399 protein-coding genes, 4 tRNA genes and 1 pseudogene (2 of these 404 cut by a window edge) are annotated in these 461,373 nt (G+C 31.0%); 190 read left to right on the top strand and 214 right to left on the bottom strand.

What is annotated here, in order from left to right; translation table 11 throughout:
* Both ACQ65T_RS04460 and ACQ65T_RS04455 read left to right on the top strand, forming a co-directional pair.
* On the top strand, window positions 1-597 hold the 3' portion of the coding sequence (locus ACQ65T_RS04460; protein ID WP_430399895.1) for a T9SS type A sorting domain-containing protein. Its footprint begins 1,050 nt before the window's first position; only the last 597 of its 1,647 coding nucleotides appear in the window; its start codon lies off the left edge, out of view; it ends in the stop codon at window positions 595-597.
* Between the two features lie 79 nt (window positions 598-676).
* A complete protein-coding gene (locus tag ACQ65T_RS04455) occupies window positions 677-1,657 on the top strand; it encodes an acyl transferase (RefSeq protein ID WP_430399894.1) in 981 nt (326 codons plus the stop codon).
* Here the strand turns inward: ACQ65T_RS04455 and tyrS are convergent, their stop codons facing one another.
* A complete protein-coding gene (gene tyrS / locus ACQ65T_RS04450; protein WP_430399893.1) occupies window positions 1,658-2,965 on the bottom strand; it encodes a tyrosine--tRNA ligase in 1,308 nt (435 codons plus the stop codon). It abuts the gene before it with no gap.
* A gap of 106 nt (window positions 2,966-3,071) precedes the next feature.
* Between tyrS and ACQ65T_RS04445 the strand changes: the two genes are divergently transcribed.
* Window positions 3,072-4,073 (top strand): NAD-dependent epimerase/dehydratase family protein, encoded by a 1,002-nt coding sequence (locus ACQ65T_RS04445; RefSeq protein WP_430399892.1) that lies wholly within the window; start codon window positions 3,072-3,074, stop codon window positions 4,071-4,073.
* Here the strand turns inward: ACQ65T_RS04445 and ACQ65T_RS04440 are convergent.
* The 3 genes from ACQ65T_RS04440 to ACQ65T_RS04430 are packed head-to-tail and all read right to left on the bottom strand — an operon-like array spanning window position 4,042 to window position 6,508.
* Window positions 4,042-4,440: a DUF4296 domain-containing protein gene (locus ACQ65T_RS04440; RefSeq protein WP_430399891.1), complete on the bottom strand. Its 399-nt coding sequence runs from the start codon at window positions 4,438-4,440 to the stop codon at window positions 4,042-4,044. The two genes, ACQ65T_RS04445 and ACQ65T_RS04440, sit on opposite strands and share 32 nt — an antisense overlap.
* A gap of 2 nt (window positions 4,441-4,442) precedes the next feature.
* Window positions 4,443-5,786, bottom strand: a complete 1,344-nt coding sequence (locus tag ACQ65T_RS04435; RefSeq protein ID WP_430399890.1) for a dihydroorotase — start codon at window positions 5,784-5,786, stop codon at window positions 4,443-4,445.
* Window positions 5,786-6,508, bottom strand: a complete 723-nt coding sequence (locus ACQ65T_RS04430; protein ID WP_430399889.1) for a polyprenol monophosphomannose synthase — start codon at window positions 6,506-6,508, stop codon at window positions 5,786-5,788. The genes ACQ65T_RS04435 and ACQ65T_RS04430 overlap by 1 nt, the downstream gene beginning before the upstream one ends.
* Window positions 6,509-6,616: 108 nt before the next feature.
* Between ACQ65T_RS04430 and ACQ65T_RS04425 the strand changes: the two genes are divergently transcribed.
* Complete coding sequence (locus ACQ65T_RS04425; RefSeq protein WP_430399888.1) at window positions 6,617-7,279, top strand: DUF4271 domain-containing protein; 663 nt, start codon at window positions 6,617-6,619, stop codon at window positions 7,277-7,279.
* Window positions 7,280-7,303: 24 nt separating this feature from the next.
* Window positions 7,304-8,053 carry a uroporphyrinogen-III synthase gene (locus ACQ65T_RS04420; protein ID WP_430401326.1) on the top strand — a complete coding sequence of 250 codons (750 nt, stop codon included), beginning with the start codon at window positions 7,304-7,306 and terminating at the stop codon, window positions 8,051-8,053.
* Window positions 8,054-8,122: 69 nt separating this feature from the next.
* Here the strand turns inward: ACQ65T_RS04420 and pckA are convergent, their stop codons facing one another.
* Window positions 8,123-9,748, bottom strand: coding sequence for a phosphoenolpyruvate carboxykinase (ATP) (gene pckA, locus ACQ65T_RS04415; protein ID WP_430399887.1), 1,626 nt, complete (start codon window positions 9,746-9,748; stop codon window positions 8,123-8,125).
* Between the two features lie 68 nt (window positions 9,749-9,816).
* Complete coding sequence (locus ACQ65T_RS04410) at window positions 9,817-10,206, bottom strand: DUF423 domain-containing protein (RefSeq protein ID WP_430399886.1); 390 nt, start codon at window positions 10,204-10,206, stop codon at window positions 9,817-9,819.
* A 123-nt stretch (window positions 10,207-10,329) separates the two neighbouring features.
* Between ACQ65T_RS04410 and ACQ65T_RS04405 the strand changes: the two genes are divergently transcribed.
* Window positions 10,330-11,700, top strand: a complete 1,371-nt coding sequence (locus tag ACQ65T_RS04405; protein WP_430399885.1) for a saccharopine dehydrogenase family protein — start codon at window positions 10,330-10,332, stop codon at window positions 11,698-11,700.
* A gap of 96 nt (window positions 11,701-11,796) precedes the next feature.
* On the top strand, window positions 11,797-12,267 hold the full coding sequence (locus ACQ65T_RS04400) for an Lrp/AsnC family transcriptional regulator (protein WP_430399884.1): 471 nt from the start codon (window positions 11,797-11,799) through the stop codon (window positions 12,265-12,267).
* A 51-nt stretch (window positions 12,268-12,318) separates the two neighbouring features.
* On the opposite strand, the gene ACQ65T_RS04395 is transcribed toward ACQ65T_RS04400, so the two are convergent.
* From ACQ65T_RS04395 to ACQ65T_RS04385, 3 genes are all read right to left on the bottom strand, one after another.
* Window positions 12,319-12,999 carry a zinc metallopeptidase gene (locus ACQ65T_RS04395; RefSeq protein ID WP_430399883.1) on the bottom strand — a complete coding sequence of 227 codons (681 nt, stop codon included), beginning with the start codon at window positions 12,997-12,999 and terminating at the stop codon, window positions 12,319-12,321.
* An 81-nt stretch (window positions 13,000-13,080) separates the two neighbouring features.
* Window positions 13,081-13,494 (bottom strand): hypothetical protein, encoded by a 414-nt coding sequence (locus ACQ65T_RS04390; RefSeq protein WP_264560203.1) that lies wholly within the window; start codon window positions 13,492-13,494, stop codon window positions 13,081-13,083.
* A gap of 113 nt (window positions 13,495-13,607) precedes the next feature.
* Window positions 13,608-16,535: a leucine--tRNA ligase gene (locus ACQ65T_RS04385; RefSeq protein ID WP_430399882.1), complete on the bottom strand. Its 2,928-nt coding sequence runs from the start codon at window positions 16,533-16,535 to the stop codon at window positions 13,608-13,610.
* A gap of 196 nt (window positions 16,536-16,731) precedes the next feature.
* On the opposite strand from ACQ65T_RS04385, the gene ACQ65T_RS04380 reads away from it, so the two are divergent.
* The 5 genes from ACQ65T_RS04380 to ACQ65T_RS04360 are packed head-to-tail and all read left to right on the top strand — an operon-like array spanning window position 16,732 to window position 19,993.
* Window positions 16,732-17,607 (top strand): cell division protein FtsX, encoded by an 876-nt coding sequence (locus tag ACQ65T_RS04380; protein ID WP_264560202.1) that lies wholly within the window; start codon window positions 16,732-16,734, stop codon window positions 17,605-17,607.
* A gap of 56 nt (window positions 17,608-17,663) precedes the next feature.
* The gene (locus ACQ65T_RS04375) at window positions 17,664-17,903 is read left to right on the top strand and encodes a DUF3098 domain-containing protein (protein WP_264560201.1); all 240 of its coding nucleotides are present in this window, start codon (window positions 17,664-17,666) and stop codon (window positions 17,901-17,903) included.
* Window positions 17,903-18,688: an undecaprenyl-diphosphate phosphatase gene (locus ACQ65T_RS04370; protein ID WP_430399881.1), complete on the top strand. Its 786-nt coding sequence runs from the start codon at window positions 17,903-17,905 to the stop codon at window positions 18,686-18,688. Before ACQ65T_RS04375 ends, ACQ65T_RS04370 begins: the two co-directional genes overlap by 1 nt.
* A complete protein-coding gene (gene truB, locus ACQ65T_RS04365; protein ID WP_430399880.1) occupies window positions 18,688-19,386 on the top strand; it encodes a tRNA pseudouridine(55) synthase TruB in 699 nt (232 codons plus the stop codon). The genes ACQ65T_RS04370 and truB overlap by 1 nt, the downstream gene beginning before the upstream one ends.
* Window positions 19,376-19,993: a YiiX/YebB-like N1pC/P60 family cysteine hydrolase gene (locus ACQ65T_RS04360; RefSeq protein ID WP_430399879.1), complete on the top strand. Its 618-nt coding sequence runs from the start codon at window positions 19,376-19,378 to the stop codon at window positions 19,991-19,993. Before truB ends, ACQ65T_RS04360 begins: the two co-directional genes overlap by 11 nt.
* A gap of 3 nt (window positions 19,994-19,996) precedes the next feature.
* On the opposite strand, the gene ACQ65T_RS04355 is transcribed toward ACQ65T_RS04360, so the two are convergent.
* Window positions 19,997-20,593, bottom strand: coding sequence for a thioredoxin family protein (locus ACQ65T_RS04355; protein WP_430399878.1), 597 nt, complete (start codon window positions 20,591-20,593; stop codon window positions 19,997-19,999).
* Window positions 20,594-20,673: 80 nt separating this feature from the next.
* On the opposite strand from ACQ65T_RS04355, the gene ACQ65T_RS04350 reads away from it, so the two are divergent.
* The 8 genes from ACQ65T_RS04350 to ACQ65T_RS04315 all read left to right on the top strand — a co-directional run bounded on the left by ACQ65T_RS04350 (window position 20,674) and on the right by ACQ65T_RS04315 (window position 31,630).
* Window positions 20,674-21,453, top strand: coding sequence for a patatin-like phospholipase family protein (locus ACQ65T_RS04350; RefSeq protein WP_430399877.1), 780 nt, complete (start codon window positions 20,674-20,676; stop codon window positions 21,451-21,453).
* A 108-nt stretch (window positions 21,454-21,561) separates the two neighbouring features.
* Window positions 21,562-22,269: a UMP kinase gene (gene pyrH / locus ACQ65T_RS04345; RefSeq protein ID WP_430399876.1), complete on the top strand. Its 708-nt coding sequence runs from the start codon at window positions 21,562-21,564 to the stop codon at window positions 22,267-22,269.
* Between the two features lie 81 nt (window positions 22,270-22,350).
* A complete protein-coding gene (gene frr / locus ACQ65T_RS04340) occupies window positions 22,351-22,914 on the top strand; it encodes a ribosome recycling factor (RefSeq protein WP_430399875.1) in 564 nt (187 codons plus the stop codon).
* Between the two features lie 72 nt (window positions 22,915-22,986).
* The gene (locus ACQ65T_RS04335) at window positions 22,987-25,470 is read left to right on the top strand and encodes a DUF5686 family protein (RefSeq protein ID WP_430399874.1); all 2,484 of its coding nucleotides are present in this window, start codon (window positions 22,987-22,989) and stop codon (window positions 25,468-25,470) included.
* A 73-nt stretch (window positions 25,471-25,543) separates the two neighbouring features.
* Complete coding sequence (locus ACQ65T_RS04330; protein ID WP_430399873.1) at window positions 25,544-27,952, top strand: efflux RND transporter permease subunit; 2,409 nt, start codon at window positions 25,544-25,546, stop codon at window positions 27,950-27,952.
* Between the two features lie 65 nt (window positions 27,953-28,017).
* Window positions 28,018-29,463 (top strand): asparagine--tRNA ligase, encoded by a 1,446-nt coding sequence (gene asnS, locus ACQ65T_RS04325; protein ID WP_430399872.1) that lies wholly within the window; start codon window positions 28,018-28,020, stop codon window positions 29,461-29,463.
* An 82-nt stretch (window positions 29,464-29,545) separates the two neighbouring features.
* Window positions 29,546-31,006, top strand: coding sequence for an RNA polymerase factor sigma-54 (gene rpoN / locus ACQ65T_RS04320; RefSeq protein ID WP_430399871.1), 1,461 nt, complete (start codon window positions 29,546-29,548; stop codon window positions 31,004-31,006).
* A gap of 3 nt (window positions 31,007-31,009) precedes the next feature.
* A complete protein-coding gene (locus tag ACQ65T_RS04315; protein WP_430399870.1) occupies window positions 31,010-31,630 on the top strand; it encodes a hypothetical protein in 621 nt (206 codons plus the stop codon).
* Here the strand turns inward: ACQ65T_RS04315 and ACQ65T_RS04310 are convergent.
* From ACQ65T_RS04310 to ACQ65T_RS04275, 8 genes are all read right to left on the bottom strand, one after another.
* A complete protein-coding gene (locus ACQ65T_RS04310) occupies window positions 31,625-32,305 on the bottom strand; it encodes a porin family protein (RefSeq protein WP_430399869.1) in 681 nt (226 codons plus the stop codon). The two genes, ACQ65T_RS04315 and ACQ65T_RS04310, sit on opposite strands and share 6 nt — an antisense overlap.
* A gap of 72 nt (window positions 32,306-32,377) precedes the next feature.
* Window positions 32,378-32,851 (bottom strand): ExbD/TolR family protein, encoded by a 474-nt coding sequence (locus tag ACQ65T_RS04305; protein ID WP_430399868.1) that lies wholly within the window; start codon window positions 32,849-32,851, stop codon window positions 32,378-32,380.
* A 19-nt stretch (window positions 32,852-32,870) separates the two neighbouring features.
* Window positions 32,871-33,485 (bottom strand): ExbD/TolR family protein, encoded by a 615-nt coding sequence (locus tag ACQ65T_RS04300; protein ID WP_430399867.1) that lies wholly within the window; start codon window positions 33,483-33,485, stop codon window positions 32,871-32,873.
* Between the two features lie 2 nt (window positions 33,486-33,487).
* On the bottom strand, window positions 33,488-33,907 hold the full coding sequence (locus ACQ65T_RS04295; protein ID WP_430399866.1) for a hypothetical protein: 420 nt from the start codon (window positions 33,905-33,907) through the stop codon (window positions 33,488-33,490).
* Window positions 33,908-33,932: 25 nt separating this feature from the next.
* Window positions 33,933-34,727: a MotA/TolQ/ExbB proton channel family protein gene (locus tag ACQ65T_RS04290; RefSeq protein ID WP_430399865.1), complete on the bottom strand. Its 795-nt coding sequence runs from the start codon at window positions 34,725-34,727 to the stop codon at window positions 33,933-33,935.
* 241 nt (window positions 34,728-34,968) lie between these two features.
* Window positions 34,969-36,000 carry an asparaginase gene (locus tag ACQ65T_RS04285; protein ID WP_430399864.1) on the bottom strand — a complete coding sequence of 344 codons (1,032 nt, stop codon included), beginning with the start codon at window positions 35,998-36,000 and terminating at the stop codon, window positions 34,969-34,971.
* On the bottom strand, window positions 35,987-37,126 hold the full coding sequence (locus tag ACQ65T_RS04280; protein WP_430399863.1) for a 1-acyl-sn-glycerol-3-phosphate acyltransferase: 1,140 nt from the start codon (window positions 37,124-37,126) through the stop codon (window positions 35,987-35,989). The genes ACQ65T_RS04285 and ACQ65T_RS04280 overlap by 14 nt, the downstream gene beginning before the upstream one ends.
* 63 nt (window positions 37,127-37,189) lie before the next feature.
* On the bottom strand, window positions 37,190-37,957 hold the full coding sequence (locus tag ACQ65T_RS04275) for a TatD family hydrolase (RefSeq protein WP_430401324.1): 768 nt from the start codon (window positions 37,955-37,957) through the stop codon (window positions 37,190-37,192).
* Window positions 37,958-38,008: 51 nt separating this feature from the next.
* Between ACQ65T_RS04275 and ACQ65T_RS04270 the strand changes: the two genes are divergently transcribed.
* Entirely contained in the window at window positions 38,009-38,446 is a 438-nt protein-coding gene (locus ACQ65T_RS04270; RefSeq protein WP_430399862.1) for a retropepsin-like aspartic protease, read from the top strand.
* 49 nt (window positions 38,447-38,495) lie between these two features.
* Here ACQ65T_RS04270 and odhB read toward each other — a convergent pair whose 3' ends face one another.
* A complete protein-coding gene (gene odhB, locus ACQ65T_RS04265; protein WP_430399861.1) occupies window positions 38,496-39,710 on the bottom strand; it encodes a 2-oxoglutarate dehydrogenase complex dihydrolipoyllysine-residue succinyltransferase in 1,215 nt (404 codons plus the stop codon).
* Between the two features lie 68 nt (window positions 39,711-39,778).
* A complete protein-coding gene (locus tag ACQ65T_RS04260) occupies window positions 39,779-42,559 on the bottom strand; it encodes a 2-oxoglutarate dehydrogenase E1 component (protein WP_430399860.1) in 2,781 nt (926 codons plus the stop codon).
* Between the two features lie 115 nt (window positions 42,560-42,674).
* Here ACQ65T_RS04260 and ACQ65T_RS04255 point away from each other — a divergent pair, with 115 nt between their 5' ends.
* Complete coding sequence (locus tag ACQ65T_RS04255) at window positions 42,675-43,220, top strand: hypothetical protein (RefSeq protein WP_430399859.1); 546 nt, start codon at window positions 42,675-42,677, stop codon at window positions 43,218-43,220.
* Here ACQ65T_RS04255 and ACQ65T_RS04250 read toward each other — a convergent pair.
* Both ACQ65T_RS04250 and ACQ65T_RS04245 read right to left on the bottom strand, forming a co-directional pair.
* Window positions 43,204-43,554 (bottom strand): hypothetical protein, encoded by a 351-nt coding sequence (locus tag ACQ65T_RS04250; protein ID WP_430399858.1) that lies wholly within the window; start codon window positions 43,552-43,554, stop codon window positions 43,204-43,206. The two genes, ACQ65T_RS04255 and ACQ65T_RS04250, sit on opposite strands and share 17 nt — an antisense overlap.
* Complete coding sequence (locus tag ACQ65T_RS04245; RefSeq protein ID WP_430399857.1) at window positions 43,547-44,521, bottom strand: polyprenyl synthetase family protein; 975 nt, start codon at window positions 44,519-44,521, stop codon at window positions 43,547-43,549. Before ACQ65T_RS04245 ends, ACQ65T_RS04250 begins: the two co-directional genes overlap by 8 nt.
* 163 nt (window positions 44,522-44,684) lie before the next feature.
* On the opposite strand from ACQ65T_RS04245, the gene ACQ65T_RS04240 reads away from it, so the two are divergent.
* Genes ACQ65T_RS04240 through ACQ65T_RS04225 form a run of 4 tightly spaced genes read left to right on the top strand, consistent with a single transcriptional unit; the run spans window position 44,685 to window position 51,320 of the window.
* Window positions 44,685-45,287, top strand: coding sequence for a TetR/AcrR family transcriptional regulator (locus tag ACQ65T_RS04240; RefSeq protein WP_430399856.1), 603 nt, complete (start codon window positions 44,685-44,687; stop codon window positions 45,285-45,287).
* A gap of 3 nt (window positions 45,288-45,290) precedes the next feature.
* A complete protein-coding gene (locus ACQ65T_RS04235; RefSeq protein ID WP_430399855.1) occupies window positions 45,291-46,634 on the top strand; it encodes a TolC family protein in 1,344 nt (447 codons plus the stop codon).
* A gap of 24 nt (window positions 46,635-46,658) precedes the next feature.
* Window positions 46,659-47,825, top strand: coding sequence for an efflux RND transporter periplasmic adaptor subunit (locus ACQ65T_RS04230; protein ID WP_430399854.1), 1,167 nt, complete (start codon window positions 46,659-46,661; stop codon window positions 47,823-47,825).
* A 12-nt stretch (window positions 47,826-47,837) separates the two neighbouring features.
* Window positions 47,838-51,320, top strand: a complete 3,483-nt coding sequence (locus ACQ65T_RS04225; RefSeq protein ID WP_430399853.1) for an efflux RND transporter permease subunit — start codon at window positions 47,838-47,840, stop codon at window positions 51,318-51,320.
* Between the two features lie 68 nt (window positions 51,321-51,388).
* On the opposite strand, the gene ACQ65T_RS04220 is transcribed toward ACQ65T_RS04225, so the two are convergent.
* Complete coding sequence (locus ACQ65T_RS04220) at window positions 51,389-51,733, bottom strand: toxin-antitoxin system YwqK family antitoxin (protein ID WP_430399852.1); 345 nt, start codon at window positions 51,731-51,733, stop codon at window positions 51,389-51,391.
* Window positions 51,734-51,887: 154 nt separating this feature from the next.
* The gene (locus ACQ65T_RS04215; RefSeq protein WP_430399851.1) at window positions 51,888-52,883 is read right to left on the bottom strand and encodes a TlpA family protein disulfide reductase; all 996 of its coding nucleotides are present in this window, start codon (window positions 52,881-52,883) and stop codon (window positions 51,888-51,890) included.
* A 138-nt stretch (window positions 52,884-53,021) separates the two neighbouring features.
* On the opposite strand from ACQ65T_RS04215, the gene aspS reads away from it, so the two are divergent.
* The 3 genes from aspS (at window position 53,022) to ACQ65T_RS04200 (ending at window position 55,299) form a co-directional block, all read left to right on the top strand.
* Window positions 53,022-54,776: an aspartate--tRNA ligase gene (gene aspS / locus ACQ65T_RS04210; RefSeq protein ID WP_430399850.1), complete on the top strand. Its 1,755-nt coding sequence runs from the start codon at window positions 53,022-53,024 to the stop codon at window positions 54,774-54,776.
* Window positions 54,777-54,778: 2 nt separating this feature from the next.
* The gene (locus ACQ65T_RS04205) at window positions 54,779-55,012 is read left to right on the top strand and encodes a hypothetical protein (protein ID WP_430399849.1); all 234 of its coding nucleotides are present in this window, start codon (window positions 54,779-54,781) and stop codon (window positions 55,010-55,012) included.
* Window positions 55,013-55,098: 86 nt separating this feature from the next.
* The gene (locus ACQ65T_RS04200) at window positions 55,099-55,299 is read left to right on the top strand and encodes a cold-shock protein (RefSeq protein ID WP_430399848.1); all 201 of its coding nucleotides are present in this window, start codon (window positions 55,099-55,101) and stop codon (window positions 55,297-55,299) included.
* 47 nt (window positions 55,300-55,346) lie between these two features.
* Here ACQ65T_RS04200 and dusB read toward each other — a convergent pair whose 3' ends face one another.
* Window positions 55,347-56,345 (bottom strand): tRNA dihydrouridine synthase DusB, encoded by a 999-nt coding sequence (dusB, locus tag ACQ65T_RS04195; protein WP_430399847.1) that lies wholly within the window; start codon window positions 56,343-56,345, stop codon window positions 55,347-55,349.
* A 263-nt stretch (window positions 56,346-56,608) separates the two neighbouring features.
* Between dusB and lepA the strand changes: the two genes are divergently transcribed.
* Window positions 56,609-58,405, top strand: coding sequence for a translation elongation factor 4 (gene lepA / locus ACQ65T_RS04190; RefSeq protein ID WP_430399846.1), 1,797 nt, complete (start codon window positions 56,609-56,611; stop codon window positions 58,403-58,405).
* A gap of 134 nt (window positions 58,406-58,539) precedes the next feature.
* Window positions 58,540-62,751 carry a choice-of-anchor L domain-containing protein gene (locus ACQ65T_RS04185; RefSeq protein ID WP_430399845.1) on the top strand — a complete coding sequence of 1,404 codons (4,212 nt, stop codon included), beginning with the start codon at window positions 58,540-58,542 and terminating at the stop codon, window positions 62,749-62,751.
* A gap of 32 nt (window positions 62,752-62,783) precedes the next feature.
* On the opposite strand, the gene ACQ65T_RS04180 is transcribed toward ACQ65T_RS04185, so the two are convergent.
* Genes ACQ65T_RS04180 through ACQ65T_RS04165 form a run of 4 tightly spaced genes read right to left on the bottom strand, consistent with a single transcriptional unit; the run spans window position 62,784 to window position 66,675 of the window.
* Window positions 62,784-63,668 carry a pseudouridine synthase gene (locus ACQ65T_RS04180; RefSeq protein ID WP_430399844.1) on the bottom strand — a complete coding sequence of 295 codons (885 nt, stop codon included), beginning with the start codon at window positions 63,666-63,668 and terminating at the stop codon, window positions 62,784-62,786.
* Window positions 63,669-63,697: 29 nt separating this feature from the next.
* Window positions 63,698-64,618 carry a geranylgeranylglycerol-phosphate geranylgeranyltransferase gene (locus ACQ65T_RS04175; protein WP_430399843.1) on the bottom strand — a complete coding sequence of 307 codons (921 nt, stop codon included), beginning with the start codon at window positions 64,616-64,618 and terminating at the stop codon, window positions 63,698-63,700.
* Between the two features lie 6 nt (window positions 64,619-64,624).
* The gene (locus tag ACQ65T_RS04170) at window positions 64,625-65,563 is read right to left on the bottom strand and encodes a mevalonate kinase family protein (protein ID WP_430399842.1); all 939 of its coding nucleotides are present in this window, start codon (window positions 65,561-65,563) and stop codon (window positions 64,625-64,627) included.
* Between the two features lie 35 nt (window positions 65,564-65,598).
* Window positions 65,599-66,675: a diphosphomevalonate/mevalonate 3,5-bisphosphate decarboxylase family protein gene (locus ACQ65T_RS04165; protein WP_430399841.1), complete on the bottom strand. Its 1,077-nt coding sequence runs from the start codon at window positions 66,673-66,675 to the stop codon at window positions 65,599-65,601.
* A gap of 83 nt (window positions 66,676-66,758) precedes the next feature.
* Here ACQ65T_RS04165 and ACQ65T_RS04160 point away from each other — a divergent pair, with 83 nt between their 5' ends.
* Window positions 66,759-67,235, top strand: a complete 477-nt coding sequence (locus tag ACQ65T_RS04160; protein WP_430399840.1) for a TspO/MBR family protein — start codon at window positions 66,759-66,761, stop codon at window positions 67,233-67,235.
* A gap of 157 nt (window positions 67,236-67,392) precedes the next feature.
* Here ACQ65T_RS04160 and ACQ65T_RS04155 read toward each other — a convergent pair whose 3' ends face one another.
* Both ACQ65T_RS04155 and ACQ65T_RS04150 read right to left on the bottom strand, forming a co-directional pair.
* On the bottom strand, window positions 67,393-68,601 hold the full coding sequence (locus ACQ65T_RS04155) for an NAD(P)/FAD-dependent oxidoreductase (protein ID WP_430399839.1): 1,209 nt from the start codon (window positions 68,599-68,601) through the stop codon (window positions 67,393-67,395).
* On the bottom strand, window positions 68,598-69,278 hold the full coding sequence (locus ACQ65T_RS04150) for a glycerophosphodiester phosphodiesterase (RefSeq protein WP_430399838.1): 681 nt from the start codon (window positions 69,276-69,278) through the stop codon (window positions 68,598-68,600). Before ACQ65T_RS04150 ends, ACQ65T_RS04155 begins: the two co-directional genes overlap by 4 nt.
* 81 nt (window positions 69,279-69,359) lie before the next feature.
* Here ACQ65T_RS04150 and ACQ65T_RS04145 point away from each other — a divergent pair, with 81 nt between their 5' ends.
* Together ACQ65T_RS04145 and ACQ65T_RS04140 are read left to right on the top strand one after the other, a co-directional pair.
* Window positions 69,360-69,797, top strand: a complete 438-nt coding sequence (locus tag ACQ65T_RS04145) for a hypothetical protein (protein WP_430399837.1) — start codon at window positions 69,360-69,362, stop codon at window positions 69,795-69,797.
* A gap of 284 nt (window positions 69,798-70,081) precedes the next feature.
* Window positions 70,082-71,374: a phage integrase SAM-like domain-containing protein gene (locus ACQ65T_RS04140; RefSeq protein WP_430399836.1), complete on the top strand. Its 1,293-nt coding sequence runs from the start codon at window positions 70,082-70,084 to the stop codon at window positions 71,372-71,374.
* 140 nt (window positions 71,375-71,514) lie between these two features.
* Here ACQ65T_RS04140 and ACQ65T_RS04135 read toward each other — a convergent pair whose 3' ends face one another.
* The 9 genes from ACQ65T_RS04135 to ACQ65T_RS04095 form a co-directional block, all read right to left on the bottom strand.
* Window positions 71,515-75,363, bottom strand: a complete 3,849-nt coding sequence (locus ACQ65T_RS04135; RefSeq protein ID WP_430399835.1) for a T9SS type B sorting domain-containing protein — start codon at window positions 75,361-75,363, stop codon at window positions 71,515-71,517.
* Window positions 75,364-75,382: 19 nt separating this feature from the next.
* Entirely contained in the window at window positions 75,383-76,180 is a 798-nt protein-coding gene (locus ACQ65T_RS04130) for a hypothetical protein (protein WP_430399834.1), read from the bottom strand.
* Window position 76,181: 1 nt separating this feature from the next.
* On the bottom strand, window positions 76,182-76,550 hold the full coding sequence (locus ACQ65T_RS04125) for a hypothetical protein (RefSeq protein WP_430399833.1): 369 nt from the start codon (window positions 76,548-76,550) through the stop codon (window positions 76,182-76,184).
* Window positions 76,551-76,564: 14 nt separating this feature from the next.
* On the bottom strand, window positions 76,565-82,918 hold the full coding sequence (locus tag ACQ65T_RS04120) for an RHS repeat-associated core domain-containing protein (RefSeq protein WP_430399832.1): 6,354 nt from the start codon (window positions 82,916-82,918) through the stop codon (window positions 76,565-76,567).
* A gap of 2 nt (window positions 82,919-82,920) precedes the next feature.
* On the bottom strand, window positions 82,921-83,340 hold the full coding sequence (locus ACQ65T_RS04115) for a T9SS type A sorting domain-containing protein (RefSeq protein WP_430399831.1): 420 nt from the start codon (window positions 83,338-83,340) through the stop codon (window positions 82,921-82,923).
* A gap of 705 nt (window positions 83,341-84,045) precedes the next feature.
* Window positions 84,046-85,245: a primase-helicase family protein gene (locus ACQ65T_RS04110; RefSeq protein WP_430399830.1), complete on the bottom strand. Its 1,200-nt coding sequence runs from the start codon at window positions 85,243-85,245 to the stop codon at window positions 84,046-84,048.
* Between the two features lie 3 nt (window positions 85,246-85,248).
* A complete protein-coding gene (locus ACQ65T_RS04105) occupies window positions 85,249-85,572 on the bottom strand; it encodes a hypothetical protein (protein ID WP_430399829.1) in 324 nt (107 codons plus the stop codon).
* A 2-nt stretch (window positions 85,573-85,574) separates the two neighbouring features.
* On the bottom strand, window positions 85,575-85,865 hold the full coding sequence (locus ACQ65T_RS04100) for a helix-turn-helix domain-containing protein (protein ID WP_430399828.1): 291 nt from the start codon (window positions 85,863-85,865) through the stop codon (window positions 85,575-85,577).
* Between the two features lie 246 nt (window positions 85,866-86,111).
* Window positions 86,112-86,193: transfer RNA gene (locus tag ACQ65T_RS04095), tRNA-Leu, on the bottom strand.
* A 107-nt stretch (window positions 86,194-86,300) separates the two neighbouring features.
* Between ACQ65T_RS04095 and ACQ65T_RS04090 the strand changes: the two genes are divergently transcribed.
* Window positions 86,301-90,950, top strand: a complete 4,650-nt coding sequence (locus ACQ65T_RS04090) for a S8 family serine peptidase (RefSeq protein WP_430399827.1) — start codon at window positions 86,301-86,303, stop codon at window positions 90,948-90,950.
* A 140-nt stretch (window positions 90,951-91,090) separates the two neighbouring features.
* Here ACQ65T_RS04090 and rpmA read toward each other — a convergent pair whose 3' ends face one another.
* Entirely contained in the window at window positions 91,091-91,351 is a 261-nt protein-coding gene (gene rpmA, locus ACQ65T_RS04085) for a 50S ribosomal protein L27 (RefSeq protein ID WP_264560139.1), read from the bottom strand.
* A gap of 29 nt (window positions 91,352-91,380) precedes the next feature.
* Window positions 91,381-92,028 (bottom strand): 50S ribosomal protein L21, encoded by a 648-nt coding sequence (gene rplU, locus ACQ65T_RS04080; protein ID WP_430399826.1) that lies wholly within the window; start codon window positions 92,026-92,028, stop codon window positions 91,381-91,383.
* A 175-nt stretch (window positions 92,029-92,203) separates the two neighbouring features.
* On the opposite strand from rplU, the gene ACQ65T_RS04075 reads away from it, so the two are divergent.
* On the top strand, window positions 92,204-93,529 hold the full coding sequence (locus ACQ65T_RS04075) for a M16 family metallopeptidase (protein WP_430399825.1): 1,326 nt from the start codon (window positions 92,204-92,206) through the stop codon (window positions 93,527-93,529).
* A 10-nt stretch (window positions 93,530-93,539) separates the two neighbouring features.
* The gene (locus ACQ65T_RS04070; protein WP_430399824.1) at window positions 93,540-95,591 is read left to right on the top strand and encodes an insulinase family protein; all 2,052 of its coding nucleotides are present in this window, start codon (window positions 93,540-93,542) and stop codon (window positions 95,589-95,591) included.
* 47 nt (window positions 95,592-95,638) lie between these two features.
* On the opposite strand, the gene ACQ65T_RS04065 is transcribed toward ACQ65T_RS04070, so the two are convergent.
* Complete coding sequence (locus ACQ65T_RS04065; RefSeq protein WP_430399823.1) at window positions 95,639-96,508, bottom strand: DMT family transporter; 870 nt, start codon at window positions 96,506-96,508, stop codon at window positions 95,639-95,641.
* 111 nt (window positions 96,509-96,619) lie between these two features.
* Here ACQ65T_RS04065 and ACQ65T_RS04060 point away from each other — a divergent pair, with 111 nt between their 5' ends.
* On the top strand, window positions 96,620-97,009 hold the full coding sequence (locus tag ACQ65T_RS04060; RefSeq protein ID WP_430399822.1) for a heavy-metal-associated domain-containing protein: 390 nt from the start codon (window positions 96,620-96,622) through the stop codon (window positions 97,007-97,009).
* Between the two features lie 38 nt (window positions 97,010-97,047).
* On the opposite strand, the gene gldD is transcribed toward ACQ65T_RS04060, so the two are convergent.
* Genes gldD through mutY form a run of 4 tightly spaced genes read right to left on the bottom strand, consistent with a single transcriptional unit; the run spans window position 97,048 to window position 100,464 of the window.
* Window positions 97,048-97,611, bottom strand: a complete 564-nt coding sequence (gene gldD / locus ACQ65T_RS04055) for a gliding motility lipoprotein GldD (RefSeq protein ID WP_430399821.1) — start codon at window positions 97,609-97,611, stop codon at window positions 97,048-97,050.
* Between the two features lies 1 nt (window position 97,612).
* Window positions 97,613-98,902 carry a gliding motility-associated protein GldE gene (gene gldE, locus ACQ65T_RS04050; protein WP_430399820.1) on the bottom strand — a complete coding sequence of 430 codons (1,290 nt, stop codon included), beginning with the start codon at window positions 98,900-98,902 and terminating at the stop codon, window positions 97,613-97,615.
* Window positions 98,903-98,924: 22 nt separating this feature from the next.
* Window positions 98,925-99,377 (bottom strand): single-stranded DNA-binding protein, encoded by a 453-nt coding sequence (locus ACQ65T_RS04045; protein ID WP_430399819.1) that lies wholly within the window; start codon window positions 99,375-99,377, stop codon window positions 98,925-98,927.
* Window positions 99,378-99,423: 46 nt separating this feature from the next.
* A complete protein-coding gene (mutY, locus tag ACQ65T_RS04040; protein WP_430399818.1) occupies window positions 99,424-100,464 on the bottom strand; it encodes an A/G-specific adenine glycosylase in 1,041 nt (346 codons plus the stop codon).
* 137 nt (window positions 100,465-100,601) lie between these two features.
* Here mutY and ACQ65T_RS04035 point away from each other — a divergent pair, with 137 nt between their 5' ends.
* Entirely contained in the window at window positions 100,602-100,895 is a 294-nt protein-coding gene (locus ACQ65T_RS04035) for an HU family DNA-binding protein (protein WP_430399817.1), read from the top strand.
* A 282-nt stretch (window positions 100,896-101,177) separates the two neighbouring features.
* On the top strand, window positions 101,178-102,719 hold the full coding sequence (locus ACQ65T_RS04030) for an Rne/Rng family ribonuclease (RefSeq protein WP_430399816.1): 1,542 nt from the start codon (window positions 101,178-101,180) through the stop codon (window positions 102,717-102,719).
* Between the two features lie 53 nt (window positions 102,720-102,772).
* Here the strand turns inward: ACQ65T_RS04030 and ACQ65T_RS04025 are convergent, their stop codons facing one another.
* Together ACQ65T_RS04025 and ACQ65T_RS04020 are read right to left on the bottom strand one after the other, a co-directional pair.
* The gene (locus ACQ65T_RS04025; protein ID WP_430399815.1) at window positions 102,773-103,558 is read right to left on the bottom strand and encodes an SIMPL domain-containing protein; all 786 of its coding nucleotides are present in this window, start codon (window positions 103,556-103,558) and stop codon (window positions 102,773-102,775) included.
* A gap of 79 nt (window positions 103,559-103,637) precedes the next feature.
* Window positions 103,638-104,081 (bottom strand): nucleoside deaminase, encoded by a 444-nt coding sequence (locus ACQ65T_RS04020; RefSeq protein WP_430399814.1) that lies wholly within the window; start codon window positions 104,079-104,081, stop codon window positions 103,638-103,640.
* Between the two features lie 39 nt (window positions 104,082-104,120).
* Here ACQ65T_RS04020 and ACQ65T_RS04015 point away from each other — a divergent pair, with 39 nt between their 5' ends.
* Together ACQ65T_RS04015 and ACQ65T_RS04010 are read left to right on the top strand one after the other, a co-directional pair.
* Window positions 104,121-105,890, top strand: a complete 1,770-nt coding sequence (locus ACQ65T_RS04015; protein ID WP_430399813.1) for a 1-deoxy-D-xylulose-5-phosphate synthase — start codon at window positions 104,121-104,123, stop codon at window positions 105,888-105,890.
* A gap of 5 nt (window positions 105,891-105,895) precedes the next feature.
* Window positions 105,896-106,837 (top strand): DUF3078 domain-containing protein, encoded by a 942-nt coding sequence (locus tag ACQ65T_RS04010; protein ID WP_430399812.1) that lies wholly within the window; start codon window positions 105,896-105,898, stop codon window positions 106,835-106,837.
* 51 nt (window positions 106,838-106,888) lie between these two features.
* Here the strand turns inward: ACQ65T_RS04010 and ACQ65T_RS04005 are convergent, their stop codons facing one another.
* The 7 genes from ACQ65T_RS04005 to ACQ65T_RS03975 all read right to left on the bottom strand — a co-directional run bounded on the left by ACQ65T_RS04005 (window position 106,889) and on the right by ACQ65T_RS03975 (window position 119,078).
* Window positions 106,889-109,513, bottom strand: a complete 2,625-nt coding sequence (locus tag ACQ65T_RS04005) for a T9SS-dependent M36 family metallopeptidase (RefSeq protein ID WP_430399811.1) — start codon at window positions 109,511-109,513, stop codon at window positions 106,889-106,891.
* 155 nt (window positions 109,514-109,668) lie between these two features.
* Entirely contained in the window at window positions 109,669-112,974 is a 3,306-nt protein-coding gene (locus tag ACQ65T_RS04000) for a PA domain-containing protein (protein WP_430399810.1), read from the bottom strand.
* An 82-nt stretch (window positions 112,975-113,056) separates the two neighbouring features.
* Window positions 113,057-114,400 carry a dGTP triphosphohydrolase gene (dgt, locus tag ACQ65T_RS03995; protein ID WP_430401322.1) on the bottom strand — a complete coding sequence of 448 codons (1,344 nt, stop codon included), beginning with the start codon at window positions 114,398-114,400 and terminating at the stop codon, window positions 113,057-113,059.
* Between the two features lie 32 nt (window positions 114,401-114,432).
* Entirely contained in the window at window positions 114,433-114,657 is a 225-nt protein-coding gene (locus tag ACQ65T_RS03990; RefSeq protein ID WP_264560138.1) for a hypothetical protein, read from the bottom strand.
* A gap of 107 nt (window positions 114,658-114,764) precedes the next feature.
* Window positions 114,765-117,161: a ribonucleoside-diphosphate reductase subunit alpha gene (locus tag ACQ65T_RS03985; RefSeq protein WP_430399809.1), complete on the bottom strand. Its 2,397-nt coding sequence runs from the start codon at window positions 117,159-117,161 to the stop codon at window positions 114,765-114,767.
* A 104-nt stretch (window positions 117,162-117,265) separates the two neighbouring features.
* Window positions 117,266-118,243, bottom strand: a complete 978-nt coding sequence (locus ACQ65T_RS03980) for a ribonucleotide-diphosphate reductase subunit beta (protein ID WP_430399808.1) — start codon at window positions 118,241-118,243, stop codon at window positions 117,266-117,268.
* A 268-nt stretch (window positions 118,244-118,511) separates the two neighbouring features.
* Window positions 118,512-119,078, bottom strand: a complete 567-nt coding sequence (locus ACQ65T_RS03975; RefSeq protein ID WP_430399807.1) for a DUF3109 family protein — start codon at window positions 119,076-119,078, stop codon at window positions 118,512-118,514.
* Between the two features lie 152 nt (window positions 119,079-119,230).
* Here ACQ65T_RS03975 and ACQ65T_RS03970 point away from each other — a divergent pair, with 152 nt between their 5' ends.
* Genes ACQ65T_RS03970 through ACQ65T_RS03960 form a run of 3 tightly spaced genes read left to right on the top strand, consistent with a single transcriptional unit; the run spans window position 119,231 to window position 120,635 of the window.
* Window positions 119,231-119,803 carry a MarC family protein gene (locus tag ACQ65T_RS03970; RefSeq protein WP_430399806.1) on the top strand — a complete coding sequence of 191 codons (573 nt, stop codon included), beginning with the start codon at window positions 119,231-119,233 and terminating at the stop codon, window positions 119,801-119,803.
* A 19-nt stretch (window positions 119,804-119,822) separates the two neighbouring features.
* Window positions 119,823-120,023, top strand: coding sequence for a hypothetical protein (locus ACQ65T_RS03965; protein WP_430399805.1), 201 nt, complete (start codon window positions 119,823-119,825; stop codon window positions 120,021-120,023).
* Window positions 120,024-120,026: 3 nt separating this feature from the next.
* On the top strand, window positions 120,027-120,635 hold the full coding sequence (locus ACQ65T_RS03960) for an FAD-dependent oxidoreductase (RefSeq protein ID WP_430399804.1): 609 nt from the start codon (window positions 120,027-120,029) through the stop codon (window positions 120,633-120,635).
* Between the two features lies 1 nt (window position 120,636).
* Here the strand turns inward: ACQ65T_RS03960 and ACQ65T_RS03955 are convergent, their stop codons facing one another.
* The 3 genes from ACQ65T_RS03955 to ACQ65T_RS03945 are packed head-to-tail and all read right to left on the bottom strand — an operon-like array spanning window position 120,637 to window position 123,229.
* Complete coding sequence (locus ACQ65T_RS03955) at window positions 120,637-122,205, bottom strand: S41 family peptidase (protein WP_430399803.1); 1,569 nt, start codon at window positions 122,203-122,205, stop codon at window positions 120,637-120,639.
* A gap of 2 nt (window positions 122,206-122,207) precedes the next feature.
* Entirely contained in the window at window positions 122,208-122,636 is a 429-nt protein-coding gene (locus tag ACQ65T_RS03950; RefSeq protein WP_430399802.1) for a deoxycytidylate deaminase, read from the bottom strand.
* Window positions 122,636-123,229 (bottom strand): HupE/UreJ family protein, encoded by a 594-nt coding sequence (locus ACQ65T_RS03945; RefSeq protein WP_430399801.1) that lies wholly within the window; start codon window positions 123,227-123,229, stop codon window positions 122,636-122,638. Before ACQ65T_RS03945 ends, ACQ65T_RS03950 begins: the two co-directional genes overlap by 1 nt.
* A gap of 133 nt (window positions 123,230-123,362) precedes the next feature.
* Here ACQ65T_RS03945 and ACQ65T_RS03940 point away from each other — a divergent pair, with 133 nt between their 5' ends.
* Window positions 123,363-123,794, top strand: a complete 432-nt coding sequence (locus ACQ65T_RS03940) for a TerB family tellurite resistance protein (protein WP_430399800.1) — start codon at window positions 123,363-123,365, stop codon at window positions 123,792-123,794.
* 44 nt (window positions 123,795-123,838) lie between these two features.
* On the opposite strand, the gene fbp is transcribed toward ACQ65T_RS03940, so the two are convergent.
* Complete coding sequence (fbp, locus tag ACQ65T_RS03935; protein ID WP_430399799.1) at window positions 123,839-124,843, bottom strand: class 1 fructose-bisphosphatase; 1,005 nt, start codon at window positions 124,841-124,843, stop codon at window positions 123,839-123,841.
* Window positions 124,844-124,965: 122 nt separating this feature from the next.
* On the opposite strand from fbp, the gene ACQ65T_RS03930 reads away from it, so the two are divergent.
* From ACQ65T_RS03930 to ACQ65T_RS03910, 5 genes are all read left to right on the top strand, one after another.
* Complete coding sequence (locus tag ACQ65T_RS03930; RefSeq protein WP_430399798.1) at window positions 124,966-125,445, top strand: N-acetyltransferase family protein; 480 nt, start codon at window positions 124,966-124,968, stop codon at window positions 125,443-125,445.
* A 7-nt stretch (window positions 125,446-125,452) separates the two neighbouring features.
* Window positions 125,453-126,706: an aspartate kinase gene (locus tag ACQ65T_RS03925; RefSeq protein WP_430399797.1), complete on the top strand. Its 1,254-nt coding sequence runs from the start codon at window positions 125,453-125,455 to the stop codon at window positions 126,704-126,706.
* Between the two features lie 72 nt (window positions 126,707-126,778).
* The gene (locus ACQ65T_RS03920; protein ID WP_430399796.1) at window positions 126,779-130,177 is read left to right on the top strand and encodes a hypothetical protein; all 3,399 of its coding nucleotides are present in this window, start codon (window positions 126,779-126,781) and stop codon (window positions 130,175-130,177) included.
* A gap of 64 nt (window positions 130,178-130,241) precedes the next feature.
* Entirely contained in the window at window positions 130,242-133,733 is a 3,492-nt protein-coding gene (locus tag ACQ65T_RS03915) for a T9SS type B sorting domain-containing protein (protein WP_430399795.1), read from the top strand.
* A gap of 1 nt (window position 133,734) precedes the next feature.
* Window positions 133,735-134,487, top strand: coding sequence for an enoyl-CoA hydratase/isomerase family protein (locus tag ACQ65T_RS03910; protein ID WP_430399794.1), 753 nt, complete (start codon window positions 133,735-133,737; stop codon window positions 134,485-134,487).
* A 20-nt stretch (window positions 134,488-134,507) separates the two neighbouring features.
* Here ACQ65T_RS03910 and ACQ65T_RS03905 read toward each other — a convergent pair whose 3' ends face one another.
* Window positions 134,508-135,119 carry a 2OG-Fe(II) oxygenase gene (locus ACQ65T_RS03905; protein WP_430399793.1) on the bottom strand — a complete coding sequence of 204 codons (612 nt, stop codon included), beginning with the start codon at window positions 135,117-135,119 and terminating at the stop codon, window positions 134,508-134,510.
* A gap of 98 nt (window positions 135,120-135,217) precedes the next feature.
* On the opposite strand from ACQ65T_RS03905, the gene ACQ65T_RS03900 reads away from it, so the two are divergent.
* Window positions 135,218-135,667 carry a 6-pyruvoyl trahydropterin synthase family protein gene (locus ACQ65T_RS03900; RefSeq protein ID WP_430399792.1) on the top strand — a complete coding sequence of 150 codons (450 nt, stop codon included), beginning with the start codon at window positions 135,218-135,220 and terminating at the stop codon, window positions 135,665-135,667.
* A 60-nt stretch (window positions 135,668-135,727) separates the two neighbouring features.
* Here ACQ65T_RS03900 and ACQ65T_RS03895 read toward each other — a convergent pair whose 3' ends face one another.
* The 3 genes from ACQ65T_RS03895 to ACQ65T_RS03885 are packed head-to-tail and all read right to left on the bottom strand — an operon-like array spanning window position 135,728 to window position 144,724.
* Window positions 135,728-137,596, bottom strand: coding sequence for an OmpA family protein (locus ACQ65T_RS03895; protein ID WP_430399791.1), 1,869 nt, complete (start codon window positions 137,594-137,596; stop codon window positions 135,728-135,730).
* Window positions 137,597-137,614: 18 nt separating this feature from the next.
* Window positions 137,615-138,535, bottom strand: a complete 921-nt coding sequence (locus tag ACQ65T_RS03890) for a PorP/SprF family type IX secretion system membrane protein (protein WP_430399790.1) — start codon at window positions 138,533-138,535, stop codon at window positions 137,615-137,617.
* 60 nt (window positions 138,536-138,595) lie between these two features.
* Window positions 138,596-144,724, bottom strand: coding sequence for a gliding motility-associated C-terminal domain-containing protein (locus ACQ65T_RS03885; RefSeq protein ID WP_430399789.1), 6,129 nt, complete (start codon window positions 144,722-144,724; stop codon window positions 138,596-138,598).
* A 161-nt stretch (window positions 144,725-144,885) separates the two neighbouring features.
* On the opposite strand from ACQ65T_RS03885, the gene ACQ65T_RS03880 reads away from it, so the two are divergent.
* Window positions 144,886-145,638, top strand: a complete 753-nt coding sequence (locus ACQ65T_RS03880) for a UDP-2,3-diacylglucosamine diphosphatase (protein WP_430399788.1) — start codon at window positions 144,886-144,888, stop codon at window positions 145,636-145,638.
* Here ACQ65T_RS03880 and ACQ65T_RS03875 read toward each other — a convergent pair.
* From ACQ65T_RS03875 to ACQ65T_RS03855, 5 genes are all read right to left on the bottom strand, one after another.
* The gene (locus ACQ65T_RS03875; protein ID WP_430399787.1) at window positions 145,635-146,903 is read right to left on the bottom strand and encodes an MFS transporter; all 1,269 of its coding nucleotides are present in this window, start codon (window positions 146,901-146,903) and stop codon (window positions 145,635-145,637) included. The genes ACQ65T_RS03880 and ACQ65T_RS03875 overlap by 4 nt on opposite strands.
* Window positions 146,896-148,596, bottom strand: a complete 1,701-nt coding sequence (gene recJ, locus ACQ65T_RS03870; protein ID WP_430399786.1) for a single-stranded-DNA-specific exonuclease RecJ — start codon at window positions 148,594-148,596, stop codon at window positions 146,896-146,898. The genes ACQ65T_RS03875 and recJ overlap by 8 nt, the downstream gene beginning before the upstream one ends.
* 103 nt (window positions 148,597-148,699) lie before the next feature.
* On the bottom strand, window positions 148,700-149,122 hold the full coding sequence (locus ACQ65T_RS03865; protein ID WP_430399785.1) for an OsmC family protein: 423 nt from the start codon (window positions 149,120-149,122) through the stop codon (window positions 148,700-148,702).
* Between the two features lie 197 nt (window positions 149,123-149,319).
* On the bottom strand, window positions 149,320-149,997 hold the full coding sequence (rsmI, locus tag ACQ65T_RS03860; RefSeq protein ID WP_430399784.1) for a 16S rRNA (cytidine(1402)-2'-O)-methyltransferase: 678 nt from the start codon (window positions 149,995-149,997) through the stop codon (window positions 149,320-149,322).
* A gap of 46 nt (window positions 149,998-150,043) precedes the next feature.
* Complete coding sequence (locus ACQ65T_RS03855; RefSeq protein WP_430399783.1) at window positions 150,044-150,934, bottom strand: hypothetical protein; 891 nt, start codon at window positions 150,932-150,934, stop codon at window positions 150,044-150,046.
* A 188-nt stretch (window positions 150,935-151,122) separates the two neighbouring features.
* On the opposite strand from ACQ65T_RS03855, the gene ACQ65T_RS03850 reads away from it, so the two are divergent.
* The 7 genes from ACQ65T_RS03850 to ACQ65T_RS03820 all read left to right on the top strand — a co-directional run bounded on the left by ACQ65T_RS03850 (window position 151,123) and on the right by ACQ65T_RS03820 (window position 160,558).
* On the top strand, window positions 151,123-151,713 hold the full coding sequence (locus ACQ65T_RS03850; RefSeq protein WP_430399782.1) for a thymidine kinase: 591 nt from the start codon (window positions 151,123-151,125) through the stop codon (window positions 151,711-151,713).
* A gap of 5 nt (window positions 151,714-151,718) precedes the next feature.
* The gene (locus ACQ65T_RS03845; protein ID WP_430399781.1) at window positions 151,719-154,160 is read left to right on the top strand and encodes a bifunctional UDP-N-acetylmuramoyl-tripeptide:D-alanyl-D-alanine ligase/alanine racemase; all 2,442 of its coding nucleotides are present in this window, start codon (window positions 151,719-151,721) and stop codon (window positions 154,158-154,160) included.
* A gap of 57 nt (window positions 154,161-154,217) precedes the next feature.
* Window positions 154,218-154,625: a large conductance mechanosensitive channel protein MscL gene (gene mscL / locus ACQ65T_RS03840; protein WP_430399780.1), complete on the top strand. Its 408-nt coding sequence runs from the start codon at window positions 154,218-154,220 to the stop codon at window positions 154,623-154,625.
* Window positions 154,626-154,768: 143 nt separating this feature from the next.
* Complete coding sequence (locus ACQ65T_RS03835) at window positions 154,769-155,758, top strand: aspartate-semialdehyde dehydrogenase (protein WP_430399779.1); 990 nt, start codon at window positions 154,769-154,771, stop codon at window positions 155,756-155,758.
* A 7-nt stretch (window positions 155,759-155,765) separates the two neighbouring features.
* On the top strand, window positions 155,766-156,095 hold the full coding sequence (locus tag ACQ65T_RS03830) for a hypothetical protein (RefSeq protein WP_430399778.1): 330 nt from the start codon (window positions 155,766-155,768) through the stop codon (window positions 156,093-156,095).
* 83 nt (window positions 156,096-156,178) lie between these two features.
* Window positions 156,179-158,380: a TonB-dependent receptor gene (locus ACQ65T_RS03825; RefSeq protein ID WP_430399777.1), complete on the top strand. Its 2,202-nt coding sequence runs from the start codon at window positions 156,179-156,181 to the stop codon at window positions 158,378-158,380.
* A 57-nt stretch (window positions 158,381-158,437) separates the two neighbouring features.
* On the top strand, window positions 158,438-160,558 hold the full coding sequence (locus tag ACQ65T_RS03820) for a prolyl oligopeptidase family serine peptidase (protein ID WP_430399776.1): 2,121 nt from the start codon (window positions 158,438-158,440) through the stop codon (window positions 160,556-160,558).
* Window positions 160,559-160,631: 73 nt separating this feature from the next.
* Here ACQ65T_RS03820 and ACQ65T_RS03815 read toward each other — a convergent pair whose 3' ends face one another.
* The 6 genes from ACQ65T_RS03815 to ACQ65T_RS03790 all read right to left on the bottom strand — a co-directional run bounded on the left by ACQ65T_RS03815 (window position 160,632) and on the right by ACQ65T_RS03790 (window position 165,681).
* Entirely contained in the window at window positions 160,632-161,432 is an 801-nt protein-coding gene (locus ACQ65T_RS03815; RefSeq protein ID WP_430399775.1) for a TIGR00266 family protein, read from the bottom strand.
* A gap of 110 nt (window positions 161,433-161,542) precedes the next feature.
* Window positions 161,543-161,857 carry a hypothetical protein gene (locus ACQ65T_RS03810; RefSeq protein WP_430399774.1) on the bottom strand — a complete coding sequence of 105 codons (315 nt, stop codon included), beginning with the start codon at window positions 161,855-161,857 and terminating at the stop codon, window positions 161,543-161,545.
* 19 nt (window positions 161,858-161,876) lie between these two features.
* The gene (gene mtgA, locus ACQ65T_RS03805) at window positions 161,877-162,614 is read right to left on the bottom strand and encodes a monofunctional biosynthetic peptidoglycan transglycosylase (RefSeq protein ID WP_430399773.1); all 738 of its coding nucleotides are present in this window, start codon (window positions 162,612-162,614) and stop codon (window positions 161,877-161,879) included.
* Between the two features lie 2 nt (window positions 162,615-162,616).
* On the bottom strand, window positions 162,617-163,729 hold the full coding sequence (locus tag ACQ65T_RS03800) for an NAD(P)/FAD-dependent oxidoreductase (protein ID WP_430399772.1): 1,113 nt from the start codon (window positions 163,727-163,729) through the stop codon (window positions 162,617-162,619).
* The gene (locus ACQ65T_RS03795) at window positions 163,729-164,418 is read right to left on the bottom strand and encodes a DedA family protein (RefSeq protein ID WP_430399771.1); all 690 of its coding nucleotides are present in this window, start codon (window positions 164,416-164,418) and stop codon (window positions 163,729-163,731) included. Before ACQ65T_RS03795 ends, ACQ65T_RS03800 begins: the two co-directional genes overlap by 1 nt.
* The gene (locus tag ACQ65T_RS03790; RefSeq protein ID WP_430399770.1) at window positions 164,419-165,681 is read right to left on the bottom strand and encodes a dicarboxylate/amino acid:cation symporter; all 1,263 of its coding nucleotides are present in this window, start codon (window positions 165,679-165,681) and stop codon (window positions 164,419-164,421) included. It abuts the gene before it with no gap.
* An 87-nt stretch (window positions 165,682-165,768) separates the two neighbouring features.
* Here ACQ65T_RS03790 and ACQ65T_RS03785 point away from each other — a divergent pair, with 87 nt between their 5' ends.
* Together ACQ65T_RS03785 and ACQ65T_RS03780 are read left to right on the top strand one after the other, a co-directional pair.
* Window positions 165,769-167,664, top strand: coding sequence for an alpha/beta fold hydrolase (locus ACQ65T_RS03785; protein WP_430399769.1), 1,896 nt, complete (start codon window positions 165,769-165,771; stop codon window positions 167,662-167,664).
* A gap of 67 nt (window positions 167,665-167,731) precedes the next feature.
* Complete coding sequence (locus tag ACQ65T_RS03780) at window positions 167,732-168,238, top strand: hypothetical protein (RefSeq protein ID WP_430401320.1); 507 nt, start codon at window positions 167,732-167,734, stop codon at window positions 168,236-168,238.
* Between the two features lie 48 nt (window positions 168,239-168,286).
* On the opposite strand, the gene trpS is transcribed toward ACQ65T_RS03780, so the two are convergent.
* Window positions 168,287-169,255, bottom strand: a complete 969-nt coding sequence (gene trpS, locus ACQ65T_RS03775) for a tryptophan--tRNA ligase (RefSeq protein WP_430399768.1) — start codon at window positions 169,253-169,255, stop codon at window positions 168,287-168,289.
* A gap of 110 nt (window positions 169,256-169,365) precedes the next feature.
* On the opposite strand from trpS, the gene ACQ65T_RS03770 reads away from it, so the two are divergent.
* A complete protein-coding gene (locus ACQ65T_RS03770) occupies window positions 169,366-170,109 on the top strand; it encodes a lysophospholipid acyltransferase family protein (RefSeq protein WP_430399767.1) in 744 nt (247 codons plus the stop codon).
* 86 nt (window positions 170,110-170,195) lie between these two features.
* On the opposite strand, the gene ACQ65T_RS03765 is transcribed toward ACQ65T_RS03770, so the two are convergent.
* The 4 genes from ACQ65T_RS03765 to recA all read right to left on the bottom strand — a co-directional run bounded on the left by ACQ65T_RS03765 (window position 170,196) and on the right by recA (window position 173,879).
* Window positions 170,196-171,821 (bottom strand): hypothetical protein, encoded by a 1,626-nt coding sequence (locus ACQ65T_RS03765; protein WP_430399766.1) that lies wholly within the window; start codon window positions 171,819-171,821, stop codon window positions 170,196-170,198.
* Window positions 171,818-172,360, bottom strand: a complete 543-nt coding sequence (locus tag ACQ65T_RS03760) for an RNA polymerase sigma factor (protein ID WP_430399765.1) — start codon at window positions 172,358-172,360, stop codon at window positions 171,818-171,820. Before ACQ65T_RS03760 ends, ACQ65T_RS03765 begins: the two co-directional genes overlap by 4 nt.
* Window positions 172,361-172,370: 10 nt before the next feature.
* Window positions 172,371-172,781 (bottom strand): hypothetical protein, encoded by a 411-nt coding sequence (locus tag ACQ65T_RS03755; protein ID WP_430399764.1) that lies wholly within the window; start codon window positions 172,779-172,781, stop codon window positions 172,371-172,373.
* Window positions 172,782-172,874: 93 nt separating this feature from the next.
* On the bottom strand, window positions 172,875-173,879 hold the full coding sequence (gene recA, locus ACQ65T_RS03750; protein WP_430399763.1) for a recombinase RecA: 1,005 nt from the start codon (window positions 173,877-173,879) through the stop codon (window positions 172,875-172,877).
* A gap of 145 nt (window positions 173,880-174,024) precedes the next feature.
* Here recA and ACQ65T_RS03745 point away from each other — a divergent pair, with 145 nt between their 5' ends.
* The 7 genes and pseudogenes from ACQ65T_RS03745 (at window position 174,025) to ACQ65T_RS03715 (ending at window position 184,201) form a co-directional block, all read left to right on the top strand.
* Complete coding sequence (locus tag ACQ65T_RS03745) at window positions 174,025-175,383, top strand: rhodanese-related sulfurtransferase (protein ID WP_430399762.1); 1,359 nt, start codon at window positions 174,025-174,027, stop codon at window positions 175,381-175,383.
* Between the two features lie 165 nt (window positions 175,384-175,548).
* Entirely contained in the window at window positions 175,549-176,718 is a 1,170-nt protein-coding gene (locus ACQ65T_RS03740) for a PSP1 domain-containing protein (protein ID WP_430399761.1), read from the top strand.
* Window positions 176,699-177,190, top strand: coding sequence for a gliding motility lipoprotein GldH (locus ACQ65T_RS03735; RefSeq protein ID WP_430399760.1), 492 nt, complete (start codon window positions 176,699-176,701; stop codon window positions 177,188-177,190). Before ACQ65T_RS03740 ends, ACQ65T_RS03735 begins: the two co-directional genes overlap by 20 nt.
* A 3-nt stretch (window positions 177,191-177,193) precedes the next feature.
* Window positions 177,194-179,479, top strand: coding sequence for a penicillin-binding protein 1A (locus tag ACQ65T_RS03730; RefSeq protein WP_430399759.1), 2,286 nt, complete (start codon window positions 177,194-177,196; stop codon window positions 179,477-179,479).
* A gap of 17 nt (window positions 179,480-179,496) precedes the next feature.
* A pseudogene (locus tag ACQ65T_RS03725) lies at window positions 179,497-180,197 on the top strand (CoA transferase subunit A).
* Window position 180,198: 1 nt separating this feature from the next.
* Window positions 180,199-180,855 carry a CoA transferase subunit B gene (locus ACQ65T_RS03720; RefSeq protein WP_430399758.1) on the top strand — a complete coding sequence of 219 codons (657 nt, stop codon included), beginning with the start codon at window positions 180,199-180,201 and terminating at the stop codon, window positions 180,853-180,855.
* Window positions 180,856-181,021: 166 nt separating this feature from the next.
* Complete coding sequence (locus ACQ65T_RS03715; RefSeq protein ID WP_430399757.1) at window positions 181,022-184,201, top strand: M4 family metallopeptidase; 3,180 nt, start codon at window positions 181,022-181,024, stop codon at window positions 184,199-184,201.
* A 77-nt stretch (window positions 184,202-184,278) separates the two neighbouring features.
* Here the strand turns inward: ACQ65T_RS03715 and ACQ65T_RS03710 are convergent, their stop codons facing one another.
* The 8 genes from ACQ65T_RS03710 to ACQ65T_RS03675 all read right to left on the bottom strand — a co-directional run bounded on the left by ACQ65T_RS03710 (window position 184,279) and on the right by ACQ65T_RS03675 (window position 191,462).
* Window positions 184,279-185,880, bottom strand: coding sequence for a fumarate hydratase (locus ACQ65T_RS03710; protein ID WP_430399756.1), 1,602 nt, complete (start codon window positions 185,878-185,880; stop codon window positions 184,279-184,281).
* A 66-nt stretch (window positions 185,881-185,946) separates the two neighbouring features.
* Window positions 185,947-186,597, bottom strand: a complete 651-nt coding sequence (locus ACQ65T_RS03705) for a hypothetical protein (protein WP_430399755.1) — start codon at window positions 186,595-186,597, stop codon at window positions 185,947-185,949.
* 61 nt (window positions 186,598-186,658) lie between these two features.
* Window positions 186,659-188,098 (bottom strand): nucleoside recognition domain-containing protein, encoded by a 1,440-nt coding sequence (locus ACQ65T_RS03700; RefSeq protein WP_430399754.1) that lies wholly within the window; start codon window positions 188,096-188,098, stop codon window positions 186,659-186,661.
* Window positions 188,099-188,244: 146 nt separating this feature from the next.
* Window positions 188,245-188,958, bottom strand: a complete 714-nt coding sequence (locus tag ACQ65T_RS03695; RefSeq protein WP_430399753.1) for a 3'-5' exonuclease — start codon at window positions 188,956-188,958, stop codon at window positions 188,245-188,247.
* A 10-nt stretch (window positions 188,959-188,968) separates the two neighbouring features.
* Window positions 188,969-189,265, bottom strand: coding sequence for a hypothetical protein (locus ACQ65T_RS03690; protein ID WP_430399752.1), 297 nt, complete (start codon window positions 189,263-189,265; stop codon window positions 188,969-188,971).
* A gap of 11 nt (window positions 189,266-189,276) precedes the next feature.
* Complete coding sequence (locus ACQ65T_RS03685; RefSeq protein WP_430399751.1) at window positions 189,277-190,437, bottom strand: serine hydrolase domain-containing protein; 1,161 nt, start codon at window positions 190,435-190,437, stop codon at window positions 189,277-189,279.
* 58 nt (window positions 190,438-190,495) lie between these two features.
* The gene (locus ACQ65T_RS03680; protein ID WP_430399750.1) at window positions 190,496-190,966 is read right to left on the bottom strand and encodes a methylated-DNA--[protein]-cysteine S-methyltransferase; all 471 of its coding nucleotides are present in this window, start codon (window positions 190,964-190,966) and stop codon (window positions 190,496-190,498) included.
* Window positions 190,967-191,042: 76 nt separating this feature from the next.
* Window positions 191,043-191,462 carry a DUF1573 domain-containing protein gene (locus ACQ65T_RS03675; RefSeq protein WP_430399749.1) on the bottom strand — a complete coding sequence of 140 codons (420 nt, stop codon included), beginning with the start codon at window positions 191,460-191,462 and terminating at the stop codon, window positions 191,043-191,045.
* A 114-nt stretch (window positions 191,463-191,576) separates the two neighbouring features.
* Between ACQ65T_RS03675 and ACQ65T_RS03670 the strand changes: the two genes are divergently transcribed.
* Both ACQ65T_RS03670 and ACQ65T_RS03665 read left to right on the top strand, forming a co-directional pair.
* A complete protein-coding gene (locus tag ACQ65T_RS03670; protein WP_430399748.1) occupies window positions 191,577-192,851 on the top strand; it encodes a sensor histidine kinase in 1,275 nt (424 codons plus the stop codon).
* Window positions 192,844-193,527 carry a response regulator transcription factor gene (locus ACQ65T_RS03665; protein ID WP_430399747.1) on the top strand — a complete coding sequence of 228 codons (684 nt, stop codon included), beginning with the start codon at window positions 192,844-192,846 and terminating at the stop codon, window positions 193,525-193,527. The genes ACQ65T_RS03670 and ACQ65T_RS03665 overlap by 8 nt, the downstream gene beginning before the upstream one ends.
* Here ACQ65T_RS03665 and ACQ65T_RS03660 read toward each other — a convergent pair.
* A complete protein-coding gene (locus tag ACQ65T_RS03660; RefSeq protein ID WP_430399746.1) occupies window positions 193,524-193,907 on the bottom strand; it encodes a c-type cytochrome in 384 nt (127 codons plus the stop codon). The two genes, ACQ65T_RS03665 and ACQ65T_RS03660, sit on opposite strands and share 4 nt — an antisense overlap.
* A gap of 144 nt (window positions 193,908-194,051) precedes the next feature.
* Between ACQ65T_RS03660 and ACQ65T_RS03655 the strand changes: the two genes are divergently transcribed.
* Together ACQ65T_RS03655 and ACQ65T_RS03650 are read left to right on the top strand one after the other, a co-directional pair.
* A complete protein-coding gene (locus tag ACQ65T_RS03655) occupies window positions 194,052-194,981 on the top strand; it encodes an SPOR domain-containing protein (RefSeq protein ID WP_430399745.1) in 930 nt (309 codons plus the stop codon).
* Between the two features lie 76 nt (window positions 194,982-195,057).
* Window positions 195,058-195,567, top strand: coding sequence for an acyl-CoA thioesterase (locus ACQ65T_RS03650; RefSeq protein ID WP_430399744.1), 510 nt, complete (start codon window positions 195,058-195,060; stop codon window positions 195,565-195,567).
* 45 nt (window positions 195,568-195,612) lie between these two features.
* Here the strand turns inward: ACQ65T_RS03650 and ACQ65T_RS03645 are convergent, their stop codons facing one another.
* Genes ACQ65T_RS03645 through ACQ65T_RS03635 form a run of 3 tightly spaced genes read right to left on the bottom strand, consistent with a single transcriptional unit; the run spans window position 195,613 to window position 197,259 of the window.
* A complete protein-coding gene (locus ACQ65T_RS03645; RefSeq protein WP_430399743.1) occupies window positions 195,613-196,305 on the bottom strand; it encodes a hypothetical protein in 693 nt (230 codons plus the stop codon).
* Window positions 196,302-196,922: a hypothetical protein gene (locus tag ACQ65T_RS03640; protein ID WP_430399742.1), complete on the bottom strand. Its 621-nt coding sequence runs from the start codon at window positions 196,920-196,922 to the stop codon at window positions 196,302-196,304. The genes ACQ65T_RS03645 and ACQ65T_RS03640 overlap by 4 nt, the downstream gene beginning before the upstream one ends.
* A gap of 1 nt (window position 196,923) precedes the next feature.
* Window positions 196,924-197,259, bottom strand: coding sequence for a PadR family transcriptional regulator (locus ACQ65T_RS03635; protein WP_430399741.1), 336 nt, complete (start codon window positions 197,257-197,259; stop codon window positions 196,924-196,926).
* A gap of 116 nt (window positions 197,260-197,375) precedes the next feature.
* Here ACQ65T_RS03635 and ACQ65T_RS03630 point away from each other — a divergent pair, with 116 nt between their 5' ends.
* A complete protein-coding gene (locus ACQ65T_RS03630) occupies window positions 197,376-198,428 on the top strand; it encodes a 2Fe-2S iron-sulfur cluster-binding protein (protein WP_430399740.1) in 1,053 nt (350 codons plus the stop codon).
* Between the two features lie 32 nt (window positions 198,429-198,460).
* Here the strand turns inward: ACQ65T_RS03630 and ACQ65T_RS03625 are convergent, their stop codons facing one another.
* On the bottom strand, window positions 198,461-199,540 hold the full coding sequence (locus ACQ65T_RS03625; protein ID WP_430399739.1) for a helix-turn-helix domain-containing protein: 1,080 nt from the start codon (window positions 199,538-199,540) through the stop codon (window positions 198,461-198,463).
* Window positions 199,541-199,661: 121 nt separating this feature from the next.
* On the opposite strand from ACQ65T_RS03625, the gene ACQ65T_RS03620 reads away from it, so the two are divergent.
* On the top strand, window positions 199,662-201,383 hold the full coding sequence (locus ACQ65T_RS03620) for a hypothetical protein (RefSeq protein WP_430399738.1): 1,722 nt from the start codon (window positions 199,662-199,664) through the stop codon (window positions 201,381-201,383).
* A gap of 37 nt (window positions 201,384-201,420) precedes the next feature.
* Here ACQ65T_RS03620 and ACQ65T_RS03615 read toward each other — a convergent pair whose 3' ends face one another.
* A complete protein-coding gene (locus ACQ65T_RS03615; RefSeq protein WP_430399737.1) occupies window positions 201,421-202,455 on the bottom strand; it encodes a glycosyltransferase family 9 protein in 1,035 nt (344 codons plus the stop codon).
* A gap of 10 nt (window positions 202,456-202,465) precedes the next feature.
* Window positions 202,466-203,071, bottom strand: coding sequence for a DUF4254 domain-containing protein (locus tag ACQ65T_RS03610; RefSeq protein ID WP_430399736.1), 606 nt, complete (start codon window positions 203,069-203,071; stop codon window positions 202,466-202,468).
* A 74-nt stretch (window positions 203,072-203,145) separates the two neighbouring features.
* On the opposite strand from ACQ65T_RS03610, the gene upp reads away from it, so the two are divergent.
* Window positions 203,146-203,799 carry a uracil phosphoribosyltransferase gene (upp, locus tag ACQ65T_RS03605; protein WP_430399735.1) on the top strand — a complete coding sequence of 218 codons (654 nt, stop codon included), beginning with the start codon at window positions 203,146-203,148 and terminating at the stop codon, window positions 203,797-203,799.
* Here the strand turns inward: upp and ACQ65T_RS03600 are convergent.
* Window positions 203,794-204,723 (bottom strand): DUF6427 family protein, encoded by a 930-nt coding sequence (locus ACQ65T_RS03600; RefSeq protein WP_430399734.1) that lies wholly within the window; start codon window positions 204,721-204,723, stop codon window positions 203,794-203,796. The genes upp and ACQ65T_RS03600 overlap by 6 nt on opposite strands.
* Window positions 204,724-204,768: 45 nt before the next feature.
* On the opposite strand from ACQ65T_RS03600, the gene ACQ65T_RS03595 reads away from it, so the two are divergent.
* On the top strand, window positions 204,769-204,999 hold the full coding sequence (locus ACQ65T_RS03595) for a DUF6341 family protein (protein ID WP_430399733.1): 231 nt from the start codon (window positions 204,769-204,771) through the stop codon (window positions 204,997-204,999).
* 35 nt (window positions 205,000-205,034) lie between these two features.
* Here ACQ65T_RS03595 and purD read toward each other — a convergent pair whose 3' ends face one another.
* Window positions 205,035-206,306, bottom strand: a complete 1,272-nt coding sequence (gene purD, locus ACQ65T_RS03590; RefSeq protein ID WP_430399732.1) for a phosphoribosylamine--glycine ligase — start codon at window positions 206,304-206,306, stop codon at window positions 205,035-205,037.
* 111 nt (window positions 206,307-206,417) lie between these two features.
* Here purD and ACQ65T_RS03585 point away from each other — a divergent pair, with 111 nt between their 5' ends.
* Window positions 206,418-207,728, top strand: a complete 1,311-nt coding sequence (locus tag ACQ65T_RS03585) for a phenylacetate--CoA ligase family protein (RefSeq protein WP_430399731.1) — start codon at window positions 206,418-206,420, stop codon at window positions 207,726-207,728.
* Here the strand turns inward: ACQ65T_RS03585 and ACQ65T_RS03580 are convergent.
* The 27 genes from ACQ65T_RS03580 to ACQ65T_RS03450 all read right to left on the bottom strand — a co-directional run bounded on the left by ACQ65T_RS03580 (window position 207,725) and on the right by ACQ65T_RS03450 (window position 235,617).
* On the bottom strand, window positions 207,725-208,477 hold the full coding sequence (locus ACQ65T_RS03580) for a glycosyltransferase family 2 protein (protein WP_430399730.1): 753 nt from the start codon (window positions 208,475-208,477) through the stop codon (window positions 207,725-207,727). The genes ACQ65T_RS03585 and ACQ65T_RS03580 overlap by 4 nt on opposite strands.
* On the bottom strand, window positions 208,477-209,832 hold the full coding sequence (locus ACQ65T_RS03575; protein WP_430399729.1) for an undecaprenyl-phosphate glucose phosphotransferase: 1,356 nt from the start codon (window positions 209,830-209,832) through the stop codon (window positions 208,477-208,479). Before ACQ65T_RS03575 ends, ACQ65T_RS03580 begins: the two co-directional genes overlap by 1 nt.
* 6 nt (window positions 209,833-209,838) lie before the next feature.
* Complete coding sequence (locus tag ACQ65T_RS03570) at window positions 209,839-210,822, bottom strand: UDP-glucuronic acid decarboxylase family protein (RefSeq protein WP_430399728.1); 984 nt, start codon at window positions 210,820-210,822, stop codon at window positions 209,839-209,841.
* Window positions 210,819-211,946 (bottom strand): O-antigen ligase family protein, encoded by a 1,128-nt coding sequence (locus ACQ65T_RS03565; protein WP_430399727.1) that lies wholly within the window; start codon window positions 211,944-211,946, stop codon window positions 210,819-210,821. The genes ACQ65T_RS03570 and ACQ65T_RS03565 overlap by 4 nt, the downstream gene beginning before the upstream one ends.
* Before the next feature lie 172 nt (window positions 211,947-212,118).
* Entirely contained in the window at window positions 212,119-213,228 is a 1,110-nt protein-coding gene (locus ACQ65T_RS03560) for a DUF1972 domain-containing protein (RefSeq protein ID WP_430399726.1), read from the bottom strand.
* Window positions 213,229-213,261: 33 nt separating this feature from the next.
* Window positions 213,262-214,413, bottom strand: coding sequence for a glycosyltransferase family 4 protein (locus ACQ65T_RS03555; RefSeq protein ID WP_430399725.1), 1,152 nt, complete (start codon window positions 214,411-214,413; stop codon window positions 213,262-213,264).
* The gene (locus tag ACQ65T_RS03550) at window positions 214,413-215,090 is read right to left on the bottom strand and encodes an acyltransferase (RefSeq protein ID WP_430399724.1); all 678 of its coding nucleotides are present in this window, start codon (window positions 215,088-215,090) and stop codon (window positions 214,413-214,415) included. The genes ACQ65T_RS03555 and ACQ65T_RS03550 overlap by 1 nt, the downstream gene beginning before the upstream one ends.
* Window positions 215,083-216,330, bottom strand: coding sequence for an O-antigen ligase family protein (locus tag ACQ65T_RS03545; protein WP_430399723.1), 1,248 nt, complete (start codon window positions 216,328-216,330; stop codon window positions 215,083-215,085). The genes ACQ65T_RS03550 and ACQ65T_RS03545 overlap by 8 nt, the downstream gene beginning before the upstream one ends.
* 38 nt (window positions 216,331-216,368) lie before the next feature.
* The gene (locus ACQ65T_RS03540; protein ID WP_430399722.1) at window positions 216,369-217,178 is read right to left on the bottom strand and encodes a glycosyltransferase family 2 protein; all 810 of its coding nucleotides are present in this window, start codon (window positions 217,176-217,178) and stop codon (window positions 216,369-216,371) included.
* Window position 217,179: 1 nt separating this feature from the next.
* A complete protein-coding gene (locus tag ACQ65T_RS03535; protein WP_430399721.1) occupies window positions 217,180-218,445 on the bottom strand; it encodes a flippase in 1,266 nt (421 codons plus the stop codon).
* Window positions 218,446-218,474: 29 nt separating this feature from the next.
* A complete protein-coding gene (locus ACQ65T_RS03530; RefSeq protein WP_430399720.1) occupies window positions 218,475-219,134 on the bottom strand; it encodes a class I SAM-dependent methyltransferase in 660 nt (219 codons plus the stop codon).
* An 88-nt stretch (window positions 219,135-219,222) separates the two neighbouring features.
* Entirely contained in the window at window positions 219,223-219,774 is a 552-nt protein-coding gene (locus tag ACQ65T_RS03525) for a hypothetical protein (protein WP_430399719.1), read from the bottom strand.
* Between the two features lie 46 nt (window positions 219,775-219,820).
* Entirely contained in the window at window positions 219,821-221,683 is a 1,863-nt protein-coding gene (locus tag ACQ65T_RS03520; protein WP_430399718.1) for a glycosyltransferase family 39 protein, read from the bottom strand.
* A gap of 1 nt (window position 221,684) precedes the next feature.
* Window positions 221,685-222,812 (bottom strand): dTDP-4-amino-4,6-dideoxygalactose transaminase, encoded by a 1,128-nt coding sequence (gene rffA, locus ACQ65T_RS03515; protein WP_430399717.1) that lies wholly within the window; start codon window positions 222,810-222,812, stop codon window positions 221,685-221,687.
* On the bottom strand, window positions 222,809-223,681 hold the full coding sequence (locus tag ACQ65T_RS03510) for a formyltransferase family protein (protein ID WP_430399716.1): 873 nt from the start codon (window positions 223,679-223,681) through the stop codon (window positions 222,809-222,811). Before ACQ65T_RS03510 ends, rffA begins: the two co-directional genes overlap by 4 nt.
* Window positions 223,674-224,594, bottom strand: a complete 921-nt coding sequence (locus tag ACQ65T_RS03505; protein WP_430399715.1) for a glycosyltransferase family 2 protein — start codon at window positions 224,592-224,594, stop codon at window positions 223,674-223,676. The genes ACQ65T_RS03510 and ACQ65T_RS03505 overlap by 8 nt, the downstream gene beginning before the upstream one ends.
* 8 nt (window positions 224,595-224,602) lie before the next feature.
* Window positions 224,603-225,367, bottom strand: a complete 765-nt coding sequence (locus ACQ65T_RS03500) for a GIN domain-containing protein (protein ID WP_430399714.1) — start codon at window positions 225,365-225,367, stop codon at window positions 224,603-224,605.
* Window positions 225,367-226,464 carry an acyloxyacyl hydrolase gene (locus ACQ65T_RS03495; RefSeq protein WP_430399713.1) on the bottom strand — a complete coding sequence of 366 codons (1,098 nt, stop codon included), beginning with the start codon at window positions 226,462-226,464 and terminating at the stop codon, window positions 225,367-225,369. The genes ACQ65T_RS03500 and ACQ65T_RS03495 overlap by 1 nt, the downstream gene beginning before the upstream one ends.
* A 7-nt stretch (window positions 226,465-226,471) precedes the next feature.
* Complete coding sequence (gene rfbD, locus ACQ65T_RS03490; protein ID WP_430399712.1) at window positions 226,472-227,332, bottom strand: dTDP-4-dehydrorhamnose reductase; 861 nt, start codon at window positions 227,330-227,332, stop codon at window positions 226,472-226,474.
* Complete coding sequence (rfbC, locus tag ACQ65T_RS03485; protein WP_430399711.1) at window positions 227,326-227,877, bottom strand: dTDP-4-dehydrorhamnose 3,5-epimerase; 552 nt, start codon at window positions 227,875-227,877, stop codon at window positions 227,326-227,328. The genes rfbD and rfbC overlap by 7 nt, the downstream gene beginning before the upstream one ends.
* Complete coding sequence (gene rfbA, locus ACQ65T_RS03480; protein ID WP_430399710.1) at window positions 227,877-228,740, bottom strand: glucose-1-phosphate thymidylyltransferase RfbA; 864 nt, start codon at window positions 228,738-228,740, stop codon at window positions 227,877-227,879. Before rfbA ends, rfbC begins: the two co-directional genes overlap by 1 nt.
* A gap of 4 nt (window positions 228,741-228,744) precedes the next feature.
* Window positions 228,745-229,764 (bottom strand): dTDP-glucose 4,6-dehydratase, encoded by a 1,020-nt coding sequence (gene rfbB / locus ACQ65T_RS03475; RefSeq protein WP_430399709.1) that lies wholly within the window; start codon window positions 229,762-229,764, stop codon window positions 228,745-228,747.
* 1 nt (window position 229,765) lies between these two features.
* The gene (locus ACQ65T_RS03470; RefSeq protein WP_430399708.1) at window positions 229,766-230,734 is read right to left on the bottom strand and encodes a hypothetical protein; all 969 of its coding nucleotides are present in this window, start codon (window positions 230,732-230,734) and stop codon (window positions 229,766-229,768) included.
* A 2-nt stretch (window positions 230,735-230,736) separates the two neighbouring features.
* Entirely contained in the window at window positions 230,737-232,428 is a 1,692-nt protein-coding gene (locus ACQ65T_RS03465; protein WP_430399707.1) for a DUF6909 family protein, read from the bottom strand.
* Window positions 232,429-232,472: 44 nt separating this feature from the next.
* Complete coding sequence (locus ACQ65T_RS03460; RefSeq protein WP_430399706.1) at window positions 232,473-233,309, bottom strand: carboxypeptidase-like regulatory domain-containing protein; 837 nt, start codon at window positions 233,307-233,309, stop codon at window positions 232,473-232,475.
* Window positions 233,310-233,316: 7 nt separating this feature from the next.
* The gene (locus tag ACQ65T_RS03455; RefSeq protein WP_430399705.1) at window positions 233,317-234,804 is read right to left on the bottom strand and encodes a GH3 auxin-responsive promoter family protein; all 1,488 of its coding nucleotides are present in this window, start codon (window positions 234,802-234,804) and stop codon (window positions 233,317-233,319) included.
* A gap of 3 nt (window positions 234,805-234,807) precedes the next feature.
* A complete protein-coding gene (locus tag ACQ65T_RS03450) occupies window positions 234,808-235,617 on the bottom strand; it encodes a murein hydrolase activator EnvC family protein (RefSeq protein WP_430399704.1) in 810 nt (269 codons plus the stop codon).
* Window positions 235,618-235,818: 201 nt separating this feature from the next.
* Between ACQ65T_RS03450 and tatA the strand changes: the two genes are divergently transcribed.
* Entirely contained in the window at window positions 235,819-236,022 is a 204-nt protein-coding gene (tatA, locus tag ACQ65T_RS03445; protein WP_430399703.1) for a twin-arginine translocase TatA/TatE family subunit, read from the top strand.
* 60 nt (window positions 236,023-236,082) lie between these two features.
* On the opposite strand, the gene ACQ65T_RS03440 is transcribed toward tatA, so the two are convergent.
* Window positions 236,083-238,209: a Tex family protein gene (locus ACQ65T_RS03440; protein WP_430399702.1), complete on the bottom strand. Its 2,127-nt coding sequence runs from the start codon at window positions 238,207-238,209 to the stop codon at window positions 236,083-236,085.
* Between the two features lie 65 nt (window positions 238,210-238,274).
* On the opposite strand from ACQ65T_RS03440, the gene ACQ65T_RS03435 reads away from it, so the two are divergent.
* Entirely contained in the window at window positions 238,275-238,553 is a 279-nt protein-coding gene (locus ACQ65T_RS03435; RefSeq protein ID WP_430399701.1) for a DUF1294 domain-containing protein, read from the top strand.
* Here the strand turns inward: ACQ65T_RS03435 and ACQ65T_RS03430 are convergent.
* Genes ACQ65T_RS03430 through rpiB form a run of 4 tightly spaced genes read right to left on the bottom strand, consistent with a single transcriptional unit; the run spans window position 238,512 to window position 241,823 of the window.
* Window positions 238,512-239,342, bottom strand: coding sequence for an NAD(P)H-hydrate dehydratase (locus ACQ65T_RS03430; RefSeq protein ID WP_430399700.1), 831 nt, complete (start codon window positions 239,340-239,342; stop codon window positions 238,512-238,514). The genes ACQ65T_RS03435 and ACQ65T_RS03430 overlap by 42 nt on opposite strands.
* Window positions 239,343-239,351: 9 nt before the next feature.
* On the bottom strand, window positions 239,352-240,407 hold the full coding sequence (locus tag ACQ65T_RS03425; protein ID WP_430399699.1) for a hypothetical protein: 1,056 nt from the start codon (window positions 240,405-240,407) through the stop codon (window positions 239,352-239,354).
* Between the two features lie 28 nt (window positions 240,408-240,435).
* Entirely contained in the window at window positions 240,436-241,338 is a 903-nt protein-coding gene (locus tag ACQ65T_RS03420; protein WP_430399698.1) for a cation diffusion facilitator family transporter, read from the bottom strand.
* Window positions 241,339-241,391: 53 nt separating this feature from the next.
* On the bottom strand, window positions 241,392-241,823 hold the full coding sequence (rpiB, locus tag ACQ65T_RS03415; RefSeq protein WP_430399697.1) for a ribose 5-phosphate isomerase B: 432 nt from the start codon (window positions 241,821-241,823) through the stop codon (window positions 241,392-241,394).
* 724 nt (window positions 241,824-242,547) lie between these two features.
* On the opposite strand from rpiB, the gene rnr reads away from it, so the two are divergent.
* From rnr to ACQ65T_RS03400, 3 genes are all read left to right on the top strand, one after another.
* Window positions 242,548-244,725: a ribonuclease R gene (rnr, locus tag ACQ65T_RS03410; protein WP_430399696.1), complete on the top strand. Its 2,178-nt coding sequence runs from the start codon at window positions 242,548-242,550 to the stop codon at window positions 244,723-244,725.
* A 388-nt stretch (window positions 244,726-245,113) separates the two neighbouring features.
* Complete coding sequence (locus tag ACQ65T_RS03405) at window positions 245,114-245,782, top strand: head GIN domain-containing protein (RefSeq protein WP_430399695.1); 669 nt, start codon at window positions 245,114-245,116, stop codon at window positions 245,780-245,782.
* A gap of 49 nt (window positions 245,783-245,831) precedes the next feature.
* Complete coding sequence (locus ACQ65T_RS03400; protein ID WP_430399694.1) at window positions 245,832-246,515, top strand: LysE family translocator; 684 nt, start codon at window positions 245,832-245,834, stop codon at window positions 246,513-246,515.
* 34 nt (window positions 246,516-246,549) lie between these two features.
* Here the strand turns inward: ACQ65T_RS03400 and ACQ65T_RS03395 are convergent.
* Window positions 246,550-246,620: transfer RNA gene (locus ACQ65T_RS03395), tRNA-Cys, on the bottom strand.
* Window positions 246,621-246,699: 79 nt separating this feature from the next.
* On the bottom strand, window positions 246,700-247,056 hold the full coding sequence (folB, locus tag ACQ65T_RS03390; protein WP_430399693.1) for a dihydroneopterin aldolase: 357 nt from the start codon (window positions 247,054-247,056) through the stop codon (window positions 246,700-246,702).
* A 76-nt stretch (window positions 247,057-247,132) separates the two neighbouring features.
* Here folB and ACQ65T_RS03385 point away from each other — a divergent pair, with 76 nt between their 5' ends.
* Both ACQ65T_RS03385 and ACQ65T_RS03380 read left to right on the top strand, forming a co-directional pair.
* On the top strand, window positions 247,133-248,815 hold the full coding sequence (locus tag ACQ65T_RS03385) for a glutamine--tRNA ligase/YqeY domain fusion protein (RefSeq protein WP_430399692.1): 1,683 nt from the start codon (window positions 247,133-247,135) through the stop codon (window positions 248,813-248,815).
* 12 nt (window positions 248,816-248,827) lie between these two features.
* Window positions 248,828-249,388: a hypothetical protein gene (locus tag ACQ65T_RS03380; RefSeq protein ID WP_430399691.1), complete on the top strand. Its 561-nt coding sequence runs from the start codon at window positions 248,828-248,830 to the stop codon at window positions 249,386-249,388.
* Between the two features lie 476 nt (window positions 249,389-249,864).
* Here ACQ65T_RS03380 and ACQ65T_RS03375 read toward each other — a convergent pair whose 3' ends face one another.
* The gene (locus ACQ65T_RS03375; RefSeq protein WP_430399690.1) at window positions 249,865-250,842 is read right to left on the bottom strand and encodes an SPFH domain-containing protein; all 978 of its coding nucleotides are present in this window, start codon (window positions 250,840-250,842) and stop codon (window positions 249,865-249,867) included.
* Between the two features lie 99 nt (window positions 250,843-250,941).
* Here ACQ65T_RS03375 and ACQ65T_RS03370 point away from each other — a divergent pair, with 99 nt between their 5' ends.
* The gene (locus ACQ65T_RS03370) at window positions 250,942-251,592 is read left to right on the top strand and encodes an outer membrane beta-barrel protein (RefSeq protein ID WP_430399689.1); all 651 of its coding nucleotides are present in this window, start codon (window positions 250,942-250,944) and stop codon (window positions 251,590-251,592) included.
* A gap of 56 nt (window positions 251,593-251,648) precedes the next feature.
* Here ACQ65T_RS03370 and gltX read toward each other — a convergent pair whose 3' ends face one another.
* On the bottom strand, window positions 251,649-253,151 hold the full coding sequence (gene gltX, locus ACQ65T_RS03365) for a glutamate--tRNA ligase (protein WP_430399688.1): 1,503 nt from the start codon (window positions 253,149-253,151) through the stop codon (window positions 251,649-251,651).
* Window positions 253,152-253,271: 120 nt separating this feature from the next.
* Between gltX and ACQ65T_RS03360 the strand changes: the two genes are divergently transcribed.
* From ACQ65T_RS03360 to ACQ65T_RS03335, 6 genes are all read left to right on the top strand, one after another.
* Window positions 253,272-256,565, top strand: a complete 3,294-nt coding sequence (locus ACQ65T_RS03360; RefSeq protein WP_430399687.1) for a hypothetical protein — start codon at window positions 253,272-253,274, stop codon at window positions 256,563-256,565.
* Window positions 256,558-256,977, top strand: coding sequence for an rRNA maturation RNase YbeY (gene ybeY, locus ACQ65T_RS03355; RefSeq protein ID WP_430399686.1), 420 nt, complete (start codon window positions 256,558-256,560; stop codon window positions 256,975-256,977). The genes ACQ65T_RS03360 and ybeY overlap by 8 nt, the downstream gene beginning before the upstream one ends.
* Window positions 256,978-257,012: 35 nt before the next feature.
* Window positions 257,013-258,890: a tRNA uridine-5-carboxymethylaminomethyl(34) synthesis enzyme MnmG gene (mnmG, locus tag ACQ65T_RS03350; RefSeq protein ID WP_430399685.1), complete on the top strand. Its 1,878-nt coding sequence runs from the start codon at window positions 257,013-257,015 to the stop codon at window positions 258,888-258,890.
* Window positions 258,891-259,016: 126 nt separating this feature from the next.
* Window positions 259,017-259,865, top strand: coding sequence for a class I SAM-dependent methyltransferase (locus ACQ65T_RS03345; RefSeq protein ID WP_430399684.1), 849 nt, complete (start codon window positions 259,017-259,019; stop codon window positions 259,863-259,865).
* A gap of 216 nt (window positions 259,866-260,081) precedes the next feature.
* Complete coding sequence (locus tag ACQ65T_RS03340; protein ID WP_430399683.1) at window positions 260,082-260,669, top strand: OmpH family outer membrane protein; 588 nt, start codon at window positions 260,082-260,084, stop codon at window positions 260,667-260,669.
* Between the two features lie 90 nt (window positions 260,670-260,759).
* Window positions 260,760-263,039: a helix-turn-helix domain-containing protein gene (locus ACQ65T_RS03335; RefSeq protein WP_430399682.1), complete on the top strand. Its 2,280-nt coding sequence runs from the start codon at window positions 260,760-260,762 to the stop codon at window positions 263,037-263,039.
* Here the strand turns inward: ACQ65T_RS03335 and ACQ65T_RS03330 are convergent.
* From ACQ65T_RS03330 to ACQ65T_RS03315, 4 genes are all read right to left on the bottom strand, one after another.
* The gene (locus ACQ65T_RS03330) at window positions 263,036-263,377 is read right to left on the bottom strand and encodes a hypothetical protein (RefSeq protein ID WP_430399681.1); all 342 of its coding nucleotides are present in this window, start codon (window positions 263,375-263,377) and stop codon (window positions 263,036-263,038) included. The two genes, ACQ65T_RS03335 and ACQ65T_RS03330, sit on opposite strands and share 4 nt — an antisense overlap.
* Before the next feature lie 76 nt (window positions 263,378-263,453).
* Window positions 263,454-264,161 carry a hypothetical protein gene (locus tag ACQ65T_RS03325; protein WP_430399680.1) on the bottom strand — a complete coding sequence of 236 codons (708 nt, stop codon included), beginning with the start codon at window positions 264,159-264,161 and terminating at the stop codon, window positions 263,454-263,456.
* Window positions 264,162-264,196: 35 nt separating this feature from the next.
* Window positions 264,197-264,580, bottom strand: a complete 384-nt coding sequence (locus ACQ65T_RS03320) for a DoxX family protein (protein ID WP_430399679.1) — start codon at window positions 264,578-264,580, stop codon at window positions 264,197-264,199.
* A gap of 2 nt (window positions 264,581-264,582) precedes the next feature.
* Window positions 264,583-265,734, bottom strand: coding sequence for an ATP-binding protein (locus tag ACQ65T_RS03315; RefSeq protein ID WP_430399678.1), 1,152 nt, complete (start codon window positions 265,732-265,734; stop codon window positions 264,583-264,585).
* A 367-nt stretch (window positions 265,735-266,101) separates the two neighbouring features.
* Here ACQ65T_RS03315 and ACQ65T_RS03310 point away from each other — a divergent pair, with 367 nt between their 5' ends.
* The 4 genes from ACQ65T_RS03310 (at window position 266,102) to ACQ65T_RS03295 (ending at window position 270,386) form a co-directional block, all read left to right on the top strand.
* On the top strand, window positions 266,102-267,292 hold the full coding sequence (locus ACQ65T_RS03310) for a phosphoglycerate kinase (protein WP_430399677.1): 1,191 nt from the start codon (window positions 266,102-266,104) through the stop codon (window positions 267,290-267,292).
* A 51-nt stretch (window positions 267,293-267,343) separates the two neighbouring features.
* On the top strand, window positions 267,344-268,852 hold the full coding sequence (locus ACQ65T_RS03305) for a LysM peptidoglycan-binding domain-containing protein (RefSeq protein WP_430399676.1): 1,509 nt from the start codon (window positions 267,344-267,346) through the stop codon (window positions 268,850-268,852).
* A gap of 20 nt (window positions 268,853-268,872) precedes the next feature.
* Window positions 268,873-269,859 carry a DUF4837 family protein gene (locus tag ACQ65T_RS03300; protein ID WP_430399675.1) on the top strand — a complete coding sequence of 329 codons (987 nt, stop codon included), beginning with the start codon at window positions 268,873-268,875 and terminating at the stop codon, window positions 269,857-269,859.
* 83 nt (window positions 269,860-269,942) lie between these two features.
* Window positions 269,943-270,386: a GNAT family N-acetyltransferase gene (locus ACQ65T_RS03295; protein WP_430399674.1), complete on the top strand. Its 444-nt coding sequence runs from the start codon at window positions 269,943-269,945 to the stop codon at window positions 270,384-270,386.
* A gap of 132 nt (window positions 270,387-270,518) precedes the next feature.
* Here the strand turns inward: ACQ65T_RS03295 and ACQ65T_RS03290 are convergent, their stop codons facing one another.
* From ACQ65T_RS03290 to ACQ65T_RS03255, 8 genes are all read right to left on the bottom strand, one after another.
* Entirely contained in the window at window positions 270,519-272,300 is a 1,782-nt protein-coding gene (locus ACQ65T_RS03290; protein ID WP_430399673.1) for a S41 family peptidase, read from the bottom strand.
* 56 nt (window positions 272,301-272,356) lie between these two features.
* Window positions 272,357-273,178: an OmpA family protein gene (locus tag ACQ65T_RS03285; RefSeq protein ID WP_430399672.1), complete on the bottom strand. Its 822-nt coding sequence runs from the start codon at window positions 273,176-273,178 to the stop codon at window positions 272,357-272,359.
* A gap of 1 nt (window position 273,179) precedes the next feature.
* Window positions 273,180-274,814, bottom strand: coding sequence for a S41 family peptidase (locus ACQ65T_RS03280; protein ID WP_430399671.1), 1,635 nt, complete (start codon window positions 274,812-274,814; stop codon window positions 273,180-273,182).
* Between the two features lie 64 nt (window positions 274,815-274,878).
* Window positions 274,879-275,253 carry a ribonuclease P protein component gene (gene rnpA / locus ACQ65T_RS03275; RefSeq protein ID WP_430399670.1) on the bottom strand — a complete coding sequence of 125 codons (375 nt, stop codon included), beginning with the start codon at window positions 275,251-275,253 and terminating at the stop codon, window positions 274,879-274,881.
* Between the two features lie 21 nt (window positions 275,254-275,274).
* Window positions 275,275-275,967, bottom strand: a complete 693-nt coding sequence (locus tag ACQ65T_RS03270) for a hypothetical protein (RefSeq protein ID WP_430399669.1) — start codon at window positions 275,965-275,967, stop codon at window positions 275,275-275,277.
* A gap of 89 nt (window positions 275,968-276,056) precedes the next feature.
* Window positions 276,057-277,934, bottom strand: coding sequence for a M1 family metallopeptidase (locus ACQ65T_RS03265; protein WP_430399668.1), 1,878 nt, complete (start codon window positions 277,932-277,934; stop codon window positions 276,057-276,059).
* A 78-nt stretch (window positions 277,935-278,012) separates the two neighbouring features.
* A complete protein-coding gene (locus tag ACQ65T_RS03260; protein WP_430399667.1) occupies window positions 278,013-279,605 on the bottom strand; it encodes a S8 family peptidase in 1,593 nt (530 codons plus the stop codon).
* A 78-nt stretch (window positions 279,606-279,683) separates the two neighbouring features.
* The gene (locus ACQ65T_RS03255; protein WP_430399666.1) at window positions 279,684-280,544 is read right to left on the bottom strand and encodes an MBL fold metallo-hydrolase; all 861 of its coding nucleotides are present in this window, start codon (window positions 280,542-280,544) and stop codon (window positions 279,684-279,686) included.
* A 165-nt stretch (window positions 280,545-280,709) separates the two neighbouring features.
* On the opposite strand from ACQ65T_RS03255, the gene ACQ65T_RS03250 reads away from it, so the two are divergent.
* The 12 genes from ACQ65T_RS03250 (at window position 280,710) to ACQ65T_RS03195 (ending at window position 291,024) form a co-directional block, all read left to right on the top strand.
* Window positions 280,710-281,039, top strand: a complete 330-nt coding sequence (locus ACQ65T_RS03250; protein ID WP_430399665.1) for a HesB/IscA family protein — start codon at window positions 280,710-280,712, stop codon at window positions 281,037-281,039.
* 9 nt (window positions 281,040-281,048) lie between these two features.
* Window positions 281,049-282,497 (top strand): Fe-S cluster assembly protein SufB, encoded by a 1,449-nt coding sequence (gene sufB, locus ACQ65T_RS03245; protein WP_430399664.1) that lies wholly within the window; start codon window positions 281,049-281,051, stop codon window positions 282,495-282,497.
* Window positions 282,498-282,531: 34 nt separating this feature from the next.
* Window positions 282,532-283,281: a Fe-S cluster assembly ATPase SufC gene (gene sufC, locus ACQ65T_RS03240; RefSeq protein ID WP_430399663.1), complete on the top strand. Its 750-nt coding sequence runs from the start codon at window positions 282,532-282,534 to the stop codon at window positions 283,279-283,281.
* Window positions 283,282-283,309: 28 nt separating this feature from the next.
* Window positions 283,310-284,626 (top strand): Fe-S cluster assembly protein SufD, encoded by a 1,317-nt coding sequence (gene sufD, locus ACQ65T_RS03235; RefSeq protein ID WP_430399662.1) that lies wholly within the window; start codon window positions 283,310-283,312, stop codon window positions 284,624-284,626.
* Between the two features lie 105 nt (window positions 284,627-284,731).
* On the top strand, window positions 284,732-285,718 hold the full coding sequence (locus tag ACQ65T_RS03230; protein ID WP_430399661.1) for a DUF2157 domain-containing protein: 987 nt from the start codon (window positions 284,732-284,734) through the stop codon (window positions 285,716-285,718).
* Window positions 285,702-286,859, top strand: a complete 1,158-nt coding sequence (locus ACQ65T_RS03225; protein WP_430399660.1) for a hypothetical protein — start codon at window positions 285,702-285,704, stop codon at window positions 286,857-286,859. The genes ACQ65T_RS03230 and ACQ65T_RS03225 overlap by 17 nt, the downstream gene beginning before the upstream one ends.
* A gap of 69 nt (window positions 286,860-286,928) precedes the next feature.
* The gene (locus ACQ65T_RS03220; RefSeq protein WP_430399659.1) at window positions 286,929-288,143 is read left to right on the top strand and encodes an aminotransferase class V-fold PLP-dependent enzyme; all 1,215 of its coding nucleotides are present in this window, start codon (window positions 286,929-286,931) and stop codon (window positions 288,141-288,143) included.
* A gap of 100 nt (window positions 288,144-288,243) precedes the next feature.
* On the top strand, window positions 288,244-288,729 hold the full coding sequence (locus tag ACQ65T_RS03215; protein WP_430399658.1) for a hypothetical protein: 486 nt from the start codon (window positions 288,244-288,246) through the stop codon (window positions 288,727-288,729).
* 3 nt (window positions 288,730-288,732) lie between these two features.
* On the top strand, window positions 288,733-289,152 hold the full coding sequence (locus ACQ65T_RS03210) for a SufE family protein (RefSeq protein ID WP_430399657.1): 420 nt from the start codon (window positions 288,733-288,735) through the stop codon (window positions 289,150-289,152).
* 10 nt (window positions 289,153-289,162) lie between these two features.
* Window positions 289,163-289,486 (top strand): SUF system Fe-S cluster assembly protein, encoded by a 324-nt coding sequence (locus ACQ65T_RS03205; protein ID WP_430399656.1) that lies wholly within the window; start codon window positions 289,163-289,165, stop codon window positions 289,484-289,486.
* Window positions 289,487-289,558: 72 nt separating this feature from the next.
* Window positions 289,559-290,062: a DUF2480 family protein gene (locus tag ACQ65T_RS03200; protein WP_430399655.1), complete on the top strand. Its 504-nt coding sequence runs from the start codon at window positions 289,559-289,561 to the stop codon at window positions 290,060-290,062.
* Window positions 290,063-290,136: 74 nt separating this feature from the next.
* A complete protein-coding gene (locus tag ACQ65T_RS03195) occupies window positions 290,137-291,024 on the top strand; it encodes a DUF3078 domain-containing protein (RefSeq protein WP_430399654.1) in 888 nt (295 codons plus the stop codon).
* A 42-nt stretch (window positions 291,025-291,066) separates the two neighbouring features.
* Here ACQ65T_RS03195 and hflX read toward each other — a convergent pair whose 3' ends face one another.
* From hflX to ACQ65T_RS03175, 4 genes are all read right to left on the bottom strand, one after another.
* Window positions 291,067-292,296, bottom strand: a complete 1,230-nt coding sequence (gene hflX, locus ACQ65T_RS03190; RefSeq protein WP_430399653.1) for a GTPase HflX — start codon at window positions 292,294-292,296, stop codon at window positions 291,067-291,069.
* Window positions 292,297-292,386: 90 nt separating this feature from the next.
* A complete protein-coding gene (locus tag ACQ65T_RS03185; protein ID WP_430399652.1) occupies window positions 292,387-293,772 on the bottom strand; it encodes a DUF5689 domain-containing protein in 1,386 nt (461 codons plus the stop codon).
* Between the two features lie 9 nt (window positions 293,773-293,781).
* Entirely contained in the window at window positions 293,782-294,393 is a 612-nt protein-coding gene (locus ACQ65T_RS03180; protein WP_430399651.1) for a hypothetical protein, read from the bottom strand.
* Between the two features lie 10 nt (window positions 294,394-294,403).
* Window positions 294,404-297,193 (bottom strand): carboxypeptidase-like regulatory domain-containing protein, encoded by a 2,790-nt coding sequence (locus tag ACQ65T_RS03175; protein WP_430399650.1) that lies wholly within the window; start codon window positions 297,191-297,193, stop codon window positions 294,404-294,406.
* A 235-nt stretch (window positions 297,194-297,428) separates the two neighbouring features.
* Here ACQ65T_RS03175 and ACQ65T_RS03170 point away from each other — a divergent pair, with 235 nt between their 5' ends.
* The 3 genes from ACQ65T_RS03170 (at window position 297,429) to amaB (ending at window position 300,799) form a co-directional block, all read left to right on the top strand.
* On the top strand, window positions 297,429-298,535 hold the full coding sequence (locus tag ACQ65T_RS03170) for an endonuclease/exonuclease/phosphatase family protein (RefSeq protein ID WP_430399649.1): 1,107 nt from the start codon (window positions 297,429-297,431) through the stop codon (window positions 298,533-298,535).
* 87 nt (window positions 298,536-298,622) lie between these two features.
* Window positions 298,623-299,165, top strand: a complete 543-nt coding sequence (locus tag ACQ65T_RS03165) for a 3-hydroxyanthranilate 3,4-dioxygenase (RefSeq protein ID WP_430399648.1) — start codon at window positions 298,623-298,625, stop codon at window positions 299,163-299,165.
* Between the two features lie 80 nt (window positions 299,166-299,245).
* The gene (amaB, locus tag ACQ65T_RS03160; protein WP_430399647.1) at window positions 299,246-300,799 is read left to right on the top strand and encodes an L-piperidine-6-carboxylate dehydrogenase; all 1,554 of its coding nucleotides are present in this window, start codon (window positions 299,246-299,248) and stop codon (window positions 300,797-300,799) included.
* Window positions 300,800-300,874: 75 nt separating this feature from the next.
* On the opposite strand, the gene ACQ65T_RS03155 is transcribed toward amaB, so the two are convergent.
* Genes ACQ65T_RS03155 through ACQ65T_RS03145 form a run of 3 tightly spaced genes read right to left on the bottom strand, consistent with a single transcriptional unit; the run spans window position 300,875 to window position 302,708 of the window.
* Window positions 300,875-301,450, bottom strand: coding sequence for a PhnA domain-containing protein (locus tag ACQ65T_RS03155; protein ID WP_430399646.1), 576 nt, complete (start codon window positions 301,448-301,450; stop codon window positions 300,875-300,877).
* A gap of 2 nt (window positions 301,451-301,452) precedes the next feature.
* Window positions 301,453-301,941: a DUF6646 family protein gene (locus ACQ65T_RS03150; RefSeq protein WP_430399645.1), complete on the bottom strand. Its 489-nt coding sequence runs from the start codon at window positions 301,939-301,941 to the stop codon at window positions 301,453-301,455.
* A 41-nt stretch (window positions 301,942-301,982) separates the two neighbouring features.
* Complete coding sequence (locus tag ACQ65T_RS03145) at window positions 301,983-302,708, bottom strand: metallophosphoesterase family protein (protein WP_430399644.1); 726 nt, start codon at window positions 302,706-302,708, stop codon at window positions 301,983-301,985.
* A gap of 206 nt (window positions 302,709-302,914) precedes the next feature.
* Between ACQ65T_RS03145 and ACQ65T_RS03140 the strand changes: the two genes are divergently transcribed.
* From ACQ65T_RS03140 to ACQ65T_RS03125, 4 genes are read left to right on the top strand one after another with little or no spacing between them, the layout of a single operon-like run.
* Window positions 302,915-303,172 carry a hypothetical protein gene (locus ACQ65T_RS03140; RefSeq protein ID WP_430399643.1) on the top strand — a complete coding sequence of 86 codons (258 nt, stop codon included), beginning with the start codon at window positions 302,915-302,917 and terminating at the stop codon, window positions 303,170-303,172.
* A 17-nt stretch (window positions 303,173-303,189) separates the two neighbouring features.
* Entirely contained in the window at window positions 303,190-303,369 is a 180-nt protein-coding gene (locus tag ACQ65T_RS03135) for a hypothetical protein (RefSeq protein ID WP_430399642.1), read from the top strand.
* Window positions 303,370-303,408: 39 nt separating this feature from the next.
* Window positions 303,409-305,424 (top strand): tetratricopeptide repeat-containing sensor histidine kinase, encoded by a 2,016-nt coding sequence (locus tag ACQ65T_RS03130; RefSeq protein ID WP_430399641.1) that lies wholly within the window; start codon window positions 303,409-303,411, stop codon window positions 305,422-305,424.
* Between the two features lie 10 nt (window positions 305,425-305,434).
* Window positions 305,435-306,106, top strand: coding sequence for a response regulator (locus ACQ65T_RS03125; protein WP_430399640.1), 672 nt, complete (start codon window positions 305,435-305,437; stop codon window positions 306,104-306,106).
* Window positions 306,107-306,421: 315 nt separating this feature from the next.
* On the opposite strand, the gene ACQ65T_RS03120 is transcribed toward ACQ65T_RS03125, so the two are convergent.
* On the bottom strand, window positions 306,422-307,561 hold the full coding sequence (locus ACQ65T_RS03120) for an ATP-binding protein (RefSeq protein ID WP_430399639.1): 1,140 nt from the start codon (window positions 307,559-307,561) through the stop codon (window positions 306,422-306,424).
* A gap of 168 nt (window positions 307,562-307,729) precedes the next feature.
* Between ACQ65T_RS03120 and ACQ65T_RS03115 the strand changes: the two genes are divergently transcribed.
* From ACQ65T_RS03115 to ACQ65T_RS03080, 8 genes are all read left to right on the top strand, one after another.
* Window positions 307,730-308,734: an AAA family ATPase gene (locus tag ACQ65T_RS03115; RefSeq protein WP_430399638.1), complete on the top strand. Its 1,005-nt coding sequence runs from the start codon at window positions 307,730-307,732 to the stop codon at window positions 308,732-308,734.
* Window positions 308,735-308,825: 91 nt separating this feature from the next.
* Window positions 308,826-309,692: a DUF58 domain-containing protein gene (locus ACQ65T_RS03110; RefSeq protein ID WP_430399637.1), complete on the top strand. Its 867-nt coding sequence runs from the start codon at window positions 308,826-308,828 to the stop codon at window positions 309,690-309,692.
* Window position 309,693: 1 nt separating this feature from the next.
* A complete protein-coding gene (locus ACQ65T_RS03105; protein WP_430399636.1) occupies window positions 309,694-311,310 on the top strand; it encodes a BatD family protein in 1,617 nt (538 codons plus the stop codon).
* Window positions 311,310-312,314 carry a VWA domain-containing protein gene (locus ACQ65T_RS03100; protein ID WP_430399635.1) on the top strand — a complete coding sequence of 335 codons (1,005 nt, stop codon included), beginning with the start codon at window positions 311,310-311,312 and terminating at the stop codon, window positions 312,312-312,314. Before ACQ65T_RS03105 ends, ACQ65T_RS03100 begins: the two co-directional genes overlap by 1 nt.
* Before the next feature lie 16 nt (window positions 312,315-312,330).
* A complete protein-coding gene (locus ACQ65T_RS03095; RefSeq protein WP_430399634.1) occupies window positions 312,331-313,368 on the top strand; it encodes a VWA domain-containing protein in 1,038 nt (345 codons plus the stop codon).
* 1 nt (window position 313,369) lies between these two features.
* A complete protein-coding gene (locus ACQ65T_RS03090; RefSeq protein ID WP_430399633.1) occupies window positions 313,370-314,134 on the top strand; it encodes a tetratricopeptide repeat protein in 765 nt (254 codons plus the stop codon).
* Between the two features lie 30 nt (window positions 314,135-314,164).
* On the top strand, window positions 314,165-315,913 hold the full coding sequence (locus ACQ65T_RS03085; protein WP_430399632.1) for a BatD family protein: 1,749 nt from the start codon (window positions 314,165-314,167) through the stop codon (window positions 315,911-315,913).
* A 1-nt stretch (window position 315,914) separates the two neighbouring features.
* Window positions 315,915-316,700, top strand: coding sequence for a tetratricopeptide repeat protein (locus ACQ65T_RS03080; RefSeq protein WP_430399631.1), 786 nt, complete (start codon window positions 315,915-315,917; stop codon window positions 316,698-316,700).
* On the opposite strand, the gene ACQ65T_RS03075 is transcribed toward ACQ65T_RS03080, so the two are convergent.
* Both ACQ65T_RS03075 and ACQ65T_RS03070 read right to left on the bottom strand, forming a co-directional pair.
* The gene (locus ACQ65T_RS03075) at window positions 316,697-317,197 is read right to left on the bottom strand and encodes a mechanosensitive ion channel domain-containing protein (RefSeq protein WP_430399630.1); all 501 of its coding nucleotides are present in this window, start codon (window positions 317,195-317,197) and stop codon (window positions 316,697-316,699) included. The two genes, ACQ65T_RS03080 and ACQ65T_RS03075, sit on opposite strands and share 4 nt — an antisense overlap.
* Before the next feature lie 15 nt (window positions 317,198-317,212).
* On the bottom strand, window positions 317,213-317,728 hold the full coding sequence (locus ACQ65T_RS03070; RefSeq protein ID WP_430399629.1) for a CvpA family protein: 516 nt from the start codon (window positions 317,726-317,728) through the stop codon (window positions 317,213-317,215).
* A gap of 143 nt (window positions 317,729-317,871) precedes the next feature.
* On the opposite strand from ACQ65T_RS03070, the gene ACQ65T_RS03065 reads away from it, so the two are divergent.
* The 3 genes from ACQ65T_RS03065 (at window position 317,872) to ACQ65T_RS03055 (ending at window position 319,735) form a co-directional block, all read left to right on the top strand.
* The gene (locus tag ACQ65T_RS03065) at window positions 317,872-318,228 is read left to right on the top strand and encodes a hypothetical protein (RefSeq protein WP_430399628.1); all 357 of its coding nucleotides are present in this window, start codon (window positions 317,872-317,874) and stop codon (window positions 318,226-318,228) included.
* Between the two features lie 78 nt (window positions 318,229-318,306).
* The gene (gene pheS / locus ACQ65T_RS03060; RefSeq protein WP_430399627.1) at window positions 318,307-319,326 is read left to right on the top strand and encodes a phenylalanine--tRNA ligase subunit alpha; all 1,020 of its coding nucleotides are present in this window, start codon (window positions 318,307-318,309) and stop codon (window positions 319,324-319,326) included.
* 1 nt (window position 319,327) lies between these two features.
* A complete protein-coding gene (locus tag ACQ65T_RS03055; RefSeq protein WP_430399626.1) occupies window positions 319,328-319,735 on the top strand; it encodes a hypothetical protein in 408 nt (135 codons plus the stop codon).
* 9 nt (window positions 319,736-319,744) lie between these two features.
* Here ACQ65T_RS03055 and ACQ65T_RS03050 read toward each other — a convergent pair whose 3' ends face one another.
* Window positions 319,745-320,812 carry a M48 family metallopeptidase gene (locus tag ACQ65T_RS03050; protein ID WP_430399625.1) on the bottom strand — a complete coding sequence of 356 codons (1,068 nt, stop codon included), beginning with the start codon at window positions 320,810-320,812 and terminating at the stop codon, window positions 319,745-319,747.
* Window positions 320,812-321,771, bottom strand: a complete 960-nt coding sequence (locus tag ACQ65T_RS03045) for a YjgN family protein (RefSeq protein ID WP_430399624.1) — start codon at window positions 321,769-321,771, stop codon at window positions 320,812-320,814. Before ACQ65T_RS03045 ends, ACQ65T_RS03050 begins: the two co-directional genes overlap by 1 nt.
* Before the next feature lie 210 nt (window positions 321,772-321,981).
* Here ACQ65T_RS03045 and ACQ65T_RS03040 point away from each other — a divergent pair, with 210 nt between their 5' ends.
* Window positions 321,982-324,792: a GH92 family glycosyl hydrolase gene (locus ACQ65T_RS03040; RefSeq protein ID WP_430399623.1), complete on the top strand. Its 2,811-nt coding sequence runs from the start codon at window positions 321,982-321,984 to the stop codon at window positions 324,790-324,792.
* Here the strand turns inward: ACQ65T_RS03040 and ACQ65T_RS03035 are convergent.
* The 9 genes from ACQ65T_RS03035 to ACQ65T_RS02995 all read right to left on the bottom strand — a co-directional run bounded on the left by ACQ65T_RS03035 (window position 324,789) and on the right by ACQ65T_RS02995 (window position 332,707).
* Complete coding sequence (locus tag ACQ65T_RS03035; protein WP_430399622.1) at window positions 324,789-325,766, bottom strand: TerC/Alx family metal homeostasis membrane protein; 978 nt, start codon at window positions 325,764-325,766, stop codon at window positions 324,789-324,791. The two genes, ACQ65T_RS03040 and ACQ65T_RS03035, sit on opposite strands and share 4 nt — an antisense overlap.
* 171 nt (window positions 325,767-325,937) lie before the next feature.
* Window positions 325,938-326,933, bottom strand: a complete 996-nt coding sequence (locus ACQ65T_RS03030; protein ID WP_430399621.1) for an NAD(P)H-dependent glycerol-3-phosphate dehydrogenase — start codon at window positions 326,931-326,933, stop codon at window positions 325,938-325,940.
* Window positions 326,934-327,173: 240 nt separating this feature from the next.
* The gene (locus tag ACQ65T_RS03025; RefSeq protein WP_430399620.1) at window positions 327,174-328,352 is read right to left on the bottom strand and encodes an iron-containing alcohol dehydrogenase; all 1,179 of its coding nucleotides are present in this window, start codon (window positions 328,350-328,352) and stop codon (window positions 327,174-327,176) included.
* 71 nt (window positions 328,353-328,423) lie between these two features.
* Window positions 328,424-329,005 carry a nicotinate (nicotinamide) nucleotide adenylyltransferase gene (gene nadD, locus ACQ65T_RS03020; protein WP_430399619.1) on the bottom strand — a complete coding sequence of 194 codons (582 nt, stop codon included), beginning with the start codon at window positions 329,003-329,005 and terminating at the stop codon, window positions 328,424-328,426.
* A gap of 68 nt (window positions 329,006-329,073) precedes the next feature.
* Window positions 329,074-329,646, bottom strand: a complete 573-nt coding sequence (gene gmk / locus ACQ65T_RS03015; protein ID WP_430399618.1) for a guanylate kinase — start codon at window positions 329,644-329,646, stop codon at window positions 329,074-329,076.
* A 24-nt stretch (window positions 329,647-329,670) separates the two neighbouring features.
* The gene (locus ACQ65T_RS03010; protein WP_430399617.1) at window positions 329,671-330,531 is read right to left on the bottom strand and encodes a YicC/YloC family endoribonuclease; all 861 of its coding nucleotides are present in this window, start codon (window positions 330,529-330,531) and stop codon (window positions 329,671-329,673) included.
* A 45-nt stretch (window positions 330,532-330,576) separates the two neighbouring features.
* Complete coding sequence (locus ACQ65T_RS03005) at window positions 330,577-331,473, bottom strand: DMT family transporter (RefSeq protein ID WP_430399616.1); 897 nt, start codon at window positions 331,471-331,473, stop codon at window positions 330,577-330,579.
* Complete coding sequence (locus ACQ65T_RS03000; protein WP_430399615.1) at window positions 331,466-331,822, bottom strand: arsenate reductase family protein; 357 nt, start codon at window positions 331,820-331,822, stop codon at window positions 331,466-331,468. The genes ACQ65T_RS03005 and ACQ65T_RS03000 overlap by 8 nt, the downstream gene beginning before the upstream one ends.
* Window positions 331,823-331,927: 105 nt before the next feature.
* Window positions 331,928-332,707, bottom strand: coding sequence for a THC0290_0291 family protein (locus tag ACQ65T_RS02995; RefSeq protein ID WP_430399614.1), 780 nt, complete (start codon window positions 332,705-332,707; stop codon window positions 331,928-331,930).
* Window positions 332,708-332,886: 179 nt separating this feature from the next.
* Here ACQ65T_RS02995 and gdhA point away from each other — a divergent pair, with 179 nt between their 5' ends.
* The 7 genes from gdhA to ACQ65T_RS02960 all read left to right on the top strand — a co-directional run bounded on the left by gdhA (window position 332,887) and on the right by ACQ65T_RS02960 (window position 342,536).
* Complete coding sequence (gene gdhA / locus ACQ65T_RS02990) at window positions 332,887-334,254, top strand: NADP-specific glutamate dehydrogenase (protein WP_430401318.1); 1,368 nt, start codon at window positions 332,887-332,889, stop codon at window positions 334,252-334,254.
* A 115-nt stretch (window positions 334,255-334,369) separates the two neighbouring features.
* Complete coding sequence (locus ACQ65T_RS02985; protein ID WP_430399613.1) at window positions 334,370-336,658, top strand: two-component regulator propeller domain-containing protein; 2,289 nt, start codon at window positions 334,370-334,372, stop codon at window positions 336,656-336,658.
* Window positions 336,658-337,371, top strand: coding sequence for a DNA repair protein RecO (gene recO / locus ACQ65T_RS02980; RefSeq protein WP_430399612.1), 714 nt, complete (start codon window positions 336,658-336,660; stop codon window positions 337,369-337,371). The genes ACQ65T_RS02985 and recO overlap by 1 nt, the downstream gene beginning before the upstream one ends.
* Window positions 337,372-337,451: 80 nt before the next feature.
* Entirely contained in the window at window positions 337,452-340,853 is a 3,402-nt protein-coding gene (gene ileS, locus ACQ65T_RS02975; RefSeq protein ID WP_430399611.1) for an isoleucine--tRNA ligase, read from the top strand.
* Between the two features lie 53 nt (window positions 340,854-340,906).
* The gene (locus ACQ65T_RS02970; protein WP_430399610.1) at window positions 340,907-341,287 is read left to right on the top strand and encodes a TraR/DksA family transcriptional regulator; all 381 of its coding nucleotides are present in this window, start codon (window positions 340,907-340,909) and stop codon (window positions 341,285-341,287) included.
* An 82-nt stretch (window positions 341,288-341,369) separates the two neighbouring features.
* Window positions 341,370-342,014 carry a lipoprotein signal peptidase gene (locus ACQ65T_RS02965; RefSeq protein ID WP_430399609.1) on the top strand — a complete coding sequence of 215 codons (645 nt, stop codon included), beginning with the start codon at window positions 341,370-341,372 and terminating at the stop codon, window positions 342,012-342,014.
* Window positions 342,015-342,032: 18 nt separating this feature from the next.
* A complete protein-coding gene (locus ACQ65T_RS02960) occupies window positions 342,033-342,536 on the top strand; it encodes a hypothetical protein (protein ID WP_430399608.1) in 504 nt (167 codons plus the stop codon).
* An 11-nt stretch (window positions 342,537-342,547) separates the two neighbouring features.
* On the opposite strand, the gene ACQ65T_RS02955 is transcribed toward ACQ65T_RS02960, so the two are convergent.
* Window positions 342,548-343,111, bottom strand: a complete 564-nt coding sequence (locus ACQ65T_RS02955; protein ID WP_430399607.1) for a 5-formyltetrahydrofolate cyclo-ligase — start codon at window positions 343,109-343,111, stop codon at window positions 342,548-342,550.
* A 191-nt stretch (window positions 343,112-343,302) separates the two neighbouring features.
* On the opposite strand from ACQ65T_RS02955, the gene ACQ65T_RS02950 reads away from it, so the two are divergent.
* Window positions 343,303-344,112 (top strand): GLPGLI family protein, encoded by an 810-nt coding sequence (locus ACQ65T_RS02950; protein ID WP_430399606.1) that lies wholly within the window; start codon window positions 343,303-343,305, stop codon window positions 344,110-344,112.
* Window positions 344,113-344,142: 30 nt separating this feature from the next.
* Entirely contained in the window at window positions 344,143-346,857 is a 2,715-nt protein-coding gene (locus tag ACQ65T_RS02945; RefSeq protein WP_430399605.1) for a carboxypeptidase regulatory-like domain-containing protein, read from the top strand.
* A 10-nt stretch (window positions 346,858-346,867) separates the two neighbouring features.
* Here the strand turns inward: ACQ65T_RS02945 and ACQ65T_RS02940 are convergent, their stop codons facing one another.
* Together ACQ65T_RS02940 and ACQ65T_RS02935 are read right to left on the bottom strand one after the other, a co-directional pair.
* Window positions 346,868-348,100, bottom strand: a complete 1,233-nt coding sequence (locus ACQ65T_RS02940; RefSeq protein ID WP_430399604.1) for a pyridoxal-dependent decarboxylase — start codon at window positions 348,098-348,100, stop codon at window positions 346,868-346,870.
* Between the two features lie 62 nt (window positions 348,101-348,162).
* On the bottom strand, window positions 348,163-349,131 hold the full coding sequence (locus tag ACQ65T_RS02935) for a succinylglutamate desuccinylase/aspartoacylase family protein (protein WP_430399603.1): 969 nt from the start codon (window positions 349,129-349,131) through the stop codon (window positions 348,163-348,165).
* A 100-nt stretch (window positions 349,132-349,231) separates the two neighbouring features.
* On the opposite strand from ACQ65T_RS02935, the gene uvrC reads away from it, so the two are divergent.
* The 10 genes from uvrC to ACQ65T_RS02885 all read left to right on the top strand — a co-directional run bounded on the left by uvrC (window position 349,232) and on the right by ACQ65T_RS02885 (window position 361,610).
* Complete coding sequence (gene uvrC / locus ACQ65T_RS02930; protein WP_430399602.1) at window positions 349,232-351,028, top strand: excinuclease ABC subunit UvrC; 1,797 nt, start codon at window positions 349,232-349,234, stop codon at window positions 351,026-351,028.
* A gap of 10 nt (window positions 351,029-351,038) precedes the next feature.
* The gene (locus ACQ65T_RS02925) at window positions 351,039-353,249 is read left to right on the top strand and encodes a patatin-like phospholipase family protein (protein ID WP_430399601.1); all 2,211 of its coding nucleotides are present in this window, start codon (window positions 351,039-351,041) and stop codon (window positions 353,247-353,249) included.
* A 175-nt stretch (window positions 353,250-353,424) separates the two neighbouring features.
* The gene (locus ACQ65T_RS02920) at window positions 353,425-354,582 is read left to right on the top strand and encodes a homogentisate 1,2-dioxygenase (RefSeq protein ID WP_430399600.1); all 1,158 of its coding nucleotides are present in this window, start codon (window positions 353,425-353,427) and stop codon (window positions 354,580-354,582) included.
* 57 nt (window positions 354,583-354,639) lie between these two features.
* Complete coding sequence (hppD, locus tag ACQ65T_RS02915) at window positions 354,640-355,803, top strand: 4-hydroxyphenylpyruvate dioxygenase (protein ID WP_430399599.1); 1,164 nt, start codon at window positions 354,640-354,642, stop codon at window positions 355,801-355,803.
* 290 nt (window positions 355,804-356,093) lie between these two features.
* Window positions 356,094-356,864, top strand: coding sequence for a DUF3108 domain-containing protein (locus tag ACQ65T_RS02910; protein ID WP_430399598.1), 771 nt, complete (start codon window positions 356,094-356,096; stop codon window positions 356,862-356,864).
* The gene (locus tag ACQ65T_RS02905; RefSeq protein WP_430399597.1) at window positions 356,864-357,793 is read left to right on the top strand and encodes a tryptophan 2,3-dioxygenase family protein; all 930 of its coding nucleotides are present in this window, start codon (window positions 356,864-356,866) and stop codon (window positions 357,791-357,793) included. Before ACQ65T_RS02910 ends, ACQ65T_RS02905 begins: the two co-directional genes overlap by 1 nt.
* Window positions 357,794-357,805: 12 nt before the next feature.
* Window positions 357,806-359,035 (top strand): peptidoglycan DD-metalloendopeptidase family protein, encoded by a 1,230-nt coding sequence (locus ACQ65T_RS02900; RefSeq protein ID WP_430401316.1) that lies wholly within the window; start codon window positions 357,806-357,808, stop codon window positions 359,033-359,035.
* A gap of 3 nt (window positions 359,036-359,038) precedes the next feature.
* The gene (gene pgi, locus ACQ65T_RS02895) at window positions 359,039-360,676 is read left to right on the top strand and encodes a glucose-6-phosphate isomerase (RefSeq protein ID WP_430399596.1); all 1,638 of its coding nucleotides are present in this window, start codon (window positions 359,039-359,041) and stop codon (window positions 360,674-360,676) included.
* A 37-nt stretch (window positions 360,677-360,713) separates the two neighbouring features.
* The gene (locus tag ACQ65T_RS02890; RefSeq protein WP_430399595.1) at window positions 360,714-361,139 is read left to right on the top strand and encodes a hypothetical protein; all 426 of its coding nucleotides are present in this window, start codon (window positions 360,714-360,716) and stop codon (window positions 361,137-361,139) included.
* A 42-nt stretch (window positions 361,140-361,181) separates the two neighbouring features.
* Entirely contained in the window at window positions 361,182-361,610 is a 429-nt protein-coding gene (locus ACQ65T_RS02885) for a septal ring lytic transglycosylase RlpA family protein (RefSeq protein WP_430401314.1), read from the top strand.
* A gap of 5 nt (window positions 361,611-361,615) precedes the next feature.
* Here the strand turns inward: ACQ65T_RS02885 and ACQ65T_RS02880 are convergent, their stop codons facing one another.
* A complete protein-coding gene (locus ACQ65T_RS02880) occupies window positions 361,616-362,083 on the bottom strand; it encodes a CYTH domain-containing protein (protein WP_430399594.1) in 468 nt (155 codons plus the stop codon).
* Between the two features lie 66 nt (window positions 362,084-362,149).
* On the opposite strand from ACQ65T_RS02880, the gene dinB reads away from it, so the two are divergent.
* On the top strand, window positions 362,150-363,253 hold the full coding sequence (dinB, locus tag ACQ65T_RS02875) for a DNA polymerase IV (RefSeq protein WP_430399593.1): 1,104 nt from the start codon (window positions 362,150-362,152) through the stop codon (window positions 363,251-363,253).
* Between the two features lie 46 nt (window positions 363,254-363,299).
* Here the strand turns inward: dinB and ACQ65T_RS02870 are convergent, their stop codons facing one another.
* The 6 genes from ACQ65T_RS02870 to ACQ65T_RS02845 form a co-directional block, all read right to left on the bottom strand.
* Window positions 363,300-364,058: a Bax inhibitor-1/YccA family protein gene (locus ACQ65T_RS02870; RefSeq protein ID WP_430399592.1), complete on the bottom strand. Its 759-nt coding sequence runs from the start codon at window positions 364,056-364,058 to the stop codon at window positions 363,300-363,302.
* Between the two features lie 41 nt (window positions 364,059-364,099).
* Entirely contained in the window at window positions 364,100-365,524 is a 1,425-nt protein-coding gene (pyk, locus tag ACQ65T_RS02865; RefSeq protein WP_430399591.1) for a pyruvate kinase, read from the bottom strand.
* A gap of 10 nt (window positions 365,525-365,534) precedes the next feature.
* A complete protein-coding gene (locus ACQ65T_RS02860) occupies window positions 365,535-366,008 on the bottom strand; it encodes an IPExxxVDY family protein (RefSeq protein WP_430399590.1) in 474 nt (157 codons plus the stop codon).
* Window positions 366,009-366,065: 57 nt separating this feature from the next.
* Window positions 366,066-366,806 carry a ribonuclease III gene (gene rnc / locus ACQ65T_RS02855; RefSeq protein ID WP_430399589.1) on the bottom strand — a complete coding sequence of 247 codons (741 nt, stop codon included), beginning with the start codon at window positions 366,804-366,806 and terminating at the stop codon, window positions 366,066-366,068.
* Between the two features lie 6 nt (window positions 366,807-366,812).
* Window positions 366,813-368,066, bottom strand: coding sequence for a beta-ketoacyl-ACP synthase II (gene fabF, locus ACQ65T_RS02850; RefSeq protein ID WP_430399588.1), 1,254 nt, complete (start codon window positions 368,064-368,066; stop codon window positions 366,813-366,815).
* 197 nt (window positions 368,067-368,263) lie between these two features.
* Window positions 368,264-368,500 (bottom strand): acyl carrier protein, encoded by a 237-nt coding sequence (locus ACQ65T_RS02845; RefSeq protein WP_007137004.1) that lies wholly within the window; start codon window positions 368,498-368,500, stop codon window positions 368,264-368,266.
* A 175-nt stretch (window positions 368,501-368,675) separates the two neighbouring features.
* Here ACQ65T_RS02845 and ACQ65T_RS02840 point away from each other — a divergent pair, with 175 nt between their 5' ends.
* Both ACQ65T_RS02840 and rnhA read left to right on the top strand, forming a co-directional pair.
* Window positions 368,676-369,242 (top strand): phosphoribosylglycinamide formyltransferase, encoded by a 567-nt coding sequence (locus ACQ65T_RS02840; RefSeq protein WP_430399587.1) that lies wholly within the window; start codon window positions 368,676-368,678, stop codon window positions 369,240-369,242.
* An 11-nt stretch (window positions 369,243-369,253) separates the two neighbouring features.
* Window positions 369,254-369,733 (top strand): ribonuclease HI, encoded by a 480-nt coding sequence (rnhA, locus tag ACQ65T_RS02835; RefSeq protein WP_430399586.1) that lies wholly within the window; start codon window positions 369,254-369,256, stop codon window positions 369,731-369,733.
* On the opposite strand, the gene ACQ65T_RS02830 is transcribed toward rnhA, so the two are convergent.
* Together ACQ65T_RS02830 and ACQ65T_RS02825 are read right to left on the bottom strand one after the other, a co-directional pair.
* Entirely contained in the window at window positions 369,734-370,267 is a 534-nt protein-coding gene (locus ACQ65T_RS02830; protein ID WP_430399585.1) for a hypothetical protein, read from the bottom strand.
* 17 nt (window positions 370,268-370,284) lie between these two features.
* Window positions 370,285-370,710 carry a hypothetical protein gene (locus ACQ65T_RS02825; protein ID WP_430399584.1) on the bottom strand — a complete coding sequence of 142 codons (426 nt, stop codon included), beginning with the start codon at window positions 370,708-370,710 and terminating at the stop codon, window positions 370,285-370,287.
* Window positions 370,711-370,833: 123 nt separating this feature from the next.
* Between ACQ65T_RS02825 and ACQ65T_RS02820 the strand changes: the two genes are divergently transcribed.
* Entirely contained in the window at window positions 370,834-371,763 is a 930-nt protein-coding gene (locus tag ACQ65T_RS02820; RefSeq protein WP_430399583.1) for a PfkB family carbohydrate kinase, read from the top strand.
* Window positions 371,764-371,842: 79 nt separating this feature from the next.
* A complete protein-coding gene (locus tag ACQ65T_RS02815; RefSeq protein WP_430399582.1) occupies window positions 371,843-373,741 on the top strand; it encodes an amidophosphoribosyltransferase in 1,899 nt (632 codons plus the stop codon).
* A 435-nt stretch (window positions 373,742-374,176) separates the two neighbouring features.
* On the opposite strand, the gene ACQ65T_RS02810 is transcribed toward ACQ65T_RS02815, so the two are convergent.
* Window positions 374,177-374,782, bottom strand: a complete 606-nt coding sequence (locus tag ACQ65T_RS02810) for a superoxide dismutase (protein WP_430399581.1) — start codon at window positions 374,780-374,782, stop codon at window positions 374,177-374,179.
* A gap of 108 nt (window positions 374,783-374,890) precedes the next feature.
* Between ACQ65T_RS02810 and ACQ65T_RS02805 the strand changes: the two genes are divergently transcribed.
* The 4 genes from ACQ65T_RS02805 to ACQ65T_RS02790 all read left to right on the top strand — a co-directional run bounded on the left by ACQ65T_RS02805 (window position 374,891) and on the right by ACQ65T_RS02790 (window position 383,687).
* Window positions 374,891-378,079 (top strand): UvrD-helicase domain-containing protein, encoded by a 3,189-nt coding sequence (locus ACQ65T_RS02805; RefSeq protein ID WP_430399580.1) that lies wholly within the window; start codon window positions 374,891-374,893, stop codon window positions 378,077-378,079.
* 48 nt (window positions 378,080-378,127) lie between these two features.
* Window positions 378,128-379,324, top strand: a complete 1,197-nt coding sequence (gene kbl / locus ACQ65T_RS02800; protein WP_430399579.1) for a glycine C-acetyltransferase — start codon at window positions 378,128-378,130, stop codon at window positions 379,322-379,324.
* A gap of 99 nt (window positions 379,325-379,423) precedes the next feature.
* On the top strand, window positions 379,424-380,842 hold the full coding sequence (locus ACQ65T_RS02795; RefSeq protein WP_430399578.1) for an OmpA family protein: 1,419 nt from the start codon (window positions 379,424-379,426) through the stop codon (window positions 380,840-380,842).
* 64 nt (window positions 380,843-380,906) lie between these two features.
* Window positions 380,907-383,687, top strand: a complete 2,781-nt coding sequence (locus ACQ65T_RS02790; RefSeq protein WP_430399577.1) for a PD-(D/E)XK nuclease family protein — start codon at window positions 380,907-380,909, stop codon at window positions 383,685-383,687.
* Here ACQ65T_RS02790 and ACQ65T_RS02785 read toward each other — a convergent pair.
* Both ACQ65T_RS02785 and ACQ65T_RS02780 read right to left on the bottom strand, forming a co-directional pair.
* Window positions 383,684-384,466 carry an alpha/beta fold hydrolase gene (locus tag ACQ65T_RS02785; RefSeq protein WP_430399576.1) on the bottom strand — a complete coding sequence of 261 codons (783 nt, stop codon included), beginning with the start codon at window positions 384,464-384,466 and terminating at the stop codon, window positions 383,684-383,686. The two genes, ACQ65T_RS02790 and ACQ65T_RS02785, sit on opposite strands and share 4 nt — an antisense overlap.
* A gap of 92 nt (window positions 384,467-384,558) precedes the next feature.
* Window positions 384,559-385,851 (bottom strand): aminopeptidase P family protein, encoded by a 1,293-nt coding sequence (locus tag ACQ65T_RS02780; protein WP_430399575.1) that lies wholly within the window; start codon window positions 385,849-385,851, stop codon window positions 384,559-384,561.
* A gap of 120 nt (window positions 385,852-385,971) precedes the next feature.
* On the opposite strand from ACQ65T_RS02780, the gene ACQ65T_RS02775 reads away from it, so the two are divergent.
* From ACQ65T_RS02775 to ACQ65T_RS02750, 6 genes are all read left to right on the top strand, one after another.
* Entirely contained in the window at window positions 385,972-388,560 is a 2,589-nt protein-coding gene (locus ACQ65T_RS02775) for a WD40/YVTN/BNR-like repeat-containing protein (RefSeq protein WP_430399574.1), read from the top strand.
* Between the two features lie 66 nt (window positions 388,561-388,626).
* Window positions 388,627-389,496 (top strand): hypothetical protein, encoded by an 870-nt coding sequence (locus tag ACQ65T_RS02770; protein ID WP_430399573.1) that lies wholly within the window; start codon window positions 388,627-388,629, stop codon window positions 389,494-389,496.
* Window positions 389,497-389,642: 146 nt separating this feature from the next.
* Window positions 389,643-390,497, top strand: a complete 855-nt coding sequence (locus tag ACQ65T_RS02765; protein ID WP_430399572.1) for a succinate dehydrogenase cytochrome b subunit — start codon at window positions 389,643-389,645, stop codon at window positions 390,495-390,497.
* An 18-nt stretch (window positions 390,498-390,515) separates the two neighbouring features.
* Window positions 390,516-392,516 (top strand): fumarate reductase/succinate dehydrogenase flavoprotein subunit, encoded by a 2,001-nt coding sequence (locus ACQ65T_RS02760; protein ID WP_430399571.1) that lies wholly within the window; start codon window positions 390,516-390,518, stop codon window positions 392,514-392,516.
* Window positions 392,517-392,584: 68 nt separating this feature from the next.
* Window positions 392,585-393,325: a succinate dehydrogenase/fumarate reductase iron-sulfur subunit gene (locus ACQ65T_RS02755; protein WP_430399570.1), complete on the top strand. Its 741-nt coding sequence runs from the start codon at window positions 392,585-392,587 to the stop codon at window positions 393,323-393,325.
* Between the two features lie 65 nt (window positions 393,326-393,390).
* Window positions 393,391-394,161 (top strand): amidohydrolase, encoded by a 771-nt coding sequence (locus ACQ65T_RS02750; RefSeq protein ID WP_430399569.1) that lies wholly within the window; start codon window positions 393,391-393,393, stop codon window positions 394,159-394,161.
* On the opposite strand, the gene ACQ65T_RS02745 is transcribed toward ACQ65T_RS02750, so the two are convergent.
* Window positions 394,148-395,758, bottom strand: a complete 1,611-nt coding sequence (locus tag ACQ65T_RS02745; protein WP_430399568.1) for an Ig-like domain-containing protein — start codon at window positions 395,756-395,758, stop codon at window positions 394,148-394,150. The two genes, ACQ65T_RS02750 and ACQ65T_RS02745, sit on opposite strands and share 14 nt — an antisense overlap.
* A gap of 66 nt (window positions 395,759-395,824) precedes the next feature.
* Window positions 395,825-396,493 (bottom strand): ComF family protein, encoded by a 669-nt coding sequence (locus ACQ65T_RS02740; RefSeq protein ID WP_430399567.1) that lies wholly within the window; start codon window positions 396,491-396,493, stop codon window positions 395,825-395,827.
* Between the two features lie 77 nt (window positions 396,494-396,570).
* Between ACQ65T_RS02740 and ACQ65T_RS02735 the strand changes: the two genes are divergently transcribed.
* Window positions 396,571-397,398, top strand: coding sequence for a hypothetical protein (locus ACQ65T_RS02735; protein ID WP_430399566.1), 828 nt, complete (start codon window positions 396,571-396,573; stop codon window positions 397,396-397,398).
* Between the two features lie 59 nt (window positions 397,399-397,457).
* A complete protein-coding gene (locus ACQ65T_RS02730) occupies window positions 397,458-398,999 on the top strand; it encodes a glycine--tRNA ligase (RefSeq protein WP_430399565.1) in 1,542 nt (513 codons plus the stop codon).
* 76 nt (window positions 399,000-399,075) lie between these two features.
* On the opposite strand, the gene thiL is transcribed toward ACQ65T_RS02730, so the two are convergent.
* Window positions 399,076-400,128, bottom strand: coding sequence for a thiamine-phosphate kinase (gene thiL / locus ACQ65T_RS02725; protein WP_430399564.1), 1,053 nt, complete (start codon window positions 400,126-400,128; stop codon window positions 399,076-399,078).
* A 45-nt stretch (window positions 400,129-400,173) separates the two neighbouring features.
* A complete protein-coding gene (locus ACQ65T_RS02720) occupies window positions 400,174-400,656 on the bottom strand; it encodes a regulatory protein RecX (RefSeq protein WP_430399563.1) in 483 nt (160 codons plus the stop codon).
* Window positions 400,657-400,774: 118 nt separating this feature from the next.
* Between ACQ65T_RS02720 and ACQ65T_RS02715 the strand changes: the two genes are divergently transcribed.
* The 5 genes from ACQ65T_RS02715 (at window position 400,775) to ACQ65T_RS02695 (ending at window position 412,120) form a co-directional block, all read left to right on the top strand.
* Window positions 400,775-405,376, top strand: coding sequence for a choice-of-anchor D domain-containing protein (locus ACQ65T_RS02715; RefSeq protein WP_430399562.1), 4,602 nt, complete (start codon window positions 400,775-400,777; stop codon window positions 405,374-405,376).
* A gap of 106 nt (window positions 405,377-405,482) precedes the next feature.
* Entirely contained in the window at window positions 405,483-405,818 is a 336-nt protein-coding gene (locus ACQ65T_RS02710) for a hypothetical protein (protein ID WP_430399561.1), read from the top strand.
* Window positions 405,781-406,221 (top strand): T9SS sorting signal type C domain-containing protein, encoded by a 441-nt coding sequence (locus ACQ65T_RS02705; RefSeq protein WP_430399560.1) that lies wholly within the window; start codon window positions 405,781-405,783, stop codon window positions 406,219-406,221. Before ACQ65T_RS02710 ends, ACQ65T_RS02705 begins: the two co-directional genes overlap by 38 nt.
* A gap of 152 nt (window positions 406,222-406,373) precedes the next feature.
* A complete protein-coding gene (locus ACQ65T_RS02700; protein WP_430399559.1) occupies window positions 406,374-410,627 on the top strand; it encodes a T9SS sorting signal type C domain-containing protein in 4,254 nt (1,417 codons plus the stop codon).
* A 104-nt stretch (window positions 410,628-410,731) separates the two neighbouring features.
* Window positions 410,732-412,120 carry a dipeptidase gene (locus tag ACQ65T_RS02695; protein WP_430399558.1) on the top strand — a complete coding sequence of 463 codons (1,389 nt, stop codon included), beginning with the start codon at window positions 410,732-410,734 and terminating at the stop codon, window positions 412,118-412,120.
* A gap of 40 nt (window positions 412,121-412,160) precedes the next feature.
* Here ACQ65T_RS02695 and bioB read toward each other — a convergent pair whose 3' ends face one another.
* The 4 genes from bioB to ACQ65T_RS02675 form a co-directional block, all read right to left on the bottom strand.
* On the bottom strand, window positions 412,161-413,243 hold the full coding sequence (gene bioB, locus ACQ65T_RS02690; RefSeq protein WP_430399557.1) for a biotin synthase BioB: 1,083 nt from the start codon (window positions 413,241-413,243) through the stop codon (window positions 412,161-412,163).
* Window positions 413,244-413,308: 65 nt separating this feature from the next.
* Complete coding sequence (locus tag ACQ65T_RS02685) at window positions 413,309-413,752, bottom strand: hypothetical protein (protein WP_430399556.1); 444 nt, start codon at window positions 413,750-413,752, stop codon at window positions 413,309-413,311.
* A 55-nt stretch (window positions 413,753-413,807) separates the two neighbouring features.
* Window positions 413,808-415,103 carry an HTTM domain-containing protein gene (locus ACQ65T_RS02680; RefSeq protein ID WP_430399555.1) on the bottom strand — a complete coding sequence of 432 codons (1,296 nt, stop codon included), beginning with the start codon at window positions 415,101-415,103 and terminating at the stop codon, window positions 413,808-413,810.
* Window positions 415,100-416,035: a bifunctional riboflavin kinase/FAD synthetase gene (locus tag ACQ65T_RS02675; RefSeq protein WP_430399554.1), complete on the bottom strand. Its 936-nt coding sequence runs from the start codon at window positions 416,033-416,035 to the stop codon at window positions 415,100-415,102. Before ACQ65T_RS02675 ends, ACQ65T_RS02680 begins: the two co-directional genes overlap by 4 nt.
* 126 nt (window positions 416,036-416,161) lie before the next feature.
* On the opposite strand from ACQ65T_RS02675, the gene ACQ65T_RS02670 reads away from it, so the two are divergent.
* Together ACQ65T_RS02670 and ACQ65T_RS02665 are read left to right on the top strand one after the other, a co-directional pair.
* A complete protein-coding gene (locus ACQ65T_RS02670) occupies window positions 416,162-418,900 on the top strand; it encodes a reprolysin-like metallopeptidase (RefSeq protein WP_430399553.1) in 2,739 nt (912 codons plus the stop codon).
* Between the two features lie 112 nt (window positions 418,901-419,012).
* A complete protein-coding gene (locus ACQ65T_RS02665; RefSeq protein WP_430399552.1) occupies window positions 419,013-422,357 on the top strand; it encodes a reprolysin-like metallopeptidase in 3,345 nt (1,114 codons plus the stop codon).
* Window positions 422,358-422,404: 47 nt separating this feature from the next.
* On the opposite strand, the gene pth is transcribed toward ACQ65T_RS02665, so the two are convergent.
* The 3 genes from pth to ACQ65T_RS02650 form a co-directional block, all read right to left on the bottom strand.
* Window positions 422,405-423,019: an aminoacyl-tRNA hydrolase gene (pth, locus tag ACQ65T_RS02660; protein ID WP_430399551.1), complete on the bottom strand. Its 615-nt coding sequence runs from the start codon at window positions 423,017-423,019 to the stop codon at window positions 422,405-422,407.
* A 196-nt stretch (window positions 423,020-423,215) separates the two neighbouring features.
* Complete coding sequence (locus ACQ65T_RS02655; protein ID WP_430399550.1) at window positions 423,216-423,824, bottom strand: 50S ribosomal protein L25/general stress protein Ctc; 609 nt, start codon at window positions 423,822-423,824, stop codon at window positions 423,216-423,218.
* Between the two features lie 26 nt (window positions 423,825-423,850).
* Window positions 423,851-424,792 carry a ribose-phosphate pyrophosphokinase gene (locus ACQ65T_RS02650; RefSeq protein WP_430399549.1) on the bottom strand — a complete coding sequence of 314 codons (942 nt, stop codon included), beginning with the start codon at window positions 424,790-424,792 and terminating at the stop codon, window positions 423,851-423,853.
* Between the two features lie 221 nt (window positions 424,793-425,013).
* Between ACQ65T_RS02650 and ACQ65T_RS02645 the strand changes: the two genes are divergently transcribed.
* A tRNA-Leu gene (locus tag ACQ65T_RS02645) sits at window positions 425,014-425,093 on the top strand.
* 36 nt (window positions 425,094-425,129) lie between these two features.
* Here ACQ65T_RS02645 and ACQ65T_RS02640 read toward each other — a convergent pair.
* Together ACQ65T_RS02640 and rbfA are read right to left on the bottom strand one after the other, a co-directional pair.
* Window positions 425,130-426,326, bottom strand: coding sequence for an ABC transporter permease (locus ACQ65T_RS02640; protein WP_430399548.1), 1,197 nt, complete (start codon window positions 426,324-426,326; stop codon window positions 425,130-425,132).
* A 1-nt stretch (window position 426,327) separates the two neighbouring features.
* Window positions 426,328-426,720, bottom strand: a complete 393-nt coding sequence (gene rbfA, locus ACQ65T_RS02635) for a 30S ribosome-binding factor RbfA (RefSeq protein ID WP_430399547.1) — start codon at window positions 426,718-426,720, stop codon at window positions 426,328-426,330.
* 113 nt (window positions 426,721-426,833) lie between these two features.
* Here rbfA and mce point away from each other — a divergent pair, with 113 nt between their 5' ends.
* From mce to ACQ65T_RS02620, 3 genes are all read left to right on the top strand, one after another.
* Window positions 426,834-427,235, top strand: coding sequence for a methylmalonyl-CoA epimerase (gene mce / locus ACQ65T_RS02630; protein ID WP_430399546.1), 402 nt, complete (start codon window positions 426,834-426,836; stop codon window positions 427,233-427,235).
* Window positions 427,236-427,332: 97 nt separating this feature from the next.
* A tRNA-Ile gene (locus ACQ65T_RS02625) sits at window positions 427,333-427,406 on the top strand.
* 208 nt (window positions 427,407-427,614) lie between these two features.
* Window positions 427,615-427,824: a PID-CTERM protein-sorting domain-containing protein gene (locus tag ACQ65T_RS02620; protein ID WP_430399545.1), complete on the top strand. Its 210-nt coding sequence runs from the start codon at window positions 427,615-427,617 to the stop codon at window positions 427,822-427,824.
* Between the two features lie 10 nt (window positions 427,825-427,834).
* On the opposite strand, the gene ACQ65T_RS02615 is transcribed toward ACQ65T_RS02620, so the two are convergent.
* Window positions 427,835-428,425 carry a riboflavin synthase gene (locus ACQ65T_RS02615; RefSeq protein ID WP_430399544.1) on the bottom strand — a complete coding sequence of 197 codons (591 nt, stop codon included), beginning with the start codon at window positions 428,423-428,425 and terminating at the stop codon, window positions 427,835-427,837.
* A gap of 58 nt (window positions 428,426-428,483) precedes the next feature.
* Between ACQ65T_RS02615 and pdxA the strand changes: the two genes are divergently transcribed.
* The 6 genes from pdxA to accC all read left to right on the top strand — a co-directional run bounded on the left by pdxA (window position 428,484) and on the right by accC (window position 433,469).
* Window positions 428,484-429,527: a 4-hydroxythreonine-4-phosphate dehydrogenase PdxA gene (gene pdxA, locus ACQ65T_RS02610; RefSeq protein ID WP_430399543.1), complete on the top strand. Its 1,044-nt coding sequence runs from the start codon at window positions 428,484-428,486 to the stop codon at window positions 429,525-429,527.
* 85 nt (window positions 429,528-429,612) lie between these two features.
* The gene (locus ACQ65T_RS02605) at window positions 429,613-430,146 is read left to right on the top strand and encodes a YceD family protein (RefSeq protein WP_430399542.1); all 534 of its coding nucleotides are present in this window, start codon (window positions 429,613-429,615) and stop codon (window positions 430,144-430,146) included.
* A gap of 9 nt (window positions 430,147-430,155) precedes the next feature.
* Window positions 430,156-430,350, top strand: coding sequence for a 50S ribosomal protein L32 (rpmF, locus tag ACQ65T_RS02600; RefSeq protein ID WP_264559858.1), 195 nt, complete (start codon window positions 430,156-430,158; stop codon window positions 430,348-430,350).
* Between the two features lie 162 nt (window positions 430,351-430,512).
* Window positions 430,513-431,511 (top strand): beta-ketoacyl-ACP synthase III, encoded by a 999-nt coding sequence (locus ACQ65T_RS02595; RefSeq protein ID WP_430399541.1) that lies wholly within the window; start codon window positions 430,513-430,515, stop codon window positions 431,509-431,511.
* Window positions 431,512-431,539: 28 nt separating this feature from the next.
* Window positions 431,540-432,022 (top strand): acetyl-CoA carboxylase biotin carboxyl carrier protein, encoded by a 483-nt coding sequence (gene accB / locus ACQ65T_RS02590; protein ID WP_430399540.1) that lies wholly within the window; start codon window positions 431,540-431,542, stop codon window positions 432,020-432,022.
* Between the two features lie 94 nt (window positions 432,023-432,116).
* Window positions 432,117-433,469 carry an acetyl-CoA carboxylase biotin carboxylase subunit gene (gene accC, locus ACQ65T_RS02585; protein ID WP_430399539.1) on the top strand — a complete coding sequence of 451 codons (1,353 nt, stop codon included), beginning with the start codon at window positions 432,117-432,119 and terminating at the stop codon, window positions 433,467-433,469.
* 42 nt (window positions 433,470-433,511) lie between these two features.
* On the opposite strand, the gene dprA is transcribed toward accC, so the two are convergent.
* The 13 genes from dprA to hemA all read right to left on the bottom strand — a co-directional run bounded on the left by dprA (window position 433,512) and on the right by hemA (window position 445,662).
* Window positions 433,512-434,615 carry a DNA-processing protein DprA gene (gene dprA / locus ACQ65T_RS02580; protein WP_430399538.1) on the bottom strand — a complete coding sequence of 368 codons (1,104 nt, stop codon included), beginning with the start codon at window positions 434,613-434,615 and terminating at the stop codon, window positions 433,512-433,514.
* Window positions 434,616-434,674: 59 nt separating this feature from the next.
* On the bottom strand, window positions 434,675-435,730 hold the full coding sequence (locus ACQ65T_RS02575) for a CNNM domain-containing protein (RefSeq protein WP_430399537.1): 1,056 nt from the start codon (window positions 435,728-435,730) through the stop codon (window positions 434,675-434,677).
* 95 nt (window positions 435,731-435,825) lie between these two features.
* Window positions 435,826-436,575: a phosphatase PAP2 family protein gene (locus ACQ65T_RS02570; RefSeq protein ID WP_430399536.1), complete on the bottom strand. Its 750-nt coding sequence runs from the start codon at window positions 436,573-436,575 to the stop codon at window positions 435,826-435,828.
* A 44-nt stretch (window positions 436,576-436,619) separates the two neighbouring features.
* Window positions 436,620-437,609, bottom strand: coding sequence for a porphobilinogen synthase (gene hemB / locus ACQ65T_RS02565; protein ID WP_430399535.1), 990 nt, complete (start codon window positions 437,607-437,609; stop codon window positions 436,620-436,622).
* A 23-nt stretch (window positions 437,610-437,632) separates the two neighbouring features.
* Window positions 437,633-438,535: an oxygen-dependent coproporphyrinogen oxidase gene (gene hemF, locus ACQ65T_RS02560; RefSeq protein ID WP_430399534.1), complete on the bottom strand. Its 903-nt coding sequence runs from the start codon at window positions 438,533-438,535 to the stop codon at window positions 437,633-437,635.
* Window positions 438,525-439,055 (bottom strand): GNAT family N-acetyltransferase, encoded by a 531-nt coding sequence (locus ACQ65T_RS02555; protein ID WP_430399533.1) that lies wholly within the window; start codon window positions 439,053-439,055, stop codon window positions 438,525-438,527. Before ACQ65T_RS02555 ends, hemF begins: the two co-directional genes overlap by 11 nt.
* 1 nt (window position 439,056) lies before the next feature.
* A complete protein-coding gene (locus ACQ65T_RS02550) occupies window positions 439,057-439,284 on the bottom strand; it encodes a hypothetical protein (RefSeq protein ID WP_430399532.1) in 228 nt (75 codons plus the stop codon).
* A 24-nt stretch (window positions 439,285-439,308) separates the two neighbouring features.
* On the bottom strand, window positions 439,309-440,337 hold the full coding sequence (hemE, locus tag ACQ65T_RS02545; RefSeq protein ID WP_430399531.1) for a uroporphyrinogen decarboxylase: 1,029 nt from the start codon (window positions 440,335-440,337) through the stop codon (window positions 439,309-439,311).
* Window positions 440,330-441,001 (bottom strand): uroporphyrinogen-III synthase, encoded by a 672-nt coding sequence (locus tag ACQ65T_RS02540; RefSeq protein ID WP_430399530.1) that lies wholly within the window; start codon window positions 440,999-441,001, stop codon window positions 440,330-440,332. Before ACQ65T_RS02540 ends, hemE begins: the two co-directional genes overlap by 8 nt.
* Window positions 441,001-441,720: a potassium channel family protein gene (locus ACQ65T_RS02535; RefSeq protein WP_430399529.1), complete on the bottom strand. Its 720-nt coding sequence runs from the start codon at window positions 441,718-441,720 to the stop codon at window positions 441,001-441,003. Before ACQ65T_RS02535 ends, ACQ65T_RS02540 begins: the two co-directional genes overlap by 1 nt.
* 10 nt (window positions 441,721-441,730) lie before the next feature.
* Entirely contained in the window at window positions 441,731-443,473 is a 1,743-nt protein-coding gene (locus ACQ65T_RS02530) for a TrkH family potassium uptake protein (RefSeq protein WP_430399528.1), read from the bottom strand.
* 10 nt (window positions 443,474-443,483) lie between these two features.
* Complete coding sequence (hemC, locus tag ACQ65T_RS02525; protein ID WP_430399527.1) at window positions 443,484-444,404, bottom strand: hydroxymethylbilane synthase; 921 nt, start codon at window positions 444,402-444,404, stop codon at window positions 443,484-443,486.
* Window positions 444,405-444,414: 10 nt separating this feature from the next.
* Window positions 444,415-445,662, bottom strand: coding sequence for a glutamyl-tRNA reductase (hemA, locus tag ACQ65T_RS02520; protein WP_430401312.1), 1,248 nt, complete (start codon window positions 445,660-445,662; stop codon window positions 444,415-444,417).
* A gap of 229 nt (window positions 445,663-445,891) precedes the next feature.
* On the opposite strand from hemA, the gene ACQ65T_RS02515 reads away from it, so the two are divergent.
* The 7 genes from ACQ65T_RS02515 (at window position 445,892) to ACQ65T_RS02485 (ending at window position 453,690) form a co-directional block, all read left to right on the top strand.
* On the top strand, window positions 445,892-446,764 hold the full coding sequence (locus ACQ65T_RS02515) for a helix-turn-helix transcriptional regulator (RefSeq protein WP_430399526.1): 873 nt from the start codon (window positions 445,892-445,894) through the stop codon (window positions 446,762-446,764).
* Between the two features lie 116 nt (window positions 446,765-446,880).
* Window positions 446,881-447,918, top strand: a complete 1,038-nt coding sequence (gene hemH / locus ACQ65T_RS02510) for a ferrochelatase (RefSeq protein WP_430399525.1) — start codon at window positions 446,881-446,883, stop codon at window positions 447,916-447,918.
* Complete coding sequence (locus ACQ65T_RS02505) at window positions 447,918-449,270, top strand: MATE family efflux transporter (RefSeq protein WP_430399524.1); 1,353 nt, start codon at window positions 447,918-447,920, stop codon at window positions 449,268-449,270. Before hemH ends, ACQ65T_RS02505 begins: the two co-directional genes overlap by 1 nt.
* On the top strand, window positions 449,260-449,802 hold the full coding sequence (locus ACQ65T_RS02500; protein ID WP_430399523.1) for a CopD family protein: 543 nt from the start codon (window positions 449,260-449,262) through the stop codon (window positions 449,800-449,802). Before ACQ65T_RS02505 ends, ACQ65T_RS02500 begins: the two co-directional genes overlap by 11 nt.
* 49 nt (window positions 449,803-449,851) lie before the next feature.
* Window positions 449,852-451,264, top strand: coding sequence for a sensor histidine kinase (locus tag ACQ65T_RS02495; RefSeq protein WP_430401310.1), 1,413 nt, complete (start codon window positions 449,852-449,854; stop codon window positions 451,262-451,264).
* 42 nt (window positions 451,265-451,306) lie between these two features.
* On the top strand, window positions 451,307-452,083 hold the full coding sequence (locus ACQ65T_RS02490; RefSeq protein WP_430399522.1) for an enoyl-CoA hydratase/isomerase family protein: 777 nt from the start codon (window positions 451,307-451,309) through the stop codon (window positions 452,081-452,083).
* Between the two features lie 11 nt (window positions 452,084-452,094).
* Window positions 452,095-453,690 carry a hypothetical protein gene (locus tag ACQ65T_RS02485; RefSeq protein ID WP_430399521.1) on the top strand — a complete coding sequence of 532 codons (1,596 nt, stop codon included), beginning with the start codon at window positions 452,095-452,097 and terminating at the stop codon, window positions 453,688-453,690.
* A gap of 49 nt (window positions 453,691-453,739) precedes the next feature.
* Here the strand turns inward: ACQ65T_RS02485 and ACQ65T_RS02480 are convergent, their stop codons facing one another.
* The 5 genes from ACQ65T_RS02480 to ACQ65T_RS02460 form a co-directional block, all read right to left on the bottom strand.
* Entirely contained in the window at window positions 453,740-454,387 is a 648-nt protein-coding gene (locus ACQ65T_RS02480; protein WP_430399520.1) for an HD domain-containing protein, read from the bottom strand.
* A 62-nt stretch (window positions 454,388-454,449) separates the two neighbouring features.
* Window positions 454,450-455,445, bottom strand: a complete 996-nt coding sequence (locus tag ACQ65T_RS02475; RefSeq protein WP_430399519.1) for an acyl-ACP desaturase — start codon at window positions 455,443-455,445, stop codon at window positions 454,450-454,452.
* The gene (locus tag ACQ65T_RS02470; RefSeq protein ID WP_430399518.1) at window positions 455,445-456,182 is read right to left on the bottom strand and encodes a lysophospholipid acyltransferase family protein; all 738 of its coding nucleotides are present in this window, start codon (window positions 456,180-456,182) and stop codon (window positions 455,445-455,447) included. Before ACQ65T_RS02470 ends, ACQ65T_RS02475 begins: the two co-directional genes overlap by 1 nt.
* 88 nt (window positions 456,183-456,270) lie before the next feature.
* Complete coding sequence (locus tag ACQ65T_RS02465; protein WP_430399517.1) at window positions 456,271-456,681, bottom strand: BrxA/BrxB family bacilliredoxin; 411 nt, start codon at window positions 456,679-456,681, stop codon at window positions 456,271-456,273.
* Window positions 456,682-456,769: 88 nt separating this feature from the next.
* Window positions 456,770-459,019 carry a TonB-dependent receptor gene (locus ACQ65T_RS02460; protein WP_430399516.1) on the bottom strand — a complete coding sequence of 750 codons (2,250 nt, stop codon included), beginning with the start codon at window positions 459,017-459,019 and terminating at the stop codon, window positions 456,770-456,772.
* An 89-nt stretch (window positions 459,020-459,108) separates the two neighbouring features.
* Here ACQ65T_RS02460 and ACQ65T_RS02455 point away from each other — a divergent pair, with 89 nt between their 5' ends.
* Both ACQ65T_RS02455 and ACQ65T_RS02450 read left to right on the top strand, forming a co-directional pair.
* Window positions 459,109-459,756, top strand: coding sequence for a metal-dependent transcriptional regulator (locus tag ACQ65T_RS02455; protein WP_430399515.1), 648 nt, complete (start codon window positions 459,109-459,111; stop codon window positions 459,754-459,756).
* Window positions 459,757-459,758: 2 nt separating this feature from the next.
* Window positions 459,759-460,577 carry a ZIP family metal transporter gene (locus tag ACQ65T_RS02450; protein ID WP_430399514.1) on the top strand — a complete coding sequence of 273 codons (819 nt, stop codon included), beginning with the start codon at window positions 459,759-459,761 and terminating at the stop codon, window positions 460,575-460,577.
* 40 nt (window positions 460,578-460,617) lie between these two features.
* Here ACQ65T_RS02450 and ACQ65T_RS02445 read toward each other — a convergent pair whose 3' ends face one another.
* Window positions 460,618-461,373, bottom strand: partial view of a TonB-dependent receptor family protein gene (locus ACQ65T_RS02445; RefSeq protein ID WP_430399513.1) — the end only. It continues 1,476 nt past the right edge of the window; the window shows 756 of its 2,232 coding nt (coding positions 1,477-2,232); its start codon lies off the right edge, out of view — the gene reads right to left on this strand; its stop codon occupies window positions 460,618-460,620.

Genomic DNA, 461,373 nt, shown 5'->3' with positions numbered 1-461,373 from the left:
CAATTATTACCAATTGAAGACATAACTTCTTCATCAACAAGTAATACAATTACTCCTCAAGTAGTTACAGCCGCTGATATTACAGCAAGTATTGAAACTTATGAAAGTGAATTAGTTCAAATAAATGCCGCATCATTTACAACTGCAGATGGCATGCTTACTTTTACAACAAATAGCAATTTTAATCTTAATGATGGTTCAGATATTGCTTTTAGAACTATGTTTGCAGAAGCAAATTATATTGGACTAACTGTTCCTGTTGGAGCACAAAATATAGTAGTATTAGTAGCTGAATTTAATGGAACAGCTCAAGTTGTAGCTCGTAATGTGGTTGATATGCCTTTAGAAACAAGAGCTTTCAACGCAATTGACGGATTAACAATGTATCCTAATCCATCTAATGGAAACACATTATATTTTACTACTTCTGCAAATGCCGAATTAGACATTCAAGTATTTGACGTTTTAGGAAAACAAATTATTAATTCTAAAGTATTAAATAACGCTTTAAATATTTCAAATTTAAATCAAGGAATTTATATCGTTAAAGTTACTGAAGAAGGAAAAACAGCTACTAGAAAATTAGTAGTTAAATAATTCTAAAAAAATAAAACACAAAGAAAGCACTAACATTTAGTTAGTGCTTTTTTATTTTATAGCTTTGTAAAAAAATAGTTTGATTAATTCTAACGATATATTTACCATTTCAACTAAAAAGGAATTTGAGAAAATCGCCCTAAAGGTTTTCCGATTTCAATTTGATCATAATTTAGTATATCAAAAATTTTGTACTCTTTTAAATAAGAATAAAGAAAACGTAAAATCATTAATAGAAATACCCTTTTTACCCATTCAATTTTTTAAAAGTCATGAAGTATTAAGTTCCTCAGAAACTATTCAAATAACATTTACAAGTAGCGGAACAACTGGAATGCAAACCAGTAAACATTTTGTAACTGATATTTCTTTATATGAGCAAAGCTACAGAAACGCATTTTCTGAATTCTATGGCAATATTGAAGATTATTGTGTTTTAGCCTTGCTTCCATCTTACTTAGATCGAGAAGGTTCATCTTTGATCTATATGGTAGAAGATTTGATTCAAAGCTGTAACCATAAAGACAGTGGTTTTTATTTGAATAATTATGATGAGCTTATCTCAAAGTTAATTGAACTTGATAATTCAGGACAAAATGTAATTTTGATTGGTGTGACTTATGCTTTATTAGATTTGATTGAAATACATAAGTTTCAATTGAAAAACACAATTATTATGGAAACCGGAGGCATGAAAGGAAAAAGAAAAGAAATGATTCGTGAAGAATTGCATGAAATTCTTTGCAACGATTTTGGCGTTCCTGTTATTCATTCTGAATACGGAATGACCGAATTATTATCGCAAGCTTATTCTCTAGGAAATGGAGTATTTGAATGTCCAAATTGGATGCAAATTCTTATTAGAGACACTGAAGATGCATTAACCTATGTAAAAGAAGGAAAAACAGGCGGAATTAACGTTATTGACCTAGCAAACATTAATTCTTGTTCGTTTATTGCTACACAAGATTTAGGTAAAAAAAATCCCAACCATTCTTTCGAAGTGCTGGGACGTTTTGATAATTCTGACATACGTGGTTGTAACTTAATGGTTTTATAATTACTTTACTCTAACTACAAAATAATTTTTCTTTCCTCTTTGTAAAAGAATAAACTCATCACTTACTAAATCTTTAGTTGAAACTGTATATTCTTCAGCAATTTTCTCTTTATTGATAGAAATAGAGTTTTCTTTCAAAGCCCTTCTAACCTCTCCATTAGAAGCTAAAAAACCTGTTTTTTCATTTAAGAAAGCGATTATGTCTATTCCCGCTTCAATATCTGATTTTGAAACTTCAGCAACAGGAATACCTTCAAAAACATCTTCCAATTCTTTAACAGACAATGTTCTCAAATCAGACATGTCTTTACTAAAAAATGCACCTGATGAAAATATAGCTCTATCTAAATCATCTTGAGAATGCACCAAAATCATAACCTCTTCTGCTAATCGCTTTTGCAAAACTCTTAAATGTGGCGCTTCAGTGTGTTCGGCAATTAAAGCATCAATTGTTGCTTTATCTAAAAACGTGAAAATTTTAATGTATTTCTCAGCATCAACATCTGAAGTATTCAACCAAAATTGGTAAAATTTATATGGTGATGTTTTATCGGCACTTAACCAAATATTTCCACCTTCAGATTTTCCAAACTTAGAACCGTCTGCTTTTGTAATTAATGGACAAGTCATTGCGTAAGCTTTCGAACGCTCTTCATTGTCTACATTCATTCTACGGACTAATTCCGTTCCTGTTGTGATGTTTCCCCATTGGTCGCTTCCTCCCATTTGAAGTAAACAATTATATTCTTTATTCAAATGATAAAAATCGTAACCTTGAATTAATTGGTACGTAAACTCAGTAAAACTCATTCCTTCTCCACCTTCTTCACCACTTAAACGCTTTTTTACAGAATCTTTTGCCATCATGTAATTAACTGTAATTCTTTTACCAACTTCACGCGCAAAATCAATGAATGAAAAGTTTTTCATCCAATCGTAATTATTAACTAACATAGGTGCCATAGCATCAGTAGCTTCAAAATCTAAAAATTTAGAAAGAACCTCTTTAATCCCATCTACATTATGATTAAGAGTAGTTTCATCTAGTAAGTTTCTTTCATTAGATTTTCCAGAAGGATCTCCTATCATACCTGTTGCACCACCAACTAAAGCGATTGGTCTATGTCCATAATTTCTAATGTGTTTTAATAATATAATTGGCACTAAACTACCAATATGTAATGAGTCTGAAGTTGGATCAAAACCTATATAAACAGCTGTTGGCTCTTTTAATAGTTGTTCTTCTGTACCTGGCATAATATCATGCACGAGTCCTCTCCATTGTAATTCTTCAATTAAATTTTTCATTTCTATTATTAAATTTCGACAAAGATAAGAAATACAATAGCAATGACAATAAGCAAATTCAATGTCAATTTTAAATTTTAATTAAAAATCTATTTATCTTTACGAAATGATATTAGTAACAGGAGCAACAGGTTTAGTAGGTTCACATTTACTTGTAAAATTACTTCAAGAAGAAAAGAAAGTAAAAGCATTATATAGAAATGAAAAAAATATTGAAGCGGTTAAAAACGTTTTTAAATATAAAAATAGCATCCAATTATTTGATAAAATTCATTGGATAAAAGGTGATATAAATGACATTCCTTCTTTAAACATTGCTTTTGAAAATGTTACAAATGTTTATCATTGTGCTGCTTTAATTTCGTTTGACCCAAATGATGAAGAACTGCTTAGAAAAACCAATATTGAAGGAACAGCCAATGTTGTGAACTGTTGCATTGATTTTGGCATAAAGAAAATTTGCCATGTGAGTTCAATTGCAGCTCTTGGAGATACCAAAGAGAACGAGTATTCAATTACTGAAGAAACAGAATGGAATCCTGAAAAACTTCATGGTGATTATGCTATTTCAAAATTTGGAGCTGAAACTGAAGTTTGGAGAGCTCATCAAGAAGGAGTTAAAGCAGTAATTGTTAATCCAGGTGTTATTTTCGGTTATGGTTTCCCTTATCAAGGAAGTGGATTAATTATCGGAAAAGTAAAAAAAGGACTTCCTTTTTACACTAAAGGGAAAACTGGAATTGTTGCTGTTGAAGATGTAGTTAACTGCATGACTTTATTAATGAATAGTGATACAAATGGCGAGCGATTTACAGTAGTTAGCGAAAACACAAGCTTTAATTCACTTTTAAAAATGATTGCAAAGGGGTTAGATGTAAAACCACCAAGCATATATGCAAATAAATGGCTTACAAGTTTAAGTTGGAGAGTTGATTGGCTAGTTTCAAAAATTACTTTTAGGAAAAGGAAATTTACAAGAGCAACAGCAATTTCTTCTCACAGTATTGATGTTTACGAAAACTCCAAAACCATTAATGACCTAAATTATTCATATACCAATATGGAAGATTATTTAATTAATCTTGTACTGGAATATAAACAGCCTTAGACTCATCGTCACCCACTTTTTCACTTTTGGTTGTAACGTTTTCTAAGTTTTTTGTTTTTTGTTCAATTCTATCAATTACTTTTTTGTACATCTTATTATATAACTTTATATCAGCTGCATAATATTTATGATTTTGATAATAAGTAAGGCTATCTATTTTGTACTTCTCATAAATAAAACTATTTGTTTTTATATTATTTGAAGCCAATTTCTCTGGCACATATCCATCAGCTGCTTGCAACAATGCAATATCATATAAGATATCAACCATTACATCTTCTCCAAGTAAATTGTCTGGAGTAGGAACAGGGTTTTTATTACATCCGAGCAATGATAACAGAATTAATGAACAAAGTATTTTTCTCATAATTATTCTCTTTCAAAAAGCAATCTTTTTCCAGCTTTTAAGTTTTTTACTTTTCCATTTGTATAAACTAAATTACCATTTACGAAAGTATGCATAACTCTTGACTTAAAATTAGTTCCTTCAAATGGCGACCACCCACACTTATATAAAATATTGTCTTTATTTACGACCCAAGGTTGATGAGTATTAACAATAACTAAATCTGCAAAATATCCTTCTTTTAAAAACCCTCTCTTTTCAATTTTAAAAATCTTAGCTGGATTATGACACATTTTTTCAACTAACTTTTCAACTGAAATTTTTCCGTTTAAATGGTTTTCAAACATAGCTACTAAAGCATGTTGAACTAGTGGACCGCCAGAAGGACAATCTAAATATTTGTTTTGTTTTTCCTCTATTGTATGAGGCGCATGATCTGTTGCAATTACATCAATTGTGTCATTAAGTAATGCTTTCCAAAGAGCATTTTTATCAGCTTCTGTTTTTACCGCAGGGTTCCATTTTATAAAAGCACCTTTAGTATCATAGTCTTTATCTGTAAACCAAAGGTGATGCAAACATACTTCAGCGGTAATTTGTTTTTCCTCTAATGGGATTTTATTTGTAAACAGTTCCATTTCTTTTGCTGTTGACAAATGAAAAACATGTAATCTTGCTCCGGTTTTTTTAGCCAACTCTATTGCTTTTGATGAAGAAATATAACAAGCCTCTTCACTTCTTATCAAATGATGTTTGTTCATAGGAATATCATCACCAAATTCTTCTTTATACTTTTCTAAATTTGCCTTAATAGTTCCTTCATCTTCACAATGAACAGCAATTAGCATTTTTGTAGAAGAAAAAATTTTTTCTAAAACTTCTTGATTATCAACCAACATATTACCAGTCGAAGAACCTAAAAACAACTTTACACCTGCAACATTTCGAGGATTCGTTTTTAAGATTTCTTCTAAATTATCATTTGTTCCTCCCATCATAAAAGAATAGTTGGCATACGAAGTTTCACTAGCAATTATGTATTTATCTTCTAGCAACTCTTGTGTAACCGCATTTGGAACTGTATTAGGTTGCTCTATAAAGCTTGTAATCCCACCTGCAACAGCCGCACGGCTTTCTGATTCGATATTCCCTTTATGCGTTAAGCCAGGTTCTCTAAAATGAACCTGATCATCAATTACACCAGGCACAAGATAATTCCCTTCAGCATCAATAACAGTAACATCTGATGATTTTAAACTAATTGATTCGGCAATTTCTTTAATGTATTCATTTTCAATTAACACATCACCTTCAAAAATCACTCCTTCATTTACAATTTTCGCATTCTTGATTAAAAACTTACTCATTATATTGTATTAAATATTTTTTTTATTCTTAATAGTATAACTCCAAAAACAGCTTCTCTTATAATTGAACCACTCATTTTAGACTGTCCTTTTGTTCTATCAGTAAAAATAATAGGCACTTCAACAATATTAAACTTTCGGATAAAAGCTCTATATTTCATTTCTATTTGAAACGCATATCCAATAAATTTTATTTTATCTAGTTTAATTGTTTCTAGAACAATTCTCCTATAACAAATAAAACCAGCGGTGGCATCATGAATTTTCATACCTGTAATTAATTTTACATAAACTGAAGCAAAATAAGACAATAAAACTCTGCTTAAGGGCCAGTTCACAACATTTACCCCTGTAGAATACCTTGATCCAATTGCAACATCGGCACCATCTACACATGCTTTATATAGTTTCACTAAATCTTTAGGATTATGAGAAAAATCGGCATCCATTTCAAAAATATATTCATAATCTCTTTCTAATGCCCATTTAAATCCGTGAACATAAGCGGTTCCTAAGCCAGATTTTTTGGAACGAATCTCAATAAAAAGCTTATTCTCAAATTGTTTTTGTAATTCAACTACTTTTAAAGATGTACCATCAGGAGAATTATCATCAACAATAAGAATATGAAAATCAGTCTTTAACAAAAAGACAGCGTTTATTATCGCTACGATATTTTCAATTTCATTATATGTTGGAATTACAACTATCCCTTTTGACATTTTTTAAAAATTTAAGTGACACAAAAATAAACTTTTTAGGCGGTTTATATCTTAATAAAATTATAATAATAGTAATGAATAGATTTTTTGTAATTTTACCTCATTATTATGGAAATAAATTACCAAGAAAGAATTTTAAACTATACCGATTGGGCGACTATATTATTCGCCTTAAGTATCTTTATTATTGCATTAAACAAGTCTGTTTTTCAGGTAAGATTTATAGAGTTCATGCGATTAGGAATTTCTGACAAATACACTAAGATTTATAAAGATAGCAACAACATGAATAGTGGTTTTACTATATCTATGTTTCTAGTTCAATTAATTTCTTTTTCTTTTTTTATTTTATTACTATTGAGTCATTACAAATATTCTACAAAAGAAAACATCATTATTTTTATTCAAATCATAACTTTTTTAGGCGTATTCATACTTTCAAAATACTTAATCGAAAAAATTATAGCCACAACTTTTAAAATTGAGAAGTTTGTAGACCAATTTAATTTGCTAAAAGTAAGCTATAGAACATATTTTGGCGTATTATTATTACCTATAAACTTAGTTTTATATTACAATTCTTTTAACGAAAACTGGATTTATCTGTCATTATTGCTGATTTTAATAGGTATTAATGTGATAACATATTTTATTACATTAAAAATTTATCAAAATGCAATTGTAGGCAAATTGTTTTATTTTATTTTATATCTTTGCACTCTTGAAATAGCACCATACTATTTCATGTACAAATGGATTATAAAAAACTAAAGGAAGAAGAAGAATATGTCAAATTTGAAAGTGAAAACAATTCTAGTTTCACAACCAGAGCCTAAAGTAGAAAATTCTCCTTATTTTGAGCTTCAAAACAAACTGAAGGTTAAAGTTGACTTTAGAACGTTTATTCATGTAGAAGGAATTTCTGCAAAAGAAGTAAGAGCACAAAAAATAGATTTAAGTAAGTTTTCTGCAATAATATTAACAAGTAGAAATTCAGTAGACCATTTTTTTAGAGTTGCTGAAGAAATGAGATATAAAATCCCTGAAGACCTAAAATATTTTTGCCAATCAGAAGCTGTTGCTTTTTATTTACAGCGTTATGTTGTTTACAGAAAAAGAAAAATATATGTAGGCCAAAAAGATTTTATTGATTTAGCTCCACTCATAAAAAAATACAAAGACGAGGCATTTTTATTAGTTGCCTCAGATCAGTTAAATGCAGATGTACCATCTACTTTAAATGAATTAAAAGTTAATTGGACAGAAGGAGTATTTTACAAAACTGTAGTTAGTGATTTATCTGACTTAAAAGATGTTTATTATGACATTTTAGCGTTTTTCAGCCCTTCGGGAATAAAGTCATTATGGAAGAACTTTCCTGATTTTGAGCAAAACAATACAAGAATTGCAGTTTTTGGATCAACAACTCAAAAAGAAGCACTAGATAGCGGATTAAGAGTTGATATCATGGCGCCATCTCCTGGCACACCTTCAATGACTGGTGCTTTAGAAAAATACATTTTAGAAGTAAATAAAGGAAAATAACCTTTTTAAAATATACAAAATAAAAAAAGCTCTGCAATACAGAGCTTTTTTTATTTGTTTTAATATTGATTAAGAACTTGGACCAGCTTTAACTAAGCTTTTACCTTCTTCATTATCTGTATATTGTTCAAAATTAGCAACAAAACGGTTTGCTAAGTCTTTCGCTTTAGTTTCCCATTCTTTAGCATCAGTATAAGTGTCTCTTGGATCTAATATTTGAGCATTTACTTCATTTAAAGAAGTTGGCACTTCAAAATTAAATACAGGAATAATTTTAGTTTCAGCTTTTTCGATTGAACCGTCTAAAATTCTGTCAATAATCGCTCTCGTATCTTTAATAGAAATACGTTTTCCTGTTCCGTTCCAACCTGTATTTACCATGTATGCTGTCGCATTGTTTTGCTCCATTTTCTTCACTAACTCTTCTCCGTATTTTGTTGGATGTAGAGACAAGAAAGCTTTTCCAAAACAAGCAGAAAAGGTTGGTTGAGGCTCAGTAACTCCTCTTTCAGTTCCTGCTAATTTAGCAGTAAATCCAGATAAGAAATAATACTTAGTTTGTTCTGGAGTTAACTTAGAAACTGGAGGCATAACACCAAAAGCGTCCGCAGTTAAGAAAATTACCTTTGTTGCATGACCTGCTTTAGAAACTGGCTTTACAATATTTGCAATATGATTAATTGGATAAGAAACTCTTGTGTTTTGAGTTGCAGAACCGTCTGTGAAATCAATTTTACCATTTGCATCTACAGAAACATTTTCCAACAAAGCATCTCTTTTGATAGCTCCATAAATATCAGGTTCGTTTTCTTTACTTAAATCGATTGTTTTTGCATAACAACCTCCCTCGAAATTAAACACTCCATCATTATCCCATCCATGCTCATCATCGCCAATCAACTCACGTTTTGGATCTGTAGATAATGTTGTTTTTCCAGTACCTGATAAACCAAAGAAGACAGCTACATCTCCATCCTTACCTTTATTAGCAGAACAGTGCATAGATGCAATACCTTGTAACGGTAAATAATAGTTCATCATTGAGAATAAACCTTTTTTCATTTCACCACCATACCAAGTCCCACCAATTAACTGTACTTTTTCAGTCAAGTTAAAAGCAACATATACTTCTGAGTTTAAGTTATGTTTTTCGAAATCTTTAAATGAAGTTTTTGAACCATTCATTACAACAAAATCAGGTTCTCCAAAATCTTCTAATTCAGCAGCAGTTGGCTGAATAAACATGTTTTTTACAAAGTGAGCTTGCCAAGCAACCTCCATAATGAAACGCACTTTTAATCGAGTGTTTTCATTTGCACCACAAAATGCATCTATAACAAATAATCTTTTTCCTGAAAGCTGACTAACCGTTGTCGCCTTTAATGCGTTCCAAGTATCAGTTGAAATCGGCTTATTATCGTTTACCGCTTTATCTGATGTCCACCATATTGTGTCTTTCGTAACATCATCTTTAACTATATATTTATCTTTAGGAGAACGTCCAGTGTAAATACCTGTCATTACATTTACTGCACCAAGTTCAGTTAAGTGACCTCTTTCAAAACCTTGTAAATTTGAACTCAACTCTTCATTATAAAGAAAGTCGTATGATGGATTATAAACTACCTCAGCGACATCTTTAATTCCATATTTCTCTAACGATATTGTTTTCGTTGTTTGAGTGTGATTATTCATACTATTTTAGTTATGTTGTTTGTGTATAATAAAACGCAAAATTATAAATTAAATTTTAGAAACCATTGTTAATTAGTGTTTTTTACGATTGTTATATAAAATAAATACACCCAAGATGCAATTAAAAACAATCCTCCAACAGGTGTTAATGGACCCAAAAATGACGTTTTAATTTTTGTTACCGTACTCGTTGATAGTAAAAAAATTGAGCCCGAAAACAGTATTACCCCAACAAGTACTAGACACATAATAATTGTTTTCTCTTTTTGTGTAATAAAATTTAAATTCGCAATAAATAACAAAAAAAGCGCATGATACATTTGGTACTTAACCCCTACCTCAAAAGTACTAAGTTGTGATTCTGTAAGAACTTTTTTTAAAGCATGTGCTCCAAAAGCACCTAAAACAATAGTTATAACACCAAGCAAAGCGCCAACTAAGATCAATTTCTTCTCCATTTTGTAATTTATTATAACAAATATAGCATTTTCTTTTTATGTTAAAAATCATAATAGTTTAAAATTACTTTTAATAAATATAACAATTTATTACCTTCGTATTATATTTACAACCAACCCAAAATGAGAAACATATTAGTCATAGGAGCAGGTAGATCTGCTTCTTCTTTAATAAAATACCTACTTGACAAATCAACTACCGAGAATTTAAAAATCGTTATTGCTGATTTATCTATTGAATTAGCAAGAAAGAAAACAAACAATCACCCAAATGCAATCGCAATTGCATTTGATATTTTTAATGCTGAGCAAAGAAAAACCGAAATTCAAAAAGCAGACATTGTTGTATCAATGCTGCCTGCTCACATGCATATTGAAGTAGCAAAAGATTGTGTAACTTATAAAAAACACATGGTTACCGCTTCATATATTAGCTCTGCAATGCAAGATCTTGATGAAGCTGCAAAAGAAAACGGTCTTGTTTTTATGAACGAAATTGGTCTTGATCCTGGAATCGACCATATGAGTGCCATGAAAGTAATTGACGAAATTCGTGCGAAAGGCGGTGAAATGATTTTATTTGAGTCATTTTGTGGTGGATTAGTAGCCCCAGAAAGCGACAACAACCTTTGGAATTATAAATTTACTTGGAATCCAAGAAATGTAGTGTTAGCTGGTCAAGGCGGTGTTGCTAAATTTATACAAGAAGGAACTTACAAATACATCCCTTACAACAAACTATTTAGACGTACAGAGTTTTTAGAAGTTGAAGGTTTTGGGAGATTTGAAGCTTATGCCAATAGAGATTCTTTAAAATACAGAAGCGTTTATGGCTTAGATAACGCACTTACTGTTTATAGAGGAACCGTTAGAAGAGTTGGGTTTTCTAGGGCTTGGGATATATTAGTTCAACTAGGAATGACTGATGATTCATATGTAATTGACAATTCTGAAGAAATGTCATATCGTGATTTCACAAATTCTTTCCTTCCTTATCACCCAACTGACATTGTTGAAATAAAATTACGTCATGCACAAAAAATTGATCAAGATGATGTCATTTGGGACAAATTAGTAGAGTTAGACTTATTCAACCCAAATAAAAAAGTAGAACTTGTAAAAGCTACTCCTGCTCAAATTTTAGAAAAAATACTAGCAGAAAAATGGGTTTTAAAAGAAGATGATAAAGACATGATTGTAATGTATCATAAATTTGGTTACACTTTAAATGGTGAAAACAAACAAATTGACGCTACAATGGTTTGCAAAGGAGATGACCAAACCTATACTTCTATGGCAAAAACAGTTGGCTTGCCTGTTGCAATTGCTACTTTAAAAATATTGAATGGAGAAATTAAAACTCCTGGTGTTCAATTACCAATTACTAAAGAAGTTTACAGCCCTATATTAAAAGAGTTAGAAGATTATGGTGTGATTTTTAATGAATATGAAACACCTTATCTAGGCTACAATCCTGATAATGTAAGCAGTTAAAAATAGAAAAACAGAATTAAAGCCTTGCAACGCGCAAGGCTTTTTTTGTTTATTTTTAAAACCAAAATAAGTATATTTACTTCAAACTAAAACTCCATGAAGACAAATCAATTACAAATTGAAATAGACGGAATAGATAAAGAAATTTTACGAGACTTAATGGAAGATGCTCGTAAGCCCATTTTACAGATCGCTAAAAAAATTGGAATCTCGGGAGCAGCAATTCATCAACGTTTAAAAAAATTAGAACAAGCTGGTGTAATTTCGGGATCTAAATTTGTTGTTGATGTAAAAGTATTAGGATATTCTACCATGGCATTTGTAGGTGTTTATTTAGACAAAGCTATGAGCAACCCAGAAGCTGTAAGAGAACTAAAAAAAATTCCAGAAGTTTTAGAATGTCATTACACCACAGGAAACTGGAGCATCTTTATAAAAATTATCTGTAAAGATAACGAGCACTTAATGCAGTTGCTTAACAAAAAAATTCAAGCCATAAAAGGTGTTTCTCGTACGGAAACTTTTATTTCACTAGACCAACAAATTGATAGACAAATTCAACTATAAAAAAAGCCGTTTGACAACATCAAACGGCTTTTTGCATCTATTTATAATAAATTATCTTCTATTCATGTAAATCATTACATAATACAACAACGTCCCAATAGAACCTAAAGCAGCAACAACATAAGTCCTTGCAGCCCATTTTAAAGCATCTTTTGCACCATCGTGTTCTTGTTGAGTTAACATTCTTTTGTTTTCTAACCAAGCTAACGCCCTATTACTTGCATCATATTCTACAGGTAAAGTAATTACCGAAAAAAGAGTTGTAGCAGCAAAAACAACAATTCCAACTAATAATAATTGAGGAAAAGTATTGATTAATAAAATTCCTGCTAATAAAATCCATTGCACAAAACTAGAAGCTACTTGTACAACAGGCACTAATTTTGAACGCATTGTTAACCAACTATATGCCTGAGCATGTTGCACTGCGTGTCCCACCTCATGAGCAGCAACTGCAGCTGCAGCAGCATTTCTTTGATTATAAACTGCTTCACTTAAATTTACCGTTTTATCTGCAGGATTATAATGATCTGTTAAACGTCCTGGTGTAGATATTACCCTAACATCTCTTATTCCATTATCGGCAAGCATTTTTTCGGCAATTTCCGCACCACTCATTCCGTTTTGCAAATGCAATTTTGAATAATGTTCAAACTTACTTTTTAGCCTACTGCTAACCAACCAACTGGCCAACATAATAGCACCAGCCAAAATCATATAACTCATTCCCATATTTTCTAAATTTTGAATTTAAATTTACTAAATAAACATCAAATTACATTCCATTTTTTTAAAATGACATTTTGACGCTTACTAATTTGAATTTGGTTTCATACCTTTATTTACATCCATAACTGGTAGCAAACCATTTGAAGGAACATAAATAATTTGTGGTAAATCTCCTTTATCTGCAATTTTTTCAAGGGTTCTGATAAACAAATACTGATTGTAAGTTTCACTTAATGTACCGTTTTCTAACTTCATAGCTTCAGCCATTCCTTTGGCTCTCTCAATTTCTGCTTGAGCGTTTAGTTTTTCTGCTTCTAACTTCGCTTTAGCTTCTTCTACTAAAATTCTTCTATTTTGTTCTGCTTTTGCCATTTCAGCTTTTCCTGCCATTTCTTGCTGCCAAACATTATATCTTGGTAAACCAAACATCATTGAAGCAATTAAAATAAAAACAAAAATTACAATTCCAAATATTAAACCTGTATAGTTTCTTCTCATTACAAATTATTTAAATTATACTTATTATACGTAAAATTTTAAAAAAGTTACAAAAAAACCCAAACTCTTATTTGAATTTGGGTTTTTAGTGATGTTATTTCGATAAAAAGGCTTTATCCTACCAAGTTAATAATCTTACCTGGCACAATAATTACTTTATTTGGTGTTCTGCCCTGTAATTGTGCCTGTGTTCTTTCGTCAGCCATTACAATTTCTTCGATTTGTTCTTTGGTTAAATCTAAAGGCAATTTCATTGTAAAACGCATTTTTCCGTTGAAGGAAACAGGGTATTCTTTTTCACTTTCAACTAAATATTTTTCTTCAAAAATTGGAAAATCTACGGTTGCAATTGAGCCTTCGTGACCTAATTGTTTCCATAATTCTTCAGCAATATGTGGTGCATAAGGCGACATTACAATTGCTAATGGTTCTAAAATGGCCCTATGATGGCATTTTAATTGTTGTAATTCATTTACACAAATCATAAATTGTGAAACCGAAGTGTTAAAAGAGAAATTCTCGATATCTTCCGTTACTTTTTTGATGGTTTTGTATAGCGACTTGTACATTTCTGCTGTTGGTTCGTCATTAGTAACATTCAAACCGTTATCATCAAAATACAAACGCCATAGTTTTTTTAAGAAACCGAAAACTCCTGTAATTCCTGCAGTGTTCCAAGGTTTTGCTTGTTCTAATGGACCTAAAAACATTTCATACAAACGTAAAGTATCCGCTCCATATTCATTACAAATTTCATCTGGATTGACTACGTTGTATTTTGATTTAGACATTTTTTCAACCTCACGACCAACGATGTATTTTCCATCTTCTAAAATGAATTCAGCATCTTTATAATCTACATATAATGGATGATTTTTGAATTTTTCAATATCTAACTCATTAGTCACGTCATTTATAACCGTTAAATCAACATGGAGTGCTTGAACTTTATATTCTAACCCGCTTTCTAATTTATCGTCATCAAATTTTATATTACCTAATTCCTTAAGCTTACTTCCTTTGATAATATTTTCTTGTAATGAAAACATATTCTTTGAAACAAAGATTGGCTTTTTATTCAAAGTATGAACTCTATAAACAAAAGCACTCATTCCCAAAATCATTCCTTGATTGATCAACTTTTTGAATGGTTCTTCTGTTGGAGCAAAACCTCTATCTTTTAAGAATTTGTTCCAAAAACGAGCATATAATAAATGTCCGGTTGCGTGTTCGCTTCCTCCAATGTATAAATCTACATTTTGCCAATAGTCTAAAGCTTCTTTGCTTGCAAATTCTTCTTCATTGTGTGCATCCATATAACGCATCCAATACCAAGAAGAACCCGCCCAACCCGGCATCGTGTTCAATTCTAAAGGAAACACACTTGTGTTATTTATTTTTTCATTACTTACTACTTGATTTGCTTCACTATCCCAAGCCCAAACCGTTGCATTCCCTAAAGGCGGTTGTCCGTCTTCTGTTGGTAAATACTTTTCTACTTCTGGTAGAGCTATTGGTAAATATTTTTTGTCAATCATTTGTGGTAAACCGTTCACATAATAAACAGGAAAAGGTTCACCCCAATATCTTTGTCTCGAAAAAACAGCATCGCGCAAACGGTAATTTGTTTTTCCGTTACCTTGTTTTATATTTTCTAAAGCTTCAATCGCTTTTTTTGTTCCTTCTTTGTACCCTAAACCGTTTAAGAAATCAGAATCTACTAATTTAAAACCTTCTTTTGCTCCAAAAGCTTCTTCCGAAATATCTTGGTCGAAAATGTTTTTGATTACAGGCATTCCGTTAGTTCCTTTGAAGAAATTCGCGAAAGCATAATCACGTTCATCACCACAAGGAACTGCCATAACTGCACCTGTTCCGTAACCAGCTAAAACGTAATCTCCAATCCAAACTGGAATTGGTTCTTTGGTAAAAGGATGTTCGGCATAAGCACCAGTGAAAACTCCAGAAATGGTTTTAACATCAGCCATTCTTTCTCTTTCCGAACGTTTTGCTGTTGCATGAACATAAGCTTCAACGGCTTCTTTTTGTTCTGGAGTTGTGATTTTAGCTACTAAATCGTGTTCAGGCGCTAAAGTCATAAAGGTTACTCCGAAAATGGTGTCAGGTCTAGTCGTGAAAACATCAATTACTTCATTGTGATTTTTCACGTTGAAAGAAACCATTGCTCCAACTGATTTTCCAATCCAATTACGTTGCGATTCTTTTAGCGATTCTGTCCAATCGATTTCATTTAAACCTTGTAATAAACGTTCGGCATACGCTGAAATTCGCATTGACCATTGGGTCATTTTTTTACGAATTACAGGATGTCCTCCTCTTTCTGAAACTCCGTTTACAATTTCATCATTAGCCAAAACTGTTCCCAGTCCTGGACACCAGTTTACTTCAGTTTCAGCTAAATAAGTTAATCTATATTGTAATAGTATTTTTTGTTGTTCTTCTGATGAAAATGCATTCCATTCATCAGCTGAAAATGGAGTTATGTTATCATCACAAACTGCATTTACATTAGCATTTCCGTTTTTTTCAAATTCTTGAATTAAGGTGCAAATACTTTCTGCTTTATTGGAAGCATTATTGTACCAAGATTCAAATAATTGAATAAAAATCCATTGTGTATGTTTGTAATAATCAGCGTTTGAAGTACGAACTTCACGACTCCAATCAAATGAAAATCCGATTTTATCTAATTGTTCTCTATAACGAGCTATATTTTCTTTAGTGGTTTTATCTGGATGTTGTCCGGTTTGAATGGCATATTGTTCAGCAGGCAAACCAAAAGAATCATAACCTTGTGGATGCAATACATTAAATCCTTTGTGACGTTTGTATCGAGCTACAATATCAGAAGCAATATAACCTAATGGATGACCAACATGTAAGCCAGCTCCAGAAGGATAAGGAAACATATCAAGTACATAGTATTTAGGTTTTTCTGATTTATTAGTAGCAGCAAATGTTTGGTTTTTTGACCAATATTGTTGCCAATTGGCTTCGATTTCGTTTGGATTGTATTTCATTTCTTAGTTTACAGTTTACAGTTTACAGTTTACATTTTTGCGTTGAAATTAAAAAATCTGTACAAAAATGAAACAACAAACCTGAAAAATTCAGTTGCAAATTTACATTTTATAATACTAAAGTTAAAACTTTGTTGTTATATTCTATGTAAACAAAATATCTTTAGTATTTTTACAGCTTAATTAATTGTACACTATGGCATCATCGTTTGAAAATTACAACAAGAGAAGACTTGTTTCTTCTTATTTTTCTGTAGTTTTAAGTATTTTCTTGGTCTTGTTTCTTTTAGGAACTTTAGGGTTATTTGTAATTAATTCTAAAAAAATAACGAATGATTTTAAGGAAAATATTCCTATGACTGTTTTCTTTAAAAACGAAGCAAAAGATAGTGCTTTAGCTGCTTTTGATACTGAATTAAAAAATTCTCGTTTCATTAAAGAATATACTTTTGTACATAAAGACAGCGCTGCAAAGAAAAACGTTGATATTGTAGGTAAAGATTTTATGGAATTTTTAGGATTTAATCCGCTACAAAATTCATTTGACATTAATTTAAAAGGTGACTATGTAGTTGCCGATAGTATAAAAATTATTGAAACTGATATTAAGAAAAATGAAATGGTTTCGGAAATCATTTACGACAAACAATTAGTAGATTTAGTAAACGACAACATTAAAAAAATAAGTTTTTGGATTTTAGTAATCAGTGGATTTTTTGCAGTAATTGCAATGTTATTAATTAATAGCTCGTTAAGACTTTCTATTTATTCACACCGTTTCACTATTAAAACGATGCAAATGGTTGGTGCGACTAAATCATTTATCAGAAAACCTTTTATTTGGAGAAGTATTAAACTTGGTCTTTTAGGCTCTGGATTGGCTATTGTTGCCATTTTAGGTGTGGTTTATTATGTTGATGGCCTTTTTCCAAACATTGGTATCGCTAAAGATTATGTTTCAATAGGAATTGTAATTACCGGTGTATTAGTTGTAGGAATTGTAATAACTTGGATAAGTACTTTCTTTGCCACACAACGCTTTTTAAATTTAAAAACTGACGACCTTTACTAATGTTTATTTGTTGGTTCATTTATTTGTTAAACTGAATCTAAAAAAATATAAAACACATGAAAAACGAAAACAAACCTCAATTTTTATTTGATAAGGTTAATTATAAATTTCTTTTAATTGGACTTGGCATAATTGCTCTAGGCTTTATATTAATGAGTGGCGGTGGAAGTGACGACCCGAATGTTTTTAATGAAGATATTTTTAATTTTAGACGTATTCGTTTGGCTCCAACTGTAGTTTTAGCAGGTTTTGGTGTGGTAATTTATTCGATTTTTAAGAAAGAGAAAAATAAATAATGAATATATTTCAAGCCATTATTCTTGCCATTATTGAAGGAATTACCGAGTTTTTACCCGTTTCTTCAACAGGACACATGATTATTGCCTCTTCTTTTTTTGGAATTGCAGGTGATGATTTTACTAAACTTTTTACCATTGTAATTCAACTTGGAACCATACTTTCTGTAGTGGTTTTGTATTTTAAGCGCTTTTTTCAAAGTATGGATTTTTACTTTAAATTATTTGTAGCGTTTATTCCTGCTGTAGTTTTTGGTCTTTTATTAAATGATTTTATTGACAGTTTACTAGAAAGTCCAATAGTTGTGGCTATTTCACTTATTATTGGTGGAGTTTTACTTTTAAAAGTAGATGAATGGTTTGGAAATTCTGAAAACACAGAAATATCATATTTAACTGCTTTAAAAATTGGGCTGTTCCAATGTTTAGCAATGATTCCTGGTGTTTCTAGAAGTGGGGCAAGTATTGTAGGAGGTATGAGCCAAAAATTATCTCGAACTTCAGCAGCAGAATTTTCTTTTTTCTTAGCTATTCCTACCATGTTAGGGGCAACTGTAAAAAAACTATATGATTATTATAAAGCAGGTTTTGAAATAACAGACCACCAATTCAATTTATTAATAATTGGAAATGTTGTGGGATTTGTAGTTGCTTTAATTGCCATAAAATCATTCATTGGCTACCTTACAAAACACGGATTTAAAATGTTTGGTTATTACAGAATTATAGCTGGTTTGGCTATTTTATTCATTCACTTCTTTGTGCAAAAACTAACCATCATTTAATGACTAAAGAAACTCTTTTAGAAGGTCAAGTATTATTAATTGATAAACCGCTGACATGGTCTTCATTTCAGGCAGTTAATAAATTAAAATATGCTTTAAAAAGGCATTATGATTTGCCAAAGAAATTTAAAATTGGTCATGCTGGAACTTTAGACCCTTTAGCAACTGGTTTACTAATTATATGTACTGGTAAATTTACTAAAAGAATTACCGAAATTCAGGCGCAAGCCAAAGAATATACTGGAACCATTACTGTTGGAGCTACAACTCCATCTTACGATTTAGAAACAGAAGTTGATGCAACTTTTCCAACAGAACATATTACCGAAGCTTTAATTCAAGAAACAATCAAGCAATTTTTAGGAGAAATTGATCAAAAACCACCTGTTTTTTCAGCCATTAAAAAAGACGGAAAACGCTTATATGAACATGCTCGTGCTGGAGAAGAAGTTGAAATTAAAGCTCGAAAAACAACTATTCACGAATTTGAAATTACTCGAATTGCATTGCCTGAAATTGATTTCAGAATAAAATGCAGTAAAGGAACCTACATTCGTTCTATTGCTTATGATTTTGGTTTAGCGCTTCAATCTGGCGGACATTTAACTGCTTTGCGCAGAACAAAAATTGGCAATTATTCTGTAGAGAATGCTACTTCACCTGAAGATTTTGTGAAAAATATTTCAAATGCGATTTAGGTTTTTTATTTTCATATTTATATCACAACTTTGTTTTTCACAAAATATAAAACTAAAAACAGGCGATATTATTTTTCAATCTATGAATTGCGGCCCGTTATGCGACGCAATTAATCAAGTTACGGAAGGTTATAAAGGAAACGATTTTAGTCATCTTGGATTAGTTTACATTAAAAACGATTCTATTTATATAATTGAAGCAGCTGGAAAGGCAGTTCAACTAACTCCAATTGAAAAATTCAAATCTTATACAAATGAAACCATGTTTGTAGGAAGATTAAAAAGAAAACACAGAAAGCTAATTCCTGAAGCAATTGCTTTTTCGTTAAAACAAATTGGAACACCTTATGACGATGCTTATTTATATAACAATGGTAGTTATTATTGTTCAGAATTAATTTATGATGCTTTCTTAGATGCGTATGGAAAGCCCTTTTTTGAATTACAACCCATGACATTTAAAGCACCAAATTCGAACGAATTTTTTAAAGTTTGGAAAGAATACTACGATAAATTAAAAATGGAAATTCCGGAAGGTCAATTAGGTTGCAATCCTGGAGGAATTTCCACTTCAAATAAACTAAAAATTATTGGAACTTTAGACTAAAACCTATATAGCCATTAAAGCCATTATTTCATTTTGAGTTGTAATGCCCTTATCGTGCAAATACCACTTTTGCAATTCAACTTTAGCTATTTCATCCACTACTCCATTTGCTGCTTTATAATCGGCAATAAGCTTTCGAGCAGGTTCTGGTCTTGGACCCCAATCGGTAATTATTTCATTCGTTTCAGAATCTAAAATAATTAATTTAGGAATTGCTTTACCTCCGTTAGTTAAAAACTGACTCATCAACTCATCATTATCATCTCTTAAAACAATTTTTAAATTAATGAAATCTGACACTTCTGCCATTTTATTAATTATAGGTAAAATTTGTGCCGCATCTCCACACCAGCCTTCTGAAATAACTAACCAAGTATATTTTTTTGATAAATTACTTAATTGTTGCTCAATTTCTGGAACAACTTTAATAGTCTTATCAAGTCGCTTCAATCTTGTTTCATTTAATTCTGAATAATGCAATAAATCTTCAGTTTGTGTATGACCAGTTGATTTTCCTTCTAAAATTAATTTAGAAACACAATCTCTATACTCTTTGTAAGAAAAACTGTGGTCTTGTGCTTTTACTAGTATATTTTTCATTCTAATTCATTTACTTGACAAAAATAATTCTAATTTTGAAAATAGAATGTAAGCTTTATTACATAACTTAAAAATCAATTATGGATTTAAATTCTAAAAATATTGGATTAGTTCTCTCTGGCGGAGGATCTAAAGGAATTGCTCATGCTGGAGCATTACAATATTTAGAAGAAAAAAAAATCAAACCATCAATAATTAGCGGAACAAGTGCAGGCGCAATTATAGCAGCACTTTATGCTTTTGGGAAAACTCCAAATGAAATCCTTACATTCTTTAAATCAATATTTTTTTTTCATTGGAGTCATTTTACACTTAAAAAGCCCGGAATAGTAGATTCTGAATCCTTTAAAGACTATTTTGACAAAGTTTTTGGGCAAGCAAAAATTGGAGATCTTGAAATACCAATTATCATAACAGCAACTGACATTGTAAAAGGTAAACTAAAAATATTTAGACCAGAAACAAAACTATCTGATGCAGTACTAGCCTCTTCTGCATTTCCTGGTATAATTTCTCCCTATAAGATTAATAAAAATTTATATAGTGACGGTGGAATATTAAACCATTTCCCAACAGATTTGGTACAAGGAAGATGTGAAACTATAATAGGCGTTTATGTAAGTCCAATTCAAGACATAGAAGAAAAAGATTTAAACTCAATTAAAGCGGTTACAACGAGAGCTTTCGATTTACTTTCCGCACAAGGCAATTATCAAAAATTTAGTATATGTGATTTAATCATTGAACCTAAAGAGCTATCGAAATACAGCACTTTTGAAACCAACAAAGCAAAAATGGATACTATTTTTAGGATTGGTTATGAAGAAGCAAAAAAGACATTAGAAAAATTAAACGTTTAATTTTAACTACATTTTTTTTGGAATGGATATATATTTATATTTGCATCGTAAAAAACACAACAAAACGAATTGAGCTGTTAAAGTTCAACTATCTAAAATACAACTGAAATGAAATACAAAAGAATTCTTCTTAAACTTAGTGGTGAAGCTTTAATGGGTGAAAGACAATATGGAATTGACCCCATGAGACTGGCTGAATATGCTCAAGAAATAAAGCAAATTCACGATAAAGGTATAGAAATTGCTATTGTTATAGGAGGAGGAAATATTTTTAGAGGGGTTGCTGGAGCAAGCAACGGAATGGACAGAGTTCAAGGAGATTATATGGGAATGCTAGCTACTGTAATTAACGGAATGGCTTTACAAGGAGCTCTTGAAGAAGCTGGAATGCAAACTAGATTACAAACTGCATTAAAAATAGAAGCTATTGCTGAGCCTTATATTAAAAGAAAAGCAACTCGTCATTTAGAAAAAGGTAGAATTGTAATTTTTGGTGCAGGAACTGGAAACCCTTATTTTACAACTGATACAGCAGCCGTTTTAAGAGGTGTAGAAGTAGGCGCTGATGTAATTTTAAAAGGAACTAGAGTTGACGGAGTTTATAATGCCGATCCTGAGAAAGATAAAACAGCAGTAAAGTTTGATTTTATTTCATTTGAAGACGTCTTAGCTAAAGGACTAAACGTAATGGACACTACGGCTTTTACCTTAAGTCAAGAAAACAAACTACCAATTATCGTTTTTGACATGAATAAAGATGGCAATTTATTGAGAGTTTGTCAAGGCGAAACAATAGGAACAACAGTAACAATATAATTAGAAAAATAGATATCAAGACTTCTAGAATGTTCATATAAAAACAATCTAAAAATCTAACAATCCAAAAATCTGAAAAAAATGACTGAAGAAATTAATTTTATAATAGAGGGTGCAAAAGAATCAATGAATGGATCTATTGCTCATTTAGAAAAAGAATTATTAAACATTAGAGCAGGAAAAGCTTCTCCTCAAATGTTAGGTGGTGTTTTTGTTGACTATTATGGCTCACAAACTCCGCTTTCTCAAGTTGCAAACATTAATGCAACTGATGCAAGAACTTTGACGGTTACTCCATGGGAAAAACCAATGTTACAACCTATTGAAAAAGCAATTATGATTGCTAACTTAGGCTTAAACCCAATGAACAATGGAGACAACATAATAATCAACATACCTCCATTAACTGAAGAAAGAAGAAAAGATTTAGCTAAACAAGCTAAAAGTGAAGCTGAAGATGCTAAAATTGGTGTGAGAAACGCACGTAAAGATGCCAATAGTGACATCAAAAAAGAGGAGAAAAATGGAACTTCAGAAGACATTTGTAAATCTGCTGAAGATGAAATTCAAAAATTAACAGATGCTTTCATTAAAAAAATAGACGAAATTCTAGCTGTTAAAGAAGCTGAAATAATGAAAGTATAACTCATTGAAATCCCGAATAATTCGGGATTTTTTATTTAAAAAAATAGTACTTTAGCAATTCAAAATCATTAGATGAAACATATTCTATTATTAGCAGCTATTTTTATAAGTAATTTTTTAGTTGCACAAACTAAAATTAATGGCCAAGTAATTGATTTTGATACAACTATCCCCGTTGCTTTTGCAAAAATAACTTATGAAAGTAAAACTTTTATGACCGATTGGGAAGGTAAATTCTCCATAAATGTTTCTGATTTCAAAAAACCAGTTTATGTCGCTTATAAAGGTTATTATGAAAAATCATCATATCCTGTAAATAATGGAAAATTATTCATAGTAAAAATGATAATGAATATTAATGTAAAGAATAATGAAGTCTATTCAGACCAAAAGGTTAATCTTATCATTAAAAAAGTATACGAAGCTCAAAGCAAAAATGATCCTGAAAAAGCACTAACAAATTTTCAATATAAAAACTACGAATACCTTCAAATTAGTGCTAATCCGGACAGTATTTCTGGCAAAATTGACACAATTCATAAAAGAACAATTTTTGGAAAACATAAAATAAAATTAGATTCATCAAATTATAGATTTAAAAAACTTGTTGAAAAAAATCATATTTACCAAACCGAAAAAGTAAATTTAATTCAACAAAATAAAAAAACGCAAAAAGAAACTATTCTTGCTACTAGAATGGCTGGATTTAAAGAACCCATCTACGAATATTTAGGATTAAAATTATTATCGTATTCTGTATATGAAAATCCCTTTGAAATTTTAGAAACTCCTTTACAAAATCCAATATCTAATATTGGAAGAAGACTATATGTTTATAGGTTAATTGACAGTCTTCAAAACCAAGGAAGAAAAACATACCGTATTTATTTTCAGCCAAAAAAAATTCGTTCTAATAGATTAAGAGGAATTTTATATGTTGATGCTGAAAGTTTTGCAATTTCAAAAGCTCAATTTAGAATTTATGGAATTGTAAATATTGAAGCAACTTATACTTTTGATTATTTAAAAGAACACAATCTATGGTTTCCTAAAAAAAGGAAGTTTATCGTAAAGAAGGGAACAAATAATCAAGATTTAAAAATTCTTGGCAATACTATAAAGTTCAATGCAAGTTCTGAAGAAAAAATAAACAAGAATGCTTCTGATAGAGCGTATCTCACTATTGAATCAACTCCTTTTGATTTGAAAATCGGAGATTACCAGCAAATAAATGACCCAAAAATAAAAATAGATTTACCAAGAAGTAGCTTTAATAAAGATGAAAAGTATTGGGCTGAATTTACAAAAGACTCTTTAGACAAAAGGAAATTAAAAACATACATATCATTAGATAGTCTATCTACTGCTAATAAAATTGAACACAAAATATTCTTAGGAAAGAAAATATTTAATGGATATATACCTATTAGCATTTTAGATATAGACTTAAGAACGCTAATTAAGTACAATAATTATGAAGGATTTAGAATTGGACTTGGAGGAGTTACCAATTCTAAACTATCTGAAAAATATAAATTAGCTTTTTACGGGGCATATGGCTTTAAAGATGCCGAATTTAAATATGGAATTACTCCTTCTTATTTGTTGAACAAAAAGAGTGAAACGTGGATTAGTGCATCGTATTCTGATGACATTAGCGAATTAGCGCAAACTACCTTTGTAACTGATTCTAGAAAATTTAGATTATACGACCCAAGGCCAATTAACATCTCTACATTTTATAATATAAAAACAGCTGCTGTAATTTTAGAAAGTAAAGTTTTTCCAAAATTAAACTCTTATTTTTCAATTTCACAAAACGAAATACAGCCATTATTTGATTATACTTTTGTTAACGATGGTAAAAGCTATACTGAATATTCCATTTCATCAGTACTACTGGGCTTACAATGGAATCCATTCAGTAACTACATGAACACGCCTATGGGGGTAATTGAAATTGAAAAACGTCATCCAAAATTTTCACTACAATATACCCAAACGATTCCTGACGTTGTTGGAAATGACTTTGTTTTTTCAAAAATTGATTTCAAAACATTCTATGAAGTACCCTATTTATCAGGACAAAAAAGCTCAATATTATTTCAAGGAGGAATTGCTTTTGGCGATGTACCCTTAACTCATTTGTATAGTGTTGCTCCTAATAATATTAATAAGGACGCTATTTTACAGCGTATTACTTTTGCTGGAAAAAACAGTTTTGAAACCATGTATTACAATGAGTTCTTTTCCAACAAGTACACCTCATTACAGCTTAAACATACTTTTAACAAGATAGATTTAGGCTATAAAATTGCACCCGAATTTTCGATAGTAACACGAATGGCCTGGGGAGAAATAAATAAAGAAAATCAACACATTGGACTAGCTTTTAAATCACTTGAAAGAGGCTTTTTTGAAAGCGGAATTGAAGCTAATAAAATATTCAAAGGACTTGGTTTAACTGCATTTTACAGGTATGGACCAAATCAATTAGCTCATTTTGACGACAATTTATCTATTAAAATCTCTTATTTTATAGATTTAGGGTTCTAAAACGCGCTTTCTTTGGTCTGAAATTTAGCAAATTAAGCAATAATCCTTACCTTTGCGCTCTAAAAATTTTAACATGCTAAAGTGGCTAAGCACAGGTTTCTGGGATTTTATAGCGCGGTTTATTTTAAGAAATAGAATTGCATTACTAATTACTTTAGTAATCTTTACTATTTTCATGGCTTTCCAATGGAAAAATATGCGATTTACATATACCGAAGCTAATCTATTACCTGATAATCATAAAATAAATAAAGAATACAATTCATTTCTAGAGAAATTTGGAGAAGAAGGCAATCTTGTAGTGATAGGCTTTAAAGACTCTACCTTTTTTACCGAAAAAAATATTTTACTTTGGGAAGACTTTATTGGGAAAATTAAAAAAGACAAAGCAGTTGATTTTACCCTATCAATTGAAGATTTAAAAGTATTAAAAAAAGACACCTTAAATAAAAAATTTAAACTTGTTCCTTTTATAAACAAAGCAGAATTTACTACTGAATATATAAAAGAAAAAGAAAGCGAATTTTTCAACAACCTTCCCTTTTATGAAGGAATGTTGTTTAACAAGGAAACTGGATCTGTTCGTTTTGCAATATACATGAACAAGGAAATTGTTAACACCTCTGCACGTAAAGATTTTATCTTAAAATATTTAAACAAGGAAAAGGTTGCTGAATTTGAAAAAGAAAGCGGTATTGATTTGAAAATTTCAGGAATGCCCTACATTAGAACTTTAAATTCTCAAAGTATAATTAGCGAAATTGGCTTGTTTGTTGGAGCAGCATTATTTATCACTTCATTATTATTCTTCTTCTTTTTCAGGAGTTTTAGAGCAACTTTAATTTCAATGTGCATTGTAATTATTGGGGTAATGTGGTCTTTTGGAACACTTGGTTTACTGAATTACGAAATAACAGTTTTAACTGCAATTATACCGCCGCTAATTATTGTTATTGGTATACCAAATTGTATTTTCTTAATCAACAAGTACCAACAAGAAATAAAAAAACACGGAAACAAAGCTAAATCATTACAAAGAGTAATTTCTAAAGTTGGAAATGCTACTTTAATGACTAATTTAACAACAGCTGCTGGTTTTGCAACGTTCATGGCGACAGATAGCGAACTTCTTACTGAGTTTGGAATTGTAGCTTCTTTGAATATTATTTTCCTATTTTTTCTATGCCTAATAATAATTCCTATTATTTACAGCTATATGCCACTCCCAAAAGAGAAGCATTTGGCACACTTAGGAAAAAACTACATTAAATCTTTTGTTGATTGGACAGATAATACTGTAAGAAATCATACTTTTAAAGTATTTACCACTGCAATTGTGCTGTTAGTTCTTGGGATAATTGGTATGTATCAAATAAAAGTTTCAGGAAGTATTATTGAAGACATGCCTAAAAAAACTGGCTTTTTTGATGATATTTTATTTTATGAAAATGAGTTTGACGGAGTAATGCCCCTTGAAATCATGATTGATACAAAAAGAAAAAAAGGCGCATTAAAATCAGTGACTCTAAAAAGGATCAACGAATTACAGGAAACTATTGAAGAAATTCCTGAATTATCTAAACCGGTTTCTATTGTTAATTTGGTAAAATATTCCAAACAAGCCTATTATAACGGCAACCCGGAATACTATGAATTACCTACAAAACAAGAAGAAGCATTTATTTTATCATACATAAAAAACTCTACTAAAGACGGAAATAGAGACATGATGAAAAGTTATGTGGATAGCACAGGTCAATACGCTAGAGTTACTACTTTTATGAGAGATATTGGTACAGATAAAATGAAAAAAATAGAGGAACGTTTACAAGAAAAAATTGACAAACTTTTTCCAAGTGAACGCTATACGGTAACAATGACAGGTAAAGCCTATGTTTTTGAAAAAGGGACACATTACCTTGTTAAAAACCTAGTCCTTTCATTATTGTTTGCTATTGTTTTGATTTCATTATTAATGGCCTATTTATTCAGGTCGTTCAAAATGATTATTGTTTCATTGGTTCCAAACTTATTGCCTCTTATTATTACAGCAGGTTTAATGGGCTTTTTAGGTGTGCCAATTAAGCCATCAACAATATTAGTGTTTAGCATTGCATTTGGTATTTCTGTTGATGATACAATTCACTTCTTAGCAAAATACCGTCAAGAATTAATTGCAAACGATTGGAAAATCAAGCGTTCAGTATTTAGTACTATGAAAGAAGCAGGAGTTAGTATGTTTTATACTTCAGTTGTATTGTTTTTCGGCTTTTCAGTATTTACACTTTCGAGTTTTGGAGGAACAGTAGCCCTAGGAGGATTAGTAGCTGCAACATTGCTTTTTGCAATGCTTTCTAATTTAATATTATTACCTGCCCTATTACTTTCGTTAGAAAAAACAATTGCCAACAAAGAAGAGTTTTTAGAGCCAACTATAGATATTCTTGCAGATGATTCAGACGATGAAATCTCAATTAATTAATAATTATATTTGCATTCATTATACAGTATGATTTGATCATATCATGTCAAAAAATAAAAAGAAAGATGGAACATATTAAAGTTAAAGACCTTTTAAATAACACAAAAACATTACAAGAAGTAACAGCAAAAGGTTGGGTTAGAACATTCAGAAACAATCAGTTTATTGCATTAAACGATGGTTCTACAATTCATAACATTCAGTGTGTTGTAGATTTTGAAAACACACCTGAAGAAACTTTAAAAAGAATTACAACAGGAGCTGCTGTTTGTGTAAAAGGAACATTACAAGAAAGTCAAGGAAAAGGACAATCGGTAGAAATTCAGGTTTCAAAAATTGAAATTTTAGGAGATAGTGATGCGGAAAAATTTCCAATGCAACCAAAAAAACACTCTTTAGAATTCTTAAGAGAAAATGCTCACTTAAGAGTGAGAACCAATACATTCAGTGCAATTATGAGAGTACGTTCTACACTTTCATTTGCAGTTCATCAATATTTTCAAGAAAATGGTTTTTTCTACGTAAACACTCCTATTATTACGGGTAGTGATGCAGAAGGAGCAGGTGAAATGTTTAAAGTGACTTCATTACCATTCGACAACACGCCAAGAACCGAAGAAGGAAAAGTTAATTATAAAGAAGATTTCTTTGGTAAAGAAACTAACTTAACGGTTTCCGGACAATTAGAAGCTGAAACTTATGCCATGGCTTTAGGTCAAGTGTATACTTTTGGGCCAACATTTAGAGCTGAAAATTCAAATACTTCTCGTCACTTAGCTGAGTTTTGGATGATTGAGCCAGAGGTTGCCTTTAATGATTTAGATGCTAACATGGACTTAGCTGAAGACTTCATTAAATACGTTATAAAATATACGCTTGATAAATGTGAAGATGATTTAAACTTCTTAAATGATCGTTTACTTCAAGAAGAAAAATCTAAACCACAAGCAGAAAGAAGTGAAATGAGTTTACTTGAAAAATTAAACTTCATTACAGAAAACAATTTCAAACGTGTTTCTTACACAGAAGCAATTGATATTTTAAGAAATTCAACTCCAAACAAAAAGAAAAAATTCAATTATATCATTGAAGAATGGGGAGCTGACTTACAAAGTGAGCACGAACGTTTCTTAGTTGAAAAACACTTTAAATGTCCTGTAATTTTATTTGATTATCCAGCAAAAATTAAAGCGTTTTACATGCGTTTGAACGACAATACAGAACCAGGTAAAGAAACTGTAAGAGCTATGGATATCCTTTTCCCGGGAATTGGTGAAATAGTTGGAGGTTCTCAACGTGAAGAGCGTTTAGATATCCTAATAGAAAAAATGAAAGCTTTAGGAATTGAAGAAGAAGAACTTTGGTGGTACTTAGATACTAGAAAATTTGGTTCTGCAGTTCACTCAGGATTCGGATTAGGATTTGAAAGATTGGTTTTATTCGTAACAGGAATGTCTAACATTCGCGATGTAATTCCTTTCCCAAGAACACCACAAAACGCAGAATTTTAAAATAAAGGGTTAATTCGTTAATTTAGTTATTTGTTCTTAACTTTACAAATAACTGAATTTACAAATACACAAACAAACATTAATGTTAAAGCATAGTTTACAATTTAAATTATCTCAAAAATTATCTCCTCAACAAATTCAGTTGATGAAGTTAATTCAATTGCCTACACAGGCTTTTGAACAACGTCTTCAGGAAGAATTAGTTGAAAATCCTGCTTTGGAAAACGGTAAAGAAGAAACTTCTGAACTAGATGATTATAATGATAATGATGATTACAGTGAAGATTATGATAACGAAAGGATTGAAGCTGAAGACATTAACATTGATGAATATTTAAGCAACGACGAAACACCAGATTATAAATACCAAGCTAACAATTACAGTGACGACGATGAAGAAAAATCTATGCCTCACGTTGCAATTGTAAGTTTCCATCAAGACTTACTTAATCAATTAAATACTTTCATTTTAAATGATGAAGAACGTATAATAGCTGAGTTTTTAGTAGGAAGTATTGACGATATGGGTTACATCAGAAGAACCATTCAAGATATTGTAGATGACTTAGCTTTTACACAAGGTGTTTATTCAGATAATGAAACTGTAGAAAGAATTTTACAAATTGTACAAGAACTTGAACCTGCAGGGGTAGGCGCTAGAGATTTACAAGAATGCCTATTACTTCAATTAAAACACAAAACTCCTTCAGAAGCAGTAGAACTGGCTATTGACATTATTGAAAATCAATTTGATGCATTTACCAAAAAGCACTATGAAAAATTGATTCAGAAATATGATATTTCTAAAGAACAGTTAAGAAAAGGAATTGAAGAAATTGAAAAACTAAACCCAAAACCAGGAGGTGCTTTTGACAGTAATTTAAAACCAATTGAACACGTTATTCCTGATTTTACAATAAGAATAGTTGAAGATGAACTTGAACTTCTTTTAAACGGAAGAAATGCACCAGAACTTCACATTTCAAAAGATTATCAAGAAATGCTTAGAAGCTATAAAGACACTAGCGAAAAAAGCAATTCTCAAAAAGATGCAGTTCAATTTATTAAACAAAAACTTGATGCTGCAAAATGGTTTATTGATGCTATCAAACAACGTCAGGAAACTTTATATGTTACCATGAATGCAATTATGCATTATCAAATGGAATATTTTTTAGAAGGTGACGAAGCCAAACTTAGACCAATGATTTTAAAAGACATTGCAGATTTAGTTGGTTTAGATATTTCTACTGTGTCTAGAGTTGCAAACAGTAAATATGTTGATACTCCTTATGGCACTAAACTAATAAAAGAGTTTTTTAGTGAGTCAATGAAAAACGACCAGGGTGAAGATGTTTCTACTATTGAAATAAAAAATATTCTACAAAAAATAATAGAATCGGAAGACAAAAGAAAACCTTTTCCAGACGACAAATTAGCTGAAGAATTAAAAGAAAAAGGCTATCCTATTGCTAGAAGAACTATTGCAAAATACCGCGAACAACTAGACATTCCAGTAGCTCGTTTAAGAAAAAAAATATAGTACATGCAGTTACTAAAGAAAACTCTTCCTGTATTTTCATATATATATCATCCAATATTTATATCAATTTATGGAACTTTATTTTATTTCTTAGTTTCTCCTAGTTATGAATTCATTCCATTAAACAGAGTATATTTAATTTTAATACAAGTAGCAATACTAACCCTATTACTTCCCCTTTCTCTTTATTTTTTATTTGTATCCTTAGGAATAATTTCTTCATTTACAGAAGCAAGTATAAAAGAAAGAAGGGTTCCTATAACAATTCAAGCATTTCTTTTATTTTTTCTATTAAAATTTAGCGTTTCTTTAGAAGAACTTCCTGAATTGTACTACTTTTTTTTAGGAGGATTTTTAAGTAGTGTAATGGCGCTAATTTGCGTTTTGATGAAATTTAAAGCAAGTCTTCACATGATTGGAATCAGCTCGTTAGCCACCTTTATATTTGGTTTAGCTACATTGTTTGAATTACCACTGGTAAACAGCGTAGCACTCTCAATAGTATGTGTAGGATTGGTTGCTTCATCTCGATTATATATGAAATCACACACTAATTTAGAATTATTAGTTGGCTTACTAATTGGAATATTTTCTCAAGTAGTTCTATGGTATTTTTGGCTATAGAATGTAAAAAATAAAACCAACATTAAAGTTATTTAACTTTAAATCTTCTCCATTAGATAATTTAGTATCTTTAAATAGAGGATTTAATCCATAATAAGCATAAAAATTAATAGTATTGTATCCCCAACTTAAGTATGGACCATATTGAATTTTATTTAAATCTGTATTATTTCTAATTAAATCTTCATTACCGTCAAACTTATAAACCGATTTATTCCCAAACAAATAACTAACTTTAAAACCAGTATAAATTCTCCAAAACTTATGGGATTCGGCAGTAGAATTTCTCCATCTAATCTCTAAAGGAAACTCTAGATAATGCAACACAAGTTTATTCTTGTCATAATTACCATTTACATTGTATGCAATATCAGATTCATCTTCTTGAATAATTAAGTTATGCTTGATGTTATTATAAGAATAACCTACACCGGTACCTATAGCCCAATGTCTGTTTTTAGAAATTGGGAAATCTCTAATAAAACCAAATGACAATCCGGCAGAAAAGGAATACTGATTATATCCAGCAGGTTTATTTTGCAACAGGTTATAGTTTAAAGAAGCATAAAACTGATCTTCTCTATACAGAGAATCAGAAACAGCATTTACAGTAACATCTTGTGCAAAAATGAAACTGCAAAAAAATAATGTTGCTAAAGTATAGAAAGACTTCATTATAATTTTTTTATAAAAATAATAAAAAAAGGTACGCAATTGCGTACCTTTTAAATATACTTTAAAAAGTGACTACTCTACAGGATTACCTTGAGAAGTAGTATAATTCACTTTTAATTGATCAACTTTTCTTAATTCTTGTTTGATGTCTTGAACTAATCCCATTTTAACATTTTTGTCAATTTTTAGAGATGCAGTTAAATATTTTTCATCTTCAGAATTACGAGAAGCTCTTTCATTAATAACAAAATTTCTAATTTCCGAAACTGGAGCTATTTTATCTGCCATTTGAACACGGTCAGATCCTCCTAAAGAGTTTCTGTAACGCTCGCTTGGCTTACCAGCATAAATATACATTACATATTGTTTTTTATGCAATTTTGCAGTTTGGTTAGCCTTTGGCAACTTGTTCTCAATTTTTAAATCGCTATCTTTCATTGTTGTAGCGGTCATAAAGAAGAACAATAGCATAAATACAATATCCGGTAAAGATGCTGTAGAAATTCCAGGTGTACCACCTGATTTTTTCTTTTTAAACTTAGACATAGTTTCTAAAATTTAAAGGTTAAAAGTTCTTTTTTGGTTCTGCTTCAGAAAGTCTCATTGGGAACATTTTCTGAATCAACTTCACTTTAGGTTCTAAATCTTCGATTAAACCCTCAGTAGCTTTTGAAGCAGGATCATTGTATATATACTCCATTTCAGAAAAAGACATATTGTATCTTCTTTTAGACTCTCGATCTCTTAAAAAAGTATAAGCTGCAACTAGTTCATTTTGAACAGCAATATACATTCCATAAGTAGTTAGTCCATCATTAGATAATGAAATAATAGCATCATCTGGATGATCAGAAGAACTTGGGTCTTTTTTGCCTGTAAAACAATAATTACAAGTACCTTTACCATTGTTTTCTAAGAAATCAATAGCTGTTTGTCTTAAGTCTTTAAGTTGAATAACTTGTTCATTCACCAACAATTGATTGTCTTTATTCACCAATACTGGCAAAATATTTCTTTTGTTTACAGGTGGCTCTGGCGGGTTCTCTTCATACCTAGGCAAAAGTCGATTGATTCCCTGATCTACTCCAATGGTAGTAGTAACCAAAAAGAAGATCAAAAGCAGGAAAGCAATATCTGCCATAGAACCGGCATTTACCTCTGGTGCTTCTCTTTTTGCCATAATTATTTTTTAAATTTATTAAAACCAGTCCAACCCATTGTTATAATTGATATTACAGTTAAAATATAAAACATATTTAAACCTGTACTAACCAATTTAGATTCCATACTAGTTACACTAATATCACCAGCTTTCATCTCTGAACCATCTGCTAATATAAAAGCGATTAAAAACACTCCTAAAAACAAACCAATAGAGATTAATGTTCTTTTAAGGTTATCTTTATTCGACAACAAATTTTTTAATACATATATCAATACTATAGCAATACATGCTGCAAGTACAAAATATGACATATAAATTAGTGGCGAAATCCAGCTATTATCTGCATCATCACTAGAAGCCATAAGCCCTGCTAAAAACAGAATACTTAAAACTGAAATGACAATAGCTGCTATTTTTGTTAACTTATGTAAGTTCATAATAGTTACTATTATTTATGAGTTATTATTTTTTGTAATCAGACAATACATCAATTAAGCTAATTGAAGCGTCTTCCATATCATTAACGATAGAATCGATTTTAGCGATAATATAATTATAGAAAATTTGTAAAATAATAGCAACAATAAGACCGAATACAGTAGTTAATAAAGCAACTTTAATACCTCCAGCAACTAATGACGGCTCCATAGAACCTGCAGATTGAATTTGGTCAAACGCCTCAATCATACCGATTACTGTTCCCATGAATCCTAACATCGGAGCTAACGCGATAAATAAAGAAATCCAAGAAACGTTTTTCTCTAATTGTCCCATTTGAACACCACCGTAAGCAACAACCGCTTTCTCAGCAGAGTCAATACCATGAGAATGTCTATCTAAACCTTGGTAAAAGATAGAAGCAACAGGTCCAGCTGTATTTCTACAAACTTCTTTAGCTGCATCAACACCTCCAGATTTTAACGCGTCTTCTACGTCAGAGATTAATTTTTTTGTATTTGTAGTTGAAAGATTTAAATAAATAATTCTTTCAATAGCAATTGCTAATCCTAAAATTAAACAGATTAATACAATTCCCATAAATGCTGGTCCACCTTCAATGAAACGAGTTTTCATTTTTTGTGTAAAAGTTGGTTCCGCAGCAGCTTCTTCTTCTGTAGCTACAGCAGCTGTTTCATCAGCAGCAGTTTCTTGTACTTGTTCTGTTGCTACTTCCTCAGTTTGAGTAGAATCTTGTGCTTGAACACTTCCGAAAGTCATAAGCCCAGTGATTGCTAAAATAGAAAATAATCTTTTCATTGCTTTTGTTCTTAAATTTTAATTAGTTAATTGGGTTAAAGGTATAAAAATATTTATGAAACTTAAAAATAATATTTACAACTAAAAAATAAAACAGAATTTTCGCTATACCTTAAGCAGAAACCTCTTTATCTTCTGTTAATCAACAATTATTAATTAATTTGTTATAAAAAAATCTATATAATTTCAGAATGCTAAATAACATAATTTTTTCGATGTACGAAAGTTTTATAGAGTCTTTTTAATGCATTTCACCTCTTAAAGATGTTTCAAAAATAGTTTTAAAGACAGACTTTGATACATTTTGACCTAATAAATACATCAATTTAGTAATCGCAGCCTCAGTAGTAATGTTAAATCCTGAAATTACACCAATATCTTTTAACTTGGTACTGGTTTCATACTGTCCCATTGAAACGGTACCTCCACTACATTGTGTTACATTGATAACGTGAATATTTTTATTTATTGCTTCTTGCAACATATCTACAAACCATTTATCACTTAAAGCATTACCTGCTCCATAAGTTTCTAATATGATCCCTTTTATATTTTTAATATTGATAATTGCTTCTAAAACATTTTTATTAATTCCTGGAAACAACTTAAGAATAAACACATTATCATCTAACTTTTTGTTTATTATTAGTCCTTTACCGTGTTGTTTTTTTAATAAAATAGCATCATTAACTCTTAAATGGACTCCTGACTCTGCAAGTTCAGGAAAATTAGGCGACATAAAGGCATTGAAATGCTCCGCTGAGATTTTAGTGGTTCTATTCCCTCTGTATAATTTATATTCAAAATACAAGCAGACCTCTTGAATTGTAGGCTTTCCTTTCTCTTGTAAAGAGGCAATTTGAACAGCTGTTATCAAATTTTCCTTAGCATCAGTTCTTAAATCACCTATAGGAAGTTGAGATCCCGTAAAAATAACTGGCTTTCCTAAATTTTCCAACATAAAACTTAACGCTGAAGCACTATATGACATAGTATCTGAACCATGAAGAACCACAAAACCATCGTATGCACTATAGTTTTCTTCAATTGAGCTGGCAATAGTTTGCCAATGCAAAATATTCATGTTTGACGAATCAATTGGTTCGTCAAATGAAACTGTAGCTACATTACAATCTAATAGATTTATTTCAGGTATGTTACTTAGTAATTCCTTGAAGTCAAATGCTTTTAAAGCTCCAGTCAACGAATCTTTAATCATACCGATAGTTCCGCCAGTATAAATTAACAATATTGTTGGCCTAACTGATTGCATTTGTATATTTTAATTTATTAACTACAGGATTTGCATACATAGCCAAAAAACCTTCTTTTAAAGTATCGTTTCCAGAATTTATCCTCAATTCCAAACGCCTTTCAAAAAGTTGTTTTTCCTTTTCAGTATAGAGGTTTGAAAACAAATTGGAATTATTTAGAATATCGTAGGCTATATAATTAGTTGGCCATAACTTATAAGATTGCAGAATAGAATCATCTATAATTTGGGCAACGGCCTGTATTTGTTTATTTGTATTATCATTATTCAGAACAATATCATCTAGTTCCATATCCAAAACATCTCCAACATGGATATGAATTCGTTTTTTTTGACCAATAATTCCGCTTAATAAAGTTATAAAATCTTCATTTTTCTCCTTTATATAAACCTCATCTTTAGCTTGAGCTAATAATTGAGGCATTTTTAGAGCATCTGTTGGGTCGTATTCATATGAGATAGAAACAGGAACAATTTTTATTTTTTTAAAATAGTCAATACAGTTTTTTTCATCAGAAGCCATTGCTACCATTTTTAAAACACCCTGATGTGTTGCATCATTACCGTCTTTAGTTCTTCCTTCTCTTTGAGCAATCCAAACAGAACGGTTTTCCTTAGAAAGTAAATGATACATATATTCTGACATTAATTTAGAACTTTGTAGCAACTCTCTAGGCGACAAACCTCTTTGCACTAAAAAATTTCGATTTAACTTAGACAACTTTAAAACAAACTCTTTTTGCACTAAATTATCTCCAATAGCTGATGCAGTCATTATAAGTCCATGGTCATACAATGAAACATTTAATAAAGATGTATCTAAAATAATATCTCTATGATTGGAAATGAAAAGATAAGAAGTATTTGGCTCTAGTTTTTCAAAACCAGAGGTTGTTAATCCTTCAGAAGTTGTTTCTAAAACTTTTTTTATGGACTTATAAACAAAGTTAATTTGAAAATCTCTTATGGAATGAGTTCTCTGCAACTGTCCTTTCCACACTTCATCATCTACATCGGGAAAAGTAAACTGCATCATTGCTTTCATCATAGGATGATTCAATGAAGCACAAAGCGCTTCATTAACTTCAGAATCATAATAGGGACGAATATTATCGAATTTTGGCATATTGGTTTGAAAAGTCAATCTACAAATGAACAAAATTTTTAGGAAACGAATGTGTTTTGAACGTTAAATTCCAAAAATTTTCTTAGAATTTTCAGTAGTTACATGAGCAATTTCTTCAATTGTAACATTATAAATGCTTGCTAATTTTTCTGCAACCAAAAAAGTGAATGAGCTTTCATTTCGCTTTCCCCTATATGGAACTGGTGCTAAGTATGGTGAATCTGTCTCTAAAACAATATGTTCTAAATCAATTTTACTTAAAAATTGGTCAATTTTTCCGTTTTTAAAAGTTGACACGCCGCCTATTCCTAGTTTCATTCCTAATGATATTGCTCTTTTCGCTTGCTCATAATCGCCGGTAAAGCAATGAAAAACACCGAACAAATCTTCTGATTTTTCATTTTCTAACACTTCAAAAACCTCATCAAAAGCATCACGACAATGGATGTTTATAGCTAATTTATAGCTCTTAGCCAATTGTATTTGATACTGAAAAGCATATTGCTGTTCTTTTAAAAAAGTTTTATCCCAAAACAAATCAACCCCTATTTCACCAATAGCTTGGAACTTTCTTTTACCTAATTCTTGCTCAACATGAGCTAACTCTTCTAAATAATTTTCTTTTACATAAGTAGGATGTAAACCCATCATTAGAAAAATATTACTCGGAAATTGTTTTTCCAAGTCATACATTTTTTGGGTATAGCTAGAGTCAATTGAAGGTACAAAAAAGCGAGAAACCCCTTTTTGAATTGCTCGATCTATCATTTCGTTTCTATCTGCATCAAATTCTTCCGAATATAAATGTGTATGCGTATCTGTTAGTATCATTAATTTGTTTTTCAAAGTGTAAATTTACAAAGATTAAATTACTTTTGATTTATGGAAGATTTACAAGACTTTTTAAAAGGAAAAAAATACAAGAAAATTAAATTTAAGGTTTTAAAAACCCAACATTTAATGATTAAAGCTAAAATTAATGCGTTTAGTGGTAATTTTATTCTTGATACTGGTGCAAGCAATAGTTGTGTGGGAATTGAAGGAATTGAAAAATTTCAATTGTTTGCTGAATATTCTGAGACAAAAGCTGCTGGAGCTGGAGCAACAGGAATGGAAACTCAAATATCAAAAAACAATAATTTACAATTGAGCAGATGGAAATCAAGCAAATTAAGTCTAATTGTTTTTGATATGAGTCATGTAAATGAGGCCTTAAAAAGTTACAAAACAAAACCTGTGGATGGAATTATTGGCGCGGATATATTACTAAAAGGAAAAGCAATTATTGATTATTATAATCATTATTTGTACTTAAAATAAAAACCCCAATCAAAGATTGGGGTTTTATATATACTTAAAGGTTTTGAAACTATAGTTCCAAAGCTTTCTTAGGATTATTATCCATTAATAATTCAACTGGATTTTCTAATGCTTCTTTAACAGCAACTAAGAAACCTACAGATTCACGACCGTCGATAATTCTGTGGTCATAAGATAACGCAACATACATCATTGGGTGAATTTCAACTTTACCATTAACTGCAATAGGGCGCTCAATAATATTGTGCATTCCTAAAATTCCAGATTGTGGAGGATTGATAATTGGTGTAGACAACATACTTCCAAAAACACCACCATTTGTAATAGTAAATGTTCCACCAGTCATATCGTCAACCGTAATTTGTCCATCACGAGCTCTTAATGCTAAACGCTTAATTTCTGCTTCTACTCCACGGAAAGTTAATAATTCTGCATTTCTTACAACAGGTACCATAAGTCCTTTTGGCCCAGAAACCGCAATTGAAATGTCTGCAAAATCATATGCTACTTTATAATCACCATCCATCATTGAGTTAACATCTGGATATAATTGTAAAGCTCTTGTAACTGCTTTTGTAAAAAATGACATATACCCTAAACCAACACCATTATGTTTGGCTTTGAATTCGTCTTTATATTGATTACGTATATTATTAATTGGAGTCATGTTAACTTCGTTAAAAGTAGTTAACATAGCTGTTTCGTTTTTAGCAGCAACCAAACGTTCAGCCACTTTTCTACGCAACATTGATAATTTAATTCTTTCAGAACTACGAGAACCACCAGTTGGAGTTCCCATTGAAGGCACTGCATTTACTGCATCTTCTTTAGTAATTCTTCCATCTTTTCCAGTTCCAACAATATCGCCTGGTTGAATGTTTTTCTCTTCTAAAATTTTACGTGCTGCAGGTGAAGGGGTTTGTGAAGCATATGTTTTCTCTACTACAGGAGCAGCTTTTGGAGCTTCAACTTTCTTTTCTTCAACTTTAGGTTCTGATTTAGTAGACCCATCTCCTTCTGGCTTTGCAGCACTTGTGTCAATTAAACAAACAACTGCTCCAACAGCTACAGCATCACCTTCTTCTGCCTTAAGTGTAATAATTCCACTTTCTTCAGCTGGTAATTCTAATGTAGCTTTGTCTGAATCTACTTCAGCAATAGCTTGATCTTTTTCTACATAATCTCCATCTTGAACTAACCAAGTTGCGATTTCTACTTCTGTAATTGATTCACCCGGCGAAGGGACTTTCATTTCTAAAATCATATCTTAATAATTTTAATCTTTTAAGGACTTTTCTATTTGTGTTGCTCTACTTTATAAAAGTAGATTTTTTATTGAAATAATGTTTTATCAAATACCATAGCAATTGCATTAGCTTGACGTCTCTTAGAACGCTCATAACTTCCAGATGCTGGGGCACTATATGCTTTTGGTGATGCTAAACGCAATTTGACTAAATCAAAATTCATTAGCATGAAACTGTATGCCCCCATGTTTTTAGGCTCTTCTTGTGCCCACACATAATCATCAACATTAGGATAACTCGCTATAATCTCTTTTATTTGATCTACTGCTAGTGGAAATAATTGCTCTAAACGTATTACCGCTACATCATTTCTATTCAGCTCTTCACGCTTTGCAATTATATCATAATATACTTTTCCTGTACAGAAAACAAGCGATTTAATTGCTTTTTTATCTGCAACATTAGGATCATCTAAAATTTCTTGGAACTGACCATTTGTTAAATCTTCAATTTTAGAAACTGCTAGTGGATGACGTAACAAACTCTTTGGCGTAAACACAATTAAAGGTTTACGAAAATTTGATTTCATCTGTCTTCTTAACAAGTGAAAAAAGTTCGCAGGAGTAGTACAATCAGCAATATACATATTGTGTTTAGCACACATTTGTAAATAACGTTCCATACGAGCTGATGAATGTTCTGCTCCTTGATTCTCATAACCATGAGGCAACAAGAACACTAATCCGTTTTGGTTATTCCATTTATCTTCTCCAGCAGAAATATATTGGTCAATCATAATTTGGGCACCATTAGAGAAATCTCCAAATTGTGCTTCCCAAATAGTTAATGTGTTTGGAGATGCTAACGCATAACCATATTCAAAACCTACAACTCCATATTCTGACAAATGTGAATTGTATATATAAAAGTTCCCTTTTTTATCTTTAATATCGTTTAGTAAAACAACTTCTTCTTCAGAATCTTCTACTTTAACAACAGCGTGACGGTGAGAGAACGTTCCTCTTTCTACATCTTGCCCAGAAATTCGAACATCAAAACCTTCTTTTAACAAAGAACCATATGCTAATAATTCACCCATTGCCCAGTCTAAATTATCATTTTCGAAATACATATTATTTCTATCCTTGATAATTTTAGTAATCTTACTGATGAATTTCTTATCCGAAGGCAATTCGCATATTGTTTTTGCAATTTCGGTTAACTCATTTTTATCAAATGTTGTATTTACTTTTTTAAGCATAACATCATCAGAAACTTGATCAAAACCTTTCCAAACATTTTTCATGAATGGAGTAATAACTGTTAAGTCTTTTTTACGAGATTCTTCAAGATTTTCATCTAATTTAGCTTTATATTTTGCCTCTAACTCTTTTACATAACTCGAATCAATTACTCCACTTTGTTTTAATTTTTCCGCATAAATATCACGTGGATTTTTATGCTTAGAAATTAATTTATACAATTTAGGTTGAGTAAAACGAGGCTCATCACCTTCATTATGTCCATATTTTCTATATCCTAATAAGTCGATAAATACATCTCCCCCAAATTCCATTCTATAATCCAATGCGAATAACATGGCATGAACTACAGCTTCAGGGTCGTCAGCATTTACGTGTAGTACAGGTGACAAAGTTACTTTTGCAATATCTGTACAATATGTAGAAGAACGAGCATCTAAGTAATTGGTTGTAAAACCAACTTGATTATTAATAACCAAGTGAATTGTTCCTCCAGTTTTATAACCATCCAGTTTTGCCATTTGAATAATTTCGTAAACTATACCTTGACCAGCAATAGCAGCATCACCATGAACAGCTATTGGTAAAACTTTCGAAATATCATTTGGATGATTTCTATCTTGTTTTGCTCTTGCAATACCTTCTATAACTGCACCTACTGTTTCGAGGTGAGAAGGATTTGGAGCTAAGTTTAGATTTATTTTTTTTCCAGAATCGGTTAATCTATCTGATGTAAGACCTAAATGATATTTAACATCACCATCAAAATGCATATCATCATCATAATCTTTTCCGTCAAATTCTGAAAAGATGTTTTGTGTGTTTTTACCAAAAATATTTGCCAAAACATTTAAACGACCACGATGAGCCATACCCATTACAAACTGCTCAACGCCTTTTTCAGCTGCTGATTCAATTAAAGCATCTAATGCAGGTATTGCTGATTCACACCCTTCTAAAGAAAAACGTTTTTGACCAACATATTTGGCATGTAAAAATGTTTCAAAAGAAACTGCCTCATTTAATTTTCTAAGTATATTCTTTTTTTGATCTGGATTAAAATTTGGTTGATTATCGTTAATATCTAATCTGTTCTTAATCCATTCTATAACCTCAGGTTCACGAATATACATGTACTCAACTCCTATAGACTGACAATAAACACTTTCAAGGTGTTTAACAATTTCAGCTAATGTACTTGGCTGCATATTAACCATCTTCGCTGCATCAAAAACAGTATTCAAATCGTCAGAAGACAATCCAAAATTTTCTAGAGCTAAAGTTGGAGAATATGTTCTTCTGTCTCTTACTGGATTTGTTTTAGTAAACAAATGTCCGCGTGTTCTATAACCATCTATTAGACGAAGAACATTAAATTCTTTTTGAGTTTTTTCAGAAACATGACCGTTTGATGCATTTCCTGTGGCAATAGTTGCAACTTGTTCTCCAATAAAATCTGAACCATAATTAGCTTGGCCAAAATCAAATCCTTGGAAAAAACTCCTCCAACTTGGCTCAACGCTATCAGGGTTTTGTATGTATTGTTCGTATAAATCTGCGAAAAAAGCAGTGTGTGCAGCATTTAAAAAGGAAAACCTATCCATAGTTGTTGTCTAAAATGACGTTTTGGTTAAAAAATCTACGCAAAAATAAAACATTTGTGATAATCTTTTAAAGATTTTTATACTTTTATCTCATTAATTTTTTAGAAATTGATTTATGAAAAAGAATTCTTCAATAAATTTAACAATTTTACTGGTTTTTGTGTTTTCAATTTGCAATGTGCTTAACATATCTGCACAAGATTTAAATAAAAACAAATCAAAAAGTGATTTTTGGAATCATGTGCAGTTTGGCGGCGGACTTGGATTAGGTTTTGGAAGCGGATATACAAATATTACACTGGCACCAAGTGCAATTTATAATTTCAACGAAACTATTTCATTTGGATTAGGAACACAGTACAGTTATGTGAGTCAAAAAGGCTTTTATAAATCAAATATATATGGCGGAAGCGTTATAGGACTAATTAATCCTATTGAACAAATTCAAATTTCTGCAGAACTAGAACAACTAAAAGTAAATAACTCTTATGAAACTACCTTAGGCAGTCTCAAAGATGACTTTTGGAATACTGCCTTATTTATTGGTGCTGGTTATAGAAGCCAAAATATGACAATAGGTTTACGCTATAATGTTTTACATAAAGACAAAAACAATGTTTATACAGATGCTTTAATGCCATTTATTAGAATTTATTTCTAAACCAAACTTTTTGCCATTCTCTTTTTAGTATTAAAAAAGTTACTTGCTCTGAAAGTTCAGATATATCTGACCCATCTAATTTTTTTATTTCGTTTTCTGAAACATCAATTATATAAAGTAAGTTTAAGTATTCTGCAAATTTGTTTTGAATAAGCTTATAAACTTTTTCTTGAATACATTCTTTAAAATGCAATGGAAAAACATCTAAAGGAATGTCAATTACTTCGTTTGCTAGTGCAAAATCTTTATTAGTCTGCTCAATAAGTTTAAAATAAAGATGATTCTCTTCTGACTGATGAATTAAATCATCAATATTTATAGGCGGACTATACATTTCTGCTCATAAGTTTTTCGCCAAATGCTTTCAATACAGCTTTTTTCTCTTCAGAAATTTCTATTTTAGAGAGCGTTTCAAAAGCCATATGAGTATATTTTAAAATTGCATCTTGAGTTGCCTTACTTGCTCCGGATTCATTAAAAATACTTTTAACAGAAGATATTTTATCGGTATTGTCTGATGGTTGTATAGAAAACAAATGCATTAACATCTCTTTATTTTCGTGTGTTGAGAATTCAATTGCCTTTAAATAAAGATAGGTTTTCTTATTTTCAATGATGTCTCCTCCAATTTGTTTTCCAAAAGTTTTTGGATCACCGAAAGCATCTAAATAATCATCTTGTAACTGAAAAGCAATTCCTAAATTGATACCAAAATCATATATTAAATTAGCATTTTCTTCTGAAGTTTCTGCCACTATTGCTCCCATTTTCATAGCTGCTCCAACCAAAACTGCTGTTTTGTATTCAATCATTTTTAAATATTCAGGAACCGTAACATCATCACGGGTTTCAAAATCAACATCATATTGTTGTCCTTCACATACCTCAAGGGCAGTTTTGCTAAATAATTTTGCTAATTTTTGAAAAATAGCTGGCTCATATTCTTCAAAGTATTGATACGCTAAAATTAGCATTGCATCACCTGAAAGAATTCCAGTATTTAAGTTCCATTTTTCATGCACCGTTTCCTTGCCCCTTCTTAATGGAGCGTCATCCATTATATCGTCATGAATTAAAGAAAAATTATGAAACACCTCTATTGCAGTTGCAGCACTTAAGCCTTTTTTGTAATCAACATCAAAAATTTCTGTAGCCATTAGTGTTAAAACAGGTCTTAATCTTTTCCCTCCTAATGATAAAATATATTTTATAGGGTCATACAACCCTTTTGGGTTATTTGGTGTATTAAGAGCGGTGAAGTGATTCGTAACAATGTCCTGATATTGAGCAATTGAATGCATAAAAAACAAAAAATTAAATATGAAATACAAATTACGTCAAAAAAAAATGAAATATGAAACATCAAATTACTAAATTAATATATGTTAAATAATTGTAAAACTTTGGAAACTTTATTTGTTTTAAAAGTTTTCTAGCTACTTTTGCACAATAAAATTTTCAAAAATGAAATGTCCGATATTAACTAAAGCCACAGAAATGTTTTTAGCCCTTGGGTTTAAAAGCGTAACTATGGATGATATTGCTTCAGAAATGGGTATTTCGAAAAAAACTATTTACCAACGTTTTTCTACAAAACCCGAACTTGTTAAACAAGCAACCTTAGAATTATTTGAATCAATATCTCAAGACATTGATTCAATAAGGGCATTAGAGAAAGACCCTATCGAGGAATTGTTTGAAATTAAAAAAATTATTTCAACTCATTTAAAAAACGAAAGCGCTTCCTCAATTTATCAATTACAGAAATATTATCCCAAAATTCACGCTACTCTAAAAAAAAAGCAGTTTGAAAAAATGGACGATTGTGTAATTAAAAATCTAAAAGAAGGTATAAACCTTGGGCTTTACAGAAATGAAATTAATGTTGAAGCAATTGGTAGATTTTATTTTGCGGGACTAACCTCGTTAAAAGATGTAGATTTATTTCCAACAAATACATTTGACTCAAAAGACTTACAAAACCATTATTTAGAATATCATTTAAGAGGAATTTGTACGTCAAAAGGATTAAACAAACTAGAACAATTATTAAAAACAAATAGTTAAAAAATGAAACATAGTATAATATTAACTTTATTACTTTTTATAAGTTTTTTGAACGCTCAGGAAAAAAAAGAAACATATACTTTTACTCTTGAACAAGCAATAGAGCACGCTTTAAAAAATAATTACGCAATAATAAATGCAGCAAAAGATATTGAAGCTGCAAAAGAAAAAAAATGGGAAACAACTGCAAGCGGATTGCCTCAAATAAACGGAAATGTTTCATACTTAAACAATCTTGACTTTACAGAACAAGGAGTTACAGGCGGTGGTGGTTTCGGAGGAGCTCCGGGCACAGTCTCAACAATTACTTTTGGAACAAAACACAGTATGGATGCAAGAGCAACTTTATCACAGTTAATATTTGACGGATCTTATATAGTAGGATTACAATCTGCAAAAGTGTATTTACAGATTTCTCAAAATGCTAAAGAGAAAACAGATGTAGAAGTTCGAGAAATGGTAATAAACGCTTATGGCAATGTATTGCTTTCAAGAGAAAACATTTTAATACTTGAAAAAAATAAAAAATCTTTAGAGAAAACACTTTTTGAAACATCAGAAACATTTAAAAACGGTTTAATCGAAGAAGAAAATGTTGAACAGTTACAAATTACATTAAATCAAATAAACAGCACACTTTCTAATGCAACAAAGAGAAGTGACATTGCTTTACAAATGCTAAAAATCGCATTAGGAATTGACATTTCAGAGGAAGTAATTTTAAAGGATAATTTAGAAACCATTGCTAAAAAGAGTATTGATTTATCTGCATTTACTGGAGAATTTAATGTAAACGAAAATCTTGACTACAAAATTGGCAGAAACAACGAGGAGTCTAAAAGGCTCTTATTAAAATTAGAAAAGTTTAGAAGCCTTCCTACACTTGCAGCAAACTTGAATTATGGAGCAAATTCATTTGCAAATCAATTTGACTTTCTAGACCAAAATCAAAGATGGTATAATTATTCGAATTTAGGAGTAAGTTTAAACATCCCAATTTTTAGCAGTTTTACATTTGGAGCTAGAAAACAACAAGCAAAAATCGCTTATGAACAAGCTACAACGCAATTGAAACAAACCGAACAAAACTTAATATTACAACATAAAAGTGCTTTAAACGACTATGAATTTAGTATTGAGCAATTATCAACTTCTAAAAGTAATTTAAATTTAGCCGAAAGAATAGAAAACAAGCAGCAAATTAAATTTAAGGAAGGTTTATCAAGTAGTTTTGAGTTTACTGAAGCGCAAAGACAATTATATACTTCTCAGCAAAACTATCTTCAATCAATGATTGATGTTATTACCAAAAAAACAGCATTAGATAAAATTACAAATACTAAATAATCTCAAAATAAAAAATCAGACATCATGAATAAAAAAATATACTTTTCAATTTTAACATCAATACTTTTCCTTTCATGCGGAGGAGATAATAAAAATTCAACTGCTTCAGTTATCGAAAATGGTTCTTTAGATCAATTAAGAGCAAAGAGAACAGAGTTAGTACAGCAAGCTGATGCTTTAAATAAAGAATTAGCACTTATAGATGATGCAATTGGTAAAAAAGATGCTAATCATAAACTAACATTAATAACAGTAATAACAGCCAAAGACACAACTTTTAATCACTTCTTAGAATTACAAGCGAGTGTTCAAACGAAAGAAAACATTGTGTTAAATGCAGAATTTGGCGGGGTTTTACAACAGGTATTTGTTACTGAAGGACAAAGTGTAACAAAAGGACAAACTTTAGGAAAAATTGAAGACGGAGGGCTTTCTTCTCAATTAGCTCAAATGGAAACACAAGCAGCATTGGCGAAAACCACCTTTGAAAGACAACAAAACTTATGGAATCAAAAAATAGGTTCTGAAATTCAATTTTTGCAGGCAAAAACAAATTATAATGCGCAACTAAAAGCAGTTGCTCAAATGAAATCTCAATTGGCAAAAACAATTATTAGAGCTCCATTTACAGGAACTATTGATGATATTATTACCGAAAAAGGAAGTGTTGTAGGTCCTGGAACTCCAATTATGAGAATTGTAAGTTTAAACAACATGTATTTAGAAGCTGAAGTACCTGAAAAAAATATCAGTACAATCAAAAAAGGGTCAGAAGTAATTGTAGAATTCCCAGTATTGGGTGAATCATTAAATACTAAAATTTCTCAAGTCAGTAATTATATTAATCCTGAAAATCGTTCTTTTAACATTCAAATTGCCGTTCCAAATAAAAATGGAAAAATCAAACCTAATTTGACTTCAAAAATTCAAATTAAAGACTACTCAAATCCTAAAGCAATAACAGTTCCTATTAGTATTATTTCCGAAAATGCTGAAGGTGAGCAATATCTTTACATTGCAGATGATCTTGACAAAGAAGGGAAAGCTGTTGCTAAAAAAATAATCATCAAAACAGGACAATCGCAAAATGGTTTTGTAGAAGTTATTGATGGAATTAAAGATGGTGACAAAATTATTAATGAAGGTGCTCGTAGTGTTAAAGACGGACAAAAAGTATCAATAATTAAATAATAGAACTAAATTATGAGTACTAATAAAACAGAAAAAGAATTTAAGCTATCGTCATGGGCCATTGAAAACAAGATGACTATCTATGTAACGATGATTATGTTCTTATTTTTAGGATTATCAGCATATTACAGTATGCCTCGAGAAGATTTTCCTGAAATTAAAGAAACTAAAATATACATAAGCACTGTTTATCCAGGAAATACGGCGGAAGACATTGAACGTCTTATTATAGACCCATTAGAAGAAGAACTTAGAAACGTAAGTAACGTAGTTAAAGTTTTATCTACTTCGCAAGAAGATTACGGAATTATTACTGTAGAATTTGATGAAAGAATTACAGTTGATGCTGCAAAACAAAAAGTCAAAGATAAAATAGACGTTAAAACGAGTGGTGAAGACTGGCCAACATTTAATGGCGCTAAAGTAGAGCCAAATGTTTTTGATTTAAACATGTCGGAGGAAGTTCCTATTGCTAACATCAACATTAAAGGAGATTATCCGGTTGATAAGTTGAAGTTGTTTGGAGAATATCTTGAAGATAAAATTGAAGCATTAGATGAAATTAAGCAAGTTGACATTCGTGGCGCACAAGAAAAAGAAGTAGAAATTGCTGTCGACATCTATAAAATGATGGCCTCAAGAGTAAGTTTTGACGATGTAATAAATGCAGTTAGAAACGGAAACGTAACTATGTCTGCAGGTAATTTAATATCAAACGGACAAAGAAGAACTATTCGAATTTTAGGTGAAGTTGAAAACCCTTCAGAATTAGAAAACTTTGTAGTAAAAACTCAAGGTGGAGCAATTTACCTAAAAGATATTGCTAAAGTAACTTTTAGAGAAGTAGATAAAACAACCTATGCAAGAGAGTTTGGGAAGAGAGTTGTTATGCTTGACGTAAAAAAACGTGCTGGTAAAAACATGATTGAAGCTGCGGAAAAAATTAAAACTATAATTAAAGATGCAGAAGAAAATGTTTTTCCAAAAGACCTAACGGTTACAATTGCAAATGACCAATCATCAAGAACTCTTAATCAGGTTGATGACCTAGTAAATAATATCATTTTTGGTATTATTCTAGTTGTGGGTGTCTTAATGTTTTTCTTAGGATTTAGAAATGCCCTTTTTGTTGGTTTTGCTATTCCTATGTCAATGTTTATGTCATTCATGATATTAAACGGACTTGGTTATACCATGAACACCATGATTCTCTTTGGGTTAATTATGGGTCTTGGAATGCTTGTGGATAACGGAATTGTAGTTGTAGAAAACGTATACCGTTTAATGGAAGACGAAGGCATGAGCCGAATTGAAGCTGCTAAAAAAGGTATTGGTGAAATTGCATTACCCATTATCATTTCAACAGCAACAACTGTAGCAGCTTTTGTTCCACTAGGAATGTGGCCAGGTACAATGGGTCAATTCATGATTTATTTTCCAATTACATTATCGGTTGTTTTAGGTTCATCTTTATTTGTAGCAATCTTTTTTAACTCGGTAATGGTATCACAATTTATGGATATCAATGAAAAAATACTTTCTAAAAAGGCTTTAATTAAATTGACACTTATTCTTGGTGGATTAGGTCTTTTTATTTTAGTTTTTGGTGGAACCTTGAGAGCATTAGGTTCGGTTATGATATTCACCGCAATAATGTTTTGGATTTATAAATATGCTGTAAAAGGTTGGACACTTTCGTTTCAAAACAATGTATTAACCAAATGGGAAAACTGGTATGAAAGCGGTTTAAAATTCTTTTTATCAGGCAGAAAACCATTTCTAGTTGTTGGTGGAATGGCGCTAATGTTCTTTGTGATATTAGGTTTATACTTCGGATGGAGCGTTGGAAGCGGAAGAACTAAAGTTGAGTTTTTTCCAGACAATACACCTAATCAAATTATTGTTTATGTAGAATATCCGCAAGGAACCGACATTGCAAAAACAAATGAAATTACCGAATCTATTGAAAAACGTGTTTATGCAGTTGTAAATTCTGCGGAATTTATAAATACAGAAGATAATACAAATTATTTAGTTGAAAGTGCAGTTGCCCAAGTAGGTGAAGGTGCAGGTAATCCTCAAACAGACGGTGGTTCATCTGCGGAAATGCCTCACAAAGGGAAGATTACAGTTTCAATGAGAGAATATAAGTTCAGAAACGGGTTAGATTCTGAAGATCTTCGTAAAAAAGTACAAGAATCTTTAAAAGACATCTATCCTGGAGTTTCTATTTCTGTAGAAAAAGACGCTGTCGGTCCGCCTGCAGGTTATCCAATCAATATAGAAATTAAAGGAGATGATTATGCAGAATTAATCAATACTGCAGAAAAAATGAAAGACTTCTTGGCTTCTAAAAACATTCCTGGTGTTGATGAGCTAAAAATTGATGTCAACAAAGGAAAACCGGCAATGAAAGTAGTTGTTGATAGAGAAAAAGCGGGTGAAATGGGGGTTTCTGCTGGTCAAGTTGGAAATCAATTGCGTCGTTCAATCTTTGGTGAAAAAGCAGGAGTGTATAAAAAAGATGGTGAAGATTATGATATCTATGTTCGTTTTAATGAAGAAAACAGATACAATAAAAGTGCTATTTTTAATCAAAATATTACATTTAGAGACATGGCATCTGGACAAATTAAAGAAATTCCAGTTGCTACAGTTGCCTCTCAAAAGAACACCTCATCATTTAGTGCAATTAAACACAAACAAACGAAAAGAGTTGTTGTTTTGTATTCAGCTTTAGCTCCAGGATTTACTGATGCTGGTGCAGCTGTTACCCAAATTAAGGCTGAAATGGATGCAAATTTTAAAACACCTAAAACCATAGAAATTGATTATACAGGACAGCTTGAAGAACAAGGAAAACAAATGGCATTCTTAATGGGTGCATTATTTACAGGTTTATTCTTAATTTTCTTAATCTTAATTTTCCAGTTTAACTCGGTTTCAAGACCTGCAATTATTATGGTGGCTGTATTTTTAAGTTTTATTGGAGTATTCCTAGGATTAATGGTAACAGGATGGCCTTTTGTTATTATGATGACCATGATGGGAATTATTTCCTTAGCAGGAATTGTAGTTAATAATGGTGTTGTGTTGTTGGATTATACCGATTTATTAATTGCAAGAAGAAAAGAAGAATTAAATCTTCAAAATGATGCACAATTAGAAAAAGAAGAAATATTCAATGCAATTGTTACTGGTGGAAAAGCACGTTTAAGACCTGTATTGTTAACCGCAATTACAACTGTATTAGGTTTAATTCCATTAGCAATTGGTTTCAATATTGATTTCTTCAGTTTGTTTGCAACGGGTAATCCACATATTTATATGGGAGGAGATAATGTAATTTTCTGGGGGCCTTTAGCTTGGACTGTAATCTTCGGATTAATTTTTGCTACGTTCTTAACCCTAGTAGTAGTTCCTGTATTATTTTACTTAGTGAACTTGTTTAAAATATGGTTAAAGACAAGAAAGTTAAAAGCGATTGAAGAATAATTTTTAAATAATTAAGCATAAAAAAAGCTCCTAATAACTTAGGAGCTTTTTTTATTTTATGTATTGTTTTAGTTGTTTACTAGTGCATCTTGAGACCATTTTTTTACAGCATCAATTTTACTTTTAGAAAAATCAACTTCACTTAAAGATTTATCATTCCAAAAGAACCACTTTCCTACTTTGGCTCCGCTTTCATACTCTCCCATCGTTTGCTTGGATCCGCTTTCAGTATAAGAAGTCCATTTTCCATGAAGCTTTCCATCTAAATAAAAACCTTCTTGTTTAACTTGACCATTATCATGAAAATATGTTGCCTTAACCATATTATCAACTATTTCGAATTTTGGTTTAACTTCTTGTGCAAAAAACATTCCTGAAACCAATAACGCAGCTATTAAAATTATCTTTTTCATATTTTCTTTTATGTTTTAATTAATATTATAATAACAAATATAAAAAATAATTTACACTAACCAAACTTTTTCTTAACAATTTGGTAACATTGTCTTTTTTAAACAAAAAAAGCCAATGTTTTTTTACATTGGCTTTCCTATAAATTTTATAGAATTACTTTAATATGTTGTCAAATAATTCAATTAAAGATGGAGATGAAGGTCTTGGTGCATCAGCATTAACAATTTCTCCGTTTGGTCCAACAAGAATAAATCTTGGAATTCCGTTAATTTGAAAGTCTTTTACAAATTGTGAGTTCCAATCATTATCAGCAAATAATTGAATTCCTCCAAGTTCTTTATCAGCAACAAATTTTTTCCACTTATCATGATCTTTAGCTCTATCTATTGAAATGCTAACAAATTCAATATTTTTATCATGATATGCTTCTTCTACTTTCTTTAAGTGAGGGATTTCCGCTCTACATGGTCCACACCAAGTTGCCCAAACATCAATATAAACAAATTTACCTTTTAAGCTTTCTAACGATGTTTTTCCTCCTTTATAATTTTCATAATCAAATCCTGGTGCTTTTGCGCCGTTCATTTTTCTTACTTCTAAACCTTTTTTGTAATATTCAGTTAAACCTTTCATCCCGTTTTCAAAATCTTCTTTATATTTTGAAACAAAAACAGCATCTAAATTAGCATTATCAATAGCGTTTATTACATTTTTCTTTCTTTCTGCCATTAACTTCTCAAAAACTTCTTCATCTGAAGCTAGTAAAGTATCATAGTCATAAGATTGTGAATCAACAGCAGACTTAACTAAGAAGTTATTCTCTTTTGCTCCTTTACCTTTAAAAACAATAGACTCGTCAAATTCAGCTGCATCCATAGTCAGAACTAATTCAAAACCGTTTTTTAAATACAACTGTGCGTATTCTTTACCATCAAACATTTGATAAAAACCTTCCTCAATTTTAAATGTGCTTTTAAACTCACCCTTTTTATTCAGAGAAATAGTTTTTGAGAAGTTATTTCCTCCTCTTATTACAAGACTATCGCTATTTCTATTTTCAATTTTTGCAGTAAAAACGACTTCATCTTTTCCTAAAAAAGTAAAAGATGAAAAAACAACTACTAATACTAATAAAATTATTTTCTTCATGATATAAATGTATTTTTCGTAAAGTTATTTATTTTTTTGAAAAAGAAATTAAAAAAAAGTTAATCTTTAAGGTATAATGTTTAGATTAAACTATTAAAATTAAATTTTGTTAGTACTTTTGCAGAAATATTTTTTCCAATGTACAGAAGTCATTCATGCGGAGCTTTAAACGCTTCAAACATAAATACAGAAGTAACCCTTGCAGGTTGGGTTCAAAAATCACGTGATAAAGGATTCATGATTTGGGTCGATTTAAGAGACCGTTATGGTATTACTCAATTAATTTTTGACGAACAAAGAACTGACAAAGCAGTTATTGAAAAAGCAAAATCATTAGGAAGAGAATTTGTAATTCAAGTTAAAGGAACTGTTATTGAAAGAGAATCTAAAAATCCTAACATGCCAACAGGCGAGATTGAAGTTTTAGTTTCTGAGTTAACTGTTTTAAACGAAGCGCTTCTTCCTCCTTTTACGATTGAAGATGAAACTGATGGCGGTGAAGACATTCGTATGAAATATCGATATTTAGATATTCGTAGAAATCCAGTAAAAAACAACTTATTATTCCGTCATAAAGTAAGTATGGAAGTTCGTAAATTTCTTTCTGATGAAGGCTTTTGCGAAATTGAAACGCCTTACTTAATTAAATCTACTCCAGAAGGTGCTCGTGATTTTGTAGTTCCAAGTAGAATGAATGAAGGTCAGTTTTATGCGCTTCCGCAATCGCCACAAACTTTTAAGCAATTGTTAATGGTAGGCGGAATGGATAAATATTTTCAAATTGTAAAATGTTTCCGTGATGAAGATTTACGCGCAGACAGACAACCTGAGTTTACACAAATTGACTGTGAAATGGCCTTCGTAGAGCAAGAAGATATTTTAAATATTTTTGAAAACTTAACACGTCATTTATTAAAAGAAATTAAAGGTGTAGAAGTAAAAAAATTCCCGAGAATTACTTACGACTACGCCATGAAAACATACGGAAACGACAAACCAGACATTCGTTTTGACATGAAATTTGGAGAGTTAAATGCAGTTGCACAATACAAAGATTTTCCAGTATTCAATGCTGCCGAATTAGTTGTGGGTATTGCAGCTCCTGGTTGTGCTTCTTACTCAAGAAAAGAAATTGACGCCTTAATTGACTGGGTAAAACGTCCACAAGTTGGTGCTTTAGGAATGGTTTATGTAAAATGTGAAGTAGACGGTACATTTAAATCATCTGTAGATAAATTTTACGATCAAGAAGATTTAAAAAAATGGGCTGAAGCTACAAATGCTAAAGCAGGTGATTTAATTTTAGTACTTTCTGGTCCTGCTGACAAAACACGAGCGCAACTTTCTGCGCTTCGTATGGAAGTAGCAACACGATTAGGATTACGTAAAGCCGACGAATTTGCTCCTCTTTGGGTTGTAGATTTTCCTTTATTAGAATGGGATGAAGAAAGTGATCGTTATCACGCAATGCATCACCCATTTACTTCTCCAAAACCAGAAGATATTAAATTGATTGAAACAGAGCCAGGAAAAGTGAGAGCAAATGCTTACGATATGGTTTTAAACGGAAACGAAATTGGTGGAGGTTCTATTCGTATACACGATAGAGAGTTACAATCAAGAATGTTTGACTTACTAGGTTTTAGTAAAGAAGAAGCACAAGCACAATTTGGGTTTTTATTAAATGCTTTCGAATATGGTGCACCACCACACGGAGGTTTGGCTTTTGGACTAGATAGATTAGTTTCTATTTTAGGCGGTCAAGAAACCATTCGTGATTTTATTGCTTTCCCAAAAAACAATTCAGGAAGAGATGTTATGATTGATGCTCCTTCTAAAATCGACAATAAGCAATTGGAAGAGCTGCACATTCAATTGAATTTAAAAAATTAACAATGAAATACCTAATCAGATCACTTGTACTTGCGGTAATTTGCTTTGTTTCTTATGGTTATTTTCATAAAAATCAAGGCAACGTTGAAGGAGACAAATGGGTTGGAATTGGGATTTTAATTATGGCCTTAGTTTTAATGCCAATATTTATTTATCATAGATATAAGACCAAAAACGTCAAGGACTATGTGTTTAAATCAGCTGAAAAAGATGAGGAAAACATTGAAAATCAATAATTTTATAAATAAAATGTTATTCCAATTATGACTTTTTAGAAAATAAGTCTATCTTTGGCACATTATTAATTATTTTATATTACAAAATGGCTACAGGCACAGTTAAATTCTTCAATGAAGAAAAAGGTTTCGGATTTATTACTAATGATGAAACAGGTAAAGATATTTTCGTACACGCTACAGGATTAAGAGTTGATTCTTTAAACGAAGGTGATAAAGTTCAATTCGAAGAAGAAGAAGGAAGAAAAGGTATCGTTGCTGCTCAAGTGGAAGTTATCGAAGACTAATAAAGAATTCATTACCTCAAAAAAAACCCAGCAAAAGCTGGGTTTTTTTATTTTATATCAAATTCATAATTTGAATAGGCATCTGAAATTTCATCAAAAATTTTGAACAACCCTTCTAAATCATCTGTTGTTACTAATCTTTGTTTGTACTCTTTAAAACTGTGAATTCCTTTGAAATAGTTTGTGTAATGCCTTCTCATTTCTACAATTCCTACACGCTCATTCTTCCATTCAACAGACCAGATTAAATGATTTTTTGCAGCTTCAATTCTATCTGCCATTGAAGGTGGAGCCAAAATCTCACCTGTATTAAAATAGTGCTTTATTTCGTTAAATATCCACGGATAACCAATTGCTGCTCGGCCAATCATCATTCCGTCTAAGCCAAATTTATTTTTATATTCTAATGCTTTCTCGGGTGAATCAATATCACCATTACCGAAAATAGGCATTGTAATTCTTGGATTGCTTTTTACTCTTGCAATATGTGACCAATCTGAATGGCCTTTATACATTTGCGCTCTTGTTCTTGCATGAACCGTTAATGCTTGTACTCCAATATCTTGTAACCGTTCTGCAACCTCATCAATATTAATAGAATTCTCATCCCAGCCTAAACGGGTTTTTACCGTAACTGGAAGACTTGTTCCTTTAATAACAGCCTTAGTTAAACGCACCATTAAATCAACATCTTTTAACACTCCTGCTCCTGCTCCTTTGCACACTACTTTTTTTACAGGACACCCAAAATTAATATCTACTAAATCGGGCTGAACTGTTTCAACAATTTTAGCCGACATTTCCATGGCTTCTTCATCACCGCCAAAAATTTGAATTCCAACTGGTCGTTCGTAATCAAAAATATCCAACTTCTTTTTACTTTTCATTGCATCGCGAATTAATCCTTCTGAAGAAATAAATTCAGAATACATTAAATCTGCTCCATGCATTTTACAAAGTCTACGAAAAGGCGGATCACTCACGTCTTCCATTGGCGCTAAAAGCAAAGGAAAATCAGGTAATTCTATGTTTCCAATTTTTGGCATTAATTGTATTTTTTTTGCAAAAATACAATAAGATTTTTGAATGTTCCTTTTTTGAATGTTGATTTCTGTATATTCTAGCTTCAAGAAACCAATATCTTACTATAAGAATCCAAAACTTTGAATTATATTTGCAGATTATATGTTACTATATTGAAAAGCGTTAAGGATTGAAGCGACATCCTTTTGTGTAAAGAAATGAAACAAAAGATCTAGCTAAAAGCCTGACCGTAAAGAAGAGGAGGTAACGCCCAAATAAATGAAGAATGAAAAATATTAGAAATTTTTGTATTATAGCTCATATTGACCACGGTAAAAGTACTCTTGCCGATAGATTACTTGGCGCCACTCAAACTGTAACTGCTCGTGAAGAAAAAGCACAGTTATTAGATAATATGGATTTAGAACGTGAACGTGGTATTACCATTAAGAGTCACGCTATACAAATGAATTACAAACATAATGGAGAAGATTATATTTTAAATTTAATTGACACTCCAGGACACGTAGATTTTTCTTATGAAGTTTCTCGTTCTATTGCTGCTTGTGAAGGCGCTTTACTTATAGTTGATGCAGCTCAAAGTATACAAGCCCAAACTATTTCTAATTTATATTTGGCTTTAGAAAATGATTTAGAAATCATTCCTGTTTTAAATAAAGTAGATTTACCAAGTGCTAACCCTGAAGAAGTTAGTGATGATATTATTGATTTATTAGGCTGTAAATTAGAAGATATTATTCATGCTTCAGGAAAAACTGGTTTTGGAGTTGATAAAATTCTGGAAGCTATAATTGAAAAAGTTCCTGCTCCAAAAGGAAATATTGACGAGCCTTTACAAGCCTTAATTTTTGACTCTCACTACAATCCTTTTAGAGGAATTGAAGTAATTTTCCGTGTTAAAAATGGAGAAATTAAAAAAGGTCAGAAGATCAAATTCATGGCAACTGGAAATGAATATTTTGCAGATGAAGTTGGAACATTGAAATTAAATCAAGTTCCAAAAGACAAGATTTCGACTGGTGATGTAGGTTATTTAATTTCAGGAATTAAAGAAGCTAAAGAGGTAAAAGTTGGTGATACTGTAACTGATGCAAAAACACCAACCACTAATATGATTACTGGTTTTGAAGATGTAAAGCCAATGGTATTTGCCGGAATTTACCCTGTTGATACCGAAGATTTTGAAGATTTGCGCGCTTCTATGGAAAAATTACAGTTAAATGATGCTTCTTTAGTATTTACAGCTGAAAGTTCGGCTGCTTTAGGTTTTGGTTTCCGTTGTGGATTCTTAGGAATGTTACATATGGAAATTATCCAAGAGCGTTTAGAACGCGAGTTTGACATGACTGTTATCACAACTGTTCCCAATGTATCTTATCATGCTTATACTAAAAAAGAGCCTAACACTATTTTAATTGTAAATAATCCTTCTGATTTACCAGAACCTTCAAAACTTGACAGGGTTGAAGAGCCTTATATAAAAGCAACTATTATTACAAAAGCTGATTTTGTAGGTAACGTTATGAGTCTATGTATTGAAAAACGCGGAGTAATTACTAATCAAACTTATTTAACTACAGAGCGTGTTGAGTTGAATTTTGACATGCCTTTAGCCGAAATTGTATTTGATTTTTATGATAGACTAAAAACAGTTTCCAAAGGATATGCTTCTTTTGATTATACACCTATAGGAATGCGTGAATCAAAATTAGTAAAATTAGATGTTTTATTAAACGCACAGTCAGTAGATGCTCTTTCTGCGTTAATTCATGAAAGCAATGCATATTACATTGGTAAAAAAATGTGTGAAAAGTTGAAAGAATTAATTCCAAGACAACAATTTGACATCCCTATTCAAGCAGCAATTGGTGCTAAAATCATTGCTCGTGAAACAATTAAAGCTTTACGTAAAGATGTAACTGCTAAATGTTATGGTGGAGATATTTCGCGTAAGCGTAAACTTTTAGAGAAACAGAAAAAAGGAAAAAAACGTATGCGTCAAGTAGGAAATGTTGAAATTCCTCAAGAAGCATTTATGGCTGTTTTAAAACTAAACGATTAAACTAAACTCAACAAATTATTTAAAAGTTTAAAAATTTCGCAATTTTTAAACTTTTTTAATTTATAATTATCCTGTATTTGATAAAATTTATTAAATTTAATCAGAACTGATACTTGTCCTACAAAGAAATCACTATGAAAAAGATTTATTATTTAATTATATTAGTATCAACCAGTTTGTTTTCTCAAACAATTACTGTTGATGACTCAGGGTATACACCTACTGACTTGGTAACTTTACTCCTGGGGAACTCATGTACTGAAGTAAGTAATATAAATGTATCTTCTACACAATCTGTTGCTTATTTTAATCAAAACGGATCTAGTTTTCCCATTGCTGAAGGAATTATAATTAGAAATGGGCAGGCATCTTTAACACAAGGCCCTTATACTGACACTAACTTAAGTTCTCAAATAAATACGAATGGAGACACTTATTTACAAACCATAAGTAATAATAGTGGCCAAACTGCCGGAATTACTGATGTAGCATTTTTAGAATTTGATTTTATACCATTATCAAACAATTTTAGTTTTAATTTTTTATTTGCATCAAATGAATATGGACAATACCAATGTGGCTTTAGTGATGTATTTGCTTTTGAATTAACAAATTTAAGTTCAGGAGTGTCTGTAAATCTTGCTGTAATTCCGGGAACATCTACTCCAGTAACTGTAAAAGACATAAGAGATAATGCAAATAATCCTGATTGCAGTTCTTCAAATTCAAACTTTTTCGACATTTATAATGTGACTAACCCAGCCGCATCTACCCTAAATATGAGGGGGCATACTGTAGTAATGAACGCTTCTTCTGCAGTAATACCAAACACTCCTTATAGAATTAGACTGGTGATTGGTGATTATAATGATTCGGGGTTTGATTCAGCTGTTTTTTTAGACGCGGGTAGTTTTGAAACCACTTTAGATCTAGGGTCAGATCAAACAATTTGTTCAGGAGACTTGTACACTTTAGAAACGGGATTAGACCTTACATATAATTATATTTGGTATTTAAATGGAACTCCAATAGCAGGTGAAACAGCTCCAAATTTAGATGTAACACAACAAGGAACATATACTGTTGAAGCAACAAAAGGAACTTGTTTGATTACAGATACTGTTGTTTTTACAAACTTATCTGTAAATAACCCACAAAATATTGAAGTTTGTGACACAGGAGCTGCTACATATTCTTTTGATCTTACTAATAATGACGAAGCATTTTTAGGAATAAATAATGCTGATTATGATATTTTCTATTATAATTCTATAACTAATGTTGCAACCAACAACCCAATTCCTTCAGGAAATTTAACAAATTACGTAAGTCCAAGTGGAGCAACTATTTTTATTAAAATTTTCAATCTTAATACTGGTAATTTTTGCAATGCAATTTACACATTCAGTCTTATTGTAACGGATCCTGTAGTTTCAACACAACCAAATAATGTTGAACTTTGTGAAGTTAATGGAGGGACGTCATTTGTATTAAATTCGTTGGATTCAGAAGTTTTAAACGGTGAAAATCCTATCGATTATACCATAACATATTATAATTCTATTGGAGATGCTACTTCAGGAGCATCTCCAATAACAAATATTACTATTCCTAATGGAACTACAAGTATTACTATAGGTATTCGAATGCAAAGCAACACTAATCCTGCTTGTTTTGATGTAACTTCTGTTGTTATAATTATAAATCCGCTGCCAGATGTTGATAGTATTCCTGACGTCATTGAATGCTCAAATTACACTTTACCTCCCATCTCTCCAGGAACATATTATAGTGGGCCAAATGGAACTGGTACTCAATTAAATGCTGGAGATATTATTGATGAAGGAGGAACGTACTATATATTTATAGGGCCTGATTCTAATGGATGCGTTAATGAATCTTCTTTTTTAATCACCTTAATTGATGAATATGTACCTCAATTAGACAACTGCGGAATCTTTATTGTTCCCTCACCTCCAAGCAACATAGGAGATTTTTACACTGAACCTGACGGGCCAAATGGAACAGGTGTAATTATTCCAGTAGGCACTGAATTTGTTAATACTTCTCAAACCCTAATGGTTGAAACAATTTATTATTATGCAGAAGTAAATGGTACTTTGTGTCGAGACGAAAGATTTGATATAAATATTCACCCTATGCCGCTTCTTGACAATCCAGATGATGTTACTACATGCAACTCATATACATTACCGGCATTAATAAATGGTCAATACTACTTAAACTCGGGGGGACCCTCTGTTGCTGGACAAGTTCAGCTTTTTGAAAATGATGTAATTGATGTTAATGGCCCGTATTTTCCAGGAACATATTATATTTATAATGAGTTGGAATATACAGATGTAAATGGCTTTTCTGCCTTCTGTATTGATGAAAATACAATTACTTTTAACTTAGTTGACACTTCTCAATTTACAACCATTACAAGCTGCGGAAGCTACATGCTTCCTGCAATATCTTATGGAAATTATTATACTGCGTCTATGGGAGGAGGAACATTAATTGACCCCGCTATTCCCATTACAACATCACAAATTGTATATTATTACACTGACACAACAATTTTACCAAATTGTACAAACAACTTAAATTACAACATAACAATTAACCCACTACCTTTAGTTGATACAATTATAAGTGATACATACTGTGGAGAATTTATATTACCAAACCTAATTAATGGTACTTATTATCTACTTCCAGGGGGACCCACATCACCTGGACAAGTGCAATTAAACCCAGGAAACATTATTGACCTGTCTGGTGTTAACTTATCTCCTGGAACTTATTATATTTTTAATGGTCCAAATGCAAATGGTTGTACTAACGAAACTAGCTTTACAATCAACTTAAATGCTTTTCCGCCTATTGACGGTGTATTAGACCGAACAGAATGCAGTCCATACACAATTTCAACTCCAACAAACGGGACTATATATACTGAAATTGGAGGTCCTAACGGAAGTGGAACTGTTGTACAACCTTCAGATTCATTTGACTATACAAGTACTTTTTATATTTACAACATTGATAGCTCAACTGGTTGTGAAATTGACAGGCCATTTACGGTAACTTACAGCGGAAACAATCTTCCCGATTATCAAGATGTTTTTGTGTGTGAATTTGAAAACTATACACTACCTGCCTTAACACATCAAGCACCTACACCTTTTAATTACTCTATTGGTTACTATTATGATACAAATGGTGTCAATCCTGTACCAAATGGAACTGTATTTAACACACCAAATACTCAAACTACAATTTACGTTTATGCTTCAAATGGAGATCGAATCATATGTAATGAAGAAGATAGTTTTGTAATTACGGTTTCAGAAACTCCAATTCTTCCAAATTATTCAAACATAGTTAGATGTGGTTCATATACATTACCTCCTTTACCAATTGGAAATTACAATGTAAACTACTACAATCAACCAAATGGTGTTGGGTTAATAAGCGCTTCTAATTATACATATAATACCCCAGGAACCTATGATGTATATGTTTATGCGACATCTATAGAAAACACAAATTGTAATGACGAGAGGTTTTTTCAAATTACAATATATCCTTTGTTAGATTTAAATATACAAGGAGGAATAATTTGTGTAAATCCTATCACTGGAATAACAGAACAACCTTTACTATTAAATTCAGGATTAAATCCTACAGATTTCACAGTTGAATGGTATTTAAACGGAAATCTTATGGGAACAGGACCCACTTATTTAGCAACTGAAGCCGGCACATATGATGTTGTTACAATAAAAGTTTCAGCAGAAAATCCACCTGATTGTAATTATAACCCAACAAGTGTTTTGGTTGAACAATCAAGTTCTGCTATCGCATCAGTAAGTATTAGCGAACCTTTTGATAATATAGCTGTAATTACCGTAAATATAGAAAACGGGATAGGAGAATACATATATCAATTAGATAATGGAGCTTTTCAAGCAAGTAATCAGTTTTACAATGTAAGTTCTGGTGAGCATATAATAACCGTTAGAGATATTTTTGGTTATTGTGGCGATTTTATTTTAACTGCAACAGTTATAAAATATCCTAAATATTTTACTCCAAATGGAGATGGAGCAAATGAAACATGGAATATTTTTGACCTAGCAATTGATCATCCTGAATCAATTATTTCTATTTTTGATAGATATGGGAAATTAATTAAGCAAATTTCACCAATTGGAACAGGATGGGATGGAACCTATAATGGCAAAAAGCTTCCTTCCACTGATTATTGGTTTAATGTTAATTACATTTATGAAGGTCAAGAAAAAATATTTAGAGCCCACTTTTCACTAATAAGATAAAAAAAAGACCGAGTAAAAACTCGGTCTTTTTTTTAACTATTTTTTAAATTGATAACTTCTTGTTCTGTTAAAAATCGCCAATTACCTCTAGGTAAATTCTTTTTTGTTAGACCTGCAAAAGTAACACGGTCTAATTTAATAACATTGTATTTTAAGTGTTCGAATATTTTTCGAACAATCTTAACATTAGCCGTTTTCATCTTAATACCAATCTCACTTTTAGGTTGATCTTCGATGTAGGTAACTTCTTCTACATAAACTCTAAATTCATCAATTGTTAGGCCGTTTGAGATTTTTTCCAAATCATCGTACTTAAGATTTTTGTCTAAAGTCACTTGATATAACTTTGATGACCTTTGGTTAGGTGAAGTAAATTTGGTTATAATGTCTGTATCATTAGTAAACAACAACAAACCTGTTGTTGTTTTGTCCATTCTGCCAACTGGTTGTAAATTAGCTTTTGTTGCACCTTTTACTAATTCTAACACATTTGAATCACCTCTGTTTTCATCATTTACTGTTGAAAAATTCTTAGGCTTATTCAACAAAAGGTATTCTTTCTTCTCAGGTGTAATTGTCGATCCGTCAAATTGAACCACATCGGTTAATTTTACTTTGTAACCCATTTCGGTTACTGCTACGCCATTTACCTTTACATTACCACTTTGAATATAAATATCTGCATCTCTACGGCTACACATGCCTGAATTTGCAATGTATTTGTTCAGTCTTATTTCATCTGGGTTTTTAGGTGCTTTCGGTGCCTTTGGTGCTTTTTGCTCTCCAGGCTTAGTTGCAAATTTTGATGCCGTTTTTCTTAACGGCGCATTTCCTCTTGAAGTACTAGGTTTTTTAGCTCCACCTTGTCTTGCTGAGGTTCCTTTTTTCTTACTGTTATCTCCTTGATGACGAGTCATTTCTTACTATTTTTTTTGCAAAGATATAACTAATATGTGGATATCAATTTTTTTCCGTGTAACAAAACTTGCGGTTCTATTAAAACTATACAAAAAACACCAGCAAGAATAATCAATTTAATTAAAAAATGAAGCTTGACAAATTCTTGTTTCGTTTTAGATTTCCATAATTTTAGTAAGAAAAAAATTAAGATCAAGTAACTTGTGTAAAAATAAATATCCATATAGCCCACATCAAATACATCTATTAAAAAGTAAACAGGAATGATTGAAGAGAGGGTTAAAAAAGAAATTGTATATTTTGCTGCATTTTCTCCAAAAAGAACAGGAATAGTTTTATAATCAACAACTAAATCTCCTTCGATATTTTCTAAATCTTTAACGAACTCTCTAATTAAAATTAGCAAATATAAAAATGTTGCATGTGCAAAAATAACATCATAAAAATTCTTATAATACATTAACACTCCAAAAAAAGGCAAAACTGCTAAAAGTGCGGCAACTAGATTTCCTATAAAAGGAAACTTTTTTAGTTTATGTGAATAATACCAAATGATGAAAATATATGTCGAAAAAAACAAAACGGCTCTCCAAGAAATAAAACTGGCTAAAAAAGCAACGAATAAATTGATTGAAAAATAAACTTTCAGTTTTGTGCCTTGACTTACCAACCTGTCCAACATTGCCTTTCTAGGTCGATTGATTAAATCTTTTTTACTGTCATAAAAATTATTAATAATATAACCCGAAGCAATAGTTAATGATGAAGCCATTACTATTAAAAACAACTTCAAATCTAATAAAACATCTAAAGCGCGTTTATTAGTGGCTAAAATAAATATTGCTGATAAATATTGTGCAAGCGCTACAACCCAAACATTATAACCTCTAACTACAGAAAAAAGACTGAAGATTTTAGTTAGAAATAATTTAGATTTTCTTGAAAGCATTTAAAACTAAAATTGATAAACTACTTCTAATTTAAAGTCTTTTAATGATTCTTTTGCTTTATCAATATCTTGAGTGAAACCTAAAATATAACCGCCACCACCAGAACCACAAAGCTTAAGATAGTAATCGTTTGTATCAATGCCTTTTTGCCAAACTTGATGAAATTGTTCTGGAATCATTGGTTTAAAATGATTTAAAACAACTTTAGATAGTTTTTTTGTATTTGCAAAAAGTGATTTAACATCACCGTGTAGAAAGTTTTCGACACAATCATCTGTATATTTTATGAATTGAGATTTCAACATTTTACGGAAACCATTATCTTTCAAACTTTCCATAAAAAGAGTAACCATAGGTGCAGTTTCTCCAACAATTCCTGAGTCTATTAAGAAAACAGCTCCTTTACCATCAACACTTTGAGAAGGAATTCCTGTTGGTTCAATATTATCTTTAGAATTAATTAAAATGGGCAAACTTAAATAACTATTTAAAGGATCTAAACCAGAGCTTTTCCCATGGAAAAAAGATTCCATATTTGAAAAGACCGTTTTCAATTTCAATAATTTTTCTCTTGTTAAATTTTCTAAAACTGTAATTTTATCAGTTGCATATTTATCATAAATAGCAGCAACTAAAGCACCACTACTTCCTACTCCATAACCTTGAGGAATACTTGAATCAAAATACATTCCGCTTTCAACATCGCTTTTTAAAGCAGCCAAATCAAAAGAAACTAATTCAGGTTTATCTTTTTGCATTTGACTTAGATAAGAAGCAAATCGAGATAAACTTTCATTAGATTTGATAGCTTCTTGAGAAGGGTTTTCAGAAACCTTTAAAGTTCCTTTGTAAAAATTATAAGGAATAGACAATCCTTTCGAATCTTCTATAATTCCGTATTCACCAAAAAGTAATATTTTAGAATAAAATAATGGTCCTTTCATAACTTTTCATATTCAGTTAAAGTAAATGTACAAAATTAAATTGATTTCGCACCATTTCCAATTTGATCACAAATGTACTGCTCATTTTGGCAATAGCCAATCAATTCATTGTTAATAAATTGCAAAACTTTGTCTTTTACATTTTCTGGGTACAAAACATGCACATTTGCTCCCGCATCCAATGTAAAACAAACTGGAATTTGAGTTTCATTTCTAAAACTCCAAATTTTATTAATAATTTCTAAAGTATTTGGTTTCATTAAAATAAAATAAGGCATCGAAGCCATCATCATAGCATGTAGAGTCAACGCTTCACTTTCTATAATTTTAATAAACTCCTCAATGTTTCCTGATGATAAAATTGACTTAACTGCTGATAAATTAGTATGTGCTTGTTCAAATCTTTGTTGGGCAAATGGGTGTCCGTTCATTAAATCGTGACCCACTGTACTTGAAACTTGTTTTTCGCCCTTATCTACTAATAAAATAGTGTCTTGATAATTCTTAAAATTAGCATGTAAATTTTCAAATGGAACTCCGAATAAATCAGATGAATTTTCAGTTTCTGTATGTTTTCCCCAAATTACCACTTCGCCTTTTACACTTCTACACGCACTTCCCGAACCTAATCTGGCTAAAAAAGAAGCTTTTTGGTTAAAATAATCATCTGTCATTGTTGGGTTGATTTCCTTTTCTAAACTCATTATATTCATTGCAATTGCAGCCATTCCAGAAGCGGAAGATGCAATTCCTGAACTGTGTGGGAAAGTATTTTCAGTATCAATAACAAAATGATATTCTTTTATATAAGGACAATATTGCTCAATTCTTTGAAAGAATTTTAAAATTTTAGGTTTAAAATCTTCTTTGGGTTTGCCTTCAAAAAACAAATCGAATGTAATTTCAGAATTGTCTGTTTTCTTAGTTACTGCTAAAGAAGTAATCGTTTTACAATTGTTCAACGTAAAACTGATAGAAGGATTTGCAGGAATCTGGTTTTCTTTTTTACCCCAATATTTTACCAATGCAATATTACTAGGAGCGCTCCATTTAAAATTTGCTTTTTCAACAGAAGAAAAATCAGTTGCAATAAAATCCTTTTTAGTTAACATAATCGTTTATTTTATGCAAAAATACCATTTTAGATTAATTAGTTAATTGAATAATTGTTAATTTGCACTTAAATTAAACTTTCATGAACAAGTATTTAAAAATCGCTTATTTCGTAATTATCTGTTTAGCTGTTGGCTACTTATCAAGCTTAGTCACTCAATCGTCAATTGCGACTTGGTATCCGACTATAAAAAAGCCTGTTTTTAATCCGCCAAATTGGGTTTTTGCGCCTGTTTGGACGTTACTTTTTATCATGATGGGAGTTTCTGCAGGATTAATTTGGGATAAAATTACTGAGCAAAGAGAATTGGTTAAAAAAGGACTTTTGTTTTTTATTGTCCAATTGGCTTTAAATGCTTTATGGTCGTATTTATTTTTCGGATTAAGTAATGTTTTATTAGCTTCTATTGAAATTGTAATTCTACTTTTAGTAATTTTCGAAACGTATTTAGTTTTTAAAAAAATTGATAAAAAAGCAGCAATGCTATTAATTCCTTATATGGCTTGGGTAAGTTTTGCTACGATTTTAACCGTTAGTATTTTAGTGTTGAACTGGTAATGTTTTTTCCAACACATAGACACATAGATTATTTATTCTTTTAGAAAGTAAAAAGAGAAAAAATCACACATAGCTTATTTTTTACTATGTAAAGTGAAACGTTTTTTTAAAGTCTAGTATCCTATGTTTCTATGTGTTTAAAATATTTGAATTTAGATTAAATAGCTTCTGAAATTATAAAACCGCCCGTCCAAGCATTTTGAAAATTGAATCCACCCGTTATAGCATCAATATTTAAAACTTCACCAGCTAAATATAAATTAGGCAATAACTTGCTTTCCATTGTTTTAAAATTAATTTCTTTTAAATCAACTCCACCTGCAGTAACAAATTCTTCTTTAAAAGTACTTTTCCCGTTTACCTGAAAAACGCCATTTGTCAATTGTTCGGCTAATTGATTAATTTGTTTTTTTGACAAATCCGCCCATTTGGTTTCTTCGGTAATTCCTGAAGCTAAAACCAAACTTTCCCATAAACGATTTGGGAATTCAAAAGGCGATTTTTTAACAATTGTCTTTTTAGTATGTTCTTCTTTTAATTTTTTCAGAACATCAATTACTTCCTCGAAATCCAAATCATTTAACCAATTGACCAAAAGTGCAAATTGATAATTTTTATCGGCTAATTCTCTTGCTCCCCATGCAGAAAGCCTTAAAATTCCAGGTCCGCTCATTCCCCAATGCGTTATTAACAAAGGTCCACTAGCGCTTAACTTTGAACCTTTCACTTTTACCGAAGCAAAAGCCGACAACCCCATCAAGTCCTTAATTCTAGGATCTTTGATATTGAATGTAAACAATGACGGAACAGGTGGAATTATAGAGTGACCTAGTTCTGAAAGCATTTCCCAAACTTTAGGATTACTTCCTGCTGAAATAATTAATTTTTTACAAGCAAACGTTTCTTTATTGGTTTCTACTTTCCAAAATTCTTCCGTTTGAAACAACGATTGCACACTTTGACCAGTTAAAACTTGAATTCCTAATTTATGAACATTGTCCGTAAAACAATCGATAATAGTTTGTGAAGAATTAGATTCGGGAAACATTCTTCCGTCTTCTTCAATTTTTAAAGGAACACCATGATTTTCGAACCATTCAATCGTATCTCCAGAACAAAATTGATGAAAAGGTCCGCGTAATTCTTTTTCGCCACGTGGATAAAACTTCACTAAATCATTTGGTATAAAACAAGCGTGCGTAACATTACATCTTCCGCCACCAGAAATTCGAACTTTCGACAAAACTTCTTTTCCGCGTTCTAAAATGGCAACTTTTAAATGTTTGTTTTTTTCGGCAATATTAATCGCTGTAAAAAATCCGGCTGCACCACCACCAACAATAATTATATCAAAATCTGTGTTCATAATCTATCTGGGAAATCGGAAATAATTCCATTTATTTTATATTCTTTCAATCGTTCAATATCGGTAACATCATTAACAGTCCAAGTATTGATTTTAAATCCTTTTTCGGTTGCAACTTTACAATTGTCTTCGGTTAATAATGAAAAATGCGGATGAACGTATTTTGCCGAAAATTCTGTTGCCCATTCCATCGCTTGTTCTACACTTGCTTGTGTTAAAACCGCTAATGGAATTTTGGAATTCAATTGACTTACTTTATAAAGTTCGTCTCTTTGGAAACTAGAAACAATAAAATCATCCATTTTCCAATTGTATTCTTGTATGTGCTTTTCAATTAATTGTACTGCTGGTTTTGCCGTATCGTGTCCTTTTAACTCGATATTAACCTTACATTTTCTGTTTACCAAATTTAAAACTTCTTCTAATGTTGAAATTTCGAATACACCATCAACCTTTAGCTTTTTCAACTCTACTAAAGAGAAATTATGGATTTCACCACTTCCGTTGGTCATTCTATCTAAAGTAAAATCATGAAAGACCACTAATTCACCTGAAGCACAAACATGCACATCAAGTTCAATTCCATCCACATTTAAATCTAATGCTTTTTGAAATGAAGCTAATGTATTTTCACTTACGTAGCCTTTTGCTCCGCGATGCCCAAAAGATTGAATCATTTTAATTGAATTATCTTTACAAAGATATAATAGATTCTTTTGTATTCCGTTTAAATACAGAGAACACTTAAAAAAAGATAGATGAAAAAGATAGTTTTTGGAGCAATAGCAAGTTTATTTATAATGTGTAGCCCAATTAAAACAGAAGTTAGAGATGATTTCAGAAGCAGCACTGAAGCGCAAAAAAAGGCATTCTTAAGAGAAATAAATGGAACATCAGATTCTAAAAGTGTATTGGTTTTAACCAAAGGATACAAAGGTGAAAAGATAATAGCTACACAAGAAGGCAAAACGATTTACTCCAAATACCCTATTACAAATCTAAAAACGCATTTAGCTGATTATTTTAGCTTTGAAAACAGTAAAATATTAATAATTACAGATAATTTCTCTAAACAAGAAGTTGTAATTGAACCTAAAAAAGCTACAAAACATAAGTTTATTTATTTAAGAAAAGACTATGCAAAAGATGTTGTCTCTTATAAAATAACATTAAGCAACACATTGAGAGCAATGTGAAAACAGATTTAAATATTACACTAACTCTATTTAAAAAAATAGAGAAATAAAAAAACCTCTAACTAAAATAGTTAGAGGTTTTCTGTGCGGGTAAAAGGGGTACTTTACAACTATTCAAAAACATTAATAAAAGTTAAAAAACCTATAAAGCCTTTATTTATATAAGCTTAAACCTAAGTTAAAACTTATATTAATTCATGTTAATTTCTATTAATTAGCACATTTAGGGGAACATTAGGGGAATGAATGTTATTTTTTTATTACTTTAGTGCCAAATAATTGACATGGCAACTACGCACCTAAGAGTAAAAACCAACAACGATTGGAATACTGTATATTTCAGATTAAAACAATCAAAAGTTTTTGATATTGAATGCTCAACTAATATAAAAGTGCCTAATAAAAGATGGAGTCCTTCAAAGTCTGAAGTATTACCTACAAAAAACTTTAACCATAACAAGGTAAATCAAGACTTGATAGATCTTGAAAGCTTTATAATGGGTGAGTATAACGAAGACCTAAAAGCAAACGTTACATTTAATTCTAAATGGTTAAAAGAAAAAATAAGCAAATTTCAAAATCGAGAAACAAAAAATGAGAATATAGATAAACTTATTTTTTTTACTAATTATATAAATTCATTTATAGAGGAATCTAAAACAACCAAAACCAGAAAGAACACACTAATAAAACCTAGAACAATTCAACATTACAATACTACATTAAATAAAATAAAAGCTTTTGAAGATTTTCAAGGTGTAAAACTTAGAATTGTCGATATAGATTTAAAATTTCATGATTTATTTATTCAGTTTTTAGGAAAAGAACAAAAATTAAATCCAAACACAATTGGCGGGTACATTGATGACATTAAATTAATGATAAACAATGCTGACAAAAAAGGCATTGAAATCAATAAGGAAATAAAACTAAGGGGATTCTATACTCCAACAAATAAAACAAAAGACATCTACTTAAATGAAGATGAGATTAACAAAATTTTTAATCATAAATTTAATTCAGACTACCTTGACAATGCAAGGGATTGGTTTATAATAGGGCTACGAACTGGGTTAAGAATTTCTGATTTTTTAAAATTAAACAAGAAGAATATAGTTGACGGATTTATTGAAAAAAACACGTTAAAAACTGACTTCCCAGTAATAATTCCAATACATGAGCAAGTTCAATTTGTTCTTTATAAAAGAAAAGGGAAATTTCCAAGAGAAATAAGCGACCAAAAATTTAATGATTATATTAAAAAAGTTTGCGAAGAAGTTGGGATTAATGAAGAAGTTGAGGGCGCGAAAATGGATGAAGTAGTTATTAGAAAAAACGGTGAAAAGGAAACTATTTTTAGAAAGAAAACAGGAATCTATAAAAAACATGAACTAGTTACTTCCCATATTTGCAGACGTTCATTTGCAACAAATTTATATGGTAAAATAGACACTTTAACCATTATGAAAATAACAGGACATCAAACAGAAAGCCAATTTTTATCTTACATTAAAGTAACACCTAAAGAATATGCTGAAAAACTGAAAGCTTACTGGAATAACATGCCTAAAATCTAAATTAAGATTATCAATACTAACAACCAATTGCAATTAATTGCAATTAAAAACAAAAACTCAATGGGATTGAAGCTTGTTGCAACTGAAAATTAAAATTCGTAGCAACTAAAAAAATTTACTTTTACTAATTTCTCAAAGCTTTAACGCTTCAAAGTAAAATGTCCTTTAACAATTCTACCGTCTTCAAGTTGAATAGTATACCAATAATCCGAAGAAGGCAATTGGTGACCGTTAAACGTACCATCCCAACCTTCTCCAAGAGGACTAATCTGTTTTAACAACTTACCGTATCTATCAAAAATATAAATAATAGTACCTGCGTTTAATCTAGCGTTAACTCCTTTTATATTCCATGTATCGTTATACCCATCTCCATTTGGAGTGAAATAATTTGGAATCCCTAAAACACTTACTTCTCTTGTTGCAATACCACAACCATTTAAATCTTTAACAAAAACAGTATAAACACCAGCTTCAATATCATTAAAAGTATTGTCAGATTGATAATCCATATTATCCAAACTAAATTCATAATCTCCTTGGCCTGAAACAAAAACAATAATAGAATTATCATTTGATAAATCAGTAACTTGTACGTTGTTGACAGTTGCAATATCAGAAGCGGTAACAGTAATTGTTCGGGTTCTAACACAACCATTTAAATTGATAACTTCAACCGTATAAATTCCTTCTATATTCACTGTTAAATCATAACTTGTTTCAGAAGCAATTTGAGTTCCATTTAAAAACCAAGTGTAACTAAAATCGTTCATGGTAATTTCGTCTAATAAACCTGCATTAATTACTTTAGTAAAACTTGGGTCGTTACTACAAACCAATTCTTCTCCGTACAATTCTATTTCAGGTAAAGGATTTACTATAAAAGGAATTGTCATTGTTGCAATACAATTGGTATTAATAGGATTTATTACTTCAACCAATACATTTTGTGTAGCAGTTGTAAATGGATTAGGAAGTGGACTTGACAAACTATTTCCATTTTCATCATAGTAATTCACAATCATTCCTGTTTGACTTCCTAAAATTGTAGTTTGAAAACTACTTGTATCAAAAGCATACAGTCCGTCTTGGTTAACAGGATTTGCTTCATCATCACAAACGGTTGTTAAACTTGGTGCAACAGCAAAAGCTTCTGGTAAATCATCTACCGTAAAAGTAATGGTTGATTCATAAAAACAAGCAGTTGCAGTATTATTTGTCACTCTCACTTTTACAACTTGCGATATTGTATTAAACGGATTTGGTAAAGGACTTGGCAATGCAATGTTATTTGCATCCCAATATTGAACCGTTACATTGGTCAATCCATTTAATACATCATTTTCTATTGTTGTTGTGTCAAAACCAAATATTCCATCTTGATCTTCATCACATTGTGTATAGCTTTGAGATTGAATTAAAGGCAAAGCTTCAACATTTAAAGTAATATGATGTCCTAAACCTAAGCATTCATTATTTAGCTGACTATCTACACGAACATAAATATCTTGAGAATTTGGATAACCAGTATTGGTATAATTTGAAATATCTGTAATTGCATTTTGCTCTGCTAGTGCATCTACTTGATTTTTATAATAGGTTATATCCAAAACTTGTCCAACTGGATACAATGCTTGTATTTCTCCCGTAACACTGCTAAAATCAAAAGTTGCAATTCCATCTGTGTTTGAACCTGATAGCGCATCATCACAAACGGTAAAGTTTCTTTGAAAACTTGCAGGAATTAATGTTGTAGAAACAATTAAATTTAAAGTAACTACTCTAAAACAACCATTTGCATTTTCAACTCTCACAAAAATTTGGTCGGTACTTACCGTTTGATTAGTGTAAGTTGTAAAATCAGTTATCGGATTAGAATTACTTTGCGCTTGAGCAGAAGTTTCAAAATAACTAAAAATAAAACCTGTAGTTGTACTAGAAATTAGCTCATTTGCTTCTGTTAAATTAAAAGCACTAAAACCATCATTGTCATCATCACATTGTTTTAAGCTTATTGGAGAATTTACAACAGGCAAATCAAAAACCCTAACTTCAAACGAAGTTGTAGCAAAGCAACTCGGGTTTTGTGTATTGAACACTTTCACATAAATAGTCTCCGTTGCATTTATATTTACGTAATTATTAGGGGTTACAATTAAATTAGTCAAAGTACTATCTCTGTAATACTCAACAGTAAAAGTAGAAGCTGATTGACCGTTTAATACATCGTTCTCTCTTACTCTTAAATCAAATACAACTCTACCATCTGTATCTGTTCCAAAACTCGTATTATCACAAAATTCAATAGGTAAAACAGTTATACTAGGAACTGGACTTTCAAAAACTTGAATATCAAAACTAGTTGTTGCGTTGCAACTGTTATTCTCTATATTATAAACTTCTGCAATTATGGTTTGGGCTTGATAAGGCAACGATGTGTTTTCATAACTGGTTGGATTTGTGATTTTAGTTTTATTAGCAAAATCCATAGCATTAGCATAATAATTTACACCAAATTGTGTAGTAGATTGTCCATTTAAAATAGCAGCATCATTTTGAGTTAAATCAAAATTAAAAAAACCATTATTATCAGTGTCGCACTCCAAAATAGTATTTGGTTGTGTGGCGGTTGGTACTTCTGAAATAACAATATCTCTTGTGGTTACTCCTGTACCATAACTACTCGTTGCTGTTACCGCAACTGAGTATGTTCCTGATAAAGAATAAACATGACTAGGAGTTAAATTTGTAGATGTATTTCCGTCACCAAAATCCCAAGTAGCACTTATAACTGATGAATTACTCAATTCAAACTGAACAGATTCTCCAACACATGCATTCTGAAATTGTATTGCTGGTGCAAAATAAGATTGATTAAAAACGGGTAAGCCTAAAGCTGGTTTATTTCCTAATAAATCTACTTGATTTGGAACAAAATTACAACCTGCGCCAAGTATATTAGGGTTATTAATACATCCTAAAAAAGGGTTACTCCCCATTGCAATATAAATTTTACCGTCTGGACCTAACTGCAAAGCTCTTGGATAATAATTACTTGTAGATGTACCTTGGAACAAGGTGCTTAATGAAGCTGAAATATTCGCTGATGTTAAATCAAACTGATATAAATACTCTGGATTATTAGAACTAACATACAAGATATTATTATTTGGAGAAAACTCAACACCATAAATATAACCTGAAGAATATGACATTAATGTCTGAGCATTTGTTATTTGTCCTGTATTATTATTAAAGTCATACAGTTCTAAAATATTTTGCGCATAAGGATGTAATCTAGAATAACATACGGCTAATTTCTGGCCGTTTGGAGATATTTTCATAGCTCCCGGTGTTCCATTAGGTGTTGAAACAACAACCAAAGGACTAAAACCAATATTACTTAAGGTTGGAGCATTGCTTAGTCCAGAAGAAGACAATAGATGACTATAAAAAGTATTACTCCCAAATGCATGTGTTAAAATCCAATAATCCACATTATTTGCATGTTTTACCACAGAAATTTTCTCGCATGATGGCGTATAAACCAAAATATTTTTTGTGGAAGTTACAGCACCTAAACCCCCATCTAAATTCAAATCAATAATAGAATATCTGAACCCATTTGGGCTGGCTTCAGCATCAAGTGTGAAAACATAAAACAAATGGTTTGAGCCTGGTAATGGAATAATTGTACCCGATTGGGTTGAAGACTCATGCCCCATTAAACCAGTACCATTAACCATTATTTGATGGTTTTTATTATACACAGTATCCCCATCTGTATAAAACAACAATTGACCTGTAGCATCCGATAGAGTAGCACACCCCTCATTAGTTTGCATGGCACTATTGGTTAAAGCTACTGGAGTTCCACTATTAAAAGTAATGGCTGCGTTTTGACCAAAATACCAGTTATTAGCTTCGCCTTGTGCAAAGGAAGCCACTACTGATATCATTATAAATAGAACTGATAGTTTGGTTTTCATAATACAATCTTACAACTAATTAATTTGGCCATTCTACTGTAACAATAAACTCTAAATTTATTTCAGGATAGCTATAAGTTATTGTATTTGGTTTTGTGGTAGTATAAGCACTAAAATTAAAATCTCTATAATCAGGTGGACCAACCATTAAATCTTGCCCTAATGGTGGATTGTCTTCATCTACCAAACCCATTCTGATGGTTTTCTCAGGCTGAATGTATAAATTTTCAGTTGCAAAACTCCATGTTAAATCTCCTTGATTTTGTTTAACGGATGAAGTGTACCATTTTCTAAAACTATAACCATCTTCAAATGGAGAATTTAAAGTTGATTTATTAAAACCAAAGTAAACATCTGCTAAATGATTGGGATTTGTCGTTGGATATTCTGGATCCCAAGTAGTGTTTATACCACTAAAAGATACAACTTGCATACCTGTAACTTTTACAGCATTTCCTCTATTAACGGTTACAGTTAATGACTTTACACTGCTGTAAACATTACCTTCTTTTGTTGCTTTAAAATAAATGGTAGTAACCCCAACTTTATCTAAATTGAATTTTAAGGTTTTAGAAGTACCAAAACCAGTAAATAAACCTGCCTCCGTAACAAAATTATCATACGAATATAAAATACCCGTCATGTTTCCATCGTTTGTGATGGTTACAGTAAATTCTTGGTCAACAGTTACTGCCGTACTACTCGCTACTGCATTTATGGTAAATGTAGTAGGTGTTGGATTATTGTTTTCTTGTGAGTCGTCTGAACTACAAGAGAACATTAAAAATCCTGTTAATAAAACAAATAGTTTTTTCATATTAAAATAAAATTTCGATAATAGGGTTTTCAAAATAAAAAGTAATAATCTTACCATCTATTTTTTCAGCTGTCATTATTAGGGTTTTATCCTTAAAATCAATCTCAAATATTTCAACAAGAATCCCAATATTATTTTCAATCTTTTCTAAAATCTCATCAGAATCTTTTTTATAAACTGATGTTTTGACTTTTTCCCAATTACTTATTATGAAATTACATTCTTTATCTACCAAACATTTTAAATTAATATCATAGTAGTTACAAAATTTCATTTTGATAGCCCCATTAAAAATATCATAGCAGAATTCCTTAACTGGATTATCATGAAACGAAATACTTTTATCTTTATAATTGATTGAAACATTCATTTTTCTTCTTTATTTTATTTTATACCAAATGGGATGTGAGCACCAGGGCTATTAAAATTGACAGGTCTTAAATTAATATCAAATGAGTTAAACTTATTACCAAAATTTATATGCATATGCTCAAAAGGCACATCTATATGTGGTGAATCTAACCTTATTTTAAGTCCTTCTATCTTTGTATGTTCCCAAACAGCTCCTCCTCCTTTATCCCCATTATAAACATTTTTAAAACCGACACTTTCAATATCATCAATAATTGTTGCTTTATCTAAATTTTCCATGTTCTTTAGATATGATTTAATCTGTGTTCTTGAACTACCTAATGAAGTTGGTTCAGCCTGTGCTTTAAAAGAAATTTCTGGTGTTTTGTCATAATATCTATCTAATGCATTGCTAAATGATTCATCTAATCCACTTGCTAAATTAGATGGTTCTGGAGAAGGAACTTTACCTGTAAAAACATTAGCTCCAGAAGCTTTTGCTGTTGCATAACCATGTGCTGCACCTCCTATAAATCCTAGACCAAAGCCCATTACAGCACCTTGAGTACCATCACCCCCCATTGCTATATCAGATAACCCTCCAATTACTGCATTTGTAGACCCACCATATAAAGCACCATTGATAATACCAGGAGGAGCAAAACTTGCAGCCCAGCCACCAACTGCGCCTGAGATTCCACCAAGGATACCTCCAGTAATACCTGCAGTAATAATATCACCAGCACTACCTCCATTAAGTGCTGTACCTACAATTCCACCTGTTGCACCACCAGCAATTCCAGCATAAATAGCTACTAAAAGAGGGGTTGCAGTTCCAGCAGAAGCAATTGTTACTACAGCCGTTACAACAACAACTGCTGCAACAGTTACAACTTGTTTCCAATTATTATTCCACCAACTAGCAAAACTTTCACCACTTGGATCAATCCATTTCAAAGGATTGTTCAACACATAACCATATCGATTAAAATTTTGTGTATTGTATGGGTCTTGTATAAAATTATCGGGTTGTAAAAATCTATGCACTAAAGGATCATATAAACGACCATTCATGTGGATTAAATTAACTCCCTGCAAATGCTCGTGTCCTGTATATCCTCTATCTAATACAACTAAACCTGTAAGAACGTTTCCTGTCCCATCTTGTACTTTTACTATTAATCCCCAAGCATCAAATAATCGTTTTTCAACTAATTGTCCTGATTCGTTAGTGATTGCTACAATACTACCCAAATAATCACGATGCAAATATAAGTAATTTTGTATTGTACCGTCGCTTTTTAGTACTACAGGTGCAGTATAGCCATCACCTCCTATATAAGTAATAAACTCTACTTCATTAGTTTGTGTATTATGTTTAATTTCCATTGAACCCAATGCCGTATAGTGTTTACGATATTTTCGCTGTAACTTATCTACCTCTAAACTACCATAATACATTGTAGAACGGCTTTGAAACACATTATAATCAAAACTTATTCTATCAAAACCTGCTTCATAAATTTCAACAGGACTTTTGAAGGCATTGTACGAAACATCTAAATTGCTTCGATTTTGATAATAGTTAAATGTTTCTGGAGTAGGGTCTATTGAAGAATTTTGATAAACAGGCCCTGAATAATTATAATGCCCTTGATTATTGTCTGAAATTCTACCTCTGTTGTCATAGATTTGTTGCACTTGATTTCCAGTTGCATCCGTATAATGTGTTAATCTATCTAATGTATCATATTGGAAGGTTTCATTCCAAGCAAACATACTATTGTATCGAGAAGTTAAATTACCTCTTTGTGGTTCAAAAGTGGTGTTTAACGTCATGATGTTAACAGGTGCTGTACCTGCTAAATCGTGCTTAGACTGAGTAATAAATCCAAAATTGTCATATGTTTTAGAAATTGCAATTCCATTACCTAAAGTTGCACTTGTTAATTGTCCACGCGTATTAATAGTATTGGTTTCCCATAACACTTGACTTGTTGCATCATCTAAAATTTGCCAATGAAAACCATTTTTATAGGTGTTTTTTGTCCATTTTGATGAACTTTTACCAGTTGCCACATGAAGAATATACTGGTATTCTTTTTCAACTCTACCAAACGAATCGAACACAGAAGCCATTTGATAATGTGCATACGGGCTAAATTCTGTTGTTCTCCACAATCTTTTATAAGTATCATATTCATAAGAATAGGATGTACTGGTATTAGTTGTGATACCTGTTAACAGTTTTGTAGTACCATCATAATTGTAATAAGAAATTAGATGAGTATTATCACCAAGCACCTCTTTTTGAGTAACTTTCCCAACCGAGTTTAAGGTATAAGTCGTTTCTCCTTTTGGTGTTTTCTCCCAAGTTAACTCTCCAAAATCGTTATAAACATATTCATAAACCCCAGCAGATGGATCTGTTAATTTCGTTTTTCTACCCCAACCATCTTGATCTATACTTATAATTACTCCACCATAGTTAGATTGTTTCATATTACCGTTTGGATAATGTTGGTAATTTATTGTACCTCCATCATCTGTCATTGAAACTGTTACATCTGCTGCATTCTTAGTTGTTGAAACTGTTTTAAAGCCATCATTCATTGTAGATGTTAAACCAGAATAACTAATATTGGTCGTTTTACCAGTATAGGATATTGTTTGAATTAACCTTCCATATTCGTCAAATGAACTTCTATTGAATTGCGTTGGTGATCCAGTTAAACTTACATAAGGTTCGCTTATACTTTTTTTCCTATCATAAATATCATAATCTGTTTTAATAAACGACCACGAATTATCTATATTTTTACTCCCAGTAATACTTTCTCTACCCAAATCATCAAAAATTGATATATTTTGACCGCCTTCATCATTTGTAGTTGTCAATTTTACATCTGTAGTATTAGTCATTTGAAATAAATAGGTTTTTTTATTACCTAAATAATCAATCACTTTTCTTTTACGCAACCAAACATCATACGTATAAGTAGTTGTTAATCCATATGGATTGGTTTCAGTTAGCAATTGACCAGTACTATTATTATAAGTATAGTTTGTTGCTAATCCCTCTATATCAACACTCTTGGTTAAAAATCTGCCTGTAGTGTCGTACTCATAATTGGTAATTCTAGGAGTTAATCCAACCGCTGAAATTGTTTTTTGAATAACGTTACCAAAACCATCATATTGATTATTTTCAGTCAAATAGTCTGTACCATTGCCTTTTTTCTTTACTTGAGATAGCAATTGATTACCATTATAAGAATAAATTTCCTCAGAAGTCATAGTGCTTCCACCATAATTTACTTCAATATTTTTTTGAATAACTCTACCTACAATATACGGTGATGCTGTAGGTGACTCAAAAATATAATCAGCCTTTTCTGTCTTTTCTATACTTGTTCCTAATTTATAATTTGTTATATTCTGTGTTGGGTTATTGAAATTATCAAAAGTAGTTATAACTTCTTTTGAAGTCCCATCTAAACCATTAAAAATTGTTGAAGATGTATTTTTAATTTTATAAACTTTATTTACTAATAATTCATCTTCATAATTCATAATTGACCTTGTAATAAAACTAGAAGGTGTATTAAAAAAATTATATGATGTATTTAAAAAAGAGTAAGATTCTATTACTGCAGCTCGTCTCGATAAATCATGTTTAGAAACACTTGATATTTTTTGATAACTATTATTATACCAATTTGTTTTCAATATTGCTCTAAATCCTAAAAAACCAAGCCCTTCTAAATTAGAGACTGCACCATAATAACCAAATGCTTGCTTTTTATATTGACTTTTACTTCTATGCTCAATTAATGTAACAACATCAAATATTGGTGATAATTTTATGTCATGATTAGGATAACTTTCTGTATAAGTAGTTGGAGTAAAAACTGGTACATTCTCTGCATTTAAATCGCCATCACCAACTAATGCCTGATAGGTAATTGTTTCTTTAACGCCATTACCTAATGTTATTTCTTTTAATAATTTTTCTTTTGAAAAATTCTTCTTTCCAAACGCATAATAAATCTTATCATCTACCATGAAGGCTAATTCAGACTTTAAATTTCTAATACTTGAATTTAAATACATTGGTAACGCAACTAAACCACTTTTTGGAAAAGTTATTTTTCTATCACAACTTACATTAAAATTTGTCCCCAAATTATTGTGAATAGAAACCCAAATTTGATCAAATCTACCACCATAAATATTTTCTAAATCAAAAGCATATGAAAGATGAATCAAATCTGTCTTACCATCTAAATCAAAATCATTGGCTAAAATTTGTTGATTTGTACCATTATAATAAAAATTAAAATTCTTATTAGATTTAACAAAGCTTAACCCATTTGAATCATATTGTATATAAGTGCTACTATGCTTAATAGGAATTAATAAATCAATTTTACCATCTCCATTATAATCACCTAACAAAAGTTCTCTACTAATATTAATTTGACTATCTGAATAATTACTAATAAGTTCTAACTGATTATTTAAATTAATACCATATACTTTGATTGTGCCATCATTAAAAACAAGTAAATTAGATTTCCCATCTCCATTAAAATCTCCTACTTGAAAAACACTATCATTATTTGAAAGTATATTCCCTGCCAAATTAACAAAATCTGTTTTTCTTCTGTCTAGATCTACAAAAAAAGTTCTACCTCCAGGATGAGTTCCATTAACTGTATTTCCAGAAGCATTATTATAACTATATGATTTAGATTTCTCGATAACTAACAAATCTGTTAATCCATCACCATTAAAATCACCTTCAATATAATTCTTAGGGATTTCTTCATTAATAACCACATTTGAGATTACTATTTTGGGAAACTGATATTCTTTTGTATTTTGAAAATAAATCGGAGATGTGATTCCAGCCGAATAGTTATTAAATGAAGTAGTACCAAAATAACCATTATATTTGATTACTGACCAACCTTGTTGTGGCATTAATTTATTATTATCGTTTAACCACGTTATTGGAAATATTTTTTTAAAACTACCAACATTATGCTCAGCACCAATATTATAAGTATTTGAATTTGATAAATCTGTAAATAACCAATATTTATTATTTTCATCAACTCCAGTTTTTGGATATAATATTAAATCTAAACTTCCATCACCATCAAAATCTCCTGTTATAGTTCCAGTTCCAGTACTGTTTATGTTTGAAATGCTTAAATTAGATGTTATACCAGACTGATAAATCTCGTTTATAGTATCTGTATAACTAAAAGTAGTTGGATTTAAACTTTTAGAATTGTCACCAGTTTTTTCTGTAATACTTGTCAATCGCTCATAACCCAATGAAGTTATATTATGTGTTAAATAATAATTTCTATAACCAACACCATTTCCAATAACTTTAATTTGACTTAATATGTTACTATTAGTAAAACTTAAACCTCCAACATAATATTGTTCAGCTCTTTGTCTTGTTTTATATAAAAACTGAATTACATTAATTGCTGGAGTAGATCCTTTTGTACCATATTTAATTTTTGAAATTGATAATATATTATTTGTCAAGTAGTATTCATAAGATATTCTTACACCTATTGGATTTTCCCAATAAGTTATAGCCCATTCAGTCTTTGAACTAGAGTTAATATTTTGTCCGTAATAAGCTTTTGAACCATCAGGGTATTGCACTAAAAAATAACTTGGCCCATACGCAGGCCCAAATGAAGAAACTCCATGTGTAGTAATTTTAATATTTGAATAATTCTCTGTTTGATACTCTGCTCCATCAGCACCATAAGTCCCTGATTTAAGCATTAAACGTTGTCCATCAATAGCAAATCGATCTAATACGTCAAAATCAACACCGTCAATTATATTATCATGAAATTTTGTTGTCCCAATTCTAGTTATAGTAGAAACTCCTGATACATTCCAACCATAACCAGCTAAACCATTAGTCCCCTGACTATTATAAATTAAATTCACTTGAGGTATTGTTCCAGAAATCCCTGGAGGAACCGCAATCGGTATACTATATGTTGCACCTCCGGTTAAAGATACATTTAATTCTCCTTTAGTAATACCTGTTGAAGTTACGATCAAAGAAGGATCAATTCCTCCTCCTCCTCCATGTGGATCTTCTTCAACTGGATCTATTTCTATTGGATCATCATCTATTGGATCTATCTCTATTGGGTCACCTATCGGATCATCAGGACGTCTATTTAAAATAGTATTATAATTCGGTATACTTACTTTATTAGTAGATATTTTCTCCCTCTTAATTATTGTCACTCCTTCCACAGGTATGCCTCCTACAATATTATCTTGTGCATAAAAAGTAGAGCAAACAATTAATGTTATTAAAGTAATTAACTTTTTCATATTTAATTTTTTATAATTGTAATTGATTTTTGCTCATTATTTGTATAAAACAAAAGAATTGAGTATGTTCCAACTGGATATTCTTGAAAAGGTATCACACTAGAATTTTCATTTTCTAGACTTTTAATTGATTTAACTAACTGCCCATTAATAGAATAAATTTCTATTTTAGATACTTTGTTTTCATTGATTAATTCCCATTTTAGGTATAACTCTTCCTTTACTGGGTTTGGATAATAAGATATTACATCATTAGAAGAAAATTTCAATAAATCTTCTTCTTTTAAATCTGTTACCGCTTTAATTTCTTCTTCAGACGTTTTAGATTCGAGACAACCTAAACATAGTTTTCTTACTATTTGATTTCCTGCTGTATCGTAATCAAATTTGATACGGTCTTGTGATTGGGCTCCTATAGACATCAAAAAGACAAATAGGAAAATTAAAACTGGTTTCATAAAAAAGTGTTAAAATATTTTAAAATCGCGCAAAAGTAGTTTTTAAGCTACAAATAAAAAAGGAAAAAAAGTTATTTAATTTATGTTACAGATTATCTATACCAATGGTTAAATTTTGAATTTTTCATAAAACACTAGAAGTCAAAAAGTAAGAACTATAGTATTGAAAAAATCAAATTCTAAACAAGATAGCAAATGGGTAAATTCAGCATAATTTTCAAAAACTATTTGCAAAGTGTTGCAATTAGTTTCAAAAGTATGAACGCAAAAAATTTATTGCATAAATCAAAGGAAACAGAACAAAAGCCATACTATATAAAGCTTGCAGGTCATTGCAACATGTTGCAGGATTTTGCAACTAATATTTAGAAACTACTTTTTTTGTTTCTATGATGTTAAAACTTATGTTTTTTTTATACAAAAAATTTCTTCCAATTCAATAAGCAGGAATAATGTCTTTTTTTGTTGAATTGTTGAAAAAATGGTTTTATACGCTAAAAATCAATGCATTAGCTCGTAAACATTTAATCAACAAGTTTGCAACTTATATAATTTAATAAACAACAACAACTAACTAGTATTTGTGTTGTTGAGTATTTGTTGAAAACAAGTTGCAACACTAAAGCCTTGTAAACGAATGAATTAAATTAAAAATTCAACACTTCAACATTAATTAACAAATAGCTCTCTATCAAAACTATAATATCTACCTTTCTCAGATGTGAAGCCATTTGTAGTTTTAACATTGGAGTTGTAAATTTCAGATCTAAACCATTTGTAACTTGAATTACTATCGGATTTTAAATTGTATTTGTTTTTTAAAATATTTGATACATAACCAGTTGTAACAGGTAAACCTCTATTTTTTAACATTACAACTAAATTTGTAGCCGTATAACACAGTTTAGGTTCGTCAAAAACAACAAACTCCTCTTTGAGCATTTCTTCCAATTCTTTTTCAACAGAGGTTTTATTTCCTTTAATTAACACATTAAGGGCTTCTGTATGTATTTGTTCTTTCGTGAACCACATTCTAGTTGCTTTTTTAGTTGCAACAGCTCTTTGGTTTAAAAAATATGCAAAGGCAGGAACTTCATCTGAAAGCAATTCAAATAAATTTGGGTTTAATGAATCTCCCAAAGTAGGTATTTTACGAACCCAATAACGAATTTCATTTGAATCAATTTTTATAAAATTTTCTTCATTATTAGAACATAAAATAAATTTGCCAAAAAACTCAACCTCTTCTTTATCCTTCCCTTTTGCTTCAGCTTTATAATATTTTGCAGTTGAAAGATTTTTTATTCTTTCACTATCATCTTTTTTGTCTAATAAAACTTCATCTATTCCAACAATTAGTTTTCCTGCCCAATCACTATTAAATCTACTCCTAAAGTCCTCATTAGTATTCAATGTCATATTGCCTTCAAAAATTACTTTCAAAAGATTTAAAAAAGTAGTTTTACCAGTATTCCTTTCTTCACTTACTAAACATAAAATAGGCAATACTTGTGTTGGTCTTTTCCAAAGCAAAGTCAAATAATCGATCCCAATTTCATACTGTTCTCCGAATATATGTTGCAATAAAATTTTAATATTATTCCATTCTCCAACCGAATCTAATTTATAGGAAATGGGCTCATATTTATTATAAAATCCATTAATAACTTTTTGGAAATTTTCATGAGCTGGAATAAAACAAAAACCATCATACTTTTTAATACTTTTTAAAGCATCTTTTCCAAAATCATCTATAATTGTTTGCTTATTCCATCTTTGTATGACTTTTAAATCTTCTCTGGTCATTGGAATTTTTGTTTCTCTAAAGTAGTCCACACCTACTCTTATATATTTTTCTAAATCTTTCATTTATTATAAATTTAAATAAGCTATTGCCGTTGGATTAAACACTCTTTTAGTATTTACAATTTTTACAATTGCAATACTTAAATTTTTATCTTCTTTAAAAACTTGATTTACTCTTGTTGCAATGTTAATTGGTAATTGCAAAGTATTAGCATTCACCAATTTTTCAACAACATCAACTCTTTCAAGGAATTTATCGCAAATAAGATAAGTTTGCATATCCCTATTGCAATCTAATTTCAGTGTACTAATTCCTAGTTTCAAACTTTCTAGATGATAATTCACATCATTTAAATACTTTTCTACTTTTTGATTTTCTATTGACACCATAACTAAGACATACTTTGAGAGTTTATAAAATCCATTATAACACTTCTTTTATACAAAACTTTGCCTCCAATTTTGATCGATGGCAGTGAAGTTTGCTTTGTGAGTTCCCATAATTTAACTAAAGAAATGTTTAAGATTTTAACAGTTTCGGCACGAGTAACTAAATCGTTAGGATTTTCCTCTTTCTTTTGGTTGTAAATTCCCAAATCCTTGATTTGAGCAACAACACCTCTGATGATTTCATTTTTAAAATCTTCAGGGTTTTCTAAATGTATATGTAAAATATTTTTCATAACACAAAAATCAAGAGAATAGAAAATTGGTCACTTCGACATGTCGAATGTTGTCAAATGTTGTCAAAACTTGTAGAAACTTTATTCCAAAACACTTGAAACCGTTAATTAATATTAAGTAGTTAATTAACATTAATAAAAAAGTAGTTTAAAAAAATAAGTGTTCTTTAGGGGAATATTAGGGGAACGAATCGAAAAGAAAAACCCTAAAGTCTTTAAAATAAAGGCTTTAGGGTTGTTTTTCTGTGCGGGTAAAAGGACTCGAACCTTCACACCTTGCGGCACCAGATCCTAAGTCTGGCGTGTCTACCAATTTCACCATACCCGCTGATATGATTTTGAGATTGCAAATATATATAAATGTTCTTTATTATAAAATATTTATTCGTTTTTAAAAATAAATTTTATATTTTTATCAATCATTAACCCCTTTTTATGAAAAAAACCTACTTTAACTTTAAAACAATTGCTTTAACTTTATTTTTATTATTAAGTTACAGCATAAACTACAGTCAAACTAAAGAAGATGTTGCAAAAATTACATCGGAATATGACTTAAAAAAAGGACAACTTCTTTATGAGAAAGTCAAAAAAAGAGAGCAATTAGACAAGCTAAAAGCAATAGAGTTTGCTAAATCTAACAATTTACCTGTTTTTAAGCAAAATGAAGACGGTACTTTTGAAGAGTTAATGTACCTATTACCTTCTGGAGAACCAGTGTATTACGCACTTGATAATGTGAATGCTGCAACATCAACTCGTGTAAACTTTCTTCGCTCTGGTGGAGGTTTAGGGTTGAATCTAACGGGAACCGGAATGGTTCCGCGTATTTGGGATGGAGGACCTATTAACGCAACACATCAAGAATATAACGGCAGAACTACCTTTGGAGACGGACAAACCGTAACAAATACAAATAGTTTTCATGCTATACATGTTACCGGAACCGTTATTGCAGCAGGAGTACAGCCCAATGCAAGAGGAATGGCATATCAAGCTACTGCAAGAACTTTTGATTGGAATGATGATGAATCTGAAGCAATAACCGAAGCAATGAACGGAATGCTTTTATCTAATCATTCGTATGGAATACCAATTGCAAATGCTCCTGGAAACTGGTTTATGGGAGCATATTCAACCGAAGCCTATAATTGGGATGTAATATCATATTCTTTTCCTTTCTATTTACCTGTAATGTCAGCCGGAAATGATGGAGGAACTAATAACCCTCAACCGACTACAGCAGGTTATGATAAATTAAATGGTAACAAAAACGCAAAAAACATATTAACAGTCGCGAATGGAACTGACGCAACAGTTAATGCTACAACAGGTGCAATTACTGCTTTTGGAACAATAAATGGGTCTTCAAGTCAAGGACCTTCTGATGATAGAAGGATAAAACCTGATATCACAGGAAATGGAACTACCTTATACTCAACGGGAAGTGGAAGTGGCACGGGAGGCGGAAACACTTCTTATTCAACTTTGAGCGGTACATCAATGGCTGCTCCAAATGTTACAGGAACTTTAACGCTTATACAACAACACTATAATAATACTAATGGTAAATTTATGAAAGCTGCAACTTTAAAAGGTTTAGCTTGTCATACAGCAACGGATAGAGGAAGACCAGGCCCAGATGCTCAATACGGTTGGGGTTATTTAGACGCAAAAACTTCCGCTGAAACTATAACTAATAATGGTTTGTCTTCATGGATTTCTGAAGAAACTCTAAATCAAGGGCAAACTTTTACAATGCAAGTAGTAGCTACAGGTGGCGCTACTCCGCTTCTTGGTTCAATAACATGGACTGATGTTCCAGATGCTTCAAAAATAAATAGCGGAACATTAAATGAATCGACTCCTGACTTAACCAATGATTTAGACATTAGAATTACTCAAGGAGCTAGTACATTTTATCCTTGGAGACTGCAAAGCAGCGCAACAGCAAATGCAACAAGGTCTGGCGACAATAATGTTGACAATGTTGAAAGAATTAACATTGATGCCCCAACTGCAGGAGCTGTTTATACCATTACAGTAACTCACAAAGGAACCTTAGCTGATGGACCACAAAAATTTGCTTTAATTGTAACTGGGATAACTTCTAATTTTACTTTTAAATCAATTGCTGACACTAAAACCGTTTGTTCTAGTTCTGGTAGCGTTGTCTATGACTTCTCTTTGACTAAAATTGGAGGTCCAAATGTAAATTTATCAGCACAAAATATACCTGCAGGCGCAAATATTGTAATATCTCCAACTTCAATGAGCGCAAGTGGAAATTTTACAGTAACAGTTAATAATTTATCAGCAGTAAGTGCAGGTACTTATGAAATAGACATTATAGGAAATAACGGGAGTGAAATAGAAACCAGAAAAGCAACTTTGACTGTGTTTCACGACAACTTTACAAGTTATCCTCAATCAACTCTTTTACCTTCAGATGGAAGTTTAACTGTTTCTACTTCTCCAACATTTACTTGGTCTGGAAATGTAAATGCAGAAAACTATAATCTACAAGTTTCAACTGACCCAACATTTTCTACAACAGTAATCAATACAACAACAACGTTAACTACATATCAAGCAACGGGCTTGAATGCTGAAACAGTATACTATTGGAGAGTGATTCCTTCAAACAGATGTGCAACAGGAAACAGTTCGCTAACAAAATCATTCCAAACTGGAGCAATTAATTGTAGCTATAGTTATACTAACGGTACAAATGTAACAATTACCAATACGGCTGATAATTCAGGTATTGGAATGGGTAATGGATGGAGTATTTCTACAATAAATGTTCCCGATTCATTTACAATTGGGGACACTAATATGGATTTATTGCTAAACCATACTTATATACAGGATTTAACTATGTATTTAGAGGCTCCATCTGGTGATTATATTATTTTAGCTCAAGAAGCCTGTGGAGACAACGATAATATTAATGCAAAATTTATCGATTCTGGAGTTGCTCCAGTTTGTACAGCTGCTGTGCCTGCATTAACTGGAAATGTGAAACCATTTGAATCATTAAGTAATTTTCAAAACTTAACTTCTAATGGAAATTGGTTATTGTATGTTAACGACCCGTATGCAGGAGATGATGGAATTATTGATAGTTGGACTTTAAATTTATGCAGCTTAAGCGCTATTGGAAACCTTCCATCTTTAATAAATAATGGCATCACGGTTTTAAACAATTCATCACACAATATTGGAAATACTGAAGTAAACGCTTCAACAGCTTCTCAAACAGCTGCTCAACAAACTTACACTATTGTAACAACACCAACTATTGGTAATATTAGAAGAAATACCACCATATTGAATGTTGGAAGTACGTTTACTCAGGACGAAATTAATACAGGTGTAATAAACTATATTAATACTGAATTAACAGCTACTTCAACTACTTTTAAAGTTGATGTTAAAAATTCAACAAATGGATGGTTAGCAAATCAAGTAGTTAATATTAATATTGTTGAATGCGGAGACATTTCAACTACTTGGAGCGGTGGTTTTTGGTCAAATGGTGCTCCAAATAAAGTTAAAGCGATAACTTTTGCAGACAATTATAGCACAACAACAGATATTGAAGCTTGCTCTGTAACAGTCAATACTGGAGTAAATGTTACTATTAATTCTGGAAATACGTTCATTGTTAACGGAGCTGTTTCAGTTAATGGAACAGGGTCTTTAACAATAGAAAACAATGGTGCATTACGCCAAATTGACGACTCAGCAGTAAATTCTGGGAATATTATTGTTAAAAGAAATGCAACTGCAATGAATCGTTTAGATTATACTGCTTGGTCTTCTCCTGTTTCAGGACAACAATTACAAGCATTCTCTCCTAATACTGTTTCAACTCGTTTTTATGAATATTTATTTACGGGTACAGATACACCTACAGCATATCAATCTGTAACTGCAACTACAAATTTCTTGCCAGGTAAAGGATATATGATTAGAGCAGACAATACTTATACCGGAGCTACGGTGTTTAACGGTCAATTTAATGGAGTTCCATTTAATGGAGTTCAAAATCAAAATATTGGTCAAGGTTTTAACTTACTTGGAAATCCTTATGCATCTCCAATAAATGCAAACTCATTTTTAGCTGCAAACCCAAGTATTGGAACATTATATTTTTGGACAAATACTACAGCGGCTAGTGGAGGAGTTTATTCTCAAAATAACTTTGCAGCCTATACTTCTGGCACAGGAGGTGTTGCAGCTTTTGCAAGCGGTAAAGTACCAAATGGAACAATTCAAACAGGTCAAGGTTTTTACTTGAGAAAAACAACAGCGGGTTCAACAAACGCCATTTTTAACAATGCTCAAAGAGTAGATGCTTCTGTAAGTACTCAATTTTACAGAAATGCAGAAACAACTATTGTGGAGCCAGAAAAACATAGAGTATGGTTAAACCTAAACGACAATTCCAATGCATACAATCAAATTTTAGTAGGATATGTTGAAGGAGCAACTAATGCCGCAGAAAATAATTTCGATGGGCCATCTTTAGAAAGCAATTCTTCATCAATATACAGTATTATTAATAATGAGAAATATGTAATTCAAGGTAAGTCTTTGCCTTTTACAGATGAAGATATTGTTCCTTTAGGTCTTAATATTGTAACTACAGGATTGTATAAAATATCTTTAGAAACAATTGATGGTTTATTTACAACTCAGGATGTTTACATAAAAGATAAATACACAAACATAATACACGATATTAAACAATCGGAATATCAGTTTTCAACTCAAGAAGGAACTTTTGACGATAGATTTGAATTGGTTTATAAGTCTGGTGTTCTATCAAGTAATGATGTTGTAAATAGCGATGATGTTTTAGTTTATACTCAAAATAATCAAATTGAAATAAGTTCATCAAAAGAAAATATATTGTCTGTAAGTATATTTGACGTATTAGGTAGAACGATATTTATAAATGAGAATATAGGAGAGAAAGAATTATCTATCACTTCAATAAATGCTAATAATCAAGCCTTGTTTATAAAAGTAAAACTTATAACTGGCGAGGTAATTACTAAAAAAGTAATTTTATAAACTAATTAATTAAAATAAAAAAACTCTTAAGAAACTTAAGAGTTTTTTTATGTAGTAACATTTCTGAAATAGTAAAAAAGATTTAAATAAAAAAGCCTCACAATAAATTGAGAGGCTTTTTTTATATACATAAGTCAATATTACGCCTCAAACGGAGTAATAGAAACAAAAGATTTATTATCTTTTTTCTTTTGGAATTGAACAATTCCATCAACTTTTGCATGCAAAGTATGATCCTTACCCATGTAAACATTTTCACCTGGATTATGCTTAGAACCTCTTTGTCTTACAATGATATTACCAGCAATAGCTGCTTGACCACCATAAATCTTTACGCCTAAACGTTTCGATTCTGATTCTCTACCATTCTTCGAACTACCGACACCTTTTTTGTGAGCCATGATGTTTAAGTTTTTAAGTTAATAATTAATTAAACAGCTTTACCACCGTTTAACTCGTCTTGTAATTTTTGTAAATCATCCCATTTTCCTTCAGCAGCTAAAGTTGCTTGTTGAGCCCAAGTTGTTGGGTCTAAATGAGATAATTTTGAAGTTGATGCATCAAAAATTTCTTTGATTGAATCAACACTAGTTGAAGCTAATTTAGCAAAAGTATCTACTCCTGCAGCAACTAAAGCCTCAGCAGCTTTTGGTCCAATTCCTTCAATCTTTTTTAAATCATCACCTTTTTTAGACGCTTTTGCCTTTGGCGCAGCCTCTACTTTAGGAGCAGCTTCTTTCTTAGGTGCAGCTTTTTTTGTTGCTCCTGAAGATTGAATTCCTTCAATTACAATTTGAGTTAAAGATTGTCTGTGACCATTTTTAACTTTGTAACCTTTTCTTCTTTTCTTTTTGAAAACAATTACTTTGTCTCCTTTAAGGTGTTTTAAGATTTTTGCTTCAACTGAAGCTCCATCTATAGCTGGGGCGCCTATAGTTACAGTGCCATTGTCGTCTAACATAAGAACTTTGTCGAAAGAAACTTTGTCTCCTTCTTGTTCAGCTAAACGGTGCACATAAACCTTAAGGTCTTTGCTTACTTTAAATTGTTGCCCTGCTATCTCTACGATTGCATACATAACAAATGTGTATTTAGTTAATTTTTCAAGTTTGCAAATATACAACAATAATTATATCATACAATTATATCTTTATAAAATATTTTTAAACTTAAAAAATCAGCATAATTATGTAACAATATCTTAAATTTACGTCTTATTTATCTATAGAAGAATACTAAACAATAATTAATTTATGAAAAAATCTTTAATGGCTTTAAGTACAGCTCTATTTATTAGCGCTTCTGCTAATGCACAAAAAGTAGAATTTGAAGAATTTGATTTAGACAATGGACTTCATGTTGTTTTACATCAAGATAATTCAGCGCCTGTTGTTATTACATCTGTAATGTACCATGTAGGTGCAAAAGACGAACAACCTAACAGAACTGGTTTTGCACACTTTTTTGAACACTTATTATTTGAAGGAACAAAGAACATTGAACGTGGTGAGTGGTTCAAACTTGTAACTGCTAATGGCGGTCAAAACAATGCAAACACTACAGATGACAGAACGTATTATTACGAAATATTTCCATCAAACAACTTAGAGCTTGCTTTATGGATGGAATCAGAAAGATTAATGCACCCTGTAATTAATCAAATTGGGGTTGATACTCAAAATGAAGTAGTAAAAGAAGAAAAAAGACTACGTGTAGACAATCAGCCATATGGGAATTTAATTAAAGCTGTTAAACAAAATATGTTTAAAAACCACCCTTATAGATGGACAACTATTGGGGAAATGGAACATTTAGACGCAGCTACTTTAGAAGAATTTACAGCTTTTAACAAGAAATTCTACATTCCTAATAACGCTGTTTTAGTAGTTGCAGGTCAGTTTGACAAAGCACAAGCTAAAGAGTGGATTAAGAAATATTTTAGTTCAATTCCAAAAGGAACTCCTGTAACTAGAACAAAAGCCGAAGAAGAGCCTATTACTAAAGAATTTAAAGCTTCATGGGAAGACCCAAACATTCAAATTCCAATGTTAGTAGCTTCTTACAGAACTCCTTCAATGAAAACTAGAGATGCAAGAGTTTTAGACATGATTTCTTCATACCTGTCTGACGGAAAAAGCTCAAAACTTTATAAAAAAATGGTTGATGAGAAGAAAATGGCTCTTCAAATTGGAGCATTCAATTACAGCCAAGAAGATCATAGTTTGTATTTCATTTATGGTTTACCAATGGGAACAAATACAACTGCTGATATGTTGAAAGAAATTGATGAGGAAATTTTAAAAATGCAAACAGAATTGATTTCTGAAAAAGATTATTTAAAATTACAGAATAAGTTTGAAAGTCAATACGTAAATAACAACGCTAGTGTTGAAGGTATTGCTGACAATTTAGCAACATACTACTTACTTTACGGAGATATTAATTTAATTAACACTGAAATTGAAATTTATCGTTCAATTACAAGAGAAGAAATTAAAGAAGTAGCAAACAAATATTTAAAATCAAACCAAAGAATGATTTTAGATTATGTACCAACTGCAGAAAAAGCGAAAAACTAAGAGATTTATTATGAAAAAAATAGTTTATATAGCAGCCTGTTTATTTTTAACAATAACAATGCAAGCACAAGATAGAAAGCAACCTAAATCTGGACCTTCTCCAACGGTTAACATTAAACAACCACAAAGCTTTACGTTGAAAAACGGACTTAAAGTTTTAGTTGTTGAAAATTCGAAATTACCTAGAGTAACTTATAGTTTAACACTTGATAATCCTCCATATGCAGAAGGAGCAAAAAAAGGTGTTTCTGACTTATTAAGTTCTTTATTAGGTAGTGGAACTGAAAAAATTTCAAAAAACGACTTTAATGAAGAAGTAGACTTCCTTGGAGCAAGAATTAGTTATTCATCAAACGGAGCTTATGCATCAGGTTTGTCAAGATATTCAAAAAGAATATTAGAATTAATGTCTGACGGAGTTATCAACCCTACATTTAGCCAAGAAGAATTCGACAAAGCAAAAGCACAAATCATTGAAGGAATTAAATCAAATGAAAAAAGTGTAACTGCTATTGCTAGTAGAGTTGAAAACATTTTAACTTTTGGTAAAGATCATTATAATGGGGAATACACTTCTGAAGAAACTCTTAAAAATGTTAGCTTAGCAGATGTTAAGTTAAATTACAATACTTATTATGTTCCTGGAAACGCATATTTAGTAATTGTTGGAGATGTAAACTTCAAAACAATTAAGAAAGAAGTTGAGGACTTGTTTGGAGATTGGAGAAAAGCCACTGCGCCTCAATTAAGCTACTCAGACCCTTTAGATGTTCAATACAGTAGAATCAACTTTATTGACGCTTCAAACGCAGTTCAATCTGAAGTTTCTTTAGTAAATCTTTCAAAATTAAAAATGACTGACAAAGATTATTTTGCTGCAATTTTAGCAAATCAAATTCTTGGTGGTGGTGGTGAAGGAAGATTATTTTTAAACTTACGTGAAAAACACGGTTGGACTTACGGATCATATTCTTCATTATCTTCAGGAAAATACATTGGAAAATTTAGATCAAGTGCGTCAGTAAGAAATACAGTAACAGACAGTGCAGTTGTTGAAATTTTCAACGAATTAAAAAGAATTAGAACAGAATTAGTTTCTGCTGAAGATTTACAAAATGCTAAATCTAAATACATTGGAAACTTTGTTATGCAAATTGAAAAGCCAGAAACGGTTGCTCGTTATGCATTAAATAAAGAAACACAAGGATTACCTGCAGATTTTTATGAAAACTACATTAAAAATATTAATGCTGTTACTGCTCAAGACATTCAAAATGCTGCAAAAAAATACTTTTTAGACAGTAATACTAGAGTAGTTATTGTTGGTAAAGCAGCGGATGTACTTCCTGGTTTAGAAAAATTAAGTAAAGACAGAAAACTTCCTATTTTCTATTTTGACAAATTTGGTAATTCAACTCAAAAACCAGAAGTTAAAAAAGAAATTCCAGCTGGAGTAACTGTTCAATCTATTATCAACAAGCACATAGATGCTATTGGTGGAGAAAAAGCATTAAAAAGCGTTAAAACAATTGCTGTGTTTTCAAATGGAGAAGTGCAAGGTACACCTCTAGAAATGACACTTAAATCATCTCCAAATAAGTTATCTGTAGAAATGAAAGCTATGGGAATGACTATGATGAAACAAGTGGTTAATGAAAAAGAAGCTTACATGGTTCAACAAGGACAAAGAAAGGAATTTACTGGTGATGATTTAAAAGAAATGCAAGACGCAACAGGGACTTTTAAAGAATTGAAATTACTTACAAACAAAGAAGCTTCTTTGATTGGAATTGAAACTATGAACGGTAAAGATGCCTATGCAATTAAAAGCGGCAAAACTACTTATTTTTATGATGTAGAGAACGGATTAAAAGTTGCTGAATCTAAAGAATTAGAGCAGGCAGGTCAGAAAATGACTCAAATAACTTACTATGAAGATTATAAAGATGTAAAAGGAATTAAATTCCCTTACATTACAAAAATGAATGTAGGAATTGAAATCGAATTAATCACTTCAGAAGTTAAAATTAACGAAGGAGTTACAGATGCTGATTTCAAATAAGAAAAAGTAATAAATATTTAAAAGCGCTCAAGAAATTGGGCGTTTTTTTATTTTCTACTCGAAAAATAAACCCCAATTAAAACTATTAATGCCCCAATTCCTTGAATAATATTAAGCATTTCATTCATTACAAAATAACCTAAAAGAATTGCAACTACGGGAATTATATAAGTAACCGATGAAGCAAAAACAGGTGAAGAAATCTGGATTAATTTAAAAAATAAAATATTTGAAAGACCTGTTCCTACAACTCCTAAAATAACAATGTAAATTAATGAATTTTGAACAGTTGTTTGATCTGCAATTTCAAAAAAACCTGAAAAAAACAAAACAATCAAAGCAGGAATTACCATAATTGTAAAGTTTCCTGTGCTTATGGTCAAAGGTTTTAAATCTGATAGGTTTTTTTTAATCAAATTAGCATTAATACCATAAAACAAAGAAGCCAAAAGAATTAAAAAAGCATAATAATAATTTTCAGTTGTATTCTCTCCATTGCCGAATAAAACCAATAAAGCAGAGCCCATAAAACCAATTAAAACTCCAAATATCTGCCTTCTCTGAGTGTCAATTTTAAAAAACAACATTCCTATAATTAGTGTCATTAAAGGAGTTAATGAATTTAAAATAGAGCTTACAGAACTATCTATTTTAGATAATGCAATTGCAAATAAATAAACCGGCAAAAAAGTTCCGAATAAAGAAGTAGTTGCAATATACTTCCACTTATGTAACGGTATTTTAGGCAAATGCTTAAATCCAATTATAATTAAAAAAGCGGCAGCAAATAAAATTCTTAAACTTCCCATTTGAATAGAGTTCACTCCTCTTAATCCTAATTTCATTAGCAAAAAAGAACTTCCCCACACCGTTCCTAGAAAAAATAACAAATACCATTTTGTGTTTTTACTTTCCATTTTGATTATTTATGAGTTCAAAATTCAGACTTTATTTTTAAATAACCCCTCAATTTTTAGTAATTTTGTACTATAACTTAAAATAGTACTCAATTTAAATAAAATAATATAATGGAAAATGTAAAGAATTTTATGCTAGTTGTTTTTACATCTGTGGCATTTTTAAGCTGCAAGAATGAAACGACCGAAAGTAAAGAAGTTATTCCCGTTGAGACTACAGCAGATACAGTTCCTAAAACAATTGCAGCTGAAAACCTTGAAACAGAGAGTTTTGCTATTGAAGGAATGACTTGTCAAATGGGATGCGCAAATACGATTGAAAATAAATTAGCCAATTTAGATGGTGTTCAAGAAGCAAAAGTAGATTTTGAGAACAAAACAGCTATTGTTTCTTTTGACAAAACGAAACAAGATAAAATTTCATTAATTAAAACTATTGAAGCTGTTGCTGGTGGAGATACTTATAAAGCTACTGAAGTTAAAAAGAAAGAAGCTATTTAATTTCTAAAAATAAAAAATCCTGCATTTAGCAGGATTTTTTATTTCCATTTCATGGTTTCAATTATCTGTCTAACATCTGCTTTTATATAATCTGCAGCAGGAAGTATTGAATCAAAATTTGGCTTTGCATAAAAATACAAACTACCAGTAATAAAATTTTTAGTGCTATCTGTAACATAAAACTGTATGTTCGTAGCTGCATTTCCTCCTACTTCATAAAACATACCATATACTTTATCATCAATATTTATAAAAGGTTGCTCCAAAATATCATCTGCTTTAATAACATGCTCATAAGTTAGTTTTTGAGCATCACGCAATAACTTATCTATATTGTTATTTACAGGTTTATACGTTAAATAAAGAGTCGCTTTCATTTTTGGATAGTTAACCTCTAATGCACAATCTTCTTTTAAAGAAACTTTTGAAAGAGTATTTACTTCAAATTCGAAATTACATTTTGAAGCTAATTTATCGTAAGTCGGGTCTGAGTATTCCAAACTAAGCTGACAATTAGGCTTAGGAACAGACTCATCTCCACAAGAACAAATAAGCAGTGAAAAAGCAACTAATAATAATCTATGTAAATAATTAAATTTCATTTTATGCTAACGTAACTTTAATTTGTTTTATTCTCTTTAGGTCTAAATTCTCAATTGTAAAAGTGCAATTCTTAAATATAATCTTTTGATTTTTCTTTGGAAAACTTCTCGAGATTTCAAGAATAAAACCCGCTAGAGTTTCGGCCTCACCTTTTGATTGCTCAAAATCTTCTTCAACAACATCTACAATTCTATAAAAATCTTTCAGGCTAATTTTTCCTTCAAAAAGAAAGTTTTTATCATCTATCTTCGAATAAATTATATTCTCGTCATCAAATTCATCACTAATATCACCAACAATCTCTTCCAAAATGTCTTCCAAAGAAACAAGTCCGCAAGTTCCTCCATACTCATCTACAACAATAGCAAGATGGTTTTTCATTCCTTGAAAATCCTTTAATAAATTGTCTAATTTTTTATTCTCTGGAACAAAAAAAGGGTCTCTAATTAGACTTTGCCAATTAAAATCTTTCGAGTCAATATGAGGGATTAAGTCTTTAATAAACAATACGCCTTCTATTTGATCAATATTGTCTTTATATACAGGGATTCTAGAATATCCTTTCTCAACTATTTTAACCATAACATCTTCGAATTCTTCTTCAATGTCTAAGGTAAAAAGATCTATTCTTGGAGACATGATTTGCCTAACTTCTGTATTCCCAAAAGTCACAATTCCCTCTAATATTTTTTGTTCTTCTTTTGATGTTTCAGATTGATTTGTAAGTTCTAAAGCTTGTGATAGTTGATTTATTGAAAAATTAGATTTAACACTGAATTTCTTTTCAATATAAACCGTAATATTTCGCATTGGTATAGTTACAGGAGATAAAAATTTATCCAAAACATATAAAGGTGTCGAAACCATTTTAGAGAAATGCAGATTGTTTCTACTTGCATAAATTTTAGGCAACACCTCTCCAAATAACAATATCAAAAAAGTAACTACAACAACTTCTAGAACAAATCTAAATATACCTTCGGGGACTGAATGAAACAACTTTTCACTTAACGAAGAAAACAAAATTACAACAGCAATGTTTATAAAATTATTGGTAACTAATATTGTTGCTAATAATTTTTTTGGAGCTTTTAATAATTTATCAATACTCTGGCTTTTATTGAAATCTTTATCAGCTAGTTCATCTAAATCAGTTTGAGACAAAGAAAATAAAGCTACTTCAGAACCTGAAATAAAAGCAGAACAAATAAGTAGAAACAAAACAGTAATTATACTGAATGTAAATTCAACATCAATAGTCGAAAGCAAACTGGAAGGATCTGTGTCCAATTCAAAAGGTATTAATTAAACATTAAAAAGGCAAATCGTCATTTTCTCCTTTTTCTTTATTGTCGTCAAAATTAGTCATTTTTCCTGACTCGTTGTTACTAGAATTGAAATTTTGCTTACCAGAAGACTCTGTTTCTTTTTTGGTGTTTAAAAAAGTAAACTCCATTACTTGAATCTCATTTGTATACTTTGTAGTTCCATCTTCAGCTTGCCATTGACGGGATTTGATACGTCCTTCGATATATATTTTATCGCCTTTAGATAAATATTTTTCACAAATTTCGGCGGCCTTATTCCTAACCACTATATTATGCCATTCAGTTGAAGTTATTTTTTCCCCTGTAGACTTATTAATATAAACTTCATTTGTAGCTAATGGAAATCTACCTATACAGTTTCCGCCATCAAAATAATGCATTTTTACTTCGTCTCCTAAATGTCCTATTAACAGGACTTTATTTAATGTTCCGTTCATGGCGTATATTAATTTATTTTAATCAAATATAATGCATTTGTGTGTATTATGAAAAATTTGCTTCTATAAAATTATGAAGCACTATTGGATATGGATATTTTTTAATTTTTTCAATACTTTCGGCCCCTTCTAATTCACAATCATAATTTAGTTTATAAAACCTAATATGTAAATCTTGATGGGAAAGTTTATGTCTTATATAGTCTTCATTATAAACAAATATATCGACAGGTCGTTTGTCTTTGAAATTAAAATTTTTAATTATCATCATCGATTCATCACTGTTTTTCTCTTCAATTTCTTCAATAAGCGGAAATTGAAATAAATTTTTCCAAATTCCATTTTCAACTCTTTTTTCTACGATAATATTTTTATTAGAATCTTCAAGAATTAAGTAATTTAAAAAACGCTTTGTGACTTTTATTTTTTTAGATTTATATGGCAGTTTATCTATTTCGTTTTTCTGCAATGCATAACAACTAGAGTTAAAAACACAACTACTGCAATTAGGATTTTTAGGCACACATTGTAATGCTCCAAATTCCATTATTGCTTGATTAAATTCGGAAGCATTATTATCAGGAAGTAGACTTTGTGCTAATTTTTGAAATTCAATTTTTGATTTTGATTGAGAAATATCTAGGTTTATGCCAAAATAACGCGACAAAACCCGAAACACATTTCCATCTAAAACAGCCACTGGTTCATTATATGAAAAGGAAGCAATTGCAGCGGCAGTATATTCTCCAACTCCTTTAAGCTTAAGTAGTTCTTTATAGTTTGAGGGAAACTCACCGTGCATGTCATTTACAATAGTTTTAGCAGTAAAATGTAAGTTTCTTGCTCTAGAATAATACCCTAATCCTTGCCAAAGTTTTAAAACATCTTCTTCGTCTGCATTTGCCAAAGCATTAACATCAGGAAACTTCTTTAAAAAAGCGTAATAATAAGGTAAACCTTGCGCTACGCGTGTTTGTTGCAATATGATCTCAGACAACCAAATATGATATGGATTAGTTGTTTCTCTCCAAGGAAGATTACGCATGTTTTGTAAATACCAATTAATTAAGACGTTAGAAAAATCCATATGTATCATTTAAAAAACAAATTTATGACTAATGCGCTAAAATTTAATTAATTTATGGTTGATTTATTGTTTTTTTAATTTGTATATTTGCAACCTCAAAAAAAGTACATAAACACATATATTAATAAGCAAAGAAAATGACGAAAGCAGACATCGTAGCAAAAATTTCTGAAAAATTAGGTCTTGAAAAGGGAGATGTTCAAGCAACAGTAGAGTCTTTTATGGAAGAAGTAAAAAACTCATTAGAAACAGGAGACAATGTTTACTTAAGAGGGTTTGGTAGTTTTATTATCAAGACTAGAGCTGAGAAAACAGGTAGAAATATTTCAAAAAACACTACTATCAAAATTCCTGCTCATAACATACCAGCATTTAAGCCAGCAAAAATATTTGTTGAAAGTATAAAAACGAAAACAGAAGTAGCTGTATAAATTATTATTAATCAAAAAAACTACACATTATGCCAAGTGGTAAAAAAAGAAAAAGACATAAGGTAGCGACTCACAAACGTAAAAAGAGAGCGAGAGCTAACCGTCACAAAAAGAAAAAGTAGTATAATACTACTTTTTTCTTTTTAAAAGTTCATTGAAATTAATCAGCAAAAACTGATTATCGGGTAAAAACCTGTAAAAAAATGTTAATCCATCCTTACGATTAAGTTAAGAGTTTTTATTTATAACTTTAAACTAATGGTCAGGATAAAAATGTACTGCATGAACAAAGAATTAATTATTCGATCAAGTTCTGAAGCTGTAGATTTTGCCTTATTAAAAGATGGAAAACTAATTGAATTACACAAAGAAGAAGAAAAAGGAAACGATTTTCATGTTGGCGATATTTTTATTGCTAAAATTAGAAAGCCGGTTGCAGGATTAAATGCTGCATTTGTTAACGTAGGTTATGAAAAAGATGCGTTTTTGCATTATCATGATTTAGGCCCTAATTTACCTTCTTTGATGAAGTTCATAAAACTTGTAAGCGCAGGTAAACTAAAAGATTATTCACTCAAAAACCACCCATTTGAAACCGAGATTAATAAAGATGGAGTTATCACTGATGTATTAAGTGCTAATCAATCTATATTAGTTCAAGTTGTTAAAGAACCTATATCTACAAAAGGACCAAGAATTAGTTCTGAAATTTCCTTAGCAGGTAGATATGTTGTTCTGGTTCCATTTTCTGAAAGAGTTTCTATTTCACAAAAAATAGAGTCTAAAGAAGAAAAAGAACGATTAAAGCGACTTGTAAAATCTATAAAACCAAAAGGGTTTGGGGTTATTGTGAGAACAGTAGCCGAAGGCAAAAAAGTAGCTGAATTAGACAAAGATTTACAAACATTAGTAGACAAATGGTCTGCTATGTGCAAAAAATTACAAACAGCTCATCATCCATCAAAAGTATTAGGAGAAGTTAATAAGGCTTCTTCAATATTAAGAGATGTATTTAACGATACTTTTACGAGTATTCAAATTGATGATGAAGATTTGTATTTGCAAACCAAGGACTATTTGCAAGAAATAGCTCCGGATAAAGTGTCTATCGTAAAACACTACCAATCAAAAGATTTACCTCTTTTTGAAAAATACAATATCGAAAGACAAATTAAAACTTCTTTTGGAAAAACTGTTTCAATGAGCAAAGGTGCTTATTTGATTATCGAACACACTGAAGCATTACATGTTGTAGATGTAAACAGTGGAAATCGTTCAAATAAAGCACAATCTCAAGAAGGAACAGCACTAGAAGTAAACTTAATTGCTGCAGCAGAAATTGCTCGACAATTACGTCTTAGAGATATGGGCGGTATTATTGTTGTCGATTTTATTGACATGCAAAGTGCCGAAAACAGAAAAGAGTTATACGATTTCTTAAGAGAAGAAATGAGTGACGATAAGGCCAAGCATAAAATCTTGCCTCCTAGTAAGTTTGGATTAATTCAAATTACTAGACAAAGAGTTAGACCAGAAGTAAATATTAAAACAAGAGAAGATGACCCAAATGAAAATGGGGAAATTGAAGCTCCAATTTTAATTATTGACAAAATTGCGTTTGACCTTGAAAAAATTATTAAAAGTCATAAGAAAGTTGTGCTAAATACACACCCTTTTGTGGCAGCTTACCTTGAAAAAGGTTTTCCATCAATACGTTCAAAATGGTTTTTTGAACATAAAAAATGGGTGAAAATTATACCTCGTGATGCTTACACGTATCTTGAATATCACTTTTTTAACGAAAAAGGTGAACAAATCAAGTAAAAAACAAAACCGCTATTCTTAATTGAATAGCGGTTTTTTTATTGTTTAGAGCTTTACTCTAATTCATACTCTAATCTTACAGTAATTCTTGCAGATTTGTTTTTGCTGTAAATATCAAAATTTCCTCCATAACTATCTTCTTCAGTAGAACCTTGTCCGGTTATTTGAAAAACACCCATATTAGCGCTTTTTAATTTCCCCAAATCACCACCTGCCGAATTCACAATTTTTTCTGCTCGTTCTCTCGCATCTTTCGATCCTTTTTCAATCAAACTGTGCTTTAAATCTGGTAAATCAGAATATGTATATTGAACAGGGTTTGAAGAAAGCTCAATTCCTGAGTTTATTAATTCAGCCGTTTTACTTGAAACTTGCTCAATTTTTTTCATTAATTCCGGATTCTTCTTCGCTTTAAAAGTTATTCTTTGCGTTGCTTCATAACCATCGAAAACAGTCTCATATTGATTTCTATATGAATTCTCTAAATTTTCAATTCTAATTTCTCGATATTTTTTATTAAAATTTACGGCTCCGAATGCAAATTCTGTAGATTTGAATCCTTTACTTATGAAAAAATCAGAAACAATTTTTTGGTCGGAAATAATCTTACTATATGCTTCTTTAATTTCATTACTTTTTGTTGAAAAACTCCCTGTCCATAATATTTCATCAGAAACAAAATCTTTAGTCCCAAGACCAACGACAGAAATAGAATCTAAATTTTCATTTCTATTTTTAAAGGCACTTCCTAATACATAAGAAGTAATAATAATTGCTAGACCAATAATAATTGCAGAAACTGCTTTTGTGTCAACTTTTTCCAAGAAAACTTTTAACATAATGAAGAAGATTATAAGATTAGTATTTAAAGATAATAAACTTTATACACAAAAATAAGACCAAAAATTTAAGTTTAATCTACTTTCTTTTCGATTGAAAAAAACGTTTCATTAAATCGGCACATTCATTTCCCAAAACGCCTTTCACAACTGCTGTTTTTGGATGTAATTTTGTTCCCATTTCAATAAAACCTCTGCTTTCATCAGTTGCACCGTAAACGATTTTAGAAATTTGACTCCAATATAATGCTCCAGCACACATTTGACATGGTTCTAAGGTTACATATAAAGTGCAATTTTTTAAATATTTACCCCCTAAGAAATTTGCAGCACTAGTTATAGCTTGCATTTCAGCATGAGCTGTAACATCGTTTAATAATTCGGTTAAATTATGACTTCGGGCAATTACTTTATTATCAATAACAACAATTGCACCTACAGGAATTTCTCCGTTTTCAAAAGCAGCTTCGGCTTCAACTAAAGCTTTTTTCATGAAATATTCATCTGTAAAAATATTCTCCATAAGTACAAAAATACAACTTCCAATTAGTACTTTTGTTACATGAAAGAAAATTTGCTTTCTCAAATAAACAACCCTACTGATTTAAAGAAGCTTTCTAAAAATCAATTGCCTCAACTTGCACAAGAGTTAAGAGATTTTATTATTGAAATTGTTTCTCAAAAAGGGGGGCATTTAGGCGCTAGCTTAGGAGTTATTGAATTAACAATTGCTTTACATTATTTATTTAATACACCAGAAGACCAACTTATTTGGGATGTTGGTCACCAAGCTTATGTTCATAAAATACTTACAGAAAGAAAAAATGTTTTTCATACCAATAGAGAACTGAACGGGATTTCTGGTTTCCCAAAACGAAGCGAAAGTGTTTATGACACTTTTGGAGTTGGACATTCTTCAACTTCGATTTCGGCAGCTTTAGGAATGGCCATTGCTTCTCAATTAAAAGGCGATTCTGAAAAACAACATATTGCAGTTATTGGCGATGCTTCTATTGCAAGCGGAATGGCTTTTGAAGGATTAAATCATGCTGGAGTTACCGATGCAAATTTATTAGTAATTTTAAACGATAATGCAATTGGAATTGACCCAAGTGTTGGCGCTTTAAAAGATTATTTAACTGCTGTTAAAGAAGGAAAGAATCCTAGACAGAATAACATCATAAAGTCATTAAATTTTGATTATTCTGGACCAATTGATGGTCATGATTTTAATGCTTTACTTACTGAATTAACACGATTAAAATTAGTAAAAGGCCCGAAATTTTTACATGTTATTACTACCAAAGGGAAAGGACTTCAGTTGGCAGAGGAAGATCAGGTGAAATATCATGCTCCAGGTAAATTTGAAGCTAAAACAGGTAAAATTCATCCAAAAAACGAAGAACATTTACCTCCAAAATTTCAAGATGTATTTGGACTAACGTTAGTAGAATTAGCAAAGGAAAATGAAAAAATAATAGGGATTACACCTGCTATGCCAACAGGAAGCTCTATGAAATACATGATGGAAGCATATCCTAAAAGAGCTTTTGATGTAGGAATTGCTGAACAACATGCGGTTACATTATCTGCAGGAATGGCAACCCAAGGAATGGTTGTTTTTTGTAATATTTATTCCACTTTTTTACAAAGAGCTTATGATCAAATTATTCATGATGTTGCTTTACAAAATTTACCAGTAATTTTTTGTTTAGATAGAGCTGGACTTGTTGGAGAAGATGGAGCTACACATCATGGTGTATTTGATATTTCATATTTAAATTGTATTCCAAATATGATGATATGTGCACCAAAAGACGAGATAGAATTACGAAATATAATGTATTCTGCATCTTTAGGCTTAAAACATCCAATAGCAATTCGTTATCCAAGAGGTCGTGGAGAAAATGTAAATTGGCAACAACCTTTTCAAAAACTTCATTTAAATGAAGCGATTCAGTTAAATAAAGGAAGAAATATCGCTGTTTTATCAACTGGAACAATTGCTTCAAATATTAAAAAAGCAATTTCAAAACTAAAACCAAATGAAATGGTTTCGCATTATCATTTTCCGATTGTAAAGCCAATAAATGAAAAAGAATTACGTTCTGTTTTTGAAAACTATAGTAAAATTATTACTGTAGAAGACGGATCTTTAATAGGCGGGTTCGGATCTATTATTAATTCATTTGCCTTAAAAAACGAATACAAAAACAAAGTTGTTAATTTAGGAATTTCAGATAATTTTATTGAACATGGAAGCGTTCTTGAGTTACAAAATATTTGCAAATTAGATTACACCCATATTTATCAAACTATAATTACTATTTAAAAATTATGAAAAAAATAATTTTATTAACTCTACTTTTTTGTTTAGTAAAAAATAACTATGCACAAATTGTAAGAACAAAATTACCTGATACTACAAGTAACTGGACAAAGAAAAATAAAGTAGGCTTAGATATTTCACAAATTACATTTCTAAATTGGAATGCTGGAGGAAACACCTCTATTTCTGGTCTTGCAAAGGGTAATTTTATACGTAAATATCAAAAAAATAATTTGGTTTGGAATAATGAATTGGTTGTGCGATATGGTATTAATAAACAAGAAGGTCAAGATACAAGGAAAACTGACGATCAATTTTTATTGAATTCTACCTTTGGTTACCGAAGAGACACTATTTCAAATTGGTTTCATGTAGCAAAATTTACTTTTAACACTCAGTTTGCCAACGGATATTCTTATCCCAATACAGAATTAGCGATTTCTAAGCCTTTTGCACCAGCTTATATTTTTTTAGGGATTGGAGCTGAGTATAATAGAAATGATTTAAATTTGGAGTTATACATGTCTCCATTAACATTAAAAACAACATTGGTATTGGATGACAGATTAGCCAATCAAGGAGCATATGGTGTCGACAAAGCTGAATATGATATTTTAGGAAATATAGTTCGTAAAGGGAAGAAAACAAGAAATGAAACAGGAATGCTTTTAAGTGGAAAATGGGAAAAGATAATATTTGAGAACATTGAGATGGAGAACAGAATTTCTTTATATTCTGACTATTTAAATAATTTTGGGAATATTGATGTTGATTGGCGATTTCAGTTAGAAATGACTGTTAATAAATATGTAAAAGCAAACATCTCTACACATTTAATTTATGATGACGATATTAAAACCAAAGAAGATGTTGCAGGGATTCAGGTTATTAAAGGCGCTAAAGTGCAATTAAAACAAATACTTGGAATTGGTATAGCGTATAGTTTTTAAAAAAAAGCCATCTGAAATCCAGATGGCTTTTTTTACATTAAGTTGTATTAATTAGTTCAAAATGACTTTTTTAGTAAACGATAAATCTTCACCATTCATTTTTAATAAGTAAATTCCAGATTGTAAAGAATTTAAATCTAAAGATTTTTCTATATTAAAATCGCTAACATTTTGGCTAAAAACTTCTCTTCCGTTTAAATCAAATATTTGAATATTCAGTTTACCTGAATAATTATTAATTGCTATATTAATCATCCCGTTAGAAGGATTTGGATAAACCTTAATCATATCTTCATTTTCAAAATAATTAACTGATAGAGTACAGTTTGGACCAGGTGCTGGAGCTGTAAAATCTTCTACTTGATCTGTAGCACTTGAAGCTGAACCTGATGACGCTCCTACTCCCAATCCTCTTCTTGCAAAAACTTCCCAGATTAAACAAAAATCTTGTCCACCAGTAGTAGCTTGGTCAGCAGCAATTAGAGCATTTCTTCCTGAAACGAAAGTTGGGTTACATCCTTGAAGTTTTAATCCGTCTAAAACCAGTTGCATTACTTTATTGTTTCCTCCTGTACCATTAAACTTATCAGCATCAAATCCATATTTACCAACATAAGCCCAGGCTAAATCCCATAACATTGTTGCCCAAACAGAACCCACACCATGTGGCACAACTTCTGTATTTGAATCTGCAAAAGTAAATGGGTTTATAGACATATCTGTTGAGTATGGATATGATCTAATTCCTCTTCCATTAGTTGGCTCACTTGTTGCAAAAGTTCCAATTCCATGAATATCTTCCGGTTGATCACCAGCTTTCATTTGCATCATTAAGGCGAAGAAATCAGACCATCCTTCTCCCATTTGTTCTTGGTTATTTAAACAACTTGTAGATGGACCTCCTGTTAATCTAGTAGAAATTCCATGACCATACTCATGCGCAATAATTCCATTATCAAAATCTCCGTCAGAATTAACAAAAGTAATTGGCTCGTCTTTTAATGTAGTGTTAATGGTATTACTAGACATCTCTGTAATTAAAGCTTCCCCAAAATTATATGTAACAAAAATAGCAGGAATAGTAATGGTAGCATCAGCTCCCGACATATTTACCAATGTATTTGGATTTGCAGCGTCATTATTTACTACTATTACCGCAACAGCACCAGCTGTTTGAGCATTCTTTACTTTTTCAACAAAAGGACAATTCCCTCTTCTTATAACTGCAATTTTACCATTTAAAGACGCAGCATTTAATGGTGGAGTTGTACCACAAGCCTCATTTGTTCCTCCAACAGGATCTAAATATAGAACTAAATCTTGTGTAATACCCGGTAACGGTGGCAATGCAACATAACCAGGGGAAAAAACATTATCTGCAGCTGGATATTCTCCACTTATACTTGCAGGAGAATTTATTGTAATATAATTTGGTCTTGGACCTACATCCCACAAGAACATTTGCATGCGTGGTCTACTTCCATCAACTGGTGTAGAGAAATTGGCATTGTTCGTTCCTGAACCATCTTGAGCATCTGCAAACACATAATCACCAAACAAAGAAGTTGCTCCGCCACGTCCATAATTGTTTGCTTGGAAATTACCATTTGGCTCGTCAAAACCATACTGATACCATACATCATGCATCATGTTACTCATGTAAAATAAATTTGTAGTAGAAGCATCTAGATACGTTGAAGCAGCAACACTAGTTCCTCCATAAGGAAAATCAAAACTTAAACCAGCGCCACCATCAGGACTTGCGCCTGTACCATTATTTCCATCGGCATCTTCTTGTGCGTGTACATTATTTCCACGTGTAATTGTAAATTCTGCACCATCAACTCCATTTGTGTCGTGCCATCCGTATGGTGATGCTAAAGTATTGTGAGGGTTTGTTACAAGTTGTCTTGAGCCATGATTTGGACTTTCAATATCAGAAGGTATTACCCTGTAAGAACCTGAAAACAAAGCTGACGTATTTGAATAATTATCTTTAAATGCTTTATTCGTAAAATTGAAATTATGGTTGTGTTCTTTGTGATTAGAATCGCCAAAGTTACAAGAAAGTACTAAATCATGTTTCTCTAACAAAACTCCATTTGAAGCATCTACTCTTAAACTCCATAAATGACTATAATCTTGAGAGTAAAAATTAAAGTCCCAAGCTAAAGTTAGATTTGAATTATCTGTATTAGGTTGAAAAACCAACTCAGCGCTTATCGGATCTTCATTTAAATTTCCGTTAGATATTAAATATTTATTATCTCCCAATTCATCAATAACTGCATAGCTATTTAATGATTCATTTAAAGTTAACAAAGCACTTTCCAAACCTTCAATTACTGATAAATTAGGGCTTGTTGTATTTATTTTTTGACTAAGACTTGAAACAAATGCATTTTGAATATTTATCACTTGGTCATTTTTATACCAAACATTTGAAACAGAATTGTAAATTGATATCCCACGATATTTTTGTTGAATATAATAATTATCAATTTTTGTAGCTTTAGAACTTCCAGTACTTATAACTGTCCACTCTGAAATATCTTGAGAAGACAAATTATTCATTTCTTTTTGAGATTCTAGATAATTTTGAATTTTAGCAATCGGAGCTTGAGAAAAACCAATTGAGCTAATAAAAATAAAAATTAATAGTAATGTTTTTTTCATGTTTATTGTTTTTTAAATCATGTTGAATAACAAAAATAGTAAAATAGCAATATTTTCAAAATAATGTAGTGCAAATTAACAAAAAGTTATATTCTGTTAAATACAAAAAAAGCCTAACATATATGTTAGGCCTTTTTCAATTGTATTTTCTTTTTTTATTCTAAAACTATTTTTCTAGTAAGCTTTAAACCTTCTCCTTCAATATTAATTAAATATACTCCAGATTGATAATTCTCAATATTTATCGATCTTTCAATAGAAAAATCATTAAATTCTTTTGAATAAACTTCTCTACCATTTAGATCTAATAAATTTACTTTTAAAGACCCTGTATAATTGTTCACAGAAATATTAATCAATCCTTTTGATGGATTTGGATAAATCTTAACTCCATCATTTAATGACACATCATTTGATGATAATAATGGGCTTGTGAAAACTCCTGAAAACAAACCTCTACCGTAAGTAGCTGCAAAAACAGTATTGTCGTTTCTTAAGTCTAAATCTACTACTTTCACATTACTCATACCGTTGTATGATTGTTTCCAAATTGGTGATGCAGTAGAGAAAGTATTTGTATACCAAACACCAAGCTCAGTTCCTATAATTACCTCATTTAGATTTAATGGGTTTTGTAAAATACATTTTACAGGTAAATCTGGTAAATCACCTTCTTTGTTTTGCCATGTTGAACCTCCGTTAGAAGAATACCAAACACTAACAACATTATAATTATGCATAGTTACAAAAATATCATTTTCAGTCTGTCCGTACTCAATATCAGACATACTACCAACAAAACTTGGCCCTGTAATTTCTGACCAAACCGGAGACACATCTGCATTAGTAACTTTTAAAAGCTTTCCTAACCTTGTTCCAACTAATAAAGTTGTACTTCCTGTTGTATAAGGTGAAACTGCAAAAGCAGTTGGAGAAGCCGTTAATAAAGCATCTGTTAAATTTGCTCTATTTACAATTCCTGATTTAATATTTCTATATCTTCTAATTTGATACGTCGTTCCATTTGAATAATCTGAATACAATACATCTCTATTAGAATCTAGAATCATTGGCGCAATAAATGCTCCATTATTTCCATTATTATCATTATCTATTGTACGAGTAGCACCTGAAGGAATAGGTCTATAAGTAATGCTTTCATTATATACATAATTCGAAATATAGTACTTATCTGCACCTTGATCAAACATTGTAAATGCACCATCACCTCCTTGAGACTCAAAACTTGAATTAATTCCAGCTCCAACACCACCAAAATATTGTGTTCCATTATCTTGTGCACCTGCAGCAAAATATTCTCCTGATAAATTACCTCCTGTAGCTCCTGTTGGAGCAGCTCCTACACTATAGAATTGCGTTATGTTTAAACCGTTATTTCTAGCTGAAGTTGTAGTTCCTGAGTTATTTGAATAATAAACTCCTCCATCGTTACCAAAAACCATTCTTGTTGAAGAACCTGGAGCAAAAGCCATTCCATGTTGATCAGCATGTACCTCTTGATATCCAAATCCACCGTACCAATGCGAAAATTGAGACCATGAAGTACCTCCATTAGTAGATTTAAATAAATCAATCCCTCCAGTATATACTGTTTGGTCGTTATTTGGGTCTACTTCTAGCATTAAATCGTAAAAAGCTTGTCCTCTAGTAAAATCTGCTCCAACTCCACCATCTGCATCAGCAGGAAGTGCTAAAGTTGTAGTGGTTCCAAAAGCATTAGTTGTTCTATACAAACCTACAGCTGCTGTAGTTGTTAACTCAGCTAAAACATATACTTTGTCAGCAACAGTCCTAGAAACTGCAATTTGCGTTCTATCTCCATTAGCTACTGTATATCTATCTGTAAAAGTTACTCCATCATTTGAAGAAAAAATCTTTCCTCCACCATCACCATATACTGTACTATTAGTTGTTGAAACCCAAACTTTATTATCTGCCGCAATTTCAATATCATTAGGGCAGTGCTTTTTACCTCCTGCTGTTAATGGTAATGACAACTCTGTCCAAGTTGACCCTCCATTGATTGATTTGTATAAACCAAAACCAGGTCCTCCAAGATATGTAGCCGAATTAGCTGCACCATAAAAAGAATCTCCAGCTGCAACATAAATTTCTGATGTTCCTCCGTTATTTCTAACTTTAATATCATTAATATGTTGTTGTCCAGGTACTAAATTTCCTGTAAATGTTCCAGGGCCAGAAGTAAGAGAACCTGAAACAGTTCCGCCTAAAGCAGCTGCCTCTAAAATATCTCCGTCTGCTTTTGAAACCATTACAGAAGGAATAATAATAGTTCCATCTGTACCACCCATTGCAACAGGAGTTCCATCAACGTTATTCATCATAATTACACCTATTGCACCTGCCGTTTGAGCATTTTTTACTTTTTCAACAAATGCACAAGTTCCTCTTCTAATTAAAGCAATTTTACCTGACACATTGTTTGTTATAGGGTTTGCATTACAACCTAATGGAGTTGTATTACTTACTAATACAATATCACCAGTAATTGGTGTAGTTATTGGTGTACCAAAAGCAGTTGTTGGATAACATGCGTAACTTCCAGCAATTCCTCCTGGAGCTGATATCACAACATTAGCTGCAGACTCAAAAGTAGTTGGTCCAGTAATTCCACCGAAGATGTTTGTCCAAGTTGTTCCTCCATCAGTAGATTTCCACACACCGTCTCCATTTACATCTCCTCCAACATATGATTCACCAGTACCTACATAAAATGTAGTTGAACTATTTGGGTCAACTGAAATAGAAGAAACAGCTAAGTTATCTGGAATATTCACTCTTGTCCATACAGTAGCAGCACTTGTAATATCAGTATTTTTCCATAATCCTCCACTTACTCCACCAGCAAAAACTGTTTTAAAAGTTGGGTCATTAGGATCAAACATAACCGCTCTGACACGACCTCCAACATTATTAGGCCCTCTTTCAGACCAATTATTGTCACTTGCATCACCAGGTGTTCTTCCTGAAGCTAAATCTGCTTCTCTTTGATCTGCGATTTCTTTTCTTAATCTATGTAGGTTTTCAATTGAAGGTCTTCCTGTTGAAGGGTTCATTGAAAGTTCCCACTCTTGTTCGTAATATTTATTTGGCGGTAAGCCGGCTGCTTTTCGATCCGATTTATCTAAAGCCATAGACTTTTTGAATGGACTATTGTTTAAAAAGTCTTCATGTTTTTTTCTTAATAATTCTATTTCACTTGTTTCTTTAGAATTATTTACATTAGCAATCACATTCATGTTCTTGCTTTCAACAACATTCTTATTTGATTCATCAAATGAAATGTTATTTTCTACAGATTTTACAACTGAAGATTCTGCTTTTTTAATTTCATTTTTATTTTCTACTTGTTTATCTCCTTTACAAGCGGAAAACAAAAACAAAATCGTACTTACTGTTAGAAGTAGATTTTTTTTCATAAAATATTATGTTTTAGGTAATTGTAAACAAAGTAAAACTATTTTTTTTAATTTTTTTAAAAAAAAATGTGATATTTTAATATTATCTTTTGTTAGATTGAATTATGTTAAAAAGCTGTAAGGCTTTGCCATCAGTAAGCATGGATACAAAATGACAAATATTTAGCAATCGATCATAAAGCGAAATCTTCTCTTGTTGGTAACGCTCCGGCAACAATTTCAGAACTAAATTATCATAATTTGAAGGGTTTCCGTTTGCTTTATTAATGTATGCGGTACAAAAAACATCTAATAAAACATTGATTACTTTATAACCAATAATCTCTTTTTCGATGACCTCTTTGCTTTGGTATACATTTTTAACGCTAATTTTTATAATATCATCCATTTGTGCTTTGTACTGACTTTTGTCCATTATCGCAAAAGGGAAGTTGCCTGAAAGTATCGCTTCTTCATTTACCATAAAAATCTTTACAGCATCTTGAATTAAACTTCCAATAGCTAAAGCACGTAGATAACTTATTCTATCTTCTGTAGTGGTAAGTTCGTTGTATTTTTTTGAATCGATTCCGTTTTTGACTAATTTGATTAAATATTCTAATGCAAATTCTTCTTGAATTAATCCTAAGTTAATTCCGTCTTCAAAATCAATAATTGTATAACAAATATCATCTGCTGCTTCTACTAAATAAGCCAAAGGATGACGTTCAAAACCAATATCGTTTCCTAATTTATTTGGAATTAAACCCAGTTCTTTTGCAACTTCAGCAAAGAATCCTTTGTCTTGTTGAAAGAAACCGTATTTTTTATCACAAATGTTTTTGGTTGGCTTTTTAGGCAAACTCTCTTTTGGGTATTTTGTAAAAGTTCCAAGCGTTGCATAGGAAATTCTTAATGCTCCTTCTATACCTTCTCTAGAAGTTGAAAGCACCGAAAAACCATTTGCATTTCCTTCAAAATCAATTAAATCTTGCCATTCTTTATCAGAAACTTGGTCTTTGTATTGTTGTCCGTTTCCGTTTGTAAAATATTCGCCAATAGCTTTTTCGCCAGAATGTCCGAAAGGCGGATTTCCAATATCGTGAGCTAAAGAAGCTGCCGCAACAATAGCTCCAAAATCGTTCATTTGGAAACCGTGAATTTCAGCCAAATAAGGTCTTTTTTCTAAAACTTGTTTTCCAACTAATCTTCCTAATGAACGACCAACTACCGAAACTTCTAAACTGTGCGTTAGTCTTGTGTGTACAAAGTCGGTTTTTGATAATGGAATAACTTGTGTTTTGTCTTGTAAACTGCGAAACGCTGCCGAAAATATAATTCGGTCGTAATCGACTTCAAAACCTAAACGAGTATCGTCTTGTTCTTTTCTTAATCGTTTACTTGTATCGCCTTGTCTTTTTAAAGACAAAAGTTGTTCCCATTGCATCATTTGAAGTTAGAAGTTAGAAGTTAGAAATGTTACTCTTTATCATTTGCTAAAAAGAATACTTTTGATTTTTTTGGGTATTTATCGTAACTGATATCGCTAGGGTTTTCAATTATTGATTTGATATTTACCTCATCTCCAATTTTAAAACCAGCAACTACTTGTTTGTAATCTAACAAATAAGGACCACAGAAGAAATTCCCATCTGCATCTTTCTCAATAATTCCTGTATGAACTCCTTTTTTTTCTTTTGACATGACTTTTTTATTTTATTTTTCAAATGTACGAATTGAAATGCAATTTTTATATAAAAGAAAACAGCCATCTTGTGACGGCTGTTTTATAAATTTATATTTCTTCTTAATTAAGAACCGCACATTTCACAGTCTTCTGGTCCTGCATCTTTAGCGCGAGCTAACATTGCTTTGAACTCATCTTCTGTCATTGCTGCATTTTCAGTTTCTGCAGTAACGGCGATTGGCTCTGCTTTTTTGTCGTTATTTAAGGTAAACTTAATTGCATCAACTGCAGATTTTGTTCTTAAATAATACATTCCTGTTTTTAAGCCGCTTTTCCAAGCATAGAAATGCATAGAAGTTAGTTTTGCCATTGTTGCACCTTCCATAAACAAGTTTAAAGATTGAGACTGATCAATGAAATAACCTCTTTGACGAGACATATCAATAATATCTTTCATACTCAATTCCCAAACTGTTTTGTACAATTCTTTAATATCTGCTGGTATAATGTCTATGTTTTGAATAGAACCATTATGACGCATTATTTCTTGTTTTAAGCTTTCGTTCCAAAGACCTAAATCTACCAAATCATGCAATAAATGTTTGTTTACAATTATGAACTCACCAGATAATACTCTACGTGTATAAATATTAGAAGTATATGGTTCAAAAGCTTCATTATTTCCTAATATTTGAGATGTAGAAGCTGTTGGCATAGGCGCTAATAATAATGAGTTACGTACTCCGTTTGCCATTACTTCTGTACGAAGCGATTTCCAATCCCATCTTCCTGATAAATCTTCATCTTTAATGTTCCAAAGGTTGTATTGAAATTCTCCTTTAGAAATTGGTGAACCTTCAAATGTTGAATACGGCCCTTCTTCTTTTGCTAATTCCATAGAAGCTGTTACAGCTGCAAAGTAAATTGTTTCGAAAATTTCTTCGTTTAACTTTTTCGCTTCGTCACTTGTAAATGGCATTCTCAATAAAATAAAAGCGTCTGCCAAACCTTGTACTCCAAGTCCAATAGGACGGTGACGCATGTTTGAGTTTTCTGCTTCTTTTACTGGATAATAATTTCTATCGATAACTTTATTTAAGTTACGTGTAATTCTTTTTGTTACATCAAATAAGAATTGGTGATTGAATTTACCGTCTTCTACAAACATTGGCAATGAAATAGAAGCTAAGTTACATACTGCAACCTCATCTGGTGATGTATATTCTATAATTTCAGTACATAAGTTAGACGAACGAATTGTACCTAAATTCTTTTGATTTGATTTTCTATTTGCTGCATCTTTATACAACATATATGGTGTTCCTGTTTCAATTTGTGATTCAAGAATTTTTTCCCATAATTCACGTGCTCTAATTACCTTTCTACCTTTACCAGCTTGTTCGTAAGATGTATATAGTGCATCAAACTCTTCACCATAAACTTCATCTAAACCTGGGCATTCGTTAGGACACATTAAAGTCCAAGTTGTGTCTTCTTCAACACGTTTCATGAATAAATCACACATCCACATTGCGAAGAATAAATCTCTTGCACGCATTTCTTCTTTTCCTGTATTCTTTTTCAAGTCTAAGAAATCGAAAATATCTGCATGCCATGGCTCAATATAAATAGCAAAACTTCCTTTACGTTTTCCACCACCTTGATCTACGTAACGAGCAGTGTCGTTAAATACACGAAGCATTGGTACAATTCCATTTGAAGTTCCGTTTGTTCCACGAATATAAGAACCTGTTGCTCTTACATTATGAATAGCTAAACCGATTCCTCCCGCAGATTGCGAAATTTTTGCAGTTTGTTTTAATGTATCGTAAATACCATCAATACTATCATCTTTCATTGTTAATAAAAAACAAGATGACATTTGAGGTTTTGGTGTTCCTGCGTTAAATAATGTAGGCGTTGCATGTGTGAAGAATTTCTTCGACATTAACTCATATGTTTCAATTGCCGATTCGATATCGTTTAAATGAATACCCACAGAAACACGCATTAACATGTGTTGCGGACGCTCAACAATTTGACCGTTTATTTTTAAAAGATACGAACGCTCTAATGTTTTGAATCCGAAATAATCGTAATTAAAATCTCGGTTATATATAATAGTAGAATCTAATTTTTCAGCATTATCCATTATTGCCTTATACACTTCATCAGAAAGCAATGGAGCATATTTACCAGTACGAGGATTTACATATTGATACATCTCTGTCATAGTTTCAGAGAATGATTTAGTTGTATTTTTATGTAAGTTAGAAACAGCAATACGAGCTGCAAGTTGTGCATAATCTGGGTGCGTAATAGTCATTGAAGCGGCAGTTTCAGCAGCTAAATTATCTAACTCTGAAGTACTTACTCCATCGTATAAACCTTCAATTACTCGCATCGCAACTTTTACCGCATCTACTAAATCACTTAAGCCGTAGCAAAGTTTTTTAATCCTATCGGTAATTTTGTCAAAACTAACTGGCTCTTTATGACCATCTCTTTTTACTACATACATAATCTTACATTGTTTTAAAAATAGAAAATCCCTTCTCTATTTTTGGGTTATTTGTATTTATACTGAACTCATTTCAGTATTATTTTTAGTTGACTGCTTTTTAATTAAAAATCTGCGTCAAAACTTATTTTTCCAGATTCTGAATCGGTATTCATAACACCTGCTTTTTGGTATTCTGCAACACGTTTTTCAAAGAAATTTGTTTTTCCTTGTAAAGAAATCATATCCATAAAATCAAATGGATTTGAAGAATTATATTCTCTATCGCATCCTAATTCTACTAATAATCTATCTGTAACAAACTCTAAATATTGCGTCATTAAAGTTGCATTCATTCCTATTAAACTTGCTGGAAGCGACTCTGTAATAAATTCTCTCTCAATAGTTAAAGCATCGATAAGTATTTCTCTAATTCTATCTTTTGGCACTTTATTTACTAAATGATGATTGTGTAAATGCACTGCAAAATCACAATGAACTCCTTCGTCACGAGATATTAACTCGTTAGAAAATGTTAATCCAGGCATTAATCCACGTTTTTTTAACCAAAATATAGAGCAAAACGCACCCGAAAAGAAAATTCCTTCTACCGCTGCAAAAGCAATTAAACGTTCTGCAAATGAATCTGACTCAATCCATTTTAAAGCCCAATCTGCTTTTTTCTTAATTGCTGGAAAAACCTCTAAAGCATTAAATAATTTGTCTTTTTCTACCTCATCTTTTACATACGTGTCAATTAAAAGAGAATAGGTTTCGCTATGAATGTTTTCCATCATGATTTGAAACCCGTAAAAGAATTTCGCCTCAGCATATTGTACTTCATTTACAAAATTCTCCGCTAAATTTTCGTTTACAATTCCGTCTGAAGCAGCAAAAAATGCTAATATATGCTTGATAAAATACTTTTCGTCATCATTTAACTTAGTATTCCAATCTGTGATATCTTGGTGTAAATCTATTTCTTCAGCAGTCCAAAAACTAGCTTCCATTTTCTTATACCATTCCCATATATCATGGTGTTTAATTGGAAAAATAACAAAACGGTCTTTATTTTCTTGTAATATTGGTTCGACTACTGACATAGTTACTTGATTTTTATTGTTTTAAAAAGAATATTATTTGTTTCGAATGGGGTTTACAAAGTTTGTCATTTGAAACGAGAAATGAAAGTCAAACTTATTCACAATTAAGCCAAGTTTTTAACAACGAGTAAAAAAATTCTTACTCTCTTAAGTGGAGTTATTTAACTGATTACCAAAGTGTTATATAAAATAAGAATTGAAGTAAAACTCACCTTATCAGCGATTAAACCTACTGTTAAAGAGTGTTTTATAGAATGTACAAAATGAATTACTTTTTAAAATCGGTAGCAATTTTTTCTAATTCAGAATACCATTCTTCTCCAAATTTTCTAACTAGTGCTTCTTTTACAAATTTGTAAATAGGAACACCTAATTCTTTACCTAATTCACATGCGTCTGAACAGATGTGCCATTTGTGGTAATTTACAGCTGAAAAATCTGAATATTCTTTTACACGAATTGGATAAAGATGACAAGAAACTGGTTTTTTCCAATCTACTATTCCTTCATTATAAGCTTGCTCAATTCCACAAAGCGCAGTGTCTTTGTCAAAAATTACATAAGCACAATCTTTACCATCAATTAATGGCGTTTCCAATTCTCCAAATTCTGAAACAGTATGTGTTCCTTGCTCTTCGATAGCTTTAATTCCTTCTGGACGAAGAAAAGGTTTAATTTTTGGATAAATATCGGCTAATATTTTAGTCTCTGCTTCATCTAAAGGCGCACCAGCATCTCCATCTACGCAACAAGCTCCTTTACAAGCAGACAAATTGCAAACGAATTCTTTTTCAAAAATTTCTTCGGAAATAATGGTTTTATTTAACTGAAACATCTTAAAATAATTAGTCCACAAAGATACCTATTAGATTTCAGAAATTAGAAATTAGATTTCAGAAATTTTCTATGCGGAATGAATTAATAAAGTATAGTTAAAATGAATTTAGCTTTCACAACTTATATTTATATTTGTAGAAATTAATTAAAATGTTTGACTGGAAAGAGATTTTTACCATAAGCATGATTCTTTTTGCTGTAATTGACATTGTAGGTAGTATTCCTATTATTGTTGATTTACGCAGTAAAGTTGGTCATATCCAATCGGAAAAAGCAACCATTGTTGCAGCAATAATTATGATTGCTTTCTTATTTGTAGGAGAAGAAATTTTGAAATTAATAGGAATTGACGCTAATTCATTTGCAGTTGCAGGTTCGTTTGTATTATTCTTTTTAGCGCTCGAAATGATTTTAGGAATTAGACTTTACCGAGAAGACAATCCAACCACTGCTTCAATTGTACCTATAGCTTTTCCTTTAATTGCTGGAGCAGGAACCATGACAACACTGCTTTCGTTAAGAGCAGAATACGACAAAATAAACATTATTGTTGCCATAATAATTAATGTAATTGTGGTTTATGCCGTTTTAAAATTGTCGGGCAAAATTGAAAAAATATTAGGTACAAACGGATTAGGCATTATACGTAAAATATTTGGCGTAATATTGCTTGCTATATCAGTTAAGCTATTTGCAGCAAACGTAAAAGGGTTATTTGTTTAAACATTAAATTTAGATTAAAATGAAAATATTTACATACATCGTTATTTTTTTAGCAGTATTATTGATAGGCTTAAATGTAACACAGATCGACACCAGTAATCCTTTTGAAGGAAATTCATCAGTTGCTTTAATTGGAGTTGTTGCCACTTTGTGTGCGGTTATTTTAGTTGTCATTTTAAAAATGGCTAAAACTATTGAAGAGAAAACAAAAAACTTATAGTTTATGTTTGATGCTTTAATTATTGGCGGTGGAGTTTCTTCTGTTTCATGTGCACTTATATTAGGTTCTGCGTATAAAAAACCTTTTGCTGAAGACAAGAAAATTGGAATTATAAAACATCAAAAAGCATCTTCTTTACAAAATGCAGTTTTTAATAATGCTTATGGAATTCCAAAAGGTAAATTAGGCTCAGAACTACTTATTGAAACCACCAATCAATTAAAAGAACTTTATCCTCATGTGGAACAAATTGAAGGCGAGAAGGTTTTAAGAATTGAAAAACAAACTTCTGGCTTTCTAGTTGAAACCAACAAAAATAAATACACTTCTAAAATTGTCGTTATAGGAATTGGATCTGGAAATCCTTTTACCTTTGAAGGATTAGAAAACTATATCATTCCTCATAAAAAAGCGGCTCCAGAAAAAAACAGAATTCAATTGAAAAACGAAGATCATCTTGTTGATGAAGGAATTTATGCCATTGGTGTTTTAGCCGGACACAGAAGCCAACTCTCTATTGCAGCAGGAAGTGGCGCAAGCGCAGCAACTGATATTTTAACTTTATGGAATGACGGAAAACCTGTTCAGGTTCATGATGCTGTGAATAAATAAACTATTTAATTTCCAATACCTTCTTCACCATATCATCTTCATTTAAAATGATTTGGTAATATTCTTTTTCATCAAACAGCTGTTTGACAAATTCGGCAAATAAATAGTTGTTTACTTTTTCTTTTTCCAAAGAGAAATTTAAAATAAATCCGCTTTGTGCTACATATTTTTTAAAGTCTGATAAATACTTTTCATTATTCAACAACTCTTCTTTTAATTGTTCTTTTGTTAAGCCGTTAAAAAAGTTTCTGTCATTGTCTATTTGTTCAAAAACATAATAACTCAACAATCCAGATTGCATTACCAAAAGTGTAACCTCATCTCCATTTTTAACCTGAAAAGGCACAAAAACATCAGGGGAAATTCCGCCACCACCATACACTATTCTCCCTTTTTTAGTTTTAAACTTTAAACTATCGGCAACTTTTATAGTGTCGGCTTCGTATAACTCTCCGCTTTCAAAACGTTTTTCAAATTCATTAAAATATTGCGCCCCTTTATCTGCATAAGGTTTTTGAATTGAACGCCCAGAAGGTGTAAAATATCTTGCAACCGTTAATCGAACTGCAGAACCATCACCCAAAGACATTTCTCTTTGAACCAACCCTTTTCCAAAAGATCTTCTCCCTACAATTGTTCCTCTATCATTGTCCTGAATTGCACCTGCTAAAATTTCGCTTGCAGAAGCGCTATTCTCATTAATTAAAATATATACTTTTCCGTTTTCGAAATCTCCTTTTTTGGTGGCCAAAGTTTCATCAACTTTCCCTTTTTTATTTTTCGTTTTAACAATTAAAACATTCTCTTTTAAAATTTCGTCGGCAATTTGATTAGCGATTTCTAAATAACCGCCTCCATTATCTCTTAAATCGATGATTAATTCATTCATGCCTTGTTTCTTTAAGCCAACAAGTGCTTTGTGGAATTCTGTATAAGTAGTTTCGGCAAAACGGTTGATTTTTATAAAACCCGTTTTATCTTGAAGCATTAAAGCAATGTCAACACTTTTTATTGGAACAACTCCTCTAGTTACTGTAAACTTGTATTTTTTATTATTCGATTTTCTATAAACCAAAAGTTCAATTTTTGAGTTTTCTTCTCCTTTTAGTTTGGCTAATAATGTGTCGTTAGAAATATTCTTATCAAACAACTGCGTTTTGCCTGCAAACAAAATTCTATCTCCAGCTAAAATTCCTGCTTTTTCTGAAGGACCGTTTAAAGTTGGTTTTATTACAGCTAAAGAATCTTTGTACATATAGAAATTAATGCCAATACCCACGAAATCACCTTTCATGCTTTCGCTTACAGACTCGAGTTCATTTTTAGCAATGTAAACAGAATGTGGGTCTAGGTTTTCTAAAATGCCGTTTACGGTTAAATCAACTATTGAATCTGTATTGATGTCGTCAACATATTCTCTTTCGATAAAATCTATAAGTTTGTTTAATTTGTTTTTATAAGTGTTTTTGCCAGAAAGTTCAGAAGAATTATTCAATCTATTTCCCAAAAGCAATCCAAATGCAATAGCTATTGCAATTATTGTAGGAAAATAAATTTTATTGACTTTCATTTTTACTTACTTAAATCTGATAACAACTCTACTTCTACTCCAGCCTTCTTTAAAAAATCTACTCCAGAAGTATCTTTATATTCTTGATGATAAACTACTCTTTTAATTCCTGACTGATGAATTAACTTACTGCAATCTTTACATGGAGAAAGCGTAATATATAATGTAGCATTTTCACATGATTGTGTAGAACGAGCTACTTTTAAAATGGCATTCGCTTCAGCATGTAAAACATACCATTTTGTTAGATTATCTTCATCTTCACAGCAATTTTCAAAACCTGAGGGTGTACCATTGTATCCATCAGAGATTATCATTCTATCTTTTACAATTATTGCGCCAACTTGTTTTCTTTTACAATAAGACAATTGCCCCCATTCTTTAGCAATTCTTAAATAAGCTTTGTCGTATTTTACTTTTTTTTCTGACATTATCTGTTCCAAATTTCATTTTCAATTAACATTGGCAAAACTAAACCAATTATGAAAGCTGACAATACTAATGCCCAATCTCTTTTTGAAAACCTAAAGAATGTTTGTGCTATATAACTAATTACAAGAACCACAAATACCACTATTATTTGCGAAGCCTCTATTCCTAGTGCAAATTCCAAAAGAGGCAATACCTTATCGGCAGCACTTCCTGGTAAAATGGAATTGAAATAATTTGAAAATCCTAAACCATGGATTATCCCAAAAAACAAAGTAACTATAGCAACAAATGAAATGCTTTCTTTTTTTGATGATTTACCTGCAGTAAACAAATGAAATATAGCTGTAATCAGAATTGTAATGGGTATTAAAAACTCCACATATTTTGGCGCTATAAAAACGGTTCCAAAAACAGATAGTATTAATGCTAAAGTGTGACCAATCGTAAAAATTGAAACTAATAAAAAGATGCGTTTCCAATCTTTAAACGCATATGGAATCATTAATGCTATTAAAAACATTACATGATCGTAAGCATGAATGTCTAAAACATGTTCGAGTCCTAATTTAAAGTAAAGCCAGAATTGAGACATGGGTGTGTTTGTTTTGATTTATTCAAACTTACAATTTATTTTATAATTTATTAAATGCTTTAATAAAACCTTGTATTTTTTTTCTAAAAAATGAAATATAAAGTATATTTGCATAACATTAATACATACAATTATGTCATTTTCAGATTTATTTGATAACGAATTTAAAAACAGAAACAAAAGTCATTTTTCTGCAATTGTTAGAGTTGCTTTATCTGACGGAGAATTAACTCCCGAAGAAAAAGAATTTTTAGACAAATTAGCCATTAGACTTGAAATTTCTCAAGCAGAATATGAAGAGATTTTAGAAAACCCTTCAAAATACCCTATTAATCCTCCTGTTTTATATACACAAAGATTAGAGAGATTGTATGATTTATCTAGAATGGTTTATGCAGATCATGTTTTAGGGCCAAAACAAAAGCAAATCTTAACGCGTTTTTCATTAGGTTTAGGGTTCACTCCAAGTAATGTTGAACATATTGTGAATAAAGCACTTTCATTATTAGTTCTAAATGTAGATTTAGATACTTTTATGTATGAAATGCAACACATGAATAAATAAAAAAAGAAAAGCCCTTCATAATTAAATGAAGGGCTTTTTTATTATTACGAATTCTTCATGAATTCTTCGGCTTTTTCTACCATATTATAACTTCCGCAAAAGAACGGAACTCTTTGATGCAGTTCTGTAGGTTGAATTTCCATAATTCTACCAAAACCATCTGAAGCTTTTCCACCTGCTTGTTCTGCTAAGAAAGCCATTGGGTTACATTCATAAAGCAATCTTAATTTTCCTTTTGGCGCTCTAGAACTTGTTGGATAAATATATATTCCGCCTTTAATCATATTTCTGTGAAAATCTGAAACCAAACTTCCTATGTATCTAGATGTATATGGTCTATTTCCTTCTTCCGCTTGGCAATATTTTAAATAGTCTTTTACTCCTTGAGGAAAGTGAATGTAATTTCCTTCGTTGATAGAGTATATGTTTCCATCCTTAGAAAACTGCATATTTGGATGCGATAAATAAAATGTTCCAATAGCGGGATTCAACGTAAATCCATTTACACCATGACCCGTAGTATAAACAATCATAGTAGAAGTGCCATAAATTACATAACCTGCAGCAACTTGTTCTGTTCCTGGTTGTAAAAAATCGGCTTCTGTTACTGGTGTTCCTACGGGAGAAACCCTTCTAAAAACTGAAAAAATAGTTCCTACAGAAACATTTACATCTATATTAGATGAACCGTCTAAAGGATCCATTAAAACTACATATTTATTATTATGACTGTTGTCTGAACCTGCAACCGTAATAAAATCATCATTTTCTTCGGAAGCAATTCCGCAAACAATTTCTCTATTAATTAAAGTCTGAATAAAAACTTCGTTAGCATAAACATCTAACTTTTGCTGATCTTCTCCTTGAATATTTTGTTCTCCAGCTGCACCAACAATATCAACTAATCCTGCTTTGTTTACTTTATAATTGACAACTTTTGCTGCCAAACGAATAGAGTTAATTATTCTCGATAATTCTCCAGTTGAATATTGAAAAGAGGTTTGATTTTCAATGATAAATTCGCCTAAAGTGGTATTTCTTTCTTCCATTAGTAAATATGAGTTGTTGTGTTATGGTACAAATATCGTGTTTTTTGTGAAATGAGTAAATTATTTCGCTATATGTTTGTTAGAATCTTATTTTTGTACATCATAAATAAACCTTTACCCAAATGATTATTCGAAAAGGAGAACCAAAAGACATGCAAGCTGTTTTAGACCTAATTATTGAACTTGCAATTTTTGAAAAAGAACCAGACGCCGTTGTAGTTACTGTTGACGATTTAATTCGAGATGGCTTTTCTGAACAACCTCTTTTTCATACTTTTATTGCTGAAAGAGATAACGAAATCATTGGAATTGCTCTTTATTATTATCGATATTCTACCTGGAAAGGAAAAACCATTCATTTAGAAGATTTAGTAGTTAAAGAATCTGCTCGCGGAACAGGAGCTGGCATTGCTTTGTATAGCGAAATCATAAAACAAGGCAAAAAAGACAATGTGCGAAGAATTGAATGGAATGTTTTAGATTGGAATACCAATGCTATTGAGTTCTATAAAAAATCGGGCGCAAAAATATTAGAAGATTGGTACGTTGTTCAAATGGACGAAGCGGGTATTGAGTCTTTTGTAAAAAACAATAAAGCATAATTAAAAAATGAAAATATTTAAATTTGGTGGAGCTTCTGTAAAAGATGCTGACGGTGTAAAAAATGTTTTAGAAGTAATGCAAAAAGTAGGACATGAAAATGTCTTGGTTATTGTTTCTGCAATGGGGAAAACGACTAATGCTTTTGAAGAAGTAATTAAAAATTATTTTGAAAAATCTCCAGCTTTACAATCATCTATTCAAGAAGTTAAGAAGTACCATAATCAAATTTTACTGGATTTATTTGATGATGAAGATCACGATGCTTTTTATGCTGTAAACAGCCATTTTGAAGATTTAGAATATTTTATTAGAAGTAACAAATCGCCAAACTACAATTTTGTATACGACCAAATTGTAAGTTTTGGAGAACTATTATCTACAACAATTGTTAGCACCTATTTTAATGAAAAAGGATTGACGAACAACTGGATTGACGTTCGTAATCTTATTAAAACAGATAATGCTTACCGAGATGCAAATGTAGATTGGGATTCAACACAAAAAAGAATTGCAAAAAATATAAAAAAGAACACCCTAAACATTACACAAGGTTTCTTAGGTGCCGATGAAAACAACTTTACAACCACTTTAGGACGAGAGGGTTCAGATTATAGCGCTGCTATTTTTGCTTATTGTATAGGTGCAGATAGCGTTACTATTTGGAAAGATGTGCCAGGTGTTTTAAATGCTGACCCAAGATATTTTGAAAATGCTCTTTTATTGAATCAAATTTCATATAGAGAAGCAATTGAATTGGCTTTTTATGGCGCAAGTGTTATTCATCCAAAAACACTTCAACCGCTTCAAAAAAAGGAAATTCCCTTATACGTAAAATCGTTTATCAATCCACTTTTACCTGGAACAAGTGTTTCTCGTGGAGCCGATTTAGAACCACATATTCCTTGCTATATTGTTAAAAAAGGACAATTATTACTTTCTCTGTCATCGTTAGATTTTTCATTTATTATGGAAGAGCATATTAGTGAAATTTTTGCCTTATTTCACCAACATAAATTAAAAGTAAATCTAATTCAAAATTCAGCTATTAGTTTTTCAGTTTGTATTGAAGATAAATTCAATAACTTCACAGAAGTAAAGAATATTTTAGCTAAAAAATTTAAAGTTACTTATAACGAAAATGTGTCGCTTTATACCATTAGACATTTTGATGAAAAAGTAGCTGAAATTGTAGAAAACAATAAAACGGTTTTGCTAAAACAAATTTCAAGAGAAACCATGCAAATTGTAACTAAAGAATAGTTTATTTTACTTAATTGATTAAAGAATTAGCCTTATAAATACTACTTTTGAAAAATAAGAGTTATAGTATTTATGGTGCAAAGGTGGATTTTATGGGTTTTTCTGTTTTTTGTTTCTGGCATATTTGCCCAAGAAATAGAAACCCCTTATAAATCTAAAAAAATAGCAGTTTCAAAAGACACTATTTTCATTGAAAAAGTAAGTATTAACAAGGCTTTCTTTAAAATTTTAGACAAAAGTGGAAACCCTATTGATTCTACAAATTATCAAATAGATTTTAAAAAAAGCACTTTGGTTTTTAAAGAGAATTTTAGTTCGAATGATTCTTTAACGGTTCGTTATTTAAAGTTTCCGGAATTTTTAACCAAAACTTATTCGATTTACGATGATGACAAAGTCGTTTCAAACGAAGCGGGAAAACTTTACACCATAAAAAAAGAAACAAAAAACAACTTTAAACCTTTTGACGGACTAACCACTTCTGGAAGTATTTCTCGTGGAATAATTGTTGGAAATAACCAAAATACGGTTGTAAATTCAAATTTAGATTTACAAATTACAGGAAAAATTTCAGACAAAGTAAGTCTCCGAGCTTCCATTCAAGACAGCAATATTCCTTTACAAGATGGTGGATATTCCCAAAAACTAGATGAGTTTGATCAAATTTTTATTGAGTTGTTTTCAGACAATTGGAACATCAGAGCGGGTGATTTATTTATAGAAAACAGGCAATCTCAGTTTTTAAATTTCAATAAAAAAGTTCAAGGCCTTTCTACACATTTCACTTTGGGAACACCTGAAAAAAAAACAGACATATTTGCTTCAGCAGCTTTAGTCCGCGGTCAATATGCACGAAGTACATTTACAGGTCAAGAAGGAAATCAAGGTCCGTATAAATTAAGAGGAAATAATGGCGAGTTATACGTTTTAGTGATTTCAGGGTCTGAACGTGTTTATGTAAACGGAATTTTACTTGAGCGCGGCGAAAACAACGATTATATTATTGATTATAACGCAGGTGAAGTCATTTTCAACTCTATTTTTCCTATAAATTCTGAAATGCGAATCAGCATAGAATATCAATATACCGATAGAAATTTTACGCGTTTTGTAACGTATGGCGGCATAACACACGAACAAGAAAAGTTTAAAATTGGTGGTTTTATTTATTCTGAAAACGATGTGAAAAACCAACCTCTACAACAAAATTTATCGACAGAACAAGTTGATATTTTGCAAGATGCTGGTGATGACAATTCATTAATGACGGCTCCTTCTGCTTATTTAGATTCGTATTCTGACAATAAAATTTTATACAAAAAAGAAATTATTGGAGCTGTCGAAGTTTTTGTTTTTTCTAATGATGAAACAGATGAATTATATAACGTACGATTTACTTTCGTAGGAAATAATATTGGTAATTATGTTTTAAGCAATAATAATACTGTTGGTAAAATTTATGAATACATTACGCCTATTGCAGGAGTTCCTCAAGGAAATTTTGAGCCAACCATTCCATTAATTGCACCAACAAAAATTCAAATAGCAACGGTCTTAGGTAGTTATACACCTACTGAAAAAGCGAGTGTTGATTTTGAACTTGCAGTTAGTAATAATGATAAAAATCTATATTCAGATATTGATGATAATGATAATAAAGGAGTTGCGGGAAAACTAAATGCGAACCAACGAATTCATAGTGGAAAAATAGATATAGATGCGTTTGCAAATATTCAATTTATTCAAAAAGATTTTAGAAGCATTGAACGCTTGTTTACAATTGAGTTTAATAGAGATTGGAATTTAACGAATCCTATGGGCAACCAAAGTTTAATTTCTAGCGGTTTAAATTTTAATTTGAAAAAGAACGGTTTTGTAAAATATCAATTTGAAAAATTAGATTTCTCTGAAACTTTTTCTGGAAACAAACACAATGTTTCTGGCTTATTAAAACATAAAAAAAGTGTTTTAAATACCGAAACAAGTATTTTAAATAGTGATGGTTCTTATGCTGAATCTAAGTTCTTTAGAACTCAAAATCAATTTAAATATCATTTTGCAAAAAATTGGGTTGGCGGAAGTTTTAGACATGAAAACAACAAAGAAACCCTAATGAGTATAAATGCGTTGAGTAATTTAAGTCAGCGTTTTTCAGAAGTTGGAGCTTTTGTAGGTCGTGGAGATTCTACCAAAGTGTTTGTAGAGTTGGGATATTTAAACAGAGTAAATGATAGTTTACAAAGTGGAATTTTAAAAAAAGTAAATACTTCTAATTCATATTATATAAAATCTCAATTAATTAAAAACGAACAAAGTAATTTAAGTGTTTTTGTTAATTATAGAAATTTAAAATTTAAAGACAATAGACAAAATGAACCTTCATTAAACTCTAGAATTTTATACAATACCAATCTATTCAAACAATTAATTCAGTTTACAACCGTTTACGAAACTACTTCTGGAACAATTGCACAACAAGAATTTACGTATTTAGAAGTAGAACCCGGACAAGGAATTTATTCTTGGAATGATTATAATAATAACGGTATTCAGGAACTTCAGGAATTTGAAATTGCTCCATTTCCAGATCAAGCAAAATACGTTAGAGTCTTTTTACCCAATCAAGTTTTTATTAAAACCAATAAAAATAAATTTTCACAATCTGTGATTTTTAATGGTTTAGTTTGGCAAAATGAAACCGGATTTAAAAAATTTGCTTCTCATTTTTACAACCAAACGTCGTTGTTAGTTGAACGAAAAAACATTCGAAATTCGAATGGGTTTAACCTTAATCCATTTGACAATTCAAGTGAAAACATTTTAGGGCAAAACAATTCATTCAGAAACAATTTATATTATAATCGAGGAAAACAAAACCATTCAATTACTTATTCTTATTTAACCAATTCTATTAAAAACTTATTAAGTATAGGTTCTCAAGAAAATAATTTGCGTTCACACCAATTGCAGTACATGCATTTATATAAAAAAAGTTGGTTGTTGCAAATGAACAGTTCAATTGGAACTAATGAAAGTATTTCAGACAATTATGCAACTCGAAATTTTCTTATAAACAGTTATGATTTGGCTCCAAAAATTGCTTATTTATTTTCAAAAAACGCAAGCTTAGATGTTTTTTATGAATTTAAAAATCAAGAAAACACCATCAATTTAATGGAAAAAGCCACTCAAAATAAATTTGGAACATCTTTTACATTTAATAGCGAAAAAGGATTTTCAATAAATGGAGAATACGCTTATTATAATAATGATTTTACAGGAAACGCTACTTCTCCAGTAGGATTTCAAATGTTAAAAGGCTTACAAAATGGGAGAAATGGAGTTTGGAGATTGCTATTACAAAAAAATATTACACAATATTTAGATGTAAACATTAACTATCAAGGTAGAAAATCAGAGACAAGTAATACAATTCATGTAGGAAGTGTACAATTAAGAGCATATTTTTAGTTAATTGTTTAGAATTATTCTAATAATCTAATTAATTTTACGTTTTTATCAAAATCTAACCCAAATGAATCGTTTACTATTAATTATATTACTATTAATTAGCAACTTAGCTATTTCTCAATTAAGTAATAAACACTGGTTGCCACCATTACATGCCAGAGATGGAAGTAGTTTTGTAGGGCAGCATTTAATTTACTTATCAACACCAGAAACAACCCCTTTTCAAGTTACTGTTACAGATGGCGCTGGAGTTCCAATAACAGGCTCGCCTTTTACAATTTCACAAGGAAACCCAGTAAGCAGAACCGTTGGAAATGGACAACCTTCAGTAATGTTTCTTAATCAAAGTGATGTAAATATAGTAAAATCAGACAAAGGTTTAATTTTTCAAGCAAGTAAAGAATTCTATGTCAGTTTTAAAGTTAAGGCTGATTTTCATGCTGAAATGTTAGTTTCAAAAGGTAAAACTGGAATAGGAAATGCATTCAGACTTGGAAGTTTACCTCAAAATTTTAATGGTGGTATTAGAAATTTCGTTTCCAGTTTTATGGCTACGGAAGACAACACGAATATTACTTTGTCAAACTATGATCCTAATGTAGTTTTTACTTCTGGAGCTGGGGATGTTACTGATAATTTTCAAAATTTCACTTTAAACAAAGGGCAAAGTGTGGTTGTATCTGGTTATACCGATGTATCAGCAAACTTACAAGGGTTTGTTGGAGCCTTGCTAACTTCAGACAAACCAATTGCGGTTAGTACTGGAAATGCTACAGGAGGAATGCTGACGCAAAATGATGGACAAGATTTTAATTTGGATCAAATTGTTCCAGTTGAAAAAGTTGGAACGGAATATATTGTAGTAAGAGGAAATGGAAGTGATAATTCAGAATACCCTTTAGTAATTGCTACTCAAGATAATACACAAATATTTGTAAATGGAAATCCGACTCCTATTGCTACTTTAAATGCAGGAAATTCTCTTCTAGTTCCTAATAATAATTTTCAAGGAACTACTTCAAAAAATATGTACATTACCAGTAGTAAACCCATTTATTTGTACCAAATATTGGCAGGAAGTGTAAGTGATGCGACTACTGGTTTAAATTTTATCCCACCATTGAGTTGTTTTTTTCAAAAAAGTGTTGATTTAATTCCGTTTGTTGATACGATTGGCGGAACAAATTATTCTAGCGATATTTTTGCATTAACAACTACTGGATCAACAGTTTCAATTAATGGAGTAAATACAACTGCTCTTCCTCAAGCTGTTTCAGGAAACTTAAATTGGGTTACCTATAGAATTCCAAATGTAACTGGAAATGTTGTAGTAAGTTCAACAGGACCATTGGCTGTTGGTGTTTTTGGTTTTTCTGGTTCTGCTGGATTCTCGGGTTATTACTCAGGTTTTGGAAGTACACCTGAAGACACTGATGTTATAATTTGTACAAATAGTGTGGTGGATTTATTTGATAAAATAAATGGAAATCCAGAAACAGGAGGAGATTGGTTTTTTAATGGAGTCCCAAGAGTTCCTAACAATGGTATATTTGATGCTAATTCTGATCCTATTGGATTATACACATATTCATTTACAATTACATGTGATGGGCAGTCTTTAACGACCGATATTAATGTAAATGTAACAACACAAGTTGGTCCAAACCCAGGGGTTTCTTCAAATTTAAACATTTGTAATACAGATAGTTTAATTGATTTATCAACTTTATTGGGAGCAGGAGTAACTCCTGGTGGTTCTTGGACATTTAACGGAACTCCTAGAGCAAATGGCGAACTAAACCCTAATAGTGATTTAAGCGGTGATTATGCATATGTTATTCCTTCAAATGATGTTTGTGATGAAGTATCCGCTATAATATCAGTAACGGTTAACACAACACCTGTCGCTCCTGTAATTTCAGATTATCCTGTTTGTGATAATAATTTAATTGATGGTTCAGATACAAATGGCATTACTGTTTTTACATTAACAACAAAAACTACAGAAATATTAAATGGTCAAACCGGAGTTGTTGTTACATATCATGAATTAGAAAGCGATGCGATAGCTAATTCAAACGCAATAACTTCAATTCACACCGCAAACAAAACAATATATACTAGGCTTACCAATAGTAGTTCAGGTTGTTTTACTGTAGCTTCTTTTAATTTGGTGGTTAACCCATTACCTGTTTCTTTAAATGAAGTGACACTTAAGCAATGTGATGACGATACTGATGCAAATACAAATTTCAATTTAACAGACGCTAACACTATCATTTCAAATGATACAAGTTTAGTTTTCTCATACCATAATACTCAAGCTGGAGCAAACAACAATAATGATTTAGTTAGCAACGAACTTAATTATTTTGCTTCAAATGGAGCTGTTGTTTGGGCTAGAATTCAAACTACAGAGGGTTGTTTTAGAGTTTCTAAAGTTAACTTAGTGGTTTCAACAACACAAATTCCTGCTTCATTCAATCCTGCACCTTTAGAAGAGTGTGATGATTATGTAGATGCTACAAATTTAGCCAATGATGGTTTTGATAATTTTGACATTGAAAGCAATTTTACTCAATTAATAAAAGATGTTTTTCCAGTAGGGCAAAGACCATTTTTAGTAGTAACATACTATGAATCTTTTGACGATGCCTTATTAATTGTAAACCCAATTTTAAACACTTCTGATTATAGAAACATTAATCCTAATTCACAATCTATTTGGGCTAGAGTTGACAGTCGTTTAAATAATGATAGTGGATGTAAAGGAATAAAAGAACTTCAACTTGTGGTTAATCCTTTACCTGAATTTGAACTTGGAGATGATTTTACACTTTGTGTTGACCCTTTAACAGGAATTGGATCAGAAATTATTGATGCTACTCCTACTATAGGCGGCAGTTACAGCTATGCTTGGACACCTTCAAATACAAATGTAGATGCATTTGGTAATGAGAGTGCATTATATGATATTACTCAAGGAGGAACTTTCTCTGTAATTGTAACAAATACATCAACCGGTTGTCAAAACTTTGATAGTATTACGGCTACTTTCTCTTCTGAACCAGCAACATTTACAGCTAGTGTTGTAACCCCTGCATTTTCATCTGGACTAACTACAATTGAATGTGTAGCAACGGGTGGATTTGGTGTTTATGAATACAGTTTAAATCTTATTGATTGGCAATCTAGTCCTATTTTTACAGATTTAGAAAATGGCACATATACTGCATATGTAAGAGACCTTCAAGGTTGTGATATTTTATCAGTACCTAATCTATTTGCTGTGACTTATCCTAACTTTTTTACTCCAAATGGAGATGGATACCATGACACTTGGAATATTTTCGGATTAGATGATAGTTATGCAGCAAATATTAATATTTACGATAGATACGGAAAATTATTAAAACAAATTAGTCCAAACGGTTCTGGTTGGGACGGTACATATAATGGTAACATATTACCCTCTACAGATTATTGGTTCAAAATTGAATACACTGAAAACAATGTTCGAAAAGAATTTAAATCGCACTTTAGTTTAATTAGATAATATGGACGGAGTAATTAAAACATCTTTTGATAACAATATAGCGACAGTTAGTTTTTTTCATCCAGCGAGTAATTCATTTCCTAGCTTATTACTTCATAATTTAACACAAGAATTAAATGTGTTAAGCGCGAATAAAGAGGTTAATTTAATTGTCTTAAAAAGTGAAGGAAATGGTGCTTTTTGTGCAGGCGCTTCTTTTGATGAGCTTTTAGAAGTTAGTAATTTAGAAGAAGGAAAAATGTTCTTCTCTGGATTTGCAAATGTAATTAATGCTATGCGTACATGTTCAAAAATTATTATTGGACGAGTCCATGGAAAAGCCGTAGGCGGTGGAGTGGGAATAATCTCAGCTTGTGATTATGTTTTTGCTACAAATAATGCTTCTACAAAATTATCTGAATTGGCAATAGGAATTGGTCCATTCGTAATTGAACCTGCTGTTTCTAGAAAAATTGGAAAAACTGCAATGACAGAAATGACGTTAGCAGCAACCGAATGGAAAAGTGCTGAGTGGAACTTAAATAAAGGTTTATTTACTCAATTATTTAAGTCAATTGAGGAATTAGATGATTTTTTAAACACTTTCGCTTTAAACTTATCTAGTTACAACCCAGAAGCGCTATATGAGATGAAAAAAGTAATTTGGGAAGGAACAGAAAACTGGCAAACACTGCTTTATGAAAGAGCAGAAATTTCAGGGAAACTAGTCTTGTCTGAATTTACAATACAAGCATTGACAAAATTTAAAAAATAAAAAAAGCTGTAACAGAAATGTTACAGCTTTCTTGTTTTTAACCATCCCGTAATACTTAATCTTTCTTGTTTAACTGGCTTTACCTCGTGCTCTAGAACTTGACTTTCAAAAACCACCATTCTTCCTCTTAAAGGGTAAATATTAATATCTTCTTCACCTTCTTTATAGATAACCAATTCACCTCCATATTCTGGCAACCAATCTTCATCATTTAAATAACATACTATAGAAAGTTTTCTACTGTCATCGTTTTGAAAAGTATCTAAATGTCTTCTGTAAAAAGTGCCTACTGGGTATAAAGCATAATGAAACTCTCTTTCTTGAAGACCTAAAAAACAAGTTCTATTTAAGTAATTTGTAAAATGCTCTATCTTATCGAAAAATGTTTGTTCTTCGTTATTGGCAAGTTTCTCATCAATCCAAAAAATAAAATCGCCTCTAATCGCTTTTACGATTAACTCATTGAATTGATTTCCAATGGCTGCTTTTTTAAATTCTTCTTCATCATATTTATTAATCAAGCTTGAGCGAAAATTTTCAACCTCTTGGGGTAAAAAGAAATCATCAACAATACTGTATTGTTGAATTAAAAGATCGTTAATTATCTTTTCATATTGTGTATTTAATTCCAAGCTTCACGCGTTTAAAAAGTGGGCAAATATAGTGTTAATTCGTATATAAAATTAAATAACATTTATTTAGTAAATTTGCATTAATAACAATAGTATATATGAGTAATATAAGAATAACAAAACAATTTACATTTGAGACTGGACATGCATTGTATGGCTATGATGGTAAGTGTAAAAATGTTCACGGCCATAGCTATAAATTATCTGTAACAGTTATTGGAAAGCCAATTACTGATGCTACAAATGTAAAATTTGGAATGGTTATAGATTTCACAGATTTAAAAAAAATTGTAAAAGAAGAGGTAGTAGACAATTTTGATCACGCTACTGTATTTAACCAAAACACTCCTCATGTTGAATTAGCAAAAGAACTAAAAGACAGGGGACACCATGTTATATTAGTAGATTATCAACCTACTAGTGAAAATATGGTAATTGATTTTGCTGAAAAAATAATAAAACGTCTTCCAAAAAATATAAATTTATTTTCTCTCAGACTTCAAGAAACAGAAAGTTCATTTGCAGAATGGTTTGCTTCTGATAATTAAAAAAAAGCCTCAATGAAAATCATTGAGGCTCTTTTAATATAAAACTGATTTAACTAACTTTTATTTTTTCACGATTAAGAATTCACTTCTTCTGTTTTGAGCGTGTTCTTCTTCAGTACATTTTTTACAATCTACTTTTGGTTCAGTCTCTCCAAATCCTTGACCTGTTATTCTTTCTTTTGCAATTCCTTTAGAAATTACATATTGAACAGTAGACTTTGCTCTTCTATCTGATAAATTCAAGTTGTATTTATCTCCACCTCTATTATCTGTGTGAGATTTAGCAAAAATTACCATCTCTGGATGCTCATTCATCACTTCAACTAATTTATCTAACTCAGCTGCTCCTTCTGCAGTAATGTTACTCTTATTGAATTCAAAGAATATCGGTTGTAAAATAACTTCTGTTTCTGTTATAATTGGTTTAAGTGGCTCTAAGTTTATTACAACTGTCGCTTTACCTCCTTCAGATTTTTCCATTGTTCCTACTCCATTCTCATATCCTAATCTTGAAGCTTGAACTGCATATTCCATTTCGCAATTGACTTTAAATACGCTTTCTCCATTTTCTGAAGTCTCTGATTTACCTGCTAATTCTAATTTATCATCAATCATTGCAACAGTAGCTCCTTGAAGTACTTTACCTGTTTTAGCATCTTTAACTGTTATAGTTGCTTCTACTCCACAGATTGGATCTGCAATGTAAATGTTATCTACACCATCTCTATTACTTGAAAAGAATCCTATTTTGTGTTGTGTATTGTAACTAAAAGCAAAATCATCTTTCTCTGAGTTTACGGGTAATCCAATATTCATTGCACTTGAGTTGTCGTTTAAATTAACTTTAAACACATCTAAACCTCCTAAACCTGCTCTTGCATCTGATGAAAAATATAATACATTATCATCTGTAACGAATGGAAAACTATCATTCCCTTCTGTATTTACTCGTGAACCTAAATTCTCAGGTGTTCCGTAAGAATCTCCATTAACGCTTACTTTCCAAATGTCTTCTCCACCTAAACCTCCAGGCATATTTGATGAAAAATACAATGTTTTACCATCTTTACTAATACTTGGATTTCTTACCGAGTATGTTTTATCATTAAAAGGTAATGCCTTTTTGTTTGACCAAGTATCGCCTTCTTTTATTGCTTTGTAAAGATAAATTTTACCAAACTTTAATTGCTTCTCTTTGTCTTTTTCAAAACCTTTACTCTCGTTGAAACTCTCACTTGCAAAATACATAGTTGATCCGTCTGAAGTAATCGTAGCCGGACCATCGTGCCATTTTGTGTTTAAGTTATCTACTGTAGTAGCTTCACTTATGGTTTTATTTGAATTATACGTTGCTTTGTACAAGTCCAAGTAAGGCTCTTCGTTTAAACCATACTCTTTTCTTGATGTGTTTCTTGCACTTGCAAAGTAAAGTGTATTATCATTGGTTAAAAAAACTCCAAAGTCTGCTTTATCACTACTAATATCAGATTTGGTTGCGCCAAATAATTTAAATTGAGCATTTATATCTGAAACATAATTTGGATTGCCGGTAAATGCTTTAGCTCTACTATCGTTTGGCTTCATTGAAGCAAATGTCTTCATTTGATTATTAGCCTCAGTATAATTGCCTTCTGCTTTTAGCATTTGAGCATACTTAAAGTAGATCTCTGCATCTTGCTTTTCCTCAACCAACTTAGCAAACCATTTTGTAGCTTCTTTTGTGTTGAAAATATTATAATAACTATCTGCTAATTGCTTATACACATAATTATCTGCTTTTTCTTTTTCTACTAATTTTAAATATTCTGTTGCAGCTTCTGTATATTCGTATCTATCAAATAACTTGTCTGCTGTCTTTGTGTCTTTGTTTTGGGCACTTAGTATTCCACTAGCGATTACAAAACTTAAGGTGATATATAATTTCTTCATGTTTTTGTCGCTTTATTATTAGAAATATCTTGGTGAACTTGATACTTTTTTAGAGAATTTCAAATCAAATAACAATATAATCTCGTGTGATGACGGTGTAGCTACTTTTAAATCTGAAACAATATGATCATAAGCATAACCAATCTTAATATCAGGAGTAATGGCATAATTTACCATAGCACCAAAACTATCATCTAATCGATACGTTGCGCCAACTTCAAATTTATCATTGAACAAAAAGTTAGTTGATAAATCTAATGATGTAGGTGCGCTAAAGGCTGATTTCAACATGAAAAATGGTTTGAACTTGATAGACTCATTAACATCAAAGACATATCCTCCAGTGAAGAAATAATGAGAATATTCTGAACCAAACTCCCTACCATTAAAATCTAAATGTTTTGACTTGATAATATTAGGTACAGAAAAACCTAAATAGTATTTATTGGTATAATAAAATAAACCTGACCCAATATTCAAATACGCATTACTCGTATTCTCAGAAAAGGCAGGGTCATTTGCATCTGGCAATGTATTATAGACATCACTAAACAAACCTACTTTATGCAAAGTAACACCCGCTTTTAATCCAAAAGCTAATCTATGCTCTTCACCTAAGTTTAATGTGTATGAAAAATCACCATAAATGTTATTCTCCTCAACTGGACCAATCTTGTCAGATATAACAGATAAACCTAATCCAACATTCTTTCCAGCTCTAGTATGACCAAAAAATGTAGCTGTAGTAGGCGCATCCTCTATCTCAACCCACTGCTTTCTATATAATAAACCCATAGAAAGGTTCTCCTTACTTCCCGCATAAGCAGGGTTCATAACACTCATATTATACATGTACTGAGTATAATGAGGATCTTGTTGTGAAAAGCCTTCTATGATAAAGCCTAACATTAATATCGAAACTAAATATAGTTTGTTCATTTTTAATTTAAATTAATTATTTGTACTGCTCTTAAAACGAGAGCAGTACAAAGTTTTATTTTATTGCTCTCTGTTAATATAAATCCAACCTGTCTTAGAAGCCATATCATTAAATTGTATTACAAAATAGTAAGTACCATCCGGTAATTCATTACCATTATTAGATTTTCCAACCCATTCATCAACATAATTAGTTTTAGAATAAACTTCCTTACCATACCTGTTAAAGATTTCAACCTTTTTAACATTAAAACTAGATAAATCCCAGTTATCATTTAATCCATCTCCATTTGGAGAAATACCTTTTGGAATAGTACAATTCTCTACAAGAACTGTAAGTTCGCCAACTTGATTACAAGAAGTATTAGGTGTAAAATAGTAGGTAGTAGAACCAACAACCGAAACGTCAACTATTGCCGGTGACCAAGTCCCAGAATAACCTTCTAATGATTGTAGAGGTAATTGAAAATCTGAATTAACACAAACCTCTACATCGTTAAATGTTGGGATTTCAGCTGCATTAATTACTAATTCAAATTGACTAGTTCCACTATTTATACAATTTGTAAGGTCTTGGGCAAAAGTATAAGTTATAATATATGTTCCAGGGAAACTTAAAGATAAATCTACTTCACCTGTTGAAGGGTCAATTACTATATTGCTATTATTACCTGTAAAAGTTCCTCCTGAATTAAAACCAGCAACTGAAGTATCTGGTAGTGGATTTACACTATCAATAATACAAACTGGCGAAACGTATGTAAAAGTTGTAACTGGATTTGCAAAAACAAATGGATCTATTGTAAATGTAAATGGATCCGAGAAACAACCTGTAATTAAGTCATGAGCAACTAAAGTATAAGTGCCAGGAGCAATACTTGTAAAAGTAGTGCTTGTTTGAGTTGTTGAAGTCGTTCCGTTGTCTAATATGTATTCATAATCTGTTACATAAAGAGAATAAAATCCTACATCTGTATAATCTTCAGGGTCTAATACTGACCAATCTGCAGCATTCCAAGTAGTACTTGGAAGTGGACTTGCGGTAGTTAACCTTCTGTAAGTATATCCAACTCCAGGAGTAAATACAACACCATTAATTCCCCATGTATCAATAATAACATCGGTACTTGTAGCTAATGATATTTGATCATTATTATTAACTCCTCCACAAGTTGTAAAACTTAAATCTGGAAGAACTCCTCCTGTATTTGCACTAGAGCTTAATTTAATGACAACAACGTCATTATTCAATATGCTTCCTGTTAATACAAGATCACAAGCTGGAGCAACAATTCCATTAGTAAATACTTTTAATTTATAATTACTTAAGTCAACTGTAGAACCTGTTCCGTTATATATTTCTACATAAGTAAGGGCACCAGTTGCGGCATCCGTAACTTCTGAAATAAATAAATCTCCCGCTGTATTCAATTGCATATTCAATGGAGATAACACTTCAAAATCAGCCGTTTGATTAGGACATGTTGGTAATGAAGTAACATCAATCGTTGGAGTTGGAACAGAATTAACCGTTATTGTAATTGAATTACTCAAAGTGTTAGAACAAGATCCATCATTAATATCAATTAATTGAATAACTACATCAGTAGTTGGATTAGAAACTAAAATTGTACCACTTTGTCCAGAAGCATTTAAAATTACTGTTTCATTGCTTCCAGAATTAACTTGATAAGTAACTGTTGAGTTTGCAGTACCTTGAATTGTAAATTCGGCATCACTTCCTAAACATATTGAAGCATTAACTGCATTTAAACTTGTAACAGTTGGTAATGCTCTTACTACTACTGTAGATGAATTTGTTAATACTGTACTACAAGCTCCATTGTCTATATTTATAAGATTTAGAACTACATTCCCTACTGGTGGTGAAATTACTGTAATTGTTGCGACTCCTGTTGTGTCAAACACAGTTGCTCCCGCAATAGAGTTTAGGGTATAATCTAAACTTGCATTTGCAGTTCCAGTAACAGTAAAAGTTGCATCTTCCCCAAAACAAATTGGAGTGTTTGAAGTAACATTAGTTACTGAAGGTGCAGCATTAACGGTAACTGTATATGTTGAAAATACGGTTGCACACTGACCAGGATCTGGTGTAAAAGTATACGTAGTTGTTTGTGTATTATCTACCGCTGGAGACCATGTTCCGGTAAAACCTTCTATAGAAGTTAAAGGTAAAACAATTACATCTCCAACACAAAATGGTCCAACTTGATTAAATGTTGGATTATAAACTGGGTTAACCAAAGTAATTATAATAGCATCAGAAATATTACAACCGTTAATTGTAAAATTAAATCCTGAATAAACTCCAGCTGGTAAATTTGAAATTATAATATCTCCTGCAACATTAGCAATATAATTTATCGGACCTACAGGAGTTGAATCTTGAGTATAAGATACGCTATATGTATCTCCAGGTGTAAATCCAGATATTGTAATAGAACCTTCAGTTCCGTTACAGGTTGTTGGGCTAGATGAAACAAAAGAAGGTGTTGATTGAATAGAGAATGTAGCAGAGTAATAAGCCCCACCATTATCCAAAACAAGTGAGTCATCACATTGCGAAGGATTATCATTATCACCAGTAACATCATAATAAACCTCAATAATATAATTACCAGGTGTATTTGTTGTTAAATCAATTGCAGCGCTTACTTCTTGCCATCTCTGATCTCCATTCGAACATGAAGCACCACCTGTTGGATAAGTTCCTGTTGTACAGTCTTCAAGTAGAGGTAAGTTTACTATCGTAAAAGAGCCAGGCACTGAAGAAACTTCGTACACCCTATAATTTAATCTAGCACTACAAACATTTGAAGTTGCTGTTTTGAAAGTTCTTAACTCCGCACCATTGAAAATAAGGTTTCCAGAAGATTGAACATATGTACCTAAGTCGCTATTTGAAAACACATTCATTACCGCACCAATAGATTGAGAACCTGAAGTTGTGTTAAAAAATTCACCGCTAGCAACAGTATTACAATCATCTAATAAAACTGCACTTGCAATAGTACCAAAAGTACAAGTTGCTAATACTTGAACATCTAAAGTGACTACTGAAGCACACTGGCCAGAATCTGGAGTAAATGTATATGTAGCTGAATTTAAGTTATCAACTACTCCAGGAGACCAAGTTCCTGTAATTCCATTATTTGAAGTATTTGAAAGTACAGGAGCTGTATCTCCAGAACAAATAGGAGCTGGTGAAACAAACGAAGGTACTATTTCCGAGTTTACGGTAATTGAAACATCTACTGGTGTTGCACACTGACCTAAATCAGGAGTAAAGGTATATACCCCAGAAATCGTATTATCTACTATAGCCGGCGACCATGTACCAGTAATTCCATTTGTTGAAGTTGCTGGTAAAGTTGGCGCAAGTGTATTAACGCAGAATGGTACTATTGGATCAAATGTTGGTGTTACTAAATCTAAAACTGTTATTTCAACAAAATCAGAAGTAGCACAAAGTGAACTTGTATCAGTAGATTGAACGTTTACTGTATAAACTCCAGGTGCAGGAGGAGTAAATGTAACCGTAGAACCTGTTGTTGCGCTTAACCCTGTATTTGGTGTCCAATTATAAATACCATTTCCACCTGTTGCTGTTAAATTAATTGTTTCATTTATACAAATAGTTGGGTTAACAGGATTCAATTCAACATCTGTAGAAGTTGAGCCACCTGAAGTTACAGTAACAGAATAATCACAAACTGCTCCTGCAAATCCATCAATCATTAGGTAGTAAGTTTGACCAATTGTCAGCCCATTAAACGCCAATCCGTTAACTCCAGGATTCATTGGAGAGAAACAGTTAATTCCAGTAACCGGACCACTTCCACATGTTGCAGCTGTAAATACGAAAAACTGAATTCCACTTCCGCTTGTACAGTTTCCAACATTAACATCCATTGTTATTGAGGTTGCTGTAGCTTGAAATGTTAAAAATGAATTGTTTTCAATTGAACCACAAAATGCGGTATCTAATTCTGCCCAAGAAATATCTGTATATGTGTTAGACGTATTTCCACAATATCCATCTAAATTACAAACTGGAGCTGCTGTTGGACAATCATTTCCAGCAGGAGCTGAACCGCTGCACCCCGCAAATAAAGTGTTAAAAGCGCGAGGTCCAGACCAAAAACTTAAGCCGTCTGTAGATCCACAATCAGATAAAACATAATACTCATATTGCGTGTTTGGGTTTAGCCCTGTAACTGTAAATGGATTCGAGTTTGCATTAATTATTGTAGATGCACCAGTAGGGTATCCTGTTCCTAGAGGTTGAACAACAATTTGCCAGTTAGAAACACCTACATATGTATCTGTCCATGATAAAGTAGCTTCAGTATCTGAAATATTCGATACAGATAATAAAGTTGGTTGTGGACATGTAGGAGGAGGAGAACAAATTATATTTGCATTCCAACCTGCAGCCGTAACGGACCCATCAGATGTAAAATTAAATGTTAAACAACCACTTGGCGCCGAAGAAATAAACTGTGGAGGTAAATTATTACCTGTAAAAGTTCCTAAAAGTGGAGCTGCAGTATTATCCCCGTCATAAATTCTTAAAAAATCAAAATTATTTTCAAGTGCAAAGCTTATAAATTGAACTACAACTACATCACCTGGGTTATCAGGACAAATTGTTGTAGTTATATTCTGGCTATTCGAATAATTTCCAGAAGGCCCTCCTTGGTCATAAAAATTGTCTCCCGCACAATAAAAAGGTTGTGTTGTAAATGAGGCTTTTACAGACCATAAACTTAAATCTGTAGAAGGAGTACATATAGCCCTTACATAAACGTCATAAGCAGTCTGAGAAGTTAATCCAGTAATAATAAATGGATTTGAGCCTGTAATTGTTCCTATTGAACCTGCTGTAGGAGCTGGTGAACCTGCAGGCAACCATATTACCTCCCATTGTGTTGCAGAACCTGTTTCAGTCCATCCAACACTTGCAGTAGTTGAAGTTACTGACGACATAATTAATGAAGTTGGCCTAGGACAAGTTGGTGGTGGCGCACAAGTTATATTAGAAGTCCAACCAGGAGCAGTAACACTTCCGTCTGAAGTAAAATTAAATGTCAAACACCCGTTTGCTGCAGTAGAAGTAAATGAAGGTGGAAGAGTAGCCCCTGTAAAGGTTCCTAATAATGGAGCCGCGGTACTATTACCATTATAAATTCTTAAAAAATCAAAATTATTTTCAAGATTAAATGATGTAAATGTTATTGTTACAAAATCACCTGGATTTGTAGGACATATAGTTGTTGTAATATTCTGACTATTAGAATAATTTCCTGATACACCACCAGAATCAACAAAATTACCACCACAAACTGGTGGTGAAGCTGTTGTTGTAAAGTTCATAGCCGTTGACCAAGGACTTGCATTATCAGTTCCACATAATGCCCTTACATAATAAGTATAATTTGTTAATGGTGAAAGACCTGTTAAATTATAAGGTCTTGTTACCGGAGAAACTATAGTCCCAGTTCCTTGAACAAAACCAGCAGGCCCGTATTCTATAGCAAATTGAGTTGCAGAACCAGTATAAGTCCAGTTTAAATTTGCTGATGTAGCTAATGGAGTTGCTGTTAATGCTGTTGGCGCAAAACATTGTTCATCAACATTAACATTATCTATAATCCAGGCATCTCCATTATCATTTTCCATTACAAAAGCTATGTAGATGTTTTGACCCACATATGCAGTTAATGGAATAATTTTCTGCTCAAATGGAGCATTTATGATGTCTAATTCTGTGTAAGTTACAAGTGTAGTTGTAAAATCTGCTGGATTATTCTGAGAAGCAGTGGATATTTTAACTTTATATATACTTCCCTGTTCTCCATTGGCTATAGATCTTGCAAAAAAGCGGAGTTGCCCATTTGTAGGAACTGTAACTAACGGGGTAACCATCCAGTCTTCAGCAATTCCTGAAGGAACATCTTCTTTGTTAATAATAGCAGCTTTCCCTCCTGCATAAACCCATCCTAATCCTGTCGCTGTAGTAGTTCCCCAACTTCTCGTTAGACCAATTCCATTGTCAAAAGTAGTCCAGCCAGTAGGTGGAAATGTCGCACCTTCAAAACCTTCAGACAATTGTCCGTAGCTTAAAAAAGTGAATAATGACATGAAAAAAAGTAATAATTTTTTCATTCTGTATAATTTATTATTGTGGTTTGATTAATCATCAAATTTAACAATAATTTTAACGACACAATTATGTATCGATGAAGTGTGCAAAAACATCGATAAAAAGAACTAATTAACATTGTTAAAAATCATTAACTTTGGAGCAAACATTAATATAAATCAATTTGAAACCAAAAACTAAAATTTACTTTGCTTCTGACCAACATTTTGGGGCGCCTACTTCAGAAAAAAGTTTTCCTAGAGAGCAAAGGTTTGTTGCTTGGTTAGAAGAAGTAAAAAAAGATGCTGATGCTATTTTTCTTTTAGGAGATTTATTTGATTTTTGGTTTGAATACAAAACAGTAGTTCCTAAAGGTTTTGTAAGGGTTTTAGGTAAATTAGCTGAAATAAGAGATTCTGGGATTCCAATCTATTTTTTTGTTGGAAATCACGATTTATGGATGCATGATTACTTTCAAAAAGAATTAAATATTCCCGTTTATCATGACAATAAAGAGTTTACATTTAATGGAAAGTCGTTTTTAATTGGACACGGAGATGGAAAAGGCCCAGGAGACAAAGGTTATAAACGCATGAAAAAAGTCTTTACCAATCCTTTCTCTAAATGGTTATTTCGTTGGTTACACCCCGATATTGGTGTGAAATTAGCACAATATTTATCCGTCAAAAATAAATTAATATCAGGAGCCGAAGATGTGAAATTTCTTGGAGAAGATAATGAATGGTTAGTACAGTATGCTAAACGAAAATTAGAAACCAATCACTACGATTATTTTATTTTTGGACACAGGCACTTACCAATGATTATTGATGTAGCTGAAAATTCTAAATATGTAAATTTAGGAGATTGGATAGGTTACTTTACCTATGGAGTTTTTGATGGAGAAACATTCGAATTAAAAGAGTACAAAAACTAATCTTGTTGTTCTAATTCTTCTACTTCTTTTTCTAAATCTAATTTTCTAAACGAAGGTGAAACAATAGCTGTGCCAAAAACTGTCGCTAAAGTCATGCATCCACCAAAAACCACAGCAGGAACAACGCCCATTATTTTGGCAGTTACTCCACTTTCAAAAGCACCTAATTCATTTGAAGAACCTACAAAAATAGAGTTCACAGAAGAGACTCTTCCGCGCATATTATCTGGTGTATGTAATTGTAAAATTGTATTTCGAATTACAACTGAAACACCATCTGCAGCACCACTTAAAAATAAGGCTACAACAGAAATCCAAAATATTTCTGAAATACCAAAAACAATTATACAAAGTCCGAATACAAATATGGCTGTCAACAACTTTATACCCGCATTTTTATTCAACGAGAAATAAGCAGCAGCCAACATGGTTACAATAGAACCTACTGCTGGTGCAGCTCGAAGAACTCCAAAACCTTCAGAACCAACTTTTAAAATATCTTGTGCAAAAATGGGTAATAAGGCAACTGCTCCTCCAAATAAAACAGCAAACATATCTAAAGAAATAGCTCCTAAAATAGTTTTATTATTGAATACAAACTTTACCCCTTGTTTTAAACTTTGAAATATGGGTTCTCCAATTTTCGGGTTTAAAATAGGTTTTTTAGAAATTTGGGCTAACCAAAACAATGCAAATAAAGTACATCCAAAAACCAAACACATAGACCAATGTACTCCTATAATTCCAATAGAAACCCCGGCTAAAGCGGGACCAAACATAGAACCCATTTGCCACGTTGAGCTACTCCAAGTAGCTGCATTTGGATAATTTTTCTTAGGTACTATTAAAGATAAAAGTGAAAAAACGGTAGGCCCTATAAATGCTCTTACCAATCCTCCACAAAAAACCAAAGCATAAATAATTCCTAATATTGATACTGTAGAAAGTGACTCAACAACACTGGGAACCGTTACCAAAAAAAGTCCTAAACTGATAATTGAAAACCCCAGAAGGCATTTCATTAATAAACCTCTTTTTTCATTCTGATCAACAATATGCCCTGCAAACAAAGCCATGGAAACAGCGGGGATAATTTCCATTAAACCAATAATTCCTAAAGAAAGTGGATCTTTTGTTAAACTATAAACTTCCCATTCGATAATTACAAATTGCATGGACCACGCAAAAACCAATGCAAATCGCATGGAAAGAAAGAAGCGAAATTCTTTAAATCGTAATGCTGCGTAAGGATCTTTTTTAGCCATTTGAAGGTTTGATGTCGCGTAATTGAAGCTGCAAAGTTACAACATCTCGCCATTCATTTTCTTCTAAAGAAACAATTGCATCAAACTTTTGCAAATTTTTAACAAGTGGTAATTTATCTCCAATTTTAAAACCAATTGCTCCAAAACTTTCTGAATTATCTTGCTTGACAAACGCTTTTAAATGTTCGTCATCTGAACCTAAATTTTTTGCATAACCCGAATCCGTTATTTCTTTTACTAAAAACAAGGGTGTCATATTTTGAGGGCCAAAAGGTTCAAATTGTTTTAAAATTCGCATCAATTTTGGATTCAGTTCAGTCAAACTAATTTCAGCATCGTATTCTAATTCAGGAACTAATAAATCAGGATGAATAGTTTCTTGAACTGTTTTTTCAAATGCATTTTTGAAATTTTCATAATTTTCTTCCAAAAGCGTCATTCCGGCTGCATACATATGTCCGCCAAATTGTTCCAAATGTTCAGCACAAGTTTCCAACGCATTATATACATCAAAATTTTTAACCGAACGAGCAGAAGCAGCTAATTTATCGCCACTTTTAGTAAAAACAATTGTAGGTCTATAATACGTTTCAATTAATCGAGAAGCTACAATACCAATTACTCCTTTGTGCCAATTTTCTTGATACACCACAGTAGTAAATCGATTTTCTTCGTTTGAATCGGTAATTTGTAATAAAGCTTCTTTGGTAATTTGTTTGTCTAATCCTTTACGCTCGTTATTATTGTCTTCAATTTCTTTGGCAAACTCTTCGGCTTGAGCCAAATTGAATTCCGTTAACAAACGCACCGCATAATCACCATGTTTAATTCGACCAGCAGCATTGATACGAGGAGCCACAACAAAAACAACATCGGTTATGGTAATTTCTTTCTTTTTTATAGACTGAATCAATGCTTTTATTCCAGGTCTTGGATTAGAATTTATCACTTCTAATCCAAATTTCGCTAACGTTCTATTTTCTCCCGTAATAGGAACAATATCGGCAGCAATTGCAGTAGCCACCAAATCTAAATAAGAAACTAAATCTTCCGTTTTTTGGTTTCTATTTTGACCTAAAGCTTGAATTAATTTGAACCCAACACCACAACCGCATAATTCGTCATAAGGATAGGAGCAATCTTCACGTTTTGGATCTAAAACCGCAACTGCATTAGGCAATTTATCTCCAGGTCGGTGGTGATCGCAAATGATAAAATCAATATCTTTTTCTGCAGCATAATTTACATGCTCAATCGATTTTATTCCGCAATCTAAAGCTATAATTAATTTAATTCCATTGTCTTCGGCATAGTCAATTCCTTTATATGAAATTCCATAACCTTCGGCATAACGATCTGGAATATAAGTGGCTACATTTGGATAAAAAGTGCGTAAATAACTTGAAACCAATGAAACGGCTGTTGTTCCATCAACATCATAATCGCCAAAAACCATGATATTCTCATTATTTTTAAGTGCAATTTCAATACGTTCAACCGCTTTATCCATATCTTTCATTAAGTATGGATCGTGTAAATCGTCTAAAGACGGACGGAAAAAAGTTTTGGCTTGTTCAAAGGTTTCAATTCCTCTTTGAACTAGTAAAGTCGCAATAATTTCATCGACTTGAAGTGCATTTTGTAAGGCTTGTACTTTTTGTTTTTCGGGCTTTGATTTTAAATTCCAACGCATACCTAATTATGAATTAAAAATTATGAATTATTTTGAATGGCTTATATAGTACAAATGTATAATTTATTTTTCTGATTTCTCCTTGCGTCGAAATGACAAGGTTTTACTTATGAAAAAAAGTTTTAACCTCAACAGTTGCAAACTTTCTAAACATTTCCATTACACCACAGTATTTTTCTACTGATAAATCAACAGCACGCTGTAATTTTGCTTCGTTTAAATTTGCTCCATAAAAATGATATTCAACCGTTACTTGGTCATAAATTTTTGGATGTTCTTCGGTTAAATTTGCAGATGTTTCAATTTTAAAATCTTCAACTTCTAACTTCATTTTTTCTATTAATGAAGCTACATCTAGACCCGAACAACCAGCTAAAGCAGAAAGCATCATTGCTTTTGGACGCAAACCCGCTCCTTCGCCACCATTTTCTTCTCCGGCATTGATTAATACAGTTTCACCACTAGAATTTGTAGATTCAAATTGCATTTTTCCTTTCCAAGTTGTAGTTACGTTGTGTATAGACATTTTATTCTTTTTTTAATTAAATTACTCATTGTATAATTTTACAACCCCTGCTAATCCAATAGAAAAAATGGAGATTCCAAGTATTATAAAAAAAGTATTTGCATTTTTAAATCCACGAAATGCAATTGTAATTCCAATAATAAAGGAAAGTATTGTAATTAGAAATATAATTTTAGAAGTTTTTTTCATAAAAAAACCTACTTCAAACTCTTCCCGCCAACACAAACCACAATTTCGCCTTTTGCAGGTTTGACTTCAAAATGCTTTAGCACTTCCTCAGCGGTTCCTCTAACGGTTTCCTCGTGTAGTTTCGATAATTCACGAGAAACAGAAACTGGTCTGTCGGCACCAAAGTATTGCACATATTCGGCCAGCGTTTTATTTAATTTATGAGGCGAAACGTAGAAAATCATGGTTCTTGTTTCTTCGGCTAAAGCCAAAAAACGCGTTTGACGACCTTTTTTATCGGGTAAAAATCCTTCGAAAACGAATTTATCATTAGGTAAACCACTGTTTACTAAAGCAGGGACAAATGCTGTTGCGCCTGGCAAACATTCTACTTCCACTCCGTTTTCTACACAAGCGCGCGTTAGCAAAAAACCAGGATCTGAAATCGCAGGTGTTCCAGCATCGCTAATTAAAGCAATTATTTCACCCGCTTGCATGCGTTTTACCAAATTTTCAACGGTTTTATGTTCGTTGTGCATGTGGTGACTGTGCATGTGTGTTGCAATTTCAAAATGCTTTAGCAATTTTCCGCTGGTACGTGTGTCTTCGGCTAAAATTAAATCGACTTCTTTTAAAACGCGAATTGCTCTAAAAGTCATGTCTTCAAGATTACCTATTGGTGTTGGAACTAAATATAATTTTCCCATAAAAGGGTTTTTGGTTTTAGGTAATGGGTTTTAGGTTAAGCTACAATTAATTGAATTTTTTTTCTACTATTTCTAAGAAACGATTTTCAAATTCTTCTTTTCCATCCCAATTATTATAGTCTGGCTTAACGAAATCGTTGATAAATCCTTGCGCTTCATCAAAAGAATCGAATGTGTTTAATTGAGAAAGCACTCGGTTAAAATCATCTGAACTTCCTCCAAATAATTTTTTCTCAAAAGCAATTCTATCATTTAACCCTATATTAATTCCTTTAGTTAATCTGTCGTTAAGCGACATTGTTTTTGGTTCTTCAAAAACGACTTCAGGGACTTTTTCAATTACAATTTCTTTTTTAACTTCTGCAACAGCTTCTTCTTTTGGCTCTTTTGCTTCAAACAAATCTTCAGCTATTTCAGGTTTTGATTCTTCAACCGCTTCAAAGGTTAATTCAGCAACTTGCTCTACTTCTACAGGAACATCGTTTACTTTTACAAAATCTGGTTCTTGAAAATCTCCAGCAAAAACATCATCAAATAAAACCGACTGCGGTTGCTTGATGTCATCTTCGTGAATTAAAGCCATTTCTTCTTCAACTTCTTGCTCGTCTTCAGCTTCCGCTACAACTTCCTCTTCAATAATTGATTCTTCAACTGGTTCTTCTGTCTTAGCTTCAACAACTGGTTCTTCAATTTTTTCCTCAAGTACTGATTTTTCTATTACATCAGTAACTTTTGGATTTTCTAATTTCTGCTCTAAATCTTCACGAGAAATCTCTTTTTCAGCGATAGCAATATTTTCTTCATAAAAACGCAAAACCGTTAATTGATCATACAATTTTTTTGTCTCTTCATGCAGTTGAACCGTTTCAGAACGGTTTTTTAACTTCAAAACTCGGTGTGCAATGCTAATTAGTTCTGCTTCTAACTTTTTCTTCATAACGTAAAGGAATAGAAATTGAATTGTAGTTGATTAATTATAAATTACTGTAAAAATATTATTTTAAAACTTGAAATTAAAGAACTTACTTAAAAACTTATATTGTTTGTCTTTAGTGTAAATTTACGTAAGTTTGTTTCGACTACAAAAATAGTGGATTATAATATTAATTGACCGAAATATACAAAATGTTTCTTGAAAATACAGTAAATCAACACGAACAATTTGGCTGGATAGAAGTGATATGTGGCTCAATGTTTTCTGGAAAAACAGAAGAACTTATTCGTCGTTTAAAAAGAGCACAATTTGCTAAGCAAAAAGTAGAAATTTTTAAACCTGCAGTAGACACTCGTTATGATGATGAAATGGTGGTTTCTCATAATAAAAATGAAATTCGTTCCACGCCTGTTCCTGCTGCAGAAAACATAAGAATACTTGCTCAAGGTTGCGATGTTGTAGGTATTGATGAAGCTCAATTTTTTGACGATGAAATTGTTGCGGTTTGTAATGATTTAGCCAATAGTGGAATTAGAGTTATTGTTGCTGGACTAGACATGGACTTTAAAGGAAATCCTTTTGGGCCAATGCCTTCTTTGATGGCAACAGCTGAATATGTAACGAAAGTTCATGCCGTTTGTACACGTACAGGGAATTTGGCAAATTATAGCTTTAGAAAGTCTGAAAATGACAAGTTAGTAATGCTTGGTGAAACAGAAGAATACGAACCACTAAGTAGAGCTGCTTATTACAAAGCATTAAGAGAAAACTCAGAAAAATAGTTTCTTTGAATTATACTTTACAACATATTACATCTACTTTAGACATTAAAAATCAAGAAAAATTTCCTGATTTTAATGTTGAAAATATTTCTATTGACAGCCGTTCGTTGCAAAACAACAACGGAACACTTTTTTTTGCTTTAAAAGGTAATAATCACGACGGACATCAATATATTGAACAACTCATTGAAAAAGGTGTCTCTTTTTTTGTTGTAGAACATATACCAATACATTTAAAAGATAAAGCGCATTTTATTGTAGTAAAAAACACTTTAAAAGCGCTACAAAAAACGGCAATTTATTACCGAAATTTATTTCAGTTTCCAACCATAGGAATTACAGGAAGTAATGGAAAAACGATTGTAAAAGAATGGCTTAATTTTCTCTTGAGTCCCGATTTTAAAATTGTAAGAAGTCCGAAAAGTTATAATTCACAAGTTGGTGTTCCATTATCCATTTTTGGAATCAACGAAAATCATAACTTAGGAATATTTGAAGCCGGTATTTCTCAAAAAGGAGAAATGGAAAAACTTCAAGAAATCATTCAACCCAATATTGGAATTTTTACTCATTTAGGAAATGCTCATGATGAAAGTTTCGAGAATTTGGCTGAAAAAATTAAAGAAAAAACAGCACTTTTTAGAAATTGTGAAGTTGTACTTTTAGAAAAAAATGCAGAAGTAGAAAAACACATCAGTTCACCAACAATTACTTGGAGTTTTGAAAACAAAGAAGCAGATTATTTTTTATCTAAAAAAATAAAGAGTAATAAACTTACAGATATAGAAATTACAGGGAAGAACCTTGACTTTAAAGTTTCGATCCCTTTTAATGATGATGCTTCCATAAATAACGCAACAACTTGTATTATTACAATGTTGTTTTTAAAATACAGTACAAAAGATATTAAAGAACGAATTGAGCAATTGTATCCTATTGAACTTCGATTGCAAGCTAAAAAAGGAATTAATAATTGTTTACTAATTGATGATTCTTATTCGTCTGATTATCAATCATTGCAAATTGCTTTAGATTTCCTAGAACAACAAAAACTCCACAGTAAAAAGACAATCATTCTTTCTGATGTTTTTCAAGGCGGATTACCATTAAATGAATTATATCAAAAAGTTGCAAGTGCAATAAAAAGCAACAAAATTAATAGAATAATTACAATTGGAGAAACCATTAGTAGTTATTTAAATGATCTTCCAAATGTAATTTCATTTTCTACAACAAGTGATTTTTTAAAGCAATTTAATTTAGATTCTTTTGAAAATGAAACCATTTTAATTAAAGGAGCTCGAAATTTTTATTTTGATGAAATTGTTGTGGTTTTAGAAGAAAAAAATCATGAAACGGTTTTAGAAATTAATCTTGATGCTTTAAGTCATAATCTTAACTTTTACAAATCAAAATTGGCTCCCAAAACTAAAATCATGGTTATGGTTAAGGCTTTTGGATATGGAAATGGAGGTTATGAAATAGCTAAACTTCTAGAGCACAACAATGTTGATTATTTAGGCGTTGCGTTTGCAGATGAAGGAATTGCATTAAGAAAATCAGGAATTAAAGTTCCAATAATGGTTTTGAATCCAGAAAATAGTAGCTTTCATGCCATGATAGCTTACGATTTAGAGCCTGAAATATATTCAATAACAGGATTACAAGCATTTTTAAAAATCGCAAAACAGCAAAACATTATTTCATATCCTATTCATTTAAAAGTGGATACTGGCATGCATCGATTGGGTTTTGAATCACATGAATTGCCTGAATTGAAAAAACTATTAAAGAACAACAATTTTATTGAAGTTAAAAGTGTCTTTTCGCATTTAGCAGCTTCTGACGATATTACTTTTAAAGATTTCACCGAGTTACAATTTAATCGGTTTGAAAAGTTTTATAAAGAGCTAATTAGTGTTTTACATAAAAAACCAATCCGACATATTTTAAACACTTCTGGGATTTTTAATTATCCGCATTTTCAAATGGAAATGGCTCGATTAGGAATTGGACTTTATGGAGCCGGAAATTCAACTATAGAAAATAAACACTTACAAAATGTAAGCACGTTAAAAAGCATTATTTCGCAAATTAGAACAGTTGAAAATGGCGAAAGTATTGGCTATAGCAGAAAATATTTAGTTAAAGAAAAAATTAAAGTGGCAACAATTCCTATTGGTTATGCAGATGGAATTAGAAGGGGTTGGGGAAATGGAATAGGATATGTTTTAATAAACAATCAAAAAGCGACAATTCTAGGCAATATTTGTATGGATATGCTTATGGTTGATGTAACTTCTATAAACTGCAACCCTGGCGACGAAGTAATTATTTTTGGAGAGCAATTAAGAGTGAATGAAATAGCAGAAAAAACAAATACCATTTCTTATGAGATTCTTACAGGAATATCTCAAAGGGTAAAGAGAATTTTTTATAAAAATTAATCAATTGTTAAATTTTTTGTTAAATTAGCTTATTAATAACTAATCAAACTAATAAATATGTTAAAAGAGTTTAAAAATTTCATTATGACAGGAAACGTAGTTGAGTTTGCTGTTGCTGTAATTATGGCTGGCGCTGTTGGCGGAGTTGTAAATGGATTTGTTAACGACATTGTAATGCCTTTCGTGGGTTATTTTAGCGGCGGTGTAGATTTCGCTGATAAAAAAGTAATCTTAACTGAAGCCGTAGCTGCTTCTGAAGGAGTTGCTGAAGTTGCTGAAGTTGCTATACGTTATGGTGCTTGGGTTAACACATTAGTAAACTTATTAATCGTTGGTTTTGTAATGTTTATGATTGTAAAAGCATACAACAAATCTAAAAAACCAGTTGTTGAAGAAGCTCCTGCTCCTGCTGGACCATCACAAGAAGAATTATTAGCTGAAATTAGAGATTTATTAAAAAAATAGTAAAATACGCTACAATACATATTCTAACTAAATCCCGCTTAATCAGCGGGATTTTTCTTTTTGATAAAGTTTTGTGAAAATTGTATAAACTTTCTTTTTACAAAAGAATATTCTATATTTTTGTATTCCAAATTCATAAAAAAATGAAAGTAGCAGTAGTAGGCGCAACCGGAATGGTTGGTGAAATAATGTTAAAGGTATTAGCAGAAAGAAATTTTCCGGTAACAGAATTAATTCCAGTTGCCTCTGAGAAATCAGTTGGTAAAGAATTACAATGGAATGGAAAATCTTATAAAGTAGTTGGTTTACAAACTGCTTTAGAAATGCGTCCTGATATTGCCTTATTTTCTGCTGGTGGAGAAACTTCATTAGAATGGGCTCCAAAATTTGCTGAAGTAGGTACAACTGTTATTGATAATTCTTCTGCTTGGAGAATGGATCCATCAAAAAAACTAGTAGTTCCAGAAATTAATGCTTCATCTTTAACAAAAGAAGATAAAATTATTGCAAATCCAAACTGCTCTACTATACAAATGGTAATGACTTTAGCGCCATTACACACAAAATATAAAATAAAAAGAGTTGTTGTTTCTACATATCAATCTATTACAGGAACTGGAGTGAAAGCAGTACAACAATTAGAAAACGAGTATAATGGAGTTAAAGGAGAAATGGCTTATCCTTATCCTATTCATAGAAATGCAATTCCTCAATGTGATGTTTTTGAAGAAAACGGCTACACAAAAGAGGAAATGAAACTAGTTCGTGAAACTCAAAAAATATTAAACGATAAAACAATTGCTGTTACTGCAACTGCAATTCGAATTCCTGTTGTTGGTGGGCATAGTGAAGCTGTAAATGTGCAATTTGAAAACGATTATGAATTAAATGATGTTCGTCAAATTTTGCACAATACTTCAGGAATTACATTACAAGACAATTTAGATACTAAAACATACCCTATGCCGATTTATGCGGAAGGAAAAGATGATGTTTTTGTTGGGAGATTAAGAAGAGACGAAAGTCAGCCAAATTCTATCAACATGTGGATTGTAGCTGATAATTTAAGAAAAGGTGCTGCTACTAACACCATACAAATTGCCGAATATTTAGTTGCCAACGAATTGGTATAAAACCTATATGAAGAAAAAGTTTGGAATATTAAATTTTATATTGATGCTTTCGGTATTATTTGCCGTTAGTTATCAATCGCTACATACTTTTTCACACCATAAACACGAAGAAACAAAACCTGTTTCTTTAGAAAAAACGTTTACAAAAAACTTATCAGAGAAAGAACATTGTCCCGTTTGTGATTTCAAATTTGCCAGTTTTCTTTCTCCTGAAGTTTTCTCTTTTACTTTCTTTCCTCCTCATTTTGAGATCCCGTATCAATTTTCAGTTAAAGAAAATTTCAATTCATTTTGCGGGAGTTTATTTTCACAAAGAGGACCACCTTTTCTAGTTTAATTTACTATTTGCCTTTGCAAGAAATAAGCTTCAACTTTATTTTAAGTTGTAGCAAATTGTATATATATTTTAATTAAACTACAATGAAAAAAACAATTCAATTCATTATCCTATTTACATCAATATTAAGTTTTTCACAAAACAAACTTAATGGAAAAATAACAACAGAAAACAACGTTCCTTTACAACATGCAGTTGTGCACATTACCGAAAATAATTCCTTTACAGAAACAAACGAGTTGGGAGTTTATACATTTGAAAATGTTCCTAATGGCGAAATAACAATAATTGTACACTTATTAGGCTACGAGCAAAAAACAAAAAAGATAAACAGTACTTCTACTGCTGAATTAAATTTTATTCTTCAAGAAAAAGAACAACATTTAGATGAAGTAATTGTTTCAACTGCTTTCAATAAAATACAATCGCAAAATGTAATGAAAGTAGAACATCAATCTGTTAAAGAAATGCGTAAAAATGGAAATGTAACTTTAATGAATGGATTAACTGAAACTCCAGGTGTAAATCAAATTTCAACCGGAACTTCTATTGGAAAGCCTGTAATTAGAGGTTTAAGTGCATCGAGAGTTTTAGTTTATACACAAGGAATTCGATTAGAAAATCAGCAATTTGGAGAAGAACACGGACTCGGGTTAAGTGCTTCTGGAATTGAAAGTGTAGAAATCATTAAAGGTCCTGCTTCTTTATTATACGGTTCAGATGCAATTGGAGGGGTAGTCTATTTCAATCCAGAAAAATACGCCCAATATGGAAAATCAGAAGGAAATTTTTTACAACAGTTTTCAAGCAATACTCAAGGAACCAATACTTCTTTTGGTTATAAATCAACACCTGGAAACTGGAAATTTTTAATTAGAGGAAATTACAATTCTCAAGCGGATTACAAAGTTCCTATTGGAGATAGAATCATCAACACGCGTTCTATTGAAAAAGATTTAAAATACGGAATTGGTTATTCTAATTCGCATTTTTCAACCGATTTTAGATATAATTACAACAACTTAAATTTAGGGTTACCTGAAGAAGATATTGAAAATTCAGGTTTTAGAAATCCGTTGTTTCCGAAACAAGATATTGACAATCATATTTTAAGTGTAAACCAAAAATTTTATTTCAAAAACTCAAAATTAGAAGCAGATTTAGGTTATATTTTTAACAACAGAAAAGAATTAGAAGACATAGATGAAACAGCTTTGCATATGAAATTAAAAACAGCAAACTATAACATCAAATACTATTTCCCAAAATGGAAAAATATTGAAACCATTATTGGTGTTCAAGGAATGCATCAAACCAATTTAAACTTTGGCGAAGAACGCTTAATTCCTGATGCAACAATAAACGATTTTGGTGCTTTTATGACTTCAAATTACGAATGGAATAAAAACGCTATTCAGGCAGGAATTCGTTTTGATAAAAGATCCATTTCAACTTCAGAATATGGAAATTTTGGAGACGAAGGCTATTTTGAAGCGATAGACAAACAATTTGAAAGTTTTAATTTTGCTTTGGGATACAAAACAAACCTAACTGAAAAAATCACAACTCGATTCAATTTAGCTTCTGGTTTTAGAGCACCAAATTTATCTGAATTAACTTCAAACGGAGTTCATGAAGGAAGTAATCGTTATGAAATTGGAAATTCTAACCTAAAAAACGAACAAAATTTTCAAGCTGATTTAAATTTGGAATACAACAGCGAACATTTTGAAATTTTTGTTAACGGATTTTACAATCATGTAAACAACTATATTTATATTGAACCAAATGGAAATACTATAGACGGAAATGATGTGTACAATTACGTTCAAAACAATGCGTATTTATTTGGTGGTGAAGCAGGAATTCACTTTCATCCACATCCTTTAGATTGGTTACATTTTACAAGTAGTTTTGAAAACGTAACAGCTAAACAAGAGAACGGAGATTATCTTCCATTAATTCCTGCAAATCAATGGAAAAACAATTTAAAAACGAACTTCAACTTGTCTAACTGGTTCCAAAAAAACTACATTTCAGCACAAATAAACCATACGTTAAACCAAAATAACACAAGTGATTTTGAAACACAATCTAAAGACTATACTTTGGTAAACATTGGTTTTGGTGGAGAAATAAATTTTGGAAAAAGAAAAGTAGATGTTTATTTAAATGCAAACAATTTATTTGATAAAAATTACATTGCTCATTTATCACGATTAAAAAATGATGGTATTCCAAATATAGGCAGGAATATCGTTTTAGGATTAAATTTTGATTTTTAATTAACAACATCTTAGATTTCAATTATTTATATTTGTTCAACAACCTAAAGAATTATTATGAAAAAATCATTTATCTTATTATTTACAGCCGCTGCTTTTGTTGCTTGTAAAAAAGAAGAAATCAAAGAAATTGACATGACAGTAAAATATCCTGAGACAAAAAAAGTGGACACTACTTTTACTTACTTTGGAGAAAAGTTAAACGATCCATATTATTGGCTTGAAGACGATCATAGTGAGGAAACAAAAGCGTGGGTAAAAGCTCAAAACGAAGTAACATTTGGTTATTTGGAAAAAATACCTTTCCGAAAGCAATTGAAAGAAAGAATGGAAAAATTGTGGAATTACGAAAAAATTTCAGCTCCATTTAAAGAAGGTGATTTTACCTATTTCTACAAAAATGATGGATTACAAAATCAATCGGTTGTGTATAGAAAAGATGCTCAAGGAAACGAAGAAGTCTTTTTAGACCCAAATACTTTTTCTAAAGACGGAACAACTTCTCTTGGCGGATTGAACTTCTCAAAAGACGGTTCACTTGTTGCTTATGCTATTTCAGAAGGCGGAAGCGACTGGCGTAAAGTTATTGTTTTAAATGCAGCTACTAAAGAAATTATTGGTGATACAATTGTGGATATTAAATTCAGTGGCGTTTCTTGGTATAAAAATGAAGGATTTTATTACTCAAGTTATGATAAGCCAAAAGGTAGTGAACTTTCTGCTAAAACAGATCAGCATAAACTGTATTACCATAAACTGAATACTGCTCAAAAAGACGACAAAGTTATTTTTGGATTAAAAGAAAAAAGAAGATATGTAGGCGGTTATGTTACTGAAGATGAAAATTATTTAATTATTTCAGGAGCAACTTCTACTTCAGGAAATGAATTGTATTATAAAGATTTAGCTAAAAACGGGCCTATTATAAACATTGTTAATAATTTTGAAAATGATAATAATGTTCTAGACAATGTAGGAACTAAATTTTATGTAGAAACGAACTATAATGCTCCCAATAAACGCATTGTTACTTTTGATTTGGCAAAACCAAATCAAGAAAATTGGGTAGATTTTATTCCTGAAACGGAGAATGTTTTATCTCCTTCAACGGGTGGTGGTTTTATTTTTGCCGAATATATGAAAGATGCTGTTTCGCAAATAAAACAATACGATTACAACGGGAAACTAGTTCGTGAAGTACAATTACCAGGAATTGGTTCTGCTGGTGGTTTTGGTGGTAAAAAAGAAGAAACAACTTTATATTATTCTTTCACTAATTATGTTACACCTGGTACAATATACTCGTTTGACCCAAAAACTGGAAGTTCTAAAGTGTATAACAAGCCAAAAGTAGATTTTAAAAGTGAAGACTACGAATCAAAACAAGTTTTTTATACTTCGAAAGATGGAACAAAAATTCCAATGATAATTACCTATAAAAAAGGAACTGAATTAAACGGAAAAAACCCAACAATGTTATATGGGTATGGCGGTTTCAACATTAGTTTAACGCCAAGTTTTAGTATTGCCAATGCAGTGTGGTTAGAAAACGGTGGAGTTTATGCGGTTGCTAATTTACGTGGTGGTGGTGAATATGGTAAAAAATGGCACAATGCAGGAACACAAATGCAAAAACAAAATGTATTTGACGATTTTATCGCTGCGGCTGAATATTTAATTGCAGAGAAATATACTTCTTCTGATTATTTAGCGATTTCTGGTCGTTCAAACGGAGGATTATTAGTTGGGTCAACGATGACACAAAGACCTGATTTAATGAAAGTAGCATTGCCAGGCGTTGGTGTTTTAGACATGTTGCGTTACCATACTTTTACAGCTGGTGCTGGTTGGGCTTACGACTATGGAACAAGTGAACAAAGCAAAGAAATGTTTGATTATTTGAAAGGATATTCACCAGTACATAATGTAAAAGCAGGAACAAAATATCCTGCAACAATGGTAACTACTGGAGATCATGATGACAGAGTAGTTCCTGCACATAGTTTTAAATTTGCTGCAGAATTACAGGCAAAACAAACAGGTTCTAACCCAACATTAATTCGTATTGATGTAAATGCGGGGCATGGTGCTGGAAAATCGGTAGCGGCAACAATACAAGAATTTGTAGACATGCAGGCGTTTACATTGTATAATATGGGAATTAAAGAATTGAAATAATTTTATTAGTTAAAAACAAAAAATCCCGATTCAAGTTGAATCGGGATTTTTTTATATAATTTCTTTAAATAAATTAAAACCTGTTATCGCCATCTAAAAGATTTCCAAGACCGCCGAGTAAGCTTCCTTCTCCTTTATCTTTTCCACCCATTTGAGGTGCAGATTGAATAATTCTATCGGCTAAACGGCTAAATGGTAACGATTGTATATAAGCAATTCCTGGTCCACGAAGTGTAGCAAAGAAAACACCTTCACCGCCAAAAATGGTATTTTTAATTCCGCCTACAAATTCTATATCGTATTGTACATCTTTGGTAAAACCAACGATACAACCTGTATCTACTTTTAAAACTTCACCAGCTTGTAACTCTCTTCTTGCTAATGTTCCTCCAGCATGCACAAAAGCCATTCCGTCACCTTCTAATTTTTGCATGATGAAACCTTCTCCACCAAACAAACCTCTTCCTAGCTTTCTTGAAAAATCAATTCCTACGGAAACACCTTTAGCTGCACATAAAAAAGCATCTTTTTGGCAAACGAATTTTCCTCCGTATTTCTGTAAATCAATAGGTACAATTTTTCCTGGATAAGGCGAAGCAAAAGAAACTTTTTTCTTTCCGTGTTCGATGTTTTGGTATGCAGTCATAAACAAACTTTCGCCTGTTAAAACACGTTTACCAGCAGATAGTAACTTTCCGAAAATTCCACCTTCTTGCTGGCTTCCATCGCCAAAAATAGTTTCCATTTTAATACCGCTATCCATCATCATAAAGCTTCCAGCTTCAGCTACTACAACTTCTTGCGGATCAAGTTCTATTTCTACATATTGCATTTCTTCGCCAAAAATTTGGTAATCTATTTCGTGTGCTTGCATAATTTTATAGTTTTATTAATTGGTCGATAGTTTTAAAAAAATGTTACGAAAAAAGTCCGGATATAAAAAAAGTCCCGCTAAACGCGGAACTTAAATTTAAGATTTTAAAATTATTTCATTAACTCAGAAAGTTTAAGTGTTTTGCCACACATATCCTTTGTGATTTTAAAAATAACATCTCCTTTTTTTCCACTTTCTGCCCAACGAACTTCTTTGCCTACGTTACAACCAATACTTGTTTTAGACCCTTTATTTAAAGAAACAAAACCCGTTCCTGTATGAATGGAAACTTTATCTTTTGTGTCGTTAATTAGAGAAAAACTTTCTCCTACATTTAGTTCAATTGAAGGATTAGGCATTTCATTATTAGTAAACGAAGTTAACCCTAAACTTAAAACTGCTAAAATGACAATTACTTTTTTCATAAGATTTTATTTATTGTTACTATTGATAATCTAGCTTAACATACCCTATATATTTACTGATTTTTGCTTTGCGTTTATTAATATACGAAGAAGAATTTGTTGCCTTAAACCTTCTAGGATTTGGTAAAATTGCTGCGATACCTGCAGCTTCATATTTTGTTAAGTTTTTTGCTTCTTTTTTATACCAATGCATTGAGGCTGCTTGTGCGCCATAAACACCATCACCCATTTCAATACTATTTAAATACACTTCCATAATGCGTTCTTTTCCCCAAATTAATTCAATGAGAACTGTAAAATAAGCTTCTAACCCTTTTCTTAAATAACTTCTTCCTTGCCAAAGGAATACATTTTTGGCTGTTTGTTGAGAAATTGTACTTCCTCCTTTCAGTTTTTTGCCTTTTTGATTGCTTTCAAATGCTTTTTGCATGGATTTAAAATCAAATCCATTATGCTCTAAAAACAAACCATCTTCACTAGAAATAACTGCTTTTTGGAGGTTTGGAGATATATATTCTAGCGCTACCCAATCGTGTGAGCAAACCATCTCTTTGTTTTCAGAATTATGCTCAATAGCTCTAATTGCCATTAGTGGAGTAAAAGGAACGGGGACAAATTTATATAAGATTACAAAAAACAAACTGATTCCAAAAAACCATAAAAACAACTTAAAAAAGAGATACAAAATTATTTTTCCTGGACTCTTTTTAGAAGTTCTTGGAGTACTTCTTTTTTTGATTTTTTTTGTTGCTGCCATACTTAAACTAAATCCGCTAACTCTTTTCCTATTAGACTTCCTATTGCAACTCCCATACCTCCCATTCTAACGCCACAATATACATTATTTGAAACATGTTCTACAATAGGTTTTTTATGATTTCCAACACCCATAATGCCACTCCAACGATGTTCAATTTCAAATTTTTGATGAGGCAAAATTACTGTTTTTAATAACTCTTCCAACTTATCCTGAATGATTTTTGATTGAGATAAATCGGTTGTAGTTTCTCCATCAAAATCAAGGTTTCTTCCTCCTCCAAACAAAATCCTGTTTCCAATATTTCTAAAATAATAATAACCTTTATCTAAATGAAATGTCCCTTTTATCTCTAAATTTTCAATAGGTTTTGTAATTAAAACTTGAGCTCTTGCAGGTTGAACTTGATTTTTAGTTAATTTAGAAGCAAAACCATTGGTTGCAAATAATAATTTATTGGTAACAAAAGAAGTTTCATTGGTGATAACCTCAACTTTGTCATTTAAATCTTGGAAAGAAGTAACATTCTGTTGGTTTAAAATCAAAATGTCTTTTGAAATGACCTCTTTTAACAAAGCTTGCATCATGTTGCCAGTATCTATTTGACCTTCAAACGGATTGAAAATTAAGTTTTCGAAAATATTTTGAAAGTCAAATCGATCTATTTCTTTTGCAAATACATCGGCTTTAAATAAAGGCCTTAAAACATCATTTATAAAAGGTAGCTTTTCAAGGCACTCATTATAAAAAGGTTCGTCGTTATTCAAAAACAACTCGTAAGCGCCGTAAGGCTTGAAGTCTATTACCTCATCACCTAATCGATTTCGAAGCAACTTTAAACCTTGGACTCTTTTTTGAACCAATTGGATTACTTCTTCTTCTGTGTGCGTTTTTAAATCATCTATGATTTCTGAAACACTTCCAAAACATGCAAAACCAGCATTTTTTGTACTTGCTCCTTGTGGTAAAATTCCTTTTTCTAGCACTAAAATTTTACTGCTTGGAAACCTGTCTCTTAATGCTAAGGCGCAATGCAAACCAACAATTCCGCTACCTACAATTGTATAATCAACATTGGTAAACCAATTTTTTAATTCCCAATAACTCAACTGCATTATTCTTGGTTTTTAAGTAATTTTTTTTGTTTGAAATAATTCCACACAAGTGGGAAAGTAGTGATTGCAATTAGCGTTAGTATTATTGTTTCAATATGCTTCTTCAAATCAACATTAAACTGATCTAAAAACAGATTATATAAATAATGTCCTGCAAAAACTAAAGTAAAAGACCACAATAATGAACTAAGCACATTATATAACATAAATTTGCTTTTTTTCATATGTACAATTCCTGCAATAATAGGCACAAAAGTCCTAATAATAGGTAGAAATCGGGCAAAAACAATTGCTTTTCCTCCGTGTTTTTCGAAAAAAACTTGTGATTCAATTAGGTATTTTTTCTTAAAGAAAAAGCTGTCTTCTTTTGCGTATAAATATTGTCCGCTTCTAGAACCAAACCAATATCCAAAAATATTTCCTAATGTTGCAGCAGAAGCAATAAGTAGTGAAAGAATGGTAACATTAGATAAATCATTAGGAATTAGAAAAAAGGTCTCGACTAACTCTCTATTGTAAATTCCAGATAGAAATAACAAACTATCTCCAGGTAAAAAGAAACCTGCAAACAAACCCGTTTCAGCAAAAACAATGAATAACACCATGTAAATTCCTATAGGAATTCCATTAATTTCCATCGTTATATAGAACTCTGGGTTAAATAATTTGGTCCAGTGAAAATTCTCCATTTACTCCAATTTATCTACGGATTTAGCCACAACCATAGAAACCGCAGCATCACCAGTAACGTTTACCATTGTTCTACACATATCTAAAGGTCTGTCAATTGCAAAAATAAGTGCTAATCCAGCTTCAGGAATTCCAGCTTGAGCTAATACAATAACCAACATCACCATCCCTGCTCCAGGTACGGCAGCACTTCCTATAGACGCTAAGGTTGCTGTAGCAATAATTCCTAATTGTACTCCAAAACTTAAATCCATACCAAATGCTTGTGCAATAAAAACTGCCGCAACGGCTTGATACAAACTTGTACCGTCCATATTAATTGTGGCTCCTATTGGCAGTACAAAACTCGCCACTTCATCATCAACTCCTAAATTATCAACCACTCTTTCCATTGTTACTGGTAAAGTTGCGGCACTAGAACTCGTTGAAAAAGCTAATAATTGAGCTGGAGCAATTCCGTTAAGAAAAAATTTCGGACTCCTATTTGTAAGTGTTTTAACCAGTAAAAGATATATACAAATCATAATAGCTAAACCTAAAACAACAGTTAAGCCATACATACCAAGTGCTTTGAATAAATCTAAACTTGGAGATTCTGCTACTAAAGACGCCAATAAAGCGAAAACACCAAAAGGTGCTGCAAGCATTATAATATCAATCATTTTTAATATAGCTTCATTAAAACCGTCAAAAAAAGTTTTAACTGGTGTTGCTTGTTCAGCAGGAATTAATATTAATGCAATTCCAAAGAAAACTGCAAAGAAAATTACTTGAAGCATATTTCCATTATCTGCCGCTGCACCAACTATATTGCTAGGAACAATATCTTCTAATGCTTGAAGTGGGCCTGCTTCTTTTTGATTTTCGGCAGCTGCAATTTTTGAATTTGCATCATTAGAATAGCTTCCCACTAACTCTGTTCTCGTTTCTTCCGAAATAAAACTTCCTGGTTTAATAATATTAACGACAACTAAACCTATAGAAACCGCAAAAACAGTTGTAAGAATATACAAACCTATTGTTCTTCCTCCCATTTGAGATAGTTTGGAAATATCTTTTAAATCAGAAACTCCTTTGATTAAAGAAGCTAAAATTAATGGAACTGCAATAAGTTTCAACAAGTTAATAAATATGTTTCCAAAAGGCTTTATCCAATCTATAATGAATTGTTTTCCCCAATCAAATTGTATAAAAACAAAAGCAAACAATACTCCTAACAACATTCCTAGTAGTATTTGCCAATGCAACGCTAATTTTTTCATAATAGGTGGTTTGTTTTTTAAAACGTGAAAATAGGGATATTTTTCAAAAAATAAGTATTTTTAGCCTAGATATTAATATTTACTACAATGAAAAAATATATAATTTTAATTTTAAGTATAACTGGTTTATCAATGAGTGCACAAAATATAATGACTCCAGAATTATTATGGAAACTTGGACGTGTTTCTTCTTTAGGAATATCTAAAGATGGAAAAAACATTGTTTACAAAGTAAGTACTCCATCAGTCGAAGAAAACAAATCCAATTCAGAATATTATAGCATTCCAGTTTCTGGCGGAAATGCAGTTAAATTAAAAGAGCATAAAGGTTTAGTTAGCGATAAAAACATTTCTGCAGATGGAAAATGGACACTTTCAGATAAAGAAGTGAAAATTAATAAAGTTGATGGAAAGGATTTTTATCCAGAGTTAGAAAAAAGTGATGTTAAAATTTATGACGCACTAGACTATCGTCATTGGGATACTTTTAATCACGGAAATCACAATCATGTAATTCTAACCTATGCAAATGGAGAAGAAATAGACATCATGAAAGACGAACCATATGACGCACCTCAAAAACCTTTTGGTGGAGATGAAGATTATATTTGGTCGCCTAATGGTTCTAAAGTAATTTACGTATCTAAAAAGAAAACAGGAACGGCTTATGCTACTTCAACAAATACCGATTTGTATGAATACGATTTATCTTCTAAAACGACTAAAAACTTAACAGAAAAGAATTTAGGTTATGATGTTGCTCCACAGTTTTCACCTAACGGAGATTTATCTTGGTTGCAAATGAAACGCGATGGTTTTGAAGCCGATAAAAACGATATAATTGTTCGTCACAAAGGATTAGACATAAACTTAACATCAAATTGGGATGGAACTGTAGATAGTTTCACTTGGAGTAAAGACGGCAAAAAAGTGTACTTCTTAGCCCCAGTTGATGGAACAAAGCAATTATTTGAAGTCAACTTTCCAGGATTAACAAAAATTGCAGTTCGTGTTCGTCAAATTACAGAAGGACAATTTGATGTGAACCAAATTATAGGTTTTCATGAAAACACTGTTTTGGTTACCCAAAGCGATATGAATCATGCCAATGAAATATTCAGTTTTGATTTAAAGAAAAATTCTTGGAAACAAATTACCAATATAAATACAGAAGTATATTCAAAATTAGCTTTACCAAAGGTTGAAAAAAGAATGGTAAAAACTACCGATGGAAAAGAGATGTTGGTTTGGGTTATTTTACCTCCAAATTTTGATACAAAAAAGAAATATCCAACACTTTTATATTGCCAAGGTGGACCACAAGGAGCTTTGTCTCAGTTTTATTCGTTTAGATGGAATTTCCAAGTAATGGCTTCACAAGGTTATATTATTGTGGCTCCAAATAGACGTGGAATGCCGGGTCATGGTGTAGAATGGAACGAACAAATTAGTAAAGATTGGGGCGGACAAGCAATGGACGATTATTTAAGTGCTATTGATGATGTTGCGAAAGAATCTTATGTAGATAAAGAACGACTGGGTGCCGTTGGCGCAAGTTATGGCGGATATTCGGTGTTTTATTTAGCTGGAATTCACAAAAACAGATTCAAAACATTTATTGCTCATGCTGGAATATTCAACACACAAAGCATGTATGGAACTACAGAAGAAGTATTCTTTACCAATTGGGATATGGGCGGAGCATATTGGGAAAAAGATAATATTGCTGCACAAAAAGCAGTTAACGAATTCAACCCAATTAATTTAGTGAACAATTGGAACACACCAATATTTATTATTCAAGGTGAAAAAGATTATAGGGTTCCAATGGGACAAAGTCAAGAAGCTTTTCAAGCAGCTCAACTAAAAGGTATTAAAAGTCGTTTTATGTTATTCCCTGAAGAAAATCACTGGATTTTAAAACCTCAAAACGGTTTAGTTTGGCAACGCGAATTTTTTAAATGGTTAAAAGAAACGCTCTAAAATAACAATTTCAATTTCAACCTCCAAGCTTGTTGTTGTTTTTTGAACTTGAACTTACAATATTATGATGCCATTTAAAGAAGTTGAGTTTACTGTAAAAAAGTTTCATGCGTTAGAAATGACTATTGAAGCGGCTGAATTTTTAATAAAAAACTACGAATTAGAACATCCTAATTTTAAAGGTTTTGAATTGAGAGAAAAAGCCGAGCCTAGTTTTATATTATTCACAACCGAAGGTGTTTTTGGGAAACCTCAAATTATTAGAATTCCAGAAAACACGTTTGAATTTCCATTGGTTTTAAATTTAAACTTGTTGGCACATGAAATGTTGCATGTAAAACAAAAAGATAAAATGAGTATTGTTGAAGATAAAAACGAACGCGAATGGCAGGCTTATTATGAAAATTTATTTCACAAAGAATTTCCTTTAATTCCTGAATTAACTGATTTTCATAAAAAAGCATTTGCTAACAAAGCATTAGAATATTATAATAGAATGGGAGAAAATTCAGAGTTGCAGATAAAATATAAAGAGCAAAAAAATGAAGTTGAACAATTGATTTCAATACTATAAAAAAAGTCCTGCAAATGCAGGACTTTTTTGTTTCTATATATTTAAATACTAATAACCTAGTTTCGCTCGAACACGTTGTAAAACACTATTTGCTACTTTACTCGCTTTTTCAGCTCCTTTTAACAACAAAGCATCAACTTCTTCTAAATTATTTATGTAGTAATTATACTTTTCTCTTTCCGTGGCAAACTTTTCAATAATAAGTTCAAATAGTTCTTGTTTTGCATGTCCATAACCATAATTTCCACCTTCATAATTTGCGCGCATTTTTTCTATTTGAGATGGCGATGCTAATAGTTTATATAAGGTAAAACAGTTACAGGTTTCGGTATTTTTTGGTTCTTCAAGTGGTGTACTGTCTGTTTCAATAGACATAATTTGTTTTCGCAAAGCTTTATCATCTAAAAATATATTGATAAAGTTGTTTCGAGATTTACTCATTTTTTGACCATCCGTTCCAGGAATAATCATTGTGCTTTCATCAATTTTCGCTTCTGGCAAAACAAATGTTTCACCCATTTGATGGTTAAAACGAGAAGCAACATCACGAGTAATTTCTAAATGCTGTAATTGATCTTTTCCTACAGGTACAAATTCTGCATCATATAACAAAATATCTGCTGCCATAAGCATAGGATAAGTAAAAAGTCCGGCATTAACATCGTCTAGTCTATCAGCTTTATCTTTAAATGAATGTGCTAACGTTAAACGTTGAAATGGAAAAAAACAGCTTAAATACCAAGAAAGTTCAGCAGTTTGAGGTACGTCTGATTGTCGGTAAAAAACTACTTTATTTACATCAAGACCACAAGCTAACCAAGCAGCCGCTGTACTATATGTGTTCTCACGTAGTGTTTTACCGTCTTTAATTTGTGTAATTGAATGCAAATCAGCAATAAATAAAAACGGTTGGTTTTTAGGGTCATTCGCCATTTGAATAGCTGGAATAATTGCTCCTAATAAATTTCCTAAATGTGGGGTTCCTGTACTTTGAACTCCAGTTAATATTTTTGCCATTTTTTATATATTTTGCACAAAAATAGGGTTTTTAGCTAAATGGTAAAAGAGTAATGTTAAAAGGTTAACTAATATTCTTATTTTTGGAATCAATTAAAAAATTACAGTAAATGAAATTGTTCAAAATAATTTTTTGGATACTTTGGCGAATTTGGTTTTACATATTAATAATGGTTCCTATTATTATTTTATTTCCGGTATTATTTGTTTTAGTATTAACAGATAAGACTTATCCGTTATTTTATAGAGTTGCACGTTTTTGGGGTAAATTAATTTTATTTGGAATGGGTTTTTATTATAAAATTGATTTTGAACAACCTCTTGAAAAAGGAAAAAGTTATATGTTAGTAGCAAACCATACATCAATGACAGATGTTATGCTAATGCTTGCGGTTGTAAAGAACAATCCATTTGTTTTTGTAGGTAAAAAAGAATTGGTGAAAATTCCAATTTTTGGATTCTTCTATAAGCGTGTATGCATTTTGGTTGATAGAAGTAGTAGTAAAAGTAGGTTTAAAGTTTTTGAATTGGCTCAAAAAAGACTTCATCAAGGATTAAGTATTTGTATTTTTCCGGAAGGAGGAGTTCCCGAAGACGAAAGTATTGTTTTGGATGCGTTTAAAGATGGTGCGTTTAGACTAGCCATTGAGCATAAAATTCCAATTATTCCTATGACTTTTGCAGACAATAAAGAACGTTTTTCATTTACTTTTTTAAGTGGAAGTATGGGAAAAATGAGGGTTAAAGTTCATAAACCAATTGAAACACAAAATCTTCTAACAGAAAACAAAGTTATAATCAAAGAAAAGGTTAGAAACATCATTTTAGAACAATTGAATATATTTAACAACTAAAAATGCCTCGCAAATATTGCGAGGCATTTAAGTTTCAAAAGTATGAGAATTGAAACAAACTTAACTTAAGCTTAACCAACAAAAGCTTAAAAACTAAAACTTACTCCAGAATACAAGCCTACAAAATAGGGCTTGAAATTTCCGGAATCATTACTAAAAGTATTGATTTGGTATTTAAACATAGGCTGAAAATTTGCTTGAAAAGACTTCCAAAAAGTATATTTAAAACCCAAACCGACATTACTACTAAAATGTATGTCGTTCAAATTATTTGCTTGACCAATATTTAATACCGAACCATTAGATTCTAATGATATTCTATTTTCATTTAAAAATAGTGTACTCATCCCTCCAATAACATTTATTCCAAACTTTTTGTCTAATAGTTTATAACTCATTTCAAGAGGTACCTCTATGAATCCCATTCTCTGATTTATTTGTCCATCAAATTTATCAACTATTGTTCCTGATAAATTTATTGAATTAGAAGTTGTTGCGTTCTTACTCTGAATTGATAACATTAAGCCCGATTGGGACGGTGTTACATTCTGCATCAACTTCGCATTAACATCTTGAAAAAACACCACATCATTAGTATTATAATTTAGAGATAAGGTATTAACACCAGTTCTTAAGCTCCATTTCTTTGAAACTTCATATTCAAGCCCTACTCCAAAACTCAAACTATTTACATATTCTTTACTGTTGTTTTCGAATTTTGAATCTAATGAAGATCCGTTTGATACAGAATTAAAATAAACAGGCGAAGCAACAGTGCTTACTGCCCATTTATTTCTTTTCTCTTTTTCTTTTTCATCAGCATCTTCCCCTTCTAATTTTTCTTTAAGCAATTTCTCCAATGGATTCTCTTCAATAATGTTTGAAGCCAAAAGGATACTATCTTCAATTGCATTAGCAATTATGATTTCATTTTGTATAAACAAAGAGTCTATTTCTTCAACCCCAGATGAGTTTTCAGAATTCAAAACATTACTATTTTGTAAAGTATTGGAATTCAATAGCTCAATTTTAGAATTGTCTATCGGTGAATTATTTTCATCTTTCGAATTAATAACCAGCTTATTCTTAATAGACGAATCATCATTGAAAATCAATTCTTCGTTATTAAATCTTGATTTTTTCTGAGACTTATTATTGTTTACAATGTCATCTTTTTTAAATTGACTATTAATAATATTATTGCTTTTTTGTCCATTTTTCACTGAAGACTTGTTAGTCTTTTGATTCTTATTTGAAACTATACCTTTGTTATAATTAGTCTTATTGTAAGCAGGTTTTTTATCTTGATTTGAATTACTATTATTTAATACAACACTTGAACTAGCATTTTCCAATCTTTCATTTAATAAATTATTGTCTCTGATTATTTTATCTTGATCTGCTTGAGAATTATTGTTTCTAACTTCTTTATTTTCTTCAATATTAGATATAGAAGAAGAATTAGTTGTAACACTTGAATCGTTAACAATTATAGCATTTGAATTATTAGCTTTGTTTATAAACAGAAAAAAGCCTAAAATTAAGGAAGCTGCTATCCCTACAGGTTTAAACCACAATGGTATAACTCTTCTTTTCTTTTTCTTTTCATTTAAACGTGCTTCAATAACAGACCAAGACTCTAAAGGTGGCATTGCCTCAAAATCTTTGAAGTTTTCTTGAAAAAGACGCTCTATGTTTTTATTTTCTTTCATTTTACCTTTGGAATTGACATATTTGAATTCAACTCTATTTTTTCTTTTAATATCATTTTAGCTCGAGCTAAATTTGATTTAGAAGTTCCAATGTTAATATCTAACATTTCTGAAATTTCTTTATGTGAATAACCATCTAAAACGTATAAATTAAATACCAATCTATATCTGTCTGGTAATTCTTGAATTATTTTAGTTAAAAAATCTAACGAAATATTTTCTTCATCAATTTCTACACCATCATCATCTGCAATGTTTTCAGAAACAATTTCAAAAACACTTTGATTTCTATATTGTTGTAAAACATAATTAATTACAACCCTTTTACACCATCCTTCAAAAGAACCTTTAAAATTGTATTTATCAATTTTTTCAAAAATTAACAAAAAACCTTCTTGTAAATTATCTTGAGCTTCTTCATAACTTCTCGAATACTTAAGACAAACTGCAAATATTTTTGGACCTAACGTCTTATAAATTTGCTCTTGTGCTTTAGTATTTCCCTTTTTACAATCATTTATGATTTGTTCAAGTATCAACCTTTTTTTATTAATTTACATCTACATCGTATTCTATATATTCTTCTACTCCACTTGCGCTTGTTCCTGTCCAAAATTTAAAGTGGTGAATTCCTGATTCAGTTGGCTTAAACTTAAAAGCCACTTCATAAGTCCCTTCTTCTTCAGCACTCACACAATTATTGCTATTCAATTTAACTGCATAAATTGCAATCACTCGAGTTAATCCATCTGCTTGATAATAAAATCCATCATATAAGTGACATGTTGTTGGTCTTCTATAACTAATCATTATATCACTTTCAACATTCAATTCCATTGTTTGTGGCATCACAACTGATTCCACAGGTAAAACAACGTCAACAGAACTAGGAGCATCATCTAAATTACAAGAGACTGATAGTAACCCGAAAAAAATTAATAAAAATGAAAAATTTTTCATGATTTGATTCATATTATAACTAATAGATGTAAAAAACAAAAATAGGTTGCGTACAAAAACAAAAAATCACGTTTTTACACGTGATTTTTTGTTTTAATTATTTTTTTCTTTTAATAACTCTTTAATTTTTAATTCTAATTCGTCCATTAATTCTGGATTATCTTTTATTAAAGATTTAACAGCATCTCTACCTTGTCCAAGTTTTGTTTCGCCATAACTGAACCAAGAACCGCTTTTCTTAACAATTTCAAATTCAACTGCTAAATCTAAGACCTCTCCTACTTTAGAAACCCCTTCTCCATACATTATATCAAATTCTGCAGTTCTAAAAGGCGGTGCAACTTTATTTTTTACAATTTTTACTTTAGTTCTATTTCCAATAACATTATCTCCGTCTTTAATTTGAGTAGATCTTCTAATGTCAACTCTTACAGAGGCATAAAATTTCAACGCGTTACCACCAGTTGTAGTTTCTGGGCTTCCAAACATTACTCCAATTTTATCACGTAATTGATTAATGAAGAAAACCGTACATTTCGTTTTATGAATCGTTCCGGTTAACTTTCTAAGTGCTTGTGACATTAAACGAGCATGTAATCCCATTTTTGAGTCTCCCATGTCACCTTCAATTTCACTCTTAGGTGTTAAGGCTGCGACAGAGTCAATTACAACAATATCTACAGCTCCAGAACGAATTAAACTTTCGGCAATTTCTAAGGCTTGCTCACCATTATCTGGTTGCGAAATGATTAAATTATCAATATCAATACCTAATTTCTCAGCATAAAAACGATCAAAAGCATGCTCGGCATCAATAAAAGCGGCAATACCACCAGCTTTTTGTGTTTCAGCAATGGCGTGTAATGTTAATGTGGTTTTACCTGATGATTCTGGACCATATATTTCAATAATTCTTCCTTTTGGGTATCCATTTACACCTAAAGCAATATCTAAACCTAATGAACCAGATGAAATTGTTTCTACTTCTTCTACAGCAGAATCTCCCATTTTCATTACTGTTCCTTTTCCATAAGTTTTATCAAGCTTATCTAATGTAAGTTGTAAAGCTTTTAATTTAGCATCTTTTTCTGAACTCATTTTCTGTATATTTTTCGTAAAAATACTTCTTTTTTTTATGGAAACAAATATTGTTAATATGTTTCCTATCGGTTCAATATTTTGCGTAGTTTATATAAAATTATACCTTTGTAAAAATATTTTTCTCACTTAAAACGTTTATAGCATGCAACTGTACAACACCTTAAGCGCAGAAGAAAGAGCTCAACTTATTGATGAAGCAGGTAAGCAACGTCTTACACTATCTTTCTATGCGTATGCCAAAATTGAAGATCCTAAAAAATTTCGCGACGATTTATTTATAGCTTGGAATGCACTCGATGCTCTAGGTCGTATTTATGTTGCCAACGAGGGAATTAATGCTCAAATGAGTGTTCCTGCTGATAATTTTGAAGCTTTCAAAGAAACTTTGAACGTTTACGATTTCATGAAGGGAATTAGATTAAACGTAGCCGTTGAACAAGATGATCATTCTTTTTTAAAACTTACCATAAAAGTGAGACATAAAATTGTTGCGGACGGATTAAATGATGAAACTTTTGACGTAACCAATAAAGGGATACATTTAAGAGCAAAGGAGTTCAATCAAATTTTAGAAGATCCAAACACAATTGTAGTAGATTTTAGAAATCACTATGAAAGCGAAGTTGGTCACTTTAAAGGTGCTATAACTCCAGATGTGGAAACATTTAGAGAAAGTCTGCCAATTATCAATGAACAATTAAAAGACTTTAAAGAAACCAAAAACCTTGTAATGTATTGCACAGGTGGAATTCGTTGTGAAAAAGCAAGTGCTTACTATAAACATCAAGGTTTTAAGAATGTATTTCAATTAGAAGGAGGAATTATCCAATATGCAAAACAAATTAAAGAAGAAAATTTAGAAAGCAAATTCATTGGAAAAAACTTCGTATTTGACAATCGTTTAGGTGAGAGAATAACCGAAGATATTGTTTCTCAATGTCATCAATGCGGTAAACCGTGTGACAATCACACAAATTGTTTTAATGATGGTTGTCATTTGCTATTTATTCAATGTGACGAATGCCAAGCAGCAATGGAAAATTGTTGTTCAACAGAATGTCAAGAAATTACTCATTTGCCATTAGCTGAGCAAGTAAAATTAAGAAGTGGAAAACAAGTTGGAAACAAAGTTTTTAGAAAAGGTAAATCAGAAAAACTTAAATTCAAACATTCTGGTGAATTAAGCGACACACCTTTAGGTGTTGTTAGTAAAACTAAAAATATTCGTAAAAAAATTACTGTAAAAAAGGTATTGGTAGGTAAAGCTGAACATTATTTTACAAAATCAAAAATTGCACAGTTTTTAATTGAAAACAAAGAGATTTCTCTTGGTGACAAAATACTAATTTCTGGGCCAACAACCGGCGAGCAAGAACTAATAATAACAAATCTATTTATAAACGGAAACACCTCTGAAATAGCAAAAAAAGGAGATCAAATTACTTTTGAAGTGCCTTTTAGAATTCGTTTATCTGATAAATTATATAAAATTTTAAACTAATTTTAATTTTATAATTAATTTTAAAGTCTGTTTCTATAAAAAGAAACAGACTTTGTCTTTTATATCATTTAATAAAAGTCGAAAAATATACTATCTTTACAAACAAATACGTTATAAAGCAAAGTAGTTCTGTAAAACAGAACAATCACTATATATTAATAAATTATGGCATGTACAAACTGTTCTACGGGGACCGATGGTGGCGCTCCAAAAGGATGTAAAAATAATGGGACTTGCGGCACCGATAGCTGCAACAAATTAACTGTTTTTGATTGGCTTTCAAACATGAGTTTACCTCAAGGTCAGGAGCCTTTTGATTGTGTTGAAGTACGCTTTAAAAATGGGCGTAAAGAATTTTATAGAAATACTGAAAAATTACCATTATCTATTGGTGATATTGTTGCAACAGAATCTTCACCAGGACATGATGTTGGAATTGTAAGTCTTTCAGGAGAATTAGTTAAAATTCAAATGAAGAAAAAGCACGTTGACCCTAAAGGCGAAGTGCCAAAGATATATAGAAAAGCAACTCAAAAAGACATTGATATTTGGAGTGATGCTCGTGCAAAAGAAGAAAAAGTTAAAGTAAAAGCGCGTGAATTAGCAATTGCTCTAAAATTAGAAATGAAAATTTCTGATATTGAATTTCAAGGAGATGCTTCAAAAGCTACTTTTTATTATACTGCAAACGATAGAGTAGATTTTAGACAACTAATCAAAGAATTTGCGCAAGAGTTCAAAATAAGAATCGAGATGAAACAAGTAGGGTTTCGTCAGGAGGCTGCTCGTCTTGGAGGAATTGGATCTTGTGGAAGAGAATTATGTTGCTCAACATGGTTAACTGATTTTAGAAGTGTTAACACTGCTGCTGCTCGTTACCAACAGCTTTCTTTAAATCCTCAAAAACTTGCTGGGCAATGTGGAAAACTCAAGTGTTGTTTAAATTATGAATTAGACACTTATTTGGATGCTTTAAAAAGCATACCAGATATGGATACAAAATTATATACAGAAAAAGGGACCGCTGCTTGTCAAAAAATTGATATTTTTAAAGAATTGATGTGGTTCTCATATGAAAATCAATCATCTCAGTGGCATATTTTATCTGTAAAACAAGTAAAGGAAATTATAGAATCTAACAAGCAAAAGAAAAAAGTTATTGCGCTTGAAGATTTTGTAATTGAACAACCAAAAGCAAATGCTGAAAACTTCCAAAACGTTGTTGGTCAAGATAGCTTAACTCGTTTTGATAAGCCAAAAAAGAAAAACAACAATAATAAAAACAAAAAAAGAACAAAACCAACCATTAATAAAAATGTTGCTAAGAAAAAATAAGTTTATTTTTATATTTTTAATTGCCCTAAGCTTCATTTCATGTGATAAAGAGAGGGTTTTTGATGAATATAAAAACATAGATGGTTCATGGAAAAAAACAGATACCATTAGTTTTTCATTTGAACAAAACGACACTATTAAACCTTATAATTTATTCTTAAACATAAGAAACAATAACGATTACCCATATAATAATTTATATTTAATCGTTTCATTAAAACAGCCTGACAACTTAGTTAAAACAGATACTTTAGAGTATTTAATGGCTAACCCTGATGGAACATTAATGGGAGAAGGATTTTCTGATGTTAAAGAAAGTAAACTTTGGTATCAAGAAAATTTTGTCTTTAAAAAATCGGGGAGATATAACATTTCAATTATACAAGCGGTTAGAGAGACAGGTGATGTGAAAGGGGTTGAAGACTTAAAAGGGATTACAGATCTTGGTTTTAGAATAGAAAAAACAAACTAATTTATGGCAAAAAATCAAACTAATAAAGAGGATTTTTCAAAGTACATTAAAACTTTTTGGAAATTATTTTTATGCGGTATTATAGGGGTAATTTTATTATTCTTATTTGCATCATGGGGATTTTTTGGAGAAATGCCAAGTTTTGAAAAATTAGAGAATCCGGATTCAAATGTAGCAACAGAAATTATTTCTTCTGATGGAGAAGTAATTGGAAAATTTTATGCTGAAAATAGAGTTCCTGTAAAATATGCAGATTTACCAAAACATCTTGTAGATGCTTTAGTTGCAACTGAAGACGAACGTTTTTACGAACACTCTGGAATTGATGCAAAAGGAACATTTAGAGCAGTGCTTTCATTAGGAAGTAGTGGTGGAGCAAGTACTATTACACAACAGTTAGCTAAAAACCTATTTCATGGCGCTGATGGATCAAAAAATATTGTTTTAAGAGTTCTTCAAAAAATAAAAGAATGGGTTATTGCAGTTAGGTTAGAGCGTCAATATGCAAAAAAAGAGATTCTAGCAATGTACTTAAACGAAGTAGATTTTGTAAATGGAGCAGTGGGAATTCGTTCTGCTTCAAAAATTTATTTCAACAAAGAACCAAAAGATTTAACAATAAATGAAGCAGCCGTATTTGTAGGAATGCTTAAAAATCCTTCTCTCTATAATCCAAATAGGGAAAAAAGAATTGAAAAAGTTACCAATAGAAGAAATACGGTTTTAGGCCAAATGGTTAAAAACAATTTACTTTCAAAAGAGGAAAAAGAAAAATTAGAAAAAGAACCTATAGTATTAGATTTCAAACCAGAAAGTCATAGTGAAGGTAGTGCAACTTATTTTAGAGAATATTTGCGTGACTACATGAAAAAATGGGTAAAAGATCATCCAAAAGAAGATGGTACTGAATATGATATATATAGAGACGGTTTAAAAATATACACAACTATTGATTCTCGAATGCAAAAATATGCAGAAGAAGCGGTTACTGAACATTTAACAAACCTTCAGGCGGAATTTTTTAAAAATGCAAAAGGAAAAAAGAATGCTCCTTTTGTTAATATTTCAGAAGATCAAACAAATAGTATTTTAAAAAGCGCTATGAAATCTTCTGAAAGATGGAGGCTTCTAAAAGACGATGGAAAAACAGAAGATGAAATTATAAAATCATTCGACGTAAAAACCAAAATGAAAATTTTTACTTGGTCGGGAGAAAGAGATACGATTATGACTCCTAAAGATTCTATTTTGTATTACAAACACATTTTGCAGACTGGAATGATGGCTATGGAGCCACAAACCGGTCACATTAAAGTATGGGTTGGGGGAATAAATTACAAACATTTTCAATACGATCATGTAGGGCAAGGTGCTAGACAAGTAGGTTCAACTTTTAAGCCGTTTGTTTACGCAACAGCAATTGAGCAATTAGGTATGTCGCCATGTGATTCTATAATTGATACTCCTTTTACAATGCCTAAAGGAAAATGGGGAATAGATGAAGCTTGGTCACCAGGAAATTCAGACGGGAAGTTTAGAGGAATTCTTACTTTAAAAAGCGCTTTAGCTAATTCTGTAAATACAATTTCAGCTAAATTAATGGATAGAATTGGCCCAAAAACAGTTGTAGATATGGTACATGAACTAGGTGTAACTTCTGAAATTCCAGAAAGACCAGCTATTGCTTTAGGTGCTGTTGAAATTACGGTAGAACAAATGGTCGCTGCATACAGTACTTTTGCAAATCAAGGGGTTTATGTAAAACCAACATTTGTAACAAAAATTTCTGACAAAAACGATGTCGTTATTGATCAAATTATACCTGTTAGTAAAGATGTTGTAAACACTGATGTTGCCTATGCCGTTTTAAAACTATTAGAAGGTGTAACTGAAGACGGTTCAGGAAAAAGATTACGTTGGGGTGGCGCAGGGTTTAGAAATTATGATTATAGTTTTTCAAATCCAATTGCTGGTAAGACTGGAACTACACAAAATAATAGTGATGGTTGGTTCGTAGGAATGGTTCCTAATTTAGCTGCTGGTGTTTGGGTAGGAAATGACGATCGTTCGGCACATTTTAGATCAACTTTTTATGGTCAAGGAGCCACTATGGCATTGCCTATTTGGGGGTTATTTATGAAAAAATGTTATAAAGATTCCGATTTAAATGTTTCTAAAGATGCTTTTGATAGGCCAGCAAAACTTTCAATAAAAGTAGACTGTTGGAAAAAACCAGAAGTAGATTCTACTGCAATTGACGAACCAAACCTTGACGAATTTGGACTATAATATTTAAAAACAAAAAAATGATAAGCAGAAAAGTTAATAATGTTCAAGAAGCTCTAGAAGGTGTACAAGACAAAATGACTATCATGTTAGGTGGTTTTGGCCTTTGTGGAATTCCAGAAAACAGTATCGCCCAATTAGTAAAACTTAATGTTAAAGAACTGACTTGTATTTCTAATAATGCTGGTGTAGATGATTTTGGTTTAGGTTTGTTATTACAAAAAAACAAATTAAAAAAATGATTTCTTCTTATGTAGGAGAAAATGCAGAATTCGAGCGCCAAATGCTTTCAGGAGAATTAGATGTCGAATTAACTCCTCAAGGAACTTTAGCAGAAAAATGCAGGGCTGCACAAGCAGGTATTCCGGCATTTTTTACTCCTGCGGGTTACGGTACTGAAGTGGCAGAAGGTAAAGAAGTAAGAGAATTCAATGGTAAAAAACATATTTTAGAGTTAGCATACAAAGCAGACTTCTCTATTGTTAAAGCCTGGAAAGGTGACGAAGCTGGAAATTTAATTTTTAAAGGAACCGCTCGTAACTTTAATGCTTGTATGGCCGGTGCTGCTAAAATAACAATTGCAGAAGTTGAGGAATTAGTACCAGCAGGAACTTTAGACCCAAATGAAATTCATATCCCAGGAATTATGGTAAATAGAATTTTCCAAGGGGAAAAGTTTGAGAAAAGAATTGAGCAACGTACAACAAGAAAAAAAGACTAAAATGGCTTTAGATAAAAATCAAATTGCACAACGAATAGCAAAAGAAGTAAAAGATGGTTATTATGTAAACCTAGGAATTGGAATACCTACTTTGGTTGCAAATTACGTTCGTACAGATATTTCTGTTGAATTTCAAAGTGAAAACGGAGTTTTAGGAATGGGGCCATTCCCGTTTGAAGGTGAAGAAGACGCTGACATTATAAATGCTGGAAAACAAACCATCACAACGCTTCCAGGAGCAAGTTTTTTTGATTCAGCTTTTAGTTTTGGAATGATTAGAAGTCAAAAAGTAGACTTAACGATTCTTGGTGCTATGGAAGTTTCTGAAAATGGTGATATTGCTAATTGGAAAATTCCTGGGAAAATGGTAAAAGGAATGGGAGGGGCTATGGATTTAGTTGCTTCTGCTGAAAACATTATTGTTGCAATGATGCACGTAAACAAAGCAGGTGAATCTAAGTTGTTAAAAAAATGTTCTTTACCGCTTACAGGTGTTGGTTGTGTGAAGAAAATTGTAACCGAATTAGCGGTAATTGAAATTACTAATAAAGGTTTTAAGCTTTTAGAAAGAGCTCCTGGTGTTACAGTTGAAGAAATTCAAAAAGCAACTGAAGGAACTTTAATAGTCGAAGGTGAGATTCCAGAAATGAATTTTTAACTTCTTTTGATACAATAATAAAAAACCCTGCAATTCTGCAGGGTTTTTTATTATTGTATTTGTTCGCATTTAAAATTTAACATTTTTAATAATTTTTCTGTATTTTTTTAGCAAATAGTGTTGATATATTTGAAAAACAACTAAATATTAACACAAACTTCTAATTATGGAAAAAAAACTACACAAGCGAATTGCCTTGTTAACTGCAATTACATTGGTTTCATTTGCAACTACTGCACAAGAAACAAACAAAAACATAAAACTAAAAAAAACAGACGATTTTGGTCAAACTAATTTTTTAAGTTTTAATGAAAGCTCTACTTACAAATCAAATGATTTTGAAAGAGTATTTAAAGAACAACTTCATGTTCAAGACGGAACACAATTTGTAAAACTGTATACTGAAACAGATAAACTAGGATTTACTCATGATAAATACCAAATATATCTAAACGGTATTAAGATTGAATTTGCTACGTATACAGTGCATTCAAAAAATGGTAAAATTACAGCTATGAACGGCGAAATGTATAAAACTAATGCAATTTCAATAGTCCCTGAGATTACTTCTCAAGATGCACTACAAAAAGCCATGCAACATCTTAATGCAAAACAATACTTATGGGATAATACTTCTGAAGCTGCTAAATTAGATAATTATAAAAAACCACAAGGTGAACTTGTTTTGTTGCCTATGTTCAATGATAACTCACAAAAATTATCTGAAACATCAAACTTAAAATTAGCTTATAAATTTGATATTTATGCAACTCAACCATTAAGCAGAGGTGATGTCTATGTAGATGCGCAAACAGGAGAAGTTTTGTTTTATAATGCAACCATAAAACATGCAACTCATTTTGGTTACTCATCATCTATTTATAAAAAAGACTCTAATTGTGACACATTCTTAACTCAAGAAGAAACAAAAAAATTAGCAACAAGTTTTGATGCTTTGGTGTCAGGAACAGCTGCAACGCGTTATAGTGGTTCAAAAACCATTCAAACAACATTATCTGGATCAAGCTATATATTAAAAGATGCTACTCGCGGAAGCGGAATCAACACGTATGATTTAAATACAAGCACAAATTATAGTTCTGCAGTTAATTTTACTGATAGTGATAACAATTGGACAACCACTACAAATAAAGATAATGGTGCTTATGATGCACACTGGGGAGCAGAAATGACTTATGATTATTGGACTACAAAACACAATCGAAATAGTTATAATAATTCCGGAGCTGCAATTAACAGTTATGTTCATTATAGTTCTAATTATGATAATGCATTTTGGGACGGCTCTAGAATGACTTATGGTGATGGAAGTGGAACCTATTTTGACATTCTTACTTCTTTAGATGTAGCAGCACACGAAATTGGTCATGCGGTTTGTTCTTATACTGCAAATTTGGCTTACCAAAGAGAATCTGGCGCTCTTAATGAAGCATTTTCAGATATTTGGGGAGCAGCTGTTGAGTTTTATGCAGCACCAACGAAAAGCACCTGGTTAATAGGTGAAGATATTGAAAGACGTTCGGGACATTTGGCTTTACGCTCAATGAGTAATCCAAAAAGTGAAGGGCAACCAGATACGTACGGCGGAACATATTGGCAAAACCCAAATTGTGGTACTCCAACTCAAAATAATGATTATTGTGGAGTTCATACAAATTCAGGAGTTTTAAATCATTGGTTTTATATTTTAGTTCAAGGAAAATCTGGAACAAATGATATAGGAAATTCTTATAATGTTACAGGAATAGGAATGGACAAAGCAGCGAATATTGCTTATCGTTTAGAAAGTGTTTATTTATCTGCAAATTCTACTTATGCTAATACAAGAACGTATGGAATTCAATCAGCTATTGATTTATATGGAGCAAATTCTGCCGAAGTTATCGCAACAACAAATGCATTCTATGCAGTAGGAATAGGAAGTGCATACCAAGGTGCAGCAGATACTCAAGCTCCAACAGTTCCAACTAATTTGGTGGCAAGTGGTACAACAAATACAACTACAACTTTAAATTGGTCAGCATCATCTGACAATGTAGGAGTTGTGGGCTATGATGTATACCGAGGAACTACAAACCTTGGAACAGTTACCACAAATTCAGCAAACATTACTGGTTTAACTGCAAGCACAACTTATTCATTTTCTGTAAGAGCTAAGGATGCCGCTGGAAATGTATCAAGCGCAAGTAATACAGTGAATGTAACAACAACTGGATCTTCAATTGGGTGTACTAGTGCGATATCATCATTTCCATATTCTGAAGGATTTGAAAACACATTAGGAGCGTGGACACAAGATTCCGCAGATGATTTTGACTGGATTGTAGATGCAAACGGAACACCATCAAGTAATACAGGACCGTCATCAGCATCACAGGGAACGTATTATATATATGTAGAAGCCTCAAGTCCTAATTATTCAAACAAGAAAACTATCTTAAACTCACCTTGTTTTAACTTAACAAGCGCTCCATCTGCAACATTTAATTTTAAATACCATATGTATGGTGCTTCAACAATGGGAGCATTAAAATTAGAAGCGAGTACAAACAACGGTTCTACATGGACAGAAATTTGGAGCAAATCGGGTAATCAAGGAAATAGCTGGTTGACTGCTAATGTCAATTTAGCAAGTTACATTGGAAACACAGTTCAATTACGCTTTGTAGGTTCGACAGCTACAACATGGCAAGGAGACATTGCTGTAGATGATGTTTCATTAACCACTGCTTCAGCTCCTGTTTGTACTAATGTTAACATTAACATGACATTTGACAACTATCCTGAAGAAACGAGTTGGGAAATTAGAAATACAAGTAATCAAGTTGTTTTCTCAGGCGGAACATACGGAAGTCAAGCTGATGGTTCTTCATTAAAGGTAACAAAATGTTTAGACGCGGGATGTTATACTTTTATAATTAAAGACTCATATGGAGATGGAATGTGTTGCTCTTATGGAAGCGGAAGTTATACAGTAACTTCAAACGGAACTACTTTTGCAAGTGGTGGAACATTTGGAACTAGTCAATCTACTAATTTCTGTGTAGGAACTTCTTCTTTAATTTCGAATGTATCTACTACAACAGAAACGCAAACAGAAATTCCATTTTCTATTTACCCAAACCCTGTTAAAGGAGACATTTTAAATGTTCAAATTGGGAAAGACTTAGAAGATTATAAAATCTACAACATTATGGGGCAACTGGTTTTACAAGGGAAAATTAGCAACGGGCAAATTAATGTTAGTTCTTTAAATACTGGAGTTTTCATAATTGAAACAAATACGTACAAAGAAAAAATAGCAAAAAAATTCATTAAAGAATAAATTTACCTTAGTTAAGTAAATGAAAAGGCTGCTCTAGATTACTAGGCAGCCTTTTCTCTTTTAAAATATTTATCTATTTACAAATTCGCAAAGAAATCATTTCCTTTATCATCAGTAATAATAAACGCTGGAAAATCTTTCACCGTAATTTTACGAACTGCCTCCATTCCTAATTCTTCGAAATCTACAACCTCAACTTTTAAAATATTGTCTTTTGCTAAAATAGCAGCAGGACCTCCAATAGAACCTAAGTAGAAACCACCATGTTCCGCACAAGCATCAGTAACTTGTTGCGAACGATTTCCTTTGGCTAACATAATCATACTTCCGCCAGCAGCTTGAAACTCATTTACATAAGGATCCATTCTTCCCGCAGTTGTTGGTCCAAAACTTCCAGAAGGCATTCCGTCTGGCGTTTTTGCAGGTCCGGCATAATAAACCGGATGATTTTTAAAGTAATCTGGCATTGGTTTACCCGCATCTAATAGTTCTTTAATCTTAGCATGTGCAATATCACGTGCTACAATTACAGTACCGCTTAATTTTAAACGTGTTTTAATTGGATATTTAGTCAATTCCGCTAAAACCTCAGCCATTGGTCTGTTCAAATCAATTTCAACAGCTGGTGCTAAATGTGGTGCAACTTCTGGTAAAAATTGCCCAGGATTGGTTTCTAATTGTTCTACAAAAATTCCTTCTTTGGTAATTTTACCTTTAATATTTCTATCGGCAGAACAAGAAACTCCTAATCCAACCGGACAAGAAGCAGCGTGACGTGGTAAACGAATTACACGAACATCATGCGTAAAGTATTTTCCTCCAAATTGTGCACCAATGGCACTTTCTTGACAAATTTCTTGTACTCTTTTTTCCCATTCTAAATCACGAAAAGCTTGACCAGCCATATTCCCTGAAGTTGGTAAATTATCGAAATAACCTGCAGATGCTTTTTTAACCGTTGCTAAATTAGCTTCGGCAGATGTTCCTCCAATTACCAACGCTAAATGGTAAGGCGGACAAGCAGATGTTCCTAAATCTTTGATTTTTTCACGAACAAATTCTTCCATTCCTTTCTCATTCAATAAGGACTTTGTTTTTTGATATAAGAATGTTTTATTGGCAGAACCTCCACCTTTTGCTAAAAATAAAAATTCGTAAGAACTTCCTTTTTTAGCGTAAATATCTATTTGTGCAGGTAAATTGGATCCTGAGTTTTTTTCTTCAAACATGCTGATTGGCACAATTTGAGAATATCTTAGATTTTTCTTTTCATAAGTATTAAAAATCCCTCTAGAAAGCCATTCAGCATCGTCAGCACCTGTATACACATTTTCTCCTTTTTTGGCCATTACAATAGCCGTTCCAGTATCTTGACAAGAAGGCAATTCGCCTTCAATAGCTACAGAAGCATTTTGTAATAAATTATACGCCACAAAACGATCGTTATCTGTCGCTTCAGGGTCGTCTAAAATATTTGCTAAACTTTTTAAATGTTTGGTACGCAACATAAACGAAACATCGTTCATAGCTACTTCAGATAACAACTCTAATCCTTTTGGATCAATAGTTAAAATTTCTCTGTCGCCTAATTTTTCAACTTTTACGTATTCTGAAGAAATTTTTTTGTATTGTGTATCGTCTTTTAAAATAGGATACGGGTCTTGGTATATAAAATCCATGTGTGTTATTTTTTGAAGTGTAAAGTTAAGGATAATTGAAGTATTTGTGAAATTTCAACACCAGAGTTATTCTAAATGTTTTTTAAAACTTTCAGAAAACAACATATTATCTTTAAATAAATTTCTATCTGTTTTATATTGTTTGTAATAGAATGAGCCGTCTTCGTTTGGAAGAATTAGAATTGTTTTTCCAAAACGTAAATCAAATAACTTCATGTTTATTAATAAAAATGAAAAGCCATCGGGTGAACTGGCAAAAACCCAATCGTATTTTGAATCAAATACTCTAAAAGTTCCTTGAGCTGCTAAATAAGGAAAGTTTCGAGATTGAATAAATGAATTTTCTTTATTTTCCTTTTCAGGAGATTTGAAAATAAATGTTAGACCAAAAACAATATCATCACTAGTTTCATCTTTATAGTTTCCAATATGGATTCCTTTATAATAGCTTGAATCTATATTTATTTCAAATGGAGAAGTAGCTACTGAATAATCATAATCAGCAACCGGAAATGCACTTAATTGCAACGGTAAATCCTCAAAATTGACCTTGAACTCACTATAAGTATCTCTATCTTGATTAAACAAAGTTTTATTCCATTTAGTACTATCTAAATGTGCTTCTGATTTTTCTTCTAGCTTTTTTAACTTCCAGTTTTTATTTTGAGAAAAACCAAATTGAAATGCAATTAAAAAACAAAGTATAATTTTAGGCATATTATTCATATCTCTTTTAAAAGTTTAGCTTTTAAATTATAAGTAAAACAAAAGTTATTTACTAAAAAAACCAACTCGCCACAAAAATTGCAGTAATTACACAAATTAAATCTACTAAAAGCATCGTAGTTAAAGCATATCGTGTATTTTTTATATTCACAGAACCAAAATAAACCGCAATTACATAAAAAGTACTTTCGGCACTACATTGAAAAATACTACTCAATCTTCCGGTTAATGAATCGGCTCCAAAAGTATTCATCGAATCAATCAAAAACCCTCTTGAACCTGCAGAACTAAAAGGTCGTAATAAAGCAACCGGTAAGGAATCTATAATTTGTTTATTCACACCAATAGTTGAAAAAACATACGCTAGACTATTACTTATAATATCAAACAATCCACTATTTCTAAATAATGAAATGGCAGCTAACATTCCTAAAACATATGGAAAAATAGTAACGCCAGTTTTTACTCCGTTATTTGCTCCTTTTACAAAAGCATCAAAAACGGTTGTACTCGCTTCGGTAAATAATTTCTCTTTTTTGAATGCATAAAGCAAGGTAAAACCAATTATTGCTAGCAATATTAATCCCGAAAGATTAGATGTAAAGTAATTTTTTCCAATAATATCCAAATGATTTACATACATCAACAAGCCAATAATTGCACCAATTAATGTAATTAATCCAATTGCTAATGAAGCACTTTTGAAATTGATTTTTTGTTTAATTCCAACAATTAAAAAAGCCGCAATTGTACCAATAAACGAAGTAATGATACAAGGCAACATTACATCTGCAGGATTGCTAGAACCAGCTGCAGCTCTATATCCAATAATAGAAGTTGCAATTAAAGTTAAACCCGAAGCATGCAAACACATAAACATAATTTGCGCATCACTTGCTCTATCTTTATCTTCATTGAGTTCTTGCAAACTTTCCATAGCTTTTAAACCAAAAGGTGTCGCAGCCGAGTCTAATCCTAAAAAATTTGCCGCAAAATTTAAAGTCATATAGGAAATAGAAGGGTGATTTTTAGGAATACTTGGAAATACTTTTACAAAAACGGGACTCAAAACTTTGGCTAATTTTCCGGAAACTCCGGATATAATTAACAATTCCATCAATCCGCAAAAGAAAGCTAAATAAGCAATAAGCGGAATTATTATATCCACTAAACTGCTTTTGCAAGTTGCCAACAAGCCATCCGATTTTTGAACACCACTGTAAATTTGCACCGTTTGATTTTTGTAAACATATGTGGTATCAGGATCTGAAACATTACGATTAACAATCATTGTTTTATCGTCTTTCAGTTGGATGCTATCTTTTATAAAAGCAGGAACTTGATCTATGTATTTTTCAGAAATTAATATAGGATTTCCTCTTTCGCCATTCAATACATAATCGATGGTGTATGTTGTGCCAGAGAACAAACTGATTACCACAAAGACAATTGATGAAATAAAAATTGCTAACCAAAATCTGCTTAATACCATAATTCTAATTTTTGTAAATGTAATAAATCAATAGCAAAGTTCAATTTCAAAAAACAATTTCAACTAAAATCGGGTTATATATTTAAATTTTGTCAAAACTATTTTCTTTATTAAAGTTGATTTTTGAAATTGAAATTGAAATTGTCTTACACATGAATTATTTCATCATCAATTAACAATTCTTCTCTTCTAAAACGAAGAAAAACTTGTGCTACTGCAATAACGTCTTTTTCACAATAAGTTATAATTCTATCAATATCGTTTTCAATATAGAAAACACGAGCTACTTCGCTACCATCAATATCTCCTTTTGGAGAAGGAACACCGAGAACTTTTGTCAATAATTTAAGTGAAGTAAAATGCTTATAATCACCAAATTTCCATAATTCTAAAGTATCTAAATGTGGAACTTCCCACGGTTTTTTACCAAACAAATTCAGCTTATCCGGCAAAGCAACCGAATTGATAATCATTCTTCGGGCAATAAAAGGAATGTCAAACTCCTTTGCATTATGTCCGCATAAAACATGTTGCGCGCCATTATAATGCTGGTTCAATAAATTAGAAAAGTCTTGGAGAATTTTCTTTTCTTCTCCCCAAAAACTAGTTACTCTAAAATTTCTAACGTCTGCTTTATTCACAAAATAACCCACTGAAATAGTAATGATTTTACCAAATTCGGCCCAAATTCCTGCACGTTCATAAAAATCTTCGGCAGTAACCTCATCTTTACGTTGGTATTGAGTTTTAAGCTCCCAGAGCTTTTTGGTTTCTTCATCCATTCCTAAATAACTCGTTTCTTGAGGAACAGTTTCAATATCTAAAAACAGAATATTGTTAAGGTTGATTTTTTCAATCATGATTTATTAATTAAAAGATATTATATTTTTTACTTAAAAAGATTAAAACAGTTATAATCAATAAGAAAAGTATTGGAAACAAAAAGCATTTTTTTCTGTTTGAAGATTGAATCTTTTCTTTGATTTCATTCTTAATTTTCTTTAATTCTAATTCAGATGGGTTTGGTAAATATTCTTCACCCTCGTTAATAAGCGAACCATATTCTATTAAATTGGATTTCTTAGTAAATAATGATTCTCTTCTTGAAACCTTTTTAGATTCGTTTATTTTCTGTCGATTTTGTAATCCTGAAAAATGACTATTCATAACTAAAAAAATTATTTTTTTCTTTTAGCTAACATCTCGTATGCTTCTTCCACATAAACATACAAATCCTCGCTATGTGGATCAAAAGATGTTTGTATTCCTTTAATATGTCCTAAACGCACAATTATTAAATTGTCTTGCGGAATTACAATTACAAATTGTCCTAAATGGCCTCGCATATAATACAAATCTTTGCCTAAAAAATTATGTAGCCACCAACCGTAACCATATTCTGGACTTTCAGCGAAACGAGGTGTAATGCATTTTTTAATAAACGTTGAGTCTAAAATTTGTTGTCCGTTCCAATTTCCATTATTTAAATATAATTTTCCAAAACGTGCAAAATCGCGTGCGTTACTTGCAATACAACAATAGGCTTTTTCAATTCCGTCTGGCTCATGATCTAATTGCCAAAGCGCTTCGTTTTCTGCTCCCATAGGTTGCCAAAAGTACTTTGAAACATAATCTGAAACATATTCACCAGTTGCTTTTTCGATACACATGGCCAACAATTGAGTAGCGCCACTTAAATATTTAAAAGATTGTCCTGGTTTTTTATTGATTTCTAAACCAAGCATTACTTTCTTTAAATCATCATCAAAATAAGCACGCGTAACAATAGAAAGTGGACTGTAATATTTTTCGTCCCAACTTAAGCCTGAAGCCATTGAAGATAAGTCGCCAACGGTAACTTCTTTTGCAAACCCACCTTTTAATTCTGGTATAAAATCGATTACTTTTTGATCCAAACTTTTAATTTTCCCATCCATAATAGCTTTACCAAGTGCCATGGTAATTACACTTTTTGCCATTGAAAAAGAATTAGATTTTGAATCTTTGGTATAACCATCAAAATAACTTTCGTGAAAAATACTATCGTTTTGAATAATTAAAAAAGCTGCCGTTTGCAGTTCTTTATGTGTTTTTTCTAATATTTCAGTGGCAGGAATTGAGTTGTAATCTTTAGAAATGGACCAAGATTGCGCAATGCCTTTTTTTATTTCTCTATTTGGAAAATCTTTATAATCTTCTAAAAAAGCAGTAGTATATCCTTTAAAATATATGGTTCTAACAGCACGAAGCAGATAATCAACATCAAAAACATACATTAAGATAATTGTAGAGGCTAATATTACTGCGAACCATTTGAAAAAACCTTTTAGAAACTTCATGTCTTCATTTTAAGAATGTGATATAAAAGTAAGAAAAAAGAATATTTTTAAAAGAGTTTTAGAAAAGAGTTTGTTGCTTAACTGGATTTTCATGATCAATAAGCCACTTCTTGCGCCAAAGTCCACCAGCATAACCGGTAAGTGAACCATCAGAACCAATAACTCTATGACATGGAACAACAATCCAAAGTGGGTTTTTTCCATTTGCAGATGCAACAGCTCTTATGGCTTTTACATCACCAACTTGTTTTGACAAATCAAGATATGAGACAGTTTTTCCATAAGGGATTTCTAAAAGTGCTTTCCATACTTTTTTTTGAAAATCAGTTCCTCTAGGATTCATTAAAAAAGTAAAGTGTTTTCTATTGCCTTGAAAATATTCATTTATTTCTTTAACTGCAGATTTCAATTCTAAAGGAATTTTTTTAGAAATTTCACCTTCTTGAAGTACTGAAACAAGGCATATGCCATTTTCATCACCTTTTATTTTGGCTGTTCCTAAAGGTGTATTTATAAAAACTGTTTCCATTTTATAAATATAAAAAAAACCACTCAAAAATGAGTGGTTTTCTAACCTTAAGATGTAATAGTTGAATTAATATATTTTACTTTACTGAACCTTTAATGATTAAAACTTTTGGAGTAGTTCCTTCTTCGTTAGTTGTTACAGTAATTGTTTTGTGAAAATTTCCTGGTGCAGCCGCATTGTAAGTAGCTTCAACAATACCTTTTTCTCCTGGTTTAATTGGAGTTTTAGTATAATTAGCAGCAGTACAACCACAAGATGGTTTTACATTTGTAAGTAAAACAGTTTCCTTTGTAGTGTTAACAAATGAGAATTCATAAGTTACAGGCTTACCTTTTTCAATATCTCCAAAATCATGAGTTTCGCTTTCCCATTTCATTAAAGAATTGGTTACAGGTTTTTCAACAGTTTGAACTGCCATTGCTTTAGCTTCATTAGTTTGAGCAAATGATAATGTTGATATGAATAATGCTACAATAGTTAATTTTAATGTTTTCATAATATAAATTTTTATTTTTTTATAATTTTGATAAGCAAATCTAATAACTAAGTATTAGATTTGTTGTTAAGCATTCATTAATAGTTGTTAATGACATGTTAACACTTATTTTAAATGAAATTAACCAAACTAAATATAGTCATTATTGTCGGTTTCCTAGCAATTATTGGAACCATGATAATGCAATTGTTTTTATTAAATCAAGCTTATTTGTTTGAAAAGAGAGAAACTGAGGATAAAATTCACTCTTCTTTATTAAAAGTTGTTTCAAGAATTTATGCAGACAACGACAATGATTTGCCTCATGTTAATTTTATTAAAAAAACCTCATCTAACTATTATATCGTAAACGTCCAAAATGTTTTTGAAAACGTAATATTAGAACATTATTTAAAAACTGAATTTGCAAAAGTTAAGCTCGATTTAGACTTTGAATATGCTATTTATGATTGTGGGACCAATAAAATGGTTTACGGTAATTATATCTCTGCAAATGGAAAGCCAAGTGAAAAGTGTGAAGATTGTTTTACCAAAAACGACGAGCTCATTTATTATTTTGCATTGAGGTTTCCTAACTTAAGCGAAAATTTATTTAGTAGTTTGTATAAGTATTGGGCATATAGTTTTGTGCTTTTTATTGTACTAATTATATATGTTTACTCTGTCCTTTTATTGTTAAAACAAAAACAGTATACTGAACTACAAAATGATTTTATTAATAATATGACACACGAGTTTAAAACTCCTTTGTCATCTATATTAATAGCTTCAAACTATGCAAAAAGCCAACAAGAAATAATTGAAAATCCAAAGCTATCTAAATACATAGAGATCATCATCAACCAAAGTGCTAAACTTAATGAACATATAGAAAACATTTTAACGGTTGCAAAATCGAGCAACAATTCTATTGAGCTTCAAAAAAGCAAAATAGATATCGTTAAAAATCTATATCTAATAAAGGAGAACATTGAACTTAAGCACCAAAAAAATGTAAAATTTAATTTACTCTTTCAAAATGAATATTTAATTAATGCAGATGAATTTCATTTTTACAACTTACTCTTCAATTTATTAGACAATACTGTTAAGTACTCAATTGAAGAACCTGTAATTGAAATTAACTTAACTGAATCAGAAAAAAAATATGTTTTAAGCATCAGTGACAATGGTTCTGGTATTCCTGAAAAAGACATTCCATTTGTTTTTGATAAATTTTATAGAGTGGCTCGAAAAAACAACAAAGACATTGAAGGATTTGGGATTGGTCTTGCTTATGTTAAAAAAATATGTGAATTACACGAATGGAAAATAAAACTTGCAAATAAAACAAGCTCACGTGGCTTGATAGTTAGTATTGAGATTCCTAAAAAAGACATCTATGAATAAGAAAAGGATTTTATATGTTGAAGACGATGAAACATTGGCTTTTTTAACAGCCGATAATTTAGAACAACATTTTGATGTTACACATTCAAATAATGGTAAAGAAGCTTTTGAATTATTTTGCAATGAAGAATTCGACTTATGTGTTTTAGACATCATGTTACCTGATATGGATGGTTTTGAAATTGTAACAGCAATTAGAAAAAGAAACGAGGAAATTCCAATAATTTTTTTATCAGCTAAAACATTAAAAGAAGATAGAATTAATGGTTTAAAACTAGGTGCTGATGATTATTTAATAAAACCGTATTCTATTGAAGAGCTTATTTTAAAAATAGAGGTGTTCTTAAATAGAAGTCAAAAAAACAGTATTGGGACACATCAAAATTACAATATAGGTTCATTTATTTTTGAGCCGGAGAATTTTTTATTAAAAACTGGCGCTAAAGAAATAACACTTACAGAAAGAGAAACAACTCTTCTAAAGCTTTTCTTAGACAATTCTAATAGTGTATTAAAACGAGAAAAAATTCTAAATACCCTATGGGGAAATGACGATTATTTTTCTGGAAGAAGTTTAGATGTTTTCATTTCAAGATTGAGAAAAATATTCAAAGACGAAAAAAACGTTCGAATTGAAAATATTCCTCGTGTGGGATTTAAATTAATTATTGACTAATTAAAACTATTGATATATAGCTTAATTGACTCTAATTCGTCATCTGTCATGTTTTTTGTAATTGCAAAATTCGCTTTCATCACTTCAAATTGAGAAGGATCAACTATGGGGTCTGATTTGCCTTTTAAAAATTCAACTAAATTTCCGTTTTTGTCTTTATAAATAGTCGCAATTTCTCTAATACTTGGTCCTATTATTTTAGTTTCTGGCTTATGACATGCTACACAGGTTCCTTTTCCCTCAAATAATGTCTTTCCTGTTTCAGCTGAAACCAAAGAGTTTGTTGTTGAAGTTCCAAAATCTTCTTTTTCTTTTTTATTCCCACAACTCATTAAGTTGAAAACAGAAATCACAAGTATAATTAAACTAATTTTTTTCATCTTATAAATATTAAAAATCAAAGATAATGAGATAATCAATTCAAAACCATGACAATTGTTATGTTTATAAAACAACAGAATGGATTGTTAATAAAATTTGTTAATAAAATTTTGGTATTATGCTTGTTTCATTAACTTTGCTATATGACAATTGAAAAACACATATCAGCTTTATTGTATCGATTTCAGTGTGTTACCTTACCAGGTTTTGGTGCTTTTATAAGCGAAATCCAATCTGCAAAGGTTGCTGGAAGCGCTAGTACGTTTAATCCTCCCAAAAAAATAATCACTTTTAATCCTAATGTTAAAAATAACGATGGATTATTAGCAAATCATATTGCATTACAAGAAAATATAAGTTTTGAAAAAGCAACTGAAGTTATTGCTTTAGAAGTATCAAAATGGATTGCTTCTTTAGAGCAAAGAGAAAAAGTAGTTATAAAGAACATTGGGGAAATTTCTACTAATACTGATCTTAATTGGGTTTTTGAACCTTGTGAAGATGTAAATTACTTGACCTCATCGTTTGGACTAACAGGTTTTGTTTCTCCTTTAGTTACAAGAGAAGAATTAAAAGCTCAAGTTGAAGAACTTGAAGAAAAAGCGCCAATTATTTTTACTACGGAAAGGAAAAATAATTATGGCTTCTTAAAATATGCAGCTTCAATTGTATTGTTCTTAGGTGTTGGAGCTATAGGATATAAAATGTATCATGACCAACAGATTGCAAATCAAACTTTGTTTGTAGAAAAACAAGTACAAGAAAAAGTAAACCATAAAATTCAGGAAGCTACCTTTTTTATAAGCAATCCCCTAAACAGTGTTGAATTAACTGTAAAAGAAGAACTGAAACCTTATCATATTATTGCTGGAGCTTATAGAAATGAGGAAAACGCACAAGCAGCTTTAAATAACTTAAAAGAAAGAGGATTTACTGCTCGACTTTTAGAAAAAAACAAATCTGGATTAATTCCTGTAGCTTATGATAGTTATTCTTCCCTAGATGAAGCACAATTAGCAAAACAAAAAATTCAACAAGAACATAATACAGAAGCTTGGCTTCTTATAGACTAATCTAAAAATCCCAAAAATTTTGGGATTTTTTTATAACTTCTTTTTTCAACGGTTAGTATCTTTGTAAAAAAAATTAATGGAACCAAAATTCTCTTCTGATTCTCTTACAACATTAACAGATTTAGTTTTGCCAGGCGAAACCAACCCTTTGAATAATTTATTTGGAGGTGAACTTTTAGCCAGAATGGATAGAGCCGCAAGTATCACTGCTCGACGTCATTCTAGAAGAATTTGTGTAACCGCATCGGTAAATCATGTAGCTTTTAATAGAGCAATTCCTTTAGGGAGCGTTGTAACTGTAGAATCTAAAGTTTCTAGAACTTTTAATTCATCTATGGAAATATACATAGATGTTTGGATTGAAGACCGTGAATCTGGAATTAAAAACAAAGCAAACGAAGGAATTTATACTTTTGTTGCAGTTGATGAAACAGGTAGACCAATTCCTGTTCCGGCAGTAATTCCTCAAACAGATCTTGAAAAAGAGCGTTTTGATGCAGCATTAAGAAGAAAACAATTAAGCTTGGTTTTAGCTGGAAAAATGAAAGCCAGTGAAGCTAGCGAATTGAAAGCCTTATTTTCATAAAATTATATTTCAAAATAAAAAAAGGACACAAATGTGTCCTTTTTTTTATGCAACAAAGTTATACTCTGGATAAGTTTCTTTTAAATATTCTTCTGCTCTTCTAGGGATTTCTATTAAAACAACATATTCAATTAGCGTCATTGAAACTAGAAGAAAACTAATGGCTAAAACACCAAAACTAGTGTCTAATACTTTTTCTGAATGAATTATTATTTGAATAGGAAGATTAACCATCCCAACCAAAGAAGAACGTCCTAATATTATTTCTTTAAACAACCATTTTTTTCCAGATAAATTATAATCCTTTTTATTTTTTCTTGAAAAGTAAACAATTGAAAAACAAAAACTTATAACAATTAGTCCAAAAAGAATAAGTACAATATCAGATTTAAAAAAGAGTTTTGACAATAGAAGATTTATTAATCCTATAGCTCCAATTGTTCCAATAATTTTAGGCAATGTAAAAAACGCTTTAAAATGTTTCCAAACTAGTTTATTATATTTTTTATTTAAAGCAACTTGTCTTTTTTCAACCACATCTGAGAAACCAAAAACACCAAATTTTTTAAATTCTATTTTTAATGCGTCTTCAAACGATAGTTTTGGGTTTTGCTGCCATTGTTCTTCAATAGAATTTGCTAAATGATCTACTAATTCGGTTTGTAAATCATAATACTCTACGTAATGTTGACGCGTAAATTCGTATAAACGGTCTATTTGTTCTGGGTTTAGTTTCATTCGAAAAGATGTTTATAGTTGATTCTAAATTTCCTTCTCTCTGAAAAATAAAAAAGAATAAAGGTTAAAAAAAGAAACAAGGTTAAACTATTAAAAATTATTGCAGATTGTAGGTTTGAATTAAAGTTGCTCTTAAACAAATTGGTAATATGAAAAAATAAAAAAAGTATCCAAAAATTTTTCTCTACATAAAAATACATTTTCTTTCTAGTTAATAAAAAATGCCAAAAACCAAAAACTAAATAAATAACCAAAACTACCCATAAAATAGAGTTGCCTATATTTTGAATACCAAATTTAGTTAAGAGAAAGTTCAACGAAAAGAAGATTAACACTCCCATTAAAAAGATAAATGGGTTGAAGCAAAATTTTATAAAATTTAAAATTGGCTCTTTAAAATAAAAACCATGTTCTTTATTTTGCTTCATAATTTCTTTTTTATTAGAAATCATATAACTCTTAAATGCGTCGTAAAAATTAAGGCTTTCAGCTTCCATTTTCTCTTCTACTGCATTTGCAATATGATCAACCATTTCCATTCGAATATCGACATATATAAAACCTTCATGCTTAAGGTAATTGTCTATAGATTGAATGTTTTCTTTTGAAAGTTTCATCTTAATAACTCAATTTAGGATTTACAATAGTTTGCATGTTTTTAATGAACTCTTCCAATTCAGCTAAACGATTTACAGTTTCTGTTGTACCTTTTTCGGTCAACTTGTAATATTTACGCAAGCGATTATCTACTTTTTCCACTTCAACATCAAGTAAACCTTCCGCTTCTAATTTATGTAATGCAGGATAAAGAGCTCCTTCTGTAATATTCAACTCACCCTTTGTAATGTCTTTTACTTTTTGAGTAATTTCATAACCATACATACGCCCTTTCTCTTCCAAAAGCTTCATAATAATAGTGTTTAAACTTCCTTTGTACAATTGTGAGTTTTTCATACTAATGATTTTATTAAAACAAATTTATACATAATTTTCTTATGTATAAAACTCTTAGGTATATTTTTTTATTTCTTATCGTAATAATCTTTACTATTTTTGTAAAAAATAAATCAATGTCAACATTTTATAAACTTGCTGTAAAAGAAGTTAGAAGAGAAACGCCAAGTTCTGTTTCAATACTTTTTAATATACCTGAAGAATTAAAACCCAACTATACATTCATTGCTGGTCAATATGTTACTTTAAAACTAACTTTAGATGGTCAAGAGGTTCGTAGAGCCTATTCCATTTGTTCAGCTCCAAAAAGTGGTGAATTACGAATTGCAGTAAAAGCCGTAAAAAATGGTTTTTTCTCCACTTTTGCTAATGAAAAATTAGCCGCGGGAAATGTAATTGAAGTTGGAACGCCAGAAGGAAAATTTACTTTTGAACCTAATTTTGATAAACAAAAAAATTACGTTGCTTTTGTTGCTGGTAGTGGAATCACCCCAGTTTTATCAATAATTAAAACGGTTTTAGAAGAAGAACCAAAAAGTACATTTGTTTTAGTTTACGGAAATAAATCAAAGGAAGAAACTATCTTTCATGAAGAGTTACATCAATTGCACCTTCAAAATGTAGCCCGTTTTTTTGTTCATTATGTTTATAGTAAAACGACTGTTGAAGGAGAATTGTTTGGAAGAATCGATAAGTCGGCGGTGAATTTTGTGCTTAAAAATAAACACAGTGAAAAAACTTTTGACAAGTATTATTTATGTGGACCAGAAGAAATGATAAACTTGGTTTCAGAGGTTTTAAAAGAAAATAATGTTGCTGAAAAAGACGTTAAATTTGAATTATTTACAGCTTCTGCTGCAGAAAATAAAGATGCAGGAACACTTTACGGACATACTAAAATTACAGTTTTAGTAGATGATGAAGAAGCAACTTTTGAAATGAGCCAAAAACAAACGTTATTAGAAGCTGCTTTAAAACAAGGCCTAGATGCACCCTATTCTTGCCAAGGCGGAATTTGTTCGAGCTGTATTTGTAGGGTTACAGAAGGGTCTGCAGTAATGAAGAAGAATTCAATTTTAACAGATGCTGAAATTGCAGAAGGTTTGGTTTTAGCTTGTCAAGCATTACCAACAACAGATGTGATAAAAGTAGATTTTGACGATGTCTAACATTATTAGACTTGGTATAAATAAAAAAGGAGCTAATTAGCTCCTTTTTTATTTATTCTATATACTGAAGGTGTTACTTTCGTAGCTTTTTTAAAGGTGGCATTAAAAACAGATTTAGAATTAAAACCAACCAGAGTTGCTAATGATTCTATCGTATAATTACTATACTCATTGTCTAGCAAAATAAGCTTGGCGTGTTCAATTCTGTAATGATTAATAAATGTTGCGAAATTCTTGTTATATCTTTTATTTAGTAAGTTAGATAAATATTTTTCATTCGTATTTGCATTTCTGGCAAGTTTCTTAATTGTTAATTTTGTGTCTAAAAAAATCTTCTCATTTTCAATCAAATGCATTAGTCTTTTGTCAATTAAATCAAAAACATCAAGATCATTATCAAAATTAGCTTCGGGTAAATTAATGTCTAATTTTTGTCTTTCGATTTTATATCCATAGTAAGCTAAAGCTGAAAAATATAGTCCAATGAACCAAACAAAAGTGATTTGAAAAACATTTGTAAATATTTTTGATTGAGCCACGAATAAGAATAAAATCAACAACAAATAACTCCAAACAAAAAAAGTTATCCATTTAAAGTTTAAATAAACATCTTTATTAACCAATTTAGTTTTTGAAATCAATCGAACAGACTTAACTAAATAAAAAACATTAGATATTGGGAATACGAAAAGTACTACTAAATAATTAGTGTACGTCATTACATTTTCACAAACTTCGTACAAAAATGATGAATTATCATTACTAAAGTTAAAATACAGAAAAGAAAAAGTGTTGATTAAAAAGACCAACAAAGGAATATAAAAATGAGGAAGAATATCTAAAACTTTGTTTTTTAAATAGCTACTCGTATAAATAAAAACCAGTGGCGGTAATGCCACGAAAAAAGGAAAAAAAAGAAGGGCGAATGCATTTACAACAACATCTTTAAAGGCTACAATTTCTTTTTCTGTAGCAACGAAAAGAGAGATAAAAACAATGCTCCAAACAAAAAAAAAGAAAGAAAGGATCAAAGATGAATTATTTTTCCCTTTTATAAAGAAAAACAACAAAGCAAAAATTAAGGATATAATTGAAGTTACTACAATTGCCATTTGGATTTTTTAAACGTTCAAATATACCGAAATTTGTACAAATTCCGTGAATCAATACATCATAATGTTTTTTAAAAAAACCAAATAGGATAGGTTTGCACTTTGAAAAACAAATAATATTATGAAAAAGTTATTATTACTGATTTTTGCTTTTACAACTCCAACCTTAATTGCTCAAGTTGGAATAAACACAACTTCACCGTCTGCAATGCTACACGTATATGGAACTACAGTTCCGGGAAGTGCTGGTGGAACAATTAATTTAATTAACCAAGATTTTTCGAGTTATACAGTTACTCAAAATCATACAAACGACACAGACTGTTCGGGTAATGCAACTCAGGGTTGGGTTACAGGTACAGGTAATGCAAATGTAAATTGTACTTCTTGTACTGGTTCATGGTTATATATAAGTTCAGACGCTTCAGGTTGTGGGTTGAACTCAACCGCAATTATGAATTTTACAACAGCGCCAACAACAACAAGTATTACTATTAGTTTTGCATATAGATATAATTATTTCAGTGGGCCTCCAGATTCATTTAGAGTATATCTATACAATAATACAACATCAGCACAAGTAGGAGCAAACGTAGTAAACTTAACTACAGATGCCAACACTTCATATTCGGGTACTGCAACTGTTGTAGCAGGAAACTCATATTCTTTGCGCTTCGAATATCAGGGAAATTTCGATTACGGTGCTTCAGTAGACAATGTTTTAGTTACAGAAACAGCGATAGCTTCACCTGGAACATATAGCTTTAGATTAGAAGACGGAACCCAAGCAGATGGTAAAGTATTAACTTCTGATGCAAATGGTAATGGATATTGGAAAACTCCAACTGGAGGAGCTGGTACAGATAGTCAAACTTTAAGTATTTCTGGAAATAATTTAAGTATTTCAAATGGTAATACTATTACGCTTCCAACTGGAGGTGGAGGAAGTTATACTTTTACGAACGGACTAACAGAAACATCTGGAACTGTTAGACTAGGTGGGACTCTTACTCAAGCAACAACTATTAATCTTGATACAAGAGATTTAACATTCAGAAGTAGTACTAGCGCAGCCTTTCCAGGGGAAATGATAATTCAAGGTACAAACAGAGTCATGATGGATACCAGCTTTGATGATAATTATATTAATTTTGGAGGAACGGCTTTTATAGATGGTGATGATGGTTCTACTTTTAACGATACAGGAAATGCAAGTTACACAAAAGACTTTGTAGCTGGTTTTCACAATGGAAGTTCAGGTGGAACTGCAATTTCAATAGGGTCAATTGAATATATAGTAGATGGTACTAATGAAATATTTTTTGAAGGATCAGGGTTTAGTCCAATGACAAATTTTGGTGCAGATTTAGGGAAAGGAAGTCCATTTCAATCGGGACCAATAAGAAACTGGGACGATGTATATGCAAGAAATTTTGTTGCATCAAGCGGAACCACATACAGTAGGGTTAATCAAAATGGAAAAGATTTTTCAAGAGGTTTAAAGGAAATTATGCAATTAGAACCAATTATTTATAAAGAAGAGGCGGTTAACATTGGAAGTAGAATATCTACAGATCAAGAAAGGGACAGTCATATTGGGTTTACAGCTACAAATGTTTTAAGTGTAATTCCTGAAGCTGTAAAAACATCAGATTGGTATGTTTTAAAAGAAGGGCAAGATCCGGTAAAAATGAAAATAGAAAATCCTAATGGAATAATGTACAATCAAATAATTCCGGTAACAGTTAAAGCTATACAAGAACAACAAGCTCAAATTGAGGAACTAAAAGAAGAAATTAAATTCTTAAAAGAAGCAATTGAGCTATTAAAGAATAAACAATAAATAAAGAGGTTAGATTTGGTTTAAGGGTCGAGGTGTTTTACTTTGGCCCTTTTACTTTTTCAATAATAACTTCTGGCAAAATACTTCTCATTACTTCTTCATAACCATCAACTATTTTATTTCCATAAACAGAAGTTGGCAATAAAGGATATTTTGTTCTGTTTGAAGTAATACAATTTTCTAAAGGCTGATTGAATGGTTTAAATCCCGCATAAGGATGTGTGGATCCCCAAAGCGTAATTACTTTCACGCCTAACATTGCTGCAAGGTGAGCATTACCACTGTCCATTGAAAGCATAACATCTAAATTAGAAATAAGTTCTAATTCTTGCTTTAATTTGATTTTGCCTGCAATTACAGTTACATTTTGATGATTTCCTTTTAATTGAATCAACTTTTGTGCTTCTTCGTTTCCTCCACCAAAAAGAAGAATTGTATACATTTCTTCTTTAGCTAATTCGTTAATTACACTTTGCATTAAATCTAACGGATATACTTTTGAGTCATATTGTGCAAAAGGAGCAATTCCTATAAACTTTTTGTTATTTGGAGCAATTATCTTAGCAATTTCATCAGATAAAACAGCTTTTTGTGGAAAAACTGGATTCGATAAATCTATTGAAAAACCTAATTTTTCAAATGTTTCTACATGACGCTCAAACATCGATTTTACAGGTTCAAAAACCTTATTTTCTGCTCTTGTTAATGCATTTTTATCTACTCTACCCTTATCAGTTGCAGCAACTTTTTTTCCCGATAATTTAAAAAAAGTTCGTAAAACTTGAGAGCGAAGTACATTATGTAAATCAGCTACAGCTGTAACTTCTAACTTTCGTAAATCTAAAAACAAATGCCACAAACCTAAAAAACCTTTATGTCTTTCTTTTAAATCAATTGGAAAAAAATTAAGATTAGGAATCTCATTAAAAAAAGGCTCGAAAAAAGGTCTGGAGACCACCGTGATTTTTACATCAGGGTATTGAATAGAAAAAGCCCTCAACACAGGAACGGTCATTGCGACATCACCCATAGCAGAGAGCCTTATTACTAATATATGATTTGATTTAGACATCAAATGATGACTATTTTTTGTTTTGGTATAAAACAGGATTTAAATCATCATCGTTATACATTTTCATTTGCTTGTATACTTTCATGAATTTATCGCCATTCTCAAAATCTGTAATTAATTGACTAATAGAAATAAACATATCGTTTTTTTGATCTAAAAGTACATTTAATTTATCCTGACATTTTGCTTTGTGTTCTGCTGAAGCTGAAGAACGTGTAGCTTCTTCGTTCATGTGATAGATTTTAAGTGCTAAAATTGATAACCGATCAATTGCCCATGCCGGACTCTCTGTGTTGATTTTAGCATCTGGCTTTACTTGAACGTCTTTATATTTATCTAAAAAATAACTATCAATAAACTCAACCATATCTGTTCGAACCTGATTTGAAGCATCAATTTTCCTTTTTAAAACCAAAGCTGCGACAGGATCAATATTCGGATCACGAATAATATCTTCATAATGCCACTGTACTGTGTCTACCCAATTTTTAGCAAATAATAAATGCTCAATTGTACCTTTTTCATATGGATTTTGAGTTGGCTGATAAGCATCATCAATTATATGATATAGTTTTATACTCTCTTCAAAAATGGGGAAGGCAAATTCTGCAAACATGATTAAATAATTTTAATTTCTACAAAAATAAGGATTTTTTGTACTTTTATCCTGAAAAAACAAACTTTATTCCAATGCATATTCACTATATATCAGAGCAGAACAGTATCTTAAATCATTTTTTAACTCAAATAAGAGATGTTAACATTCAGAAAGACAGCATGCGCTTTAGAAAAAATATAGAACGTATAGGTGAAATTATGGCTTATGAATTGAGTAAAACATTAGAATACAAAGAAATTGACGTGCAAACTCCTTTAGGTATAAAACACACTACAACTATTGCAGATAATGTTGTTTTATGCTCTATATTAAGAGCAGGTTTAGCACTTCATACGGGTTTTATGGATTTCTTTGATGATGCAGAAAACGGATTTGTATCTGCATATAGACATCATTATAATAACGATGATAAGTTTGAAATTTTAGTAGAATATCAAGCAGCCCCTTCTTTCCAAGGAAAAAATTTAATTCTTATTGATCCGATGTTGGCCACAGGACAATCATTAGTTGCTGTTTTTAATAAATTAATTATTGAAGAAACGCCAAAAGAGATTCATATTGCTGTTGTTATTGCTACTCCTGAAGGTATTCAATTTTTAGAAGAAAATCTACCAGAAAACTGTCATTTATGGGTTGCGGCTTTAGATGAAAAATTAAACGAAAAAAACTACATCATTCCTGGACTAGGTGATGCTGGAGATTTAGCTTATGGAGACAAACTATAACTGAGTTATAAAAAAGACAAAACCTAAAAAAAAGAATATATATAACGTTGTTTCTTTTACCCAGTTTGTTTTTAAATCCTCTAAAAAATTAGCTCCAATAATTGCTAAAGGCGCAAGACTAAAAGCCAAGTATCCATTGTTTTTATTTGCAGAAAGAATAAAAATCCCCACCCCTAAAACAAAAGAAAAAAGTATTTTTTTATACGACGTTTGCATATTTAAGAGTTTCTTATTTAAACTTGTCATAAATGAAACAAACAACAATAGTGAAATTGAAGTGAAAATGGCAAGAGCTAAATTTTGATACACATTTTCAAAATAGGAAAAATTAAAACTAACATATGTTTTATTTAATAGTCTTTCTAAGAGTGTGTTGTCTAAAATTTCATTAAACAAAAAGAATAAAATTGTTACAGTAAACAATGCTATAAAAGGAATCAGCCAGTTTTTGAAATCTCTAGAAACATCTAAAATTATTGAAACAAAAACTAATACTATGTAAAAAACACTCCAGAAATGAAATAATGCTGATAAAAAAATCCAAAAAGACGCGTCAAATATTTTTTCCTTTGTACTCACCATTGATTTCAAAGAAATCAACCTTCTTAAGGCCAGCAGCAATAGAAAATTTGAGATGAGAATGTTTTTATTTTCAAATATCGACGGAAAAAACATCATAAAAACAAAAAACAATAATGCAGCGTAGGTATTGTTTTTAGTCAAATCATTTTTTAAAGAAATGAAATTAACTAAAATAGTTGAGGCAATAATTAAAAACAAAAACAACGATTGATTTAATACATTTTGCAATTCAAAATAGAATTTGTTTTCACAAATGACAAGTGAAGTGAAACAAAAAACTATTAAAATTCCAATTAATAAATAATTTATTGGCCTTGTTTTATTAAAAACGCTTGCTATCATAAAGATATTTTATACTTTTGTGATGTAAATATAACATTTTATACAATGAAATCATTTTTTGAAGCAATAGGTACACTTTTTACAGATTATTTATTCTTGCCTTTTCATATGTTAAGAGAGCTTGAACTAACAAATTGGTGGGCAGCAAACACATTAAACTGGATTTTTATTATCATTTGTTGTGCAGCTATGGTTTATTGGATTAAACAATTGAACATTTTCAAAGCGAATAATGAAGATGATCAAGACACAACAGCACACTCATTTTTTAAATAAAAAACAACCTCATTTAAAAAATGAGGTCATTTATATTATAAATCAAATCCGATGTCTTTTCGGTAATTCATCTTATCAAAGTGTAACTTATTTATATTTTGATAAGATTTTTTTATGGCTTCCTCAAAAGTATTTCCATATGATGTAATCGCTAAAACCCTACCTCCATTAGTTACAACTTTTTCGTTTTCTAATTTAGTTCCCGCATGAAAAACTAATGAGTCAATAACAGACTCTAAACCAGATATCTCCTTGCCTTTTTCATAATCTTCAGGATATCCTCCAGAAACAACCATAATTGTAGTGGCACTTCTTTCGTCTATTTCTAACTCAATTTTATCTAATTGTTGTTTTGCCATTGCATTGAAAATCTCAACCAAATCAGACTTTAATCTTGGCATTACTACTTCTGTCTCAGGATCACCCATTCTTACATTATATTCAATAACAATTGGTTCCCCTTTTACATTAATAAGACCAATAAAAACAAATCCTTTGTATTCAATATTGTCTTTTTGCAAACCTTCAATAGTAGGTTTAACAATTCGGGTTTCGATTTTTTCAAGTAAAACTGCATCTGCAAAAGGAACTGGAGAAACCGCCCCCATTCCACCTGTATTTAAACCCGTGTCTCCTTCGCCAATTCTTTTATAATCTTTAGCTGTAGGAAGAATTTTATAGTTTTTCCCATCAGTTAAAACAAAACAGCTTAATTCAATACCGTCTAAAAATTCTTCGATAACCACTTTTGAACTTGCATCGCCAAATTTGGCATCGACCAACATATTTCTTAGTTCGGTTTTCGCTTCTTCTAAATCTTGTAAAATTAAAACACCTTTTCCTGCGGCTAAACCGTCAGCTTTTAAAACATAAGGCGCTTGTAAAGTTTCTAAAAAGATACAACCTTCTTCAACTGTGTCTTTTGTAAAACTATCGTAAGCTGCTGTTGGAATATTGTGTTTTACCAAAAATTCTTTAGCAAATTCTTTACTTCCTTCTAACTGCGCACCTAATTTTGATGGACCAATTACTGGAATAGATGCTAATTGAGAATCATTTTTAAAGAAATCGTAAATTCCGTTTACCAATGGATCTTCTGGTCCTACTACAACCATTTGAATATTTTCGTTTAAAACCAATTTTTTAACAGCTTCAAAATCATTTGGATTTAAATCAATATTTGTTGCAATTGATGCTGTTCCTGCGTTTCCTGGTGCTACAAAAAGTTGAGTACAATGATTGCTTTGCAGCATTTTCCAAGCCAAAGCATGTTCTCTTCCGCCTGAACCTAAAAGTAAAATATTCATGTTGTTGTTTGTTTGTTACTGCAAAAATACTTTGTTTTATTTTTAAAAAAAAGTTTGAAGTTAATAGTTTAAGCATTTTGGTTTTTTTATTTTTGATTCAAATAAATTCCAATGTTTAACTTATTTAATCTTACCTTAAAACTAAACGGTTTTCCAATTAAGAAAGCGCAAGCTGACTTTAAGGAAATATTGAATGTTGCTAATGAAGATTACGCTGAATATATTGAGCATAAAAAGCAGGAAATTGTTGAATTTCACTTAAAAAACAATACTTTTTATAAAGATTTAGTTGGTAAAGAAATTATGGAAAACTGGAATAATTTACCAATTCTAAATAAGAAAAACCTACAAAAGCCACTAAAAGAAAGACTTTCTAATGGTTATACAGAAAAAACAGTCTTTATAAATAAAACTTCTGGTTCTAGTGGTGATCCTTTTGTTTTTGCAAAAGATAAAGAAGCACATGCTATTACTTGGGCTTCTATAATTTATCGTTTTGGTTGGTATAATATTGATTTCAACAAGTCTTATCAAGCTAGATTTTACGGAATTCCATTAGATACAATTGGATATTATAAAGAACGATTAAAAGACTTATTAAGTAAACGGTATCGATTCCCTATTTTTGATTTATCGGATGAAAAATTAGATGGTGTTTTACAACATTTTAAATCTAAAAAGTTTGATTACATTAACGGATACACAAGTTCAATAGTTTTATTTGGGAAATATTTAAAAAGTAAAAATATAATACTAACAGATGTTTGTCCGACTTTAAAAGTCTGTATGGTGACTTCTGAAATGTTGTTTGATGAAGATAAAATAATACTTGAAAAATATTTAGGAATTCCAGTTGTGAATGAATATGGGGCTTCAGAATTGGATTTAATTGCTTTTCAAAATCCAAAAGGAGAATGGCAAGTAAACGCTGAAACTTTGTTTATAGAAGTTTTAGATGAAAATAATCAACCTGTTCCAAATGGTGTAGAAGGAAAAATAGTAATTACTTCATTATACAATAAAGCACATCCGTTTATTAGATATGAAATTGGTGATGTTGGTGTTTTAGACGAAAAAAGCACTGCCAAGAAACCCATTTTAAAAAAATTAATTGGAAGAACAAGTGATGTAGCGCTTTTACCAAGCGGAAAAAAATCGCCTGGTTTAACCTTTTACTACATAACTAAAAGTATTATTGAAGACGATGGAAATGTAAAAGAATTTATAGTTCGTCAAACGAAATTAGATACTTTTGAAATAGATTATGTAAGCGAAATAGAACTTAGTAAAGAACAAATTGACGCAATTGAAAAAGCAATAGAAAAGTACTTAGAACCAGATTTGCAATTTACTTATAATAAAAAAGAGATTTTAGAACGTACAAAAAGAGGAAAATTAAAACAGTTTCAATCTTTACTTTAGTTACGATATTTCATAAAACCTCGATACATCCAATGTAACATATAATATGTTGATGAGAGAATTGATAAGTTTTCTACCTCTCTGTAGAATTCCCATTGGAATTTTAATAAATTCTTTTTGTTTCTTGAAAGTGAATTTTCTCTGATTCTATAAATCGCTTGCGGTTCTTTAATTCCGTAGGCAAAGGGAATCTCTTTTAAATACTGCAACCATAATCCCATATCTTGACGTTTTCTAATCTTTGGCATATATTTCTTACCTAGAGTTTTTATGTCTAAAAAGGCAGTTAAACAGCTTATGGAATTTGATTTTAAAATATCAGTATAGGTTACTCTTTGAGGGACTATAAAGTCTGAATAAACAAATTCTAAAACTTCATTTGAACGTTTATAAGATGAAAACACAAAAGAGGTTTTGGTGTTTTGTATTGTTTCTACACTGTTTTTTATAAAATCTGTGAACCAAATGTCATCTGAATCAATAAAGGTCATGAAATCGCCTGCTGCTTTTTCAATTCCTATATTTCTGGCAACACCACTTCCTGAATTTTGATTCAATTTGAAAAAATGTATTCTTGAATCGGTTTTTTGAATTTCAATTATAACTTCTTCGGAATTGTCTGATGAACAATCATCGATAATAATCATTTCCCAATTATCGTAGGATTGATTTTGTACTGATTGTATGGTTTCAGCAATATATTTTGCAGAATTATAACTTGGGGTTATTATTGAAACTAGTCCGCTCATTAATATGCCTTTTCTTCTCCTTTAAAAATATTAATTACGGTTTGAAATATAATTTTAACATCCATTAATAAGGACCAGTTTTCAATGTAAAAAACATCAAATTTAATTCTATTAATCATATCTTCATCCGTTTCAATTTCTCCTCTATACCCTTTAACTTGCGCCAAACCCGTAATGCCTGGTTTAACATAATGTCTCACCATATATTTTTGGACTTTTGATGCATAAGTTTTGTTTTGAGACCACAAATGAGGCCTAGGGCCCACTATTGACATATCTCCTAATAAAACATTAAAAAACTGTGGAAGTTCATCAATACTTGTTTTGCGAATAAATTTTCCTGTTTTTGTAACCCTAGGATCATTTCTAGATGCTTCTTGTTCTGTGATTTGATTTATTTGCATAGACCTAAATTTATAGCAAAAAAATCCGGTTTCGTTTAAGCCAGGTCTATTTTGTTTAAAAAAAACAGGCCCTTTAGATTCAATCTTAATCAAAAAAGACATTAAGGGTACCAACCAAGACATTATTGTTATGATGACAAAAAAAGAAAAAACTATATCAAACGCTCTTTTGAAAAACTTAATATATGGGTCATCCAATGGGGTTCTTTGTAAAGAAAGAACTGGGAATAACTCATAATAATCTACTTTAAGGTTTTTTGAAAATATAGCCTTAGTGTCTGGGATAAATTTTAATTCAATTTTATTTTGATCAGTAAATAAAATTAAATCTTTCAATTTATCATTTGATATTTCATTTAATGAACAATAAATTTCATCTATTTTTTCTGTAAGACAAAATTCTTTAATAACGTCTGATTTACCAATTATATTTTCATTCTCTTTTTTATCAGAAAAAAAACCTTTAAAATGATACCCATAATCCGGTCTGTTTTCGAAAATGTTTTTTAGGTCAATTGCCTCTCTAGTGTATCCAATAATAACTGTATTTCTAAAATTATTTCCGGTTATTAATCTGTATTTTTTTATATAAAAAAACAATAGGCTTTTAAATATTAGAATAACTAGTAATAAAAGAGAAAGGTATAAAGCTATTGCAGAACCACTAAAAATAGCTTTTTTATAAAAAGGAAAAAAAGCTATTGTAAAAAGTAAAAATAATATAAACTGTTTAGCAACTTTTGTTAATATTTCAACTGGAGATGTAAATCTATAAACTGAATAAAGTTTAGAGAAAAAAGACAATATAGACCACGTAAAAAATAAATAGAAACCAAAAAAGAAAAAAGATATGTTTAATTCTTTGAAAAAAAAAGGAAAAAAAGAAAGTACGGCTACAATGTCTAAAAAGTAACTGATAAACTTTAAATATTTTGAATATCTTTTTTGCACAAAAACTTAGTAAATATATTTTGTAAAATCTTTATGTTCTTCTTTTGCTAATTCTTCTGGTGAAAGTGATTTGAAATAATTATATGTAATTTTCATCCCTTCTGCTCTTCCTATTTTAGGTTCCCAACCTAAAATTTCTTTTGCTTTAGTAATATCGGGTTGTCTTTGTAATGGATCATTCATTGGAAGGTCTTTATAAATGATTTTTTGAGTTGTTCCTGTTAATTTAATAATTTCTTCTGCAAAGTCTTTAATTGTAATTTCATCTGGATTACCAATGTTAATAGGCATATGATAGTCCGAATGTAACAACCTCCATATTCCTTCAACTTGATCATCTACATAGCAAAATGAACGAGTTTGACCTCCGTCTCCGAAAACAGTTAAATCTTCACCTCTTAATGCCTGTCCAATAAACGCAGGTATTACTCTTCCGTCATTAAGTCGCATTCTTGGACCATAGGTGTTAAAAATACGTAAAATACGAGTTTCTACACCATGAAAAGTATGATATGCCATTGTAATAGACTCTTGAAAACGTTTAGCTTCATCATAAACTCCCCTTGGGCCAATAGTATTTACATTACCATAATACTCTTCTGTTTGTGGATGAACTAAAGGGTCTCCATAAATTTCTGAAGTAGAGGCAATTAATATTCTAGCTTTCTTAACTCTTGCCAACCCTAATAAATTATGAGTTCCTAATGAACCTACTTTTAAGGTTTGAATAGGTATTTTTAAATAATCTATTGGACTTGCTGGAGACGCAAAGTGAAGAATATAATCTAACTTACCTGGAATATGTACAAATTTAGTAATATCGTGATGATAAAACTCAAAGTTTTTTTCCTTAAAAAGATGCTCAATGTTTTTTAGGTCTCCAGTTATTAGATTATCCATTCCTATAACAAAGTATCCTTCTGCTAAAAAACGATCACATAAATGGGATCCTAAAAAACCTGCTGCTCCAGTTATTAATACTCTTTTCATCTTGTTTGGGTCTTAATTAAGTTTGAATTTTTTTGAAAATTAAATAGGCAATAAAAAAGTGTAAAAAACACAACCCCTCTTTGTCTCCACAAAAATGATTCGGTCAAAAATAAGCTTATCATTAGAATTGCAAAAGCAATATGAGTAAAATCTTTGCTTTTAAATGCATTTTTAGTATTTATAAAAAGAATAAATATTAATAGAATAAATGCAAACACTCCTAATTCTGCAAAAACCTGTATATATTGATTATGAAAATTCTTTTTTTGATAACCTTCATGCTCTTTACTTCCTAAAAAAACATTGTAATCTTTTCCTTTATCTTCTAATTTAAGATATGATGCATTTAATCCAAATCCTGACCAAAAAATAGGCTCCTCAGCTAAAAAATCAAAAAACAATCTTGCTTGGTAAACCCTAAATGCAGTTCCTGGAAAAAAATCATTTGGAGTAAATTTTTCATTATTCCATGCTTCATAAATACTAACATTATGAACTCCTTCAGGAATATTTTTAATTACATTTGAACTTATACTATTTGTCGTGTTCGTTTGAAATTCAACCAAAAAACGTTCTTTAATTTTACTAAATGATAAAACAAGCCCAAGAATGAAACTTAAAACAATTAAGTTTCGTAAACGCATTTTATTTGCAGATTTTGAGTAAAAAAAGAAATAGATTAGGTTTAATAAAAAGAATACTAAGGTTATGTTTTTAGAGGAAAGTAAAATTATAAAAACAAAAAGAAGAATCAAAAACACCTTGTTTAAAACGGTTTTTAATTCTGTTTTTAAAAAATAAAAATACCCTACTCCTGCAAAAACTGATACGTGAATTGCATTTAATGCTTTGGGCACTAAACCGCTATCTAAATCGTATTCTCCATGGTAAAAAAACACATCAAAATCTTTCGAAATAATGAATCTTATAAGGGCTTTGAATAAATAATAAAGAGCGTAGCCAACCATTGCATAACTGAAAAAAGCAAGTAATTTTTGTTTTTGACCATCTGAAAAAGGTTTCATTAAAAAAAACCCTAATGGTATTAAGAATAAGGTGCTCTCTTTAGGGATAGCTTTTAAAGTCATGTCTTTGTCTATGCTCCAAAAATAAGATAGACACATGATTAAAAAAAGAAGCGCTGGAAATATTAAACTCCTTGATTTGTTTGTTTTTTCTTTATTTCGACTTAAAAACGAAGAAATTAGAAAAAGAGCTAGACAACTATTACTTACCGCAAGAGATAATGGAATTGTAATGAGGAAAATTAAAACAAAGAAAAAAGAAGGATTATTCTTAGTCTCCGTTTTTAATGTTTGCCATACATTCTTCAAAAAGTTGTAAATACTGTCCATTTATTTTATTCCAATTAAAGTCGTTTATAATTGATTCAAAGTTATTTTGAATAAATTGCAAGTTATCATTTTTTTTGACAGTTTTTAATAGTTGTTCTACTTCTGATGGTCTTGAAAAATAAAATGCATTTTCTTTTAAAACTCCTTTATTAAAATCATTATTATGTGCTACAATTAAAGCTTTAGACGCCATTGCTTCTAACAATGATGGGTTTGTTCCACCAACGGAATGACCATGAAAATATAATTTAGAAAAATACCTCAGGTTATTAAGATGCTCTAAATTATAAATTCCTCCCATAAAACGAATGTTTTTATTATCCTTGAATTTATTTTTTAAATACTCGCCATATTTTGTTTCATGATTACCAACAACTAAAATCGGCGTTTTGTCTTCTTTGTTTAGTGCAACTCCTTCTAAAACCATATCTAAATTATTTTCTGGTTCAAAACGAGCCATAATCATGTTGAAATTACCTTTTTCAACATCATATTCGTTTAAAATTAATTCGTTAGGATTATTAAACGGATGTGCACCATATGCAATGTAGGTTGATTCTTTTTTATAGCGTTTTTTTAAAAATTTTTGAATTCCTATTGAATCAGAAACTAAAAAATCACTACTGGATGCGGCTAAACGTTCGGCAAATTTTAAAAATTGTTGAACCGGACGAGAATACTTGGAACGTTTCCATTCTACGCCGTCCATATTAGTGATGATAATTGATTTTTTAGGCAATAAGAAAAACCAAATAGAATTACTTGTATAACCAAGTTGAAGCAGAATGTCAAAATTTTGTTTACGTGCGTCCATAATACAATTGTAGTCGTATATAAACTGGCCAAAAGTCCCAAATTTATATTCAGGATCATACTGGTGTAATAAATTAACTCCGTGAAATGTTTTTTCTTGGTAATTATGATTATGTGAATTATAACAATATACTTCGTGTCCTTTTTCTACTAAATAAACCGAAAAAAATTCAGCAAATTGCTCAAAACCACCATAATAATTTGGTATTCCACGCGTTCCTAATATTCCTATTTTCATTTATTTTTCAATTTCGGTAGCAAATATAGTTAATTAAATATTTTGTAAAATATTTTGTATTTTATTTGAATAACTCTCTACTGTAAAGTTGTTTAGTGCTCTTTCAAAACCTTTAATCCCGTATTTTATCCTCAATTCTTCTGAATCAATAAGTATTCCTAATGCATTGGAAAGATTTTCTACATCACTAGGTTTAAATAAAATTCCAGTTTCATTATTTACGACTATCTCGGTTAGTCCACCATGGTTTGCGGCAATTACTGGTTTATTAGCTAACATGGCCTCAACTGCAACTAAACCAAAAGGTTCGGGTTCAATTGATGGAACTACAGCTATGTCAATTAATTGCCAGATTTCATGTATTTTCTCCTGAAAAGGAATAATTTGAACTTTGTCAATTAATTTAAAACTTTTAATATTATCATTTAATTCTATTAAAAATTCATCTTGATTTGGCGGTGGAGAACCAATAAATACTAACCTAATGTTTTCTTTATTAAGTTTTTTAAACGATTTTAAAAGCAATTGTTGTCCTTTCCATCTACTTATTCTTCCTACAAGTCCAATTATTATTTCATTATCTCTTGAATTAAATAATTCTTTTTTAAGCTCTATTCTCTTGACATCTGATAGCTTTTCCTTAAAAATTTCTAATCCATTCCAAACAATTTCACTTCTATATGTTTTTTTTGATTTTTCTTTCCAAAAAACTGCCGTAGCATTTGAATTAAAAACAACAACATTATTCGTTTTAGAAGCAATTAAATAAGAAAATATTTTTCTTATCAGCTTTGGAGACTCAATTATTTCGTGCACATGCCAAACGTGATTTATATTGTTTTTTTTAGCGAAAAAAAAGCCCAATAAAACAGCTAAAGTATTTGAATAGATAATATCAAATTTATATTCTTTATTTAATTTTCTTAAAACTAAAAAACCACTCTGAAAATCTTGGAGAAAGCCTAATAAATTTTTTGGAGAAAACATTTTCCTATAAAGTTTAAGAACTGGAGCAATGACAACTTTAATTGATTCATTTTCTAGCTCTTTCTTTAAAGGTCCTTCATTAGGTAAAATTACTATTGGATAAAATTTAGACTTATCTAAATTTTTTATTAGAAGTAGTAACGTTTTATCTGACCCATATAGCTCTGCGGATTGGTGTATGAAAAGGATATTTTTCATTAATCAATGCTCTTTATAATCTTAGCAGGAACTCCACCAATAACAGAGTTTGCTGGAAATTTTCCATTAATTACTGCTCCTGCAGCAATAACACTATTATTACCAATTTCACAACCGTCTAGAAAAGTAACTTTTGCTCCTACCCATATGTTATTTCCTAATTTTATGCCTTTTGATGTGACGCCTTGTTCTCTTATTAATAAATTTTTATTATTAAAATTATGATTTTCTGAGTGAAAACTTATGTATGATCCCATTATGACGTCATTACCAATTTCAATTCCTCCTGATGCACCAAACTCTGAAAACCTACCTATTGCACTATTTGAGCCAATTTTTAAACCTTTCCCATATTTTGACATATGACTTGTAGATGTCACTAGAGAATAAGCTCCTATTCGTGATCCATCACCTATAACTACTTTTTCGTATGCAAATGCATCAATAGTTGTTCCTTTATCAATTGTTACATTTTTACCAAAAAGAATATTCTTTTTATTAAGAATTGAGCATCTACTTCCTAAAAAAACTTTTTTTCTTAAATAAATAACTCCACGAGTCATCATTAAGAATCTTTCAAATAAAATTTGAAAAAATAGGCTTGACGGAATTTGAGAATCAATACTATAACTCTTTCCAGACTTTTTTAATATTTTTTGAAAGACTTTTTTAATCATTTTTTATAAGCTTGTGTTGTTTCAAACCAAATAGTAATCCTCCTAATATAAAAACTATTGTGTCATTACCATTATAAATTCCTGTAATTGTAAATGTTGAAAATAAATAAAAAACTCCTATTGCTGAAATGAAAAGAGATTCAAACGATTTTTCATTGTAAGCATATAAATATAGCTTTATTAGAAAAAAAAGATATATTAATAGTCCAAATATCCCTGTTTTATACAGAATATATGGATAACCATTATGAAGTTCTGAAATATATTTTAAACCTTTTTTATCAGATGTTAAAGGGGCTTTAAATTTTAAATTGACCAATGAACCATAACCTGTTCCCAAAACTATACTTAAAGGCTGTTTTTTCATTAAGGCAAAAGCTCTTTTAGCTTCATATCCTCTCCAATGATCCCAGAGGTCTCTATGGTTTTCTCTATTTATTTTTGCTTTAAAAATTTCTTCAGGAGCAATTTTTATTTTATATAAAAAAGCTTCTAATCCTGGCTTTCCTCTATCTATTTTTACAGAATATAAGTATAGATAGAGTGTGCAAATACTTATAATAACTAAGGAAATAATCTTTAATGTTTTTTTTGTGATTTTTGTATATCCATTTAATGATAAAAAAAGTATTAAGGCTCCAACAATCATTGTTCTCGAAAAATACAAAATAGATGATATTATAATTGTAAAGAAAACAATTTTTAATGTTCGTTTACTCTTAAAAATATCTGCGTCCTTAATAAATTTTTTATAATAGATTAAGAAAAAAACAGCAAATAATTCTAAGAAATTATCTTTTGTAAATTGTCTTATTGCGGATACTGATCCTGATCCTAAATCAACAAAAACAAATAGAATTAACAAGTGTAGTATAGCTGAAATAAAACCCGATATGACAATAATTTTTACAAATTCAACTTTGTTATTAATTGTTTTAAAAATAAAATATCCTAGTAACAATCCTTGTATTGGTTTTATAAAATGAAATATATCTTTTAAAGCAAAACTAATAGGGTTTCTAAAGAAGAAAAAACCAATAAATCCTATTAAAAAAACAGATAGAATTGGTACAAGTGTTTTTATGAAAGAGACTGTAATATTTGCTTTTTCAAATACGAAGTAAAATAACAGCGCAAAAATTTGAAAAAAAATATTAAACTTAAATGAAGGGACATAAATTTGTAATAATATTATAATTATTAAAAGTACTTTATAAAAAAAAGCTTTATTTATCTTCATTTAAAATTGTTCTAAAAACATCAAAAATACAGAATTTATTATCTTAAGAAGAATGATTTTGTTTTTTTTACAAAGGAATTTAAAGTAAGTATAAGTGATATGTAATAAAAAGAAAGGCCTTTGTAATGCTTTTTTAAATAAATTCTATATCCATTTACTAGTAAGTTATTCTTCTTTTTATTAAAACCAACGAAGTGTATGTAATTTAAACTTGGAATAAACACTCTTTTCAAGCCTATGTCGGCAATTTTTTTACAAAAATCCACATCTTCTACATACATAAAATAATCTTCATCAAATCCTCTTATTTTTATATATATATCTTTAGGAATTAATAAAAAGGACCCGCAAAGCCAATCAACTTCATAATGTTTTTTAGAAAAAACACCTGTTTTAAACTCAGTTCCTAAATCTAAAAGGTTTACAAAACGTAACATATTTTTGAAATTAGGAAAATTACCCGCTGCGGGAATATATTTCTTTTGAGCTGTAAGCATATTTATTCCTATAACACCAATTTCTTTATTCTCATCAAGTGTTTTTATAGCTAAACTTATATCATCTAGAAGTATCGTGTCATTGTTGAATAAAAGCAAATGTTTTCCAGATGCGTATTTTACCGCTTCGTTATTACCTTTTCCGAAACCAAAATTCGTTTTCGACTCTAAAAGTTTTACGAAAGGATAATACTCTTTAATAAAAGAACAACTTTCATCAGTCGAGTTATTATCTAAAATTATTATCTCATAGGAAATTAATTGTAATTTGCTTTCCAAAGAATCTAAACACTCTTTTAAAAATCGTAATCCATTATAATTTACTATAATTACCGATAGCTGTATTTTCATTTTAAAATAATGTATAAAAGCCTAATTTCTTTTTTATATAATAAACACAGAGTAAGTTAATAATGACATTAGAAACTAAACTTGCTATTGCGGCTCCATTAATTCCATATAAAGGAATTAGGATGTAATTTAAAAAAACGTTTATAAAAAAACTAAATATTGTGATGTTTCTTAATATTTTTTGATTGTTAGTCATATTTAATATTTGATCTACATTCCCAGCCATTGCGCTAAACAAAACACCTAAAGAAATAATTATTAAAGTACTGCTTCCAACAATTATTTCTACTCCAAAAAAGGAAAGAATAAATTCATTTAGAACAATTAAAGCAAAAACCAATGGTATTGATAATATTGCTATAAGTTGTGTTGCGTTTTGTATTACTTTCTTTAATTCACTAATATTTCCTCCGCCATATAGTTCCGCCATTCTAGGTGTTATTATGGTGCTTACAGATACAATAACTAAAAAACCTACGCTACCTATTTTATAAGCAATGTTATATATCCCTACTTGTTTTTCATCTGTCATTAATCCTAACATAATTACATCTGTCCAATTTAATAGATAAAGTAATAATCCACTAAAAAGCATTGGAAAAGCAACTTTAATTAAAGACTTAGTAGATATAGAGATATTTGGAAGTTTAGATTCGTAGGTTAAAAAGTACTCTCCTAAAACCACTAATAACATTGTAATTGCAAAAGCTAGAAGTGTAAAAAAGTCTTTAGTGTCAAAAAAATAAAAAAGTATTAAAAACAATCCTAAAATTATGTTTGGTAACACAAACATAAATATGTTATATAATTTAAAATTTTTAATAGCTATGAAATAATATAAGAATAGTTCATGAATAATAAATAAAGGAATTATAGCACTTATAATTTTAAAAAAGGGAATAAGTTTTAAGCTCCCAAATACTTCAGAAATTATATCCGCATAAAAAAAAAAAAATAAAAACGGAATTATAGAAAATAAGAGCGCAATTTTAATTCCTTTAAACAATAGTGTTTTTGCTTCTTTTAAACTTAATTTTCTATTACCTACTACTAATATTAGTGCATTAGGAATTCCTAATGCAAAAATCATTGCAGTAGCTTGAGATATTGTGAAACTTAATGAGTAGTTCCCGTAATTAGTAACTCCAAAAAACCTAGAAATAAAAAAAACAATCAAAAATGATGAAGCTAGCCCAAAAATTCGGAATAAAAAATTGATTCCAGAAGTAGATATTAGTTTTTTAAAACTATTGTTTGGTTTAGTCATCTAATGTTGTTTAAAACTAAAAGTTTACTCTATTTAGTAATCACAAAAAAATATTGATAAGAAAAGAACTCTTCAAATAAGCCTAAGCTAATCTTGTTTAGAATTCTAGTAAATGATCTTCCTTTAAAATTTTGAATAGAACTCTCTTGTTTTATTATTTTATAACCGCTAGTTTCTAATAGTTCTTGAATGTTTTTTCTACAATAGAACCTCATATGTGTGTAATCAAATATTCCACTTTCTTCATAGCTAAAATCACCTTTTAAAAATATCTTTTTTATAGCTGAATAATGGCGAATATTAGGCATACTAACAATGATTTCACCATTCTCTTTTAAACAATTTTTAATTTTATTTAAAACAATTTTAGGCTCTATTAAATGTTCTAAAACATCTGGAAGTAATATCAAATCAAAATAATTATTGTATTGATAAAGTTCAATTTCTTCAATGTTTCCAAATATAAAGTTATCAACTTCTTTGTATTTATTTTTGTTATTCTTGTCTTCATACAAATCTACAGCTACTGTTTCTAAAGCATATCCATTTTGTTTTAAGTAATGTAATGTTTCGCCATAAGCTGCCCCAATCTCAAGGACCTTTATATTCTTTTTATTTACATCAATTAGTTTAATTAAATCTAATCTAACATTAGAATAATAACTAGAATCTTTATTGTCGTAATTCATAAATTTGATATTTTAAAACAAAAATAAACAACTATAAATAAAAAAGTTACCTCAAATGAGATAACTTTTTTATTTATATTCTTACAAGTTATTGCTTTACAATTTTCTCCAACTCTTCTGTAAGAGGCATATGTGGATACAAAATTACTGCAGTTTCCTGATTTATATCAATTTTTTTAAGTATTGTTGAATTAGGTGTTTTTATATTAACATCTTTATTTGGGTAAAAATAGTTAAAAATAGCACTGTCTTTTGCCACAAATTCTTTATCAAAATAAGAAATTTTAAAACCTTTAATATCAATGTATTTTTGTTCTGGATTTTTCCCTCTTCCTAAGTCTATTCTCAAATGTGTTGGCAAAACGTCTTTTGGTAAGGTAAAAACAATTTCTTTTTCAGAAGTAGAACCTATAATATCAGTCCAAATAGTTTTTTTGTCTTCGAAATTAATTGTTCCATCTTCTGTATAAAACAAACAAGCCTTGTCGTCTTTTTCAGCAATTAAATTAAATGAAACTCTCATTAATGATTTATCGATAACTGATTCATTATCAATATTTTTGTCTAGTGTTTCTTCTTTTGGGTCTTCTTTACAAGAAAACAAAGAAAGTGCTAAAATAAGTATTGTTATTTTTTTCATTATTTGATTAAAATTTGTACAAATGTATATTTTTTTTTTAATAGAATTATTCTTTTTTAATTTTTTTATCAGAAACAAATAAGCCTTTTTTATTTAAAATCTTGTTTTCCAAATAAACCCCCAGCACATAAACTTCATTTTCTAAATTACTTATGTCATATTCTGCTTTAAACCCAGAATTATCTGCATTAAAATTACATTTAAAATAAGAAGTTACATCTTGTCTTACAATCGATTGAATTGGGATTATTTTTGTTTTTTTAGCATCTGTTTTTTTATTTATTAAAACTAACGAAACTTTTGAGTTTTCAGAAGATATTCCATCAAAATATGCCCACCCTGATATATTCACTTTGTTGTTTACTATTTCAAACGCTTCAATATTGAACATAAAGCTATCGTCGTTGTAACCATCTTCTATGTTTAAACCTGACAAATCAATACTCTGAGGTAATTCACTAGATATAACAAAATGCTTTGCCCATGCCTGAAAGCCATCAAAAGATTTATCAATAACAAAATATTTGGCAATTATAGCTTTAGAGTTCTCGGATGGATTATATGTTTTTCCAAACGCATCAACAAACCAAAATGATTTTATTTTAGTTGAATCGGCTGCCATTTCATTTAATACAGTTTCTAATTCTTTTTCTGTTGTTGGTTTACTCTTTTCAAGAGTAAAGTAATAATCAAACCAATATTTTTGACTGGTGTATACTTCATGGTCTTTTGGATTGTTATTTATTGCTGTTAGTGAAGCTTCTTTAAATTGAGCTTTATTTATAGTAAAATAATATTTTTTAACCACAAATAAATTAGATAAAGTTAGCAGAGAAATAACTAGAATTAGCAATGTTTGAATAATTCTATTTCTTATAAAACTTATAGATGTGGCTAATAATAAAATAATTACAGGTAATACACTTATAAAGTATCTGGTTAAAATTAAAGAAACTTCACCATAAGATTTAACCATTAAGAAAAAAATAAAAACAAAAGACCATACTAAATAAATTAAAAAAGAAAAGGTTTTAGTGTTCTTTATTGAAACTTTTATATTGCTTTTTGTTTTCTCTTGAAAAACATTAATTAAATAAAAAATGAAGAGCGGTATAAAGATGAAAAGTGTTATTTCAAAGTTTCCTAAAAACTCTTTAAAAAGTAATTCAAAAGATTCATCGGTTGGTTTAGGAACCCAAAAAACCTTGAATTCCAGTAATTTCAATAACATGTCGTAGTTCGGCAAGAAAATTACAATAGCAATTATTGCGGCTAATACAGATTTTAAAAAGAATGTTTTTATAAACCTTTTTTCAGAAATAAAAATGAAATATAAAACAAGTATTGATTGGGAAAGTAAGTTTATAAAACCAAAAAAATTAACTGAAATTAAAAGCCCCGCCGAAACCCCATACCAAATAGTGTTTTTTATCGTTTGAGATTTTAGAAAAACAACTAACCTATGGAATGAAAATATTGTTATTAACAAATATAAAGTATATAATCTTGCGTCTTGAGATATATAAATACAATATTCATTTATAGCTAATAAAACAGCTGCAATTAACCCAGTTCTTTTATTACTTAACTCTTTACCTAAGATATAAATTGCATAAACACTTAGTATTCCCATAATTGCAGAGAAACCTCTTGCTACATATGCAGAATATCCAAAAAAAACATAACTTATTTTGATTAAAATATAATATAAATAAGGAAAACCCTCTCTTAAAAGCATTTCCGAATGGAATTCTTTTAAACTAAAATTAGGACTAGAAATGTTCATTGTATAAATTTCATCCATCCATAAACTTTGAAAATCTAAATTATAAAAACGTAATATAGTGGCAACTATTAAAATAAGTAACAACCATTTGTTCTCAATAATCTGTGTTATTATTTTTTTCATTTTAATATTCTAATAATTTTGATATTACTTCTTTTATATCTAACTCATAAAACAAAGGTAATCTTAGTAAAGTGTCTGTAAATTTATCTGTTTCAGGTAATATTCTACTGTCATGTTTTTCTTTGTAAAAAGGACTATCATGTAGACTTATATAGTGAAAAACGGCTAAAATATCATTCTCTTTAAGGTGTTTTATTAGAGCTGACCTTTGTTCAAGATTTTCACATGTTAAATAAAACATATGAGCATTATTTGATGCGTAATCTAAAACTTCAGGAAGTTTAATGTTGTTTTTGTCTGCCCAATTTTTAAGTTCAGTATTGTACTTATTCCAGTGTGCTTTTCTAACCTCTTGAATGTTATTTAGGTTTTCTAATTGTGCCCATAAAAAAGCTGCAATAATTTCAGAAGGTAAAAAAGAGCTTCCTATGTCTACCCAACCATATTTATCTACTTCTCCTCTAAAAAAAGCAGATCGATTAGTTCCTTTTTCCCAAATTATTTCGCCTCTTTCAATAAATTTTTCATCATTAATTGCTAACATTCCACCTTCTCCTGAAATAATATTTTTCGTTTCATGAAAAGAAAAGGCAGCTAAATGACCAATAGAACCTAATGCTTTTTTAACACCATCTTTACCTATATAGTAACTATCAATTGCTTGTGCTGCATCTTCAATTACATATAAATTGTATTTTGCAGCTAACTCCATAATAGTATCCATATCACATGCAACTCCTGCATAATGAACAGGTACAATTGCCTTTGTTTTATCTGTAATTAAAGCTTCTATTTTTGTTGCATCAATATTTGGGTGGTTTGGCATACTGTCTACAAAGACAATCTTTGCGCCTCTTAACACAAAAGCATTTGCGGTTGACACAAAGGTATATGAAGGTATAATAACCTCATCTTCAGGTTTAATATCAATTAAAATAGCTGCCATTTCTAGAGCATCCGTACATGATGTGGTTAATAAGCTTTTTTTAAACCCAAAGGTGTATTCAAAATATTTTTGACATTTTTGTGTGTATTTTCCATTTCCTGATATTTTACCTGATGCAACAGCATCTGCAATATATTCTGTCTCTCTTCCTGTTAAATAAGGCTTATTAAATGGTATTTTCATTTTAATCGTGTTCTAAACTTTTTAAAAACTACATTTTCTTTATTCTCTAAATAATATGCTTTCTCAATTTTTAATAAACCGCTACCACAAACTATAACTGGGCAATTACTTTCTATAAATATAAATTTTCCGCTAGTTCTATTAATTATTTCAATATCTTCAATAGCTTTAGCATCTTCTATAACTATAACTTGATTTTCCATATTTGTTCTTGCTCCACCATAAGGAAAACCTGTTGCATTTATTATTCTTTCAATTTTTTTAGCATCTAAATTCCAGTCTATAAAGTAATCTTCTTGATCTCGCCACAAACTATAAATAGCGTCCTTTTCATTTTGCTTTTTTGAGCTTAATTTGGACTTGTTGATTACATTTAAAACTAGTTTTTGATAACAGATACTTATTTTTTCAATAGCTAGCTCTACCTTAATTGGATAAGTAATCGAAACACTTTCAAAACCAATAATATTACCTCTATCAAACTCCTTGTTTGCAAAGATAGCAGTTACTCCTATTTCTTCATCTCCATTTATTAATGCTGATACTAAAGGATTAAATCCTCTATATTTTGGCAATAAAGAATCATGAAAAACAATTAACTTATTATTATCATAATTTATTATCCAACGCCATGAAATAGCAAAAAAATAATCTACCTTATCTAAGTTAGTTTCATCAAAAAAATTTCTGTGTATGTATTTAAGCTGATGTGTTTCACAAAAAGTTACAATTTCATTTGAATAATCTTCTTCAACTGAATTGTCCGTTGCATAAATAACTTCTTTAATAATATCACAAGAGATACTTTGTATTGCTTTTAAACAATCCAAACCTTTCTTACCCATTATAAATAAAGCAATACTATTCATTTGTTGATTTTTCAATTATATAACTTGGTCTATTTTTTACACCTTCAAAAATTTTACCTATATATAAACCTACAACCCCTAATGTTGTTAACATGCAACCACTCAAAAACCAAATACTGATTATTAAACTCGCATAACCACTTACGGATACTTTACCAGTGAATTTCTCAAACAAAACATAAAACACCATTAAAAATGATATTAACGCTATAGATAATCCAAATTTAATTATCAACCTCAAAGGCTTGTCAGAATAAGCTAGTATAATATCTAAAGCTAAATGCAGTAATTTTTTTAAATTATAATTTGATTTTCCTTCTGTTCTAGATGCGTGTTCCACATTTACATATGCTGTAGAAAACCCAACCCATTTAACCATTGTAGGAAAATATTTTATTTTCTCTTCTAACTTTACAACTTCATCAATTACTTGCTTAGAATATATTCCAAAATTTGCAACTGTTGCATCTTGTTTTGTTCCAGTTAAATAAGATAGTGATTTATAAAATAATTTAGATGTATTTTTTTTATAAAATGAATCTTTTCGTTCGTGTCTTCTAGCTAAAACAATATCGAACCCTTTTTGTGATTCACTAAATAGTTTTTCTATTTCTTCAGGTTGATCTTGTAAATCACAATCTAAAACTACAATATAATCACCAGAAACTTGATTTAAACCTGCAGTTATGGCATAATGTTGTCCAAAGTTTCTACTTAGTTTATATCCTTTAACATTGTTGTTTTTTCTAGATATTTCTATTATTTTTTGCCATGAATTATCTGAACTAAAATCATCAACTAAAATGATTTCAAAAGAATTAAAAGCAGACGGAATATTCTTAGATATTCTTTCCACTAACTCATCTAAAACTAATTCTGCTTTATAAACAGGAGAAACAATTGATAATTTCATTTTCTTATTTAATAAATTAACCTTCCTCTAAAAACTTCTTCCACATCAATAATAGGTGGTACATTTTTTAAGATAACATTTCCATTTGCATAAATTGTTCCTTCAATTTTTTGAATTGGTTTTACAAACATATCGTTAGAACCGCGATGAAATAATTTAATGTTTTCTGCTAATAATTCGTCTCCATAAAAACGTCCGTTTCCAAAATAAAAATTCAAAAGCATTTCCTCACAGTGTCCGTTAATATAGAAATTTGAAACATTGTTGCTTTCCACAACTAATTGGCTATTATCAACATCAAAATAAAAATCACCTGTCCCTGCTCCGTCTGAAACATCAATTGAAAATAGGCGAATTATAGGCGAATGTAACACTCCTTCTGATTGTATTTTTTGTTCTGTTTTAGAATGTAATTCAAGTTCTTGAATTAATGGGTTAGTTGTGCCATCTGGAACCGTAACATACACAACCGTTTGCCCGTAATCTCTAGCTATATTACAGGTTGAATTATCTTTAACTACCAGCATATCACCATCCATTCGAACATCTAGATTATCAATAATATTATCAGATGTTTCAACCTTAACTTCATAATTTTGACCTTCATTAACAACAAGACCAACACCGTCATAAACTTTAATTTTAGTAAAGTTCTCTAAAGGAAAGCTTTGTGTAACCCTATTTCCATTGCCTTTAAAACAGTCTTCAGAAATACCGCAACTTGTTATTATAAATAATAAACTTGCAATTAATATGTAATTATGGTTTCTCATTATAATCGAATTCCAAAAGTTGCTTCAATAGCTTCAGCCCTTCCGCCATGCGTTTTTAATCCTACTCCTGTAAATAAATTTCTGTAAATATAATATTTTGCACCCAATCGTTGATAAATATCAATTTCATAATCAAATGGTTTATACACATAATAACCTACCTGAGCTTCAATAGATAATTTATTAATAAACAATTCATGTCCTACAAACAAACCTATTCTTTTATAATCTGTATTTGGATCAACAGGTGGCTTGTCTGGAAAAGCAACTGAAGAAAACTCAATATAATCTTTTAAATATCTCGAAAAGAAAACATCTGTACCTAACTGTAATGCGCTTTTTCTTCCAATTCTTTTATCTGCATATAAACCAATATGATAAAACTGACGCTGTCCTAAACCAGGAACTGGTCCTTCAGAAATACCTGTTCTAAAAGCAATATTATACTTAATTCTTTCTCTGTAAAATTGTTTTGGAGGTAAAGAGTCCTTTATAAATTGTTTTGTTTCGCTAAAGTTATAATTTAGTCCTAGGTTTAAAGCAATCGTGTTAATTCCGCTGTTTGGCGCTTTAAATCTTCCGTTAGAAAAATGGGTTAACATAAATCCTGCTTGAAAGCCTATTTTATTAAAGATATTTTCCTTTTTATACTGTAATAAAAAGTAATTGTTATCCATTATTTTAGTTCCAAAAGCGTTGTTTTTATTGTTTGTTTCCTTATCATATGGGTTAGATGTCATTCCAATACCTTGTGAAATTCTAAACATTAATTGTCTCTTGAAAAAATAAAAATTATAATGAGCACCTATAGCAACATTATGACCTAAATATTGATTTTTAAAATCTAAATAATGAAAGGAAACTCCATAATCTGGATAGTTATACACTTGCTCCCATTCTTTTTTTCCATAGGTTTTCCAATTATAACTCAACATAAATCCATCTGGATGACCTGTTATTAAATGACCTATATCATTTGTATGTTTATACACATTACCTCTAAAAAATTGTGCTTCTATATAAGAATCATACTCCTTTTCTTGAGCCAAAAAAGGAATAGTTATAAAGAGTAAAAATAATAGATAGTGCTTTTTCATTTTAGTATTATAGAAATTGGGTACACTTTCTCAAACTATCTTTCCAGTTTTCTATTTGAATTCCAAATGTAGTTGTAATCTTTGTTTTATCCAAAACGCTATATTTTGGTCTTTTAACTGGTGTTGGATATGCTTCCGAAGGTATTGGTGTTAAAATGATTTGAAGATTGTTTAATTTGAAGATTTCTTTAGCAAAATCATACCAAGAGCATTGTCCTTCGTTACTAAAATTGTAGATACCGAAGACTTCGACAGGCTCCGTCTGACAAAATTCTGTAATTTTAAGTAAAGCCTCAGCTAAATCTACTGCATTTGTTGGTGTACCGATTTGGTCGGAAACAACAGATAATTCCTCTTTTTCATTTCCTAAACGCAACATGGTTTTCATGAAGTTATTCCCAAATTGGGAATATACCCAAGATGTTCTAATGATAAAATGCTTATACCATCTGTTTTGAATAGCTATTTCACCTTCTAATTTAGTTTGCCCGTAAACTCCCGTTGGATTTGGAACATCGTCTTCTGTATATGGTTTTTTAGAAGTTCCATCAAAAAGAAAATCAGTAGAAACATGAAGTAAAATAGTATCATGTTTTTTACAAACTTCTGCTAAATTTTTAGCGCCAATTACATTAATTAAATGCGATTTTTCGGTTTCAGTCTCTGCTTTATCGACTGCTGTATAAGCAGCTGTATTAATGCAAAAATGAGGTTTGTACTTTTCGAAAACAGCTTTGCAATTAGCTGAATTTGTAATGTCTAAATCTGAAGAAGTGCAAAACACAAAATCGATTGAAGGATAATTGTCTACAATCGATTGAATAGCTTGTCCTAATTGGCCTTTAGCACCTGAAACTAAAACTACCATACTTTTTTAGCGTTTTTTAAAGCGGGTAAAATCATGTCTTTTTCAGAAATAATCAACTCTTCCGTTGGAAAATTCCAGTTAATATTTATTGTATTATCGTTAAAAATAATACCCCCTTCGCTTTCTTTATTGTAAAAATTATCGCATTTATAGAAAAATGTTGCTGTTTCACTAAGTACTAAAAATCCATGTGCAAATCCTCTAGGTACAAAAAATTGTTTTTGATTGTCACCAGTCAATAAAATAGATTCATATTGTCCGTAAGTTGGTGAATTAGGTCTAATGTCTACAGCGACATCGAGTACTTCTCCATTTAATACACGAACTAATTTTGCTTGAGCATGTTCGCCACATTGATAATGTAATCCTCTTAACACTCCTTTTTTAGAGAAAGATTGATTGTCTTGTACGAAGTGTACATTATCTCCAACTCCATTTGCGAAAATTTTTTCATTAAAACTTTCCATAAACGAACCTCTCTCGTCTCCAATAATTTTAGGTTCAATTATAAAACATCCTTTTAACTTTGTTTCTATAAACTTCATTATTCTTTTAATAAACTCATTAGATGAATTCCATAACCACTTTTTAATAAAGGTTCAGCTAGTTTTTCTAATTGTATAGCATCTATGAAACCCATTTTATAAGCGGCCTCTTCTATAGCGCCAATTTTTAAACCTTGTCGCTCTTCAATAACTTGTACAAATTGTCCAGCTTGCATTAAAGAATTGAAAGTTCCTGTATCTAACCAAGCAGTCCCTCTATCTAAAATACTTACTTGTAATTTACCTTGTTTTAAATATTCTTTATTGACATCTGTAATTTCTAATTCACCTCGATGACTTGGTTTAATGTTTGCTGCAATATCAAGAACTGAATTATCGTAAAAATAAATTCCAGGAACCGCATAATTTGATTTAGGATGAGTTGGTTTCTCTTCTATAGATAACACTTTACCGTTTTTGTCAAAATCTACGACACCATATCTTTCTGGATCATGAACATGATAAGCATAAACAATTCCTCCATTTGGATTGTTATTTGCTTGTAATAACTCTGCTAAACCTGTTCCATAAAAAATATTATCTCCTAGAATTAATGCAACTTTATCGTTACCTACAAACTCTTTTCCTATGATAAAAGCTTCTGCTAATCCATTTGGGTTCTCCTGTACAGCATATTCAAATCTGCATCCAAGTTTTTTACCATCACCCAATAATTGTTGAAACAAAGGTAAGTCGTGAGGTGTAGATATAATTAATATTTCATTTATTCCAGCCCACATTAAAGTTGACAATGGGTAATAAATCATAGGCTTATCGTAAATAGGCATTAATTGCTTACTTACTGCTAATGTTAATGGGTGTAAACGCGTGCCAGAACCTCCAGCTAATATTATTCCTTTCATTTTTCTATGTTAGAACTTTAAACTTTTCTAAATACCAATCAACTGTTTTTAAAATGCCTGTTTCAAAATTTTCATCAGCTTTCCAGCCTAAATTATTTTCGATTTTTGAAGCATCAATTGCATATCGCATGTCATGACCTGGTCTATCTTTTACAAACGTAATTAAATCTTGGTATTTACCCTCTTTTAGTGGAACCTTAGTGTTTAAAATTTCACAAATTGTGTCTACAATATACAAGTTATTACGTTCATTTCTTCCTCCAATATTATATGTTTCTCCTGATATACCAGTCTTAAATGCTAATTCAATGCCTTTACAATGATCTAGAACATATAACCAATCTCTAACATTTTTTCCATCACCATAAATAGGAATGTTTTCACATGCAATAGCTTTACGAATGATTGTTGGAATCAGTTTTTCGTTATGCTGTTTTGGTCCGTAATTGTTAGAGCAATTTGTAGTGACCACATTCATGCCGTAAGTGTGAAAATAACTACGCACAATCATGTCTGAACCTGCTTTTGAGGCAGAATAAGGGCTGTTGGGCGCATAAGCAGTAGTTTCTTCAAATAAACCAGTTTCTCCTAACGTACCATAAACCTCATCGGTAGAAACATGATGAAAACGAGCATTTTTAAATGATTCATTATAATCGTTTGGGCCATTCATCCAAAGTTTTCTTGCAGTATCTAATAGATTAAATGTTCCTAATACATTAGTTCTAATAAATGCTTCTGGACCTGAAATAGAATTGTCTACATGACTTTCTGCTGCAAAATGTATCACATCGTGGAATTGATATTTTGTAAAAAGTTCTTCAATAAAACTTCTGTTGCAAATGTCTCCCTTTACAAAAGTATACCTTTCGTTGTTTTCAATTTCTTTTAAATTATTTAAATCTCCTGCATATGTAAGGAGATCTAAATTTACTAAATGATAATGTGGATTATTTTCAATAAAATAAGGAATAAAGTTTGAACCTATAAATCCTGCTCCACCCGTCAATAGTACATATTTCATATTATAAATTTCTTTTTTTTGACTGATTTTTGACAAAATTTTTAAAGAATATTCTGAGGATAAATAGCACAAAAAATAATAGCGGCATGAACAGCTTCATTTTACCATTTAACCCTTTATTGTTTTTAATATTGATTGTAGATGAAACAGCCTTAATGGTAGAGTCATAATTAATTAGATTAATTCTATGTCCGCCTTGTTCGCTAATTAAAGCGTCTTTAGTTTTAATAATTTCATTAATTTGATTGTTCTCATTGTAATAAATCAAATTTTGACTTTTTTGATTATTAACTGTTGATTTTTTGAAATTTTCTATTAATCCGTTTATTTGTGAAATTGTGCTATCGTTTGAAATCATTTTTAATTTAACATTATTAACATACTCTTTTTGAATAGTCTTATAATATTCTGAATTATTTAAATAATTTAAAATTGGATTTGATGTAGCGTCTAAAGTGGTTTCTTCTGTAGTTGAAAATTTAATGAGATGATAAGGATAATTTTTACTCGTTAGGTCGTCTTCTATGATTTTTTCTAAATCACCATCTTCTGCCATTAAACGAATTAATTCGAAATTTTTGTCATTATTTTGGATAAACTTATAAACATCTGTGATAGGCTCGATTTTAATAGCGCCTAATTTTTTAATGTTCTTTATTCCTATTGAACTTAAATACGACGTATCATTCTCTATTCGTTTTGAGGCCAATAAACCTACCTTAGAATACAAATAATCTGTACTCCCAAAATTTGGTATTACTATAATTTCATGATTATATGAATCATTGTTCTCATCTATTAAAAAACCAGTAACTCCACCAATGACCAATAAAACAATCAGAATTAAAAAATTTCTCTTAAAAAATAAAAACATATCAAAAATAGAATCAACTCCTTTTTGAAAAAATGCACTTATTTTACTAAAAACCTGACCTAAGTCTATTTCTTGATCTTGAGAATTTGAACTCATAATTATTGTTTTGCGTTGAAAATTTGTTCTAATATTTTAATTGTAATTAAATAAGTAGGTTTTACTCCTGTTGTTCCTAAACCTCCTGAGGCTAAAGTACTTCCTGTTTCTAAAGGGTTGTCTGAAGCATAATAAGCATAACGTACCTTTACATTTGGATTAATACTTTTTCTAATCTTTGAAGCGGATTGAATTGCTTTCTGATAATATGCCCCTTCCATTTCTAAACCTATAGCTTTCCAGGTTGATTCATGGAAAAACTTTAATAGATCTCTATTTTGTAATGATGTTCCTAAAACAGTAACCATTGGTCCTGCAAAAACCGGCATGTCATTTCCTTCGAACATTTCTGCTGTTAGCTCGTTTTCAAAAGGATAATTGTCTGCTGTTCCTTCATTTATGTGTGCACATGGAATCATTATATCTCCTTTTCCTCCCTCAAGAATTCCAGCTTTACCCATTATCGAAACAGATTCAACATTAATAAATGTTTTGTCTTTTCCTTTTTTATATGGTTTTAAAAGCTCATCAATGGTCTCGTAAGCTTGTTCTCCAAAAGCATAATCCATTACAATTAAAACGGGTTTTTCACCATTAATTTGCGCTTTTGGAAAAGCTGATTTTTTTAAATCTATTTTTGCAGTATCAAAAATTTGAACATCAATATTGGTTCCTGAAGTATCTGGTAAAAACACCATTCCTTGTTGCATGGCAACGACTTCTACTTTTTTACGCAAATCGTTGTTTGAAGAACTACTTAAATCTTCATAAATAACATAATCAGACTTTCCTTTGTATTTAGATTCTAAAACGGGTTTAGCAAAGATAGAATTCATTACACTATGCATATTTGCACTTATAACATGAATTGGTCTTTGTAATAAATTATTTTTTTCTAAAACTTCTTTGATGTTATTTGCCCAAATTTCTCCATAAATATGGTGCCCTAAGCGCTCTCTAAGAATAGGACTAAAAGTAATAGTACGTTTGTTATTATCTACTACTTCTTCAATAGCTAGTTTTCCTAACCAATATACAATATGTAAAAAACGCTCTGGTGCATCTGCTGTAGCAAAATCTGGGTAAATACTTTGTACTTCTGCAAATGTTCTTCCTAAAATATTAGCGGCATGAGAAATTGCTTTTTCTCTTTCCACTAAAGTAAGTTTTTTAGTATTTAAAACTGTTTCTTCTAATTTTTGCCAATCGCGAGATACTTTTCCTTCTTCATCGATTAAAACGCGATCTTTAATTTTATGTGATTCAATAAAAATAAATGTTAAATGCGTTAAAATATCATAGATATCTGAACGACCACGTGTAATTTCAATATTCATTTGTTCATCGTCAATACGATAACAATTTCTTCTTCTTTTTGGAGGAACAATTGCTTTAAAATGCGAATTAGAATAACCTTCATCCGAGGTTAAATTAATATATCTACATTGTTCGATACCAATAGGTAATCGTTCAATTACATATAATAATCCGCTTAATTCTACTTTTTCTTCGGCGATACTACCATAAATTTCTGGTCGAAGCGATAATAAAGCTTCCCTTAAAGTTTCTCCTGATACACCCATTGGTTTATAAAAACCTCTGTTAAATAAATGTCTCATGGTAATGTACAGTCGTTCAATAGCTGCTGACGACTCTTGCGCTCTAGAACGCGAAATGTTTTTAATTTCTTTCATTTATATTATTTATATCTAACCAACAAAGGTAAGATTTTTTATTATTAGTTAGTAAGGATTAGATTTATAGCAGGTTCATTGATGCTTATTTGCTCTAGTGGATCTTCATTGTTAATGAGTTTATTCCATTTTCCACCTGAAAAAACAAAATAAAAATCACGATCTACATTATTGTACAAAACATAAGGCTGATAACCTTTTGGTGTTCTATTATCTGATATTAGTAGTTTTTCATAGGCTACAAATATTCCGTTTGTTGGCATGGTTAAATTAAACTCTGAAACATCAAATTTATGTTTTATAACTCCTTTTTTTATAGTTACTATAAAATCTTTATTCAGTAATTCATAACCTGGATTTCCTAATGAATCAACACTAAAAAAACGAATTTTTACAGAAGAACTATCAATTCTACAATCGGTAAAAATGGTGACTTTTTTTATGAATTTTAGTTTCTTGTATTTTGAATCATAAGGAAAGTATTTTGCTTCCACTTTTGGACCGTTATCAAAAGCTTGCATAAGGGTTTGGTCTACATTTCCGATTTCTAAATATTTTGATTGTTTTTTCATTAAAACAACCACATCGTTAAGTTCATAAAGTTTAGGCGTAAGCTCAATATTCATGAATTCGGCTTGTTTTAAAGTCTGTGTTTCATATCCTAAAACAGAGATGATTAATTTTTTATCTTTTTCCTTAACGTTAATAGAAAATGTTCCGTCTATTTCAGTAGTAGTTCCAATGTTTACGTTTTCAACCCAAATGTTTACGAAAGGAATAGGTTCACCAGTACTGTTATCTTTAACAATTCCTTTTACCTGAGCAGAAAGGGAAAGTGTGGTAATTAATAAAATCAAACTCAAAAATCTTTTCTCTTTCATCTTTTTTCTATTCTCTTTCTAATTTATCAGCAATAGTTCTATTATCACTTAATCTTGGTAATTTATTTTGACCACCAAGTTTGCCAATCGATTTCATATACTCTTGAAAACCGTTCTTAATTACTTTAGTAATAACAAGTGTTCTTAAAACTTTACCTACGATTAAATCGTCATAATAAATGTTTTGCTTTCGCATAGCATTGTCTATTTGTAACGCAAATTCTTCTAAATTATTAGGCTCGTTTTCAAACTCAATAAACCATTCATGATAAGGTAAGCCTGAAGTTGGATTAATTTGTGGTGCAACAGTAAATTCGTTTATTCTTACATCTGTGTTTTCTGTTGCTTCTTGTAAAGCACTTTCTACTTCTTTTGCAATGACATGTTCTCCAAAAGCCGATATAAAATGTTTTATTCGCCCTGAAACAATTATTCTGTAAGGTTTTAAAGAAGTAAATTGAACGGTATCGCCAATGTTATACGCCCAAAGTCCTGCATTGGTAGAAATGATTAAAACATAATTTACATTAAGTTCAACTTCACCAATAGTAAGTCGTTTTGGGTTTTCAGTATAAAACTCATCTGCTTTTATAAATTCGTAAAAAATTCCCGAATTCAACAACAACAACATTCCTTTTTCTTTTTGGGAATCTTGGTAAGCAAAAAACCCTTCTGAAGCCGGAAAAAGTTCAATAGAATCTACTTTTCTTCCTAATAAATTTTCAAACTTAGCTCTGTAAGGTTCGAAATTAACGCCGCCATAAATGAATAAATTAAAGTTTTTGAAAATTTCGCCAACTGGCTTATTTGCTTTTTCTTTTAATTTTTCAAAATACATTTGTACCCAAGAAGGAATTCCGGAAATAACCGCCATGTCTTCATGAATAGTTTCTTCAACAATTGCATTTACTTTAGTTTCCCAATCTTCAATACAATTGGTTTCCCAACTTGGCATTCGGTTTTTTTGTAAATATTTAGGAACAAAATGTGCTACAATTCCGGAAAGTCGGCCTAACTGAATTCCGTTTTTTTCTTCTAAAACAGGACTTCCTTGTAAGAATATCATTTTTCCATTTACAAAATCAGCTTTCCCTGTTTCATGAATGTAACTCAAAATAGCATTTCTAGCAGCTTGTATGTGAAAAGGCATTGATTCTTTTGTAAGCGGAATGTATTTAGCACCTGAAGTGGTTCCAGATGTTTTGGCAAAATATAAAGGTTTTCCTTTCCAAAGTATATTTTCTTCGCCTTTTACAACTCTATCAACATAAGGTTTCAGTTGTTCATAATCGCGAATAGGAACTTGTTTTACAAATTCTTGAAACGTTTTTATATTTGCAAAATCATGGTCTTTACCAAACTGTGTCTCCTTTGCACTTGTCAATAACTCTTTAAAAACTTTCTCTTGAGCAATAACTGGATTGGTTGCCCATTTTTGGGTAAGAGTATGTATTCTTTTCGCAAATAATTTTGCTGCAAAAGCTTTTAAAGTCATAGGTTATTCAAAATTTATGAATTGTGTTGGGTCAATTGGGAAACCATCTTTCCAAAGTTCAAAGTGTACGTTTGTACTTGTACTATTTGATGTTGAATTTCCTGCTAAAGCAATTACCTCTCCCGAGCGAACAGCGTCTCCTTGGTTTTTGGTTAAAGAAGCAGCATTTTTATAAACTGATAATATTACATCTTGGTGTCTTATGATGATAACATATCCGTTAGAAGGAGTCCAATCTGCAAAAACGATAGTTCCGTTTGCAATAGCTTTAATTGGGGTATTATTTGCTACTGCTATTTTTACAGCTAAATGTTTGTTTGTGGGGTTAAATTTTTCAATAATTGGCCCTTGAACAGGTGGAAACAATACAAAATTAACTTTTGGTTTTGCCGACTCAAAAACATTGTATTTGTCTTCATTTTGTGACTGTTCTTTTAATTGAATTTCAGCTTCTGAAGCCGAAGTTTTAGAAACATCTAATTTTGCCCTTTCGGCAGCAATTAATGAATCTTTACTTAATTTAGCATATTCAACATCACCGGTTAATATTTTCTTAATTGATGAAATATAAAAATCATTTAGTTTAACTGCATTTTCTAAAGAATCGGACTTAATTGCTAAGTTTAAAGCGTCTTTTTTTAATTTGGTAGAGGCGTATCCTGGAATATATTCTCTTAAAGGAGTAAAGGCAATAATATAAGTTGTAATTCCAATTAGAAAAATTGAAGAGAGCATTACAACCACAAAAACATTCATTAAGTTTAGCTTTAATGAAAATGTTTCTTCAAAAGTATCTTCATTTAAAACAATCAATCTTCTCTTGTTTAAGAGTTTTCGATAGATTTTTCTGAAAAATAGTTTCCTTTTTAGGTTTTTTGTTGACATTTAAGCTATAATATTGTTTCTACAAATATAGCAATAACAATGTGTTTTTGTGTTTAGGGATATAATAATTCGTTAAAAAATATAAGATTGTGATTTTCTTTTTATCTTTGTAGTATAATTTTTGAAATCATGAATGCATTAGCAATATTTTTAGGTGTGATTGGAGCACCACAGGTTATATTAATTATCGTTATTGTTTTATTACTTTTTGGTGGTAAAAAAATTCCAGAATTAATGAAAGGTCTTGGTGGTGGGGTTAAGGAATTTAAAAACGCAATGAAAGACGAAGAACAAAAAGTTACAAAAAAAGAAGACGAAGAAACTAAAGAATAGTTTTCTTTTGTAAACATATAAATCCCAAATTCTAAATTGAATTTGGGATTTTTTTATTTTCTATAAAATCATTGAAAGTTGAATACGTTTTCTAGATTCGTCGACCTCAACCACTTTTACTTGAACATGTTGGTGTAATTTTACTACTTCATTCACATCTGAAACATAACCTTCTTTAAGTTGGGAAATGTGTACTAAACCACTTTCTTTAATTCCAATATCTACAAAGCAACCAAAAGCGGTAATATTATTTACAATTCCTGGTAAAATCATTCCGGTTTTTAAATCCTTCATAGAACGAACATTGGCATCAAATTCAAAAACTTTAGCTGATTTTCTTGGGTCTAAACCTGGTTTTTCAAGTTCTTTTAAAATATCGTTTAAACCTAAAATTCCTATTTCTTCTGAAACATATTTTTCAGGTTGAATCTTACTTATCATTTCTTTATTAGCAATCAATTCGTTCACCGAAACTTTTAAATCTTTTGCCATTTTTTCGACAATTTTATACGCTTCTGGATGAACGGCTGAATTATCTAAAGGATTTTTTCCGTCTTTAATTCGAATAAAAGCCGCGGCTTGTTGGAATGCTTTTTCGCCTAATCGCGGTACTTTTTTAATTTGCTTTCGGTCTTCAAATGGTCCGTTTTCAGAACGATAATTCACAATGTTTTCTGCCATTTTTTCGCCAATTCCAGAAACGTAACTCAATAAAGATTTACTCGCTGTATTAATATTAACTCCAACAGAATTTACACAACGCACTACAACTGTATCTAATTCTTCTTTTAATTTATTTTGGTCTACATCGTGCTGGTACTGCCCTACTCCAATGGATTTTGCGTCAATTTTTACTAATTCGGCCAAAGGATCTGAGAGACGTCTTCCGATAGAAACTGCTCCACGAACGGTTACATCGTAACTTGGGAATTCATCTCTTGCAATTTTAGAAGCAGAGTAAACCGAAGCACCAGCTTCTGAAACTACAAATACTTGAACGGGCTTGTCAAACGCAATTTTCTTTATAAAAAATTCGGTTTCGCGACTAGCGGTTCCATTTCCAATAGAAATAGCTTCAATACCGTAAGCGTTCACCATAGAGCGGATTTTTTTCATTGCCATGGCGCTTTCGTTTTGTGGCGCATGCGGATAAATAGTTTCGTTGTATAGTAAATCGCCTTTTTCGTCTAAACAAACTATTTTACAACCGCTTTTATAACCTGGATCGATAGCTAAAATTCGTTTTTCGCCTAATGGCGGTGCTAATAAAAGTTGACCTAAATTTCCAGCGAAAACATCTATTGCTTTTGCATCGGCTTTTGTTTTCGCTTCTTGTAAGGTTTCGTTAGAAATAGCTGGCTCTAATAAACGTTTATAACTGTCTTTTATGGCTAATTCTATATGCGAAGCACAATCTGATTTTTTGTTTTTTATAATATTTTCTTCAATGAAAGCAATTGCTTCTTCTTTATCAATTTCCACTTTAAATTTGATGAAACCTTCATTTTCTGCTCTAAGAATGGCCAATAATCGATGTGATGGTGCTTTTGAAATAGGTTCTGACCAATCAAAATATTGTATAAATTTTTGCGCTCCTTCATCGTCTTTTTTAGCTTTTACCACTTTCGTAGTAATTTCCGCTTGACGCTGAAACATTCTTCTTAAACTCTTACGAATGTAGATGTTTTCATTAATCCATTCGGCAACGATGTCTCTTGCACCTTGCAAAGCTTCATCTTCATTTACAACTTTTTCATTCAAGTATTTTGAAGCCAAAAACTCAACATCGTCAGCATTTTGTGCCATGATAATTTTTGCTAATGGTTCTAATCCGTTTTCTCGAGCTGTATCTGCTTTTGTTTTGCGCGTTTTTTTATACGGTAAATAAAAGTCTTCTAATTCTTGTAAGTCGAAACTGTTTTCAATTTTAGATTTAAACTCTGGTGAAAGTGTATTTTGCTCTTCAATTGATTTTAGAATGCTTTCTTTTCGTTTTAAAATTTCATCATATTGTTTGGAAAGCTTGGCAATATTTTCAATTTGAACCTCATCTAAATTACCTGTTTGGTCTTTTCGGTAACGCGAAATAAAAGGAATCGTACAATCTTCTGAAAGTAATTGTAAAGTAGCATGTATGTTTTTATCAGAAGTGGCAACTTCTTTTTTTATGAATTGTATGTTTGTCATGATGAATTTAAACTATAAGTAGATTAAAGTGCTAAAATACTATCTTTGGGTAAAACTCTAAACTTTTGAAATCAATATTAATTTATTTTATTCTTATAAGCGCTTTTACTTTCCTTTGTTTTGGTTATGACAAACAATTGGCAAGAAAAAACAAATGGCGTATTCCTGAACGAACTCTTTTCTTTTTAGTTTTAGTTGGCGGAACAATTGGTGGTTTAGGAGCTATGCAAGTTTTTAGACACAAGACTAATAAAACCTCTTTTATGTTAGTCGTTTATGGTATTTTAATTCTTCAATTGGTATTACTTTATTTTGGAATGGATTTCTTGAAAAGTTTTGCCTAAATTTTCAATTACATCCGTTATTAACATACTTTCTTCACTTTGCGATTGAAGTGTAATATCTGCAGCTAATCCGTGAAGATAAACCCCTAAAATACTAGCATGTATTGGTTCGTAACCTTGAGCTAGAAGGGCTAAAATAATTCCTGTTAATGCATCGCCTGAGCCTCCTTTTGCTAATCCAGGGTTTCCAGTTGAGTTTTCAAAACAAGTTGTACCATTGGTAATAAAAGTTTTGTGTCCTTTTAATACAATAATACAATTCAATTCTTTTGCCTTGTCTTTTGCTGTTTTTCTTCTTTCTTCATCTATATTTTGGTTTCCAAAAAGTCTATCAAACTCTTTTAGATGTGGTGTTAAAATTGAGTTTTTAGGCAATTGAATCAGCCAATCTTGATTTTTTGCCAATATGTTTAAAGCATCAGCATCAATAACTATTGGATATTTTGTTTTTAAAAGTGTTGAATAAAGTAATTTCTGTGCTGCAGCATCTTGTTCTAATCCGGGTCCTATTGCAAGGCTATTATATTTTGAAAAATCTATTTGTTCTTCTCTAAAATGAAGCATTGCTTCTGGAATTGAGCTGTACATTGAACTTCGTTCTTCTTTAGGAATAGAAACCATTAATAAACCACAACCGCTTCTTAAACATGCTCTTGAAGCAATAATTGCCGCACCCATTTTTTGTTCGCTTCCTGCAATAAGAAAAGCGTGACCAAAATTGCCTTTATGGGAATTTGATAGTCTTTTTTTTAAAATTTTCTTGATGTAATCAATTTTTAATTTTTCCATGATTATGAATTAAAAATCGTTTTCGTCGTATTTAAAGTTACGTTTCATAAAGTTTAAAGCAACTTCTACAATTTCTCCCATAGATTCTGCTTTTTTAAATTCTAAATCAAGAGTATAGTCATAAATTTCTTCTCTAAGTTGTTCGATGTGTTCTATAGGAGCTAATCTAGTTAACTTCATTGCTTTTAATAAATCTTCAAAACGTGTTTCAGAATCTAATAATCTTTTTACTAAAATAGATCTTTCTTCATTTTGGTATTGTTCAATTGCGTTTTGATTTAATTTATCTTGAACTAATTTACTATACAAGAAGTTTTCTTTAAAAAGAAAAGGTTTATATAATTTAAAACTACCTTCATAACATTGTTGATCAAAATCAATAGCTCTAATTTTAAAAACCAATTGGTCAAAATCATAAATAGGAATAACTACAAAGTTATAAGAACGCATATCTCCTAATAAACCAATCATACAACGTTCGTTGAATTTTACAAATTCTTTAGCAATTTGTGTTTTCTCAGTTTCTGAACATGATTTTAAGTTTTTTTCTAAAAAAACATCTCCAGGAATTCCTACAATATGTTCCTCAATAAGAGTGTCTTTAAAAACTAAATAATTAATTCTATTTGGTGATAATATATGTTCTAATTCTAATCCAAATATTCTGGATGCATCGGCTTTTTTTATGTAAAAATGGGTGTAATTATCATTTAAAATATTTCTGACTTTTATTCTAAATGGTTGTGAATTTCCAAACGTACAAAAGTCAATTTCATCAACACTTAAAAATTCAAAACTGCTTTCATTTCCATCAGAATGTAATAGGGTATATATTTTTTTCAAACTCTTATCAATGTCGTTTTTTTCAAACTCATTATAATAAACCCTTACCCATAAACTATCTTCTCCATTTTTATCAAAAACAGATACTGAACCTTGAAAACGTAATAAATCATCGTAAAAAACATTTGTTTTTGTTACGCGTTTATATTTTTCCAAATACAATTTTAATAGTGGGTTTATTTTATAAAGATTCTTCTTTAGTTGTGGCTTATTATCATCCATTTATATAAAATTATTACGTAAAAATACGTTAATCTTGAACGATATAGTCTTTTGGATCTTCTTTTTTAAATTCAGGTTGAATATTAATGTGGTTAATTCCGAATTTTTCCAGAAGTAAGTCTTCAATTTGATGCAGTACAATATTAAACTCACTCATTTTTATATCTTCAGAACAATCTAAATGTGCTTCTAAGTGAAGTTCTTCTTCGTTCAAGTGCCAAACATGTATGTGATGTAGTTTGTTTACACCTTTAATTTTATGTACCTCTTTAATTAATTCTTTTAAATTAATTTCTTCTGGTGTAAAAAGCATAAGCATTTTAGTCGCTTTTTTTAATAAGTCAATTCCAACTACTATTAAATATATAGCTATTAATAAAGTCATTACACTGTCTATCCAATAAATTTGATAAAAAAGCATTAATAAACCTCCTACTAAAACCGCTACAGAGGCCAACATATCAGTTAATAAATGTAAATAAGCCGATTTCATATTTAAATTTTTATCAGCATCTTTTTTTAATAAAAGAACAGAAAAACCATTTACTACAATACCTAATAAAGCCAACCAAATGACCAATTCAGATTCTATTTCGTGTGGATGAATTAATCGCTCAATTGCACCATAAATCAATATAAAAGCAACTATTATTAAGGTTGATGCATTTACAAAAGCTGCAATTAATTCGGCTCTTTTTAACCCAAAAGTTTGGTCTAAAGAAGCTTTTTTACGAGATAATTTATGGGCAACATAACTGAATACTAATGACAATACATCGGAAAAATTATGAAGTGCGTCTGAAAGTAAAGCTAAACTTCCTGAAATAATTCCACCAATTACTTGAGCCAAAGTTATAACCACATTAAGTAGTATAGAAAAAAGTAAATTTTTTCCTTGAACTTGATGGTTGTGATTATGGTTGTGACCCATTTTTTTTAGATTAATTAGGTTAACAATCTAAGTTTTTAAATTGTTATGTTGTATTATTTACAAGCAATTTTATTTACTCTATTTGCGTGTCTTCCACCTTCAAATTTTGTGTTTAAAAAAATTTCAACCATAGCAACGGCTTGAGGAATTGAAGTATAACGTGCAGGTATGCTTATAACATTTGCATCGTTATGTTGGCGCGCCAATTCTGCAATTTCTTTAGTCCAACATAAAGCCGCACGAATGTCTTGGTGTTTATTAGCGGTCATTGCAATTCCATTTCCAGATCCACAAATAACAATTCCTAAATCGGCATTTTTTATTTGTACATCATACGCCACCGCATGTCCAAAATCGGGGTAATCAACGCTTTCAAAAGTATCGGTTCCGTGATTAAGAATTGTATGTCCTTCGTCTTCTAAAAATTGAACAATTGCTTTTTTATAGTCTGGACCTGCATGGTCGTTTCCAATAGAAATTTTCATAATGTTAATGTTGTTGTTAGTAGTTTATAACAAAATTAAGTAATATCATTTTAAAAGAAGGTTTAAGTTTGTTTTTTATTATAATTCTTAATTTAAAAAATTATTATTAAAACATAACTACTTACAAATCAGTATTTTAATAACTAATAATTTACATTGTTAATTAAAAAGTGTAAAGTGTTGAAAATCAGTTAATGTTAATTTAACATAGTTTGTTAATAACTAAATATAGAAAATAAGAAGTTTTTTTACTTTCATAAATAAATTTTTATAAACAAAAATTAGAATGAATAAAACATAAAAACTTTTTGAATTTTATTGCAAAGTTATCAGCTTTATTAAATGGGTTATTAACAAGATATCTATTTGTTACTTTTCTACAAAACATATAAAAAAATGAAATGAACAGTTGTTAATAACTAAAAAGTAAAAAAAGTTTAGAAGATAAAAATCAGTAGTTTAAGAAAAAAACACGTTGTTAATAGTTTTGTATAACTAAGTAAAAGTTAAAAATTACTCTAAAAAATAAAAAGTTTTAGCAACTATTAACAAGCTATAATAACCATCTTTTTTTTTAAATTTAATTAAATCTTTTTTTGTTGTATTTAATATATGTTGAAAACTTTTAATTTCCAATTTCGTTATATTTAGGTTAATTCTGAATTCTAATTTCTGAATTCTAATTTCTTATTCGTAACTTTCAACTTTAATTATAAAATGATACATGAGTAAGAAACCAAAAAAATTTGGAAAAAAAGTAAAAGATTTCACTGCACAAATATTTAAAATCCTTTCAAAAGATCCTTCAAAGTCTTTTAACTACAAGCAAATTGCTGCTTCATTAGAACTTAATGATACTAAAAGTAGAAACGAAATCATCCGCGATTTAAAACTTTTAAAAGCACAAGACAAAATTCACGAAACAGAAATAGGAAAATATCAAGTAATTTCTAAAGCAGAATATTACGAAGGATATTTAGATATGACGTCACGTAAAACTGGTTATTTTGTTTGCGATGAACTAGAAGATGATGTTTTTGTACCCAAACAAAATTTAAATCACGCTTTAGATAAAGATAAAGTAAGAGTATATATTTATAACCGTAGAAGTTCTCGTAAACCTGAAGCCGAAGTCTTAGAAATTTTAGAAAGAGCTAAAACAGATTTTGTTGGTGTAATTGATATTCAAAAAAACTTTGCTTTTGTAACCACTACAAATGCTAAAATGTATACCGATATTTTTATTCCAAAAAATAATTTAGGCGATGCAGAAAATGGCGATGTAGTTTTAGTAGAAATGGAAGATTGGCCTAAAAAAGCCGATTCTCCTTTTGGAAAAGTAATAAAAGTACTTGGAAAACCAGGAGAACACAATACCGAAATTCACGCTATTTTAGCAGAATACGGTTTACCATATGATTTCCCTATAGAAGTAGAAGCTTATGCTAATAAAATAGATACTTCTATAACTGCAGAAGAAATTGCTAAACGTAGAGATATGCGCGATGTTTTAACATTTACCATAGATCCAAAAGATGCAAAAGATTTTGATGACGCTTTATCGTTCCAAGTTTTAGATAACGGAAATTATGAAATAGGAATTCATATTGCTGATGTTTCGCATTATTTACAAGAAGGAACTATTTTAGATGATGAAGCGTATAATAGAGCAACTTCTGTTTATTTAGTAGATAGAGTGGTTCCAATGTTACCAGAAGTACTTTCAAATTTTGCTTGTTCACTACGTCCACACGAAGAAAAATATACGTTTTCAGCTGTTTTTCAATTGAATAATAAAGCAGAAATTGTAGATTCTTGGTTTGGTAGAACAGTAATATATTCTGATCAACGTTTTGCTTATGAAGAAGCACAGCAAATAATAGAAACAAAAGAAGATATTATTCCAGCTGAAATTTCAATTACTGGTGAAGCATATAAAGTTCCAAAACCTATAGTTGATGCTACATTAAAATTAGATGAATTAGCTAAAATTCTTCGTTCGAAACGAATGAAAAACGGAGCTATTTCTTTTGATAAAGTAGAAGTAAAATTCAACTTAAATGAAGAGGCTGAACCAATTGGAGTTTATTTTAAAGTTTCTAAAGATGCTAATCATCTTATCGAAGAGTTCATGCTTTTAGCGAATAGAAAAGTAGCTGAATTTATTGGTAAACAAAAGAAAACGTTTATTTATAGAGTACATGATGAACCTAATGATGATAAACTTTTTGGTTTACAAAATTTAATTTCAAAATTTGGCTATAAGTTAGATTTACGAAATAAAAAAGATATTTCTAAATCGTTAAACCAACTAATGCAAGATGTTAACGGTAAAAAAGAGCAAAATTTAATTGATACACTTGCAATAAGAACCATGAGTAAAGCAAGTTATTCTACCGAAAATATTGGTCATTACGGATTAGCTTTTGATTACTACAGTCATTTTACATCACCTATTAGACGTTATCCGGATGTTATGGTGCATCGATTACTTCAATATTATTTAGACGGCGGAAAAAGCGCTGATGAAGAAGTATATGAAGAAAAATGTAATCATTCTTCAAACATGGAAGGTTTAGCTACACATGCCGAAAGAGATTCTATTAAATACATGCAAGTTAAATACATGCAAGATCATAAAGATGAAGAATTTTTAGGTGTAATTTCTGGAGTTACCGAATGGGGAATTTATGTAGAAATCATTGAAAATAAATGCGAAGGAATGTGTCGTATTCGTGAAATTAGAGACGATTATTATACGTTTGACGATAAACAATATGCTCTTGTAGGTGAAGTTTCTAAAAATATTTTACAATTAGGAGACGAAGTGTACGTTAAAGTTAAAAATGCTGATTTAGTTAAAAAACAATTAGACTTTTCATATTTAAGAAAGAAAGAGTAATTAGTAAAAAGGGATTAGTAATTAGTCATTGTTTGTGGTTAATTATTTTTCACACAATCTTGTCATTTTGAACTTGTTTCAGAATCTTATTTAAATTTAAAAAATGAAAGCATTAGATTTAATAAAAAAGAATATATCAGTTTTTAATTTAACTAGTTTTATGTTATTTTTTTATTCAATATACTTATTCATTTTATTAAAAGAAGGTGAAAGTTTTTATTATGCAGTTGTTTCTATAATTATAGCATTATTATTATTATCATTATTTCTTTTATTTTTAGATAAAATTTTAAATAAATATATATAAGAGATAGGTTATTTAAAAACATTTTAGAATTTATTATTTTAATTATTATTACGCTTATTATTTATAAATATTTATAACATAATGAAAAATATTGTATTTACCTTATTGTTAATCAGTTCAGTAGCTTTTTCTCAAGTAGAAAAAAAGTTGGGTGAGTTTAATAAAGTAACTTCATTTGATAAAATTGATGTTACTTTAGTTCAAGGAACTGAAAACAAAATTATCCTTCATGGAGCCAGTGCTAATGAAGTTGAAATTGTAAATAAAAACGGAGAATTAAAAATAAAAATGCCTTTAACTAAAATGTTAAGTGGTGATAATATTTCTGCAACTGTTTATTTTACAAAATTAGATGCTGTTGAAGCAAATGAAGGAAGTAGAATTGCAACAAAAGATGCAATTTCAGCTATTAGTTTTGATATTATTTGTAAAGAAGGTTCTGAAGTTAAATTACTTAATTTAAAAGCAGATAAATTACAAGTAAGAACAACTCAAGGAAGTATTGTTACAGTTCAAGGAAAAGTAAAAAACCAAGATATTTTATCAAATTCTGGCGGAAAATACGACGGTCAAGATTGTATTACCGAACAAACTGTTGTTACTGTTAACGCTGGTGGAATAGCTAATGTTCATGCAACAGATTTAGTTGACGCTAAAACAAGAGCGGGTGGAGAAATAAAAATTTACGGGAAACCTAAACAAATTAACCAGAAAACCATTGCAGGTGGTAGTATAATTCAAGTTAAGTAAATTATTTTTTTTAACTTCGTCTTTCAAACAAATTAAATAATATCTTTTAATGCTGCATGATGTTTTAACAGCAATTCCATTAGGAATTTTATTAGCTTTTACAATAGGACCAGTTTTTTTTGTACTATTAGAAACTAGTATTACAAAAGGGTTTAGAGCAGCAATGGTTTTTGATATTGGTGTTATTTGTGGTGATTTAGTTTTTATTTTAATTGCTTACTTTAGTACTAATCAGCTTTTAGAAAAATTAAAAGACGATCCAAGTTTATTTTTTATTGGAGGTGTAATTATGTTAAGTTATGGTATTATCTCTTTTATTAAACAAAAACGAACCTATAAAGGTCAAGTAGAAGTAGATGTTAAAGAAGATATAAATCAACCTAATAACTATTTAAACCTTTTTTTTAAAGGCTTTTTATTAAATTTTATTAATATTGGTGTTCTCGCTTTTTGGATGATGATTATCATCTCATTTGGTCCTAAATTAAATTTAGAAGCTGATAGAATTATAATATTTATAGCTACTATTTTATTAGTTTATTTAATCATAGATAGTATTAAAATTGTAATTGCTAAACAATTAAAAAGTAAATTAACTCCTTATATCATTTATAAAATTAAGAGCGTAATAAGTGTAATTATTATCATCTTTGGAGTTTTTTTAATGATTCAAGGTTTTTTCCCCAACGAGAAAAAAATGATAGAAAAGAAATTAGAATTACTTAAAAAATAAAAAAGAGCTACATTATGTAGCTCTTTTTATTTTGAGGCATCGTCCGGATTCGAACCGGAGTAGACGGTTTTGCAGACCGGTGCCTAGCCGCTCGGCCACGACGCCCTTATGTGAGGCAAATATACTAAAAAGTTTAAAAAACTAAAGTTTAAAAGTAAATTATTACAAAAAGATAAAATATTTTTTATCTACTTTCCTTCATTTTAATCGTAACCATTTCAACATCACCACCAATAGGAGGATTTATTTTGGAAACTGCTACTTTTATAAAGTTTACTGTTTTACTTTCTTTAAATACCTTATCAATAATACGTTTTGCAACATGTTCTAGTAAATGAGAACGAATTGCCATTTCCGTTACAACTATTTTATTTAATAAAACATAATCAACCGTATCATGTAAATTGTCTGACTGAGCAGATAATTTCAAGTCCGTTTTTACTTCTAAATCTACTCTATAATCACTTCCTATTTTTCCTTCTTCAACCAAGCAACCATGATAGGAAAAGGTACGAATATTTTTTAATTTTATAGTTCCCATATTATCAGCATTCAACCAATTTTTAAATTTTCAAATTGATTAATTAAACTTATCTTTGTCAAAATTAATAATTCTTATGTCAACTGAAGAGAAATCATTGAATTTTATAGAACAAATCATTGAAGAAGATTTAAAAAATGGTTTGTCAAAAGATAAATTACGTTTCCGTTTTCCGCCTGAACCAAATGGTTATTTACATGTAGGTCATGCAAGTGCTATTTGTTTAAATTTCGGACTTGGAAATGATTATAACGCACCTGTAAACTTACGTTTTGATGATACAAACCCATCAAAAGAAGAACAAGAATTTGTAGACGCTATTAAACGCGATGTAGAATGGCTTGGTTTTAAATGGGATAAAGAATGCTATGCATCAGATTATTTCCAACAATTATACGATTGGGCAGTTGAATTAATCAAAAAAGATAAAGCCTATGTAGATAGTATTTCTGCTGAAGAAATGGCTACTCTAAAAGGAACTCCAACTCAAAAAGGAACTGATTCTCCTTATAGAAATCGTTCTATTGAAGAGAATTTAGATTTATTTGAACGTATGAAAAATGGTGAGTTTGAAAAAGGAGCTCATGTATTACGTGCCAAAATAAGTATGGGAGCAACCAATATGTTAATGCGCGATCCTATTATTTATAGAATAATGCATGCACATCATCATAGAACAGGAAACGATTGGTGTATTTATCCAATGTACGATTGGGCACATGGTGAAAGCGATTATTTAGAACAAGTTTCACACTCTTTTTGTACACTTGAATTTTTACCGCATAGAGAATTATACGATTGGTTTTTAAATCAAATTTATGATGAATCTAAAGTAAGACCTAAACAACGCGAATTTGCTCGTAGAAACCTTTCTCATACTGTAGTTTCTAAAAGAAAATTAGCTCAATTAGTCGAAGAAAAACATGTTACAGGTTGGGATGATCCTCGTATGAGTACCATTTCAGGAATGCGAAGACGTGGAATTACAGCAGCTGCAATTCGTAAGTTTGCCGATACAATTGGTATTGCTAAAAGAGACAATTTAATAGATGTTTCTTTATTGGATTTCTGTATTCGTGAAGATTTAAACAAAGTTGCACCTCGAGTAATGGCTGTTTTAAATCCGGTTAAGTTAATTATTACTAATTATCCTGAAGGACAAGAAGAATGGTTAGAAGCAGAAAATAACCCGGAAGATGAAGTAATGACATACCGTCAATTGCCATTTTCAAGAGAATTATATATCGAAAGAGAAGACTTCCAAGAAGAAGCGCATAAGAAATTTTTTAGATTGACTTTAGGAACTGAAGTTCGTTTAAAAAATGCTTATTTCATTAAAGGTGAATCAGTTGTAAAAGATGCAGATGGAAATATTACTGAAATTCATTGTACGTATGATGTAGATACAAAATCTGGAAGTGGCACTGAAGCAAGCCAAAGAAAAGTAAAAGGAACGATTCATTGGGTTTCGGTAAAACATGCTGTTGAAGCTGAAGTTCGTGTTTATGATAGATTATTTACAAATGAATACCCAGATGGAAATAAAGAGGTAGATTTTAAAGAATTTATCAATCCAAATTCTCTAGAAGTAATTATAGGTTATGTTGAACCAAGTCTACAAAGTGCAAAAGAATTAGATCATTTCCAATTTCAACGTTTAGGATATTATTGTGTAGATAGAGATTCTTCTGCTCAGAAATTAGTTTTCAATAAAACAGTTGGATTAAGAGATACTTGGGCAAAAATTTCAGTAAAATAATTATTTTTTCAAATGAAAAAAGTTTACTTATTATCTTTGATCTTATTATCAGCTTCTTGTTTTGCACAAGATAGTTTAAGTGTTAAAAAGTCAATTTATGGATTTCAAGTTGGTTTTTTAGGAGTTTGGGCCCATAATGAAGCTAGAATTTCTAATAAAATCGCATTGAGAACAGAATTGGGATTTGATTTTGGAATTACTCAAAATAATTTTAATGATAAAAATAATTTTATTTTAATTCCATCTGTTAGAGTAGAGCCAAGATGGTATTATAATCTAACTAAAAGAAGTGATAAAGGAAAAAGCATAAATAAAAACAGCGGAAATTTTCTTGCATTAAATACAACTTGGAATCCAGATTTTTTCTTTATTTCTAACGAAAATAAAGACAATCTTAATGTTATTTCCTTAGTAGCTATTGTTCCTAAATGGGGTATAAAAAGAACATATGGTTCTCATTTTACTTTCGAAACCGGAATTGGTTTGGGTTATGTGTTTTATCTTGAAGAATACAATAATGAAACAGGAACTGTTGGTTTAGATTTACATTTAAGATTAGGATATACTTTTTAAAGTAATAATTAAATAATATCTATAAACCTATAAGAAAAAGTCTTATGGGTTTTTTTATTGATAAATCTTATTTAACTATAATTATTCATTAGAATTTTATATTATTATAAAAAACTATTGATTAATTTTTTTTAATAAATTTTATCTTTTAAAAACAACTTTCATAATTTATCCAGGTTCTATTTTTAAAAAAAGGTAATATGATTTTATGTCTTGGTAAATAAAGTTGTCATAAAAAGCTTTATTCGAGGTTTCGTTTAAAAAACACCATAAAGTTTGTTTTCTAACCCTGATGGAAGAGAAAATCTTGTTATTGCGAAATAAAATTTGCTTTTTTTGATTGCTTCGTTTCTTGTAATGACAAATTGAAACGAACAGCAGGAATTACATTTAAAAATTACGCTTACGTTTGGTTACAAAAAAACCACCAATTAAAAAATTGATGGCTTTAAGATTTATTTGTTGGTTAAGAAATATTATTCTTCATTTTCTGGTTCTACTTCTGTGCTTCCGCCAAAAATATCTTTTTTACCAGTCCCTTTTCTTTTATTACTGTTTGCTTTTTTCATAGCTTCACCAACTTGATTACTTGCTGTAAAACTAGCTACCATGTTATTCAACATTTCACTACCTGCTTGTGGTGAATTTGGTAATAAAATTAAGTTAGAATTAGTATCTGCACCAATTGCTTGTAACGTATCGTAATGTTGAGTAACTACAATTAAAGCCGAAGCTTCTTGCGAGTTAATACCTACTCTATTCAATACATCAACAGATTCTACAAGTCCACGAGCAATTTCTCTACGTTGGTCAGCAATACCTTGTCCTTGTAATCTTTTGCTTTCTGCTTCTGCTTTCGCTTTTGCTACAATTCTAATTCTTCCTGCTTCTGCTTCATATTCTGCAGCTGTTTTTTCACGGTCAGCAGCATTAATACGGTTCATTGCATTTTTAACTTGAATATCTGGGTCAATATCTGTAATTAAGGTATTGATGATATCGTAACCGTAAGTAGACATTGCTTCGTTTAATTCACGTTTTACCGCAACAGCAATGTCGTCTTTTCTTTCGAAAACATCATCTAATTTTAATTTTGGAACTTCGGCACGAACAACATCAAATACATAAGAAGTAATTTGATCGTGCGGATATTCTAATTTATAGAAAGCTTCGTATACTTTTTCTTGTAAAACTTTAAATTGTACAGAAACTTTTAGTTTAACGAACACGTTATCTTTTGTTTTTGTTTCAATGATAACATCTAATTGTTGAATTCTTAGGTTTACTTTTCCAGCAATTCTATCTACCACCGGAATTTTTAATTGTAAACCAGATGTTCTTGTGCTTGCATATTTTCCAAAGCGTTCAATAATAGCAGCCGTTTGTTGTTTTACAGTGAAAAAGGATGCAAAAAGTAAAAATAATCCTAAAACTAAAATAATAGGTAAAAACATAATGTAAGTTTAATTGGTTATGTTTATTATACGCTTTTTTAAGAGAAAAGTTACATCTTTTAAATAATAAACTTACTTTTGCCACCCAAATAGAACATTATGAACAAAATTTTAGCAGTAGTAATCACTTTAATAACATTTTCAGTAAATGCACAAAGAGGTTATAAAGACAGTAACAGAATAGGAATTGGAGCGGGTTTAACCCAAATGGATATATATACTGATAATTTAACGGTTACTCCAGGAAACGGTTGGATTGGTGGATTTAGTGTAAGAGGAAACTACTATAACAACTGGCAAATGAGTTTTGGTATGTTTTTCACCGATAGTAATTTTTCTGTTCCTACTTTAGGTACATCTGGAATTGAAGACTTAAACGTAAAACTTTCTGCGGTTCAAATTTATATTGTACCAAGTTATGTGTTGGTTGAAGATCATGTTAATTTAGAATTTGGACCTGTTTTACAAGTAAATGGAAAACTTGGTGTAGATAACGATAAAGAAACAAATGTTTTATTAGATCATCCTACATTAATTGCTAAAGATATTTTAGACGTTTCTAAGTTTAATGCTAATATTTACGTAGGTATAAATGCTGGAACTAAAAATTTTAGAGCAAGAATTGGTTACCAATATGGATTAACAAACATGTTTGGAAACCTAAACAGTAAAGACAACATTAAAGCAACTGGAGATAAGTTTAAAGGTAATTTAGGTTTAATCAGCGGACAATTAACTATTTATTTGTAATAGATTATTAGATTTAGAGAATCAAAAAACCCTGCATTTGCAGGGTTTTCTTTTTTTTATATTGTTACTATCGCTTTTTCAATTCGCTTAACACTTTCTTCTTTTCCAATCATTTCAATGATATCAAACAAATGAGGTCCTTTTAAAGCGCCTACTAAACTTAAACGCAGTGGCTGCATTACTTTACCCATTCCTATTTCGTTTGTTGTCATCCACTCTTTTAAAAGCGTTTCAATGTTTAATGACGTAAAATCTTCTATTTTATTCAATTCAGTAATTACTTGTTGCATTAAAGCTGGCGTTTCTTCTTTCCAATTTTTAGCTGCTTTTTCATCGTAGCTTGTTGGCGCCACAAAAAAGTAATCGGCTAAATCATATAAATCCGTTACAAAGTTTGCTCTTTCTTTTACTAATCCAACTATTTTTGTCAAATCGAGCGCAGTCGAGATTTCTTTTTTATCTAATTCAACTTTAAATAAATCTGCTAATTCAGCATCTTCTTTTGTAATTAAATATTGATGGTTGAACCACTTATTTTTTTCAGGATCAAATTTCGCACCTGATTTATTTACTCTATTCAAATCAAATTTTGCAACTAATTCTTGTAGTGAAAATAATTCTTGCTCTGTTCCATCGTTCCAACCTAATAACGCTAAAAAGTTCACAACCGCTTCTGGGAAAAATCCGTTTTCTCTGTAACCCATTGATGTTCCTTCTTCTGTTTGCCACTCTAATGGAAATACTGGGAAACCTAATTTATCACCATCACGTTTAGAAAGTTTTCCGTTTCCAACTGGTTTTAATATTAAAGGTAAATGTGCAAATTCTGGCGCATCCCAACCAAAAGCTCTGTACAATAAAACATGTAAAGGCATTGATGGCAACCATTCTTCACCACGAATAACATGCGAAGTTTCCATTAAATGGTCGTCCACAATATTCGCTAAATGATAGGTTGGCATTCCGTCACTTTTAAACAAAACTTTATCGTCTAAAAGATTCGTATCAAACTTCACATCACCTCTAATAATGTCTTTTAATTCTAAAATTTCATTTGTAGGTGTTTTAAATCGCACTACATAATGTTCTCCTTTAGCAATTCTTTCCTCCACTTTTTCACGTGAAACCGTTAATGAATTATCTAATTGCTCTCTAATGGTATGGTTGTAAATAAACGTTTCTTTGTTTGATTCTTTCTCTTTTCGTAAAGCATCCAAAGCTTCTGGTGTATCAAATGCGTAATATGCCCAACCTGAATTTATCAGTTGCTCTGCATATTGCTTGTACATTTCTTTTCGCTCACTTTGTTTGTAAGGTCCAAATTTTTCATTCTTTCCTATCGTTTCATCAGGAGCAATTCCTAACCATTCTAAAGCTTCAAAAATATAAGCCTCAGCGCCTGGAACAAAACGCGTTTGATCGGTATCTTCTATTCGTAAATAAAAAGTTCCGTTATTTTTCTTAGCAAATAAGTAATTGAATAAAGCAGTTCTTACACCACCTATATGTAAAGGTCCTGTTGGACTTGGAGCAAATCGTACTCTTACTGGTTTTGACATTTTTCTTGAAATTTGATGCAAAGATACAATTTGATGTATTGTTTTGCTAATCACTATTTACTTTTGACTAATTACTTTTTATATCGTATTTTTATCAGTTATTAACAGGTTATCGACATTTTGGAAGCTAAAAACGAAATTTACAACAAGCTAGAAGACTTTATTAAGAAGTTTTACTATAACGAACTTATAAAAGGAAGTATTCTTTTTTCAGGAATAGGTTTGTTGTATTTTATTGCTACCCTTTTAGCTGAGCATTTTCTTTGGCTTTCAACGTTTGGTAGAAGTTTGCTTTTCGGAATTTTTATATTATTCGAATTGTTTTTGCTTTTCCGATTTATTCTTTTTCCGATTTTTAAATTGGTTAAACTTCAAAAAGGATTAAATTATGTGGAAGCATCGCAAATTATTGGAACACATTTTACCGAAGTAAAAGACAAACTTTTAAATTTCCTTCAGTTATCGAATCAAGATAATCCATCAGAATTATTATTAGCTTCGATAGATCAAAAAGCAAATACTTTACAACCGATTCCTTTTTCTAACGCCATTAGCTATTCGAAGAATAAAAAGTTTCTTCCTTATTTAATTGCACCAATTGTTTTAATTTTCTTTTTTATTTTTTCGGGAAATTTAAATGTTTTATCAAGTAGTTTTGATCGTGTGGTTCATTTTACGAAACAATATGAAGCTCCTGCTCCATTTAATTTTGTGTTGTTGAATAAAGAGTTGAATGTAAAACAAAATCAGAATTATACCTTACAAGTTTCAACTGTTGGTAAAGTTGCTCCCGAAAACATAAGTGTTATTATTAATGATGCTTCGTATTTTTTAGAAGAAGTTAAACCGGGTTTGTTTCAATATACGTTTGAAAATGTAAATAAAAGCATTTCTTTTTTCTTAGAGGCAAATGATGTTACTTCTCAAAATTATACGTTGAATGTTGTAGATGTCCCAACGATTCAATCGTTTAAAATGATTTTGAATTTTCCAAAATATTTAAATCGTAAACAAGAAATCGTAAGCGGACTTGGAAATGCTATTGTTCCAGAAGGTACTGTTATAAATTGGCAAATTGAAACGGTTTCTACCAATCGTATTGATTTTATTACACAGGAAATTGCTTCTTTTGTAAAGAAAGAAAACACTTTTTCGTTGCAACTAAAAATCAATTCCAATTTAGATTACGCAATTGTTACTTCAAACAAAACCATTAAAAATCACGAAAAATTTGAGTATCAAATTACAGTAAGTAAAGATCAGTTTCCAACCATTACAACCCAACTTGCTCCTGACTCTTTAAAATTGAAAAGTAAAGTTATTGTGGGTCAAGTAGCAGATGATTTTGGTTTAACCAAATTATATGTTGTGTATTACCCAAAAGGAAATGCTTCTCAATCCAAAAAAGTTTTTTTACCTATAAAAAACGGAACTGTTGATCAATTTATCTATAGTTTTCCAAATGGTTTATCACTTGAGAATGGTTTAGAATATGAATATTACTTCGAAGTGTTTGATAATGATGCTGTTAATGGTTTAAAATGTTCTAAATCAAGTGTTTATTTACATTATGAACTTACTAATTCGCAAAAAGAAGACAAACAACTAAAAGAACAACAAGAAAACATCAATAGTCTTGAAAAATCACTTAAAAATCAAGACAAGCAATTTTCTGAATTGGATAAGTTGGAGAAATTGAACAAAGAAAAATCTCAACTTGACTTTAAAGACCAAAAGAAAATTGATCAGTTTTTGGAGAAACAAAAACAACAAGATCAAATGATGAAAGAGTTTTCGAAAAACCTTTCGAAAAACTTGGAAGAATTTAAATCTACCGATAAAGAAAAAGAAGAGTTGATTCGTCGTTTAGAGGAAACACAAAAGCAATCTGAAAAGAATGAAAAACTTTTAAAAGAATTAGAAGAGCTTTCAAAAAAATTACAAAAAGACGAGTTGTTTGAAAAGGCTGATAAGTTAAAACAGAATAGTAAAAGCCAATCTTCGAATTTAGAACAATTGGTAGAGCTTACCAAACGTTTTTATGTTGAAAGGAAAGCAGAACAAATTGCTGATAAATTAAATGAATTAGCTAAAAAAGAAAATATACTTTCTGAAGACAAACAAAATAACACATCTGAAAAACAAGCTGAAATTAATAAAGAGTTTAAAGAATTGTCAAAAGAATTAGAAGAATTAAACAAACAAAACGAAGATTTAAAAAGCCCACTTGAAATTCCTGATACAAAATCGGAAGAAAAATCAGTTGAAGAAGATTTAAATAAAGCGAAAGAAAAATTAGATAATAAAAATCAAGATGGTGCAAAACCAAAACAGAAATCGGCTGCTAAGAAAATGGAAGAAATGAGTCAGTCTATGACTGCTTCTATGCAAGGTGGTGAAATGGAACAAATGGAAGAAGATGCAAAAGCATTGCGCCAAATTTTAGATAATTTATTAACTTTTTCGTTTGATGAAGAAATATTAATTACAACTACCAAAGAAACTCAATCTCGTTCTTTACAGTTCAACCGAATATTAAAAAAACAACAAGAATTGAAGAATCAGTTCAAACATATCGATGATAGTTTGTTTGCAGTTTCATTGCGTAATCCTATGATAAGTGAAATTGTTCTAAATGAAATTGGAGAAATCCATTATAATTTAGACAAAACACTTGAAACTTTAGCGGATAATAATATTCAAAAAGGTGCTTCTCACCAACAATATGTTTTGTCTTCTGCTAATAAATTGGCTGATTTTTTAAGCAATGTTCAAAACCAAATGCAGATGCAAATGTCAGGTCAAGGACAAGGTAAGCCTAAAAAAGGAAAAGGAAGTGGAATGCAACTTCCTGATATTATTAAAAAACAAGAAGGTTTAGGTGAGAAAATGAAAGACGGAATGAAACCTGGTGATAAAGAAGGTAAAGGAAAAAAACCTGGAGAAAAAGGAAAAGAGGGAGAGTCAGGTAAAGGTTCAGAAGAAGGCGAAGGTGGTTCAGAAGGTAATGCAGGCAAAGTGCTTGAGATTTTAAAAGAGCAACAACAACTTCGTGAAGCATTGCAAAACGAATTAAATAAACAAGGAATGTCTGGTGTGGGTCAAAGTGCTTTGGATAAAATGAAAGAGATTGAAAAGCAATTAATCAATAAAGGTTTTAAAAATGAAACGCTTCAAAAGATGCTCAATTTAAAACATGAATTATTGAAATTAGAAAAAGCAATTCAACAACAAGGAGAAGATACAAAGCGTAAATCAAATTCTAATAAAGATGATTTTAATGGAACTACTACTCTACTTTCTGATGAGTTAAAAGAATATTTAAATAGTATTGAAATTTTAAACAGACAAAGCCTACCTTTGCAACCAAATTTTAATAACAAAGTACAACACTATTTTAAGCACAATGATTAGTTTTAATTACGAAACCGATTTCGAATTACCAAATGAAGAAGTTTTTGAAAATTGGATTATTGATATTGTAGATTCTGAAGCCTCTGCTGTTGGTGAAATTAATTATGTTTTTTGTGATGATGATTATCTGCATAAAATTAATGTTGAGTATCTGAATCACGACACTTTAACAGATATTATAAGCTTCGATTATACAGTAGGAAATTTAATACAAGGAGATATTTTTATTTCAATTGAAAGAGTTAAGGATAATGCGAATGATTTTAATGTTTCTTTTGAAGAAGAATTGAAACGAGTTATGGCGCATGGTGTTTTACATTATTGTGGATATAAAGACAAAACAGATGCTGACGTTGAATTAATGCGTCAAAAAGAAGAAGAAAAAATTAAACTGTTCCACGTGGAACAGTAATTTTTAAATATTAATCTAATGTTTCACGTGGAACAATGAGTTTATTTCAAAACACATACGATGTAATAGTAGTTGGTGGTGGTCACGCTGGTTCCGAAGCGGCAGCTTCGGCGGCTAATTTAGGTTGTTCTACCCTATTGGTTACAATGAATATACAGAACATTGCGCAAATGTCTTGTAATCCTGCTATGGGAGGAATTGCAAAAGGGCAAATTGTTAGAGAGATTGATGCGCTTGGGGGTTATTCTGGAATTGTTTCGGATGCTTCAGCAATTCAATTTAAAATGTTGAACAAATCGAAAGGCCCTGCAATGTGGTCTCCAAGAGTTCAAAGCGACAGAATGAAGTTTGCTGAGGAATGGAGAATGATGTTGGAAGGAACCCCAAATTTAGACTTTTACCAAGAAATGGTTTCTGGTCTTTTAACTGAGAATGGAAAAGTTGTGGGTGTAAAAACATCCTTGGGACAAGTTATAAAAGCAAAAACCGTAGTCCTAACCAACGGTACTTTCTTAAATGGTTTAATCCACATTGGTGACAAACAATTTGGTGGAGGTCGTGCTGGTGAAGGTGCTTCTTTTGGAATTACAGAAGACTTAGTAAATTTAGGTTTTAAATCAGGTAGAATGAAAACAGGAACTCCTCCTCGTGTTGATGGTCGTTCCTTAGATTTTTCTAAAATGATTGAACAATCGGGTGACGCTGTACCTGAGAAGTTTTCTTATTTAGAAAGTTCAAAACCACTTACTGAACAACGTTCATGTTGGATGACGTATACTTCTCCAGAAGTACATGATTTACTTCGTGAAGGTTTTGATCGTAGTCCAATGTTTAATGGTAGAATAAAAAGTATTGGTCCAAGATATTGTCCTTCTATTGAAGATAAAATTAATCGTTTTGCAGATAAAGACAGACATCAATTATTTATAGAACCAGAAGGTTGGAAAACTTGTGAAATGTATGTGAATGGTTTTTCTACATCTTTACCAGAAGAAGTTCAGTTTAAAGCAATGCGGTCTGTAGCTGGTTTTGAAAAAGTAAAATTCTTCAGACCTGGTTATGCAATTGAATACGATTATTTTCCTCCTACGCAACTGAAGCATACTTTAGAAACAAAGTTAGTTGATGGATTATTTTTTGCAGGACAAATTAATGGTACGACTGGTTATGAAGAAGCAGCTTCTCAAGGTTTAATGGCAGGTATTAATGCGGCTTTAAAAGTTCAAGAAAAAGAACCATTTGTTTTAAAACGTAATGAAGCTTATATAGGTGTTTTGATTGATGATTTAATTACTAAAGGTACAGAAGAACCATATCGTATGTTTACATCTCGTGCTGAATATAGAACGTTACTTCGTCAAGATAATGCTGATTTTAGATTAACACCAAAAGGACATGCTTTAGGCCTTGCTTCTGATGAGCGTTTAATTCGTATGGATAAGAAGCTTTCTCAATCATCTGAAATGGTAAACTTTTTTAGAGAAACAAGTATTAAACCAGAAGAAGCAAATCCGGTTTTAGAAGTAAAAGGATCTTCACCAATGACTCAACCTGATAAAATGTTTAAAGTACTTTCTCGTCCTCAAATTGATTTGGACGATTTTCTTAAGTTTAAAAAAGTGGCAGCTTATGTTGAGGAAAGAAATTTAGATAGAGAAGTAATTGAACAAGCAGAAATTCAAGTGAAGTATTCTGGTTATATTGAAAAAGAGAAAAATCATGCGGATAAATTGAATCGTTTAGAAGATGCAATTATTCCAGACAATTTTGATTTCGATAAAATTAAATCCATTTCAATTGAAGCAAAACAAAAGTTGAATAAAATTAGACCTAAAACTATTGCCCAAGCTTCTCGTATAAGTGGTGTTTCACCAAGTGATATTTCGGTTTTATTAATTTATATGGGACGTTAAGATGCAAGAAGAAAGAGAAAAGATAGTACAAGCAGTCTTTTGTCTTTCTTCTATTCTCTGTAAATGTTTCACGTGAAACAATCTCGCTAAGCACTACTCTACTTATTCTTTTAAAAATAATTTAAAGTGAATTTTACAAATAGCACTACATATATAAAAGTTTCAGATCATTCGGTTTCAAAAGAACCGTTTGATTTGCTTTTTAATGAGGAATATGAAATTTTAAAAACAACTCCTCAACCTAGCCTAGAAAAACTTCCTTCGTACTATGAAAGCGAAGATTATATTTCACACACCGATTCAAAAAGAACCTTGTTTGAAAAAGCCTATCATTTTGTAAAAGCAAATGCTTTAAAAAACAAAGTCAATTTAATTTCTAAATTAATTCCGCAAAAAGGAACTGTTTTAGATATTGGATCTGGAACAGGCGATTTTTTAATGACAGCTAAAAATAAAGGTTGGGAAATAAAAGGAATTGAACCAAATTCAAAAGCGAAACAAATTGCTATTTCTAAAGGAGTTGTTTTTGAAGAGGCTTTAGAGAACATTGCTGACAATTCAATAGATGTAATAACCATGTGGCATGTTTTAGAACACGTACCTAATTTGGACGAACAGTTTACCCAATTGAAAAGAATTATAAACCCAAATGGATATATTGTAATTGCGGTTCCAAATTATAAATCGTTTGATGCAAAATATTATAAATCATTTTGGGCGGCTTACGATGTGCCAAGACATTTATGGCATTTTTCAAAAACCAGTATTCAAAAACTTTCTTTAGATTTTGATTTACAATTAGAAAAAGTAAAACCCATGTGGTTTGATAGTTTTTATGTAAGCTTACTTTCTGAAAAATATAAAACTGGTAAAATGAATTTCGTTAAAGGATTTTTAATAGGTTTTGCTTCAAATGTTGTTGGATTATTCAAAAAAGAGTTCTCATCACACATTTACATCATAAAAAACAAGTAAAAATCATTTTAAAGCTGTTTTTTAAACCTTTCTTTGGTTTGAAAACATAAATTATTACCAAATTTTAGAAAGTGTCTTAAATAGGCTTTTATTTAACCTGATTTTTATAATCAAAAACAATCAAAAATTATTTAATCAATAAATATTATCTATAAGTGTAATTTTATTGAAAACTTTATAACTAATTACTATTTTTACCAAAATTTAAATTAAAAAATGAAAAGAGCCTTATTAATTTTAGGAATTGCATTTGCAATGATTTCTTGTAACAAGAACGAACAAAAAACGGAAAACTTTAAAACAGCATATATCGATACTGCCGAATTATTGAAAGAATATGAGAAGTTTAAAGTTGAAGACGAAAAGTTTAAAGTGAAATCTGAAGAAATGGGTCGTCCATTAGAATCAAAATTCAGAGCTTTTGAAAATGAAGCAAAAAACTTTCAAACAAATGCAAGAGTAAAAGGTCAAGCTTGGGCGCAACAAAAAGGTGCTGAATTACAACAAAGAGAGCAACAATTAGGAATTGAGCAAAACGCTTTAATTCAACAATTACAGGTTGAAGGTGCTCAATTAAGAGATTCAATCATTAAAGAAGTAAAACAATACATCAAAGACTACGGTAAAAAAGAAGGATACGATTATATCTATGGTACTGGTGATGCTGCTACTGTTTTATATGCTAAAGATGCTTATGATATCACTAAAGAAGTTATTGAAAAATTAAACAATGATTATTCTTCAAAATCAGGTACTGAAGCTAAAAAAGTGGAAGCTACTAAAGAAGAAGAAGAGAAAAAATAATTTTCTTTTATAACATATAAAAATCCAGCAAAAAGCTGGATTTTTTTTTGAAACCAATTCTCTATATTTGCAGAGTAAACTATACGCCTTATGGAATTTTTATCTGCCGAAGCGAATTATACTCTCCGATTTATTAATCAAACCAATAAATCCATCTTTCTAACAGGTAAAGCGGGAACCGGAAAAACCACTTTACTAAAAGAAATCATTGCTACAACGCACAAAAACACTGTCGTTGTTGCTCCTACAGGAATAGCAGCTTTAAACGCTGGAGGTGTTACTATACATTCTATGTTTCAACTTCCTTTTGCTGCTTTTATTCCTGATAATAAGCAAGTTGCACAATTTTCGGGCGCCATAAAATTTGAAAATAGAGATACATTAGGTCGTCATTTTAAAATGAACGCTACCAAAAGATCTATCATTCGAAACATGGAATTACTTATTATTGATGAAGTTTCCATGCTAAGAGCCGATGTTTTAGACGCTATAGATTTCATGCTGAAGAAAGTGCGCCGCAACGAACGCGCTTTTGGCGGTGTACAAGTTTTATTTATAGGAGATTTACTACAATTGCCGCCAGTTGTTAAAAATGAAGAATGGCAAATGTTGCGTAATTATTACAACGGAATGTTCTTTTTTCATTCGCATATTATTCAGCAATATCCGCTATTATATATTGAGCTAGATAAAATTTTCCGTCAAACGGATACTGAATTTATTGATGTATTAAATAATTTACGTCACAATAAAATAACGACTTCAGATATTGCAATACTGAATCAATTTGTGCAACCTAATTTCGATTTAAAAAAGAACAAAGGATATATCACTTTAACGACTCACAATGCGAAAGCAGATGCAATAAATGCTCAATCCTTAGAAGATTTAAAAGAGAAAAAATTCACCTATTTACCAGAAGTGGTTGGCGATTTCCCTGATAAAATTTTTCCGCTCGATGAAAAATTACATTTAAAAGTGGGTGCTCAGGTGATGTTTGTGAAAAACGATCTTAATTTTGATAAGCAGTTTTACAACGGAAAAATGGGCGTTATAATATCGCTTTCAAGCAACGAAATTAGGGTTCATTTTCCAGAAGAGAACAAAACGATTGAGGTTGAACGTTACGAATGGCAAAATATTAAATACAAACTCAACGAAAACACCAAAGAAGTTGAAGAAGAAGTAATTGGAACTTTTGTCCACTACCCTATTAAATTGGCTTGGGCAATAACCGTTCATAAAAGTCAAGGTTTAACTTTTGACAAAGCTGCGCTCGATGTTTCACAAGTTTTTGCACCTGGACAAGCATATGTTGCTCTTTCGCGTTTACGTTCTTTAAAAGGGCTTATTTTACTCTCTCCGTTGAACATGAACGGCGTTTCTAGCGACGAAGATGTGTTGAGTTATGCTGAAAACAAAGCCTCTGAAGACATTTTGCAAGATGCATTGGTACATGAAACCAATACGTTCTTGCTTCATACTTTGCTTAAAACGTTCGATTTCAAAGAGTTAATACAAGAATGGCGCAACCACCAATTCAGTTATAAGGCGGAAGCACCAAAATCACCAAAATCAAAACACCTCAATTGGGCCAAACAACAATATGAAACGATTTCAAAAATAGAAGCGCCTTCGAGTAAATTTATGTCGCAATTGCATAAAATTTTCCACGTGGAAAAATTGGACGCTCCTTTTTTACAAGAACGATGTGAAGCCGCTTATGATTATTTTTTCAAAACCTTAGATCAAGTAGCGGAAGAATTATTGTTAAAGATTGAAGAAATAAAACGTACCAAAAAAGTAAAAGCGTTTTACGACGAATTAATGGTTTTAGAAGAAATGCAAATCAAAGCCATTTTACAATTGAAAAAGGCCAGATTACTGACACAAATCATTACCGAAGGAAAAGAAATTTCAAAGAAGAATTTGGTTTCAGATGATATGAATGTCTATAAAATTAATAAATTGGTTGCTGTTGCCGAACGTTTTAGAACCGAACACGCCACTTTAATGGAAGACGATGACGATGATGTTTCGTATTATGAAGATCCAAAAAAGAAAAAGAAAAAAGAACCCAAAAAAGCAACTGTTGAAATTACCTTAGAACTTTGGATGCAAGGGAACTCTATTTACGATATTGCGAAACAACGCAAGTTAACACCCTCTACTATTTTTAGTCATTTTACCAAATTAATTCAAATGGAAACAGTTGAGTTAGCTGACATTTTACCCGAAGATAAAATCATTGCTCTAGCTGCTGCTTTTAAAGATTTTAATGGAGAAAGTTTAGGCGAATTGAAAGAAAAACACGGCGATGCATTTTCTTGGGACGAGCTTCGTTTGTTTAAAGCGAGTTTGGGAAGTTAAAAAGGTATAATCCCTTTACGATAAATATCAATTTTATTAAATTCAATTACTTTATTAAATTCTTGATTCCAAATAGTAAAATCTACATTTTCTAAATATTCTTTAACTTCAGAAATTATATTTTCTTTTTTAATTTCGAATGAATTTTTTCTTGAAATAACAATATATAAAATATCAGAATTTAAATATTCATTAATTAAACCCACAAAAACCTTTTCATTTAAACTGTCTACAAAGTTTAAGTAAACCCACTCGCTTTCAGATGCTTCTGAAGGTTTAATCCATTCGATTTTATCTTTATATGTTTTGTCAGCTTCAAAAATAAGTCTAGATTCCATTTAATTTCTATTATAATTTTAGCATCAAGCGAGATTTAAATGACAAAGCATGCATAACAATTGCTATAAAAGATTGTTAGTTACCGTTATATAATTTACTCATAAGCAAACTATAACCATTCCAATTACATGTCATTTCAGTAATTGTATCCGTTTTCTTATCTTTTGTTATAGAATATGTCATTTGACCAGTACTTTCGCAAGTTCCTTTTCCTTTTAAAGCATATAACTCTGCTTCAAATTTTTTAATTGCTGTTCTCTCATCATTAGTTAGAATTCTCTTGGTATCTAAATAAGAATCAAGTAAATATTGGTTGTCAAGATAAGTAATTTGATAAAATGATTCCATTCTTGCAAGACAACCTCCCCAAGTTAAAAGCTTATATGATTCACCATTTTTTAAATTATTTATTGGAACGTACTTATAGTATTTTTCAAGAGGAAGTATATCAAATATGATTTTTGAACGATAAACCTCATTGTTTTTCAAATTTATACGCTTTTTAAAAGTGTCTTGTTTAATGTCACTATATTGTAGAATATATTGTCCAGTAGGTAAACTGTCAAAAACATATTTTTTACCAATTGTAATTCTATCGTTTATTTTTTTTTTGAATATTACCGAGTCTTTATTTGATAGTTTCAAAAAGCTATACTTGATTGGAAGACTATCTTTTACATTTGATTTAAAGAAAATAATTTCAATTTTATTGTGATGATTATTGCAACTTAATAAAGTTGATACTAAGAATATTAGTAATGTCTTTGTTATCGTATTTTTCATAATTGCAACTAACTAGTTTATAGTTGTAATAATTCCTAACTCAACATATAAACAGCTAAAACCGCAGGTACAAAATAAATTACAATAGTACGTGCACCATCGTAATCTTTAGCAATACGTTGTCCAAATAATAAAAAGATAAGTGTTAAACACGATAAGTTAGCACCATAAAGCGCCATTACTGTAGAATCTTTAGTCACTAAATTTATAATTCCAGAAATACACAATACACCAGAAATTATTTCTAATACTAAAATGATGAATAACGACATAGGCACTTGGTTGGCAAAAATAGTTCCTGCAAAATGCTCTTTAAGCCAAGAAACATTTCCTTTCCAGTCTTTTATTTTATCATATCCAGATTGTAAAAAAGTTACGGCAAGTAACAACAAAATTAAAATTGAAGCTGCGTGTGTCATAATTATTGTTTTTTATGAATTAATCGGGTTAGTTTTATCGATAAATCGGTTAAAATAATTTTACTATTTCCATTTCTTTCAATATGGTAAATAGCGGTTTCAAGTTCTTTAAAGATATCATTTATATTGCTTCCATCTACAAAAGGAGCAAATTTTTCTATATTAAAATTGGAAACAGTTGGTTCAAAAAACACCAATTCTTTCGCTTGGTAATTCGCCATTAAAGCCTGTCTGAAAAAGTAAATGCAATAATTTAAAAACTGCTTTTGCACTTCTCTACCTAAGCCCGCAATGTTTTCACTCCATTTTATTAAATCTAAAATAGCAGCAGCATTTCCTTTGGCTTTAAATGCACTTCGTATCCATTCAATAAACCATTCTTCAAACGGATATTCGTCGGCATCTTTTTTTAAGATATGCAATGCTTTATTGTAATTTCCTTCGCTTTGATGTGCAATTTTCAACGCTGCATTTTGATCGCAGTTTTCACGTGAAACCAAATTTTCAGCAATAACACTTTCGCTAATTCCTATAAAATCTAATACTTGGCAACGCGATATTATGGTTTGCAATAAATCGTCTAAATGTTCAGTTATTAAAATGAAAACCGTTTTGTTTGGCGGTTCTTCTAATAGTTTTAGCAACTTGTTTGAAGCGGCCGTATTCATTTTGTCGGCCATCCAAATGATCATTACTTTGTAACCGCCTTCGTATGCTTTTAAAGAAAGTGCTTTGTTAATTTCACTTGCTTCGTCTACTCCTATTTGACCTTGCTTTTTTTCAACTCCAATTTTCTTGTACCAATCAAATAAACTTCCGTACGGATTATCATGTAAAAATTCTCTCCAAGATGTTAAGAAATTTGCACTTACAGGGTGCTTTTTTACATCTTCATTAGTGGCAACCGGAAAAACAAAATGCAAATCGGGATGTGAAAAATGTTCGAACTTTAAATTACAAACTTCGTTTCCGCTTGTGTTTTCTTGGTCAATGTTTCCGCACAAAATATATTGTGCATACGCAATTGCCATAGATAACGTTCCGCTACCTTCCGGACCTACAAACAGTTGCGCATGTGGAATTCTTCCTGCAGTTGCACTTTTTGTCAAATGGTTTTTTATATGATCTTGTCCTAAAATGTCTTTAAAAAGCATAGCACAAACCTAATTGAAATAATTATTTTTCACTTCATAAAAGTAAAAAAATATTTTTTTAAAGAGTTGTCCCAATTGGTTTTTGATTATAATTTTCGTCAGTTCGAGTGATTTTCTTCCGGTTTGGGGAAGAAAATGGTATCGAGAACAAGAAAATTGATATTAAAAACGATTCTCGATACATTTTTTGTTCCGTTTTTCTACACAAAAAACACTCAAATTGACGTTTTTAGATAATTAAGTTCAACGAGTTAATTTAAATAGAAAGAAGTAGGACAACTTCTACAGAAAAAGAATTATAACAGTTTTTTATACCAATTTAAAACACAAAATTTTATATTTGCTTTCTTCAACCGAAAATTAACTTATGAAAACACTTAACGATTTTAATTTTAATAATAAAAAAGCAATAATTAGAGTAGATTTTAATGTGCCTTTAGATGAAGATTTTAAGGTTACAGACAATACTAGAATCGAAGCTGCTAAACCAACTATTGATAAAATTATTAACGAAGGCGGAAGTGTTATTTTAATGAGTCACCTTGGGAGACCAAAAGGTATTGAAGAGAAATATTCTTTAAAACACATTCTTGCTGAAACAGAAAAAGTTTTAGGAAGAAACGTAAAATTTGCTAATGATTGCATTGGAAATGAAGCAGTTGAATTAGCTGCAAATTTAAAAGTGGGTGAAGTTTTATTGCTAGAAAACTTACGTTTTTATGCAGAAGAAGAAAAAGGAGATGTTGCATTTGCAGAAAAACTAGCCAACTTAGGTGATATTTATGTTAACGATGCATTTGGAACCGCTCACAGAGCACATGCTTCAACAACTATTATTGCTCAGTTTTTTGGAGGTAAAAAATGTTTCGGAAATTTATTAGCCAAAGAAATTGAAAGTATTGAAAAAGTACTTAAAAATTCAGAAAAACCAGTAACTGCAATTCTTGGAGGTTCTAAAGTTTCTTCAAAAATCACGGTAATTGAAAACATTTTAGATAAAGTAAACCACATGATTATTGGCGGTGGAATGACTTTTACATTCATTAAAGCTTTAGGCGGAAAAATCGGAAATTCTATTTGTGAAGACGACAAATTAGAATTAGCCATTGAAATTCTTAAAAAAGCGAAAGAAAAAGGCGTTCAAATTCATTTGCCTGTAGATGTTGTAGCTGCAGATGCTTTTTCAAATGATGCAAATACGCAAGTGGTTGATGTAAAACAAATTCCAGACGGTTGGCAAGGTTTAGATTCTGGACCAAAATCGTTAGAAATTATAAAGCGCATAATTTTAGATTCAAAAACAATTCTTTGGAACGGTCCATTAGGTGTTTTTGAAATGGAATCTTTTGCAAACGGAACAATTTCTCTAGGAGATTATATTGCCGAATCTACTCAAAACGGAGCTTTTTCGCTTGTAGGCGGAGGAGACAGTGTTGCTGCAGTTAAGCAATTTGGTTTTGAACCAAAAATGAGTTATGTTTCAACTGGCGGAGGAGCTATGTTAGAAATGCTAGAAGGAAAAACTTTGCCAGGAATAGCGGCAATTTTAAATGATTAAATACTAAAATAAAAGTATTCTGTTTAGTGCCCCAAACTTAAAAAGAATAACATGAAAAAATTTAAAATAGTAACACTAACGCTTTTGTTGGCTTATTCTGTATTTGCACAAGAAAGCGCTCAAAGTGAAGTTTCATTAGCTTTACCTAAGGTTTCTTATATTGATTCTTTAAAAGCTACTTTTATTAATCACAGCACCAGTAATTGTATTGATCAACGTTGGTTAGAAGAGCTTTCAAACGATGATTTATACGAGGAAATGTTTTCAGACATCAATGAAGTTGATATAGATTCGGTCGTAGATTATGAATTATCGACTGATTTATTGAAAAGCAGGTTAAAAAAACTAAATGCAAAAACCCCTTTTGTTATTGATTACAATCCAGCATTAGAAAATGTAATTAAGTCCTATTTAAAAAACAGAAAAGCTAGTTTTGAACGTTTGATGGCAATTTCAGAATACTATTTCCCTATGTTTGAAGAGCATTTGTCAAAATATGATGTTCCATTAGAAATAAAATACTTAGCCATTGTAGAATCGGCATTAAACCCTAAAGCACGCTCAAGAGTTGGAGCAACAGGTTTATGGCAATTCATGTACCCAACGGGAAAACAATTTAATCTTGAAGTTACTTCTTATGTAGATGAACGTTATGATCCTCTTCAAGCCACAGAAGCTGCTTGTCAATATTTATCTAGTTTATATCAAATTTTTGGAGATTGGAGCTTGGTTTTAGCATCATATAATGCAGGGCCAGGAAATGTTTCTAAAGCAATTCGTCGTTCAGGTGGAAGTCAAAATTATTGGAACATTAGAAGAAACCTTCCACGTGAAACCGCAAATTATGTTCCTGCATTTTTAGCAACATTATACATTTACGAATTTCAAAAAGAGCACGGATTACAACCTAAAAAAGCGCCGGTTACTTATTTTGAAACCGACACAATAAAAGTAAGGAAACAACTTAGTTTTCAGCAAGTTTCTGATTTGTTAGATATTTCGGTAGAAGAAATTAAGTTTTTAAACCCAATTTATAAGTTAGACATTATTCCTTATAACGAAGATAAACCTCGTTTTTTAAGACTTCCAAAAAATAAGTTAGGTCTTTTTGTTTCTAATGAAGATAAAATTTATGCGTATGTAGATTATATCGACGCAAAGAAAGAACAACCAAGTTATGCCTCATCTACAAGAAGTGAATCAAGTTCTTCGAGTTCATCAAACTCAAGTGTTCAATATCATAAAATAAGACGTGGTGAAAGCCTTGGACTTATTGCCGATAAATACAAAGTTTCAATTAGTTCGTTAAGAAGTTGGAACCACATAAGAGGAAATAATATTCAGGCAGGAAAAACTTTAAAAATTTATTCATCTGCAAAAACTTCAAGTTCTTCATCTAGCAAGACTAGTAATAGTGGGACCTATACGGTTAAATCGGGCGACTCTTTGTATTCCATTTCAAAAAAGTTCCCAGGTGTTTCTGCAGATGATCTAAAAAAATGGAACGATATTAGTGGTAATAATATTAGACCAGGAATGAAATTAAAAGTAAAAGGTTAAAAAGAATAAATAATCATAATATGAAAAAGTTTTTTTTATTAATTGTAGGTGTTGTGTTTTTTGTTTCTTGTAAAGATTCAGAAGCAGAGAAAAAAGCGATTTTACCAGAGTCGAACGCAAAAATTAATAACGTTTCTATTATTATTGATGAAAGTTTATGGGCCGGAGAATTAGGAGATACCATTCGTAAAAAGTTTGCAGCTCCAGTTGACGGTTTACCTCAAGAAGAGCCATTGTTTACCTTGAATCAATATCCTTCTAAAATATTTGAAGGTTTTGTAAGAAAGAGTAGAAATATTGTAATAGTTCAAAAATCTAACAAAACAGGATACAGTCATCAAGTAAACCAATTTGCAAAACCACAACAAGTGTTTTATGTTTTTGGAAAAACGAATGAAGAAATTTTAACGATTTTAGAACAAAGATCAGCTGAAATAATTTCCAAAATTAAAGCGGGTGACATTATTGAAAACCAAGTTAGATTAAAGAAAGCCGCTGTTAGTGATGCAAAAGTGAGAAGCAAGTTTGGCGTTGGACTAACCATTGGTTTTGGATATAAATACGATATGGTTGAAGATAATTTCTTATGGATTAGAAAACAATTCAATAACGGCGCTAGTTATAATAGTGTTTTGGTTTATGCCGTTCCTTATGAAACTATTGAAAAAGATAATAATATTGTAAATAATATTACACAAATGCGCGACTCTATTGGAAAACAATTCATCCACGGAGTTTTACCAAATACTTGGATGATTACTGAGCCAGCGTATGCGCCTTATTTATTTGAAACAACAGTTGCCGGAAGAAAAACGTATTTAACAAAAGGAACTTGGGATTTAAAAAACGACTTCATGGCAGGACCTTTTGTAAACTATGCTATAAAAGACGAAAAAAACAACCGTTATTTAATTTTAGAAGGCTTTACGTTTCACCCTTCAAAATCTAAGAGGGATTTAGTTTTTGAATTAGAAGCTATCATACAATCGGTTAAATTTTTAAAATAGGTATTGGGTAATGGGTATTAGTTTTTTTCAACATTCATTACTCAACACTATTTACCCAAAACCTAACACCCATCAACCCACAAATGCTTACATTTAAAATAAAGCGATTTAACGAACTTTCTACTCAAGAGCTATACGAATTACTTCGGTTGCGTTCTGAAGTGTTTGTAGTAGAGCAAGATTGCGTATATCAAGATGTTGATGGCAAAGATCAAAAGGCTTTACATGTTTTAGGTTACTACGAAGGAAATTTAGCCGCTTATACACGTATTTTTGATAAAGGCTACTATTTTGATGAAGCTTCTATAGGTAGAGTGGTTGTGAGTCCGAAATACAGAGACAAGAAGTTTGGCCACGATTTAATGCGAGTTTCAATTGAAGCCGTTAAAGAACATTATAACGAAACAGCAATTACCATTTCGGCACAAGAATATTTAAAAAAGTTTTACGAAAGCCACGGTTTTGAACAAACCAGCGAAATGTACTTAGAAGACGATATCCCACATATTCAAATGAAGATGAAGTAACGTTTAGTATATGAAAAGTAGGCGGTTCCGTAGCACGAAACTTTCGGTTAAGCACCAATTTTGATGCGAGCCCAAAGCCTTGATTTTACCAATATTCCGCCTATTTTTTATATACATTGTTAGGCACAGTTTTTACTTTTCTTGAATGATTTTTTTGGTTACAATTATTACTTTATCCTCACCTGTGATAATATCTTCTACGGATTGAGTAACAAGGATATCAGGTTCTATGCCACCCAAAGGTCTATCACCAGAGAAAGTCCCAATTATAGGAAGGTCTATTTCTATCTGCGAATTAGGTAATCGCAAGAAAAACATAGTACCTCCGTTAAGTCCTTTCTGGCTACCTCCTGTGGTTTCGCCTATTAAAGTAGCCAACTTATTTTCCTTGGCTATCTCGGCAAAATAAAAAGTTGCCGAACTATTCGCTGCATTTATCAATAAATATGTATTTCCCTTAAATGCTCTGGAACTTGAATTTACAATAAGTGGTTCTTGCTTCTTAAATGTGTAAAACTCTGAATCAAATGGCTGTGTTATTTCTGTTAAATCAAAATAAGAGTTGTCCCAAGTAGTCAGATATGGCTTTAGTTCGTTAGATATTTTTTGGTAATGTACCATTTCATTTCTTTGAAATGGTTTGATAGGTGACGCTGTAAGGTGCTCTCCCAAGAATAACAATATTTCATCCTGTCCTCCTTCATTCCAACGTATATCTAAAATTAAATTTTCAGTTTTATTTTTCTTTATTTGCTTGAAAGCATTATCTAAAAAGTCCTTCCATTCAAAGGAAAGTTGAAACACATCAAAAGTTCCCAATTGTAGATAAGCTGTATTATTTTCCCAAAATTCAAGTTTCCACAGTTGGTCTGAGTTAGTTGGTCGGTTAGGATATTTTTTTGTCAGAGTGTTTGCTCTTTCCATTCTACTAACTACATTCACCATTAATTCTTCTGTACTTTCATTGTCTGGTCGTCTAATCGTCAACGAGTATTTTTCGTTTTTAGGTGGATACAAGAGTGGGAAATAACAATCAAACATTTCAAAATAATTACCCACGCCAAACGTATTGAGGTCTGCATAACGTTTAGCTTCATTTGCTCCATCAGCTTTTACAAGACTTGCGGTTTCTTGCAAAAATATCTTTGCTTGAACTCCGTCAACGGTTAAGATTTCTGTGCCTCGAGGTAAGTCTGAATCTTCAACAATACTTTCTGATACTATCATTTTTTGGTCTAAAACTCTGAAAGTAAATGGCAATTTGTCTTTTTGATTGAGTACCACCTCTTTTATAAAGCCATTTTGGTTGTAAGGGCTAGGAAAAGTATGACCGCATTGAATAGTCGAGGTTAATTTGGTAAAATTCAAAAACGCCTCTTGATAAGACAAAGGTTCAGAGAATACTTTTTGGAAATGGTCAAAAATTGAATCCATTTCCATTTTAGTTCTGTATCTGTAAAGCCCCGGATGAACTTCCAAAAGAGCCTTTTTAAGGATTTCAAAATCTTCGCTTAGTTTCTCAACATTTAGTTTGGGTAAGCGTCCTACATCTATATCGCCCAGTACATTCCAAACATCGTTTAGTTGAATTTCGCTTTCGTCCAGCAGTAAAAGTCTGTTTTGTCCTTCCAATTCCCAAACGGGCGTTTTATCTCCATAAACATATTTGTACTCTAATACCTCGTTTTCCTTATTCGGAAAGGTAAGCACTGCTTCAAAAATCCCGTTTTTATCTGAGTCTTGAAGAAAGTATGTTTTTTCCCAACTCAATGGACTTACACTACCTCTAATACCGATATTTTCAACATTTTTCAGTGAAGTTGCGTTTACACTAAACCTCACATTGGTATTTTCTTGTGCCAAAACGCACAGGCTGTTTGTTAAGACTAGAAATAAGATAAATACTCTTTTCATTGTCATTTTTGTTGGTTTGTAATTGTGCCTAACTATTGTATATCCGCTACTTTTCCTTAAATCTTAGTAATTACCAGCTCAACTCTACGGTCTAATAAAGGGCCTTTTCCTAGCGGTTGCGTGTTACCGTAGCCTTTATAAGTCATTCGTTTTTTGTTTATTTTTCTAAACCCTAAGTATTTAAAAACAGAGTATGCTCTATTAGTAGACAAGGCTCTTTTTTTAGTATCTCTGTCAATGGCTTCTTTATGGAAAGATGGTGTACAACAAACATGTCCTTGAATTTCAAATTCAATATTTTTATAACGATATAATAGTTTAGCAACGCGCTCTAATTCTTGTTTTGCTTTAAATGAAAGTTTACTGCTTCCCCTTTCAAATAAGAGCTTGTCTAGATATATTCTGTCTCCTACAACTGGGTTTTTAGGAATGGTACTATAAACTCCGGGAATTTTTAAATCTTCTACCTCTACAGGTTTGTAATTTACAACAACATCTACTCTTCTGTTTTTTGATCTAGCTTCTGGAATATTGGTTTCTAAATCTTCATCAATTAAGATTTTACCTTTACCTTCTAGAGTAATAATAATTTTACTTTTAATGCCTTTGCTTACTAATTTATCTTTAACTGTATTGGCTCTATTTGTAGACAATTCATAATTATAGGCATCTTTTCCTCTATCATCACAATAACCAAATATTTCAATGGTTTCTACGTTTGAGGTGTCAATTTTTTGTACAAACTTAACTACAGCATCTGCTTGTTCGTCTTTCAAGTTGAATTTGTCAAATTGAAAATAAATAGAGTGAACTTCTTCTTCTTGAGCGAAAGACACAAGAAAAAATAAACTAAATAAAAGGGCTAAAATTTTACGCATGCTATTTTTTTAATATTTTTTTATATTCGATTTCGTTATTTAAAATGCTTTTTGCTTTATTAATTTCTGAGTTGTTTAGGGTGTAATTTAAATATAAACCATCACGATACTGAAAACGTATGATGAGTTCATCATATAACAATTTAAGAATTTCTTTTTTATGAGTAATAATTTCTTCATTCATGCTTTTTTCAATTGCAGTTTGTAAAAGAGCATATTCTTTAGAAATTCCAGATTCTATTTTTTCTTTTTTAGCTGTTTCTAAAACCTTTTTTAGTGCCAAGCTGGTTTCTGTGGCGAAATTATATTTGTCTTGCTTTAAAAACTGCTTAAACGCATTAAAATCGGCTTCGCTTATGCTGTTTGGTAAACCAGAACTTAAGTAATTATAATATAGTTGCGTTGCAAAATCAAAAATAGCATCGTTTTTAACTAAATCTTCCGTTATAGCACTTAATTTTGTTTCTTCAATAATTACATCGGGTAAAATTCCACCACCGTCGTAAACTGTTCTTCCACCTTTTGTTTGAAAAGCATTAAAATCGTCTTGTTTTATCTTTATGGCTTTTCCGTTCGCGTCTTTTCTTGCGTAATCTAATGCTTGAATACATCTTCCAGAAGGTGTAAAATATCTTGAAATGGTTACTTTTACTTGAGTTCCGTAAGCAAGATTTAAAGGACGCTGGACCAATCCTTTTCCAAAACTTCTGTTCCCAACAATTACAGCTCTGTCTAAATCTTGCAATGCTCCTGCAACAATTTCAGATGCGGATGCACTTTTTCCATCGACTAAAATCGTTAAAGGAATTTCTAAATCAACCGGTTCGTAGTTGGTTTTGTATGTATTATTGTGTTTTGCATTTTTAGATTTTGTAGTAACAATTACTTCGTTTTTTGGAACAAACAAGTTACAAATATTTACTGCTTCATGTAACAAACCACCCGGATTTGCTCTCAAGTCTAATATAATTTTTGTTGCTCCTTTGTTCTTTAAATCTAAAAGCGCCGCCTTTGTTTCTTTGCTTGCGGTTTCAGTAAACTTATTTAAAACAATATAACCTGTTGTATTATCAATTAATGAAAAATAAGGTACTGCTTTAATATCAACTTCGTCTAAAATTATTGCAATTGCTTGTTTTTTGTCTTGACGAAGGATTTCTAAATTCACTTTGGTGTTTTTTGCCCCTCTTAAAAGTTGCGATGCGTCTTCTTTGTATTCCTTGAGGTTAATATCACCTATTTGAATAATTTCATCACCGGCCTTTAATCCCGCTTTATCAGCTGGAAAACCTTTGTAAATTTCTTTGATAAAAACGCGACCTTCTTTTCGGCTCACCATAGCGCCAATTCCAGTATATTCTCCGGTTGTGTTTATTTTGAATTTTAGAACATCTTGTTCGTTAAAAAAAACGGTGTAAGGGTCTAATTCAATCAACATGTTTTTAATGGCATTGTCCATTAATTCTCCCGGGTTGGTTTCGTCAACGTAGTTTTGATTTACGGTTTTAAACAAGTTGGTGAAGATTTCAATTTGTTTAGCAATTTCAAAAAAATCATTTCTAAAACTTACACCTACAAATAGAAAAGTTAAGGCAAAAATGGGAATCAATATTTTTTTACTAAGAATAGATTTCATTTTTTTAGGATAAGTTTAGTTCACGAATTTAATTATAAAACGTCAAAAATTAAACCAAAAATGATTATTCTTTTATTTTTTCGATAAATTTTTGAAAAAGTTGAATTGTTTTCTCATTGATTTCTTGATAAGAAAGCACTTCTTTTGATTGGTAGAAAAACATCATAGCCATCGGTTTATCAATACTTTCAGAAAAAACATCCTTATTCAATCGATAACATTCTCTAAGAATTCTTTTTAAACGGTTTCTATCGACTGCATTTTTAAAATATTTTTTAGAAACGGAAACACCAAACTTAATGAGCTCTTCGTTTTCAATAGAATTTTCAACATATACTAAACGCAAAGGATATTTTGAAACAGATTGCCCTTCAGAAAACAGAAGTTCAATTGTTTTTTTACTTTTTAATTTTTCGTTTTTAGGATATGTAAAAGGCATGAGGCAAAGATATGGTAAAGTTTAACTTATTGAAACTTCATTTTCTCTTTCTTCATCTGAAATCATAAATTTATAAAAAGTAAAATTTGAAATTCCAAATAGTATAATTGTTAATGTTCTCAATTCTGGGGCTTCTATATAATATTTATGGATAAAAAACATACCAATTTGAATTACAAAAAGAACGGCAGAAATTAACAACCAAAAGTTCTTGTTTTCATCTTCAAAAAGATAGTTATATAGTGCTATTCCTCCAATAAAAGAAGTTAACAAACCATTTAAAACCCATGGATAAATGTCTGCATTTAAAAATTCATTAATTAAAAGAAGAAAATAAGAGTATGTAAACAGAAAAGGGATAGAAGCTAAAAATAATGCAAACCAGTTTTTATTTCTTACACTTTTATAAACAAGAAGAAAAATTAAAAATCGATATAAAAGAGATGTAATTGACCCATAAAATGATCTCTCGGGGGCATTGTCCAAAAACATTATGTATGAAAAGAAAAATAACAATAATGCAACTAGATAAAGAATATTTCTTTTTTGAGAATGCAACCAATAGATAATGATTAGTAGAGGGATTCTTGAACCTCCAATGATATAGTTTATCGAAGGGTAATCACTAAAATCAAACATAGAAAAAATTACAATTACTATGAAGTAAATGATTGTAAGGATTAAAACAGGATTAAAACTGTTTAATGTTTTCATTTAAAATGGTTTAACAACAATATATTGTGCTAAAATAAAGAAACGAACCATTAATTGGTTCGTTTTTTTATTTATTATTTTAATGAAGTTTATTTTTTCTCAAAAACATTATTTGATAAGTCAACGTCTGCCATTAATCCGCTTGGATCAATAACAATTGCTTTTATTGATGATTTTACTTTTGATATATCAAAACTAAACTTTGGACTTGACCAATCCCAACCTTTTAATACGGTTCTGTTTATTGAATAAGAATTTGGTTTTTCCCAACGCATTAAAGTGTTTGGAATATAAAATAATTCATTCGTTCCATCTTCATAAACTACAAGTAGGTCAATTGGCATTGGCATTCTTCCAATTCTTTCCAAAGTAATTTTCGTGTTTTTATCGGCTTCAGCAACTTCTTTAATTGCATAATCAATTGTATTTGTAGTTTGTGTCCAATCTAATAAATACCAATCTAAGTTAGCACCAGATACTTTTTCAGCAGAACGCTTAATATCATTAGGTGTTGGGTGTGTTAATTTGTAATCTGCATAATAACGTCTTAAAGTCTTCATTAAGTTTTCAGTTCCAATTACATAGCCTAATTGCGCTAAAAACACTTCACCTTTACTGTATGCTGAAATTCCATACGCCATATTAATGTCATATCTATCGGCATGTGTAGAAAGTGGTTGTTCTTTTCCACTTTTTACTAAATAACGATATCCGTTGTAAGCTCCTTCAAAAGGATTGTCTACTTTTTCTTTTCCAGGTAAAACGGTTTCCATTGCTAGGTCTGAAATAAATGAAGTAAACCCTTCGTCCATCCATTCATGTTTAGATTCGTTTGACGCTAATACAAACTGAAACCATGAATGCGCAAATTCATGAGCCGTTACACCTACTAAACTTCCAAAGCTTCTGTTTCCTGTAATTAACGTACACATTCCGTATTCCATTCCACCATCTCCACCTTGAATAACTGAATATTGTTTGTATGGATATTCTCCTACATTTTTATTGAAGAATTCTAATAACTCAGCCGTTTTTGGTTGAAGATTTTTCCAGTTTTCTAAGTTTTCCGCTTTGTTTTTATATAAGAAATGTAGCTCAACATTATTAGGACCTAAAATCATATCATGAACATATTCATTGTCTGCAGCCCAAGTAAAATCATGTACATTAGGCGCAACAAAGTGCCATGTTAATGTTTTTGTTCTTTTAGAATGTTTTACTTCAACTCCTTTGTCTTGGTAGCCATGGCCAATTTCATTTTTATTTTGCAAATAACCAGTTCCGCCAACAGTAAAATTTTTATCTATTGTAAGTTTAACGTCAAAATTTCCCCAAACACCATGAAACTCTCTTCCAATGTATGGGTCAGCATGCCAGCCTTCGAAATCGTATTCTGCTAATTTTGGATACCATTGCGTCATAGAAAGCGCAACTCCTTCTTCAGAGTTTCTACCTGATCTTCTTACCTGTAAAGGAACTTGACCTTCAAAATCAAGCGTAAAAGTGGTTTTTTGTTGAGGTAAAATAGGCTCGTTTAGAGTTACCTCTAAAACAGTTCCAACTACCCTTGTTTTTGCAACTGCACCGTTTTGTTTGAAATTTTTAATATTTAAAAACCCTACTTCATTTGGTTTTAAAGTGCTAATTCTGCTTTCTTTTATTTCTTTTCCATCTTGTTTGAAGGATTTTATCATTCTTTTATCAGGATCAGCAATTGTTTGTAAACGCATGTCCATTTCGCTACCTGGTTGGAAAGCGTTGTTGTATAAATGGTAGAAAACTTTATTTAAAGTGTCTGAAGAATTGTTGGTATAAACCAATTCCTGATTTCCAGTATATTGATAATTTTTAACATCCATTTTAACGTCCATTTTATAATCGACATGTTGTTGCCAATAACCTGGATTAGGATTGTTTTGAGCAAACCCTATAAATGTAAAAAGAGATAAAATAAATATTTTTTTCATAAGAATAAGTTTAAAAAAACCACAAAGTCATTTTAAAAAACGTCTTTGTGGTTTTGATTTTTTAAATATTGAAATTTATTATTTCGACATTTTTTCAGCCATCAATAAAGCATTGTAGGCATTAACAATTTTACCTGTTTTAGAAGCGTCAGCAAAGTTTACTTTGTGTTTGTCTTCTCCAACAGTAACTGTGTTTTTTAAAGGAGTTCCACTTTCCATAATAATTTGTTTCACTTGTGAAGCACTTAATTTTGGATAGTACGAACGAATCATTGCAGCAACACCAGCTGTGTTAGGTGAAGCCATAGAAGTTCCTCCTAAGTATTCATAAGTTTGGTCTGGAGTAGTAGCATAGATTTGAACACCTGGAGCATAAATATCTACATTCTTCTTTCCATAGTTAGAAAAACTTGCCACCATTTTCGAACCATAATCTGGAGCTAACGCACCAATAATTAATACATTATTAGAAATTTCTGGGGCACCATCGTAAGAATCAGAAGGGTATTTGTTTTCAACATCTAAATCTTTTGAATCATTACCTGCAGCAAATATTACCAATACATCTTTTTCAGCAGCATATTTTAATGCATCTTGGACCCATTCTTTATTTGGAGAATAATATTTTCCAAAAGAACCATTGATTACTTTTGCTCCGTTGTCAACTGCATAACGAATACCTAAAGCGATGTCTTTGTCGTACTCATCTCCATTTGGAACAGCTCTTACAGCCATAATTTTTACATTTGTAGCGACACCGTCTCCACCTTTGCCGTTTCCTCTTACTTGAGCAACAATTCCAGCTACGTGAGTACCATGTTTAGCGTCTTTAGCAACAGGTCCAATTACGTTATTGTTTCCGTATTTTGTATCATTAATATCATTTGGATTATCTCCAACGATTGAACGACCATCAAAATCAACATTTAAGTTGTAGTTTAATTGACCATATACATAATCAACACCACTTTGAATTCTTTTATCAAAAGCTTCTTTAGATTGTCCAGAAAGAATTTGTGTAAACATTCCTTTGTATTGAAGAAGTGTCTCATCAGTTGTTTCCATTCCTTTTACATCATCTAAATTGAAATTATCTTTTTTCAAATGCGCTTTTATGGCTTTGTCAGCATTAACAATCATGTCAATTTGCTGTTTTGTTTGCATTAAACCAGCTAGTTCTTCATCTAATTGCGCTTTTGCTTTTTCATAATTAGGAGTTCCAGGGCCTTTTTTAACGATACGCGTCATCTCTAACTGCTCGTCATTACTGTCTCCTAAGAAATTCCAACCATGAACATCATCAATGTAACCATTGTTGTCATCGTCTTTACCGTTGTTTGCTATTTCCTTTGGGTTATTCCAAATAACTCCTTGTAGATCTTCATGTCTAATATCAACACCAGAATCAACAATACCAACAATTACAGTTGTTCCCTTTTTTCCTTTTAATAATTCAGCATAAGCTTTATCAACACTCATTCCAGGAACAGTGTCTTTAACTAAGTCTAAATGACTCCATCTTTTAAGATCCTTTTCAGCTAAAGGAGTTATTTTTAAAGGTAAATTGTCAATGTTTTCTACAGGAGTAGAAACCATAGTTTTAGCACCACCACAGCTAGCTAATGCAAAAGCTAATGCTACGGATAAGTACAAAGGTTTAATAATTCTCATTTGTATAATTTTATGGTTATAAATATTTATATATGTCAAAAATCTGCTTAATTTGTTACAAAACAGACATTCTTAACTTTATTTTAAGATTTCATTACAGGTAAAAACATCTTTTAATCTTACCCCTTTTTCTGTATGTTGTACAGTTATTATTTGATTGTGTGCATCATGCTCTAACCATAAATAATAGTCGTTATCAGCCGCAGCCTTTAAAAAAATTTCTTTTTCATCCATTGATAATAATGGCCTTGTGTCATAACCCGTTACATAAGGAATTGGAATGTGTCCTGCTGTTGGTAACATATCAGCACAAAAAACAATGGTTTTACCTTTATAAATTATATGTGGTAACATTTGCTTTTCGGTGTGACCATCTGCATAAAAGATATCAAAGTTTAATTCTTTTGAAAAACCGAAGTTTCCATTAGGTCTTTCAATAAAGTTTAATTGACCGCTTTCCTGCATTGGAATAATATTTTCACGTAAAAAAGAAGCTTTTTCTCTTGCGTTTGGTTCAGTTGCCCAATCCCAATGATTTTCGTTTGTCCAAAATTTAGCATTTTTAAAAGCGACTTCGTAACCTGTTTTGTCTTTGTTCCAAATTACGCTTCCTCCACAATGGTCAAAATGTAGATGAGTCATAAAAACATCAGTAATATCATCCCTATGAAAACCAGCGTTTTTCAAAGATATATCTATACTGAATTCTCCCCATTGGTAATAATATCCAAAAAATTTTTCAGACTGTTTGTTCCCCATTCCATTGTCGATTAATATTAATCGATTCCCGTCTTCAATAAGTAAACATCGAGCAGCAATGTCAATTAGATTGTTGTTGTCTGCCGGATTAGTTCTGTTCCAAATTGTCTTGGGAACTACCCCAAACATTGCGCCGCCATCTAATTTGAAATTTCCAGCTTCAATTGGATATATGTTCATAATACTAATTTCGATGCAAAATACAAAAATTTGAGAATTTTAAAGCAACAAAATCAGTATAAGGCAAAACTATTGAGTTATAAGTTATAAAAATGTTATTCTTTGAGGAAAAAAGTATATTATGCCTTATATTTGCAGTTAATTTAGACAAAATCAAAATAACAAATGATTAAAGTTTCTGATGACGCAAGTAAAAAAATCGTAGCAATGATGCAAGATGACGGTTTTGATGCAGCTAAAGATTACGTTAGAGTTGGCGTAAAAAGTGGTGGCTGTTCTGGTTTGTCATACGATTTAAAGTTTGACAAAGAATTAGGCGAAAATGATAAAGTTTTTGAAGATAATGGAGTTAGAATTGCTGTTGAAAAGAAAAGTTTTCTTTATCTAGCAGGAACAATTTTAGAGTTTTCAGGAGGATTAAACGGAAAAGGATTTGTGTTTAATAACCCTAACGCACAAAGAACCTGTGGTTGTGGGGAGAGTTTTTCACTTTAAAACAAAAAAATGTCAAAATATACTGAAGACGACTTAAAAGTCGAATTAGAAAATAAAGAATACGAATACGGATTTTATACCGAATTAGACTCGGAAACTTTCCCGATTGGACTAAATGAGGATATTGTTCGAGCTATTTCTTTAAAGAAGGAAGAGCCGGAATGGATGACAGAATGGAGATTAGAAGCTTTTAGAGTTTGGAAGGAAATGGTAGAGCCTGAATGGGCAAATGTTCACTATCAAAAACCCGATTTTCAAGCTATATCTTATTATTCTGCACCTAAAAAAGTAGATCCAAATAAAACTTTAGATGATGTAGATCCTGAGCTATTAGAAATGTATAAAAAGCTAGGAATCTCTGTAGATGAGCAGAAAAAAATGAACAACGTTGCAATGGATATTGTAGTTGACTCGGTTTCTGTAGCTACAACTTTCAAAAAAACGTTAGGAGAAAAGGGAATTATTTTCATGAGTATTTCCGAAGCAATTAAGGAGCATCCAGAATTGGTTCGTAAATATCTAGGAAGCGTTGTTCCAACAACTGATAATTTTTATGCCGCTTTAAACTCTGCCGTTTTCTCTGATGGAAGTTTCTGCTATATTCCAAAAGGAGTTAGATGTCCAATGGAACTTTCTACCTATTTTAGAATTAATCAGGCAGGAACAGGTCAGTTTGAAAGAACACTTGTTATCGCAGACGAGGGAAGTTATGTCTCTTATTTAGAAGGGTGTACGGCTCCAAGTCGCGATGAAAATCAATTACATGCAGCTGTTGTTGAATTAATTGCATTAGATGACGCGGAAATAAAATATTCTACAGTTCAAAACTGGTTTCCTGGAAATAAAGAAGGAAAAGGTGGTGTTTATAATTTTGTAACGAAAAGAGGTTTGTGTGAGAAAAATGCAAAAATTTCTTGGACGCAAGTTGAAACTGGTTCAGCAGTAACTTGGAAATATCCTTCATGTGTATTAAAAGGAGATAATTCAATAGGAGAATTTTATTCAATTGCAGTAACTAATAATTACCAACAAGCAGATACGGGTACAAAAATGATTCACTTAGGTAAAAACACTAAGTCAACCATTATCTCAAAAGGTATTTCGGCAGGAAAATCTCAAAATAGTTACAGAGGTTTAGTGCAAATTTCTTCAAGGGCTGAAAACGCACGTAATTTTTCACAGTGCGACTCTTTATTAATGGGAAATAATTGCGGCGCACATACATTTCCTTATATTGAAAGTAAAAATACAACAGCAAAAATAGAACACGAAGCTACCACATCAAAAATTGGTGAAGACCAAGTTTTTTATTGTAATCAACGTGGTATTCCAACTGAAAAAGCCATTGCTTTAATTGTAAATGGTTTTAGTAAAGAGGTATTAAACAAATTACCAATGGAGTTTGCTGTTGAAGCTCAAAAATTATTAGAAATTTCGTTAGAAGGTTCGGTAGGTTAATTAAAATAATTAAGAATAAAAACACATTCATAAAATGTTATCAATAAAAAATTTACACGCTTCAGTAGAAGATAAAGAAATATTAAAAGGAATTAACCTTGAAGTTAAAGCAGGAGAAGTACATGCAATTATGGGCCCAAATGGCGCTGGTAAATCTACATTATCTTCAATTATTGCTGGAAACGAAAACTATGAAGTTTCAGAAGGGTCAATTGAATTAGAAGGAGAAGATATTTCAGAATTAGCTCCAGAAGAAAGAGCACATAAAGGTGTTTTCTTGTCGTTTCAATATCCAGTGGAAATTCCAGGAGTTTCGGTTACTAATTTTATTAAAACTGCTATTAACGAAACTCGTAAAGCAAAAGGACAAGAAGACATGCCTGCAAACGAAATGTTGAAGTTAATTCGTGAAAAATCTGAATTATTAGAAATTGACCGTAAGTTTTTATCACGTTCTTTAAATGAAGGGTTTTCTGGAGGTGAAAAAAAACGTAACGAAATTTTCCAAATGGCAATGCTTGAACCAAAATTAGCAATATTAGATGAGACCGATTCTGGCTTAGATATAGATGCTTTAAGAATTGTTGCAAACGGAGTAAATAAATTAAAAAGTAAAGACAATGCAGTTGTTGTCATTACACACTATCAAAGACTTTTAGATTACATCGTTCCAGATTTTGTTCATGTATTAATGGATGGGAAAATAGTTAAGTCAGGTGGAAAAGAACTAGCTCTAGAGTTAGAAGAAAGAGGATACGACTGGATTAAAGCTGAATTAGTTTAAAGTCAGAAAGTCTAAAGACAAAAATAAAATGGAATTAAAAGAAAAATTAATATCGTCTTTCATGGCGTTTGAAGAAAAAATAGATACTTCTTCATCATTACATGATGTAAGATCTGCAGCTATAAAAAACTTCGAAGATAAAGGCTTTCCTTCTAAAAAAGAGGAGGCTTGGAAATACACCTCTTTAAATGCAATTTTAAAGAATGATTTTTCAGTGTTCCCAAAAAAGGAAAATGCAATTGAATTTGCTGAGGTAAAAAAATATTTTTTACATGACGTTGATACTTATAAAGTAGTATTTGTTGATGGCCTTTTTTCATCTTTTTTATCTTCAACTACACATGATGGATTGGACGTTTGTTTAATGTCCTCTGCTTTAAATAAGCCAAAATATAAAATGGTTATTGATGAGTATTTCAATAATATTGCCAGCAAAGAGGAAAGTTTAACAACTTTAAACACCGCATTTGCAAAAGAAGGTGCTTATATAAATGTTCCAAAAAGTAAAGTAGTAGAAAAACCAATTGAAATTATTTACTTTTCAACAGGAAATGAAGCTGCTTTAATGGTTCAGCCAAGAAACTTAGTAATTGTAGGAGAGAATGCTCACGTTCAAATTATTGAGCGTCATCAAAGTTTGAATAGTAATCCTGTTTTAACGAATTCAGTTACCGAAATATTTACTCAAAAAAGAGCTATTGTAGATTATTATAAAATTCAAAACGACGTACAAACCGCCAATTTAATTGACAATACTTACATTGCTCAAAAGCAAGAAAGTAGAGTAGCGGTGCATACTTTTTCATTTGGAGGAAATATTACACGTAATAATTTAAACTTTTATCATCAAGGTGAGCGAATTGACTCAACTTTAAAGGGAATTACAATTATTGGCGATAAACAACATGTTGATCACTATACTTTAGTACAACACGCAACCCCAAATTGCGAAAGCCACCAAAATTATAAAACCATATTGAGTGATAGTTCAAATGGTGTTTTTAACGGAAAAATATTTGTTGAAAAAGAAGCGCAAAAAACAAATGCATTTCAGCAAAACAACAATATCCTTTTAAGTGATAAAGCAACTATTAATGCAAAGCCACAATTAGAGATTTTTGCAGATGATGTTAAGTGTTCTCACGGTTGTACCATTGGTCAATTAGACGAAAGCGCAATGTTTTATATGCAACAACGCGGAATTCCTAAAAAAGAAGCACGTGCCTTATTAATGTATGCTTTTTCTAATGAAGTAATTGAAAGCATTAAAATACCTGAATTAAAACAACGTATTACAAAGATTATCGCAACTAAATTAGGTGTAAACTTAGGTTTCGATTTATAGTAAAGAATATATAAGTATTATAAAAACCGCTTTTTGAGCGGTTTTTTGTTTTTAAAAACATAATCCATAAACTTTTAGTATTTTTGAGCATAACACTTTCGTTTTATGATAGAAAAAACCAGTTTCCTAACTTCAAAATTATTTGAAAAAGATTTCATATCCAAAGAACAATTAGACGACTTTAAAGAATACAAAGCAAAGAACATTTTTTCTTTAAATACCGAGTTATTGTTATTAATGTATGCTTCTGTTATGCTATTTACTTCTGGAATAGGTGTATTAGTTTATCAAAATATTGACAGTATTGGTCACATAGCAATTTTAGCATTTGTTTTATTATTAACGGTTCTTTGCTTTTATTTTAGTTTTAAAAATGCACCAACTTTTAATAAATTGGAAACCAAATTTAAGAATCCGATTTATGATTATGTGGTATTAACAGGTAGTATTTTGTCGTGTATTTTTTTGGGTTACGCCCAATTTCAATATGCTGTTTTTGGATTGGATTATAAATGGGTTTCTCTTTCTTCGGCTCTAATTTGCTTTGTAATTGCGTATTATTTTGACAGTAGAATGGTTTTGTCTATTGCATTAACAGCTCTTACAACATTTATTGGAATTACATTAACGCCACAAAAGTTTTTTGAAAATGAATTTATGTCTAACCCTGTGTTATTGTTTTCAGGAATTGTATTAGGGGTTATGCTTGTGGTTTGGACTATTTATTCTGAAAAAGTAGGTCTTAAAAAACACTTTTACTTTGTATTTTACACATTTGCACAACATTTAATAGGCATTTGTTGTTTGTCTGGATTGTTCCAAGAACAATGGTATTTGTTCTTACCTATATTTTTATGTTTTATCTATTATTTTTATAAATTGAGTTACACTTATTTTGCTACTTCGTTTTTTGTTTTTACCCTTTTATACGGGTTCATTGGACTTAATACAGTTTTAAGTAAGGTTTTTGATAATTCATTTTTAATTGAGTTTATAATAATGATTTCTCCTTTTTATTTTATTGGAAGTATTGTTGTGTTCATAAGTTTGGTCAAAAAATTTAATAAAGAAAAACATGCAAGCATATCATAAAGATTTATTAGAAAATGAAGCAATGATATCAAACGCAAAATCATTGTTTACACAAAAATTTATCTCTAAAGAACAACTTAATGAAGTTACTTCTAAGTTGGTTTCTTTAGACACAAACCCTAATTTATTAGTCCGATTTGGGTTTTTCTTATTGGGTTGCTTTTTGTTTTCATCAATTGTAGGTTCTATTTCATTACTTTTTATTCCTTTATTAGATTCAAATTATCAAATTGTTCCTTTTTTTTATTTTGGTGTTGGAATAATTGTTCTTGAAATTTTAGTGCATAAAAACTATTTTAAACACGGATTAGATGATGCGTTTATTGTTTGTTCACAATTGGCACTTTATATTGGAGTAGGTATTTTGTTTGAGTCGTTTCTAGCAGTTTATTTAACCATGTTTGTGTTTGGCGCACTATTTTGTATTCGATATGTAAATGCACTTTCTATGTTTGTAAGTTGTATTGGCTTAATGGCATTTATTTTCTTGTCAATTACCGAGCATTCGTTTATACCAAAAGCATTATTGCCTTTCATTGCTTTTTTCATTGCCGTTTTATTGTACAGTATCTATTTAAAATTAAATTCAATTGATGATTTTTATTTTTACGAATTTGCACTTCAAAATCTAAAAATATTCAGTCTTGTTTTGGCGTATTTTTCGTTGAATTATATGGTGGTAAGAGAATTGTCGGAATCGTTGCTTAATGTTGAGGTATTGCTTGGAGAAGATATTCCGTTGGCTTTTATATTTTATGCTACAACTTTCATTATTCCTGCTTCTTATATTGGTTATTCATTGTTTAAAAAAGATAGAATCATTCTTTTTGTTGGAATTTTAGCCTTTGCTTATTCGATATTTACGATTCGTTTTTACTACCAATTACTACCAATAGAAGTCGCTTTAGTAATAGGCGGAATTGTTTTGTTTATTGTAGCCTATTTAAGTATTAAACGCTTACAGTTTTGTGAAACCGGATTGACTTTTAAACCCGATAGAGGTTCGGATTCTAGTTTGTTAAAAAATGCGCAAGCACTAATTGTTTCTGCCCAAGTACCAAATGCTCCAGTTCCAAACCAGAGCGATATGCCTTTTGGTGGTGGTGGTTTTAGTGGAGGAGGAGCTGGTTCAAAATTCTAATTTTTTTAACCTTTATTTATTCTAGTTTTAAATAATCAAATTGTAAATTTGTACACAAATTGATTTATAATGTTTGATGTTCAAAAAATAAGAGCCGATTTTCCAATCCTTTCACAAAAAGTGAATGGAAAACCGTTGGTTTATTTTGATAATGGAGCAACGGCTCAAAAGCCGCAAGTGGTAATTGATGCTATTTCTAAATATTATAGCGAAATAAATGCTAATATTCATCGTGGTGTTCATACATTGAGCCAATTGGCTACAGATGCTTATGAAGCGTCGAGAAACACCATTCAAGCTCATTTAAATGCAAAATACAACCACGAAATAATTTTTACTTCGGGAACGACTTTCGGGATTAATTTAGTTGCCAATGGTTTTGCAAGTTTATTAAAAGCTGGTGATGAGGTTGTGGTTTCGGCATTAGAACACCATAGTAATATTGTGCCTTGGCAGTTTTTATGTGAAAAGACTGGAGCTAAATTAGTTGTTATTCCGATGAATGATGAAGGAGAATTGGTAATGTCTGAATTTGATAAATTACTTTCACCTAAAACTAAAGTTGTTGCTGTAAACCACATTTCAAATGCATTAGGAACACTAAACCCAATTGAATATATTATTGAAAAAGCACATGGATTAGGAGCGGCTGTTTTAATTGATGGAGCACAAGCAACTCCTCATTTGCGTCCAGATGTTCAAGCTTTAGATTGTGATTTCTATGTTTTTTCTGGACACAAAGTGTGTGGTCCAACAGGAGTTGGTGTTTTATACGGAAAAGAAGAATGGTTAAATAAGTTGCCTCCATTTTTGGGTGGTGGCGAAATGATCAAAGAAGTGAGTTTCGAAAAAACTACTTATGCCGAATTGCCTCATAAATTTGAAGCCGGAACGCCAAATATAGCTGCAGGAATTGTATTAGGAACTGCAATTGACTACATGAACAACATAGGTTTTGATGCTATTGCTAATTATGAACAAGAATTGTTGGACTATGGTACCAAAAGATTATTAGAAATTGAAGGATTAAAAATCTACGGAACAAGTAAAAATAAAGCTTCTGTAATTTCATTTAATATTGAAGGAATTCATCCGTATGATATTGGCACGATTATAGATAAATTAGGTATAGCGGTTAGAACCGGTCATCATTGTGCACAACCTATTATGAGTTATTATAATATTCCAGGTACAATAAGAGCAAGTTTTGCTTTTTATAATACCAAAGAAGAAATTGATATCTTTGTAGAAGCGGTTAAAAAAGCACAAATGATGTTATCTTAAAACTTTAATTATGAAATGAGCATGAACGAAAATTGGTTGCAAACACCATTGAAGATATGCGAATTACATAGGACCCATAAAAAACAATAAATAGCTACATATGAAACTACTAACATTTATAACAGCACTTTTCATTACTATTACAAGTTGTAATTGTCAAAAAGCCACAACCAAGGAATCTAATTTGCTTGCGGCAAAAGAAAATAACACCAATATGAACCAAGAATCAAATGTTCCCGTAATGATTTATGAAGCTAATTCAAGAGGTTACTTTATAAAATTAAAAGTAGAGAATAGAAAAATCTATATTTCAAAAGATAGAAACGCAAGTGATTTTAAAACTTCAAATGTAATTTCTGATAATGACTGGAATTTGATTTCTAAACTTGCATTAGCTGTGGAATTAGATAAAGTTAAAGATTTAAAGTGGCCAACAGAAAAAAGGTTTTATGATGGGGCTACTCATGCTAATATTACATTTATTAGTAATAATATAGAATATCCAGCAAATGGATTTGATGGTGGTTTTCCACCTAAAGAAATAGCTACATTAGTAAATAAAATTGTTGAATTAGGAGAAAAATAATAAATGACGATACAACAAATACAAGAAGAGATAGTAGATGAGTTTTCAATGTTTGATGATTGGATGGAACGTTATGAATACATAATTGAACTTGGAAAATCACTGCCTTTAATTAATGAAGACTTTAAAACGGAAGAAAACATAATTAAAGGATGCCAGTCTAAAGTTTGGGTACATGGAGAAGAAAATGATGGAAAAGTTGTTTTCACTTCTGATAGTGATGCTATTTTAACAAAAGGAATCATTGCAATTTTAATTCGTGTTTTCTCAAATCAAACTCCCCAAGCTATTTTAGATGCAAATACCGATTTTATAGATGAAATTGGCTTAAAAGAACACTTATCACCAACTCGTGCAAACGGATTGGTTTCTATGATTAAAAAAATAAAAATGTACGCTTTAGCTTTTCAAGCAAAGCAATAATGATAAAAAAATGGAAGAATTTAACGATACGATTAATTTAGGGGAAAGTGTAGTAAAAGTTTTAAAAGGCATTTACGATCCAGAAATTCCTGTAGACATTTACGAATTAGGGTTAATTTACGATGTAATGATTAACGAAGATAACGAAGTAAAAGTATTAATGACACTTACTTCGCCAAATTGTCCAGTTGCAGAAACTTTACCCATGGAAGTTGAAGAAAAAATAAAGTCATTAGATCCTGTGAAATCTTGTGAAGTAGAAATTACATTTGACCCACCATGGACAAAAGATTTAATGAGTGAAGAAGCTAAGCTTGAACTAGGGATGCTGTAAATCAGTTAGCAGTATTCAGTTTCTAGTTGGCAATTTTCTGAACACTATTACTGATAACTGAACATTAAAAATATGGATGAAATTGTAAATAAAGTTGCCAATAGTAAGCTAATGGTTTTCGACTTGGAAGATTTTTTTCCAAAACAAGAAGTATGTAGTTTAGATATTGCTCAGTTTTTATTTGAAGGATTTATTTTAAAAGAAAAAGAATTTAGAGATCAATTAAAAAACTTTAATTGGGAACAATTTGATAATACATATGTTGCTATTTATTGCAGCACAGATGCTATTTTGCCAGCATGGACTTTTGCATTGGTTGCTTCATATCTATCATCAAGCTCTATAGCTTCAATACAAGGTTCTAAAAAAGAAATGATTGTTTCTATTTATTTAAAAAAGCTTGATACCATTGACTTTTCAATCTATAATAATTTACCAGTAATTTTAAAAGGTTGCTCTAAAAAAGAAGTTCCCCAAGAAGTTTATGTATTAGCAACACAAAAATTAATTCCTTTTGCCAAAAGCATTATGTTTGGCGAAGCCTGTTCTACAGTTCCTCTTTTCAAAAGAAAATAAATCTGTTTGTAAGCCTGTTTTGATTATTGTTTGATTATTAGTACTTTCGCGTTTTTAATTTTTAAAACGAAGAAATGAAAAAACTAATTTTTACACTTTTATTAGTATCAACAACGGTTTTTGCTCAAAAAGCAGAAGGCGAATTAATAAATGTAACTTCGGCTGCTGAAACTAAAGCAAAAGACACTACAAACATGGGATGGAAAAAAGGAGGAAACTTTGTTTTTCTTTTCAATCAATCAGCTTTTAATAACGAATGGTTAGGAGGTGGAACATCAAATATGGCTGGTAATTTTGGAGTTAATTATGACTTTAATTATAAAACAGCAGAAATGATTTGGGATAATAAAATCATTCTTGCATATGGACTAACTAAGTTAAAAGGCCAAGAATCTACTAAGTCAGATGATAGAGTTGAATTTACTTCTTTGTTAGGTAAAAAAGCTAAAGGCTATTGGTTTTATTCAGGTTTTTTAAATTTTAGAACTCAAATGGATTCAGGTTTTGATGCTGCTACTGGAACTAAGATCTCACACTTCTTTTCTCCTGCCTATCTTCAAGCTGGTCCTGGTATGTTATGGAAGAAAAGCGATAATTTAAAAGTTAATATTGCTCCAGCAACTTCTCGTATGATTTTTGTACACGACCATTTTACTGAATTTAGTTCTGCTTTTGGAGTGGAACAAGGAGAAACAACAAGATTTGAATTTGGAGCCGCTTTAAATGCTTATTATAAATTTTCAATAATGGAGAATGTAACAATGGAAAACATTGCTAATTTGTATTCTAATTACTTAGATAAACCTGGAAATGTTGATATTGATTATCAAATGAATTTAGTAATGAAGATAAATAAGTACCTTTCTACTAATGTTTCTTTTCAAGCCATTTATGATGATAATGCGATTGCAGCATTTCAAATTAGAGAAGTATTCGGTTTAGGATTAAACGCAACATTTTAATCAAATTTATATAAAAAAAGACCTCAATTTTGAGGTCTTTTTTTAATCTTCTGTTTCTTCAACAGTATCTTTATATTCAGGATATAAGAAATTATTATATGGGAAACGAGTAATATGAACATCTCTTACGGCATCATATACTTTTTCTCTAAAAACCTCAAAGTTTTCTTTATTGGTCGCTGAAATAAACAAAGCGTTGCTTTCACCAACATTATGCATCCATGTTTTTTTCCATTCTTCTAGCGAATAATGTTTTGGTTCTCTTTCCGTCATCAAATCATCTTCAGCTAAGAATACGGGTTTGTAAGCATCTATTTTATTGAAAACCATAATGATTGGTTTGTCGTCTGCTTTAATATCTTTTAAAATTGTATTAACGGATGCAATATGATCTTCAAATTCAGGATGAGAAATATCAACAACATGCAACAATAAATCAGCCTCTCTCACCTCATCTAAGGTGCTTTTAAACGAGTCTACAAGTTGTGTTGGAAGTTTTCTAATAAAACCAACAGTGTCGCTTAAAAGAAAAGGTAAATTTCGAATAACTGTTTTTCTCACTGTTGTGTCTAAAGTAGCAAACAGTTTATTTTCTACAAAAACATCACTTTTACCTATAGCATTCATCAATGTTGATTTCCCTACATTGGTATAACCTACAAGCGCAACTCTAACCATTGCACCTCGATTACCTCGTTGCGTAGCCATTTGTTTATCAATTGCTTTTATTTTGTCTTTTAAAAGCGAGATTCTATCTCTAACTATACGTCTATCTGTTTCAATTTCCGTTTCTCCAGGTCCACGCATTCCAATTCCTCCTTTTTGACGTTCAAGATGCGTCCACATTCCAGAAAGTCTTGGTAATAAATATTGGCATTGAGCTAATTCAACCTGTGTCCTTGCATAGGATGTCTCTGCACGCTGTGCGAAAATGTCTAAAATAAGATTGGTTCTGTCTAAGATTTTACAATCAATAATTTTAGATATATTTTTTTGTTGAGAGGGCGTTAATTCATCATCAAATATAACTGTTGAAATAGCATTGTCAATTACATAATGATTTATTTCATCTATTTTCCCAGTTCCTACAAAAGTTTTAGGGTTTGGTTTTTCCATTTTTTGTGAAAAACGTTTTACCACTTCACCTCCTGCAGTATAAGTTAAGAACTCTAATTCGTCTAGATATTCCTTTAACTTTTCTTCGTCTTGGTTTTGCGTAATAATACCAACGATAACCGTTTTTTCAAAACTGTGTTCTATTTTTTCTAACATTGTCTTTCTTTATCATTACAAAGGTAAGATTATTTACCATAAAAAAACCTCCTGGATTGCAGGAGGTTTTTTTTATATAAAAATGTTATATTAGTTTATAACTATATCGTCAATTTGCATTGTTGTTGTTGGCCCACCAGAACCGTTTCCAATATATTCAAATACGAAGAATCCGTTTCCAGTAACTCCAACAGGAATATTATACACTCCACTATTCAAGAAGTTTGTCGAATAACCTGAAGAAGGTCCATTGTCTATAGTGAAATTTGAAGTGATATCTGTTAAAGTTGCTGTTGTAATTTGATTTCCAGGAACATAATTTGTAGTATAATATACTTTTAATACCGCGCCGTTATTAAAACCAGCTTTTGTTTTAAATTGTAATGTATTTGCAGCAGTCATATTAATAGGTACAATAAACAATGTTCTGTTTGCTTCAGGTGTTCCACCAAAAGAAGACATTTGAATATATGTATTACCACTAAATATTTTTCTTTGCCAATATCTACTTCCTGTAGCTGCATCATTAATGTAAGCAGGGAAATTTTGTTGGTTTGTTGTTGTATAAGATGTAAAAGGCTCATTTAATGTATTGTTGTATACAATACTAGCACCAACTAAAGGAGGGAAAAAATCAATTTCCATTCTAGCATCCGTTAAATTGATGTCGTTTAATGTTCTTACCATAAATTGGAAATCACTTCCAAATTTTGTTAAAACCCCTCTAATTTTACCAGACTCACTTGGAACACTTCCAGATGCAAAAGTTGCATATTCACTAATTCTTACAATAATTTTGTTTCCAAACTCATCAGTAATTTCATGATTTGTTGCACCCCCTAAGTTGTTAACCGACTCATCAAAATAAGTTTTACCTAATGAAGCATCTGTAAACTGAACAGCATCAAATTCAATTAACATGTTCAAATTTGTGTTATTTTTTGCGTCTGAAATTGTTAAATATTTAACAATGTTATCTTCATTTTCTTTTGTACAAGAACGAGTTAAAATAGACTCATATTCAACACTAGAAATTCTTCCTACTTCATCATCTGAAGGATCTGCTGGAGTATCATTATCATATAATGAACCAATTACAGTTGAACTGTTTTCAGTAACAAAATAACGATCTTTCATGTTTACAAATACTTTTCTTCCTGGTTCGAATTTAGTATATATGTTATAAGCATCAATAGGCATGCTAAAACCAACTAAACCATCTACAGAAACAAATGAAATTGATTTATAAAAATTTCCACCTTCATCACTTGAAGTTACATACGCTTCAATTACATCGTCACCAATATATTGTTGGAAAGACGTTGTAGATGTTGTTGTAATATCCTGAACGGTTTTAGTAACAGTTAAATCTGTACAATTATCCGATAAATCAGGAGTTCCATAATCATCACTATTTACACAACTTACAATTGAAGCTGCAATAGCAAGACCAAAAATTAATTTTATTTTTTTCATAGCTTGTTATTAATTAGATGAGTAAATTGTAATTTTATCTACTTGGAATAAACCGTCTAAAGAAGAGCCGTTTCCGGTAACTTTAAATGCTATATGCAATGTCCCAGTATAACTAGATAAATCAATATCTCCTGAAGAAATATATGTATAACCATTAGTAGTTTCATCAGCAACGATTGCGTCAACTTGCTCCCAAGTTGCAGCTAAAACATTTGTTCCATCATAATCAGAAGAAACGAATACTTCTAATTTATTCGCAGGATTATCCACAAAGTTTGTTGCAGATTTAAAAGTTAAAATTTCACCAGTAAATGCATCCATATCTATTCCTGGAGAAATAGCCCAACCGATGTTTGAAGCTTCACCGCTACTAAATGAACTAAATTGTATATAACCATCATCATTGAATTCTCTTTCAATCCATAATTTAGTACCTGCTTCTGCAAAATTGGTCCAATCTGCATAATCAAAAGTCATATTGAAGTTGATTTCATTGAAATTCTCCGAATAAATGACAGGTCTTAAATTTGGAATTTCAAAATCATCATCATTCACACAACTTGATGCAACACCTAAAAATAAAGTTGCAAGCAAAACTGTTTTTAAAAATTTATTTTTCATAGTGCAATTTTTAGAAATTAATATAGAAGTTTACAAAATATGTTCTTCCATATCCATAAAAGTATTTAGGTCCAAAAGCAGGTGTTCCATTAACATTATCTTGTTGAGCATCTACGAAAGTTGCTTTTCTTGATTGTTCAAATCCTCCAGTTTTATACTCAATATCTAATAAGTTATTAATAGATGCGAAGAAACCGAATGTATTTCTGTTTTTACTGCTTATTCTCCATGATTTTCCACCTATTAAATTGAATAACATAAAGTTATCAAATTTTTCTTGTTTTAACAACTCTCTTACAGATTCCTCTGTTGCACCAGGATAAGATACTCCTGTTGTTCTGTCAATTGTAAAGTTGTCTGTTCTTAAAATGTTAGAAATGTCTAAATAACTATCTGCTAAGTAGTTCATGTTAGCACTAACAAACCAGAAGTGAGGGTCTCTATACTCTAAACCAAATGAATAAGCTTGTTGTGGCATACCAGGAAGTTTATAGTCTTTAAGGTAGTTTGTTCCAAAGTTTCTAATAGGATTTAAACCAGCAATCGTTCTTGCATCATCATTTGTAACAAGTTTAGCATTGTCAGAATAAATATATTGTCCATATGAAGCAGCTGCAGTAGCTTTAATCGTAGATGTAATTTGGTATTCTAAACCTAATTCTAGACCAATGTTTTGTTTGTCTACAGAAGTTACAATTTCACTAACAAATGAATCTTCATCACCATCTGTATCTCCAATGTTTTCAGCATAGAAGAAAGAGATCTCTGTACTGTTTTTTATTTGTGAACCAAAAGCAGTTAATCTTGCTTTTAATTTAGGGGCTCTAATGATATAACTAACATCTGCGCTTGAAATAGATTCGCTTTCTAAGTTTGGCGTAAAGTTATTATTTAAACGCGCATTAGAAAATGAGTTTCTCATTGTAGGAGCTGCAGTCATATACATAGCATTAAAATCTAATAAATGACGACCTGTAATTTTATATGTTAAACCTCCTTTAAAACCGAAATTTTCAAAAATTACTTTATCTCCTTTTCCATATGAGTTATCAGCATAGATTCCATTTCTATATAATCCCTCTCTCTGATATTGAGATCTTTTAAACGTTTGAGCTAAATAAAAGTCTACTTTGTTATATGTAAATTTAAATTGAGTAAACGCCTCAAGAGTTGTTGCAAATAAGTTATAATTATAACCATAAGTATCTCCCTCTCCAACTTGTCTGTCTGGGTTATTTAAATCTGATTGAGTTGCGTCACCAGTAAAGAAAGGATCAACATCTAAGAAATAAGAACCGCCCATTAAATCCAATAAATTTTGGTGATTATTAGATTTTAATCTTTGGAAGTTTACAGAAGCATTCATAGAAATGTTATCTGAAATACCTGCGTTTAAAACAGAGTTTGCACTCCATAACTTGTCATCTGTTCTGTCTTCATACAAAACATATACACTTTTACCTGCATCTGCACTGTTTTGGTTAGCAATATACATTGCATTCCAATTTATTTGACTGTTGCTTAAGAAATATTGTTCAGCATTAGCAGCTTGCGTGTAATTAGGAATCCAGTTACCAGCGTTATCATGTAAATTTAAATAATAACTTGGTAAATTTTTATAGTAAGTAGGGTCAGGATTGTTAGATAATTGGTTGTCTATTCTCGAATTCCCAATAGAACCTGATTGAAAAGCAACATTTGTATTTAATGTCGTTTTTTCATTTATTTTCCAATAGTGAGAAAGCATGTTAATTGGCTCTTCGATGTCTTTATCTCTTGAGTTTCTTTTTTTGCCATCTTGCCATCCCCAATATGAATTGTATCTAACCCCCATTAAATCTGCAACTTCTTGAGTGTTTGGAGAACTTTTTCCTCTACTGTTTTGAGCATAAATAGAAGTAAAATTTAAACTATGCTTGTCGTTAATTTTCTTTTCAACACTAGCAAACATAGAATTTGCAGCATAATCAGTTCCTTCAAATTGACCTTCGTCAGCCCATCTTCTTGAAGCTGAAACAACAAATGCCCATCCTTTATCATCTAAACCAGAAACATGAGTTCCCATTGCTCTCCAGCTATAATTTGTATTGGTTCCAGAAAAAGTAATTCTATTGCCTGGTCTATAGTGAGATGCTCTAGTGTTTATTTCTTGCGTACCCAATGCCCCTCCAAAAGTGAAGTCTGAAGCCGCAGTACCCATTGTAAATTCTTGATTTCTTGTAGCGTCATTTAAACCACCCCAGTTACTCCATTGTGGTCTACCGTCATAAATTTTGTTCATAGAAATACCATTAATCATAGTTCTTCCATAAGCATTATCTAAACCTCTAATTCTAAAACGAGCTTGCCCCCAGTTAAAAGCAGCAGCTTGTTGATAAGTGTCTCTTGAGGCCTGTAATAAACCAGATGTGCTTTCTGAACCAGAATTATCGTCTCCTAAATCACTTTCAGTGATGGTTACTAAACTTAATTGTTGTTCAGTTGTAATGTCTTCTTCAAGAACTACATTTCCTAACTCAAGAGTTTCTCCTTCCGTCAATTCTAACAATAAAGTTTGAGAAAGATAACCATTAAAACGAACTACTAAAGTTTGTTCGCCATTTGGTAAATTTTGAAAAACAAAATTTCCTTCGAAATCTGTTAAAACAGTTTGGTTTGTACTCTGAATTGTTGTAACAACATTTTTTAACGGTTCTTGACTTTTAGCATCAATTACTTTTCCTGTTAAAGCAGGCTTTTCTTGAGCAAAAACAAAAACAGCTTGTAATACAAATAATGTACTTAATACAAGTTTTTTCATAAACGAAATTATAATTAATATTTTTTAAATACCTAGTTCAAAAAAACTTAGGGGCGTCAAAGGTACAAATTTTAATTACATTACCTACAATTGACTTATAATTTGAATAGAATTGATGTTAAGTTAACAAGAGGTTACTTTATAATAATGTACAACATTTAATAATATTCTTTACCTTTGGCACCCATTTTGTATTAAAATTGACATTAACATAACATAAGATAACATTTGATTTATGAAAATTAAACAATTATTTACCGCTTTAATTATCCTTTTTACACTAAGTAACCTATACTCTCAAGAGAAAAAGTTTAAAATACATACTGTTGCTTTTTATAATTTGGAAAATTTATTTGACACAATCAACGATCCTAAAACTAACGATGAGGAGTATACTCCTTCAAATGGATGGACTTCTAAAAACTATAAAAAGAAGTTAGATAATTTATCAAGAGTTATAAACGAAATTGGATCGGGAGAAAATCCTTTAAATTCGCCAGTTGTAATTGGAGTTTGTGAAGTTGAGAATAGAGGTGTTTTAGAAGATTTAGTTAAACATCCTAAATTAGCTGCTAGAGGTTATAACATTATTCATTTCGACTCTCCAGACAAGAGGGGGATTGATGTTGGTTTATTATACCAAGGAAAGTATTTTACACCAACTAGTTATACAAATGTCCCATTGTACATTTATAAAGATGATTCTAAAAATGGGAAGAAACAGAAAAAAGAAGAGGAAGAGGATACTGATGATAAAGGATCTGTAGATTCTAAAACAAAAAGAATTTATACGCGTGACCAATTGTTAGTTACAGGTATTTTAGATGGAGAAGAAGTAAGTTTTATCGTTAATCACTGGCCATCTCGTTCTGGAGGTGAAAAGAAAAGTAGTCCAAATAGAGAAGCTGCTGGAAGATTGAATAGAAAAATTATTGATTCATTATACAAAATCAACCCTAATGCTAAAATTATTACTATGGGGGATTTAAATGATGGTCCATATAATAAAAGTGTAAAAAAAGAACTTGGAGCAAAAGCATCTAAAGAAGAAGTGAAACAATTTGGAATTTACAATCCAATGGAAAAAATGTCTCAAGATGGAATAGGAACATTAGCTTACCGTGATTCTTGGGATTTGTTTGACCAAATAATGTTGTCTGAACCATATATAAGAAAAGATTTCAGTTCTTGGACATTTTGGAAAGCAGGTGTTTACAATAAACCTTTTTTAATTAATAAAGAAGGGCCGTGGAAAGGATATCCGCTAAGAAACTCAAATGGAGTTCCTGGATTTAGTGATCACTTTCCAGTTTATTTGTACTTAGCAAAAGAAGTAAAATAAAAAACAAAAAGTATTTAAAAGGTTAGTTGAGAATTATCATAGCTAACCTTTTTTATTTTTAGTAACTTTACTTTTTATTTATTAAATATGGGAATTGCAAAACCTTTTAATTTAACAAAGTGGATTGAAGATAATAGACACCTTCTTAAGCCACCTGTTAGGAATAAAAATCTTTACATTGATTCTGGCGATTATATCGTAATGATTGTAGCTGGCCCAAATGCAAGGAAAGATTATCATTATAACGAAACAGAAGAATTATTTTATCAACTAGAAGGAGAAATCACTGTTTACATTCAAGATGAAGGAAAAAAAAGAGCAATGAAATTAAAAGCCGGAGATATGTATTTACATCCTGCTAAAGTTCCACATTCTCCAGCTAGGTCTAAAAATTCGATTGGATTAGTTATAGAAAGAAAAAGAAATCATTTAAAAGTTAAAGATGGTTTGCTTTGGTATTGCGATAATTGTAATGAGAAATTACATGAGGTTTATTTTGAACTAAATGATATTGAAAAGGATTTCTTAAGTCATTTCAAAGATTTTTATAATTCTGAAGAAAAGCGTACATGCAAAAAATGTGGAACAATAATGGATACTGATGAAAGATTTATTTCTAAAGAATCATAGGTTTTAATGCTCTTTTTTTAATCTCATTAATATTCAATATATTTGCACAAATATAACAAAAACAAGAAAAAAAGTTAAATATGTCTACAATAGCACAACAATTTGGAATGCAAGAAGCTTTAACACAATTAGGTGTAAAAGCTATAAATGAAGGTACTTCTACAGGAAGCGAGTGGTTTTCTAACGGAGAATTAATCGAAAGTTATTCACCAGTTGATGGTCAATTAATAGGAAAAGTAAAAGCAACTACTGCTGCTGATTATGAAAGAGTAATGCAAAGTGCAACGGCTGCATTTAAAACATTTAGAGCAATGCCAGCTCCACAAAGAGGAGAAATTGTTCGTCAATTTGGAAACAAATTAAGAGAATTAAAAGAACCATTAGGAAAATTAGTTTCTTATGAAATGGGAAAATCTTTGCAAGAAGGTTACGGAGAAGTTCAAGAAATGATTGACATCTGTGACTTTGCGGTAGGTTTATCTCGTCAATTAAACGGACAAACGATTCCTTCTGAGCGTCCTGGTCACGTAATGAGAGAACAATGGCATTCAATAGGAGTTGTTGGAATTATTTCAGCGTTTAACTTTCCAGTTGCTGTTTGGGCTTGGAATACTGCTTTAGCATGGATTTGTGGAGATGTTTGTGTGTGGAAAGCATCGGAAAAAGCACCTTTATGTTCAGTAGCATGTCAAAATATTATTGCTGATATTTTAAAAGCAAATAATTTACCTGAAGGTATTTCATGCATCATCAATGGAGATTATAAAGTTGGTGAAATGATGACTACTGATACTCGTATCCCTTTAATTTCTGCTACAGGTTCTACTAGAATGGGAAGAATTGTTGGAGCAACAGTTGCTGAGCGTTTCGGAAAATCGTTATTAGAGTTAGGTGGAAACAATGCAATTATCATTACTCCAACAGCCGACTTAAAAGTGGTTGTTCCAGGAGCAGTATTTGGTGCTGTAGGAACTGCAGGACAAAGATGTACTTCTACAAGAAGATTAATCATTCACGAATCGGTTTACGATAAAGTTAGAGATGCAATCGTTGGTGCTTACGGGCAATTGACTATTGGAAATCCATTAGATCAAAAAAATCATATTGGACCACTTATTGATAAAGATTCTGTAAATACGTATTTAGCGGCAATTGAAGCAGCTAAAGCAGAAGGTGGAAAAGTATTAGTTGAAGGAGGCGTTCTTTCAGGAGAAGGATATGAATCTGGATGTTATGTAAAACCAGCTATTATTGAAGCTGAAAACCATTTCAAAATTGTACAACACGAAACGTTTGCTCCAGTTTTATACTTAATGAAGTATTCTGGAGATGTTGAAAACGCTATTGAAATTCAAAACGGAGTAGCACAAGGTTTATCTTCGGCTATCATGACAAACGAAATGAAAGAAGCTGAAAAATTCTTGTCTTTCGCAGGTTCTGACTGTGGTATAGCAAACGTAAACATTGGAACTTCTGGTGCAGAAATTGGTGGTGCTTTTGGTGGTGAAAAAGAAACTGGTGGCGGGCGTGAGTCGGGCTCTGATGCTTGGAAAGTATATATGAGAAGACAAACCAATACTGTTAACTATTCTGATCAATTGCCTTTAGCACAAGGAATTAAGTTTGATTTATAGTTTTTAAAAAATAGATAAATAAAAAGCCTGCTAAGCATTTAGCAGGGTTTTTATTTTAGTGATAATTTGTGTTTTTTACTTCGTCTTCTTCACGTATTGCGTTAAAATAACAATATGTTGGTTTTCTACCCGACCTTCAATATGTTCAGCATTATCCCAAACTAATTTGATGTTGTGAACTGCAGCACCGCGTTTTGCTGTAAATCCTGCTCCTTTTACGTCTAAATCTTTAATTAGCACTACAGAATCTCCATCTTGTAGTATTACACCGTTACTGTCTTTATGAACAATTTTATTTTCATCTTCTTCTTCGCCTTCTCCGGTAGCTTTTGCCCATTCTAATGCTTCTTCATCCAAATACATCATTTCCAATAAATCGTTCTTTTTTAATCGTGCAAGCATTCGCCAAGAAACAATTTGAACCGGTAAATGTTCGTTCCACATAGAGTCATTTAAACAATGCCAATGTGTTGCATCCAAATTTTCAGGATTTTCAATTTGGTCTACACACGTTTTACATGCCAAAATAGATTGTTCTAAACTTTCATTCTCGTTTGGAGCAACATTATACACAAGTAAGTCGTGTTCGTTTCCACACAATTCACATTTAGAAATACTTCTATCTTTTAATTTTTTTTCAATTACACTCATATCTATAAATTAAATGATGCACCAATATTAAAAGTAAACTGATTATTTAAATAATCATAACCCGTAATTTGATTTTCATATTTAGCTATAGGAAATGAAGCTTCAGAAAATACACCAAAAGAATCAGTAAAAAAGTAACGAGCACCTAAATGGCCACCAAAATTTTTTAAACCTAAATTTAAACCAGGGTATATGTCTAAATTCTCATCAATGTTTAAAACATTACCAATATTTGCATTAAACCTAGCCTTTAAATCAAAACGATCTACAAATTTTGGAGTTCCTAAATAAGTCGCGGTATTAAGTAAATATGAACTCATAAGGCCAATTGACATATTTTCGCTTAAACCAAAATCAAATGAAGCAGCAACACCCGTTCCGTCTTTTTGAAGATTTGCTCCAATTTGAAGTTTAACATCTCCTTTTCCATTATACACTTGTGCATATGTAAAACTTGCAGTTAATAGCATTAAAAGAATAATTCTTTTCATAAAATTTATTGTTTATTTTATTGCAAAGATAAAACATATTATTAATTACGACCTATCTCATTAGGATATAACAGATTCAACGGTTGACTTTGCCAATATTCTTTTGTTTCAACGTCTAAAACAGTTAGAGGGCCTTTAAATGCTGCACCAGTATCAATATTCCAAATGCAAGATTTATTTACAGGAATGGTTTGATTAATCCGAGTAACAGGAGTGTGACCGATGTATATTTCACGATATATTTTAAGTCTCGGTGGGTATAATTCATCTTCTAAAGACAAATTTGGATTTAAAGATAAGGCCGTTTCCCAAAGCGTTCTGTCCCAATAGAAAAGAGGTTTAAAATATTCAAAATCTACTCCTTTTAAATTTGTAAAACCCGCATGAATAAAAAGACGATTTTCATCATCTATAAAAAAATCCATTAAATTTTCTAAAAAGAAAATGTGTTTTTGAATTTGGCTTGGTGTTGCTTTTTCATACGCCTTAACCGTTGATTGACCTCCGTGTTTAAACCATTCTTCATTGTAGGTTTTGGTTTTTAAATAATTTAAAAGTAAATCATCATGATTACCTTTTATAAAAACACAATTATAGTTTTCATTTAACTGAATTAAACAATCAATTACTTGAGGTGATTCACTCCACCCATCAACGTAATCACCTAGAAAAATCAGTTGATCTGTTGGAATAAGATTAATTTTTTCTAAAATTTCTTGTAATGCTTTTAGTCCTCCGTGTATATCTCCAATTACCAACTTTCTCATATAGTACTTGATATTTTAATCAAAAATACATAAAAAGTATAGTAAAAAGGGTTATTAATTTTAACAAAAAAGGCAGAAAATCTGTAAAAGGGTTATTTTGTAACACCTTATTTTTGATAAAACAAAAATAAGGTGTTACAAGTTTGATTTTTTATAAGAACATTTCAATAAAATAGATTTAAAATTAACCATTAAAAATTAAAATTATGAAAAAAGCAGTTTTATTTTTAGGAATTCTAATAAGTTTCTTATTAGTAACCTCTTGTACTACAGATGATTTAGAGCTTTCAAACGAATCTCAAATACAAATTAATTTAATGGATCAATATACTAATCAATTAGCAAGAGATGGAGAAGAAGATGAAGAAGAAAGTTCTTCAAACGAAAACAATGAAGGAGCTGAAACTACAAGTACAAATGAGGATGACAGCACTGGTCCTGTTATAGTTATTAAAAAAGATTAATTTAAAAAATAATATTTATGAAAAACACAATTATTTTATTAGGAGTTTTATTAGGAGCATTATTAATTAGTTTTAATAAAGAGATTAATAATAGTATTGAGAAATCAGTCAATATCACAGATAACATTAAATATGAAAAGTCGCAAAATTTAAGTTCTGTTGATAGAAATACTATTATAGTTATGAAGAGAGATTAATTGAAAAATTATTTTAGCTTTGTAAAGAAGCCATTAATTTTGAATAAATTTATACTTATATTTTTATTTATTATCACTTTCGTTGGATGTAATTCCAGCGAAGAAGACACGTATACAAATAGTAATTTGGATTACTATTTTGACTCTGCATACGATTCAAATATTCCTAAAGAGAAAAGAATAAATCAATTAGATTCAGCAATCGGAATTATAGAAAAAACCTCTCTTAATGATTCTATTCTTTTTAAAAATTACTTTAAAGTTGCAAATCGATATTTTTCACTTTTAGAATATGAGAAATATAAAACTATATCAAAAAAAATATTAAAATTAAGTGTAGATAAAAGAGACTCTTTGACAATAGCTAAGGCTGAATATTATTTAGGTGATTATTATTTTTTCACCTCTAAAAATGATAGCGCTTACTATTATTATATTTCAGCTGAAAAGAAATATAAAGTGCTTAACGATAAAATCAATCTTGCAAACACACTACTTCACAAAGCATTGGTTTTGTTGTACGAAAAAGACTACCTAGGAAGTGAAGCGCAAACTATTAGAGTACTTGACATTGCTAAAGAATTAAATGATGAAACTTTAATTTACGAGTGTTATGTAAACCTAGGGAGTTCCATTTTAGGTTTAAAAAACTATAATGTAGCATTAGATTATTATGAAAAAGCTCTTCATCAAATTGAGGAAATTAAAGATAAAAACTATAAACAATTATTGAGTGCTCAAATGTTTAATAATATAGGTTTTGTTTATTTAAATTTAGAACAATATGAAAATGCATTAATTAATTTTGAAAAAGGCTTAAAAATTAATAAAATAAAGGAAATTCATCCAATTATATTCGCTTCTTTATTAGACCGAAAATCATATTCAATGTTCAAGAAGAATCCAAATGAAGGTTTTGAAGGTTTTGAATTAGCTTTAAAAATTAGTGATAGCATAAATGATATTGCAGGAAAAATTAAAAGTAGAATACATTTAACAGAGTACTACTTATCACAAAAAGACACATTGAAAGCTTTAGTGTTAAACAATGAGGCAAATAAATTATCAAAAGAAGTAAAATATAATGATGAGGTTTTAACAACACTTGATTTATTTACAAAAATTGATCCTAGTAACGGTTTGAAATATGCTAAAGAATATATAAAAATTAGCGATAGTCTTCAAGAGCAAGAGCGAAATACAAGAAATAAACTTGCACGAATAGAATATGAAACAGATGAAATTATTCAAGAAAAAGAATTGCTTTCAAATCAAAAAAGCTTAGTTGTTATAGTTTCAGCTATTTTACTTTTTATTAGCGCTCTTTTATACATTATTCTATATCAAAGAAGCAAACAAAAGGAGCTGGTTTTTGCACAAGAACAACAAACTGCTAACGAAGAAATATATAGGTTAATGATTAACCAACAACTAAAAGCTGATGAAATTAGGAATTCTGAAAAGAACAGGATTGCTAAAGATTTGCATGATGGAATTATGAATAAATTAACGAGTACTAGGTTAAATTTGTTTGTTTTATCTAAAAAAAGAGATGAAGAAACGATTAAGAATTGTATAGGCTACATAAATGACATACAAAATATTGAAAAAGAAGTTCGCTTAATCGCACACGAATTAAATAATGATATTTTCGAACAAAAAAACAGTTTCAAAAGTATTTTAAAAGAATTGTTTCAAAATCAAAACAAATTGTTTTTAGCAAAATGTGAATTTCATTTAGATGAAAATGTTTTGTGGGACAAAATAGATGCTTCTGTCAAAATGAACTTATATAGAATTATACAAGAAGCTTTTAATAATTGTAATAAATATGCAAATGCATCAAAAATAGATGTTAATATTTATAAGAATGGAGAGAAAAATATCGTTTTATTAATAAAAGACAATGGTATTGGATTTAGTGTTAATAAAAATAAAAAAGGCATTGGTATTGAAAACATGTCGGACAGAGCAAAATCAATAGGCGGTTCTTTTAAAATTGAGTCTGAAATTAATAAAGGGACCACAATATTAATTGAATTTACCGTTATTTAAATAAATTATTATGATTAAAAAAAAGGTTTCTATTTTTATAGTTGATGATCACCCATCAATGATTGAAGGATACAAAAGTATACTCTCTTATAATGATTTAGGGTGTGAAATAGAAGTTACTTCAGCTTATGATTGTGAATCAGCTTATAAGCGAATGGAGGGGTCTGAAAACATCTATGAATTTGATATGATTTTTTTAGATTTAAGTCTGCCTCCTTATGAGGAAAAAGAATTTTTTTCTGGAGAGGATTTAGCAATTTATGCTAAAAAGAAATACCCGTTTTCAAAAATTGTGATTTTAACGTCTCATGCTGAAGCCTTTATTTTATATAAAATACAAAACAATATTTCTCCACACGGACTTTTAGTAAAAAGCGACTTTACAGCTGATGAATTATTAAAAGCCTTTGAAATTATTCTTGGTAATGGTGTTTATACAAGCAAAACAGTTAATGAAAGCATCCAAGAGTTACTTTCTAAAGACATGTTTTTAGACGATTATAACCGACAGATAATAAGTCTTTTATCTAGTGGAATTCAGTCTAAAAACTTAGCTAACCATATTAATTTGTCCATGAGTGCTATAGATAAGCGAAAAGCACAAATTAAAGATTTCTTCTGTATTCAAAAAGGAACAGATGAAGATATTATTAGAGAGGCAAAAAAACACGGATTCGTATAATTGGGTTAACTTTTAACAAAATATACAGAATTACCTCAGTAAAAATTCTGAGTAGATATGTAATTTAGTGATTACAAAAAACAGTAACTTTTGTAATATGAAAACATACTCTAAAATTGTAATTTCATTACTCGTGTTAAGTTTAATATGGCTATATCTAATATTAAATTTAGCCTACTTTACTTTCTTTCAAGAAGACTGTTTTTTTATGCCTAAAATCAATGTGTCAATTCAGTTTAAATTGGTTTATCTGTTATGGTTAATTATAAGTTTAGGGTATTTAAAGTTGATTTTTTCTAGACAGAAATTATGAATTTAATCATTGTATTTCATTTTTCTTATTACCCTCATTACTTCCTTAAATGACGCGTAAGAGTTTTGGTCAATCTCTTTTAGATAGGGTTTAGACTCTATTAATAAATCTTTTGCTTCATTAAATCCATTTAAAAAACAAATCATAAATACATAAGGTAGGTTTTCTAAATCTTTTATATCGTTTAAATTTAATGAGATTCCTTTTTTTAACTTATTTAAAATTGCCACATTTGAATTATAGATATGATGAAGCATTTTTTTGTTATACTGCGGTGGTTTAAATAACAGTTCGGTATTTATTTTATAATAACCATTATCAAAAAAAGTAATCGTAACTTTCTCTAAAGGATAATAACTTGTTTTATCGTTTATCCCTAATGCAACATATTCAGTAATAGTAAACGAATCATCATCAAAATATATACTTACATCATCTTGAGCAGAATAGAATAATTTAACTTGTTCGTTAATAAGTTCAATATCAACTCTTGAGTAAAATGTTTGATCTCGCACTTTCTTTTTTACTCCACTCCAGCACACAACAAACAACTCCTTAAAAACATTATATTCAGAATGTAAATCTTTATGTTTAATATTTACAAACTCTAAAACACCATCAAGTGTGTTTTTAATACTGTTTCTTGAATTGTTTTCTATACTAATTACGGTCTCTGTATTGGTTTTTGAAAAAGGAACCTTATCTTCTGTAGGAATGGAGTTGCTTCCTCTTCTTACAAAAACAGTGTTAGCAGGAATGGTATGTATACCTTTTTTAAAATAGGAAACAGCACTTTTAGGTTTTATAGTAACAAGTCCTAGTACTTTTTCTTTGCTTAGTAGTGGAAAAGGAACATTTTCATATTGAATTTTTGGAGGATTTTCAAGAAATGCGTTTACTAAATTTTGAATTCTACTATCATCGTAAAAATCAACACCAGTAATTGTATTTGCTTCATCTTCTACTCCCACAACTATGTAGGAATTATTAACAGGATTCGAGTTTGAAAGCGCACAAATATGTTTTAAAAATTTTGATTTTCCTTCTCGAGAGTGAAGGTTTAATTGACGTTTTTTATCATAGAAACTATTCTCATCATTGTGAGTAAGTAAATTCTTTATTAATAAACGTTTGTTAATCATTAAAAAACAGATTATTTCTTAAAAATATAAAACAAAATCATAAAACACTGCTAAAATAAGCAATTGTTTGTTTTTTTTAACGCTATATTAACAATGAAGTAGTAAATAAATTTTCAATTTTGAATTGTTAATTTTTTTTTGAAAATTTGACCCCAAAATATAATGAAAATGGAAGAAAATACTGCTACAATTGACATTCGTTTAATCAACGAAAAAATAGAGAAAGAAAGTGCGTTTGTTGATTTATTAACCATGGAAATGAACAAAGTAATCGTTGGTCAAAAGTATATGATTGAAAGATTACTAATTGGATTATTAGGACAAGGCCATATTTTGTTAGAAGGTGTGCCTGGTTTAGCAAAAACCTTAGCAATTAACACCCTCTCTCAAGCAGTTCACGGATCTTTTAGCAGAATTCAGTTTACACCTGATCTTTTACCTGCAGATGTTGTAGGTACAATGATTTACAGTGTAAAGGACAATGATTTTACGATTAAAAAAGGACCAATCTTTGCAAACTTTGTTTTGGCCGATGAGATTAATCGTGCTCCAGCAAAAGTACAATCGGCTCTTTTAGAAGCAATGCAAGAAAAGCAAGTCACTATTGGAGACACTTCTTTTAAGTTAGACAAACCATTTTTAGTAATGGCAACACAAAATCCGGTAGAACAAGAAGGAACTTATCCTTTGCCTGAAGCTCAAATGGACCGTTTTATGTTGAAAACCGTTATTGATTACCCAAAAATGGAAGACGAACGATTAGTTATTCGTCAAAACCTAAGTGGTGAATACACTAAAGTTAATCCTGTTGTTTCTGTTGATCAAATTCTAAGAGCACAACAAGCAGTTCGCGAAGTTTATATGGATGAGAAAATTGAAAAATACATACTAGATATTATTTTCGCTACTCGTTATCCTGAAAAGTACAATTTAGAAAATTTAAAGCCATTAATTAGTTTTGGTTCTTCTCCTCGTGGAAGTATTAATTTAGCAATCGCCGCTAAATGTTATGCTTTCATTAAAAGAAGAGGTTATGTTATTCCAGAAGATGTTCGCGCAGTTGTTCACGATGTTTTGAGACATAGAATAGGAATTACCTATGAAGCAGAAGCTGAAAATGTAACTTCAGTTGATATTATCAATAAAATTGTAAACGAAATTGAAGTACCTTAATCTTTAGTTGGCAGTCATCAGATTTCAGAAAGCAGTTGTTTAATTCGCTAGTACTGAATACTGAATACTAATTACTGAACACTGAAATAAAATGGATACCAAAGAGATTCTTAAAAAAGTTCGAAAAATAGAAATTAAAACCCGTAGATTGAGCGATCATATCTTCTCGGGAGAATATCATACGTCTTTTAAAGGAAGAGGAATGACTTTTTCTGAAGTTAGACAATACCAATACGGAGATGATGTAAGAGCTATTGATTGGAATGTTACGGCTCGCTACAACGAACCTTTTGTAAAGGTTTTTGAAGAAGAACGCGAATTAACTATGATGCTGATGGTTGATTGCAGTGGTTCGGAAATTTTTGGAACTAAAAATCAATTTAAGAGCGAAGTTATAACAGAAATTGCAGCAACACTTGCTTTTTCGTCAACAAACAATAACGATAAAGTTGGGCTTATTTTATTTTCAGATCAAATAGAATTATATATTCCTCCCAAGAAAGGGAAATCACACGTTTTACGTATAATTAGAGAGTTAATTGAGTTTAAACCAAAAAGTAGAAAGACCGATTTAGCTCAAGCTTTGAAGTTTTTATCGAGTGTAATGAAAAAGAAAGCAATTGTCTTTTTAATTTCAGATTTTATGGTAAATGATTACGAGAAAACTTTAAAAATAGCAGCTAGAAAACACGACTTAACCGGAATTAGGGTTTATGATGAAAGAGAAAAATCAATTCCTAACCTAGGAGTAGTGAACATGATTGATGCTGAAACAGGAGAAAGTATGTTGGTAGATACTAGCTCTAAAAGTGTTCGTTTAGCTTACGAAAAAGAATATGCAGAGAATGTAAAATATTTCTCTGAAATGTTTTCTAAATCAGGCGCTGGTGTTTTAAGTTCAAGGGTAGATGAAAGTTATGTTACCAAATTATTAGGCTATTTTAAAGCAAGAAATTAAAATGTTAAAAAGAATACTTTTATATTTTTTATTTATTTCATCGTTTGTAAATGCGCAATCGATAACATCTTCTGTAGATTCTACTCAAATAAAAATTGGATCTCAGTTCAATTTAACTATTAAAGCTAACGTTTCTAAAACGGATAAGGTTGTTTTTCCCGAAGGAAAATTTTTAGGCTCCTTAGAAGTATTAGAATCGTATCCAATAGATTCAATAAAATCGAATGATAAATTAGAATTAATTAAAAAATACGGTTTAACACAATTTGATTCTGGAAAATATGTAATTCCAAAGTTAGCAGTAGTTATTAACAACAAAACATTTAGAACCGACTCTTTTTCGGTTGTTGTAAATGATGTTGTTGTTGACACGATTAAACAACAAATGTTTGATATTAAGCCTGTTATTAAAGTTGAAAAACCTACAAGTTATTGGTGGTTATATACTGTTTTAATTTTAATCGGTTTGGCATTAATTGGTTACGGAGCTTATTATTTCATTAAGAAAAAACAAAATAAAAAAAATGAAGAAGAAGCTATTTTATTTGCTTCACCAATTGAAAAAGCAATAGCGGAATTAGAGCTTTTAGAAAAGAAATCACTTTGGCAAAAAGGAGAAACAAAAGCGTATTATTCTGAACTTACAGATATAACTCGAAACTATATAGAAGAAGTAATTGAAATTCCAGCAATGGAAAGTACATCAAATGAGTTATTTGATGCTTTAAAAGTTTCTGTTCGTCAAAAAAATATAAAAATAAGCAAGGATACTTTAGATAAGTTTAAAAGAGTTATGGAAACGTCTGATTTGGTAAAATTTGCCAAGTCAAAACCGTTAGACTTTGAAATTGAAAATGATAAAAATACAATTAATACTTTTCTAATTTCTTTAGATAAAGCAATTCCAAGAACAGAAGAAGAGACAGAAAACTTATTTGTAGAAGAACTAAAACGTAAAAAAGAACGTTCACAAAAATTACAACGTATCTTTATTCCGTTAACTTTAGTTGGTATTATTTTATCTATAATTCTTGTCTTTTTAGGAGTTACAAAAGGAATGGATTTCTTAAGAGATAATATTATTGGTCACAGTACAAAATCTATGTTAGAAGATGAATGGGTTACTTCAGATTATGGAGATCCAGCAATCATTATTTCAACTCCAAAAGCATTAACAAGAAATACAGATGCTCGTATTCTAAATAACCTGCCTGAAAATGTAAAGTCAACAAGTACATTCTTTTACGGAAGTGTTTTAGATAATTTTTCAGTTGTTTTAAGTACCACTTCTTTTAAAGATTCGGTTCAAGGATCTTTAGATATGGTTTTAGAACAAGATTTAAAACAATTAGAATCTTTCGGAGCTAAAAATTTAGTTGTAAACACTGGAGATTATGAAGACCCAAAAGGATTAACAGGTAAAAAATCAGAAGGAACATTTACCGTTTTAGATCCAATTTCAAAAGAAGACATAAAAATGTATTATAACATTTTAGTGTTTTCTCAAGGAACAGGAATCCAAGAATTAATATTGGTACACAAATTGGAAGATGAAAGTGCAGCTGAAATAATGAAACGAATTGTAGAATCAATAGAGTTAAGAAAAGTAGTTAAATAATGAAGAACATAACATTTTTACATCCTGAATTTTTTTGGTTGTTTTTGGTTCTTCCAATTGCAATTGCTTGGTATTGGTTTACACATAAAAAACAACGTGCAACACTTAAAATAAGTTCAACAAAATCATTCAAAGGCAGCAGAACTCTAATAGCTAAGCTACAACCATTATTGTTCGGTTTACGAATATTGGCCTTAAGTACAATTATTTTAGCTTTAGCAAGACCAAGGAGCGTAGATGTTTCTTCAAAGTCAAGAACTACAAAAGGAATTGATATTGTTATGGCAATTGATGTTTCGGGTAGTATGTTAGCAAAAGATTTAAAGCCAAACCGTTTAGAAGCTTTAAAAAGAGTGGCTGCAGAATTTGTTGAAGATAGAATTAACGATAGAATTGGTTTGGTAGTTTATGCAGGAGAAAGTTATACAAGAACTCCCGTTACATCCGACAAGACTGTTCTTCTTCAATCACTTAAAACAATTGATTATGACGATTCTATAATTGCAGATGGAACCGGAATTGGTGTAGGGTTAGCAACTGCAATTAATCGAATTAAAGACAGCAAAGCAAAAAGCAGAATTATTATTTTACTAACTGATGGAGTAAATAATTCGGGAACTATTGATCCAAGAATGGCTGCTGATATTGCTAAAGAATATGGCATTAAAGTGTACACAATTGGAATTGGAACAAACGGAATGGCTCCTTTTCCATACGCAAAAGCACCAAATGGTAAGTTCTTGTACCAAAATATGAAAGTAGAAATCGACGAAAAGTTAATGAAGGAAATCGCCAAAACTACTGATGGAAAGTACTTTAGAGCTACAAGTAATGCTAAATTAAAAGAAATTTATACCGAAATTAATAAACTAGAAAAAACTGAAGTAGAAGAAAAAAAATACTTTAATTACGATGAGAAATACCAACCATTAGTTTGGCTTGCATTATTCTTATTATTTGTTGAGGTGCTTTTAAAGAACACTATTTTCAAAGGTTTAGTTTAAATTAGAAATTGAAACGATGTATCATCAATTAGAAAATCCACAATATTTATACTTGCTATTAATAATTCCATTATTAGTAGTTGTTTTCTTGTTTCAATTGTTTTGGAGAAGAAAAAAAAGAGCAGAATTTGGCGATTTAGAATTGGTTCAACGATTAAGTCCAGAAGCTTCTAGTTTTAAACCAGTTTTAAAGTTTGTAACCTTATCACTTGCTTTAGTTTCGATAATTATTGCTTTGGTAAACCCAAAAATTGGAACTAAAATGGAAACCGTAAAACGTCAAGGAATTGATATTGTTTTCGCTTTAGATATTTCAAAAAGTATGTTGGCCGAAGATATTGCGCCTAATCGTTTAGAAAAATCAAAACAATTAATTTCTAGTATCATCAGTACTTTAGGTAACGATAGAGTAGGAATTGTGGGTTATGCAGGTAGTGCTTATCCGGTTTTACCAATGACAACTGATTACAGTATTGCAAAAATGTATTTGCAAAACATGAATACAAACATGGTTTCTTCACAAGGAACTGCTTTAAACGATGCTATTCGATTATCCGAAACCTATTTTGATGCTGTCGACACCAGTAAACTAATCATTTTAGTTTCAGACGGAGAAGATCATGGAGCAGATTCTGATGCAGGAAGTGAATTAGCGAAAGAAAAAGGAATAAAAATAATTACTATTGGTGTAGGTACAGAAAATGGTGGGCCTATTCCAATCAAAAATGAAAGCGGTTCTCTTTCAGAATATAAAAAGGATAGTAAAGGTGAAACGGTTATTACCAAATTAAACACTGATATTTTAGAAAAAATAGCAAAAAACACAAACGGTGGTTATATAGCAGGTAATAATACAAAAGAAGCTTTAGACCGATTAAAAAATGCAATGGATAACATTGAAAAAACTGAGTTTGAAACAGAACAAATTGCCGAATATCAAACTCAATATCAATGGTTTCTTGCAGTTGCTTTTTTCTTAATATTAATTGATGTTTTCTTTTTTGAAAAGAAAACAGCTTGGATTCAAAAACTAAATTTATTTAATAATAAGTAAGATGGAAAAGATAACAGTAGCTTTAGTTTTGTTTATTACATCAGTACTTTTTAGTCAAAATAAAGACCAAAATTTATACGATGGTACAACAGCTTTTGAAGAAAAAGAGTATGTGAAATCTGAATCTAATTTAAGAGTTTCACAATCGAATAATGCTGATAAAAAAGCAGTTGCAAATTACAATTTAGGAAATAGTATTTACCGTCAAAATCAACCTTCAGAAGCGAAGTATAAATTTGCAACTGCTGTTGAAGTTGCCAAAACAAAAGAAGAGAAACATAAAGCATTTCATAATTTAGGAAATACATTTATGTTGGAAAAAAATTATCAAGGCGCAGTAGATGCTTATAAAAACGCATTACGTAATAATCCACTTGATGATGAAACACGTTATAACTATGCTTTGGCAAAGAAAAAATTAAAAGAAAATCCTCCAAAAAAAGACAAGAATAAAGACAAAAACAAGGATAAGGACAAAGATAAAAAAGACCAAGACCAAAAAGACAAGGATAAAAAAGATCAAGATAAAAAGGACGACGGTAAAGATAAGAAAGACGACAAGAAAGAAGGCGACGATAAAAAGGATAAAAATGACAAAGGAGATGAAGATAAAAAAGAACAACCTAACCCAAAACCTTCTGGAGCAAACAAGCAACAAATAGAAAATTTACTGAATGCAGTAAACAACTCTGAACAAAAAATTCAGGACAAAATAAATGCTAAAAAAGTAAAAGCTAGTCCACTAACAAACGAAAAAGATTGGTAGAAAGAAATAGAAATCCATGCGATTGATAAAATGAAAAAGACAGTAATATTTATAGTTCTCTTTTTAACTTCTTTTCTTCAAGCTCAAGTAAGGCTTGAGGCTAAAGTGAGTAAGAACACCGTTGGTTTAAATGAACGAATTCAGGTTCAGTTTTCTGTAAATGAAGATGCGGATAATTTTCAAGCTCCCGATTTTGATGGTTTTATATTAGTTGGAGGTCCATTTCAATCTCGAAATTTCTCATGGATTAACGGAGTAAAGTCATTTAGTCTTAGCTATTCTTATATTTTACAACCTAATCGTAAAGGGGTTTTAACCATTAAACCAGCAACAATTGAGTACAAAGATGAAATTATAAAATCATCTTCTGTTAAAGTAACTGTAACCGATGCTATTCCTGTTCCAAAAGATCCCAATAGTCCAGATTATGTTGCAGGAGAAGGGGTTCATTTAGTAGCTGAAATTTCTAATTCAAATCCATACGTGAATGAACCTTTAACGGTTGTTTACAAATTGTATTTTGATCCACGATTTATTATTCGAAATGTAAAAGAGCTTAAAAACCCTAAGTATAATGGTTTTTGGAGTCAACATATTGATATTCAAAAATTAGAAGCTGTCGAAGCTACTTATAACGGACAAGACTATGCAATGGTGATGTGGCGAAAAGTAATTTTATATCCGCTTGAAGCAGGAAACAAACCAATAGAACCACTTTCTATTAATCTAGAAATTCAAGTTCCTTCTGGAAGAAGAAACATGTTTGGACAGCAATCGTATCAATTAACTACCAAAACAGTTACGGCTGGTTCAAGAACTATTAATGTAAAACCGCTTCCTGAAAATGGTAAACCAACTGATTTTACTGGTGCGGTAGGTAATTTTACATTTAAAGTAAAACCATCAAAAACAAAATTAAAAACAGGTGAATCGTTAGATTTGGAAATAGCAGTTTCAGGAAATGGAAATTTAAAATTATTCGATTTACCAAAAACTGAATTCCCAAGTGCTTTTGAAGTGTTTGATCCGCAACATAAAGAAGAAGTAAAAACACCTTTATCTGGAATGAACGGTAAAATTTCAGACACTTATACAATTGTTCCTCAGTTTAAAGGAAAATATACGATTCAACCTATAACTTTCAGTTACTTTGATTTAGGTTCAAAAACTTATAAAACCATAACTTCTGAAGAAATTACGATTGATGTTTTAGATAATCCAAATTTTACGGCAAACACAAATGCAGTTGCGTCTAATAAAAAAGAAGTTGTTAAAAATAACGTTTTCCAATTCATAAAATTAAATTCTAAATTCGAATCAGTTACTAAAAAAGATTTCTTAGGTTCAAATTTATTCTATTCGTTATTGTTTGCCCCTTTACTTTTAATTCCAATTGTCATTTTAGCGAAGAAGAAAAAAGAAGCTATCGATGCAGATGTTTTTGGCAATAAAGTAAAAAGAAACAATCGCTTGGCTAAAAAATTCTTGTCAGACGCCAAAAAACAAATGGGTAATAAGGTGCCATTTTATATGGCAATGGAAAAAGCGTTACACAATTTCTTGAAAGCAAAATTACACATTGAAACTTCAGAAATGAGTAAAGAAAACATTCAAGAAATGTTACGTGATAAACAAGCAAATGAAAACGATGTAGCACAATTTATGCAATTAATGAACGATTGCGAGTTTGCTCGTTATACACCGTCATCTGATGTAGCAATGCAAAAAGATTACGACAAAGCTGTTGAAATAATTTCTGACCTTTCAAAACAACTATAATATGAAGACTATACTAAAAAGCATCGTTTTTATTTTACTTTCAACCGTTGTTTTTGCAAACGAATCTGACGAAGTAAGCAAAGCATTTGCTAATGCAAACGAATTGTATAAAAAAGAAAATTACGAAGCAGCAGCAGCTAAATATGAGTTCATAAATTCGAATTTGAAAGTAGAATCTGCCGAATTGTATTTCAATTTAGGAAACTGCTATTACAAACTAGACAAAATAGCCCCAGCGATTTATAATTTTGAAAAAGCGTTATTGTTCAACCCAAATGATGAGGTTGTGAAAACCAATTTAGAATTTGCACAAAAAAAGGCCATTGACGATATTAAAACTGTTCCAGAAGTGGGTGTTTCAAAGGCCATTTATGCTTTTGTAGGCAAATGGCATTATGATTCATGGGCTTGGATTGCAGTAATCATGTCGCTATTATTTTTACTCACTTTTTTAGGGTATTATTTTGGGAATACAACAGTAATTAAACGAATATTCTTTACTGGAATGTTTGTGTTTTTAGTTGGGATTTTAATCACCCTTTCAGCGGCTTTTTTACAAAAACAAAACGATGTAAAAACAAAACCGGCCATTGTATTCAGTTCGGCGGTTAATGTTAAAGCAGAGCCAAAAAGTAGTACAGACGATGTATTGGTTCTACACGAAGGAACAAAAGTATTTGTTTTGGAAACTTTAGACAATTGGAAAAAAATTCAATTAACTGATAAAACCCAAGGTTGGATAGAAAAAGACGCAATTAAGGAGTTGAAGGAAATGAAATCATATTAAGATTTTAAATTTTTCTTTTTAATCATTTTTTGTAAAAAAACATTGTTTGGTAAAAAAATTTCTTCATCATTCTTTGTTTTTAATTTTACGAAAAATAAGGTAACATCGCTTATTCGGCCTTCTAATTCATAATCTTTATCCAAAATAATAATTGTGTCATCTAATTTTACAGATTGATTAAAAAATATTATCAAACCAGAAGTGAGGTTTGATAATAATGACCATTGTGCAAAAAGGGCAATACCTATAACAGTTAAAACAGAGGCCATAAATACAAATAACTCAGATTGATCTACCCCCCAAACAGTTAAAATAAAAATCAGGGTTATTGATAGGAGTATTATTTGAACAATTTTTTTAATTATTTTTCCTCTAGTTTTATGTAGCATATTATTAGCAACAGTTTTATCAATTGACCTAATTATTAAATAACGGATAATAAAAAACACTACAATTGCGATTGTTGTTTCTAAAGTTTTTAATTCAATTAATTGCATTTCTTTTTTATGAGTTTAGTTAGTTTCTTTTTCGTCACTTAGTCCTTCATACCATTCTTCAATTTGCGGATAAACAAAAGCTGAAATTTCTTTAGTTGGGTTGTAAAAAATTGACTCATCAAGAGTTTCTTGTTTTGCCAACATATTATTTACATTGATTTTTTCGAACAATAGAATAACAATACTCAAAGCTAATATGGTTTTTAGAACACTAAATCCCGCACCTGCTAATCGGTTAATCCAACCTAAATAAGCAAAATCAACAATTTTAGTCAGCAATTTAGCCGAAAGATGAATTACAACTACAACAGTAATAAAAGTTAATGCAAAAGCAGTTATTTCTATGTATTTTGGATCCCAACTTACTTTTGTTTCTATCACAGCTCTTACAATATGCGAAAATTTTATGGCTACAAAAATTCCAACAACTAAAGCAAGAAGTGATGCAATTTCAACAAAAAGGCCATTTTTTAACCCTTTGTAAATGGCGTAGCCTAATAATACAGCGAAAATAATATCAATAAAACTCATAAAAAAGAAAATAGATGAAAGAACAAAGATAAAAGAATTAACGAAAGTCAATTTACTATCTTTGCACCAAATTGGTAATAGGAGTTTGGTAAATGGTATTTGTAATCCTATAGTCCAAAACCTAAAACCCAAAACCCAAAAAAATGTCAAGAGACGAACAACTTAAAGAACGCTGGGACAAAGTAGTAAAACTGCTTTCTGATAAATTTGCGGATGGCGATGTATTAGACCTAGACGCTATTATATATTTAATTGGAGTACAAGAATTAGGAAAATTCAATGCTGAGTTTAAAAAGGACGAAAAAATAAACTTAATGCATATTGCAATATGTAGAGTTTTAGAACCTTATGGTTATTATGAATTTGAATATTTCGATAACGAAGGCTGGCCTCATTATGCGGTAAAAGAACAATTGCCACCTCTAAAAGCAGGTGAACAATCTATTTTAATGAAAGATGCTATCGTAAATTATTTTATTGATAAAGAGCTAATAGATTAGTGTTATATAAAATCCTATAACCCATAAACTAAAACCTAAAACCTTTTTCTTAACTTTGCACCTTTATAAGCAAGAACGATGATTGATCAGATTAAAAAACACATTGAAGAAGTAAACGCTTTTCAAGCCGATAATAAAGAGAAAATTGAAGAGTTTAGAATTAAATTTTTAGGAAGCAAAGGCCTTTTAAAAGAGTTATTTGCCGAATTTAAAAATGTTCCAAACGAAATGAAAAAGGAATTCGGACAAGTAATCAATCAACTGAAAACTTCTGCCGAAGAAAAAGTTGCGTCTTTACAAGATCAAATTGAAAGCAAAGAAGAATCTAAAGGAACTTATGGCGACTTAACACGTCCTGGATATCCATTAAACTTAGGTTCTCGTCACCCAATTTCACTTGTAAAAAATCAAATTATTGATATCTTTTCAAATGTGGGTTTCAACGTTTCTGAAGGTCCAGAAATTGAAGACGATTGGCATAATTTTACTGCACTAAACTTGCCGGAATATCACCCAGCGCGTGATATGCAAGATACTTTCTTTATTCAAACCAATCCAGATACGTTATTGCGTACGCATACTTCATCTGTGCAAGTGCGTTATATGGAAAACAATAAACCGCCTATTAGAACAATTTCACCGGGTAGGGTTTTCCGTAATGAAGCAATTTCTGCTCGTTCACATTGTATTTTCCATCAAGTGGAAGGATTGTATATTGATAAAGATGTATCGTTTGCCGATTTAAAACAGACTTTATTACACTTTACAAAAGAAATGTTCGGAAAGTCAAAAATTCGTCTAAGACCTTCTTATTTTCCATTTACAGAACCAAGTGCTGAAATTGATATCTATTGGGGTTTAAAAACAGAAACCGATTATAGAATTACAAAAGGTACAGGTTGGTTGGAAATTGGAGGTTGTGGAATGGTTGACCCAAATGTTTTAAAGAACTGCGGAATCAATCCAGAAGAATATTCAGGGTTTGCATTTGGTATGGGAGTTGAGCGTATTGCAATGCTATTGCATCAAATTGGCGATATAAGAATGTTTTTTGAAAACGACGTTCGTTTCTTACAACAATTTAAGTCAAGTATCTAAAATGAAAGCAGATATAATTATACCAAAAGTAGAAAACGTTCATGTTGTAGCTATACAAGAATGGAGCGATGATTTCCAAGAAAATTGTTGGTATGCCTATTTGTTAAATGCTACAAATGAAACTTTAGAAATGGCAATGGTTGTTTCTCGTGCTTATGGTTTAATTGACGGAGAACAAAGAAATACAATGTCTTTACGACATGCATTTGCAAAAGTAGAACCTCAAACAGCAGTAAGAATTGAATTCCTTGAGAATAATTTATTACAATTGAATAATGAATTCATGTTGTCTTATTTTATCGGTAACAAAATGTTCGATAAAAAATTTATTTTTAAAACCAATTCTATAAACGAAAAAGGCCAATCCGATTTGCCTGTTATTAGTAAACGAGGTGTTATTGCAATATAAAAAAAGACTCTAATTAGAGTCTTTCTTCATTTTAACGAATAGTTCATTTATTCTTTTATTTTCTTTAACTTCATACTCGTTCTTTTTAATAAGTTCTTTTATGTAATTACTTCTTTCAGAAGTAATAGGATGAGAACTTAAAAATTCAGGAATCTCTATAGATGAATGACTCTCCAACCTTTCAAATAGCTGGAGCATACCATTAGGGTCAATTTTATTTCTATTTAAAATAGCCAACGCATCAATGTCAGCTTCTTTTTCAAAAGTTCTTGAATAAGACATCGATTGCAAACTATGAATATTGTCCCCAATTACTGCAGTTATACCGTTAACATCATTAAAAATAGCAGAGATGAATAAGTATCCAGAAAGGTTTCTACACAACATTTTCATTGAATGTCTTCTGTTTACATGCGAAGCTTCATGACCAATTAGTCCTACCAATTCGTTTTCGCTTTTTAATTCATCTAATAAACCTGTAAATACAATAATGTTTCCATCAGGTAAAGCAAAAGCATTTACAAGAGAAGATTCTATAACCGTAAATTTTAATGGCTTTGTATTATTTAGATTTAGTTCTTGGCTGAAATCGTTTAATAGTTTGGTTTTTTCTTCATCTACAATTTCCGATTCTAAGTACTCATCTATAAATAACCCACTCATTTGGTCATCATAATCTTCGGGAATAATTGCAACTGCTTTTTCAGCAATAAACGGTACAAAATAAAAATACAAGGCTCCAATAAAACCTAGAAACAATAATGATAAAACGATATGCGTTCCTGTGCTGAAAGCAATCAATTTATCGTACCAATTAATTTGGTTGTTTCGTTTTAAATATTTCTGAATAGTATCAATAAACTTAAGATCATCAATTTTTATTTGTTGAACTTGATCTTCACCAAACTGTAGTGTTAAATGATTATCATTTTTAACGCTTTTTGTCTCCAAAAGGTTAATTCTTTTTTGAAAAGAAGGTGCGCTAATAGTTAGCACACCTCTAATAGTATCAAAAGATAATTGAATTTTTTGTGGTGTTGACGATTTTCCGTCAAAATAAATTGCGGAAGAATTCATTAGAAAATAAATTCAAGATCTAAGATGTCGCTAATATCTTCTCCAGTAGCGTCTTTATAGTTTTCTTCGGTTTGAGCAATGGCATTTAAATCAATATCTCCTTCTAGTTGAATTTTATTGGCCACAAACTCTAAAGTTCTTGTCATTGCCCAAGCATAACCTAATCCTAAAGTAAATAGAATGATTAACATGTTCACGAAAATTAAACTAAAAAAATCTCCACCAGTAGCTATAGATTTTAATTTTATCTTTTGGTCATTGTTTTCAAGGCTTAAATTGTTTACAAAATATTCAAAAATATCTCTTTGCCACCAAAACGAATAAATACCTAAAGTGAAAATAGTTAAGAAATATCCCTTTAAGTTCAATAAGAAATAATCTCCACCATCACCAAGATATTTAAATTTTATATTTCCAAATCGAATGTTACTTAATACATATTTTCTAATATTAATTGTCATCCAAGCCCCATAAATACCTAAAGTTAAAATTGTAAACAATAAGTTTTTAAAGAATAAAGCTATAAATTCATTTCTATCACCTCTGTATCCAAACCTAATTCCTCTCCAAGAGGTTCTAGACATTCTGTAGCGGTAAGAACCATGAATTGCCAAAGGAATAAAAGCAAGTATTAAAACATAAAAAACTAAAAGCCCAACAACAGGCATTTTTAGATGAATAAACAAGAATAATATTGCATATAATGCAATAAAAATTACCATTGCTTTTATAAACCCTTTAAACATTTCTTTTCCTGTTCCATGAAAAGAAAAGGCATCATTGTTTAATGAAGAAGATCCATAAACATATTGCAATACTTTAGCTTTAGCCCATGGATAGTAAAACCCTAAAGTTATAACTGTAAGCAACCAGTTTATAACTATTATTCCAAATAACTCACTTCCTTTTCCGCTATAATTTAATTTATAGTCTTGTTTTGTTGATAAATTGTTTTCCATTTTTTATAGTTTTTTAGATTTGCTAATATAAAATTGTTTTTCAAAACCTCCGAATTAATTTACAAAAACAAAAGTGTTTTTCTGTTATTTTTGCGACTCTATTTTACTTTTTTTGTGAAATAATGTCTTTGTTTAGGGAACTAAATCACAAAATAGAATTGCTAAACTCATATTAATTCCTCAATTTTATAATTTATTTAAAACTACAAAATGAGGATTTTTTTTCTATACCTATTTTTCATAGCAAGCGCTTCGTTTGCACAAGATTTTGCGAAACATGTAAACCCATTTATTGGAACGGGTGGTCACGGGCATACTTTTCCAGGAGCAACAGTTCCTTATGGAATGGTGCAATTGTCTCCAGACACACGAATCGATGGTAGTTGGGATGGTTGTTCGGGTTATCATTATTCAGATAATTTAATTTATGGCTTTTCGCACACGCATTTGAATGGAACCGGAGTTTCTGATTATGGCGATATCATGTTGATGCCAACAATGGGTAAACCCGTCGTTGATAATAAAGAATATTCTTCTACTTTTTCGCATACCAACGAAAAAGCTTCCGCAGGATTTTACTCCGTGAAATTAGACAAACACGATATAGATGTGCGTTTGACGACTTCAACACGCGTGGGTTTTCATGAATATACTTTTAATAAAGACGGTCAAGCCAATATTATTTTAGATTTAAACCATCGTGATAAATTATTGGAAGGAAGAATTCGAGTTGTAAACAATAAGACTATTGAAGTTTTGAGAAGAAGTGAAGCTTGGGCTCAAAATCAATATGTATATGCTCGAATTGAGTTCAATGTAGCTTTTGAAAATATTTATTTTGGTAAAAAAGCTAATCAGAATAAAACAGCTGATATTGTCGAATTAAGTTCTGCTACTTTTTCAAAACAAGTTAAAAAAGGAGAAAAAATTCAAGTAAAAGTATCACTTTCGCCAACAAGTTATGAAGGTGCTAAATTAAACAGTTCAGAAATCAAACATTGGGATTTTGAAAAAGTTAAGAAAGATGCAGAAACACTTTGGAACAAAGAATTATCCAAAATTGAGGTAACTTCTAATGATGAAGATAAGTTAGCCATTTTCTATACAGCTTTATACCACACCATGATGCAACCCAATATTGCTCAAGATATAGATGGAAAATATCGTGGTAGAGATAACGAAATTCACATTGCGGAGGGATTTAATTATTATACGGTTTTTTCATTGTGGGATACGTTTAGAGCAGCGCATCCTTTATACACTTTAATAGATAAAAAACGAACTTCAGATTATATCAATACCTTTATTAAACAATACGAACAAGGTGGAAGATTACCGGTTTGGGAATTGGCTTCTAATGAAACCGATTGTATGATTGGTTATCATTCCGTTTCTGTTATTGCCGATGCTATGGCTAAAGGAATTCAAGGTTTTGATTATGAAAAAGCTTTTGAAGCCAGTAAAGCTTCTGCAATGCGAGATGTTTTAGGTTTAGAAGCGTATAAGAAAAACGGATTCATTTCTATTGATGATGACCATGAAAGTGTTTCTAAAACCGTAGAATACGCCTATGACGATTGGTGTATAGCACAAATGGCGATGCTTTTAGATAAAAAAGAAGATTACGACTATTTCATGAAACGTTCGCAAAGTTGGAAAAACCTTTTCGATTGGGAAACAGGCTTTATTCGTCCAAAGAAAAATGGCGGCTGGGACAAACCTTTCGATCCAAGAGAAGTCAACAATAATTTTACAGAAGGAAATGCATGGCAATACACGTTTTTCGTTCCTCATGATATTCAAGGAATGATTGATGCTTATGGAGGAAATGATAAGTTTGAAGCCAAATTAGACGAAATGTTTAATTCTGAAAGTAAAACCACAGGAAGAGAACAAGTAGATGTTACAGGGTTAATTGGTCAATACGCACATGGAAACGAACCGAGTCATCACATGGCGTATTTGTATAATTATGTAGGTAAACCTGAAAAAACTAATGAAAAAGTAAAATACATTCTTGATAATTTCTACACAAACACACCAGATGGTTTAATAGGAAACGAAGATTGCGGACAAATGTCTGCTTGGTATGTGTTGAGTTCGATGGGGATTTATCAAGTTACACCAGGAGAGGATTATTGGCAAACAACTACTAATCCATACTTTGAGAATGTTAAAGTTGCCAAAGAAGATGGTAGAAAAGCTTTCGTTTCATTACCATACGACAGAACAGGTTTTTTAAATCAAGAAGGTAGGGAAACAGTTAAAAAAGAACAGTTTAAATCAATTATTCCTGTTCCCGTAATTCAAGCTGAAAGTAAATCTTTTAAAGATAAAATGACAATTCAAATTCATCATTTAAAACAGTTTGACCAAAAGGTGTTTTATAGAATTCTTGATGATTCAAAAGTAATTCCACCATTTATTCCTTATTCTGAAGCATTTGAAATTAGTAAATCTTCAAAAATTGAAGCATATATAGAAGAAATGGCTGGTGGAAAGCCACCAAGAAGCAATACTATTTCTGCACAATTCTTCAAAAAACCAAACAATTACACTATTGATATTAAATCAAAATTCAATTCACAATACCATGCTGGTGGAGCAGAAGGTTTAATTGATGGAATATTTGGTAATGAAAACTGGAGAAAAGGTGAATGGCAAGGGTATCAAAACCAAGATTTTGAAGCAGTAATTGACCTTAAGGAAACGAAAATTATCTCTAAAATAAGTTCAAATTACTTGCAAGACACACGTTCGTGGATATTGATGCCGACTAAAGTAGAGTATCACATATCAGAAGACAATATCAAATTTACAAAAGTTGGAACTGTTGAAAATTCAGTTGATCCAAAAGAATATGAAACAGTTATAAAATCATTCGATTTAAAGTTTACAGCTCAAAAAGCAAGATATGTAAAAGTTATTGCAACCAATTTTGGTAAATTACCAGAATGGCACCAAGGTTTTCCATCAAACGGAGATGCGTTTATTTTTATTGATGAGGTAAGTGTTGATTAATCTTTTATTGGAAAAACTAATGACCAAATAATAGAAATTACCAATATTCCACCTACAACTCCTAATGAGACCATTGATGAGATATGAAAGAAGGGTGCAATAATCATTTTCACACCTATAAAACTTAAAATAAGCGCTAATCCGTAGTGTAAACGGCTAAACATATACATAAAGTTGGCTAATAAGAAATAAAGCGAACGAAGCCCTAAAATAGCAAATATGTTGGATGTGTATAAAATAAAAGGATCATCTGGTGCAATGGCAAAAATTGCAGGAATACTGTCTACCGCAAAAAGCAAATCGGTAAACTCAACTATTGCAACAACTACCAATAATGGAGTAACCATTTTTATTCCGTTTTGAACCGTGAAAAATTTATCGCCATCAAAATTCGGACTTACTTTAAATAGTTTGTGAACTAATTTTGAACCTGCACTTTTAGAAAAATCTTTGTCACCATCATCTTCACTATGACTAAACCAAGATTTAAAACCGGCAATAATTAAAATAAATCCAAAAATGGTTAGTAAATAATTAATTTTTACTAGATGACCAAAAAGCTCCATTTCTGGTAAATACGTGTAATTTAAAATCCATACACCTGTAAAAATAAAGATGGCTCTAAAAAATAATGCACCAAGAACGCCCCAAAACAAGACTTTATGTTGCGATTCTTTAGCTACATTAAAATAGCCAAAGACTAAGATAAATACAAAAAGGTTATCTACAGAAAGTGCTTTTTCTATCCAATATGCACCTTGAAACTGCATAAACTGCTCAGCTCCTAAGTAATAATAAATTATCCCACTAAAACCCATTGCTAAAGAAATCCATGTAACTGACCACATAGCTGCTTCTCTATTGGATATAGCATGACTTTTTTTGTTTAAAACACCTAAATCTAGCAATAACATTGCAATAATTATAATGCTAAAAACACCTAAAATTACAGGATGATTTATTAAATGGTCCATAAGTTATTTTTTTGCAAATTTACTACATGATTTTTTCTCCAAGGGAAAAGTGATTAATTTGTTGAAAATCAACATTTTAAGTTGGTTTTTTAAAAACAAAAAACAGACTAACTTTTTGTAAATCAAATTGTTAAGTCTGTTTTTGTATATGACGACTAATTTCGAAAAAAATTAATCTAATTTATCTGCTAGTTTTTTAAACACTGCTTTTGGCTCTTTTCCTTCATACAAAATAGCATAAACAGCATCAATAATTGGCGTTTTTGCTCCGTGCTTTTGATTTAACAAATAAGCACTTTTAGATGCGTAATATCCTTCAGCCACCATACTCATTTCCATTTGCGCCGATTTTACGGTGTATCCTTTGCCAATCATGTTTCCAAACATTCTATTTCTAGAAAAAACAGAATAACCAGTAACTAATAAATCACCTAAATATGCTGAATTATTAATGTTACGTTTCATTTTGTGTACTTTGCTAATGAATTTCTTCATTTCACGAATTCCATTACTCATCAAAACTGATTGAAAGTTGTCTCCATAGCCTAAACCGTGTGCAATACCTGCAGAAATGGCATAAATGTTTTTAAGCATTGCAGCATACTCTGTTCCAATGATATCGTCGGAAGTTTTAGTTTTAATATAATCTGAACTTACATTTTTTGCCATTAACTTTGCCTTTTCTTTATCTCCACAAGCTAAAGTCAAATACGAAAGTCGTTCCATTGCAACTTCTTCTGCATGACAAGGACCAGTTAACACCCCAATATTTTCGTAAGGAACATTGAATTTTTGATGAAAGTGTTCACCAACAATTAAACTAGTTTCTGGAACAATCCCTTTTATAGCTGAAAAAATTACTTTTCCCTCTAAGCTTTCAGTTAGTTGTTCCAATTCTCCACTTAAAAATGCTGATGGAATAGCAAAAATGATATAATCTGCATAAGCAACAGCTTCATTTATATCATTTGTAAGTTTTAGTTTTTTTACATCAAACTCTACCGAACTTAAATAGTTTGGGTTATGGTATTGATGTTTAATATGTTCAACAGCATAAGTGCTTCTCATGTACCATGCAATTTCTGACTGGTTTTCACACAACATTTTTGCAATAGCAGTAGCCCAACTTCCTCCGCCAATAACTGCAAATTTTGGATTTTTTTCCATTCTTGTTCCGTTTTTAGGAAATTCAAAGGTAAAGAAATACTTTCAATTTTAAAAAATCATTGAAAGCTAACCATTTAAAAATGTTAATTTTAATTGAGTTGAACAATTTATTCTTTTATTGTTCGTTATAACTTTTATTGCTTCAACTTATTTTTAATAGTTTAGGTTATCTATTTATAGTTGTAAAAAAAAGCGTTTAAAGTAATTTAAACGCTTTTTTGTTGAAATTAAATGATTGAATTAATAACTCATTTCTACAATTTCACGGACTTTTTCAGGTGTAATATTTTGTTTTTCACCTAATGCTTTCCAACCTCTTTCTTCAAAACGATTTACTATGAAATCTGCAGTTTTTGAATACTCTGTAGTATTCTCGGATAATTTTGTTTTCATTCCCATGATGTGGAAAAATTCTACTGTTTTTTCAATGGCTTTTTTAGCAATTTCTTCGGTTGAACCTTCTTGAATATTCCAAACACGTTTTCCGTATTGTGCCAGCTTATCTTTTTTAGATTCAAACATCACCTTGTATAAGTTCGGACCAATTATAGCTAAGGTTCTAGCGTGGTCAATTTCATATAAAGCCGTTAATTCGTGGCCAATCATATGTGTTGCCCAATCAGAAGGCACACCTTTTTGAATTAATCCGTTTAAAGCCATTGTTGCACTCCAAACAAAATTAGAAGCTAATTTATAATCAGTTGGATTTTCTACAACACACGGTCCAATTTCAATTAATGTTTGTAGAATGCTTTCAGCAATTCTATCCTGTAAAATAGCATCATGCGTATAGGTTAAATATTGTTCCATAGTATGTGTAAATGCATCTACCACACCATTTTGTAATTGTCTTTTTGGTAAAGATGTAATAACTGTAGGGTCTACAATAGAAAATTTTGGAAATAAAGCACTACCGCCCAAAGTTAATTTTTCTTGTGTTTCATTAATTGTTACAACTGCCCCAGAGTTCATCTCTGAACCGGTTGCAGGTAATGTTAAAACGGTTCCAAAAGGAATAACCTCATTGATATCTTTAAATAAAATTCTTTTTCTTAAAATTTCTACAGCATCACCCTTGTAGTTTACCGCTCCAGATATAAATTTAACACCATCGATAACACTTCCTCCTCCAACTGCTAAAATGAATCCAACTTTGTGTTCACGAATAATTTCAACCGCTTTCATTAATGTTTCAAAACGTGGGTTGGGCTCAATTCCGCCAAATTCAACAATATTATTTTCATCAAATTCTGTTGCTAAAGCTGTTTTGACTTGATCGTAAACCCCATTTTTAAATATACTCCCACCTCCATAAGCGATAAGAATTTTTGTATTTGCAGGTACTAAGTCTTTTAATTTTTCAATTTGTCCTTTTCCAAAGACATAGTTTACAGGATTGTATAATTCGAAGTTTAACATAACTTATATTTGTTTTTAGAATTACAAATTTAAGGAATGTAATGCGGAACGAATGGTAAAGGAATGTTAAGTTATTTTTTATAAAACAAATTATGCTCTACATATTCCCAAACTTTATTAGGTAACATAGGAATTACATTTTTTCCTTTTTTAATGCTATCGCGAATGAAAGTAGAAGATAATTCCACTATTGGCGCATCCACCCTATGAATTTTAGGATGATTTTTAAATTGACTGTCTATCTCACCAGATTTTAATCTTGGATACACGTATATATCATGATTTTGTAAAATCACTTCATAATTTTTCCATTTGTGAAGCGAATTCAAATTGTCTTCGCCCATAATTAAAGAAAATTCATATTTCGGAAATTTTTCTTGTAGATGTACTAAAGTGTTTACGGTATAATTAGGTTGAGGCAACTTAAATTCAACATCAGAAGGTTTAATTTTTGGAAAATTTCCAGTTGCTAAATGAACCATTTCTAAACGATGGTAATCATCTAAAAGGGTGTTTTTTTTCTTGTGTGGATTATGAGGCGTAACAACCATCCAAATTTGATCTAAATCAGAATATTCTGACATGTGATTGGCAATAATTAAATGGCCAATATGAATAGGGTTAAATGTTCCGAAATACAATCCGATTTTCATGATTTAAGTTTTAAGCTAACAGCTAACAGCTAACAGCTAAAACTGTAAACCGTCAACTGTAAACTAAATTACGTATTAATAAATTCCTTTACCAACTTATATGCATCTTCTTTTGCAACATTTAAGTCGTAATTTTTAATTATTTTATCAAATTGTGGAGCTGTTGCTAACTCAACTGAAGCCTTTGCGATACGCATATTAATTTTGTCTTCACTTTCTGTAGAACGTAATTTTAACCTTCTTTTCAACTCATCCACACTTGGGGGTTTTACAAAAACAGCTAAAGTTTCCTCTGGAAATTTACTTTTAATTCGCAATCCGCCTGCAACATCAATATCAAAAATCACATGTTTACCTAGAGCCCAAATGCGTTCTACTTCTTTTTGTAAAGTTCCGTAGAAGTTATCGGTATACACTTCTTCCCATTCTACAAAATCTTCTGCTTTAATGTGTTTTTTGAATTCTTCCCAAGAAATAAAATAATAATCTGTTCCATTAATTTCTTTTCCTCTTGGTTCACGTGTTGTACAAGAGATAGAAAATTCAAGGTTTAAATCAGGCTGGGCTAATAAATGTTTAACTATAGTTGTTTTTCCTGAACCAGAAGGTGCAGAGAATACTAGTAATTTTCCTTTAGTCATTGTGTTGTTGTTTTTGTAATTTTATTAAAGAACATTTAGAACTTGTTCCTTAATTTTTTCCAATTCATCTTTCATCATTACTACTAATTTTTGCATTTCTGCATGGTTCGATTTTGAACCCATAGTGTTGATTTCTCTTCCCATTTCTTGTGTAATAAAACCTAATTTTCGGCCTAATGCTCCTTCATTATTCATGGTTTCTAAGAAATAATCTAAATGATTGGTTAAACGAACTTTCTCTTCGGTAATGTCTAATTTTTCTAAATAATAAATCAACTCTTGTTCGAAACGGTTTTCGTCAACTGTAGTTTTTAATTCTTCAATAGCTGTAAAAAGACGGTCTTTAATGTTTTGTACTCTTTCTGGATCCAAAACTAAAGCTTGTTCCATATAAGAACGAATATTTGCTATACGCAATTGAAATTCTTTTTCAAGAGAAACTCCTTCGTCTATTCTAAAGTTGGCAATATTATTTAAAGCTTCGTTTATAACACCTTCAATATGTTTCCACTCTTCTTTGTCTAATTCCTCTCGCTCTGTTTTTAATGCGTCAGGCATTCTTACAGCCATTTTCATTAATTCGGTTGCATCTGCACTAGGAATAACTTCTTTCATTTGATTAATATATCCTTTTACAATAGGTACATTAATTTTAGCAGAAGTTTCCTCTCCTGTAACTTCAATATATAATGAAAAATCAATTTTACCGCGTTCTAATTTTTGAGCAATAGTATTACGTATCTGTAATTCCATCTCTCTGTAAATAGAAGGAGTTCTTACGTTCAAGTCTAAACCTTTACTGTTTAATGATTTAAGTTCTACGGTAATTTTTTTATTTGGTAATTGTAAGAAGGCTTTACCAAAACCTGTCATTGATTGTATCATACAATTGTTTTAAAGAATTCAAAGATAAGAAAAAGTGTTTAGTGTTTAGTTTTCGGTAATCTTTTTTGGTTTATGAGTTACTAAATAAACACCAGTAAAAATCAAAACAGCTGAAAATATTTTAATTAAATTTAATTCATCTTTGCCTAAACTGATTGCAAATGTTGCTGCAAAAAGAGGTTGTAAATAAATGAATACTGATAATGTGGTCGGCTTAAGATGCTTCATTGCCGTCAGGTTTATTAGATAAGCCAGAAAAGTAGTAAACAAAACAACAAAGCCTATTTTATAATAAATGTCTGTTGGAATGACGCCCCAATTGATGCTGATTAATTCAAAATAACCAAAAGGTAAAACATAAAGCAATCCAAAAGTGTAAATCCATTTTATAAAAGTAAAAGCATGGTACTTTGTGATCAATTTTTTGATAAGAATTAAATAGATAGCGTAAGAAAAAGCATTAATAAATACTAAAAAATTTCCCCAACCCGCATTTGAACTATCTCCTATAGACTTACCATATAAAATTAAAATTGCGGTTCCTGTTAATCCAATAATAATTCCGAATACTTTTTTAAGTTCAATTCTTTCTTTAATAATGATTGCCGAGAGAATTAAAACAATAATAGGCGCTGTTACCATTATTACCGATGCACTAATAGGAGAAGTGAAACTTAGGCCTTTAAAAAAAGTAAGCTGATTTAACGCAACTCCAAAAAAAGCGGCTGCCATAATGCGAGGAAAATCCTTCTTCTCTATTTTTTCTTTAGGTCCAAAAAAAGTAAGAATCCAAAACAAAAAAGTTCCACCAATTGCGCGAATAACTATGAATCCGTAGGGTTGGACATAAGTTGGCATTACATCTTTAGCAACAGTAAAAGTAGAGCCGTAAATCATGGCCACAAAAGTTGCTCCAATAATTGCTAAGCTTCTTTTAGACATTTTCTAAGGCCTTCATTGCTTTTAAAATAGTAGCTTGTGAGTTTCCAATAAATATTTCATTTTTAATAATGAAAACCGGTCGACTTAAAAAAGTATAATGTTCTAGAATTAAGGCTTTGTATTCTTTTTCTGTTAAAATCTGATTTTTTAAACCTCTCTCTTTATATAGTTGAGCTCTTTTGCTAAATAAGGCTTCATAACTTCCAGATAAATCATACATTTTTGCAAGTGACACCTCATTTATTTGATTTTCTCTAATGTCTTGAAAATCTAAATCAATATTTTTGGGTAACGTTTTAATTATTTTTCGGCAAGTATCGCAAGAAGCTAAATAATAAATAGTGTTCATTCTTTTTTTACAAAAGTAATGATTTGAGTTGAATTAATTTATAAACATATAGTTCATAAAAAAAGCCTTGAAATTTCAAGGCTTTTTTATTATGTTTAGTACTCTTTAGTCTAAATAATATATGTATCCAAAGTGAAACCATAAATTCCAATCGTTGGCTTTGTTCTCCTCATGTAAATCAGGATTTTTTCTTAATCCATCAACCCAGTCCGAGAAATAATATTGCCATCTTAACTCAACAAATAAATCTGATAATTCAGTTAATTTATAACGAGTACCAATGCTAGAAACAACAGACCATGTACTACCGCCTTCAGAAGAATATCCATCTGGCAAATAATCAGGGTATGTTGTAATAGGTGTTCCTAATGGGCCTAATTCTGAATAGGTGTTGTTTTGGAAGAAATTGTAATGAGCACCTAGTGCAATAAATGGTGCAAAAGCTCCATCTGTAGCAGTGAACTCTCTTATGCTTAAAGGAAAATATTCTAATTGCATTCCAATATCAGTTACTTTAGCTTCACCTTTCATAGCTTTCAATTGATAACCCCATATTGAATTTTTCTCAGCCCATTCACCAAAATGCTCTAATTTTGTACTGTTATAAGACAATTCTGAACGCAGTTTAAAATGGTCGTTAAAATAGGTTTCAGGAGTATAACAGTTACATTCAGCTCTGTAGGCAAAGTTCATATAGTGAACTAAACCTATACCAAAACCTGTATTCCCTGCATTAGTTTCAAAATCATGACGTACACCAAAATCAGATTGGAACGCAACACCACCAGCAAATGCACCTATTTCGTGTGAAAAACCAAATTGAGCATTCGAAAATAAGGGTGTTATTAATAATAAAAAAACGAATTGTTTTATTTTTTTAGTCATTACTAAAATTTTTCGATTGTCGGACAAATATATGAAAACTAAGTTCACATAAAAAAAAAATATTAAAATTCTTGATTAATTTTTCTTAATTTTTAATTTTTCATTCTTTTTTTAGTAAAAATTATACGTGTGATTTTTAAAAATGTATATTTGTTCTTCGAAAATTAAGTCAATACTTAATACCTAATAAAAACAATAATATCATGAAAGAAAGCGTATCATCTTTTATTGAAGCAGTAGCTAAAAGAAATCCAAATGAGCCTGAATTTATGCAGGCAGTTAAAGAAGTAGCTGAAACAGTTATTCCTTTTATTGAAGAAAATAAAAAATACCAAAACAAAATGCTTTTGGAAAGAATGGTTGAATCTGAGCGTGTAATTATGTTTAGAGTAGTTTGGCAAGATGACGCTGGAAATACTCAAGTAAACAGAGGTTATCGTATTCAGATGAATTCTGCCATAGGACCATATAAAGGAGGAATTCGTTTTCATCCTTCAGTAAACTTAAGTATTTTAAAATTCTTAGCTTTTGAACAAACATTTAAAAACAGTTTAACGACATTGCCAATGGGTGGTGGAAAAGGTGGAGCTGATTTTGATCCAAAGGGAAAATCTGAAAATGAAATTATGCGCTTTTGCCAAGCATTCATGACTGAATTATCTAAACATATTGGTGACAATACAGATGTTCCTGCAGGAGATATAGGTGTAGGAGGAAGAGAAGTTGGGTTCATGTTTGGTCAATATAAAAGATTAAGAAATGAGTTTACAGGAGTTTTAACCGGAAAAGGAATTTCTTTTGGAGGGTCGTTAATTCGCCCAGAAGCTACGGGATATGGGGATGTTTATTTTGCACAAAGTATGTTGGCAACTAAAGGGCAAAGTTTTTCAGGTAAAACAGTTGTAATTTCTGGTTCTGGAAACGTTGCACAATATGCTGCGGAAAAAGTAATCGAATTAGGCGGTAAAGTTGTTACTTTTTCTGACTCTGCAGGATATATATATGACGAAGAAGGTATTGATGCTGAAAAATTAGCTTACGTAATGGAAATTAAAAACGTGAACTATGGAAGAATAAGTGATTACATTACTAAGTATCCAAATGCTAAATATGTTGCAGGAAAACGTCCTTGGGAGGTTAAATGTGATATTGCTTTACCATGTGCAACTCAAAATGAATTAAACGAGGAAGAGGCAAAAATGTTAGTAGCAAATGGATGTATGTGTGTGGCAGAAGGGGCTAATATGCCTTCTACTCCAGAAGCCGTTGAGGTTTTTCAACATGCAAAAATATTATTTGCTCCTGGTAAAGCTTCTAATGCAGGAGGTGTAGCCACTTCAGGTTTAGAAATGTCACAAAACTCATTACGTTTAAGTTGGACTAGTGAAGAAGTAGACGAAAAATTAAAAAGAATTATGTCAGATATTCACGAAGCGTGCGTGAAATATGGCAAAGATTCAACAGGTTATGTAGACTATGTGAAAGGAGCTAATATTGCTGGTTTCGTAAAAGTTGCTGACGCTATGCTTGGTCAAGGTGTAGTGTAATTTATACCTTATATAATATAAAAGGCTTTCATTAACTTGAAAGCCTTTTATATTTTTATTAATATACCAAATCCATATTTATACGTTTATAGTATATTTGTATAAAGTAGAAAATATGAAATCTAAAATAGTTTTTCTTTTTATCATTTTTAATCAGTTTATTTTTTCACAACAAAATCAATTGTGGAAGAGTTATTATTCCTATAATGAAATTGTTGATGTAGAGGGAGGAATTAATACTGTTTATGCCGCTACAACTAATAGCATATTTTATAAAAATTTAAGTTTAAACGAGCTGAGTATTTACAATTCCATCAATGGTTTTAAACCAGAAAGCATTACTACTATTCATCATTCAGATGCATTTAACAAAACAATTGCTGGAAATAATAATGGATTGATATTGATAGTAAATTCTGATGGAAGCATTACTACTAAAGTAGATATTATTGAAGAAGTACCTGTTGCTCCAAATAAAAAAAGAATTAATGATTTATATGAATATAATGGAAAACTATACATTGCCTGCGATTTTGGAATTTCTGTTTTAAACTTAAATAATTTAGAGTTTGAATCAACCTACTTTATTGGCTCTGCAGGAGAAGAGGTTCAAGTGCTTCAAACTACTGTTTTGAATGATGAGATTTACGCCGTAACAAGATTTAATGGAATTCGAAAAGGAGATTTAAACAATCCTTTTTTGTACGATTTTTCACAATGGCAAACTTTTGATAATGGTTACTGGTTAGGAATTGTAACTTTTAACGATGAAATCGTTGCATTGGGAACTAATTCTAAAACCTACAGATACAGCAGTGGATCATTTATTGAAATTTTAAATCAAGCTCAAAATGGTTTAAAGATTAAAACGAATTCAAATGAAATAATTGTAACTACTAAAAACAACATTTATGTAGTTGATGGTGTTTATTCTCTAATTGCTCATATTACAAATATACCAGGATATTCTGCTAATTTTACCTCTGCAACAGTTGTTCAAAATCAAATTTTCATTGGAACTGAAATTAATGGATTGTTCTCAACATCGCTATCTAGTCCTACTGTTTTTGAAAACATGAGCCCAAATGGACCGGTTAGAAACTACATTTTTAGAGTCAAGAAAGCAGAAAACTATCTTTGGGCAGTTTATGGAGATTATACAAGACTTTACAATCCTTATCCACTTGATGATTTTGGGATTAGTAAGTTTTCAAACGATTCGGGATGGGAATTAATACCTTATGATGATTTATTTCAAGCTAAATCAATTTCCGATTTAGTAGTAAACCCAATGAATAATAATGAAATTTATGCAAGCTCATATTTTTCTGGTTTATTAAAAATTAATGATGATGGGATTTCTTTGTTTAACACTACTAATACTGGTCCAAATGGACTTGAATCTTTGGTCTTGACACCGCCAAACCCAAGTTATATTGATATTAGAATTAATAGCCCAGCATTTGATAAAGATGGCAATTTATGGGTAACTAATGCATTTGTTGCAAAATCATTAAAAGTTTTGAGAACAAATGGTCAATGGCAATCATACGATATGAGTGCGGTGTTACCAACAATTAACACAGGAAGATATGCTCCTATAGCAATTGATAAAAACAGAACGAAATGGGTACCAACAATTAACGATGGTTTGTTAGTTTTTAATGATACGTTTAGTAATAAAACAACAGTAATAAATTCAGAAAATGGAAATCTACCTGATAACGATGTAAGATGTGTGGCAATTGACAGTAGAAATCAGTTGTGGATAGGTACATTTAAAGGATTAAGAATATTATCAAGTGTAGATAGGTTTATTTCTGATACAGAATTTAATACAACACCAATTATTATTCAAGAAGGGGATTTAGCACAAGAACTTTTTTACCAACAAACAATTCTTGATATTGTAGTAGATGGAGCCAATAACAAATGGGTTTCAATTGCAGATGGTGGCGTTTTCTTAGTTTCATCTAATGGTCAGGAAACAATATATCAATTTACAAAATCTAATTCTCCTCTTCCAAGTAACAATGTTAATGATATTGAGGTTGATGGCGTAACAGGAGAAGTTTTTTTTGCCACTGATATGGGAATGGTCTCTTTTTTAGGCACTTCAACAAAACCGAGTGATAATTTAGCAAATGTATTTGTTTATCCAAACCCTGTAAGGCCTAATTATTCAGGTACAATAAAGATAGCAGGATTAACTGATAAAGCAAATATTAAAATTACAGATATTGAAGGAAATTTAGTTCACGAAACAACTTCTTCAGGAGGTACAATTGAGTGGGATGGCTCAGCTTTTGGCAGTCATAAAGTTGCATCAGGAGTATATATGATTTTTGTTTCTTCACAAGACGGATTAGATACAACAGTTAAAAAAGTGATGATTATTCGATAATGCATATCAAAACTAAAGCAATTGTAATCTCTACGGTTAAATTTCAAGAAAAAAGTCTTATCATTAAGTGCTTTACTCAAAGTAATGGGGTAAAGAGTTATTTTGTAAATAATGCATTTACTGGAAAAAATAATAAACAAAAAATAGCTTTTTTTCAGCCTTTAATGCAGCTTGAAATTGAGGCTACAAATAAAAACAAAGGCACTTTAGAAAGATTTAAAGATGTTAAAATTGCAATTCCTTATCAAACAATTAATTATGATATTTACAAAACGACTATAGTTCTGTTTTTGTCAGAATTTTTAAATCACGCAATAAAGGAAGAAGAACCAAATGAACCGTTATTTGAATATATTGAAACCGCACTTTTATGGTTAGATAATCATCATGAAATTTCAAATTTCCATTTAATCTTTTTAATACAAATCACTAAATATTTAGGTTTTTATCCTGAAAGCCCAACAAATACTACTGATTATTTTGACCAATTAGAAGGTGTTTTTAATAATTCACTTTCTTTAAATAGTTTATCAATTGACGAAACAGCTTTATTAAAAAGGCTGTTGGTGTTAAAGTTAGATAATGTCGAAAATTATTTTTCGGCGAATCAAAGACAAATTCTTCTTAGAATAATCATTAATTATTTTACTTTAAATGTAGAAGGGTTTAAAAAACCAAAATCGATAGAAGTTTTCAAAGAAGTTTTCTCTTAAAACAGCAACTTTTGATTACTAATTTCTGACTTTCGACTTAAATTTATTACTTTCGCAACTTCAATTAAGAATGCAATAAAATGAGTACGAAATTCAATGAATACAAAGGACTTAATTTGCCTACTGTGGCATCTGAAGTGCTTGATTTTTGGAAAAAACAAAATATATTTGAACAAAGTGTAGCTTCTCGTGAAGGTGCAGCACCTTTTGTGTTTTTTGAAGGACCACCTTCGGCAAACGGATTGCCTGGAATTCACCACGTAATGGCGCGTGCTATTAAAGATATATTTTGTCGATATAAAACTCAAAAAGGGTTTCAAGTTAAGCGTAAAGCAGGTTGGGACACTCACGGATTGCCTGTGGAATTAGGTACTGAAAAAGAATTGGGAATTACCAAAGAAGATATTGGAACTAAAATAACAGTTGCAGAATATAACGAAGCGTGCAAAAAAACCGTAATGCGTTATACTGATGTTTGGAACGACCTTACTGAAAAAATGGGTTATTGGGTAGATATGGAAGATCCATATGTTACATATAAGTCCAAATACATGGAAACGGTTTGGTGGCTTTTAAAAGAAATCTACAAAAAAGATTTAATTTATAAAGGGTATACAATCCAACCGTATTCTCCAAAAGCAGGAACGGGTTTGTCTTCGCACGAAGTTAATCAGCCTGGTTCCTATAGAGATGTTACCGATACTACAATAGTAGCACAGTTTAAAGCTATTGAAAGCACATTGCCAAGCTTTCTTAAGGGTTTTGGAACAGTACACTTTATGGCTTGGACAACTACACCTTGGACATTGCCATCAAACACTGCGTTAACAGTTGGACCAAAAATTGATTATGTTTTAGTTAAGACGTTTAATCAATATACTTTTGAACCTGTTAATGTCGTTTTAGCTAAAAATTTAGTTGGAAAACAATTTGGAAAAGGGTTCTTTGAAATTGAAGAAATTACGGATTTCGAAAATTATAAATCAGGAGACAAAAAGATTCCATACCAAATCATAGCTGAAGCAAAAGGTGCAGATTTAGTTGGAATTCGTTATGAACAATTAATGCCGTTAGCTTTACCAAATGAGAATCCGGAAAATGCTTTTAGAATAATTTCAGGAGATTTTGTTACCACGGAAGACGGAACAGGAATTGTGCATACAGCGCCAACATTTGGAGCAGATGATGCTAAAGTGGCTAAAGAAGCTACGCCAGAAGTTCCGCCAATGTTAGTAAAGGATACTTATGATAATTTAGTGCCTTTAGTTGATTTACAAGGAAGATTCATTCAAGGCTTAGGAGACTATTCGGGAAAATACGTTAAAAATGAATACTATAATGAAGGAGAAGCGCCTGAGCGTTCTGTAGATGTAGAAATCGCTATTCAATTAAAAGAAGAAAATAAAGCCTTTAAGGTTGAAAAATATGTACACAGTTATCCTCATTGTTGGAGAACTGATAAGCCTATTTTATATTATCCATTAGACTCTTGGTTTGTAAAAGTAACCGAAGTTAAAGAGCGTATGTTCGATTTGAACGAAACGATTAATTGGAAACCAAAAGCTACAGGAGAAGGTCGTTTTGGGAACTGGTTAAAAAATGCAAACGATTGGAATTTATCACGTTCAAGATATTGGGGAATTCCATTGCCAATTTGGAGAACAGAAGACGGCACAGAAGAAATGATTGTTGGTTCTGTTGAGGAATTATACAACGAAATTGAAAAATCAATTGCTGCTGGTTTCCAAAAAGAAAATCCGTTTAAAGGATTTGAAATTGGTAACATGAGTGAGGCAAATTATGATTTGGTTGATTTACATAAAAATGTTGTTGATGCAATTGTATTAGTTTCTCCTTCAGGTAAACCAATGCAACGCGAAAGTGATTTAATTGACGTTTGGTTCGATTCAGGTTCTATGCCTTATGCTCAATGGCATTATCCATTTGAAAACCAAGAAAAAATAGACGGAAACCAAGATTTTCCAGCTGATTTTATTGCGGAAGGTGTAGATCAAACACGTGGTTGGTTTTATACGCTACATGCTATTGGAACGTTAGTTTTTGATAAAGTTGCTTATAAAAATGTAGTTTCAAATGGATTAGTTTTAGATAAAAACGGACAGAAAATGTCTAAACGTCTAGGAAATGCTGTTGATCCTTTTGAAACGCTTTCAGAATATGGTGCAGATGCTACACGCTGGTATATGATATCAAATGCAAACCCTTGGGATAATTTAAAGTTTGATATAGAAGGAATTGCAGAAGTGCGTCGAAAATTCTTCGGTACACTATATAATACCTATTCGTTTTTTGCTTTGTATGCAAATATTGACAACTTTAATTTCTCAGAACCTGAAGTTCCCTTAAATGAAAGGACGGAAATTGATAGATGGATTTTATCAGAATTACATACTTTAATTAATGATGTAGATACTTTTTACGCAGAATATGAACCTACAAAAGCAACTAGAGCAATTTCAGATTTTGTTCAAGAGAACTTAAGTAACTGGTATGTTCGTTTATGTAGAAGACGCTTCTGGAAAGGAGAATACGCACAAGATAAGATAGCGGCTTACCAAACACTTTATACTTGTTTGCTTACTGTGGCTAAGCTTTCCGCTCCTGTTGCGCCTTTCTTTATGGACAGGTTATACCGCGATTTAACGCAAGCAACTGGTTTAGAAAATTTTGAAAGTGTTCACTTGGCAAACTTCCCGGTTTCGGTTGAAAACTTTGTTAATAAATCGCTAGAGAGTAAGATGATGAAGGCGCAAACGGTTTCTTCATTGGTTTTATCTTTGCGTAAAAAAGAAATGATTAAGGTGCGCCAGCCATTGCAAAAGGTAATGATTCCAGTGCTTGACGATAATCAACGTGCAGAAATTGAGGCTGTTTCCGACCTTATAAAAGCTGAGGTAAATGTAAAAGAAATAGTCCTGATAGATGATACTTCTGGGGTTTTAGTGAAGCAAATTAAGCCTAATTTTAAAGCACTTGGGCCACGTTTTGGAAAGGATATGGGGCTGATTTCTAAAGAGATACAGAATTTTACTCAAGAACAAATCAACCAGATAGAAAAGGAAGGAAATCTTACAATTGAAATTTCGGGAAAAAATGTTAATTTAACATCCGAAGATGTAGAGATTCTATCACAAGATATTCCAGGATGGTTAGTTGCTAATGCTAATGGAATTACGGTTGCACTAGACATTACTATTTCCGATGAGTTGCGTAATGAGGGAATAGCAAGAGAGCTAGTAAATAGAATTCAAAATATTAGAAAAGATTCAGGTTTTGAAGTAACTGATAAAATAAAAGTTCAAATACAAAACAATGCAGTAATTGAACAAGCTGTAGCAGCAAATATAAGTTACATTAAATCCGAAACATTAACAAGCGAACTGTTTTTTAACGAAAATCTAGAAAATGGTACGGAAATTGAGTTTGATGATTTAAAAACATTAATATCAATTTCAAAATAATGAAACCTAAGGGTTACATTTAAATTTACATTGTACAACTAAAAAAATGAGTTATGGTAGAGGAAAAATTAAGATATTCTGATGCAGAATTAGCGGAGTTCAAGGCTTTAATCCTTGAGAAAATAGAAAAAGCAAATGCTGATTTGGCACTTATTAAAAGTGCTTATATGAACGATTCAAATAACGGCACTGACGATACATCGCCAACCTTTAAAGCTTTTGAAGAAGGAAGTGAAACTATGTCTAAAGAGGCAAATTCACAATTAGCTATTCGTCAAGAAAAATTTCTTAGAGATTTAAGAAATGCTGCTGTTCGTATTGAAAATAAAACATACGGTATTTGTAAAGTTACGGGTAAATTAATTAGTAAAGAGCGTTTAAAAGTAGTTCCTCATGCAACTATGAGTATAGAAGCAAAGAACTTACAACGTTAATCTTTACATAAAAATTGACTAACGCTCCAACAGGAGCGTTTTTTATTTAACAAAATTCTTACTTTTGTCAAAAATATCCACAATGTCTTTAAAAAGAGCTTATTTATTAGTTGTTCTTGTATTATTAATAGATCAAATATCAAAGATTTATATTAAAACCCATTTTTTTATTGGAGAATCAATCAATGTTTTAGGATTAGATTGGTTTCGCATTCATTTTATTGAAAATGAAGGAATGGCCTGGGGAGCAGTAATTCCTGGAGAATATGGAAAATTAATACTTACTCTTTTTAGAATAGGAGCAGTTTTTGGTATTGGTTGGTGGTTATGGGATTCTGTTGTAAAAAAACAATCTACTTTTTTAATAGTTGCCATTTCATTAATTCTTGCAGGAGCAGTGGGTAATATTCTTGACTCGGTTTTTTATGGTGTAATTTTTGACGATAGTTATCATCAAGTTGCAACTCTTTTCGCAGAAGAACCTTATGGAAGTTGGTTTTATGGAGAAGTAGTAGATATGTTCTATTTTCCTATTTGGGATGGTGTTTTGCCTTCTTGGATTCCTGTTTGGGGCGGAAACCATTTTACATTCTTTAACGCTATTTTTAATGTTGCCGACATTGCTATTTCTACAGGTGTTGGAATTTTAATTGTGTTCAATAAAAAGGCTTTTGGACCAGATAAGAAAAATGAAAAGGTTTTAATTGAGGATACTATTTCGGAATAAATTTTTATTTTTTTAGTAATGAAAATTAAAAATAGAGAATTAAGAATTCCAATTATCTTAAATTTAATTTTTGTTTTTGTATTGTGCCTAGATTTTTTTATTCCATCAAACAAAGTCTATTTTGAAACTCTTTCTTCAGTATACAACACAGTAACCACATATCCGTCTTCTAGAAGTACTAGTGGAGGAAAAGAAATCAAAAATATTTTATATTGTGAAAGTGATAATTTATATTATCTAGGAAACGCTCCTGATCAATTATATAAAATTGAGAAGAGTGAGAAAATTTTAATAACAAAAACATTTTTCTTTTCAAAAGTAAAGTCTTTAAAAAGTGAAAATCATCAGAAAATAATTTATGTTTCATTTCTATCAATAAAATTGGTAATGATTTTATTTTCAATTGCTACTTTAATAACTATTCTTAATTGCATTGTTAGCAATACTTTTTTAGATATTTTGCTTGCTACATCTAGTACATTTATTTATTTTTTGTCAGCCGTATATTTGTTTTATTTTTAAAATATTCAAATTTAAAAACAAATAACTTTTTCATCAGTTACACAATAATCTAATTTTACATCGTTTTCAAAAACATCATCAATTAAATCTTCAGGTTCAAAGAAAGAAAGACCTATTTTAATAACATTGGGTTTACATTCGCTTAAAAACTTATCGTAAAACCCTTTTCCGTAACCAACTCTATTTCCAAGTTTGTCGTATGTTAAAAGCGGCACAAAAACTACATCAATCATTTCTGTAGGAACATTTAAACCATTAATAGGTTCAGGAATATTGTATTCGTTTTTTTTAATCTTAGTATTATCCGTCAGTAAAAAATGCGTCATAGAAGTAGTAGTGAAATCGCTTTTGGAAACCACTATTTCTTTATCCTTTGCTTGTAAAATATTTAAAATGTATTCAGAATTAACTTCTTTTTGTTCTTCAATAGGTAAAAATAAGTGGTAATAGGTTTTATTCCAAATGTCCATCTTAACCAATTGATTTGCTATTGCCAAACTCTTCTCTTCAAGTTGCTCAAAAGAAAGTTTTTGCCTTTCTTCTTTACTCTTTTTTCTTGCTTCTTTCTTATCCATGTATAGCCGATTTCAATTCGTTTATAAAATTAGTCAAATGTTCGACTTTTAAGTTGTTCTCAAATATTTTTTTTAATTCCATCAATCAATTTTAATATGACAAATGAAATAATGTTAAAATTTTAACAAAACACAATAATTTGTTTAACAATTTGTTATGTTTGCTAAACAAAAAAATTAATTTATCTAATATGAAAAATATTTTACTTAAGTTTTTAGCTCTTTCGTTTATTTTTTTGATGTCGTCTAAGCCTATTTCTCAAGATTTTCAAGGACAGGCGTATTATTTTTCAAAATCTAGTATGGAACTTGGTTCTTGGGGAGCTCGTATGAGTGAAGCTCAAAAAAAGCAAGTACAAGAACGACTAAAAAACAGGTTGGAAAAAACATATATTTTAAACTTTAATAAAGAAGAGTCTGTTTTTAAAGAAGAAGAGAAAGTTGATGCTATATCTGGAGCAACAGATTCATGGGGAAGTAATTTTACTCGTGGAGAACAATATAAAAATGTAAAAAGCAATACTTTAATACAAAGTCAAGAATTTTACGGTAAGCGTTTTTTAGTTAAAGATAATCTTTATTCTATTCCATGGAATTTAGGTAAAGAGACTAAAAAAATTGGTCAATACCTGTGTTTTAAAGCTACCGCTTCAGTTCCCACAAATGAACTTTCATGGTATGATTTTTCATGGGGCGACTTAGGGAACAGTAATAGTGAATCAACAGCTACTGAGGTAAAAATGACAACAATAGAAGCTTGGTATACATTGCAAATACCTGTGAGTAGCGGACCTGCTGAATATTGGGGTCTTCCTGGACTTATTTTAGAGGTAAATTCAGGGAATACTACCATTTTATGTTCAAAAATAATTCTAAACCCTAAAGAAGTAATTTCTATAGTAGCCCCTGACAAAGGAAAAGAAATAACAAAAGCAGACTATCAAGCAACTATTAAAGAAAAAATGGTTGAAATGAGAGATAATAGAGGCAGAAGATACTAACTCAAATAACGAGTATTTAAATGTAATTGTATGAAAAAACGTATTTGTTTTCTATTGCTAATGTTTGTTCATTTTTCATTTGGTCAAGTCAAGTTAGAAGGCGTAGTAAAAGACAGTCTTAATAATCCTCTAGAGCTAGCAAATGTGGTTGTTTTAGACCAAAAAACAAGTAGTTTAGAATCATACGCAATTACTGACCAAAAAGGAAATTATAAACTTGAATTAGGTAAAAACGGTACTTATTCTGTTCAGGTTAGTTATGTGGGTATGAAAACCTTTGAAGAGGTATTGAATACAACAGATTCTGATATAAAGAAGGATTATATTTTAGTTTTTGAAAACCAGTTAGACGATATAGAGGTTGTTTATGAAATGCCCGTAGTAATTCGAGGCGATACACTTACATACAATGCAGATTCTTTCAATACTGGTACAGAACGAAAGCTTGGAGATGTTTTAGAAAACTTACCAGGTGTTCAAATTAATGAAAATGGACAAATTGAAGTAGAAGGAAAAGTAGTTAACAAATTGATGGTTAATGGAAAAGATTTTTTTGATGGGGACACAAAACTTGGTACAAAAAACATTCCTTCAAATGCAGTGGATAAAATACAAGTTCTAAGAAACTATTCAGAAGTAGGACAACTAAGTAGTGTGCGAAATAATCAGGATAATATTGCTATAAATATTAAATTAAAAGAAGGTAAAGAAAATTTTTGGTTTGGAGATATTACAACAGGCGGAGGAGCTTCGCCGGACAAAGCACTTTATCTGTTACAGCCTAAGTTGTTCTATTATAACCCTAAGTATACTATTAATTTTATTGGAGACCTAAATAATACAGGAGAGTTGGCTTTAACAAGACGAGATATTCGAGGTTTTGGAGGTGGTTTTAGAGCTCCAAGCAACACTAGCGGAACCAGTATTAACTTAGGAGACAATAGCCTTAACTTTTTAACAAATCAAGCCAATGCTTTAGAAATTGAAAACAAATTAGCTACTGCAAATTTCAGTTATGCTCCTTCAAAAGCACTTGATTTCAGTGGTTTTGTTATTTATAACAGTAGCCGAATTCTTTCTAAAGAAAGTAGCTTTATTCAATATACCAATCCAGAATTAGGTATTCCAGATGAAGCTATTGAACAAGCTAATAATGAACGTTCAAATCAAGGTTTAGTTAAGCTAAGCACTTCCTATAAACCTAACGCAAATAATCAAATGGAATATGATATTTTAGGTCGTATTTCTAATGACAGACAAAACCAAAATGTATTTTCATCGGTTTTAGGAAGTACAAAACAATTAGAAGAAGTAAGGCCTTACAGCATAAATCAAAATATAAATTATTATTACACTTTAGACGAAAATAGCATTTTTGCTTTTGAAGCACAGCATTTATACAAAAATGAAAACCCCTTTTATAATGCTTTGTTAATTAATGACCCATCTGGAACTGATGCTTTTGATACTACAGCAGAAGCATTAGGACTAGATACTTCTTTAAATACGTACGACTTAAATCAAAATAGACGAATTATATCAAATCAGTTAGACGCGAAATTAGATTATTATTATATCATCAATCAAAAAAGTAATCTTAATGTAACCTCAGGAACTATTTTTAGCCGTCAAGATTTTAACTCTAATATTTTTCAGTTTTTAGACGATGGAACTTTATTTGAACCGACGCCAACTTTTAATGACGGGAGAGCAAAAAACGATACAAAATATATTTTTAGCGATATTTATTTAGCTTTTCACTACCGATTTAAATCTGGTAAATTTACTGTCACACCCGGTTTTTCAATCCATTCATACGGTAATAAAAACTCTCAATTTGGAGAAACTTTTAAAAATAACTTTGTAAGAGTATTACCAGATTTCGAAACGCGTATTCAGTTCAAAAAAAGTGAATCTCTAACTATTCGCTATGATATTAAAAATCAATTTACTGATGTAACTCGTTTAGCACAAGGATTAGTTATTAATAATTTTAATAATATTCAGTTTGGCGAACCTGATTTGCAAAACGCTTTATCTCATAATATTAGTTTGCTTTATTCAAGTTTTAATTTATTCAATTATACGAATGTATTTGCTAGAGCGGCTTATTCAAGTAACATTGATCAAATTCGCGGATTAACTGATTTTGAAAATGTAATAAGAACAAGTACTTTTTTTAATTCGAATTTTGCAGACGAAAATGTCAATGTAGTTGGTCAGGCACAAAGAACATTTGGTAAAATAGTAGCAAGTTTAAATGGAAATTTTAACTATAGTAAAATAAATCAATTTGTTGAAGGACAGCAATCAGTAAATGAAGGGTATACACAGTCCTATACCCCTGGAATAAGGACTAATTTCAAAATTGCACCTAATTTTAATTTCCGATACAGATATAGTATAACCGAAAACAATCAAGGAACTCGAAAAACAAAATTTATAACTAACGCACCTTCAATTTCGTTTGATGCCTATATTCTAAAAAAAGTAACTCTTAAAAGTAATTATAGTTATACTAATCAAAATGATGGTGTAAATGAGTCTCAATCCTTTCAAAATTGGGATGCATCAATTTCATATAGAAAAGATAGAGATGCAAAATGGGAATTTGAATTGAAAGCCACTAATATTTTAAATATTGATTCACAAATTAGAAATAGTGCAAATGCGGTTTCTGTATTTTCTTCAGAAACATTTATTCAACCTCGTTTTCTTACATTTAGATTTACGTACACATTATAAAAAATCAGTTTTATATGTATAAAGTAGTTTTCAACTCATCTATAAAAATAGTTAAATGTTCTATTTCTACGTGGTCCATGAGTACAATTTTATACCATTTGTTGTCATCATTGTGTTGTTGAGGTACTAAATCGTATTTTTCTGCAATATCATGCGGAATATTCTCAGCATGAATAGTTACAATATTCATATTTGGTTCTCTGAAATAAGAAATGTTCAATTTATCTAATTCATCACAAAGAAATTGTGTGCGCATTTGTAATACACTTACTTTTTCATGCCATCCATGAGGGCCATACGTGAACAATATCATCCAAACTGCTACTGCATTTGCTCCAGAACGACTTCCGCAAAGCGTTAAGTCCATTCCTTCAACATATTCTGCTTCTTTAGTAAGTACGTTTTCAATTAAACCTTTTCGGCAAATAAAAACACCAGTTCCGTATGGAGCTTGTAGCATTTTATGTGCATCAATTGTAATTGAACTAATTTTAGGATTACTAAAGTTAATTACCGAATCTTTATTGCTAAACGGATAAACAAATCCGCCGTAAGCGCCATCAATATGTAATTTATATGCTAAGTTGTGCTTTTCAAAAAGCGAAGTATAATCATCTGGATTATCAACAGAACCAAACATGGTTGTTCCCATATTTGAAACAGCAATAAAGTATTTTTTACCTTTTACTTTAGTATCTACAACAATTTGTTCTAAGGCTGCTTTGTCGATGTTTCTTTCATTGAAATGAACAGGAACTTTTATCCATTCAATTTGCAATAAATTAGAAGCTTTAGGAATGGAATAATGAGTGTCTTCTGATGCTAAAATGACAATTTCTGACAATTTCGCATCAAAATTATGCATAAAGTAATTCCTAAATACCCAAATAGCTTGAATGTTTGCTTCTGTTCCTCCAGGAGCAATATAACCGTCAAATTCATCCAGTTTAAAAACATCTGTTGCTAAAACATTTAAAACTTCACGTTCAATTTCCTGTGTTCCGCTGAATGCATTCTCAGAAGTTCCAAAGGTATGACAACCTATATTATTTGGATTGGCAACATAAGTTTGAAGAGTGGGTGCGTCTTTTAAAAAAGGCGCATCGTCATAAAATACTTTTCCGTCTAATTTTGATGCAGGATAGCCTAATGAAGCGTCTTTTGAAAAATTTACATTTTCAATTAATGCTTTTTGAATTCTTTCTTTTAATTGTTCTTGTTTTAACTTTTTCCAAAACTTCATAATTCAATAGTTTTATGCAAAACTAATACCGGAAAAAATATTAAAACATGATAATTGTTAGCTTATTCTTCTAATTGATTAGAAATATGGAAAATAGCATCACCTTGATATACTATAGCGGCATCATTTACATTAATTAAGTAGCCGTCATTTGGAGCTTTAACTTTGTGTTCTACTTTTCCAAATGGATCAGAAATAGTTGCAAGAATATCACCTTTATTTACAAAGCTTCCAGCTTTGACTAAGCCAATAAACATTCCAGAAAAATTTGCTCTAATCCAATTAGATTTTTTTATAAACAAAGTCTCATCATAAGTAAAATTTGCTTCTTTTTTAGGATTTAACATATCTAAGTGAGCCAGAAATCTTTTCGCACCATCAATGCCTTCTTGTGTAATTTCTGCATTTAAATCTAATGATTTTCCGCCCTCAAAAAGTAACATTTTTACACCTAACCTTGTGCAAGCATTTCTAAAAGAGCCTTGAATGTTTTTAGAATAAAGTGTAAATGGGGCGTTGAATACTTTTGCTAATTCTTTTAATTCTGCATTGTTTGGAATAATTCGAATTTGCGCTGCATTAAAACGACTTGCTCCGCCAGCATGAAAATCGACAGCATAATCTACAATTGGAATAACGTCTTTTACTAAGAAATGAGCAAATCTACTTGCTAAGGATCCGTTTTTACTTCCTGGAAAAACACGATTCAAGTCTCGTCCATCAGGAAATTGGCGGCTTTGATTTACAAAACCAAAAATATTAATAATTGGAATACAAATTATGGTGCCACATTTAGGTTTGTTTATTTTTCGAATGATTAATTGTCTGACAATTTCAGTCCCATTAATTTCATCGCCATGTAACCCTGCACTAAATAAAACAACAGGACCTTCAATTTTAGAACGTTCAATGATTATTGGAATTTTAAGCTTAGTCATGGTGTGTAATTTTGCAATTTCCACCTCAATAGTTTTACTTTCACCAGGTAAAATGGTTTCACCTAAAAGCTCTATAATGTTGTTGTTTTTCATAAACTTATAATAAGTGTTAAAAGTAGTAAATTCAATAATAGAAAATAGTAGTAGAATAAAAATCTATGTATTTTTGTTAAATAAGCGATATCTTTAATAAATGTCTACTACAAATCTCGAACTTCAAATTCAAACTTTACCCAATAATCCTGGCGTTTATCAATATTTTGATAAAGACGATAAGATTTTATATGTAGGAAAGGCGAAGAATCTTAAAAAAAGAGTTTCGAGTTACTTTACTAAAAGTCATGATAATTATAAGACCAGCGTTTTAGTCAAAAAGATAGTTTCAATTAAGCACATTGTTGTTGCAACAGAATCTGATGCTTTATTGTTAGAAAACAACTTAATTAAAAAGCTTCAGCCGCGTTATAATATTTTATTAAAAGATGATAAATCCTACCCTTGGATTTGCATTAAAAACGAGCCTTTTTCAAGAATATTTCCAACAAGAAGAGTCACAAAAGACGGTTCAGAATATTATGGTCCGTATACCAATTTTAAAATTGTAAATACAATTTTAGAAATGATTAAAGAATTATATCCGCTTAGAACTTGTAATTACGATTTATCTTTTGGAAACATAAAATCTGAAAAGTATAAAGTTTGTTTAGAATATCACATTGGTAATTGTAAAGGACCTTGTGAAGGGTTAGAATCTTTGGAAAATTATCAAAAACAAGTAGAAGCCATTCGCCAAATCTTAAAAGGAAATTTTAAGGATAGTTTGAAAGAGTTTAAAATTCAGATGAAAGCGTTTGCTGAAGATATGGAATTTGAAGCGGCTCAAAAAGTCAAAGAGAAAATAGATGTTTTAGAGAATTATCAAGCAAAATCAACGGTTTTAAATCCGAAATTATCCAATATTGATGTTTTTTCAATTGTTTCAGACGAAGCAATGGCTTATGTGAATTTCTTGCAAATTTCTCACGGTGCAATTGTGCGTTCGCATACCATGGAAATTAAGAAAAAACTACAAGAAACCGATGAAGAGCTTTTAGAATTGGCGGTAGTTGAACTTAGAGAACGTTTTAAATTATTGTCGCGCGAAATTATTTTGCCATTTCCACTTTCATTAGGAGAAAATTTAAAAATTACGGTTCCGCAATTAGGCGATAAACGTCAAATTTTAGATTTATCTATTCGAAATGCAAAATATTATCGAATGGATCAGTTAAAACAAATAAAAATTGTAGATCCAGATAGACATGCTAATAGAATTATGGCTCAAATGAAGAAAGATTTACGCCTTTCAGTTGAGCCCAGACATATTGAGTGTTTTGACAATTCAAACATTCAAGGAACAAATCCTGTAGCAGCTTGTGTAGTTTTTAAAGATGGTAAACCAAGTAAAAAAGATTATCGACATTTTAACATCAAAACAGTTGATGGTCCAGATGATTTCGCTTCTATGGAAGAAGTCGTTTACAGAAGGTATCAACGTTTGCTCGATGAAAAAGAACCTTTACCACAATTAATTATTATTGATGGAGGAAAAGGTCAGTTGTCTTCTGCTTTAAAAAGTTTAGAAGCATTAGGTTTACGAGGAAAAATTGCAATTGTAGGTATCGCAAAACGTTTGGAAGAGTTATTTTATCCTGAAGATCCAATTCCACTTTATTTAGATAAAAAATCAGAGACGCTGAAAATAATTCAATTTTTAAGAAATGAAGCGCACAGATTTGGTATAACGCATCACAGAGATAAAAGAAGTAAAGCAGCATTAACAAATTCATTAGAATCTATTCCTGGAATTGGCGAAAAAACGATGATAACGTTATTAAAACATTTTAAAAGTGTTAAAAGAATGCAATTAGCAACTGAAAAAGAAATATCTAACGTCGTAGGACTTTCAAAAGCCAAAAAAATAACCGAATTTTACAAAACGATACATTAGGAAGAACTTTATGAAAAAAATAATCTTGTTTATAAGCCTACTAGTTTTTACCCAAATCAGCTTTGCTCAAGATTCTACAATAACTGTGAAAAAACCAAAAATCGGACTCGTTCTTAGTGGAGGAGGAGCAAAAGGATTGGCTCATATTGGCGTGTTAAAAGTCATTGATTCCTTGGGAATTAAGATTGATTATGTAGGAGGAACAAGCATGGGTGCAATAGTTGGAGGTTTATACGCATCTGGCTATAGCGGAAAAGAGTTGGAATATTTATTCAACAGTGTTGATGTAGATGCATTATTACAAGACTTTACTCCAAGAAATTCTAAAACTTTTTACGAAAAAAGAAATGACGAGATTTACGCAGTGACTCTTCCTTTTGATAAGTTTAAAATTGGTCTTCCTTCTGGATTATCAAAGGGACTTTATAATTACAATTTAATTTCGAGATTAACTCTTCATCTTTGTGATATAAATGATTTTAATGATTTACAAATCCCTTTTTTTTGTATTGCAACAAATGCTGAAACGGGGAAAGAAGTAATCCTAGACAAAGGAAATTTAGCAAAAGCTTTAGTTACAAGCGGAGCGCTTCCTACTTTATATAGTCCAATTGAAATTGATGGTCAATTACTAATTGATGGGGGTGTTGTTAATAATTATCCTGTTGAAGAATTAAGAAAAAGAGGCGCTGATTTTATAATTGGAGTTGATGTTCAAGATGGATTAAAAGGAAGAGACCAGTTAAACGACGTAACAAGTTTACTAGGCCAAATTAACAGTTATTCAATGGCTGAAAAAATGGCTGAAAAAATTAAACTGACAGACATTTATATTAAACCAGACATTAAAGGATATAATGTTATTTCATTTGACAAAGTGACTGAATTAATTCCAAAAGGAGAGTTTGCTGCAAGGCAGCTTTTAACCGATTCTATTTTAAAGCAAAATAAATCAACTTTGTTAAATAATAAAGTAGTTATAACTGATTCGATTAATATTAACAGTATAGAAATAAATAATCTTGATAATTATACGAGAGCTTATATTATTGGAAAATTAAAATTTAAGCAAAAGACTAATATTTCTTTTGAAAAGTTCGAAAAAGGCATTAATAATTTAAACGCAACTCAAAACTTTAGTTCTGTTTTTTATTCTTTTAAAAACATTGATGGAGGAAAAAAACTTTTTTTAGACCTAGAAGAAAAAAAAATAAATAGGTTTTTAAAGTTCGGATTACATTATGACGAACTGTTTAAAAGTGGGGTTTTGTTGAATTTCACTCAAAAGAATTTTTTTACAAAGAACGACGTGCTATCTTTGGATTTGATTTTAGGGGATAATTTAAGGTATAATTTAAATTATTATATTGACAATGGTTTTTATTGGAGTTTTGGTATTAATTCTAAATATTCAACTTTTAATAAAAACATCCCTTCCGATTTTAATAATGGACTTACTTTAACAACTTTAGGAATAAATTCATTAAATGTTGATTATTCCGATTTTTCTAATCAACTTTATTTGCAAACTATTTTTGCGCAAAAATTTTCTATTGGAGGTGGTGTTGAGCTAAAACACTTAAAGATTAAATCAGAGACATTGTTAACTACTGATCCAGTATTTGATAATAGTGATTATCTATCAATGTTTGGGTATGTAAAGTTTGATACTTTTAACCAAAAGTACTTTCCAAAAAAAGGAGTTTCTTTTAATGGTGAAATTAAATCTTTTGTTTATTCATCAAACTATAATGATGATTATGAAAATTTCTCGATTGCTAAAGGGGATATTGCTGTTGTTCAAACTTTTTATAAGAAAATAACAATCAAATTACAATCTGAAGCTGGTTTTGCAATTGGTGAAAAAAGTGTAAATTCATTTGATTTTGCATTAGGTGGCTATGGTTTTACTAATTTGAATAATTTACGACCATTTTTAGGTTATGACTTTGTAAGTTTAATTGGAGATAGTTATATTAAAGGAAGTGTTGTTGCTGATTATGAGTTTTTAAAGAAACATCATATAGAGTTTACAGCAAATTATGCAAATATTGGGAATAATATTTTCGAAGATGATACTTGGGTTTCAAAGCCAGAGTATTCAGGTTATGGTTTTGGATATGGTTATGAAACCGTTGTTGGCCCCATTGAGTTGAAGTATTCATGGTCGCCAGAAACACATAATCAGTATACTTGGTTTACTGTTGGATTTTACTTTTAATAATTAAATTTTTTTACGATATTTGTACTATATGAAACCAAACTGGATCGGTTTATTAGCACATTTAAAATTCCTTATCAAGAGAAATCCTGAATGAGCGCATAATTGTATCAATTAATTAGTGTAATACTACCATATATTGCATCTTCATATTGTTTAATTAAAAATTAAAATTATGCCATTTTATCATAAATTAGGAGCAATTCCTCCTAAACGTCATACACAATTTCGCAAACCAAATGGAGATTTATATTATGAGCAGTTATTTGGAACTGTTGGATTTGACGGAATGTCGACTAATTCTTATCATGAACATCGTCCAACCCAAGTAAAAGAAATTAAAAGACAATATAATATTGCTCCAAAAATTGCAAAAGAAAATAATATACAGTCGTACAGATTAAGAGGTTTTCAAGTTGCTCCTGAAAATGATTATTTAGAAAGCAGAAAAATTGTTTTAACAAATTCGGATTGTCATATTGCATTAGCTGCTCCAAAAAAATCAACTACAGAGTACTTTTATAAAAACACCGATTCTGACGAAATGATTTTTATTCATCGCGGAACAGGTAAATTAAGAACTATTTACGGTAATCTTGATTTTAAATATGGTGATTATTTAATCATTCCTCGTGGAATTATTTATAAAATAGATTTTGATACTGAAGACAACCGTTTGTTTATAGTTGAATCTCATTCGCCAATTTACACACCTAAACAATATAGAAATTGGTTTGGTCAATTGTTAGAACATTCTCCATATTGTGAGAGAGATATCCGTCGCCCTTATGAGTTAGAAACCAATAATGAAAAAGGGGAGTTTCTAATTAAAGTAAAAAAGAAAGATGAAATTTTTGATATGATATACGCAACGCATCCATTTGATGTTGTTGGATATGACGGATTCAATTATCCTTATGCATTATCAATTCATGATTTCGAACCTATAACTGGTAGAATTCATCTTCCACCACCGATTCATCAAACTTTTGAAACTAATGCATTTGTAATTTGCTCATTTGTACCAAGATTGTACGATTATCACCCGCTATCAATACCTGCGCCTTATAATCACAGTAACATTGATGCTGATGAGGTATTGTATTATGTTGATGGTGATTTTATGAGCCGTAATGACATTGAAGCTGGGCATATTTCTTTACACCCTGCAGGGATTGCTCATGGACCGCATCCAGGTGCTGCTGAGAGAAGTATTGGAAAAACAGAAACACAAGAATTAGCCGTTATGGTAGATACTTTTAAACCTTTAATGGTTACCGAGGAGGCAATGAAAATTGCTGATGAAAAATACTATCAGTCTTGGTTGGACTAAAAAAAGATACAAAACACAACTTAAATAAGCCCACAAGGGTTTAAAAAATATAATATTATGAGTGAAAATTTAAAATCAGTAAACTACGGTTTAGAAAAAATATTCGAAGGAGCGCAAGATTTTTTACCGCTTTTAGGAACAGACTATGTAGAATTTTATGTAGGTAATGCTAAACAAGCGGCACATTTTTATAAAACAGCATTTGGTTTTCAATCTCTTGCTTATGCAGGATTAGAAACTGGTGTAAGAGATAGAGCATCGTATGTTTTAAAACAAGATAAAATCCGTATTGTATTAACTACTGCTTTAAATAGTAAATCACCAATTGGAGAGCATGTAAAAAAACATGGAGATGGTGTTAAAGTAATTGCACTTTGGGTTGAAGATGCTCGTTCAGCATATGAAGAGACTACAAAACGAGGAGCAAAATCTTATTTTGAACCAGAGGTTGAAAAAGATGAAAACGGAGAAGTAGTTCGTGCTGGAATTTATGGAGCCTACGGAGAAACAGTTTTTGTTTTTGTAGAGCGTAAAAATTATAATGGAACATTTTTACCTGGTTATAAAGAATGGAAATCTGATTATAACCCGGAGCCAGTTGGATTAAAATTTATCGACCATATGGTTGGAAACACGGGTTGGAATAGAATGAACGAAGCTGTTAAATGGTTTGAAGATGTAATGGGATTTGTAAACTTTCTTTCATTTGACGACAAGCAAATAACAACGGAATATTCAGCCTTAATGTCAAAAGTAATGTCTAATGGAAACGGTAGAATTAAATTTCCAATTAATGAGCCTGCAAACGGTAAAAAACGTTCTCAAATAGAAGAATATTTAGATTTTTACGAAGACGAAGGGGTACAGCATATTGCAGTTGCTACGGATGATATTATTAAAACAGTTGCAGATATGCGTTCAAGAGGGATAGAGTTTTTAAGCACGCCTCCGCAAGCTTATTATGATGCTATTCCAGATCGATTAAAAGACCACATGCATAAATTTAAAGAAGATATAAATGAACTTCAAAAATTAGGCATCATGATTGATGCTGATGAAGAGGGTTACTTATTACAAATATTTACTAAACCAATTGAAGATAGACCAACCTTATTTTTTGAAGTAATTCAAAGAATGGGAGCTAGAGGTTTTGGTGCAGGTAACTTTAAAGCACTTTTTGAATCTATAGAAAGAGAGCAACAATTGCGAGGAACGCTATAGAAAATAATAATAATTGAGAATAATACAACAAACCGCCTTTTAAAAAAGAATATTTTGTGTTAAAAATGTTAAAGTTGTTTTTTTGTTAAGAATAATTCAAAAACAGTAGTACATTTGCACTCGCAAAAATGAGGGAGTAGTTACCCTTGTTTATTGTAAGTAAATTTTCATAATTTATAGTTTTTTGGTTGGTTAATAGCATAAAAACTCAGTCATTATTTTGACTGGGTTTTTTTGTTTTAGTATTTTTGGAACAGAAATTGCAATTTACATTACAAAACGAATAAATTATGAAAAAAATAGGTCTCTTAATACTTCTTTTCATTACTACAAATTCTTTTGTATCGCAAGAAGATTCTTATACTACGGGTGAATTTATTAAATTAAGAATTCATTACGGATTAGTAAATGCTGGCTATGCAACTTTAGAAGTAAAGGAAGCAGTTAAAAATAATAAAAAAGTACATCATGTTATTGGAAAAGGTTATACCGTTGGTATGGCAAAATTCTTTTTCAAAGTTGAAGATGATTACCAAAGTTATTTTGATAAAATTACGAATAAACCATATCAATTTTTAAGAAAAATTGATGAAGGAGGTTACACCAAACATCAAGAAGGCTTTTTTAATCAAGATTCTAACACCGTTTTAGTTAAGGATTACAAAAAGAAAACAGAAAAAACTTTTTCTGTTACAGATGATGTACAAGATATAGTATCATCTTTCTACTATTTAAGAAACCATCCTAAAATCGACAAATTGAAAGAAGGCGAATCAATTTATATTGATATGTTTTTTGATGACGAAACAACAAAGTTTAAGTTAAAATTTCTTGGTAGAGAAGATATAAAAACTAAATTTGGAAAAGTTTCTTGTATGATGTTTAGACCTTATGTTCAGGCAGGTAGAGTTTTTAAAGAAGATGAGAGCTTAACTGTTTGGATATCAGATGATGAGAACAAAATACCAATAAGATTAAAAGCCAGTTTAGCTGTTGGGTCATTAAAAGCAGATATTGATTCATTTAAAGGTTTAAAAACTACTTTGAAAGTAAAAAAATAATGGAATTAGAAAAATACAAAGATCAATTAGAGAAAATTGAAAAGAAATATTCTGATATTAATCAAAATACAGAAACACATTTAGAAGGTTTACTTTGGTCTAAGCCAATTAATTATTGGGATTATATCCAAACGGATGCGCTTTTAAATTTACAAATTCAAAGAACAACTTTACCAGATGAAATGGTTTTTATCATGTATCATCAAGTAAATGAATTGTTGTTTAAAATGATTTTGTGGGAGATGGATCAGTTATGTCATACAGAAAAACCATCAACTAATTACTTTACTGAAAAATTAGGGAGAATAAGCAGGTATTTCGACATGTTAACTACTTCATTCACAATCATGATGGATGGTATGGAGCCAGAGCAATACCTGAAATTTAGAAACACATTAACACCTGCAAGTGGTTTTCAAAGTGCTCAATATAGACTTATTGAATTTGCCTCGACCGATTTAATTAACTTAATTGATAACAGATTTAGAACAAATATTGATAGAAATACGCCTTACGATCATGCTTTTGAACATTTGTATTGGCAAGCAGCTGGAAAAGATTATCATACAGGAGAAAAATCATTTCTTTTAAAAGGTTTTGAAAAGAAATATAAAAAGATGTTCTTAGATTTTATGGAAGAATATAATACCATAAATGTTTGGAGAAAATTTAAAGAATTACCAGAATCTGATCAACAAAACACGAATTTAGTAAAAGCGATGCGTCATTACGATGAAACTGTTAACATTACATGGGTAATGGGTCATTTTAATGCGGCTAAAAAATATATTGAAAGCGTTCCAGGGAATCATGAAGCTACCGGAGGAAGTGATTGGAAAAAGTACATGTTGCCAAAATATCAAAAAAGAATTTTCTTTCCTGAATTATGGACAAAAGAAGAAATTGATAACTGGGGAGAAAATTTATAATTACAAAATAGAATTCAATTGAGATATTTATCACTACTACTTGTTTTAAGCATTTTTACCTCTTGTAAAAAAGAAAAGGGAGAAGAGTCAACGCCAATTAAAGAAGAAAAAAAAGAAGTTATAGTTAAAGATTTTGGTCTTACTTTTAACGATTATAAAGTATTAAAAGACACTATTAAATCTGGAGATGCGTTTGGAACAATAATGGATAAATATATTTTTCCTGATAGTTTGAATGTTCATCAAGTAACTGAAAAAGTTAGAGATTCATTTAATCCAAGAAGCATTAAAGCGGGTAAACCTTATTTTATTTTTTTAGATAAAGAAAATCCAAAAAACATAAAAGCATTTGTTTACGTAAACAATAAAATTAATTACACACTTATCGATTTTAGAGATTCAGTAAGAGTAATAAATAAAGAACGTCCAACAACTATTAAAAGAAGAACTATTGCCGCAAAGATTGAAGGATCATTGTCTGAAACTTTAAGTAAAGCTGGTGTAAGTGCTTCTTTGGCACCAAAGTTAGCTAGTGTTTATGCATATTCTATTGACTTTTTTAAAATTCAAAAAGACGATAATTTTGCTATAACTATTTACGAAAAGTTTATCGAAGACTCAATATATGTGGGAGTTGAAAGAATTGAATCTTCATTTTTTGAACACAAAGGAAAAAAATATTATGCATTTCCATATAAAATATCTGATTCTCAAAAAGAATATAGTTATTACGACGAGAATGGAAGAGGATTAAAAAGCATGTTTCTTAAAGCGCCTCTGGACTTCTTTAGAATTTCTTCTCGTTTTTCAGGAAGAAGGTTTCATCCAGTTCAAGGTCGTTGGAAAGCTCACAATGGAACAGACTATGCAGCGGCTCACGGAACGCCGATTAAAACAACTGCAACAGGTGTAGTTGAACGTACGGGATATACTGCGGGAAATGGAAATTATGTTAAAGTAAGACATAATAGCACTTATTCAACACAGTATTTACATATGTCTAAAATTTTGGTTAAAAGAGGACAACATGTTACACAAGGTCAAATAATTGGAAAAGTAGGTAGTACCGGTTTAGCTACTGGCCCTCACGTGTGTTATCGTTTTTGGAAAAACGGAGTACAGGTTGATCCACTTCGTTTAAAATTACCTAATACCGAACCGATGAATGATAATGTAAAAGGGAAATATTTAGAATATATAAAGCCTTTAAAAGAAGAATTAGACAATATAGAGGTTAAATAATTAATGATCTTATCTAGTACAAATCCTACCGAAACACTAGCTTGGAAGGCGCTCGAAGAACATTTCTGTAAAATTCAAAACACAGAGATGAAAGATCTTTTTTCAGCTGATAATTCAAGAGTAAATAGTTTTCATGTAAAATGGAATGATTTTCTATTGGATTATTCTAAAAATAGAATTGACATAAAAACTAAAGAACTTTTATTAGATTTAGTAGAAGAGTTAGATTTAAAGAAGAGCATTTCTTCATATTATAAAGGAGAAAATATTAATGAAACAGAAAATAGAGCAGTTCTTCATATGGCACTTAGAGCTAAGGAAACTGAAACGTTTTTCGTAAATAACATTAATGTTATACCTGAAGTTTTTAAAGTTAAAAAGCAAATCAAGTCATTTTCAAATAGTATAATTCAAGGAGAGTTAAAAGGAAATTCTGGGAAAGCTTTTACAGATATAATTAATATTGGAATTGGAGGATCTGATCTTGGGCCATCTATGGTTGTAGACGGATTGAGTTTTTATAAAAATCATTTAAGAACTCATTTTATTTCTAATGCTGATGCGGATTTTGTAAAAGACTTACTTAAAAATTTGAACCCAGAAACTACATTAATTGTGGTGGTGTCCAAAACCTTTACCACAAGAGAAACAATTAATAATGCTCGTTTTATAAAGAATTGGTTGCTAAATTCTGAAAAAATATCAAGTGTTAATGACCATTTTGTTGCTGTAACTGCAAATGTGGAAGAAGCGTTGACATTTGGAGTGAATAATGATTTTATTTTTCCAATTTGGGATTGGGTAGGAGGTCGTTTTTCATTATGGAGCGCTGTAGGTTTAACAATAAGTTTAAATCTTGGTTTTGAAAATTTTGAAAAATTACTAAAAGGTGCAAATGAAATGGATTTGCATTTTAAAGAAGAAACTTTTGAAAATAACATTCCTGTTTTATTGGCCTTAATTGGAATTTGGAACAATAATTTTTTAAAAGCTGAAACGGAAGCAATTATCCCTTATTCACAATATTTACAAAAATTACCTTCCTATTTGCAGCAAAGTGTAATGGAAAGTAATGGAAAAAATGTTGACAGAAAAGGAAACGAAGTAAATTATCAAACATCTCAAATTATTTGGGGAGAGCCAGGTACCAATGCACAACATGCGTTTTTTCAATTGTTTCATCAAGGAACAAAAATAATTCCTGTAGATTTTATTGGTTTTAAAAAACCATTATCCGTTTCAAAAGAAGCACACAATGAGTTCATGTCTAATTTTTTTGCCCAATCTGAAGCTTTGTTAAAAGGGAAGTCATTGGAAGAAGCAAAACAAGAATTAATAAATGAAGGCGTTTTGGATGAAGATGTTGAAAAATTAGCTCCTTTTAAAGTGTTTAAAGGAAATAAGCCTTCTAATACTATTTTAATAGACAAGCTAACTCCTGAAAATCTAGGAGCATTAATTGCTGTTTATGAGCATAAAATTTTTGTTCAAGGAATAATTTGGAATATATTTAGTTTTGACCAATGGGGAGTTGAACTTGGAAAAAAATTAGCATCAACAATACTTAAAGAATTGAACTCAGATTTAAAATCACATCATGACGCTTCAACTTCTTTTTTACTAAATGAATTTAAGAAATAATATTTAGTTATATTTGTTAAACTAAAATCTTGTATTTATGTATTCAGTAATCCAACCAGCCCATTCAATTTTTGCATATATTGTGTTAGCAATATTATTTTTTGCTTCTGTTAATGCCATTTCAGGAGTAGTTTCGAAAAGAGTTTTTAAAGCAAAAGATTTAAGAATTTCTTTATTTGCATTAATATTATCTCATTTTCAAATATTGATTGGTTTAGTATTGTATTTTGTTTCTCCAATTGGTTTAGATGCTGCAGGAAACATGAAAGATGCTGCTTTACGACTTACTTCAATTGAACATCCATTAATGAATATAATTGCAATTGCATTAATTACTATAGGATGGTCTAAACATAAAAAAGAAGAAAGCAATAATGGTAAGTTTAAAAAAATTGCTTTATTCTATACTTTAGGGTTAATTTTAATCTTAGCTAGATTGCCTTGGGCAAATTGGTTTAACTAATTGGCATTATTTTTGAAAAATCTTAAATAAATTTTTATGAATATGTATTTAAGACATTTTTTAATTTTAATATTTGGACTATCGGCGCTAAGTTTTTCTTATAAAAACAATTCTCGTAAAGGGAAGTTTGATATAAACAACCTTCAAGATACTTTAGAGGTTTCCCAAACTAAATTGTACAAGCAAAACGCACACGCCTCTTATTATTCAGATAAGCTAAATGGAAGAAAAACAGCAAGTGGTCAGGTTTTTAATAACTCTAAATATACTGCAGCTCATAAAACCTTAAAATTTGGAACTAAAGTAAAAGTTACGAATGTAGTGAATGACAAATCGGTTATTGTGACTATTAACGATAGAGGACCATTTATAAAAGGAAGGGAAATTGATCTCACCAAAAAAGCCTTTATGGAGATTGCTAAAAATAAACAAAGAGGTGTTCTGATTGTTGATATAGAAATTTTAGAATAAAAAAATTACCATTTTTTAAAAGGATTTTTACTCAAATATGAATTATAGTAACGAATATCATTTGTAACTTCTTCACCAAGCCATATAGGTTTTTCAAAAGATTCGTTTTCATCTTTTAGTTCAATTTCAGCAATAACCAAACCTTCATTATCTTTTGTGAAAACATCGACTTCATATACGTGAATACCAACAATTACTTCATACCTAATTTTATCAATAACGCCTTTTTCACAAAGGTTTAATAAATTTTCGGCATCAGTATAAGAAATCTCTCTTTCCCATTCAAATCTACTTAATCCACTTTCGTTACTTTCGCCCTTAATTGTTAAATAGCCGTTTTCGCCTTTTAGACGAACCCTAACAGTTCTTTTTGGGTCAGACGACAAATAACCCTGAACAACCCTATTTTGTTTCGTAAAGGATTTTAAATACTCATTTGAGGCTACCAAAAATTTTCGTTCTATTTCTACCATTTTAAATATTTTTCAAATTGTAATTTGTTTTGAAAATAGTACTCAAAGATATTATAAATTTGTAAAATGGAAGAGATTGCTTTTAGAAAGATTATTCATGTTGATATGGATGCATTTTATGCATCTGTGGAACAAATGGATTTTCCAGAACTAAAAGGAAAACCATTAGCCGTGGGTGGAAATGAAACTAGAGGTGTTGTGAGTGCTGCAAGCTACGAAGCTCGTAAATTTGGAGTACGAAGTGCAATGAGCGGGATTCAAGCTAAACGTAATTGCCCAGATTTAATTTTTGTTCCTCCACGTTTTGATCGTTACAAAGAAATTTCAAAGAAAATAAGAAAGATTTTTTATGATTATACTGATTTGGTCGAACCACTTTCATTAGACGAAGCATATTTGGATGTTACGGTAAATAAAAAGAATAATCCAAGCGCTTCTTTAATTGCCGAAGAAATAAGAACCCGAATTTTTAATGAAGTTGGTTTGACTGCTTCAGCCGGAATTTCTGTCAATAAATTTGTAGCCAAAATTGCTTCTGATTATAATAAACCCAATGGGCAAAAAACTGTGAATCCTGATGAGGTTATAGATTTTTTGGAAAAACTAGATGTAAAGAAGTTTTACGGAGTAGGTAAAGTTACGGCTGAAAAAATGTATCAACTAGGCATTTTTACCGGATTGGATTTGAAACAAAAAACGTTAGAATATTTAGAAAAAAACTTTGGAAACAGCGGAAAACATTATTTCCAAATCGTAAGAGGAATTCACAATAGTGCCGTTAAGCCAAATAGAAAAATAAAATCTATAGGTGCAGAACGTACTTTTAATGAAAACTTATCTTCTGAGATTTATATGGAAGATCGATTATTCAATATCGCTTCAGAATTGGAACGAAGACTCCATAAAAGTAAAATTTCGGGAAAAACCATTACTTTAAAAATCAAATATTCCGATTTTAGTTTGCAAACCAGAAGTAAGACACTACAATATTTTATTGCAGATAAAGACTTGATTTTTGATGTTGCAAAAGATTTACTTTATCAGGAACGATTGAAAAATTCGGTTCGTCTTTTGGGAATTTCGGTTAATAATTTAAATAACGAAGAAAAGAAAGAAAAAGAAATGCCTAAAAGTATTTCGGTGCAACTAAAATTTGAGTTTAAAGAATAAAAAATCCCGCTAAAAACGGGATTTTGTATTGTATATTTAATTGAAATTAATCTCTACTTGAAAGTTTAGAAAGTAAACGTAAAAACTCAACATATAACCAAACCAATGTAATCATTAATCCCATTGCACTGAACCACTCCATATATTTTGGCATTTGTTTAGCCGCACCTTTTTCAATTTCGTCAAAATCTAAGAATAAATTTAAAGCTGCAATTACAATTACAAAAACACTAATTCCAATACTCATTAACGAGTTTCCATGATGTACTGGCTCGAAAGAAATGAAAAATGATAAAATCCAAGATAGTAAGTAATATGTTGCAATAGCTAACGTTGCTGCAATTACAATAGATTTAAAACGTTCTGTAACTTTTACAATTTGATATTTATACAAAGCAAAACAAACTATAAACGTTATAAAAGTACAACTTACCGCTTGAATAACAATTCCTGGGTAAGAAGCTTCAAAAAACGCTGAAATTCCACCAATAAATAAACCTTCAAACAATGCGTATCCTGGTGCAACCCAAGGAGATGTGTGAGGTTTAAATACTGCAACAAGTACTAAAATAAAACCAACAATTGCTCCTCCAATAGTAAGTACTAAAGGATTGTAGCCATTAAAAGCAAACCACCATGTTACACATGCGGCACCAAGTAACATAAACAATAACATGAAACTTTTGTTTATTGCACCACTAACAGTCATTGTTTCATGTTGTACAGCAATTGCTTCATCCGCATTTCTACTTGTGTTATTAAAAGTTTTGCTTCCTAAAAACGGGTTTTTCGATTCAAATTTCATATAAAAATTATAAATGTTTGTTGTTCAAAATTAAAAAAAAATTACTCAATTTCTGATACTCTTAAAGTGTTTACCATTCCTTTTTTAATAATTGGCATAGCTGCAAGATTAATAATCATATCTCCTTTTTCAACATGTCCACTTTCTTTACATATTAAATTAATATCTTCAATAGTATCATCAGTACTTACAAACTTGTCATAAAAAAACGCCTTTACACCCCAAAGTAAATTTAATTGTGTTAATATTCTACGGTTTGAAGTAAAAACTAAAATATGTGAATTTGGTCTCCATGCAGAAATTTGAAAAGCTGTATAGCCACTATTGGTTAATGTGGTAATTGCTTTTGCATTAATATCGTCGGCCATAATTGCCGCATGGTAACATATAGACTTCGTAACAAATCGATTGGTTCTAATGTAAGGAGCATTTAAAGGCACCTTTATTAAAGGTGAGTCTTCAACACTCCTAATAATTTTTGACATCGTTTCAATAACTTGTACAGGATAACTTCCTACAGAAGTTTCGCCAGAAAGCATTACTGCATCTGCACCATCCATAACTGAATTGGCAACATCATTTACCTCTGCCCTTGTAGGCGTTAAACTAGTAATCATTGTTTCCATCATTTGTGTGGCAACAATTACAGGAATTCGAGCTGTTTTTGCTCTATGAATAAGTTTCTTTTGAATTAATGGAACTTGTTCCGCTGGAATTTCAACTCCTAAATCTCCACGAGCTACCATTAAACCGTCACAAAAAGCAACAATTTTGTCAATATTTTCAACTGCTTCAGGTTTTTCAATTTTTGCAATAATCGGAATTTTATGATCTGAATGTTTTGCAATTAAATCTTGTAATTCTTCTAAATCATCTGGCGTTCTTACAAATGAAAGTGCAATCCAATCTACTTTGTTTTCAATTGCAAATAGTGCGTCTTTGATGTCTTTTTTTGTTAAAGCCGGTAAAGAAACTTTTGTATTAGGAAGGTTTACTCCTTTTTTAGACTTTAAAGGTCCGCCTTGAATTACAATTGCTTCAACTTCGGTTTTTTTATTTGTTTTTAGGACTTCAAATATTAATTTACCATCGTCTAAAAGAATCCTTTCACCTGCATTTACATCTTTTGGAAATTCTTTATAATTCATGTACACTTTTTCAGCAGTTCCTAAGATATCTTCTGCTGTTGTAAATGTAATTTTATCACCTTTGCTTACAATCACATCCTCTTTCATTACTCCAACTCGTAATTTGGGCCCTTGGAGATCTGCTAGTATTGATGTTGTATAGTTAAATTCAGCATTTAACTCACGAATTGTATTTATTCTAGCTGATACATCTTCATAGTCGGCGTGAGAAAAGTTTATTCTAAAAACATTTACTCCTGCATCAATCATTTCTTTAATAGTTTCTTTAGTGCTGCAAGCAGGACCCAAAGTTGCTACAATTTTTGTTTTTTTATTCATTTATATTTTATTAAAATATTAAATTATTTTTTGATTTTAAGTTGTCTTTGTCCAGTACATATGACATAGAAACTTGATTGATTAATTCTATTTTTTTTGTTACTTCTTTAATTTTGAAAAAAGAATCAACATTTTCAATCTTTAAGAAAAAATCTGCTTTTTTATATTCGGGCAATAAGTAAACATTAACCTCCATATTTTCAAATATTCCTGCTGATTTTTTATTAGTAGTATTTATAGTTGTCTTATTTTCTATTAAATTCCACTGAATGTCTTTTTTTTCATCGTCATAAAAATAATGATTAAAAGCACTTTTCCCTTCAGGAGTTTCTATTGCAACATTTAAATTATTTTTAGAAAGTTTAATTTCCAATTCTTTGTTTAAAAAATAAGCTAATCGATAATCCTCTATTGGCGTATGTATAGCAATTAATTCATAATCAATTGATAAAAAGTCAACTATTTGAAGTTTATGAATCGCCATTTATATTCATTGTTTTTGTAAATATACGATTTAAGAGGTCGGAATTAATGAAGAAAATTATTTTTTTGTAATAATTTCTTGTAAAGCAAAATAGGCTCTTTTTGCAGCTTTTTCTTCTGCTTTTTTCTTAGATGTTTCTCTTGCTTTTGCAATAGTTTTGTTGTCAATATCTAGTTTAACACCAAAAAAACGTTGTTCTTCTGTACCATTGTCTTCGAATATTTCAAAAACAAATTTCTTTTTTTCTTTTTGGCACCATTCAATAATTAAACTTTTATAACTAATAACTTTTCCTTCTAGTTTAGGAATGTCAACATAAGGTTGAATTACTTTTTTAAAAATAAATTTTTCACAATAAGAAAAACCTCTATCTAAATAAATGGCTCCAACTAAACCTTCAAAAATATTTCCATGTATATTGTCACTAAAGTGCTGAGGGTTAACTTTGCTGTCAACAAACTGAATTAGTTTTAAATCTCTGCCTAGTTCGTTTAAATGTTCTCTACTTACAATTTTAGAACGCATTTTGGTTAAATAACCTTCGTCTCCACTAGGAACTTCATTGTATAAGTGGGCTGCAATGACACTTCCAAGCATAGCATCTCCTAAAAACTCTAGTCTTTCATAGTTAAATGGATATCCGTTTTCGCCAATTTTGTTTGTTGAACGATGCGTAAATGCTTTCTGGTAATAAACCAAGTTAAGTGGTTTGAAACCTAAAATTTTGCTGATTTTATCAAAAAAAATCCCGTCTTCTTGAGAACGGGAGTTTTTCATTATTTTTTTTAAAAAACGCATTCGCTCTTATTCTTCTAATTTCTTAAATAACACACAAGCATTATGACCTCCAAAACCAAAAGTATTACTCATTGCAACTTTAATATCTCTTTTTTGAGCTTTGTTTAAAGTTAAATTTAATTCCGGATTAATATTTTCATCTACAACACTGTGGTTAATTGTTGGTGGAACAATTCCGTGTTTAATAGATAAAACAGATGCAATTGCTTCAATTCCACCAGCAGCACCTAAAAGATGTCCTGTCATTGATTTTGTTGAGTTAATGTTGATGTTTTTTGCATGGTCACCAAAAACAGCACTAATTGCTTTCAACTCTGCAACATCCCCTAACGGAGTAGATGTTCCATGAGTGTTGATGTGATCAACTTCTTCAGGTAGCATTCTTGCGTCCCTTAAAGTGTTGTTCATAACAGCAATTACACCAAGTCCTTCAGGATGTGGAGCAGTTAAGTGGTAAGCATCAGAAGACATTCCGCCTCCTCCAATTTCACAATATATTTTAGCACCACGTGCTTTTGCATGTTCATATTCTTCAAGTACTAGAGCTCCAGCTCCTTCTCCTAAAACGAAACCATCTCTGGTTGCATCGAATGGTCTAGAAGCAGTTTCAGGACTTTCATTTCTTGTAGATAAAGCATGCATAGAATTAAATCCGCCCATACCAGCAATAGTTACTGCTGCTTCTGAACCACCAGAAATGATGACATCACACATTCCTAAACGGATGTAGTTAAATGCATCTATCATAGCGTTTGCAGAAGAGGCACAAGCAGATACAGTCGTATAATTAGGTCCCATAAAACCATTTCGCATTGAAATGTGTGCAGGAGCAATATCAGCAATCATTTTTGGAATAAAGAAAGGGTTAAATTTTGGAGTACCATCGCCTTTAGCATAGTATAAAACTTCTTCTTGAAAAGTCTCTAATCCACCAATTCCTGCCCCCCAAATAACACCAACCCTATGTTTGTCTACGTTGTCAGCTGTAATACCGGCGTCTTTTATGGCTTCGTCACTTGCAACAACAGCATATTGTGCAAATTTATCCATTCTTCTTGCCTCTTTTCGGTCAATAAAATCTTCTATGTTAAAGTTTTTAACTTCACAAGCAAATTTTGTTTTGTGTTTTTCAGTATCATAGTAAGTTATAGGTGCAGCACCACTTTTACCATTAATTAAACCATCCCAATACTCTTGAATGTTATTTCCAATAGGGGTAAGGGCTCCAAGACCAGTTACAACAACACGCTTTAATTGCATATAATTAAATTTTGGTTATATAAAAAAACCCAAAGTACTTTTAATAATGTAACTAAAAGAAACAATGGGTATTACATAGTTTTTTATTTTAATGATTGTAATACAATCAATGTATTCTTCAAATCTAATAAAAGATTTTAAAATATCGAAGAAAAATAATAACACTCATGAGTTTGACCCATGAGTGTTTAAAAATATTATTTTTTAGCTTCTTCGATGTAAGAAATAGCTTGACCTACAGTAGCAATGTTTTCTGCTTGATCATCTGGGATTTGAATATCAAATTCTTTTTCAAATTCCATAATTAGCTCAACAGTGTCTAATGAATCAGCCCCTAAATCATTTGTGAAGCTTGCTTCTGTTACAACTTCGTTTTCGTCAACACCTAATTTGTCTACGATAATCGCTTTTACTCTTGATGCAATGTCTGACATAATCTTTTAATTTTAATTTAATTTGTTGGCAAAAATAAAAAACTTTATTTTAAAACAACAATTTTGTTTCTAAATGTGACCACGAATTTAAAAAAAATAATTCACAAAGACTTCTTTTTTCTATTTTTTACCAATTATTATTCTTTTTTTTGTGTAATTAAAAATTACAGGGTAAATGAAAAAAATAGTGCTATTCGCTTCTGGCAATGGTTCCAATGCCGAAAAAATCATATTACATTTCAAAAAAACAACTCTTGCAAACGTAGTCACTATCTTTACAAACAATCCTGATGCCAAAGTGCTTAAAAAAGCAAAAAAGCATCAAATAGATGCTGTTATTTTTAAAAAAAATGACCTAAATGATGGTTTTGTACTTCAAAGACTTCATGAAATTAAACCAGATTTGATTGTATTAGCCGGATTTTTATTAAAATTTCCAGAATCTATAATAAATCAGTTTCCCAATAAAGTTATAAATATACATCCTGCACTTTTACCTAAATATGGAGGAAAAGGAATGTATGGAATGAATGTGCATAAAGCGGTTTTAGATAATAAAGAAAAAGAAACTGGAATCACAATTCATTATGTAAACGAACATTATGACGAAGGAGAATACATTTCTCAGCATAAAGTTTCTATAGACGATTGTGTTTCTGCTGAAGAAATTGCAAATAAAGTACATCAATTAGAGCATGAATATTTTCCGACTATTATTGAACAACTAATCACTAATCACTAATCACTATTTACTTGAGTCACGAAGTTCACATATATACAGATGGTGCTGCCAAGGGAAATCCTGGTCCAGCTGGTTATGGCGTGGTTATGGAAATGGTAGGAACTCCTTATAAAAAAGAATTTTATGAAGGTTTTCGAAAATCCACCAATAATAGAATGGAGTTGTTGGCTGTTATTGTGGGCTTAGAAAAGCTGAAAAACTTAAAGACTAAAGTTTTAGTAGTTTCTGATTCTAAATATGTGGTTGATGCTGTTGAAAAACGTTGGGTTTTTCAATGGGAAAAGAAAAATTTTGCAGGGAAAAAGAACCCCGATTTATGGATGCGCTTTCTAAAAGCATACCGAAACCATAAAGTAGATTTTCAATGGGTAAAAGGACATAACAATCATCCTCAAAACGAACGTTGTGATGAATTGGCAGTTATGGCTTCGCAACAAGAAAAACTTTCGGTTGATGTTTTTTATGAAAGAGAAGAGGAGAAGTTGTTGTAGCTAATTAACCTTTTTCAAGTTACACTTAATTACTTTCAAGTTTGGATTTACTAAATAAAGTTCGTTAGTTACTAAGTTAACACTATCAATAGCATACTGATAACTTATTGAATCATCTAGAATTATATTTTTATCATAAGTTTTTATAAGTTGAGTTTTGTTTAGTGTAAACTGAGTTTTTTTAAGTGAAATAAAAGATTTGTCAAAAGTTTTTAAATCTAAAACGTAAAGTGAATCTTTTGGGATAATAGTGGGGCTAGACCAAATATTTGGCTTTTTGTTTATAGATGTTAATAAATACCTATTGTCAAAAATCTCATAATGATAATAATAGTTTTTGTTTTCAGTTTGAATTAACGAATCTTTAAAGTAAAGTTCATCAATTTCTTTTCTTAAATTATGTTTTTGATATATAGTGGAAATATATCCCTCTTTATTAAAAAACCATTTGATGCTTTTTTCTTGATTTTGAATAACCTCAGAAGAGCTACATGAAATTAAAAAAAATAAAATAAAAATAGTTTTTTTATACATAACAAGTTTTTTGGTTCTTATTTTTTAAAATTACTTATTTTATATTTTATACCTTGAGGATTATCACTGTATTTAAAAACCACATAATTTGAGTTTTTCTCAATTAAAGAGAATTTGAATTTTCCATTTAATTTGGTTGAAAATAAAGTGTCAACGATTTTATTTTTGTCATCGCACTCTAAAATCACAACATAACTCTTTAATTCCCTTTCAGACCCACTTAGCATTTCCTTACTTTGAACAATTCCTTCAATGGTAATTTGGTTTTTCTTACAGAAGCAATTTTCAATATTTGGATTTATTTTTAATTCACCTATATTGACAGAAATATTTTCAAAAGCATTTAATTTTGGATTCCAGTTGACAAAAGAATAATATCCTTTATATTCACATTCACAGGTTTTTAGAGAAATTAAAACAAGTAGAAAGAATAATTTGTTCATATAGATATGAATTTTTAAATATTTCAAATTTAACAAAAAACTCTTTAAGAAACTTTTAAACCCATAAACTTTTAAACTTCTAAACTAAAACTTATCTTTGCCTCTTATTTCAAATTGAAGAGAATGAATAAATTATTGATAGTAGGAACAGTAGCTTTTGACGCTATTGAAACACCTTTCGGAAAAACAGATAAAATTTTAGGTGGTGCAGCAACTTATATTGGTTTAGCCTCTAACTTTTTTAATGTAGATGCAGCAATTGTTTCGGTAGTAGGTGAAGATTTTCCCCAAGAGTATTTAGATTTATTAACCAATAATGGTGTAAATATAGACGGAATTGAAGTGGTTAAAGGAGGTAAAACATTCTTTTGGAGTGGAAAATACCATAACGATTTAAATTCTCGTGATACTTTAGTTACTGAATTAAATGTATTAGCTGATTTTAACCCAGTTGTTCCTCAAGATTATAAAAATTCAGATGTTGTTTTATTAGGAAATTTACATCCTTTAGTACAATCTGGAGTCTTAGATCAAATGACAGAAAAACCTAAGTTAATTGTTTTAGATACAATGAACTTTTGGATGGATTGTGCATTACCAGAATTATTAGACGTTATTAAACGTGTAGATGTAATCACTATCAATGATGAAGAAGCGCGCCAGTTATCAGGAGAATATTCATTAGTAAAAGCGGCTCAAAAGATTCATACAATGGGTCCAAAATATGTAGTAATTAAAAAAGGAGAGCATGGAGCGTTATTGTTCCAAGATAAAGAAATTTTCTTTGCTCCGGCATTACCTTTAGAGGAAGTGTTTGATCCAACAGGAGCTGGTGATACATTTGCAGGTGGTTTCGCTGGTTATATTGCTCAAAGTGAAAATATTTCGTTTGATAATATGAAAAACGGAATCATTTACGGTTCAAACTTAGCTTCATTTTGTGTAGAGAAATTTGGAACTGAGCGTATGCAAAAATTAGACAAAGAAGAAGTTAATGCTCGTTTAAAACAATTTAAAGCATTAACACAATTTGAAATTGAATTAGAAGAATAAAAATGTGCCTCGAATTTTCGGGGCATTTTTTGTATACATTATAGTAAGCATTTAAACAACACACAACAACAACAACACAATGAGTGACGCTATTAAACATGAATGCGGAATTGCGCTATTAAGGTTAAAAAAACCATTAGAATTTTACAAAGAAAAATACGGTACAGCTTTTTACGGAGTTCAAAAAATGTATTTACTAATGGAAAAACAGCACAATCGTGGTCAAGATGGTGCAGGTTTAGCAAGTATAAAATTAGATGTTGCTCCAGGGCAACGTTATATAAGTCGTATTCGTTCTAACGATGCAAACCCTATTAAAGATGTTTTTGCACAGGTAAACGAACGAATTAATCACGAACTTTTAGAACATCCAGAATATCAAAATAACGTTCAATTACAAAAAGATAATATTCCTTATATAGGTGAATTGTTTTTAGGTCACGTGCGTTATGGAACTTTTGGAAAAAACAGCATCGAAAGTGTGCATCCGTTTTTACGTCAAAATAACTGGATGCACCGTAACCTTATTGTAGCTGGGAATTTTAACATGACAAATGTCAAAGAGCTTTTTGATAGTCTGGTTGAATTAGGTCAACATCCAAAACAATTAGCGGATACAGTTACTGTTATGGAAAAAATAGGTCATTTCTTAGATGATGAAGTTACCGAAATTTACAAACAAGCTAAATTAGATGGATATACAAAGCAAGAAGCTTCAAAAGTCATTGTAGATAAACTAAATATTCCTAGAATTTTAGAGCGCGCATCTCGTAATTGGGATGGAGGTTATGCTATGGCCGGATTATTAGGTCATGGAGATGCATTTGTAATGCGCGATCCAGCAGGGATTCGTCCGGCTTATTTTTATGAAGATGATGAAATTGTAGTTGTTGCTTCAGAAAGACCGGTTATTCAAACTGTATTTAATGTTCCTTTTGAAAAAGTACAAGAACTAGCGCCAGGAAATGCGATTGTAGTTAAAAAAGACGGCTCGGTTTCTCTTAATGAAGTAAGGACACCATTAGTTAAAAAAGCATGTTCGTTTGAACGTATATATTTTTCTCGTGGAAGTGATGCAGAAATTCACCAAGAACGTAAAAAATTAGGGAGACTAATTTTCCCAGCCATTTTAAAGTCAATTAATAGCGATACTGATAATACCGTTTTTTCATACATTCCAAACACTGCCGAAACTTCTTTTTACGGAATGACTGAGGCAGCTCAAGATTTTTTAAATCAGAGAAAAACGGCCGAAATTTTAAAAAATAGAGATACGCTTTCAGAAGAAAAGTTAGAGGAAATTTTAGCAGTAAAAATTCGAACTGAGAAAGTAGCTATTAAAGATGCAAAATTAAGAACTTTTATTACTGAAGACAGTAGTAGAGACGATTTAGTTGCCCATGTGTACGATGTTACTTATGGTGTGGTTAAGCCTACGGATAATTTAGTTATTATTGACGATAGTATAGTAAGAGGAACAACGCTGAAGCAAAGTATCATTAAAATGATGGACAGGCTTAAGCCAAAGAAAATTGTTGTTGTTTCATCTGCACCGCAAATTCGTTATCCGGATTGTTACGGTATTGATATGGCAAAACTAGAAGGTTTAGTGGCTTTTAGAGCTGCAATGGAATTATTAAAAGATAGAAACTTACTTCATATTGTTGAAGAGGTTTATAAAAAATCAAAAGTACAAGAAAATTTAAAAGATGCTGAGGTAGTAAATTTTGTAAAAGAAATTTATGCGCCATTTACAGATGAAGAAATTTCGGATAAAATTTCAGAAATGTTAACTCCAGAAAACACTCATGCAGAAGTTAAAATTATTTATCAAACAGTAGATGATCTACATATTGCATGTCCTAAAAATTTAGGAGATTGGTACTTTACAGGAGATTATCCTACAAATGGAGGAAACAGAGTAGTCAACAGAGCTTTCTTAAATTTTTACGAAGGAAACGATGCTCGAGCATACTAATTGTGTATTTTAACGATTTTATTATACGTTTAACAATTATTAATTGAATTAACATTAGTCTGTCATACTTTAGCCCTACCAGAAAATTAGTAGGTTAAGTTTTATGGTAGATTTGGGGCAAAAAGGTGAAAGCAATTTCACCTTTTTTTATGAAATTAAATTAATCAATTGTTAGTTTTTTTACTCTTAAATTAATCAAATCAAAGCCGTTTATCGGCTATTTCAACTCTTTGTCAATTATTTAGTGCTAAAAAATAAAATCATTTTACATTAGCTCTACCAGAAAAATTAGTAGGTTAAGTTTTATGGTAGATTTGGGGCAAAAAGGGTATGCAATGCATACCTTTTTTATTTTATACATATTCTGATTGAAAAGTAAAAGAAATAAAAAAAGGTTCGCAATTTGCGAACCTTTTATGTAATTATATTTAAAAATTATTTTGCAACAGCAAATCTTCTTGCTACTTCTGTCCAGTTAATTACATTAAAGAAAGCTTCAATGTAATCTGGTCTTCTGTTTTGATAGTTTAAATAATAAGCATGTTCCCAAACATCCATTCCTAAAATTGGAGTTCCACCACACCCTACGCCAGGCATTAAAGTGTTGTCTTGGTTTGGAGTTCCGCAAACTTCAAGTTTCCCTTCTTTTACACAAAGCCAAGCCCAACCTGACCCAAATTGAGTTGCACCAGCTTTAGCAAATGCAGCTTTAAAAGCATCAAAAGATCCAAAAGCATTGTCAATAGCATCAGCTAATTCGCCAGAAGGTAAACCTCCTCCATTTGGAGACATTACTGACCAAAATAAACTATGATTGTAAAAACCACCACCGTTATTTCTAACTGCAGCGTTACTCATATCAAGATTAAGTAAGATGTTTTCAATAGTTTTTCCTTCTAAATCTGTTCCTGCAATTGCAGTATTTAAGTTAGTTGTGTAACCATTATGATGTTTAGAATGGTGTATTTCCATTGTTCTAGCATCAATGTGAGGTTCAAGGGCGTCATACGCATATGGTAATTGGGGTAATTCGAAAGCCATAATTTTATAATTTTATATTAGTATTAATGATTTCAAAGTTATAAATTTAACTTTGGATTAAAAAATAGATTGTTCTTATACCACTATAATTAAGAAAAATATAACACATTGAATACACCCGCTTTTAGTTTATACGACGCTTCTGCTGGATCAGGTAAAACTTATACACTCACAAAAGAGTATCTAAAAATTTTATTTAACTCACCCACTAACGATGCATATAAGAAAATCTTAGCCATAACTTTTACAAATAAAGCTGTAGAGGAAATGAAATCTCGTATTATTGATAATCTTTATGATTTTTCAAAAGAGAATACTTCTGAAAAATCAATGCTGCTGCTAAAAGATATTGCTAAAGAAACGGGATTGTCAATAGCAACTATAAAAGAAAAGGCCAAAGCTATCATTAAAAACATTATTCATAATTATGCTGCTTTTGGAATTTCTACAATTGATAAATTTACACATAAAGTTATTCGTGCGTTTGCACAAGATTTAAACTTACCCGCCAATTTTGAGGTTTCTTTAGATACGGATGCGCTTTTACAAGAAGCGGTCGATTTAGTGATTTCTAAAGTTGGCGAAGAACAAATACTTACTGATTTATTAATTGAATTCACTAAAAACAAAACCGACGAAGATAAAAATTGGGATATTTCTAAAGAATTATTTGAGGTTTCTAAGTTGATTACCAATGAAAATAATGCAAATGAATTAACCCAATTTGAAGATAGGACTTTTGATGATTTTTCACAAATTAAGAAAGTTTTAAATGAAAGAATAGCTTTTTTTCAAGAACAAAATTCAGACTTTGCAAATCAATGTTTTCAAATCCTTTCAGATAATGGAATTGATTTAAAATCTTTTTCAAGAAGCACTTTTCCAAATCATATTACTAAAATTAAAGAAGGAAATTTAGAGAGTAAAGACTTTTCTAAATATGTTCATTTTGAAGATATTGCAATTAATAAAACCGCTAAAGATATTAGTGCTATTGAATCTGTAGCTGGAGATTTGCTTGGCTTCTTGCAAAAATGTTATTACAATTGTTCTAAAATATCATTTTATCAAGCGTTTTTACAAAACATAAATCCGCTTTCGTTATTAAATACCATTCATTTAGAATTTAAAAACATCCAAAAGGAGAAAAATATACTTTCTATATCTGATTTTAACAAAATTATTTTTAATGAAATTCAAGACCAACCAGCACCTTTTATATATGAGCGAATGGGTGAAAAATATCGACATTTTTTCATAGACGAATTTCAAGACACATCCATTATGCAATGGAAAAACTTAATTCCATTAATAGACAATGCGGTTTCGGGAGAAGAAAACGGAGTAAAAGGAACTTTAATGTTGGTTGGCGATCCAAAACAATCTATTTATCGATGGCGTGGAGGAAAAGCTGAACAATTTATTAAGTTAAGTAAGACTGATAACCCAAATGATTTAGACGAATATCCGTTTTCAAATAAGGAAAAAGAGGTTTTTAGATTAGGTACAAATTACAGAAGTTATTCGGAAGTTATTTCGTTTAACAATAATTTTTTCGCTCATTTATCCAATAAATTTTCAAATGAAGATTATGCTGATTTATATTTAAATCATAGTCATCAAGAAATAAATTCTAAAATAGGCGGCTACGTAAACCTCTCATTTATTGAAGTTCCAAAAGAAGATAATGAGGATTTTTCTGCTGAACTCGACGAAGACAACGTGTATTCAGCTAAAACTAAATATTATTTAAGTAAAACCTTAGAAACTATTTATAATGTTTTAGATAAAGGCTTTCAGTTTAGAGATATTGTTTTGCTTACGCGAAAAAAATCAGACGGAGTTGCTTTAGCAAACTTTTTAACCGAGAATCAAATTCCTATTTTGTCCTCGGAAACCTTATTGATTCAAAACGCGACTGAAGTTAAGTTGATTATAAGTTTGTTAAGGTATTTAAAAAGCAATAAAGATCAAGAATCGAAAGTTTATGTTTTGTATTACATTGCTAAGAATTTGCAAAACGATTATTCAACGCACGATTTTATTGCGTTAACCAAAGATTTATCGGAAATCGAATTAGAAGCATTTTTTAAAAAAATGAACATTTCTATTTCATTTCAAAATTGCAGAAAAAAATCTTTGTACGAAGCGGTTGAAATTATTGTGGATGTTTTTATTCAAGAAAAGACCAATACTTCTTATGTTCAGTATTTCTTGGATTTGGTTTTAGAGCGCGACAGTAAATTACAATCGAGTATTAGTGACTTTTTAGAATATTGGGAAAAAACAGGTTTTCAAAAAAGTATTCCTTCTCCTGAAGGAAATGATGCAATTCGAATAATGACCATTCATAAATCAAAAGGACTAGAGTTTCCTGTAGTCATTTATCCTTTTGCAGATGAAGATTTTAATAGAAAAATTAGAAATAAAATTTGGGTTGATTTTGACGAAGATGAAGAAATAGTTTTTCCAAAAGCATTGGTCAATTCTAAAAAAGAAGTCTTAGAATATGGAGAAAGGGCTAAAGAAATCTATGAAGTTAAAAGTCAAGAAGAAGTTCTAGACATTGTAAATGTATTATATGTTGCTTTAACTAGAGCGGAAGAGCAATTGTATGTAATTTCAAACCATTTGTTAAATAAAAACGGTTTACCAGATAATTTATCTTCTTATTTTATAGAATATTTGCAAAATATAGGAATATATGATGAAACAAAGTTGGAATATGAATTTGGAAATTCCACAAAATGTTCAAAAGAAATATATGAAGTTAAAGAACAAAAAACAATTTCATTAGTTAAGGAAAAACTCAATTCAAATAATATAAAAATTGCACAACGAGAAGCTTTAATGTGGAATACCGATCAGCAGCAAGCTATTGAATTTGGTAATATTTTGCATGAAATTATGTCATACATTATTGCAAAAGAAGATTCAGACTTTGCAATTCAAAAAGCAATTGAAAATGGATTGATTACAATTTCTCAGCAAGAACTTTTTCAAGATAAGGTAGAGCAAATTATGGCAGAGCCTAATTTGATTGAATTTTTTAACGGAAACGGAGTAGTATATAACGAAGAGACAATTTTGAAAAACGGATATCAAAATCTAAAACCAGATAGAGTAGTTGTTTTTAATAATCATGTTTATCTGTTGGATTATAAAACCGGTGAGAAGAACCAAAAACACCAAAATCAAATCAATGAATATGCTTTTGTGCTCCATGAAATGAATTATACAATTGCAAAAAAAGCATTAGTTTATATAGGAGAAAAAATAGAAGTTGTACTTTTGTAACTTCAGTAAATTTTAAAAAATAACGAATAACCAAATCAACATTTAAAAATGTACGGTAAAATACAACAACACTTAGAAAATGAATTAAACGCTATTCGTGAAAACGGATTGTTTAAAAAAGAACGAATTATTACAACGCCTCAAGGTGCTGAAATTAAAGTTTCCACAGGTGAAACAGTTTTAAATTTTTGTGCAAACAATTATTTAGGGCTTTCTTCACATCCTGAAGTAGTTCAAGCAGCAAAAGACGCTTTAGATTCTCATGGATTCGGAATGTCATCTGTACGTTTTATTTGTGGGACACAAGATATTCATAAAGAATTAGAACAAAAAATAGCGGAGTTCTATGGTACAGAAGATACTATTTTATATGCCGCTGCTTTTGACGCAAATGGAGGAGTTTTCGAACCTTTATTAGGAGAAGAAGATTGTATTATTTCTGATAGTTTAAATCATGCTTCTATTATTGACGGTGTGCGTTTGTGTAAAGCGGCTCGTTATCGTTACCAAAATAATGACATGGCTGACTTAGAAGCGCAACTTGTAGCTGCAACTGAAAAAGGTCATAGATTTAAGCTTATTGTTACTGATGGTGTTTTCTCAATGGATGGTTTAGTTGCTCCACTAGATAAAATTTGTGATTTAGCAGATAAATATGATGCTTTGGTTATGGTTGATGAATGTCACGCTGCAGGTTTTATTGGCGCAACAGGAAAAGGGACGTTAGAAGCTAAAAATGTAATGGGTCGTGTAGATATTATTACAGGAACATTAGGGAAAGCTCTTGGTGGTGCAATGGGTGGATATACAACTGCTAAAAAGGAAGTGATTGAAATTTTGCGTCAACGTTCACGTCCATATTTGTTTTCAAATTCATTAGCTCCATCTATAGTTGGTGCTTCTTTAAAGGTTTTTGAATTATTAAAAAAAGATACGTCTTTAAGAGATAAACTAGAATGGAATACTAATTACTTCAAAGAAGGAATGAAAAAAGCAGGCTTTGACATTATCGATGGAGATTCTGCAATCGTGCCTGTAATGCTTTACGATGCTAAATTAGCACAAAAAATGTCAGAAGAATTACTTAAAAAAGGGGTTTATGTTATTGGTTTTTTCTTTCCAGTTGTGCCAAAAGAAAAAGCGAGAATTAGAGTTCAGTTGTCGGCGGCTCATACTAAGGAGCACCTAGATAAAACAATAAATGCTTTTATTGAAGTAGGTAAAAACTTAAACATTATTAAATAATGGTATTTTAGTAGTACTTTTTTTAACAAAATTTTTTGTAATTAAAAAAAAATACTACTTTTGCTATAATTATAACGTATTGTAATTAAATTATAAAGTATGAAACATCTAAACAAATTATTTATTGCTGCATTAATGTTTGCTGGAGTAACTTCACAAGCACAAGACAGTAACAATCCATGGGCTATCTCTTTTGGAGCTAATGCGGTTGACACAAAAATAAGTATGTCAGGAAATGACAAACTTGTTTTTGAAGAGTTATTAAACGCTCAAGACAATTGGAATATGATTCCTTCTGTATCATCTTTAACTGTATCTAGATACGTTGGAGATAATTTCTCATTTGGTTTAACAGGTTCTGTTAACAAAATCAAAAGAATGGTTGTTTTAAACAGCGATGCAATGGGAACTTTATCAACTCATCAACACACTGTTACTAACCCAGGTGACTTAAGTTATTATGCTTTTGATGGAACTATTAAATATAGTTTTCAAGAAATGGTTAAATCTAAATGGATTGATCCTTCTGCTCATGTTGGTGGAGGTTATACTTTCTTCGGTGATGCTTCTGCAGGTACTGTAAATGGAGGTTTAGGATTAACTTTTTGGTTTACTGAGCACGTTGGTTTAAGTTTACAGTCTACTCTTAAATATTCATTTGATGATGAGAGAAGTCCAAATGTAGATGTTCCTACAGTTATGCAACACTTTGCGGGTCTTACTTTCAAATTTGGAGGTAAAGATACTGACGGAGATGGAATATATGACAAAGATGACGCATGTCCTGAAACACCAGGTTTAAAAGAATTTATGGGTTGTCCTGATACTGATGGAGATAAAATCGCTGATAAAGATGATTCTTGTCCTGAAACACCAGGTTTAGCTGAATTTAACGGATGTCCTGATACTGATGGTGATGGAATCGTTGATAACGAAGATGCTTGTCCTGAAGTAAAAGGAACAAAAATTATGAAAGGTTGTCCAGATGCTGACGGAGACGGAGTAGCTGATAAAGATGACAACTGTCCAGAAGTAAAAGGACCTGCTGCTAACGCTGGTTGTCCTTGGCCTGATACTGACGGAGACGGTGTTGTTGATAAAGATGACCAATGTCCAACTGTTGCTGGAACTGTGGCTAACAATGGATGTCCTGAAGTTTCTGACGAAGCTATGAATAAATTAAATAGTTATGCTAAAACAATCTTGTTTAACTCTGGAAAATCTTCTTTCCAAAAACAAACAATGCCAGTTTTACAAGCTATTACTGCAATCTTAAAAGAATATCCAAGTGCTAACTTCATGATTGAAGGTCACACGGATAGTCAAGGAGCAGATTCATTAAACCAAAAATTATCTGAAGATAGAGCTGCTGCTGTTAAATCTTACTTAGTTGAAAACGGAATTGATGCTGCTAGATTAACTTCAGCTGGTTTCGGAGAATCTAAACCAATTGATTCTAACAAAACTTCTAAAGGAAGAGCTAACAACAGAAGAGTTGAAGTGAAATTAGTAAAATAATTTCTTCCAAAATATAAAATGAGAAACGCCCTGATTATTCAGGGCGTTTTTTTATTTTTATAACATGAATGATATAACTTTTTTAGACAGGTTAGCAAATCAAATAATAATTGATTTCCAGCACAAATTAAATGATGTTCAAATTGTTTTACCAAACAAGAGGGCAAAAGTCTTTTTGTTACAAAGTCTAAAAAACAAATTAACTACAACTGTATTTGCGCCAAAAATCATAAGTATTGAAGATCTTGTTCAAGATATTTCAGGAATTCGTTCAATAGACTCTATTGAATTGTTATTTGAGTTTTACGATGTGTATTTACAAATAACTCCAAAAGATAAACAGCAAACATTTGAGCTTTTCTCTAATTGGGCAAAAACATTAATTCAAGATTTTAATGAAATTGACCGTTATTTAATTGAACCAAAAAAGGTTTTCTCTTATTTAAAAGAAATTGAAGCGCTTAAAAGATGGGACTTAAAGCCTTCTGATAAAACTTCTTTAATAGATAATCATTTAGAATTTTGGGACAAACTTCCGTTTTATTACGAAACATTTTATAAACACCTTTTAAATAAAAAATGCGGTTATCAAGGTTTAATTTATAGAGAAGCAGATAAAAAATGCAAATCATTTGCTGCAGAGCTTGGAAATAAAATCATTGTATTTGCTGGTTTCAACGCATTGAATCAAGCTGAAGAAAAAATAGTTCAACATTTATTGTATACAAATCAAGCAAAAATTTATTGGGACATTGATGATGTATTTTTAAAAGATTCTTTTCATGATTCAGGCTTGTTTATTAGAAGGTTTAAACAAGACTGGAAAAACTATTCATCACAACCTTTTGAATGGATAACAAATTGTTTCCAAGAAGAAAAAAAAATTAAAATCATTGGAACTCCAAAATCTGTTGGACAAGCAAAAATTGCTGGTAATATCGTAGAGGAGTTAACTAATTATGGTGCAAATATCAATAAAACTGCTTTGGTTTTAGGTGATGAAAATTTATTAATTCCTATTCTTTACGGATTGCCAAATACAATTGAGAGTTTGAATATTACTATGGGATATTCGGGGAAGAATAATCCTGCTCAAATCCTAATTACTAAATTATTTAAACTACATACAAATGCAATAAACAGAAACGAAAAATCTTACACGCTTTACTATAAAGATGTTTTAGAAGTTTTAAATCATCCGTTGGTTGAATCTTATCTTAAGGTTTCAAAACTTATTTCAGTTATAAATGATAATAACTTCACGTTCTTTTCTCACGACACGTTAATAAGACTTTATAATGAGAAATATCCCAATTCAAATAATGCTTTTTTTGACTTATTGTTTAATAAGTGGAATTCAAATTGTGATGAAGTTTTAAAAACACTATCACTAATTTTACTTCAAATAAAAGAGCATTTAAGTAATGATGTAGAAGAAGAAAAAGTGTCTAAAACATTCGTTTATGCGATTTATAAAGTCATTAATAAGTTAATCAGTTATCAAGAAAAATACGGTAAAATTGATTCAATTGAAACTTTACAAATTATTTACAAACAAATCTTGGATTTAGCCGAAGTTTCTTTTGAAGGAGAACCTTTGTCTGGTTTACAAATTATGGGTGTTTTAGAAAGTAGGGTTTTAGATTTTGAAAATGTAATAATTACTTCGGTTAATGAAGGAAAATTTCCATCGGGTAAATCACAAAATTCATTTATACCTTTTGATGTTAAAAGAGAATTAGGTTTGCCAACTTATAAAGAGAAAGATGCAATTTATAGCTACCATTTTTATCATTTACTAATGCGTGCGAAGAATATCTATTTGCTGTACAATACAGATAGCGAAGGAATAGATGCCGGTGAAAAAAGCCGATTCTTAACCCAATTAGAAATTGAGAAGCAACCTAAACATTCATTAACTCACGAAATTTATAATGCCGTTTTGCCAAAATCAGCTTATGAAGTAATGGAAATTGAAAAAACGGAGAAAGTTCTTGAACGCTTAAAAGAAATCGCAACAGATAAAGGCTTTTCTCCTTCTTCACTCACGAGTTATATTCGTAATCCAATGCAATTTTATTTTCAAAGAGTCTTGAGAATTAGAGAAGTAGAAGAAGTAGAAGAAAGTGTTGCGGTAAACACATTAGGAACAATCATTCACGAAGCACTTGAGGAGCTTTACAAGCCTTTTATTGGGGTTTATTTAGCCCAACACCATATTGAAGAAATGTTGTCTAAAATTGAAGAAGTAACATTAAAACAATTTAAGATAGTTTATAAAGAAGGTGAAATTAAAAAAGGTAAAAACTTATTGGCTTTTGAAGTAGCTAAACGGAATATTTATAATTTTCTAATGACTGAAAAAAGTGCTGTTAAAAATAATGAAGCCATAAAAGTAATTTGCCTAGAAGCTTCCTTAGAAGTTATTATTGAGCATGAAGATTTGCCTTATCCTGTAAAAATTGCTGGAAAGGTTGACCGAATTGAAGAACGAAATGGAAGTATTCGAATTATTGATTATAAGTCTGGAAAAGTAGAACAAAGAAATTTACGTGTTAATGATTTTGACGGTTTAACAGCTAATCTTAAAAATGAAAAAGTAATTCAGTTGCTTTGTTATGCCATGATGTTTCAAAATAGTGAAATGTTCCAAAATCAAGATATTCAAGCCGGAATTATTTCGTTTAAAAATATGAAAGAAGGTTTCATGCCTTTTGGTTTAGGAAAAGGAAAAAATGCAATAGCTGAAATCAATATGGAAACCATTGAGTCATTTAAAATAGAATTAGTACATTTAATACTAGAAATTTTAAATGAAGAAATTCCGTTTAAAGAAACGCTTTAAATCTTCTTCAAAAAGCGTAATAAAACAGCAGTCAATTCGTCTCTATTTTCAATATGACTCATGTGCCCATCATTGAAAGTAACGAATTCCACATCTGAGTTTTCAACTTGGTCTTTTGTTTCTTCGAAATTTAAAACAGGATCTTTCTTGCCTAAAATTAACATTTTTGGATAGGGAGTTAAATGTAATAAAACTTCTCTGTCGTTACGAATTTTCATACCTTCTTGCGCCGCAACAATTCCTTGTAAAGGTGTCTTTAAAGCTTCGTTTTTTACGGCTTCTATTTCATCGACTAATTTATCTCTATTTTCTTCGCTGAACAAATTAGCAATTGCCATACGAATTGCGGTAATGTAACTTTTCTTAACGGCTAAAATTGCTCTGTCTCTGTTTAGTTTTCGCTCTTCACTATCTGCTCTTGCGGTTGAGTTTAAAAGAACTAAGCCTTTCATCATATCAGGATATAACTCGGCGAAAGCCAAAGCCACATAACCACCCATAGAATGCCCAACCAAAACTACTTTGCGCAATTTTAATTCGTGTAACACATGATGTACAGTATCTGCCATGTCTTCCATAGTGTGCACATAACCCAAGCAATCTGTTGAACCATGACCCAATAAATCCACACAAATAACACGATGTTTTTTAGTTAATTCTTCTACGTGCGCGTTCCACATGGTAGAATTTTCTAAAAAACCATGCAAAAGCACGATTGCAGTTCCTTTTCCAGTATCGGAATAAGCTATTTTGGTGTTTTTATGAAAAGTATGTTTCAATGGCTTGTTGATAAGTTGGTGGAGCAAAAGTAAGATTAAAAAAAACGACCCACAATCGTGAGTCGCCTATTATCTATATTTTGGCTTGAAAATTAAGAATTCATAATCGATTCTATTTCGTCAATTTCAATAGGAATGTTTCTCATTAAATTAAATGGTTCTCCATTAGCTTGAATAACCACATCGTCTTCTAAACGAATACCAAAACCTTCTTTTGGAAGATAAATCCCTGGCTCAACAGTAAACACCATATTCGCTTGCATTGGCTCAAACAATAAACCGTAATCATGTGTGTCTAATCCCATGTGGTGAGAAGTACCGTGCATGAAATATTTTTTGTACGCTGGCCAATCTGGGTTTTCATTTTGAACATCGGCTTTGTCCAATAACCCCAAGCCTAATAATTCTGAAGTCATTAGTTTACCAACTTCTACATGATATTGTTTCCAAAGTGTTCCTGGAGTTAACATTTTTGTTGCCTCGTTTTTTACGCGTAAAACAGCATTGTAAACAGCAGCTTGTCTTTCAGTAAATTTCCCAGAAACAGGAATAGTTCTACTCATATCACTAGAATAATTGGCATATTCTGCACCAACGTCTAATAAAATTAAATCGCCAGCATTACACTGTTGATTGTTTTCAATATAATGTAAAACGTTTGCGTTATTTCCCGAAGCAATAATTGGAGTATATGCAAAACCTTTAGAACGATTTCTTAAAAATTCATGAGCAAATTCAGCCTCAATTTCGTATTCCATTACGTTTGGTTTTACGAAATTTAAAATTCGTCTAAAGCCTTTTTCGGTAATGTCACATGCTTGTTGAATTAAGTCAAGTTCTTCACTTTCTTTAACCGAACGAATACGTTGTAAAATTGGATTCGATTTTTCTACTTTATGTGCTGGATAATCGTTTTTCCATTTTTTTATAAAACGAGCTTCACGCGTTTCAGTTTCAATTGATGCTCTATAATGTTCATTTGTATTAATGTACATGGTGTCGGCATACGACATTAACTCTTTTAACGTTTTGTCAAAATCTTGTAACCAAATTACGTTTTTAATTCCCGAAACTTCAAAAGCACGTTCTTTAGTCAATTTTTCACCTTCCCAAACCGCAATATGGTCGTTTGTTTCTTTTAAAAATAAAATCTCACGTTGGTTTTCATATGGAGCATCTGGAAAAAGCAACAAAATACTTTCTTCTTGATCTACGCCACTTAAGTAAAAAATATCTCTATGTTGAGCAAAAGGCAAAGTACTATCTGCTGAAACTGGGTAAATATCGTTTGAATTAAAAATAGCAAGTCCGTTTGGTTTCATTTGAGAAGCAAACTTTTTTCTGTTTTTAATAAATAAGTCTTTGTCTATCTGATGGTATTTCATTTTCTTTAAATTAAGATAAAGTTCCAAAAATAATAACTTTAAAAGGATTAGTTGTTAATTCCGATGTAAAATTTTGACATGCAGCAATTATTGGTTAATTTTCCAATCAAATTTTTCCTCATGAAGAAACTTCTTTTATTCTCCTTATTTATTTCATCTGTTGTTTTTGCACAAGACAATTTGTTTACCAAAGTTGCTTTTCAAAATATTGGACCAACAATTATGAGTGGTAGAATTGTTGATTTAGCAGTAAATCCTGAAAATCCAACCGAGTTTTATGCCGCTTATGCTTCTGGCGGACTTTGGTACACGAATAATAATGGGAATAGTTTTACTCCAGTTATGGATTCAGCTCCAACTTTAAACTGTGGTTCGGTTACGGTTGATTGGAAATCTGGAACAATTTGGGTAGGAACTGGTGAAGTAAACGCCTCACGTTCATCGTATTCAGGGATTGGTGTTTTAAAATCTTCGGATAAAGGAAAAACATGGGAAAATTTAGGTTTACCTGAAAGTCACCACATAAGTAGAGTTTTGGTTAACCCAAAGAATACTAATGAAATTATTGTTGGAGTTGTAGGTCATTTATATACCAAGAACAAAGAAAGAGGAATTTACAAAACACATGATGGTGGAAAAACGTGGAAAAAAACACTTTTTGTAAATGATGAAACCGGAATTATTGATGTAGTTATTGATCCAAATAATTTCAATGTACAATATGCTGCTGCTTGGCAAAAAGATAGAAAAGCTTGGGATTTTAAAGGGAATGGTATAGGTTCCGGAATTTATAAAAGTACTGATGCTGGCTCTACTTGGAATTTAATTTCTAGTTCAGATAGTGGATTTCCTGCAGATGAAGGAGTTGGTAGAATAGGACTTTTTGCAGTGAATACAAATGTCATTTTTGCTGTTGTAGATAATCAGGATAAGCGACCAAATTCTAAAATGGAAAAGCCAAAAGATGCTAATGCAGCGCTTTTTGAAACGGAAGTTATAGGATGTGAATTATATAAATCTATTGATGGTGGAGTTTCTTGGAAAAAAACGCATGATAATTATATTGATGATTTATATTATAGTTACGGTTATTATTTTGGAAATATAGCGGTTGATTTAACTAATGAAAATAGGATTTATCTAGGAGGAGTTCCGTTGATTTTTTCTGAAGATGGAGGAAAAACTTTCAAATCAATAAGTAAAGAAAATGTGCATGCCGATCATCATGTAACATGGGTAAACCCTAAGAATTCCAATCATATCATTAACGGAAATGATGGTGGAGTTAATATTACATACGATAATGGAGAACATTGGTTCAAATGCAACAATCAAGCAGTTGGGCAATTTTATACGGTGAATGTAGATGGTGAAAAACCATATAATGTTTATGGCGGTTTGCAAGATAATGGAGTTTGGGTAGGTCCAAATACTTACGAACATTCATTAGATTGGCAACAAGACGGTAAATACCCGTATGAATTTTTAATGGGTGGCGATGGAATGCAAGTACAAATAGATAATCGTAATTCAAATATTGTGTTTACAGGATATCAGTTTGGAAACTATTACAGAATTGATAGAAAATCTGGTAAAAGAGATTTTATCACTCCTAAGGTTAAAAAAGAGGATGTGACGTTACGTTTCAATTGGCAAACACCTATTTTGTTGTCTTCTCATAACCAAGATATTTTATACATGGGATCTCAATTTTTATATCGTTCAATGAATCAGGGTAAAAATTGGGAGAAAGTATCTGGGGATTTAACAAAAGGAAAAGTAGAAGGAAATGTGGCTTTTGGAACTATTACAACTATTGCGGAAAGCAACTCTCAATTTGGATTGCTATATGTTGGTTCAGATGATGGCTTAATACATATTTCTAAAGATGGGGGTATTACATGGTTAAAAATTTCTGAAAATCTGCCTCAAAATTTATGGGTTTCACGAGTTGTTGCTTCAAACTATAAGAAAGAACGAGTTTATGCAACCTTAAACGGTTATCGAAACGACGATTTTAAATCGTATGTTTTTGTTTCAGATAATTATGGAACAACATGGACTAATATTTCAAAAGACTTAACTAATGCTGTAAACGTAATTGTTGAAGATTCAGAAAAAGAAAATGTTTTATACGTTGGTACCGATAATGGTTTGTTTATTTCAATGGATAAAGGTTTGTCTTGGCAAGATTTTTCTTCAGAAATGCCAAATGTTGCTGTTCATGACTTGGTAATTCAGGCTAAAGCCAAAGAACTTGTGGTGGCGACACATGGCCGATCAATTTATAAAGTGAATTTAGATAAAATACAGGCATTGGATGCTAAGATTTTAGCCAAAGAAATCTATGTTTTTGATTTAGAAAAAATAAAAAAATCAGATCGCTGGGGAAGGGCTTGGAGTTCTTGGTCAAATGAATTTGAACCAAAAACAACCATTTCGGTTTATTCGAACTCAGAAAAAGAAGTTATTCTAAATGTTAAAAATGAAAAAAGGAAGTTATTATTTACCAAAAAAGTTTCTCTAGTTAAAGGGTTAAATTTTATAGACTATGATTTGACTATTGATGAAAAATACTCTAAGAATGGAAAAATTTACAAAGCAAAAAACAATAAATATTATTTAAATGAAGGGGTTTATTTTATTGAATTTGAGATAAATAAGATGAAATACAGTTCAAAATTAACTATTGAAATGTCAAAGCAATAAAAAAATGTTAAATCCGTTATAAATTATAGCATGATTTTTGATTGTTTTAACATAAAATTACAAAACATGAGGTTGAAAGTTTTTTTAGCAGCAATTTTAGTCGGATTTATATTTTTTTCTTGTTCAGATAAAGATGATGTTTCTGTTGAACCACAATTAATCATCAAATTTAAATTTGACCCTACTCAAGTACGATTAAATAATTTAGGCCAACCTACTTCGGTTCATGTAGATAACGCAGCTCAATCTCCTGTTTTTAATTCAATAAGCGCACATTACTTTGAATTAGCGCCAAATCAATATACAGCATTAGGGCAAGGTTCTGTTTTATATCATGCGCCAGAAACAATGGCTGGCGGTGATTTGGCTATTGATTTTAGTAGAGCTAAAATTGTTGGTGAAGATGAAGTATTTTTATCAATTCCTTTAAGTCAAGTACCACAAGGTAATTATGAATATGTCCGAGTTTCACTTTCATACCAAAATTATACTATTTCAGTAAGAAGTAGTTCAGTTGATTATACAGGAACATTAGAAAGTTTTGTGGGATATAATACATATATCACAACGCACTATATAGGAAATAATTCGTTTCCTGTTAATTCAAATAAACTTCAAGGGTATTGGGCTTTTGGGCTTAATGACCTGCCATTCGCATCCTCAGGGCAAGCGCCTCCTGGAGCAACCACTGTTCCTAATCCTATTGCATCAACTTCGCCAATTCCTTCTGGATCATGTGTAGTTACAGGAAAGTTCCAAGATAATCTAGTGATTACCAATAATGAAACAAGTAATATCTATGTAACTCTTTCATTGTCTATTAACAATAGTTTTGAATGGGAGGAAGTAAACGCTGACGGAAAATACGAGCCTTCAATTGGAGAAAATGTTGTAGATATGGGGTTAAGAGGTTTAGTTCCAACTTTTCAAAGATAGACTTCTATCTTAAAACCTTGATCTTCAATTATACTTAAACGTTTTTTAAATTCATTATAAATTAGTTAAAAAAGGTTGTAGTTGATAGTAATATGCTGTATTTTTGTTTGGTTTTAAATTAAAATTAGTACAATCAAATAAAAATTATGGCAAAATCAGCACTTCTAAAGTCGTCTATAGGTAAGAAATACTGGATGGCTCTTACAGGTTTATTCTTATGCTTGTTTTTGGCAGGACATTTAGCGGGTAATCTTCAATTAATTTTTGGAACACCTCTTCAGTTTAATGAATATGCATTATTCATGACAACTAATCCAGCTGTAAAACTGCTTTCTTACTTAACTTACATTTCTATTTTATTCCATGCAGTTGATGGAATTTTATTAACAATCCAAAACAAAAAAGCAAGACCTGTGGGTTATGCTAAAAACAATGCTGCTGCAAATAGTGGTTTTGCCTCTAGAAACATGGCTGTTTTAGGAACTCTTATCTTGTTTTTTATCGCAACACACATGGTTAATTTTTGGGCTAAAATGCACTTTACACAATTACCTTTACAAACGGTTTCAATTGGAGAAGGAGATCAAAAGTCTGAATTATACATAACTAGTGGGTGGGGAATCTCTAATTCAGGCCCTTATTCTGGTAAGTTTATACCGGTTCAAGCAATTGATGGTAAAGACATTGTTATTGAAGGAAACGGATTTTATACAACAAACCCAATAAAAGTTAAATTTGCTGAAGGCTACAAAGATCTTCATAAAATTACTTTTGCGTTTTTTCAAGACCCAAAGACTGGCTTAATTGCAACAGTGGGTTATGTGTTAGCCATGATCGTTTTAGGTTTTCACTTATGGCACGGTTTTCAAAGTGCTTTTCAATCATTAGGTGTTAATTCTCCTAAATTGAATTCAACAATTAGATTTGCAGGAAAAGCATTTGCGGTTATTGTACCGTTATTATTTGCAATTATTCCTATTTATATTCACTTTACTAAATAATATTTATCCGAAAAGATTATGGCATTAGATTCTAAAATACCAAACGGTCCAATTTCTGATAAATGGACTGACTATAAAAACCACATTAACTTAGTAAACCCAGCTAATAAACGTAATATTGATGTTATCGTTGTTGGAACAGGTTTAGCAGGTGGTTCTGCTGCTGCAACTCTTGCAGAATTAGGTTATAATGTAAAAGCATTTTGTTTTCAAGATTCTCCACGTCGTGCTCACTCAATTGCAGCACAAGGAGGTATTAACGCAGCAAAAAACTACCAAGGAGATGGAGATTCAACTTTTAGATTGTTTTATGACACTGTAAAAGGAGGAGATTATCGTTCTCGTGAGGCAAATGTTCACCGTTTGGCTGAAGTTTCTGCAAATATTATAGACCAATGTGTTGCGCAAGGTGTTCCTTTTGCACGTGATTATGGCGGGCTATTAGACAACCGTTCGTTTGGTGGTGTATTAGTATCAAGAACTTTTTACGCTAAAGGACAAACAGGACAACAATTACTACTAGGTGCATATTCGGCAATGAACCGCCAAATAGGTCGTGGTAAAATAAAAATGTATAATCGTCATGAAATGCTAGACTTAGTAAAAGTTGACGGAAAGGCAAGAGGAATTATTGCTCGTAACTTAGTTACAGGTGAAATTGAAAGACACTCAGCACACGCAGTAGTTATTGCTTCAGGTGGTTATGGAAATGTTTTCTTTTTATCGACTAATGCAATGGGAAGTAATGTAACAGCTGCGTGGAAAATTCATAAAAAAGGAGCTTTTTTCGCAAACCCTTGTTATACTCAAATTCACCCAACATGTATTCCAGTTTCTGGAGATCATCAGTCTAAATTAACATTAATGTCTGAATCATTACGAAATGATGGACGTATTTGGGTGCCAGCAAAATTAGAAGATGCACAAGCTATTCGTGAGGGAAAATTAAAACCTACACAATTAGCTGAAGAAGATAGAGATTATTACTTAGAGCGTCGTTACCCTTCATTTGGGAACTTAGTTCCTCGTGATGTAGCTTCTCGTGCTGCAAAAGAAAGATGTGATGCTGGTTTCGGAGTTAATAAAACAGGAGAAGCTGTTTATTTGGACTTTGCTTCAGCAATTCAACGTTACGGTAAAGAACAAGCTAAAATCAAACATTTAGACGAAAATGATGCTGATTTAGTTAAACAATTGGGTACAGAAGTTGTTGCTAATAAATATGGTAATTTATTTCAAATGTATGAGAAAATTGTAGATGAAAATCCATATCAAACACCTATGATGATTTATCCTGCGGTTCACTATACTATGGGTGGAACATGGGTTGATTATAACTTACAAACTACAATTCCTGGTTGTTTCTCTATTGGAGAGTCTAACTTCTCTGATCATGGTGCAAATAGATTAGGAGCTTCTGCTTTAATGCAAGGTTTAGCTGATGGTTATTTTGTTTTACCATACACAATTGGTGATTACCTTTCTGCAGATATTCGTACAGGTAAAATTTCAACTGATTTACCTGAATTTGAAGAGGCTGAAAAAAATGTAAAAAATCAAATAGAAGCTTTATTAAGCACAAATGGTACTAAGCCAGTAGACTATTTCCACAAACGTTTAGGTAAAATTATGTGGGATAAAGTTGGAATGGCTAGAAATGAGCAAGGTTTAAAAGAAGCTCAAGAAGAAATAGCTCAAATTAGAGAAGAATTTTATAAAGATGTTTTAATTCCAGGAACTGCAGATAGTTTTAATCCTGAATTAGCTAAAGCTCTTCGTGTTGCTGATTTCTTAGAATTAGGTGAGCTTTTTGCAAAAGATGCTTTACATAGAAACGAATCTTGTGGTGGACACTTCCGTGAGGAATACCAAACTGAAGATGGAGAAGCAATGCGTGATGATGAAAACTTTGCATATGTTGCCGCATGGGAATACAAAGGAAAACCTAGTGATGCTGTTTTACATAAAGAAGAGTTGAAGTTTGAAAACGTTAAACTAGTTCAAAGAAGTTATAAATAATTAAGTCTAGTGTTAAATGTTAAAAGGCTTAATGACTTTTGACTTTTAGACTTTTAAACTAAAAAGATATGAATCTTACATTAAAAATATGGCGTCAAACAAACGCTCAAGATAAAGGAAAACTAGTTGACTACAAAGTGAATGATATTTCCCCAGATATGTCTTTCCTTGATATGTTGGACGTATTAAATGATCAATTAATAATAAAAGGTGAAGATGCAGTTGCATTTGATCACGATTGTAGAGAAGGAATTTGCGGAATGTGTTCATTATTTATTAATGGAGAAGCACATGGACCGGATAGAGGTGTTACAACTTGTCAATTACACATGCGTATGTTTAAAGATGGTGATACTATTTATATAGAACCATTTAGAGCTAAAGCTTTCCCTGTAATTAAAGATTTAGTTGTAGACAGAAGCTCATTTGATAGAATTCAACATGCTGGAGGATTTATTTCAGTAAATACATCTGGAAACACACAAGATGCTAACTCTATTCCTGTGCCTAAGCACGATGCAGACAGAGCCTTTGATGCGGCTACTTGTATTGGTTGTGGCGCATGTGTTGCTACTTGTAAAAATTCATCTGCAATGTTATTTGTTTCAGCTAAAGTTTCTCAATTTGCTTTGTTACCACAAGGTAAAATTGAAGCAGCTGACCGTGTATTAAACATGGTAAATCAAATGGATACAGAAGGATTTGGAAACTGTACCAATACAGGAGCTTGTGAGGTAGAATGTCCTAAAGGAATTTCTCTTGAAAACATCGCTCGTATGAATAGAGAATATTTAAAAGCTAGTATCTAATAGTTTTAATATAATTAATCACTAAAAACGTCCTGTATATGCAGGACGTTTTTTATTTTTATAGAATGGAAATAGCAATAATTCAATCGGACTTAATTTGGGAAAACCCAAAAGCAAATAGAGCACAATTTGAGCAAAAAATTAATGCAATTTCACAAAAAATTGATTTGATTGTGTTGCCAGAAATGTTTTCGACAGGGTTTACCATGTTTCCTAATAATTTAGCAGAAACAATGAATGGTGAAACAATTCTTTGGATGCAAGAAGTTGCTGGTACAAAACAAACTGCAATTTGCGGAAGCATTATTGTTGAAGAAAAAGCAAATTATTATAACCGATTTGTTTTTGTACATTCAAACGGAAAAGTTGAAACGTATGATAAAAGACATTTGTTTTCACTAGCAGGAGAACATGAACAATATACGCAAGGAACTGAAAAAGTAATCATCCACTATAAAGATTGGAAAATTTGCCCGCAAATCTGTTACGACTTGCGTTTTCCAGCCTTTAGTAGAAATGGGGAGGATTATGATTTACTAATTTATGTTGCCAATTGGCCAAAACCAAGAATTACTGCTTGGGATGTGTTATTAAAAGCTAGAGCGATAGAAAACATGAGTTTTGTTATTGGTGTTAACCGAATAGGTTTTGATGGGAATAAACACGAATATGTAGGTCATTCTGTTGTACACGATGAACTTGGAAATTCAATTGTTGAAGCAAATGAAAATGAAGGTGTTTTTTTTACAACTTTAGACAAAGAAAAAATGCTTCAAACCAGAGAAAAGTTGAATTTTTTAAATGATAGAGATGACTTTTCGATTAATCTAAAATAAAATCTTGATCTACATCCCAATTGGCTCTAACGTCAACTGTTTTGGAGTAGTATTTTACTTCTTCAGCTTGACGTTGTTCAAAATAATCTCCAGTGTCCCAAAAGCCATTTTTATTGTCGTCGTAAATTAAACGAAGTGAATATACATTCGGTTCAATTAAATCAAATCGTAAAAAATCTTCGCCATTAGAAATTGAAGAAGCAATTATGTCTCCTTTAACATTTAATACTTCTAAAATTATAGGATATCTTTTTGCGTTTTTTAAATTCACTTTTAAGTTTCCGTATTCAGAATAAGATTTTGTACTTATTTTATAATTTAAAGTATCATTTTTTGTGGAATAAAAATCTACAATTGCGCCAGGTAGTATTTGTAAACTATATTTTTGTTCTTCTTCTTTTTGAAAATCAAATTCAATATTCTGATTAAATTCATTATAAACATAAGTAAATTTAACTGAAACAGAATCTTTATCCAACAAGGCTATTTTAGAGTTGTCAATTTTTTCAATTGGAGTTTTAGTAAGCAGAGTTAGTTTTTCTCTAAAAGGCAAAACATTACTTTGTTTAATGTCAATTTTTAAAGAATCGGTAGTTTTTAAAGTTCTAGTTTTGACTTTAAATGTTTTAGAAAACGTTCCTTTTTCTACATTTAGTTGTAAAGAATCCAATTTGATATTTGGAATGAACAACTGAACAGAATCTTTGTTTTTTTCGGGATATTGAGTAACAATTATTGGAGTTTTCTCATTTCCATTTATGGCTGTAACTTTTATATTTTTGTTGTCTCCTTCTGTAGCTAAGAAAAATTTATTAGTAGCTTCTTGTGAAACTTTAGTAGCTTTAAAAGGTGTTGCTTCTTTAAAAAGTTCTAATTGGTATAATGTGTCATTTGGAACAGAAATTATTCCTTTTAAAAACCCAATTTTATCTGATTTTGGGTCAAATTTATAATTATTGTTTTTGTCTTTCAAAGCAATAATTTTATAATCACCGGCTTTTAAATTTTCAAGAGCAAATACTTTCAAACTATCCAAAGTATTTGTTACATATAAAGGAGTTTCTTTATAAATAGTTGAATCATTAAACTTTTTTGCATCATAAAGCTGAATAGAAACAAAACTTTCCACTTTCTGTTCGTAAGCATCTTTAATTTTGCCCATTAAAGCTAGAGAATCTATATAATTTCCGGTAGAAAAAACATATTTAAATTGAGAATATGGATTACTCTCATTATTATCTATAATACTTTGGCCGAAATTAAAACTGTATGTAGTGTTTGGTTGTAATGTGTCTAAAATTTTAATAGAAATAAATTTACTTGCGCTTCCTTGAGGAATAATAATAGGTTTTTTATTCATTGGTGGAGAAATAATCAATTGTTTATTGATGTCTTTCACCTTTATAAGTTCATTAAAGCTAATTTTAATTTCTTTTCCATTAAAATCAGTACTATAATTTTCAGGCAAACTGTTTGTTATTTTTGGCGCTATTGTGTCTTTTGCTCCTCCAGTAATTGTTCCTCTTTTGGCACAACTTGTGAAAGTGAAAATAGAACCGAAAATTGATAAAAGCAAAATAAAATATATTCTTTTCATAGGTAATATAAATTCTAAAGCAAAATAACAACTATAATTATAGTAAACATAATTTTTTAAATTTTTTTATGATTGAGTGTAGGCTATTGTAATAATGCTGATTCTTGAGTTGGGAATTTTCAATATTGCTTTTGCACAAAGTTCTAAAGTGGCTCCAGAAGTAATAACATCATCAATTAACAAGAAGTGTTTGCCAACATCACTCTCGTCATATTTAATGTCAAAAATATTCTGAACGTTTTCCTGTCGTTCGTTCTTCGTTTTTTTGGTTTGGGTTTTGTTGTATTTAGTTCTAATTAATATATTATTGTTGTATTTAATGCCTGTAGAAATTGACAATGCTTTACAAAAACTATCAACCTGATTATAACCCCTTTCATTTAGTCTTTTAGGATGTAATGGAACTGGAATTATATAGTCTATATTTTTAATTAATTCTACATTTTTAATTTCATTTCCATACCATTCTCCTAAAAAACTCCCTATTTCTTCTTTCTCTTTGTACTTTAAATTGTGAATTAAGTTTTGAACAATTCCTTTTTTATGAAAATACAACATAGAAGCGCCAAATTCTAAATTAATTATACCGTAAAATTTTTTTGTTGTATCATTGTTATGGTTTTGATGGTGATTGGTTAGAGGTAAATTGTGTCGGCAAGAGGAACAAATTATTTTTTCATTTAACAATAAAAGCTCATTGCAACCATAACAAAGAACAGGAAAAATTAATTTCAACAGATTTTTAAGCATTTTAACGAGTAATAATATTAAATTTATAAAAATAGATTTAATTTATATCAAAATTTTAACAAATGGCCTTAAAGAAAAACAACGTTTTGAAACTAAGCACGCTAATTTTAGCGATGCTGTTGTTTTTTTCATTGTTTAATTTTTACAAAGTAACTGCAAATTTTGATAATTTTAAAGAAAAATCATCGGAAGAGAATAAGTTAAAGCAAAGCCAATTAGATGAGATTTTATTTAAATATGATTCTTTAAAAATTACATCAACTTACAATGCATCATCAAATCCTGATGACTTAGTTAGGATTGACAATAAGATTTTAGAAAGCAAGAAAGACAATATTGTTAATTCAGATGAAAAAACAATCAATACTCAAATTAGAATTTTAAAATCAGTTATTGACTCTGATTCAAAACAACTTGATCTATTAAGCAAGAAAATTGTTTCAAATAAAAAAACGTTAAATAATTTAGAGTCCTTAAAGCAAAAAGAAGTAAAAGTTAATGCAGAAAAACTCTCTGTAATTAATATAAACGCAAGAGGGGTTAAAATTATAACCGACAAATACACTAGGCCTAGTGATAAAAAAATACAACAATTAAGAGTTTGTTTCACCGTAGAGGGCAATGAGTTTGTTAAGAAAGGTGAGAAAAAATTCTATATACAAGTTGTAAATCCACGAAATCAAATTATTTCTTCTGAAAGCACTTTTATTGAACTAACAGACGTTAAGTTAGTTTATAGTGCAAAAGTTGAGGCAAATTATTCTCAAAAAGACATTGATATCTGTACCTATGTAGATCTTGAAAAAAGCAAGACTATCAAAGGAAAATATAAGATAAATGTTTATAATGAGTTCTCAAAAATTGGTACTGCAATTTTTGAACATAACTAGGAATAATTTAATTATTCAAATCTATTTCTTTTTTCCAATTCTCTTTTTACTTTTGCAACATGGCAAAACAAGATGATTTATTTAAAAATGTAGTTTCGCATGCAAAAGAATACGGATATATTTTTCCGTCAAGCGAAATATACGATGGTTTAAGTGCGGTATATGATTATGCACAAAACGGTGTTGAACTTAAGAAAAACATCCGCGAATATTGGTGGAAATCTATGGTGCAAATGCATGAAAACATTGTGGGGTTGGACTCTTCAATATTTATGCATCCAACTACTTGGAAAGCTTCTGGCCACGTAGATGCCTTTAGCGACCCTTTAATTGATAATAAAGACTCTAAAAAAAGATATCGTGCTGATGTTTTAATTGAAGACTATGCTGAAAAATTAAACATTAAAGCACAAAAAGAAATTGAAAAAGCGAGAGTTCGTTTTGGAGAGGCTTTTAATGAAGAAGAGTTTGTTACAACAAATGGAAGGGTAGTTGAATATTTAGCAAAGAAAAATGAAATTTTACAGCGTATGGCAAGATCTCTTGAAAAAGATGATTTAGCTGATGTAAAAGCTTTAATAGAAGAATTAGGAATTGCTTGTCCTGATTCTGGTTCAAAAAACTGGACAGACGTTCGTCAGTTTAACCTAATGTTTGCAACTAAACTTGGCGCTTCAGCAGATACTGCGATGGATTTATATTTACGTCCTGAAACCGCTCAAGGTATTTTTGTTAATTTCTTAAATGTGCAAAAAACGGGAAGAATGAAAATTCCTTTCGGGATTGCGCAAACAGGGAAAGCATTTAGAAACGAAATTGTGGCAAGACAGTTTATTTTTAGAATGCGTGAGTTTGAACAAATGGAAATGCAATTTTTTGTAAAACCAGGTGAAGAAATGAAATATTACGAGTATTGGAAAGAGACTCGTTTAAAATGGCATTTATCGTTAGGCTTAGGTAAAGAAAATTACCGTTTTCATGATCACGAAAAATTAGCACATTATGCAAATGCTGCTGCTGATATAGAATTTAATTTCCCATTCGGATTTAAAGAATTAGAAGGAATTCATTCAAGAACAGACTTTGATTTAAAAGCGCATGAAGAATTTTCAGGTAAAAAACTACAATTTTTTGATAACGAAACAAATTCTAGTTATGTTCCTTATGTTGTAGAAACTTCTGTAGGGTTAGATAGAATGTTTTTATCTGTTTTCTCAAAAGCATTAGAAGAAGAAACTTTAGAAGATGGTTCTACAAGAACAGTTCTTCGTTTGCCTTCGGTTTTAGCGCCTACAAAAGCAGCAATCCTTCCTTTGGTAAAGAAAGACGGCTTACCAGAAGTAGCTAGGGAAATTATTGATGAGTTAAAATGGGATTTCAATGTAGCATATGATGAAAAAGATGCAGTAGGTCGTCGTTACAGAAGACAAGATGCTCTTGGAACACCTTTCTGTATTACAGTTGACCATCAAACATTAGAAGATAAAACAGTTACAATTCGCCATAGAGATTCTATGAAACAAGATAGAGTTGCCATTTCTGACTTAAGAAACATTATTAACGATGAAGTTTCAATGAAAAATTGGTTAATGAAAATGTAATTTCAACCTATTAAAATCTATAAAAAAAATCCCGAAGTTCAGTTGAATTTCGGGATTTTATATTTTTATTAATTAACTATTCTTCTTTTTTCATTGCATTCCAGCCACGTGCTTTCAATGCAATTTTAGTATTCGCTCTTGTAATTAAATGCATGCCTTCTTTTTCTTCAGTCATATGACCTATTACTGTAAAGTTTGGATTCGCTTTAATTTTATCATAATCGTCCATTTTAATGGTAAAAAGCAATTCATAATCTTCTCCACCACTTAAAGCAATAGTTGTAATGTCGATATTAAACTCTTCACAAACATCAATCAATTGTGGGTCAACAGGTATTTTTTCTTCATATAAATTACAACCAACACCACTTTGTTTACAAATATGCATAATTTCAGATGAAAGTCCATCCGAAACATCAATCATAGAAGTGGGTTGCAATTCTAAACCTGCAAATATTTCTTTGATATCTTTTCTTGCTTCTGGCTTTAATTGACGTTCAATTAAATAAGTGTAAGCATCCAAATCGGGTTGGTTATTTGGGTTTACCTGAAATACTTGTTTTTCACGTTCTAAAACTTGTAATCCCATGTAAGCCGCACCAACATCGCCTGTAACAACTAATAAGTCGGTTGCTTTTGCTCCATTTCTATAAGTAATCTCGTTTAAATTAGCTTCGCCAATTGCAGTAATGCTAATAATTAAACCTTTTTGAGAAGAAGTAGTATCGCCACCTATAACATCAACATTGTATATTTGAGAAGCAAGTGTAATTCCTGCAAATAATTCTTCAAGAGCTTCGAGAGGAAATCTATTAGAAACCGCAATTGAAACCGTAATTTGAGTTGCATTTGCATTCATTGCAAAAATATCAGATACGTTTGCAACAACAGCTTTGTATCCCAAGTGTTTTAAAGGCATGTAGCTTAAATCAAAATGCACACCTTCAACCAATAAATCTGTTGAAACAACTACTTTTTTGTCTTTAAAATCTAAAACAGCAGCATCATCTCCAATGCTTTTAAGTGTAGATTCTTGATTAATCTTAAAATGCTTGGTTAAATGTTCTATAAGGCCAAATTCCCCTAAATCAGACAAACTGGTTTTATTGTTGTTTTTATTTTCTAACATTCAATTATTTTTTACAAAGATAGTTATTGCTGATAAGGAAGCAATCTAATCTTTATTCAATTCATTTAATTTCTCATAAATTAAGTTTGTTTCAAAACCGCGTCTTAAAAAATAGTCGATGAATTTTTTATTTTTTTTTGGTCCTTTCTTTTCATTGATGGTTTCCCAGTGTTTTTCTGATAAAGAATGGAATTTTTCTAAATAGTTTTCATTATCTATTTCTTTTAGAGCAATTTCAATTAGTCTTGAAGATATATTTCTGAATTTCAATTCGCTTTTAATTCTATTTCTTCCCCAGTTTTTGTAATTGTGTTTTCCGCGAGCAAAACTGCAAGCAAATCGTTCTTCATTCACATAATTATTTTCAATAAGATGAATCAAAATCTCTTCTTTGGCAGCGGGTATTAAAAAAAAAGAATTTAATTTTTCGTCAATCTCTTTAAAGCACCTTTCTTGGTAAACGCAATAATACTCTAGCTTTTGCTTGATTTCCTGAAGGTTATACGTTTTGTTTTTTGCGTTTTCCAATTTCTTAACTATTTAATAATGAGCAAAACATTTTAAATGTAATAAATATTATTTTACCTTTGTAGGCTGTCCAAATTTAAAAAAACTATGCAGGCATAGCAATTTAAAACTTAAAAAAATGAAATTAAGATTACTATTAGTTACTTTTTTATTTAGTGCTCTTTCTTGGGGGCAGATACTAACCTTTGAGTTTTCTGCTTTAGGAGGTGCAGAAGCTACTGCAACATCTAACTTTAATGATGTTAATCTTTCTTCTTCAACAATAAGTAGAGGGGCAGGTTTAACAGCAGCCGGAAATGGGGGTAGATTTAATGCTACTAATTGGGCATTGACTTCAATAGCAAATGCTGTTAGCGGGAATGACTATATGGAATTTACCATTACCCCAAATGCAACCTATAGTTTTGACGTGACATCTATTGTGATAAGTTTGCAAAGATCAGCAACAGGGCCTAGAGCTATTGCTTTAAGGAGTTCAGCAGATAGTTTTACAAGTGATTTAGATACGGAATACTTAATAACTGATAATACTTCAACACAAACATTTACTTTTACTTTTTCTCAGGTTGGAAATTCTTCTGCAGTTACATATAGAGTTTATATGTATGCAGAATCTACAGGAGGTTCTGGGGGAATTGGAGATTTTACTGGAGATGATATTGTTGTTAATGGTACTGTGTATTCTGCTTCTACAACCTACTCAGTAACCTACGATGGTAACGGTAACGATAGTGGTTCAGTTCCGGTAGATGCTACGGTATATAATTCAGGAGATCCTGTTACCGTTTTAGGTAATACAGGAAGCTTAGGTTTAACAGGTTTCACTTTTAACGGCTGGAATACTGCCGCTGATGGAAGCGGAACTTCTTATGTAGGAGGAAACACGTTTAATATAACCGCTAATACTAGCTTATATGCACAATGGTTAAATACTTCTCCTCCTGTAATTACAAGTTCTTTAACTGCTTCAGCAAATGAAGGAGCAGCTTTTACATACAATATTATAGCTACTAATGTTCCTACAAGTTATAATGCTACTGGTTTGCCAGTGGGTTTATCAATTAATACAACAACTGGAGAAATTACAGGTTCTGTAGCTACAGCGGGGGTTTATAATGTTACAATAAGCGCTACTAATGCTTATGGTACAGATACTGAAACTTTAGTTATTACTATTACAACGGGACCTTGTATAGATGAAGGTTTTGATTCAGGCACTACCGCTCCAGTTGGTTGGACATTTACTTCAATCGGGGGGACTTATACTTCTGCAGGTAATTTTGGAAATTCATCACCATCATTACAAATGAATGCAACTAATGATGCAGTTACTACTTCAACATTCACAAATGCAACTGAATTGTCTTTTTGGATTAAAGGGCAAGGAACAGATGCTTTATCTTCATTATTAGTTGAAGGTTTTAATGGTTCATGGATAACAATTGAGAATATCAATAACTTACCTACAACTGGTACAACCTATACATACAATTCTGGAACATCACCAGCATTAATATCTGGTTTCACACAGTTTAGATTTACTTATAATAGAAGTGCGGGGAATTTATCATTTGACGATGTATATGTAATATGCGGAACACCTATAATTCCCGAAATAGATATTCAAGGTAATAGTATTTCAATTGTTGACGGAGACACAACTCCATCATTATTAGACGATACAGATTTTGGAAGTGAATTAGTTGGAAATACAATAGTAAAAACATTTACAATTGAAAACTCTGGAGTTGACCCATTAACTTTAACAGGAGTTACACCTTATGTTGTTATATCAGGTGCAAATGCTGCTGATTTTAGTGTTTCTGTTGTTCCTTCGGGAACAATTGCAGCTGCTGGGACTACAACTTTTGAAATAACTTTTCAGCCTTCGGCTTTAGGTTTAAGAACTGCAACTTTGTCTATTGACAACAATGATGCTGATGAAAACCCATATAATTTTAACATTCAAGGTCAAGGAATTACTTGTACTCCAACTTTGTCAGTAAGTTCAATTTCACCAACAACTGGTCCATCGAACACAATTGTTACAATTAACGGCTTAGGGTTTTTAACTGCAAGCACAGTTAGTTTTGGGGCTTTAAATGCTTCATTTACAATTGTTTCTGATACAGAAATTAGAGCAACTGTACCTGCAAGTGCTACTTCAGGAAATATAGTAATTCAAGACACTTTAGGTTGTGACCTATCCTATTCAACGTTTACGGTAATTACAGATGATAAAACCACTTGTGATACTGCAGCAGTTGGAATTACAGAGTTGTTTATATCAGAAGTTACTGATGCTTCAACAGGTTCGTTATCATATATTGAAATTTTTAATGGTACTGCTTCTGTAATTGACATGACAGATTATGAAATATACATAAGAAATAATGGGAGCACTACGGGTGATGATATTCCTTTAACAGGTACTTTGGCTCCTGGAGATTCTTTTACTTTAGCAACTAGTGTTGGTTCGTCATGTGGAGTTGTGGGAGGAGATGGAAGTTTAGCAGATCAAGTAGATGTTTCAAGTGGAGTAAATAACAATGATTGTATCCATTTAGCAAAATTAGGTACGATTATAGATACTTGGGGGGTTTGTGATGGAACAAATTGGATTAATGCGCTTGGATTAGGTTCAGCAGGTTATGATTTTAAACGTAAAGCTACAGCTACTCCGTTACCGAGTACAACTTTCGTTTCAACAGATTGGGATATTATTGATTTTAATAGTTGTAGTGATGACTATTCATTAGTGGATAGTTATGAGGGAATAAGAAATCCTCCTTTAACAACTTCACCAGCTTATGCATTTAATTGCGGTACTAATAGTGTAACATTAAGTGTTGTAGGTACAGAGGCCGTATTAGGAGGGTCTGGTTTAACATACCAGTGGTTTGTTAATAGTCCAGGTGCTGCAGGTTGGACTTCTCTAACAAATGGAGGAATTTATTCAAATGTTACCACAGCCGATATGACCATTTCAGATATTACAGGTCTTGAAGGTTATCAATATTATTGCCAAGTTATGGAAGACACAGCTACTTGTTATGTTGCATCTAACGCAACAATAATTGGTGTAGGAGGTTCTTCAACAACATGGAATGGTTTAACTTGGAGTAATGGTGTTCCTACATCTACTTCTTTTGCAACTATAAATGGTAATTATGATACTACAGTAAATGGAAATATTGAATGTTGTAGTTTATTAGTTAATACTGGCTTTACATTAGATATTCAAGATGCTGAGTATGTTGAAATTCAATATAATTTAACCGTAAACGGTACGCTTAATGTTTTAAATAATGGTTCATTAGTTCAAGTTGATGATTCAGGAGTCAATACTGGAAATGTTTCTTACCAAAGAAGCACTACTGGTGTGGCATTGGATTATGTATATTGGTCTTCACCAGTTAATGGAGTTAACACTCCAACAGGATATATATACACTTGGTCGCCTACGTTTGCAAATCCAAATGGGGGTCAAGGGTATTGGATAGGTGCTGCAAGTACAGCAATGCAATCGGGTATAGGATATATTATGCGTGATGTTTTTTCTAGAAATTTTATAGGAGTTCCAAGAAATGGAGTATATACACCAGCAATTTCTAGAGGAAGTAATTTAGGTTCAGGAACAGCTGGTCCAAATGGAATTATGAGAACCGATACAGATGATAATTGGAATTTATTAGGGAATCCTTATCCATCTGCAATAAGTATAAATACGTTTTTAACAACAAATACTAATATTGATGGGTTTGTAAGGTTATGGACACATGGAACTTCTCCAAGTACTGGTATTTCCGATCCTTTTTATGACAATTTTGTTTCTAATTATACTGCAGGAGACTATGTAGCAATAAATGGAGCTGGAGCTACAAGTGGACCTGGAACATTAAGTGTTGTTGGAGGAGGACAAGGATTCTTTGTTTTAATGAATGCGGGCGCAGCAAGTTCAGAGACGGTAACTTTTAATAATTCGATGAGAGATAAAGGTTATTCCAACAGTCAGTTTTATAAGCCTACAAATGACAACCGTGTTGAGGTTGAAAAAAGCCGAATTTGGTTAGACTTTACTTCTCCAACAAGAGAAGTTACAAGAGCTTTGGTAGCTTACATAACTGATGCAACAAACCTTAGAGATAGAATGTATGACGCTATTGCTGATTATAAAAGTGCTCAAAACTTTTACACCTTAATTGGGGAAGATATTTTTACAATACAAGGTAGGGCTTCATTTATTGAAGAAGATAAAGTTTCAGTTGGTTTTAAAACCTCTTCTACAGGAACACACAGTATTTCAATTGCGACAGTAGATGGTCTTTTTCAAAGAGGGCAAAATATTTACCTAGAAGATAAAGAATTAAATATTATTCACGATTTAAGACAAAGTCCTTACAGTTTTTATGCTTTTTCAGGTGTAAATAATGAAAGATTTGTTTTAAGATATACTGATGGAAGATTAAACAACGAGGATGATCAATTTAATAATAATGGATTGTTTGTCATTTCTGACGAAAACATTCAAATAGTTTCGAATAACTTAAAAATTAAAAATATTGAAGTTTTTGATGTACTTGGAAGAAGTTTAGTTTCTAAGACAAATCTGGATTCTAATTCTGTTTTTGTTGATGAAATCGTTAAATCAAATAATGTATTAATCGTTAACATTGTTTTAGAAAATGACATTAAAATAAGCCGAAAAGTTCTATTCTAGAAATATTTTCCCTAATATATTCATATAAAAGCAACTCAGTTTGAGTTGCTTTTTTCGTTTTTTTATTTTTATTTGTTTCTTGATATATAACCCCAAATCAAAAAAAATGAAAAAAATTTTACTTAGCCTATTTGTTTTGTTTTTCTTTCACTTCTCTTTTTCACAAGAAAAAACTGCTTGGACAAACGTTGAAAAACCTAAGTTCGAATCTTTAGAGAAAATTAGAAGATCAAGTTTGCCAACTGATTATAAGTTGTTTCAATTTGATTACCAAACTTTTCAGAGTCAATTAATAAACGTTCCAAACAGAGATACATTTAGAGGTATTTCTAATGTTATTGTTTCTATACCTAACCCTAACGGAGAATTAGTTGAGTATAGAATTATTGAAGCATCAACTTTTGATGAAACGCTTCAATCTCAATTTTCTAAAATTAGATAATATTGATGGTTTATTTACAGCTCAAGATGTTTTCTTAAAAGATATGTATACTAATATATTGCACGATATTAAACAATCGGAATATCAGTTTTCAACACAAGCAGGAACTTTTGAGGATAGATTTGAATTGGTTTATAAGTCTGGTGTTCTATCAAGTAATGATGTTGTAAACAACAATGATGTTTTAGTTTATACTCAAAATAATCAAATTGAAATAAGTTCATCAAAAGAAAATATTGCATCTGTAAATGTATTTGACGTATTAGGTAGAACGATATTTATAAATGAGAATATAGGAGAGAAAGAATTTTCTATCACTTCAATAAATGCTAATAATCAAGCGTTATTTATAAAAGTAAAACTTATAACTGGCGAGGTTATTACTAAAAAAGTAATTTTCTAAATTTAATAGTTTAATAAAATAAGCCCTTAAGGAAACTTAAGGGCTTATTTGTTAAAAATAATAGGATTAGTAATTTTTTTGTTAAATAAAATATTTTATACTAAAAAATTAAACTAAAAAATGCTACATTTGATTACCAAATTTACATTTATATGAAAAAATCATTACTAAAAATTAGTGTATTTCTGACTTTTATAGCCTTGGGTAGTGTTGCTTATTATTCTGCTAATCAAAAAATTGAAACTAAAACATTAAAAACAGATTCTAATACTTCTACATTCATTGAAGAAAAAACTATTAGTGAAAAGAATTTAGATAAAAATCTTAACTCTGAAAATACAAATATAGTTGCAACAAATTCTCAAATTAAATATACAAGTAAGGAAGAGACTTCTTTAGTTTCAAATGATTCAATTGAGTTTTTAAGAAAAAAATATTCAAACTTTTTACGTAATCATCCTTTTGCTAAGTTAAGAGTGTTGCCAAAACAAGAAAGAAAAGCAATGGGAATTCCGCCTAATGCTTACTATGAGCAAGAATGGCTTTATTCTTCTAATCCTAATCTTGGTAGACCAGAACCTGAAGCGGTTTTACAACTACAAATGGAGTTAGCTGAACAAGAAAGGCTAGGTCGTGTTCCAGGTGATGGTCTTGACAATCAATGGGTTGAAAGAGGGCCAAATAATGTAGGAGGAAGAACACGCGCTATTATGTATGCGCCAGGGAGCACTACTAAGGTTTTTGCAGGTGGTGTTAGTGGAGGTTTGTGGGTAAACAATAACATTACTTCAGCAGCTTCAGTTTGGACTCAAGTAGAAGGTGTGCCTTCAAATTTAGCAGTTTCTTCAATTACTGTGGATCCAAACGACCCAAATATTATGTATTTAGGTACAGGTGAAGTATATACTTGGGGGGCTGTAAATGGAAATGGAGTCTATAAATCCATAGACGGAGGTCAAAATTGGATAAACATTTTTGGTGCAGCAACTGCAAATATTAACAATAACATAGTATATATTCAAGATATAATTGCATGGAACAACCCATCTACAGGTCTAACTGAGGTTTATTTTGGAGCTGACGCTATGGCCTATACTGAGGAAGTAACTTCAGGATCTGGTGGTGCAGGTTGGTCTTGGTTAGGATTAAATGCTATAGGTTTATATAAAAGTACAGATGGAGTTAATTTTACAAGACAAACTAATGCTGCATTAGAGAGCTCTGCAGGGGTTTATTGTGCTCCAAATACTTTTGATATTGCTGCAAATGGAAATCTAATGATGGGGACTAAATATAGTTATGGTACCGGAGCAGGCGGTGGAAGAGTTTATAGATGTACAAACGGTACGAATTGGACTTTAATAAGAGATTTTGGAACAAGTGGTCGAGTTGAAATCGTTTGTTCAAAACAAACTGCAGGTAGAATGTATGCTTTATTAGAAAATGGAGCTACAGGATTACCAGAAATTAGAAGATCAACTGATGGTTTTGTTGCAAACAATACAACAATAGGATTGCCAATTAGTATAGGAAATCAGCCTCCTGCCGCAAATGATTTTTGTCGTGGACAGGCATTTTATGACTTAATGATTGGAATGAACCCTACAAATGATAGTGAAGTGTATGTGGGTGGTATTGAAGTATTCAGAACTACGAACGCTTATGGTTCAACAGCTTCGTCTATGTGGACGCAATTAACAGATTGGACGGTAAATCCTGGTTCAACAAATGGTTCTCTTGATGGTATGCACTCAGATCAACATTGTATTGCATTTGCTCCAGGACAAGAGACAAGAGTAATTTTCGGAAATGATGGTGGAATTTATTACTCTAATGATTCAGGAGGAACAATTTCTGAAAGAAATAATGGTTATAATACGGCTCAATTTGTAAAGGCAGGTATTAACCAAACAGGCGGAACGCAAAAATTATTAGCTGGTGCACAAGATAACGGTTCCCAGTTTATTAATAACGCTCCTGTTGGTCAAGGATCAGCAACCGAGGTTAGTGGTGGAGATGGTTTTTATTGTTTTATTGATCAACAAGATAGTTTTATGGTTACCTCATATGTATATAATGTTTACTATCGTTTTAATATAAATGGAGGTTATTTAAACCAAATTACTAATAATCAAGCTGATGGGGACTTTGTTAATCAATGTGAATTGGATAGTAATGCTAATATCTTATATGCAAACGGAACAAATGGCACAACATATAGAATTTATAGATATTCCGGTGCAAGTTTAACAACAAGAGCAACTTTAACAAATGCTCTTTTAAATGATGTGCCTACAGCATTTAGATATTCACCGCATACAGGTAATAGGATTTTAGTTGGATTGGCAAATGGAAGATTGCTTAGAATTGATCAAGCAAACGGAGCAGTTACTGGTCCTCCAGGTGGTCAACCTACATATACTTCAATTGGAGATGGATCATGGTTAGGAGCTGTTTCAGATGTTAGGTATGGGGCAACTGAAAATGATATTTTCGTTACTTTTCATAATTACGGAATCCCAAGTGTTTGGTATACTTCAAACGGTGGATCTACTTGGCAAAATAAAGAAGGAGATTTACCTAATTTACCGGTAAAATGTATTTTACAGAACCCATTTGCTTCAAATGAAGTAATAATTGGAACTGAACTAGGGGTTTGGTATACTACAAATTTTAATAGTGCTACTCCAAATTGGAGACGTTCTAATAATGGTATGAAGGACGTTAAAGTGCATTCTTTCGATTATAGATCTGCAGATAATACTATCCTAGCTGCAACATATGGTAGAGGAATGTTTACTGGTGATTTCTGGTTATGCGGAAGTTCAACTACAACATGGAATGGTTCTTCATGGAATAATGGATCTCCAAATAAAAGAGTAGCAGCAATAATAAATGGAAATTTATCTTCAACTGGAGATATAGAAGCTTGTTCTTTCACGGTAAATGGGACGGCTCAGGTTACTATTAATCCGGGTCATTCTCTTAAAGTTGGAGAAGCGGTTACTGTTGCAAGCGGTGCTTCACTTACTATTGAAAATAATGCTGCTTTAGTGCAATATTCAAGCTCAGCAGTAAATACTGGAAATGTAATTGTAAAAAGAAATTCTGAATCTATGATTCGTCAAGACTACACAGCTTGGTCTTCTCCAGTTGTGGGTCAACAATTACAATCTTTTTCACCAAATACATTGCCAAATAGATTTTACCAGTATTTATATACGGGTACAACTACACCTACAGCATATCAATCAGTAACAGCAACAACAAATTTTCAAGTTGGTAAAGGTTATATGATTCGTTCGGCAGATAATTCATCTCCTACTATTCCTGCTGTTCATAATGGGGTGTTTACAGGTGTCCCAACTAATGGAAAGGTATCTGTTCCTGTTGGAATAGGGTATAACCTTTTAGGTAACCCATATCCATCACCAATTGATGCAAATAGAATTTTAATTACAAATCCAGGATTGAATACTTTATATTTTTGGACACATAGAGTTGCGGCAAGCGGTGGTTCTTATCCGGTTAATAATTTTGCTTCATATACTATCTTAGGTGGAGCTGCTTCTCAAGGAGGTTCTATAATACCAAATGGAACTATTCAAACAGGTCAAGGGTTTTATGTTCAAACAAGTACTGCAAATAATGTGTTTTTTGAAAATGAAATTAGAAGAGAGGCAAATGTGAGTACACAGTTTTTTAGAAATGAATCAAATAACAACAGGTCTACAACTGAGAAACATAGAATTTGGTTGAATTTAAAAGGGACAGATATAGATTATAATCAAATATTAGTGGGTTATATTAATGGAGCTTCTTCTGGAGTTGACCAATTAATTGATGGTGAAGTTTTAGATAAATCTAAGACAATGCTGTACAATATAATTTCTAATAATGAATATGTTATTCAGGGAAGAGCGTTGCCTTTTTCAGATGAAGATATTGTTCCATTAGGATTAAAAGTTATTGAAGCTGGAAACTATGAAATTGCTTTAGAAAACCTTGATGGATTATTCACTGCGCAAGATGTTTTTATAAAAGACAATTTAACAGGAACAATTCACGATGTTAAGCAAGGAAATTATTCATTTAATTCTCAAGCTGGAGTTTTTAATGATAGGTTTGAATTGGTTTATAAAAATGCTGTTTTAAGTTCTGATGACTTTGAAAATTTTAATTTAGTAAATGCATATTCTTCAAATGGAATTTTAAATATTGTTTCTTCAAATGCAACTATTAAATCGGTAGAAGCTTATGATATTTTAGGTAAAGTAATCTATTCTAATAAAAATGTAAATGATTTAGAACTTGTAATTTCTTCAATTCCATCTTCTAATCAGACATTAATCATTAAAATTACTTTAGATAACGGTCAACAAGTTGATAAAAAAGTAATCTTTTAACTCCGTTTAATTTTAATAAAGAAAGCCCAATCACATGATTGGGCTTTTTTATTGCTTTAAAAATAAAACATTTTTGTAATTTTGGATAAATCATTAAATAGCATATGGAAAATATTAAGCAATACGTTCAAGATAACAAACAACGATTTATAGACGAATTAATAGAATTATTAAAAATCCCTTCTGTTAGTGCAGATAGCGCTTATTCACACGATGTAATTATGACTGCAGAGGCTGTAAAAGCTAGTTTGGAAAAAGCAGGCTGTGATTTTGTTGAATTATGTGAAACTCCTGGGTATCCAATAGTTTATGGAGAAAAAATTATCGACAAAGAGTTGCCTACAGTTTTAGTGTATGGACATTATGATGTACAACCAGCAGATCCTATTGAACTTTGGACATCACCACCTTTTGAGCCTGTAATTAAAACAACAGACATTCATCCGGAAGGCGCTATTTTTGCACGTGGAGCGTGTGATGATAAAGGCCAAATGTATATGCACGTGAAAGCGTTTGAATACATGATTGCTACAAATACTTTGCCTTGTAATGTAAAATTCATGATTGAAGGAGAAGAGGAAGTAGGTTCGAAAAGTTTAGGTTGGTTTGTAGAACGCAATCAAGAGAAATTAGCGAATGATGTTATCTTAATTTCAGATACTGGAATGATTTCAAATACGCAGCCTTCAATAACAACAGGTTTACGTGGTTTAAGTTATGTTGAAGTTGAAGTTACGGGTCCAAATAGAGATTTACACTCTGGTTTATATGGTGGAGCAGTAGCAAACCCAATTAATATTTTAACCAAAATGATTGCTTCATTACATGATGAAAATAATCATATTACAATTCCTGGTTTTTATGATAACGTTGAAGAATTATCATTAGGAGAAAGAGCTGAAATGGCTAAAGCACCTTTTTCATTAGAAAAATATAAGCAATCTATCGATATTGGAGATGTTTATGGTGAAAAAGGATACACTACAAATGAACGCAATTCTATTCGTCCGACTTTAGATGTAAACGGAATTTGGGGCGGCTATACCGGAGAAGGAGCAAAAACAGTTATTGCAAGTAAGGCTTTTGCTAAAATTTCTATGCGTTTAGTTCCAAATCAAGACTGGGAAGAGATTACAGAATTGTTTAAAAAACATTTTGAAAGTATAGCACCAGACTCTGTAAAAGTTGTGGTAAAACCACATCATGGAGGTCAAGGATATGTTACGCCAATTGATAGTGTAGGTTATAGAGCTGCAAACAAAGCGTATACGGAAACATTTGGAGTTCCGGCAATACCAGTTCGTTCTGGCGGAAGTATTCCTATTGTGGCTCTATTTGAGAAGGAATTAAAAAGTAAAACTATATTAATGGGCTTTGGTTTAGACAGCGATGCGATTCACTCTCCAAACGAGCATTTCGGGGTTTTTAACTACTTAAAAGGAATTGAGACTATTCCGTTGTTTTATAAGTATTTTACCGAAATGAATAAATAATAAAAAAGCGCCTTGAAATTTCAAGGCGCTTTTTTATTATTTATAATTTACCTGATGCTTTCAGGTTTTTCTCGATTGTATGCCCGGGTCTTGACCATTTTGGTTTTTCTCCTAAAGCTTCAAAAGCTGAATCCTCTGCTTCAACCGTTTGAGGTTGAACTTTCTTTGTAAATGGTTTTTGTGGATTTAATCCTAATAACTCAAACATTTTCATGTCTTCATTTACATCAGGGTTTGGAGTTGTTAAAAGTTTGTCTCCAGCAAAAATTGAATTAGCACCGGCAAAGAAACACATTGCCTGTCCTTCTCTACTCATTTGTGTTCTTCCAGCAGATAAACGCACTTGTGTTTCGGGCATTACAATTCTTGTTGTAGCAACCATTCTTACCATTTCCCAAATTGAAACTGGCTTTTGGTCTTCAAGAGGAGTTCCTTCAACTGCAACAAGAGCATTAATAGGAGTAGATTCTGGTTGTGGATTTAATGTTGATAAAGCAACTAACATTCCAGCTCTGTCTTCAATGTTTTCTCCCATTCCAATAATTCCACCACTACAAACCGTAACATTCGTTTTACGAACATTGTCAATAGTATCTAATCTGTCTTGGTAACCTCTTGTTGAAATTACTTCTTTATAATACTCTTCTGAAGAATCTAAATTATGATTATAAGCATATAAACCTGCTTCCGCTAAACGTTGTGCTTGATTTTCGGTAATCATACCTAAAGTACAACAAACTTCCATGTCTAGTTTATTTATGGTGCGTACCATTTCCAAAACATCGTCAAATTCTTTTCCGTCTTTAACATTTCGCCAAGCAGCTCCCATACATACACGTGAACTTCCGGCTTCTCTTGCACGTAAAGCTTGTGCTTTTACTTGAGAAACTGACATTAAATCGTTTCCTTCAATATCCGTGTGATAACGGGCAGCTTGAGGGCAATAGCCACAATCTTCAGAGCAACCACCTGTTTTAATTGATAATAGAGTAGATACTTGAACCACATTTGGGTCATGATGTTCTCTGTGAATTGATGCAGCTTCATATAATAAATCCATTAATGGTTTATTATAAATAGCAATTATTTCTTCTTTTGTCCAATTATGTCTAGGTGAAATCATACTTTTTTATTTATCCTCCAAAAGTAACAAATTACTTTATAAGAATAAAAAAATATAAGTTGTAATTAATATTTTGGATTTATAACAACATCTTTCCAATATTGCATCAGAACAAAAGATCCTATAAGGCTTGATGCTACACCTTCAAAAAATAAAACACTACAGTACATGATAATATTTGTTTTTCCAAGGAAGAAAAAGGTATTGGATAACGTGGAAAGATAAGACTCTCCTCCTTTAATGTATATGTAAATTATCAGTCCAATTATTCCCAGCAAAACCCCTATAATGCCTGTTTTAAACCCTGAAATAAAATTTTCTAAATAATCGGTAATTCCGTTATTTAAATTCATCTTTATGGTTTTATTTATTCCATAGATTACAATAAATGCATTTAGTGCCCTTAAGTAATTCTTATTTGAAAGTCCAAAAAAATCCATTGCTAGAAAGAAAAGCCCAATTCCTAAAAAAATTATAAATCCGTTTCTAAGTTCTGTTACATTTTTCATAATACATTGATTTTAGACAATTAAAGTTACGAAAAAAAATGTAAACAATTGAAAATCAGTAATTAATTATCCAGTCGTTGTGAAAAAAATAATCCCAATCTGCTTTTGTGAAATCAACATTTGGGTCAATTAAGGTTTTTAAAGGCTTTCTGTTTATAGAGTTTTTACAGTCAATAAATATTGATATGTCTTTGTCTTTAAATTCTTCTTTAATTTTTTGACAATATTGCCATATAAAATCTGGTTTTGTTGCAAGCTGTCTCGCTTGTTTACTAGATAAGTTTTTATGGTAATCGTAAATAAAAGATTCCTTTGTTTTGTTGTCTCTTATTTTAATTACAATGTAGCCAGAGCGTTCTCTTAGCATCATTCGCCAACTTAATCTATGTCCTTCTTCAGTCCAAAATACATCTCCTTCAATAAAATGATGTCTTAATGGAAGTATTAGCTGTATCACTAAGAAGGGAATAAAAAGATATTTTAGTATTTTTAAAGAAGAGAAATCTAAGCTTTCATTTATAGAAACGGGTTTGTTTTTAAAAAATAAATTTCTAATGGTTTCAGGTTCGTAAAAAAATAAAATAAACGTTAAGGCAAAAAATGGAAATATTCCTATATGTAATGTGATTGAATTGAAGATATGAAATACTATAGAGCAAATTAACGCAAATGTTCTTGTTTTTTTGTAAAGTAACATCGGGACTACTAGCAGGTCAAATAAAATTCCAGCATATGCGATGAACAAGTAAAACCATTTTTGAGAAAATAGTTCCAAAAAGAAAGGCCTTGATGTTGTCCCTTGTAATAAATTTTTAGTAAATGTTCCGTCTAACCAATCTGGGTATAGTTTTGCAATAGAAGCGTAAAAATAAACTAATATTATTTGAGTTATGAAAAGTAAGGAAACCCAATTAGGCATGGTTAGTTTTCTTTCAATAAAACCAAGCTTTACATCTAATGATTTGTATTTGTTCGCTGGCAGAAAAATCATGCAAAAGCTTATCAAGAGTAATAAATAATAATGGTTATTATAGGAAGATTTTTGCATAAAATACACTCCAGCCCATAAAAATGTAAATGTATTTATTGCATAGGTATATTTAAATCCTAACATTATGCAAATTCCGACCAATCCCATAATAATAAAATAAACATACATTAAATTATTAGGCAGTGGTTGAAGCCATTCTAAACCAATGAATGAAAAAGTAAATTGAGGGTCAATAAGAACTTTTTTAACCCAACCAGTAATTATCGCTCCAAAACTTTCACATGCAATTAAAAAACCAAAAAATATTCTAAATACAACCAGAGGAGAGTTATCTATTGATTTAAAAATAAATTTTTTCATAAATTATTTTTGATAAATTCTCTTGAAGTAAACTCATCATTTTTTAATTGAAGTTTTAATTCTTCAAGTGAATTGTATTTCTTTTCATCCCTTATTCTAGAATGAATTTCAATTTTAATTTCTTTATCATATAAATCATTATTGAAATCAAAAAAGTGAACTTCTATGGTTTGTTCTAAACCTTCAACAGTTGGGTTAATACCAATGTTCATCATTCCAAAATACTTGTCTTTATTTAGGGCGCTTGAAACGATGTAAACGCCGTTTTTTGGAATTAATTTATAATTTTCAAAAACCTCAATATTAGCTGTTGGGAATCCAATTGTTCTTCCAACTTGTCTCCCTGAGACAACTTTTCCTGAGAGAAAATAATTGTATCCTAAATATTTGTTTGCTTTTGAAATGTTTCCTTCTGAGAGAGCTGTTCTTATTTTTGTTGAACTGATTGCAATGTCGTCAATTTCTTTCGCTGAAATTTCTTGAACCTCAAAACCATACTCTTTCCCAAACTCAATTAAATCATCAATATTAGCAGTTCTATTTCTGCCAAATCTATGATCGTGCCCTATAATAATAATACCAACATTTAATTTATTTACTAAAACTTCTTTTACAAAATCTTCTGCACTTAATCTTGAAAACTCTAAATCAAACGGATGTATAATAAGATTTTCTATCCCAACTTGGGCTAGTAACTCTTCCTTTTCTTTAATAGAGTTTAAGAGTTTAATTGAAGAATCTTGCTGTAAGACCATTCTTGGATGTGGGAAAAAAGTGAGAACAGTGCTTGTAAATTTTTTTTTATCGGCTAACTCAACAACTTTTTTAAGTACAAACTTATGTCCAATGTGAACTCCGTCAAAAGTACCAATGGTTATAACGGTTTTTCTTAACGGTGTTTTTAAGCTATTTAAATTATTGAAAGATTTCAATTTATTTTTTTTACAAATTTATAATTTGATTCTTAAATGTTGGATTTTTTGAGTATATTTTTTTGTTTTTTAAACAAAAGACAATTTTTTTGTTATATTTGTTTATTAATCATAAAATTAACCAAGATGAAAAAAACATTACTATTATCAGTTTTTTCATTTTTAGTGTTTAACTTAGGTTTTTCACAAACTGAAAAGGCTTGGTCAAAAGTAACGTCTCGAGACATTAAAAAAAATATAAATGTTGAAAGAGAGACGTTTCCACAAGAGTTTAAATTGATGCAGTTAAATGTTTCAATATTGAAACAAACACTTTCATCAGCATCTGATCGTTTTTCTAGAAACGCCAAAGGAGTTATTATTTCTTTACCAAATGCTGAAGGAGTTTTGGAACGATTTGAAGTTTTTGAAGCTTCAAATTTTGATGCAGATTTACAAGCGCAATTCCCTGAAATCCGTTCTTACGCAGGAAATGGTATTGACGACAAATTTGCTCGTGTAAGATTGAGTATTGATCCAAAAGGAATTCAAACTATGGTTCACAGAGCTGGTAAAGGGACTGAATTTATGGAGCCATATTCTGAAGACGGAAGTATTTATTCTGTTTATCGTTCTTCAAGAGTGAAAGGTAAACTTCCTTTTACATGTTCTACACCAGAGCAAGATTTAGTTCAAGATTTAACTGATAAAGGTCAAATCTCTCGATCTAGTTCAGGCGAGTTGTTGACTTTTAGATTAGCGCTTTCTTGTACAGGTGAATATGCAAATTACTTTGGCGCAACTAGTGCTGCACAAGTAGGACTTGTAAATGCTGCATTTAATGCAACTATGACAAGAGTAAACGGAATTTTTGAAACTGATTTTGGTATTCACATGAATATTGTAGCTTCAAATAATAATGTAATTTTTTACAACCCAGCAACGGATCCTTATTCTCCTTCAGCTAATATGGCTAATTGGAATACGGAATTACAACAAACTTTAAATACTACTTTGACAGGCCCTGCAACACCAAGAGCTACAAATAATGCTGCTTACGATGTAGGTCATTTATTTGGTGCAGATGGTGGTGGTGGAAATGCAGGTTGTATTGGTTGTGTTTGTGTAGATGGTTTAGCTTCAGGGAATGGATCGACTAAAGGTAGAGGTATTACTTCTCCTGCAGATGCGGTTCCAATGGGAGACTTTTTTGATGTAGATTATGTTGCTCATGAATTAGGTCACCAATTTGGAGCTAATCACACTTTCTCTCATGCTTCTGAAGGTACAGGTGTAAACAAAGAAGTTGGTGGTGGTGTAACTGTAATGGGATATGCTGGAATTACTGGTTTTAATACTCATATGAACTCAATCGATGTTTTTCACTCAGCAAGTATCGCTCAAGTTCAAGCAAATATGGTAGGTAAAACTTGTCCTACTAGAACAACTATTCAAACTGCTCCTGTGGTTAATGCAGGTGCTAATTATACTATTCCAATTAGTACACCGTTTATGTTAACGGGTTCTGCTTCAGGTTCAGGTTCTTTAACCTATACTTGGGAGCAAAACAATGATGCAGGAGGTAACACAGGTGCAAATAGCCCTGCAAGTGCAACTAAAACCATAGGTCCTAACTTTGTTTGTTTTCCAGATTCTCCAAGTCCAACAAGATATTTTCCAAGATTAAGTTCAGTGATGAACGGAAGCACTACAACTGAAGGAGTTGGTGTTACAATGGAAGCATTAAGTTCAGTTGCTAGAACGTTAAATTTTAGATTAACAGCGAGAGATAATGTAGCTGGTCAAGGTCAAACAAATTTTGCTGATATGGTAATTACTGTGGATGCATCAAGAGGTCCTTTAACAGTTACATCTCAAAATACAGGAGGTATTTCATATGATCCAAGTTCTGTGCAAACGGTTACTTGGGTAGTAAACAATACAAATACAAGTGCTGGAGGTACAAATGTTGATATTTTAATAACAACAGACAATGGTGCTACTTGGTCAACATTATTAGCTGGAACTCCAAATGATGGAACTCAGACTGTAACAATGCCTGCAACTCCTGCTCCTTATTGTAGATTAATGGTAAAAGCTAGTGGTAACGTTTTCTTTAATGTTAATTCAACTGATTTTGCTGTTGGATATACAATAACTACATCTTGTAATACATATACAAACAATACTTCATTACCTGTCCCTGATGGTACTGGAGCAAATACTCCAGGAGCAACAGTTACTAAGACAATAAATGTGCCTGTTGTTGCGGGTGATATTTCTGATGTTAATGTAACTTTAGGATTTACACATACTTATATAGAAGATTTAGTTATTGAAATGGATCATCCGGATGCGACTAGAGTTGCTTTATGGAATAGAAACTGTGATAATGCTCCTGGTTCATTGGAGTATATTTTCTCAGATGGTAATACAGCAGTTCCCACTACAGGTTGTACTGCAACTTCTGGAACTTGGGGTGCTCCAGGATTACTATCTAGTTATAATGGAAAAACTCAAGATGGAGTTTGGACATTAAGAGCAACAGATTGGTTTACGGGAGATACTGGAAATATTCAAAATTGGTCAATAGAAATTTGTACTCAACAAGCTGTTTTAGCTACGGAGAATTTTGGAATTGAAGGGTTCTCTTTATATCCTAACCCAAATAACGGTACTTTCAACATTCAATTTACATCAACCTCTTCTAACGAAGTAAAAGTTAATGTTCATGATATGAGAGGAAGAGAGATTTATAATAAATCATTCCAAAATAATGGATTATTTAACGAGTCTTTACAATTAAATAACGTTCAATCTGGAGTTTATCTTGTAACTGTACAAGACGGAGCTAGAAAAGAAGTTAAGAAAATTGTTGTAGAATAATTTTTTAAATTAATATTTTAAAAGAGCTGCTTTTTGCAGCTCTTTTTTTATGGATGTAATTGTAAATTAACATTTTGTATTATATTTGTGTAAATCAAAAAAAAACTAATAAATGAAAAAAAATTTACTTTTAACTGTTTTCATTTTGTTTATAACTTTGGGTTATGGACAAACGGAAAAGGCATGGGCCCCTATACAAGGGAAAACTGTCGAGAAAAACAAGAATGTTGAGCGTGATGATTTCCCTCAAGATTTTGTTTTAATGAAGCTAGATTTAAACCTTTTAAAGACCGCTTTGTTAAATGTGCCAAATCGTTTTTCTAAATCTAGAAAAGGGATTGTTATTTCTTTACCAAATTCAAATGGTGTTTTAGAAAGATTTGAAATGTTTGAAGCATCAAATTTTGATGCAGAACTTCAGTCACGATTTCCTGAAATTAGAGCTTATGCTGGTATAGGATTGGATGATAAATACGCACAAGTTAGATTAAGTATTTCTCCAAGTGGAATTCAAACAATGACTTTTAGAGCAGACAGAAGAAGTGAGTTTATGGAATCATACTCTCAAGATAATACAATTTACGCTGTATATTCTTCTTCAAGAGTTAAAGGGAAGTTGCCTTTTACTTGTTCTACAAATGAGCAAGAATTAGCAAGAACAATAACTCCTAAAAACACAAACTTGCAAAGGTCTAGTGCGGGAGTATTATTAGATTTTAGACTAGCAATGTCTTGTAACGGAGAATATGCAAACTATTTTGGAGCAACAAGTTCTGCTCAAGTAGCAAATGTATTAACTGCCTTTAATAATACAATGTCTAGGGTTAATGGTGTTTTTGAAAAAGATTTTGGAATCCATATGACAATAGTTAATCAATCTACAAATGTTATTTACTATAACCCAGCTACAGATCCATATACTACCTTGGCAAGTTGGAATAGACAATTACAAAATACATTAAGTGCTAATTTAACAGGAAATGGAACCCCTCTTGCAGCTAACAATGCAGCTTACGATGTAGGTCATATGTTTGGTGCATCTGGAGGAGGTGGAAATGCAGGCTGTATTGGTTGTGTGTGTCGGGATGATACATCATCTACTACCGATTTAAATAAAGGTGCAGGGATTACTTCTCCTGCAAATGGTATTCCTATGGGAGATACCTTTGATATTGATTATGTAGCACATGAATTAGGACACCAATTTGGCGCTAATCATACTTTTTCACATAATAATGAAGGTTCAGGTGTGAATGTGGAACCTGGTTCTGGTTCTACAATTATGGGTTATGCAGGAATTACTTCTCAAGATGTTCAGCCAAATTCAGATGATCACTTCCATTATGCAAGTATTATGCAAGTTCAAGCTAATATGACTGGAAAAACATGCCCAACAATAACAACAGTTACCAATAATACCCCTGTTGCAGATGCCGGAAGAGACTATACAATACCAATTAGCACTCCATTTATTTTAACCGGTTCAGCAACAGATGCAGACGGAGACCCTTTAACGTATTGTTGGGAACAAATGGACGATGGAGCAGGTCAGACAACAACAAATAGTGGAGCTAGAGCAAATAAGCCAACTGGGCCTAACTGGAGATCATATTCACCTTCAACTTCACCATCAAGATATATGCCTTTGTTGTCTAGAGTAATTGCAAATCAATTATTTACTGCAGGTGCAGAAATAAATGTTGAGTATTTAAGTTCTGTTTCAAGAACTTTAAACTTTTCTTTTACTGTAAGAGACAATGCTGGTATTGAAAGTCAAACAGATACAGACAATATGGTTGTTACTACAAACGCAGCTGCAGGACCATTTACAGTTTCTTCGCCAAATACTGCTGTAACATGGCAAGCAGGTACAAATCAAACTGTTACTTGGAACGTTGCTGGAACTACTTCAAATGGAGTAAATGCAGCTTATGTAGATATTTATTTATCTAATGATGGAGGAAACACTTATCCAATTCTTTTGGCTAGTAAAGTGCCGAATGATGGTTCTGAAACTGTTTTAGTACCAAATAATACAGGTGCTACAAAACGAGTAATGGTAAAAGGATGGGATCATATTTTTTATGATATTTCAAATACTAATTTTACTATTTCTGCTCCAGCGTCGACATTCGGTGTTGCATTTAATGGTGTTGCAGGTGAACAAAATAAAGACGCTTGTCAAGGTTCTGCTGCAACCTTTACTTTCGATTATTCAACTTTTGGTGGATTTAGTTCAAATACTGTTTTTTCAGTATCAGGAGAGCCTGCTGGTTCAACGGTAACTTTTACTCCTGCAAACACGAGTTCGCCAGGTGTAATCTCAATGCAAATTACAAATACAGCTGGAAGTCCTGTTGGGTTCTATTCAATGGTTGTAACTGGAACTTCTAGCGCTACAACGAAAACAGTTCCATTTTATTTAAATTTAATTAGTGGTAATTTTGGAACACAAAACTTAACTGCTCCTTCAGATTTAGCAGTTGGTCAAAGTACTTCGGTTAATTTAACTTGGCCTGCCAATGCTTCTGCAACATTGTATGATGTTCAGGTAGCAACTGACGCAGGTTTTTCATCTATAATTGCTTCAGTAACTGTTGCTACAAACTCGTATACTGTTGCTGGCTTAGCTGAAGGAGTTGATTACTTCTGGAGAGTTATGCCTAAGAATTCGGGATGTTCAGGGACTTTTAGTTCTCCATATATGTTTACTACAGGTACAACAGTTTGTGGGAATGTATTTTCTAATAATACTGCTCTTCCAGTACCTGATGGTACCGGTTCAGGAGTCTATGGTGCAACTGTGACAAAAACTATTGTTGTTCCAGGGAGTTTAACGGGTAATATCAATAGTTTAACAGTTGATTTAGCTTTTACACATCCGTATATTGATGATTTACAGATTTGGATTACTCACCCAGATGGGACTCCTGTATATTTATGGAATCATAACTGTGAAAATGAATTTTCGAGTGTAAGTGTAACTTATGCTGATGGAAATCCTAGTATTCCGTTAAGTCCAGGTTGTACAGCGTCTACAGGAACTTTTGCTCCTGATACGCCATTGTCTGCTTTAGCAGGTAAACCCGCTTCAGGTACTTGGACTTTACACGCAAGAGATTATTGGAATGCAGATACTGGAATAATAGGAAACTGGTCTTTAGATATTTGTGTCGCTACACCATTATCGTCAGAGTCTTTTAATACTATAGAAGATTTAGCGATATATCCAAACCCAAATAATGGAATCTTTACTGTTCAATTTAATTCTACTTCAAATAATGAAGTTAAAATTGGAGTTCATGACGTAAGAGGTAGGCAAATATTTGACAAAACGTATCAAAATAACGGATTGTTTTATCAATCATTAAATTTGAATAATGTTCAATCTGGAGTATATTTTGTAACTGTTCAAGATGGTTCTAGAAAAACAATGAAGAAAATTGTTATTGAATAATAATTCTTATTGCTATTTAAAAAAGGAGCGCTTTTAGCGCTCCTTTTTTATTTTCCGTTATATGTATTCATGGTGTTGTTTAATCCCGACAGAGCGAATGATTTGATAATCTCAGTAGAGAGTTTTAGTCGTTCTTTCAAGTTTTCTTTTTCTTCATCAGACCATTCTCCTAAAACATAGCTAACTTGTTGTCCTTTTTTAAATTCATCACTTATACCAAATCTAAAGCGAGGATATTCTGTTGTATTCAATAGCAGTTGAATATTTTTCAATCCATTGTGTCCGCCATCACTTCCTTTTGTTTTTATTCTAATAGTTCCAAAAGATAAGTTTAGGTCGTCTGTAATAATCAAGACATTTTCTTTGGATATATTTTCTTTTTCCATCCAATACTTAACTGCTTTGCCGCTTAAATTCATATAAGTATTTGGTTTTAATAAAAGGACAGTTCTTCCTTTAATCTTATATTCAGCTACTTCCCCTAGTTTAACTGTTTGAAAATTTATATTTTCTTGATTTGAGAAAAAATCCAAGATTTTAAATCCAATATTATGTCTTGTGTTTACATATTCGGAACCGATGTTTCCCAATCCAACAATTAAAAATTTCTTCATTGGTTTAAGTTTTTCTTTTGTTTTAAAAATATTTAATAACCATTTCATGTTGTAAAAGTACTCTTTTTTAATTTTTTCAAAAGTACAATAACCTTAATTTCTTAGCATAATCGAGTAGATTGATTTACTTGTAGAAAAATGAAGCATAGGATTGAGTAATTAAAAATGACATCTAAAAAATTGCGTTATAATAAAAAAAGCACCAGTAAAACCGGTGCTTTTGATTTGAATATAATAAGATTTATTATTTCTTTTTTGCAGGTGCAGCTTTCGCAGCTTTCGCAGCTTCTTGAGCAGCTTTCATTGCAGCACGAGAAATTCTTACTTGACAAACAACAGTGTTGTCTGGGTGTAATAATTTAAAGTTATTTACTGGTATTTTTGTAACATATAATTTGTTACCCATTTGTAATGGAGTAATATCTGCTTCAATAAAATCTGGTAAATTAGCTGGTAAAGCTTTAACTTTTAATTTACGTTGGTTTAAACGTAATACACCACCCGACATAACTCCAGGAGATTTTCCTATAACTTTAACAGGAACTTCCATAGTAATTTCTTTATCATCATGTAACTGATAGAAATCCATGTGTAAAATTTTGTCAGATACTGGGTGAAATTGGATGTCTTGCATAATTGCATTAATCTTTTTACCACCTTCTAATTCAATTACTACAGTGTGTACGTTTGGAGTATACACCAAGTTTTTAAATGCTCTTTCGTCTGCACTAAAATGTACTGGTTGTTCCCCTCCGTATACTACGCACGGTACCATTCCAGCATTACGTAAGGCTTTAGTTGACACTTTGCCCACGCTTTCTCTTTCTGATCCTTTGATCGTAATTGATTTCATTTGAAATAAATTAAGTTAATAAATGTTTACATTAAAAATTTTCCACTAATGGAATTGTTGTTCTGCACCATGTGCATTACTTCGGCGAATAATGGAGCACAGCTCACTACTCTTATTTTTTTAGATTCTTTCTTTAAAGGAATTGAATCTGTAACTATTAATTCTAATAATTTAGAGTTTTCAATTTTTTCGTACGCTTCTCCTGATAAAATAGGGTGTGTACAAATTGCTCTAACGCTCAAGGCGCCTTTCTCCATCATTACATCAGCTGCTTTTGCTAATGTTCCTCCTGTGTCAATCATATCATCTACTAAGATGACATTCCTTCCTTTTACATCTCCAATCAACTCCATTGTGTCAATTACATTTGCTTTCTTACGTTGTTTATAACATACTACAACATCAGATTCTAAAAATTTAGAATACGCATATGCTCTTTTTGAACCACCCATATCCGGTGAAGCGATTGTTAGATTTTCAAGATTTAAACTCTTTACGTAAGGCAAAAAGATAGTAGAAGCAAATAAATGGTCTACTGGTTTTTCAAAAAATCCTTGAATTTGATCTGCATGCAAATCCATTGTCATGATTCTTGTTGCCCCTGCTGTTTCTAAAAGTTTAGCTACCAGTTTTGCTCCTATTGGAACTCTAGGTTTATCTTTTCTATCTTGTCTTGCCCATCCAAAATAAGGAATAACTGCTGTAATATGTCTTGCTGAAGCTCTTTTAGCTGCGTCAATCATTAACAATAGTTCCATTAAGTTGTCTGCGCTTGGAAAAGTAGAACAAACTAAAAAAACTCGTAACCCTCTTATTGATTCTTCAAAAGAAGGCTGAAATTCTCCATCACTATAAGTTGAGAACGTAATATTACCTAGCGGAACTCCGTACTTTTCAGCAATTTGCTCGGCTAAATACACACTTTGAGAACATGCAAATATTTTTGCTTCGGGCTCTTGGTATGACATGTTAATTTGTTGTTTTTACTCCGCTACGCTCCATACAGTTCGGCTATGGTTTAACATTAGCTTTGTGTTTGTATTCGCCTAGGGTGTAGTTAGTTAGTGTTGTTGCTTTAAACGAGGTGCAAATTTAGTAATTAAAATGAACTCTGAAAGGATATTTTAAAGTATTTTTCTGTGATATGTATATTTTTTTTTTACATTTGCACTCACAAAATTAATTTTTTGCCTTGGTGGCGGAATTGGTAGACGCGCACGACTCAAACTCGTGTTCTTCGGAGTGTGGGTTCGATTCCCACCCAAGGTACAAAAATGCTTCAATCTTCTAAATTGAGGCTTTTTTTTAAAATAAATTTTTATTTACCCTAGTGCTTGCAATCCATGATGCAAAAATTCCTAGAAGTAGTATAGTAAATGTTACAATTACAATGTTTTTTAATTCTAAAACAACAGGGTAAGGAAGTGTAGCAGTAATCATTACTACTTCGTATTTCTGTTGAATCCATACGATTAAGATTCCAAATAAAGTTCCAATAATTCCTCCAAATAAAGTCAAAAGAGTTCCTTGATAAAGGAAAATTGATTGTAATTTTTCCATAGAAGTACCAATGCTGTGAAGTGTCTTTAAATTTGCTTTTTTATCTAAAATCATCATGATTAAAGCTCCAACTAAATTAAAAAGGGCAATTATTATGACAAGTGTGAATATTAGATATACAGCTATGTTTTCTGTATTGAGCATTTTGTAAAGTGCATCATTTAATTGAATTCTTGTTTTGAAAACTGATTGGTTTTTAAATATAGAGTTTAATTCATTAATTGCCTCTTCGTCAGTTACGCCTTCTTTTTTTTTAAATTCGATTGAAGAAACCTGATTTTTTTTGTATTCCAAAAGTTTTTGACAAATTGTAATATCGCAAAAAACGTATTTATTATCAATCTCTTCATTAATGGCGTATATGCCAACGGGTTGTAATAAGGTTTTGTTGAATGCGTCATCGGGATTGTCAATAATTCCTTTTCCAGGCTTTGGGGAAAAAACTTCTAAACCATTGTTAAAATCAAACAATCCTAAAGACAGTTTTCTACTTATTTCATAACCAACTACTACTTGCGGGGTTTCGTTTTCAAACCAATCTCCAGTATAAAGCTGATTACTGTATGAATTTGATTTTGTAAAAAGAGAATCAACACCTTTTAAATAGGCAACATGCTCTTTTTCATTGTAGTAAAACAAAACCCTTTCTTCAACAGTTTTTGAATAATTTGAGATAAAAGCAGTTTTTTTTAATGCTTCTTCATGTTCTGGTGTAATAAATATTGTTTTTCCTGACTTTGGGAACATTTTTATATCAGGGTCTGACGCGTTTGTAAAGCTTAAGCTAAAGTCTCTTAATCCGCTAAATACAGACAAAACAATGAGTAGGGCCATAGAGCTAGCTATAATTCCTATTGAAGCTATACTAGTTATTATGTTTATTGATGAGTTTTTGCTAAAACTTAAAAAATATCTTTTCGCTATGTATAAAGAGAAATTCAACTTAAGCTTTCTTTCTTTTTTCTAATAATTCTGGATTTTGAACTGGATTTTCTTCCCCTTTTAACGCTTTGTCAATGTTCTCTATATAGTCTAAACTATCGTCAACATAGAAGATCAAGTTTGGTACTTTTCTCAATTGATTTTTTACTCTTTGAGATAAATCGTGTTTAATCATTGGCGCGTTAGATTTTACTGCTGCTAAAATTTCACTGCCTTTTTCAGAAGGAAATACACTTAAAAAAACTTTTGCAATTGAAAGATCTGAAGTTACATTTACTTTTGAAACGGAGATAATTAAATTAGTCATTCCGTTTTTACGCACTTCTCCTTGTAGAATATCAACTAAGTCGTTTTGAAGTAATGCTCCTATTTTTTTTTGTCTATTTGTTTCCATAGTGCAAAAATACGTAAAAGAGTTTTAATCTTTAGTTTTTTTAGAATTGAAAACTTATTGTTATTTTGCATAATATATATTAAGGTGACTTACTTGAATAGATAAAAATACGTATGAGAAAAATAGAACATATTGGAATTGCAGTTAAAAACCTACAAGAGTCAAATTTATTATTTGAGAAATTGTTTGGAAACCCTCCTTATAAAGAAGAAGAAGTTGAGAGTGAAGGTGTTAAAACTTCTTTTTTTATGAATGGCCCAAACAAGATTGAATTGTTAGAGGCAACAAACCCTAATAGTCCGATTGCTAAATTTCTTGAAAAAAAAGGGGAAGGTATTCATCACATTGCATTTGATGTGAAAGACATTAATGTTGAAGTTGATCGATTAAAAGCGGAGGGTTTTATTGTTTTAAACGAAACGCCTAAGAGAGGGGCAGACAATAAATTAGTTGTTTTTTTACATCCGAAATCAACTAACGGAGTGCTAATTGAACTATGTCAAGAGATAAGTTAAATAAAAAAACAAAAAATCTTGTGTCAAATAAAAATTAGTAGTAATATTGCACACTCTTAATAAAGCTATGGTTTTGTTAAGACATAAAAATCAAACTGGTCCTATAGCTCAGTTGGTTAGAGCACCTGACTCATAATCAGGTGGTCCCTGGTTCGAGCCCAGGTGGGACCACATTTTAAACAGCTTTGATGTAGTTGTTTTTTTTGACCAAATAAAAAAAGTTTAAGTTTTTTTTAACTTTTTTTCATTTTAATAGTTGGAAAGTATAAAAATATTTATATTTTCGTGTTTCACAATGAAAAGAAGTCGATTAATTCTTTTTAATATAAAAAAGTTTTTTTTCTTTTGGTAGAATGGAAATTTTATATTTTTACGACATATGAAAGTAACAATACAAAAAATAGTTTTAGTTTTAATAGTGATGTTGAGTTCACAATTAATTTTTTCTCAAACACCACCGCCACCTACACCACCACCACCACCAGGTTTGCCTATTGATGGAGGGGTTGTACTGATGTTTATTGTAGCTCTAAGTTTAGGTTATTTACTTACAAGAAAATATTTTATCACAAAAAAAAGCTCTTTATAAGAGCTTTTTTTTATGACCTTAAATCTTGAATTCTCTTTACATATTTTCCAATAACATCAAATTCTAAATTTACAATCGTTCCTTTTTTATAGTTTTTAAAGTTTGTGTGTTCAAAAGTATAAGGTATTATTGCTACGCTAAATTCATTAATTTTAGAATCTATAACCGTTAAGCTCGTTCCGTCAATTGTAATTGAGCCTTTTTCAATTGTAATATTGTTTAGATTTTTGTCGTATTCAAAAGTGAAAACCCAACTTCCATTTTCCTCTTTTACATTCTGGCATACTCCAATTTGATCAACGTGGCCTTGAACGATATGTCCGTCAAGTCTGTCTCCAAGTTTCATCGCTCTTTCTAAATTAACTGAACTTCCTTGGCAAAGTTTATTGATATTGGTTTTTTTAATGGTTTCTTTTATTGCAGTAACTGTGTAAATGTCATTGTCAATTTCAACCACTGTTAGGCATATGCCATTATGGGCAACACTTTGGTCAATTTTTAACTCTTTAGTAATGTTTGACTGTATCTTAATGTGTAAATTGTCATTCTCCTTAATGATTTCTTTTACCAACCCTATTGTTTCTATTATTCCTGTAAACATACTGATATTATTTTACTAAATTTGCAGTTCAAAAGTAAGCATTAATTAGCAACTCATCATGGTTAAAAAATCAGAAAATATAATTGTAGGTGTTTCAATAGGTGATTTAAATGGAATAGGTCCAGAAGTTATTTTGAAAACATTTGAAGATAATAGACTTTTAGAGTTATGTACTCCTGTGATTTTTGGGAATGTTAAAATTATTTCTTTCATGAAAAAAAACCTTGCACTTACATCAAGTATTCAAGGTATAGATTCTATTGATCAATTAGTTTTAGGTAAGATTAATGTTTTAAATGTTTGGAAAGAAGGTGTTAATATTGAGCCTGGGGTTGCAAATGAAGTTGTGGGTAGTTACGCCATTAAATCTTTTACTGCTGCAACTAAAGCATTGAAGTTAAATGAAGTTGATGTGCTGGTAACGGCTCCTATAAATAAATACAATATACAATCTGAAGAATTTAAATTTCCAGGTCATACGGATTATTTGAACCAAGAGCTAGAGGGAGATGCGCTTATGTTGATGGTGAGTGATAAGCTAAGAATTGGTTTATTGACGGATCATGTCCCTTTAAATGAAATTTCAAACTTACTTACAGAACAATTATTAGTCAAAAAAATCGAAATTATAAAGAACACTTTAATTGCTGATTTTGGAATTTCTAAACCTAAAATCGCTGTTTTAGGATTAAATCCTCATTGTGGAGATAATGGAGTAATTGGAAATGAAGATGATTTAATTATCAAGCCTACTATTAAAAAGTTGTTTGAAGGCGGGGAAATGGTATTTGGCCCATACGCGTCAGATAGTTTTTTTGGGTCTTCAAAATATGAAAATTATGATGCTATTTTAGCGATGTATCATGATCAAGGATTGATTCCGTTTAAAACTTTGTCCTTTGGTAAAGGAGTTAATTATACTGCAGGTCTAGATAAAGTCCGTACTTCTCCAGATCATGGAACAGCATTTGAAATTGCGGGTAAAGATTTGGCTAACCCAGATTCGTTTAGAGAGGCATTATATTTAGCAATTGATGTTTATAATAAGAGAAATGAGTATCAAGAACTTACGAAAAACCCTTTAAAAACTAAACGTAATTAGTTGTAAACAAAAAAATGTTCATAACGAGTTTGAAATTGCAATAATTTTATATCTTTGCATCCCCTAAGAGGGTAGAGTTGATGTTATGAAGAATTTAAAAGAGTTTTTAATACCTTTTGCTGGATTAAAAGAAGGCAAGCATCAGTTTGATTATCAAATAGATAATTCATTTTTTGAACAATTTGATTTTGATGAATACCAAAATGTAGATGTTAAAGTTGATATTGAATTAGAAAAGAAAAGCACAATTATGGAATTGTGCCTTAATCATAAAGGAATTGTTAATGTTCCTTGTGATATGACAGGAGAAAATTTTGATTTAAAAATTAAAGGGAAGTTCAATCTTGTTATAAAATTTGGAGAGGAGTTCAATAATGATAGTGAAGAGTTATTAATTCTTCCTCATGGCGAATTTCAATTGGATGTGTCGCAATATATATATGAGAGTATTGTATTGTCGGTTCCTTTTAAAAGAGTGCACCCTGGAATTAAAGATGGGACGCTTAAAACGGAAGCGTTAGATACATTAGATAAATTAGCTCCTAAAGAAGAGAATAAAGAAAACGAAGATATTGACCCAAGGTGGGAAAATTTAAAAAAACTATTAACGGATAAATAATATAGTAAAATGGCACATCCAAAGAGAAAAATCTCGAAAACAAGAAGAGATAAGAGAAGAACACATTACAAAGCATCAGTTCCACAAATAGCAACTTGTCCAACAACTGGAGAAGCGCATTTATACCACAGAGCTTATTGGTCTGAAGGGAAAATGTACTACAGAGGTCAAGTAGTTATTGATAAAACAGAAGCTGTAGCTTAATACAGTTTTAAAATAGAGAAAAACTCTCACTATGTGGGAGTTTTTTTGTTAATTACAACTCGTTATTAATTTAACGAGCTCTATTTATTTGGGTTTGACTTTTTTTTTGTAATTTTCACAACTTTTCGAAATCAAATAAATTCGAGAAGAAAATATATTTTTATGACTAAAATTACTGCCGCAATTACAGCAATAGGTTCATACGTACCAGATTATGTTTTGTCTAATCAAGTACTAGAAACATTAGTTGACACTAATGATGAGTGGATTACTAGCAGAACTGGTATTAAAGAAAGAAGAATATTAAAAGAAGAAGGTCAAGGCACATCTTTTCTTGCAATTAAAGCCGCTCAGGATTTAATTAATAAAGCCAATCTTGATCCAAAAGAGATTGATTTAGTAATTATGGCTACTGCCACACCCGATATGCCTGTTGCTTCTACGGGTGTTTATGTAGCTTCTCAAATCGGTGCTTCAAATGCATTTGCATATGATTTACAAGCAGCATGTTCAAGTTTTCTTTATGGAATGTCTGCAGCTTCAGCCTATATAGCTTCTGGAAAATACAAAAAAGTCTTATTAATAGGAGCAGATAAAATGTCTTCTATAATTGATTATACAGATAGAGCAACGTGTATTATTTTTGGTGATGGAGGAGGGGCAGTTTTATTCGAGCCAAATGAAGAAGGTTTAGGTTTACAAGATGAAATTCTTAGAAGTGACGGTATAGGTAGAGAGTTTCTTAAAATTGAAGCTGGTGGTTCAATCTTACCGCCTTCAGAAGAAACGATTAAAAACAAACAACATTTCGTTTTTCAAGATGGTAAAACAGTTTTTAAGTATGCTGTTTCTGGAATGGCAGATGTTAGTGAGAAAATAATGCAACGTAATAATTTAACAAAAGATGATGTAAATTGGTTGGTTGCACATCAAGCGAATAAGCGTATTATTGATGCTACTTCAAATAGAATGGGATTAGATGATTCTAAAGTACTAATCAACATTCAAAAATATGGTAATACAACTTCTGCAACATTACCTTTATTACTTTGTGATTTTGAAAATCAATTGAAAAAAGGAGATAATATTATATTTGCTGCATTTGGTGGTGGATTTACATGGGGATCTATCTACTTAAAATGGGCTTACACTAAACAATAACAAACAAACTAAATCAAATAGTAACATTATGGATATTAGAGAAATTCAAAATTTAATCAAATTTGTTTCAAAATCTGGAGCTACGGAAGTTAAATTAGAAATGGATGATTTTAAAATCACTATTAAAACTACTCCAGAAGGTGGTGAAACTACTTACATACAACAAGTTCCTGTTTCAGCAGCGTTGCCACAAGCAGCAGCACCTCAACCAGTTGCGCCAACTGCTCCTGCAGCGCCAGTAGCACCAGCACCAGCTGATGATGATTCTAAATACATTACTGTTAAGTCGCCAATTATTGGTACTTTATATAGAAAACCTTCGCCAGATAAACCTGTTTTTGTAGAAGTAGGTTCAACAATTGCTAAAGGAGATGTTCTATGTGTAATTGAAGCTATGAAATTATTTAACGAAATTGAATCTGAAGTTTCAGGTAAAATCGTTAAAATATTAGTTGATGATTCTTCTCCAGTTGAATTTGATCAACCATTATTCTTAGTAGATCCATCTTAAATTTAGATTTTTAGATTTTTAGATTTTAGAAAACACATTCTAATTCGTCTAAAAATCAAACAATCCAATTGTCTAATTATCTAATTGAAAAAAGATGTTTAAAAAAATATTGATTGCCAATAGAGGAGAAATTGCTCTTCGTGTTATAAGAACCTGTAAAGAAATGGGTATTAAAACAGTAGCTGTATATTCTACTGCTGATGCGGAAAGTTTACATGTTCGTTTTGCTGACGAAGCTGTATGTATTGGTCCTCCTCCTAGTAATTTGTCATACTTAAAAATGGCAAATATTATTGCTGCTGCTGAGATTACTAATGCAGATGCAATTCATCCAGGTTATGGATTTTTATCTGAAAATGCAAAATTTTCTAAAATTTGTCAAGAGCACGGAATCAAATTCATTGGAGCTTCTCCTGAAATGATTGATAGAATGGGAGACAAAGCCAACGCTAAATCTACTATGATAGAAGCTGGTGTTCCTTGTGTGCCTGGAAGTGAAGGAGTTATTGAAACATTTGAAGAGTGTCAAAAAATAGCTTTAGAAACAGGATATCCAGTAATGCTTAAGGCTTCGGCTGGAGGTGGTGGTAAAGGAATGCGTGCTATTTGGAAAGAAGAAGATCTTAAAGCTGCATGGGAGTCTGCTCGTCAAGAAAGTAAAGCTGCATTTGGAAATGACGATATGTACATGGAAAAACTTATTGAAGAACCAAGACATATTGAAATTCAAGTTGTTGGAGATTCTTTTGGTAAAGCATGTCACCTTTCTGAAAGAGACTGTTCTGTTCAACGTCGTCATCAAAAACTTACTGAAGAAACACCTTCTCCATTCATGACAGATGAATTAAGAGAGGCAATGGGTAATGCCGCTGTAAAAGCCGCTGAGTATATTAAATATGAAGGTGCTGGTACCGTTGAATTCTTAGTAGATAAGCATAGAAATTTCTATTTTATGGAAATGAATACGCGTATTCAAGTTGAGCATCCTATTACAGAACAAGTAATTGATTACGATTTAATTCGTGAACAAATTATGGTTGCTGCAGGTATTCCAATTTCGGGTAAAAATTATTATCCAATTTTACATTCTATTGAATGTAGAATTAACGCAGAAGATCCGTATAATGATTTTAGACCTTCACCGGGAAAAATAACTACATTACATACCCCAGGAGGACATGGAGTTCGTTTAGACACGCATGTTTATTCAGGATATACAATTCCACCAAATTACGATTCTATGATTGCTAAGTTAATTACAACTGCACAATCTAGAGAAGAGGCTATCAATAAAATGAAGCGTGCTTTAGATGAATTCGTTATTGAAGGAATTAAAACTACAATTCCTTTCCATAGACAATTAATGGACGAACCAGATTATGTGGCTGGAAATTATACTACAAAATTCATGGAATCTTTTGTAATGAAAGATAAAATTGAAGATTAAATATTTTAAAAAAAGTCCTGCAATTGCAGGACTTTTTTATTTTTAGTTTAACTCAAATAATTTCCCAGGTAATGGTTTTATTATCCCTTTCAATTCCATATTGAGTAGTAGAGAAGATAATTTATAGGTTGGTAATTCACAAGCTATGGCGATAGAGTCTAAATCGTCTTTACCGGTTTTTAAAAGATAGTCGTATACTTTTTGTTCTTCAGGTTCTAAAGAAACAAACAATTGTTTTTGGATAGCTTTTTCTTCCTTCTTTTTCAACTCCCAATTTAAGATATAAACCAAATCTGCTGCAGAATGTAATAAATGGGCACGTTGGGTTTTGATAAGGTTATTACAACCTTGACTGTACTTATCGGTAGTTCTTCCAGGAACAGCAAATACATCGCGATTATAGTCATTTGCTATTTGCGCCGTTATTAGCGAACCACCTTTTTCGGCACTTTCAATTACAATAGTAGCTTCAGTTATTCCGGCAACAATACGATTGCGTTTCACGAAATTTTCTCTATCAGGTTGTGATGTACTCCAAAATTCGGTTAAAAAGCCACCGTTTTCTTCCATTTTTGCCATGTACTTTTTATGGTTTTTTGGATAAATTTGGTTTAAACCATGTGCTAAAACGCCTATAGTTTGCAAACCACAATCTATTGCTGCTTGATGTGCAACAATATCTACACCATATGCAAAACCACTAACGATAATAGGATTTAATGGTGCAATATCTTCTATGATTTTTTGTGTAAATGAAGAACCATAACTGGTAATTTGTCGTGTACCAACAATACTAATTATTTTTCTATTCGATAAATCTATTTTCCCAGATTGGAATAATAAAACTGGACTATCGAAACAGTTTTGCAAGCGCTCAGGGTAGTTGGAATCTTGGAAATGGAGTATCTTTATGTGCTCTTTTTCAATAAAAAGGAGTTCATTTTCTGCTTTTTGAAACACGGTTTTGTCTTGCAGGTTTTTCAGTAAGTACTTACCAATTCCTTCAATTTTAGCTAAAGATGTATTTTTAGATTGAAAAACGGCTTCTGCTGAACCGCAGTGATGAATGAGTTTTTTGGCAATAACGTCACCAACTCCATCTACTTGCAGCAACGCAAGCGTGTGATATAATTCGTTTTGTAACATGGCGTGTAATAAATAATTTGGCGTATATATTACACAAATGTAAAAATTAATTTAAATAGTTACTCGTTATTTTTTAATTTTTCAATTCTCTTTGCTAAGTTCTTCTTTGCCAGTTGTTGTAAATCTTCTACAGAATCGCTTTCATCCATGATTTCAAGGCCTAGTAAAGTCTCAATAACGTCTTCTTGTGTTATTAAACCGCTAAAAGAACCGTACTCATCTAAAACTGCAGCCATGTGGTTTTTGCTTTGAACTAATTCTTCAAATAATTGCGCAATAGGTTGGTTTCTTTTGGTCAAAACAATTGGTCGTTTAATGCTTTCTAATAATGCTGTTCCGTTATTATTAATCATAGCGTCCAAAACATCTGTTTTTAAAACTAAACCAATTATGTTATCTGCACTTGTTTGAAAAATAGGAATTCTTGAAAAACGAAGATTTTTATTTTCTTTATAAAAATCTTCAATCGTAGTAATACTATTGGCTATTTTTACTACTGTTCTTGGTGACATGACATCTTTTGCAAAGACAGAATCAAGCGTTAATAAGTTTTTCAACACTTTAGATTCGGAAGCTTTAAAAACACCTTCTTTTTCGGCCAAATCTGCCATTGCAGAAAAGTCATCTCTACTTAAAATAGAAACATGTCCTGAACCGCCAATTAGTTTTGTAGTCAATTGAAGTAACCATAAAATTCCTGTAATTTTTAACGGAAAAATTAAAATATTTAGCGTTGTAGTTGTAAAACCAGCTAATTGTTTCCAAAATTTTGCGCCAATTGTTTTTGGGATTATTTCAGATAAAATTAAAATTAAAAAGGTCATTACTGAAGAAACGATAGCTACTGAATTATTTCCGTTCCCAAAGGTTTTTTCAGCTTGTACACCAACTAAAATAGCACCTACAGTGTGTGCAATTGTATTTAATGTTAAAATAGTAATTAAAGGTTTGTCAATATCGCTTTTTAAAATTTCTAACTTCGTAGCAAAACTTTTGTTTTCTTTCTTTTTAACTGTAATAAAAGTATGTGTAACACTCAATAATACCGCTTCTAAAATGGAACATAGAAATGAAAAGAAAATAGAAGTAACTGCGTAAATAATTAATAGTGTCATTAATGTTGGTTTTAAATTGTAAATTACTCAATAAAAATAAAGGAAACAAATTTCTATTTTTTTGATATATAAATAGTAAAAAAAGAGTTCGAAAATTAGAATCTTATAGCCATTCCTAGTCCGTATTCTTTTCCATTATAGAAAGGGACTACAACTCCATATGTGCTTTTTTTGTCTTTGAACAAATTTCTTTTTATAAACGGGTGCACCCAATAGGCAATTTTAGTGCTTAAAATTCCAATTCCTGCTCCCGTAGCAACATCTGTAAACCAATGTCTATTATTATACATTCTAAAAAAACCAGTTCCTGTTGCAACTAAGTAACCTGAAATTCCGTACCAAACAGAAACATCTTTATATTCTTGATATAAAAATTCTGCTCCCATAAAAGCAGTTGCGGTATGCCCAGAAGGAAATGAGTTTCTACTTGTGCCATCTGGCCTTTCAACCCCTGATGTGTTTTTTAGACCATTTACCGATGCTCCCATAATTAAATAAGCAGTACCTAAAATAATAGTTCTGTCTTTGAAATTATTTTTTCCTTTAACCCCAAAAGCATTTAGTCCATAAACAGATAGAAAGGGAGTGTATTGTGAAATATCATCTATTGTGAACTTTTCATCAATATGTTCTTTTATTTCAGCTTTTATTTCAGAATTAACGAATTTCAGCCCATCACTTTCAATACCAATTAAACCATATCCAATTAAAACGGATGGAATAATTAATGCTTCATATTTAAATTTAATATTTTTTCGAACTTGTATAGTATCATTTTTCAAATTCTGACTAAAGACATTTAAAGTTCCTAATAAAAGAACGATAGCTATTTTAATTAATTTCATATGGTATCTTTAAATAACACAGGAGTTTAACTTAATAAATAAGATTACTTTAAAAGTTTTACAACATCTTTTGCAAAGTAGCTTGCAATAACATCTGCTCCAGCTCTTTTAATCGCAGTGATTTGTTCCATCATTACAGCATCATGGTCTAACCAACCTCTTTCAGCAGCTGCTTTAATCATGGAATATTCTCCAGAAACTTGGTATACTGCAACAGGAACATCTACAATATTTTTAATGTCTCTAACTATATCTAGATAAGCTATTCCTGGTTTTACCATAACAATATCAGCACCTTCTTCAATGTCCATTTCGGTTTCTTTAATGGCTTCCGTTCTATTATGATAATCCATTTGATACGTTTTTTTATCTTTTGGAACATCAATTAAATCTACAGGAGCAGAATCTAATGCATCGCGAAAAGGTCCGTAAAAAGCAGAAGCATATTTTGCAGAATAACTCATAATTCCAGTATTAATAAAACCCGAACTTTCTAATGTTTCGCGCATTTCTAAAATACGACCATCCATCATATCACTTGGCGCAACAAAATCAGCTCCAGCTTGTGCATGCGACAATGCCATTTCAGCTAATATTGAAGAAGTAATATCATTAGCCACTTGTCCGTTTTCAATAACACCATCGTGACCAAAAGAAGAATAAGGGTCTAAAGCTACGTCTGTCATTACAATCATCTCTGGAACAGCGTTTTTAATCACTTTTACAGCACGTTGCATTAATCCGTTAGGGTTTAGCGCTTCCGTTCCTTTATTGTCTTTTAAATTATCGGGTACTTTTACAAATACTAAAACCGATTTTAGTCCCATTGCCCAAAGTTCTTTAACTTCTTTTTCTAATAAGTCTAAGCTGTAGCGAAAGTAATTTGGCATAGAAGCAATTTCTTCTTTAATTCCTTTTCCTTCTACTACGAATAATGGAACTAAAAAATCATTTGGAGTTATAATAGTTTCACGAACTAATGAACGAATACTTTCGTTAGTTCTTAATCTTCTATTTCTTCTTAATGGGAACATATTTTTAGCTTTATGTTGTTGTTTTAAATCCAATCAACTGGTGATTCTAATACTTTAATTAACTTTTCTTCTTCGCTTCCTTTCTCTGCGTGATGATCGTACACCCATTGCACATGTGGTGGTAAACTCATCAATATACTTTCAATTCTTCCGTTGGTTTTTAAACCAAATAAAGTTCCTTTATCGTGAACCAAATTAAATTCTACATAACGACCACGACGAATTTCTTGCCACGTTTTTTGTTCTGGAGTAAAAGGTAATTCTTTTCGTTTTTCAACTATTGGAACATACGCCTCTAGAAAACTATTTCCAACTTCTGTAACAAAGCTGAACCAATCTTCCATTTTCATTTCAGGAGTTTCTTTGCAATAGTCAAAAAATAAACCACCTAATCCACGTGCTTCATTTCGGTGCGCATTCCAAAAATAGTCATCACATTGCTTTTTATATTTTGGATAAAATTCAGCATTATGTTTGTCGCAAGTAGTTTTACAGGTTTTATGAAAATGTTTTGCATCTTCTTCAAACAAATAATAAGGTGTTAAATCTTGTCCGCCACCAAACCAACTATTGATTATATTTCCATTTTCGTCATACATTTCAAAATAACGCCAATTTGCATGCACAGTTGGAACCATTGGGCTTTTAGGATGAATCACTAAACTTAATCCGCAAGCAAAAAAATCAGCTTCACCTACATTAAAAAGTTTCTGCATAGAATCGGGTAACTTTCCATGAACGGCAGAAATATTTACACCACCTTTTTCAAAAACATTTCCGTTTTCAATTACACGCGTTCTTCCTCCACCACCTTCAGGTCTTTTCCATAAATCTTCTTTAAAGAAACCTTTTCCGTCAATTTCCTCTAAACCTTTACAGATTTGATCTTGTAAGTTTTGTATGTATGCGTAAAATTTATTTTTCATTTTCAAGTTCATATAATTCCATATCTAATGGAGTTTCATTAACTGGTGTAAATTCATTTAGCAATGTTTTTTTCCATGAAAAGCCACAATTTTCGGCAACTTTACAACTTCCAATATTAGTTTTATGCGCAATGATTTGAAGCGTTTTTAATTGTAACTCATTAAAAGCAAACTGTATCATTTTGTTTACTGCCTTAGAAGTATGACCTTTCCCTTCGTAGTTAGAACCAATACAATAAGCAAACTCACCCATTTTTTTGGCCCAATCAATTTTTTTTAGAATCATCAGTCCTATTATAATAGACTTTTCATTGCGAATGGCAAAAGTAAAGTTAGATCGTTCCTCAATTTCTTTATTTTTAGTTACAATATATTCAGTTGTTTTTTCTAGTGTAGAATTACTAGATAATGTAACGGGAAAATATTTTTTTAACCTTTCTTTATTATCAATAATAAACTGATGTAACTGACTTACATCGTTTGTGTTTAATGGGTTAATAATAAAGTCTTGAATTAGCATTTTATATTTTTTTACTTAAATATTCATACACAAAACTAACAGCGTCTTTTTCGGATTTAAAAAACTCTAGATTTGTTCTATTTCCTCTTTCAATATAATACCAAATATAGGTTCCGCTTAATTCTTCTAAACCTTCACCTTCATCTGTAACATACCTGTGATTTGGAGTAAAAGTATTATTAATTACTTTCTCTATCATCCAATTTTCAAGTTCTGCAATAGTTTCCATTACTTTCTAAAATCTGAATACTGTTTACTTTCTCTGATACTCTTTAACAGCTTCTACAAATGCTTTTGCATGGTCTACAGGAATGTTTGGCAAAATTCCATGTCCAAGGTTAACGATATAATTATCTGGTCCAAATTCGTCAATCATTTCGTGTACCATTTTCTTAATTACTGGAATTGGAGATAATAAACGAGAAGGATCAAAGTTTCCTTGTAATGTTTTCTTTCCGCCAGTTAAATAACGCGCATTTCTTGGAGAACATGTCCAGTCTACTCCAATTGCTGATGCTTTCGATTTTGCCATATCATCTAAAGCAAACCAACATCCTTTTCCAAAAACAATAACCTTTGTCTCGTCTGCTAAAGCTTCAACAATTTGATTGATATAGTTCCATGAGAATTCAGTATAATCTGTTGGAGATAACATTCCTCCCCAAGAATCAAAAATTTGAACCGCATTTACACCATGTCTTACTTTTTCTTTTAAATATAAAATTGTAGTATCTGTAATTTTCTGCAATAAATTATGAGCAGCAACCGGATTTGAGAAACAAAAACCTTTGGCTTTGTCAAAACTTTTTGAACCTTTCCCTTCAACAGCATAACAAAAAATTGTCCAAGGAGAACCTGCGAATCCAATTAAGGGTACTTCGTTATTTAATTTTTCTCTGGTCATGTCAATTGCATCCATTACATAACCTAAAGTATCATTAATATCTGGAATGAAAACCTTGTCAACATCTGCAGCCGAACGGATAGGATTTGGTAAAACTGGTCCGATTCCATCTTCTAACTCTACATCAATTCCCATTGCTTGCGGAATTACTAAAATATCTGAAAATAAAATAGCCGCATCTGGTTTTACAATTCGAATAGGTTGTACTGTAATTTCAGAAGCTAATTCTGGTGTTTTACAACGTGTGAAAAAATCATATTTCTCTTTGATTGCCATGAACTCTGGTAAATATCTTCCGGCTTGACGCATCATCCAAACAGGCGGACGTTCTACATATTCATTATTTAGGGCTCTTAAAAATAAGTCGTTCTTAATCATGGTATTGTATATAATGTTCTATTACTTCGTTGATTACATTCTCAACAGTTGGTTTTTCTGCAATTATTATTTTATGTATGTTCTTAGCTTCTAAAGCTTCTGATGTAGATTCTCCAATGCAAAAACAGACTTCATCTTTTATGTTGTTTAATTTTAGATAGCTTTCTACAGCTGAAGGACTAAAAAACAATATTCCATCGTTTTTTGACGTTATTTCTTTTGACGTTAAATTAGTTTCATACACTTCAATTTCATTGAACGTTATTTCATTTTCTTGAAGTTTATTAGGAAGGATGTCTCTGCGTAAATTTCCGGTGAAGAACGTATAGGATTCTTTCGAATATATCAAAGAAATTATTTCTCCTAAATCTGCTGCATAACCTGTAAAAGCAACAACATTAAACCCTTTTTCTGTTAATAATTCTTTTGTTTTTAAACCAACACAAAAAACAGCTTTGCTTTTTAGACTTTCCCAATTTGGATTTTGTAAAAGACTTAATACAGCATTTTGACTTGTGAAAATTAGATTTTCGTTAATGTTTACTAATTTGAACTCTTTGTTTTTAGTTTCAATAAAATTTTCCTCAACCAATGAAATGGAATGGTCAAGCAGTTTTTGTTTGTTGTTCTCTGAAAGTTTTTTTGTAGATAAAATAGAACTCATTAATTACTGTTTTTATTCGTAATATCATATTCTTCTTGACCTAAGCAATATTTTTCAATGTCTTTGTTATTTCCGTAAACTACAAGAATGTCTCCTTCTTCAATAATTGTTTCAGGAGAAGGTCTTCCAATAGACTCTTTTACAAGACTCTTTTTTCCTATCAAATTTCTTTTTTCTTTTTTACGAATAATAGTAACAAGAGTTAAATGGTATTTATCTATTGAATCTAGTTCTTCTAAAGATTTTCCAAAGAATTCATTTCTTGCTTTTACTTCAGAAATAGTAAAATTATCGTCTAATTGATAGTTTTCTAAAGTTGATTTAAAGTTGATTTGCTTAGTTAATCTATCTGCGCTCTCCTGTTCTGGGTGAATAATGCTGTGAATGCCCATTGCTTCAAGAACTGTATCGTGGATAGGGGACAATGCTCTACTTATTATTTTTACATCCGACAATTTCTTAATTATGGCTGTTGTTATAATTGCAGCTCCTTCACTTTCTCCAATAGCTACAACAACTTTGTCTGCATCTTTTAAAGGTACAGCATCATATGCTAACTCATTTGTAGAATCCATACAAATTGCATGAGAAATTTTATCTTTTACAAGATTCACTTTGTCCATTTGTTTGTCAATTCCTATAACTTCATTGCCTGTTTCTGTTAAACTTAGCGATAAAGACATTCCGAAGTTTCCTAATCCAAAAACTATAATTTTCATAATATTAACTTTAGTTAATTAATATATTTTCTTTTGGGTATTCATAAAATTGATGGTTCATTTGACGTAATAAACCAATCATTAAATTGAGCATTCCTATTCTTCCTATAAACATAGTTGCAATAATAACATACTTACTAGGTTCTGATAATGTTGGTGTAAAATTTAAACTTAATCCGACAGTACTAAAAGCCGAAAAACACTCAAAAGCTACTGTTAATAAAGGTGTTCCTACTGGTTCTAGAATTAATAAAGCCATGATTGAAACCCCTATTGCTATTAAAGAAATACACAAAATCGCAAAAGCTCTTGTAGTAGATTCACTTGAAATCCTTCTTCCTCTAAATTGTATTCTGTTTTTGCCTTTTGCGACTGCAAAGATATTTAAAGTTGCTAATGCAAAGGTACTTGTTTTTATACCACCACCTGTTGATGCCGGTGAAGCACCAATCCACATTAAAAATATTATAAATAATAAAGAAGGTACGGTCATTTTTGAAAAATCAACTGTATTGAATCCAGCGGTTCTTGGAGTTACAGAATTAAAAGCAGCATTCGTTATTTTTCCAAATACAGTTTCATGTTCAAGCATTGTATTGTTGTATTCTGAAATGAATAAAAATATCCACCCAGTAAACAATAATATTATGGTAGTATAAATTACGATTTTTGTATTTAAAGTAATGATAGGAACTTGTTTGTGAATTATTTTTTTGTCAAATAGCTCAATAACATATGTTTTTAAATATTGATAGAAGTTAAATACAATATTGTGGCCTAAGCCGCCAAAAATAATTAAAATCATTATTATCCATTGAAAGTAATAATGAAAGCGTATGCTTGTATCGTATAATCCATTTGAAAATATAGAAAAACCGGCGTTACAAAATGCCGAAATGGAATGAAAAATAGAAAAGAAAAACTTATTGTCTATACCTTGATTGTCTAATATAGATGAGTATATAAAAACAGCGCCAACAATTTCAACTCCTATAGTAAAAATAACAACATTAAGTGCTGCTCTAAATACATCTTTTAATCCTTCTTGAGCAATAAAATCTTTGGTATTTAATCCTTCTTTAAATGTTGATCCTCCTCTAAAGAAGAACGCAAAGAATGAAGTAAAAGTTAGAATTCCTATTCCGCCTAATTGAATTAAAACGAGTATTATTGACTGTCCTATTATTGTAAAATCTTTTGCGGTGTCAACTACAGCAAGTCCTGTAACGCAAACTGCACTTGTTGCTGTAAATATTGCATTTGTAAAAGAAATTCCATTTGTAGTTGCACTAGGCATCATTAAAAGAAATGCTCCTGAAAGTGCTAAAATCATAAAACTTCCAACAAAAACTATAGCAGGATTGAAATAGATGTCATAAATATGACGTACTAAAATCATTAATCTTAATAAAAAATAGATGATAAGTCCACCTTCTAAAATCGGTTTTATTTTCTGAAGAATATAATTCCAGCTAAAGTCATTATTTAAAAATGCTATGATTGTTGAAATAACAAACATAACTGTTAAGATGATAAAATTTACTAGGGCAACTTTTTTATTACTTTCATATTTATAAGTAAAAAATTTAAAAGCATTAAAAGCTAAAAGTAATATTGAAAGTACTATTAATCCTATGACGTGAGGTGAATTGTAGTTTTCTTCAAAATCATATCCAAAATCAAATACGATAAATAATAAGACAATGATGTCGAAAAATCGATATAAGTAATTAAGTAAGGATTCTTTTTCCATTTTGAAGCGCTTATTTCACTTTTAATTCTTTGCGAAGATCTTCCATTAAGGATTTTCCGCCGTTTTGTAATATTTCATTTGCACAATTATGCCCAAAATCAATATAAGAATCAAAATTACAACTTTTTTTAATGGTAAACTTTTGTTTTCCGTCTAAAGAAAATAAAACGCCTTCAAAGTTTATTTGTTTTTTATTTATTGTTGCTAAGGCGCCAATTGGGGCTGTACAGCCCCCTTCTAATGTGCGAAGAAATTGTCTTTCAATATAAGTACAAATTTCAGTCTCTTTGTGATTTAAATTAGAAAGTGCGTTTTGTGTAAAAGAATCATTTTCCATAGCTACTACAAGCATTGCCCCTTGTGCTGGTGCTGGAATCATCCAATTTAAATCAATGTACTCACTTGGTTTTAAGTTTATTCGCTCTAACCCAGCAGCTGCAAAAATAGCTCCGTTCCATTTGTTGTCTTTTAATTTTTGCATTCTTGTATTTACGTTTCCGCGTAAATCTTCAACTTTGTGAGATGGATATTTATTTAACCATTGTGCTTTTCTTCTTAAACTCCCAGAAGCAATAATTCCTTGTGAATTTAAAAAGTCAAGGTTTCCTTTGTGAACTAAAATGTCTAGAGAATTTGCTCTTTCTAATACGGCCGCTTGAACTATTCCTTTTGGTAAAGCTGTTGGAACATCTTTCATAGAATGAACAGCAATATCTACTTCACCTTTCAGCATGGCAACATCAAGTGTTTTTGTAAATATTCCGGTAATTCCTAATTCGTATAATGGTTTGTCTAAGATTAAATCTCCAGTAGATTTTACAGCAATTATTTCAGTTAAAAAACCTAAATCATTTAACTTTTTTTGAACAGTGTGAGCTTGCCATAGTGCTAATTCACTATCTCTTGTTCCAATGCGTATTGTTTTTTTCAAAAGAAGTAATTTAATTGTTTAATTGAAAAACTTTTTCAATCCATTCAATACTCTCGTCTACCATGGTGTCGTCATTTTTTAAATGATTCGCAAAATGAGTAGTTATTTTTTGAATGATTCTGTTGCTAATAATTTCAGCTTGTTCTTCATTAAAATTATCTATTTTTTTTCTCTGATAATTTAATTCTGCTTGTTTAATAGTAGATAATTTTTCCTTTAATGAATGAATGGTTGGCGCGAACTTTCTTGTTTTTGACCAACTTAGAAATTCAGTGATAAGATCTTCAATTATTTGTTCTGCTGCCGGAATATGTTCTTTTCTTTTTTCAATTGTTTCGTCTGTAACTTGAGATAAATCATCTAAATGAACTAACGTAACATCTTTGTTGATTTTTACGTCTTCATTTACGTTTTTAGGAATAGATAAATCTAAAATTAATAAAGGTTTTTTAAGCTTTAATATTTCAGAATCAACTGTTGGATTTTGAGCTCCAGTTGCTACTACTAAAACATCTGCTTTTTGAATTTCTATTTGTAAATCAGCATAGTCTTTTACAATCAAATTAAATTTTCCTGCTATTTTTTCAGCTTTTTCTTTTGTTCTGTTAATAAGAACTATGTGTTCGTTTTTAGTATGCTTTACTAGGTTTTCACAGGTGTTTCTTCCAATTTTTCCTGTTCCAAATAGTAAAATATTTTTATTCCCAATTTCAGGAATATTATTCATTATATATTGAACAGAAGCAAATGATACAGAAGTTGCTCCAGAACTTATTTCTGTTTCATTTTTTACTTTTTTACTAGCTTGAATTACAGCATTAATTATTCTCTCTAAATAAGAGTTAGTTAACCCCATTTTTTTACTTTCAACAAATCCTTGTTTAATTTGAGAAATGATTTCAAAATCACCTAAAATTTGACTATCCAATCCGGTTCCAACTCTAAAAAGATGGTTTAAAGCTTCTTTGTTTTTGTGTACATAAGCTACTTTTTGAAAATCTTCAACAGTTCCTTGGCTATTTTCACAAAGTAATTTTATCAATTGAAAAGGATGTTGGGCAAACCCATATATTTCAGTTCTATTACATGTTGAGGTAACTAATAAACTTTCAATTCCTTCTTCTTTCGCTTGGTTTAATAAATTTATTTTAGCATTTTCGTCTAAACTAAATTTTCCACGCATTTCGGCATCAGCTTTTTTATAACTTAAGCCTACTGCGTAGAACGTTGAGTATTTTCCTAAAGTATTTGTATCCATAGTTTGGTCCTTAAATAAAAGGAATACAAATTTACTTTTATCCATTTTATAAAAACAACGCTTAAAGTGCTTTTTTTAACGATAGATGTTTTTTTTGATAAAAAGAATTGTTTAATTTAAAAAACCACTATTTTTGTACTATAATCAACACTTTAAACTTGTTTTATTTAGAGCTGTTCTAAATAAGTCATTTTAAAAAGAAGAATTAAATTAAATCAAAAACAACGCTATGAGTTCAGTAGAAGAAATTAAAGTTGAACAAGATTTTATTTTGATTCGTTTTCAAAACGATTCAAATGAGGTGCAACATGTTGAAAAACAGGTTAAAACAGGGTTAATTCAATTTCACTTTAATGTTAAAGGAAGCGCTAGGTTTAACTTTAATAATGGAACTTATAAGTTAGATTTAAATGCGGAGAAATCTTTATTACTTTATAATCCTCAAAAAGAGCTGCCATTACATTTAGAAATTGATCCTAACTCTTGGATTATTTCAGTATTAGTTTCAATTAAAAAGTTTCATACTTTGTTTTCTAATGAAGCTGAGCACATTCCCTTTCTTAGTGAAGAGAATCTAGATAAAAAGTATTATGGTGAAGAAGATATCAGTCCTTCAATGGCAATTGTATTAAACCAAATATTTCATTATAATCAGAATTCTTCGATTAAAAATTTATACTTAAAAGGAAAAGGTTATGAATTGTTAAGTTTGTATTTTAACAGAAATGAAGATCCAAACGCTGAACAATGTCCGTTTTTAATTGACGAAGAAAATGTATTGAAAATTAAGAAAGCCAAGGAAATTGTAATTGCAAATATGGCTGAACCGCCAGGACTTCAAGAATTAGCAGATCAAGTAGGTTTGAATTTAAAGAAACTTAAAACAGGCTTCAAACAAATTTATGGAGATAGCGTTTATAGTTTTCTGTTTGATTATAAAATGGAATCGGCAAGAAAACTATTAGAAAGTGGTTCTTATAATGTTAATGAAGTTGGTTTGCAAATTGGTTACAGTACTTCAAGTCATTTTATAGCTGCTTTTAAGAAAAAGTATGGAATTACGCCTAAAAAGTATTTAATGAATTTAAATCTTAATGTTTAATCATTGATTTAAATGATATACCAATAGATAAAAAAAAGAATAATAGTAAATAATTAAGAGCAAGACTTTTTACTTTTATAGAGCGAAAAAGAAATGTTTAAATTACAATATAAAAAATGAAAAAAGGAGTATTATTAGTGAATTTAGGATCGCCAGAAAGTCCAACACCAAAAGATGTAAAGCCATATTTAGATGAATTTTTAATGGATAAATACGTAATCGACGTTCCGTTTTTATTAAGAGCTTTATTAGTAAGAGGAATTATTTTACAAACAAGACCTAAGAAATCAGCAGCAGCTTATGCAAAAATTTGGTGGGATGAAGGTTCTCCTTTAATCGTTTTGTCAAAAAGATTACAAGCTAAGATTCAAAAACAAGTTAGTGTTCCTGTTGAACTAGCAATGCGTTATGGAAGTCCTAGTATTGAAAGTGGTTTGCAAAAACTAAACGATCAAGGAATTACTGAGGTTTTGTTATTCCCTTTGTATCCTCAACACGCTATGGCTTCAACAGAAACTATTTTAGTGTTAGCGGAAAAATTACGTAAAGAAAAGTTTTCTCATATGAGTTTTACGATAATTCCTGCTTTTTACAACCAAAAAGATTATATCCGAGATTTATCAAATTCAATAAAAAGACACTTAGAAGGATTTGAATACGATCATTTATTGTTTTCGTATCACGGAATTCCAGAGCGTCACATTCGTAAAACAGATATCACAAAAAGCCACTGTAAAATTGACGGAAGTTGTTGTAATACGCCTTCACCAGCACACGAATTTTGTTACCGTCATCAATGTTATGAAACTACAAAACAAGTGGTTGAATTTTTAGGTATTGAAGAAGGAAAATACAGCCAAACCTTTCAATCGCGTTTAGCAGGAGACAAATGGCTAACACCTTATACTGATGTTGAAATTAACAAAATGCCAGAAAAAGGAATTAAAAAACTCGCGGTTGTAACTCCAGCTTTCGTTTCAGATTGTTTAGAAACTTTAGAGGAAATTGCAATGGAAGCAAATCATCAATTTAAAGAACATGGTGGTGAAGAATTTTTAGCAATTCCATGTTTAAATGATGATGATGATTGGGCACAGACTTTAAGTCGTTGGGTTGATCAATGGGCATTTCAAAATAAAGAAGAAACAGTATAATGGCTGTTTCATCAACAGAATTAGGGTCGTTAGACATTAAACAATTACTTATTAAGCAATCGGTTCCTGCTGCTATAGGTATATTGTTTATGTCGGTGAATATTTTAATTGACACTATTTTTGTTGGACAATGGATAGGTTCTTTAGCAATTGCAGCTGTATCTGTTGTATTGCCTATTACGTTCTTAATTTCGTCTTTAGGAATGGCATTAGGAATTGGTGGAAGCTCTATAATTTCAAGAGCTTTAGGAGCTAATAATAGAGAAAAAGCTTTAAAAACATTTGGCAATCAAATTATGATGACGCTTAATTTAGCTGTCATTGCAGTAGTTATAGGTTCTTTTTATTCAGAAGAGGTCTTATTGCTTTTTGGTGCTAATGGTGAAATTATGAAGCCTGCAAAGGAGTTTTTTATGCCTGTTTTATATGGAGTTCCTTTTTTAGCGCTTTGTATGATGGGTAATACTGTAATTAGAGCAGAAGGAAAACCTAAATTTGCTATGATTGCCATGATAATTCCAGCTTTTAGTAATATAATTTTAGATATTATATTTATTAAATTTATGGATTTAGGTATGTTTGGAGCTGCCTTGGCTACTTCTATTTCGTATTTTATGTGTTTTGCATTTATTTTGTGGTTTTTCATTTTTAAAAGTGAATTACGGTTACAATTAAAACACTATTTTATTGATTTAAAGATAGTTTCGGAAATTGGCTCGTTAGGGTTTGTAACTTTTGCGAGACAAGGAGTTGTGGCGATTTTGTCAATAATTTTAAACCATACTTTATTTATTCATGGAGGTGAACATTCTGTAGCGGTTTATGGCATTATTAGCAGAATGTTAATGTTCGCTTTATTTCCAATATTAGGAGTAACTCAAGGGTTTTTACCAATTGCTGGATACAATTATGGTGCTAAAAATTTTGTAAGAGTTAGTGAATCTATATCAACTTCAATTAAATGGGCGGCTGGATTAGCAACTGTAATTTTTATCATAATATTAATTTTCGCTAAGCCAATAGTTTCAGTCTTTTCAACCGATTTAGATATTATTAAAGAAACGCCTAATGCATTGCGTATTGTTTTTGGGGCCTCTCCAATTATTGCAATTCAATTAATAGGTGCTGCTTATTTTCAAGCCGCTGGTAAGGCGGTTCCTGCTCTCTTGTTAACTTTGACTAAACAAGGTTTTTTCTTAATTCCTTTAATTTTAATTTTACCAAATTATTATGGTATTTTTGGAGTTTGGGTTTCTTTTCCTATTGCAGATGTATTGGCAACCTTAGTAACAGGTTACTATTTGAAGAGAGAAATGAACCGTAAATTAACACACGCACAAGATGGAATATAACTATATAAAAGCATTGCATTTAATATTTGTAGTTACTTGGTTTGCAGGATTATTTTATATTGTTCGATTGTTTGTATATCATGCAGAAGCAAAACTAAAACCCCAACCTGAGCAAGATATTTTAATTAAACAGTATCAATTGATGCAGTATAGGCTTTGGTATATTATAACATGGCCAAGTGCTGTTTTAGCTAGTATTTTTGCTTTTTATTTACTTTATCTTAATCCGTTTTGGCTTGAACAATCATGGATGCATGTTAAATTAGCTTTTGTTTTGTTGTTATACATTTACCATTTAAAATGCCACCAAATTTTTAAGCAATTACAAAAAAATGAAGTGAAATACAGTTCTAATTTTTTTAGGATTTGGAATGAAGGAGCTACAATAATTTTGTTTGCAATAGTTTTTTTAGTCATTTTAAAAAATGCAATTAATTGGATTTTTGGAGTAATAGGCATTTTTGTTTTTTCAATTTTAATTATGTTAGGATTTAAGTTGTACAAAAGAATAAGAGAGAAAAACAATGATTAAAATCTTTAATATAAGGCAGATTTCATTAAGAGTAAGGATATTTTTATCTATGATACTTTTAACTTTAATTGCTTCAATCTTAATTGCTTCAGTTTCTATTTATCAATTTAGGAATGAAGCTAGAGAATATCATCAAGAACGATTAGAGCGAAAAGAAAATGCAATTGTTGAACATATTTATTACATACTTCAAACGACCACTTACCCTCTAACAACAGAAAATGTTCCGTTAATTTTTAAAGAACGTATTCATGAATTATCAAACATTCACAGTTTAGAAATTAACATGCATGATTTAGAAGGGAATAGTTTAATTTCTTCTAAAGCTTTATTTGAGTTAGATACCGTAAAACCTAGAATAAAAGAGTCTACTTTAAAAATATTAAGATCAACTATTGAAAAAAGGTATGTTGATTTTGATGTAGTTAATGGAGTTCAATATAGATCTTCCTATAGTTATATAAAAGACAATAAATTTAAACCTCTTTTTATTTTAAACTTACCTTATGAAGAAGATACCGATTTTTATAAGAATGAACTAAGCAATTTTTTAATTCGTTTTGGGCAAGTATACTCTTTAATGTTCATCATTGCAATTGTACTTTCTTATTTCCTTTCAAGTTATATTACAAAGTCGTTAAAAATTATAACAGATAAGATCCAAGAAACAAATTTAAATCATCAAAATAAGAAAATTGAGTTGGAAGACGGAAGTCAGGAAATTAACTTACTGGTCGAGTCTTATAACAACATGGTTGATAAACTAGAAGAAAGCGCTATTAAACTTGCGCAAAGCGAACGTGAGCAGGCTTGGAGAGAAATGGCAAAACAAGTTGCTCATGAAATTAAGAATCCGCTTACGCCGATGCGTTTAACAGTTCAAAATTTCCAAAGGCGATTTGATGAAAACGACCCTAATGTAAAATCAAAACTTGACGATTATTCTAAAACATTAATTCAACAAATAGATACAATGAGCGCTGTAGCAAATGCATTTTCAAACTTTGCAACAATGCCTGCTCAACAAAATGAGACACTTAATGTGGTTAAAATTGTACAATTATCATTAGAAATATTTAATGAAAATTATATTCAGTTTTCAAGCTTAGAAAAAGAAATTATAGCACGATTTGATAGAACTCAACTTATAAGAGTCATTACAAATCTTGTGAAAAATGCCATTCAATCAATTCCAGATGAACAAGAAAACAAATCTGTTTTTGTAACTGTTTTTCAAGAAAACAATAATGTCATTATTTCTGTTAAAGATAATGGTATAGGTGTTTCTGAGGATAATAAAAGTAGAATTTTTGAACCAAAATTCACTACCAAATCCAGCGGAATGGGATTAGGTCTAGCAATTATAAAAAACATTATTGAAAATTATAATGGAACTATAACATTTAATAGCAAACTAGGAGAAGGCACAGAATTTATAGTGTCGTTTCCAATTACAAAATAAAATACAACTACAAAAATCAATATCAATTTCAAGATTAAAACTATGGAAAACATTTTAATAGATAAACAAGACAACGTTGCGGTTATTACAATTAATCGCCCAACGAAACTAAACGCTTTAAATAAAGCTACGATTCAAGAATTGCACGATGCTTTTAAAGCATTAAATGAAGATAAAGAAGTTAAAGCAATTGTAATTACAGGTAGTGGTGAAAAAGCATTTGTAGCTGGAGCCGATATTTCTGAGTTTGCTAATTTTTCAGTAGAAAATGGAGGTAAATTAGCAGCAGAAGGACAGGCTTTGTTGTTTGATTATGTGCAAAATTTAAGCACACCAGTTATTGCAGCAATAAATGGTTTTGCATTAGGTGGTGGATTAGAATTAGCAATGGCTTGTCATTTTAGAACAGCATCTGATAATGCTAAAATGGGTTTGCCAGAAGTTACGCTTGGCGTCATTCCTGGTTATGGAGGAACACAACGTTTGGCTCAATTAGTTGGTAAAGGTAGAGCAATGGAAATGATTATGACAGCAGGAATGGTTGATGCAAATACGGCATTAAATTATGGATTGGTAAATCATGTAGTTGCTCAAGAAGAATTGTTAGATTTTACGAAAGGAATTGCAACTAAAATAACAAGAAACTCTACTGTGGCAATTGGCAAAGCTATTGAAGCTGTAAATGCTAATTATGTTGATGGAGTAGATGGATTTAAAGTTGAAATTAAAAATTTCGGGGCTTGTTTTGGAACAGAAGATTTTAAAGAAGGAACAACAGCCTTTTTGGAAAAAAGAAAACCGGTTTTTCCTGGGAATTAATAATAAATTTTATGAAAACATTTTTTAAATTAAGCATAATTGTATGCTTATTACTTACAGGTTTGCAAGTTTCTTCTCAAGAAAGTCTTAAAGTAACTAAGAGCGCTATTTTTAAAGATAAAAATACAAACTCGGAATTAGTTTTTTCTGAGAATGATGAGAACGGAGGAATAGTTTTATTGAGAAGATTATACAGTGCTTTAGGAAGAAAATCAAGAGGATATGTACTAGAATATTATAATAAAGAACTAAAATTAGTACATCAAAAAGATTTTGAAGACAATGATAATGTTTTCAAAGAAATGTTTCTTAAAGATGGTATGATTAATATTATAGAGTGTGTTGTAAATAGAAAAGAAAAAACGATAGACTATAATTCGGTTAAAGTAAGTCTAAATGATTTTAAATCTACAACAGAAAATATATTTTCAATAGGTAGGGATAAAGTAAAAACCCCTTTTGTTGGAGCCATTGGTTTTTTTGTTTTTTCGAATTTTTCAAAAATTGATCATGACCCATCAGGTGAGGTTCAACTTTCTGCAAATAAAGAATTTATTGTATTTAATTTTGATTTAAAAAATGACGACAAAGAAACTCACAAAGTTTTTGTTTATAATTCTAATTTGAATTTAGTTTACGAAAGAGAGTTTTCACAAGATATTAAAGATAAATATTTTGTTTACAATTCTTTTACTGTTGATGACAAAGATGGTTCTGTCTTTTTTTTAGGGAAATCGTATAAAAATGAATCTTTAAGAGAAAAAAAAGATGGAGAAATAAACTATTTTTATAAGTTATATAAAATTAATTCGAATGATATAAAATCGGTTACATTTGGCACAGAAGATTCCTATGTAGGCTCTTTAGAAATTTTAGCAAGTGAAAAAGGTGTTTTTTGTGTCGGTGCTTATTCAGAAAAAGATTCTGATGATTATAGAGGGATAGTTTACTATAAGTTAAACCCCGAGACAATTCAGGTCGAAAAATCAAAATTCAATCCTTTTACAGAACAGTTTATGATTGATAAATATGGAGAAAAAAAAGGGAAAAGAAAGTCAGATAAGAAAAAAGAACTACCGTTTATGACTTACAAAGGTTTTTTTATTACTGATAATAATGAGATTTACTTTAGTGCTGAAGAACAGTATATAACTTCTCATACTTATTCAACACCAAATGGAGGTATGACTACTTCTACTGTTTATCATTTTAATGATATTTACTCTTGCAAAATGGATTTTGAAGGTAATTTGATTTGGATGAGAACAATTAATAAAGGCCAAGGAACTTCTGGTATTATTGATTATTTGTCATTTTCTTCAATCGTAAATGATGGAAAAATGTACTTGTTTTTAAATGGTGATGATGATATTAAAAAGTTAAAAGATAATAGAATATCATTTAAACAAGCCAAAATTAAAAAGATGAATTTGTATGTTATTGAGGTTGATAAAAATGGAGATTTTACTTATAAAATACTAATTTCTGATAAAGATTCAAAAGTTACATTTAAGCCAAGAGATGCGGTTTACAATCCAAATACTAATTCAATTTTAATTGAAGGAAATAAAGGAAGAGACAAACAAATTGCAAAAATTCAGTTTTAAAAGTTGCATTATAATAAATAAAAAAGAGGAACAATTTTGTTCCTCTTTTTTATTTTTCACCTTCCCATTCTGCATAAAATTGAGATAAGAAGTTCTCCATATAGAGATGGCGTTCTTCTGCTATTTTTTTACCGCTTTCAGTATTCATTTTGTCTTTTAGTAGTAGCAATTTTTCATAAAAATGATTAATTGTTGGGGCTTCACTATTTTTATATTCTTCTTTGCTCATGTTAAACTTAGGAGCAATATTTGGATTGTAAATAGATCTGTTTTTAAATCCACCATAGTTAAATGTTCTGGCTATTCCTATTGCGCCAAGAGCATCAAGTCTATCAGCATCTTGAACAATGTCTAATTCTTTTGAACTAAATTTCTTTTCGAAATTGCCGCCTTTAAACGAAATGTTTTCAATAATCTTAATTACATGAGAAATGATTTCTTCAGAAACATTTTCTTTTTTTAAAAATTCGTGTGCTATTTTTGGTCCAATAGTTTCATCTCCATTATGAAACTTACTATCGGCAATATCATGAAGTAATGCGCCAAGTTTAACAATTTCTAGATTGCATTGTTCATTTTTTGCAATTAAAATGGAATTTCTATAAACACGTTCTATGTGAAACCAATCGTGTCCTCCTTCAGCATTTTTGAGTTGTTCTTTTACAAAAAGTATGGTTTTATCAATTATTGTATGCATAAGTTTATTTCAAAAAAAAATGTGGTTCTTTTAAAAAACCACATTTAGTATAATATTTCTGATTATAGTTTGGCTGGTTCAACCCATTTAAAAACATGTCCTTGTTCTGGGGTAATTAATCGCTCTGAAATTCTCGCCATACGTGCAGGAAGTTTCATTAAATAATCTCTTGCTTTTTCAGCTTCATCTGTTAAATTTCCAATTTTATCAATTTCCCATTTATCAGATAACTTTTGCATAATATCTACATAATCCATTGCAGTGTATACACCAATACGTTGTGCTGAGTTTGAAAATTCTTCAAAAGCACTTCCCATTTTTTGACCCGATTCACGTATTAATTGTGCAGGCATGTTGATTTTGTTTTTCATCATGTATTGAAACGACAACATCATTTCGCTTGGGTCAATTTCAAATATTTTTTTGACAAAATGACTGTAAGCATGATGATGACGCATTTCATCTCCAGCAATTAAACGGCACATTTTAGATAACTTGTTATCACCATATTTCTTAGCCATTTGTGCCACACGGTTATGCGAAACATAAGTTGCTAATTCTTGAAAACTTGTAAATACAAAGTTTTTATATGGATCACGACCTGTTCCTGGATCAAATCCGTCATTTATAAGATGTTGAGTTGTAATTTCAACCTCTCTCATGTTTACCCTTCCCGAAAGGTATAAGTATTTGTTTAACACATCTCCATGACGATTTTCTTCACCCGTCCATTGGCGTAGCCATTTTGCCCAGCCGTTATCCCCGCCTTCACCTTTTTGTTTTACACCTTCAACATCCATTAACCATGTTTCATAGGTTGGTAAAGCTTCTTCAGTGATTGTGTCACCTACTAGGGTTACCCAGAAATCATAAGGTAAATCTTTTGCAATCTCTCTTAATTCTTTTACTTCTTCAAGAAAATTTTCACTTTCTGAATTAGGAAGCAAATCGGTTGGTTGCCAAATTTTTTCTACAGGAATTAAATATTCCTCAACGAAGCTGTCAATTTTCTTTTCAAGAAATTGCATTACTTCTAAACGTACGTTTTGTATTGACATTATTTTATTTTTATATGTTCTTTAATAATATTTTCTGTCTTTTCAAAAATTTCATCAAAGCTACATTCAGAAATTTTTAAAGGGTCGTGAATTTTAAATGAAATTTTACTTCCTAATCCCATTGGGAATTTACCATATCTGTTCATTTTCCATGAATCATTAATGCTAATTGGAACAAAATAGGCATCTGGTGCAAATTTATAAAGCATTTTTAATCCATTTATTGAAAAAGCTTTTGGTTTTCCATTTTTGCCTCTTGTCCCTTCAGGAAATATCATTACAGAATAATTATTTTTATTAATGTATTCTGCTGTTTTTTTGATTTCTCCTAGCGCTTGCTTAGCATCTTTTCTATCTATTAAGGCTGAACCACCAACCCTTAAGTTATATGATACACTTGGTATTCCTTTGCCTAGTTCAATTTTGCTAATGAATTTAGGATGCCAAGCACGTAAAAACCAAATTACAGCAGGAATATCATGTAAGCTTTGGTGATTAGACACAAGTACCAAAGGTACATTTTTAGGTAATTTTTCTTTTCCTTCAAAATGGTAAGTAGTTCCTAACAAATGAGAAGTTCTTAATAAGAAACAATTCATAATAGCAACACTCCATCGATGTGCATTATATCCAAAAACATTATAACAAATCCATTGAATAGGATGAAATACTATCAACCAAAATATAAATAGCGCTGTATACACTACTGATAATGGGTAAGATACTATTTTTTGCATAGGTGATCTTTAATTTTTTAACAAAGGTAAATTATAAAATAAAAAAAACCATCAAAAATGATGGTTTTTATAATATGCTTGCATACTATTAACAGTACTCGTTATAAGCATCTTTAAGGTTTTCTGCAATTAATTCTGCTGGACGGCCTTCAATATGATGACGCTCTAACATATGAACTAATTCTCCATTTTTAAATAACGCCATACATGGTGATGATGGAGGAAAAGGAAACATGTGCTCTCTGGCCTTATCAACAGCTTCTTTGTCTACTCCTGCAAAAACAGTTACTGTTTGTGTTGGTTTTTTAGTATTATCTAAACTCATTTTTGCTCCTGGGCGTGCATTTCTTGCTGCACATCCACAAACAGAGTTGATCACTACTAATGTGGTTCCTTCTTTTGCAAGAACATTGTCAACATCTGCAGCGTTATATAATTCTTGAAAACCAGCGTCCGTTAATTCGGCTCTCATTGGTTTTACCATTTCTTCTGGATACATATTGTATGTTTTATGATTCAAGTTACAAAGTTACAAAGTTTTAAGAATTGTAGCTTCTAATAACTCATAAAGATTTGTTATTGTTAGATTATAATAAACTATACCTTACACCAATAAATCCTCTAATTCCTTGATTAGGTCCGTAAACATAACCAGGATCAAAAGTTAATGCATAAGGATTGTTTGTGGTTGAAGTAGCATTTCCACTAGAATCAAAAGTTACATCATTGTCAAATGGATCATTTGCTCTTGCAATAATAAAAGGATTTCCTTTATTTGGTGTCCAATTTAAGAGGTTTTTCAAGCCTCCATAAAGTTCAAAATTTTTGAAATTTTTATAAGTAAACTGTATGTTCTGTATGCTCCAAATAGGGGAATATTCATTTCGAGGGTCTAAATCACCTAAAAGTGGTAATCGCATTGGTCCGTATAAGTTACCTGTATAATCAATAGATAAATGCCATTTCGGAATATCGTAAGTAATTCCCCAAGTTGCACTGTATTTTTCTGTTAAAATAGGAGTGCTTGTTACTCCATCTCTTTTGTTTTTTGAGTCTAAAACGGTAAAGCCGAACATAGTTTTTAATCCGAAAGGGAAAATCAGATCAATATTGCCTGTAACCCCCATCGTTTTTGAATATCCATTTAAGTTAGAGTAAATAATTTTATTTGGATCCGTGTCATAATCAGGTAAAATTTGATTGGTAAAATAGGTGTACCAACTTGAAAATTCCATTACTGCATGTACTCCATTTTTAAAAGTCCATTTTTTAAGATAGTTTACGTTTATGTTGTATGATTTTTCAGGTTTTAAATCTTCTGTAATTATAACATCTCTTGAACCTGTTAGTGCAGCATGCTCTTCAGTAAATAAATTCACCACTCTAAAACCTGTTCCAGAATTGATTCTAAAAACAGATTTGTCATTTGGCTTCCATTTATATGCAATTCTTGGTGTAAAAATGGAACCATGAATATTATTATAATCATATCTTGAGCCTAATAAAATGCTCTGTTTTTCAGCTAATTTAATTTCATCTTGTATGAATAAACTGCTAATTTTTGTTTTTTCTGAAGTTTCTGTAGCAGTTGTATTGTCGTTATAATATTGATATCTGAAAGCTGTTCCTAGTAAAATATCGTGGTTTTTCACTTTTTTATCCCAAGTCATTTGACCATAAGCAATTTCTTGTTGTGCTAAAAACAGAGTGTTTCCGTAAACCGAATTTTGATCATGATTAGTATAGGAAAAAGAAGCAAAGATCTTTTCAGAAACGGGTAATTGGTATTTTCCTAATAATTCATAACGTGTAGTGTAAATACTTTCTCCGTAAACTTCACTTCCGCCACGGTAACTTTTGTTCCATTGCATTTCTCCGCCCCAACGGTCTTCGTAGAAAAATCTTCCGGCTATACTAAATTCTTTTTTACTTTTTCTTTCGAAATCAAACTTATTAAAAAAAGAAATTCTGTCTTGTAAAGTTACATCAGTAAAATTGTCGTTATTATTGTCAATTGGATTCGAATAGTTGAAATAATTGATGCCTAAAAGTGAATTTACATTTTTACCAATTTTGTATTTTGCACCTAAATCGATATTATTTTCTAGCCAAGATGTGGTGAAATAGTCGCCATAAAAAATGGGGGCAGTTGTAGGTGTTTTGGTAATAATGTTGATTAAACCACCAACTGCTTCGCTTCCAAATAATGAAGAAGCCGGACCTTTTACAATTTCAATTCTGTCAATTAATGAATTTGGAATTCCAGATAAGCCATAAACTGTCGATAATCCACTTACAATTGGCATTCCGTCTATAGTAACCATAGAATAAGGTCCTTCTAATCCGTTTATATGAATGTCTCCAGTGTTGCAAATATTGCAATTCAATTGTGGGCGAACGCCATTTACATTTTGAAGCGCTTCAAATATATTAGGTGTTGGATTTTTCTTTAAAAAAGTAGCAGTATATATTTCAACAGGAACTGGAGTTTCTAATCGAGAAACTGCTTTTAAAGTTCCAGTAACAACGACCTCATTCAGTAAATTGCTTTCTGTTAATGTAACATTTAAGAATATTTCTTTTTCATTATTAATTATAATTTTTCTCCTTTCCGATTTAAAACCAACAAATGAATAACTAATTGTGTAAACTCCATTTGGAATATCTTTTAAGATATAATTTCCTTGTAGGTCAGATTCAGAGCCTTTTTTTAATTCCAAAATATAGACTGAAACAAAGGCTAGCGATTCATTTTTATCAGAAACCTTACCTTTAATATTAGTCTGTGAATAGGTAATGGTAGTGAAAAACAAAAATATTACAAAAATATTCTTCATTTGTATTTAAATAAAAATTTAGACAAATCTAAAAATATTATTTATCATAGCAAAAATAAATTATTTATATTTGTTGAAAATATCAATGAATGACAATTTCTGAAGAAAACTATTTAAAAGTAATTTACCATCTGTCATTGGTTTCTCCAAAAGGGGTTAATACGAATGCAATTGCGGGAATGCTTGACACAAAAGCATCTTCTGTTACGGATATGTTAAAGAAATTAGCGGACAAGGATTTGGTTGCTTATAAAAAATACCAAGGGGTTACTTTAACAGAAAACGGAACTTTAACAGCTAAAATGATAGTGAGAAAACACCGTTTATGGGAAGTTTTTTTGGTAGAAAAGTTAAATTTTTCCTGGGATGAGGTACATGAAATCGCAGAAGAGTTAGAACATATTAAGTCGGAAAAATTAATTAATAAATTAGATGCTTTTTTAAATTTTCCGGCTTTCGACCCACATGGCGATCCTATTCCTAATGAAAAAGGTGAAATTATAAAACTTCAAAAACAATTACTTTCAGAAGTTGCTCTGAATATTTCTTATAAATGTGTTGGAGTTAAAGATTCTTCGCCCGAATTTTTACAATATTTAGACAAGCAACAAATTGCTTTAGGTTCAACTTTTAAAGTGATTGAAAAAGAAAGTTTTGACGACACTTTACTCGTTGAAATAAACAATAACAAGATTACCATTTCAAATAAAATAGCTAGTAATTTATACGTACAATAATTATGTTTCAAGATATATTAACTTATTTAGAAAGCATTGATCCTATTTTGGCTGCTTTTTATGCTACAATGTTTACATGGTTTGTAACTGCTTTGGGTGCTTCGTTTGTTTTCTTTTTTAAAGGAATGAACCGTACATTTTTTGATGGAATGCTAGGTTTTACAGGTGGAGTTATGGTTGCTGCAAGTTTTTGGAGTTTGTTAGCACCTTCAATAGAAATGAGTGAAGGAGAAGGTTTTATTAAAGTAATTCCGGCTGCAGTTGGTTTTGCCTTAGGCGCTCTTTTTATTTTCGCTTTGGATAAAACTTTACCGCATTTACACATTAATTTTAAGGAGACTGAAGGGATAAAATCTCCATGGCAACGTACCACTTTATTAACGTTAGCTATAACATTGCATAATATCCCAGAAGGATTAGCAGTTGGTGTTTTGTTTGGGGGTGTTGCCGCAGGAATACCTGAAGCTTCAATTGCTGGTGCAGTTACTTTAGCAATTGGAATTGGGATTCAAAATTTCCCTGAAGGAATTGCTGTTTCCATGCCTTTGCGTAGAATGGGAATGAGTAGAAGAAAAAGTTTTATGTACGGGCAATCTTCAGCAATTGTAGAGCCAATTGCAGGAGTATTAGGTGCGGTTGCAGTTACTTTTTTTACACCAATTTTACCTTATGCTTTAGCTTTTGCAGCAGGTGCAATGATATTTGTAGTGGTTGAAGAAGTAATTCCAGAAACACAACAAGCAAACAACACTGATATTGCTACATTAGGATTTATAGGAGGATTTATAGTCATGATGACTTTAGATGTAGCTTTAGGTTAAAAAAAAATGGGTTTTCATTTATATGAAAACCCAAAAAGTATTATAATTTAGCACCAATAGACACAAAATATGTTCTTGCTTCACCAGGCAATATTCCTGGTCCTGGATATCCACCAGCTCTTCTAGTAGCATATTTTTCATTTGTTAGGTTGTTGATTCCGATTCTAATATTATAGTATTTTAAAAATTTATATTCAGAAGACAAGTCTAATAAGTTATAACCGTCTAATAAACCTGTTACGCCATTACTCGATGGAGTAATAGTGTTATTTGCATCTGTAAATACCTGTCCAGACATTTTATATTGTAATGTACACGTTAATTGATTTTTACTCCAAGTTAATCCAAAATTATGGATATACCTAGGTGCATTTTCTACACGGTTTCCGGATAAATTACCTTCTGTAATAACTGTATTAGGTGCAGTTCCTGTTGTTGTGTAAGTTTTAAAATCTGTATATCGAGAATCGATAAAACTTAAAGTAGTAAATATATCTAAGTCACCATAATGCTCTTCAATTTGAAAAAAGCGATTAATATTGAAATTGATAAAACTTTCAATTCCTTTATTTATAGTTTCACCTAAGTTTGTTCTATAAAGAAAAGTCCCTTGACTTGTGTCATTATTTATATATTGACGGATACCTCCAACTCGATTGTTGTAACTTAAGTAAAAGATACTAAAGTCAAAATTCAAGTAATTTTTTATGTTTCCTCTGTACCCTAAATCTGCGTTAAATCCACTTGCATCTTTCAAATTAGGATCTATAACATCTGTAACAGCGGGAGGTGTTAA

Source organism: Flavobacterium sp. (assembly GCF_965284515.1).
GTDB lineage: Bacteria > Bacteroidota > Bacteroidia > Flavobacteriales > Flavobacteriaceae > Flavobacterium.
The sequence above is the reverse complement of the archived record's forward strand: the minus strand, read 5'-3'. Positions and strand labels throughout refer to the sequence as shown.

Coding starts and splice junctions, on each gene's coding strand:
- tyrS (WP_430399893.1), bottom strand. CDS start 2,965: ATGAAAAATTTAATTGAAGAATTACAATGGAGAGGACTCGTGCATGAT.
- ACQ65T_RS04445 (WP_430399892.1), top strand. CDS start 3,072: ATGATATTAGTAACAGGAGCAACAGGTTTAGTAGGTTCACATTTACTT.
- ACQ65T_RS04440 (WP_430399891.1), bottom strand. CDS start 4,440: ATGAGAAAAATACTTTGTTCATTAATTCTGTTATCATTGCTCGGATGT.
- ACQ65T_RS04435 (WP_430399890.1), bottom strand. CDS start 5,786: ATGAGTAAGTTTTTAATCAAGAATGCGAAAATTGTAAATGAAGGAGTG.
- ACQ65T_RS04430 (WP_430399889.1), bottom strand. CDS start 6,508: ATGTCAAAAGGGATAGTTGTAATTCCAACATATAATGAAATTGAAAAT.
- ACQ65T_RS04425 (WP_430399888.1), top strand. CDS start 6,617: ATGGAAATAAATTACCAAGAAAGAATTTTAAACTATACCGATTGGGCG.
- pckA (WP_430399887.1), bottom strand. CDS start 9,748: ATGAATAATCACACTCAAACAACGAAAACAATATCGTTAGAGAAATAT.
- ACQ65T_RS04410 (WP_430399886.1), bottom strand. CDS start 10,206: ATGGAGAAGAAATTGATCTTAGTTGGCGCTTTGCTTGGTGTTATAACT.
- ACQ65T_RS04405 (WP_430399885.1), top strand. CDS start 10,330: ATGAGAAACATATTAGTCATAGGAGCAGGTAGATCTGCTTCTTCTTTA.
- ACQ65T_RS04400 (WP_430399884.1), top strand. CDS start 11,797: ATGAAGACAAATCAATTACAAATTGAAATAGACGGAATAGATAAAGAA.
- ACQ65T_RS04395 (WP_430399883.1), bottom strand. CDS start 12,999: ATGGGAATGAGTTATATGATTTTGGCTGGTGCTATTATGTTGGCCAGT.
- ACQ65T_RS04390 (WP_264560203.1), bottom strand. CDS start 13,494: ATGAGAAGAAACTATACAGGTTTAATATTTGGAATTGTAATTTTTGTT.
- ACQ65T_RS04385 (WP_430399882.1), bottom strand. CDS start 16,535: ATGAAATACAATCCAAACGAAATCGAAGCCAATTGGCAACAATATTGG.
- ACQ65T_RS04380 (WP_264560202.1), top strand. CDS start 16,732: ATGGCATCATCGTTTGAAAATTACAACAAGAGAAGACTTGTTTCTTCT.
- ACQ65T_RS04375 (WP_264560201.1), top strand. CDS start 17,664: ATGAAAAACGAAAACAAACCTCAATTTTTATTTGATAAGGTTAATTAT.
- ACQ65T_RS04370 (WP_430399881.1), top strand. CDS start 17,903: ATGAATATATTTCAAGCCATTATTCTTGCCATTATTGAAGGAATTACC.
- truB (WP_430399880.1), top strand. CDS start 18,688: ATGACTAAAGAAACTCTTTTAGAAGGTCAAGTATTATTAATTGATAAA.
- ACQ65T_RS04360 (WP_430399879.1), top strand. CDS start 19,376: ATGCGATTTAGGTTTTTTATTTTCATATTTATATCACAACTTTGTTTT.
- ACQ65T_RS04355 (WP_430399878.1), bottom strand. CDS start 20,593: ATGAAAAATATACTAGTAAAAGCACAAGACCACAGTTTTTCTTACAAA.
- ACQ65T_RS04350 (WP_430399877.1), top strand. CDS start 20,674: ATGGATTTAAATTCTAAAAATATTGGATTAGTTCTCTCTGGCGGAGGA.
- pyrH (WP_430399876.1), top strand. CDS start 21,562: ATGAAATACAAAAGAATTCTTCTTAAACTTAGTGGTGAAGCTTTAATG.
- frr (WP_430399875.1), top strand. CDS start 22,351: ATGACTGAAGAAATTAATTTTATAATAGAGGGTGCAAAAGAATCAATG.
- ACQ65T_RS04335 (WP_430399874.1), top strand. CDS start 22,987: ATGAAACATATTCTATTATTAGCAGCTATTTTTATAAGTAATTTTTTA.
- ACQ65T_RS04330 (WP_430399873.1), top strand. CDS start 25,544: ATGCTAAAGTGGCTAAGCACAGGTTTCTGGGATTTTATAGCGCGGTTT.
- asnS (WP_430399872.1), top strand. CDS start 28,018: ATGGAACATATTAAAGTTAAAGACCTTTTAAATAACACAAAAACATTA.
- rpoN (WP_430399871.1), top strand. CDS start 29,546: ATGTTAAAGCATAGTTTACAATTTAAATTATCTCAAAAATTATCTCCT.
- ACQ65T_RS04315 (WP_430399870.1), top strand. CDS start 31,010: ATGCAGTTACTAAAGAAAACTCTTCCTGTATTTTCATATATATATCAT.
- ACQ65T_RS04310 (WP_430399869.1), bottom strand. CDS start 32,305: ATGAAGTCTTTCTATACTTTAGCAACATTATTTTTTTGCAGTTTCATT.
- ACQ65T_RS04305 (WP_430399868.1), bottom strand. CDS start 32,851: ATGTCTAAGTTTAAAAAGAAAAAATCAGGTGGTACACCTGGAATTTCT.
- ACQ65T_RS04300 (WP_430399867.1), bottom strand. CDS start 33,485: ATGGCAAAAAGAGAAGCACCAGAGGTAAATGCCGGTTCTATGGCAGAT.
- ACQ65T_RS04295 (WP_430399866.1), bottom strand. CDS start 33,907: ATGAACTTACATAAGTTAACAAAAATAGCAGCTATTGTCATTTCAGTT.
- ACQ65T_RS04290 (WP_430399865.1), bottom strand. CDS start 34,727: ATGAAAAGATTATTTTCTATTTTAGCAATCACTGGGCTTATGACTTTC.
- ACQ65T_RS04285 (WP_430399864.1), bottom strand. CDS start 36,000: ATGCAATCAGTTAGGCCAACAATATTGTTAATTTATACTGGCGGAACT.
- ACQ65T_RS04280 (WP_430399863.1), bottom strand. CDS start 37,126: ATGCCAAAATTCGATAATATTCGTCCCTATTATGATTCTGAAGTTAAT.
- ACQ65T_RS04275 (WP_430401324.1), bottom strand. CDS start 37,957: ATGATACTAACAGATACGCATACACATTTATATTCGGAAGAATTTGAT.
- ACQ65T_RS04270 (WP_430399862.1), top strand. CDS start 38,009: ATGGAAGATTTACAAGACTTTTTAAAAGGAAAAAAATACAAGAAAATT.
- odhB (WP_430399861.1), bottom strand. CDS start 39,710: ATGATTTTAGAAATGAAAGTCCCTTCGCCGGGTGAATCAATTACAGAA.
- ACQ65T_RS04260 (WP_430399860.1), bottom strand. CDS start 42,559: ATGGATAGGTTTTCCTTTTTAAATGCTGCACACACTGCTTTTTTCGCA.
- ACQ65T_RS04255 (WP_430399859.1), top strand. CDS start 42,675: ATGAAAAAGAATTCTTCAATAAATTTAACAATTTTACTGGTTTTTGTG.
- ACQ65T_RS04250 (WP_430399858.1), bottom strand. CDS start 43,554: ATGTATAGTCCGCCTATAAATATTGATGATTTAATTCATCAGTCAGAA.
- ACQ65T_RS04245 (WP_430399857.1), bottom strand. CDS start 44,521: ATGCATTCAATTGCTCAATATCAGGACATTGTTACGAATCACTTCACC.
- ACQ65T_RS04240 (WP_430399856.1), top strand. CDS start 44,685: ATGAAATGTCCGATATTAACTAAAGCCACAGAAATGTTTTTAGCCCTT.
- ACQ65T_RS04235 (WP_430399855.1), top strand. CDS start 45,291: ATGAAACATAGTATAATATTAACTTTATTACTTTTTATAAGTTTTTTG.
- ACQ65T_RS04230 (WP_430399854.1), top strand. CDS start 46,659: ATGAATAAAAAAATATACTTTTCAATTTTAACATCAATACTTTTCCTT.
- ACQ65T_RS04225 (WP_430399853.1), top strand. CDS start 47,838: ATGAGTACTAATAAAACAGAAAAAGAATTTAAGCTATCGTCATGGGCC.
- ACQ65T_RS04220 (WP_430399852.1), bottom strand. CDS start 51,733: ATGAAAAAGATAATTTTAATAGCTGCGTTATTGGTTTCAGGAATGTTT.
- ACQ65T_RS04215 (WP_430399851.1), bottom strand. CDS start 52,883: ATGAAGAAAATAATTTTATTAGTATTAGTAGTTGTTTTTTCATCTTTT.
- aspS (WP_430399850.1), top strand. CDS start 53,022: ATGTACAGAAGTCATTCATGCGGAGCTTTAAACGCTTCAAACATAAAT.
- ACQ65T_RS04205 (WP_430399849.1), top strand. CDS start 54,779: ATGAAATACCTAATCAGATCACTTGTACTTGCGGTAATTTGCTTTGTT.
- ACQ65T_RS04200 (WP_430399848.1), top strand. CDS start 55,099: ATGGCTACAGGCACAGTTAAATTCTTCAATGAAGAAAAAGGTTTCGGA.
- dusB (WP_430399847.1), bottom strand. CDS start 56,345: ATGCCAAAAATTGGAAACATAGAATTACCTGATTTTCCTTTGCTTTTA.
- lepA (WP_430399846.1), top strand. CDS start 56,609: ATGAAAAATATTAGAAATTTTTGTATTATAGCTCATATTGACCACGGT.
- ACQ65T_RS04185 (WP_430399845.1), top strand. CDS start 58,540: ATGAAAAAGATTTATTATTTAATTATATTAGTATCAACCAGTTTGTTT.
- ACQ65T_RS04180 (WP_430399844.1), bottom strand. CDS start 63,668: ATGACTCGTCATCAAGGAGATAACAGTAAGAAAAAAGGAACCTCAGCA.
- ACQ65T_RS04175 (WP_430399843.1), bottom strand. CDS start 64,618: ATGCTTTCAAGAAAATCTAAATTATTTCTAACTAAAATCTTCAGTCTT.
- ACQ65T_RS04170 (WP_430399842.1), bottom strand. CDS start 65,563: ATGAAAGGACCATTATTTTATTCTAAAATATTACTTTTTGGTGAATAC.
- ACQ65T_RS04165 (WP_430399841.1), bottom strand. CDS start 66,675: ATGTTAACTAAAAAGGATTTTATTGCAACTGATTTTTCTTCTGTTGAA.
- ACQ65T_RS04160 (WP_430399840.1), top strand. CDS start 66,759: ATGAACAAGTATTTAAAAATCGCTTATTTCGTAATTATCTGTTTAGCT.
- ACQ65T_RS04155 (WP_430399839.1), bottom strand. CDS start 68,601: ATGAACACAGATTTTGATATAATTATTGTTGGTGGTGGTGCAGCCGGA.
- ACQ65T_RS04150 (WP_430399838.1), bottom strand. CDS start 69,278: ATGATTCAATCTTTTGGGCATCGCGGAGCAAAAGGCTACGTAAGTGAA.
- ACQ65T_RS04145 (WP_430399837.1), top strand. CDS start 69,360: ATGAAAAAGATAGTTTTTGGAGCAATAGCAAGTTTATTTATAATGTGT.
- ACQ65T_RS04140 (WP_430399836.1), top strand. CDS start 70,082: ATGGCAACTACGCACCTAAGAGTAAAAACCAACAACGATTGGAATACT.
- ACQ65T_RS04135 (WP_430399835.1), bottom strand. CDS start 75,363: ATGAAAACCAAACTATCAGTTCTATTTATAATGATATCAGTAGTGGCT.
- ACQ65T_RS04130 (WP_430399834.1), bottom strand. CDS start 76,180: ATGAAAAAACTATTTGTTTTATTAACAGGATTTTTAATGTTCTCTTGT.
- ACQ65T_RS04125 (WP_430399833.1), bottom strand. CDS start 76,550: ATGAATGTTTCAATCAATTATAAAGATAAAAGTATTTCGTTTCATGAT.
- ACQ65T_RS04120 (WP_430399832.1), bottom strand. CDS start 82,918: ATGAAAAAGTTAATTACTTTAATAACATTAATTGTTTGCTCTACTTTT.
- ACQ65T_RS04115 (WP_430399831.1), bottom strand. CDS start 83,340: ATGTCTATAGGAGCCCAATCACAAGACCGTATCAAATTTGATTACGAT.
- ACQ65T_RS04110 (WP_430399830.1), bottom strand. CDS start 85,245: ATGAAAGATTTAGAAAAATATATAAGAGTAGGTGTGGACTACTTTAGA.
- ACQ65T_RS04105 (WP_430399829.1), bottom strand. CDS start 85,572: ATGGTGTCAATAGAAAATCAAAAAGTAGAAAAGTATTTAAATGATGTG.
- ACQ65T_RS04100 (WP_430399828.1), bottom strand. CDS start 85,865: ATGAAAAATATTTTACATATACATTTAGAAAACCCTGAAGATTTTAAA.
- ACQ65T_RS04090 (WP_430399827.1), top strand. CDS start 86,301: ATGAAAAAAACCTACTTTAACTTTAAAACAATTGCTTTAACTTTATTT.
- rpmA (WP_264560139.1), bottom strand. CDS start 91,351: ATGGCTCACAAAAAAGGTGTCGGTAGTTCGAAGAATGGTAGAGAATCA.
- rplU (WP_430399826.1), bottom strand. CDS start 92,028: ATGTATGCAATCGTAGAGATAGCAGGGCAACAATTTAAAGTAAGCAAA.
- ACQ65T_RS04075 (WP_430399825.1), top strand. CDS start 92,204: ATGAAAAAATCTTTAATGGCTTTAAGTACAGCTCTATTTATTAGCGCT.
- ACQ65T_RS04070 (WP_430399824.1), top strand. CDS start 93,540: ATGAAAAAAATAGTTTATATAGCAGCCTGTTTATTTTTAACAATAACA.
- ACQ65T_RS04065 (WP_430399823.1), bottom strand. CDS start 96,508: ATGGAAAGTAAAAACACAAAATGGTATTTGTTATTTTTTCTAGGAACG.
- ACQ65T_RS04060 (WP_430399822.1), top strand. CDS start 96,620: ATGGAAAATGTAAAGAATTTTATGCTAGTTGTTTTTACATCTGTGGCA.
- gldD (WP_430399821.1), bottom strand. CDS start 97,611: ATGAAATTTAATTATTTACATAGATTATTATTAGTTGCTTTTTCACTG.
- ACQ65T_RS04045 (WP_430399819.1), bottom strand. CDS start 99,377: ATGAACGGAACATTAAATAAAGTCCTGTTAATAGGACATTTAGGAGAC.
- mutY (WP_430399818.1), bottom strand. CDS start 100,464: ATGGATTTTTCTAACGTCTTAATTAATTGGTATTTACAAAACATGCGT.
- ACQ65T_RS04035 (WP_430399817.1), top strand. CDS start 100,602: ATGACGAAAGCAGACATCGTAGCAAAAATTTCTGAAAAATTAGGTCTT.
- ACQ65T_RS04030 (WP_430399816.1), top strand. CDS start 101,178: ATGAACAAAGAATTAATTATTCGATCAAGTTCTGAAGCTGTAGATTTT.
- ACQ65T_RS04025 (WP_430399815.1), bottom strand. CDS start 103,558: ATGTTAAAAGTTTTCTTGGAAAAAGTTGACACAAAAGCAGTTTCTGCA.
- ACQ65T_RS04020 (WP_430399814.1), bottom strand. CDS start 104,081: ATGGAGAATATTTTTACAGATGAATATTTCATGAAAAAAGCTTTAGTT.
- ACQ65T_RS04015 (WP_430399813.1), top strand. CDS start 104,121: ATGAAAGAAAATTTGCTTTCTCAAATAAACAACCCTACTGATTTAAAG.
- ACQ65T_RS04010 (WP_430399812.1), top strand. CDS start 105,896: ATGAAAAAAATAATTTTATTAACTCTACTTTTTTGTTTAGTAAAAAAT.
- ACQ65T_RS04005 (WP_430399811.1), bottom strand. CDS start 109,513: ATGAAAAAAACATTACTATTAATTTTTATTTTTATTAGCTCAATTGGT.
- ACQ65T_RS04000 (WP_430399810.1), bottom strand. CDS start 112,974: ATGAAAAAAAATCTACTTCTAACAGTAAGTACGATTTTGTTTTTGTTT.
- dgt (WP_430401322.1), bottom strand. CDS start 114,400: ATGCAATGGGAACAACTTTTGTCTTTAAAAAGACAAGGCGATACAAGT.
- ACQ65T_RS03990 (WP_264560138.1), bottom strand. CDS start 114,657: ATGTCAAAAGAAAAAAAAGGAGTTCATACAGGAATTATTGAGAAAGAT.
- ACQ65T_RS03985 (WP_430399809.1), bottom strand. CDS start 117,161: ATGTATGTAGTAAAAAGAGATGGTCATAAAGAGCCAGTTAGTTTTGAC.
- ACQ65T_RS03980 (WP_430399808.1), bottom strand. CDS start 118,243: ATGTCAGTAGTCGAACCAATATTACAAGAAAATAAAGACCGTTTTGTT.
- ACQ65T_RS03975 (WP_430399807.1), bottom strand. CDS start 119,078: ATGTTTCAGTTAAATAAAACCATTATTTCCGAAGAAATTTTTGAAAAA.
- ACQ65T_RS03970 (WP_430399806.1), top strand. CDS start 119,231: ATGTTTGACTGGAAAGAGATTTTTACCATAAGCATGATTCTTTTTGCT.
- ACQ65T_RS03965 (WP_430399805.1), top strand. CDS start 119,823: ATGAAAATATTTACATACATCGTTATTTTTTTAGCAGTATTATTGATA.
- ACQ65T_RS03960 (WP_430399804.1), top strand. CDS start 120,027: ATGTTTGATGCTTTAATTATTGGCGGTGGAGTTTCTTCTGTTTCATGT.
- ACQ65T_RS03955 (WP_430399803.1), bottom strand. CDS start 122,205: ATGAAAGTCAATAAAATTTATTTTCCTACAATAATTGCAATAGCTATT.
- ACQ65T_RS03950 (WP_430399802.1), bottom strand. CDS start 122,636: ATGTCAGAAAAAAAAGTAAAATACGACAAAGCTTATTTAAGAATTGCT.
- ACQ65T_RS03945 (WP_430399801.1), bottom strand. CDS start 123,229: ATGTCTCAATTCTGGCTTTACTTTAAATTAGGACTCGAACATGTTTTA.
- ACQ65T_RS03940 (WP_430399800.1), top strand. CDS start 123,363: ATGTCATTTTCAGATTTATTTGATAACGAATTTAAAAACAGAAACAAA.
- fbp (WP_430399799.1), bottom strand. CDS start 124,843: ATGGAAGAAAGAAATACCACTTTAGGCGAATTTATCATTGAAAATCAA.
- ACQ65T_RS03930 (WP_430399798.1), top strand. CDS start 124,966: ATGATTATTCGAAAAGGAGAACCAAAAGACATGCAAGCTGTTTTAGAC.
- ACQ65T_RS03925 (WP_430399797.1), top strand. CDS start 125,453: ATGAAAATATTTAAATTTGGTGGAGCTTCTGTAAAAGATGCTGACGGT.
- ACQ65T_RS03920 (WP_430399796.1), top strand. CDS start 126,779: ATGGTGCAAAGGTGGATTTTATGGGTTTTTCTGTTTTTTGTTTCTGGC.
- ACQ65T_RS03915 (WP_430399795.1), top strand. CDS start 130,242: ATGAATCGTTTACTATTAATTATATTACTATTAATTAGCAACTTAGCT.
- ACQ65T_RS03910 (WP_430399794.1), top strand. CDS start 133,735: ATGGACGGAGTAATTAAAACATCTTTTGATAACAATATAGCGACAGTT.
- ACQ65T_RS03900 (WP_430399792.1), top strand. CDS start 135,218: ATGAGTAATATAAGAATAACAAAACAATTTACATTTGAGACTGGACAT.
- ACQ65T_RS03895 (WP_430399791.1), bottom strand. CDS start 137,596: ATGAAGAAATTATATATCACCTTAAGTTTTGTAATCGCTAGTGGAATA.
- ACQ65T_RS03890 (WP_430399790.1), bottom strand. CDS start 138,535: ATGAACAAACTATATTTAGTTTCGATATTAATGTTAGGCTTTATCATA.
- ACQ65T_RS03885 (WP_430399789.1), bottom strand. CDS start 144,724: ATGAAAAAATTATTACTTTTTTTCATGTCATTATTCACTTTTTTAAGC.
- ACQ65T_RS03875 (WP_430399787.1), bottom strand. CDS start 146,903: ATGGCTAAAAAAGATCCTTACGCAGCATTACGATTTAAAGAATTTCGC.
- recJ (WP_430399786.1), bottom strand. CDS start 148,596: ATGCGTTGGAATTTAAAATCAAAGCCCGAAAAACAAAAAGTACAAGCC.
- ACQ65T_RS03865 (WP_430399785.1), bottom strand. CDS start 149,122: ATGTCTATACACAACGTAACTACAACTTGGAAAGGAAAAATGCAATTT.
- rsmI (WP_430399784.1), bottom strand. CDS start 149,997: ATGGGAAAATTATATTTAGTTCCAACACCAATAGGTAATCTTGAAGAC.
- ACQ65T_RS03855 (WP_430399783.1), bottom strand. CDS start 150,934: ATGAAGAAAAAGTTAGAAGCAGAACTAATTAGCATTGCACACCGAGTT.
- ACQ65T_RS03850 (WP_430399782.1), top strand. CDS start 151,123: ATGTTTCTTGAAAATACAGTAAATCAACACGAACAATTTGGCTGGATA.
- mscL (WP_430399780.1), top strand. CDS start 154,218: ATGTTAAAAGAGTTTAAAAATTTCATTATGACAGGAAACGTAGTTGAG.
- ACQ65T_RS03835 (WP_430399779.1), top strand. CDS start 154,769: ATGAAAGTAGCAGTAGTAGGCGCAACCGGAATGGTTGGTGAAATAATG.
- ACQ65T_RS03830 (WP_430399778.1), top strand. CDS start 155,766: ATGAAGAAAAAGTTTGGAATATTAAATTTTATATTGATGCTTTCGGTA.
- ACQ65T_RS03825 (WP_430399777.1), top strand. CDS start 156,179: ATGAAAAAAACAATTCAATTCATTATCCTATTTACATCAATATTAAGT.
- ACQ65T_RS03820 (WP_430399776.1), top strand. CDS start 158,438: ATGAAAAAATCATTTATCTTATTATTTACAGCCGCTGCTTTTGTTGCT.
- ACQ65T_RS03815 (WP_430399775.1), bottom strand. CDS start 161,432: ATGCAAGCACACGAAATAGATTACCAAATTTTTGGCGAAGAAATGCAA.
- ACQ65T_RS03810 (WP_430399774.1), bottom strand. CDS start 161,857: ATGAAAAAAGTAATTGTCATTTTAGCAGTTTTAAGTTTAGGGTTAACT.
- mtgA (WP_430399773.1), bottom strand. CDS start 162,614: ATGGCAGCAACAAAAAAAATCAAAAAAAGAAGTACTCCAAGAACTTCT.
- ACQ65T_RS03800 (WP_430399772.1), bottom strand. CDS start 163,729: ATGCAGTTGAGTTATTGGGAATTAAAAAATTGGTTTACCAATGTTGAT.
- ACQ65T_RS03795 (WP_430399771.1), bottom strand. CDS start 164,418: ATGGAGAATTTTCACTGGACCAAATTATTTAACCCAGAGTTCTATATA.
- ACQ65T_RS03790 (WP_430399770.1), bottom strand. CDS start 165,681: ATGAAAAAATTAGCGTTGCATTGGCAAATACTACTAGGAATGTTGTTA.
- ACQ65T_RS03785 (WP_430399769.1), top strand. CDS start 165,769: ATGAAAAAATATATAATTTTAATTTTAAGTATAACTGGTTTATCAATG.
- ACQ65T_RS03780 (WP_430401320.1), top strand. CDS start 167,732: ATGCCATTTAAAGAAGTTGAGTTTACTGTAAAAAAGTTTCATGCGTTA.
- trpS (WP_430399768.1), bottom strand. CDS start 169,255: ATGGCAAAAATATTAACTGGAGTTCAAAGTACAGGAACCCCACATTTA.
- ACQ65T_RS03770 (WP_430399767.1), top strand. CDS start 169,366: ATGAAATTGTTCAAAATAATTTTTTGGATACTTTGGCGAATTTGGTTT.
- ACQ65T_RS03765 (WP_430399766.1), bottom strand. CDS start 171,821: ATGAAAGAAAATAAAAACATAGAGCGTCTTTTTCAAGAAAACTTCAAA.
- ACQ65T_RS03755 (WP_430399764.1), bottom strand. CDS start 172,781: ATGAAAAATTTTTCATTTTTATTAATTTTTTTCGGGTTACTATCAGTC.
- recA (WP_430399763.1), bottom strand. CDS start 173,879: ATGAGTTCAGAAAAAGATGCTAAATTAAAAGCTTTACAACTTACATTA.
- ACQ65T_RS03745 (WP_430399762.1), top strand. CDS start 174,025: ATGCAACTGTACAACACCTTAAGCGCAGAAGAAAGAGCTCAACTTATT.
- ACQ65T_RS03740 (WP_430399761.1), top strand. CDS start 175,549: ATGGCATGTACAAACTGTTCTACGGGGACCGATGGTGGCGCTCCAAAA.
- ACQ65T_RS03735 (WP_430399760.1), top strand. CDS start 176,699: ATGTTGCTAAGAAAAAATAAGTTTATTTTTATATTTTTAATTGCCCTA.
- ACQ65T_RS03730 (WP_430399759.1), top strand. CDS start 177,194: ATGGCAAAAAATCAAACTAATAAAGAGGATTTTTCAAAGTACATTAAA.
- ACQ65T_RS03720 (WP_430399758.1), top strand. CDS start 180,199: ATGGCTTTAGATAAAAATCAAATTGCACAACGAATAGCAAAAGAAGTA.
- ACQ65T_RS03715 (WP_430399757.1), top strand. CDS start 181,022: ATGGAAAAAAAACTACACAAGCGAATTGCCTTGTTAACTGCAATTACA.
- ACQ65T_RS03710 (WP_430399756.1), bottom strand. CDS start 185,880: ATGGATTTTATATACCAAGACCCGTATCCTATTTTAAAAGACGATACA.
- ACQ65T_RS03705 (WP_430399755.1), bottom strand. CDS start 186,597: ATGCCTAAAATTATACTTTGTTTTTTAATTGCATTTCAATTTGGTTTT.
- ACQ65T_RS03700 (WP_430399754.1), bottom strand. CDS start 188,098: ATGGTATTAAGCAGATTTTGGTTAGCAATTTTTATTTCATCAATTGTC.
- ACQ65T_RS03695 (WP_430399753.1), bottom strand. CDS start 188,958: ATGATTGAAAAAATCAACCTTAACAATATTCTGTTTTTAGATATTGAA.
- ACQ65T_RS03690 (WP_430399752.1), bottom strand. CDS start 189,265: ATGAATAGTCATTTTTCAGGATTACAAAATCGACAGAAAATAAACGAA.
- ACQ65T_RS03685 (WP_430399751.1), bottom strand. CDS start 190,437: ATGAAGTTTCTAAAAGGTTTTTTCAAATGGTTCGCAGTAATATTAGCC.
- ACQ65T_RS03680 (WP_430399750.1), bottom strand. CDS start 190,966: ATGGAAACAGTTTTTATAAATACACCTTTAGGAACAGCCAAAATAAAA.
- ACQ65T_RS03675 (WP_430399749.1), bottom strand. CDS start 191,462: ATGAAAACATTAAAATTAACTATTGTAGCATTATTCATATCAACATTA.
- ACQ65T_RS03670 (WP_430399748.1), top strand. CDS start 191,577: ATGAAATTAACCAAACTAAATATAGTCATTATTGTCGGTTTCCTAGCA.
- ACQ65T_RS03665 (WP_430399747.1), top strand. CDS start 192,844: ATGAATAAGAAAAGGATTTTATATGTTGAAGACGATGAAACATTGGCT.
- ACQ65T_RS03660 (WP_430399746.1), bottom strand. CDS start 193,907: ATGAAAAAAATTAGTTTAATTATACTTGTGATTTCTGTTTTCAACTTA.
- ACQ65T_RS03655 (WP_430399745.1), top strand. CDS start 194,052: ATGACAATTGAAAAACACATATCAGCTTTATTGTATCGATTTCAGTGT.
- ACQ65T_RS03650 (WP_430399744.1), top strand. CDS start 195,058: ATGGAACCAAAATTCTCTTCTGATTCTCTTACAACATTAACAGATTTA.
- ACQ65T_RS03645 (WP_430399743.1), bottom strand. CDS start 196,305: ATGAAACTAAACCCAGAACAAATAGACCGTTTATACGAATTTACGCGT.
- ACQ65T_RS03640 (WP_430399742.1), bottom strand. CDS start 196,922: ATGAAACTTTCAAAAGAAAACATTCAATCTATAGACAATTACCTTAAG.
- ACQ65T_RS03635 (WP_430399741.1), bottom strand. CDS start 197,259: ATGAAAAACTCACAATTGTACAAAGGAAGTTTAAACACTATTATTATG.
- ACQ65T_RS03630 (WP_430399740.1), top strand. CDS start 197,376: ATGTCAACATTTTATAAACTTGCTGTAAAAGAAGTTAGAAGAGAAACG.
- ACQ65T_RS03625 (WP_430399739.1), bottom strand. CDS start 199,540: ATGGCAATTGTAGTAACTTCAATTATATCCTTAATTTTTGCTTTGTTG.
- ACQ65T_RS03620 (WP_430399738.1), top strand. CDS start 199,662: ATGAAAAAGTTATTATTACTGATTTTTGCTTTTACAACTCCAACCTTA.
- ACQ65T_RS03615 (WP_430399737.1), bottom strand. CDS start 202,455: ATGTCTAAATCAAATCATATATTAGTAATAAGGCTCTCTGCTATGGGT.
- ACQ65T_RS03610 (WP_430399736.1), bottom strand. CDS start 203,071: ATGTTTGCAGAATTTGCCTTCCCCATTTTTGAAGAGAGTATAAAACTA.
- upp (WP_430399735.1), top strand. CDS start 203,146: ATGCATATTCACTATATATCAGAGCAGAACAGTATCTTAAATCATTTT.
- ACQ65T_RS03600 (WP_430399734.1), bottom strand. CDS start 204,723: ATGATAGCAAGCGTTTTTAATAAAACAAGGCCAATAAATTATTTATTA.
- ACQ65T_RS03595 (WP_430399733.1), top strand. CDS start 204,769: ATGAAATCATTTTTTGAAGCAATAGGTACACTTTTTACAGATTATTTA.
- purD (WP_430399732.1), bottom strand. CDS start 206,306: ATGAATATTTTACTTTTAGGTTCAGGCGGAAGAGAACATGCTTTGGCT.
- ACQ65T_RS03585 (WP_430399731.1), top strand. CDS start 206,418: ATGTTTAACTTATTTAATCTTACCTTAAAACTAAACGGTTTTCCAATT.
- ACQ65T_RS03580 (WP_430399730.1), bottom strand. CDS start 208,477: ATGAGCGGACTAGTTTCAATAATAACCCCAAGTTATAATTCTGCAAAA.
- ACQ65T_RS03570 (WP_430399728.1), bottom strand. CDS start 210,822: ATGAAAAGAGTATTAATAACTGGAGCAGCAGGTTTTTTAGGATCCCAT.
- ACQ65T_RS03565 (WP_430399727.1), bottom strand. CDS start 211,946: ATGTGTCTATCTTATTTTTGGAGCATAGACAAAGACATGACTTTAAAA.
- ACQ65T_RS03560 (WP_430399726.1), bottom strand. CDS start 213,228: ATGAAAATAGGAATATTAGGAACGCGTGGAATACCAAATTATTATGGT.
- ACQ65T_RS03555 (WP_430399725.1), bottom strand. CDS start 214,413: ATGAAAAATATCCTTTTCATACACCAATCCGCAGAGCTATATGGGTCA.
- ACQ65T_RS03550 (WP_430399724.1), bottom strand. CDS start 215,090: ATGATTAAAAAAGTCTTTCAAAAAATATTAAAAAAGTCTGGAAAGAGT.
- ACQ65T_RS03545 (WP_430399723.1), bottom strand. CDS start 216,330: ATGAAGATAAATAAAGCTTTTTTTTATAAAGTACTTTTAATAATTATA.
- ACQ65T_RS03540 (WP_430399722.1), bottom strand. CDS start 217,178: ATGAAAATACAGCTATCGGTAATTATAGTAAATTATAATGGATTACGA.
- ACQ65T_RS03535 (WP_430399721.1), bottom strand. CDS start 218,445: ATGACTAAACCAAACAATAGTTTTAAAAAACTAATATCTACTTCTGGA.
- ACQ65T_RS03530 (WP_430399720.1), bottom strand. CDS start 219,134: ATGAATTACGACAATAAAGATTCTAGTTATTATTCTAATGTTAGATTA.
- ACQ65T_RS03525 (WP_430399719.1), bottom strand. CDS start 219,774: ATGAAAAAAATAACAATACTTATTTTAGCACTTTCTTTGTTTTCTTGT.
- ACQ65T_RS03520 (WP_430399718.1), bottom strand. CDS start 221,683: ATGAAAAAAATAATAACACAGATTATTGAGAACAAATGGTTGTTACTT.
- rffA (WP_430399717.1), bottom strand. CDS start 222,812: ATGAAAATACCATTTAATAAGCCTTATTTAACAGGAAGAGAGACAGAA.
- ACQ65T_RS03510 (WP_430399716.1), bottom strand. CDS start 223,681: ATGAATAGTATTGCTTTATTTATAATGGGTAAGAAAGGTTTGGATTGT.
- ACQ65T_RS03505 (WP_430399715.1), bottom strand. CDS start 224,594: ATGAAATTATCAATTGTTTCTCCTGTTTATAAAGCAGAATTAGTTTTA.
- ACQ65T_RS03500 (WP_430399714.1), bottom strand. CDS start 225,367: ATGAGAAACCATAATTACATATTAATTGCAAGTTTATTATTTATAATA.
- ACQ65T_RS03495 (WP_430399713.1), bottom strand. CDS start 226,464: ATGAAAAAGCACTATCTATTATTTTTACTCTTTATAACTATTCCTTTT.
- rfbD (WP_430399712.1), bottom strand. CDS start 227,332: ATGGTAGTTTTAGTTTCAGGTGCTAAAGGCCAATTAGGACAAGCTATT.
- rfbC (WP_430399711.1), bottom strand. CDS start 227,877: ATGAAGTTTATAGAAACAAAGTTAAAAGGATGTTTTATAATTGAACCT.
- rfbA (WP_430399710.1), bottom strand. CDS start 228,740: ATGAAAGGAATAATATTAGCTGGAGGTTCTGGCACGCGTTTACACCCA.
- rfbB (WP_430399709.1), bottom strand. CDS start 229,764: ATGAAATATGTACTATTGACGGGTGGAGCAGGATTTATAGGTTCAAAC.
- ACQ65T_RS03470 (WP_430399708.1), bottom strand. CDS start 230,734: ATGAGTTCAAATTCTCAAGATCAAGAAATAGACTTAGGTCAGGTTTTT.
- ACQ65T_RS03465 (WP_430399707.1), bottom strand. CDS start 232,428: ATGAAAGAAATTAAAAACATTTCGCGTTCTAGAGCGCAAGAGTCGTCA.
- ACQ65T_RS03460 (WP_430399706.1), bottom strand. CDS start 233,309: ATGAAAGAGAAAAGATTTTTGAGTTTGATTTTATTAATTACCACACTT.
- ACQ65T_RS03455 (WP_430399705.1), bottom strand. CDS start 234,804: ATGACTTTAAAAGCTTTTGCAGCAAAATTATTTGCGAAAAGAATACAT.
- tatA (WP_430399703.1), top strand. CDS start 235,819: ATGAATGCATTAGCAATATTTTTAGGTGTGATTGGAGCACCACAGGTT.
- ACQ65T_RS03440 (WP_430399702.1), bottom strand. CDS start 238,209: ATGACAAACATACAATTCATAAAAAAAGAAGTTGCCACTTCTGATAAA.
- ACQ65T_RS03430 (WP_430399700.1), bottom strand. CDS start 239,342: ATGGAAAAATTAAAAATTGATTACATCAAGAAAATTTTAAAAAAAAGA.
- ACQ65T_RS03425 (WP_430399699.1), bottom strand. CDS start 240,407: ATGGATGATAATAAGCCACAACTAAAGAAGAATCTTTATAAAATAAAC.
- ACQ65T_RS03420 (WP_430399698.1), bottom strand. CDS start 241,338: ATGGGTCACAACCATAATCACAACCATCAAGTTCAAGGAAAAAATTTA.
- rpiB (WP_430399697.1), bottom strand. CDS start 241,823: ATGAAAATTTCTATTGGAAACGACCATGCAGGTCCAGACTATAAAAAA.
- rnr (WP_430399696.1), top strand. CDS start 242,548: ATGAGTAAGAAACCAAAAAAATTTGGAAAAAAAGTAAAAGATTTCACT.
- ACQ65T_RS03405 (WP_430399695.1), top strand. CDS start 245,114: ATGAAAAATATTGTATTTACCTTATTGTTAATCAGTTCAGTAGCTTTT.
- ACQ65T_RS03400 (WP_430399694.1), top strand. CDS start 245,832: ATGCTGCATGATGTTTTAACAGCAATTCCATTAGGAATTTTATTAGCT.
- folB (WP_430399693.1), bottom strand. CDS start 247,056: ATGGGAACTATAAAATTAAAAAATATTCGTACCTTTTCCTATCATGGT.
- ACQ65T_RS03385 (WP_430399692.1), top strand. CDS start 247,133: ATGTCAACTGAAGAGAAATCATTGAATTTTATAGAACAAATCATTGAA.
- ACQ65T_RS03380 (WP_430399691.1), top strand. CDS start 248,828: ATGAAAAAAGTTTACTTATTATCTTTGATCTTATTATCAGCTTCTTGT.
- ACQ65T_RS03375 (WP_430399690.1), bottom strand. CDS start 250,842: ATGTTTTTACCTATTATTTTAGTTTTAGGATTATTTTTACTTTTTGCA.
- ACQ65T_RS03370 (WP_430399689.1), top strand. CDS start 250,942: ATGAACAAAATTTTAGCAGTAGTAATCACTTTAATAACATTTTCAGTA.
- gltX (WP_430399688.1), bottom strand. CDS start 253,151: ATGTCAAAACCAGTAAGAGTACGATTTGCTCCAAGTCCAACAGGACCT.
- ybeY (WP_430399686.1), top strand. CDS start 256,558: ATGATTAGTTTTAATTACGAAACCGATTTCGAATTACCAAATGAAGAA.
- mnmG (WP_430399685.1), top strand. CDS start 257,013: ATGAGTTTATTTCAAAACACATACGATGTAATAGTAGTTGGTGGTGGT.
- ACQ65T_RS03340 (WP_430399683.1), top strand. CDS start 260,082: ATGAAAAGAGCCTTATTAATTTTAGGAATTGCATTTGCAATGATTTCT.
- ACQ65T_RS03335 (WP_430399682.1), top strand. CDS start 260,760: ATGGAATTTTTATCTGCCGAAGCGAATTATACTCTCCGATTTATTAAT.
- ACQ65T_RS03330 (WP_430399681.1), bottom strand. CDS start 263,377: ATGGAATCTAGACTTATTTTTGAAGCTGACAAAACATATAAAGATAAA.
- ACQ65T_RS03325 (WP_430399680.1), bottom strand. CDS start 264,161: ATGAAAAATACGATAACAAAGACATTACTAATATTCTTAGTATCAACT.
- ACQ65T_RS03320 (WP_430399679.1), bottom strand. CDS start 264,580: ATGACACACGCAGCTTCAATTTTAATTTTGTTGTTACTTGCCGTAACT.
- ACQ65T_RS03315 (WP_430399678.1), bottom strand. CDS start 265,734: ATGCTTTTTAAAGACATTTTAGGACAAGATCATATAAAAAACCATTTG.
- ACQ65T_RS03310 (WP_430399677.1), top strand. CDS start 266,102: ATGAAAACACTTAACGATTTTAATTTTAATAATAAAAAAGCAATAATT.
- ACQ65T_RS03305 (WP_430399676.1), top strand. CDS start 267,344: ATGAAAAAATTTAAAATAGTAACACTAACGCTTTTGTTGGCTTATTCT.
- ACQ65T_RS03300 (WP_430399675.1), top strand. CDS start 268,873: ATGAAAAAGTTTTTTTTATTAATTGTAGGTGTTGTGTTTTTTGTTTCT.
- ACQ65T_RS03295 (WP_430399674.1), top strand. CDS start 269,943: ATGCTTACATTTAAAATAAAGCGATTTAACGAACTTTCTACTCAAGAG.
- ACQ65T_RS03290 (WP_430399673.1), bottom strand. CDS start 272,300: ATGAAAAGAGTATTTATCTTATTTCTAGTCTTAACAAACAGCCTGTGC.
- ACQ65T_RS03285 (WP_430399672.1), bottom strand. CDS start 273,178: ATGCGTAAAATTTTAGCCCTTTTATTTAGTTTATTTTTTCTTGTGTCT.
- ACQ65T_RS03280 (WP_430399671.1), bottom strand. CDS start 274,814: ATGAAATCTATTCTTAGTAAAAAAATATTGATTCCCATTTTTGCCTTA.
- rnpA (WP_430399670.1), bottom strand. CDS start 275,253: ATGCCTTTTACATATCCTAAAAACGAAAAATTAAAAAGTAAAAAAACA.
- ACQ65T_RS03270 (WP_430399669.1), bottom strand. CDS start 275,967: ATGAAAACATTAAACAGTTTTAATCCTGTTTTAATCCTTACAATCATT.
- ACQ65T_RS03265 (WP_430399668.1), bottom strand. CDS start 277,934: ATGAAAAAAATATTTATTTTATCTCTTTTTACATTTATAGGGTTTGCT.
- ACQ65T_RS03260 (WP_430399667.1), bottom strand. CDS start 279,605: ATGAGAATTATTAAACCTTTGTACTTATCCGTAGCATTAGCTTTTGCA.
- ACQ65T_RS03255 (WP_430399666.1), bottom strand. CDS start 280,544: ATGAACATATATCCAATTGAAGCTGGAAATTTCAAATTAGATGGCGGC.
- ACQ65T_RS03250 (WP_430399665.1), top strand. CDS start 280,710: ATGATTAAAGTTTCTGATGACGCAAGTAAAAAAATCGTAGCAATGATG.
- sufB (WP_430399664.1), top strand. CDS start 281,049: ATGTCAAAATATACTGAAGACGACTTAAAAGTCGAATTAGAAAATAAA.
- sufC (WP_430399663.1), top strand. CDS start 282,532: ATGTTATCAATAAAAAATTTACACGCTTCAGTAGAAGATAAAGAAATA.
- sufD (WP_430399662.1), top strand. CDS start 283,310: ATGGAATTAAAAGAAAAATTAATATCGTCTTTCATGGCGTTTGAAGAA.
- ACQ65T_RS03230 (WP_430399661.1), top strand. CDS start 284,732: ATGATAGAAAAAACCAGTTTCCTAACTTCAAAATTATTTGAAAAAGAT.
- ACQ65T_RS03225 (WP_430399660.1), top strand. CDS start 285,702: ATGCAAGCATATCATAAAGATTTATTAGAAAATGAAGCAATGATATCA.
- ACQ65T_RS03220 (WP_430399659.1), top strand. CDS start 286,929: ATGTTTGATGTTCAAAAAATAAGAGCCGATTTTCCAATCCTTTCACAA.
- ACQ65T_RS03215 (WP_430399658.1), top strand. CDS start 288,244: ATGAAACTACTAACATTTATAACAGCACTTTTCATTACTATTACAAGT.
- ACQ65T_RS03210 (WP_430399657.1), top strand. CDS start 288,733: ATGACGATACAACAAATACAAGAAGAGATAGTAGATGAGTTTTCAATG.
- ACQ65T_RS03205 (WP_430399656.1), top strand. CDS start 289,163: ATGGAAGAATTTAACGATACGATTAATTTAGGGGAAAGTGTAGTAAAA.
- ACQ65T_RS03200 (WP_430399655.1), top strand. CDS start 289,559: ATGGATGAAATTGTAAATAAAGTTGCCAATAGTAAGCTAATGGTTTTC.
- ACQ65T_RS03195 (WP_430399654.1), top strand. CDS start 290,137: ATGAAAAAACTAATTTTTACACTTTTATTAGTATCAACAACGGTTTTT.
- hflX (WP_430399653.1), bottom strand. CDS start 292,296: ATGTTAGAAAAAATAGAACACAGTTTTGAAAAAACGGTTATCGTTGGT.
- ACQ65T_RS03185 (WP_430399652.1), bottom strand. CDS start 293,772: ATGAAAAAAATAAAATTAATTTTTGGTCTTGCTATTGCAGCTTCAATT.
- ACQ65T_RS03180 (WP_430399651.1), bottom strand. CDS start 294,393: ATGAAAAATAAATTTTTAAAAACAGTTTTGCTTGCAACTTTATTTTTA.
- ACQ65T_RS03175 (WP_430399650.1), bottom strand. CDS start 297,193: ATGAAAAAACTTGTATTAAGTACATTATTTGTATTACAAGCTGTTTTT.
- ACQ65T_RS03170 (WP_430399649.1), top strand. CDS start 297,429: ATGAAAATTAAACAATTATTTACCGCTTTAATTATCCTTTTTACACTA.
- ACQ65T_RS03165 (WP_430399648.1), top strand. CDS start 298,623: ATGGGAATTGCAAAACCTTTTAATTTAACAAAGTGGATTGAAGATAAT.
- amaB (WP_430399647.1), top strand. CDS start 299,246: ATGTCTACAATAGCACAACAATTTGGAATGCAAGAAGCTTTAACACAA.
- ACQ65T_RS03155 (WP_430399646.1), bottom strand. CDS start 301,450: ATGAGTGTAATTGAAAAAAAATTAAAAGATAGAAGTATTTCTAAATGT.
- ACQ65T_RS03150 (WP_430399645.1), bottom strand. CDS start 301,941: ATGAAAAGAATTATTCTTTTAATGCTATTAACTGCAAGTTTTACATAT.
- ACQ65T_RS03145 (WP_430399644.1), bottom strand. CDS start 302,708: ATGAGAAAGTTGGTAATTGGAGATATACACGGAGGACTAAAAGCATTA.
- ACQ65T_RS03140 (WP_430399643.1), top strand. CDS start 302,915: ATGAAAAAAGCAGTTTTATTTTTAGGAATTCTAATAAGTTTCTTATTA.
- ACQ65T_RS03135 (WP_430399642.1), top strand. CDS start 303,190: ATGAAAAACACAATTATTTTATTAGGAGTTTTATTAGGAGCATTATTA.
- ACQ65T_RS03125 (WP_430399640.1), top strand. CDS start 305,435: ATGATTAAAAAAAAGGTTTCTATTTTTATAGTTGATGATCACCCATCA.
- ACQ65T_RS03120 (WP_430399639.1), bottom strand. CDS start 307,561: ATGATTAACAAACGTTTATTAATAAAGAATTTACTTACTCACAATGAT.
- ACQ65T_RS03115 (WP_430399638.1), top strand. CDS start 307,730: ATGGAAGAAAATACTGCTACAATTGACATTCGTTTAATCAACGAAAAA.
- ACQ65T_RS03110 (WP_430399637.1), top strand. CDS start 308,826: ATGGATACCAAAGAGATTCTTAAAAAAGTTCGAAAAATAGAAATTAAA.
- ACQ65T_RS03105 (WP_430399636.1), top strand. CDS start 309,694: ATGTTAAAAAGAATACTTTTATATTTTTTATTTATTTCATCGTTTGTA.
- ACQ65T_RS03100 (WP_430399635.1), top strand. CDS start 311,310: ATGAAGAACATAACATTTTTACATCCTGAATTTTTTTGGTTGTTTTTG.
- ACQ65T_RS03095 (WP_430399634.1), top strand. CDS start 312,331: ATGTATCATCAATTAGAAAATCCACAATATTTATACTTGCTATTAATA.
- ACQ65T_RS03090 (WP_430399633.1), top strand. CDS start 313,370: ATGGAAAAGATAACAGTAGCTTTAGTTTTGTTTATTACATCAGTACTT.
- ACQ65T_RS03085 (WP_430399632.1), top strand. CDS start 314,165: ATGAAAAAGACAGTAATATTTATAGTTCTCTTTTTAACTTCTTTTCTT.
- ACQ65T_RS03080 (WP_430399631.1), top strand. CDS start 315,915: ATGAAGACTATACTAAAAAGCATCGTTTTTATTTTACTTTCAACCGTT.
- ACQ65T_RS03075 (WP_430399630.1), bottom strand. CDS start 317,197: ATGCAATTAATTGAATTAAAAACTTTAGAAACAACAATCGCAATTGTA.
- ACQ65T_RS03070 (WP_430399629.1), bottom strand. CDS start 317,728: ATGAGTTTTATTGATATTATTTTCGCTGTATTATTAGGCTACGCCATT.
- ACQ65T_RS03065 (WP_430399628.1), top strand. CDS start 317,872: ATGTCAAGAGACGAACAACTTAAAGAACGCTGGGACAAAGTAGTAAAA.
- pheS (WP_430399627.1), top strand. CDS start 318,307: ATGATTGATCAGATTAAAAAACACATTGAAGAAGTAAACGCTTTTCAA.
- ACQ65T_RS03055 (WP_430399626.1), top strand. CDS start 319,328: ATGAAAGCAGATATAATTATACCAAAAGTAGAAAACGTTCATGTTGTA.
- ACQ65T_RS03050 (WP_430399625.1), bottom strand. CDS start 320,812: ATGAATTCTTCCGCAATTTATTTTGACGGAAAATCGTCAACACCACAA.
- ACQ65T_RS03045 (WP_430399624.1), bottom strand. CDS start 321,771: ATGGAAAACAATTTATCAACAAAACAAGACTATAAATTAAATTATAGC.
- ACQ65T_RS03040 (WP_430399623.1), top strand. CDS start 321,982: ATGAGGATTTTTTTTCTATACCTATTTTTCATAGCAAGCGCTTCGTTT.
- ACQ65T_RS03035 (WP_430399622.1), bottom strand. CDS start 325,766: ATGGACCATTTAATAAATCATCCTGTAATTTTAGGTGTTTTTAGCATT.
- ACQ65T_RS03030 (WP_430399621.1), bottom strand. CDS start 326,933: ATGGAAAAAAATCCAAAATTTGCAGTTATTGGCGGAGGAAGTTGGGCT.
- ACQ65T_RS03025 (WP_430399620.1), bottom strand. CDS start 328,352: ATGTTAAACTTCGAATTATACAATCCTGTAAACTATGTCTTTGGAAAA.
- nadD (WP_430399619.1), bottom strand. CDS start 329,005: ATGAAAATCGGATTGTATTTCGGAACATTTAACCCTATTCATATTGGC.
- gmk (WP_430399618.1), bottom strand. CDS start 329,646: ATGACTAAAGGAAAATTACTAGTATTCTCTGCACCTTCTGGTTCAGGA.
- ACQ65T_RS03010 (WP_430399617.1), bottom strand. CDS start 330,531: ATGATACAATCAATGACAGGTTTTGGTAAAGCCTTCTTACAATTACCA.
- ACQ65T_RS03005 (WP_430399616.1), bottom strand. CDS start 331,473: ATGTCTAAAAGAAGCTTAGCAATTATTGGAGCAACTTTTGTGGCCATG.
- ACQ65T_RS03000 (WP_430399615.1), bottom strand. CDS start 331,822: ATGAACACTATTTATTATTTAGCTTCTTGCGATACTTGCCGAAAAATA.
- ACQ65T_RS02995 (WP_430399614.1), bottom strand. CDS start 332,707: ATGACTAAAAAAATAAAACAATTCGTTTTTTTATTATTAATAACACCC.
- ACQ65T_RS02985 (WP_430399613.1), top strand. CDS start 334,370: ATGAAATCTAAAATAGTTTTTCTTTTTATCATTTTTAATCAGTTTATT.
- recO (WP_430399612.1), top strand. CDS start 336,658: ATGCATATCAAAACTAAAGCAATTGTAATCTCTACGGTTAAATTTCAA.
- ileS (WP_430399611.1), top strand. CDS start 337,452: ATGAGTACGAAATTCAATGAATACAAAGGACTTAATTTGCCTACTGTG.
- ACQ65T_RS02970 (WP_430399610.1), top strand. CDS start 340,907: ATGGTAGAGGAAAAATTAAGATATTCTGATGCAGAATTAGCGGAGTTC.
- ACQ65T_RS02965 (WP_430399609.1), top strand. CDS start 341,370: ATGTCTTTAAAAAGAGCTTATTTATTAGTTGTTCTTGTATTATTAATA.
- ACQ65T_RS02960 (WP_430399608.1), top strand. CDS start 342,033: ATGAAAATTAAAAATAGAGAATTAAGAATTCCAATTATCTTAAATTTA.
- ACQ65T_RS02955 (WP_430399607.1), bottom strand. CDS start 343,111: ATGGATAAGAAAGAAGCAAGAAAAAAGAGTAAAGAAGAAAGGCAAAAA.
- ACQ65T_RS02950 (WP_430399606.1), top strand. CDS start 343,303: ATGAAAAATATTTTACTTAAGTTTTTAGCTCTTTCGTTTATTTTTTTG.
- ACQ65T_RS02945 (WP_430399605.1), top strand. CDS start 344,143: ATGAAAAAACGTATTTGTTTTCTATTGCTAATGTTTGTTCATTTTTCA.
- ACQ65T_RS02940 (WP_430399604.1), bottom strand. CDS start 348,100: ATGAAGTTTTGGAAAAAGTTAAAACAAGAACAATTAAAAGAAAGAATT.
- ACQ65T_RS02935 (WP_430399603.1), bottom strand. CDS start 349,131: ATGAAAAACAACAACATTATAGAGCTTTTAGGTGAAACCATTTTACCT.
- uvrC (WP_430399602.1), top strand. CDS start 349,232: ATGTCTACTACAAATCTCGAACTTCAAATTCAAACTTTACCCAATAAT.
- ACQ65T_RS02925 (WP_430399601.1), top strand. CDS start 351,039: ATGAAAAAAATAATCTTGTTTATAAGCCTACTAGTTTTTACCCAAATC.
- ACQ65T_RS02920 (WP_430399600.1), top strand. CDS start 353,425: ATGCCATTTTATCATAAATTAGGAGCAATTCCTCCTAAACGTCATACA.
- hppD (WP_430399599.1), top strand. CDS start 354,640: ATGAGTGAAAATTTAAAATCAGTAAACTACGGTTTAGAAAAAATATTC.
- ACQ65T_RS02910 (WP_430399598.1), top strand. CDS start 356,094: ATGAAAAAAATAGGTCTCTTAATACTTCTTTTCATTACTACAAATTCT.
- ACQ65T_RS02905 (WP_430399597.1), top strand. CDS start 356,864: ATGGAATTAGAAAAATACAAAGATCAATTAGAGAAAATTGAAAAGAAA.
- pgi (WP_430399596.1), top strand. CDS start 359,039: ATGATCTTATCTAGTACAAATCCTACCGAAACACTAGCTTGGAAGGCG.
- ACQ65T_RS02890 (WP_430399595.1), top strand. CDS start 360,714: ATGTATTCAGTAATCCAACCAGCCCATTCAATTTTTGCATATATTGTG.
- ACQ65T_RS02885 (WP_430401314.1), top strand. CDS start 361,182: ATGTATTTAAGACATTTTTTAATTTTAATATTTGGACTATCGGCGCTA.
- ACQ65T_RS02880 (WP_430399594.1), bottom strand. CDS start 362,083: ATGGTAGAAATAGAACGAAAATTTTTGGTAGCCTCAAATGAGTATTTA.
- dinB (WP_430399593.1), top strand. CDS start 362,150: ATGGAAGAGATTGCTTTTAGAAAGATTATTCATGTTGATATGGATGCA.
- ACQ65T_RS02870 (WP_430399592.1), bottom strand. CDS start 364,058: ATGAAATTTGAATCGAAAAACCCGTTTTTAGGAAGCAAAACTTTTAAT.
- pyk (WP_430399591.1), bottom strand. CDS start 365,524: ATGAATAAAAAAACAAAAATTGTAGCAACTTTGGGTCCTGCTTGCAGC.
- ACQ65T_RS02860 (WP_430399590.1), bottom strand. CDS start 366,008: ATGGCGATTCATAAACTTCAAATAGTTGACTTTTTATCAATTGATTAT.
- rnc (WP_430399589.1), bottom strand. CDS start 366,806: ATGCGTTTTTTAAAAAAAATAATGAAAAACTCCCGTTCTCAAGAAGAC.
- fabF (WP_430399588.1), bottom strand. CDS start 368,066: ATGCAATTAAAGCGTGTTGTTGTAACTGGTCTTGGAGCCCTTACCCCT.
- ACQ65T_RS02845 (WP_007137004.1), bottom strand. CDS start 368,500: ATGTCAGACATTGCATCAAGAGTAAAAGCGATTATCGTAGACAAATTA.
- ACQ65T_RS02840 (WP_430399587.1), top strand. CDS start 368,676: ATGAAAAAAATAGTGCTATTCGCTTCTGGCAATGGTTCCAATGCCGAA.
- ACQ65T_RS02830 (WP_430399585.1), bottom strand. CDS start 370,267: ATGTATAAAAAAACTATTTTTATTTTATTTTTTTTAATTTCATGTAGC.
- ACQ65T_RS02825 (WP_430399584.1), bottom strand. CDS start 370,710: ATGAACAAATTATTCTTTCTACTTGTTTTAATTTCTCTAAAAACCTGT.
- ACQ65T_RS02820 (WP_430399583.1), top strand. CDS start 370,834: ATGAATAAATTATTGATAGTAGGAACAGTAGCTTTTGACGCTATTGAA.
- ACQ65T_RS02815 (WP_430399582.1), top strand. CDS start 371,843: ATGAGTGACGCTATTAAACATGAATGCGGAATTGCGCTATTAAGGTTA.
- ACQ65T_RS02810 (WP_430399581.1), bottom strand. CDS start 374,782: ATGGCTTTCGAATTACCCCAATTACCATATGCGTATGACGCCCTTGAA.
- kbl (WP_430399579.1), top strand. CDS start 378,128: ATGTACGGTAAAATACAACAACACTTAGAAAATGAATTAAACGCTATT.
- ACQ65T_RS02795 (WP_430399578.1), top strand. CDS start 379,424: ATGAAACATCTAAACAAATTATTTATTGCTGCATTAATGTTTGCTGGA.
- ACQ65T_RS02790 (WP_430399577.1), top strand. CDS start 380,907: ATGAATGATATAACTTTTTTAGACAGGTTAGCAAATCAAATAATAATT.
- ACQ65T_RS02780 (WP_430399575.1), bottom strand. CDS start 385,851: ATGAAATACCATCAGATAGACAAAGACTTATTTATTAAAAACAGAAAA.
- ACQ65T_RS02775 (WP_430399574.1), top strand. CDS start 385,972: ATGAAGAAACTTCTTTTATTCTCCTTATTTATTTCATCTGTTGTTTTT.
- ACQ65T_RS02770 (WP_430399573.1), top strand. CDS start 388,627: ATGAGGTTGAAAGTTTTTTTAGCAGCAATTTTAGTCGGATTTATATTT.
- ACQ65T_RS02765 (WP_430399572.1), top strand. CDS start 389,643: ATGGCAAAATCAGCACTTCTAAAGTCGTCTATAGGTAAGAAATACTGG.
- ACQ65T_RS02760 (WP_430399571.1), top strand. CDS start 390,516: ATGGCATTAGATTCTAAAATACCAAACGGTCCAATTTCTGATAAATGG.
- ACQ65T_RS02755 (WP_430399570.1), top strand. CDS start 392,585: ATGAATCTTACATTAAAAATATGGCGTCAAACAAACGCTCAAGATAAA.
- ACQ65T_RS02750 (WP_430399569.1), top strand. CDS start 393,391: ATGGAAATAGCAATAATTCAATCGGACTTAATTTGGGAAAACCCAAAA.
- ACQ65T_RS02745 (WP_430399568.1), bottom strand. CDS start 395,758: ATGAAAAGAATATATTTTATTTTGCTTTTATCAATTTTCGGTTCTATT.
- ACQ65T_RS02735 (WP_430399566.1), top strand. CDS start 396,571: ATGGCCTTAAAGAAAAACAACGTTTTGAAACTAAGCACGCTAATTTTA.
- ACQ65T_RS02730 (WP_430399565.1), top strand. CDS start 397,458: ATGGCAAAACAAGATGATTTATTTAAAAATGTAGTTTCGCATGCAAAA.
- thiL (WP_430399564.1), bottom strand. CDS start 400,128: ATGTTAGAAAATAAAAACAACAATAAAACCAGTTTGTCTGATTTAGGG.
- ACQ65T_RS02715 (WP_430399562.1), top strand. CDS start 400,775: ATGAAATTAAGATTACTATTAGTTACTTTTTTATTTAGTGCTCTTTCT.
- ACQ65T_RS02710 (WP_430399561.1), top strand. CDS start 405,483: ATGAAAAAAATTTTACTTAGCCTATTTGTTTTGTTTTTCTTTCACTTC.
- ACQ65T_RS02705 (WP_430399560.1), top strand. CDS start 405,781: ATGAAACGCTTCAATCTCAATTTTCTAAAATTAGATAATATTGATGGT.
- ACQ65T_RS02700 (WP_430399559.1), top strand. CDS start 406,374: ATGAAAAAATCATTACTAAAAATTAGTGTATTTCTGACTTTTATAGCC.
- ACQ65T_RS02695 (WP_430399558.1), top strand. CDS start 410,732: ATGGAAAATATTAAGCAATACGTTCAAGATAACAAACAACGATTTATA.
- bioB (WP_430399557.1), bottom strand. CDS start 413,243: ATGATTTCACCTAGACATAATTGGACAAAAGAAGAAATAATTGCTATT.
- ACQ65T_RS02685 (WP_430399556.1), bottom strand. CDS start 413,752: ATGAAAAATGTAACAGAACTTAGAAACGGATTTATAATTTTTTTAGGA.
- ACQ65T_RS02680 (WP_430399555.1), bottom strand. CDS start 415,103: ATGAAAAAATTTATTTTTAAATCAATAGATAACTCTCCTCTGGTTGTA.
- ACQ65T_RS02670 (WP_430399553.1), top strand. CDS start 416,162: ATGAAAAAAACATTACTATTATCAGTTTTTTCATTTTTAGTGTTTAAC.
- ACQ65T_RS02665 (WP_430399552.1), top strand. CDS start 419,013: ATGAAAAAAAATTTACTTTTAACTGTTTTCATTTTGTTTATAACTTTG.
- pth (WP_430399551.1), bottom strand. CDS start 423,019: ATGAAATGGTTATTAAATATTTTTAAAACAAAAGAAAAACTTAAACCA.
- ACQ65T_RS02655 (WP_430399550.1), bottom strand. CDS start 423,824: ATGAAATCAATTACGATCAAAGGATCAGAAAGAGAAAGCGTGGGCAAA.
- ACQ65T_RS02650 (WP_430399549.1), bottom strand. CDS start 424,792: ATGTCATACCAAGAGCCCGAAGCAAAAATATTTGCATGTTCTCAAAGT.
- rbfA (WP_430399547.1), bottom strand. CDS start 426,720: ATGGAAACAAATAGACAAAAAAAAATAGGAGCATTACTTCAAAACGAC.
- mce (WP_430399546.1), top strand. CDS start 426,834: ATGAGAAAAATAGAACATATTGGAATTGCAGTTAAAAACCTACAAGAG.
- ACQ65T_RS02620 (WP_430399545.1), top strand. CDS start 427,615: ATGAAAGTAACAATACAAAAAATAGTTTTAGTTTTAATAGTGATGTTG.
- ACQ65T_RS02615 (WP_430399544.1), bottom strand. CDS start 428,425: ATGTTTACAGGAATAATAGAAACAATAGGGTTGGTAAAAGAAATCATT.
- pdxA (WP_430399543.1), top strand. CDS start 428,484: ATGGTTAAAAAATCAGAAAATATAATTGTAGGTGTTTCAATAGGTGAT.
- ACQ65T_RS02605 (WP_430399542.1), top strand. CDS start 429,613: ATGAAGAATTTAAAAGAGTTTTTAATACCTTTTGCTGGATTAAAAGAA.
- rpmF (WP_264559858.1), top strand. CDS start 430,156: ATGGCACATCCAAAGAGAAAAATCTCGAAAACAAGAAGAGATAAGAGA.
- ACQ65T_RS02595 (WP_430399541.1), top strand. CDS start 430,513: ATGACTAAAATTACTGCCGCAATTACAGCAATAGGTTCATACGTACCA.
- accB (WP_430399540.1), top strand. CDS start 431,540: ATGGATATTAGAGAAATTCAAAATTTAATCAAATTTGTTTCAAAATCT.
- accC (WP_430399539.1), top strand. CDS start 432,117: ATGTTTAAAAAAATATTGATTGCCAATAGAGGAGAAATTGCTCTTCGT.
- dprA (WP_430399538.1), bottom strand. CDS start 434,615: ATGTTACAAAACGAATTATATCACACGCTTGCGTTGCTGCAAGTAGAT.
- ACQ65T_RS02575 (WP_430399537.1), bottom strand. CDS start 435,730: ATGACACTATTAATTATTTACGCAGTTACTTCTATTTTCTTTTCATTT.
- ACQ65T_RS02570 (WP_430399536.1), bottom strand. CDS start 436,575: ATGAAATTAATTAAAATAGCTATCGTTCTTTTATTAGGAACTTTAAAT.
- hemB (WP_430399535.1), bottom strand. CDS start 437,609: ATGTTCCCATTAAGAAGAAATAGAAGATTAAGAACTAACGAAAGTATT.
- hemF (WP_430399534.1), bottom strand. CDS start 438,535: ATGAAAAATAAATTTTACGCATACATACAAAACTTACAAGATCAAATC.
- ACQ65T_RS02555 (WP_430399533.1), bottom strand. CDS start 439,055: ATGCTAATTCAAGACTTTATTATTAACCCATTAAACACAAACGATGTA.
- ACQ65T_RS02550 (WP_430399532.1), bottom strand. CDS start 439,284: ATGGAAACTATTGCAGAACTTGAAAATTGGATGATAGAGAAAGTAATT.
- hemE (WP_430399531.1), bottom strand. CDS start 440,337: ATGATTAAGAACGACTTATTTTTAAGAGCCCTAAATAATGAATATGTA.
- ACQ65T_RS02540 (WP_430399530.1), bottom strand. CDS start 441,001: ATGAGTTCTATTTTATCTACAAAAAAACTTTCAGAGAACAACAAACAA.
- ACQ65T_RS02535 (WP_430399529.1), bottom strand. CDS start 441,720: ATGAAAATTATAGTTTTTGGATTAGGAAACTTCGGAATGTCTTTATCG.
- ACQ65T_RS02530 (WP_430399528.1), bottom strand. CDS start 443,473: ATGGAAAAAGAATCCTTACTTAATTACTTATATCGATTTTTCGACATC.
- hemA (WP_430401312.1), bottom strand. CDS start 445,662: ATGGATACAAATACTTTAGGAAAATACTCAACGTTCTACGCAGTAGGC.
- ACQ65T_RS02515 (WP_430399526.1), top strand. CDS start 445,892: ATGAGTTCAGTAGAAGAAATTAAAGTTGAACAAGATTTTATTTTGATT.
- hemH (WP_430399525.1), top strand. CDS start 446,881: ATGAAAAAAGGAGTATTATTAGTGAATTTAGGATCGCCAGAAAGTCCA.
- ACQ65T_RS02505 (WP_430399524.1), top strand. CDS start 447,918: ATGGCTGTTTCATCAACAGAATTAGGGTCGTTAGACATTAAACAATTA.
- ACQ65T_RS02500 (WP_430399523.1), top strand. CDS start 449,260: ATGGAATATAACTATATAAAAGCATTGCATTTAATATTTGTAGTTACT.
- ACQ65T_RS02495 (WP_430401310.1), top strand. CDS start 449,852: ATGATACTTTTAACTTTAATTGCTTCAATCTTAATTGCTTCAGTTTCT.
- ACQ65T_RS02490 (WP_430399522.1), top strand. CDS start 451,307: ATGGAAAACATTTTAATAGATAAACAAGACAACGTTGCGGTTATTACA.
- ACQ65T_RS02485 (WP_430399521.1), top strand. CDS start 452,095: ATGAAAACATTTTTTAAATTAAGCATAATTGTATGCTTATTACTTACA.
- ACQ65T_RS02480 (WP_430399520.1), bottom strand. CDS start 454,387: ATGCATACAATAATTGATAAAACCATACTTTTTGTAAAAGAACAACTC.
- ACQ65T_RS02475 (WP_430399519.1), bottom strand. CDS start 455,445: ATGTCAATACAAAACGTACGTTTAGAAGTAATGCAATTTCTTGAAAAG.
- ACQ65T_RS02470 (WP_430399518.1), bottom strand. CDS start 456,182: ATGCAAAAAATAGTATCTTACCCATTATCAGTAGTGTATACAGCGCTA.
- ACQ65T_RS02465 (WP_430399517.1), bottom strand. CDS start 456,681: ATGTATCCAGAAGAAATGGTAAAACCAATGAGAGCCGAATTAACGGAC.
- ACQ65T_RS02460 (WP_430399516.1), bottom strand. CDS start 459,019: ATGAAGAATATTTTTGTAATATTTTTGTTTTTCACTACCATTACCTAT.
- ACQ65T_RS02455 (WP_430399515.1), top strand. CDS start 459,109: ATGACAATTTCTGAAGAAAACTATTTAAAAGTAATTTACCATCTGTCA.
- ACQ65T_RS02450 (WP_430399514.1), top strand. CDS start 459,759: ATGTTTCAAGATATATTAACTTATTTAGAAAGCATTGATCCTATTTTG.